Here is a 461373-nt window from a genome sequence, read left to right as displayed (position 1 = left end):
AGGGAAATGCATAGTATAAAGATCAGTGTTGATTTTGTCGACAGGAGTTTCATAGTGCCTCCGAAAGAAATGTTGTCCCCCTTGGTTAGAAGGGGGATTTACTTGTAATAATTATGGTGTAAATGTGATTTTTACAGGTTTTGGACTGAATGAAGTTGTTCCATTTCCTAGTTGACCTTGAGAGTTATTACCCCAAGCGTATACTGTTCCATCTCTTTTTAAAGCTATACTATGTTTTGCAATAGGCCCACTTGCAACTTCTACAATCTCTGTCAATTCCGATATGTTCACCGGAACAAGTTTATCCGAATAACTGCCATCACCATCACCAATTTGTCCTGCGCTCCCCCACGCATATACTTTGCCATTTACATCAAGAGCCAAGCTATGACTGAATCCTGCTGCAACAGAGACAATATTTGAAAGTCCGTTTGTTTTAGTTGGAGTTGAAGTCCATGTTGTATTGTTAATGCCTAATTGACCACTAGAATTTTCCCCCCAAGCCCATACAGTTCCGTCTTTTTTTAGAGCGAGACTGTGTGCGTTCCCTGCAGAAACACCTTTTATGTCTGTAAGCCCTTCTACTTTGAACGGTTTATTTGTTGTGTTAAACCCCTGCACTCTTCCCCACATCCACACCGTACCATCCTTCTTGAGGGCTAGTCCATGATCTCCTCCAGCAGCAATCTCTTTGACATCTGTAAGACCAACTACTTGTACCGGTGTAGCACTATTTATATTTGTGCCGTTACCTAATGCACCGTGATAATTATATCCCCAACTCCATACTGTACCATCAGTTTTTAAAGCTAAGCTATGGTACACTCCCGCAGCAATACGCGAAATGTCTGTAAGACCTTTTACTTGAACAGGAACATTTTTTTGAACAGTTGTGCCATCTCCCAATTGACCGTAACTATTTTCACCCCATGCCCAAACTGTACCATCACTCTTCAGAATGACAGAGTGATGATAACCCGCTGCACTGCTCACTGCATTACCCGCTGCCAAAGCCGTCTCTTTTGATAGAAAAAGGGCTGCAAGCATCATCAGTAAAATATTTCTTATTAAATTTGACTTCATTAGATTTTTTTTCACTTAAGCTCACTCCATTTAATTGTCATTCGTTAATACTGGGACTGTGCTATTTTGTAGACTATTATTTCCTAGCTGTCCTTTCTCGTTTTGTCCCCACGCCCATACACTTCCTTCTTCCTTCACCATCAACGTATGTGCTCCACCTGCGGACATCCGTTTGGCTTTCACTTCGATCTCCTTGACTTCCACAGGAACCGTGATCGTTTTGTTATAGTAGCTCACTGCGATGTTCGTTGTCCCTACCGATACCGCTGTGATCACTCCTGCGGCATCTACCGATGCAACCGCTGGGTTACTGCTTTCATACGTCGACTGCGTCGTGACACCTTGGGTGCTGTTATTTGCATAGGTCGCCGTGATTTGCAATGACTTGCTTTGGGACGTCGGCAGCAACACCGTACTTGGACTCGCTACCAGTTGCTGAGCAGAGATGACTAGCATACTTTCTATTGGCGTTGTCCGATTCTGTGCCGTTCCATCTCCTAGCTGTCCCTTCTCATTCTGACCCCACGCCCATACACTTCCGTCTTCTTTCACCAACAATGTATGTGCGTTACCTGCGGACAAGCGATTGACTTTGACCTCTGTCTCCTTGACTTCTACAGGGACCGTAATCGTTTTGTTATAGTAGCTCACTGTAATGTTCGTTGTCCCTACCGATACCGCTGTGATCACACCTGCGGCATCTACCGATGCAACCGCTGAGTTACTGCTCTCATACGTCGACTGCGTCGTGACATCTTGGGTACTGTTGTTTACATAAGTCGCCGTGATTTGTAATGGCTTGCTTTGAGATATTGGCAGTAAGACCGTTCCTGGATTCGCTACCAATTGCTGCGCGGAGATGACCAGCATACTTCCTATTGGCGTCATCCGATTTTGTACCGTTCCATCTCCTAGTTGACCCTTCTCATTCTGACCCCACGCCCATACACTTCCGTCTTCTTTCACTATCAATGTATGTGCTCCACCTGCGGACAAGCGATTAATCTTCACTTCCGCCTCTTTTACTTCCACAGGAACTGTGATCGTTTTGTTATAGTAGCTCACTGTGATAGTCGCTGTTCCTACCGATACCGCTGTGATCACACCTGACGCATCTACCGATGCAACCACTGGATTACTGCTCTCATACGTCGACTGCGTCGTGACATCTTGGGTGCTGTTATTTGCATAGGTCGCCGTGATTTGTAATGGTTTGCTTTGAGATGTTGGCAGCAACACTGTACTTGGACTCGCTACCAGTTGCTGCGCCGAAATGACCAGCATACTTTCTACTGGCGTTGTCCGATTCTGTACCGTGCCATCTCCTAGCTGCCCCTTCTCGTTTTGTCCCCACGCCCATACACTTCCGTCTTCTTTCACCATCAACGTATGTGCGTTACCTGCGGACAAGCGATTGACTTTGACCTCTGTCTCCTTGACTTCTACAGGGACCGTAATCGTTTTGTTATAGTAGCTCACTGTGATAGTCGCAGTCCCTACCGATACCGCTGTGACCACACCTGCTGCATCTACTGTTGCAACCGCTGGGTTACTGCTTTCATACGTCGACTGCGTCGTGACATCTTGGGTGCTGTTATTTGCATAGGTCGCCGTGATTTGTAATGGCTTGCTTTGAGATGTTGGCAGCAACACCGTACTTGGACTCGCTACCAGTTGCTGAGCAGAGATGACTAGCATACTTTCTATTGGCGTTGTCCGATTCTGTGCCGTTCCATCTCCTAGCTGTCCCTTCTCGTTTTGTCCCCACGCCCATACACTTCCGTCTTCTTTCACCATCAACGTATGTGCTCCACCTGCGGACAAGCGATTGACTTTGACCTCTGTCTCCTTGACTTCTACAGGGACCGTAATCGTTTTGTTATAGTAGCTCACTGTAATGTTCGTTGTCCCTACCGATACCGCTGTGATCACACCTGTCGCATCTACCGATGCAACCGCTGGGTTACTGCTCTCATACGTCGACTGCGTCGTGACATCTTGGGTACTGGTGTTTACATAAGTCGCCGTGATTTGTAATGGCTTGCTTTGAGATATTGGCAGTAAGACCGTTCCTGGATTCGCTACCAATTGCTGCGCGGAGATGACCAGCATACTTCCTATTGGCGTCATCCGATTCTGTACCGTTCCATCTCCTAGCTGACCCTTCTCATTTTGACCCCACGCCCAAACACTTCCGTCTTCTTTCACCATCAACGTATGTGCTCCACCTGCGGACAAGCTCGCTATCTTACTTTCCACGCTTACTACATGCACCATGGTATTAATCGTTTTTCCTGAATGAGCAATCGTGATCGAGGTACTTCCCACTTTTAAACCTGTTAACAACCCATCGGTAGTAACAGAAGCAATGGCTTGATCTTCTAATGTATACAAAGCTTTATTGGTTACATCCACTTCTGTACCATCCATAAAAACTGCTTTTACAAGCAACTGATTTGTACCATTCTCTAGCATTGTTATCTTTTCTGGTAGAACTTTGATGCTTTGAATTACATTCTCAGCAGTAACAACAACAGGCACAACCACACTTGCTCCCCCAAAGGAAACGGTGATGTTCGTACTACCTGCCTTAACAGCCGTAACCACTCTGTTCGAATCAACAGTTACCACTGTGGCATCTCCTGGCAAGTAGACTGCTTGCCCCGAAACATCCATGTTCTTGCCATCCTTATAGGTCGCTGTTACTTGTAGCTGCTGCGTCTTCCCAACCAACATGTTCAAGCTGACTGGTGTAACAGACAAGCTCTGCACAGGCTCTTGTGTCTCTGTAACCTGAACAGGAACGGTAACTACTTTTCCACCAAAAGATACTGTTACAGTAGATGTTCCGACCGCCACTCCAGTAACAGACCCACTTGCTCCAACACTGGCAATAGCAGGCTGCGAACTCTGATAAGTCGCCTGATTCGTTACAATCGTTTGGCTGTTATCACTGTAGGTCGCCTTCACTTCCAACTGCTGGCTGGCTCCTTTGCCAATGCTCACTGTCGCTGGCGTAACAGCCAAAGACACGAGAGAGATGGCATTTCCTGAAACCGTAACAGGAATGATCGTACTTTGCCCACCGTAGCTTACCGTGACTTGCGTAGCTCCTGGCGAAATTGCTGTTATCAGTCCACCACTATCCACTGATGCAACATTGGCATTACTACTTGAATAAACGGCTTGTCTAGAAATATTTTCTTCGGCCCCGTTTGAATAAGTCGCCGTTACACTAAGCTGTTGAGTACCACCTGCAACCAACGATACTTGCACCGGTGTTCCTTTTATTTCCTGAATGGTAGCCCCTTGAACAGTTATCTGGCTAGATGCACTTTTACCATCATAAGAAACGGTAATCATCGCTGTTCCTGCTTTGATACCCGTTACGACACCCTGGCTGCTCACTTGCGCAACAGATGCATTCGAGGTGTCAAAGCTGGCAACGCTGCTGATATCTTTGCTGTTACCATCTGAGTAATAAGCGGATGCGTACAAGCGTTGGATCTGGCCTTCTGTTATTGTTGATTGTCCTGGTGCAAGACTGATTGATGTCAAATGAACGGATGGTGCATTAACGGTAATGGCAAAAGTCTTCGACTGCCCACCGAAATACAACCTGGCCTTCGTCGTCCCGCCGTTCACCGCATACACAATCCCCTTGTTGATATAGGCAACCGAGGGATCCTCCACGACATATACAGCCTGCGCGCTTACATCCACCTGACTCCCGTTGTCCAACGTTGCCATGACCTTGATTGATTTGGAGTTACCGGGTGATACATCCACCTTCTCCAGATCGAGACTCAAGGCTTTAGCTTTCTGTGGTGTAGATGCGTTTTGCTTTACACTTTTTGTGATATTTCCGTTCTCGTCATGATAGAAAATGACGCTTTCGACTCCGTTTTCTTTGATCGCCTTGATTCGATTGTTTTGATCGTATACATACTCGTAAACCGTTCCCCCAGCCGCTGGAGCAAAAACTGTAAATAGTACATTGACTGGATTACTTTCTGTATTGGTCAGCTTAATCGTATAGGCACCTGCCGCCAAATCATAAATGACCTCCGCTGCACTTGGCTTCTCCCTCGGTGACACTTGAACCCCATTGGAATAGACCGTTACAACAGGATACTTCTGACTTGGATTTTTCAATTGGGTAACCATGCGATACTTTCCAGGAATGGTAACAGTCATGGCGATTTCTACCGTTTGTCCACCTGGAATCGTGATATCGTTTGGCTGATTAAAAACAAAGGCTTCGCCTCCTGGCTTTGCCAAAAGCGTAGCGTAAAACGCACTTTTTCCTACAATCTTCACATAATACGTTTTTCCGGCAGCAAATACTGGATTCACTCTACCATTACTACCTGAGGAGATCTCCTCATGATCCAGCAAGCTCGCCCCTTTATAAACGGATATATTTGCATCTGCCGCTAATCCCGAGTCGTTATTTAACGTGAACTGATAAACTCCGCTCGTTCTCGCTGTGATTTTAAAGTATTTTGCCTGATTGGCAGGAAAATGCATCCGTACCGGGTTATACTCTACCAACAGATTAAAATTACTTTCTGCCGGTTTCGTTTGGACCGTGATCGAGCCGCTGCCATAGCTGCTAGTACCGGATGAATTGTACGCCCAAAGTCTAATTGTATAAACGGTCGCCGGTTGTAGGCCCGTGATGGTATGATTGGACACATTGCCTATCCGCTTAATACCTCCGCCATCTACTTGAATGCCGTAGTCTGTTGCGCCTACGACAGGACTCCAAAATACTTTAAGGGAATTCGTATCTGCCTCTACACTAATATTATTTGGGGCATCTGGTTTCTTCTCGATAGTCAAGCTTCCAGGATAAACCGCTACAAAACCGCCGCGATTGGATACTTCGATGTTCGGATAGGTGCCTTCTCCAAGATCCCTGCCCCTCCAGCTAAGGCTCCACTGACCTGAGCTACCAGTAGTAGTAAATTCCTGCGGATTTTTAAGACGATTCATCCTGCCAGATATGACATCGCCTGCTTGAAGATGGGTATAGACTCCTTCCAGAGTAAAGGTCTCATCAATGTCCATGACCCTCTTTGCCCCAGGGGTGTAAATAACGATCTTCGGGAGAGCATCTACCAATCGGGATGTGTAATTCGTTGGTGTAGTCCATGCACCACGATTATCCTGAGCTTGAACCGTCCAATATACGGTTTGATATAACATTTCTTTTGTGATGGGGAAAAAATATCTGCCGGACGCATTCCCATTTTGGTTCGATTCGGAAATCGGCTCTTGTTTCTCACCCAGCTCGTTTCCGCCTGGAGTCAGTCCCACTCTTAATTTTGTTGATACGATTTTGTCTGAAACATCATTATCTCTAAGCGAATAATTAATTAACCCTGTTCGGCCACTATCCATGATGACAAGCTCTGTATTTACGACGACAGGTGCTTGATTCGTGGCTAATAGATAGAACTCCAATTTAGCGGTACTGCCTTCAAGGATTTTCGGGGCATCGCTCTTCATTATCGCTTTTAGGCGCACATCAATGAGGGCGTTTTTTTGTATATAGCTTGTATCAAATACATAAGAACGGGCTGTACCTGTTAATTTCTCCCGTTTTGTAGAAGTGACATGCCCGCCCTCGCTGATATAAATGATTAATTCTTGCGAGGCTATATAACTTGGATACCCTTTACCGTTGTAGTAGTCCCAATCCAACGTAATCGACTGCCCTTTTGGTATTTCTGCTCGATCTTTCGGATATTTCCAATTCGCAGAAATGGTTATCGGGTCCTTTTCAGCTTGCGCTCTCATATCCAAGCTAATATCGACTTTTTCGACGAGAGATTTACTGGATTTCTGATCGACCGCCCAGACACGAAGTGAGTAGAGATGATCTGGTTTCAAATTGCTGATGGGCAAGTTGTATGAAAATTCATTTGCGCTCTCAGACGCCGTAAAACGAGTCAGTTCATGAGGATCTTCTTCATCTAGCTGATACCAAATATGAACTTGGTCTCCGATGTTCGGATCCATCGCAATGCCTGATATGACGATGACATCCTCTGAATTAACAGTAGTGACAGCCTTCCCTACCACGGGTGAGGTCAAGTAGACTTGGGGAGCAGAATTATCGTTCACCTCAGTCGTTATGTAGGTGATTTCAGGTGTCCATTTTAGAAGATCCCCAATGTTGTTTTCTTTCTGGTTGACTTGAAAAATCAATGCGTCTCCTTCTTCAATCGAAAGCTCCTCCTGAATTTCCACACCAATCTCATCGTTAAAGTCAATCGATTGCCAGCCTGAGGAAGGCCAAATTTGAGCATCATTTTTCAGTAGTCGGACGTTAACTCCGTCTCCCTCTTCCACTTGGATTTTGGAAATCCAACCGCTAACGTGAATTCGTCCTGAACGCGGTGCCTTCCATTTCAGGATAGGATCTGAGCTCCCGACTTTTATCCACGTGTTTCCGATTGCCGTCTCGTTTTGATTACTCTTCCATTCCTCGGCAGCTTTGTCCCATTCCAAGTCCGTGAAGCGATCTCCGCTTACCTCCTGATAGGACCAATTGTTCTGTCCTTGCTGATTAGAAAATTGCAGCCAAAAAGCATACGTGTCATGTATGGGTTCAACAATCGTGATTGTCTTCTCCATACTGGTTTGCTTCCCGTCTTTTTCTGTGACCAGCACCTGTAATTGGTGTTCCCCTACTTGCATCTGGTCAACTTCCAACAGATAGGAGAAGCCTGGTTTTAGATGTGGTGCGTCTGGGTATTTGCGCTTCAGATCTGGTCGTTCAAGCCCATATTTCGCCTCGCCCAGCTTATCTCCATCCATCAAAACCTCGATTTTCTCCACTTCACCAGAAGAAACGAACCATCCCGTCATGTTGTAATTCCTACTGATCAGTTCGTTATCTTGCGGGGTGTCAATGGCGCCCCCTGTTACCAAGACGTCGCCTTTTACAGTGACAGGGTATTGCTTGACTATGCCAGCATAAGACACAGTGAGCACTGTACTTCCTGATGAGAGCCCGGTTAGTAATCCAGTTGCATCTATTTTGGCGATAGATGGATTATCAATCGTGTAGGTTACTTCTCCCGTTACATCCTTGGTACTCTTATCTCGATAAGATGCAACGACCGTGAATGCTACGCTCTTGTCTTTTTCTAAAGTAACTTCGGAATAATTAGCTGTGATTCCCGTAACGGGACCAATGATGATGTTACTTTCCAGCAAGAGACTCTCCGCGCCCGCTTTATCCGTTACTTTTATGGTCAGTTTGTGATTCCCTTCCGCAAACAAGGACGTATCCAGTAGATATTGAAAGCCAGCATTTGCATTCTGGTAGAGTGGATACATGGCTAAAATGTCTGGACGAGGTCCGCCATATACGGCAGTTCCCTGTAATTGTCCATCCACCAAAACCTCGATTTTGGACACACCGCTTGGGTTCAGAATCCATCCCTGTATGGTTGTGGTTCCACCAATAACTGTGCCTTCTTTTGGGATATCCATTTGCCCTTTGGCAACAAGCGAGCCTGCTTCTGATTCTGTGACAACAACTGGAATCATTAATGACTGATTCCCGTAATTCACTTGAATCTTTGTCATTCCAACCTTCAACCCTGTTACGATTCCCAGCGGACTGACATAAACGACATTCGGATCTTCTACTGTATAAACAGCTTCCCCTGTAATGTCCCTTGATTGTTGACCCTCAAAACTGGCGGTAATCTGCAGTTTCTGCATAGCGTCTTTTGCTACGCTAATAGTTGGTTCTGTATTTTGCAGACTGATCGCTGGAGCATTTTTTCCAACTACGAAACTTTTTTCGGGTAGTGGATGCTGCTTTCCTTCGCTATCCGTTGCGATCACAGAAACGGTATGATTACCCGGTTGCAGTTCGTTCAGATCTACGGTATAGCTGTATCCTGCTTGTGTATTTGTATATTCCGGATGAAGCAGGGCAATATCAGGTCGAGCAATGCCTGACTTTGCTTTCCCATGTTCGATCCCGTCAATGACAACCTGATAGTCTGAGATAGCAGAGGGATGTAAAAACCATCCTGAAATCGTATAGGTGCCATTGACAGTAGCACCATTTACAGGCGTTTCTATCTCTCCCAAGGTTTTAAGTGCTTCCGCTTCCGTAACAGTAATAGGAATGCTGATACTTTGATCCCCATATTTTACGGTGAGACTCGTACCTCCTTGGGCTAGAGCCGTGACCAAGCCATCAGTGCTCACCTTTGCGACAGAAGAATTCTCTATGTCGTATAGGGCCAACTTGGTTACATCCTGACTGCTCTGATCCTCCAATACCGCCATGACAGTCATTTGATGTGTTTTTGCTTGAGGAACGGTTAGCTCAGTAACGTTTGCCTTTAATCCTATTGCTGGTAGCAAGGTAACGACTTGAATCGTTCTGTTCCCCAGCATTACCTGATTTCCACCCTTTCCTGTTCCTCTAACAGAAAGAGTATGTGTGCCTTCCCGCAATTTCCCTGTATCGAGATTGTAGTGGAACCCTACGTTTCCATCCGGTTTGGGAGCATCCATAATTTCTATTTCCGGACGAGAAATGCCATAGGTTGCTTCACCACTTACGGCTCCATCGACCAGTACTTCAATCTTTTCAACACCAGTAGAGTCAATAAACCAGCCTGTGACAGGGTAAACACCGCTGATTAATGCATTTTCTGCGGGACTGTCAATGCCTCCCCGAGCCAGAGCCCCTGCTGCTTTGACCCAAACAGGTATCGTAAGCGTTTGTTCCTGGTATTTCACGATGATATTGGTTTGACCGACTTCAATTCCCGTAACGATACCTTTATCTGAAAGGCTAATGATCGCAGGATTCTCAATCGTGTATTGAGCCTCTCTCGTCACATCTTTCGTTTGTTGATTCAGTAAAACAGCAGAAATGGATAATTGCTGTGTATTCCCTTGTATCAAATCTACCTTGCTTATATTTGCCACAATACTTGTTGCCGGTTCAGCACGACCGATGAAAACAGCTCGCTCTGCCAGAACTTGTTCAGCGCCGTCTTTATTGACAGCCGTTACCTTAATCGAGTGCTGCCCTTCCATTAGCTGCGTTGTGTCTAAGGAGTACTCAAATCCGGCTTTAGCATTCTGATATTGTGGATACGAGGATTCAATATCAGGTCGGGTATGCCCATAAGAAGCCTCCCCCACTACTGTTCCATCAAAATGAACCTCTATCTTGGAAACACCTGATGGATCCAGGTACCAACCCTTGATGAGTGTGACGCCTGTCATCATCGAATTACTTGTTGGCGCCTCTAACTCCCAACGCGGTATCAGTGGCTCATCCTTTTTGATCGTAACGGGGATCGTGATTGATTGACCTTCATATCGAATGGTCACAATCGCCGTTCCATACCCCGTTGCTTTTACAAGCCCAGTAGCGTCTACTGCTACGACACTTTCATCTGATGAAGCGTACTCTGCAAGACTTGTAACGTCTTTCAGGGTGTTATCTTCTAAAACAGTAGATACCACCAACTGATGGGAACCTTCATTCGTTAGTTCCAGCTTGGTTACATCGGCATGCAGACCATTCAACGGCTCCACGTCACCAATGTAAAACGTCGTTCCATCAATGACGGTTTGTTGTCCATTCGTATCTTGAACTTCCACCGTAATGCTATGTGTGCCTGCCGTTAAATTCCCAGTATCCAGTTGATAGTGAAATCCAGCACTGCTATTCTGATAAGCTGGATATTTCGCTTCAACATCTGGTCTCGGGTCGCCATAAGATGCCTCTCCCACATTCGTACCATCAATCAGGATACTGATTTTCGATACACCGTCTGGATGGAGATACCATCCTTTAATGGTATACGTACCACTGATTAACTCGCCTTTTTCGGGGGTGTCGAGCCCACCTATTGGTATCAAAGGAGCTCGCTTCGTCACGACTATCGGAATCTCAATCGTCTTGTGACCCAACTCAGCGATCAGTTGCGTATCTCCTATTCCACTTCCTGTGACGAACCCTGAAGGTGTAACCGTAGCAATTTTTTCATCTTTGCTCGAATACGTAACTTCTTTGCTGACATCTCTGGTGTTGCCATCTGTCATGTTCGCAGTAATCTTCAGTTGATAATTTTCACCTTCGGAAAGTCGCAATTCGTTCGGCGTCGATTCCAGTGAGGTAATCTCTGCGGAGTCTTCATCCCCTAGTCCCAGCGCTTTCTCTAGGTTTACAAGCCCTTTTCCGTAAAAACGTGATTCCCCTAAAGGTGTTGCGTTATCGACTAAACTATCACGCACTTCGCGATTGGTGGCTCCACCCTTTTTCGACCAAATAACAGCTGCTGCACCGGTTACGTGAGGAGCTGCTAAAGAAGTGCCTGAACGTTGCTCATAGTCTCCATGGAGAGACGTACTTAGAATATCAACGCCAGGAGCCATCAGGTCTAACCCACTGCCAACACTTGAAAAATCAGCCCGTTGATTGTCCTGATTAATCGCACCGACGGACAATGTCTCAGCATATTTCGCAGGATATAACTGGGTATCCTCACCCATTCCGCGATTTCCTGCTGCTGCAATAACCAGTATTCCTTGTTGATTCGCTCTTTTTATCTGGTCGTGTAACGCTTGACTGTCAATTCTACCACCAGCACTAATGGAAACGATGTTCATGTCATTCTGTATCGCCCATTCAATCCCCTGAATCATGCCGGAATAGGTACCGTGACCTTTTTCATCAAGGACTCTAATGGCATAGATTTCAGCTTCTGGTGCAACACCAACAATCCCAACATCATTATCTTTACCAGCGATAACACCAGCCACCCCAGTTCCATGCCCGTGCTCATCATCAAAATCTGATTTTCCTTCTACATAGGAAATGCCTCCTTTTACTTGGAGGTCTTCATGATTGGATATACCTGTATCAATAATTCCAATTTTGATGTTTTGGCCTTTGTAATTTTTTTCGTGAGCTTGATTTGCCCCTATGTGCTCAATCCCCCACGGAATTTCCTGCTTTTCTGTTCTGTTTGTTTCTGCTAACTCTATTTCACTATCTTCCTCAATATAGGCTACATTCTCGTCCTGAGACATTACCTCCATTTCACTCTCTGTTAATTGAGCAACCATCACTTTCGTGCTAAGTTGCTGGACAGATGATCTTTGAATCGCCCTCACTTTTGTTTTCTTGCTTTCTTTAAAACCAATTAAATACGTTTTACTACTAGCGCTTGCGATAGCGTGCTCTGGGATAAGTTGCAAAAACAATAAAGCTAGCAGTAGGAATACATTGAAACGACTGATTGAGCGGATGAATCTAGGGTTCATTCCTGTAACTCCTTGTCATAATTGTGTTGAGCTTTGGTATCATTCCTTTTTAAAAATATTTCTAGCCAGCCAGTTACTCTTCATCTCCTTCCTAAAAATAAGTGCAGATAAAAAATGTAAATTTTACCTAAACAGCATTTTGAATTATAGTGAATTCCTGATATTGGATCAATAGGAACTTACCAATATGTTTTGACTAACAAATTACTAGTCAGCCAATATTGCTGATTAGCAGAAGGGATTTCCAAGTTAGAGTATGTTTTTTTTGACTTGCAGGTCAGTCTTGCTCTAATGGCCTACTACCTAGAGCAGTTCATGTTCATTAGCAGATAGATTCTGAGATAGACAAAAAAGGACCCAAGCGAGCTTAGATTACTCGTTTGGGTCTGGTGTTACGTATATTCAATTTCAACGAAAGTATTTGGGTATCGTATATTCATATCTTCCAGTCTCTTTTTTAGAATATCAGCACCAACTGGGAGATTAGTCAATAAATTATCCCCACCCCTTAAATACCATTCTTTCAAGTAACTCAACTAAACCAGTAATTGCATCCCAAAATGCTGACCATGCTTCAATACATTTTTATTGCCTTTCAGTTTTGTACGGTCTTTCGGTCCAGCCTATTCCACATTCTTTAAGTCTTGCTTCGCCAAATCAAGAGCAACCGCTAACGTAATTCGACACTGTTTACTAAGGCCTTGTAAATATTGCGTAATCGTTTTAGTTGCAACAATTGGTTCAAGCTCGTTATAGCGATCTAATTCAACTTCTGCGATAATGCTATCGTTAATTAAAATCTTATAAATATCTTCCCCTTGCTCGGGTATCCAATGAACAATATAAGCTGTATTCATTTCCGGATATGAACTTTTAATCACTTCAAGTAGTCTTCGTTTCTCTTCACTCTTAAATAGTGATTGATTCGATTTATTAAGTTGCTCCCTTATTTCTTGTTCCAATTTACTCCCAATTAATTTCACGTTTCACCCTCATTTCACTAACTATTTTAGCAACCCAGGGAATGCTGTTACCAAATTACCATGCTTATCAGTTAGAATAGTCATTGTAGAAGTGGGCTTGAAATTATTAAATTTATCCAGTCCAATTGACTTGTCTAATGTGACCACTCTTACGTATCGAACTCCTTCTGAGCTGTCGATACTTCTTACTACTGATGATTTTACTATATCTTTGCTGGATAAAAGTGAGCGAAGTTCGTCCTGTGTTATTGTGAACTTTGAAGCATTCTTATTTGAAAAATGCCTGTCTACAACATGCTTCCATCCATCATTACTGATATTTATTCGAGATTGAACGATAGGTGGCATACCGGAAACCTTCCCCATCCCTTTAGACGTATTTTTCAACGTCCCCGCTGCTAATGCACCGGTGGTAGAAGCTGCCAATCCTAAATCGGGAGCATCTCCATGATTCACCCAAACCGCAGTATTAAATGTTACGACAGCTGTCGAAAGAACTTCCTCCTGTAAATGCGTTGGTACATACATTCTTACTGCATCTTCTGGCTCTATCCCCTGTTCGTATGCCTTCCTTGCAGCAACCCCTGCCCAATGCATGTACTCTGCTTTTTGTGATGTAAAGCCACCGATTCCGCCCGTTCCTTCTTCAACGACGTGACCGCTCGGATCAACAAACCTCAACGGATTATTATGCGTATACGTATACCGATTCATCGACAATGGATTATCCACTTGCCCTTTATACGTATCCTCCGAGATAAACCTCCCTATCTTCGGATCATAATACCGGGCACGCAGGTAGTAAAACCCGCTCTCCTTGTCAAACATCTCCCCCGCATACGTAAACGGGTTAGACATCGTCTCCTTGACCTTATCCGCGATCAAGTTACCCCAAATGTCATAGTCATACGTATTCAGGACGTTGCCGTTCGGGTCTTTGAGCTTAACAACATCCCCGTGGCTGTTGTAATAGTAGGTACCTTCAAGATTCGCCGCGTAGTCTTTCCTCCAAATCAACTGGTTACCAAACACATTCCGCGCTTTGACCCTGCCATCCTGCGTGAGCTCTTCAATGACTTGCCCATTCAGGTAAACGTAATTGGTCGTATCCGTCACACTACCAGTCTGTTGCTTCGTCGCCCGCAGTCCACCTGGATAATACGTGTACGTCGTCGTCCCTTTCTCGTCCTTATACTCCTGCAAACGATTAAATAAATCGTGCTTCATTTCATAGGAGCTTAAGATATTACCAGGAGCATTGGCATACACTTGGCGGTTGCCGCGCTTATCATAGGCATACTGCTTAACGTTTCCTTCCACCGATTCTTCCTTGATCCGGGAAAGCTTGTCGTACACAAACAATCCATAATTCGTACCGGAGCGCTTTTGACTAGTGATATTGCCAAACAGATCGTAGCCATTAGTCTCGTTCCAGCCGTCCGCGTGATTCAAGGCTGTTTTTTCACCGAATGAGCTGACCGATTGCTGCATCGCTGTCGGTTGTCCCGGATACGATACAGCATTGGTTTCACCTGTGTTGCTGATATCGTACGTGTACGTGGTCGTTCCGACTCCTGGAATCGCCACCGAATTCAATCTGTTCGCGTTGTCATAGGTGTACCCGACACTAAGAGATGGGGCAGAACCAGATACCGCACTTCGTGCAGGGTATACAAGTGTATCTACCGAATCGTCATTGTCTGAATAAAGAAGCTGGTAGTCTTTGCCCATCATCGTCTGGCGATTCTTCCGATGGAATCCATCGTAGCCATAGCTGATAGAGTTTCCGATGTGATTATTTTCGCTCAGAAGTAGACCAGACTGTGGATCGTACACGCGCTCTTCATAGAAGGCTGTACCAGAAGAAACTTTCGTCAGTTCATGGAAAGGCGAATAGTCGTAGTTGAACGTGACGCCGTTTTTGTCCTTGTAGCTCTTCACAAGACCGCTTTTATCGTAGGTGTACGTCTCTGCTCTCGTTTCCGGATTCTTCTCGGAGAGCTTCCATGCCAAGCTATTGTAGGTATATTCTGCCGTAGTCGTGCCATTTTCCAGAACACTGGTGAGATTGCCTAGCGTATCGTAGCCATATACGTTTACGTTATTTTCCGGGTCCTGCAAATATACGAGATTGTCGTTATGATCGAAGCGCATACTCCACGCTTGGGAAGTCTTGCCGTCAGAGATTTCTTTATGGGTTACTTTCCCGAATCGATCAGTCTGATAGTTTGTCTCGCGATGGTGACTGCCACTTTGGGTCGTCTCCTCTGTGCTCTCCACTCTTCCATACAAGTCGCGATAGGTGGTTACGATGAGCCCATTGGGAGAGAGCGTTTGTTCCGTCAAGCGCGGCAAATATTTCGATCCATCCGAGTAGGCATTGTTTCGATGATTCTTGGTAGTTCCAAGTGCATTCGTCGTTTGATACAAAAAGCCATCCCAGTCATACAGATACGAGGTGCTTTCCCCCTGCTTCCCAAAAGGAACCATGCGGCTAACCTCTAACCCATCCGGCGTGAACTCGTTTTCTACCAAGGGACGTTTCGTACCTGTTGTGCCTACCTGCTCTTGATAGGCCGTATCTCCATATGGGGTGTAGTAGGTGATGAGCTTCGATGAATCCGGTGCAATTTTCTCCACGATGCCCGGTCCCTCTGTCGTCTCCCCAGAAGCTTCGCCGTCCCGATAGACATACGTAATGCTTCGTTTTGCGCCTTGATTATGAAAAGTCTCCGAAAGAGGTCTTCCTAACTCATCGTATTCATAGGTAGCCTTGCTTCCGTTCGGATAGGTCTGACTTTTGATTTGGCCTTTGTCATCGATTTCGTAGGAAAAATTCAGCACATCCGATTTTCCGCTTTCCAGCTCCACTCCGGCGAGTGCGATCTGCGTAGGCTGAATTCCGTATTGATCATAAGCGGTAAAGGTCTGCGTCCGTGTTTTTCCTCCGCCAAAGTTCTCCGTTATCGAATAAAGCTGTTTGTTTGTGTACTCGTAGGTCCGTTCAACCGATTGACTCTTGGGTGTATTGATTAAATTGGCAGGGAACGAGTTGATCTCCGTTTCCTTCCGAAGCAAATATTGATCGTTGTACTCAAAGGTGGTATTCGAATAGTAAGGATCACCGGATGCTGTCGTAGATTGCGTTCGGGCTGCCTTCAATACGGAGAAGGTCCGGAAGCCCCATGGATTCAGCGCCACCTCATCATATGTCCATGTACTCATAATCCCGTCTGGCGCAATCTGCTTGATCAGTTGTCCATAATGGTTGTATTCCAAATACGTCTCTTGTGCGTAATTGTTGATCTTGGCAGCATACTGAGCACGCTTGGAAACATTCGGGTCTTTCAGGTAGTGATTGTACACATCCAGATCGCTAACGGACGAAGTCGGTTCGAGAAAAACGTACTGATACGTCGGCTTAGTATTCCGACCGGAGTAGGCGTAGGTCGTGTAGGTAGTGGGATTATACTCGACCCGGTACTTCGCGCCAGATACATTTGTTCCGCCTTTACTAATGCCTGTCGTTTTCTCACTTCTCAGCAAAGGATTTCCGTCTTGATTGACCTTGTAAATGGAATTCTTCGTGTAACGGGATGCCTCTGATTCGGTGACATGAATGGTATCCCCATGTCGATCCGCAAAATTCTTCAATCTGGGCAGCTTTTCCTTTGGCACCTTCCATACCTCACGGAAATTGCCGTTATCTGTATAGCTCTTTTCCAGCTTATACGTATTTGTACCGCTCGGTGTTTTCTGTGTATAGCTGTACGATACTTTATTGACAGGATGGTAGGATACATAGCTCAAGGCATGCTTGTCTTGAAAAATTCGTACGAGTCCGTCATTGAAGGTAGTTTGACCTAATTGATAGGGGCGGTAATCGTAATTGATTTTTAAGCCCTGCAAGGGATAAAACGCTTCTTGCATGAGCAAGTAATCGATTTCCGAGCGTTTCGCTACATCGGACTCCCAAAACTTCGCTGAATCCTGTAGGGCTTGATCTGTAGGCAGCTTTTCCAGCGTATAGTTTTTGTTTAAATTGAAATAGGCAATGCCCTTTGTTTTGGGATCATGATAGGCATACCGGGCCACTGTATATGCGCTGCTGCCGCTCCCTGCTGTCGGCAGGACTTCTACGCGAACAAGCTGATGGTAACCGCTCAATGCGAACTTTCGTTCAAAATGGTAGCGAATGTGCTTGAGCACGGTGGTCTCAGTCTTGTCTTTGTAGACAATCAAGTCCTGCGTGGTGTCGTTTTGCTTTCGTTTCAGCACCACATAACGGCCGACACTGTCTTCTATGCTCACCGGCTCTCCATCGCTGTTCAGGTTGTACTTGATCGTGTCCCCATAAATATTGGATTTGACGACCGTTCCCAACGTGACATCAAACTCGTACTTCAAATTGCGGTAATGCAGCGTGTACTTCCGATTCACATCGTCAATCGTGAAGAAGATGTCTTGATACGGATAATTCACAAACTTGTTGAACCGGTATTCTAAAGATGTGCCGTCCTCTAAAGTAATGTAATACCGATTACTCGATGGATCCTTGTCTACTTTGGTAGAGTAAATTTGTTGACCTGGATTATAGGGGTCGTCCCTTACCGTTACGGCCTGCTCCCGGGTGACAATATCCAATCTGGGCATATTAAAATCCCAGCCGGTTGCAAATTTCTCATTGGACTTCAGTGCTTCATTCTTGGAAAAGTCCTCATCCCAGCTTGGCGCACTGATTTTACTGCTCAGGGAGTGGTATCTGCGTTTTATGTCCAGATCCAGTCCATGCTTTCCTGGCAAGTAGAGATCTTGCTCGACCAGGTTCGCAGCACGGTATAGATCATCGACGGATTGCTCTGTTTTTGAACGAGCAAAACGAAACTCCTGATCCTTTTCGGTGTATTTTACCGGGGGTGGAGTAGTGGATTGGACCTCCATCTGTTCTTCCAGTTGTTTCAATTCATTGATTTTAGATAAAACGAGAGGAGTTAACCGCTGCAAGAGGTCTTTGCTTTCCTGACTCAGATTCTCGAATTGGGTGATAATCTGCTCAGAGGAAAGACGTTTGACTTCTTCTTGTTCTTCTGCTGTTAGTAATTGCAGCAGCTCGGAATAGAAATAGGCTGCGAATTTTAACAATGCTCTGTCAAAACTGCGATGAATGTCAATAACAGTGTCAGTCTCTAGCTGCGTCCATGTAAGCGAAGAAATATCCGTTTCCGTGTACTCGATTGGATTTTTTACTTCTCCTTTGTCATTGGTGATTGACTCGCCCATGGATTGTTGAATCTCTTCGATTGCCGTGTCTGGTGTTACTGCTTTCTCACCTGAGGTTACATGAGAGATGGACACGGGGGAGGATTCATTTGCGAACGTCGTTCCAAGCGGCAACATCGTTGTGCATAATGCAAGGCAAAGCACAACGATCATGAGTGATTTTATGGAAAAATGTTTCATAATGCCTCCGTTAGAGATATTCGTCCCCCCATGATGCGACGGGGGGACTGCATGAACATGGATTAGGGTACAACCGTAATCGTTATTATTTTAAACTGTCCGCCGTAAAACACCCTGGCCTCTGTTGTTCCAGGATTCATCCCATGCACAACACCTTTCACGATAAATCCAACCCGAGAATCTACTACCGAGTAAAGGCCTTGTGTTGTTACATCCAGCGTACTGCCGTCCTCCAGTGTTGCTGTGACCTTAATCGGTCGCGTGCTACCAGCTCGTACCTCCACCTTCTCCTGATCCACATGTAGTACGGTTCCTTTTGGTGGAAGCGTCACTGCATGCTTGACACTTTTTAACATGTTTCCATTTTCATCATGAATGAAGGTGACGGATTCTACGCCATTTTCTTTAATCGCCTTAATCCGATTGTTTTGATCGTAAACGTACTCATAAAGAGTCCCACCAGGGAGGGGAGCAAAAACGGTAAAGGAAACACTCACTGGATCACTCTCGGTATTGCTCAATTTGATCGTGTAGCTGCCCATCCCCAGCTCATAATTGATTTCTGAAGGAGTTGGCGTTTCTTTTGGTGTTACGGCATTTCCATTGGACAGTACCGTGACAACCGGATATTTATTTGTTTGGTTTTTCAATTGTGTCATCATACGATACTTGCCAGGAATGGTTGTATTCATGATCATCTCTACTGTTTGACCGGGCTGAAGCGTAATTTCCTTTGGTTGGTTGAAGGTAAAAGCCTCTCCCCCTGGCTTTGCCAGAAGCGTAGCGTAAATAGAATCATTAGCGACAATTTTTACATAATAGGTTTTTCCTGCAACAAACACGGGGTTGACTCTTCCATTCGCTCCCGCCGCAATCTCCTCATGTGCCTGCAAGCTGGCCGCTTTATAGACGGAGATAGTTGCATTTGCTGGTAAACCCGAATCGTTGTTTAACGTGAATGAATACGCTCCATTTGTTCCGGCAACGATTTTCATGTATTTCGCCTCATTTGCAGGGAAATACATCCGCACCGGGCTGTTCTCGACCATTCCATTAAAATTGCTTTCTGCTGGTTTCGTTTCAACCGTAATCGAACTGCTGTAACTGCTAATCCCGGCTGAAGTATACGCCCAAAGTTTGATGGTATACACACGCGCAGGCTGAAGGCCCGTGATCGTATGGCTGGTAACATCGCCCACTTTTTTGATACCACCGCCATCGATCTGGATGCCGTAGTCAATGGCACCTACAGACGGACTCCAATAGATTTTGAGTGAATTGGTTTCTGCCTCTGCGTTAACGATGCTTGGTGCATCCGGCTTGTCTTCCACCGTTAAGCTTCCGTAGTAATAGACTACAGTCGGATCTGTCACCTGGATATTTTCATACGTGCCCGATCCGATTTCCCTCCCCGTCCAATTCAGCTCCCACTGACCGGTTGTTCCTGTTGTTGTGAATTTTTTGGCGGAATGAGAGGAGGACACTTTGGCTTCAATCGTTTCTCCAGAAGTAAGCTTCGTGTATGTTCCATCCAATATAAAGATGTCATCAAGGTCCATCACTCTCTTGGCAACCGGCGTGTAGATCACGATTTTCGGAAGTGCTTCTTCCAGTCGAACGGAATAGTTAACCGCTGGTGTCCAAGCTCCCCGGTTATCCTGCGCCTGCACTGTCCAGTAAATGGTCTGGTGCAGCATCTCTTTTGCAAGGGGGAAGGAGTACCTGCTCACAACTTGTCTGTTCTGGGAAGCCTCCGGGATCAGCTCCTCTTTTTCACCAAGCTCGTTTCCACCTGGTGTGAAACCTACTCGTAATTTTGTCGAAACGATTTTGTCCGTGACATCATTTTCATTGAGTGTATAGTTGATGGTTCCTGTAAGCCCTCTGTCCAAGGTGACAAACTCCGTACTGGATACGACCGGTGCTTGATTGGCAGCCAGAACACTGAAATTCAACTTCGCAGTGCCGCCATAAACATAAGCAGGCGTCTTCGGCATAATCGAGCGAATTCGTGCTTCCACTCGGGCATTTTTCTCGATCACACTTGTATCAAAAACGTAGGAACGTGCTGTGCCTGTCAATTTTTCGCGGATCGTTGAGGTGACATGCCCACCTTCGCTAATATAAATGAGCAATTCTTGCGATTCGATTTTACTGGAGTGCCCACCGTAGCTTGCGTAATCCCAAGTCAGTGAAACCTTTTCTCCTTTTGAAATTTCGGTTCCATCCTTCGGAGATGTCCACTTTGCGACAACCACAATGTCTTCCTTTTCGGCTTGCGCTCTCATGTCCAAAGTGAAGTCTACTTTTTCACTGAGTGATCTTCCTGATTTTTGATCGACTGCCCAGACCCGAAGAGAATACAAAACATCCGGCTTTAGGTGATGGGTGGGTAGGTTGAACAAAAATGGTTGGTGCTTTTCCGAAGCCGTAAATCTCGTTAACTCTTGTGGATCTTCATCATCCAGCTGGTACCAAATGTTTACCTGATCTCCTATATTCGGGTCCATGGCAAAACCTGATATCGCGACAACATCTTTGCCATCAACGGTAGAGACTGCTGCTCCCACAGCGGGAGAGGTCAAATAAATTTGGGGAGACGCATTATCGTTAACGGCGTTGCTCACGTACGTAATTTCAGGTGTCCATTTAAGTAAATCCCCGAGGCTGCTTTCTTTTTGATCCACTTGAAACAAGAGCGCATCTCCTTGCTCTACCTCAAGTTCTTCTTGAATTTCCACACCAATTTCATCGTTGAATTCGATAGATTGCCAGCCAGTGGACGGCCAAATTTGTTCATCGTTTTTCAGCAATCGGACGTTTACCCCATCGCCCTCATCGATTTGAATTTTGGAAATCCAACCGCTAACCTGTATTTTTCCTGATCGTGGCGCTTCCCATTTGATGACAGGGTTTGAGCTGCCAACTCTTATCCATGTATTCCCGATGGCCGTATCGTGATGACTCTTCCATTCTTCTGTTTGCTTGTTCCACGTCAAATCAGCATGACGATCCCCTGACACCTCTTGGTAAGACCAATTGTCCTTGCCCTGCTGATCTGAAAATTGCAGCCAATAGGTGTATTTGTCGTGAATCGGCTTCACAATCGTGATCGCCTTTTCCATGCTGGTCTGTTTCCCGTCTTTTTCCGTAACCACTACAGTCAGCTGATGCTGTCCCAAGTCCAGATCATTCACTTCCAAAAGATACGAAAAACCTGGTTTTACAGGAGGTGCCTCTGTGTACATTCGCAAAATATCCGGGCGATCCAGTCCATATTTCGCCTCACCCAACGCAACGCCATCCATTAACACTTCGATTTTTTCCACTTCACCGGAGGTCATGAACCAGCCTGTTAGGTTATAGCTTCCACTAATCTGTTCATTCTCTCCTGGAGCATCAATCGCACCTGTCGCCATCAAAGCGCCGCCCTTCACATGAACAGGCACTTGCTGAACAATGCCAGCATAAGTGACGGACAGAACGGTATTCCCTGGCGCTAGACCCGTTATCACACCAGTAGCGTCTACTTTTGCAATGGCTGGGTCTTGAATCGCGTAGGTGACTGCGCCTGTTACGTCCTTCGTACTCTTGTCCCGATAAGAGGCAACCACAGTGAGAGAAACGGTCTTTTCTTTCTCAAGATCAATTTTGGGGAGATTGGTAGTAATCCCTGTTACGGGGCCAACTGTTACTTCTTTATCGAAGACGAGACTTTCTACTCCCTTTTTGTTGGTTACTCGTACAGTTATTTTGTGCTCGCCTTCATTGAAGCTCATTGTATGGAGCAGATACTGAAATCCTGCATTTGGATTCTCATACCGCGGATACAGGGTGAAAATGTCAGGACGAGGTCCGCCATATACGGCTGTTCCTTGTAGCTGCCCATCCACCAACACTTCTATTTTGGCTACACCATCGGGATCAAGAAGCCATCCCTGAATCGTTGTGGTTCCTCCAATTTCTGCTTTGTCTATCGGAATGTCGATTTGTCCTTTTGCAACCAGTGGGCCAGAATCTGTTTCCGTCACAACCACTGGAATGGTTAGGGTCTGACCTCCATAACTGACAACAATCTTGGTCATTCCTACTTCGAGTCCTGTGACGATCCCCAGTGGACTCACGTGGATCACATTGGCATTCTCGTACGAATATACGGCATGCGCAGTCACATCTCTTGGACTTTGACCAGCGGTAGTTGCGGTAATTTGTAGCTTCTGCATCGACGATTTTGCCAAGCTAATGCCCGTTTCCGTATGCTTCAAACTATCCGCCGCAGCTACTTCTCCAACCACGAAGCTTTTCTCTGGCAACGGGTACTGTTTTCCTTCGCTATCCGTCACTACAACAGTCACCGTGTGATGGCCGGATTGCAACTCGGACAAATCCACCGTATAGCTGAATCCAGCATGCGTATTCTTATAGTCTGGATGCAGCAGGGCAATGTCAGGTCGTGCTATTCCTGAATTGGCTTGTCCGACTTCTTTTCCATCAAGGACGACCTGATAACGAGTAGGCGTAGAAGGATGCAAAAACCAGCCCGCTATCGTATACGTTCCATTGATAATCGCGTCATTTGCTGGCGTTTCTATTTCGCCAATTGCCTTTCGTACTTCTGCTGCTGTAATGACGATTGGTATCTTGATATTCTGATTTCCGTATTTGATCGTAAGACTCGTATTGCCCTGCGCCAGAGCCGTAACTACGCCGTCTGGACTCACTTTTGCAACAGATGGATCTTCTACGGTATATATGGCTAGCCTGGTCACATCCTGCTTGCTCTGATCCTCCAATTCTGCTTTGACAGTGAGTGGATGTGTCTTTCCTTGAGAAAGCTGCAACTCGGTGATATCTACGTGCAATCCGATGGCCGGGAGTAATTCAACCATCTGTACGGTTCTTGACCCCAGCATCGTTTGATTGCCATCCTTGGCTGTTCCGCGAACAGAAATGGTATGCTTTCCTTTCTGGAAAAGGCCTGTGTCGAGGCTGTAATGAAATCCAACGTTGCTACCTGGTAAAGAAATATCCATAATCTCGATTTCGGGACGCGGAACTCCATACGTGGCTTCCCCGATTACAACGCCATCCACCAACACCTCAATGCTCGAGACGCCGCTTGAGGCGATAAACCAGCCTGTTACAGGGTAGACTCCGCTAATCGTCGCATTGTCGAGAGGACTGTCCAATCCCCCTTGGGACACTCCAGCAGCAGCTTTTACCGAGATCGGTATCGTCAGCACTTGTCCCTGGTAGTCGACAATCACCGTGGTCTGTCCGATCCGAAGACCCGTGATGATTCCGTGATTGGAGATGCTGGCAACTGTAGAATCCTCGAGGGTGTACTTCACTTCTCTAGTTACATCTCTGATTTGGTCATTTTCCAAAACAGCCGAAACGGTAAGCTGCTGTGTATTCCCTTGTGATAGTTCGACCTTGCTTACATTTGCAGCTATACTCTTGGCTGGTTGTGCACGCTCGATAGACACGGGACGTTCTGCCAGGACTTGCTCTTTGCCTTCCTGATTAACAGCCATCACCGTAATGGTGTGCTGCCCTTCCGTCATTTGGGCTGTATCCAAAAAATACTGAAAACCAGAACTAGCATTTTGATAAGCCGGGTACGCCTGCGCGATATCCGGTCGCGATTGCCCGTAAAGAGCTTCCCCGACCAATTTCCCATCTGCATGAACCTCGATCTTTGCTACACCTGCCGGATCTAAATACCAGCCTTTAATGAGAGAGGCTCCCGTCATTGTAGAGTGATCGGCTGGACTCTCTACTTCCCAACGCGGTATGAGCGCGATTTTTTCCTGGATCGTGACAGGAATCGTGATGGTTTGTCCTTCATAGCGAATCGTCACACTCGCTGTTCCCATTCCTGTTGCTTTTACGAAACCAGTTGGAGATACCGTTACGATATTTTCATCCGAAGAAGTGTATTCAGCCAGCATCGTGACATCTTTTAGCGTTTTATCTTCGAGAATCGTAGAAACAACGAGCTGATGAGTATTCTCGGCCGTTAGTTCCAGCTTGGAAACATCTGCATGAAGACCCTCTACCGGCTGTTTATTGCCAATATAGAACGTATTTCCTTCGATAACTGTCTGCTCACCATTCTTGTTTTGAATGGCAAGCGTAATTGTATGCAAACCTACACTCATTTCTCTCGTATCCAGGTTAAAATGAAAACCTGCGTTTCCATTTTGATACGCTGGATACTTGGCCTCAATATCGGGTCTGGGGTCACCATAGGTTGCCTCCCCAACCTTTATGCCATCAACCATGATACTGATTTGGGAAACGCCTGCGGGATTTAGGTACCATCCCTTCAGCTCATACGCACCGACAATTAATTCACCATTTTCTGGCTTATCAAGACCGCCACGTGGGGTCAAAGCTACATTTTCACTAACCACTACCGGGATTTCGATCGTCTTGTCTTCAAACGTTACGACCAATCGCGTCTCACCAATGCCAGTCGCAGTCACCAGTCCTGTTGGCTTTACTGTCGCGATTTTTTCATCGTTACTGACATATTTCGCTTCCTCGGTAATGTCTTTGGTCGTGTCATCTGTCAGCTTCGCCTTGATCTTCAATGGATAGCTTTGCCCTACGGAAATAGCCAGCTCGTTAGGAGAAGATTCAATCGCCTGAATCCCGAGAGTATCTGTATTCCCTAACTCCAAAGCTTTTTCCAGGTTCACCAGCCCTTTGCCATAAAAACGTGGCTCCCCAAGAGGTGTTGCACTCTCGACCAAAATATCCCGGACTTCATCGTTGGTTGCCTTTCCCTTCTTCGACCAAATGACGGCTGCGGCACCAGCCACGTGAGGAGCAGCTAAAGAAGTACCCGAGCGCAATTCATATCCTTTGTGAAGGGAAGTGCTTAAAATGTCCACGCCCGGAGCCATCAGGTCCAAACCCGCTCCTACACTGGAGGTATCAGCACGCTGGTTCTCCCGATCAACGGAACCTACCGACAACGTTTCGGGATATTGTGCCGGGAACAATTGGGTATCCTCCCCAAGACCTCGGTTGCCCGCTGCTGCAATGACCAGAATTTCATGCTCATTTGCCCTTTTTATCTGGTCATGCAATGCGCGACTGTCCACGGCCCCACCCGCACTGATCGAGACGATATTCATGCCATTTTGGATGGCCCATTCTATTCCCTGAATCATACTCGAATACTTGCCATGACCATTTTCATCAAGAACTTTGATCGAATAGATTTCCGCTTCGGGTGCGACTCCTACAATTCCAAGATGATTGTCTTTACCGGCAATCACCCCAGCCACAGCGGTACCATGACCGTGGGCATCATCATAATCAGGTTCACCTTCTACATAGGAAATGCCGCCACTCACTTTCAAATCTTCATGACGAGAAATGCCTGTATCCAAAATTCCTATCTTGACATTTTTACCCACGTAATTTTTGCTATGTGCCTGAAGTGCTCCTACGTGCTCGACTCCCCAAGGGATCTCCTGTTTTTCTGCCCGGTCGATCTCTGCCAACTCAGTGTCACTATCTTCCTCCATGTACGCTACATTTGGATCTTGAGATAATTCCTCCCTCTCGCTTTCAGTTAAGGTAGCTACCATAATTTTGGAGCTGAGTTGTTGCACAGATGTTCCTTGAATGGCGCTCCTTTTTGTTCGTTTACTGTCTTTGAAACCAATCAAGTATGTTTTGCTTTTTTCCGTTGCACGCACCTGCTCAGGAACCATTTGCAAAAACAGTAAAGAGAGTAGGATAAATACGTTACAAATACGAATGGAACGGATGAATGTACTGTTCATCTCTAAGACTCCCTCCCCCATACCGATTCAAAACCGCAAGAAAATAAGTACAGGTAAAATTATTGAAATATTCCTTAAACACACAATTTGAATTATAATGAATTCCTTATATTGGATCAACAGGAAATAAAGACAAAAAAAGACGTTCTTAGACAAGAACGCCTTTCTCTTTTCCTTATTTATCCCCTCATCTGTCCCGCAATCGTCAAATGCGCCTCACCCGCTACACGAATAACAGGCTCCTCTCCAGATCGATCAACCGTTACATACAGCTTTCCTGGCCGACCAATCGCATGTCCTTGCCCTATGACGAGTTGCGTTACTTTGCCAGCAGGAATCAACTCTTCCAATGCCAGATAGCCAGCCAGTGCCCCGTTTGCAGCACCTGTTACCGGATCTTCCGCAATCCCAATCGCAGGCGCAAAATCCCTCGTATACAAGTCATAGCCTTCAGGAGCATCCCACGTAAACAAATGGGTGGTTGTGATGCCGTGTTCCCTGTTCATTTCTGCCAGCGAAGAAAGCAATGGCTGCGCTGCATCGATTGCCTGACGAGTGCGAACCGGAACGAGCAGATGCCTATTGCCAGTGGAAGCGAGCTTCATCGGATAGCGATCATCCAGATCGGGCAATGTTATGCCAACCAGCCTCGCTACCTCTTCGCTGTCTAATTCAATCTCCTGCACAGAAGGCTTGATTTGGGTCATTTCCACTCGCTGTAACTGGCCATCCTCCTTCACCAATTGAACAGGAATCAAACCGACGTTTGTCTCAAACACGATACGGCTACCCTTTTCCAACCATCCGCGTTCTGTCGCCAATATCCAAGCAGAACCCACTGTCGCATGGCCGCAGAAATCGATCTCAACCGAAGGAGAAAAGTAGCGAATGCGAAAATCTGCTCCTGGATGGTCGGATGGCATCAAAAAGGCAGACTCAGGAAGATTCAACTCATTGGCAATTTTCTGCATTTGTTGTAAAGTCAAAGTACCTGCTTCCGGGATGACGCCCGCGGGATTGCCTGCAAACGGCTCTTTCGTAAACGCGTCCACATGATATACGCTCACATGATTCATGGTTGTTTCTCTCCTTTTCATAAACGAATGCTTCTCTTGCTTTTCATCATAAAATGAGGCAACCGCGCTGTAAAATGAAGCTTTCGCATACCAACCATGATAAAAACTTCATGAAAGGAGGCGCTCCATGACTTTGTTTCAAATGGAAGTCCTTGTGGCTGTCACCAACACTGGCAACTTCACGCGAGCAGGAGAGCAAATCGGTTTGAGCCAGTCGGGTGTCAGTCATACGATCGGCGCACTGGAGAAAGAGCTCGGCATTTCCTTGTTCACCCGCAATCGCAGCGGTGTTAAGCTGACCGCAGCGGGCGAAAAAATCGTCGCCTCTGCCCGGACGATATTGGAAAACGTCTCACTGATTAAACAGGTGGCTGCCGAATCAAACGAGCATGTGGAGGCAACGCTCCGGATTGCTTCTTTTCCCAGCGTAACTGCTCAGCTCCTGCCAAAATTGCTAAAGTCGGTAGAAAGTCATTATCCGCATATGCAAACAAAGCTATATGAAGGAAGCTATCAAGAAATAAAAGAATGGATTGTCTCGGGGGTTGTCGATGTCGGTTTTCATGTGTGGCCCGATGACGAGCTGGAGGGAATTTTGCTAACGACAGACGCCCTGCAGGCTGTCGTGCCAGCCAATCATCCCCTGGCAAAAGAGCCCGCGCTGACCTTGGAGCAATTAGCCCGCGAATCGTTTCTCATGCCCATGGCGGGCTGTCACTTGTTGATTGGCGCGGAGTTTGCCAAGGCTGGGCTTACACCAAATGTTACCTATGAAATCGCTGATCATACAACGATATTGGCCATGGTAGAAAGCGGTGTTGGGGTGACAGTCGTTCCGTCACTGACACTACCAGCGCAACTACCCGATGTCGCTGTCATACCAATCACGCCGCCTCTCTCTCGGCAAATCGGCTTGGCTGTACGTTCGCTTCGTGAAGCCCCACCTGCCGTTCAAGCCTTTTTGCGGGAAGCAGAGAGCATTGCACCCACACTATAAAAAGGACGTGCTTCTTCGTTGAAAAAATGGCTCATTCTCCTACTCGCTCTCTCCGTGATCTGCAGTGTGATTTTAGGGATTACCATACAAGCCGATACGTTGGTGCCATTGATTAACCAGAGCTTTTTAATCGGGCTTTTCCTGTTGATCGCAGGGAGTATTGCGGTTGTGACACGTTCTGGATTTTTCACGATTTTTCTGCGTGGCTTCAAGCAACTGAAAGGGATGTTCTTCCGTAAACCTCGCATGATGGACAGTGATATCGTTCAAGCTAACGACCTTGCTTTCGAGGAAAAAAAAGAGTCGTTCGTACGAATCGGAACCTCGCTTTTTCTCACGTCGGGCACTGGGCTGATTGTCTTCTCGATCGTTCTAACCTGTTTCTACTATCTTTAATCTCAAAAAAGGGCTGTCCCACCGAGCGGGAACAGCCCTTCTTCCTCTCTTACGACTCTATCAAATGACAAGCCACCCAATGCCCGGGTTGTGCCTCCTGCCACCTCGGCACTTCTTCCGCACAACGAGGTTGTACGAGTGGGCAGCGTGTACGAAAACCGCAGCCACTCGGCTTGTTGGCTGGACTTGGCAAATCTCCCTGCAAAACGATACGCTCTCGCTTTACCGTCGGGTCCGGCACTGGCACAGAAGAGAGCAAAGCCTGCGTATACGGGTGCAACGGACGAGCGTACAGCTCATAGCTCGACGCCAGCTCGACCATTTTGCCCAAATACATGACGCCAATCCGGTTGGAAATATGTTTGACCATGGACAGATCATGCGCGATGAACAAATAGGTCAATCCGCGATCATGCTGCAAATCCTCCAATAAATTGACGACTTGTGCTTGAATCGAGACGTCGAGTGCAGAGATCGGCTCGTCGGCAATAATAAATTCCGGCTCTACTGCCAACGCCCGCGCGATTCCGATCCGTTGGCGCTGTCCCCCACTGAATTCATGCGGAAAACGCTGCGCATGGTCCTTATGCAAACCCACTAGATGGAGCAGTTCCGCCACACGCTCTCGTCTCATTCCGCGATTCAGATGGTGGATGTCCAAGCCCTCTGCAATAATATCCTCCACGGTCATACGCGGGTTCAGACTTGCTTGCGGGTCCTGGAAAATCATCTGGGCATCCCGGTTGAACTGCCCCGCTTCTTTTCCCCGAAGCTGATGAACATTCTTCCCTTTGAACAGCACTTCGCCATCTGTATGGTCATACAGGCGAATAATCGTCCGGCCTAGTGTAGACTTCCCGCAGCCACTTTCGCCGACCAGACCGAAAGTCTCCCCTTTGTTGATCGTAAACGAAACACCATCAACTGCTTTCAAATCAAATCCCGTTCCAAGTGAAAAATACTTTTTCAAATCGCGAACATCAAGCAAAGCCTCTGTCATTCTCCCTGCCTCCCTGCTGCCACCAGCTCCTCTATTCGCGGTGCCCGTGGATCGTGAAGCCAACAAGCAGCCTGATGTCCACGACCGAATTCGCTCGTTACGGGCATCTGCTGTTCGCATATCTCCATCGCAAAATCACAACGTGCAGCAAACGGACAGCCGACTGGGGGATTGAACAAATCTGGAGGACTGCCTTCGATGGGAATCAGCCGTTGCTTTTCGCCTTCATCCAGCCGTGGAAGAGAACGCATGAGTCCCCATGTATACGGGTGACGAGGACTTGCAAAAACGTCCTCAACCGTACCCGTCTCTACAACTATCCCCGCATACATGACAACCATGCGATGAGCAATCTCCGCTACGACTCCCAAATCATGCGTAATAATCACAACAGATAACTCCTGTTCCTCTTGCAATCGCTTGAGCAAATCCAAAATCTGCGCCTGAATCGTCACATCCAGTGCTGTCGTCGGCTCATCAGCAATCACCAGCTTGGGTTGGCAAGCAAGAGCAATCGCAATGACCACACGCTGACGCATCCCTCCGCTGAATTGGTGCGGGTACTGATCGATTCGCTTTTCCGGATCGGGTATTCCTACGAGTGAAAGCATCTCAATCGCTCGCTTTCTCGCTTCCTCTCTCGATACTTGATGACTGCGAACGAACCCCTCTACGATTTGTGCCCCTACCTTCATCGTCGGATTGAGCGCCGTCATCGGGTCTTGAAACACCATGCCGATCTGCGTTCCGCGAATACCGAGCAGCTCTTTTTTGGGCAAGTGACTGATCTCCGTTCCTTCAAATACAACCTTGCCCCCGACGATTTTTCCAGGTGGATTAGGAATTAATCCCATAATCGCTTGAGCTGTAACGCTCTTGCCACATCCACTCTCCCCTACGATGGCAACAGTCTCCCCTTTATCCACGTAAAAGGACACGCCGCGCACAGCTTGTACCTCGCCACCATATGTCTTGAAATTCACCCGCAAGTTATCGATTGTCAGCAAATGCTGATTCATCCTCATCCCCCCCTGTCATCTCTAATCGCGTAGACGCGGATCAAGCGCATCCTGCAAACCGTCGCCGAATACGTTAAAGGCGAACATCGTCAGCGAGATCATCAATGCCGGGAAAAACAGTCGCCACCAATCACCCGTCAAAATAACGCCCAAGCCATCGTTTGTCATCGTCCCCCAACTGGCGACGGGAGCTTGTACACCGAGTCCAAGAAAGCTGAGAAAAGATTCCGCAAAAATCGCCGATGGAATCGTAAAGGTCAGATTGACGATAATGACGCCAAATGTGTTGGGAATCAGATGCTTGAGCAAAATTCGTGAAAACTTCGCCCCCAGCACTTGGGCAGCCAGAATGAACTCTTGATTTTTCAATTGCAAGATTTGTCCGCGGACCAACCGCGCCATGCCGACCCAGCCCGTAGCAGACAGGGCAATAATAATCGTCAGCATTCCCGGCTCCATCACAACCATGAGCAAAATGACGACCAGCAAATACGGCAGCCCATACAAAACCTCGATAATACGCATGATGATCGTATCGATGCGATCCCCTCGTTTGCCTCGCCCTGCCATATAACCCGCAATTCCCCCGACTGTCACTCCGATGACCAGGTCGATGAATGCCGCGACAATGCCAATCGTCAAAGAAATCCTCGCCCCATACCACGTACGGGCAAACATGTCACGTCCCAGCTCATCCGTCCCGAACCAATGCTCTGCGGAAATTTCCTGATTTTTGGTCAGCAAGCTCTGGTCGGAATAACTATACGGCACGAGATTCGGTCCAATGATCGCCATGCCAACCAAAGCGAGAATAATGAAAAGGCCCAGCATAGCCAGCTTGTTTTTCAGCAGCTTCCGAACGACCTGCTGCCCATTGCTGAGACTGGGTCGTGCAATGACATTCGCCTGTATATTTTTCGCCAACGGGCGAAACAACGGGTCCACTTTGTGCTCCATCGCCACAGTTTATCTCTCCTTGTTGGTCAGCTTGATCCGTGGGTCAATCAGGGTGTATGCCATATCAATCAGGAAAATGGTAAAAATCAGAATCGCACTGTAAAAAATCGTCGTACCCAAAATGACCGGATAGTCACGGTTGAAAATGCCGTCTACGAAGTACTTGCCAATGCCCGGGATTGCAAAGATTTTTTCCACGACAAAGGTTCCCGTTATCAAACTGGCAATCAAAGGTCCAAGAAAGGTGACCACAGGCAGAATCGCATTGCGAATTCCATGTCTGACGACAATGATAAGCATGGGAATCCCCTTTGCCTCTGCTGTTCGAATGTAGTTCTGATTCATGACCTCAATCATGCTGGCACGCATGTAGCGGGTAATGACCGCAACTGGACCAAAGGCGAGCGCCAATGAAGGCAGTATCGTATGCATCCACGTACCCCATGTCGCAACGGGAAAGAGCGGCAGCTTGATCGCGAAGAAATTGATCAGAAGCGGTGCCATAATGAAGCTCGGAATGGCTACCCCCAATACGGCAAGTGCCATGGCAACGTAGTCCAGCCATTTGTTGCGATTGAGCGCTGCGATGATGCCCAACGAAATTCCGAAAAGGAGTGCGATCCCAATCGCTTGCACACCCAACCACGCAGATGCTGCAAAGCCATCGGAAATCATGTCATTGACTCCACGAGAGTCTGATTTGATGGATGGCCCCAAGTCAAGCATTAACAGATTTTTCAGATATAAAACGTATTGAACAGGCAATGGCTCGTCCAGGTTGTATTTGGCACGTAAATTATTGAGAATTTGCTCTGGCAGCTGATCCGACTCGGAGGCAAACGGGTTCCCCGGAATGGCATGCATCAAGGCAAACGTCAGCGTCACGATAATCCATAGGGTGACGAACATCATCAAAATACGTTTTACCAGATAGTTTGACATGGAAGTCCTCCTCGTTTACTTAGCCAGCTCGTAAATGGCATGCGCGTAAATCGCCATGGCACGCAGCAGGTCGTCAATCTCGGCATATTCATCAGTCAGATGGGCCATGGATTCTTTGCCTGGAAAGAGCGGGCCGAAAGCAACACCATACGGCATGATTTTGGCGTAAGTTGCTCCACCTGAGGAAAGAAGGGTCGCCGGCTCTCCCGTGTGCTCCTCGTACACCCGCGACAAAGTACTTATCACAGGATGATCTTTGGGTACATAATGCGACTTGGATGTCCGCAAAGCGGAAATCGTCCAGCCCAGCTCTGCAGTCCTTTGCTTCAATTTCTCTACGTATTCTTCACAGGAGACAGTCGCCGGATAGCGTATATTGAGCCGAACTGTGCCCCCTTCGCTGGAATCGTAATGCAATATCCCCGCATTGACCGTCAGCTTGCCTGACACTTCATCCTCACAAGCCATATGCAGCTGGTGAGCAAAATAATCTTCATGCAGAATATCAGCCAACATCGTAAGAAAAGACAAACTGGAGCCACCAAACGGATACGAGCGTAAAAAAGTAGCCAACAAGGTTCCCGCATTCACACCTTGAAATGGCGCCATCCCATGAGCTGGCTTTCCTGCGAGCGTGAATTGCAACTGTCCTAGCCCTACCAGTTCCATACGACCAGTTGTGTGATTTTCATTCAGAAACATCTCCCAGTCTTCCGCCAATCGGGAAAGCACGACCTCCTGCCGCGCCTGAGAGTCCAGCCGTACAAGAGCGACTGCTTTTTCGGGAACACTGTTGCCTTGGTCACCGGAGACAAAGGAAGCTAGTTGCCACACACCATTTGGTTCGATTGTTTCCATCGCTGGAATCGTCAACGTTGGGTTGATCTGTCCCTTCTCGGCATGTGTCATCGGAAAGGAGGAATCAGGTGAGAAGCCAATCGGCGGGATGCGATCATGCTGGGCAAAATGCTTCATGCACAGCCAGCCGCTCTCTTCATCTGTTCCGATGATCATTCGCACGCGTTTTGTCAGTGGCAAGCCTGAATCCTTAACCAGCTTTAGCGCATAGTACGCAGCCATCGCTGGGCCTTTGTCATCAATCGCTCCCCGTGCATAGATGCGACCGTCGCGAATGCTCGGTTCAAAAGGCGGCGTCGTCCAACCTTCTCCCACAGTGACGACATCGATATGAACGAGCACGCCGATCTCTTCTTCCCCACTGCCGAACTCGATTGTCCCCGCGTAACCATCCAGGTTTTTGATCTGGAAGCCATCCAGCTCACCGCGTTCTAGCATGGCTTCAAGCGCAGCGGCAACACCTTCACCAAATGGCTTTCCTTCTTTTGCCGTCGTCATGTCTTCGATGCTGTTAATGGAAAGAAAAGATTTCAAATCATCCAGGTACTGCTCTCTTTGCAAAAGCGCTTGCTGCCGCCAGTAATCGCTCATATGCATTCCCCTGCTTTCATCCGATGTAGATAGGCAAGAAACGATTCACCTTTCGAGGAAATCTGACTTCCTTGTCTTCCTTTTCCCACTTGAATCAGCTCATCCTGCTGCAAAAGCTTCAGGCGATAGCGCAGCTGTTGCAAGGTAACCGAGTGACCTTGTTCTTGCAACTGCGCAAGTAGCGTATAGCGTCCGCCGCTTCCGTGCCCCAGCTCCTGCAAAATAGCCGTGATTTCATCCAGAAATCCCCGTTTTTTATATTCGGTGACGATACTTTCACATTCGTTGTGTAGACCATCTACAGGCAACGGCGCTTCCGGTATTTCCCGTAGAAATGGTAAATGATACGGATACGCTTCATCCTCCACGACATGCGCTAAATACTCGATTACATTTTCGAGCTCGCGAATATTTCCAGGCCAATCGTACTCATGGAGCGCCCGCATCGCTTCATTGGTCAACGTAAACGGCGGACGGCGCAAATCATAGGAATATTTTTTCATAAATTGATGGGCCAACCACGGGATATCCTCCCGTCTGTTCCGCAGGGGCGGCAAATGAATCGGCAAGATATTCAGACGATAATACAAATCAGCACGGAAGGCCCCTTCCGCAATCATCCGCTGCAAATCTTGATTCGTTGCTGCGATGACGCGAATATCTGTCGGGATGATCTTGCTGCCACCTACGCGCATAATCTGTCGTTCTTGCAAAACACGCAGCAGTCGGTTTTGAATAGCGGTGCTGGCATCTCCGATCTCATCGAGAAAAATGGTCCCTTTGTGGGCCAATTCAAACCAACCGATATGTCCACCTTTACGCGCTCCGGTAAAAGCTCCTTCTTCATAGCCGAACAGCTCGCTTTCCAAAAGAGATTCCGATATGGCAGCGAAGTTGACCCCAACAAACGGCTCTCTTCTGCGTGGCGAAGCATTGTGGATAGCCTGGGCGAGCAATTCCTTCCCTGTCCCTGTCTCTCCCAACAACAGTACGGTGGAGTTGCTTCTTGCGATTTTGCGGGCAATCTGAATGATTTTTTGTACAGGGGTACTCTCCCCATAAAAATCATCAAATTGGTATTTGGCTACCAATCCTTTGCTGTAAAGACGCATGCGATAATCATGCTCCAGCTTTTCAATTTCTGCCGCCTGACGAAACAAAAGCAGACTCCCGAGAAAGCTTCCTTCCATGACGATATGCATTTTGCGGAAAAAGTAGGTTTTGTTCGCCCAATCTACCAAAACATCCTTATTCTCTTCACACTGCCGGATCAACTGATAGAAACTCGCAGGCAAGCAATTGGACGCCCGCTCACCGACGACTTCATTCCCTTCCATCTGCAACGTATCGATCGCTTTCTGATTGACAAAACGGATGTTTTCTTTTTCGTCCATGGCAATCACTGCGTCTTCGATTCGATTGACGATGGCCTCCAAATATTTGCTCAAGAGATGCGCATGCTGAATCTCGTTGTTTAGCTCTTTGGTAATATCGACCAACGATTGCATGGCGCGTGCGGTCACCTTTTGAAAATTGCCGTTTTTAAAATGAGAGTAGATGGCAAGCCATGTAGATAAATCGATGATCCGATACCCGATATCGACAACTTTGCGAATGTGCGGGGGGACATGCTCTGCCTCCCCTGGCGTTACTGCAATCTCGATGTCAGGCGGATAGTCAGCACCTGGATAATAAGGATATAGTTCAAAATCCATCCCTGACGCACGCAGCAATTCCACATTTTCTTTAGCAGTTTCCTTGGTGTCACTGACGAGAAGCACTTTCACGCCTTTCGGGATTTCCAGCATGCCGCGCAAATTATGGTATGGCAGCATTCGCTTGGCAACGATGATGCTGGATTCTTTCGGCACATACGGTTGTACAAGGGGGACGATGCTTTTCGTGGATACAATAACGAGAGCACCAGGCGTGATCGGGCGTAACGGAAGCTGGTCGACTCGCATCGCCTCGACATGGATATCATCGCCGATTCCCAATTCATGATATTGACTAACGACGGACTGCAGAAACTCATCCATTCTCGCAATAAATATAATCGATTTTTTGTCCATATCAGCCGCTCCAAGATGTAAAGTGAAGACAAGAACGATTCGAATATTCGCTCTTGTCTTCGCTTATTTTACTTATTACTTATTGCCGATTTCTACCCATTTGTAGTCAATCGTGCCGACTGGATGGCGAACAATGCCTTTAATATTTGGCTGCTCCATAAATACTTTTGTGCCGAAATAGATAGGTACGAGTGGCATTTCATCCATGAAAATTTTCTCCGCGTCATGCATGAGCTTGAAGCGCTCGGGTTCGTCAGCAGTGTTGCGAATCTTCTCGACCAGTGCGTCATACTCTTTGTTGCTGTAATTGATACGGTTTCCAGGATGGTCAGTCACGAACAGCTCCAGGTAATTGACCGGATCTCCGTAGTCGGCAGGAATCGTCGAGCGGGAGAATTGTAGAGTGCGGGCACGCTGTTCTGCCAAGAATACTTTCCACTCCTTGTTTTCCAGCTTCACATCTACTCCGAGATTTTTCTTGTACATTTCCTGCAAAACTTGCGCAATGGCCTTGTGCGCATCACTGGTGTTATAGGTCATGGTGACAGGCGGGAGGGTTGTCCAGCCTTCTTCTTCCATCCCTTTTTTCAGCAATGCTTTTGCTTGCTCTACATCGTTATCCTTGAAGAAATCCCCGCCCTTTGTGCGGAAATCCGCTCCGTCTGGCTCCGGGAAGCCCAATGGTACGTGAGCCATGGCAGGTGTTTGTTTCCCTTGCACAACATTGTCGATCAAGGTTTTGCGATCGATGGCCAGTGCAAATGCTTTCCGAATGTTGGCGTTCGTGAATGGAGGCATTGTAGTGTTCATCCGGTAGTAGTAGATGGACGCCTCCGTCTCCACCTTCGCTTCTCCGGAATCGATCAACTGTTTCTTCATATCATTGGGAACGGTCTGGATCATGTCGAGCTGACCTGTTTTGTACATTTGGAATTGCGTATTTTCATCGTTGACCATGACAAACTCGATTCCCGCATATTTGATTGAATCACGGTCCCAGTAGCCGTCGTTTTTCACCAGCTTCACGGATTGGTCATGAACCCAGTCTTCCATTTTGAATGGTCCATTGGTTACGATGCTTGCGGCGCCTTCCGCCCATTTCGGATTGCTCTCCACGACTTTTTTATTCACGGGGAAGAAGGTCGGCTGCGTCAGGATGTGGAGGAAATAACCTGTTGGTGCCTTCAGCTTTACTTCAAACGTCTTCTCGTCAACGGCTTTTACCTGTACGCCGTCTGCATTTCCTGTTCCTTTGTTGAACGCTTCTGCTCCATCGATGTAATAGGCGAGGAAAGCAGACGGGAATGCATTGTTCGGATCGACAATGCGTTTAAACGCAAACTCGAAATCCTGTGCTGTCACTGGTTCACCATTCGACCATTTGCTATCACGTAGGGTAAAGGTGTACGTTTTTCCATCCTCACTCACTGCCCATTTCTCAGCCATGGCTGCTTGCGGCTTGTGATCCTTGTCCAGTCGAACCAAGCCTTCCATTGTGGCATTCAACACTTCGTTGGAAGTACTGTCAAAGCCCTTTGGCGGATCAAGCGAAGGTGGTTCGGTCTTCAGGTTGAGCTTGAGTTTTGCAGCGGCATTGGCTTGTCCACCTGAATCTGAGGACGCTTGACCTGCTGTACCTCCCCCTCCTGGCTGTGTCGGCGTTGCCGACTGACTACAACCTGTAATGGCAAGGACAGTGACAAGTGCAGCGGTACTAAGCAGCTTCCATCCTTTTCGCATGTTCATTGCATGTGACCCCCTTTTCTTTTTAAACAACATGTAGCCTTTGTTGCTTTATGAATAAACGGCACTGCTGGGAATGCCATTTATACACGTAAAGAAAAATCTGTCTTGGCTAGATGGAAGGACGTCTCGATCCGTCCAACAACGTTACCACTCATGTTTGTAATGGGCGGGTTGGTATATTCGGCGAGCCTATCCAAAGCACCATCTAGGCCAATTCCCAGTTGACGAAGCACTTCATTGACGACCGGGTTGATCGCCCGTGGTCCTCCATCCTCGATTTTGATAGCAATGCCCAATCCTGTTTCTCTATCCCCCAAGCAATACACGGACTCAGCGCCTGCCTTCCCTACGATACGACCGCCAAAGGCTGACATGAGGTCTGTACAATATCGATTCTCGCCTCCGACCATTTCGGGATGAGCGGTCATGGCATCCGTAATTCGCTGAACCGCTTTTCGTCGCTCGGGATTCTCGATTACCTCTGGTCTCGCCAGCTTGGCGAAAGCCCACGCGTAATGGGCGAGCGGCAATTGATGGACGGGAACCCCACAGCCATCTGTCCCAAGGTTGATTTTGTCTTTGGGGTAGCCTGTTATGTCCTCGACTACTTCGAGAATCCGTTGTTGCACCGGATGCGTAGGCAAATGATAAGTAGTTACGTCCTCCCCCATATATGTCGCCGTGGCAATCATGCCGGAGTGCTTGCCGGAGCAATTCGAGAATACAGGTGTAAGCGACTTGCCCTCCCGAATCAGCTGTTTGTAGCTCTCCTCATGCCGTGGCACATGTGTCCCGCATTGCAATGCTGCTTCTGGCTGACCTGCTCGCGCAAGCATCGAGAGCGCCCGCGTCCGATGGCGTGGCTCTCCACTGTGAGAAGCGCAACAGAGCGAGAGATCAGCTGGCTCAAAACCATACCGGTCTGCCGTCCCCGTCTCGATTACCGGAATCGTTTGCAACGGCTTCATACTGGAGCGTGCATATGTGAGGCGATGGGGGTCCCCGTACGAATAGAGCAATGTCCCCTGCGAATCAACGACTGCGATATGACCAAGATGTGAGCTCTCTACCTGTTCTCCCCGGTATACGTTGGCAACGACGTTCATAGCAAGTCTCCTTTGAGTGTGAATAGTAGAATGATTGTACTTTTTTACTTCAAGCAATTAGCGTGCCAACGCATTGATGTGACAGTTAATATTGAATTTTCTGCTATTTCACGCATGAGTAGTGGGACAAAAATAACAGTCCACACGATAAATAAGTCACCCTATAAATATAAATAGGTTGTCCTTTTGTATGATCAGGCTACCTTCATGGTCAAATAAAAGAAAAACACCCCTTTCTATCCCGCAATCGGAAATAGGGTGTCCTGAATAGGCTTCACTTATTGTTTGGCAACCCGCTGCATATCCGCTTCGACCATCATGTGAATGAGCTCTTCCAACTTCGTTTTCGGTGTCCAGTCGAGCTCTCTTTTCGCTTTTTCCGGATTGCCCAACAAAATGTCCACTTCTGCCGGCCGATACAATTCCGGGTCGATCACGACGTAATCCAGGTAGTTCAACCCAACATAATCGAAAGCGATTTTGCACATCTCTTCCACTGTCGATGTTTTTCCTGTCGCTATGACATAATCATCCGGCTTATCCTGCTGAAGCATCAGCCACATCGCTTCTACGAAATCTCCAGCAAAGCCCCAATCCCGCTTCGCCTGAATATTCCCCAGCCGCAGTTCTTTTTGCTGGTTCGCGGCAATTCTTGCGACAGCATGTGTCACTTTCCTCGTAACGAATTCCAGCCCACGCAAAGGTGATTCATGATTGAATAAAATGCCGTTGGTGCTAAACATTTGAAAGCTTTCCCGATAGTTTTTGGTCATCCAGTAGCCAAACAGCTTGGAGACTGCATATGGGCTTCTTGGGTAAAAAGGCGTTTGCTCCGATTGCTGTGGCTCCTGGATTAGCCCGTACAGCTCACTTGACGAAGCCTGATACATTTTGATGGAGGGGTCTGTTTCCCGAATCGCCTCCAGAACATGCAGAACACCCATTCCTGTTACTTGCGCGGTCAAAATTGGCTGTTCCCATGACGAACCGACAAAGCTCTGTGCACCTAAATGATACACTTCTGCTGGTTTACATGCCTTTAGTGCACGCGTCAACGACGACACATCCAATAGATCGCCGTCCTTGTACTCCACCTGATCTGCGATGTTCAAATACTCCAGCCGCCACCTGTCCACTGAGCTCCGGCGTGGAACCAGTCCCACCACATGGTACCCCTTCTCCAGCAGAAATTTTGCCAGATAGGCGCCGTCCTGACCTGTAATTCCTGTGAGGAAAGCTGTTTTCATCCGCTTCTACTCCCCTTCTTCAGGCTGTGCCGTAATGTTCATTCCGGTAAGTTCCCTTTAAGCATCTCTTAAGCTTATGCCGGATCATGTTCATACGTTCAGTTGTCAGAGTAAGAGTCAAGAATAGAAGTCCGTAATACACTAATGAAAGCAAGCCGTTGTCAGAATTCAATAAGGAGGTAGGCAGCCGGCAGATATTTCAAAATGACCAAAAGAGGTGTTTCGACCCCCATGTCGCTCATTACTGTCGTAATTCCAACCTATAATCGGGCGAAGTATCTCCCCGCAGCCATCGAAAGTGTGTTGAACCAAACGCACAAGGATTGGAAGCTCCTCATTGTAGATGACGCCTCTACTGATCACACACAGGCCATCGTCGAAAAGTACCTCGGTGATCCCCGCATTCACTACGTACTTCTCCCTGAAAATTCAGGGATCGGCAAAACAATGGCTGCTGCTCTGGAACGAATTGATACGCCCTATTTTGTCTCACTTGACTCGGACGACTGGTTCGACGGAAAAACCTTAGAAATTTTGTTGGATGAGATGGAGCGCCAGCCCGAAACCACGAACGTCGTGTTCTCCAACACCGTTTTTTGGAGGGAAGTGGGTGACACCCGTGAACTATCCGAAATCATGCGGCCTCCGATCTATGAAGATAAGTATGATTACCTGGAAGCTCCGATGGTCTGGCCTCGTTTTTATCGGACACAAGCGGTTCGTGATGTCGGCGGATTTGAATGTGACGATCCAATGCAGGGAAGGTTTTCTCATGACAAGTACATGTTATTAAAATTGATCGGAACAGGTAATATTCACTGGGTCGATGCGAACCTCTATCATTATTTGATTCACGAGAGCAACAATTCCCACATAAAAAACTGGCCGCAATGGACAAAAGCAAGAAAGTACATTCTAACGAAAATCTTGAAACTGTGGGGAGACGAGTACGAGCCTGTTTTTGTGTACACACCCGAGGGCTGGATCTATGTGAGCAAGCTTATTCCAAAAAAGAAGCCTTCCTAACTATTCTGCGACAATCTGCTTAAACAAGGTCAATGCCCGCGCCACTGCTTGATCCATGTTGTAGTATTGATAGTCCGCAAGTCTGCCCGCAAAAAGCACCCGATCGCGTATTTGCTCCGCTTCTTGTTTATAGAGGCTGAACCGCTGGCTGTTTTCCTTGCGAGGAATTGGATAATATGGCTCGTTTTTGCCAGGTGAATACGGCTGTGGATATACGAAGGATATGGTTGTGTGAGGAACGACTTGACCTGTGAGGTGCTTTTGTTCGAGGATTCTGGTGAAATCATACTCATTGGGATAATTGACCGTCCCCACTTCTTGGTACCATGCCTTTTGATGCGTTTCAAAATGAAAGCGTAGGCTTCGATAAGGCAATTGTCCATGCTTATGGCCAAAAAAGGAATCGATCGGGCCTGTGTAAATCATACGTTTATACCTAATTTCATCCGCGATTTCTTGATAGTCCGTATTGAGGAGCACCTTGATATTCGGATGGTCGAGCATGCGATGAAACATTGCTGTAAAGCCATACAACGGAATTCCTTGATACGTGTCCTGAAAAAACCGATTGTCTCTGCTGACATACACAGGAACCCTTGCGGAAACAGACGGATCCAGCTCCTCCGGCTTCAAATCCCATTGCTTGATGGTATACCGATGAAATACTTTTTGATAAATGAACTCAGCCAAAAAGCCAAGCTCTTCATGCGTACTTTCCCGAAGCTTCAGAATCGGAATCTTCGCCCCGAATCCATATTGACGGATCAGCAAGCTCTCCAATTTCTGTGCATATTGCGGGGAAAACAATGCGGACAATGCATTTAGATTGAAAGGCAGCGGTATTTTTATGCCATCGACATAGGCACGCACCTCATGGAAGTACGGCCGCCACTGGGTAAAACGCGACAAATAGTCCCAAACCAGCTTGGAATTCGTATGAAAGGTGTGCGAACCGTATTTGTGAATCAGTACCCCCTGCTCATCATAGCAATCATAAGCATTTCCTCCGATATGATTGCGCCCCTCTACCACCAACACTTTCTGATCAAGCTGATTGGCAATCCGCTCTGCGAGTGTAGCACCTGTAAACCCAGCTCCGACGATCAGCCAATCCACCTTCATGTTAGACTCACATCCTCCCGTCTTCATCACATCCACTCACCACTTACCATTCTGTTAATACCCTAGTAAATGATGTCGTACTCTACACGCGGGAGTGAATTCTATATGAATGCAAACTGGTACACACACTACACACGCTGGAACGAGTGTGAATCCCTCGATTCAGAGCTTCGTCAGCAGTTGACCGCCATGCACGCTGATGAAAAGCAGCTTGCGGATTGCTTCTCTGCCCCGATTGCATTTGGAACCGGAGGCATGCGTGGGGTCATGGAGCCGGGAATAAACCGCATCAACCTATACACGATTCGCAAAGCAAGCGCGGGGCTGGCTCTTTATTTGCGCGAAACATATCCGGATCTGGCCGTCAAAAAAGTCGTCATTGCCTATGATTCACGGAAACACTCACCGTTGTTTGCCAAGGAAACCGCCAAAGTTCTCGGTCAGTACGGGATTACTACATGTATATTCAATCAGCTGACTCCTACCCCTCTGCTTTCCTTTGCTGTCCGTCACTTTTGTGCGTGTGCTGGCATTGTCATTACAGCAAGCCATAACCCGCCCGAATATAATGGCTACAAAATTTATGGCGCAGACGGGGGACAAATTACGCTCGCCACAGCCGAACGACTGATGGACCATATCGTTGCAGCCGGAAATGAACTCGAAATCACTCCAGCAGATGAGCAAGAGCTGTGCAAAAATGGACTGCTAAACTACATTGACGATTCTCTCTTAGATACGTATTTGGAAAAAGTAAAGCAATTGCGCGTCCATCCAGACTTATCTCCTGCCATCCGGGAGCAAGTGAAGATTGTCTTTACTCCCCTGCACGGCACGACGCATGACTCCATCACGCGTGGATTGAAATTGTTCGGGTATACACAAGTAAGTGTCGTTCCAGAGCAAGCTGTCCCCGATCCTAACTTTTCGACGGTAGACTCGCCTAATCCCGAAGAGCCTGAGGCCTTTCGATTAGCGATTTCGTACGCCGAACAAGTCGATGCCGACATGATCATGGGGACGGACCCTGATGGAGATCGTCTCGGCGTGCTCGTCAAAAATCAGGCAGGAGACTACAGCGTCCTGACCGGGAATCAGTTGGGAGCCTTGCTTCTTCATTACCTGCTGGAAACCAAACAAAAAAAGGGGAAGCTCCCCAAAAACGGCATCGTATTGAAAACGATCGTCACATCTGAAATGGGCAGGGCCATCGCGACAGACTTCGGCATATCAACAGAAGACACTTTGACAGGCTTCAAATATATTGGCGAAAAAATCGATGCCTACGAAAAGAGTGGAGCGTACGTCTTCCAATTTGGTTACGAAGAAAGCTACGGATACTTAATCGGCGATTTTGTCCGTGATAAGGATGCCGTACAAACAGCTTTGTTGCTTGCTGACATGTGCGCGTATTACAAATCTCAGGACAAAAGCCTCGCTGCCACACTGAGTGACTTATTCAACCGTTACGGTCATTATGCGGAAGAGCTGATTTCTTTCACGTGCAAAGGAGGAGATGGCATGCAAAAAATATCGGCAACGATGTCTTCCCTGCGCAATCAGCCCCTTTCCCAAATCGCCTCCCACCCCGTCATAGCCATCGAAGATTATGCCAACCGAATCCGCACAGATTGTCAAACAGGTACAACCACACCGCTCACCTTGCCTGTATCAGATACCATCAAATACTTTTTCCACGATCATTCGTGGTTTTGTGTCAGACCCTCAGGTACGGAGCCCAAAATCAAAGTCTATTTAGGCGTGAAAGGAACGAGTAGTAAGGATAGCCAAGAAAGGCTCTTCACCTTGAAGCAAGCTGTCTTGCAAATGCTCGGTTTCTAGTAAGGACTAGATTTCCAAATAAGGACCGGACTGATGAGGATGTCCCCCCTCGTTTGCTCCGTACCGAGGAGCATGATAAGCCTGCTCTGGTGTTAATTCAGGGAAACCCGATTGGTGAAGCAGGTCTCGTCTCAGGAAAAAAGCGTTGACGCCCTTTGAATCTGTTCCCACCAATGCGTACCCCAATCTTCTTCCCAATATAGCCAAGGAACTCAAGCTCGCACCAAAGTAGCTAGTGCCACCCCATTTAAAATCAGCCTGATACGCAATCACCATTTTTTGTGGAGGAGGGTAAGCCGCATTGTATTCAATGACAATGAGTCGCGGGCTGTACGCAAAAAGAGCTTGCCATACCCAGTAATCATTGCCGTCAATGTCGATGGAGAGCAGATCAAATTCCTTGGGAACACCATTGTCTGCGAATAACTGGGCAATATTTTCTCTCGTGATCAACTCATTCTTGATGATGAGCTGGGGATAGGCAACATAATCGGCAGACATTTTATTGCAACTGTTCAGGTCGCCTTCCATTGCCAATCCGCTCCATCCATGCTGCGTGACGAGATTTTTTATCAAGCATTCCGAGCCATCTCCCACTCCAAACTCTACACAATAGCGATTCGTAGTTCCGATTCGCGAAAATATTTCTTCAATGATGCCGTCTTCTCCATTTTGGGAATACACTCGCTTTTCATATCGGTTTAACACATTCATTCTCCCCATGCCTCCATTTACAACGTCCGTCTTTACGTATCTTATTTATCTTTTTGCGGATACGATTGGTCATTCAATGAACAGGCTGCAAAACAGGCTATTTGCACGCATCTCATACAAAATGTTCCACGTAAGAGGCGCCAGCCGTTTCAAGGCCCTCCTCGGGACAATATATTAGGATAAAGTTTATCAATAGGAGCCTATCAGGCATTTTGTCAGACAGAGGAGATGTATAATTGTGAGCTTGCCCATCGTGTTTATTCACAGAACGGCAGAAGATCATGTAGGATTATGCATACAACAGGCGAAATACAGCAACCCCTCTTCTCGTGTCATTCTTATCGGAAGCCCAGAAAACAAGTATCTTTCTACAGAAAATACAGAGCACTTCCTGTTGAGTCATTTCTACCAAAGCGCCCAAGCTTTCTCTAATGTTTACAAGCACTCCACTTCCAACACCTACGAATACAATCTGTTTTGTTTCCAACGCTGGTTTATTTTACGCGATTTTATGAGGAGTCAAGGGATAGAACGTTGTTGTTACCTGGACTCGGACGTAATGCTATACACCGATATCAACATCCGAGACAATGAGGATTTCGATGACTTTACATTTGAGTATACCTGGACGACCGTATGCGACCTGGAAAAACTCAATCAATTTTGCGATTACGCGACCAAATTCTTTCGCGACCCTCTTCACTATCAGACTCTGCTTCAATTCGCAAAAGAAATCGGAGATGCTCCCATTTCTGACATGGTGTTGTTTATTCTGTTTCACAATTACGCGCTTCGCCGTAAAGCTACGTATGGGATCGTTGCCAACGGCTTTTTTGATCATAATCTCAACTGTCCTTTTGCCCCATCCTGCCCGCAGGCTGACAGCCAAGATGGGAAGAAGCAGATTTATCAAAAGAATGGCGCACTCTATTGCAAAATAACCGGGACGACTGACTACCTTAGCGCTCATTCCTTACATTTTCAAGGACATGCAAAAGCATATATCCCCTACTTTCGCTCACAGGACATCCCGAACACAGATGATTTCATGTATTTCGACTATCCAACCTGCAAATGGGTGCGAGCCGAACCCTGATCCCTATAAATTTCCCTTTGGAAACGAGCTGTGCGCCGTGCCATTTTTTCACGTTTTTCCATATTCATAATATGTTAAGCTGTTCATCCTTCGCTATGAGCATCATAGACAGGGGGGATTCGACTCATGAAGGCATTGATTACCGGAGTAACGGGATTTGCCGGCAGTCACTTGGCTGAGTATCTACTGTCGCGGGGAGATGTAGATGTTTACGGCACATTCCGGTCCCTTACCAAAAAAGAGCAGCTGGGGCACCTGATGGACCGCGTGCATATGGAAAACTGTGAATTAAGAGATCCCCAATCTGTAAATGAACTCATCCAGAGAATAAAGCCCGATCTCATTTTTCACCTGGCTGCTCAAAGCTTTGTCCCCACCTCGGTGTCGTCTCCCGCAGATACGATGGTAAACAATATTGTCCCACAGTTAAATTTGTTCGAGGCGGTACGCAACCATGCTGTTGCTTGCAAAATTCAAATCGCTTGCTCCAGTGAGGAATACGGTTTGGTTTATCCGGAGGAAATCCCTATTAAGGAGACCAATCCCCTCCGTCCTCTCAATCCGTACGCGGTCAGTAAAATTGCCCAGGATTACCTCGGGTATCAATATCATCACAGTTACGGTCTGGCGATCATCCGTACACGTACCTTTCACCATACAGGTCCGAGAAGAGGCGAAAGCTATGTAACCTCTAATTTTGCCAAACAAATTGCCCAGATTGAGCTTGGCCTGCAAGAGCCAAAAGTACATGTCGGCAATCTTGGGGCCATTCGCGACTTCACGGATGTACGGGATATTGTCAAGGCGTATTGGTTGGCGATTACGCGAGGTGAGCCAGGTGATGTCTACAATATATCCGCAGGTACTCGCTATACCATCGAGGACATGTTGAAGACGCTGCTCGCTCTGACTGATGTGCAGGTAGAAATACATGTAGACACCAATCGGTTGCGCCCCTCTGATGTAGACATTGTATTGGGAGACTCTTCTTTGTTTCGAGAAAAGACGGGATGGGAGCCCGAGATCTCGTTCCAGAAAACGATGGAAGATGTATTGAATTACTGGCGCTCAGTGCTACGCAAGCCTAACAGCTCTTAAAAACGTCGAGTGGATGAGTAGAAAAAATCAGGAGGGAACTTCTTATGTCCATGCAATCCCTTCCTCTCGTAAGTGTCATCACCCCTTCGTACAATCAGGCAAAATTTATCAAACGAACGATCGATAGTGTACTAACACAGGACTATCCCCATATTGAGCATATTGTGGTCGATGGCGCTTCAACTGACGGTACGCAGAATATTTTGCAGCAATACAGCCATCTTGGGGACCGCTTCCGCTTCGTTTCCGAGCCAGATCGCGGCCAATCCCATGCCGTCAATAAAGGATTACAAATGGCACGAGGCGAGATTATCGGTTGGCTCAATTCGGATGATACGTATTTTCCCGGTGCCATTCGAAAAGCAGTGACTGCCTTGCAGCAAAATCCCGATTGGGGCGTTGTTTACGGAAAAGGGCTCCACATTGATGAGAACGACAAAGTTAAGTATCCGTACATTTGGGTAGAGTTTGACAGAAAAAAATTGTTTAATTTCAACCTCATTTGCCAACCCGCTGCTTTCCTGCGCAAGCATGCCTTTGAAGCAGTTGGTGGTGTAAATGAAGAACATGACTGGTGCATGGATTACGATTTGTGGAACCGGATTTCCCTGCATTATCCGATTGGGACGATACCGGAATTCTTGGCTAACTCACGCTTATATGATGCATGCAAAACGTTTGTCTATGAATTGGAGCCAGGATTTTCCGAAATTTTGAAAACAAGCGTGAAGCATCATGGCACCATCTCGAATGAATGGCTCTATCACTACACGCAGAAGCATTACAAGCAAGGAGCATTTTGGTTTCTAAACAAGCTGAAAGCGTATCATGCATTCGGACCCTCTCCCCAAATCATTGCATCTAACCGCTACCCGGACGCATGGGCTCCCCAAAACCTGAGAATGACCATCGAAGCCAGCCATGGACCGATGCACGCTTTGCTTTTCAAAGGAAGCAACCAAAATACCGCCCCTCTCCTGCATTTTCATGTCATGAGGAATGGGAAACTCGTACACAAATTCCAAGTTACCCAGGAGCGTTTTCAAGTCGCGATTCCCATTGCCTCCGAGGGACAGCGATGTGAAGTGAGTATTTTTTGCAGCCAACAGATCCTTCAGAGCCACCCCAACAATCCTGAAGTCAAACGATCTGTTAGCTACCATCTGGAAGAAGTCCTCCCGCTTTCCTATGAGGAGTACCAATTTTATCAGGAATTTACCAAAGGCAAGGCCCATATCGAAAATTGGGTAAATCGCAGAGTCCCTTCGCCTCGAATTTGAATGCGGACGAGAAAGGCAGGTTGACACGAATTGAATCTGGCGAAAAAACGGATTGTGGTGACTGGTGGATCAGGATTTCTAGGAAGCCACGTCGTTCATCAATTGCGCAAGCTGGACTGTACGGACATCTTCATCCCTAGAAGCCATGAATACGATCTTCGCAAAGAACATGATGTGAATAGGATGTTGCAAGATTTCCGTCCCGATATCATTCTTCACTTGGCTGCCGTGGTCGGCGGAATTGGCGCGAATCAAAAAAATCCCGGTAAATACTTTTACGATAATTTGATCATGGGGACTCAGCTCATGGAGCAATCCCGCTTATTCGGTATTGAAAAATTCGTAGCCATCGGAACCATTTGCTCCTATCCGAAACATGCGCCCGTACCGTTTAAGGAAGAAGATATATGGAATGGCTATCCTGAAGAAACCAATGCTCCGTATGGCTTAGCCAAGAAAATGATGCTGGTGCAATCGCAAGCCTATCGCGAGCAATACGGGTTCAATTCCATTTATTTGCTTCCTGTCAATTTGTACGGCCCGGGCGACAATTTTGATTTGGAAACCTCACACGTCATCCCTGCCATCATTCGAAAATGTGTGGATGCAATTCGCAATGACGAGAAGAAGATCGTTCTCTGGGGAACAGGCAGCGTCACACGCGAGTTCATATATGTCGAAGATGCTGCACAGGCGATTATCGCTGCAACTGTGAGCTATGATCAATCTGAACCGGTCAATATCGGTTCTGGTCATGAAATCTCCATCAAAAGCTTAGCAGAAACAATTAAACAGCTAAGCGGCTTCCAGGGAGAGATCGAATGGGATAATACCAAGCCAGACGGACAACCGCGCCGCCTTTTAGATATAACCAAAGCAAAAGAACGGTTCGGCTTCGTGGCTCAAACGTCTTTACTCGCTGGATTGGAGAAAACGATCGCATGGTACATGGCACATCCTCACGTGCAAGGGAGGATCCCAACATGAGAGTCGGAATAAACCTGATGTCAGTGATTCCTGGCAAAATCGGCGGGATGGAACAGTATGTCAGGAACTTGCTGGCCTACTCGATGAATGCTGGGGACGGTCATCAGTGGTTTCTTTTTTTATCCTCACACAACTTCCATACCTTCGAGGCGCAAAAAAATGTGCGCAAATTCATGGTCCCCGACCATGGTAATGCACACGCGATGCTTCATTACTGGATTAACTCCCTGCAGTTGAATTTGTGGTTTTGTCCGCTACTCGTCTTAAATCCAACCGATGTCACAATCCCTTCTGTGATCAACATTCCAGATATCCAGCACGAGTATTACCCGGAGTTTTTCGATGCTCATTCCTTGCGCTGGCGACTGGACAACTACAAATCGTCTGCAGAGCGTTGCAGTGCCGTGCTGACGCTGTCGGAGTTTTCCAAGCAAACAATCCTCCAAAAATTCGGGCTTCCTCCGCATAAAGTACACGCAATCCACCTGGATGCCTCGCGGGAATTTTCCTTGCCGCATAATGAGGCACTCAACCAACAGGTCATACAAAAGTATAAGTTGCCCAGCGAATACGGCTTTTTCCCTGCGAATACATGGCACCACAAAAATCACCTGAATGTATTCAAAGCACTTGTCACTTTGCGGGATAAACACCAAATACGAATTCCCATGGTTTTCACCGGTTTTGCTCAAGAGGCCCATCAAAACGTCATGAATTACATCACAAATAACCAGCTGTGGGACCAAGTCAAATGGCTCCATTACGTACCGCAGGAAGAGATGCCTTACTTGTATCGGAATGCTCAGTTCCTTTGCTTCCCTTCCCTCTTCGAAGGCTTTGGCATTCCGCTGGTAGAGGCCATGAAGTCCAACATTCCCATCGTATGCTCCAATGCAGGGAGCATTCCTGAGGTGGTGGGTGACGCTGCTCTCACCTTCGATCCGAATATTTCCGATGATATCGCGGTGAAGCTCGCCCATCTTTATTTGACACCTGAGGCAAGAGCAGACCTGGTTGCCAAAGGCATCCATCAAGCCAAGCATTTTTCGTGGGAGAAATGCGCACGCGAAACATTGGCTGTCTTTTCTTCCGTCGCACGCTAATGTCATTGAAAGGAGGTCATCTTTGTATGTCTCGCATGCAGCAAATTCGGGAGACGTGGAGGAAGGAGCGCCGAATCCCGTTTCCGTTAACAGAACAAGAAACTTGGGATTTTTGGCTGTTGGAAGCACCGACAAACGATTTGAAAAAGTCGAAGATCAAGCATATAGCGAAAACGATGGGCATCCGCACCTTGATCGAGACAGGCACGTTTAAGGGCGACATGTTGGAAGCGATGAAAAACCATTTCGACCTGCTCGTTTCCATTGAGCTGGATGAAGCATTGTTTATAGCGGCAAAAGAGAGATTCTCAGGTGACAGCCACATCCATATCCTCCACGGTGACAGTGGAGAAGTATTGACCAACCTGATGCACTCTGTTACAACACCCTGCCTGTTTTGGCTGGACGGTCATTACATCCCGCGCTCAACGGAGGCAGCCAAGGGAGACCTGGACACCCCTATCTTGCATGAGTTAGCTGCCATTCTGCAGCATTCTGTTCAAAATCACGTCATTTTGATTGATGATGCTCGCTGCTTTATTGGTCCCAATCCATTGTTGAAAGATTATCCCACTATCCAGGAACTACGAGAATTCGTTCATTCTCTTCGTCCTGACCTCCTATTTGTCGTAGGAAATGACATCATCATGATCTACAATCCACTTGAAGGAGCAACAAATTCGATGAAGAAAGTTGACTTTCACCTGCCGTTTGACAATCGAACCTTTACCGTCTATGGGGACGACTCCGATCAAAGCGTCCTGTACTTTATGGAGTATTACAAAGGATATTATGAAGACTACGTTATCCTTCCTCTGAAAAAAATCGTACAACCTGACCATGTTTGCCTAGACATCGGAGCAAACATCGGTCCGATCTCGCTCGCCCTGAGCTATCTCGCACCTCTAGGCAGGGTGTACGCATTCGAACCCTCCGATGCCAATTATCCTTATCTCCTGCGGAACCTGGCCGAGAATCACATCACCAATGTCGAGCCACTTCAGCTCGGAATAGCGGACCGCAACGGGAACATTCATTTTAATGACGATCCACGTGGAGGCGGATGGTCTTATATCCCGCATGAGCCAGAAGACGTGGGGAAATCCACGCAATTCATATCATGTGTCAGGCTGGATGACTGGGTAGAGCAAAATATGATCTCGCGCATCGACCTCATTAAAATTGACGTGGAAGGCTCGGAGGTCGTCGTCTTGGAAAGTGCCATGCGAACGCTTAAGCAGTGGGACCCGGATGTAATCATTGAATTCAACCCAGAAAGCATCAGGGAAAACTTCGGCAGACATCCACTCGTGCTATACACACTGCTGGAGAAATTGTTTACCCATATTTATATTTTCAAGCGGGACAATACGGTGGTAAAAGTGAAGAACTACAACCATTTATTAGACGAAATGAAACCTTTCCACGCTGATCTTTTCTGCACAAACAAGACTTTCCTCGATTAAGCGCACATAATAAAAACATGGCTGTTGGCTCGCCATGTTTTTTGTTGCGTTGCTATTTGAAAGTGGCCATTACCTTTCTCAATCCATCCTCCAGCTTCACTCGATGTTTCCACCCTAGTGCTTGCAGCGATCGGGTATCTGCTTGTGAATGCATGATTTCCCTATCTGAATACGTAATCGATCCGAACTTCAGGACTGTCCTAGAATGCGTCATCTGATGAACCAGTTCTACAAACTCCCGGATCGAGGTAGCAGTACCTGTCCCTACCTGGTATTCCGTAAAGCCTGCGGGTAGACGGGCAGCATGGGCCAAAAGCACGCGGTAGGCAGAAACGACATCCTCCACATAAATAAAGTCCCTGGCTTGCTTTCCTTCTGTTAGCCTTAGTTCTGGTTGATTTTCGAGACAGCTTTTGATGACAGAAGGGACAAACTTATTCGTATTGTCATAAGGACCATACACATGCTCCAGCCGGACGTTGATGAATTGCAAGGAAGATGTATCTGCTAAGCATTTTCCCCATTCTCGAAATTGACGCTTCGTCAAATTATATGGTTGTAGATGATTGGATAATCGGGTGGGCGCACTGGAAAACGTATCTGTATTTAGAAAAACAGGGGTACCAATGCGCATAGCCATATCCAGCAGTTTAAGCGGAAAGGTCACATTGGCATCTACCATTGTGGCATTGCTCTCGTTGTTGCGTCCATAACAGGTTGCCGTATGGATGATCGCATCGATTTTCCCCTGCTTGAAAAAAGGAGCTTCCCATTGACCGCGATCTGTATCATACGTAATCAAATCAGGCAGTATGTCCTGGATACGCGAGCAATCGGAAGTGCTCCTTTTTAAAAGGATGATGGTATGTCCGTCCAATAGCAGCGCTTTTACGAGCTGGCTTCCGAGAAAGCCTGTCGCGCCGGTCACAAGTATCTTCATTTGGGATCTCTCCCCTTCACCTGCTATGCACTCTTCTTATATCCAGTTCAAGTCGATGTTGTGAATTTGTTTTTCTTGCATGACCCTCCGAAAGTGATCGGCTTTCGCTTTCAAGCCTTCGATCAGCCATTCATGATTTTCTACAACGATTTTTTCTACTTGCAGGTGTAAATTTTGTTCTACGATTTTTTCCAACAGTTCAAATTCTGCTCCCTCGATATCTATTTTGATTAATTTGATCGGCCGATTGAGCATCTGGATGAACTGTGTCAAATCGATTACCTCAACCTCTACATACTTATCGGGATTCGTAACAGGATGATTCGTCAAAAGAGAAGAGGCATACGCAGACCCTGCCGGATCGGTATGGTAAAGATCATGCAAATGCAAGCGCAGCTTGTCGTTTTTATGCCATACCGCTTTGTTTATACATACGACATTGGGATAGGAACCAACCCTTTTTTTCAATTCCTCAAATACGTATGGATTCGGTTCAAAAGCAAAGACGAGGGCGCCTTTATCCGCCATTTTTTGTGAAATAACCCCATAATTCGCTCCACAATCGATCGTTATGTCCCCGTATCCGATCGGAGAAAAAACTTCTTCACTGTTCTCGTTTAATCCGCCCACTCCTGCTTCCTCCTTATATTCGGCTGGTTGCCCATGCTGCCTTTCCGGATTTCCACAGTTTTTCCAAGTAGTTTTTATCTCGAAGCGTATCCATTGGCTGCCAAAAACCGGTATGTTTGAAGGCCATCAGTTGATTCGCCTTGGTCAATCCCTCCAACGGCTCTTTTTCCAAGACCGTCTCATCACCCGCAATATAATCAAATACACCCGGCTCCATGACAAAAAAACCAGCATTGATCCACCCGCCGTCCCCCTTTGGCTTCTCCTGGAATCCTGTTACGGTATTCCCTTCCGCAATATCCAATGCTCCGAATCTGCCTGGCGGTTGAGTCGTGGTGATCGTTGCGAGTTTTTTATGCGTACGATGAAAATTTACCAACTGTTCAATATCGATGTCGGATAAGCCATCTCCATACGTCAGCATGAATGTTTCTTCTCCCACATACTTCTGAATGCGCTTCACCCTTCCACCTGTCCCTGTGTCTTTCCCCGTATCAATCAATGTGACTCGCCACGGAGCAGCATTGTGGTTGTGAAAAGTGACCTGATTGTCATTACGAAAATCAAACGTCACATCAGAATGATGGAGGAAGTAGTGCGCAAAGTACTCCTTGATCATATAGCCTTTGTACCCGAGACAGATGATGAAATCATGGAAACCGTACTTGGAATAAATGGACATGATATGACAAATGATGGGCCAATCACCGATCTCAATGAGCGGCTTCGGACGAAGATGGGTTTCTTCTCCAATGCGCGTACCATACCCTCCTGCCAGGATGACGACTTTCATTGGCTGCCCTCCTTCCTCTGTTGTTCATTGGGCCTTATTTGTATACGCTGCGATTTGGGCCAAACAAATTTCTCTTACGTCTTGCTTTTGTTGATAAGCCTTCTGCCAAGAAATGATACTGTCCAAGGTCTGTTCGAGCGACCAGTTGGGCTTCCAACCGATTACGCTTTTGGCTTTGGAACAGTCCAGCTTTAAATATTGGGCTTCGTGCCATTGTGGATCGGTTCGCTCTGCTTCAAAGCAGGCTCCAGCCCCCCATCGCTCACACAATTGATGGACGATCCACTCTACCGATCTGGCATCTTCCTCATTCGGACCAAAATTCCAGCTCTGAGAGTAATCCTTGCCATTCGCCCACATTTTTTCAGCGAGCATCAAGTACCCCTTCAAGGGCTCCAGGACATGCTGCCACGGCCGGATTGCTTTTGGATTTCGGATAGTGATTGTCTCTCCCTTTATCAAGGCACGAAGGCAATCCGGTATCAAGCGATCAAGAGCCCAATCACCGCCACCGATTACATTGCCTGCTCGCGCTGAAGCAACGGCTACGCCATGCTGGTCATACTGGTCGGGGTGAAAGAAAGCATTGCGATAGGAGGCAGTCACTTGCTCCGAGCATGCCTTGCTGTTGGAATACGGGTCATAGCCACCCAACACATCCTGCTCACGGTATCCCCACACCCACTCCCGATTTTCGTAAACCTTATCCGTCGTAACATTAATGATCGCTTTGATTTTCATTCCATTCTGAACAGCCACTCTCGCCGCTTCGAGTACATTCACCGTACCCATGACGTTGATTTCGTAGGTTTCCGCCGGATATTGATACGACAGGCGCACCAACGGCTGAGCAGCCATGTGAAAGATGATATCTGGTTCTGCTTGGTTGATCGCTTTTTGAACACTTTCCTTTGATCTGACATCATCAATGATGGAATCAACCAATGAGCTGATTTGGGCACACTCAAAAATACTCGGGTTTGTTGGAGGCGAAAGCGCATACCCTGTTACCTTCGCCCCCAAGTCATGCAGCCATAAGCACAGCCATGCGCCTTTGAAGCCTGTATGACCTGTGATCAACACTTTTTTGTCTCGCCAGAACGCAGGTTCAATCATTGCGATCACCGTGCTTCCTTATCTGCTCCAGAATCGCTGACCACGTCATCCCAAGTCGAACGATATCTTCTTCTACTAGCTGACTGCCCATCTGTACCTCGATGAATTCCAGCTCGGTCGTAGCTTTGATTGCATGTTTGGCTCCGACCGGGATTTGCAAAACGTCACCTGGTCCAACCTCTCTCAGCAGATCATCCAAAATGAACTCGCCGCAGCCCTCTACGATGATCCATACTTCACTACGGTGGTGGTGGTACTGATAGCTCAAATTTTTCCCGGCGTATACATGGATTCTTTTCGTTAATACCTCCAAATCGTCTTCATTCTTCTGAAAATGCATAACCTGATACCATCCCCAGCGCCGCTCTTCATACATTGGGCGCTTTGTCCAATCCAAAGCCAAATTTTTGACCATATGGCTTTGTTCCTTGGAAGAAACGAGGATGCCATCCGGGCTCGCCGCCACGATCATATCCGATAGACCGATGGACACGATAGGTATGTCCAATTCGTTGATAACGTGCGTATTGGTGCAATTCTCATCTAGCAAAACCTTACCGATAGCATTCGCGCTCATTTCTTCCGTGAGCGTATTCCACGTCCCTAAGTCCTTCCAGGCTCCGTCATACGGGAGAACGACTACTTTCTCTGCCTTTTCTACGATCTCATAATCAAAGCTGATAGCAGGCATTTGGCTATATTGCTCAAGCATGCGGTTGTATTCAGTAGGCAATCCTTTTTGCTCCAATTCGCGAATCAGATAACCCAATCGAAAAGCAAAAATTCCACAATTCCACAGGGCTTTCTTTTCTACTAAATCCTGCGCTTGCTCAAGGGACGGCTTTTCTTTGAAGCTTTTTACTTTTTGATAGGCATGTGGCCTTTTACTCTCATTCGATTCTGCTTCTAACTGGGGGACAATGTAGCCGTATTTGGTAGATGGATACGTTGGTTTCACTCCGATTAATGCGAGATTCGCGCCTGATTTGAGGATGACGTTCTCCAACTCCTTGATCCTGTCCATGAAGCGGTCCTCAACGAATGGATCTACAGGCATGATGGTGATGACTTCATTCGGGTCCATTGTCAAAGCAGAGTACAAATAGGTCACCGCTAAAGCAATGGCAGGGAAGGTATCCCTTTTTTCCGGCTCCACGATCAAAGGAACGCCTTCACCTAGTTGGCTTTGAAGCAAATCAACATGCGAGCGGCCTGTTGAAATATAAACAGGCTCCGACCAATTGCGGGAGGCCAGTTGTCTCCACACTCGTTGAACCATCGCCTCTGGTTGGGCATGTGCATTGCCTATCAACTTCAAGAACTGTTTGGACCTGACATCATTGGAGAGCGGCCACAGCCTTTTCCCTGAACCACCCGATAGCAATATCAGTTTCACCCAGGCCACCTCTATCCGTTTATCGTGGTTGTATGCACCATCTTATGCGTTTGTCGCAGTCGATGCTCTATGATCCAATGAAAATGGTCAAATAACACGAGGGATGATAGAAGCCTATAAAAACTGAATCCATCGATTGGAGATATAATCGAAAATGTAAGAACCTGCTTGTGGAAGATAGGGAGCCATGAAAAACCTCATAAAGTGCTTCGTGTATCCTTGAAAATGAAGAGAAAACAACGGCAGATATCGCCCCGTTGCCTTATCCTTGCAGCACAAGACACCATTTATCGAGTACACTTTCTTATAGCCGTACAAATTTTCCATTGATGTAGCCTGCTGAATATTCCCATCGATTATGCCATCATGAAACAAGCCATTCGTGATTTGGTAATCCTTGAACCGCTCAAGAAATAGCAAGGCCAGCACCATATCCGTAATGAGAGGCTGATTGAATCGTACATGTTCCTTTCTTTGCATGGTGTATTGAACGACTTGCGCGAATGCAATCGGATTGGCAAAATGAGATTTCATGAACTCGCAATATAGCTCCAACTTCTGCCTATCTACGAAATTTGTCCATACGAATTCCATCGTAAAGTTGCCAAAGCGCGGATGGTTCACATCGGTAAACAGCAAGACATCCGTATCGATATAACAGCATTTCGGAATCTGATGCCTTTCCATAAACGCCAACAAAATAAACCATCTCTGAAAACAAAACAAATTGTACTCATAGGGCATGAAATGAATATGTTTATAGACTCTCGTCATGTCGGCTGCAGCATGCATGTAATCGTCTATCATCTCGTAAAGGATGCCGTTCGTAGCATGCCTCCTATTCCCTCCATTCCCTATCAGATAGACGGGCGAATGGGGGTTGCTTCTTTTCGCTTGCTGCAAGCTGTATGTGAGATAATCATCGTCCCCGCGATGGATGATCACGATGGGCAAGGGCATACTCTTTCCACCTCCTTTTTCTCCCCATACTTTATGTAGGTGACGGACAACGAGAAACGGGCATATGCCTTTTTTCCGAAAACCTGCTTGTAACCAAGCAACTTTAGACATGAATAGGACGAAATTAATGCATTTATATCATTTCCCCCAGCATGGTCCGAACATATCGTATAGGGCAAGCACTCTGCAATGAAGGGGGACATGTCGATGGGAAGATTTTGGACAGATCAGGAAATCCTCGATGAGATCAACAAACGACGATGGTACCATAAAATCGCACTGCGACCCGGGATTGTCACACCCGGGATTTCGCTTCTGGAAGGTATATGGAATATGACGAGACAATCCCGAGAATACATCCAATATTCGGGGAAACGCGTCCTTGATCTCGCTAGTTTTGACGGGATGTGGGCTTTTGAAGCGGAGCAGAGAGGGGCAAGTCTTGTCGTGGCTACGGACTGTATGCAGCCACTCTATTTGAATTTTGAGTTTTGCAAGAACATCCTGCAAAGCAAAGTTTTGCCGTTGTACAATACCAGCCCTTATAAACTTTGGGAGGGGCTACAGGTATTGCTGATGGACGATTTTACAGAACCACTGCCATTCCCCCATCAAATTCGGCACAATCAATTTGATATCGTCCAGCATCTTGGTCTGCTCTATCATCTGCGCGATCCAATGTGGACATTGTCGCAATGCCGAAGCGTGATTAAACCCGGCGGGCACCTCTTGTTGGAAACTGCCTGTATTTTGGATACGAATCAATCCATCATGGTCTACAACGGAGCTCCTGGACAAATGAACCGGATTTATAAGGACGATACGACTTGGTGGTTGCCATCCGTGCTTTGCATTGAGGAGATGCTGAAAGGCACGTTGTTTGAAGTTCTTCCTGAATCCGTTCGGACCATCCCCTCCGGCAAAATCAACAATTACGATGCAGGTCGCATCAGCCTCGTGGCAAGAGCCATTCCTGGTAGCGCAATCGACCATAACTGTCACGCGGAGTTGCTCCGTATATTCCGCAATCCAGGGATCATTCCGGACTACCTGTAATATCCGGAGAATTTGAAATCGGGTGCACAAGATCGACGATGCTTGTGTACCCGATTTTCCATTTTTTCATAGTCTGAAGGTAGTGCATGCATTTTTTATGATGGAAAGATGGGAGTGAATCTCGTGTCCCACTCACAGCAACCATTAGTGAGTATCATTACCCCCTCTTACAACCAAGGCCGGTTTATTCGTGAGACGATAAATAGCATATTGACCCAGGATTATGCAAACCTTGAGCATATCGTGGTAGATGGAGGCTCGACTGACGATACGCTCTCCATCCTGCAAGAATATGCACAAAAAGATCCGCGCTTCCGTTATATTTCCGAACCGGATCGCGGACAGTCTCACGCGCTTAACAAAGGTCTGGCAATGGCAAGAGGGGAAATCATTGGCTGGCTGAATTCAGACGACACCTATGTACCCGGCGCCATCATGCTGGCTGTTCACGCTTTTGCGAACAACCCGAGCTGGGGAATGCTTCACGGCAATTGCCAAGTGATGAACGAGTACGGTCAAGTATCTTCCACCTATCCGTCAGAACAGGCTGATTCCAAGAAGTTGTATCAGAGCTGCGTGATTTGCCAGCCTTCCGCTTTCATCAGGACCCACGTTTTCAGGCATATGGGGGGCGTAGATGAAAAGCTGCAATTTTGCATGGATTACGACCTGTGGATGCGCATCGCCAAATTTTATCCCATCGGTTATGTGCCTCACTACTTAGGAAACGCCCGAATCCACACGACCTGCAAATCAGCTACACAATGGCATTCTGTCGGCGTACCTGAAGTATTACGATCACTTGCGAAAAATTATTCGTCTATCCCCAGCCATTGGATATCGTACGTTCCACACTACAAAGGCATGGGTGTACTCGACCTCTTGAGGATCTATAAGTCCTTTCCATCCAATACAACCAGAATTACAAGCATGAATCGGGGGATGGACTTGTGGGCGCCTCCAGTCCTGCGTGCGATTGTAGAATCAGATCCATCAGCACCGGCTCAAATGTTGTTACTGAAGGGCAAAGTCCCTGGCTCCCCTGCAAAATTGCCGAAGCCCATAGTTTTGACTGCGCTCGTGAATGGCGTCAACGTAAAAAGTTACACCGTTGATAAACCCACCTTTGCCCTCGAAATTCCACTCGATCCGAATGCCACAACACTCCGTGTGGACATCGCTTCTTCCAGTGTCGGTGTACCGAGCACTCCGCAAGTCCAGCAAAGAATCGTGGGGGGATACATGGCCGAAGAAATTATTCCTCTTTCGTATGACGAAGTGATCGTGTACAGAACTTTTTCAAGGAGTTAACCATTCAACTCGTATATAGCTTCGTTTCAATGACAGCCGCCGCTCCGGCTATGGCAAGCAGGAGCAGCAACGGATAGGCGGCTGGCACATACATATACAACCCAACGATCAAAGCGCCTACCCATATTCCCACACACCAATGGCAGCTCAACAGTCTGCCTATCCATTGGCGCACCCTACCACCTTTAAATTGAAAGTCCCGAACCATTTGCCCCGACTCATCAGGTACATATAACACCTGGTAAAATGGGTTTCGCAGAAAAGACGTAATCTCATCAAAAACAATCAAATGCGTGAGACGAAAGCTTGCCAGCACGAGAATGATTAGGTCAATCCATGAGAGGTCAAACATTCCACCTCCACCTCTTTCCAATATTTTGTGCTTTTCTCATTTGTTCCACATTTAGTACCATTGTGGTGCGACAAACCAGAGAAAGGCGTGATGAGATGAATCGCAACATGAAGAAAATGGCAACGATCCTTTCCCTGTCCGTCCTCGTAACCATGATCGGACAACCTGCATTTGCGAAAACTAGCTTTACTTCTTTGAAAAAAGGAATGAAAAGCTCGCGTGTGCTTGAAGTGGAAAAAATGCTCGATGCACTCCATTACGACTACAAGCTGGTAGTGGACAAGACATACAACAGCTACACAGTTTATAACGTCAAAGCGTTCCAGAAAAAATACAAGCTCAAGCAAACAGGAATTGTAAACAAAGCAACTTACGATAAACTGAAGAGCGCGTACCAAGCACGCAATCAAGAGCAACCGACACAGCCGAGCACACCGTCCAAGCCTGGCAAGCCTGGCAAGCCTGCTGAATCCAACGATTACGTTACGCTGAAATTGGGTGCTAGCGGTGAAAACGTGAAGGAATTGCAAAAGATGCTCGCTGGCCTCGGATACAAAGTAACTGCCTCCGGTTATTACGATGAATCTACGCGCTTTGCCGTCATGCTATTCCAGTCGCGCAATAAACAACCGTTGACTGGTGAAGCAGATGCCAAAACTTATACAGCCATTCAAACGCAATACAAGAACAATCCAGTGCAGCCCGGGCAAGATACGAAGCCAACTACTCCAACAAATCCAACGACTCCCGTAACACCAAGCAAGCCTGAGCAACCGCAAAACCCTGGTGCTGGCACGCAAGTTCCTCTACCCGCTGGTTTGACGGCTGAGGAAAAAGAAATGGTTCAGCTCGTGAATCAAGAGCGCACCAGCCACGGACTCGCTCCTTATCAAGTGGACATGCAGTTGGAGAATGTTGCACGTGTAAAAGCCCAAGATATGGTAAACAAAGGGTACTTTAGCCACACGTCTCCCACTTACGGCTCACCGTTTCAAATGATGGACACTTTTGGTATTCGCTATATTGCTGCTGCTGAAAATATTGCCCAAAACTATTCCGTAAGCAGCGCTCATCAAATGTTCATGAATTCCTCCGGGCACAAAGCCAATATCATGAGTCCAACATACGACTACGTTGCCATTGCTGTTGTAAATGGCGGTCCGTACGGGAAAACGTTCGTACAAATGTTCTTGAAAAAATAGAGACGCGGAACGGAAAAGCCATCATTTCTACTGAAATGGTGGCTTTTCTTCCCTATTAGAAAGACACGGCGATCCGGTTATTGGCGGAAAAGTGTACGGTCTGATCGTTGCACAGCACGACACCCTCGACCACGATTCCCTTCCCCGCTTCTTGTTTCATAAAAGAAATCTGAAAGTTTTGGAAGGATTCCGTCGATTCTGGCACAATGGTTACAGGCTGGATCGGCGCTATCCAGTATTCCCCTCTCTCCATCGCTTGGGCAAACCAATCGTCTTCCAAGTATCTCCAGCCTTTTAAGCCCGATGTACCTTGCACGGCCATCGTTTCCACGAGCTTCGGCGGCAATACCTGCCCTCCCATTTTGATTGAATCGACTGGTGAGACACGCAGGCAAACGATTGGATTTTTCAGTTCAACATTCCCCGTATTTTTCACCTGAAGCGTCCCAATCAACAGGTACGGCTTCTCCACTGATTCAGAGTGAATCAACGTGTAATCAAAATACACTTCGGCCGTTGTACGCAATTCGACCTGTTCAGGCACTTCTTCAACTGGATGAATGGTCACTACCTGTTCCAGCAGTTCTTCTTCTGCCAGGATCAACAGCTCTTCCCGTTCACTTTCTGACTCGCTGTTTACTTCTCTATTTAAGTCAATGACCTCAGCACTCGGCTGGTCATTTTCCTGAATCGTGTTTTGTTCTTCTGCCAATGGCTTTTCGTCTTCTCCCTGCTGACTTTCCTTGTCAGAGGTAAAGAGCATCGTGGAATAAAACAGTTTTAAAATATTGGGTGGCAAAAAAGCCATTGGTTGAATGTGCAATCCATTTTGGAAATACTCCAAAACCCCTGATGCTAAGTGCAGCGCAATTTTTTCCGAATACAGTTTACGTTTGCTCACTTCCGTAAAAAGGGGCAGCTGCAACTGGATGTGAACGATCGATGGTTGCTTTTGATTTTTGGTTACTTTATAGTGACACGGGATTCCTGACTGCTGCATCTCTGTACGTAAACACTTGATCAGATCTTGCCGCTTTTCATCCTCTGACTGAAAGAAAATCAGTCTCGGCTTTTCCAGGACTCTCATTTCCTTCAAGCTGAAACGTATGGCGACATCTGTATTTTTCGCCAGAGACGGATTGTTTTGACTTAAGACAACCTCCATCCCACTATCAGAAAGAAATTTTTGAACGTTCCCCAATACCTCCCACTCATAGGCAGTCCCTCCTGAAGATATGCCTGTAAAAAGAACGCAAACTTTTCCTTTCAACCCCGAATCCAGGTCAACTCTTTTATTCGTCAAATCCCACTTCAATTGAAAGCCATTTTGCTTGCAAAATAAACGGAACGCTGGCAGAGCCGCGTACGGCATGGTCCCGCCACGTTGACCACTGTAATATACCTCAACATCCATTCCCATCTCTCCTTACGACACTTTCCTTCAGTCCGCGATATTGTATGAATGCCCAGTGTCCAAAGTGAACATTTTTGGCGATGACTGTTCCGAAGAAGCGCTTTGCGCATACGATGGCTACAGAAAGGAGTGGTTATATGCCCACCTCACAAATGCCCCTGATCTCCATTATCATTCCTGTAAAAAATGAGGGGGACAATGTGCGTTCTACCATCACTTCCCTTTTGAATACAAGAACCACGTATCCGTATGAAGTGATCGTAGTTGATGATGCCTCAACTGATAACGGTTGTCACTTTTTACAAGGCCAAGGGCAAAATGAAAAAATAAAATTAATCACGACAGAAGGCATTGGTGCTGCAGCAGCACGAAATTTGGGCGTGAATCATGCCCGTGGCAACTACTTCATTTTTTGCGATGCCCATCTGTCTTTTGAAAACTTTTGGATCGATCGTATGATGGAGCTCATTCTGACAAAAAAGGCAGATGGTGTTGCTCCCGGAATCGCTTCCATGACAGAGCCACATAAAATTGGATATGGGCAAAATCTGAATCAGAAGCTCGAGATTACCTGGTATCCAAAACCAATGGGCCCTGCACCGGTTGCGATATTGCCAGGGGGATGCTTCCTGGTCACCAGAGAAGCTTTTGTGAAAGTCGGGGGCTTTGACCGTGGTTTTCGCATATGGGGATTTGAGGATATCGAGTTTTCCATTAAGATGTGGCTCTTTGGATATACGTGTATGGTACAGCCATCCGTAAAAATCTTGCATTTGTTTAGGCAAGTTCACCCTTACACAGTTGCACATGAGCACATTTATTACAATATGCTTCGAATGGCGTATAGCCATTTTAACGAGCAGCGGATTGAGGCAGCGAAAAAACTTGTACTCTACGCAAATGCGAGTGAAATTGCGGATGATGTGCTGACTTGCGGGGCGGCCGCTCAGCGTGTTCGATATGCTGCCCAAAGAAAATTCGACGACAATTGGTTCTTCCAAAAATTCCAAATTCCGTTCTAACAAAAGATAGTGACCTAAAAAATAGGCGCATGCTCAACATGCCAAACTCCCGTTGCCCACATAGTATGTAACTGCAAAGCAAACTCCCTAGGAAAGGAAGGATTCTTACGGTGAAACATCACGTGAAGCCCATTATGGGTCGCCAGCTCCCTACACCGACGCCTACAGCAACTCCTCCTATATCGAACAACCTGCAGGAAGAGTGCATTCGCGTCAACAAGGTGTATGACTGGGTAGTATTAGCGAACAGCTACCGAAACAAGATTGCCCTTCCCGACGATTGTCAAGCTCTGGTAGACGCTGCCATTCGTGCAGGGCAAGATATCACGCTCTCCTGCGTTGAGCCAGTTACTCCTGGTCCTACTTGCAGAGTCGTCAGTATTCGCCGCGAGAACATTACAGTCGGTGGAACCACCGTTCGGGTCGGGGTCGTTCGCTTCGTGTTCGGAGCCACTGTGCTGGTTCGTGTATTTGCAGACGGAACACCTCTCTGCGAATTCACAACAACCGTGCAATTCGATCAGGAAGTCGTTCTCTGCCTGCCAGAACCACTTGATGAGGACAATATTTTGTGCCGAATCAGTGCTTTTGAGTGCTCACCGACCGGTACCGTTCTCCTCGGTGGCATGGTTCAACTCGACGTCATTGTCTGCGTAGAAATCCAGGTAGAAGCTGAAGTCAAACTGGAAGTATTGGCGAAATTCTGCGCGCCGCGTCCAAACAACATTCCAATTCCATCGCCAACGCCATCTTTCCGTTGCCCGCCGATCACATTCCCGCCACAATGCCCGCCAATCTTCCCAGTACGCAACTGCGATTGCCAGGCGTCCGTCAACGCATTGGTACCGAACATTTCCGTATCGCTCGGTATCCCGCTCGTACTCGCGGCCGGAACCATTCAGCTTATCGCAGATATCTGCCCAAGCTGCGATCCGTCCAGCAGCTCGTTTACCTTTAACTTCTTTGATAATGTCTTGCCAGATGTACTCCCTGGCGATCAAAGCTTCAGCTTCTCGCCTACGACTATCAGCTCTCCGACCTGCATTACCGTCTTGCCGATCCTTCCTATCGTGACAGGTCTCGTCGTAACAGGTACCGGCGTTCAGACATTTACCGCAACAGGGGCACAGGAGACCGTAACCTACTCCCTCACTTTGGCGGAAACAGGTCTCGGCCTGCCTGATGTCATCATCCTGACACTCACGAACTCTGCCGGTGTCCTCATTTTCTCCGCAACCGTCACCGTTGTGCCAGACGAACAATTGCTGGTTGCCGATTGCATCACTTTCGGAGATATTGTCATCACTTCTCCGTAAGCTAAACAAAAAAGATGATTACCAATCAGGCGGGAGAAGACCAGCACTTCTCCCGTTTTTTCTATGGATAAACAGTCACGGCAATACAGGCACCAATTCCCACCCCGTACATATGACTATATGGGAATGCCAGACGGAAAAAGGAGGACAACACTGTGTACAAAAGGAGAATCTCCAATGCGAACAAGCCGAAAGAAAATGAGAAGCTCCTCCTGCTAAAAAAACAAGCACACTACTACGAAGACAAAGCAAACCAACTCATGAAAGAAGTGTGGCACCTACAAAAGCTGATAGAGGAAACATCCCAAAAAAACGAAGCATACAGAGACCAGCTTGAACAATTAAACCAGAACCTCCACGATTTGGACAGCAAAGGGGCAGAATGGAAACAGCGCTTGAACGATTCACAAGACATGCTTCAAGAAATGAAAAGCAAGCTCGACTACTACGAGCATCTCTTGAAACAACGCGAAAATGCCATAGCCGACCACCAGGAAACAGAGGCAAAACTAAAGAGTTCGATCGAAAGCTTGCAGACCGAGATCAGAGAGCAACGAAAAGGTCCACGACTTGAAGAAATCATGTCGAAACACCAAGCTCAAGAAGCACACTTGCGGGAGCACATTGAATTGCTCCAACGGCGTATACAAAGCTACGAACAAAAAGAGGCACAATGGCAAAAAGCGTTACACGAGCAAGATCAGCAGCAACTGAGTCAAATCGAGGAAATCCTGCATGAACGACAGCAGCATTTAGACATGATCGCGCATCTGGAGCAGCAACAGCTTACCTGGAAACAAGCTTTGGATCATGCAAATGAAGAATTTGAGAGTGCACAGATGAAGCAGCATGAGCAACTCTCCAAAATCGAATCGTTGAATCAGCAGTTGGCGGACGCACGGGCACGGGAAGAGCAGACACTCTCTGCCCTACAGCAGCTTAAAGAAGCAAGCGCAAATGGAGAGGTGCGGGAACAGGAACTACAGGTGCGAGAGCAAAACCTCCACGCATTTGAGCATAGTCTCCAGGCGCACGAGCAGGATCTACACGCTCTCCAACAAGACCTCCAGTCGAAGGAGCAAGAGCTGCATTCTCAGACGCAACACCTACAAAAACGGGAACAGAAGCTGCTCGGTCTTGAACAAGAGCTTCAGACCCAATGGTTAGAACTACATTCTCAAGCGGATCACCTGCAGATGAAAGAACAGGAGCTGCTTGCCACAGATCAAAAGCTCCAAACTAAGGAGCTGGAGCTGCATTCCCAGACACAAGAGCTTCAAGCGCGGCAGCAAGAACTTCTCGGTTTTGAGCAAGAGTTGCGGGGGCAAAGCCAAGAACTGCAATCCTTAAAACATAACCTGCAGACCAAAGAACAAGAGCTGCTTGTTACTGAGCAAGACCTCCAGGCTAAGGAGCTGGAGTTGCATTCTCAGAGACAAGAGCTTCAAGCACAGGAGCAGGAACTTCTCGGTCTTGAACAAGCGTTACAAGCGCAAGGACTGGAAATACACTCTCAGGCACAAGACCTTCATGCAAGGAAGCAGGAACTTCTCGGTCTGGAGCAAAAACTCGAGACGAAAGAGCAACAGCTCCAGTCCAAAGAGCTAGAGCTACATTCCCTGGCACAAGACCTCAACGCTCGGGAGCAGGGCTTGCTCGATTTTGAGCAAAAACTCGAGGCTAAGGGACTCGAACTTCAATCCCTGACGGAAAACCTCCATTCACGGGAGCAGGAACTTCATGTTCTCGAAAAAGAACTGCAGACTCAAGGTCAAGAACTTCATTCCCTAGCGCATAACCTCGAGACGAAAGAACAGCAGCTCACTTCCAAAGAGCTAGCGCTGCATTCCCAAACGCAAAACCTCAACGCGCGGGAGCAGGACCTTCACGGTCTTGAAAAAGAGCTTCAAACTCAAGGCCAAGAACTCCAATCCCTGGCCCAAAACCTGCAAACGAAAGAACAGCAGCTCACTTCCAAAGAGCTAGAGCTGCATTCCCTGACACAAGACCTCAACTCACGGGAGCAGGACCTTCACGTTCTCGAAAAAGAGCTTCAGACACAAGGTCAAGAACTTCAATCCTTAGCGCATAACCTCGAGACGAAAGAACAACAGCTTACTTCCAAAGAGCTAGAGCTGCATTCCCTGACGCAAGACCTCAACTCACGGGAACAGGACCTTCATGTTCTCGAAAAAGAGCTGCAGACACAAGACCATGAACTTCAATCCCTAGCGCATAACCTCGAGTCGAAAGAACAACTGCTCACTTCTAAAGAGCTAGACTTCCATTCACGGGAACAGGACCTTCACGTTCTCGAAAAAGAGCTGCAGACGCAAGGGCAAGAACTTCAATCCCTAGTGCATAACCTCGAGACGAAAGAACAACTGCTCACTTCCAAAGAGCTAGAGCTGCACTCCCAAACGCAAGACCTCCATTCACGGGAGCAGGACCTTCATGTTCTCGAAAAAGAGCTGCAGACGCAAGGGCAAGAACTTCAATCCCTAGTGCATAACCTCGAGACGAAAGAACAACTGCTTCAATCCAAAGAGCTAGAGCTGCTTTCCCTGACGCAAGACCTCAACTCACGGGAACAGGACCTTCATGTTCTCGAAAAAGAGCTGCAGACACAGGGTCAAGAACTTCATTCCCTAGCCCATAACCTCGAGACGAAAGAACAGCAGCTCACTTCCAAAGAGCTAGAGCTGCATTCCCAAACGCAAAACCTCAACGCGCGGGAGCAGGACCTTCACGTTCTCGAAAAAGAGCTGCAGACACAGGGCCAAGAACTTCATTCCCTAGCTCAAAATCTCGAGACGAAAGAACAACAGCTCACTTCCAAAGAGCTAGAGCTGCATTCCCTGACAAAAGACCTCAACGCACGGGAACAGGACCTTCACGTCCTCGAAAAAGAGCTGCAGACTCAAGGCCAAGAACTTCAATCCCTAGCGCAAAACCTCGAGACGAAAGAACAGCAGCTCACTTCCAAAGAGCTAGAGCTGCATTCCCTGACAAAAGACCTCAACGCACGGGAGCAGAACCTTCATGTTCTCGAACAAGAGCTGCAGACACAAGGGCAAGAACTACAATCCTTAGCGCATAACCTCGAGTCGAAAGAACAACAGCTCACTTCCAAAGAGCTAGAGCTGCATTCCCTGACAAAAGACCTCAACGCACGGGAACAGGACCTTCACGTCCTCGAAAAAGAGCTGCAGACTCAAGGCCAAGAACTTCAATCCCTAGCGCAAAACCTCGAGACGAAAGAACAGCAGCTCACTTCCAAAGAGCTAGAGCTGCATTCCCTGACAAAAGACCTCAACGCACGGGAGCAGAACCTTCATGTTCTCGAACAAGAGCTGCAGACACAGGGCCTAGAACTGCAATCACAAGCAGATAACCTCCAAACAAAAGAACAAGAACTTACAATCCTCGAACAAGGACTTAAAGTTCGAGGGCAAGACCTTCTCACACAGACGCAATACCTTCAAGCTCGAGAGCAAGACCTTTACATTCTCGAGCAAGAGCTGCAAACGCGCGGGCAAGAACTTCACTCTCAGAATCAAAACCTCCAGACAAAAGAACAAGATCTGCTCGCTTTCGAGCAAGGGCTTCAGGCGAGAGAGCAAGAACTTCTCGAGCAGACGCAAGGCCTTCAAGTACGGGTAGAAGAATTAAACCGTTTTGAACAAGAGCTGCAGGCTCAAGGAAAAGAACTACAAGCTCATTCGCAGGCGTTGCAGGTTCAAGAACAAGAACTCAAGACCCATGAACAGGAGCTTCGGGATTGGGAACAAGCCAACCTCTCTCAGGAGCAAGCGCTTTTGACTCAGAGCCAAGAACTACAGGTACAAGAACAAGGACTTCAATCCCGAGAGCAAGCGCTGCAGCTTCGCGGACAGGAGCTTCTCTCTCATGAGCAGGAAATCCACTCCCACGAGCAACAGTTACTCACGCTGAAACAAGAGCTGAACGCGCGAGATCAAGAGCTACACACCCAAGAGCAGGAGCTGCTCGCTCAAGCGCATACCCTACAAACTCGTGAACAGGAGTTGCTTACTCGGGAGCAAGAACTACACACACTGGAACAAGCACTACTCTCTCAGGAGCAAGAAATCCAAGTTCAAAGGCAAGATTTGCATATCCGGGAGCAGGAGCTGCAAGTGCAGAATCAAGATAGATACACCCGAGAGCAAGAACTCGAAGCGCAAAAACAAGATGTACACACGAAAGCGCAAGAACTAGAAGCGACCCGCCAGGAGATGTTGCAAAAAGCAATCGATCTCGAACAGAGTTGGACAGCCAAACACGAAGCGACTTCTCAACAATTAACGGAAGCTCTGCTTGAGCTGGAGGCAGCCCGGTTAACGAAAAATCAACTCGTTGCTGACTATAAAAAGCTGGCCGAATCCCATTCCCTGCATGAGCAAGAATTGCAGCAAAGCATCCAAAAACGCGACGAAGAAATCCAACAAACACAAAACACCGTTAAGAGTCTCCAGTCGGAGTTAAAAGAAGCACGACAGCAATTAACGGAGGCGGAGAATCGCATCAAAGCTTTTCAGCAACAAGCCAAGGAAACCGACGAGAAGCTCGCGAACGTGTCTCTTCAAAAAAATAAATGGAACGAAATGCTAGAGAAAACAACTCAAAAATATGACACTCTGCTAACGGAAAAAGAAAAAGCCATTGAAGAGTTTACATCCCAGGAGCAATTGATGAAAAAGACGATAGCCGGACTAAAAAACATGGTGAAAGAGTTCCAAAACAACGAAGAAAAATACAAACAAATCATCAAAGAATTCACGCAAAAAGAAACTCGATCCAATAAAGCCTTCAGCCATTTCCAGCATAGCGCTTCATTCCAACAAAATACTCAATTCCAGCCAGGCACCCAATTCCAACAAACCACTCCATTTATGCCAAGCTCCGATCCCTCGACACAACAAGTAACTCCCACACCCGTAAAAATGCCGATGTATCCCCCAAACGCCAACGCCTTCAACCCGTTTCGTTGAATAAGTAAAATGTGCGAGAGCCGTTACCATGTGCAGCCATACTGAATACAACATAGTACAGTCTAGAAAGGGAGGAAAAAACCATGACACCTGAACAAATGCGTGCACTGTACCAACAGCGTCAACAACACCCTGTCCAACCTACCCAGCGTCGAATGCCACCATCACCTTTGCCAAAATCCGGTCCGGTTCACAGAGTTCAACCGTCCGTCCAGACTAGAACGAGTGGAGGATGCTGCGGCAGGCGTTGGCAGGGCTAATCTTTTAGAGACCCCCTTTTCCATGACCCGTGCTGTCTATGATGAGATCATCCGAGATTCCCTGGAGAAGAGGCCAAATGAAACGTGTGGATTGCTTTCCGGTAGAAATGGGAGTGCACAAACGGTTTGGCGAATGGAAAATACATTGAAAAGCCCCGTGGCCTTCGCCATGGACCCCAAGCAGATTCAACACGTTTTCCACAAAATGGCGTTTCGCGGGGAGCATTTGGTCGGGATCTATCACTCCCACCCTACTGCTCCTCCCATTCCGTCACCTGAAGATATTGCTTACTGTCATTACCCGGAGGCTGCGTATCTCATCGTTTCGCTCGCTTCTCCACAACCAGTTCTCGGCTGTTTTCGAATTGAGGGGTCTTTTGCTCGGGTGTATCCTTATACAGTCCGTAACTAGTAGTCAAATTCCTCAAAACAAAAGAACAGTGGGAATTTACTCCCGCTGTTCTTTCTGTTTTAGATGGTCGCCCGGCTCCAAGGAACTGGGCAGCAGCCATTCCCTTTTCTCCCAGCTGACAAAATCATCTTCCCATTTTATCTGGAAGCGGTCCTCCTCAATATGAATGACAACTCCCTTTGCCCCATCCTTTACATATACGACCAGATCGCCTACTTGTATCACCGCTCATCGCCGCCCATTACCCGAGTCTGAAGATGATTCCGTGTCCACCCTTCGGATACACCCATTTGATATTTTCATACGGGCAACCAATGCGGCAACTCCCGCACTCGTGACACCCTTCGTAACCGACGTGCATCCTTACTTCTTCCCATTTGTATACTTCCGCAGGACAGAAGATGGTACAGAGCTTATCAGGGCATTGCGTTGCACAAACATCAGCGGAGAGAACATGCAGATGTGACTCCGTATCCGCTTTGAAGCGCACGAGATACTGTTTCTCCTCGATCGACTGGCCCTTCGGTAGATCCTGCATCACTTCATCACCCTCCACGCATTCATCAAATCACGCGCCATTCTCCATTTGTCCTTCGCAGAGCCGAGGTCGCTCCAGATTTTCTTCTGCTTGCTCCATTTCGAGCTGCCATCAACCGTGAACATCTGACTCGCCGCTTTGTTCATCATCGGAATATATTGTTCGAAATACTGCGGGAATTTTTCAAAGTGATGCGTTGCGTCCTTGTACTTTTTCAAATCTTGACCCACAAAGCTGTTCAAGAGATTGATCCGGTATCCGTCGAGCATTTTTTCGGAATAGTCCCCTGCCTCTCTTGCTGCCAGGATCGTTTCCGCCGCCATGACACCAGATGCCATTGCCATATTCGATCCCTCTCGATGGATCGCATTGACGAGCTGGGCAGCATCTCCTACGACAAGGACACCATTGCCGACAATTTTGGGAATGGAACGATATCCCCCCTCGGGAATCAGGTGCGCCAAGTATTCCTGCTGCTCACAGCCTTGGATATACGGCCGAATCATCGGGTGATTCTTTACATAGTCCAACAACTCATACGGCTTGATCTTGTTTTTGATTAGACCCGACAGCATCGTCCCTACCCCAATATTCAAGCTGTCCTTATTCGTATACAACCAAGCCGTCCCCAGAATCCCTTTGGTCGAATCCCCGAAGATTTCAATCGTACAACCGTGATCACCCTCGAGGTTAAAGCGATCTTCAATTATTTTGCGATCCAGCTTCAGTACTTCCATGACAGCGAGCGCTACTTCGTCTGGGCGAAACTCTTTGTGGAAACCTAACGATTTCGCCAGCAAGGAGTTGACTCCGTCTGCTAGAACGACAACATCTGCGTATAGATCCCCATCCGGTCGATCTGTTTTCACACCGACTACTTTGCCATTTTCAACAATGCACTCCAGAGCGACGGTCTCATTGAGTAAAAGTGCTCCCTGCTGCACGGCTTTGTCTGCAAACCATTGGTCGAATTTCGCCCGCAGCACCGTGAAATTGTTATAAGGTTCCTGGGCCCACTCCATGCCTTTATAACTGAAATTGATAGCTGATTCCTTATCGAGCATCATGAACCGCTGCTCGACGATTGGTCGTTCAACAGGTGCCTCCTTGTAAAATTCGGGGATGATGTCTTCCATCGTTTTGCGATACAAAACACCTCCCATGACGTTTTTGGAACCCGGATATTCCCCGCGTTCCATCAACAAAACATTTACGCCCGCTTTGGCAAGTGTATAAGCACAAGCTGTTCCAGCCGGACCTGCTCCGACAATGATTACATCAAATTTCTCAGCCATACGTTACCTCCTTGTCCGGCTCCTTTTGGAAAGCTTCAATGAGCAATGGCACAATTTCAAACGCATCACCGACAATACCGTAGTGGCAAGACTGGAAGATGAGTGCATTCGGATCTTTATTGATGGCAATGATCAATCCTGAGTTGCGCATGCCGACCAAATGCTGGATAGCTCCTGATATGCCGATGGCAAAGTAAATTTTGGGTGTGACCGTCACTCCCGTCTGCCCGACCTGATGTTCATGACCGATCCAGCCAGCTTCCACCGCATCTCTGCTGGCCCCGACGGTTGCCCCGATTCGTTCTGCGAAGCGATGTATAAGCGCAAAGCCTTCCTTGCTTCCGAGTCCCTTGCCGCCAGCGACGATCACATCCGCCTCATCCAGCCGCACCTTTTCCTTCGTCTCCCGGACAATTTTCAGTACTTTTGTGCGAATGTCTTCTTCACGCAGCTTCAAGCTTTCTTCTATGATCTCTCCTGTACGTGACTCATCTGGCTCAAGCGCTTTCATGACTTTTGGGCGAACCGTCGCCATTTGCGGTCGATGTTTTTTGCACAAAATCGTCGCCATGATGTTACCACCAAACGCTGGACGGCTCGCCTCCAACAAACCTGTCTCCGCGTTCACATCGAGCATGGTCGTATCGGCGGTCAGTCCTGTCTCCAAGTCCGTCGCAACAGCGCTCGCCAAATCTTTTCCTGTTGAGGTTGCCCCGTACAAGATAATTTCCGGCTTGTGCTTTTGGACACATGCGATGACAGCTCGCATGTAGGATTCTGTCCGGTACTCATGAAAAATTTTGTGATCGTATACGTACACTTGGTCCGCACCGTAGGGAAACGCCGTGTGGGCCAACTCCTTGACTCCATCTCCGATTAACAAACCAGCAAGCGGCACGTCTCGCTTGTCAGCCATTTGTCTTCCCGCCCCCAGCAGCTCGAGTGATACAGGGGCGATACGACCGTCACTCACCTCTAAAAACACCCAGATGCCACGAAAATCATCCAGATTCATATCTGCTCCTCCTTCACCCGAAACAGTCGCTGTTTATCGTGCAAAATTTCCATCAAGCGTGCAATTTGCTCGCTGGCACTTCCTTCGAGCATTTCGCCACCCTTTGGTTTCTCTGGGGGCCAAACTTTTGCAACGATGGTAGGAGAGCCCTTCAGGCCTAACTGCGCCCGATCAATATCCCCCAAGTCATCGACGGACCAGACAACAGGATTATATCTGGCAGCTCGAAGCATGTTGGGCAGCGGAGAATAAGGTACTTCATTAATCTCCTTCTCCACGGAAAACAAACAAGGCAAGGTCGACTGAATGACTTCATAACCATCCTCCAGCTTTCGATGCACGATGGCGTAACCTTGTTCTTTGTTTATCTCCACTACTTTTTTCACACACGTAAGCGGCGGAATATCCAACCGTCTGGCGACTCCCGGTCCGACTTGTCCCGTATCACCGTCGATGGTCATCTTCCCGCAAATGACGAGGTCGACTGGCTGGCTTTCTGCAATCTTCTCAATGGCTTTGGTAATTGCATAGCTGGTCGCCAATGTGTCTGCTCCGGCAAATGCACGATCCGTTACCAGATAGCCTGCGTCTGCCCCGATCTCGATGCACTTCCGAATGGCCTTCACCGCTGGCGGCGGTCCCATGGTGACGACGGAGACCACACCCCCATATCGATTTTTCAAACGAACGGCTTCCTCCACCGCATGTGCATCATACGGGTTGAGAATGGCTGGCGCACTGGCGCGATCCATCGTATTCGTCTTCGGATTCATCTTGATGATTTTGGTGTCCGGCACCTGCTTAATGCAAGCGACAATATGCAGCATGATTGATCCCCCCTTGCTGCCGGGCGCGATTCCTATGCCTGTACAAAAGGTTGCCTTTCTTACGCGCAATCAGATCAGGCAGCTTGTCGTTCATTGTTATAGCCTATTTCGATGCAGCCGAGCTTAGACCAGTAATCATGGAAACGAAAAAGACGCCAAACATCAGCTTGGCGCTGTGTGGCGTCTTTTGGCTTATTCATTAATGTTTGTCAATGGAGAACTCAACCGAAGCATCCGTGAACTTTTTGTCTACCCTTTTCAGCTTGATTTGCAAACCGATTTGCGGCAGAATTTTTCCGACTTCCGGTACTTCCGGCATCGAGTAATCATCACTGTCGTCAAACTCCTTAACGCCTTTCAACGGATCGTATTTCATCGTTCCATAAATGTAATCCAGATCCATACCGGACGTTTTGTTCGGGCTAAATGCAGCATCGTTCACCTGATAGCGGGAGTCTGCAATTGCGCTTTTGTTACCCTCATCATTGTTCCAGTAACGCACTTCCTGATGGGCATCTACTACACCGAGCAAGCCGTAGCCTGGATGCTGGCTCGTATTGTTATCACGTGTTCTTTCGTAGCGACCATCAAAGTACCAGATCACCATACCTGGATCATACGTGAAGAAGGAGTCGTTGCGGCGGAAGTACTTCAGTCCAGCGTCAATTCCTTCATGAGAGCGCAGCTCAACCAGGTAGTACGCATCGTACATTTTGCCTTTTCCATCAAAGTGGATGAAGCCATCCAGCTTGAACTTCTTCTCACCCTCTGCATCATCCGCGAAGATAACTTGCCCATCTGCCTCTACTTCAAAGTTATCCAGATAGAAGCCGTCCAACACGTAAGCGACGTCCGTCACATAGTTAAACTCGACTTGCACTTTTTTGCCGACAAACTCGTTCAGGCTGATTTCTTCTTTGTCCCAGCCTTTTGTTACGTCATCGAATTTTTGCACTTCTTTTTTCTCACCTGTATCCGCATCGATTACATTGACGGATAGGTAATCATAGCCTTCCTCAATGTTCCTCCATGAGTCGAATTTCATCGTAGCGGAGCTGACCCCAGTCAAATCGATCACATCGGAAGTCATTTTGGTGTTCAATTTGTTGCCTTCATCCGAGAAGTATGCGTAGCCACCATCTTTTGGCTCTACCGGCGGTTTCTTTTCAACTTTCGGCATATTCAGCTTAACGACTTTTCCGCTTTTCTCGGTGCTGCTCGCATCAATGAGCGGAACCGTTTTCTTGCGTTTTTCTACATCCTTGTAGTCCAGAACAGTCGGAGCAATCCAGTTGCCGCCAAACATTTGTTGCAGAACCATTTTGGACCAAGGATCAAGGCCTGTAGGTTCCGTTTGGAAGACTTTACCTGTATGGCTACCAGACGACATGAGGGACCAAGCGCCTACTGGCGAATCTTTTCCGGCTCTTGAGGTGTCATACAAGTCTGGCAAACCGAGATTGTGTCCGTACTCATGAGTGAATACGCCTGGTGCGCCATCTTCTGGCTGGATCATGTAATCAAATGCTTTGAGGCTAGTACCTGGAATATCCACTGGTTTGCTCAAGGTCCAACGGTGAGACCAGATCGCATCTGGGTCTTCCCCTGTCTCTTCTCCGATCCCTGCATGAACGAGCATGAGGTTGTCCAGATTGCCATCTGGCTCCATCAGGTCTCCATCACCATCGATATCATACGGATCACGCTGATCATACAATTCCTCTTTCCCAGCAATGGATTCCCCAACTGCCGCCAAGGTCTCGAGTACCAGATCACGCGGATTGGAATCTCCCCCCTTGATATCGTTTCCTCCATAATACTTGTAGCCGTTCTCTGCCATTTGCCATGGCGTTACCACACCGTCAACCGTCCAAGATCTTCCCGATTGCAGGTAGAAGTATTTCGCCATGGTTGTCATGCCGATACCTTCAGGAGTTTCATACCCCTTCTGATCAAACAGCATCTCTTTATAGTGCTTTTCGTTGAAGTCTTCTGTCCAAAGCGAGTCACTCACTTTTGGTAGCTGGTTATGCTCCCGGTCAGGGAACTCGATAAGAGCGACAACGATGTTATCCGTATGTAGTCGTTTGGAAGAGCGTACTTCATCGCCGTCCTCCATCTCAGCCACTTTCTGCACAGCATCAGCCAATGCTGCCTGCTGTCCTCTGCTCGCTTCCTTACCGTAAGAGGACGATTCATCAATGCCGTGCGGGACTTTTTTGTCTTCGAAGTACTCGAGCAACGCTTCGTCAATCTCTTCCTGATCGGCGTCTTCATCAATGATTCCTTGCTCCATTAACCCTTTAATCAGTCGCTCCAGGTTAACAGTGGACAAATCTACATGCAGATCATGCTTGTCCTCTTTGGGTTTGGCCAAACCCGTTGCAGGTGCAGCCACGAAAGTACTGAGCACGAGTGAGGAGGAAAATAAAACGGATAAGAGCTTTTTGCTTTTCTTCACTAAGGTTCACCCTCTTTTTCTATCTATTTGTGATGCATCGGAAAATTAAACCCCCAATTCCGACTATTCTTAATTATTACGTGATACGTAATCTTTGCCAAATTTTTTCCTTCGACAAAAAAACCTTCACGTTCAAAAGAAATTGCTCAATAAGGCTATCGACCTACTCGGAACAAGTGCCGAATTTTCGGCTAATCATTTATATATAGGGTCTCAATTTGATATATGCATGGTGTGTCTACTGCCTAAAGACCTACAGAAAAATTAGCGAATTTTGTCGAAAAAGCTCGATACATTCCGATAAAATATTCCTTTCGCCCCTCCTCTTTCTTGCAAAACAACTCGATTATCGGTACGATCGAATAAAAATGCTCGTGTTTTCCATGGAGGATTTTGATGCTGCAAACATTTGGTTTTTCTCTGTATGAGAGTAAAGTTTATGAAGCGTTGGCGTCTAGCGGCGAGCCTCTCGATGCAGCAATGGTCGTGAAGCATTCGGGGGTGCCAAAGGCAAAAATTTACGAGGTGTTGAATCGTCTGGTAGAAAAGGGGATGGTCCTTGACACCGTATCGGAAAAGAAAAAGCGGTATACAGCCCTTCCCCTGGACAGCCTGGTAGAAAAGCTGACCCGCCAATTTCAAACGGACGTCAAAAAATTGACCAGCTCCCTTTCCCATAAAACTGTACGTGATGACCGAGTCTGGAGCCTGAAGGTTGACGAATCGATCCGCGCGGAATGCAAACAATTGATCCAACGAGCGACTCGGTCTATTCGTATCTCCGCCTGGTCCGATGATTTTTTAGAGTATGTACCCTTACTGGAAATGAAAGAAAAGGAAGGAGTAGAGATCGAAGCATTGGTGATCGGGCAGATTACTACCAAGCTTTCCTGTGTTCATTCCTTTATCCCTGTGCAAGAGCATCAAGGCTTGGAGCGCTATCAGCTAATTGTAGCGGACCAAGACGAAATGATTTTTGCAGGCGAGGAGGAAACAGGGTGGCACGCGATCAAGACACGCGGTCAACCGTTCGTCAAATTTTTTGCCGATTCTTTTTACCATGATGTCGCACTGACAAAAATCACCCAAAAATACGTGGATCAACTGTTTGACGATGAAGAAATCCGCAAGATGATTATCCGCCTCCGATACTGACAATCCCTGGACTTTGGCTTTTGGTTTTATTAAAAACTACAAAGTATCCAAAATAACCAATAAATATAAATAACTAAATACCATGTTAGCCATTTACATTACGCGTTTATCTTAACTCCAATGTGACAACCATTGATTTAACAATGATGGTCACAATAAGTTAAGATAAACGCGATTTGCTAGCGCTACTCCTATGTGCGTATTCGGAAACATCGTGATCGTTTCGGAAGAGATTTTTTTAAAAGGATAGGATTAAGGAGAGAACACCATGCCACACAACATACTGCTGATTGAGGACGATGCCCAAATCGTCGAGATGCTTCGGAATCATCTGATCAAAGAAGGCTACGACGTCTTGGCAGCGTTTGATGGACTGGACGGAATTGCCCAGTTTCGGCAAAGCTACTTCGATATTGTCATTGTCGATATCATGATGCCAAAGCTGGACGGCATCGAGGTAATCAAGAGGATCCGAGAAAACAGCTCGGTGCCGATTTTGATCATGTCGGCAAAGGACAACGACGTCGATAAAGCGATCGGGCTCGGCTTCGGTGCCGACGATTACATTGCAAAGCCGTTTTCTCTCATTGAAGTGTCGGCTCGGATCAAAGCGGCGATTCGTCGTGCCACGACGTATTCGAATGCGGGAGCGGGCTCAGCAGATCAGGCATCTCCAGCTGCCAAGGTGCTGATGTTCGGAGCCCTGCGTATTGATCTGGAAAATTTTTCAGTTTCGAAAAACGATGTCGATCTGAAGCTGACGGCCAAAGAATTCGAAATCCTGAAGCTGTTCGCCACAAATCCAAATCGCGTGTTCACGAAGGCGCAGCTGTACGGCTTTATTTGGAATGACGAATATTATGGGGACGAAAACGTCATTAACGTCCATATCCGCCGGTTGCGGGAAAAAATCGAAGACCAGCCATCCGCACCACGTTATATCAAGACGCTGTGGGGCATTGGCTACAAGTGGGAAGGATAATGACATGGTGATCGCGCTAGTTGTGCTGGTCGTTCTTTTGCTCGTCGTGATTGCGACTCAATACCGAGCTTACCGGGCTAGAAGCTCCAGCCTGGAACTGATTCACCACAAATTAAAGGACATTATCGAGGGTGGCACAAGCGAAAAGCTGCTTGTTTTTACGGACGATCGCGCATTGATACCGGTCTTGATCGAAATCAATCATTTGCTGGAGCACAACCAGCAAAGAGCGGCGAATTTCCTGAAGATGGAGCAGTCGATGCGGAAAATGATCTCGAACATATCGCACGATTTGAAGACGCCACTTACCGTTGTACTTGGTTATATCGAAACGATCAATCTGGATCCGGACATGGACGCAGCGAAACAAAAGGTTCTATTGTCCAAGGTGCACGCCAAGGCCAACGAGGTGCTGCAGCTCATCCGACAGTTTTTTGATTTGGCGAGACTGGAGTCAGGGGACGAGCCGATGCCCCTTTCTCGGATCCACATGAACGATATTTGCGAAAAAAATATACTCGCATTTTATGACACGCTGACGGTCAAAGGCTTTGAGGTCGCGATTGAGATCCCGGACAAGCCAATGTATGCGTGGGGGAACGAGGAAGCGCTGGACCGCACCCTGAACAATTTGATCGCCAATGCGATTCAGCATGGCGGAGAGGCGATGGTGGTCGGATTAACATTGCGCGGAGACGACGAGTTTGTATATGTGGACGTATGGGATCGGGGCAAAGGGATCCACGAGCTGCATCAGGACCGGGTGTTCGAGCGGATGTACACGCTGGAGGACTCCCGTAACAAATCGTATCAGGGCAGCGGTCTCGGGCTGACAATTACGAAAAGGCTGATCGAAGCTCAAGGAGGGACGATCCGCATCCATAGCAAGCCGTACGAAAAAACAGTGTTTACCGTCAGACTGAAGCGAATCGCATTCGGGGCTTAAGGAATTTGTAAGAATCAGGTAAGGAAAAAGCAAAATTCGATGCTTACGATAGAGCTTGTAACGAACGAAGGGGGCATCGAACGATGACGTATATCGTAAGAACGAATCAACTGACTCGTGCTTACATGGGTAAGGAAGTTGTTTCGAACGTCAATATGAACATCAAGCAAGGCGAAATATACGGCATGCTTGGTCCAAACGGTGCGGGCAAAACAACGGTCATGAAAATGATCACGAACCTGGTGAAGCCGACGGCAGGTGAGATCGAAATTTTCGGTGAGCGGCTGACTGATACGTCGTACCGACTGCTGGGGCGAATGGGCACGATCATCGAAAACCCGATCTTTTACGAAAAGCTGACGGCCCGTGAAAACCTAGAGCTGCATTGCGAATATATGGGCTACCATGACCCAAAGGCGATTGATGAGGCGCTTGAGCTGGTCAATCTGAAAGGGATCGACAAGAAAGCGGTAAAGGAATTTTCGCTGGGGATGAAGCAACGGCTCGGCATCGCGCGGGCGATCACGACCAAGCCGGAGCTGCTGATTCTCGATGAGCCGACGAATGGTCTCGATCCTGTAGGAATCAAGGGGCTTCGCGATCTGTTCAAAATGCTGTGCAAGCAATATGGGACCACGATTCTCATTTCTAGCCATATTCTTGGGGAAGTGGAGCTGGTCGCCGACACGATCGCCGTCATGAACGGCGGCAAGCTGCTGCAGGAAGTTTCGATGGACTATATCGTCAAGCAAACACAGGAGTATATCGAAATCACGACGAACGACAGTAGGAAAGCGGCCTACGTGCTTGAAAACTATTTGCAAATATCCAATGTCCGCGTCACCGACGATGGCCAAATCCGCATTTACGATAGCCGCATTCCGCAAAGCGAGCTGATGAAGACTTTGGTGCTGCACGATGTCAAGATCGAAGCGGTTCATAAGAAAAAAGGGTCGCTTGAGGATTATTTCCTGTCCATTCTGAATGGGGGTGGCGTCGGTGTTTAAGCTCATGAAGCTCGAAATGCGCAAGTTTCGGATCGGGTCTTATATTCGGGCAGCGATGATCGCCAACGTCGTGATCTTAAGTCTCATTTGCTTTATCAGCCTTGACTCGAAAATTACAGAAAAGATGCCTTTTACGAGCTACGATATGGCGTTCTCCGTCATTGATACACTCATTCGGGGAACGTACATAGTGTTCGCGTCAGTGCTCATTTCCCGGCTTGTCATTAACGAGTTCCGCAACAAATCGATCACGGTACTGTTCATGTACCCGATCAATCGCAAAAAGCTCATCGCAGCCAAGCTGCTCGTCGTCGTGCTGTTTACGCTCGTTGCGGATATTGCGGCGAACCTGTTTGTTGGTGTTGGCTTTTATGTATTCAATCTGTTCGCCTCCGTTGTTCCAGAGCCTCTCTCGTGGTCCGTTGCAACCAAATCGCTGCTTGCGGTCGTGATGAGTGCGCTGGCGACCAGCTTTTTAAGCCTGATTCCTCTGAATTTCGGCATGCGCAAACATTCAGGCGCGGCTACCATCGTGTCGTCACTCATCGTCGTGATGCTCGTCTGCCAGAACGTCAACGGCTTCACCTTATATTCCATTCTTGCAGTGCCGATTGGCCTGGCACTCCTCGGCGCGGCCGTCGCGTATATGTCGATTCGAAACATCGAGCATGTCGATGTGCTCAAGTAGCAGAACGGGAGGAGAAGATTAGGATCATGCGACAAGTATTGAAATGGAGCTTTTTGCTTTGCACCGCTTCTTTTGTCTTGAATGGACTGCTGTATGTGGGAACGGGAGACCGACATGTGCTGATCAGTATGCTAGGTGCTGTCGGATTAGCGGTCCTGTCCGCGAGCTGGTTGCTGTTCGCGAAGAAAAAGCAGTGAGCGGCAGGAGCATCAGGGTGAAATGAAACGAGGGCTATTGTAGTGGCGGAGTTACTGCAATCGAAAGAATCATGGACGTAGAGCCAAAGGTAAAGAATTGGGTTTCTTGGAGCTGTCGCGGCGCGACAAGCTCCTTCTTTTTTTCTAGATGCTAAAAGCTCCTGTTCCCTCCATCAGCCTTGAAGACCTGCCCACTGGCACCATCGTGGCAAGACGGCCAGCTTGGGGTCACCTCATGAAATGGAAAAAATCGTACGTTAAGGGCGAACGCCAACATTGTCGCTCACTCCAAGTACTGTATTCCAGAGAACAATGGCTGCTACTACCAAGGGTACCGGCAATATGAAAAAACTCGAGTTCCTTATCGTATTACGATTGCGAGGCACACGAAGTTCTGTGTTGCCAAACTTCGTTTTCACCGTCTTTTTACTGTAGCCATTTCGACTATTTCCAGTATAGTCACCGTCGGAACTATGCTTGTTTTAACCTAAGTGATCATCCATTTCAGCTTCAAAGAACTGCTGGATCGTGTCACGAAACAGGTCCTAGACAAATGATGGCTTGTCCCATAAACGGAAATAAAGACATTCTCAAATGCGTTCAGGTTCGTTGTAATGAAACTCTATCGGAAGATTATATGGACGTTTCTGTGCCTCTTCTATAGCTTTATTAATCATGAGCTTGGCGATTTTTTTCTTCATTAAAATAGTGCTCGTAAACTATGATCGTGTCTTGGTTTTCCCACTTCATATCCTTTCCCTATTTTGTTATTTCAGTGGGTTTAAATTTGACAAACCGTTTGTGACATTTATCGAATGAACTTTCTATGTTTTTCATTCTACAGTTGGCCGGAGTCTTTTCTATTTATATGGAGAAATTTCTAGTTGCACACGACCAAAAAGGTTACTATTATGGTAGTAACCTTTTCTTGAGAGGAGCTATTGTTTTGAATCCACGTGTCTTCATCTTAGCGATTGCTACCTTTGTCGTAGGTACGGTGGAATTGATTATCGGTGGTACGCTCGATCTGATCGCTCGTGACCTTCAGGTATCAATTAGTGCCGCCGGACAATTAATCACCATTTTCTCGCTTGCCTTTGCTGTTGCCGCTCCTTTGCTCCTGCATGTTACGAGGCGTGTCGAGCGCAAAAAGCTATACTTGTTTGCATTAGCAGCCTTTTTCCTGAGCAATGTACTTGCGGCACTTAGTCCGAGCTACGCCGTATTAATGACAGCACGTATCTTGAGTGCAGCAAGTAGTTCCATCCTGATTGTGCTGTCGATTACCATTGCAACGAGTCTTGTGGAACCTGCTTACCGTGGTCGCGCCATTGGCGTTATTTTCATGGGGATTAGCGGTTCGCTTGTACTCGGCGTCCCTGTCGGACTGGCTCTGGGGAATGCCTTCGGATGGCGTGCCCCATTTTGGCTGATTGCGGCTCTGAGTATCGTTGCGGTGATTTTTATCCTCATGTTTTTGCCAAAAGTTCAAACTGCACCGCCGATTCCGCTGCGTGATCAAATGACTACCCTCCGTAGCGGCAAGCTATTCAGCGCCTTGTTTATCGTCATGTTAATGCTGACAGGTCACTTGACGCTGTATGCATACTTTACCCCTTATTTGCAAACGACGATGAATGTAGACGCAACGACACTGAGCTGGATTTATCTCCTGTTCGGGATTGCTGCCGTTGCAGGTGGTGGTATTGGCGGTTGGATTGCTGACAAGTGGGGAGCAACCAAGAGCATTCTGTTGATTATTCCAGTGTTCGGCTTGATCATGTGTGTCTTGCCGTTTTTTACAGGCTCGCTTTATTTGTTCTTGCCGATCATGGTCATCTGGAGTGCGCTTAGCTGGGCTATTTCGCCAGCACAGCAAAACTATTTGATCTCCTGCTCACCTGCTACTGCGGACATTCAATTAAGCCTGAATACTTCTGCCCAGCATTTAGGTATCGCCCTTGGCTCTCTGGCTGGCGGTCTCGTCGTCGAGCGATCCTCCGTTATTTACACACCATGGGTTGGAGCCGTGTTCGTACTGCTTTCGTTCGGATTTGCCTTCTACTCGATCTCACGCCCTGTTCCAGCACAGGAAAGCCAAGTGGTGCAGCCAGCGCCAGGACACCATGCATAGCGCCTCGCAAAAGCAAAAAGCCGTCAACTATTTGACGGCTTTTTCGTATCATCCTAGAATCGTTTTCGTTTTGAGCCTATTTCACTGGCAACCAAACGGTAAATCTCGTGATTCCCTGCTCGGACCAAACCTCAATTTTCCCCTTGTACTTGTGAACAACTGCATCTACGATCGTCAGACCCGTTCCGCGCCCACCACATTTTTTCTCTCTTTTCGTTGTATAGCCATTATCGAAAATACGTGCACGTTGTTCTGGCGTTATTTCCGGTCCTGTATTTTCCACTCGGAAAACAACGTGTTCTTCATCACAGCAAAAATAGATGCTGACTCGCTTTTCCCCATCCGCTAACTCAGCCGCTTCAATCGCATTATCAATAAGATTCGATAAAATTTTGATCAGATCAATGGAAGGAATGCTATCGATTGGATCAGAGCATTCTTCAAATTGCATGACGATTTGTTTGGATTTGGCCTGCTCCCATTTGGTGTGAAGCAATACCATTAAAGCAGGATTCGCAAATCTCACCGTGAGGTCCAAAAGCTTGGTTTCTTTCAGCAACGACTGCACGTAATCTCGTGCTTTTGGATAATATCCGCATTCGATCAAACCGTAGAGCACTTGCATGTGATTGACGAAATCATGGCGTATGGAGCGCATCGAGCAAATGACTGAGCGCAATTCTTCCTGGTAGGTTTCTTCCGTCTCGCCAACTGCTGCCTTGATGGCGCGTTGGTACCAGCGTTCCATGCAAAGAACCAGAAAGATCAGTACGACGACAAACAAACCTTGAATCGCAAAAACAGGAATGCTGCTACGAACGACATCGTTTCCAATGTCCTCGATGATGGCTACGTCCGTATCTACTCCGATGATTCCGATGATTTTTCCTTCTCTATCTCTAAGCGGCGCGCCCGCAGACATGTAGACCCCGTAATCTGGATCTCTGATAATCTCTGAGTAGTACGCTGATGATCCTTCGTAAATCGTTTGAATGTGCTCAGAAGATAGAACAATAGGATTACCGATATCAAAATTTTGCTTCGCATTTGGCGGCCTTGCGACGATCATTGTGCGACCACTTTGCCTGTCTTCGCTGACTTGAATCGTGTATAAATACAGCAAACCGAACTGCTCACGAGCTTGATTCAATTGCTGTTCGATTCGTTTATAGGCGGGGGTCTCTTTTACCGGATTTCGTAAAAACTCTTGGTACGCGTCAACATCTAGACTGTCTGCTACTGTAGAAGCAGCTTTCATGCTTTGATTCGCAATGGAGAGTCGGACGGATTGAATCGTATTGAAATAGGAAATCGCGATGCTTACACAAGTCAAGATCAAAACAAGGATGCCAGAAACGAGCATAATGACTAGAACTCTGGGATTTTTCGGGTGTGTACTCGTCATAATCTCCTCAATCCATCTGTTCAAAAAGTCGTCTTTTGATTACGCAGTTATACTAAAAACACGACTTTTTGAACATGTCTCTCTAATATTTTAGAGATTTCTACTGGAAATGTCTACATAATATGAATTTCGCTTCATTATAGTTCTCGAAATCATACATTGAATTATGATTCGGAATATTTTTATAATAAGACGAATACGAAATACCAATCTCTTTCCCTAGGAAAAAGGAGTGGGTTCGATGGAAGAAAAACTGTTTGCCCGGCTACAGGAGATTTATCCAGAGCTTGTTACATTCAGACGTGATTTGCATATGTATCCCGAGCTTTCCTTTCAGGAGGAAAACACAGCGAAGAAAGTAGCAGACAAGCTGGCTTCTTTTGGTATAGAAGTACAAACCGGTGTTGGCGGCATGGGTGTTGTCGGTCTCTTGCGGGGTGGAAAGCCAGGAAAAACAGTTGCGTTGCGCGCTGACTTCGATGCCTTGCCCATTCAAGATGAAAAAGAAGTACCGTATAAGTCCCGCATTCCAGGAGTCATGCACGCGTGCGGTCACGATATACATACCTCCGGACTTTTGGGAGTCGCACAAGTGTTGAGCGAGTTCCGTGACGAGCTCCCAGGAAATGTGGTATTCCTGCATCAGTTCGCGGAAGAGCTGCCACCCGGTGGCGCCAAAGCCATGGTGGAGGCGGGTTGCCTCGAAGGTGTTGATGTCGTGTATGGCGCGCACGTTGCCTCCGAGCTCCCCGTAGGCACTGTCGGGATCGGAGATGGCTACATTACAGCAGCAGCAGACAGCTTTGAGATCGTCTTGTACGGAAAAGGCGGACACGGTGCTTATCCTCATACCTCCGTTGATCCAATCGTATTGGGCAGTCAGGTTGTTATGAATTTGCAGCAGATTGCCAGCCGGCAGGTAGATCCGCTGAAACAAGTCGTTCTGTCTGTTTGCTCCTTCGTAGGCGGGGGCGAAGCGTTCAACGTCATTCCTGATCAAGTGAGGCTCAAGGGGACTGTTCGCACATATGACGAGGAAGTGAGGGGCGCGGTCGAGCAATCTCTTAAACGTATCGTGGAAGCCAGCTGCCAGGCTGTCGGCGCTACTTGCGAAATCATGTACCAACGCGGCTACCCAGCTACTTGGAACGATGAGACAGAGACTCCGCTGCTTACAGCAGAAGCCAAACGCATTTTTGGTGAGGAGCGAGTATTGAAAATCCCACCTGGCATGGGCGGAGAGGATTTTGCTTACTTTGCCCAAGAGCGCCCCGCTACCTTCTTCATGGTTGGTGGACGCAACCCGGAGATTTCGGCGACGTATCCGCATCATCATCCCAAATTCGATGTCGATGAGCGCTCCATGATTCAAACTGGTCAGTTGTTCATTGCAGCGTTGCTTGCCTATCAGGCACGCCAGCAATAAGCGAAAAAAGTCTAAAGGCAAGGGCCTCATGCTCCTTGCCTTTCATTTTTGTCCGCCGTATTCACACCTCATGTCCAACTATCCAGTCCAGTCTTCGACTCTGGATACGGGCAGGGATCGTTTTTAGCAGGAAATGACGAGCCGCGATGGCCAGCGGATTTTCCCATTGGGTGACAGCCCCCATCAAGCGGGAACCTTTCACAATCGCATTCGCCCGCTTCTTCCGTATCTCTTCATACATGCGCAAAGCGCGAGCCGAGTCCGTGTGGTCATCTGCCAAGCATCTGGCTAGCACAAGCGCATCTTCCATTCCCTGCCCCGCCCCTTGCCCCAGATTCGGCAGCATCGGATGTGCCGCATCGCCCACTAATGTAACCCGGCCCTCACCCCATCTCCTGAGTGGTGTACGGTCGTAAATATCATGCCGCAAGATGGCTGCATCCTCTGTCGCCTCAATCACTGCACGTACTGGCTCATACCAGCCGTCCAGTCGGCGCAACGTCTCTTGCTTCCGGCCCGATGGCCCATCTTTTTCTCCCTCAGGTGCATTGATGGCGGCAAACCAATGTATTCGATTGTTGCCAATATGGGAAAATCCGAAACGAATTCCCTTGCCCCATGCTTCAAAGCCTCCTCCTGATTCCAATGGATAACGAGGGTCTTGATAAGTAGCAATCCCGCGAATCGCCGTATACCCGGAGTATCTCATCGACTCTTCCCCGAACAAGCTCTTCCGTACACGGGAGTGAATCCCGTCCGCTCCGATCAGAATCGTCGCATGTGTACGTGACCCATCTGCAAAAGCGGCATGAACCCTTTCCTTTTCTTGAGAAAAAGAGACGAACTGCTTGCCTAAAACCAATTCATGCGTCGAGATTTTTGCAAAAAGTGCCTGCTGTAGATCAGCCCGATGAATCAAGTAGCTGTCAGCCCCGTACCGTTCTGCTTGTTCCGCGACAGGCAGCTCAACCAACAAATTTCCCTTCCAGTCGCGAATCCGTGCTGAGCGGACAGCTGCTCCCAGCTCGCGTACTTCCTGTCCAACCCCCAGCTTATCCAATGCCTTCATGGCATTGGCAGCCAACACGATTCCAGCACCGATGCCTTTATGCTCTTTTGCCTGCTCATAAAGCGTCACTTGCCAACTCTTTTGCTTCAAGGCAAGCGCTGATGCGAGTCCGCTCAAACCTGCCCCGATGATCAGCGCGTGTTTTTCGTTGCTCATCGCCTTTTCTCCTCATTAGAAAAGATTCATACTCAAATACCGCTCCCCTGTGTCAGGCGCAATACACACGACCCGCTTACCCACTCCCAACCTTTTGGCAATCGTGATGGCAGCAAAGACCGAGGCACCCGATGAAGGGCCGACGAGAATCCCTTCCAGGGCTGCCAGCTGCCTCATGCTTTGTAGGGCGTCTTCGTCCGCGATTTGAATAATTTCATTATAAATGCTTGTATTGAGGATTTGTGGAACAAAACCAGGGCTCGTGCCGACCAGTTTATGTGGACCAGGCTTGCCGCCAGACAGAACCGGGGAGCCTTTTGGTTCGACGACAGCGATATACAGCTCCGGGAGCTTTTCGCGCAACGCTTCGCCTGTTCCGGTAATCGTTCCTCCCGTCCCAGCTGTGGCGACAAAAGCATCCAGTCGACCATTCATTTGCGCAAAAATTTCCTTAGCTGTCGTCATTCGATGAATGTCAGGGTTCGCCTGATTTTCGAATTGCTGGGGAATAAAGCTGCGCGGAATCTCTTTTTGCAGCTCTTGCGCTTTGGCAATCGCCCCTGGCATCCTCAGCTCGCTCGGAGTCAAGACAACCTCTGCCCCATACGCTTTCAATAGATTGATCCGTTCCTTCGACATATTGTCAGGCATGACCAAAATCGCGCGATAGCCTTTTGCTGCGGCATTCATCGCCAAGCCGATCCCAGTATTTCCGCTCGTCGGCTCTATGATCGTATCCCCCGGTTGGATCAGCCCCGCTTGCTCAGCCGTCAAAATCAGATTGTAGGCAGCGCGGTCCTTCACACTCCCGGACGGATTGAATTTCTCCAGCTTCACAAAAACTTCCGCTGCTCCTTCAGGAACCATGCGCCTCAGTTGAACAATCGGCGTGTTTCCAATCAATTCGGTAATGTTCTGGTAGACGCTCATCGTATTCCTCCTGGAAAATATGCCTTCATGTCATTATCCCTTAGTAATACTATAAGAATAATACAATTTTTCCGACCTGAAAACGATAAGGGTGCTTAAATGAGAAAAAGCTCTCGAAGGAGAGCCTTATTCCTGTCTAAAAACCATACTTTGCTTTTGTCTGATTCAGTACATTCACCGCTTGTTGATACAGACCGTTCGCGGTTTCTTTCACTTTTGCTTGTCCGCTTTTGTCTACCGAGCCTTGGCGCTGCTTCGCCTGCGCGATTGAATCAGTCGCCGTCTTGATAGCCGCGAGGACTGCTTTTTCCCGTTTCTCGGCATCCGGTACGCTCGCTTTGATTTCCGCCCAAATCGTTTGGATGTCCTTCATGTCGGTCTCCATGATGGCGATCATTTCCTGCATGTTTTTGTTTTTATCCTGGATCGAGCCATCCATCGTGTTCATCCCATCGACCAACACCTTCATACTGCCCAGCGTTCCTTGCATGACCTCGAATTCCATCTTGCTCAAGCCTGGCTGCGTCGAATAGGTACGAATCTCTTCCAACAGTCTTTGTAGCTCCGCTATTTGATCGTTTGAAAACTGCGCTTCATCCGTAAATTGCAGCTCGTCCAAATACTTTGCCGTTTCAATCAGATCAGCTTCCAGCTTTCCTGTCTGTTCTACTTTTTTGGCGAAATCGACACGCTCTTTTTCTTTGGCTCTTTGTTCTGCTACTTCCTTCTTTTTTACTTCCGCTTCCTCGTTGATGCGCTTGGTTAATGACGCCAATTTGCTTTCGTACGCGCTTTTGTTTGTGGCAACAAGACTCGTCTGTTCCTTATTTTCTTCCATAAGCAGGCCGTTAAATTGGAGCTCGTCACCGTTCACTGTGCCGATGATATCCTGACCAGTTGCCGGATTTTTGAGTGTTAGCTGTTCCCCATCCAGCGTTCCCTCCAGCAAGATCGACTCGGTTTTCAGAAAGGGGATGCTGTCTTCCGTTTCGACGATGGAATCTGCTATTTCTACGTTTACTTTCTCGTTATTTACCGTGACACTCGTGTATAGCATGCGTGTATCGTCTTCGTACAAATACCCTTCCGCCAGTGTCACAGGACCAAGGAAACGATAGCCCGCGTATCCCAGCAATGCGACGATGACCAGAGCCATTACGATCATGATGCTTTTGTTTTTTCCCTTCATGCTGCTGCGACCCCTTTACCCACAAATTCTATTACGTTTGACCTGTTTTCCTGCCAAAACGTGCCATAGTTTTATGATACATGAATCGCGGGGGAAAACCCTATGAGTCTAAAGGCCAAAACAAGATTAATAGAACGTATTACCAAAATCGTGACTGAAATCGAGTGTTTGACCTTCTTCGATTGTAATCGTGGAGAGTTCATATTTTAAATGTAATAGACTAATCCTTACAAATGAATCCCAATTTCTGATGTAAGGTTTCAATATACTTGTGAAATATTCATCAATAGGCTCATTAATATTGCGAGTGGTTTGTGCTGATACGACCAAGATGTGATATTCTCCAGCCGGTAAGTTACCAACCTCGTAATTTCCATATCCATTTGCTTTTGCAGCAAATAATCCCACGTTTTTTTTTGGTACTGTACCTATTGCAAATATACTCTCTTCATCATCAGTGAGCGTATTCTTATCATAACCTTTGGAAATGAGTAGAATCCTTGCATTCACATCCGGCTTCGTCCCAACAAAATCGTTATACTGCCAAGTAATCGTACCCTTGAGCGATCCCTTTTGGGTAGGAATTGCTGGTTGTGCTACTTGTCCTACGACATTATTTTGTTGGCCTACCGTTTCAACCGGATAAGCTGCCGGCATCGCCACGTCCGTTGTACTTTTCCCCTCCGACGATACAGCTACAGCATTTGACTGCTGATTTGTGCCCGCTTCCTGACCTGTAGACACTGGATTTACGGGTGCAGGCTGATTCGTTTCCTTTTTTGCTACGGGTCTCGATCCTAGCAGATCATCAAGGTTTTTCCCAGATAAATAGAAAATAGCACCGCTAGCAATTCCGAGGATGATGGCAATTACCAATAAAAAAGTAAGGAGTTCTTTGAAAAATCCGGGCTTCTTCGCTGCTTTTGCTGTTTTGGCCTCTGCCATGGTACCCCTCCGTCTGTCTCTCTATCATGATATGTGAAGATTTTTCCAATCAATATTTTACCAATAGATAGAATCTAGGTCTAGGCTCCTATGACTCGCACTGCACAGGGAACAGAAAAAAGCCGATGTCTACCAAACATCGGCTTCTCGTACTATCATTCCGTTATACTTCAACCATTTCACGCTCGGACGGATAATACATGCCTGCAGCACCGAGCACGCCTGCTTCCGCTCCAATTGTAGTCAACTGGATGCTCGCCTGATTTGCCATCCGAGAGATAGAGCGCTCGCGAATGACGTTCTTCGCTTCTGCAAGCAATAGCTGTCCGTTCTTCATCACACCGCCACCAATGACAATCACCTGCGGATTGAACAGATGGATCAGATTCGTCAGTCCGACCCCTAGATAATAGCCTGCTTCCTTCATCAAGGTCATGCTGAGCAAGTCACCTCGTACCGCTGCCTCTCCGACCTCTCTAGCCGTTATCCTGCTCAGGTCATTCCCATTTTCAACAAGCAACGAACTTGTAACACCCTGTAGAAGCTGTTCCCTGGCTCTACTTGCCAAAGCCAGCCCAGACGTGTAATTTTCCAGGCACCCTCTATTCCCGCACGCGCAGAGCGGTCCTTCTGGATCAAGCGAAATATGCCCGAACTCCCCGGCACTATCGCCAACACCTGTAACCAGCCGTCCTCCACTAATAATGCCAGCGCCAACACCCGTACTGACCGTTACATAGATCAAGTCTTTCGTGCCTCGTGCACTTCCAAACGCCCATTCTGCTACCGCTGCTGCATTGGCATCATTGATCAATTGCACGGTTACGCCAAACCGCTCCTGAAGCATCGCGCCGATCGGCACATCGCTCCAGTTTAGATTGCTCGCAAAAATGACCATTTGACGCTGCGTATCAATAATTCCGGCAGTTGCAATCCCGATCCCGCGAATGCGTGAGAGATTGATGCCACTCTCGTCTAGTACCGTCTGCACCAAATCACCGATACGGCAGATGACTGCCTGTGCTGCCTCTTCTGTTGGGGTCGCTGCGTTCGCCTGACTGAGGATGTTGCCATGCTGGTCGACGATCGCGGCCATGATCTTTGTACCACCCAGATCAATCCCGATGGCATATGGTTTGTCTTGATTCATCTTCCGCTTCACATCCTTGTTGTCCATTCACGATTGAAAAATGGCTTCCAACGCTTGAGACGTATGCGAGATCAATTGCTCAGGGAACTGGCTGTAAGGTGAGATTTCCGGGATGATGTAGCCGTCGTACCCGATTTCACGCAATGCTTCCACCACGCGGTTCCATGGAATATCGCCAGCGAGCAGTGGGACGAAACCTGTGATGTTGCCTGTCGTCGTCTTGAAATCTTTGACGTGAATTGCTTGGATTCTCTTGCCCAAAATGCGAATCCATTGCTCAGGAAAACCGAATTGCAGCACGTTGCCTACGTCAAAGTAAGCGCCTACCCAAGGACTGTCTACTTCATCGATCAAGCGGGCCATCTCCAGCGGACTGAGCAAAAATTTGTTCCACACGTTTTCTATCCCGATGTATACCTGATGCTGCTCCGCCTTTTTCGCCAAGCGCTGCAATGCTTCACGCGCCCGCTCGTAGGCCGAATCGTACGACACCTCAGCTGTTACGAGACCTGGGACCACGAGGACGGTCCGTGAGCCAAAAATGCTTGCCGCCTCTATCATTTTCTCGACAACACGAATACCTTGCTCGCGAATCGTTTCCTCATTGTGTGTCAACGGATATTTCCATAAAAGGGCCGTAGAGACGCTTGGCAGCTCCAATCCGAGCTCACGAGCCTCGTCTGCCAGCCCCTTTAATTCCTGCTCTGTCATCTCTAAATGAAAGGGAGCCTCTCCCTCGTCCAAATTCAATTCTATCCCTTGATAGCCATGTGCTTTCGCCTGGCGAAACATTTCTTGTACGCTCGTTTCCTTTGGGAAGCACCAAGCATTGATTCCCTTTTGAAAAGCCATTCGCCTCACTCCCCTTTTCTCAAAATGGTGACCGGCTTTCCTTCTTGTGCCGATTGATTCGCTGCCAACGTTACTTCTAGCGTCTTTCTCGCTGATTCATACGGCGACAGAATCAAGCTGCGATCCCCTGTCAAAATCGCTGTGATAAACGCCTGATCTTGCTCCACGTACATATCCACTGCGCTCGCTTTTGTACGTGTTCCCTGCTCATCCATGATCGCTAATTGCTTTCCGTCAATCATGACACGGAAATCTTTGCCCAAAATTTCTACATTGGTACGGTGATCCAGTTGGATGAAGCACGTATCCAAATGTCCTAGCGTGCCTGACTGAAACACCATACTGATGGAAGTCACGTCTGGAATATCGATGTTTGGTATGTCGCGCGAGACGAGCAAGGCCATCTGCGCATAGACCTTCTCGATATCTCCAGCCAAATACCGCATCATGTCCAGCGTATGTGTCGCCTGCTCGACAAGCTGTCCACCTGACTTGCCCATTTCCCTCCACCAAGGTGTCGTGACGAACTTGGTCAAATAATGACCGCGGACAAGAGCAATCGTCTTGCCTTCCAAGTACGCTTTCGCTTCCTGCACGATATCGAGATAGCGTAGGCAATAGCCAGTCGCGGTGATAATCCCTGCCTTTTCAATCGCTGCTTGCTTTTCGTTCACTTTCTCTATGTCCAGCCCAATTGGCTTTTCCACAAACAGATGAATCCCTTTCGCCGCCGCTGTTTCCTCAATCTCTTCATGCGCAAAAGGTGGGACGCATACAAACAAAGCATCCAGCTTTTCTGCCTCTACCAGCTCACGCCAAGAGGTGTAGCCATGCGCACCAATGCGCTCAGCAGTCTCTGCAGCCGCCTCTTGGTTCACGTCGCACACTGCAACGACCTTTACCCTCTCGTCCGTCAACAAGCCTTTTAGATGATGCTGTCCGATTCCACCTACGCCGATCATTCCTACACGTACACTCATGCGTTCCTCACCGTCCTACCGTAATACGACTGGTTGCTTCTGTTCAGCGGATTGATAAGCGGCGAGTGTTACTTCCACAGCTCGCAAGCCGTCTTCACCCGTAATCGACGGCGCTTTCTTTTCACGCACGCTGGTGACGAAATCCTTGACCAATTGACTGTCCATGTCATCGCCCCAGTTGACCCACTTCAAACCTTTTTCATTGGAATAGACATCCAGCTTTTGAGAAAAAGCATCGAGTGAAATCGTTCCTTCTGTCCCGATAATTTCCATTGTCACATCTCCCCAAGTTGGGAAGGCCTTGTTCCGAGACCAGCTGCAATCGAGTGTGGCAAATACCCCATTCTCAAATTCCATGGTCAAAATGCCGCAATCATCAATCGGCGTATCGGAAAACTTGCTGTCTATCTCGGCATAAACCTCACGCACTTCAGAGTCCATGAACCAGCGCATCAAATCAACAACGTGAACCGTGTGATCGATCACTGCTCCTCCGCCCGATTTTTCCGGATCGACGAACCAACCACCCGGATTTTGTCCACGGTTCGTACCCCGGATCGCCATGATACGTCCGACCTTGCCTTGCTCCACCAATTGCTTTGCACGAACAACAGCCGGATGGAATCGCACTGGGAATGCCGTCTGCAAAATGACACCCTGTTCGCGGCAAAAGTCGATCATCTCTTGAGCAGCCTCGGCTGTTGTCGCCAGCGGTTTTTCGCACAGGATGTGCTTGCCTGCCTTCGCTGCCGCTAACGTATGCTCTTGGTGCTTGGCGTTTTCCGAAGTGACGATGACCGCATCGATATCCGTTGCGAGCAACTCATGATAATCAGCGAAAAACGGAACGCCAAACTTCTCAGCCGCCGCCTTTCCACGCACTTCATCCTCATCTGCTACCCCGACCAATTGAACTCCATCTAATTTCGCAACCGCATTTGCATAGCTGTATGCATGCATATGTGCAACACTGATGATTCCGAGTTTCATGTCCAGTCCCCTCCTACACCAAAGTTACGGGTTTGCCCGTTTCGATTGACACAAGCGCAGCACGAGCGATTTCTACCGCTTTAACGGCGTCTTCTGCCGTCACGAGTGGCTCCAGATCACGGTCGATGCATTCGATGAAATGCTTCAGTTCTCTGAAATACGGGTTTTCACGCAACGGACTCTCCGGAACTGCGACTCCGCTCATGCCTGCTTGCTTCGAGCGATTAACCGCCACTAGCGGTTTTTCCTTCGAGCTGTCGTAGGCAATGATGCCTTCCTTGCCTGCCAGCTCCATTTTCATCGCGAAGCCTTCATGTGCCCACGAGCCTTCCACATGTGCAATCATGCCGTTCTTGAAGCGAAGCGTGACAAGTGCGTAATCCATCCGGGCAAAACCTCGACCAAGCAAGCCTTTCGCGTACACACGCTCCACATCCCCGAAGCACCAGCGCAAAAAGTCAAAATCGTGAATGATCATATCTAAAACAAGACTGCCACTGTTTTTGTAGTCGGCGTACCAATCGTTCCACGCTGTCGGGAAGATACCGCCACGGAACGTACGTGCCACACCAACGTTGCCAATCGCGCCGTCATTAACCAGCTGACGGGACTTTTCATACTCCGGGAAGAAGCGCAGGACGTGACCGACGAACAGCTTGACGTTTTTCTCCCGGCAATAATCAACGATAAAACGAGCCTCTTCCTTATCACGTGCCAACGGCTTTTCGCAAATGACATGCTTGCCTGCATCCGCAGCCTTTTTCACATAGGTTTTATGGAGATACGTAGGCAAACACACGTCTACGATATCTACCTGCGCCAGTTTTTCTAGTGCCTCTTCATAGCTCTCAAACCATTCCGTTTTTGTCTCGGCTGCCAGCTCTTTTCCTCTCTCGCTGCGGATATCGACGATCCCAACCAGCTTGACGTTTTCCATGGCAGCATACGATTTCGCGTGAACAGTCCCCATGGTTCCTGCTCCGATTACCAGAACATGATGCATAATGGTTTCACTCCTTTTTTCAAAAAATGACTATTTGGACCCAGTTAGGGTAATTCCCTCGACAAAATGCTTCTGCATGAAAATAAAGACGATGATCATCGGCCAAATGGCAAGAACGGAGCCCGCCATCAAAATCGGGTAGTTCGTCAAATTGGTGTGCTCGCCCGTCAAGTACGCCAAACCAGCGGAGAGCGGCATTTTATCCGGCGTGCTGTTGACAATCAACGGCCACATCAGGTCATTCCAAGACCACAATGCTACGAAAATGGCGAGTGCGATCAAGCCGGGCTTCGCCAGCGGCAGCATAATTCTCCAATAAATCTGAAAATGGTTGCAACCATCGAGCTTCGCCGCTTCTTCCAGTTCTTTTGGCAGCGACATGAAAAATTGGCGCAGAAGAAACGTACCAAATGCACTGAACAATCCCGGTACAATCAATGCTGTCAACGTATTCAGCCAGCCAAGCTCTTTCATGATCATAAATTGCGGGAGCAGAAACACCTGACCTGGCACCATCAAGACGGTCAAGAACAGGATGAACAAGGCGTTTCGCCCTGGAAATTCAATTCGCGCGAATGCGTAAGCTGCAAGCGAGCAAAGGAATACTTGTCCGACTACCTTGGCTACTGTTGTAATCACCGTATTCCAATAAAAGTCCAAGAACGGCAGCATCTCAAAAATATGGGTGTAATTTTCCCATTGGTACTTGGTCGGCAAAATGACCGGCGGCACCTGTGTAGATTCGCCGAGTGACTTGAGCGAAGTGAGAACCATCCAGACGAATGGCGCAATCATCACGAGAGCACCTGCAATCAACAGCAGATGAATCAACAATTTCTTGGTTGTTTTATTCCGACTCGTATAAACACTCATTCCATATCCCTCCCGTCTGTTCAGCTTTGTTTAATCATAGTGAACCCATTTTTTCTGCAACTTCATTTGAATAGCAGTGACGATCAGAATCATCACCAGAAGCACGACGGCAACTGCGGCCGCATAGCCACCGTTCCCTGATTCAAATCCATTGGTAAAGAACAAGTACGCCATCGTCTGTGTTTGCTCTGTTGCCGGATTGCCCATTTTGCTTCCGAGCATCAAATAAATCAGGTCAAATACTTGAAAAGCCCCAATCAAGGAAGTGATACTGACGAAAAAGATCGAAGGAGTCAACAGCGGCAACGTAATCTTAAAAAACATACGAACTGGTCCCGCGCCATCAATTTCTGCCGCTTCGTAATAGCTTCTCGGGATGCCTTGCAGTCCGGCCAGAAAAATCACCATGTTGTATCCGATGGAGCTCCAAACGGCAACGATAATCACCGCATACAGTGCAATGGCGGGATCAGATATCCAGCGTGGTCCCTCAATGCCTATCATGCTCAGTAAATAATTGATCAGACCGTAATCAGCGTTGTACAACCATCTCCACACCATCGCCACCGCTGCCGCCATCGTCACAACGGGCAGGAAGTACAGGGTGCGATAAATCGTAATCCCCTTAATTTTCTGATTAAGCAGCACAGCGATAAAAATGGAGATAGCGATACCCACTGGAACTGCGATTACTGTATAAATCAGCGTGTTTTTCAGTGCAATCCACAAGTAAGGGTCCTTTAACAACAACTCGTAATTATGTAAGCCAGCCCACTTGTACTTTCCGAATCCTCCCCATTTGGTAAAGCTCAAATAAATGGTTTGTACAATCGGCCATAAGTAGAAAACACCCAACCCGATCAGTGTGGGAGCAATCATGAGATACGCCCAGAACCAATCACTTCTCTTCATGCGATTCAACGATTTTTTCGTTTTTGGCTGGACGGCGGCGTGCATTTCAGGCTGCAACTGGCTGCTCATCGCATTCATTCCCTCCTTACAGAAGCTTTTCGAAAAAGGATGGCCTCGCCTCGTCCATGATGCGAAGCCATCCATCGTGGACCTTTTATTCTTGGCTAAGCATTTCGTTCATTTTTTGCGCCAGCTCTTTGGATGCATCCTCTACGCTCATTTGTCCAGCCCAAGCCTTCGTCATGAGCTCTGTTTCCAGCTTGGCCCATTTTGCTGTGTCCTTTGAGATCGGATATGGTTTCGCCATTGCTGCCTGATCAATAAAAATTTTCAGTTGAAAGTTCGGCATGGATTGTACCCAAGTATCCTGTGTTCCGTTAAATGCCGGAATCGCAGCACCCGATTTGGCCAGGATTTCTGCCGCTTCTTTCGAGCCCAAGAATTTTACGAATTCCCATGCTTCCTTCGGATGTTTGGTATTAGCCGAAATCACGTTGCCCAAGCCATGAATGACGCTTGTGTTCTCTTTTCCTTTTGGAAGATACGTCACGTCCACTTTGTCCTTTGTATACTCATTTTTATGAAAAGCGGATGCCATCCATGATCCGTTGTACATCATCGCGATCTTGCCTGATTCAAACAGCTGTGTTGCCTCTGTTTCGGACAATTGCGCTGCTGTTGGCGATGCTTTTTCGTTGATCAGGTCTGTCCAAAACTTGAGGCCTTCAATCGTTTCAGATTTGTCATAGCCGGACGTTTTCTTGTCTTCCGAAATGATATAGCCACCATTTTGATAGATCGTGTTATAGAAGCCGTCCTGTCCATAAGGAGGTGCTGCAATTCCCCAAACGCCTTTTTTCTCATCAGTCAGTTGCTTTGCTACTTCCTTTAGCTTGTTCCAATCCCAGGTTTCGTCTGGATACGGTACTTTTGCGTCGTCAAATAGCTTCTTGTTGTACCAAAGGCCAATGGTGTCGAAATCTTTCGGTAGCGCGTAGTTTTGTCCATCATAGGTGTAGAGATCAACGAGAGCTTTCGGATAATTGTTCAGATCGATGCCATCTGCCTTGATTTGATCAGTAATCGGCAAGAGCATGTCATTATCTGCGTATTTAATGATACGTGGACCATTAATCCAAAAAATGTCCGGCAAGGTGCCACCCGTTGCGGCTGCCTCCATCTTTGTCCAGTATTGCTTGTTCGGCGTTAGCTCGATCTTGATGTCAACGTTCGGGTTCTTTTCGTTAAACTTTTTCGCCATTTCCTCCATCGCAGGCATCTGGTTTTTGTCCCACAGCGCATATGTGAGCGTTACCTTTTCGCCTGAAGCAGCACTGTCAGTTGTTCCAGCTGGTGCGGAGCTCTGCCCGCCACCTGAACATCCTGCCACTGCTACCAAGAGAGCAGCCATTGCAATCGATACCAACTTCTTCATCAGAAATCCCTCCTCGATTTACGTTCTCCTCTTTTACCCCCAAAATATGGCCAAACGCAACACGCTTCCCTTTTCGACTCGCCCCCTTTCAACGATTTTTGATGGTGAAACTTTCTTTTTCCAATGACCAAATAAAGTATATAAAAAGATGTTACAAGCTGAAGTGAAAAACATCTTGTAACAAAACAGCAGCAGCAGCCTTGACCTCGAAATCAGCCCCCAACACAGTTGGACGGAATTCCAGTCCTTCGACCATCGTCCCCATCGCTTGGGCCATCACTTGTTTTTGGATGCGCTCAAACAATACTTGGTTGTCCCGGATCATTTCTCCACCCAGAATGATCAGGCTCGGATTGAACAAATTCACCAAATTCACAATGCCGATCGATAAATACGAAGCGATTTCGTCGACGATGTCTTGGCATACTTGATCCCCTTGATGCAGTGCTTGGCGGAAGACATCAAATGTGATTCTTGTCATATCTCCCTCAGCCAAATCCATGACGAGCGTTTCTTTTCCCCGTGTAACAGCGGACAGCAAGCCTGAATAAATGGCCGGCCACGCCACGTAGTTTTCCAAACAGCCGACGTTGCCGCAGTCACAGCGCATCCCACTTCGATCGACTGTCGTATGCCCGAATTCGCCTGCTCCACCTCGGCTTCCACGGAAGATGGAACCGTTTACAACGAGTCCCGAACCAACCCCTTCTCCTACGGTAACAAACAGAAGATTATCGGCATTTAGTCCACCACCGAAGTTTTTTTCCGCCAGGGCAATTGCATTGGCATCGTTGTCGAGCCACGTCTTTAGCCCAAAACGGTCTTCTGCCATGTCCTTTAACGGAACATCATGCAAGCGCAACTTGGAATTGAAGCGGATAACCCCACTAGCTGCATCAACAATCCCTGGTGCGATGATGGAAATGCCCAGACAACGGCTGACATCATCCACCGATTGGAGAAAGTCCTGGATCGAATCCAGTACATACTGGATGATCAGGTCACTCACCAGCCCAGCTTTTACGGGATAAATTTTCTTTTGCTTTGTAGCCGCTTCCAAATTCATTTCGGCTATCGTAATCGCTGTATTCGTAATAGATACGCCAATCAAAAACTTCCCGTCTGGACAGAAGCGAACCATAATCGGCTTACGGCCACCCTTTGACTCACCTGTTCCATCTTCTGCAACCATGCCGTCACGGATCAGCTCATTGACTGCCGAGGTGACTGTAGTTGGACTAATGCCCTGCTTTTTGGCGATATCACTTCGCGAGATGGGCCCAAACTGGCGTATGGTATCGAGTATAATAAAGCGATTGAGCTCTTGGATTAGTTTCAAATCTCCAGTTCTGCGCATCGTATTCGTTCATCCTTTATTTTTCCAATGACTTTATAAAGTGATCATACTGAAATTTGTATTTTGTGTCAATTTCGTTTTTTCTCAGATTTCGATCAACTTTTATTTACCAAAACTTGTATGAGGTGACCGAATGATATCCCTGATCAGCTTTTTCTCCCTGTACTTGCTGTTCTCCAAAAGCTACGATTCTTCTGAAGCTTCGGCTACTCCAGTCCTATCCGCTTCACCTATTCATGCCTACTCCTTTTCGCAAAAAACGTTGCATCGCTTCGAAAATTTAGGATTGACGCGGCAGGACGAGGTATTAACGCTAACCTATGTTCCAGAAGAGCATATCGCTTTAGGCGCCTATCTCACCTTGGATTCCAATAGTTCTGGAGATTTTATAGGAGGCTACGAAGAAACGAGCACCATTTCACTAAAGAATGGAACAGCCAAGTTCGGTTACAACGGCCCATTAGCCACTCTCATCTGGAAAAACGGCGCCACCCACTATGAACTAACGTACCATTTTTATTATGAGGAAGATGTGATAGCCAGGCTTGTGGAGATTGCCAATACCTATAAAGAAACGAACCTCCCTTAATTCGTTGGAAAGGGAGGTTCTTCTTGCTTTCTTCCTTATTCTGTGGACCCGTACGTATAAAACTCACCCGTCAACGCATCTATTTTTGCATCGAATAGCCTAGGTATCGTATAAACGAGAGAAGCTTTGCCTTCCTCTTGCAAGCTATACTGTAGCTGCAATGGATATTTCTTGAGCAATGCGGCTGCCGCTTCTTCTTGGGAGATTGCCTTCTTCGGATCAGCCATAACTCCATCGACCTTTTCATTGAGATCGATCCCCATGACTTTCCCGTTGCTGCCGTTGATCGAGATATGCGTCAGCCCATCCTCAACAGGAATCTCTTGCTCTTGCCTCACAAAAAAGAAGTCGTATTGATTTGTACTTTCATCATATTCTCCGGGCTGAAGTAGCAGCAACTCGCCTGTACCAGCTGGAGTGATCTCTGCTAATTCATTTATGGCCAATTGCAAAGCCTGCTCTTGCGTCAATTTTTTGGTAGCGGTCTTTGACACACTTGTATCGATGACATGATAGCTCACAATTGACCCTGTCTTCGGTTCGATTAGCATGCTCCCAATCCATCCGTCGTCTGTTCTCCACGAATAATTAGTACGGCCCTCCCATTTCCTTGTTTTCCAGAAATATTGGATAATCACGGGTTTTTCACCAGTTAAATCTTCAAAAAAGACATTCCCTTTTGCAAAATCATAACCCGTACGCTGAGTCAAATACGCTTGTGCTTCTTCACGGGATTGTGCTACGGGCTGGCTGGCACCCTTTGGTTTCACATTCACTTTGCTATGATAAGGCATATTCAAGCTGTCTTTGCCGGACACGGCATCCAACTTACCGGAAAAAGCAGGAACATAGAGGAGCTTGTATGTTTTTCCGTCTTTATCGAGGGAATACCGTAATTTCATATAGGTGGATAGCTGTTTCTCAGCTTTTTCTTTGGATAGGATCTGATCCAATTTCGCGAAGGAGATTTTTTCGATTGGTTTGCCAAGGGATTTTCCTGTGATTTGCCCTTCGTGATCAACTTGTATCTGAACGATGTCGTCTGTGAAAGGAACTCCGTTGACCATACGTACAAACTGAATGGTATTTGTTTGACCATCGAAAACTTTCGCAACCCCATCCCCATCAAACTGGTATCCTGCCATGTCTTCACCGTACAACTTTGTCATAAACGACACGGCTATTTCTTTCGATTTGTCGATCGGGTAAAGCGTTTGGCTCTTTTGGTTATATAGCTCGTGTTTGCCAAACTCAAGCAGGTCACCAGTATTTTTGTCGAGCACTAAGGTAACGAATTCTGCATTGTTTTCTTTTGACTTGTAGTTGTTCACGAGCAGATAAGGAGTGTCTTTCACTACTACTTCTCTAACAGGATAATCTTTCAAATAAGGGATGAGACTAGCTGCTTTCTTTACCCCTTTTTCTACCAGATTATTTATTTCAGGAGTCATTTGCTCTACTTTTATTTTTTCCAGCGTATTCTAACTTGCCAGTGCACCACTAGAAGATGACATCGCAATACTTGCAGCCATCAGGAGGACCACAGCGTGCGTAACTTTTTTCATCATTTCTCTTCCTCTCGTCTGTCCATATTTGTTTTCTCGCACTCATTATTCGAACCTGAATCTGTTTTGTTTCATTTTCCTAAAAAAAAGTAACATATACATACATTCCTCAGAATGCTCCCCCTTTGCTTTTCATAAGTCTCTAACAGCCTTATGGCTTGGCTTTTTTTGTGTGTATGTTAAAATTTACAAAAAAAGGAATGGGGCGTTAGTATGAGTGAGCAGCCCTTTTGGTTTAAAGCGACCGTGACGGTTGTTGTTGTCATTGGGATTCTAGCACTACTGACAGGTGTCGCTTTCATTCAGCTATTAGCAATGGTAGGCTTAGTCGCTATCTGTGCCTCGAAAGGCGTATTGGAATGGAAAAAGAACAGAGACTGGGCTGTCATTATTTTTGGACTGGTTGCCTTACAAATCGTTATTTTTATCAAGTCATTGTATGACTTTTTCACATGAGTCACTTTTTTTCAGTATAGGTGGAAAATATTTCTTGATTACTATTATGAACATTAATATAATAATAGTGAATTTGGAATTTTAAGGAGGGGCTTCTATGAATACGGCAATTGCGATTCTTACTTTTATTGGAGATCTTATTCCATTAGTCCTCCAACTGTTAAAAGCCTTTGCTTAATTTCCAAACGAACAATTAGGGGCTGTTCCTCCGTCATTTTCATGACTGGAGGGACAGCCCCTTCCCTATTTATTGGGTATCTGTATTTCCTTCTGTTTCTTCCGTCATCTGCTCATCTACATAACCCTCGACTCCTTCAACTGCCGCTTGCTGTTGAACTTGCCAGAGAGCCGCTACATTTGGTGGCTCCCACCCTACGAGAGAAGTGTGTGGTTGCAGACATTCGTATACCTTGCCTTGATAGCTGACCAAGTCACCAGCTACGTAGTTTACATTTGGCGCCCATGCAGGAGTTCCCGGATTCGCAGAATCTGTCACACCTACGACCTCAATGCTCTTCTGTGAAGAATTACCTGCTGCATCCTTCGCTACCACAGAGAAGGTATAAGAGGTGTTAGGCGTGAGTCCTGTGACAGTTGCCGTCGTAGTCGTTACATCCGCAGCTAATGCTGTCCCGTTGTAAACCTCGTAATTCGTCACCGCGATATTGTCTGTAGATGCAGCCCAGCTCAAGCTGATACTCGTGCTTGTTTTCCCTGTAATGACTAGATTGGTAGGTGTGCTTGGCGGTTGATTGTCTGGTTGAGTCGTATCCGTAGTAACCGTTACCTCATTGCTTGCTGCTGAGGAATTACCTGCTGCATCTTTCGCCTTCACTGTGAATTGGTACGTAGTGCCGGGTGTAAGCCCGCTAATCGTCGTATTTGTACCGGTTACCGTTTTCGCAAGCTGATTGCCATTGTATACCTCATAGCCCATAACCCCTACATTGTCGGTTGCAGCTCCCCAAGTCAGGCTCACACTTGTCGCTGTTATTGCCGTCGATTGGAGAGTAGCTGGTGCTGTCGGCGGTACGTTGTCGACCGGAGCTGTCCCGCCCAGAAGATCGCCATTCACTTTGTCTAGCAGAACCTTGTTACGGTCCCCGCTAAATTCCCAGAACATTGCGCCTGCCAATCCTTTGGATGTAATATAAGAAGTTTTGTGCCCGATTGAAGTCACATCGTCATAGCTGATATATGTTTTCGAAGCCGGGTTGAAGAGATATGGCACTTTTGCAGCGTCATTCCAGTGGCGTGTGAAGCCATTTTTGTTCACATAATTATTTTGGATATCCGTGAAGTCAAGCATACCAGCTTCCCACGTTCCTGTTGAAGGCCCTGTGCAATTTTGATATTCCCCATTGTTAGCCGTTCCGCAACCCGACCAGCCCCTTCCGTAAAACGGAAGTCCGAGAACGAGCTTGCTGGCAGGAACACCGTCACTAAGATGGCCCTCTACAGCTGTTTGGACATTAAAGGTTTGAGCATTTGGCAAACCTGCTGCTCCTGCTGCCGGATCATAGGCCAACGGAGCGTTATGCCCTGTCTGCTTTTGGAAGGCTCCATAGAAGTCGTAGGTCATAATATTGATCCAATCCACAACCCGGGCAATATTTCCAAGCTCTGTATTTGCTGCATAACTAGGGCTGGCACCAGAGGCGATCGTCAAATAGTACTGTTTGCCATCCGTTACCTCAGCCGCATCGAGTTTGTCTCTGACAGCCTGTAGTAAGAGTGTGTAATTTTGCTTATCTTCTGGACGTTTGCTGTTTCCAGGCAAGCCTCCTTCAACTGGGTACTCCCAATCGAGATCGACCCCATCCATCTGATATTTCCGAATAAAATCTACCGAGGACTGAGCAAATACTTGGCGTGCAGCCGGATCTGCTGCTACATCAGAGAAGCGATTGGACCACGTCCAGCCCCCGATTGATATCAATGTCTTTAATTGAGGGTTTTTTTGCTTTAATTTTGCCAATTGATTCAGATTTCCGCGGATCGGCTGATCCCACGTATCTCCGGGAAAGGATTTTTGCACATCAATCCATGGATCTCCGAGGACAACTGTACCATTCGGGGCATTAATATTGCCTACTTCATCCTGGCAAGCCCAAGTCTGTGGATTGGGCCCCGTTGGATCTGGGTTGCCGTGTCTGCCATTCCAGCAAATATCCGCAAATGCGTAGTTAATATGCGTTACTTTATTGGGATCGATATCCGTTACATTGTAGTTTCGTCCATAAGCTCCCCATGAGGGATAGTAGCCAATAATTTTGTAATTGGATACCGCTGTCGCCTCCGCTTGATTTTCCTCTGCTTGCGCCACCTGTGCCGCCATGGGCAACACGGAGGTGACCAGCAGAGCACTTGCCATTAGCACATTCCTAACACATTTCCCGAATTTCATAGTATCCCTCTCGATCTTCATGGATTTTGTTACAAATCCATCTTATTACGACTTATATCACGATATGCTAATACATTTACATAAATGGTAATAAAAGGGTGACCAAACACAAACGAACATAAAAAACCCTCCCTTCCGACCAAAGGAAGAAAAGGGGGGCTGATTAGACTTGATGCTTTTCTAATGAGTAAAAACATTGCTCTACACATCATAGATGTTCGTGCCCTTGTATCAAGCAAGGACACTTATACTTTTTTCTCTTATGTTAAGCAACTGGCAGCTGCTCAGCGTTTCTGCGTCTCTTTCCTCCCTAACCATCTAAAAAATAATTCCTTTTTACAGTTACGTTTTTCCATATTTCTCGTATTCCATAAAGAAACTATCTTTAAAGGAAATGGGAGGAAATATGAAAATCAGAAACATTGCTATTTTGAGTCTATTAACTTTAGCAGTTACTTTAACACCAACAGCTTTCGCGGCGGAGGCAAGTAATTCGAGTCAGCCTAGTAAAATGAACGAGACAAGCTTTTTGTTAGAAGCCCCCATCCATGATACTTATGTCATTTCCTCTGATTTTGGCTTGCAAATTGATCCTGAAACCAAGGAATCAAAAGGTCATAACGGATTAGACTATGCAACCGCTAAAGGTACAGCTATCTTTGCAGCAAATGATGGTATCGTTCTTTTCGCTGGTAGCAATCAAGGCTATGGAGAAACTATCATCATCAAGCACAATTCCGAATTCAGTACTCTCTATGGTCACATTCTCTTTGGTTCATTTCTTGTGAAGCCCGGAGATACCGTAAAGAAAGGTCAAAAAATAGCAGAAGTAGGCTCGTCCGAAACAGGAGATATGCTGCATTTTTCTGTTATGAAACAAAGAACTCTAGTTAATCCTACTGATTATTTACCACAAAATAACCAATGAGGATTCCAGTCACCTTCCGTAAGGATTGGTGGCTTTTTTAATTTCCACACAATATCGATCATGTTAAGACTAGCATTCCTATCCGGGATCACTATCCACATATAGGAGATGATTTACACCGTTGCTAATATCTAAAGTTTTCTTAGCGTTGCTCCTTTTCTTGTGGGTCGGTGCATTTAAGTATTCACACTTTTGTAACAAATCCCTCCATACATCCAGAGGAAAACAATTGATAGCAAAGAAATTCATATTGAATTGGAAAAAAATTACAATTAAGGAGTTGTTTTTATGAAGCGAGCTTTGTCTTGCCTATCTGCTACATTACTTTTAGCTAGTATGTTGGCTACACCATCGTATGCTGAATCAAATAAGACGACTGCCACCTCTCCATCTTCAAAGTCAAATCAGTCAATTCAAGCAAAAGCAATAGATCCACATCTATTGAATGGGTTTCGGGTGAAAGAAACTAACAGTGCAACTGTATATTTGGTCATGGATGGTAAAAAAAGAGGCATTGTTAGTGCCGAAGTTTACTTTAAATTGTTTAATAGTTGGGATGGTATTAGGGAATACTCGTCTCTTAGCAGTATTCCCGATGGGCAAGTCATTGGTGAAAATGCTCAACTGATAAAGTTCCAAAACAGTGCAACTGTCTATCTCTTAGATGAAGAAAATGGAAGAGTTGTTAAGCGCGGCATCACAAGCGCATCTGTTTTTAACAAATACAATTTTGATTGGAGTAAAATTATTGTACTTGCGGACTCTCTAAAGAATGCATTTCCCGACGGTTCCCTACTTGACAAATAAATTTACATTTTAGCAAAGTGTGAAAATAGACACACCTCTTACATGGGTTAAGAGGTGTGTTGACGTTTTTACGTATCTCAACGGCAATTTTGTCATGATCTCATCGATTGACCTTTTTGTTAATCTCTTATATTCCATGTAAGATAATCAAAGGATTACTAAAAACGCAAATAATTTGGAGGGTACGAGTTGAAGGTCAAACGAATCGTCGCCAATATAGACACCCAGGATATCGCCGCAGCTACATGCTTTTATCAGGACGTGCTCGGACTAAATTTATTGATGGATCATGGTTGGATTGCAACTTACGGAACTGCCGAAGAAATGAACGTTCAAATTAGTTTTGCCTCACAGGGAGGATCCCACACTCTTACTCCTGATCTGTCAATTGAAGTCGATGACGTCGATACCGCACTCGAACGGGTGAAGAGTGCTGGGTTTCCAATTGAATATGGGCCAGCAGATGAGCCTTGGGGTGTTCGTCGTTTCTACGTCCGCGACCCATTTGGCAAGCTTATCAACATTCTCACTCATCAAAAGTGAGTTCGAACATCCTCAATATACTGACGATTTGCTCGTAATTTGCGCATCAACGCACATTTTCATTTGCCATAGGCTCGTAGCAGTTGCCAAGCTTCCCCCGTTTGCATCCTCTATACCATGTAAGAGAAGCAAGACGATTAATTTGCCGAGAAACTGACGTGGTAGTAATTCGATACATTTACGGGCTGTCTGCCCAGTGTCGGACCAAATGGTTTTCGCCTTCGGGTCTTCACTGGTAGCAATGAGACGTTCACCATCATCACCATTCCATTAAATTTCGTAATAAACCTCTTTTCTTTCCCATCCAATTGCTAAGTTCAAGGCCCCATCCCAACGGGGCTTATACATATTCTCTTTTTTTCGATCCTTTATTATTCGAATTGAGCATTGTCATAAGTCTTGTATCCTACGGCAATAATGTTCATTAAAAGGTTTTTGGGAGAAAATAAAGCAATGCTAATAAACATTTTGCTTGGCTTCGTATTTCCTTGGATTTTTGGAATTTGGTTGTATTTACAATCACCTAAAATTGTTCTCACGATTGGTCCATTTGCATCAGTCTTGTCGTACATCGTGAATGTCTGGGGGATTTATAACCATTACTGGATATTGACACCTGTTTTAGAGGTCAAGACCGCTTCTGTGCTGCCAATGAACCTCGGCATATTCCCCGTGATTGCCTGCTTTACTTACTATCTCATTCTCCGAACCAGAATCCATCCATATTTCTGGATCCTATTTTTTTCTGTTGCCCAAACTATTTTAGAATCCATCGCCTATTATTTTGGCAAAGTACAATATTTTAATGGTTGGAATATTGGAGGAACCTTTTTATCCTATTTGATCCCCGCCATAATCACATACATGTACTTCGTTCTTTTGAAAGCCAAAGGAGTATTGGAAAAGCATGATCCCGATTTTAAATAATACGAACCAGCGTTCCTATCGATCCAAAGGATCATCTGATAAATTCGTATAATCCCCTTTCAATTTCTAGATACTAAAAACAATGAAAGGAGGTAGTTCAGTTTGACTCAAACAAATGACGATCCCAAACCTAAATCTGATTGTCCACCAGATTGTAACTTACCCGATCCACAATTCCCGCCACCGGGGGCATTCCCTCATCCACCTGCCCCTTGGCCACCACACAGTCTGGATCCACACCCACCAACTCCTGTACCACTCCCTCCACTCCATCCTGATCCCCCACCGATACCACCCGTTAGCACTCATCCCCGACCGCCAGGGACTTTTTGATTACTCGATCCTTTTAGGATCGAGTAAAACCATTCAACACCCGCCATAAAATCATGTGTCGTGTCACGTTCTTCACTTAGCTGTTATCCCATTGGTGAATTCCCCCAAAAACGCATCATGCACCCATGATTTCATTGGTCGTAACTTCCAGATATCTACTGCAGCGCCATCTATTTCTGGCCGGAGAACAAAGCAGGTGTTTGCCAACTCACTAGTGTCAACTTTACGCACATCGTAATTTACTACTAGCCCTTTATTTCCCATCCGCTTTTGAGTCTAGTTCAAATACCAAATTTGAAAAATTGTAGTGATGCCCTTGTCCCCTTCGTGACCACCTGCATATTTTGGTACAAGGAGGTGATATCTCTCATGGCAACACAGCCGATTACAATCGGGGCAAATAGCATTGCACAGATTGGAGACAGATTTTTCCTAATTGTTGAAGTAGAAGCAAAGGTGCCTGGAGTTGAAATTGACCCTGTTTTTGCAGTTCGTACGACGCCCCAACAAGCGAGGGCGCTCATTAAAGCAGGTGTAATGCGTACTATAATTCAGAACACACGACCGCGAGCCTGCCCAGGATTGGAAGTTGAATTTAAAGGTGTACTGTTCGCTAATGGTCGGTTTTTCTCAGTCTTTGACGTGGAAAATTCCACCGATATTTCAGTACTTGTAAGAATCAGCCGTCAACGAGCGCAAAGGCTTATCCGCAATGGAGCACGGAGAATTAAGGTAATTAGAAGACCTTTCTAACAATTTCACCTAAGCGACTGTTAACCTGCACAAGATGAAACCTATCTTGCTGCAGGCTTTTTTTATGGAGTTGAATTGAATGAAACCATATCGTTTGTTACATTACTCTTGAGGTGATATCGTTGGCCGAAGCAACCTTCTTTCAAACTATAAAAAGAAAAGCCAAAAGCTTAAAATTAGAAGCATATGTATTATATTTTGCATATAAGGACTCCAGAGTTTCTTGGTATGCAAAACTATTTGCAATTCTCGTTGTAGCATATGCCTTTAGTCCGATAGATTTAATCCCTGACTTCATCCCAATTTTGGGGTACTTGGATGACATCATTTTAGTTCCACTAGGGATATGGCTAGCATTAAAGCTTATACCTAAACCAGTGATTAGTGATTGTCGAGAAAAAGCTCAACAGCTTCTCACTAAAGGTAAACCGAAAAATTGGATTATTGGCGTACTTTTCATTCTCATTTGGATTCTCCTTGGAATTGGGGTATGTTGGTACCTCTACAAATTGCTTTTTTCATGATTGACGGCTTTCACTTTCCTCCCTACACATTGTGATTAAATGCTTGAGCAAAAAAACTCTCCCTTCCGACCAAGGGAAGAAAAGGGAGCTGGGTGGACTGGGTTCAAGTCACTCCTTAGGGTTCATCGTACCAATTGAAAGCAAAGTTATTTCGTAACGAAAAACATTGTAATAAATTGTAAATATTGGTAATGTTTAATAGAAAATGCGGACAGGAGATGATAGAATTGAAACGGTTTGGTAAAGCTGCTTTGGTGACAGTACTTTCTGTATCCTTTTTTCTGCCCTCAGATACACTAGCCGCCAATTCCCAACAGTCATCGAATACAGTAGCTCCAGCTACGTTATTACTTGATAGTACCTTTGCAGAACTAAGTAACAGGAGCTTTGCAGATCTTCAAGGGATTTACATTACTACACCCACTAAAATTACTCTAAATGTGACTCAGCGAGGTAATGGTGCTGCTACTGGTACTCCTGTGGTCTCTTATAAAATAATGAAACCACATTATGACGGTACTGCTACATCCTATGGTAGTGAACGATTTGAAGGAACAGGTGCATTCAGCTTTACCAGCACCCAGGTATTACCACCAGGTGAATACTATATTAGAGTAAACAACAGTGGCGTTGGCAAAGTCAGCGGATCAGTTAAAGTCACCACTCCATAAACCATCCCGCTAATTGATAGAGGCTTCCTACTGGAGGCCTCTTTTTATTTTATTGTTTATTTCACCCTTTTACTCTTACGTTAAATTGCTCCGGGAAACTGGTTCCATTCCTTACCATCCTGGAAGAGTCCAGTCCGTTTTTTCCAATACAATAACCGAATGCAGAGAAGCAAGGAGCCCCAAAATACAGAGGAGATCAACATTAAGTAGGCTCAAACTGTCCGTGACGAGAATCTAATTACCGCGAATGGAAGCAGAGCATTGGAACCTTCCATACATGTCTCGGAGAAATTGGGTGCTTTTCTATTCTTTTAATGCTCTGATCTGGCCAAATCGCACAACTGCCTCCATGTGCACCTCGAGATATTGTCAATCTTAACTCTATTCGACAATTTCCCCTAAAGTTGCGAGGATTGTTTTTGCGATAAAATGGTATATATTGGTATTTCGTGAAAAGGATGATAGTCGCTTCTTTTTTTTGCAAGACCTGCTGCAACAATTGACCTCTGGTTTCCAGTGCTCCTAACGGAACGCAAATTGAGGTACTGCAAGCCTCGCCTGTTCCTGAAGGATGGATCATTATCAGTTCAGGTGGAAATTCGAAAGTGATCAGGAAAATTGGCTAAAACAAAGAGCACATGGCAATGCATCTAGTCCGCGAGCTGACGTCGAAATGCAATCGGCATCAGCTCGCGGGTTTGTAGCAACATGTTCGGAATATTAGATGAAGAACCGCCTGGTACATATATCATCTGCAAGATAAGTTTCTGGGAGGGCGATTTATCAAATGAAGCTAGTGATAAATCGTTGAATATAAAAAAACCCTCCCTTCCAACCAAGGGAAGAAAAGGGAGGCTGGGTGGACTGGGTTCAAATCTCTAGTTCACCAAGTCGAACGAGTTCGACTACTGCCTGAGATCGACCTTTGACACCTAATTTTTGCATGACATTACTAATGTGATTGCGCACAGTCTTTTCGCTGATGAAGAGTTGTCCGGCAATCTCTTTGGTTGTCTTATCTTGGACCAAGAGTTCAAACACTTCTCTTTCGCGATTCGTTAACAACGGCTTGGTTTGGTCGCTACCCTTCAATCGTGCCACCCCTCCTTGTGGGCTCTACAGGAACAAGGTTGAGGGATTACAGAGTCACCTTATCCTATGATGGGGGGTGGGTGATGGTGCCGGAATTTCAAGGATTTTAGGCTTTTGCCTTACATCCTATTCAGAAAATGGGCAATGGGTTCCGAACACCGCTGAGAAACCTCTTCGACATCCGCCGTGAATTTTTCCGTTCGAGACGACGATGGTCGCCAGTTGTCCCCCGTTCAGATCGCGACGAGTTCGCCTCGCCTGATGAGATTGCCATCGGAACCCAAGGCCAACACCGCCCCCGACACTCCAGTCTATTCAGCCGACACATATACTGCTCCCTACAATTCGGCTTCCATTCCACTATTTTTAACCGGATCAACCAAAAGTGCCCTTGATTCGTAAAAACCAAGGGCACCACACCTTAAATAAAAGGAGTACGACTATACGTTTGTTCGAACTTATCACGCAACCCTTTTGCCAACAAGCTAAACGATCCAATGGCGATCATGAATGCCCCCAGCGGTACGAGAAAAATCCACGTATAGTTACTGTAAATAAAGCCTCGATAAGACCCGAGCAACCCGGCCCATTCGTGTGTAATAGAATGATACAAAATCGGGTCAAAGGTCATTTTGGTTCCACCAACAAACAGGTCAAATATGCCGAGAAGCCCCATCAAGGTCATGACAGCGATCATTTCTGTCACCAAGATAATAATGAGCTGTTCCTTCAAATGTGGCAAGATGTGGCGAAAGACGATTTGATTCCGTCCAGCTCCCAGTGAAATGGCAGCCAAGACGTATTGGGATTCCTTAATTTGTTCGGCCTTTTGACGCACAGAAGAGGCTACAGAAGGAGTTCCAAGGACAGAGACAAGCCCTATGAATAGCAGAACGAGCGTGAAAGTCGGCAGCTCGGAGTTCACATTGATCCCTTTCAAAAGAAAATACACGGGGATAAACACAGGCATATAGCTCCATGCATTTTCAATCGCCATCCACCAATGCTGCTCTTTATCTTGAATACTGATATAGAGTCCAATCCATGTACCAAGTAACACGCGAATGAATGCGATCGCAAGGGTAATAAAAACAGTGTATGGCGCTCCATGGAGCAAGAGGGTTAGTAAATCATACCCCCATTTGTCCGTGCCGAGCAGATGTTCCTCTGACGGTGGTAAGGGTGGAGAGACCATGACTTGTTTCCCGTTCACAATCTCCTGACGCATCTTCGCCTGATATTCCAGATCATAGGGAGCCAAGTAAGGACCCACCACAGCGATCACCATCAGAGCGAGCACGAAAATACTTCCTAGCCATAAAGAAAAATGGAATCGTCTTTTCATTCAAAAACCTCACTTATCTCTCATGCTGAAAATTGACCAGCTGCTTAAATAAATGGGGTACGACTATACGTCTGTTCGAATTTATCACGCAATCCTTTGGCCAGTAGACTAAAGGAACCAATTGCAACCATATAAGCAGCAAGTGGGATCAGGAAAATCCACGTGTAATTCGTGTAGACAAAGTTTCGGTAAGTCCCGAGCAGTCCTGCCCATTCGTGTGTGGTCGAGTGATACTCAACTGGGTCATAGTACATAATCGTGCCGCCTACAAAAAGACCAAATATCCCGAGAAGCCCCATCAACGTCATGGTGGCGATCATCTCTGTTACCAGGACAATGACCAGATGCTCCTTCAAATGCGGTAGGATGTGTCGAAAGATGATCTGATCCCGCCCGGCCCCCAGCGAAGTCGCAGCTAAAACGTACTGCGATTCCTTGATTTGCTCCGTTTTTTGACGGATGGACGCAGCTACCGAAGGCGTCCCTAGCACAGCCACAACCACTATGAAAAACAATACGAGCGTAAACGTTGGCAATTCGGGATTGATATTGATTCCTTTCAATAAAAAATAGACAGGAATAAATATAGGCATGTATCCCCAGGCGTTCTCAATCGCAATCCACCAGCGCTGCTGCTTGTCCAATATTCCAATATACAGTCCGATCCATGCCCCCATCAATAATCGCAATAACGCAATCATGAGCGTAATAAAAATGGTGTACGGTGCCCCGTGGAGCAGTTTTGTTAGTAAATCATAGCCCCATTTATCCGTACCCAACAGATGCTCGCTTGAGGGTGCCAAAGGAGGTGAAATAATCACTTGCTTCCCGTTCACCATCTCATTGCGCACTTTCACCTGGTAATCGACGTCATAGGGGGCCAAATAGGGTCCGGCTACACCGATAACCATGAGAATGACTACCAAGATACTGCCTAGCCATAAAGCCCAATTGAACCGTTTCCTCATACCATACCCTCACTCATTCCAAAAGAAGTCTGGGTTATTTATACACAACCGCGCGTTCAATCACATACAGAATGAGACGAATCAATACATAGACCAAAATGGATAGCAAAATAATACCTAACAGTCCCATGACGGCAGCATTGAACTCGTAACCGCCATCTTTGCTGAAAATAAAGCGGGTCAATCCTACGACGTTTAATAAGTACTCGACAATAAACAAGTTGGCTACCGAAATCGCAATTGTCTTCTTTAAATCAGCAATGAGAAACGGTTTGATATTTTTATAGACGTGGTGAATGAGAACATGCCAGATCCCCATCCCCTTGGCAAGTGCTGTTTTAATGTAGTCTTCGCCGCCGATTTGTGCATATTTCAGGCTGACTACCTTCATGAGGAATATCGTCGGTCCAATTGACAGTAGCGTAATCGGAAACCAGGTACTCTCAGAGTCACTTACAGGTGACAGGGTGATAATTCGAATGTTTGTCATCTTGTAGAATCCGACCGCACCCACAATCGAGACAACAATCAGGATAAAATCAGGAATCGTGGCAAGCAGATTCAGAACCTTTTGAAATTGACGCACAATCTGAAAGCGCTGCAATAACAATCCAAAAATAATACTAGCTAGGACTGCGACACTAACACTTGCGAATAGTAGTTCAAAGGAGCTAATGGCAAATGGCAGGATATCCTCCGCGATGCTCCTTTCCGTTTGCCCCGAATAATAGGTTCCGAGAGAGCCTTCTGCAATCTGCTGAATCAGATACACCGTATGAACTACGATATTTCCCGGTTCGAACACAATTTCTTCCTTTTGCGTATATAGCATGAACGGCCCACCGCAAACGACGATCACTAGGAAAAACATCCCAATTAATTGTTTTACATAGGTCAAGCTCTCATACCTCCTTACTATTTCCAACAATACACTATCTATTAAAAATCATCCAGACAATAGAAAATATTTTATTTTTTAATTCTATTCAAACAGAAATAAAAAAGTGGTTGAGCAGGATAGCCTGTCAACCACTTCTCCATTCATGGGAACAGTTGATTCGAAAAAGATGATAGCTGATCGATTACTTCGTAGAAGAAGTAGCTACACGCAGCTGCTCATTTTTCATGAGAAGATTTTGAATCGAAGCAGTAAAAGGTTTTCTTACTCCATCTTTCAAACGTGGTACCATTGGAATCATCTGATAGACCTCCCTTCTGACAATATCTTCTTAAGAATAGCATTTTTCCTTATTTAACGTCAATTGCGTCCATTCCCAGATAGGAAGCGAGCTGATTGATTTCGGACATGTAGATGTTTTCTTGTCCGTAGTAGCCCTCCTGCTCCCCTGCAACCTGTGCAAATTTCGAATAGAGCCGGTTCAGATAGGCATGTTCAGCATCAGCGCAAAAGGTCACCTGTTTCACTTGTGCGTTTTCTGTTTGAACCTGTCTGATAAGATAGCGAAAGCCTTTCAGAAATACCCTGCTTTTTCGATATTTTTCTTCGACGATGACGGAATGGATATAGCAAATTTCGCCCTCTGGGTCTGGTTGCCTTTCTGCTGTCATGTATTGATAATGGCCCCATCCGACCAATTTACCTCGCTCGCCTTCTATCAGGATCAAATGAGAATCCGGGAGAAACGTCAAAATATGAGCAAGCGTATCACTGAGGGAAAACATTCGACTAAATTCCAATCGATTGCGCATAAAGAATAACGTAAATTGAGCAAAATCATGGTCACTGGTACATTTTCTAAATTGGACATGCATTCTTTGCACACTGCCTCTCTTTTTTCTGTTGGTTAACGTATCGGGTGTTGGACGTTCTTGCCAACCGTCGAGTGTTGGGACGTGAAGTACTGGTATACCTTTAAAGGTAAGGTCATAACAACACAAGAGGTGAGAGCTGTCACGGTTGTTGTCTGTAAAGCACCTACTAAGCCTGTTTCTCCAAAGTGATCCCCGTCCTCCAAGATCGCAAGGTGAATCTGCTCCTCAGATTCAGCAGATGCTTGGGATACGTCTACCTTTCCTCGTGCGAGGAGGTGAAACTTCTCTGCTGCTTCTCCTTCCCGAATGATCGTCTGTCCAGCCGTAAACGTCTCGGTATGGAAGAGATGTAAAATATCAGGCATGTCAGCACCTAAAACATCCGCATTACCTTCTGTCGCAGTCAAAACACTTTGCTTGTCCCATAGCCTTCTGTAATAGCCCCGCTTTTGCAACAGTTGAACATGTGTCCCTTGCTCCACTAGTTCCCCCTGCTCCAGCACAAATATTTGATCCATGTCCGTTATCGTCGACAAACGATGTGTCACCGTAATGACAGTCCGATCTCTGGAAAGCTTTGTAAAAGTCTTGTTAATAGAAGCCTCTGAAATGGGATCGAGAGCAGAAGTGGCTTCATCCAGAATGAGTAGAGAAGGATTGCGCACAATCGCTCGAGCAATGGCAAGTCGCTGCCTTTGTCCCCCTGAGAGGTTGCTTCCCCCATCCAAAACTAGTGTTTCGTACTGGTCAGGTAGAGACATGATAAAGTCATGGATCTCCGCTTGCTGTGCAGCTATCCTCAATTCCTCGCTGGTCGCATCGAGTTTGCCGAGCCGGATGTTTTCGGCTATTGTTCCGTGAAAAAGAAAGTGATCCTGAAAAACGACCCCTACATGCTTGCGGATGGCTCCCCGATTACATTCATCTAGTTTTGTGCCGTTTATCTCGATATGACCAGAACTAGGTTGATAAAAGCCTAGTAGCAGCTGAACGATCGTGCTTTTTCCAGACCCGCTGGAGCCAACAATTGCCACTTTTTTCCGAGCCGGAATCTGCATGCTGACCTGCTTGATGGACAACTGATTTTCCTGATAGCCAAACGTAACATTTTTGACGGACACTTCAGTCGTACGTAAATCCAATTGTTCCGCAGAATGGTCGACTTTTTCACTAGGTTCATTCAGCACCTTCTGGATACGCTCCATACTGACTTGTGCATCTGTCATCAGCGGGAGCGTAAAGGTCAGATTAAACACTGCATTCCCCATCGACGTATACATGGTAAAAAAGGCGACAAGCGAACCGACAGAGATTCGCCCGGTGAGTGCCAAATAGGAACCGAAGCCGATAATCGTAAAGTTGATGAGTAGTAAGCATAGCGCAGGGATTCGTTCCAGCTTCGCTGCCATCAAATTTTTGCGGTAGTTGCTGACCAACAACAATTTGAGTCTTTCATTGAATTTATCGATCATGACAGCTTGCAGATTGAAGCCCTTGATAACCATTTGCGCTCTCGTGTTTTCCTGGACATCATTCGTCATAGCCGCGAGTTGTTCTTTGTATGCGGCATTGACTGCGTGGGCACGTCGGCCAAGCAAATAAGGGCCTGAGAAGATCAAGATTGCCCCCACCAAAATACACAGCGCCATCACCCATTCCAAGTAAAACAACACCATCGTACTAATCGTCACGACCGCCAATGACTGAATACCGGTCGTGAAGAGAATCGCTAACGATCTGTCAATGACAGGCAAATCCACTGAAAAGTGAGAGACCAGTTCGCCCGAACGCGTTTTGTGGAAATAGCTGACCGGCAAATGCTGCATATGTGCAAACAGTTTTTGCCGCAAATCATTTTGCACACGTGCATTTAGTTTTGCCAGCACATAATCACTGACTATTCCAGCGCTGACACAGATAAACCCACTAATCGCCAATACTAACAGGATGACTGTGAAAACGTGCATATCTTTGGGAACAATCGCTTTATCAATGATCATCTGGAAACTGAGAGGTGCCAAGGATAAAAAAAGCAAATCGAGAGCAAGCGTAAGGAAAAAAAGGGAACTCAGGAGCTTATAGGGGCGTATGTAGCTAAACAGGTTTTTGATGACGAACAGCATCGTGACGTCTCCTTCTTGGATTAGAAAAATGGTTCATGTTGAAACCGTGCTGCATAGGATTGCCAAGCCAAAAAAGATGCGCGATATTCATCCAATGGACCGTTTGTCGTTTCCACAGAAGCTACCCGTTCTGCAATCTTGGTAAACAATTTGCGTAAAGAGTCGTCCGAGGAAGCCCAGAATCGAAACTCCTTCACGTCCTCCTCCATATAGGCAATATACTCGGTTACATACTGAAGGGCGTGCAAAAAAAGGCGACTGCTGCGATACTGTTCCAAAAAATAGACCACCTGAATTTGAACGATATGCTTGTCTTCGTACTGATTTTCACCTGTCCCGTAAATATATGAAAAGGCACCGATCACTTCATCGTCATCGTTGAAGCAAAGAAATGCTTTCCCCTCCAGTAAAACAGGACTCGCCAGAAAACTGAGCGCCACAGGATAGGAATATGGCATGCGAAGCTGGTCGTAATTTTCCAATAAAAAGGCCATGTATTTCTCGTAATACATCTCAGCTGAGCAGATCGAGAAGTAATGATCCATCTCTTTTTATCCCTCCTTTGAATGATAAAGCGTGGGTACGTATCCTTCACAAAAAAGACGGCCATTAGCCGCCCTATCTTATCACAATTATTTGAATATCCAGTCTGCCCATGTCATGAAGATCGAGCGGTGCAGTCAATGCTGTCCCTGCCATGTCTTTCAAGTCATGCTGGTGTAGAAATAAGGGCGGGGTAATGTCTACAATAACACCTCGATTGGATAAAAGCGTGCTCGCATTCCCGGAAATCATGTTCCCTAACTCGGAAATGGCACTTTTACCGAGCTCATCCATCTCTTGCACAGGATAGCCGCCCATCATGGCCGAGACAATGCGCAAAGCCAATTCCTCTTGCAGACCGAAAAAGACCTCACCTTGTAATTGGCCTGTCATTCCGATTCGAATCCATGTATGGCCTTCTACATGGCTCCATTCTCTTTCAGCTAACTCTCCACGCGAAATGTCGACATTGCATACTTGTTGAATCACGGACGAAGCTGATTCAAGAAATGGATCAAGGTACTGGACTATCATCTGCATTCTCTTCCTTTCCCGGGCAATTCACTCTTAGAGGTTGTACTCGTATAGGACTATCATAATGTCGCTTTTTGGCAGATGCAATAGGATTACGAAAACTTCATAGGCATAAGGTCACGAAAACAAGGTATACCGGGAAAATATTCCTCTACTTTTGTCTCATGACGAATGGTATAGATGGTCGTGCACGTTCGCAAGTCTAATATTTCTACACCGACCTCATGCTTACTCAATTGCCACATCGGTAGCTCGACTTGATCAAAGGCAAAAACAGTATCCCCAAATTCCAAGCATTCCTGTATACAGCGGACATCATCGTAATGCTCATCGGCCTCAAGCAAATGAACAGGCTCCAAACCGAATTGTTCGATCAGATGAATGCGATCCAACAATTGCTCTGCCCCACGCTTCCTTCTGGCTGTCCTTCTCGGTGAGAGCACTGGGTACTCTCTCGTAACATATTCCCAATTGATCCCGTGGTAAAACATCAAATAGTATCCTCCAAAAAAAAAATTTGGCCCGGCAATAGCCGTTTATCTGCTACTGACGGGCCAGCTAGCCTATTTTTTCTTTCCGACGACGTTCATCTCCGCTCGGGCTTCCCTACCCAGCGCATCGGTAGCAACAACCGTCAGTTTTTGCTTGCCTTCCTCTACCTCATGAAGCACCAAGCGAAAAAGCCCATGATCATTCGCGTTGGTCTGAAAGCTCTTTGATCCGTAGTTGATTTGGAGGTTAACAGCACCAGCACCTGTCACTTTCCCTTCGATGGGCAGCGTTTCGCCTTCCTGCCCTTCCAGCTGTTTGTTAGGAAGCTGTATCGTCGGAGCTGGCACTGTTCGCGCCTTGTAGGATATACGCTGCTCCCCATTGCTTATGACAACAGCCCCTGCATTTGCATCCACATACGCATACACCATTAGCATGCTTTGATTGCCTGCGCCGTCTTTTCCTTCGAGTAAAATGCGATTTTCTCCCTGCTTCATACTCAACATTTGCGTTACGTATTTTTGCGCAGGGATTTCCAATTGCTCTTCTTCAAAGTAGGACACGATTTGCCCGTTGATACTTACCTGACCTTTGTAGGTTTGATCTCTGTACATGAAGCGGACTGGAACCAGCATGTTCTTGGTTGCTGGATCGAACTGTACGTCTTCGCTGCCATCGTTTAGCAATTGCAATGTCGGAGGACTCGTATCGACGATGACCCGCTGTGTGAATTGGCGCTTGTTTCCATACATATCCATTGCACTGTACATCACATAATTGAGGCCTTCCGTTAATCGCAGGATGGTTTCAAATGATCCATCCGTCGCCAGCTTTACAGGCGTTTTGTTAATCGACAAGCGCACTCTGTCCATCATATCCTCGCCTGTCACTTTGCCCCTGAAGGCCACATCCGGCTGCTTGGATATTTTCAAATAAGGAAACAAATCATCCGGAAACTCCACAAATGGCGGGGTGCTGTCGCTTTTCCCGTTTATATGTGCCACACTGATATTCCCCGCGTAATCATACGCTACCACACTCATTTTTTTATCCGGCTGATTAATGAGTGTGCTGGACACTTTTGGAGAATAGGGGCCTCCTACTCTTTTGCCGTTTACATAAAGGAAATAGGCCTGGATATCTTTATCACGGCTACTCCACTGAACCCGATTTCCTGACACAGAAGCTGTAATTACAGGAGCTTTTGTATCCACACGGATGGGAAGTGTCATCGATTGCCAATTTGCATTGCGATCGTCTATTTTGGCCTTAATGGAGAATTGGTACTGCCCATCAGGTGCCTGTATATAGGCGCCTTTTTGCGGTGAAAAGATCTTTCCGTCCCAGCTCCACGCTTCCTTTTCCGTATAATAGTATGGGGTCCCCAGCTTGGATTGGTCGAACTTGCTCACCTTTTCATCACGAACAAGAGTGCGAATCGGCTTGCCTGACTGGTCTGTTACTTCGACGATAATATGACGGGCATTCCGCAAAAACGTAATCGAAGGAGCAGCGACATCATAATGCCCATCCCCGTTTGGCGAAAAGGCGATATGATTGGGATCGACTTTCGCACCGCCATCGGCTTTAACACCTGAAACTCCTAGATAATCGCGATAGCGCCACTTGTCATTGCGTTTATCATGATACCAGGTTGTCTTGACACCTGTGCGTTTTTCCTGGCTTTCTGCCTCCCATACGGGCTGATCCATAATCCTTGGTTCATCCCAATCGCCATAGAAGCCATAAAACGGCGTGCGCAACGTAGGCAGCTCCTTATCATCTGGTTGAAAGGAAATAAATCCTTCTGCAAATTGATTGCGTGCGGAGCCTTGCGGAATCGTGAGCGTTACCTTCACTTCCTCTAACTTCCCTGGGGCAACGGTAATCTTCGGGGCGGAAAATTGCAGTTCTGCCCCCTCGAAAATAGTATCGGTCAGCATGTTGATCCCATTCTTGCGCAAGTCAGTCAAGACGCCAAACTCATTTTGTAGTTGATACGTAATCGGCTTTTTGCCAAACTTGTTATTGATAAACAGAGAAAAGGTCGTTGAATTCCCGATCTCTCCTAACGAGACGCCTGCTTTTCCTTTTGCAGTCACAACGATGGCTGGTGTCTTGATCGCTTTTGCGATTTGCATCACACCTGCCCCTTGAACCCGTGGGCTGTAAGGTACTTTTTTTGCTTTCTCTTTATCCGCTGCTGCCACGCTGATTTGCGGATCGATAATCGGCTCTGCTGTATTCATAGCCGCAGCCTTTAACGTATCGACTAGCGATCTGCCTTGTAGGTTCCGCCCTTGCTTGAGATAGCCTTGCTTCAGCAAAGCCATTCCGCCTGCCACATGTGGCGTCGCCATTGAAGTACCACTTTTCACGGCATATTCAGACTCTCGCGTGAGTGACAAGATGCCCCCACCTGGAGCTGCAATCTCCGGTTTGAACTGCAAATCGGGCGTTGGTCCCCATGATGAAAAAGCAGAGATCGTTCCACCGTCTGGGTAGGGCATTGGATTTTGTCCATATTCACCGTTAAAGGAGACGGTCACTTTCTTGCCTTTTTTAATCGCTTGTGCCATTTGCTCGCCCATGTGCTTCAAAATTGAAACAGCCGGGATTTGTTTGGCATGCTCCGCACTGATAATCAGTGGTCCCATTTCATTGTTGTAGATGACAGCACCAACTGCTCCTGCTTCTTTGGCGAGACGCAGCTTTTCGTCAAATGAAATGTCCCCTCGCTCGAGCAATACCACTTTATCTTTTACGGAAACATTGTAGTCTTCCTTCTTCCCTTTCCCCATATAGACGAGCGGATACGGCTTCATCAGCGTCATGACTGGGTTTATTGCACCCCCACCTTCCACATAGCCCGATAAATACACGACTTTCTCCATACCGGGTACTCCTTGCACCGTAAAGCTATAGCCAGCCAGTGCTGTAGCGTTGACAGAAGCAACTGAAAACGCATCAGGACTCAAGCCAGGAGAACCGATCATAGCGATATCCGGATTCTGTGCTCGTACCTTATCACTGCCGAAATACGCATCATTGCCGGCGGCTGCCACTACTACGATCCCATTATCGACTGCTCGCTTCACAGCCATTTGCTCTACATTTGTTTCATCCACATAACCCGCTGAGGAACCGAGACTCAAGTTGATGACATCTGCTTTTTTCGTAATGGAATCATTGATTGCAAATAAAATCGATTCACCTAGCCCAGGTACCTCGCTTTGATAGTTGGAAAATACTTTTTGGCTAATGAGCTGTGCTTCGGGAGCAACCCCTTTTACTTTTCCGTTCGCACCAATAATTCCCGCCACATGGATACCATGCTGGGATTCCGATACGTCTTCCGTTGTTTGCGTACGGTCAGCCCAGTTAAAGCCAGGGATCACCTTCTGGGAAGAGCCTGATTTTTGCATGGCTGAACGCTTATCATGTGGGGCAGGCAAATCAGGGTGACGCGGATTGACTCCCGTATCGATCACGGAAACGAGCATCCCTTCCCCTTTTACCCCCGCTTCCTCCCAAGCCTTAGTCGCCTCAATCATTTCCAGCGAATCGACAGGCGCGGATTTTAATTGCTCACCTCGCAGTAGCAGTTCTTGTCGTTGCCATTCATCTGCTTTCGCTTTATATTCCTTGTCCGCCTTGCCTGTATGTAATGGCTGGTGCATATCCGCGAGATCCTGTAAAATCTGCGTACGAATGGTCGCCGTTCCTTCAAACGCTGTTGTGCTCACAGTCGTTGCGGGAAGCAAAGCCAATATCAATCCAATGCTGCATACCTTTTTCTTCATCGTTTGCCCCCTTGCTGGAAGTCATTCCATTATGTTTTCAGTTTTCACTAGGAATCGCTTGGGTATTCCCTTCTTTTCGCGAAGGTTGACAAACGATGTGTTTTCTGCCTATATTTAAGTGCATTAAATATTACATATCAAATATTCTCGCTCACGAAGAAATAGATCAAATAAGGAGATGATACGAGCAATGCCTTCCCCTTCTACAGATACGCTTGAGCGCTTGCAGGAGGCGTTTCGTACCATTATGCGCACGATGGGAACGCAATTAGCTGAACCTGTCTCTGGTTTAACTGGCCCACAATTTTACATTCTTCATCAGTTGGAACAGAAGGAACAATGCACGGTTGGAGAGTTGGCTGAATCAATGGGGGTCAAACCAAGCGCAATCACAGCAATGGTCGACCGTTTGGATAAACACGGCTTCGTCGCCCGTGATCGTGATGAGGAAGATCGCCGAGTCGTTTACATCAGCTTGCGTGATTCTGGCAAAAAAATTTTGCAAGTAGCCAAGCAGAATCGGAGAGAACAACTAAATAAAATGTTTTCTCACCTCAGCGAGGATGAACTCCAGCAGTTCGTCAGCATCTTTGAAAAGCTGGCGGTGGCGGCGGTTATCGAGTCGAATTGAATAAACTCCTTGCACGTTGATATTGTGGCGGGGAGAAAACAGGAGAAAACGCTCAGATTCTTGTCCCACCCGCTGGCGGATTCACTGCCCGACTCCATGCAAAAAGCGAAACCGCGTCCAAAGTGATCCTTTCAGGATGCTTCTCAGAGGTGGACGCTTAAGAGCGTGTTTCGCTTTTTGCATTGCGTCTCGGTCGGTGTACCAAAGATCTTCGCTTTTTTCTCCTGTTTCCTCTACGAACTTTCCGTGTTAACGGGTTTTAAAAGCATTAAAAGATTGAAGAATGCAGTAAGTCACGACAGAGAAGAATATTTCCAGACGTAGCGACTTGTGGAGTCCCACCCAGCGGAGAAGGATTTGCGGGCAACAGAAACGCAACGTGCCCACGCGACGAAGCGGCTACCACTTTTGCGTTTCCCCGCAAATCCCTTCGGAGCGGCCAGTCTCAACCCCAGCAGGACGGAGCCCGGAGCCTAGACTGGAAATATTCTTCTCTCCACTACAGCGACATGAAAAAAGGCGTGCATTCCGGATCACCGGTGCACGCCTTATCTATTGCAAACAATTAGGAGAAGAAGAACTTCTTCACTGCATGTTTGGTTGTTTCTTTGTTCATGTGAGCAATCGAAGTTGTCAGCGGAATGCCTTTTGGACATGCCTGTACGCAGTTTTGCGAGTTACCGCAATCACCGATACCGCCATCTTCCATCAGAGCTTCCAGACGCTCATGCTTGTTCATCATACCCGTTGGATGCTGGTTGAACAGACGAACCTGCGAAATCGCAAACGGACCGATGAAGTCAGACTTCGCATTCACGTTCGGGCAAGCTTCCAAGCAAACACCGCACGTCATGCACTTCGAAAGCTCGTACGCCCATTGACGCTCAACTTCCGGCATGCGAGGACCTGGCCCCAGATCATGCGTACCATCGATTGGAACCCACGCTTTTACGCGTTTCAGCGCATCGAACATGCGGCTGCGGTCAATCGACAAGTCACGCTGTACAGGGAAGGTGCTCATTGGCTCAAGACGAATCGGCTGTTCCAGTTTATCAACCAGTGCCGAGCACGCTTGACGCGGTCTTCCGTTAATAACCATCGAGCACGCACCGCATACTTCTTCCAAGCAGTTCGATTCCCAGTTTACTGGAGACGTTTTTTGACCTTGTGCGTTGAGTGGATTACGTTGAATCTCCATCAAAGCACTGATCACGTTCATACCAGGACGGTAAGGGATTTTGAACTCTTCCTTGTACGGAGTGCTGTCAGGGCTATCTTGACGAGTGATAATCAAATGAATCAATTTTTCTGCCATGATCAGTTTCCTCCTCTCTTAATGCTTCTTGTCAGACGTATAGTCACGTTTACGTGGTGCGATCAGGGATACGTCGATGTCTTCATAGTAGATTTCAGGCGCAGTCGTTTCAGCATTGAACTTCGCCATTGTCGTCTTCATGAAGTTTTCGTCATCACGCTCAGGGAAGTCAGGCTTGTAGTGAGCACCGCGGCTCTCGTCACGCTTGAGCGCACCGATTGTGATCGCGCGGGACAGTACGAGCATGTTCCACAGATGACGGGTAAACGCCGCACCAGAGTTGCTCCATTTATTCGTATCGTTGATGTTGATTTTCTTGTAGCGTTCCATCAGTTCAACGATCTTATCATCCGTTTTTTGCAGACGGTCGTTGTAACGAACTACCGTTACGTTGTCAGTCATCCACTCACCCAGTTCCTTGTGGATCAGGTAAGCATTTTCTGTTCCGTCCATTTTCAGGATGCTGTCGTATTTCGCTTGCTCTTTGCTTGTGAAGCCGTCGAAGAGCGTGGAAGACAGATCATCAGAGGATTGGTTCAAGCCTTTGATGTACTCGATCGCTTTTGGACCTGCTACCATACCGCCATAGATTGCGGACAAGAGGGAGTTCGCACCCAAACGGTTTGCACCGTGCTGAGAGTAATCGCACTCACCTGCTGCAAACAAACCAGGGATATTGGTCATTTGGTTGTAGTCTACCCACATACCGCCCATGGAGTAGTGAACCGCAGGGAAAATCTTCATTGGAACTTTACGTGGGTCATCCCCAACGAATTTTTCGTAAATCTCGATAATACCGCCCAATTTTACATCCAGTTCTTTTGGATCTTTGTGGGACAGGTCGAGGTATACCATGTTTTCGCCGTTGATACCCAGCTTCATGTCTACGCAAACGGAGAAGATTTCGCGAGTCGCGATGTCACGCGGAACCAGGTTTCCGTATGCAGGGTATTTATCTTCCAGGAAGTACCAAGGCTTACCGTCTCTGTACGTCCATACACGACCACCTTCACCACGAGCAGACTCGGACATCAGACGAAGCTTGTCGTCGCCCGGGATTGCAGTTGGGTGAATTTGGATCATCTCACCATTGGAGTAGATAACCCCTTGTTGATACGCCGCAGACGCTGCTGTACCTGTATTGATAATCGAGTTCGTCGATTTACCGAAGATGATACCAGGTCCGCCTGTTGCCAAAATAACGGCATCCGCACGGAAGGATTGAATTTCACCGGAACGCATGTTTTGTGCAGTAATCCCGCGACAGGTTCCTGTATCGTCCAAAACGGCTCCGAGGAAATCCCAATATTCGTACTTGGTTACCAGACCTTCAGCTTCATAACGGCGTACTTGTTCGTCCAATGCGTACAAGAGCTGTTGTCCAGTTGTCGCACCCGCAAAAGCGGTACGGTGATGCTTGGTTCCCCCGAAACGACGGAAGTCCAACAGACCTTCTGGCGTACGGTTAAACATAACGCCCATACGGTCCAACATATAGATGATGCCAGGTGCTGCATCGCACATTGCTTTAACTGGCGGTTGGTTTGCCAAGAAATCTCCGCCATATACTGTATCGTCGAAGTGCTCCCATGTGGAGTCGCCTTCCCCTTTGGTATTTACCGCACCGTTAATACCGCCCTGCGCACAGACAGAGTGGGAACGTTTTACCGGAACCAGGGAGAACAGCTGAACAGGAACGCCTTTTTCTGCTGCTTTGATGGTAGCCATCAAGCCGGCCAAACCTCCACCGACAATGATCAGTTTACCTTTTGCCATGAGTTTTGTCCCCCTATCCCTACAAAATGAAAGCCGACATCGCACGCAAGCCGATGAAGGTTACAACTACGAATACGCCCAAAGTCAGGAATGTTGCAATGCGCTGGGAACGCGGCCCAACTGTAATTCCCCAGTGAACCAGGAACGACCACAGTCCGTTGGAGAAGTGGAAAGTCGTGCTAATAATCCCGATTGTGTAGAATACGATCATTGCAGGACTGCTTAAAATGTTTGCCATCATGTCAAAATCCACGTGTGCACCCATTGCTTTTTGGATACGTGTTTCCCAAACGTGCCAAACAATAAAAATGAGGGTAATGACTCCTGTAACACGTTGCCACAAGAACATTTGATTTCGGAAGTAACCGAAGTTCCCTACGTTTTGCTTAGCTTGGAACGCAATGTAGAGACCGTAAACAGCGTGAAACAGGATCGGGAGGTAGATAAAAACAAATTCAAGCACCAATACGAATGGAACATTTTCAATCAAACCAACTGTTTGATTAAAAGCTTCGGCTCCACGGGTCGCTTGGTAGTTGGCTGTCAAGTGAAACAGCAGGAAGAGCCCGATCGGAAACAAACCAAGAAGTGAGTGGAGCTTGTGACTGAGAAAGCTATGGCCTTTCGCCATACAATGGTCCCCCTTTCAATGTATGTAACTCTCAATTCTGTGAAAAACGTCAAGCGTCACCGCAAGCGGTCCAAAACGGCTTCGACCGTTTTGATAGACCTTTCCCCAATATCCTAACCCATTGCCTCACCCATTAGACATAGCAAAACCGCCACGATCATTTTATGTACAGCGTCTTGAAGCCGTTCACAAAAAGACTGCGTTCACTAGATCAAATGAATTTGTCGGAATGTGTCAAAATACGAGAAAAAGTTGGGCAAAACTTTGACCAAATCCAATTGTACTCTTGTCGACACAGAGCGTCAAGACAATCAATGTACTAAATACATTGATAGAATAACTTTGTTTAGTCCAGCTATTTTTTCTCTTACGATGTCATGAATGCGAGTCCCTTCTCATAATCTAGTACAGACAGGAGGGAAGCACATATGAAAGAGAAGGATCAGCTTGCAGCACTGTTGCCGCCAGAGACCATTCCCTATGCGGAAAGAATGAATATGCCCTACCTTGGCTATCATCTTCTACGCGAAACGCTGACTAGTACCCTGCTAGGCGATAGTGAAAACCATATTCTCTATTGGATAGGAAAAAATATGGGCCGCCAAATCCCCATTCAATCTGCAACAGGTCCGATTATGCCTTTTATTCGGCTCGGATTAGGCCAGCTAGACGTCGTGGAGGAGACCAAACAAACGATCGTCTATTCACTCACTCATTCCATTTTTAGCTATCAGTCTATAGAAAGACTAGGATGCAGTCTTTCCTTTGAAGCCGGGATCATCGCTGGTATGATTGAGCAATGGAAAGAAAGAGAAACGTTTAGCAAAATCGAAATGGAAAGCTCTTCTGACATACGTATCTCCGTACAAGTGGCGTCATGAACAAAATGCCCCCTCTACCTATAAGGAAGGGAGAGGGAGCATCCATTTTTTATACGCCGTGCACGACTGCGGTTTCCTCAACATCCAGACCATAGGCCGAATGCAGACTGCGAACAGCCAGCTCCGTCAAGGCTGCTGGAATGACGCAAGAAACCTTGATATCAGATGTAGATACCATTTTAATAGAAATTTCTTTTTCTGCCAGAACGCGGAACATTTCGGCAGCAACCCCTGGATTGTTGATCATTCCGGAGCCAACAATGGATACTTTGGTCAAGCTTTCCTCGAAATCGACTTTTTCAAAACCAAGCTCGTTTTTGTTTCTGTCCAGCGTATCCAGTGCTTTTTTCAGGTCATCCGCTGCAACTGTAAAAGAAATATTCGTAACAGTCGCATCATAAGAGCTTTGGATAATAATATCGACGTTCACCTGGTTGTCTGCCAGCGTATTGAACAGACGGGAGAGCGTCCCGACCTTGGCAGGCATGCCGACAACCGTGATTTTGGCTACATCTTCATCATGTGCAACTCCACTTACTACTCTACCTGTTTCCATGTTGGCAACCTCCTCAACGTACGTACCATCTTCGGCAGTAAAGCTGGAGCGGACGACCAGCCTTACCTTGTATTTTTTCGCAGCCTCTACTGACCTAGGATGAAGAACCCCTGCACCGAGGTTCGCCAGCTCCAGCATCTCATCATACGAGATCGTATCCAGCTTGCTCGCAGCTGGAACCATTCGTGGATCAGCTGTATACACCCCGGACACGTCTGTAAAGATTTCGCATTTCTCAGCGTTCAAGCTCGCTGCAAGTGTAACCGCAGATGTATCCGATCCACCGCGGCCGAGCGTCGTAATTTCACCTTCGTCACTGATCCCTTGGAATCCTGCCACGATGACCACACGACCGCGTCCGAGCTCGGATTGAATCCGCTCGGGATCAATCTGCTTGATCCGCGCTCTTCCGTGAATCGCCTCCGTGGTGATTCCAGCTTGCCAGCCCGTAAGAGAAATAGCGTCGTAGCCTTTTGTATGCAAGGCCATCGACAAAAGCGCGATCGATACTTGCTCCCCCGTGGTCAGCAGCATATCCATTTCACGCTCGGATGGGTATGCGCTAATCTGCTTGGCCATGTCTACCAATACGTCAGTAGATTTCCCCATCGCAGAGACAACGACTACCACATCATGTCCTTCCTCTTTGTAGCTGATAATTCGATCCGCAACTCGTAAAATTCGCTCAATGGTACCTACAGAGGTGCCTCCGTATTTCTGCACGATCAACCCCATGCGGCTTCTCTCCCTTTTTCTCATATCCAATGTTGGTATTTATCTCGTATCGTATGGTTTTTCACTATTTTCTCTATAAGGAAAAGTCTTGCATTTTTATTTTACAAAAAAGGCACCGACAAGGAATAAGACCTGCCGCTGCCTACTGTTTCGACATACCGGTTCCTCCCTCCCAATACACGCGGACAACGAAGATTGACAGTCATCACCATCAAAACTCACATTGACACACCGTGAGATAGCTCTCCATCTGACAATTGGTCATTGTGCAGATGACAGTCCTGCATTTGTTCAACGCAGACCCAGCATGGAGAAAAGCGGGTTTCCCTCCACACTTCGGCGAATTCCCCTTTCCCGTCCCCTTCACAGATACCCGATCTCAGGGTGGTACTCTTGGTTTTCGCGCCTCTACCTCACTCCATAATGGAAGTGAGGCTAACTATTCTGTTTGAATCGGATTATATCATGAGTCTAAAAATGGATCAATTCCTTTTTAAAGGTTACTCCAAAAGTTACATTTGCTAAGTGTCGAGCTTGCGCAGATGCCCGATGATTTCTTTTGCCAGCTTGTCGCCGATCCCTAATTGGCGGAAGTCTTCGACGGTCGCCTCGCGCATTTTCTTCAAAGAGCCAAAATGAGAGAACAACAGCTTGCGCCGCTTTTCACCGATACCCGGGATCTCATCCAATTGCGACGAGAGCATCGTTTTGGTCCGGGATTGTCTATGGAACGTAATAACAAAACGGTGGACCTCGTCTTGGATGCGCTGCAACAAATAAAACTCATAGCTGTCACGTCTAAGATTCACAGGCTCTGGCGGATCTCCGTACATGAGCTGAGCAGTACGGTGCTTCTCGTCTTTCGCGAGTCCACAGACAGGAATATAAAGACCGAGCTCGTTTTCCAGAACGTCCATAGCCGCACTGATTTGGCCTTTTCCACCATCAATCACAATCAGGTCGGGCATTGGCTGGTTTTCTTTTAGCAAGCGAGAATAACGTCGCCGAACGACTTCTCGCATGGAGCCGTAATCATCTGGTCCTTCGACGGTTTTGATCTTGAATTTGCGGTATTCCTTTTTGTCAGGGCGCCCGTCTGTAAAGACAATCATCGCAGACACAGGCTCTGTTCCTTGAATGTTGGAGTTGTCAAACGCTTCAATTCGATGAGGAACCGGAATCCCTAAAATGTGACCAAGATTATGCACCGCTTGGACCGTCCGAGCATCGTCTTTAGACATCAGGGCGAACTTCTCCTGCAAAGCAATGCGGGCGTTCTCGGAAGCCATCTTCACGAGCTCATGCTTTTTGCCTCTTTTCGGCGCATGGACTTTGATGCCCAGCCATTCACTCAAAAGCTCTGGTTCACTCTCTTGCGGGAGCAAAATTTCTTTCGGCAGCGCATTTTGCTTATCGTAGTAGAACTGGCTCACATAAGACATGAAGTCTTCGGTTTCGCTGCCATAGTATGGAAAGGAAGTCGTCTGACGCTCGATCATCTTCCCTTTTCGCATATAGAACACCTGGATACACATCCAGCCTTTTTCCACAGCAAACCCGATAATATCGCGGTCTACCGTATCGGTGAACGTGATCTTCTGCTTCTCCATCACCGCTTCGATGCTCTTGATCTGATCGCGATATTCCTTGGCTCGTTCGAACTCCATGTTTTCTGCGGCTTGGAGCATTTTTTCCGTAAGGGTTTGCTTCATTTCCTCATGGCCACCATCGAGGAACCGGCTGATTTCATCCACCAAACGCTGATTTTCCTCAGCCGATACCTCGTATACACAGGGCGCAAGACATTGCCCCAAATGGTAGTAAAGACAAACCTGCTTGGGCATATTGCGGCATTTTCGCAACGGATAGAGGCGATCCAGCAGCTTCTTTACCTCGGAGGCATCTCCGGCATTCGGATATGGACCGAAATATTTGGCTTTATCTTTTAATACTTTACGGGTAATCTCCAGACGTGGCTGCGCCTCATTCGTAATTTTGATATACGGATACGTCTTGTCATCGCGAAGCATGACATTGTAGCGCGGATCGTGCTCTTTGATCAGGTTGCACTCGAGGATGAGCGCCTCGATCGCTGAGGATACCACAATGTACTCAAAATCCACGATCTCACTGACCAGCAGCTGCGTCTTCCCGTTATGACTGCCTGTAAAATACGAGCGGACGCGGTTTTTCAGCACCTTGGCTTTTCCTACGTAAATGATTTCCCCGCTCGCATTTTTCATCAGGTAGCAGCCTGGCTTATCTGGCAGGACGGCCAGTTTATCTTTTAAGGAGCTGTTCATGGCTGCTCCCTCCTCTTTGCTATATATCTGCCTTGCATCTATTTGTTCTTGTGAATTGGCTTTTCCAATACATACAGTTCATCTTCCAAGGAACTCATCCGTTCCACCAGCAGCTTGCGGCTGTCTTGCACCCCTTGATTGTAATAGAAGGGACCGAGCTCTTTTGAAAAAAAGGCAATCAACTCTTCCGTCTCCAAATTACCGAGTGTCTCTGACCGTTCTTCTTTATAGTAACGCTGTACTTGATGAACAAGATATTCCATTTGCTCTCTCGTCAATTTGGTTGGCATCGTATCCGGCTTCCTTCCCTTTTTCGCATAAGAGAATATACGTTCTACCCTTCATAGTACCATGGAATCAATACGAAAAAAACTGCCGCCTCATTCCATGGCGACAGTTTTTTATAGGCAGACCTAGTGCTTGCGACCGCCCAAATATGCTTCTTTTACACGCTCGTCGTTTAACAACGATTCTCCTGTGCCTTCCAACACGATTTGCCCTGCCTCCAGCACATACCCGAAATCGGCAATTTTGAGGGCCTGTTTGACATTTTGCTCCACGATAAGAACGGTCGTACCTTCCGCATTGATTTCTTTGATTACCTTGAAAATGTCCGCCACCACGATAGGAGCCAAGCCCATCGACGGCTCGTCCAAAAGCAGCAGCTTCGGTCGAGACATTAATGCGCGGGCAATGGCTAGCATTTGCTGTTGACCACCAGACATCGTCCCTCCCAATTGGGAAAGCCGCTCCTTGAGGATGGGGAACCAGATCATCATCTTTTCCATGTCGTCCTTGATGCCTTGTGCATCGTTGCGCTGGAATGCACCCATTTCCAGGTTTTCCAGAACGGTCATCTTTCCGAGGATCGCACGCCCTTCTGGAACCAACGCCAGTCCGGCTTTTACGATTTGATGGGGTCTCGAGCCCTCTATGCGTTGACCACAAAACGTAATCGTCCCTGCTTCTGGCTTCAGTTGACCTGCGATTGTACGCATGGTTGTGGTTTTGCCCGCTCCGTTCGCACCGATCAGCGAGACGATTTTGCCCTCAGGCACTTTCAGCGTAATCCCACGAATCGCCTTGATTTGACCGTAGGAGGTCGTCAAGTTTTGGATGTTCAGCATCTTATTCGTCCTCCTTGCCGAGGTAGGCTTCAATCACATCTGGATTGTTTTGTACCTCTGCCGGGGTACCGTCAGCAATTTTGACCCCAAAGTTGATACATACGACCTTTTCACACAGATTCATGACCAATCCCATATCGTGTTCGACCAACAGGACAGTCGTCCCGTCATCGCGAATTTTTTTGACCAGCTCCATGAGTGCTTTCGTCTCGGTCTCGATCATTCCGGCAGCAGGCTCGTCCAACAGCAAGAGTTTTGGTTCAGTAGCCAGTGCCCGTGCAATCTCCAGACGTCGTTGTTGACCGTAAGCCAATGTATCCGAGCGGACATTAACAATGTCAGACAAGCCTACGAATTCGAGTAACTCCTCGGCTTTTTTGGTAACCGCTTTTTCTTCCGCACGTTGTCCCGGTGTTTTCAAAAGGGAAGCCCAGAAGCCTGCCTTCATGCGCGAATGACATCCCACCTTCACGTTGTCCAACGCACTCATGTGACCGAATAGGCGAATATTTTGGAACGTCCTTGCAATACCCATTTCGGTAATTTTGTTTGGCGCCATGCCGTTTAGCTTTTGCCCAGCAAAAGAAAAGGTACCCGTTGTTGGTTCGAATATGCCCGTTGCCATATTGAAAATGGTCGTTTTCCCCGCACCATTCGGACCGATCAAGCCGACAATTTCGCCCTCTCCGACAGTAAAAGAAACGTCACGAAGAGCGGTGATGCCGCCAAAGCTTTTTCCTACGTTCGCAAGTTCCAGCAACATCTTATACTCCCCCCTTCGCTTCCTTGTCCGATGATTTGCCCCGACGACGCTTGAACAGCTTTTGGAACGTATCGGCACCGATCAAGCCATGCGGACGGAATGCCATTACACCGACCATGATCAAACCGTACATGAGCATTTTGTACTCGGCCAAACCACGCAGCACCTCCGGCAGCGCCGTAAGAACCAAGGCACCAAACAGCGGCCCCCATACGACTTCGCTGCCGCCGATCACGGCATAAGACAGAATTTCTACGACTTTATGATAGTTAAAATCATCTGGCGTAATCGTCGTCGTAATGTGGGCGAACAATCCTCCACATACCCCTGCCAAAATTGAACCGATCACAAAAGCAAGCATTTTATAATAATTGACTTGCAATCCCATCGCTCGTGCCGCCGTTTCATCTGCTTTGATCGCTTCAAAAGCACGCCCAAGACGCGAGCGGTTCAGACGCAGCGTCAAGAAAAGAACGAAGGCAAACAGGAGCAGCATAAACACAAAGGTCGATAACGACTTCATTTGCATGACCGAAATGCCAAGAGTTTGCGCTTTTAACCCCATTGCTTTTTCAAAATCGTACAAATAATTCCCAACCGATTGAAGTCCGGTCAATCCAAGAGCCCCGTTTGTTATCTCCATATTAAGAAAAATAACGCGAATCACTTCACCAAAGCCAAGCGTAGCAATTGCCAGGTACAAGCCGTGGAGCTTCAATGTCGGAGCACCGATCAACAGTGCAATCAGTCCTGCTACCAGCCCTCCGATTATGATGGCGATAAACAGCGGCACGTCCGCTTGCTTCGTCAAAATACTCGCTGTAAAAGCGCCAATGCTCATAAAGCCCGCATGGCCCAAGGAAAGCTGGCCCGTCGAGAGCGTAATGTAAATACTGATCGCCAAAATACTGTTTAACAAGATAAAAGTCAGTACTTGTAAGTTATATGGATTGAGAATGTCCAATGTCTGCACCTCCCTTACGCTTTGCGTCCAAATAGTCCTTCCGGCTTCAAGAGCAAAATGAGAATGATCAAGCCAAAAGCAACCGCATCCCGATACGACGAGTCTCCGTACGCGACAGTAAACACCTCGATAATTCCGAGCAATACGCCGCACACCATAGCCCCAGGAATACTGCCTACACCTCCTAAAATCAAAACGGCCAAACCTTTGAAGCCAAGCGTCATCCCCATCGTCGGAATGAGAGCGGAATACGCCATCCCGATCAATATGCCGGCGACACCTCCCAGTGCCGAGGCAAGCATGACGGTCACGACAATGACCATATTTGTGTTAATCCCCAAAATATTTGCGGTATCCGTATTTTCAGCCGTCGCGCGAATCGCTTTTCCCATTTTCGTTTTTTGAATCCAAAAATGCAGGACGAACATCAGCAACACAGAAATCCCCAAAATAACGAGATCAACACTGCGAATTTGAATGATGCCCAGATCAAAAGTGGTATCCCCGAAGGATTGCGGAAATGCACGGGAGTCAGCACCGAAAAACTTGTGCATGGCTTCCTCCATCAAAATGGCAAATCCGATCGTACTGATCAAGGATGCCAGATGAGGTACATTTTTCTTGCGAAGGGGGCGAAGCGCTGTATACTCCAGTACAAGACCCAAGATCGCCGATATGACGACTGCCACGATCAGCGCTACCCCTAAAGGCATATTAAGGCTGGTCATCAATACCAAGCCAACTAGTGATCCAAAAATAAAAATTTGGCCGTGTGCCATATTAATGATTCCCAAGACACCAAAAATGAGCGTATATCCCAATGCGATCAATGAATAAGTGCTACCAACTGTCAAACCATTGACTAATTGCTGCCAAAACAAATGCCTCACCTCACTGTTAAGTCGTTACAATCCCACGATGATTGAGTTATTCTCGCTGGATCAGCAAGCGAAGAACATGATCTGGTACTTTCTGATCCAGCGAGATAACCGATAGAAAAAGAAGCCCGGAGCAACCCCGGGCTCGATCCTATTCAAACGGGACGAATTTGCCTTCTTTTGCGACAACGACAACCGCATCACCAATCGGATTGCGTTTCTCGTCAAAGGACAGTTTGCCGGATACACCTGTGAAGTCTTTCAGCTGAGCCAATTGGCCGCGCAACTCTTCGCGATCTGCTTTTCCTGCGGCAAGCAGTGACTGCGACATAATGTATAGCGAGTCGTACGCTTGAGCTGCGAACTGGTCAGGCTTTTTGTTATATTTGGCTTCGAATGCTTTTACGAAGGCTTGAACTTTATCATCTTTCTTTTCAGGACTGAATGGAGTCGCAACGATCAAGCCCTCAGCAGCTGAACCTGCAATTTCAAAAACTTTCGGATTATTGAAACCATTGCCGCCAAGAATTGTCCCTGTAAAGCCCAATTCACGTGCTTTTTTCACAACCATGGAGCCTTCTTTGTACAAGGCGGACACAAGCAAAGCATCTGGGTTTGTTTGCTTCAGCTTGGTCAATTGTGCCGAAAAGTCTACGTCGCCATTTGCAAAAGTCGCTTCACCGGTAATCTCCAAGCCCAGCTTTTCAGCGGTTGCTTTCATGACCTTGTAGCCATTCACGGAGAAGTCATCGTTGGATGCATGGATGAGTGCTACTTTTTTCAAGCCATTTTTCTCCACGGCTGCTTTCATAGCTGTCGGGATTGCAATGGACTCAGGCAATGAATTGCGGAAGACGTACTCCCCGATATCATTGATTCCTTCTGACGTGTTGGAGATACCAAAAATCGGAGTCTCCGCCTCGTTTGCTACTGGTCCTGCAGCAAACATTTCCCCGGAAAGTGTCGGTCCGATAATCGCCACGACATTATCCTGATTAATCAGTTTATTTACTGCATTAATCGCGCCTTCTTTTTCTCCGGCGGAGTCTTCAAACTTCAGTTCAATCTTGAGCTTACCTTTGTTCGCTTCATTCAGCTCTCCCAACGCCAGCTCCAATCCTGCTTTTTGCGCTTCTCCATAAGCTGCACCAGATCCTGAAAGGAAACCAACGACGCCGATTTTCGCTTGAATCTCTTGTCCGTCGGCGGCTTGTCCAGAGCCACTTTCTCCTGCCGCAGGAGCAGTTGTATTTCCTCCGCTCGAACATCCGACCATCAATACTGCCCCTAGCGAGATCGCCGCCAGCGAGCGCATCAAATGAAATCCCTTCATTAGAAAAGCCCCCTCTATTCTCGAAATAAATTGAATATATGAAGTTTAATCAAAGTATTCTAAAAACGCAATTATTTTCGCTCAAGTAAACTTAATTTTTTGACAAACGATCGTTCAGAATTCCGTTTTCAAACATAAGAAAAAGCGGCACATGACTATGCCGCTTCATTCGTTGCTTTACTCTTACAGATGTTTCCCTACAGTTGCCATGAGCGCTTCTTTTGGTTGGAAGCCAATCACTTTGTCAACTGGTTGACCGTCTTTGAATACGATCAGGGTTGGGATGGACATTACGCCAAAACGCCCAGCAGAATCTGGGTTGTCATCCACGTTTACTTTGACGATTTTGAGCTGGGAGCCCACTTCACCGTCAATTTGCTCCAGTACAGGAGCGATCATTTTGCAAGGGCCGCACCATGGAGCCCAGAAGTCAACCAGGACTGTACCGCCTTGCTCTACTTCCTGGGAAAAGTTTTGGTCGGTAGCATTTACAATTGCCATAGAAGTTACCTCCTTGAATTTCAATTACTAAATAAAGGTTCCTAACGGTTATCAGTATATCATTCAAACACCAAATTGACTACGCCGCTCCACACTTTGCCCTGTACTTCTCGTTATAGTCTGTCCAGTCTGACCGCACCTTATTGCCCGACTTGTTTGAGCCGGTTAATCTCCCGTTCGTGGTCACTAACTTTCCGATGCAGCAGATCAAGGTCTGCATCGATATGTTTATTTTGGCGTTCCAATCTGTCTAATCGGCGCGTAGCGTCATCGCGGAATTCGTACATTTCATCTCGAAACGCGTACATCTCATCCCGAAAATCATACATCTCTTTCTTAAAGTCACGCACATCCTGCTGTGTCTCTTTTACAAGCCGATTATTCTCAGCAACCATGTGAATCAGTTGTTGCAAAAGCTCCTCGCTCATTCCGATCACCTCTCCTTATCCCCTATTATACCAAGCAAGGAAAGCATAAAGTAAGAGCCAAGGACAAAAAAAGCGCCCCCAAAAAGGAGCGCCTAGTCATCATCTTTCTGTTAAACCAATACTTTTTTAAACTCTGCCGTCAGCAATGGCAGCACTTCGAATAAGTCACCTACGATACCGTAATCAGCCACTTGGAAGATTGGCGCTTCCGGATCTTTGTTGATGGCAACAATTACCTTCGAGCTGGACATACCAGCCAAGTGCTGAATCGCTCCCGAAATCCCGCATGCGATATACAAATCAGGTGTAACCACCTTACCTGTCTGTCCGATCTGCATGGAGTAGTCGCAATAGTCTGCGTCGCAAGCGCCACGAGATGCACCAACAGCTGCACCGAGCACTTCCGCCAAATCGTACAACGGCTGGAAGCCATCTGCACTTTTCACGCCACGCCCACCGGAAATCACGACTTTTGCTTCGGAAAGGTCTACTTTGCCGCTTGTTTTTCTTACCACATCTTTTACAATCGTACGCAAATCCTTGATTTCCAATTCAACTGGTACCACCACTGCCGTTTTCGAAGGGTCAGCAGCGCCGATGGCAATGTTGTTTGGACGAATCGTAATAAAGGTTGTTCCTTCAACGAATTTGCGTGTTTGCGTCGCTTTTCCTGCATAGATCGGGCGAACAAAAACTGGTCCAGCTTCTACACTTGTTACGTCCGAAATCAGACCGTAGCCAAGTCTCGCTGCTACGCGAGGTGCGATATCACGACCGATCGCCGTGTGACCCAAAACCACTGCATCTGGAGAAGCCAGTTCAATCAACTGAGTGAGTGCCTGCACATACGCATCTGGCGTGTATTGCGCCAGCGCTGTATGATCAGCCGTATATACCGTGCTCGCACCATGGTGACCCAATGTCACTGCATGCGCTGCTGAATCTGCTCCGAATACACCCGCTACAATTTCGCCGCCCTCAGCCAATGCTTGTGCTGCAGTCAATGCTTCCAGCGACACGTTGCGAAGTTGTCCGTCACGTACTTCTGCCAATACAAGTACTTTTTTCATGGATATCCTCTCCCTCTCGCTTAGATCACTTTCGCTTCATTGCGCAACAGTTGCACCAATTCCGACGTTTGAGCTGCCAATTCGCCAGAGAGAATGCGACCCGCCTGCTTTTTCGGAGGCAATGTCTGATCGACGATTTCTGTCTTTGCTTTTACCTCATCCGCAGTAATTCCCAAATCGTCTGCGCCGAGTCTATCCAAAGGTTTTTTCTTCGCTTTCATGATACCTGGGAGAGAAGGATAGCGCGGCTCGTTGAGTCCTTGCTGAGCCGTAATCAAAACAGGAAGGCTCGTCTCCACGACTTCCAGGTCCCCTTCTACATCGCGCTCTACGCGTACATTCGTCCCGTCCACCTCTAGCTTCACAGCAGTCGATACATGGTTGATTCCCAGTTCTTCTGCCAGACGAGGACCGCCTTGGCCAGCCCCGGAGTCTACAGCCATTTGTCCACCAATGATGATATCGAAGCCAACCTTTTTCGCTACTGCCGCCAATACTTTAGCGATGGTGAATTCGTCTCCAAACAGAGACTCGTCATCCACCAGAACAGCCTTGTCTGCGCCCATTGCCAAAGCAGTGCGCAGGGCACTTTCAGCACGGTCTGGTCCGACGCTGATCACGGTTACTTCGCCGCCGTGCTCTTCCTTGAGCTTGATTGCCTCTTCTACAGCGTACTCATCGTAGGGATTAATGATGAATTCAACGCCATCTTCGGAAATTTGTCCGTTTTGGATGACGATTTTTTCTTCTGTGTCAAACGTCTGTTTCAACACAACCACGATATTCATCAGGATGCCTCCTCCTTAGTGGTACCTCATACTTGTGAAGCTATATGCTTAACTACCGATCTGCGAATTGCGGCTTGCGCTTTTCGAGAAATGCAGTCACGCCTTCTTTTACGTCCTCCGTCGCGAAAGCATCACCAAAGAGCTTTGCTTCTTGCTCCAAGCCTTGTGACAGCGACAGCTCCGTTGTGTTATGGATGGACGCTAGGGCAAACTTCAGGGTAATCGCGCTCTTACTTGCGAAAACAGCCGCCAGCTTTTGTGCTTCTGCGAGCAACTGCTCTACGGGATAAACCGCTTCCACAAGACCGATACGCAATGCTTCCTCGCCACCGATCATCTCTGATGTGAGAATCATCTGTGTCGCTTTGCCTCGACCAACCAGACGCGGTAGACGTTGCGTCCCCCCGTACCCTGGAATGAGTCCGAGATTCAACTCTGGCAACCCGAGCTTGGCTTCAGGTGCTGCCAAGCGGATATGGCACGCCAACGCAAGCTCCAGTCCCCCACCAAGGCAAGCGCCGTTAATTGCTGCAATGATTGGCTTCGGGAACGTTTCCATGCGATTAAACAATGCTTGACCCTTCTTCGCCATTTCTTCTGCATTATCCCGATTCAGTTGGGTAAATTCTTTGATGTCCGCTCCTGCAATGAAAAACCGACCTTCACCAGTCAAAACGATTGCTTTGATTTCATCGTTATTTTCCCACTGGTCCAAAAGTTCACTCAATTGACCGAGCACTGCTTGACTGAGTGCGTTAGCAGGCGGGTTGCTGATCGTAACCGTAGCAACGCGATCAACGATTTCTACATTCCAATGCGACGCCATTCCTCTCCCCCCATACTCTCCCCATATATAAAAAACAGCTACTATTCATTCCGAGCGATCGCTCAGTCTTACTGTTTCCATTGTAACAAACGTTTTCATGCAAAAAAAGCTTTTCTTTTCATTCTTTTCCCTTCATACCAAGCAGGAAGAGGTTATGAATGGAATCAACATAAGAGACAAGGTCGTACTTGCACTGTTTCATCACCCAAGATGTTGTCACTTCGTCCAGCGTTCCAAAAATCATTTTGCGCGTAATCCGCACCTCGAGATCAGATCGGAATACGCCCTGCTCCATACCCTCTACGATCACTTCGTCAATGAGGTTAAAATACTGCTTCATCACGTTGCCGATTCCTTCACTAATGACCGGACTGGATTGGCGTAGCTCGATTTGCGTCACTTTTGCCAGATCATGGTCATTGGATAGCTGGCTCAAGTGTGCATGAATGAGTACATACAGCTTTTGCTCAATGGTCGTCGCTTCCGAAATGCGTTTGCGGTTTGTCTCCACAAACTGGCCCATCTTTTCGTTAAACAGTGAAATCAAAATATCATCCTTGTTTTCAAAATAGAGGTATATGGTGCCGTCTGCTACCTTCGCCTCTTTCGCAATTTTCGATACCTGGGCACTGTAATAGCCCTGTCTGGCGATTACTCGAACAGCAGCATCAATAATGGCTTGATACTTTTCCCCCGTTTTCTTTGCCATAACTACCTCCATGTTTACTAACATTGATGACGAAATGAATGATCACTCATTCATAATTAGTGTAATACAGGGCCACTCCTCTGTCAATCGCAAGAGGCCAGCAAAAAAGGCCGCTTTCCGCCTGGGATCGCAAGCCTCAAAACATCAGCTACACTAGCTCGTTTTGATTTCTTCTTGGGCTTCCCTTTTCTTCTTGTCTTCTTCTTGTAATTGGCGACGCAATACTTTTCCGACCATGGTTTTGGGCAAATCTGTACGAATCTCGTATTGTCTCGGAATCTTATAGGCGGCGAGTCTCTGTCTGCAATGCGATTCCAGATCCTCTTCACTCGCGAGTTGTCCATCCTTGAAAACGACGAATGCTTTCACTGTTTCGCCCCGGTACGGGTCTGGAACACCGATTACTGCTGCCTCCTGGATGGCAGGATGCTCAAACAGCACTTCTTCTACTTCGCGCGGATAAATATTAAAGCCGCCAGCGATAATCATGTCTTTTTTGCGATCTACGATATAGAAATAGCCATTTTCGTCCATATAGCCCATATCTCCCGTCAAAAACCAGCCATCCCTTAATACGGCAGCGGTATCCTCTGGGCGATTCCAGTAGCCGAGCATGACTTGGGGTCCTTTTACGGCCAACTCCCCGACCTCGCCTTGGGGCATCTCTTCTCCTGTTGCTGGGTCCACAATTCGGCAATCCGTATCTGGCCACGGCATTCCGATGCTTCCCGTAATGCCTTTTTCCCAAATGGGATTGGAATGAGTTACGGGAGAAGCCTCTGTCATCCCATACCCCTCGACCAGCTTGCCACCCGTCAACTCCTCAAATTTGAGCTTCACTTCGACCGGCAACGGAGCTGAACCACTGACACATGCATCGATGGAAGACAGATCATGCTTTTTCAAGTCTGGGTGGTTGATGAGACCGATATACATGGTGGGTGCCCCTGGGAAAAGAGTGGGCTTGCGCTTGTCGATCATTTCAAATATTTGCTTCACGTCGAATTTGGGAACGAGAATAATTTCTGCTGCGATACAAATGCCTTTGTTCATCACGGTAGTCATCCCATACACGTGGAACAGCGGGAGCACACACAGAATCCGTTCCTTTCCCTTTTTCAGCTTGTAAAGGACCGCTTGGCACTGGACTGCATTCGCAATGAGATTGGCGTGCGTCAACATGACGCCTTTGGCAACACCTGTTGTCCCCCCTGTATACTGGAGGAGCGCGATGTCCTGGGTCGGATCGACTGGTACTTCAGCAGGCTTGGTAGCGCTTTCTTTTAATACGGAAAGAAAAGGCTCAATATCTGCGCTATATGTAACCTGCGGATTTTGTCCTTGTTTCTTCTGTACGAACGGGTATAGCCATTTTTTCAATAAGGGAAGGAAATCGCCAATGCTTGTGATGATGATTCGTTGAAGTGAGGTAGATGCACGGACTTGGGTAACACGTTTGTACAACAAATCCAGTGTGATGATGGTCTCGGCGCCTGAATCGTTCATTTGGTGAATCAATTCTCGCTCGGTATACAGCGGGTTGGTCATGACCACGATAGCACCTGCAAAAAGCGCCCCGTAGTAACTGATGACGGCTTGTGGAGTATTTGGCAGCATAATCGCCACGCGGTCCCCTTTCTTTACACCGCGTTTGATCAATGCATTGGCAAATTGGTATGACAACTGCAAAAGCTCTCGATACGTAATGCTTTTTCCCATGAAATAGATCGCGTTACTGTCTGGATACATAGCTGCAGACTGCTCCAGAAAATGCGTCAAAGGAACACGGGGGTAATCCAATGACGGCGCAGTTTCGGGCGGGTAATTGGCAATCCAAGGCTTGGCATTTGACATGGTCATTCCCTCCATCCCTTAAATGGCCTTGCCTCTCCCTATGATCTACATTCATAATCTCTTCCTAATGACTATTGTATTCGAAACATATTCAATTTTCCAATTAAAATCATGTGCTTTCTATCGGGACAAGAGCATTCGACAAAAAAGGACACGTCCATGATGAAAGCCGTGTCCTTTGCTCTTGCTCTTATGGTCTTTGTTTCTTACGGCGTAACTTCCTTGATGATTTGCTGGCGTGCTCTTTCCCGTTCAGTTGTGGGGACGAGATGATACCAGCCAACGATTCCATTATGCCAAATGCGCTCATCCTGTCCGACCAGTGTATCCGCTTGAATGGAGTTCGGAGTGCCATCGCCATAAGACAATAATAAAGAGGCGATTTCCTGCTCAGTAAGGTCCGTTTTCACATGCTGACCCAGTATTTCCATGAGTGAAAATGCCTTGGTATACACTTGAAGCGAGGTGCCTTTAGAAGCCAACGCTTTGAGAATCTCCTGCTGTCGGCCAATCCGTATGTAATCACTGTCTTCCTTGCCTAGATCACTTTTGCGATAGCGGGCGTAATCCAATGCCTGTTTACCTGATAAAGTCTGCAGCCCTGGCTGAATGTCGATGTACGTGTCGTCGCTCGGATCACTGTACTTCATGCGTTTCTTCACATCGACTGTGACACCGCCCAGCTCGTCTACAATTTGACGGAAGCCATCGAAATCTACGGAGATATACCGATCAATTTTTATTTGCAAAAATTTTTCCAACGACTCTTTCACCATCTTCGGACCACCAAAAGCCATCGCATGGTTCACTTTGTCATATCCTTTGCCTGGGAGCTCCATGTAGCTGTCACGCGGAATCGCCAAAAGATAGACGGATTGCTTCCCGGGATGAATCGCCGCAAGCATCATTGTATCTGAACGTGCACTTTCCCCGTCTCGGCTATCCACGCCGAGAAGCAGGGCGACGAAAGGCTTCAATGGCTCTGTTCCTGTCAAAAGATTACGAGGAGGAAGGGACGCAGCTGCCTGCTTTGCGCTTCCTTTGACTCCATCAATCGGAGCATACCACTGATTTGTCATTTGCTTGTATTGATAGACACTGTAGGCAACCAGCAACAACGCCCCGATCGCCAAACAGGATAAGGTATGAAACGCAATCTGTTTTCCATGTCGTTTGAAAAATAACCATATAAACATGACAAAGCCTCCCCCTTTGCTTCCATTTTTAACAGGGGAGACTTCGTTTAAACCTATGTGCGTTCGACAACCATCGCCATACCCATACCTCCGCCAACACAAAGGGCAGCCAAGCCTCGCTTCAGCTGTCGTCGCTTCATTTCATGCAGCAAGGTTACGACAATTCGGCAGCCGGTAGAACCGACAGGGTGACCCAGCGCGATACCGCTTCCGTTCACATTCGTTATTTCCCGCGGTAGCTCCAGCAATTTTTCCACAGCCAGGTATTGCGCGGCAAAGGCTTCGTTTACTTCGATCAGTTCGATATCCGCGAGCGTCAGACCGGCTTTTGCCAATGCACGCTTCACTGCTGGAACGGGTCCATATCCCATCAAATCAGGCTCTACCCCCGCTACCGCCCACGAGACAATTTTGCCGAGTGGTTCGATCCCGAGCTCTCTCGCTTTTCCTTCTTTCATCAAAACGGCTGCGGACGCTCCATCGTTGAGCCCGGAGGCATTGCCTGGCGTCACTGTACCATTGTCCCGGAAGCTGGGTCTAAGTTTCGCGAGACTTTCCAGAGTCACTCCCCTGCGAGGGAATTCGTCTTCCGTAACCATAATTTCTTCGGTCCGTTTTTTAATAGAAACTCCTATGATTTCCTCCGCAAACAAACCGCTGTCTATGGCGCGGATCGCGTTTTGCTGACTGCGCAAGGCAATTTCATCCGACTCCTCACGCGTGATCCCGTAACGATCGACCAGCCGTTCTGCCGTTTCGCCCATCAGGATTTGATGGTGGGGATCTGTCAACAACTCCCACATCGCATCGGTCATTTCCCCATGTGTCAATCGTTTGCCCCAGCGCGCATTTTTCAGGACATACGGGGCGTTGCTCATGCTCTCTACGCCGCCTGCCAAAACGATTTCACTGTCGCCTAAAAGAATTTGGGAAGCGCCGCTCACAATCGCTTGCATGCCGGACGCGCATTGACGTTGAATCGTGAAGCCCGTCACTTCTTTTCCCAATCCTGCGTCCAATGCTGCCACTCGCGCTATGTTTGGCTCGTCTGTGCGCTGAATGCAATTGCCTAAAATGACTTCATTGATCTGAGAAGCTTCCAGGCCAGATCGATCCATAACACCACGAATGACGGTTTCTGCCAGCTTGCGAGCGCTTACATCTCTCAGGACGCCACCAAACGTACCAATAGGCGTACGTCCGGCAGCAGCAATGACAACCTGCTCCATTTGTTTTCCCCTCCATTGAGTAACCTTTTTCTTTATTGTCTCACACGGAAGTTACAGGGCGGTTCTAAACGATGTTTTTCAATACAACGGTGACCCATTCGTCATGTTGGCTTTCTTTCTCCACCTGGAAGCCTGCCTGTTCAAATGTAGCAATGACAGCTTCCCGATTCCATTCGACAATTCCCGAGAGAATCAACGTTCCTCCTGGTGCCATTCGCTCCGTAATCATCGGAAGCATCGCGACATTTTCATCGCCACCGATATTGACCAGAATGACATCTGCTTGGTCAGGCAATTGAGACTTCACTGCGTCCTCGCTCGCATCCCCAATGACGACTTGTACAGCGTGGTCAGGAAGATGATTATTGGTCGCATTGACGAGAACCTGATACTCACTTTGTGGATTAATGTCCACTGCCCATACAGGATGCTTCGCTCCATTCAAGGCGCAGTACAAAGAGAGAATTCCTGAGCCAGCTCCTACATCAATGACTTGCTTACCCTCCAGATCCATTTCTTGCAAAAACAAAAGAATGTCCTGCGTCGTTCCATGATAGCCCGTTCCGAAGGCTGCACCTGGATCGATCCATAGGATATGCCGAGCCGACTCCAGCGCTGCGGGGTCGGTCCACGTTGGTGCCACCCACCAGTCGCCTATTTTGACTTCACGGAACTCCTCTTTCCACGAATCATTTTCCTCCGCTACGAGTTCTACTTCTTTTATAGTGACTTGTCCATTCCACCGCTGAATGTAGGTCTTCAGGCGGGATACATGCTCCTCTTCACGATCGTGCTGGGGTTCAAACAGATAACCAACAAGTGGACCTTCCGTATTTTCTGCGTAATCATATCCGTTTTCCGTTGTCAGTACTTCGATTTGCGGTTCGATCCAGCCAAGTGTGTAGGAGCTGGTCAATACCTCTGCCACAAACAAATCCTCAATCTCTGATTCCACTAGTAATGTGTATTTGAGCCACATGCTTTCCATGATGAAAAATGCTCCTTCCCTTTTGCTGTCATTCGCCCCTATTCTTGCGGACATCTATTCACTCATCTGTGGATGGCAAGGATGATAGAGAACATGGTATGATAGTAGAATGGACTATCACCACCACAGGGAGGCTTACCATGTTTGACGAATTTTTTTACCGTCGCCGCAAAAACAAGGGACTTTTCATCGTCATGATTGCCCTCATCGTTCTTGGCATCGGCATGTTCGGTATGGGTTTCCTCTATATGTTCTCGTAAGTCGGAACAACATCATTATACCCTACGAACCTCGCTACACCCACTGTATCTGTCCAAACAATTGGGGCGTGAAGTTTTCTACTGTGGTTGCTTTACTTCCCCTTGTTTACTCGATTATACTTGAGAATGTATTTTTCCTGTACGTTTGATATAGAAAGAAGGTTCACTCCATGTCGCGAATTCTCATCTCCGGGTACTACGGCTTTAATAATGCCGGAGACGATGTGGTCCTGTACGGCATCATCAGCTCTCTTAAGCGGGAACAACCAAATATCTCTCTCGCCGTCTTGTCCAATCAGCCTGATCGGACTGCGGAACTGTTCGGGATTGAAGCCTATAACCGCTGGAGCTTTGGAACCATCGTCCGCGAGCTTTCGCGAAGTGACATGCTGGTGATGGGCGGCGGTACACTGATGCAGGATGTAACCAGTCCGCGCAGTGTCCTCTACTATTTGGGCATCGTCACCATTGCCAAGCTTTTAGGTAAACCCGTGGTCTTTTACGCGCAAGGGTTTGGACCCATCCTCAAATCGCTCAGTCGCACGATGATTAAACGCGTGGTGAATCACGTCAACATTATCACGGTTCGCGACTACGAATCAGGAGAGGACTTCAAAGCCTGCGGCGTAAAAAAAGCCCCTATCTATATAACAGCTGACCCTGCTCTGACGATATCCCCAGACGATATTGCAGATCAACGGGGAAAAGAGCTGCTCCATGGTATGTTTGATGATCCTTCCAAGCCTTTGGTCGCCATCTCTGTCCGGGACTGGAAGCAGGAACAGCAATTCAAACAGAAGATAGCCCGGGCAGCAGATTGGTTTATCATGCGCGGATGGAATGTTCTCTTCCTCCCGATGCATGTCCCTAGTGATTTGGCACCGTCCCAGGAAATCATGGACCAGATGAGCCAACCAGGAGCACGTCTTCTCGATGCACCTGTGACTTTTCATGACATCATGTCGGTACTGAAGCAATGCAACTACGTCGTAGGAATGCGGCTTCACTCTCTCATTCTTGCTTGCATGCTGCGAATTCCTTTTATCGGTATCTCCTACGATCCGAAAATCGATCGATTCGTTGAACGCGCTGGAATGCCCAATGCTGGTCATATTACTCAACTCGATGAAACTACACTTTTGACCTTGCTCGCTGAAAAACTGGACAACCTCGATCACGAAATTGATGTAGTAACGAAGCATTCCCATCTGTTAGCGATCGAAGCATCCAAAAGCAGTGAACTTGTTTTGCAGGCGCTGCGTAAATAAGGCTGACCTGGAAAGGAGGACATCATGTCCTTTTCTTCACAAGTGTTACTTCGTTTAAATCGATTATTTCCTCTCCCCGTTCACCCTTTCAACCTGGCAAACAACGGGGAAATGAGCTATACCGAATGGCAATTTCAAAAAGGGGATCAAACCATTCAGTTTTTCCTCCCCTTCCATTCACAGGAGCAAATGTTCCGTGACAAAACAGTTTTGGACATCGGCTGTGGCGGCGGGGGCAAAACCTGCTATTACGCCACCTATGGACCGAAAAAAATGATCGGCATCGATATCGTCCCCCACTACGCGGAGGAAGGAAATGCATTCGCGAAGAAAAAGGGACTGGATCATCTCGTCTCCTTCATGACTGGTGATGCCGCAAGAATGGACTTCCCGGACAACACGTTCGATACGATCATCATGAATGATGCGATGGAGCACGTTGGCGAACCGGAAAAGACGCTGGAGGAATGCTTTCGGGTCTTGAAGCCTGGCGGGCATCTCTACATCAATTTTCCGCCGTATTATCATCCATACGGTGCTCATTTGTCAGATGCGATCGGCATTCCTTGGGTACATGCCCTCTTTTCGGAGCAGGCCTTGATTGACGCCTATAAAAAGCTAGTTAGCGACTTGCCAGACGGTTCTGACCGGATTGCATTTCGCTTCGACAAGCTCCCTGATGGCAGAGACACGATCTCGTACATCAATCGCATGACGATCAAACGGTTTCGAAAAATTCAACAAGGCGTGGTACAGCCTGCGGTTTACCAGCGAGAGATTCCGTTGCGCAATCAGTTGCAGGCCTTGGCGAAATTGCCTGCTACCCGTGAATTTTTCGTAAAAATGGTCGTATGTGTTTATCAAAAAGCGAAATAAGAAAGATCACATAAAACCCCTTCCTCCGTTTGTGGAGAAAGGGGTTTTTCGATTGGATTAATCGTTATTCGTATTGGACTTTAACGAGGAGGCCTGCTTCCTCCGTATGAATTGGATAAAGGCGCGCAGTTTGTTTCCACCTGGCAGCCAGTCTAGCTCCTTGTCTTCAATAAGTGGAATGAGGATGAGCAGTCCCAGGTAGATGATGAGCCCTACACCGACTCCAGCGACGGTCTCTATCGCTCCCAAAATGCGCACTGGCTCTCTTCCCCTGAACAGGAAATCAATTGCCTCTGTCGCTCCCCAAGCCAGAATGAGCATGAGGTTAGCCACCAGTAACGGATAAATGGTATCGAAGCGCCAGTTAATCGGAATCGATACGTAACGGTTGATGACTCGCATATTCAGTACGCAGACAAATGCAGTAGCAACCAGCCAAGACAGGGACAATCCATCCATACCGAACATCGAGGTAAACACGAGTGTTGCCAGTACTTTTACAATGACACCATAAAGCAGATGACGCGCAGGGATTTTTTCTTTGCCGATCCCTTGCAAAATGCCGTTTGTAGCAAGCAACAAGGAAAGCGGGATCGCTGTGATTCCTAAAATCGCCATTGCACGCGTGCCTTCCATATCACCATACAACGCCAAATTCGCCCCTTCAGCTACAGCTGTCAGTCCCAGCCCGGCAGGCAGACCGATTAGCCAAGCAAAGCGCAGTGAGAGCTTGGTCAAGGTCGTAATCCGTTCCTGATCCTTTTGTCTGATTGCTTCGGCAATGGCAGGGACGATCGAGAGAGCAATCGACGATCCGAACAAGCTCGCCATTTGCAGAAGTGGTCCTCCCCTGCTGTAAATGCCAAACCACGTATCCGCCGTCAAGCCGTCCACATTCCATATGTAGCGGAAGATGTTAATCGCCAGAAAGGAATCCGTCAGGCTGAAAATCGGGATAACTAAGGCACTGATACAAATTGGCCAGGCAATTCGCCACATCGAGGCGAAGAAGGCACGATCATACCACCAAGTAAGGCGCCCCCACTCTGCCCCGCTAAACACGGAATTTTTCCGGTTGTGGAGCCACATGAGTAATGCTAGAAACCCGAGACTCAAAAACGTACTGATCATCGTACCGAAGTTGACTCCGGTAATCACAGTATCCGTATCTTCACCGAGTGACACGAGATACAGGGAAGCTACCAAAATAAATACGACACGCAAGGTCTGCTCCACAATTTGCGAGAGTCCGACAAACAACATTTTTTGATGGCCGTAGAAAAAGCCGCGAATAACCGCAATCAAAGGAACGAACAGCAGCGACATGGAAATCGCTCGAATCGGTTCAATCAAATGCGGATTCCCCATGAGCTTTGCGATAAGTGGGGAGCTGACGTACAGGAGCGCAAACAAGATAAGTCCGATGGCGCCCATCATAACCATGCTACGGGCCAAAATTTGTCCAATAGAGCCTTGTTTTCCTTCAGCTAATGCCTCTGCAATCACTCTCGACAATGCTACTGGCACACCTGCTGTCGCCAATATGAGAAAGGTCAGGTAGAGAGGATATACTTCCTGATAGAGTCCGAGACCTCTGTCGCCTACTATCTCTTGAAGCGGAATTCGGTAAAACATCCCGATAACTTTTGACAAAATCCCCGCTATGGCTAAGATCAACGCTCCCGCGAGAAAATGACTTTTTTTCAACATGGGTAACTCCTTTATTCGTCTCTTTGACTGGATACCCGTAAGGCAGCACCAATCGACATGAACCCACTCTCTATCCTACTATCATTTCCCTCTTCCAGCAAACAGGTATATCGATGGAATTTCGCAGGAATACTGGTGAAAAACAGATTGCATTGATTTTTTTTAATCGTCTGCCTGTGTGATCAGTGAGTAGGAGGGGAAATTATGCCCACAACCGGATTTTTGATCCGCCATGTACAGTGGCCGTTAATGGAGGCCTTGAAAGGAAATCGCATCCGTCCTTACATGAAAGAATTGCAAGCAACTCAGCGTCTATCTGCCGAAGCGCTTAACGTGCAGCAGCGAGAAAAGCTGGTGAAGCTACTCGATCATGCGATACAAAACGTACCAGCTTACACTGCCTTCGCCCCAGACTGGAGCAAAATGCGCGAGATGCCTGAACGTTTTTTGCAGCGTATTCCTGTTCTGACCAAAGCACACTTTCGGCAAAACGCTGATCAATATTTGAGCCAGGGCCTCCAAACATGCAGACTCGTTGGAAATCGTACGGGAGGCTCCACAGGTGAACCTACCCATTTTTATCTCGATCGTCAAACGGTCGAGCGGTATGAAGCTGCGCGCTGGTTGGGGCTATCCTGGTACGGCATCCGCATTGGAGACCCATGTGTGATGATCTGGGGCTCTCCTCTCGAATTAAACGCCCAGCAAGCTCGCCGCTACCGCTGGAAGGAACGCTGGTTGAAAAACCGCATGATGATTTCTGCCTATGAATTGGACGAAAGTCATTTGGAAGCAAACCTGCGCCTCATCCGGGAATTCCGTCCAGCCTATTTATACGGGTACGCCTCCGCATTGCATACCCTCGCCATGATAATGCTACGACGGGGCATGACACTCGGAATCCCGCTCAAAGCCGTGGTCTCTACAGCAGAAAGCCTGCACGAGCACCAGCGGCAAACAATTGCCCAGGCTTTTGATGCGCCTGTAGTGAATGAGTACGGCGCTCGTGACGGCGGAATTATCGCCTACCAATGCACGGCTGGGAGCATGCATGCCTTTTCCGGGAACTGTTATTTGGAGGTAGTCGATCCCCTTACGCATATTCCCGTCCACAAAGGGCACCCGGGAGCACTGCTCGTCACAGACTTGCACAATACCGTCATGCCTCGCCTACGCTACCAATTAGGAGATGTCGTCGCGCTCTCCGATTCAACCTGCTCTTGCAATCTCTCTTTTCCACTTCTTGCTTCGATTGATGGCAGAGAAGACGACATGTTCCTATCGCTCAACGGACGGTACGTGCACGGACATTATTTTAATCACATCGTGCGGAATATGGACAGCTTCCGCACCTTTCAGATCGTCCAGCATGATCCGGAGCGACTGAGCCTGCGACTGGTGAAGGAGCCCGAACGTTTTTTGCCTGCTGATGAAGCCAAGCTTTTGGAAGGAATTCGCGCGGCATTAGGCCAGGTCAGCATCCACGTTTCTTACGTGGAAACCATTCCCCCCGCAAGCTCGGGTAAGACCCGCTATGCCATCAGGGAATTCCCGCTTACGAGCGCCCTCCCGCTGGAGTAGACCGCTTGCGTACTTTTTGCAGCAGTTCTGACACAAGTGGCTCGCGAACCAAAATGAGCACGACAAGATATAAAAGAGCTGCGCCCATAATTCCTAGCGGCAGGTACAACCAGACAGGCAATACGGATAACCATGGATCGACGAACAAAATAGCACCAGCCATGACTGCGCAGCCCAGAATGGTTTTCCCCGTGGTCATGAGGAAATTCGCTCGTACAGGGCTGCCTACTGCCCTCCATAGCAAAATGAACAGCAGGAGCGCTTGACTGATAGCCGATACCGCATTGGCAAGAGCAATTCCGCCATGACCAAGCAGGGGAATGAGCAACCAGTTGGCAAGGGCATACACACCGATCCCAATCGCCCCGATCATAACGGGTGTCTTCGTGTTTTCCAGTGCATAAAAGGCGCGAGTCAGCAAGTCTCTCGACGCTAAAAAGAAAAGCCCCACGCCGTAAAACGGCAGTGCCCACGCTGTCAAAGCGACAGAATGCTCATCGAACGCACCACGCTCAAAAGCTAGTCGGATGATTGGCTCTGCGTATAGCGCAAGTCCAACCGTCACGGGCAGCAGCAAAATGAGAAGATAGGCAAGTCCCTTTTGCAGGATTTGCTTCATCTCCGTCATTTCCCCCCGCTTGACATGACTAGCCAACAGCGGGAATAACGGCAGCGTAAACGCCCCGACAAAAATAGCCAGAGGCAATTGCATGATCTGGTTCGCATTGGCGAGAGCGGAAACGACACCCGTTCCAAGCCCTTCCGCGAAGCCTCGCTCCAAAAAGGTAGTCGCCTGAGCTACCACCGCACCAATTAAAATCGGAATGACGCGCTCGCCCATGCCTTTGAGAGCTGCGTCCTCACGCCAAGCAAAGGAGAAGCGCTGCTGATAGCCGAATCCGCTCAAGGTAGGGAGAATCGGCAACAGTGCAGCCAAGTAACCGATTGTCGTAGCCATTGCCAATCCAATGGGACCATACATCGGAACGAGCACATACATGCTGACAATCACCAAAGCTCCATTGACTACCGTGCCAAGCGTCGGTGTAAAGAAATGTTGGTGAGCATTGCAAATACTCGACCAAAGCCCCGTTAACCCGATGAAAATAGCTGATGGCCACATCCATTGCAGCATGCTAGCCGTGAGCTCCAGCTTCTCACCCGTCAGTCCAAACATCGCAGCCAGCTGGTAAGAAAAGACAACCCCTAAAGCAGAGAGAGCAACGAATATACCCAAAATGATCGTGAGCATCTTCTGATACAAGTCAGTCGTCCGCTCTCCTTTTTCCATCATGCCCCGCATCGTCGGGATCAGCACTGCATTGACGGCTCCCGGTATGACCAAGAACAGCGTCAGCGGAATCGTTGCCGCGATATTAAACGCATCTGCCTCCATGCCAGTCCCGTACAAGCTGGATACATACACACTGCGAAAAAAGCCCAGAAGCCTTCCAACGAGAGTCAGCACGACAATCATGGAAGCAATTTTTAACAAACTCATGTCCACTTTTCTCCTATCCCTATTTGAAACCCTACGTTCCAGGCTTGATTCTAACCCCTCAAACTACCTAGTTATCATATCTTATTTCTACCGTTCCTACCAACCTCTTTCCCCCCGGCTTGCTACCGGGTTGTCAGATTCATTATAATAGGTAGGTTAATCCCTACCTGTAGGAGGACTACAATAAAAATGAGAGAAACCGTGTTGAAGTGGGGAAGCCAATCATCTACGTGGTTGTATTTGCTGTTGGCCTATCCCGTAATCGATTACGTCTTGCGACAGATTCTACCGATTCCAGTCATATCTTCTTTGTGGGATGAAGCACTGCTCATCGTTCTGATGCTGTTTACGTTCGTTGCGTTTTTACAGTCAAATCGGACGATGCCTGGAATCAAACATTGGCTTGGAGCCTTTTTCGTCCTCGGAATTGCCATCATGGTGACTGACATGGCGAACTGGGAAGCGACTGTGGAAGGATTCCGTTCCGTCTACCAGTACATCCTCGCCTTTTTCATGGGCTTCTATTTACTGAAGTCGATGGAAGACTTGGACAAGTTCATGAAGGGACTTGTGCTGATTGGTTTCGTAGCGGCACTGTACGGTGTCTTGCAAGTCATCATAGGCGTCAAAACACCTGAATCATGGGTACAGGAAGGGGAAGCCGTTACAACGCGTGCATTCTCCTTCGTAACAAGCCCGAACGTTTTGGGCAGCTACATGGCGTTGGTTACACCGATTGCGGCTGGTCTATTCATGACAGCGAAGGATCGCAAGCAAAAATGGATTTGGGCCATCGTTGCACTGACGACTTTGCTCGCCATGCTGTTAACAAGTTCCCGCGGTTCTTGGTTTGCCCTAGCTTTTGCTGCATTTGTTTGCTTCTACATATGGAACAAACGAGTAGCAGGGTACTTGGTGCTCGCAGGGATTATCGGGGTTGTAGCCCTGTTCTTCGTTCCTGATTCTGTTCCGCTTGTCGGAAAAGTTAAAGATCGCATTTTCACGCTGTTTACACCTGAATACTTCGAATCTAGTAGCCAAGGCGGACGTATTGGCCGTTGGGGCGAAGCCTATGACAAGATGCGCATCGAGCCTTTGTTTGGCGTCGGTCTCGGTCATCACGGCGGTGCAGTTGCTACACGCCATTTTGGAACGATTTATTCAGATAGTTATTTCTTCAAAAGCTTGGCGGAATACGGTCTGATCGGGATCATCCTGTTAATCGGAACCGTGATCACCATGTTCAAGTATGGCGCCGGACTTATCCGCAACCTCCAAGGCTCGCCACACTTTTTCGCGATTCTCGGACTGCTGGGCGGATTAATCGCGGTAGCTACTCATAACCTCGTGGAAAACATTTTCGAGGTGCCGTTCATGGCACTCTATTTCTGGCTGTTTGGCGGCTTCCTCTGCGCATTATTCGTCGACCAGACACAAAACAAAAGGTGGTGAGCACATGCGCCGGAATCCTATTCTCGAAACGATAAGCTGGGCGCTGTACGCCATTGCCCTGTTTCTGATTTATCATTTGCTCGTGAAACCCGCGTTCCTTGATTTAACGTGGATTGCTGTACTCATTTTCCTGCCACTGCTAGCTTTTTGCTACTTCGTGGTGCATCCGTCGGAGCGACGTCAAGTGCTTGTGTTTACCATCGGCTTCTTGCTCCTGGATCGGGCACTGACACGCGTCGATGTGAAAACGACTGCTGCTCTCTTGATCGGTGGAGCAATCGCAGTCATCGTGATTGCGCTTCTCGTGAAATGGTATGGACGCCTCAACTGGCGTGCAGTCGGCTCGTTGGTTCTGATCGCCCTCTTGGCGAATGTGACGTTCAACAGAGATACGCTGACTGCACTTAGCCACTTTACCGTGACATACGAATCTGACCGTTTGTACAACGGCGATTGGGTGGATTACTTCCCGATCGCGCTGCATGACGTCAATGGCGATGGCAGCATGGAGATCATCACGTACGGCAATGCCGAGGAGCTTCCACTGCCGGAAAAAATTGAAAAGCCAGAGACGGAAGAAGAGAAAAAAGCAATGGCAGAGAAGCTGCGCCATTTGCAGGCGGAACCTGTTTCTCTTTACGTCCTGACCTGGAAAGATGGTCAAATGGTGCGGATGCCGAATGATCAGATTCCGGCAGAAACCATGAAGATCATCCAGGAAAAATTGCCGACCGATTATCCGGGCTTCCCGTATTACACGATGAAAGACGGTCAATTGGTACCGAATGTCCAACGCCAACCATATGCGGAGGGCATGATGCAAATCGGAACGGCACCCTATCGTGCGTTTATGCTTGATATGGAGAACATCGCAAACCAACTGGCAGATAACGCAGGCAGTATGGACGTACGACAAACATTGGGTTCCAAGTACACGGATCTACACATCAAGGATGGTATGCTGACAGGCAACTACGACGGCAAGCCTTTTGGCGGCACGACAAAAGCAACCAAGCTGATGACCACCATGATGCTGCCAGATGGCCGCGAAGGAATCGTTGTCATGGGCGAGCACCTGAGTGTACTGTCTGTAGAGCCAGATGGCACACTGACAGAATCGTACACACTGACACGCAAACAGGCCGAATTGGCAACTGGCGAGTTCATTCCTGCCGATATCGACAACGACAAGGTCGATGAGCTGCTTGTGGCAGGCAAACCTTCGTACATCTTGAAACCAAAAGCAGACGGTACGTGGGAAATTTTGTGGGCAAGTGGTGACCACGATAAGAGCTTCCGCTTCTCCAACTTTGCTACGATTGGTAACAACGCCAAGCCTGAGATCGTAGCCAAAGCAAAAAGCTGGGTAAGTACCACAGATACTCGCTATTTGTCTGGCTATGACTACACGCCAGAGGGCTTGAAACAAAACTGGCGTATATACATGCCGCTGATCAATGTGCAAATCGGCGACATCGATGGAGACAAAGAAAACGAAATCGTGGCCAACATGTACAATACGCATCGTATTCTCGTGTTTAAGCAGCACAACATTCCGGTACTCGGACTCACGATCGCGCTATTTGTGGGACTTTTGGGATACGGAGTCGTAAGGAGGTTTCGCCATGCGTAAAGCGACGAAAGCATGGGCATTGCTCGCTGCCATCTGCACAGCCTCCCTGCTCGGTGGCTGCACGTATGAATCAGGGACGAAGGCTTTTGCCACTACCAATTTTGACCAGAAGCCGGATCAAACGACAACAGTCCAAACCGAGTCAGGGGCCGAGTGGTTAAAAACAGCCCTTGAAAAGGGCAAAACAGATAAAGAGGCACAGACTTACTGGTATAAAGGTTATGTGAAAAACACAATCCTGTCTCGTACCACGACGAGTATGTTCAATGGAGCTGTCATCAACGGGAAAGGCTACAATGTGGATGCACGTATCGCGGCCCAGCCGTATTCGTACTATCGAATTAACGACAAACGCTATATCAAGGCGAATGAGCAGTTCGTGACCGCTCCAGAGGAGCCACTTGCCTTCGACGTATTGAAGGGCTTCGAGGACTGGCTGCCTTTCATGGACAAGGCTGTCCAATTGCCTGAGGAAAAAGCTATCGGTGTAGTCAGCGTTCCGTTCCAATTGAAAATGACAGGAGCAGAATGGCTGAAAAATAGCCAAAGCCCACTGTTTGAACCATTGAAAAAGCAATTGGGAGAACGCCCTGATCTGGATTACATCTTGAAGGAATCCACGATCAAGACAACGTTTTGGTTCGGCAAGGAAGACCGTCTGATCCACCAGTACGAGACCTGGATCATTCTCCCACTGCCTGAAGCCGGAACGATGGACCAGCAAGTGATGTTCAACCTGTTTAAATACGGTGATACTGGTGGCATTCACATTAAGGAACCGGAAGAAATAGAGAAATATTTGCTGTACTAAAAAAGCCTGCTACCTTAGCTTGGAAGCAGACAAATCGGTACGAATCAGGACCTGGCGAACATCGTCAGGTCCTTTTATTTTGAAACAAAAGAAGTATGCCTGCCACACGAAGAAAACCCCGCAGCCTTCATTGGCTCCGGGGCGATGCCGTACTATTTTTTCACCAGTTCATCCATCAATTGCGCCAATTGCTTCGCCTGTTCACGGCGCTCATACGGTTTCACACGCTCTGCAAAATCTGCTCCGCGTTCCTCGCTACCCGTTTGTCCTTGCGCTTTCCACTCCTGGTACAGCTTCAGGTATGCTTGCTTGATCTCGTCTTTTTGCTCTGGATCGGCTACTTGTCCGAGACGGAAATCTTCAATAATCTCTGTCGCTTCGCCTCTTTTGTTCAGAGCTAGGATCGGGTTGCCAATCCCCATGTATTCGTAGAGCTTGCCCGGAATATACGCTCCGGCGTCAGCGGACACATCCCCAATCAGCAAGAGGGCATTGGCGCCTTTCATCAGTCCGAGCGCTTCTTTATGCGGCAGGTTCCCCAACACACGAACGATGTCACCCAGCCCCAATGCTTCCACACAATCGCGATTTTCGGAATACCCCGGATAATCGAACACCCCGGCAAAGCTGAGCAAGAGATCATTTCGGTCTACTGCTTTTTCATCGATGAGTTCCCGGATGGCTTGCAGGAGGAGGCGTGGATTGCGCTTTTGATACAAAATACCTGCGTACACCGCATGAAACTTTTCCGGAACAGCATGACTCGGAGCCAACCCTTGAAAATCAGCCTGATCAAACCCATTGTAGATCAGCTCCATTCGCTTGATACGGTTCTGGTGCTTCTCGCGAAAATTATAGGCGAAGGTCGCAGTAACGGTCGTGATCGCATCCGCTTGGGACATCACCGCCTCCTCCATTCGCTCTTCCATGCGCTCTCGCCATTCGATGCCAGAGGTGTGCATATTTTGCGTCCATGGATCACGGAAATCCGCTACCCATTTGCAGCCAAACTCACGGGAAAGCTTTTTCGCAATCAAGTGATTCGTCACCGGTCCCGATGTGGAAAAAATCACGTCGATCTTTTCACGGCGCATTATTTCCCGCCCCAGCTTGAGCGCATTCGGCATCCACAGGATTTGGTCGTCTGGAATCAACAAGTATGGCTTCACTTTTTTCAGCACATGAACGACCTGCTTTTTTACCTTCGCCTTAAATGACGGCTGTAATGGTGCGGACGCTGTATTGGTACTTGCTGATGCGGCTTGTCCCCCTCGATTCGGCAGCAGCTGCCACTCCTTCGCACGGTGAATAGTGACATCACTCGGCAGTTGTGCCAAAAGGGATGGATCAAGCGTCGCATGATAAGCAGGATCTACTGTCAGCACATGGACATTCCAGCCAAACTCCCCCAAATATTTGGCCATTTTCAACGGTCTTGGCACGCCGCCTCCACCAATTGGAGGAAATATGTAGCATATGATCAACACGTTGTGCGTATTCATTTACGTAACCGTCCTTCTCCATTTCAATTTTCCATCATCAACGATACCATAAGTGCTGTCTTATTGCGAATCTAGCAGGCATCTGCTATAGTGAAAATGGCTTTGTTTACAAATGATCGTCCTTTTTTTCGGTACACCGCCTCTATTCGGTCGTGCCTCCATGTACATACCTCAGCTGAGGTTTTTTAATTACGATTCGGGTGAATTCAGATGAGCAAATTACGAGTCCTCCACGTGATTGGCGGGGGGGAATTTGGCGGTGCTGAACAACATATTCTCAATTTGGTCACTACTTTTCCAGTCGACGAAGTGGAAGTCGCGGTCGTATGCTTCTATGATTCTCTCTTCGCGAGTAAGTTGCGGGAATCAGGCATCCAGGTCATTACACTGAATCAGTTCGGACGTTTTGACTTACGATTGCTGCAGGCTCTGCGGACTGCCTTTTCCACATTCCAACCAGCGATTATTCATACGCATGGGATTAAAGCCAATTTCTTTTCCCGACTGGCAGCTCTCGGTATGAAGGTTCCTTTGCTGACCACCGTTCACAGCTCACTTCGTTATGATTATACAAGCTCTTTGGCCTATGCCATTGTCAGCATAATGGAAATGAGCACGAGACATTGGAACCGTCATTATATCGCGATCAGTGGTGCGATTGCCGATATTTTGCGGGGGCAGGGTGTTCGCTCGTCTGACATTAGCGTGATTTATAACGGAATGGACATGAAGCCTTATCGGCAAAACCATTTACGGGAAAATGACCGCAATCGACTGCGTGCGGAATGGAACATACCAGAGGACGCCTTTTTGTTCGGGACAGCCGCTCGCTTTGTTCCCGTAAAAGGTCTCCCGATTCTGCTCGATGCTTTTCATACGCTTGTGGCGGACAAGAAAGAGACCCCTTACCTCGTGTTGATCGGGGACGGCTCTGAACGTGCTGCGCTCGAAGCCAAGGTAAAAGAATTGGGGCTGGAATCACGTGTTCGCTTTGCTGGATTTCGGCAAGATATTCCAGCGTGCTTGCATGCCTTAGATGGCTTTGTCCACTCTTCCTTGTACGAAGGGCTAGGCTATACGATTATCGAGGCGATGGCTTCGGAGGTTCCTGTCGTAGCAAGCAGTGTCGGCGGTGTGAAAGAGTTTGTTTTCGATGGCGAAACGGGGCTGATCGTTGAACCGGGAAATCCCGCATTGTTGGCGCAGGCAATGGAACGGCTTTGGACTTCACCACAATTGCGTGAGATCATGGTGCAAAACGCGCTGAGCAAAGTAGAATCCACTTTTACCATTCAACTCATGACCGAACAAATTGTTGCTCTTTATCGTACGTTACTGAAATGACGAAAGGCACGGTGAAACGCGAACAGCGGGCATCGTGCTTTTTTCATATGATTTGTTTGAAGAATCTGTTTTTATGGTTGCCTACTCATGATCAATCTGGTTACATATGAATTGGAACTATTTTGTATACCAAGCTGCACCAGACAGAAAGGGTGAAAATGAGATGAAACTATTTCTTTCGGTAGACATGGAAGGCATTTCAGGCATTGTGGATACGAGCTATATTAACCCGGCTTCGGGGGTTAACTATCAGCGTGGCCGCCAGTTTATGACAGATGATGCCAATGCAGTTATTGAAGCTGCACTTGAGTCTGGCGTAACGGATATTGTGGTAGCAGACAGCCACAACACCATGAACAACATTCTCTGGGAAAAGCTCCATCCGAAAGCGAGACTGTTGGCAGGTTCTCCACGCGATTCATCCATGATGCAGGGAATCGATGAGAGCTTTGATGCAGCGATGTTTATCGGCTATCATACCCGCCAAGGAATTCCTGGCGTGCTCAGTCATACGATGTCCGGGGTGGTTCACAATATGTATATCAACGGACAAGTAGTGGGTGAGTTCGGCTTTAACGCCGCGATTGCGGGCATGCACAACGTTCCTGTTGTCATGGTGTCTGGTGATAATCTCATTGCCGTCGAAGCACAGGAACTAATTCCGGGCATCCAAACAGCGATCGTGAAGGAAGCGGTATCCCGCACAGCTGCGATCTGTCTCTCGCGTGAAGAAGCGACCGCTGAACTGAAGCGCAAGACGGCCAATGCCTTGCGCAACCGGAACAACATCCAGCCATTCCGTACAGCTGTACCTGTAGAGCTGGCAATGGAATTCTCGCATGCAGGACAAGCCGAGATGGCCGCAATTGTCCCGGGCACGCGCTACGAAACAGCAACAAACACAGTTTATTACAATGCAGCCAATCCGCAAGATATGTACAAAACAATGCGCGCCATGCTGAACCTGGCGTCGGGTGCTGAATTTTTTTAATAAGAGAAGGGAGGAACGGAAGGGCTTGAAATCAGCTCTTCCGTTCTCCATTTTGACGGGAGATTTTTCAAGCGCGCCCATTCTTCCGTTTCCGCGCTACACGTGACCGAAATCCTCTTTTTCCCTTTCTTGCTTTTGCCTTCGCTTTCACCTTTTGCCTGTTGTTCATTCCTCGATTGGACGCCCGAGAGCCTGGCCCGCCTCCAACAGCGTGCTGTTGCTTCGTGTTGGAGCTTTCAATCGCAGCATTTGTGCCACCTGTACTGTATGTGCCACCCCCACCTGCTACTTGTGTGGCGGAAGCATTTGCAAGGCGTCTTGCCAGCTTGACTACCTGGTCGTTTATCACCACAATAGCTTCTTTTCCGTTTTTCTTTTTGCCCTTATGGTGACCACGATACTCCGATTGCTTGCCGTCCATTCCCCGATTTCGCGCAATTCCACCAGCTCCCACGCTCTGTTGTTGCAGTGTGTTGGCTGAATCGATGGCTGCATCATTACCGGCAGCACTACTTCGTCCTGCTCCGCTGGCAATTTGAGTCGTGTTTGGGGCGTTCGTAAACTGCGTATTCAGTACAACAACCACCCTACTGGTTTCGTGCAAAAACGTCTTCACGACCATTCGCTTTTTACCCTTTTGGTAAATGACAGTCAGCTTATCTTTCCGACGAGACATGTGCAGTTCATTCCTTTACATGAGACTACTACATGTAAATGCGAAAGACGGACAAAGCGTGTTGGACAAATGGTGTGGAGTTGCAAAAAATGCACTTTTGTTCGCATTCCGAAGCGGACAGTCCCTCCCTCAGTATGGCGTAGGCTGAAGCGTAGACTGGAAATTCACTTCTTTCCCCCACTGCCACTACTCCTCTTAACCAAATAAAAAAGCAGACCCATCATCTGAGTCTGCTTGTCGTTTCAGCTTTTATAATTTCCGAACGTTCGTCGCTTGAGGACCGCGTTGACCGTTTTCTACGTCAAACTCAACCTCTTGCCCTTCGTCCAAGGATTTGTACCCTTCGCCCTGAATTGCGGAGAAATGGACGAATACGTCATCTCCACCATCACGCTCGATAAAACCGAAACCTTTTTCACTGTTGAACCACTTTACTCTTCCACGTTCCATTTTTGCCTCCTAGCATGTAACCCTTACATGACATTTGAAATATTGTCTTACCTCGGTTACTATTGCCATTTACGAGGCTTATTATACGTGACCGAATTTTTTTCTCCTACTTCGCAGCCTCTGTTGCTTCTTTGGCTTTGCTCTGGTCCACAATAAACTGTCCCTTCCAGTTGCCCTTTGTTTTGCCGATCCGGTTCACATCGATATTTAAGGTGAGTGGTTGTGGTAGCTTGGATTCACGCGAGGTGAAGGCAAGAACGCCCTCTGGCTTGTTATGATCGGCTATTCCCACCTCTAGTTCCTTACCGGATTCATCTGTTAAGTAGAAAGGCATAGTATCCTCTTTGGTTCCGAAAAAGTTTAGGACACTTGGACCTTCCAAGCCTTTATCCTGGTACATGGGATTGCCATTTGCTTCGCCTACCACATCTAAACCTGTCGTATCGAATTCGAAAGGCACCAGTTCTCCATTTTGTTGTTCAATGCGATAGTGCAGCAGAACCTTGCTATCTTCCGCATACACTTCCGTAAAATGAATCGTAATCCCCTGATCGGTAATTTTTTGATCGATCGGAATGGACAACCCTTCTGCCGCTGCTCGCTTAACCTCTTCACCCACCAAACCGTTCAAGTCTTTTGGATTGTCTGCAAAATAAGAGGTTCCATTTAAAGCCGCATATACTCCAGTCGGCAGTATAATAGCAGCAATTAATCCCATCATAACTAATTTTTTCTTCATCGTTACAGTCTCCTTTTTTTCGTGATAGCGATGAAAGGACTGCCTTACGCGCTGATCGAGTTCATCAGGGATCGTGGTCTCGTCTATTTGTTTGGTGAGAGACTGTTTTATGATTTTTTCGATAGACATGTTTGGAGTTCCTCCTCATTCCATTCAACGTCAATCCACTCGCGGATTCGCTTTAATGCCAGATGATTTCTCGATTTTGCTGTCCCCACAGGTATTTGCAGCAGTTCGGCAATCTGGTCGTACGTATAATCGTAGTAATACCGATAAATGACGACGATCCGCAGCTTGAACGGCAGCATTTGGATTGCTTGCTGCATCTCTGTGGCAGACTCCATCGCAAGCATTGGCTCATCCGGCGTTTCGACATGTTTCTCTTCTTCCAAACTCTGTTTTCGTTCTAACAGACGGAATCTTCTCCAAATCTGTCTTCGCCAGTTTTTCACCTGTCTAATGACAATCCCATTCACCCAGAAAAGAAACGGACGCTTGCGATCATAAGCAGGCAGTGATCTCCATAGCTGATAGTAAATTTCGCTTACAATATCATGAACATCTTCTTTATTCGTGACCATGGCTGCTACGGTACCGTAAATTTTTGTCCGCGTCATGCTGTAGATCACCTCAAAAGCTTCTTGATCTCCATCACGCAAACGGTCCAGCCACAGTTCTAACATTTGATCATTCATCGGAGGGCCCCCTGAAATTGTATACACCTTGTATTGGCTCTCTCGTTCAATATGGTTCACTACTTTATGAAAAAAACCTCTCCAAACGCTTTTACGTGCGTTTAGAGAGGTTTTGGCATTCAAATCAGTGGAACTTGTTCAAGAATTAAATGCGCACCACAGTCGCCTTGCTAACAAGGTCACGCGGGATGCGGTTCTTCGTGTCGAAGAGGATCGGCGCGTCAGCCATCTTTTCGGCAACATGAGCCCAATCCGCCTCAGCAAATTCCTTTTGTACAGCAGTCAGGAACAACGCATCTGCTCCATTCACTGCTTTGTCCAAACTGTCAACCTTGTGATCATACACAGTCGGAACAGCCGGATCGTACGAACGAACGTCTACTCCTTTTGCCATGAGCAGCTTAATCAGGTCATGGACAGGGCTTACGCGGTCGTCATTGGAAAAGTCTTTCATCGCCATTCCCAATACAGCTACGCGGCTTCCTGCCAATGTCTTGCCATTATTTTTCAAGGCTTGCTCGAGCATTCCGATCAACACATCAGGGACTGCATCATTCGTGTTGCGAGCCAATTGCAGAATCGGCAGGTTTACTTCCAATTCACGTGCCTTAGGCTGCAAGTAGTACAGTGCATTCGGCAAGCAGAAGCCGCCTACACCCGGTCCTGGCGATAACAGGTTTACACGCGTGTGCGTATTGGCAACCTTGATCAACTCGAACGTATCGATGCCAAATGCCTCGGAGAAACGAGCAAATTCCTGTACCATCGCAATGTTCACATCACGCTGGATGTTCTCGATGACTTTTGCAGTCTCGACTACGCGGATATCCGTGATCGTGATGTCCGTCTCGCTGATGAAGGACAGCAACTCTTTTCCTTTTTCGGCGCTTTGCTCGTTGATGCCTCCCAAAACGAGCGGCATGTGGATGAACTCTTCAAAAGCACGGCCTTCTGCAATTCGCTCCGAGCAATATGTCAGGTAGAAATCGACACCCGCAACAAGACCGCTTGTTTCCTCCAAAATCGGCAGAATCACGTCTTCTGTCGTTCCTGGTACGACAGTACTGCGGATCATGATGGTATCGCCTTTTTTCAGTACACGACCAAGCGATTGCGCACAGCTTTTCAGCGGTCCGAGATCAGGATCACCGTTATGAACAGGCAATCCGACTGTTACAATATAGTTATGGACTTCCGCTGCCGCTTCCTCGTAGGAGGACGTTGCACGGAAGCGTTTTGCTTCAATCTGCTCTTTGAGGATCTCTGGCAACGTTTTCCCCTGATAGGACTCCAGGTGATGGGAATGTGCCGCATTGATCTCATCGACGACATGCGGTAAGACGTCAATACCGATGACGTTTGCTCCTTTCATGGCATAGGTAAGCGCCAACGGCAAGCCTACAAACCCCAATCCCACAACAGCTACGCGTACAGGTTGAGTCATTGCGTATCTCCTCTTTCACATTCTCCAAGTAAGGTCCGTATGACTGTAGAAGTCACGCGGCCAACTTGCGTTATATTTTTAGGACAGGTAGTAAACACCTGCAGCGATAAAAAGCACACACAATCCGATGAGGACCTTGTACAACGTTTCCAAGGCTGTTCCTCCCCCATACAATCTTGGCTTGTCCTCTTTTTCGTAAAAAGGACGTTGATTGGGCAGAATAGTTTGGTACTCTTTCGCCAAATCAAATTATACTCTCGTTTGAAATATCGTTCAACCCGTCTAACGAGGCAAGGATGCCCCTATGATATACGAAAAACCGATGGACAGGACCATCGCAATAAAACCAATGGCCCTGTTATCTTTTGCAATTTCCTGATCAACATTAAACGTAGGGGTCATGAATTCAAAAATGAAGTAAGCAGACAACAACAAGAAAAATCCGAAGGTCGCCCAAATCAACGCTTCGCCCAAAGACAAATGCGCCTGAATGGAATAACGGAAAACGTTCGCGATCCCAAAAATTTTCCCGCCCGTTGCCATTGCTACTGCCATGTTCCCACGCTTCAATTCTTCCCAAACACGATAACGCGTCACCAGTTCAAAAATGGCTAAGAATAAAACCATCGCCAGTCCAGACACAGTAAAATAAGCTGCAGTTGCAAAATATGGATTGTGTAGAAGGCTTTCCATATGTCCCTCCCGACCTCTTATTTTAATTCGGCAATGGTAGCACCTACGCCGCCTTCTCCTTGACCACCTAAGCGGAAGGATTTTACATTACGATGGTTTCTCAAATACTCGTGCACGCCTTTGCGCAGTACCCCTGTCCCGTGTCCGTGAATAATGGAAACCGAGTGCAAGCCTGCCAACAGCGCATCATCTAAAAACTGATCGATTTCCCGAATGCTGTCCTCAACGTTGTAGCCGCGCAAGTCGAGATCCATCTTGATATTGTCACTGCGACGCTTCACAGAGGTATACGGAGCCGCTTGCGGTTTTTGCTGGATCGAGTTTTGTACATGCATATCATCGCGCTTCACTTTCATTTTCATGATTCCGATCTGCACAAGGAATTCTTCATTGTTTACCTTTTCCAGCACGGTTCCTTTTTGTCCGAAGCTCGTCACCATTACTTCGTCGCCCACCTTGATCTGTGTGGCACGAACTGCTTTTGCCGGCTTCTTCACCTTTTCCTTCTCCAGCTCAAGAACGGCATTGCCCAAGCGCTTCTTCGCATCGATGAGACGATGCTCCTTGATTTCCATGCCTTCTGCCATCATTTCGCGCAGCTCGCGAATGATCGTTTCCGCTTCTTCTTTTGCGAGTTGGACGGCAATTCGCGCTTCGTCCTCTGCCCGCTCCATTCGTTTGTTCTTCTCTTCCGCAAATTGCGCGCGCTCTTCTTCCAGCTGTCTACGCAGCACTTCTGCTTCCTCGCGTGCCGCTTTTGCCGCCAACCTGTCTGCTTCCGCCGACTTGCGGTTACGCTCCAGCGAAGCGATCATGCTCTCGACCTGATTGTCTTCCTCACTGATCGAGCCGCGCGCTACATCAATGATGTGTTCCGGCAATCCCAGACGTCTTGCGATAGCAAACGCGTTGGATCGGCCCGGCACCCCGATGAGCAAGCGATAAGTAGGACGCAGCGTCTGTACGTCAAATTCTACGCTGGCGTTGATGACCTCGGGTCTATCGTAGGCATACGCCTTCAATTCACTGTAGTGAGTCGTTGCAACCAATCTCGCGCCGGAATCAATCACATGGTCAATGATGGACATGGCCAAAGCAGCACCCTCTGTCGGGTCTGTTCCTGCGCCTAGCTCGTCAAACAACACCAAGCTCTTGTCGTCCATTTTCGCCAAGATTTGAATAATATTGGTCATATGGCTCGAGAATGTAGACAGGCTCTGCTCGATGGATTGCTCATCCCCGATATCGGCAAAAACGGAGGAGAAAACAGTCATCTCGCTCTCTTCCTCTGCCGGAATATGCAAGCCCGCCATCGTCATCAAGGACAGCAGTCCGATTGTTTTGAGGGAAACGGTTTTCCCCCCTGTATTCGGACCTGTCACAACAATCGCCTGATACTCTCCGCCTAGCTCCACATCTACAGGAACGACAACTTCTCGTGGAATAAGTGGATGACGCGCTTTTCGCATGTTTACGTAGCCGCGATCATTGATGCGTGGACAAATCGCCTTCATGCTCCAGGCAAGCTGAGCCTTGGCAAACATAAAATCGAGCTCTGTCAGTGCTTCTGTATTCTCGACCAAAGCCTCTACCGCAAAGGATACTTGCTCCGTCAACACGTACAGAATGCGCTCTACTTCACGTTCCTCTCGCAAGCGAAGCTCGCGAAGCTTGTTGTTCATCTCGACGATCACTTCCGGCTCGATAAAGAGCGTCGCCCCAGATGCCGACTGATCATGAACAATTCCACCAAATACAGAACGATACTCTTGCTTTACCGGAATGACGAAACGATCCCCACGAATTGTAACGATGTTTTCCATCAGCATTTTTTGGTAAGTAGACGAGCGTGTCATTTGATCGAGTTTTTCGCGAATGCGCGACTCGAGTTGTCTAATTTCCTGACGTACCTGTCGCAGTTCAAGACTCGCGCTGTCCAAAATATCGCCGTTTTCATCAATACAGCGGCGAATTTCGGTTTCCAACTCGCGCAGGCCCTCAATACGCTCTGCCTGCTGTTGTAATAATGGCAGCTCGTGATCTTCACACATATCGAGCAAAAACGTTTTGAGTCTGCGTCCGGCCATAACGGTGCTGGCGATATCTAGCAATTCCATCGGGGCCAGCATAGCATTCAATCTGGCGCGCTGTACGGGGCCGCGGATATCGCGAATGCCACCGAGAGGCACGCTGCCCTTTAGGCGTAACACAGTTGCAGCTTGTTCAGTCCCTTGCTGAGCGGTTATGACTTCATCCAAGCGTAAAAAAGGAACCAGCTCTGATGCTTTTTCTTTTCCATATGTGCAAGATGCCTTGTCAATCAACAGGGCGACTATTTTATCGTATTCTAACGTCTTTAAAACCCGTTGTTCCACTGTGCTCCTCCTTCTTTATCCAGCGGCGACCGTTGTACCGTGCGGGCGGGAGCGACGGTCTATACCGGCAATCATTACGATCTCCCCATTATAGCATGGCAGCGAAGCTTAGAAAACTTGGGCCCGGATGGCACCGGAAAGGAACCACGGGCGAAGGATAAATTTACACGTCTTCGCTTGGCATAGTTCCACTCTTTGCGTGAGAGAATGAAAGGTGAAACAACCCTAAAGGAGGAGTACACATGACGATCATGCGCCATATCGTCCGCTTTATCGTCGCTGCCGTAGTCCTGATGTTTGTCGGCTTTCTGGTCCCCGGCTTTTCGGTTAGCAGTTTTTGGACAGCTCTGCTCGCGGCCGTTGTCATTGCACTAATTGGCTGGGCCGTAGAAGCCATTTTCGGAGATCGAATTTCGCCGTACAATCGTGGTATTATCGGCTTCTTGGTCAGTGCCGTCGTGATTTATCTCACTCAGTTCATCGTCTCTGGCTTCCGCGTAACGATTCTTGGCGCGCTTCTGGCTTCCTTGGTGATCGGGATCATCGACTTGTTTATCCCGATCAAAACCCATATGGATTTGCGCAATGGAGATGCCAGGAACAAGCAGGAGACATAGGCAGAATACGCCAAAGAGCCATCCCTTTAAAAACGGGGTGGCTCTTCTCATTTTACCCAAAACGTAAAAAGAGAGGCACTTAAGCCCCTCTTTTCCTTAATCTATCGGTTTAGCCTTTGCCTCTTCCTGAATGATTTTCAGCAGTTCTTCGTACTCCTGACGCAAGCGGAAGTATTCATCCGCAATATTGACTGCAGAAAGTACGGCAATTTTGGCAGTATCCAGTCGATGGTTGCCGTTTGCGATTTCGTTCATCTTGTCATCAACGAAACCGGCCACCATGCGTATGTGATTGACACTTGCCTTGCCACTGAGCCGGTATTGTTGGCCAAAGATGTCCACCGTCAAACGATTTTTCCCATCACCTTGCACGAGAGGTACCTCCCTACTGCGACCTTTGCTCTACATTATCCTTTTTTAGGTTACTGAAAATGTCAGAGTTCGTCAAGCTGTGTTACATGCGCAGTTCAGCACCAGTTTTGTTTTTCAAGGCGTCAATGACAGCAGTAGTCACTTGTTGAATCTCTTCGTCCTGCAAGGTACGCTCGGCGTGACGGAATACCAGGGCAAATGCCATGCTCTTCTTATCTTGAGCAATACGTTCACCCATGTATACATCGAATAGGGTTACGGACTCAAGCAGTTCGCCTGCCGCTTCACGAATCGTTGCTTCCAATACACCAGCAGCTACACTGCGATCGACAACGAGAGCCAAGTCACGCGTTACCGCCGGGGATTTTGGCAGCTGATTGTAATGGCCTACCTCGGCAGCTACATCAATCAAAGCAGCTACATCAAACTGGAATACGTACGTTTCGGACAGATCATAAGCTTTTTCTGTGCCCGGATGAACTTGCCCCAGATAGCCCAGACGTTTTTCCCCTACCCATACTTCTGCGGTACGTCCTGGGTGCATACCTGCGATGTCCTGGACAGCTTTGTACTCGGCAGCTTGGATACCCAAACGAGCGAAAAGTGATTCCGCAATCCCTTTTGTTTGGAAGAAATCAACAGGCTGTTTGGCGCCCATCCAGTTTTGTGCGAGCAGTTGTCCAGTCAACGCACCTGCTACATACAGACGCTCTTCTGGAAGCTGTGTGAGCGTTTCTTCTTTTGTCAAGAACACACGGCCCAATTCGAAAATCGCAACATCGTGGTTTTGACGGTTTTTATTGTATGCCACTGTTTCCAAGAGGCTTGGAATCAAGCTCGTGCGCAGAACGCTATGATCTTCACTCATTGGCATCATGAGCGCAACAGGGTTTACTTTTTCCTGATGCAGACCCGCTACTGCCTCGACACGATCTGGATGAACCAGTGCATAGGAAATCGCTTCATTCATACCGGTACCAATCAAATGATGACGGATCGTACGGCGCAATTGCTGTTCTTTTGTCAACTGTCCTTGTGTGGTCGAACCAGAAGGCAAGCTGGTCGGAATGTTGTCGTAACCGTACAGACGTGCAACCTCTTCCACCAAATCCTCTGGCAGCGTAATGTCGCCACGTCTCGTTGGAACGGTTACCGTCCATTTGTCGCCCGCTACTTCATACGGGAATTGCAGACGCTCGAAAATCGGCGATACATCAGAAGCCGACATGTCGGTTCCGAGATGCTGATTAATTTTTGCAAGTGTAACCGAAACAACAGCAGGCGCAGCTTTGCTTACAACAGCAGAACTGATTCCTTTGGATACCGTTGCGCCGGACAATTGCTGAATCAGCGCAGCAGCGCGCTCTCCCGCTTCCTGCACACGCGCTTGGTCAACGCCTTTTTCCCAACGTACGCAGCCTTCTGTACGCATGCCGAGCATACGAGCAGTGCGGCGCACTGTTTTTGGTGTGAACCAAGCTGCTTCGAGAATGATTTCACTCGTCTCATCAGTGATTTCGGAGTTAGCTCCGCCCATGACCCCTGCGATCGCCAAGCCTTTGGTCTGGTCGGCAATCAGCAAGGTTTGCTCATCCAGCGTGCGCTCTTGATCATCCAATGTCACGAGCTTTTCGCCCTCGTTTGCCAGTCGAACGACAATAGAGCGATCAGCTACCTGTGTCGCATCGAAAGCATGCAGTGGCTGACCGTACTCGAGCAGGACATAGTTGGTCACGTCTACCACGTTGTTGATCGGACGAACTCCCGCTGCCATCAGGCGATTTTTCATCCATTGCGGAGATGTCGCGATTTTGGCGTTGGTGAAGTGACGACCGTGGTACTGATAGCTTTCATTCGTCGCTTCGATCTTGACTTGGATCGGGTTGTCGCCACCATTTTCAGTCAACTCGATTTGCGGGAATACCACTTCTTTGCCCAAGATAGCGGCTACCTCGTAAGCAACCCCCAGCATGCTCAAGCAATCCGAACGGTTCGGCGTCAGTCCCAATTCCAGCACATAGTCATCCAAGCCGAGGTACGAAACGGCATCCATTCCGATTTCCGCATCCGCTGGCAGAACCATAATGCCTTCTTGCTGATCTTTTGCCAGAAGCTTGTCGTTTAAACCCAATTCTTTTGCAGAGCAGATCATCCCTTGGGATTCTACACCGCGCAGCTTGGAACGCTTGATGTTTAGACCTCCAGGGAGCTTCGCACCGATCAGGGCGACGAGAACTTTTTGTCCCTTGTCTACGTTCGCTGCTCCACAAACGATTTGCAGGTCTTCTCCTTGTCCCGCATCAACGACGCATACGTTGAGACGGTCTGCGTCCGGATGCTTGCTGCGTTCTTTTACATAACCGATCACAACACCAGATACACCTGCGTTGCGCGATTCAACTGCGTCTACTTCAATCCCGCTGCGAGTCAGCTTTTCAGCCAGCTCCTGGGGCGTCGTTCCACTCAGATCGACGTATTCAGATAACCATTGGTATGATACCTTCATCTTTGCCTCTCCTCTCTAGCCTCGATTGAACTGACGCAGGAAACGAACGTCGTTGGTATAAAAATGGCGGATGTCCTCTACCGCGTATTTGAGCATCGCAATTCGTTCTACACCCATACCGAATGCAAAGCCGCTGACTTCCTCAGGGTTGTAACCGGCCATTTCCAGTACGCGCGGATGTACCATACCAGCACCCAAAATCTCGATCCAGCCTGTTTGCTTACATACACGGCAACCGTGACCACCGCAGTTGAAGCATTGCAGGTCTACTTCTACGGAAGGCTCCGTGAACGGGAAGAAGCTTGGGCGCAGACGAATTTGCTGGTTTTCTCCAAACATTTGACGGGCAAAAGTCAAGAGGGTACCTTTCAAGTCACTCATCCCGATTTTTTTATCAATCACGAGACCCTCGATCTGCGTGAATTGGTGGGAGTGTGTCGCATCGTCATCATCGCGGCGATACACTTTACCCGGACAGATCATTTTGAGTGGAGTCTTGCCTTCTTTTTTCAACATCGTACGTGCTTGCACAGGAGATGTCTGCGTACGGAGCAGTAGCTCTTCCGTGACGTAGAACGTATCTTGCATATCGCGTGCCGGGTGATCTTTTGGCAGGTTCAGCATTTCGAAGTTGAAGTGGTCCATTTCTACCTCAGGACCTTCTGCCACCTCAAAGCCCAGACCGATGAAGATGTCTTCGATCTCTTCAATGATCCGAGAAAGCGGGTGCATGGTGCCTGCTGGTACTGGACGTCCTGGCAGTGTCACATCGATCGTTTGTGAAGAAAGCTTGGCATTCAGAGCCGCCTCTTCAAATGCTTTTTGTTTGCCAGAGAACGCCACCTCCAGCGCTTCCCTTACTTCGTTCACCAGCTGACCGACAACTGGACGCTCTTCTGGGGACAAGCCGCCCATGCCGCGCAGCAGTTCTGTCAACTCACCCTTTTTCCCCAGGTATTTGACGCGCAAATCCTGAAGTTGTGCGGCTTCTGTCACTTGGCTGATTTGGCCCAGTGCGGACTCTTTCATTTCTTGCAACCGAGTTTGCACTTCGAATCGCTCCTTTATTTCTGTTTTGGAAAAAGAAAAACCCGCCCCTCAAAAAGGGACGAGTTACTTTTTTCTCGCGGTACCACCCTTGTTAGACAATTCGCTTCCGCCCTGTGACAAATCCATGACAATATCACTAGTGGAAAGAGACATTTGTCTCACTTCAGATCATTGGTAACGGGTATGACCCGGCTGCTCCTACTGCGCGAAAAGCGGTTCAGAGTGCGGCTTTGGAGTGAATTCGGCAGCTATCATGTTTAAGATGCTCGCAGTCTGTGACATCTTCTCCCTGAAAAACAGATAGGTCCTGCGTACTAGTCTCCGTCATCGCTTTACGTTATAATTATGACGTAAGGAAAATTATAGCGCAACAAGAGAGAACTTTCAATTCCACAAATGTTACATATCCAGAGAGTGTTTTCATGTGTATGTTACCCATTCGAAAGGGGATTTTGACATGATTGATAATGTTTCCGCCCTTTACGATAAGACAAGTATCTGCCGCCATTGCCAAGCGACCTTTTCGACCAAAAGAATCAGAAGCGGCACGTTGACGATGCTCCATCGCGACAGCGATTTTTATACCACTTTTAAAGAGCAATCTTTAAATCCCATTATATATACCGTCAATGTCTGCCCTGAATGCGGCTTTGCTTTTACGGATCAATTCCGGGACAAGCTCGCCCCCTGGCAAAAGCAGATTGTGGATGAACAAATCTCCTCGAAATGGAAGCCAAAAGATTTTGGAAAAGTTCGCCATGTACCAGAAGCCATTGTCAGCTACAAGCTTGCCATTTACGCAGCTGAAATAACGGATCAGCCCCATTCTGTAAAAGCCGGTCTGTATTTGCGCCTTGCATGGCTTTATCGATTCGAGAAAAATGTCGCGGAAGAAATGCGCTTTATCGATATGGCCGTGGAAGAATATGAACAATCGTATATTCATTCTGACTATACACGCGGTGACAAGGAAATGACCGAAGTCCGCTTGCTGTACTTGATTGGTGAGCTCTATCGCAGGCTCGAAAAGTATGATTTAGCCATCAAGTATTTCGGCAAAGCACTCGCCTTTCGCAACCACACCATTGAGAGCGGCATTATCCGGATGGCGCAAGATCAATGGCAACTCGCACGTGAAGAGTATAAAGAGAAAAAGAACGAGCAAAAGATCGGCTAGTCATGCCGATCTTTTCTTTTGCGCTGTGCCTCATAGACAAATATTCCTGCCGCGACTGCCGCATTCAGTGACTCTGCTCCGCCGTAAAGCGGAATGTGGACGAATTGATCGGCTTTGGCAAACATCTCTTTGGAGACGCCTCTTCCTTCATTGCCGATGACCATTGCCGTCAGACCAGCATAATCAGCCTCGTCATAGGCAACACTGTTTTGCTCCAAAGAAGAAATGAGAACTCTCCCTCCCTTTGCCTTCCATTCATCAGCCGTCTCAACTAACGATTGCGTAAAGACCGGGATGCGGAACAGTGCCCCCATTGTGGCCCGTACCACTTTTCCATTGTAAATATCGACACTGCCACTTCCAAGTACGACACCATCTACTGCTGCCGCTTCTGCTGTGCGCAAAATCGTACCGAGGTTGCCAGGGTCTTGTATTTCGTCCAAAAAGAGGAGTATCAAGCTTCCTTGTTCCTCTCTCTTCTTATCTACCCATTTTGCCCAATCTGCTGCTGTTTTTTTCACTTCGGCCACAATTCCTTGCGGTGACTTCGTTTCGGAGAGCTTCGCCAACACTGCCTCTGATGCAGCAATGACCTGGACAGCTTCCGGATGATTAGCCAGAGCACGTTGGCAGGCTGGGTCCATGTCACGCTGCTGATCGTAAATGACCGTGACTACCTCCGCCCCGCTTTTTAACGCCTCTTCTACCAGATGTGCCCCTTCCACGAGAAAACGCTGCTGCTCTTCCCGTCCTTTTCGTGACAGCAACTGGTGCAATCGCTTTACCAGTGGGTTTTGTACCGAAGTAATGATTTCATTTGTCATAAACCTATGCCCGCTCCTCAAATTCGCGTAAGTCTTTGTTGTTCCCGATCACCACAAGCACGTCGCCGTATTGGATGACTTCATCCGGGCTAGGAGCGATGTTGAATTTATCTCCGCTTTTGATGGCAATAACGTTGACCTCGTATTTTTTCCGAATATCCAGTTGCCGCAAGTTTTGACCGACCAGCTTGGACGACACGACTACCTCCGCCACGCTGTAGTCCTCTGCCAGCTCGATAAAGTCAAGTACATTCGAAGAGATCAGATTATGGGCGACCCGAACTCCCATGTCACGCTCAGGGAATACGACACGGTCAGCTCCCACTTTGTACAATACTTGTCCATGACGCTCATTCTGTGCTTTTGCCACGATCTTTTTGACACCCAAGTCTTTCAGCGTCAATACCGTCAGGATACTCGCCTGAATATCGACCCCAATGGCCACAACGACTACGTCAAAATTGCGGATTCCGATTTCCTTCAAGGCGCGTTCATCCGTAGAATCCGCTGCTACCGCGTGCGTTACGTATTGAATATTTTCGTTAATACGCTCCTCGTTCTCATCTATACCCATCACTTCATAATCCATCTCGTACAGCGTTCTCGCCACGCTAGAACCAAAACGTCCCATCCCGATAATGGCAAATTGCTTGGACATGTTAATCTTCCCCTTTACGGAACTTACCAATAACAAGCATTATAGCACAACCAAAACATCCCCCACAAAACGGTCATGAACGTTTTGTACGAAAAGCATGGTATGCACAAATCAGCGTTTACAAATACTATTTCTTGAATTCATTCTCAAAAGAGAGGTGCAAGCACGGTCATGAACATTGCCTCACTCAATTTACGTCAAGCGATCATGTACAAAATGCAAGGCTCAGATCCAAACGCAGTGGAAGAGACCATCAGTGATGCCATTGCCAGCGGTCAGGAGAAGACACTGCCGGGGTTAGGTGTTTTGTTTGAAGTTCTGTGGCAAAACAGCGATGCTTCCTCACGCCAATCCATGATTACGACTATCGCGGAACACTTGCCTGAACAAGCCGAAAAGCCGATCTAACCATTTCTTCTTTCGAACAAACATGCTTCAAAGGGAGGGGCTATTACGTCCCTCCCTTTTCATTGTTCACTTCTCGACCTTTGTTGAACTGATTGCGCATGAATTGGGTGATTGCCAGCAAGATAGGGATGATGATGGTGATCAAATATCCTATGTTGGTCAAATACTGTGTAAAAGAAAACAGCTCCACTATATTTTGCGGCACTAATGTCAGGAAAAAAAGGGGCACCATGATCACAATCGCGGTGATTTGCTGAAAACGAATGCCTTTGTGAAACAAGCGCCGCAATGAAAAAATCGTCGCGTACAGCATATTCCCGATCGTTGTAAATACAGAAGCAACCCAAATCGCGAGAAAGGCGGACTCAAAACGCTCCAAAAACCAGCCGGTTTTCTGCGTTACCTTGACCAGTTCAAGCGTAGGCCACACCAGCCTCTGCAATTCTTCATAGCCAAATACAGTAATGCCTGCGACAACTGTGATCACATAAATGACAAGAGCAAAACTCATACCTGTCATGCTGGCTACCCCTAGCCTTGCCCCGGGAATAGCGAAGGCAAAATAAACCATTAACAACTCATATCCGGTATAAAGCGTATACGTATTCAGACCCGTTTTCATGACATTTGTCCATGACTCGAATCGGAATGGCAATAAATTGTACCAATCTGCGTTCATGAAGGAGACGAGCGGAATCAAGAGAGACGGCAACAGGAGGAAAGGAATCAACAGCTCATTTACCCTTGCCACAACTTCAATCTCATGACAACAAAGAAACACGACCAACAACAGCAGCGTGATGATTATTACTTCCAGTGGCGTTTGCGGTAATACGGAGGTCACGACGACTTCCCCGAACAATCTGGCTGTGATTCCCGCATTGAGGAACTGATAGAGAATGAAGAGAAATATACACAGGGTACCGATGGCAACCCCAAATATCTTCGGCATAAATTCGACAAAGGTAAGACCGGGAAACTGGTTGCCTAAATAAACGATAGCCGCTACAGCCATGGACGCTATGAAACCACCTACAATGGGTCCCACCCACCCCATTTGATGAAGAAGTTCGGTTGCTGTTCTCGGGATGACGAGGATACCCACCCCGATCATCGAACTGACCATAATGCTTGTCAGTTGCCAGGTACCAAAATTACGTTTCTGATTCTCCACAGTGATCGCTCTCTCCTATTGCATTTCCATACCAAGACGGCGCAGCTTGATTGTGTATGTAACGCGAATGGGGAAATCCCTGAAATCTTTCTTCCAGTTGTGAGTTTTCCAGTAGTCTTGGTAATGCTTCGCACGCAGTGTAAGACCCAGTTTCAAAATGTCGCTATTGTACTGCTTTTGTAATTGCTGCAATAGTTTTTTTGCGCGATTTTCCATTTCTTTTTGAATAAGCGTTTGCATTTGTAAGATGAATTGCTCCGCAGGAATGTTCAGGTCTTCTGTGAGTTCGACAATATCTCCTTGAAGCTCGCAATGATAGGTAGCGGAAGAGGATTTGTGAATAATCACCTTTTTTTTTGCGAAATGCGGACGAAAACTCACATATCCATTCTTGGTTTTCGGCAACGGAATGACAATGTCTCCACCTGGTTTTTCATTACGTAGCTGAAGCAATATCCATGACTGTATGTGATCCAATATCCCCACCATCTTGTGTCCGCGAAAAACAGCAACCCCTTTCCAGCTCACCTCGTTCTTTCTGGCCTCTACATAATTCAAAAACGGCTCCATGGTTAGATTAGAGGTCTGATTGAAATAGTCGCCCAGCGTTTGGTCTGGAATTCTTCCTAATTTCATGCCATTTTCGATCAGCCCCATCATATAGACGACTGGAATCGGCTCGATTCTCGGTTTTATCTCCAGCAAGGTAGATGCTTTGCCCTTCACGACGATCGGCCACAGAAGTCGCCGTATTTGCGGTTCGCGACGAAAACTGTCCATGATGTCTTGGATTCCCTTTCTGGCGACCTCCTCACTTACGGCAAGAATACGGGTATGTCCAAGAAACAATCGCTGGTTCATCCGCATTTGCAAGTTATTGGAAGCATCTGTCACCGTTCTTCCTGTCACGCTCATGATTTTCACGGCATCCGCATTATTTCCTCCACCCTTCCCGCCACTCCCAGCGATTTTCATAGGAATTGGAATTTGGACGGTCATTTTGTACAGATTTTCATTTTTTTCATCCTGATCTATCGCAATGGCCAACACCGATGCGCGTTCTTCCAATTCACGTCTATCCCAGCACCCTGTCAGCAGGATGGTAAAAATGATCAACAAAGCGAAGTATCTAAGAGATTTACCCATCGATATTCCGCCCCTCTCGTCGGGTCACCATGTCACGAATGAGGATTGCTCCCCAGTAAACAGCAGGGATCAGCAAATTAATGACCAGGCTAGACAATCCCAGCAACGACGCCACCCTAAATACTTCCGTGATGTTTTGTGGAATGAGGGCAAAGAAGAATAAAGGGATGAGAAGGACTGTAGCCACGATTCTTTGAAATCTGATTCCCTTACGAAACAACTGTCTCAATGAATAAACAACAACGTAATACGCATTGGCTACCGTAGTAAAAACAGCCGATACCCACACTGCCAAAAAAGCGGATTCCAATCGTTCCAAGATCAATCCAGGCACCTGCGTCGTCTTGACCAATTCTAGTGTCGGCCACGTCACCCTCTGTAGCTCTTCGTAACCAAACACTGAAATACCAGCAACCACAATTAACATGTAGAGTGATGCTGCAATTAATAAACTGTAAAGTCCCGCCAATTCCCTGTTCGTGTTTTGTTGCGCATAGGCGAAAAAGACGAACATAATTTCAAAACCAGAATAGGAATAAATTCCTTCGTACACTCCTGCTACCATTGAACGGATTGACACATGATTAATCGGCAGGAGATTCCCAATTTCCGCCTTTTGGAACGACGCAATCGCGATAAAAAGAAGTGGAAAGATAATAAAAGGAAACAGCAGCTCGTTCACTCGTGCTACTACTTCCACCTCATGCATGCACAAAAATAGTATCAATAAAAACATTGACATGAGTATAACTTCCAACGGAGTCTGTAAAAGAACGGAAGTCACAACCACTTCACCAAATACACGCGAAACGACGGCCGTGGAGAAATACAGGTATACTAGATAGATACAAATCCAGGGGAGGCTGAAAACTTTGCCCACCCAAGGCCGTTTGGCAGATCCCCACACCTTATGACTATATTCAATAAAGGTTTCACCTGGATAGCGCTTGCTCAATTTGACAATTAACCATAAGGAGACATAAGCACCTGCTGAGCCAATCAGAGGAGCGATCCAGCCTGCCTCAAATAATTTCGAACTGGTTGTGCGAGGAAGGGTCAAAACGCCGACACCGATTAAGGTACTTGTCATGAGACAAATTTGCTGCCACATCGATAGATTATGATGCCAGCTGTGCCCCTCCCTCCTGTTCATTTCTGGTTCTCCTCCTCTCTGATCCGGATTTTATCTTGAACATGAAACATCATCGGTCTTGTCTTCATCATGTGATGGGGTGCCCGTAAGAACAAGTCCTTCATTCCATTCAGGTTGAGCGGACTAAGCGGGCTCATATAGGGTACTCCAAACGATTTCAGTGAAGACAAATGAATGAGGATGACAATCAAAAACAGCATAATACCGTATAGACCAAACATTCCTGCCAGAATCATAACCGGAAAGCGTAGCATCCGAATGGCAATCGCCGCACTGTAACTCGGAGATGCGAACGAGCCGATGGTCGTCACAGCCACGATAATCACCATGACAGGACTGACAAGCCCGGCCGTTACCGCTGCTTCTCCGACCACGAGTGCTCCAACAATCCCGATCGTAGGACCGATTGGCCCCGGCAGCCTCACACTCGCTTCCCTCAATATCTCAATGGCCAACTCCATAAACAGAGCTTCGACTAAAGAAGGGAATGGAACGGTAGATCGCCCTGCCGCCATCGCAATGACCAGTCGAGAAGGGATCATCTCTGGATGAAATGAACTAAAAGCGATATATAGAGAAGGTAGCAACAAAGCGATGCTGATACTGATAATCCGAATGAAACGAATTAAGGTCGCGATATAAAATCGCTCGTAATAATCCTCTGGACTCTGATAAAACTGTGAAAACACAGCCGGAGCAATCAATCCGAACGGAGTACCATCTACCAGAATGCCTACTTTCCCTTCCAAAAGATTGGCCACTACTTTGTCAGGGCGCTCCGTATTTTGAATTTGCGGGAAGGGGGACCATCTCCGATCCTGGATCATTTGTTCGATGTACCCGCTCTCCAGCACAGAATCCACACGAACATTACTCTCTATTCGCGCAATCACTTCCTCCACCATCGGGGGATACGCAAGACCCTCGATGTACATGATGTAAACGTCAGTCTGTGTTCGTTCACCGACCACCATATGACGCACTCTGAGATTGGGGTCCTTCAAACGAAAACGGATCAGGGCTGAATTCACGCACAATGTCTCACAAAAACCATCGCGTGGCCCTCGTACGACTGATTCCGTCTGAGGCTCTTCTACCGAACGCCTGTCCCAACCTCTCGTATTATTCAAGTAAGCATTTTGACACCCATCAATGATCAGTACCGCGCATCCAGACAAAATATTTCGGACGATCTGCCTCAGTTTGTCTGTCAAATCCAGCTCATTTGTCGCCGGATCATTATAGGTGATATCAGGAGTCGTCATATAGCGAATAATAAAATCACTGATGACATTGCGATCCACCATGCCATCTATAAAAACGATAGCGGCTTGAACCTTCGTCTTCGTTTGAAATCGACGAACGACAAGATCATCACACTTTCCAAACTGCGCTTGAATCAATTGGATGTTTTCTTCCAAATTTGTTGTGAGCGCAACATCGGACACGCTTTCCATGCTCTTGTCGGAGTGCTGCTCCAACGCTTTTGACTGGAGGGCTTCTTTTCTTTTTTTCCATGCTTGAAAAAACTGGCTCAAGCTGCTCACCCTTATCCATGGAATGTAGACTGTCTACAGGTACGGATAGTGTGCCCAATAATGGAAAGAAAATCCCGTAAAAGGCGTATTACAAAAGAAAAACAGGTCCAACCTAAGTCGGACCTGTTACGCAACCACCTCGCGCTTGTTTTCAAATTTTTCGTAGCTCTTCTCTAACATGATCGTTTTTAAGATCTGGACACTTTCCCAAACCTCTGTATAAGTCGTATAGAAAGCAACGGGGGCTAACCGGATGATGTTTGGGGCACGGAAGTCAGGAATTATGCCCGCTTCCTTCAATGCCTTGCATATACGTATGGCCTCGTCGTGCTCAAGGCTGACATGCCCACCCCGACGATCATCCTGCTGTGGGTTCGCAATCGTAAAACCCATGTCGGCTAGCTCCACCTCGATCAAATCCATCATGAACCGCGTTAAGCTGAGCGACTTGGCACGAAGCTTTTCCACGGACACCTCCTGGAACATTTCCAAAGAACCAAGCAGCGGGGCGAGACTCAGCATATGTGGGGTACCGATCTGGTACGCGCCCGCACTTTCACATGCATCCAGCGTATGGTCCATGTCAAATTGCTTATCCTTTTTCGAGCTGAACCATCCCGCCAATCCAGGAGTTCTGCCAAAATGCTTGCGGTTGACATATAGGCTACCCACGCTTCCAGGCCCTGCATTTACATATTTGTAGTTGCACCAGTAGGCAAAGTCCACTTCCCATTTGCTGAAGGAATGCGGGATCGCTCCTACAGAATGACATCCGTCAAACCCAATCAGAATGCCTCTCTCATGCGCGGCTGCTGTCAAGCGTTCAATATCGAGCAACTGGCCGCTGCGATACAGGACAGTAGGGAGGACAACCAGTGCGACTTCATCCGTCATCGCATCGATAATATCCTCTTCTTCGATCAGACGACCATCTCTTGACGCTACCCGAACCAAATGCTCTTCCGGGTCCAGCCCATGGAGCTTCATTTGACTCTGGAGTGCGTATATATCGGTAGGAAAATCCAGTTCAGTGGCAACGACCTTCGTCCTCTTCCCGACCGGATGATAGAAGGTAGCTGCCAGCTGATGCAGGTTGATCGTCGTAGAGCCCGTGACGATCACTTCCTCGGGGCTTGCCCCTACAAGTGCTGCGCTCATCTCTGCCAATTTCTCCGAAAAGAAAAACCACGGATGAATACCCGTTGTCCAGCCTTCCACCCCCAGCTCCTTCCAAGACTGCATCATATCCATGACGCTCTTTTCCGCTCTTTTTGACATGAGGCCAAGTGAGTTACCATCCAAATACAGACTCGAAAGCAGATAAAACTCTTCGCGATAGCTCGCGAGTTCGTCCTGTGCATCCAGTTGCTGTGCGTACGTTTTCGTCAAGGGGCTTGATTGAGACATAGCTACCTCCTCAGCTTGTTCTATCGTTACCCTTATTATAGGCTGAATTTTCAAACAAGAGAATCACATTTTCAAAAAGAAAATCCCGTGCCCCTACGACACGAGATTCTTATCCAAATATAGTTGTATTACCCAAATGACTAGGAAGATTTGCGCGATGCAAAAGAGCGGGAGCAGGATGCGAAAAGAGGTATGCTTCGTCTTATGCCGTTGAATGAGCATACCCTCCAGCGCACCAATCCCTCCTCCTAAAAATGCGACCAACAAAAGGCTCAGTTCCGGAACCCGAAAACCTTTTTCTTTAGCCAGACGCTTGTCTGCCTGCATCAGGTAATAAGCATAGCCATTCAGCAGTAAAGCTCCTCCAGCCAGCACCCAGACATTTGAATTGAAGTATCCTGCCATGAGGAGGGCCCAGCTAATCACGAGCACCAACACGAAATTGCGGCGGTGGGCAGCTAATTGTTCATGGTACATTTGTTATTCTCCTTTTGCCCGATATGCCCGATTTCCCATAAACTGCTTGCGTACAAAGAATACCACAGCCAATACAACCACGATCACCAGCAAAGCGTAGAAACCGTATTTACGGATGACTTCGATAATAGCTTCCACGTTATTACCGAATACATGGCCGAGAAAGTAAAAGGCGATGGTCCAAACCAACCCGATCGGATATGACAGCATCGCATATCGCCGGAACGTCATACCGCCCAGGCCGACCAAATAAGGTACGACATGGCGGACAACCGGAAATAGGTAGCTGATGCAGAGGGCAGTAGTTCCATACTTCTCCAGCAAGCCCGTTGATCGATTCACCGCGTTCCTCATTTTCTCGGTTTTGCACAGCCATTGCAATATCGGTTTCCCAAAGTACTTTCCAAGTAAAAAGCCAATCGTCAATCCGGAGGCAACCCCTAAATATCCCGCCAAAAAAGAATACCAAGGGTTTAACACGCCAATGGAGGCAAGAAATCCTCCTGTAGCGACAACCAGCTCATCGGGAATCGGCAAACCTACAATCCCAAGCCAAAGCATGAAAAAAATCGCTACGTAGCCGTATTGCTCTATGATGGACATTAGCAGGTCGACTTCCATGAGGCAAAATCCCCTATCCTTGCCACAGTGCGGTCATTTCTTGACATACTAGCAGCTATGGCATCGCACGATATCTGACTCTATGTATTACGTTATGAACCTCAAAAATGGTACTTGTTTATTTTGCAATAGATGTACGTATTTTATCAAGCACAGATACAACAAGCGAAAGCGACTCTATCCTGATAGATGCTTGAGCGCTTCACGCCTGGACAAACTCGCAAGTGGAGTCGCTTCTACAAATTCACGTACGGCTTTGGGATTTGTTTTCGCATACTCTCTCAACGCCCAGCCAATTGCCTTCTGAATAAAAAAGTCTTTGGAATCCGAGCTTCTTTCCACCAAGGAAAAGAGCAGCCGCTGATCTGTCTTATCCTTGTACGACAGTTGAAATAAAATCGCTGTACGTTGCAGCCACATGTTGGTTCCATTCATCCAAGCTGTCGTATTCGATACAATCAGTTCGGGATGCAAGGCGAACAATTTGCCTGTTGTATGGGAAGCCAAATAATCTACGGTATCCCACCACGATTTTGTCGTAATGAGTTCGACAACGAACGGGAGATGGTCAGGGGTGAGACGCTTTTTGGACTTCTCGAGTACGTCAAGCGCTACATACTGGTACTCTCGCGCTGGCAAATCCCACAAGGAACGAACGACCTGCTCCCAATTTTCGGGTACGCCATAATCACGAAAGATTTGTTTGGTCAGTTCTTTGCGCTGTGGTGATTTGATCCCCAGAAAAGAAAAATGATTTTTCATGTACTGCGCCATGGGGCCAGCCACAGTCGAATCACCATGTGCACGCAACCGTTCCTCGACAGCCTCCGTATACGTGCTTGCATTCATCTGCGTCTCCTCCTCCCATCCCATCTGCTCATCCGGTCATTTAGCCTGCTACTTGGACATCCTGCTTGACGACAGCAAAAGCATTTTGCTCTTCATCTTTGTACGGATAATACACGACGAGTATAAAATCTCCCTCTACAAGCTCACCGGTCTCCATCCATTTTTCAATGTCAAAGGTCACCTTGGCAGTCAGCGTGTGTTTGAAATAATCTTTTTCCAATGCTGCATGTGCCGCAAAATCATCGCGGAGTCGCTCACGCTGCTCAGTTAGCACAGCAAACGTCTGTTGCATCTCTTCCTTGTCCATGACATCCTCCCACCACAGCTTGCGGGGACGATGCTTCTGGTTGCGCAGGAAATCGAATTTCATCATGCTAAGTACATGGTCCATTCCTTCCACTTGCTGGAATTGCAAAAACTTCTGCAAACGCACGAACAAATCCTCTAATTGATGACCAATACGGCTCCAGCCTTGACTTTCCCAATAATCGCCAAATGCCTGGAAAAAGTCGAAAGCCGTTTCGAATTGATTTGCCAACAGCCATTCCACTGTATAATCCATCCGGTGCGCATTCCAGTACTTTTCCAGAATGTCTTCTACACGCTTGATTTTTTGCATGTCATCAAAGGAAAGGACGTTGTTTCCCAAAATTTCGTAAGGAGCCTCATCCATAAAAATATAGCCATGATTAGCCGCACGCGCACGAACACCTGTCCCGCGCAGCATTTTCAAAAAGCCAAGCTGAAGCTCCTCCGGGCGCAGACCAAACACGTCGTTGAAGGTTTTGCGGAAGGACGCATAATCTTCCTCAGGCAAACCAGCGATCAAATCCAAGTGCTGATCGATTTTTTTCGAATCCTTGATCTGTGTCACTGTACGCGCAAGGCGATCGAAGCGCTGAATCCGCTGAACAAGGCGGTTGGTCTCATCATTCGTGGACTGAACCCCAATCTCGAAGCGGAAAATGCCTGGAGGTGCGTTCTCTGTCAAGAAGTCGAGTACGTCCGCGCGCAAAATGTCTGCCGTGATCTCGAATTGAAAGATCGTTCCATTGTGGTTATCGATCAAAAACTGAAAGATTTCCAAGGCATATTTCTTATTGATGTTAAACGTTCGATCCACGAACTTGATCGTTTTGACGCCGTGATTGATCAAACGCATGAGATCTTCTTTTACTCGTTCGAGACTGAAATAGCGTACGCCGTCTTCAATCGAAGACAAACAGTATTGACATTTAAACGGACAGCCACGAGATGCCTCAAAATAGACGACGCGGTTGTTCAGCTCGTCCAGATGATCCGCGTAAGGGGAAGGAATGCTGTCCATCTCTTCAACTTGCGCACGCGGCATGGAAAAACGTACGTACTCCTCTTCGCGATAAGCGATTCCGGCAACATCTCGCAGGCGTGGAGGCTGCTTGGTTTGCAATGATTCCTGATACACCTGCAAAAGCTCCAAGAAGGTCTGCTCTCCTTCACCAATGCAGATGACATCGATTTCAGGATGCTTCTTCATCCATTCGTCCGCGTCATAGGTCACTTCTGGTCCGCCAAGGATAATCGGAACATCCGGGCAAATCTTTTTCAGCGTGCGCATGACACTGAGCGTCTCGCGAATGTTCCAGATATAACAGGAAAATGCAACGACATCGGGCTTGCGCTTGTGTATATCTGCTACTATATTTAACGTCACATCGTTGATGGTATACTCCACCAGCTCAATCGAAGGAAATGCTTCCTGAGCATAGCTTCGCAAATAACGCAAAGCGAGTGAGGAGTGAATAAACTTGGCGTTTAAGGTCGATAGTAAAATCTTCATGGATGGGTCTACTCTCCTTGCAAAATTCGGCACCAAAAAACCATCTGCAATCGATGGTTCAGGTCTGACCGATCTTTTTCCTTTCGTAACAGTACCATACGAGGCTAGTAACGGCAAATCGTTAACGGTTTAATTCGCGCACCACATGCCCCAGCTCCGGCACGATCAACCGATTCATCGCCAGTCGCACCGCACCTGTCGAGCCTGGCGTGGAAAAAATCATTTTCCCTTTCCGCGTCCCTGCAATCGCACGACTGAGCATCGCAGCCGAACCGATGTCTTCGGTAAAGCTCAACATCCGAAACAGCTCGCCAAATCCCGGCATTTCCTTATCGAGTAAGCCAGAAACAGCCTCAAAGGTGTTATCTCGGGGCGAAATGCCAGTACCGCCATTAAGAAGAATGACTTGAACGTCGTCATGTGCAATTCCCGCTTCGATCGCAGCAATGACCTGTACAGGCTCGTCCTTTACTATTTGATAGAGCGCTACGCTGTGACCGGCTTCAGTCAGAAGCTGCTTCATCAATTGTCCGCTTTTATCTGTATCCTCTGTGCGGGTATCGGAAACGGTAATGACCATGCATATGACTTGCTTGGGCGATAGCGCCTTGTGTTCCTGCGTACTCATCCGTATTTTCCTCATTTCTTCAATATATATCTTTTCTCATGATACCATGTTCGGGTTTCCAGTACCCTCGTCGTTCCTGAAACAATTTCTTCACTCCCTATACCCGAGATGCTTCGCTTTCCTATATAATGCTGATGACTGCTATTTTTTCGACAGACAAGGAGGCGTGCGCGAATGCCAGAGCGACCGTATTTTTCTTTTCATTTCCACAAACAATCGCACACACCGATCTATGTACAACTCGCTGAACAATTGAAAACAGCGATTTTGCGTGGTGCCTTTCTTGTAGATGGACAACAATTGATATCGCTGCGAGATATGAAAACAATTAGTGGTTGCTCGTTGGAGACAGTCAAAAAAGCATACGATCATCTTGCGTTGGAAGGCTGGCTGGAAGCTGTGCACGGCAAAGGTTATTACTTGACGCAGCTTGCTAAAGAAGCGCGTTTGGAAAATCGCCTCCCGCTCACAGATATTCCGATCGCTTCCCTGGCTGATTCCTCTCCTCGTCCAAGCGAAGAGCTGGTGAAGCGATTGCGTGGTGCTTTTTATGAGAGTCTGACTGTATTGGATGAACCGTCCGCCCAAAAGAAAATCAGACGTACACAAGCTGCCAAGGTTTTTGCTGATCACCTCGGCCGCCGGGGGCTTCCTCACTCACCTGAGCGCCTCCTGCTTTTCAATAGAAGCACGAGCGGCTTCGCCTTTCTTGCGCAGCGTGTCATGAGTGCACGTGATGTCGTCTATGTAGAGGAGTACAGCTATCCTGTATTTCTTCGACTGTTGAGCCAGTGCGGAATTACCGTTCGCCCGATTCGCATGGATGAAGAAGGCGTTTGTATTCAAGCTCTCACGGAAGAGCAGGAGCATTACCCTGCGAATTGGCTTTTGATTAACCCGCATTATCAATTTCCTACCGGTATCAGCTATTCGTTGAAACGAAAGGAAGATTTGCTCGAATGGGCGCAGAGCCACAACGTACGTCTTGTGGAAAACGACCATTATGGCGACCTCTGGTTTGAAGAACCGAGTGTTCCTTTGTACCAGATGGCTGCGCAGGCAAAAAGCCCAGTGGAGGTCTACTATCTGCATTCGTTGTCCAAAACGTTGGCTCGCGATCTACAATTGGGCGTACTGATGCTTCCTTCTGATTTATCGGATGACGAGTTGGAGCGCTATAGTCAGCTTGTTTCCATGACAGGAGCAGAGCCATCCTTGCTCGTCGTGGAATCCGCTGTTCGACTCCTCGATGATCCGTGGTTTTATGAAGAGTTTCTAACGGATCGTCGTGCTCTGTTCCAGACCCGCTTCCTGCGACTGTGGCAGGAAAAACGCCAGGCACTCCCTGATCATGCACGAATGTACCCTATTTCAGGGGGCTTAAATACGTGGATCAAATGGGGCACGCCAACCGCAAGAGCAACTGAACAAGAAGAGAGAGTCGTCGCTATTCTGCGTGAGGAAGGTCTCGAGCTGACTGGCGGTCATGCTTTTCGCGTAGCCGATGAGCCTGCCGATATTCTGCGCTGCCCGGCTGTCCGTTTCCCACTCGCTCCACTGGAAGAACGAGAGTTGAAACATTGGCTTCACCGATTGGGTGCTGCTCTTCTTCGGTAAGTTTTCCAAGGGAAATGCCATACTAAGAGATAGATTTCCCCTCTTTTCCTTTTCACTAGACTCGAAAAAAGCCGAGGTATAACCTGCTATGATTAAAAAAATCGTAGAAAAGCTTCACCTTGATCCACCAAAAACGCTGGTTCTTGGGTTTGCCTTGATTATCTTCTTGGGAGCGCTGCTTTTGACACTCCCGGTCGCTACAGTTGATGGAGTTGGTCTGCATTGGCTTGACGCTCTGTTTACAGCCACCTCTGCTACATGTGTAACAGGCTTGGTTGTCGTCGATACTGGAACGACTTTCACTACCTTTGGTCAACTCGTCATTTTGTCGCTCATCCAAATTGGCGGTCTCGGATTTATGACGTTCGCTACCTTTTTCGCACTGATTATGCGTAAAAGAATCTCATTGCGTGAACGGCTCATCCTGCAAGAATCGCTGAATCAGATGTCGATAGAAGGTGTCGTACGATTAGCCAAAATGATTCTGGTTTTTACTGCCCTTACTGAGTTTATAGGTGGAGTGCTTCTCTCTATTCGTTTTGCCTTTGACTTTCCTTTGAAAAAAGCGATCTACTTCGGCTTTTTCCATGCGATTTCTAACTTTAACAACGCTGGTTTTGACCTGATGGGCGAGTTCGCCAGCTTGACAGCCTATGTGGAGGACCCGCTCGTCAATCTCGTCGTCTGTCTGATGATCATACTTGGCGGTATTGGTTTCATCGTTGTCAGCGAGATTTACGATTATCGTCATAACCGCCGCTTGTCATTACATACGAAAGTCGTACTGACAACAACCGGTCTTTTGATTACGGCAGGGACAGTGCTTATTTTTATTTTGGAGTACAACAATCCCAAAACGTTGCAGCCCCTATCCATGATGGGCAAAGTGCTCGGCTCCTTCTATCAATCGGTTACACCCCGTACGGCAGGTTCCAACACATTGAATATCGGGGATATGTATCAGTCGTCGCTTTTCCTCCTTATTATCCTAATGTTCATCGGTGCTTCTCCTGGCTCGACGGGAGGCGGTATCAAGACGACGACCTTTGCCACACTGATTGGCGCTGTTATTGCCCAAATTAAAGGAAAAGAAGATGTCATCTTCTTCCGGCAACGCATCCTGCCACACATGGTCTACAAATCGCTGACACTGACCATGATTGCCCTGTTCATTGTACTTGTCATGACGATGGTCCTCTCGATTACCGAGACAGGAGCACGCTTTGAGATGATCCTATTCGAGGTTACTTCCGCTTTTGCTACGACCGGACTCTCTATGGGACTGACCCCTCATCTGACTCCGATCGGGAAAACGCTGATCATATTAACGATGTTTGCTGGTCGGCTCGGCCCCCTCACGATTGCCTTTGCCCTCGCACAGCGCAAACAAAAGGAGTACTTCCGCTATCCAAAAGGGAGGATCACCATCGGATAAGCCGTATAAAAATGGAGAAAACCCTGCCAAAGCACCGAAAGGATTTTGGCAGGGTTTCGTTTTGTATATGATTTATTGTTTTTGCCACTGTTTGGACAGCTCGTCGCGTACCAGTTGGCCCATCTCGATTGTACCAATCGCTTTGCTTCTGTCTGCCGCGATATCGCCAGTGCGATGCCCTGCTTCCAGCACGGACCAAACTGCGTTTTCCACAGCTGCTGCCGCTTCATCCATTCCGAGAGAAAGACGAAGCATCATCGCTACGGACAGAATGGTTGCCAGCGGATTGGCAATGCCTTTTCCAGCAATGTCAGGGGCAGAGCCATGAACCGGTTCATACAAGCCAAAGCTGCCTGCTGCCAGACTCGCCGAGGACAGCATCCCAATCGAACCAGTCAGCATCGCTGCCTGATCGCTCAAGATGTCGCCAAACATGTTTTCCGTCACGATGACGTCAAACTGTTTTGGATCACGCACGAGCTGCATCGCGCAAGAGTCTACCAACTGGTGAGACAGCTCTACATCTGGATAGTCAGCCGCTACTCGCTCGGCTACCTTGCGCCAGAGGCGGGAGCTTTCGAGGACGTTTGCCTTATCTACAGATACGAGACGCTTTTGGCGTTTGCGCGCAATGTCGAAGCCTACTCGAATGATTCGCTCGACTTCCGCTTCATGATAGATGCACTGATCTTCTGCGACTTCTCCGTTCGGACCGTCATAACGTTTTTTCTCACCGAAATAAATCCCACCGGTCAGTTCACGTACAACGATCAAGTCAACGCCAGAAACAACTTCTGGCTTGAGGGTGGACGCTTCCACCAGAGAGCTGTGCATGGTAGCTGGGCGAATATTTGCAAACAAACCGAGTGCTTTGCGAATGCCCAGCAGCCCTGTTTCCGGACGAAGATGCCCAGGATTCTGGTCCCACTTCGGTCCGCCAACGGCTCCCAAGAGCACAGCATCCGCTTGCTTTGCCAGCGTTACCGTTTCTTCTGGCAACGGTGTTCCATCTGTATCGATTGCGATACCACCGATCCGGCCTTCTTCACATGTAAAAGTGACACCTTCAAGTTCCCCTACGAGTGTAAGGACTTTGACCGCTTCCTGCATGATTTCTGGTCCAATACCGTCTCCAGGAAGAACGGCGATGCGATAATTTTTCTTCATCGTTTATCCCGCTTTTCTATACGTAATGGTTTCCGAACGCTGCTGGTTCCTATGATCCTATCCACATTTGACCCTATCTTTATATCGTTGCACTGACAGGCGTAGGCTCGCCTCGGCGCTCCATGATCTTGTTGACTGCCCGTATATAGGCAATGGCGCTTGCTTCCAGCACATCCGTACTCACACCGCGTCCTGTTACGATCAGATCGTCCTGTTGAAGTCGTACGAACACTTCACCCAACGCATCTTGCCCGTGGGTAACAGAAAGGATTTTGTAATCGACAAGGGTGACTTCTTCTCCGGTAGCGCGGTCAATCGCTTTGTAGATAGAATCAACCGATCCATTTCCACATGCAGCTTCTTCGCATACCGATCCGTCGGCACGAACCAGCCGGACACTCGCTGTCGGAACGGAAATGTTGCCGTATGCGAGCTGCACGGATTCCAGCTGGAACGCTTCAGGTCCGCGAACCATCTTGGAGTCGACTAATGCGAGGATGTCGTCATCCGTGATTTCTTTCTTCTTGTCGCACAATACTTTGAATGCTGCAAACGCTGCGTTTACCTCTTCTTGCTCCAAGTGATAACCCAGATCAACCAGCTTTTCTTTGAAGGCATGGCGGCCAGAATGCTTGCCGAGAACCAGTTTGTTTGACTTGAAGCCGACCGATTCCGGACGGATAATTTCGTACGTAGTGACCTCTTTTAACACACCATCCTGGTGAATACCGGATTCGTGCGCAAAAGCATTTGCACCCACGACTGCTTTATTTCCTGGCACGATCATCCCCGTCAAACGGCTTACCAGCTGGCTGGTCCGTGCGATTTCCTTCAAATTCAGCTTGGTCGTTGCCTGGTAGTAATCCTTGCGCGTCTCCAACGCAAGCGCCACTTCTTCCAGAGCAGCATTTCCAGCGCGCTCTCCGATTCCATTGATGGTGCCCTCCACTTGCGTAGCTCCACCCTCGACAGCAGCGAGACTGTTGGCGACTGCCATCCCGAGGTCATCGTGGCAATGACAGCTCAGGCGAATCAGATCAGTAGAAGGCACACGTTTTTTCAGCTCGCGGAAAATGTTTCCGTATTGATACGGCGTCATGTAGCCAACCGTGTCTGGAATATTTACCGTAGTAGCCCCTGCCTTGATGACTGCCTCTACAACCTCTGCCAAAAAGTCAATCTCGGTACGCGCCGCATCCTCTGCGGAAAACTGAACTTCCGTAAAATACTTTTTCGCATAGGTGACCGCTTCCACCGCCCGAGCAAGGACTTCTTCCTTGCTCATGTTCAGCTTGAACTGACGGTGAATCGGAGATGTTGCGAGAAAGACGTGGAGGGAAGCGTTTTGTGCGTTGCGAAGCGCTTCGTATGCCTTATCCATGTCGTCTTTTACGGCACGAGCCAGACTGACGACGGTTGCATTCTTCACCCGTTTTGCAACTTCGGCCACAGACTTTTGGTCACCTGGGGAGGCAGCAGCGAAGCCCGCCTCAATTTTGTTTACGCCCAGCTTCTCGAGTTGAAGGGCGATCTCCACCTTTTCGTTCGTGCTAATATTGACGCCCGGAGACTGCTCCCCATCGCGCAGTGTCGTATCAAAAATCTCAATGGTCCGCATGAACTTTTCACCTCCACATTTTTCCCTACATTATATATGCGTTTTTTACACACCTATTTATTGACCGATTTTCACTTCTTCTTTTTTCGTATCTTTGTTGATCCAAGACATCATGCTGCGCAGTTGCTCCCCTACTACCTCGATGCCATGCTCGGACTCCAGGCGGCGACGGGAAGTGAAGCCAGGACGGTTTGCTTGGTTTTCCAAGATCCAATTGCGAGCGAATGTACCGTCTTGGATTTCAGCCAGTACTTTTTTCATTTCTTTGCGCGTTTCGTCTGTGATGATGCGACGACCTGTGCTGTAGTCACCGTACTCAGCAGTGTCACTGATGGAGTAGCGCATACGAGCCAAGCCACCCTCGTACATCAGATCAACGATCAGCTTCAGTTCATGCAAGCACTCGAAGTAGGCGATCTCAGGAGCATAACCTGCTTCCACCAATGTATCGAAGCCTGCTTTTACCAGCTCGCTTGCTCCACCGCACAATACTGCTTGCTCACCGAACAGGTCAGTTTCTGTCTCTTCACGGAAAGAGGTTTCGATTACGCCAGCTTTTGTGCAACCGATACCGCTGGAGTAGGCGAGTGCGAGATCTTTCGCGTTGCCAGTTGCATCTTGGTACACGGCGATCAAACCAGGTACGCCGAAGCCTTCTTGGTATACGCGACGAACCAGATGGCCCGGGCTTTTTGGAGCTGCCATGATTACGTCTACATCAGCTGGTGGCACGATTTGCGCGTAGTGGATGTTGAATCCGTGAGAGAAGCACAGTGCAGCGCCGGATTTCAGGTTTGGAGCGATCTCGTCGCGATATACTTGTGCTTGGCGCTCATCTGGCATCAGGATTTGAACCACGTCAGCGCGTTTGGTTGCTTCTGCTACAGTCAAAACTTCAAAACCGTCTTTCGCTGCCACATCCCAAGACTTCCCTGGACGAAGACCCACCACTACTTTATAACCGCTGTCGCGCAGGTTTTGTGCTTGTGCATGACCTTGGCTACCGTAACCGATGATTGCGATTGTTTTCCCACGCAGTACCTCTTGTTTTACGTCCGCTTCATAATACATTTTTACCATTTGTGTAGCCTCCCTAAAAAAGTTTAGTTTGAATTTTTATTCTGAAATTTGGCAATTTAAACCGTTGCTGCGGCTGTTGCTGGAACAATACTGCGCGCCATCGCTACTGAACCTGTTCTTGTCAGTTCAATAACGCCGTAGCTTTGTAATAGTACGAGCAGCGCATCAATCTTTTCGGTGTCACCCGTTACTTGCACGATCAGTGAGCTGGGGCCCACATCGACGATCGCGGCACGGAACGGCTCGACAATTCCATTTAACTCTGCCAACTGGCTGGGCGATGCCGTCACCTTAATCAGCGCCAGTTCCCGTGATACAAAAGGGTTCTCACTGAGATTCGTCACCGAGATGACATCGATCAGCTTGTGCAATTGCTTCATGAGCTGATTGATTTGGCGGTCATCTCCCCCGGTTGTAATGATCATCCGGGAAAGCCCCTGTTCTTCCGTGCCCCCCACCGTAATGCTGTCGATGTTGAAGCCGCGTTGGCCGAACAGTGTCGCCACTCTGGTCAAAACGCCTGGTTGGTCGTTGACGAGTACGGAAATGGTATGTTGCTGCATCCTAATCGTCCCCCAATTCCATCTGATCTAGTGTGTTGCCTGATGCAACCATCGGATATACGTTTTCTTCCTGCGCAACTCGGAAGTCCACCACGACTGGTCCATCATGCGCAAGCGCCTCTGCCCAAACTGCTTCTGCTTCCTCTGGCGTGCTTGCTCGCAAGCCTTTTACGCCATATGCTTCCGCCAGTTTGACAAAATCCGGGCTGCATGTCAGATCGATTTGGCTGTAGCGATTATCGTAGAAGAGCTCCTGCCATTGACGTACCATACCCAAGCACTGGTTGTTCACAATCGCTACTTTAACCGGAATGTTGTACTGGGAGACGATTGCCAGCTCCTGGTTGGTCATCTGGAATCCACCATCCCCTACGACGGAGATTACCGTTCGATCCGGGTGAGCGATCTGTGCGCCAATTGCTGCCGGGAAGCCAAAGCCCATCGTGCCGAGACCACCGGAAGAGATAAAGGAGCGCGGGTGCTTGAACTTATAGTATTGAGCTGTCCACATCTGGTGTTGTCCAACGTCTGTTGTGACAATCGCTTCCCCATCTGTGGAGTTGTACAAGAGTTCAATGACTGCTTGTGGCTTCAATACGTCGCCATCTTTTTTGTACTTGTACGGATATTGTTCTTTCCACTCTTTTAACTGGCTGATCCACGCTTCCGAATCACAAGCTTTTGCGAGTGGAATTGCTTTTGCCAGCGTGCTCTTCACGTCGCCCGCTACTGTGACGGCTGTGTCTACGTTTTTCCCCAGCTCTGCTGGATCGATGTCGACGTGTACGATACGGGCTTTTGGTGCGAACTCCTTCGTGCGTCCCATCGTGATCCGGTCATCAAAGCGTGCTCCCAGACCAATGACACAATCCGCATTCAAGAGCGCTTGGTTGGCTGTGTAATTTCCGTGCATCCCTGGCATTGCCAGCGACAGCTCGTGTGTTCCAGGGAAACCGCCCAATCCCATGAAGGTGTTGATCACCGGAATGCGTGTTTTTTCAGCAAAGTCGCGCAATTCTTTCTCTGCTTGAGCTGCAATGATTCCCCCGCCCGCCAAAATGACTGGACGCTTCGCTTCGCTAACGGCTTTGACAAACTCTTGTACTTCTTCGTCACTCGGTACGAGTGATGCTCGGTAGCCGCGAATCTCCACTTTATCCGGGTAGGTAAATGGTGCCTTCGCATTGGCGACGTCTTTTGGAATGTCGATCAATACGGGGCCCGGACGACCGGTTGTCGCGATGTGGAAAGCTTCCTTCACTATCCGCGGGAGATCGCGAATGTCGCGGACAAAGTAGCTGTGCTTTGTAATCGGGATAGTAATTCCTGTAATGTTCGCCTCTTGGAACGCGTCGGTACCAATCAGAGACTGTGCCACGTTACCCGTGATGCAGACCAGCGGAACCGAGTCCATCTGAGCGGTTGCAATCCCCGTTACGAGGTTCGTTGCTCCTGGACCAGAAGTGGCGATACATACGCCCGGTTTGCCAGTCGCTCGGGCATATCCGTCAGCAGCGTGGATAGCACCTTGCTCGTGGCGGGTCAAAATGTGCTTGAAGTAGCTCCCGTACAGGGAGTCATAAATAGGGAGCACCGCACCACCCGGATAGCCGAAAATGTATTCGACTTCCTCCAGGATCAGACAGCGCAGCAGTGTTTCTGCTCCTGTCACTTCTTCCCCGAACTGAATCGGTGGAATGCCGTTCTTTTTCTGCAACTCGGCCATTTCAACACTCATTGATCTCTCCTCCTCCCAATTCCAACAGGTATTGAAAATAACTATAGACACATAGAAAAACCCTTTCGCCCCGACACGGTTTTATTTCCATGTCTTTTGGGGCGAAAGGGTTCGCGGTACCACCCAACTTTATCGGCGCCTCACGGTCAGCCGATCTCAGCCAGTCACAGCAAATGTGGACTGTAACACGTTAACGGGTGTTAAGCGGTTTGGCCTACTACTTGTAAAACAAGTTTCAGCTAAACGGCTCGGAGGTGAGCAATGCGACGTACCCAATACCCATTTCTCAGCATCAGGGCTCTCTGTAAAAGGGGAAACGTGCACCATCCTCGTCATAGCCTGCTATTTAAACAATATTTTCAATATTGTTGTTGTCAGAATAAAGTGTTACGTCTGATTATAGCTAGGCACCTAGGGGGTGTCAACGAAAACAAAAAGATTTTACTGGACTTTCGTCCGAACGAATGCTCAGTTGGAAATGGCTTTACAGCGCGGTTTTTGCTTGAAAGCGGATACATTTTTTCACCAGAAACTAGAAAACTTGTCCAGTTTTTCACAACGGAAAAAGGACAGCATTGCCGTCCCTCTCCTGTTTTTTGGGTTCCACTTTATTGCGGGGATTTCAATCCTTCTATCAAAATCGTTGCGACTTCCGGACGTGTAAATTCCGGAGGTGGCGTGATCCCGTTTCTCAACATTTCCCTCACTTTTGTTCCCGATAAGGTCATATGCGAGTCTCTGTCATGCGGGCACGTCTTGGTTGTCCCCATCCCTTGGCATGCCTTGCAGTAAAAGCTGTGTTCAAAAAAGAGCAGTTGGATACCGAGCTCGCCTGGCGCAAACTCGGAAAAGATGTGCTGTGCATCATACGTGCCGTAATAATCGCCTACCCCTGCGTGATCGCGGCCGACGATAAAATGCGTACAACCGTAATTTTTTCGCACCAAGGCGTGGAAGACCGCCTCACGCGGACCCGCATATCGCATAGCAGCCGGAAAAGCACCTAGCAATACACGGTTGTGTGGATAGTAATTTTCCAAAAGGGCGAGATAGCTTTTCATTCGCACTTGTGCAGGAACATCGTCTGATTTCGTTTCCCCCATCAATGGGTTGAGAAAAAGGCCATCGACAATCTCCAATGCTGCCTTTTGAATATATTCATGTGCCCGGTGAACAGGATTGCGCGTTTGAAAACCAACCACCGTCTCCCAGCCATTTTCTCGAAATCTTTTTCTGGTTTCTGCCGGGGTCAAATAAAAATCAGAGAAGCGCTCAGGCTGTGGCTTTTGCATGATTTCTACAGGCCCACCCACGTATAGGTTTGGCTTTTCAAACAGCTTTTTCACACCGGGGTGAGCGAGATCTACCGTGCGAAAAACGAGTTCTGCCTCCCGCATTTTATCTGGCACAAAGCAGCTTTTCACCCGCAAAATCGCATAATCCACTCCATCTTCCCCACGTAACAGAATACTGTCGCCAGGCACAAGATCGTCGTGCTCATCTGCATCGACAGCCAATGTCACCGGCAACGGCCAAACCGCTCCATTGGTCAGACGCATCGTTTTCACGACAGTGTGGTAATCCGCCTCTTCCATGAATCCAGTCAACGGTGAAAATGCTCCGATGGCAAGACATTCGATGTCCGACAGGGTCCATTTGTCCACGATAACGGCTTTTTTGATCCCGTGCGGCAAGATCGTTTGCTTCACATCTTTCCCTCCTGCGCTGTTCATTTGTGCAGACCGCATTCGGTCTTTTCAAAGCCAGCCCACCGTCCCGACCGAGAATCTTGGCCAGGCAGGACAGCGCGCGTGCATACTCGGCAGCCAATGCTTGGATAGTTTCGGTCGTGCAATGGATTGTAAGGGACATCATTTGCATGGATATATTCCCACACCTGGGCCTCCGTCCAATCTGCTAGCGGATTGAATTTAACCAGGTTGAATTTTTCGTCCCACTCCACTTTTTTGGTATTCGCTCGGGTAGGTGATTGCTCGCGGCGAATGCCTGTAATCCACGCCTGATAGTTGGACAGGACGCGCTTTAACGGCTCCACCTTCCGAATCTCGCAACAAAGATTCGGTTCTCTTTCCCACAGTTTTTCTCCGTGTTTTTCTGCCTGCTCGGCTAACGACAACTGTGGCTGTACTTGAATAAATGTTGTGCCGTATCTGGCTTGCAGTGTGTCACGCGTATCATACGTTTCAGCAAAATGAATGTTGGTATCGAGGTAAAATACAGGAATCATGGGGGCCAATTTGTGCAGCATGTCGATTAAAACGACATCTTCAGCCCCAAAGCTGGCAGCTAGGATCAGACCGGCTGCATAGTTTTCCACGGCGTTCACTAGCACATCCTGCGGTGCTTGAACTTCCAGTCGGCTTGCCCATTCCTGTAATTCCTCATCCGCCATTTTCTGGCGATTGTTCATCAGCGAAGCTCCTCTCTTGCTAGGATTCACCCACCATCATATGCCTAGTGACTGGAAGTGGCGCATCGTCCACCTATATCCAACTCGCCCAAACCAAACATCATGACCGTTTGGTTGAGACGCTTTTCACAGAAAAAAAGCCGCCAGACAGGGTCTGACAGCTTTCTGCTGCTTTATTTTTCCTCTTTTTCGTTTACCGTGGGAGCGAAAGTAAAAGAGGCACCGATTTGTTGCGTGTTTTTTGCCTCCATTTTTTGAACCGTTGGTACGGCGTATGAACCTGGGGTTATCAGAGAAGGAGTTACGGTGTAAGAATCATCCTTTTCTTTTGCAAACGCTCCTGGCACGAGCAATGCTGAACAAACAACTGCTGTTACACCCATCATCATCCATTTTGGTTTTCTCATCTATGTCTCTCTCCCTATCCAATGTTTTCCTGTAACGCTTTTTATTGTATGGCAATGGGGAGTCTGCTCGACACGGACGAAAGATTGTTTTTTTTTCAGACTTGAGACGGAATCGTTTTTTGCAAAAGAAAAAAGCATCCTGTACGGATGCTTGAATCCCGTTAGTTTTCTTCTTTTTCGTTTACATTTGGAGCGAAAATGAATGCACTTCCTGTTTTTTGCGTGCCGGTCACGTCATCTGTTTTCTGAACTACTGGAGCCGTCGTGTACGGAGCAGGGGCGAAGAAAGAATTCGTCACGGAATGTGCGTCATCTTTCTCTTTGGCAAACGCCCCTGGCACGACCATCGCCGAACAAACAACTGCTGTAATTCCCATCATCATCCACTTTTGTTTTCTCATTTTGATCTCTCTCCCTATCCAATGTTTTCCTCTTATGGCTTTATTGTAAGGGATCAGCCAGGCTGTCTAACACAGACGGGAGGTTGTTTTCTTCTCAGACCTTGGGCGGATTCTGCTTTAGGACCATAGCCTAGTTCTGTAAGCAACGACTCGAATACGTTCGATCGTTTTTCTTACACATCGATCGTTGTTCTTGTATGCTTATACAGTTCTTCAATCGTCTGCCCTTTTGCTCGGGCAAGTACCTCCATACGCACACTCAATTGCTTTTTCGCAAACTGCTGCAAATCAGCGACCTTCACTCCGAATGCACTCACCCCTTGTGGGTCATCCATCCAGTCGTACAGATGACTTGCCATCGGAGCCAGCTCATCCATCTTTTTGGCAATGACATCATAAATATGGGGATGCTCACAGATTAACCGCTGCAACAAGAATGTTCCGTAGCTGATGTGCCGCGATTCGTCTGTCTTCAAATAGCCAATTCCTTGCATTAAACCAGGCATGAGCCCCGTTTTACTGAGTGCTTCATAAAACGCATAGTAGCCTGTCTCTGCGAGCACGCCTTCCACAAACATGTTGTAGACAGTAGATGCTTCTGCGATGGCTTCGGGGGATTTATCCGTCAATAGACGATTGAGTGCATTTGGCAAGATCTCATGGAAAATTCGCTTGTACACATCATCGTGAAAATGATGCAAGTCTCCTGACTCGCCGATGTTGTCGAGAACCAACCGGAAAAACTCCGTATGCTTGGCCTCTTCAAAGAGGAAGGTCGTCAAATACATTTCTTCCTCCAAGCGCCCTTCCTCGGCAATGACCATGATCAAAGGCAAAAGATCGAGGGTGACTGCCTCTTCCCCCCCCAGAAAACCAGCAATCCTTCCCAAGGTTTCTTCCTTCTGCTCCGGATTCATCTTCGCGTAATCTTCGCGGTCTTGCGTAAAATCAATGTCCTGCGGGTTCCAAATGCCGTATCTCTTCGCTTTTTGATACAACTGGTACGGCAGTAGCTCCTGATTCAATCCTTTTTGGCTGGTCGAAACAAAACCATTCCTCATCCCCATCCAACCTTTCTTTTTTCTCATGCACCTTCTATTTCGAACGAATGAAAGAAGTCATAAAAATGTCAATTTATACCATTCCCATCCTTTACGTTCCGATCGGCGGTTTGATAAAATGAAGGCGCTGTAGGTTGATTATAGGTCAGGCTGAACGGTCGTTCATATCCCCAAAAATCAGGGGGTGTCCATCACTCAAATGGAGGTGGCAATCACTCCATGGTCAGTCCAGAGCTGAACATGTACATCAATCGGATCGAAGAAACGGCATATTACGAGGAGAAACTGGTGCTTGCTGTACGCGGCTTCGTGGAGCTCTTTCCTTTCATGGGAGCCATTCTGTGCAATTACTCGACGCTCAGTCAAATGGGTGAGGGACTATGGTCGATCCTTGACCAAGAGTTATGCTCCATTCGAAATATACGGGTGGACATGCGCAATATGCCCCTTATCCAGCAGGCGATCCGTGAACAGAGAGCTATCCTGCTAGATTCTGAGGCGATTCGTCAGTTCCCGCCCCATTTAGTGTACGGTGCCCCTTATGCGCTCATTCTCCCTATTAGCTATGGGCCTAACGTACTCGGATATGCTGGTATTTCCTGGCATCAGGATGGCTGTTCTGGCATCAATCATCAGTTGCTACAATCTTTGGACGCATACTGTTCAATGCTGGGCAAAGTATTGACAACCGACTCCCTTCGCCCTAAAACCGTCAAGCTCTCACGCCGAGAAGTCGAAGTCATGCAGCGGATGTCATGGGGCGAAAGCGTTAAGGAGATGGCGAACTGGATGGGAATTAGTGAATTTACCGTGCAGGATTACATCAAGTCCGCCTTAAAAAAGCTCGGTGTGCAAAATCGCGCACAAGGCGTGGCAGACGCTATTCGTCAGCGAATCATTTGTTGAATAGAAATAGAAAAAAACAACCGAATGTGAGCTCGGTTGTTTTTTCTTTTGACTCATACTTCCTTTTCCTACGTTCTGATTTCTACCACGTTTCTCGGTGCCGTTCTCGTCCGTTGAATCTCTCTGATTTGAGAAGTAGTCAGATTGCGTCCCACAAAAATAAACGACGAGGTACGATTGTTGAAGTCGAAATTACCAAGGTTGGCAATATCGCGATTCCCCCGGAAAACACGAAAATCCCCCTGATAAGCGGTTCCTGAAAACAGAACGAGTGTCACTCGGCCATTATTTCCTGCTCGCAATCGAAAACTCGACAGTACGTCATTGAATTCAAGCGCTTGACACTGTCTGACTGCTACCCCACGTCTGCGAAAACGAATACGACGAGCTTCAAAGTTTCTGCCTGCCCATAGGCTTACTCGTAATTCTGCCATGCCACTCACCTCCTTCTATCTTTGCTATAAGATATGAGGAGAAGATTGATAGCGTGTGGACAGGTGTAGGATGCTATTCGTTTGATTTTGCGCTCTGACCACAACAAAAAAAGCCGACCTTGCCCTTAATCGGGCAGATCGACTCTTCTTTTCAAAAATTAAGCGTTCAGTTTGCCTTTTGCAACTGTTGCCAGTTCGTTGAACGCAGCTTTGTCGTTAACAGCCAAGTCAGCCAGCATTTTGCGGTTAACTTCGATGCCAGCAACTTTCAGGCCGTGCATCAAACGGCTGTAGGACAGACCGTTCATGCGAGCTTGCGCGTTGATACGAGTGATCCACAGTTTGCGGAAATCACGTTTCTTTTGACGACGGTCGCGGTATGCATACAGCAGGGATTTCATTACCTGCGCATTAGCGGATTTAAACAGGCGATGTTTGGAACCGAAGTATCCTTTCGCCAGCTTCAGGATTTTCTTATGACGACGGCGTGTAACAATGCCACCTTTTACTCTTGGCATACTAAACTCCTCCTGGTCTTTCCAGCATGGCGGCCTACTGCTAGGCGCTTAGGGAGCTCATGCTGCGTAATGGTGTGTAATAAAGAAAAACTTACAGGTAAGTGAGCATTTGCTCCATACGTTTTTGATCGCCTTTGGAAACGAGTGCAGCTTTGCGCAGGTGGCGCTTTTGCTTAGTCGATTTGTTAGCGAACAAGTGGCTACCAAACGCACGGTCGCGTTTCAATTGGCCGCTTCCAGTCTTTTTGAAACGTTTCGCAGCGGCCTTGTTGGTTTTCATTTTAGGCATCTGAAAAATCCTCCTGTCTAAACTACTATCTTACTGCTTTTCCGCTTTCGGAGCCAGAATCATGATCATGCTGCGGCCTTCGATCTTCGGCTTGCGCTCAGGCGTAGCGAGATCTTCACACTGGGCAGCTACACGTTCCATAACGCCTAGTCCAATTTCGGAGTGGGTGATTTCACGTCCACGGAAACGGATCGTACACTTCACCTTGTGTTGATCCTCCAAGAACTTGCGGACGTTGCGAAGCTTTGTTTGAAAATCGTGTTCCTCGATGTTAGAAGAAAAACGCACTTCTTTCAGCTCGATGATCTTCTGGTTTTTACGCGCTTCTTTTTCCTTTTTCGCCTGCTCGTATTTGAACTTTCCATAGTCCATGATACGGCATACAGGCGGCTTGGCTGTAGGAGCAACGTTTACCAGATCCAATTCAGCTTCCTGGGCAATGCGCAATGCTTCCCTAAAAGGTACGACTCCCAATTGGCTCCCGTCAGCACCGATTAAACGGACTTCACGGGCACGGATCGCTTCGTTAATTAACATTTGATCCTTGCTAATACTTGCCACCCCCGTCAATTTCGAGAAGGAACAAAAATGTGCGAACGCATTCTGCGCCCGCACATATCTCACCTAAGCAATTTCATCAGATCCGAGGATCTTTGCGTAAGAGTTACCTGTCAACAGTCGTATACGACGTCGACCCAGGTGAGAAGCTGGGCGCCTCTGCTTGTTCTCGAAGTATGAAGTGTTTATACACGCAATTTATATTACAGGGTAGCTTGGGTTTTGTCAAGGCTAATACCTAATTATCCCCCGATATGGGACATTTCGACCTTTTCACGCTTGGCGAGACCAGGCGTTTCACTTAGTCGTTCCTCCGAGTAGCGCACGTCACGCCGTTCCCAGATCGCACGTATCAGCTCGCGAATCTCTTCATCCGTGCGTCCATCGCGGACTGGTTCGCGCAAATCATCTCCGGATGAAGCGAAGAGACAATTGTACAATTTCCCTTCTGCCGACAGGCGAGCCCGCGTACAAGTGGAGCAAAAAGCTTGGGTCACCGATGAAATCAACCCGATTTCCTGGTCCGATCCCTCATAGCGATAGCGGGAAGCCACCTCTCCGTAGTAGTTCGCTTCTGTCGCTACCAACGGCATCTCTTCATGGATCATACGCACAATTTCACGGGAAGGTACGACTTGATCCAGCCGCCAGCCGTTACTGTTTCCCACATCCATGAATTCAATAAATCGAAGGGTATGCCCTTGCTCACGGAAGTACCGTGCCATCGGCAAAATATCTTGATCATTGACTCCGCGCTGTACCACCATGTTGATCTTGACCGAAAGCCCGGCATCTGCTGCAACACGAATCCCATCCAGCACGGCATCGACCTGATAGCCTCTTCCATTCAACATCCCAAAGCGCTCATTATCCAAGCTGTCCAGGCTGACCGTGACCCGATCCAGACCTGCTTCTTTTAGCGCTTGCGCATGACGGGACAAGAGAGAACCATTGGTCGTCATCGCAATATCTTGAACGCCTTCTACCTCACGGATCATTCGAATCAATTCAGGCAAATTTCTGCGCATTAATGGCTCTCCGCCGGTAATGCGGATTTTCCCGACTCCAAGCGAAGTAAAGATCTGGGTCAAACGGGTAATTTCCTCAAAGGTCAGCAACTTGCTTTGCGGCAAAAATTCAAAATTCGGTCCAAAAATTTCGGCAGGCATGCAATAACGGCAACGAAAATTACATTTATCGGTGACAGATATTCGTAAATCTCGGAGAGGACGGTTCCGTAAATCAAGCACTTTATCTGGCATTGCTGTTCACTCTCCTTTAATCTATAAGACGACTTTTTTCCTTCATCTTCATCATATCGCATTTCGACTTAGTACCAGTCTATTATCTTAAATCGAAATCGCCAAATTTTCAAACGCAAACCGCACATTCTGTCATAAATGGGTCCACTTTGCAAAAAAAAGAGTACGAATTCCTCCCGACATTCGTACTCTTCCCTATGCATTCTTATATCTTAAATTTGGTAATCATTCTTTCCAGTTCGCGAGCCATCTGATTCAAGGATTCAAAGGAAACCGCAAACTCTTCCATAGTGGCCAACTGACCTTTGGAGGAAGCCGCCAGATTTTCAGCATTGTGGGCTGAAATCCTTGCAATTTGGGCAGTCTCGTCCACAGATGCTGCTACTTGTTCCGATCCGGCGGACATCTGTTCAGAGACAGCAGAAACCTCCTGAATTTGATCGGTTATCTGTTGAATTTCTTGTAAGATCCGTTGGAAGGCTTCTCCTGACTCCAGTACGGTTGACAATCCAACCTGCACATCTTGATTGACGGAGTCCATCGAGTTGACTGCCATGTTCGTATCTGCTTGGATCTCCTGAATGAGGTTGGCGATTTGACGAGCAGATTCATCAGACTGTTCAGCGAGTTTTCTCACTTCATCTGCTACGACAGCAAAACCTCGTCCATGCTCTCCCGCGCGAGCAGCCTCGATGGCTGCGTTGAGAGCAAGCAGATTCGTTTGGGAAGCAATTCCCGTAATCACATCAATGATTTGCACAATTTCTTTGGAACGCTCCCCCAATTGCTTGACGACGGATACGGAATGTTCCACAGAGCCACGGATGGAGTCCATTTGCTGGATAGCCTTTTGGATGGACTGGTTTCCTAGCTGCGCTTCATCCGCGGTACTCGTAGATGATTCCGAGATGATGGAGGTGGTCTCCGCCACACGTTGGATGCCGATCGACATTTCTTCCATCGCTCTTGCGGATTCTTCCGTACCCCTGAGCTGATTTTGCGCCCCGCTCGCTACTTCCTGTATCGTAGTAGAAATCTTGTTGGTAGTATCTACATTGTCCGCCAAGCGAACCGATATGTTGTCTGACGAAGTAGAGAGTGTATTAACCGCTTTTTGGACTTCTCGAATGAGTCCCTGGATGGATACTTGCATCACCTGAATGCTCTGACCAAGCATGCCGATTTCGTCTTTTCTTTCCAAAAGGTTTTTGGACAATTCCCCGGTAAAGTCACCACGACCGATCTGCGCAATCTGGTTACCGATAACAAGCAATGGCTTGGTAAATTTGTGCGAGAAAAGAACGGAAGCGACAACCGCTAGTAAAGCAAACAAAATGCTTAACGCCCCGATGATCAAACCGATTTGATGGGCTTCAGCAGAAAGCTCAGCTCTTTCAATAAACGAAATATATTTCCAACCGTTTTTTTCGGAAGTAAAGACGTTCGCCAAATACTCGGTATCGTTCATCGTGACTGCAAAGCTGCTGGAGGTATTCTCAGCGATAGCAGCCAATTCAGGAATTTGCGTATCTTTCAGGTTTTTCGAATTGAGCTCAGGGTTCTTCGGATTAGCCAAAATCGTTCCGTCTTTGCCAATCAGCATGAGGTAACCCGTTTTCCCAATCTTAATTTCTTTCAAAATATCGGTAAGCCCTTTTAAATTTACATCCAGTCCAACAACGCCCAGTGGCTCACCCTTGTCATCCTTTAATGTCGTCACGTTACTGATCACGATGCTGTTATCCCCCAAATAGAGATACGGATCTGTCGTAATCACTTTTCCGGGATTCTCCATTGGTTTTTTGTACCAATCCCTTGTACGCGGATCGTAATTCGGAATGACATCATCTGTCGGCCATTGTATATATCCTCCGTATTTGGTCGCTAAATAAATAAATGCAGTATTCGGATGAGAATCGACAAATCGAAGGAAATCTTGAAAAATAGCCGCCTCTACCCCGCCATTTTGCAATGGGGTATGTTTGGTTTTGGTCGGTTTATCCATATACGTCGTAATGGTGTTATCTGCACTCTTTAGCAAGGGACTGCCTGCTATCAGGTTTACGTTTTCACGAATCGAGTCGAAATACAAGTTAATCGCGTTGTCTACCTGAGCCACTTCTTTTGTCGAGGATTCAATAAAATAAGTTTGGATTCGCTCCTCCATACTGACATATACAAATGAGCTAATCACTCCAATCGGGATTAAAATAATGGCAAGAAATGCTGCTATCAGTCTTTGCTTGATGCTTACCCGCATACGTATCCCCCGCAGTTCTTCTTGATGTCCATATAAACTTTTTACCCTACATCCTTTTCCCGTTCTTTTTTCCAAGTAAACGTATAATAAAAAAGCCGCCCGAAAATTCAGGGCGGCTCTACTTCTATGTGCTATTACTTCATTTCATTGATTTCAGCGCGGATTTTTTCAACAAATGCATCCACTGTCATCGCGCCTTCATCGCCCACTCCGCGTTTGCGGACGGACAGTGTACCGTCAGCCACCTCTTTTTCACCGATGACCAGCATGTACGGGATTTTTTCAACTTGTGCTTCACGGATTTTGTAGCCGATTTTCTCATTGCGGCCATCCAGCTCTACACGAATGCCAGCTTGTTGCAGTTTTTCTCTTACTTGTTCTGCATATGGCATGTGCACTTCACTGATGTTCATGATGCGTGCTTGGATTGGTGTCAGCCAAATCGGGAATGCACCTGCGTAGTGCTCGATCAGGATACCAATGAAACGCTCCATGGAGCCGTACATCGCACGGTGCAAGACAACCGGACGGTGCTTCTCGTTGTCTTGACCAACATAAGTCAGGTCAAATTTCTCAGGCATTTGGAAGTCCAGTTGGATCGTTCCACATTGGTGACGGCGTTTCAGCGCGTCGGTAATTTGGAAGTCGATCTTCGGTCCGTAGAACGCACCGTCTCCGTCTTTGATTTCATAGGCCATACCGAGCTCTTCCAACACTGTTTTCAGAGAGCTTTCCGCTGCTTCCCACAGCTCATCAGAGCCCATGGAATCTTCCGGACGAGTGGATAGAGCCACACTGTATTCGAAGCCAAATACCTTGTAGATGCTGTCAATCAAAGTGATCATGCCTTTGATTTCGCTCGCGATCTGATCTGGACGGACAAATACGTGCGCGTCATCCTGGCAGAAGGTCCGCACCCGCAGCATTCCATTCAGGGCTCCGGAGTATTCATGGCGGTGAACTTGCCCGAACTCGGAGTAACGGATCGGCAGGTCGCGGTAAGAGTGCATCTCGTTTTTATAGATCAGCATGTGACCTGGGCAGTTCATTGGCTTCAAGGCGTAAGTCGCGTTGTCTACTTCAGAGAAGTACATGTTCTCTTTGTAGTGATCCCAGTGACCGGATTCTTTCCAGAGACGCTCGTTCATGAGGAAAGGAGAGCGCACTTCTGTGTATTGTGCCAATTGTTGCAGACGGCGGGAGAATTGCTCCAGCTCGTTGCGAACAGTGAAGCCTTTTGGCAGATAGAACGGCATACCCGGTGCTTCCTCGGAGAACATGAACAAGCCCAGTTCTTTCCCCAATTTGCGGTGATCCCGCTTTTTCGCTTCTTCGATGAAGTGCAGATATTCATCCATGTCTGCTTTTTTCGGCCAAGCTGTACCGTATACGCGTTGCAGAACTTGGTTTTCTGCTTTTCCGCGCCAGTATGCACCTGCCACGCTCATCAGCTTGAATGCTTTGATGTAGCCAGTAGACGGCAAGTGCGGTCCACGACAGAGGTCGAAAAATTCGCCTTGCTCATACAGCGTAATAGTCGCATCCTCTGGCAGGTCGCGAATCAGTTCCAGCTTCAGGTGATCGTTCAGTTCTTGGAAAATCGCAGTTGCTTCTTCGCGGCTTACGACTTTGCGGCGAATCGGCAGGTCTTCCTTCACGATTTTTTCCATTTCCGCCTCGATTTTGCCCAAATCCTCTGGGGAAAGGGAAACCGGAATATCCATGTCGTAGTAGAAGCCATCTTCGATCACAGGACCGATTCCAAACTTCACTTCAGCGCCGTAAATGCGTTTTACCGCTTGAGCAAGCAAGTGAGCTGTACTGTGGCGGTATACTTCCAATCCGTCAGCAGAATCGAGGGTAACGATTTCAATCGCTGCGTCATCTGTGAGTTCTGTGTACAGATCGACAACCTTGCCATCTTTTTTACCAGCTACTGCCTTTTTCTTCAGGCTAGAGCTAATGGAGCCTGCGATGTCCTCGATCGTAATCCCAGCGTCGTATTGACGAACGGCTCCATCTGGGAAAGTAACATGAATTTGTGCCACTGTGGATTCTTCCTTCCTGTATCTTGTTTGGTTGAGAAAATAAAAAAACACTCATCCCCAAAAAGGGACGAGTGTGTTCTCGCGGTACCACCCTACTTCAAGTCTGTTCACAAAAACAGACTCCTCATTCCATGTAACGGTATTTAACCGGCATACCGATAGTAAAAGCCTACGCTTCGTTCCCGGCAGCTACTCGAAGGTGGTAGATCAATAACAGTACGCAGCGAGCTTCCAGCCTGTGACCCGCCTCTCTAAAGCGTCCTTACTATTGTCCGTGTCCTTCTCATCGTATTTATAAGCAATGTAAAGTTGTTGTTGCTATTATAGTTTAGAGGGATTATTCCCGTCAAGTACACGTCTCTCGGATAGGCAAAGCGAACAAGAGTGGCAAGTAATAAGCCGACCGTCAAAAATACTGCGGATCGTCTGTACAAGCCCAGGCTTTTCCGAAGCCAAATGGAGCACGATACTCTCAGGAGCCAGTGTAACCAAAGCACTGACCAAATAATCTTCGTCCCTGCATTTTTGTTCGTCCATGTTCAGAACGGTATCCAACTGTTCAAGCCAAAGACGATCCCCTTTTTTATCATAAAGATGGAAAGGTTTGTCCACACTAGGAACGACATGAACGATTTCCTGCTTGGTTTCCTGTACAGCAATGAAATAGCGCAACAGCTCGACAAACTCTTGATATTGCTTGTCTTCCAGATATTCATCAATACCAGTTTCCACGAGTTCGAATAACTCGTTCCAGTGCTCCTGCAATCGAAACCGGATGAAACCCAAAACGTTTATCGTTCGCTCCGACTCCAGATAGGTGAAAACTTTGCGATATACGTTTGCCTTGCGTGTTGTCGCCGTTAACAGTTCCCTGCCATCTAGCTCGATTTCTTGGCACATGCGTTGAATATAAGGGAAAATCTCCGCCCACTCGGTTTCCATCTGTTCGGCTGCGAGTAAGTCAGTGGCCATTTCTTCCATAATTTTCGGTTCCTTCACCTGAATGACCCATTCGGCTAATGTAAGAGCAACGAAGGCTCTCGCCCATTCGATGGTCTGCGCGTCATACTCACTCTCACACCAGCTTTGAAAGTAGAACAAGAGGTATCCATTCTCTTCTTGCTCCCTGTATGTAATGCGCACCGGTGCAGTGTTGACCCGCTCCGTCATCTCATTTACGATAGTCCGATACGTGTCACAATGCTCAGGGACATTCTCCAGCAATACGCGAAACGTCTGCATAACCATCCCCCCAACCGCCATTGTAGTTACAGTATATGTCCCGTCAGGAGCGATATACTTTTAAACGGTTGGAAACTCAGGGAAGGTTGCAGGTAAAAAGTTCCTGATTAAAAACCCAAAAACGCTTCCCTGCCAAATTCCCTTTGTAAGGAGGGGCAGAGAAGCGTTTTTTCGTTTATTAGTTTTGCATGACAAAATCACGTTCTGCCATCTCACCGTCTTTGAAAACACGGAGAATGTCATACTGTGTGTTGCGCTGTGCAGGAATTTTGCCTGCGCCGCGAATGAGTTCCAAAATTTGGTTCGTGTTGACCTTGTACGTACATGCCGCTGCGGAAACAACGTTTTCTTCCATCATCGTTTGGCCGAAATCGTTCGCTCCGTAAGAGAGAGAAAGCTGACCGTAATGCGGGCCCATCGTCACCCAGGAAGATTGGAAGTTTTCGATATTATCCAGCATGAGACGGCTGATTGCCAGTGTCTTCAAGTATTCCTCTGGCGTGTTGTTGACAGCCTTCATGTTGGTGTTGTCCGGTTGGAAGGTCCAGACGATAAAGGCTTTGAAGCCGCCTGTTTCATCTTGTGCTTCGCGGATGCGCAACAGAGAAAGTACGCGCTCCTCCATCTCTTCTCCAAAACCAATAACCATGGTAGCAGTACCAGGCAAGCCTGCACGGTGTGCTGCTTTTTGGGTATCAATCCAGTCAATCCAAGAGCCTTTCAATCGGGAAATCTTCCGACGTGTACGATCATCGAGGATTTCGCCACCCGCTCCCGGCAAGGAATCGAGACCTGCTGCCTTTAGCTCTTTCAGCACTTCCTCGACAGACATGTTGGAAACTTCCGCGATTTTCATCACTTCCGCCACAGACAAAGAGTGCATCGTAATCTGCGGGAAGCGCTCTTTGATTGCACGCAAGAGGTCGGTGTAATAATCCAGCTTCAGATCGGGATTGGTGCCGCCTTGCATCAAGATTTCCGTACCGCCTACATCAACGGTCTCCTGAATTTTTTGGAAAATAGTCTCTCTGGGAAGAACATATCCTTCAGAAGAGCCAGGGGGACGGTAAAAGGCACAAAAACGGCAATAGGTATCACATACATTCGTGTAATTGACGTTGCGACTGATGACAAAGGTCGCAATCGGTTCTGGATGATGCTTCTGCATGACCAGATTGGCGTAATGTCCGATCTTTTCGATTTCATTGCTCGCAAACAAAGCCAGACCGTCTTCGAGACCCAGTCGTTCACCTGCGAGTGCTCGTTCCAATATAGAATCGATCATAAGGATCACTCCTTGTACCATACGTAAATTCCATCCCACATCATAACACAATACCAGGACATCGGCTATAGCTCGAGGTGCTGGCAGATACACTGCGATACGCGAAAAAACCCTGCAAGAGACAGGGTCTGGAATCGCAATGATTCTTATTCTTCTTCATATCCGATCTGTTCGTACACTTCTGGCTCCCAGTAAATCACTGATTGCGCGAGTGGCAAATTCGTTTCGCGCGCTCCGTTTGGTTTACCATTAAAATAGATGATTTCAGTTATAGATATCCGATCCCCACGTACATCAATTTCCCCTGATAATTGCAGAGTAGTACCGTTTGGCGCATAGAAAACGACTTTTCCCGAACCCAATGTTTTCATTGGTTCCTCCCATGATGTTTGTCCTGTTTCCCTACATTTTAGTGGATAATCTTTCCTAGCGTCAATGAAAAAGCAAGGACTTCATTACCAATATTCGACCTAGGATCAGCTCACTAGATCACTCATTTTTTATTTTGAAACCGTCTGCGCAACTTCATGATGATTCCGCTTAAAATATCTCTTCGATTGTTTGTTGTGGGTCACAACCAAAAGAAGGGTTATATACAAGATGGCGATCAAAAAAGTTCCATTGCTTATATCAAGTAAAATCGCCAAACTTATGCAGACAATCGACGATTTTAGTAACCTCATCTGTATGAAGATGAACAATAAAGTAGTGATGATCAGTGGAAACATTAATCTTCCTTGCATTCTTCCCAACGCGTAGCTTTGATCTAACATATCTTCCGGCATCGTCACCACGCTGAAAACCATTTTACTGGCCCAGTGGCTCAAGTTCATCGGATCTGCCTGTGAAACTACAAAATAGAGACCCCCCAATACGATGACTTGCAACAGTATAAACCCTTGAATGACTTTGATAGATAATGGCATCTTCATTTAAAAATTTCCCTTTCGTAATGACATTCCGTACCCACTTATAATCGGGATTTTTTGGAAATTGAATGATGGGTCATTTGTCCTAAATCCTTATTTTCCCTCCCGACGTTTAACTTCCGTTGTGGTCTTTCTTTGGACAAAGTGGCATAAGATGGCTACAATAGAAAAAACCTCACAAGGAGATGCTCATGCTCGAACATATCACACAGCTATTCATGCAATATGGGATGTGGGGACTCGCTGCCATGGCATTTTTGGACTCTTTTATCAGTCCGATTCCTCCGTTTTTTATGCAAATTGCGATGAGTCTGCTCAATCCAGGCTCAGCGATTCAGTTTGCGACAGTAGCCTTTACTGCTTCCGTCCTCGGCGCTCCCATCGGGTTTTTGTTGGGGAGATGGCTGGGAAAACCACTTTTGCACAAGATTCTCCCTGAAAAATGGGTTATCGTAGCGACGGAAAAATTCGCAAAAAACGGGGATGCTGCCGTACTGATCGGAGCTTTTACCCCCATTCCTTTCAAGGTTTTCACTGTGCTCTCTGGCGTATTCAATTACTCGCTGACCAAGCTCATGTTCTATGCGATCGTCGGGCGAGGATTGAAGTTTTATCTGATTGGCACCTTGTTTTATTTATACGGGAAACACGCAAAGGTCCTGATCGATGAATACTTTGAGATCACTCTGCTGGCGATTGCAACACTGGTAGCTGCGATCTGGTTTATTTGGAGCATACGCCGCAAGCGGTATGCGTAAAATTCAAAAGCGCCTTAGCCACCTCAACAAGTGGTCTAAAGGCGCTTTTTGATTATCGGGTCGGAACAATCACGGATTGTTGGGCCCACTCTTCTACGCTGACAAACTGATACTCCACCAGTTGGGTGAAGAACTGTACGTCCAGCAAAGAATCGGATTGAACCCCCCGTTTTTCTAGTGATTGGAAATGCTTTTTGGCATACAGTCTTGCCAAAATGTATTTGCGCGCATTTCCCATACGTGTTACCTGATCCTCTGCTTCACTGACGATGCATGATAAGGTGTACAAGTCTACCATATGGTCTGCGAGCGTTTTTAATTTGTACGTTACATAATCATGGGTCTGTTGCATGAGATAGGCGATATTTTCCTCGAGAATGACCAGTTCTGTCCGAATCAGCTCAGCGTACGGCTGTGAAAAGGCATGCTTCCACCCAGCTATGCGCTCCCGAAGCAATTGACTAAACACTTCGTGGCTGTTTTCTTTTTGCATCACACGCAAAATATCGAGTGCGAGTATATTCGAGGTCCCTTCCCATACGGTCAAAACTTGGGCATCCCGCAACAGACGCGGCGTCACGTATTCCTCGATATATCCGTTACCGCCATGAATTTCAATCGCGGTATGGGTCGATTCGACAGCCTCCTCCCCTGTACGGTATTTCAGCAAAGGAATCAGTAGACGAGCAAGCGCGTTATCCTCTTTGCTCGCGGAATGAGACTGCAAGCGATCATAGACAGCAATCATATCAAACACCGCACCTGTGCTGACCTCCGTATCCAATAAGAGGCTCACCAGCATTTCTTTTACCATCGGATACTGATCGATTGGCTTCCCGAATGCACGACGTTGCTCAGCGTAATACCTCGCTTCGTAAAAGGCCCGACGCATGATCCCAATCGAAGCAATCGCGTTGCAAATGCGCGAGAGGTTCAGTGCTTCTGCCATGTACTTGAAGCCGTTCTGTGGCTCCCCGATCAAATAACCCTCTGCCCCGTTCAACAGAATCTCTGCAGATGGTACGGCGTTGACTCCCAGCTTCTCTTTCAAGCGGCGAACCTGGATGTGATTGCGTTCGTTGTCAGGCTTCACCCATGGCACCAAAAACAGTCCGAGCCCTTTTGTCCCCGGTTTCTCCTCATCGATTCTCGCCAAAACAGTCGCAACAAATGCTCCAGCATTGCTCGCAAAAAACTTTTCTCCTGTCAATCTGTACACACCCGGCCGACCTGCTACTGGCTCTGCTATAGTCAAATTCGCACCGACATCCGAGCCTCCCTGTCTCTCGGTCAGCCACGTAGCTCCTTCATACAAGCGAGTGCGATCACGAGAGGTCAGTCCTGTCAGGTACTGCTCCTTTTGTGCTTCGCTGCCATAGCGATCAAGTAAATAAGCAGCTGACATCGACAAAGTAACAGGGCAATAGAACCCCGGCTCTGACTGGCTCACAAGATAGCCCATGAAAAAAGAATAGCTGTACGGCGCTTTTCTCCCCAACTCGGGAATGTCTTGATACAAATAGCTGACGATGCCTGCTCCGTAAACCTCTGCTACTGTTTCCTTGTAGCCTTCATTGGTAATAATCTCGGAAATATCCTCGCCCAGCCGATTGTACTTGCGCAATCTTGGCTTGCCTTCTCTGTCCGTATGGGCGGCACGCTCGTCGATGGGTCCTGCCACTTGCGCACCTAGCCAGCTCAACTGCTGTCTGGCCCATTCATGCATGGAAGCAGGGAGATAACGTTCCAGCAAGTAATCGAGGTTGGGATCTGCTTTGAAAAAGTTTTCCCCCTGTGACGTACGCGGGTGCGGGATGTTGTCGCTGTAAGTTCGCTGATCGATGCTCGTTTGCAAATCACTCATCTCAGCTCCACTTCCTTTTGGGAACTGACATCACGCAATACATGCTTCAGGACTTTTCCGCTCGTATTCCGCGGCAGTGCAGGAACGATATTTACTTGTCGAGGGAGCTTGTAATCGGCGAGATGACCGCGCAAAAAGCTTTGGATTTCCTCTAGCCAATCTCGATTGGTATCGACTCCTGATTTCAGGACCACATACACTGTAACCGTCTCGCCCCACTCCAGATGCGGCAAACCCACAACAGCTACCTCGCCAATCGACGGATGACGCTCCAACAACTGCTCGATTTCTTTGGGATAGACGTTTACCCCACCCGTGATCATCACGTCTTTTTTGCGATCAATCATCCACAAAAATCCATCCTCATCCACGCGTGCAATATCACCAGTGTACACCCAGCCATCGCGTATGGTTTCTGCTGTAGCCTCTGGATTGTTGTAGTAACTTTTCATTGTCCCTTCTCCGCGCAAGCGAATTTCGCCCACTTCGCCACTGGCGCATCGCTCTCCTCGCTCGTCTACGACCTCCATTTCGACGAACAATACACCACGATTGCCTATACTGCCGATTTTGTCCGGATGCTCTCTGTGCAAAAGACACATTCCGGTCGGCCCCGCCTCTGTCAAGCCGTAGACGCACGCCAGTTTATCGCGTCCATATGCTTTTTCCATGAGCGAAGCCATCTCTTTGGACAGTGGAGCACCGCCGTACATCCAATATTCGATGGAAGACAGATCGTACGCCGCAAACTCGGGATGCTTCATCGTCAGCAAATACGCTACTGGCGCACCGAAGAAATGCGTAATCCGATGCTGCTGCACCAAATCCAAAAGAAGCTGCGGCGAGAATGTCAGGGCCATTACCTGGGTGGCGCCAAGCATGAGCCCTGCAATGAAAAAGAGATGGAGGGGAGCCGAATGACTCAGCGGCATCAAATGTAAAATTCGGGAACGATGTGTCATCGTCAGTTCAATCGACATCATTTTCGCGACAGTCAACAAGCTTCTATGTGTATAAAGCACCCCTTTAGGTCGTCCAGTCGTGCCAGATGTATAGAGGATGCTGACTTCGCTATCTTCATTCATGTTCACCAAATAAGGCTGCGAAGAAAGCGTATTCATTTTATCTAAAGACAGATCATTGCCATCCCAGTCAGCAATGCCATGCCAATTCCCTTGGCTCCTGCCTGTTTTGATTGCTACAAGTTGCGGCGTTTGGAGGACCCACTCATTGACGATAGGCACGAGGGCATCGTGAACAAGAAGTGCCTTTGCTCCGGCATGATCACATATATGTCGTACTTCTTCTTGGGTTGAGCGTGCATTGATCGGCACGACGAGGGCACCACTGCGAATGACGGCGACGTAAAAAATGGCAAACTCCGGACAATTGGGCATCAGCATGACGACCCGATCCCCTTGCTCGATGCCAAGCTCTCGCAAATAGCAAGCCCACTGCGTAGAGCGTGTATCCCACTGAGAATAGCTGACCTCCACATCCCCTGCAACCAGAGCGGGCTTGTCAGAGTATTTCCTTCCGTTTGCTGCGAGCAGAGCTGATACGTTCATCGTTTCTCCTCCTCATTTTCTTCAAGCAATTTTTGTTCAAAGTTTTGCTTGTAGACGAGAATGTCTTCTCTCAGTTGTCGGAGTTCCATGATTTTCTCGTCGATCTCAGCCAGCTTTTGGTTGCCGTACTCAATCGTTCGCAAAAGCTGCGCCCGACCTGTACGGTCCTCGTCGAACAGCTCAATCATCTCGCGAATCTGATCCAACGAAAATCCGAAGCGCTTCCCTCGCAGAATGAGTCGCAGCCTGGCACGATCCTTGCGGTTGTAGTACCTGCTTCCCTTCTCTGTCCGACTGGGGAAAATCAAGCCGAGCTCTTCGTAGTACCGAATCGTTCTGGTGCTGACATCTAATTGTTGAGCAAGATCAGAGATGGTCCACGATTCTTCCTTCTGTATTCCTTCTCTGCTCATGTCCAGCGCCCCTTACTTACATTTGTAAAATTCAAAATTTATCGAACAACATGATTGTAACTGCCGTTTACGTAAACGTCAACTTGATGAAAAATTTATCGGGCCAATCACCAATCTATTATTCGCCCATATATTGTTATTGTGATTTTTGGGGAAGGAGGTGAAGCAATGGCCGTCATCAAAGCGAACTCCAAAGATGTCGATATGCTTGCCAGACTGATTCGAGCTGAGGCTGAGGGTGAAGGTGAGTTGGGCATGTTGATGGTTGGCAACGTTGGGGTAAATCGGATTTTAGGTAACTGCCTTGACTTCAAAAACATTCGCAGCATGCGTGACATGGTCTATCAATCTCCGGGAGGATTCGAAGCGGTCCAAAAGCCGTATTTCTATCAACGGACCAGAGATAAAGAAAGACGATTGGCACAGCGCGCAGTCAATGGCGAAAAGACCCGTCCGGCTAGCAACGCATTATGGTTTTACCGGCCTGCCGGAAACTGTCCAGCTACCTGGTGGGATCAACAAAACTCCGGTCGCTATAAGGCACACTGCTTCTTCGTTCCAACACCAGCAGATTGTCCACGCGTCTATTAAAAGGATTAGATAGATAAAGGAGAGAGTTCATCATGAGTCAACAAATGCCTTACACTGGTTTCCCTCAACAACAATACGGCTACGACATGTACCCATCCGCACAGTATCCATACGGCATACCTCAGCAACAGCAGCAGATGATCCAGCAGCAGCAACCTCAACTAGTTCCGATGCAACCAAGTGGATCCTTGATTCCCGGAATGCCCATTACCCCTGGGCAAGTGATGGAAGAATCGTACATCGAAAACATCCTTCGCCTGAATCGAGGCAAAGTCATTACGGTGTACCAAACATTTGAAAACAACAGCCAATGGAACGCTAAAATTTTCCGTGGTGTCCTCGAAACAGCTGGCCGGGACCACATTATTATCAGCGATCCGCAAACCGGCAAACGCTATTTGCTCCTCATGGTCAACACAGATTACATCACGGCCGACGAAGAGTTGAATTACATCCCGCCTCAGCTTCCAACAGGAGTTCGGTAAACGACCAAGCACAAAAAGACAGTTTTCCTCGGCTATCCCCGAGGAGAACTGTCTTTTTGACGTTTATACCATTCCATGCTATTAATGAGTGAGAAACGCGATCGCTTTGCAAAGGATGAGGAAAAGTGGCATTTGGGATTACACGAGAGGAACTAAACCGTTGGAAGCAAGCCGTTAGTCGAGGCGAGTTGGCATTTCTCACGCATTATTGGCTAGACCCACGGTTTCCTGGCATCAAAACCGTTACAAAAGTAGGCTGTGCCAATTATTCGTTACTGACAGATTGGTGCCTTGCCAACGGACTCGATCCCGTCTACATTCATAACCGTGCACCCTTCCCGCATTTTGATTTACTTGGCGAAAAGCAAATCCAGATCTTGCAAAAGGAAGGTCTGTGGGATCACTTGGAGCGCTTCCGCATGCTGGGTGATGGACGAGACTAGGACGGATCCTTTTGCACGTGATAGCCTCGATCACCATATGGCGCCAGCTTTTTCATCCACTTATCTTCGAGTTTTTCCAGGGCATCCTTCAGATCAAAATACGGATGGTCTTTCTTTTCAACCTTCTCTAGCACTTCGATTTCGAAAGCGTCCGAACCGTATTTATCCCAGTCTTTTTGCAGTTCACGATTCGGATGCGAGCCATGCTGAAGCATGAACTTTCTACCGTTGATCGTTTTTAGGTTATTCGTTCTGGCGATGAAGACTTTGTCATTTTGCTTGTTTTTTATTTGATAAACGCCTGCATCGGTTTCTACTTCCTTGTACATCTGCTTGAGCTCTTGCTTGCGATTCATCTGCTGAGCCCCCCGCTCCTCTCCTTCATTTTCCACAGCGATCCGCCAATATTGACTGCCGTCCGCCTGTCTATCCATCAAACCCACATCGACTAAATATCTCCGCAAGGTCACATAATCGTCATAGAGACCTTCCAAAATCTCATTCACTTCCCGCTCGGTGTAGAAACGATCAAGCTCAAATTTTTTAGAAATCTCTTCGAGTAGGATGAGTTTATGCTTTTGCTTGCGCGGGAAGCGCTCTAATCGACCTGATAATCCATTTGGCAGGAATTTCTTTACGATCGCGACATACTCAGCGGCATCGCCATCTTTCGAGGTGTTCTTTTGCTTGCTTGATTTGGCATCATTGGACGATTGATTTTTATCCGCTTCATGCAATAATTCCATCATGACCAGAAACACCTTGGCCTGACGTTCTTTTTCCTTGAGTGCAAAGCGGTGATTACGGATCGTCGATGCACTTCCGATCCCCATTTCAGATTGAACCTCGGCGTCTGTCTTTCCTTGGTAAAAAAGGCGAAGCAAATTAACTTGATGATCAGACAAGCCCGTCAATCGTTTATCCAACTGGCTCAGGTGGGTAAAGACAGAACCGTGCGCAACCTCGATATGATGGCGCATAAAGCGGGACGCTTCGTACAGGACACCCTCCACCGGATAAATGATTCCTTTCTCCACCTGTTCCCCACAGAGCAAACACATGAAATGTTCATCTTGTTCGATGTAACCTTGCTTCCATTCTTGAAGAGAAGCGCTCCAAAATGCTTCATGAAGACTCATCTATAAACACAACCTTTATTCGTTTGACTTATTATAGATAACTTATCACCGCGTTTATATTATGTCAAACAAAAAAGCTCTCCGTCGTGTATTCGCACAACAGAAAGCCTTATTGTCTATGCTTCACTGGCTCGCATCGAAAGACTTGCTTGGGCCAACTCTTTTAAAAATGCCTGGCGATCACCTTTAAAGAAACGTCCTTCTGTTGCTGTACGTTTCTGCCGATAGCGGATCGCCAGTCGGTTTACCAAGCGATTAATCTCCAGATGTTGTTCCTCTTCCATCGTAAACCGCACAGCGTATTCGTAATAGTCCGTTTCCCACGGAATCGTGCGAACTACGTGGCCGTACATTTTCAGAGCCTGTCCGCACAATTCCGTCGCAAACTGCAGAACGAGCTGGTCATTTGCTGGCATTTTGAGATGAGAGAGAAAACGAAGTCCACCTGCCCCAATATCCTCGATCAAAACCTGCGTGCTCCCAATCTCCATGGTCTTCCCTTTGACCAGCACAATAGTCATGTCTGCACAGAGGGCGTATTCTAGTCGTAAGCGAAAAAATTCACGTTGATGCCCCTCTGATCTACCCGGCATTGTTTTCTCCTTCTTTCTCTTCTCATAGTGGGGTAACACGCAAAAGAAAGAGCGCCTGTCACTTTGGCGCCTTTCTTTTTATTTTTTGGGCTTTCGGTATTTGATCTCCTGCTCTTTCACCTGAAAGCGATTCCATAATTCCCTCTCATCATGTGTGATGGAATCATGCTTTTCCAGCCGGAAGAGGAGCCTAACGACCACCCAAACAATCAAAAGAAACGCAAAAAAGATAACGAGTGTTAAAAAGATCATAAAACCTGCCTCCTCCCATTTACTAACAACATATGGGAGGAAGCAAAATAAGATAACCAAATGTGTCAAAAACGTGACGAATCTTCTTTTTAGAAGGTTGTCACACTTCTCGGCTTCTCGGAAACTGCAAACAGCCTATCCAAAATGGGAAGCTTCTCTGGAGTATCCAGCTCTAACTGGCCGTATTGATACAGCTTGCGGACAGTTACTACCCCCATCACGAGTGAAGAAAAATCGGCAATATCTAGCTGCACCGAAACGTCTGACTCCGCTGCCTCTCCTACTTCCGGACGTCCATCGACAAACTTGATGAGCCATGTTCCTTCATTCTCGGGCAGGAACGAATCGCGGATCGTCAGCTTTACATTCACTGTTTCCGAACCAAAACGGTGGTGGGACAGCTGACGGAAAAATCCTGGCACATCAATGATCCGATACATCAGACCGACTCCTGATACATGGCTCTCATGATAAATGCTCCACAACAGCGAATCCGTTCCATTGCCCGGATCAGAGAGCAACAAGTGAAAATCTTCGTCCGGTGTCGTGAACTCGATCCGTTGAATCTGATCGGCCTGACTCCGCAGGAAAGAGAGCAGTTGGGCAAATGCTTCGCGGCTCTCATATTGAAGCTCTCTTACTTCTATGTTGTTGACGAGTTTATTTTTTTCATGAGCGCTCTGGAACTGGAAAGCGAGATAGCCGCCTAATCTCCCTTCCTTTTTGTAGCCGACAACAATCATTTCAGGGACATCGAGGAGTCTGTCCCACTCTCGGTCTGTTCGCTTGATCATACCATGGGTTTGACGGGCGATGCGATGATAGCAAGCAGACAGTTCTTCTTTGTCCTCTTTTCCTATATAAACGATTTTGTCCTTTCCTACAAACGGCAGGCTAGACGGTTTGAATTTGTATTGGTGAACCTTGGTTCCTATTCCAAACCCCATTTGCTTGTAAAAATCAACACGAAACGGATAGAGAGAGACCAGCGAAATTCCCCGTTCCCGGTAGCTGGAAAGAAAACCTTGTAGCATCGACATGGCGACCTTTTCCTTTTTATGCAAAAGGTCTACGGCGACCAGCCCAATCCCGCCAGTCAAGAGCGGTGTACCGTGAACATTCATAGGGAAATCGTACCATTTCATAATTCCCACAAGTCGTCCATCCCGATAGCAGCCGTGGTAGCTGACGTGTGGGTCGTTTTCGATCATTTCTTTTACACGGTCCGCAAAACGCTGTCTGCTCTCTGTACCCAGAAGATTGCTTCCAGGGTAGCTCATCGCTGCAATCCTAACGACCTCATCGATATCGTCAATTGAAACCGGGCGAATCTCCTCCATCGTCTCATGCACTCCTGTCTGCAAGAAATTGGGCATCTAGGAAAATAGTATCGATGAATGTAACCGCTGGCAATACGAAGTTTGTATTTTTTGGAAAACTGTAACCAAATATTAAAAAAACGCCCGCACTTGGCGGACGTCTTCGAATTAGTGTGTCTGCTTGACTCGATTCCCTTTTGCGATCAAAAGCGTCAGAATAAAGCTGCCTATCGCAAGCACTAAGGTGCCTGTGAAGACCACATGAACACCACTAGCCAATAAGTCCCGGATTTGTGCCAGTTGTGCCACAGGGACCGATCCGTGTTCAAACGAGGCCCCTAAATTCGTATGACCACTTGCTACAGTTACCATGTTGAACAACATTCCGAATACAGCAGCCCCGAAGGTTTGGCTAAATGTACCCGTGAATGTATTGAGGGCAATGGCAGTTCCCCTCTTGTCGACTGCAACAGACGATTGAATTTTTACCATAACGATCGGGGAAATGAGTCCCATTCCCAAACCAATTGAGCCCACAGCCACATAAATGAGGTATCCCGCTGAGTGAGCGGAAAGGAAGCTCAACAACGTTGTCGCTACCGTCAGAACGGCTGTCCCCGCGATAAACAACTGTTCCGCTCGCAGCTTTCCTAACAAGTTCCCGGCAAGGATAGAGCCGATCGTCCAGCAAACCGGCATCGGTGTCAGGACAAAGCCAGCCATCGTCGCACTTTCTCCCAAGACTCCCTGGCTCCAGATCGGCAAGTACACCACCATGCTGATTACAATTCCATTGGTCAAGAGCGTCAGCAGATTGATCATGGTTACATTTCGATTAGTAAAAAGCGAAAGCGGAATCAGCGGCTCAGGCGATTTCTTCTCCACCGATACAAACACCAAATAGGTCACCAAAGCAAATACGATCAAGGAAATCGTCACTGGACTGGTCCAGGATTGATTCTGGCTGCCTGTTAACAAGGCATACAACAAGGCGATGGTTCCGACCGAAAAAATAAGCGCGCCCGGATAATCGATATGGCGCTTTTCTTTGACGGCAAGCTTTTCCTTGTACAAAAAGATGAGCATGAAAAACGATACAAGTCCAAAAGGCAAGTTAAGAAAAAAGATATAACGCCACGTCAGTGTATCGACCAAAAACCCTCCGACCAACGGACCTGCCACACCGGAAAGTCCCCATACAGCACTAATCCAGCCCTGGGCTTTTGCTCTGGCAGTCTGCTCCGTGTACAAGTCACCGATAATGGTCATCGTAATGGGCATGACTGAACCTGCACCCAAGCCTTGAATGGCACGAAAAACAATGAGCTGCCACATCGAAGTCGCTACTCCACAGAGCGTAGAACCTAGCAAAAAGATGCCGATTCCGATTAACAATACGTTTTTTCGGCCAAATAAATCAGCCAGCTTGCCGTAAATGGGGGCAGATACGGCAGTGGCAAGCATGTAGATGGCGTATACCCAGCTCACCTGTTCAAAGCCTGCCAAATCGCTCGTAATGCGCGGTACTGCTGTACTCACAATGGTTCCTTCCATCGCAGCAAGGAATGTCGAGAGCATTAGGGCAATCATAATCTGAAGTCTCATCTCGATCTCCTCTCTCTATGTATGCGTGATCGCGAGCAGTGAAAAAGCATTGTTTAGTATATCACATGAGAGAACCATCTTTCTCCACTAACGAAAAACCTCGTCTTGTCAAATAACAAGCGAGGCATTGTTTTTCCGATCAGGGCATTCGATTGGCTGAGCGTAGTTTCACTGCTGCAAACACCTTCTGGTAATAATGCACTTCATGTGGTACAAAGTCAGCTTTGGCCGCAATCATCGTTGTATCTTTAGGTTCACCATTTTCCGTTAGCAAAAATCCATTCACCGTCATCTGCCCGATCTCGCCCGCAAACAACCGCTCTAGCTCATGCAGACTGACCCAAAACAGCCCTGTGACTTCTTCTTCTTGTACACGATACTCGCGTAAGGGTTGATCGCATTCATACAAAAATGTATGGCACATTTCCTTATCAATAATGGAGGGGGCAACCATTACATCACGAATCACGCCTAGCTTGTCCAATTCCTCAAAGCTCACGGACAAGCCCAACTCCTCCTCCAATTCCCGCACGCCGTCACATGGCTGTTCTGAAGCGAGAAGATGACCGGCAGAGGTAATGTCGAGCAGATCCGGACAAGTATCCTTTTGTGGATGTCTTTTTTGGAACAACATTTCGATCTGGTCATTTACTACGCGATAAATCCAGCAGTGAAAGGTTTGGTGCCACAGCCCCAACCGATGTACTTCGCTACGCGCTTCTACCCCGATGTGCCGCCCTGCTTCATCAAATATGTCTAGCTGCTCTTCCTGCATGTTTTCCACCCCATGACTTGTCTCTTGAGCATTTCTCTTCCCCAAGTTACATTCCCGGTCCAGAGCTTGAATTCCTTTCTATTGACGAAAGAAGGGACAGCGACAAACGCCATCCCTTCTATCATCGTTAGTTGATCGATACTTCATCCAGCATCAAGTAGCCAACTGGGCTCAGCCAGAAGCCATTTACATTCTTGGATGTAACCGCCACATGGTCAATCGTGCGGATTGGAAGGATCGGTACTTCCTTCAGCTCGATTTCTTGCAGCTTTGCATAAATTTCATTGCGTTTTTGCGGATCTTTTTCGCGACGTCCTTCTTCAATCAGCTTGTCTACCTCTGGATTGTTGTAGAACGCCATGTTACCTGCGCTGCCTTTCGATGTGCTGTGGAAAACATTGTACTGGTTGTAGTCACCATCCCCTGTTGCATTGCCCCAACCCCCGATGAACATCGCATGCTCACCATTGTCTGTGTGCTCCAGGTAGGCACCGTATTCCATTACTTTGATCTCCAAATCAATGCCGATGCCTTTCAACTGTGACTGGATGACTTCAGCTACGTTCATGCGCTCTTTACGATCATCTGTCACAATGGACGTCTTGAAGCCGTTCGGGTAACCTGCTTCTGCGAGCAGTGCTTTTGCTGCATTGACATCATACGAGTAATCCTGGAGATTCGGGTTGAAGCCGATTACTTTTGGCGACATAGAGGAAACAGCTTGTGTTCCTACATTGTTGTATACTCCTTGTACAATGGCTTGCTTTTCGATAGCATGCGCGACAGCTTGACGTACACGTACATCATCAAATGGCTTCTTCTGTACGTTAAAGCCGATATAATCCACACCCAAGCCTTCTGCACGCACCATGTTCATCCCAGGAGATGCCTGTGCACGCTCTACTTCCGTTACAGGAAGCTGGTCGCCAATGTGCGCTTCGCCTGCTTCAATCATGGCTACACGGGTCGTATCTTCTGGAACGACCTTATACAATACTTCATCTACCTTTGGTTTTTCACCCCAGTAGGTATCATTTTTCGTGAGCTTCATATCTTGACCCGGTGCCCACGATGTAAATTTGAAAGGACCGGTTCCCACAGGCTGCTTCGCCAATGTATCGGAATGCTCGGCGATCGCTTTCGGGCTGATGATGCTTCCTTCTGAGCTAGCCAAGATGGAGAGCAGCGGTGCAAACGGATACTCCAGCACGAAATGTACAGTCTTGTCATCCACGATCTTGATTTCTTTGATCATGGAAAAGTTGGATGCACGCGGTGATGCAACCTTTGGATCGAGTACACGTTCGAACGTCTTTTTCACAGCGTCTGCTGTAAAAGGTGTACCATCGTGGAACGTAACGCCCTCACGGAGCTTAAACTCCCATGTCAAGTCATCGAGCTGTTTCCATTCAGTAGCGAGTGTAGGCTTGTACTCGCCGTTTTTATCGCGAGAAACCAAGCTCTCATAGACTTTTCCGTACACATAGTTTGCCGAAGGAATATTGGAGATGAAATGCGGGTCCAAATTGTTGGCGTCTGCTTTGCGGGCTACAATCAGGGTTCCCCCTTCTTTCGGAGCCTCTGCAGTAGTATTATTCGTCGAACCGGATTGCTCGGAGCTCGCACCACCACATCCAGTCAACGCAACACTAACCGTCAATGTCAGAGCCAACAAGGAACCGACCATGCGTGTTTTCTTCATTTGTGTCTACCCCCTGTAGAATACTGTCGAAAATTCTGAATGTATTTCTTATTTGCATTATACGGTAGATTTTCAAACGAACCTTTCAGCATCTTTACATCAATTTATAATATTTTTACTTTTATTTAATTTCACGCAGATGAAAAAGTACGAAAATACACTTGATACCGTAGCTTCGGTGGAGAAGCGTGTTTCCAGTCTTCGCTTCGGCCTACGCCACGCAAGGCGTGAAGACTGTCCGCTCCGGAATGAATGACAGGAGCCGCTTCAAAAGGGGTAGCCTCGATGACGTATTCGCACGTTGAAGCTAAAAACGCTCCCGTCATTCATACCTCCGCTCGGTCGGGCTCCAAAGGCGCTATGATTGGAAACACGCTTCTTTGACGTTGCTTTTGTCTATTTTTCGATCTGTTTGAAAGATGATAATGGAAAATTTTAGAAGGTATTTCATCGTTGTACTTGGCTGATATGTTCCAATGAATAGATTTGAAATGAAAGTCAGTATGGTCACGAAGCAATCTTTTCTCATCTTGAGACGGCTTTCGAAATACTTACAAAAGCTACGCCGGAAGAAGTGCATTTCCAGTCCAAGCGCCTCTGGAGCCCATCTCAGCGTAGGAATAAATGGCGGGGAATTTCAGCTTCATTCATGAGATACTTCTTCGAAACTGTCTACGTTTGAAGCGCTCCCGCCATTTATTCCGAAGCGGACAGTCAATCCCCCTTGCGGGGCGGAGGCCGAAGCGTAGACTGGAAATGCACTTCTTCCCCACTACAGACACTTTTAAACAAACAAAAAAATCCGACCTTCTTAAGAAGATCGGATCGTATTTCCTACTCTTTATTGTTTCTGCCAAACCATCTTGCCCGAGAAAACCACCGCTTCCTTCGGAGATTGTCTAGCCACAGCCTCGGCGGAGCATTTGGCACAGACGAAAACCGCATTTGCCTCATCTCCGACTTTCGGCCAAACCTGATTGCCAGCTTGATCCAGTGGAGTCACGCCACCTGTAACGAATCCCAGCGCACGCGATAGAGATCGCTCATCGATCCAACGAAACCGTTCAGCCAGACGGTTTGCTTTTTGCAGCATATCTCCGGTTCCAAATGGGTCCCAATGATCAGTAATGTTGTCATTGCCCAAACCAACATGGACGCCTTTGGCATGAAGCAACGGAATCGGGATGGTCGGCATATCAATAGGAACAGCCGACATGATAACGATTTGCTGCTCGGCGAAAAGCTCCGCGACCTCTTCTGCCACAGCAGTCGGTACCTCTCCTAGCCCGTAAGCATGGCTGACAGTGACTCGACCTTGCCAACCCGCATCCTTTGTCATCACAGCCAATTTTTTCATAATATAAACGCCCAAATGACCAGGCTCGTGCAAGTGAATGTCCACATCCGCATTCGCTTCCACCGCTATGTCCATCATCGTATCAAGTGATTTCTCGATATCATCGTCAAATGTGGCAGGATCGACACCACCTACGAGGCCAGCTCCATGCTTCATTGCCTCACGAACGAGGGAAACAGAATCACTGCGCAACAAGCCATGTTGGGGAAACGCGACAATTTCCCAGGAAAGTTTTTCACGGTAAGTTGCCAATGCTTCCAATGTGGCTTCCAGATTTTTCAACCCAATGACCGGGTCAATGTTGCAATGCGTCCGCACGTGAGTAGCGCCGTGCGATTGCACTAACTCCAACAGCTTTTCTGCACGCTCACGGGCGACGGGAAGTTGGTGAGGCAACAGTTCCTGCTCTTGCTCGATTCGAAAAAAACGATTGGGAGCAGGAAGAACAGCTTGCCACGGACCTCCATAAAATGTTTTGTCCAAATGAATGTGCATTTCCCGGAAAGAAGGCAGCATCAGTAGGCCTTGTGCATCCCACACAGAAACCCCATCAGGTATATCTGACAAAGCAGGTACGATTTTCTCAACGCGACCGTCCGTGAGCAAGACGTGGAAAAGATCCGTCTTTGTGCCCGTCACGATGCCATTCGTCTCTGAATAACCACATTCCAGACTCGCATTTTTGATCCATAGGCTTTCTTTCATGCTCCGTCTCCCATCCTTTTCTCTCTAAATGTTTGCGCTATTCAATCGTAATGCCGTTGATCATCATATACCCTGAAGGGCTGATCCAGAAGCCTTTGATGTTTTTGCTGATTGCAGCGACATGTTCAAGATTGCGGATCGGGACGATTGGTGCTTGTTGCTTTTCAATCTCCAACGCCTTTGCATAGATTTGCTTTCGTTTTTCCGTATCCTGCTCGCGACGCCCCTCTTCGATGAACTTGTCCACTTCTTTATTCACGTAGAACGTTGTGTTACCGCCTTTGCCCAAAGAACTGGAGTGGAACAGATTGTACTGGTTATAGTCAGCGTCTCCAGTGGCATTGCCCCATCCGCTGATGAACAGCTCTGTTTCACCGTTGTCTTCTGCATCCAAATAGGCTCCATACTCAAGTACTTTCACCTCTACTTCAATGCCGATTCCCTTTAACTGGGACTGAATTACTTCCGCAGCATTAATCCGTTCCTTGCGATCGCCTGTCCACAGGGTTGTCTTGAAGCCGTCCGGATAGCCCGCTTCTTTCAACAGGGCCTTGGCCTTGTTCGGATCAAACTCGTATCCTTTTAACGCCCCATCGTATCCAAGAACCTTCGGACTCATTGCGGAATTCGCTTTCGTTCCTACATCGTTGTACACACCTTTGATGATCGCATCAGTCTCAATCGCATAGTTGATCGCCTGGCGAACACGGATGTCGTCAAACGGTTTTTTCTTGGTATTGAACCCGATAAAATCTGTCCCCAAGCCCTCTGTCCGGTACAAACTCATTTGAGGGGAATTACTGACGCGGTCAATTTCTGTCACCGGCAATGGTTCAGCGATGTGCGCCTCTCCCGTCTCTACCATGGCTACGCGCGTCGTGTCCTCTGGTACGACTTTGAAGACAGCCTTCTTGAATTTCACCCTCTCTCCCCAGTAGTTGTCATTTTTCACGAGTACGATCTCTTGGCCAGGTGTCCACGATTCAAATACGAACGGCCCTGTGCCGACGGGATGTTTGCTCAGGTCCTTGCCGTATTGCTCTATTGCTTTTGGACTGATGATGCTTCCTTCGTGGTTGGCGAGGATCGACAGCAATGGGGAATACGGGTAGGCTAGCTTGAATTGCACGGTGTAATCATCCACTACTTTTATTTCCGAAAGCATCTTAAACTGAGACGCACGTGGAGAGGCGACCTTTTCATCGAGGACGCGTGCGAATGTTGCTTTCACCGCTTCGGCGTTAAACGGCGTACCATCGTGGAAGTTGACCCCCTGACGCAGCTTGAACTCCCAGGTGACATCGTCCAACTGCTTCCATTCCGTGGCTAGCATCGGCTTGAACGCCATGTTATCATCTCGCTGGACAAGACCCTCGTACACTTTGTGATGGACCACACTCGCTGCATTGATCGCTGAAATAAAGTGCGGATCTAGATTGTTTGCGTCAGACTGCCGTGCAATCACCAGCGTCTGATCTGTTGCCGGAGCTTCCTTCGCAGTCGGAGCCCCTGCCGCACTTTGCTCTGTACCCGATGAACAGCCTGTAAGCACGAGACCAACGCTCAGGATACCTGCCAGTATTGAACCTAGCCTCTTCTGTTTTTTCATTAGACACGCCCCCATTTTAATCTTTCTTTGTATAATCAATCAGCATAGCTCGTTCCCAATGGGCGAAGCTATGCTGATCATAAAGCACTTTTTGCTGAAATTATGGCAAAGTTACAGCATCGATCTCAATGTGTCCTGCTGGGCTGATCCAAACTCCTTCTACGCCTTTTTGAATCGCTGCGAGGTTTTCAGAGAAGCGGTACGGTACCATTGCTGCTTCGTCCATTTCGATTTGCTGTGCTTTTTCGTAGATTTGCTTCCGTTTTTCTTCGTCTTTCTCTTTGCGGCCCTCATCGATCAGCTTGTCCACTTCCGGATTGCTGTAGAAAGCATGGTTGCCAGCTGCCCCTTGCGACTTCGTGTGGAACAGATTGTATTGGTTGTAGTCTGCATCGCCTGTGGCATTGCCCCAACCACTGAGGAACAATTCCGTTTCGCCTTTGTTGGCTGCTTCAATATAAGCACCGAACTCTAGCACTTTCACTTCCAAATCGATATTGATTTGTTTCAGCTGTTGCTGCAACACCTCTGCCAAGCTTACTCGTGCCTTGTTATCATTTAAGTAAATCGTTGCTTTGAAGCCGTTCGCGTATCCAGCTTCCGCCAACAACTTTTTGGATTTTTCCAGATCGTAAGGCAAGTCTTTTACATTCGGGCTGTAACCAACCATAGACGGGGTAATGGAGGAATGAGCGACCGTCCCTACATCGTTGTACACCCCTTGAATGATGGTTTTCTTATCAATCGCATGTGCAATTGCTTGACGAACGCGTACATCATCGAATGGCTTCTTCGAGTTGTTAATCCCGATATGATCGCTAGCGAAAGCAGGGTAACGACCAAGTGTCATACTCGGAGAATTTTTCACCCGATCGACTTCTGTCACTGGCAACTGCTCAGCTACATTCGCTTCTCCTGTCTCGACCATCGCAAGTCTGGTCGTATCCTCTGGAACGGTCTTGAAGACGACTTTGTCCAGCTTCGGTTTATCGCCCCAATAGCTATCATTTTTCACCAGGACGACTTCTTGACCAGGTGTCCATGATTCGAATTTATAAGGCCCTGTTCCCGTTGGATGCTTGGTCAATTCTTTTCCATACTGTTCAATCGCTTTTGGTGACAAAATTCCTCCCTCTGCACTGGCGAGCACGGACAGGAGCGGTGCGTATGGATAGTGCAGGATGAATCGAACCGTTGTATCGTCCACGACCTTTACTTCTTTGATGGCTTCAAACAAATTGGCGCGGTTTGAGCCTACAGCCGGGTCTTGAACACGTGCAATCGTCTTTTTCACAGCTTCCGCATTGAATGGCGTGCCATCGTGGAATGTCACACCAGAGCGAAGCTTGAATTCCCATGTCACATCATCGAGCTGCTTCCATTCAGAAGCGAGTGAACCTACATATTTGCTTTCTTTGTCCATCCGAACAAGACCCTCGTATACCTTGTGATGAATGATGGCGGCGGAATTGATTTGCGTTAGAAAATGTGGGTCGAGGTTGTTCGCATCAGACAAGCGGGCGATGACGAGTGTCCCGCCTTCTTTGCCAGCAGGTGTTGAAGAGTTGGTTTGCCCCGAAGAATTGGTACTCCCTCCTGCTTCAGGTGCTTGTGAGCAGCCTGCCAACGCAGTAGAAACCGCAACGGTCATGGCAAGCAGCGTCTGGAAAAAGCGCGTCTTTTTCATGTAGTGATCCCCCTGTTTTGTGAAAAACGTCTGGACGTTTTTCATAAATGTTGATGTGACCGCTTGCGGTCAAAAAAACGGTCGTGACCGTTTTTTGCGCCAGATGAACTTGAATATTTTGACCATTCGCGCATATTTCATTTTACCCACTATTCTGGCATTGTATTTTCACTCTCTTTACTTGTATTTTCACTTTCTTTACTCTTTTTTTCAGTATTTCTACTTTTGTGCGAATCATGCAATAAAAATAGACTTGGATTATATGGTGCTGTAGTGGTGTGGAGGAAACAGGAGAAAACGCTCAGCTTCTTGTCCCACCCGCTGGGGGATTCGCTACACGACTCCATGCAAAAAGCGAAACCGCGTCCTAAGTGGTCCTTTCAGGATGTGTTTCAGAGGTGGACGCTTAAGGGCGTGTTTCACTTTTCACTTTTCACTTTTCACTTTTCGCATTCCGTCTCGGTCGGTTTACCAAAGATCTTCGCCTGCCTCCTCTACGAGCTTTCCGTGTTCAACGAGTTTTAAAAGCCTTAAAAGATGGAAGAATGTGATCTGTCACGGCAGAGAAGAATATTTCCAGACGTAGCGACTTGTGGAGTCCTACCAAGCGGAGAAGGGATTTGCGGGCAAAAGAAACGCAACCGTGCCCGCGCGACGAAGCGGCTACCACTTTTGCGTTTCCCCGCAAATCCCTTCTGAGCGGACAGTCTTATCCCTCAGCAGGACGGAGCCTGGAGCCTAGACTGGAAATATTCTTCTCCCCACCGCAGCCACAATACTGGCTTCACCAATTTTTGGTGAAGCCTTCATACCCTAAGGGCAAAAGTCATCCATGTCGGTATGAATTTTTATAAATTCTTATCTACTAAAAAAAGACCCTCTCCATTTGGTGGAGAAGGTCTCTAGCTCCTGTTATTGAATCGTCACTTGGCTCAGGTCAATGTACCCGGATGGACTGATGTACACACCCTGTACATTTTTGGCAATGGCTGCGAGGTTTTCACTGCTGCGGAATGGCAGCAACGGCACCTCCTCCATCTCGATTTGCTGCGCCTCTGCGTAGATTTCCTTGCGCTTTTCTGGATCTTTTTCCTTACGACCCGCTTCAATCAGCGCATCGACTTTCGGATTATTGTAGAAGGAATGGTTGCCTGGCACACCTGCTGACGTGCTGTGGAAGAGGTTGTACTGGTTGTAATCTGCATCTCCAGTGGCATTGCCCCAGCCACTAATGAACATTTGCGCTTCCCCTTTTGCCGCCAATTCCAGATACGCGCCGAACTCCATCACTTGAATCTGCAAGTCGATGCCGATTCCCTTCAGCTGGGATTGCAGCACTTCTGCCACATTGATCCGTGCCTTGTTGTCATTGAGATAGATGGTTGCCTTGAATCCGTTGGCGTAGCCTGCCTCAGTGAGCAATTGCTTCGCTTTGTTCAAATCGTATTCCGGCGTTTTAATATTCGGGCTGTAGCCGATGACTTTTGGCCCTAATGACGAAATGGCTACCTTTCCGACATTGTTATAAACCCCTTTAATAATCGCTTCCTTATCGATCGCATGGGCAATGGCCTGACGGACGCGAACATCGTCAAAAGGCTTCTGCTTGACGTTCATCCCGATATGGTCAACCGCGAATGATTCAAACCGGCCTAAAGACATGCTCTGCGAGTTCTGTACCCTTTCCAGTTCAGTGACCGGTAGCTGTTCTGCGACATGAGCTTCACCTGTCTCCACCATGGCTACACGTGTCGCATCCTCAGGAATGGTCTTGAAAACGACTTTTTCCAGTTTCGGTTGGTTGCCCCAATACTTCTCGTTTTTCACCAAGACGATTTCTTGTCCAGGCGTCCATGATTCAAAGGTGAATGGTCCCGTCCCAACTGGTTTCTTGGACAACTCTTTGCCGAATTCCTTAATCGCCTTTGGACTAATGATGCCACCCTCGGCACTCGCCAGTACGGACAAGAGCCCTGCGAACGGATAATGTAAAATAATCTCTACCTTCAGCGGGTCAATGACCTTCACCTCTTTAATCATGCCAAACATGTTTGCTTTGGGAGTCGGATTGTCTTTGTCCAAAATGCGGTCGATCGTCTTTTTCACCGCTTCTGCATGAAAAGGCTCCCCATCGTGGAAGGTAACACCGTCACGCAGTGTGAACTCCCACGTGACATCATCCTTTTGTTTCCATTCCTTTGCCAAAAGAGGTTTGTACTCGCTATTCCGATCCAACATGACCAGACCTTCATAGATCTTGTGCTGCGTCACTGCCATGGAATTAATCTGGGTACTGAAATGCGGGTCCAAATTATTCGCATCGGACAAGCGCGCAATAATCAAGGTACCGCCTCCACCTGCTGCGGCCGATGAAGAAGCGGGGCTAGACGAAGCTTGATTGGAGTTGGACGCGGAATTCGTCCCACTGGATGTCTGACTGCCCCCACAGCCTGCCAAGACTGTGGAAACCAAGACAGACAGGGCGAGAATGGATCCTAGCATGTGCTTCTTCTTCACTGTGAATGCCCCCTTGTTCTGGATGATAGAATGAAAAGAAAATGGTATGACTAAATATTACTAATTTTCTTACTATTAATCTTTTCATTATCTTTACCTTTCTTTTCATTTTCTTTACTATGTCGTTTTTGAATGTTCAAAATAACTCTATTGGAGCTACCTACCATAGTGGAGGAAAAGAAAAAGCACAGTTCTCTTCGACACTGACACGCTAGCAAGGGGGAATCACTGGACGTCTCCACTTCAAAAAGGGACCGTCGAGCCAAAGCCACCCTACGGGGGGAAGTTTCTCGAGGAAGAAGTGTTCGACAAGCGTTGTCTCCTTTTTGAAGTTCCGACTGGGTAGGCGTTGTCAAGGTCTGCGAGCCCTGTGCTTTTTCTTCTCACTAGCTTTGGCGTTTATCGGTAGCTTTTAAATCTAAAGAAAAAACCATCCCTCAAAAAGAGATGGCCGTGCATGAAAGACCAATTACACTTCAACATCTTTGTCCCACCGTCTTTCCAGATCTCTCACGGTTGAACTTTTCTCGACATCCTGTTCATTCTTGTAAGTCCCCAGCATGACGTCAAAAACCGGGCTGGTAACACCATACCAATAATGTTCATTTTTGAAGTGATGCCATAGATGGAGCTTTTTCATCCAACGCCCCCATGGAGATATGGGTTGAACCGGGCGGTGGGCGATATAATGCGTCCATTCATAAAATAGCAGAAATCCGATCACGCCTGTAACAAAGGCATTGGTCGCAATCATGTCGGAAGTAAGCAGATAACAAATGGCTCCGGTACCTGCAATGAGCGGCAAGCTGTACCAAACGGGCAAGAATAGCAGGTGCAAGTTGTTCGGATCGGCGTGATGATCATAATGTAAACGCTTTAACATTTGGAGAAAAAATGGATTTCGAGGCGGTTTGAGGTGAAAGAGAAATCGATGAATCAAGTATTCACTTGCCGCATATCCAATCATCCCAGCCACGAGTGCCACCCATGTTTTCAACACGTACCATTCAGAAAGAGTGAAAGTCAAACTAATCAGGAATAGAATGCTCATGATGAGGATATCCGGAAACGTAAAGAATTCCTTCAGAAACTTTGCCTTCATCAGAACGCCCTCCTCTTGTGTTCCTTCACTTGTCTTGTTCCAACACGGTTCGGTTTCTCCACAGCTCCAAACTTTTTTCCATTGCCTTTCTGGCTACACGCTCTGCTTCGATGTAATCTCCTTGCAAAGAGACTTTCAAAAGCTGATGGTAATAGTGCCAAGATGCCTCGCGGTGTTCCGGGATGGAAAAATACTTTCGCGCCATTTTTAGATAAAAAGAATCAAAACTGTTTACAATCAGTAAATAGATAGGATTTGGGGAAAGCCTCGTCAGATTTTTCTGCAGCTCCCAGTCAAACGCTGCATAAAAATCGGCATCAGGTTTCAGTTGATCGAGATTCGCAAGCAATGCGACCACCTTCGGCTGATGAGCAGCAACCGCGTTACGAATGTAAACAGGAGCCAACGATATCCGCAGTTCCAGCAAGTACGAAATAAACTCATCCGTAACATCGTCGTGGTTTTGTATGATATGGACAAGGGTCATGATATTGCCTTGATGCCAATAATCGTTGACAATTGCCGGATGTCCTTTCCGCACAGTGATCCAGCCATCTCTTTCCAAGCGTTGCAGTGCTTCTCTAACGGTTGGCCTGCCTACCCCGTAGTACTCTGCCAACTCCCGTTCGGGCCGCAGCGTACTTCCTGCAGGATACTCGCGGGTCAAAATTGCTTTGATTAATTTTTTCTCAATTTGATCCGACGACCGTTCTTTCTTTCCCCCTTTTTTCTCCATTGTCATGATCGCCTCCCTGCGTTGCTGGTCCTATAACAAATATTTGTGGTATTACCACAAAAGGTAATATTTTACACAACTCCTGTCAAGAGGTGAAATACTTGGACTTACCAGTACCCACGCGAAATTGAGTGATCCTTCTCCAGCTCAAAAAAGGCATAGCCCTCTCCCGAAAAAGAGAAGGCTATGCCTCTTATGCTGCTGGCGTGACTATTCTGTCACTTTTACCGACCAGCCAAACTTGTCTTCACGCTCACCGTACTGGATTCCTGTCATCTCGTCGTACAGTTTCATCGTCAATTCCCCTGTTTTTTCACCGTTAATGATCATCTGATGCCCGTTCCAGTTCAGATCACCGACCGGGGAAATAACAGCCGCTGTTCCGGTGCCGAATGCTTCTTCCAGCTCACCATTGACGTAAGCAGTATGCAGGTCTTCCATGGAAATCCGCTTCTCTACGACTGGAATTCCCCAGTCCTTGAGCAATTGGATGGTCGAATCTCTCGTGATCCCCTCCAGAATGCTTCCGTTCAATGCTGGGGTCCACACTTCCCCTTTTACCTTGAAGAACACGTTCATACTGCCTACTTCTTCAATATATTTGTTCTCTACGCCATCGAGCCACAGCACTTGCTCATAGCCTTTTTCTTTCGCTTCCACTTGTGCTTTCAGACCGCCTGCGTAGTTACCTGCCACTTTTGCGTTTCCTGTTCCGCCTCTTACCGCACGAACGTAGTTGTTTTCTACATAAATTTTCACGGGCTGCATGCCACCCGCATAGTACGCTCCAACCGGAGAGAGCACGATTACCAATTTGTACGTATGCGAAGCGCGCACACCAAAGCATGGCTCTGTCGCAATTACGAAGGGACGAATGTAGAGAGACTGTCCGCTTTCGGTTGGAATCCATTCTTTATCTACTGCCACCAGCTGTTTCAATGCCTCGACCATGAATTCCTCGTCGATCAACGGCATACTCATACGCTCAAGCGAACGGTTCATACGCTTGAAGTTTTGATCAGGACGGAACAAGCTAACCTTGCCCTCTTGGTTGCGATAAGCTTTCAAACCCTCAAAGACAGCTTGCCCATAATGGAACACCATTGCTGCCGGATCCAATGTCAGCGAAGAATAAGGGACGATTTGTGGATCATGCCATCCTTTACCTTCTGTATAATCCATGGTGAACATATGATCGGTAAAATGAACACCGAACCCCAGCTTGTCAGAAGCTGGTTTCTCTTTTTTCTGTTCTGTCCGGGTAATTGTTAACTGACACTCCATCTTCTACATCTCCCTTAGTATGAAAACCACGATTTGAAACTTCCTATATATACAAAATAGCAACAATTTTGCATGATTTCCAGCGTAAGTTTCTCCTGCCTCTACATTTTATGGTTATTTAGCGAAAACTTCGCAATCATTTCGTGATCAATTTTTTTCTTCATAGGCAGGATGACGGGAATAGGTATCCCGAAAAGAATGGATAGAGACAGAATGAGGAGGGATATGTATGACCACGCACCATGGCCTGCACGGAAAAATTGCCATAGTAACAGGAGCCAGCCGCCTTCAAGGGATTGGGGCCGCTATCTGTAAAATGCTTGCCTCACACGGAGCCGATATATTCCATACGTACTGGACCGCCTATGACCATTCCATGGCGCATGGGTTTCAAAAGGATGAACCCGCCATCTTGCAGGAAGAGATCAGACGCTACGGGGTCAGATGTGCGGGAATCGAGGTCGACCTGTCTCAGCCTGATGCCTACAAGGAGGTGCTCGACGCAGCTACAGCACAACTTGGTGAGCCAAGCATCCTCGTCAACAACGCTTGCTACTCGACAAATGACGGTTACGAGGCGCTGAATATAGGCAGTTTGGACGCACATTATGCCATCAATGTCCGGGCAACGACGATGCTCAGTGTGGAATTTGCACGTCGCTTCTCCCAACAACGCGGAGGCCGAATCATCAACATGACATCTGGTCAGTCCAAAGGCCCGATGGTTGGTGAGATCGCGTATGCGGCAACAAAAGGAGCCGTGGATGCCCTGACGACGACACTTGCTGCCGAAGTAGCTACGCGAGGGATTACGGTCAACGCTGTAAATCCTGGGCCCACCGATTCAGGCTGGATGAACGACGAAATCAAGCATTACCTTTTGCAGCAATTTCCATTCGGACGGATTGGACAGCCCGAGGATGCAGCACGTCTTGTCGCCTTTTTGGCAAGTGACGAAGCGGAGTGGATTACCGGACAGATTATGCATTCCGAAGGCGGGTTCATCCGGTAAGTGAAAAAAGCACAATCCGCCGTTTCTAGCAGATTGTGCTTCTTCTTTTTGTACAGGCTATGGTTTGCTCACGATTGGAAAAGAAGGCTTGAACAGCTCTTTTTCGCCCAGCTGTTGATAGTCGCGCTCGACGTAACCCAGACGCATTTTGTCAAAGTAACGCTGTCCCTTCGCTTTGATCTCTTCCAGATCAACTCCTGGCAGGAGACGGTCTTTCATTACGGTGCGTCCAGCAATAATGGAGAGCTTTACATCACGCCCCGAGCCACACGTGATGATCGTGCGGATTGGATCATCAACCGCCCCCATGTGGAAACCGTCCAGATCGATGGCAATGATATCTGCTTTTGCCCCCGGCGCCAATCGTCCCAGATCATCTCTTCCAAGGAAACGTGCTCCGCCCAATGTCGCTGCGCGGTAAATATCCGCGTAGCTGGAATCCGCGACATCGCCTTCCACCAAACGGGACAGCATGCTGGCTGTGCGAATGTTTTGGATGAAGTCAGGCGGGAACGTATCAGTTCCAATCGCGATGTTGACACCACGACGCTTGTAACGGGCAAACGATTCGAGTGCCTCGCCGTGGCGACCGACTACGAGCGGACAGTGAATCACAGTCGTACCTGTCTCTTGGAGGATCGCCAAATCGTCTCCCTCTCCGAATTTCGCCTTACTAAAGCCTGGAATGAAATGTGCGTGCGGAATTGCCGTTTTCTTTCCGAGGAAGCCGATCTCATTCAGGAACTGAATCGGTGATTTGTTGTGACGACGATGGATTTCCGTATATTCGTAGAGACCTTGCGCAGCATGCAGACGAATCGGACATCCGAGCTCCTCACTGTAACGCTTTGTGTTGATCAGGTTCTCTACAGACTGAGTCTCGATTCGCTCTGGTGCCAGCATTCCACGGATGAGTCCGTTATGAGCCCCATCGAAATCTTTGACAAATTGTACAGCCCGCTCCAGACCTGCTTGTCCTTCCGATTCGTTCCACAGTACTTCAATCTCTCCATTAGCCTTCACGACACGCATACCAGACTGGTAGCTCGGCCCCATGTACATACGTAATCCCAAGCGCCCTGCATGATCGGCTGCCGCTGCCAGCTCCTCATACGTTTCCGCCCAGCGCTTGTAGAAGACAGATGTAATCGGCATCGCTGTCGTTACCCCATTAAGAATCAATTGACTGTAGGCGTAAAGGGATTTGAATGCCTCTTCCTCAGGGGTCATTACCTCATGGTAGCCTTTGCGGTAGTAGTCTTCTGACCAAAGCATATTTTTGTTTCGAGCAGAAGCTTGCTCCAAATGTACGATATCGTGATCAATATCACCCAACGCATTCAGGTCAATGAAGCCCGGGCTGACTACAGCATTGCCCGCATCGATCACTTCATCTACCTCGCCATCAAAATCGTGCCCCACATAAACAATGGTGTCATTCTCGTAAACGACTTCCCCATCTTTGATAATCACATGATCTTCGCCGTCAAAACCGATGACATATTTTGCGGTTATTTTCTTTTTCATGACGATCCTCCCTATCTTTCTCGTTCCGGCTTCTTCACTCCATTGCATCCTTCGTTATTATAGGAAATATTCTGTAAAATTTGTTTCAAAACCTTTACATGTATTTGCACAATCTTTACTCCTTTTCGAAAACAGGCAAGATTCCACACAATACGTAAAGATCATGCAAAAACTAGTAAAGAAGATGAACAACCTTGTTCGAAATATTCACTACAATTAATGAAGACAACTAGACTGGACTCTCATCCACTACTTGCAAGATAGAGAAAGGGCTGATTTCTAGTGATGCAAGCTTTTTGGTTAACCAACGTTCGTCTCGATAAAGGTTTTGAAACAGGAGAAGACGGCGTCTTTCACACACTCTCGGAAATCTGTCATTTGAAGATCGAAGACGGCAAAATCGCAGAGATCGTATCGGCGAACGAACCACTCGACACCACTTTACCGCAAGAAGATGCAAAAGGTTTATTGGCCCTCCCCTCTTTTGTTGAAAAGCATAATCATCTGGATAAAACGTATGCGGGCGCAACCTGGAAATCTTGCCTTCCTCCGAAAAAACTGATTGATCGCTTGGAGTTCGAAGCAAAAGAAATGCCGCTGATGACAGGGACGACCAAAGAGCGCGCACAAGCGATGCTCCAGCTCCATATCAAAGGCGGTGCCACACATGTACGCACACACGTCAACATCGATCCATACATTGGCCTGAAAAACCTGGAGGGTGTGCGTGCAGCCTTGGAAGAGTACAGTGATCGCCTGACGTATGAAATCGTCGCTTTCCCGCAGCAGGGACTCCTGCGCACACAAGCAAGCTCCTTGATGAGACAAGCAATGAAGGAAGGCGCTACACTGGTTGGGGGCTTGGACCCGGCTGGGATCGATAATGAGTTGGAAGGCTCCTTGCGTGAAATGATGGACATTGCAGTGGAAGCAGACGCGGATGTCGATATTCATCTGCATGATCCGGGGACACTCGGCTTTTATACGATCAAAAGATTGCTCGATCTGACCGAGGAAGCAGGCTGGCAGAACCGTATGGCCATCAGTCATGCCTTTGCGCTCGGAGATGTGTCGTTGGAAGAAAGCTCGGACATGGCCGATCGATTGTCCAAGCTGGGAACGATGATCCTGACGACCGTTCCGATTAATCGGGCAATGCCACCTGTTCCGATGCTTCATGCCAAAGGCGTACATGTCGCACTTGGCTATGATGGGTTCTACGATTCATGGTCGCCTTATGGAACAGGCGATATGCTCGATAAGCTAAACCGTCTGGTCGAGCGCTACCGTTGGGTCGATGAGAAATCATTGGTGCAATCCTTGTACTTCATCACCGGAGGAAAAACAACGCTCGATAAAGATGGCAACCGTGCATGGCCGAAGGTTGGCGACGTGGCAAGCATCGTGTTTGCAGAAAGCTCCTGCTCAGCGGAAGCGATTGCGAGAAAATCTCGTCGGGCTGCTGTTATGTTTAAAGGGAAAATTGTGCATGGTGCTTTGGAGAGAATGGGAGAAACAAAGTAGCCAGATAGACCACGGAGGCTTCGCTGATTTTTCAGTGAAGTCTTTATTTTTTTGTCAAAATCGAGCCTTTGGTGGTGGGGAGAAAAAAGAAGAATTCGGTTGGTATCCCAAAGACTTTCGCTTATTTCTTCTTTTTTCTCCTACCAGCTTGGGTGTTTGTTCGGGCTTAAAAGCTTGAGCTATCGAACCCGTCATGTTGTAACCAAGCCTTTGTTAAGAGCTTTACACCAAGCTGAATTTCATCAGTTGATAAATTACTGAAACCAAGTTTAATAATCGGTTCTTCCGTTTTGTTTTTAATGAAGAAGAGTGAAGTCGGATAAACTTTAACTCCCTGAAGAGAAGCTTGTTGAATGAGCCATTCTTCTGAGCGTTCCAGATGTACTTTGACCAGTACGTACAAACCAGACTGCTCGCCAATGATTGAAATATGGTGCGTGAAATGCTTCCTTAATTCACAAACGAAGTGCTGCATTTTTCGTTTATAAACAAGACGCATGCGTTTAATATGGCGATTCCATTCCCCTTCTTCCATAAATTTCGCCATGGCGAATTGGCTAAGGAGTGAAGTGGTGCTCTCGAAATGTGCGAATTGATTTTTATAACAGCTGACCAGTGGCTGTGGCAACACCATATAACTTAAACGAATCCCTGGCAGAAAGCATTTCGAGAAATTCCCGAGATAAATCACTCTCGTTGAATCGATGGAAGCGAGAGCCGGAAATGGTTGTTGGGTATAGCGATATTCACTATCATAATCGTCTTCGATAATATACCCTTGCCTATTTTTTGCCCAATGGATGAGTGCATGCCTTTGTTGAATGGGCATACTGACCCCATATGGACTGTGATGCGACGGCGCTACATAAATCAATCGTGATTTCCTATGTTCCAGGTGTGAAAAATCAGCACCTGTCTCATAAACAGGTAACGTTTCCAGTGTAAAACGATTTAATTGAAAAGCTTTTCTAGCGCCATCATAACCAGGGTCTTCCACAATCACGCTGGAAAAATCATGTTTCAGGACCAGACCGAGATACACAAGCATTTGTTGGGTACTACTGCCGATAATGATGGCATCTGGTTCTGTTCTCACCCCACGAGATTGGAGTAAATACGCTGCGATTTGCTCACGTAGACTCCATTCACCAAAAGGTTCCCCGTACCGAAAGCTGTCCTTTTCCGTTAATACTTGATTCGAGATCCTCCGCCATGTTTTTAAAGGGAAATGCAATTGATCGACGACGTCTGCGCGAAAATCAATGCGAACAGATGGTACCGGCTCTGTTTGCTTGTGAGTAGAAGAACTGCGGGCCTCTTGAAATAAAACGGGCTCTAACTCATTTACAAAATACCCTTTTCGTCCCTCTCCACGAATGTACCCTTCCGCAACGAGTTGTTCATACGCCATTAATGTTGTATTGCGGCTTACATGTAAGGAATCTGCAAGCTGACGAATAGAGGGCAATGGCTCATCCGCCTTAATATCGCCTTGTTCAATAAATGATTTAAATTTGTCGTAGATTTGTTTGTATTTAGGAGAGTTATCCTTGAATGTAAAAATGGTATTTTTCATTAGCACCTCTCCTGACATGTACATTTTTTTGTTATTGTATCTTTTTTTATGTCAGTTTGTATCATACTCTTGGTTCAAATACAAGTTGAAAGGGTGGTTCCTATGTACGTTCCTAAGCAATATCGTATGGAACATGATGAGGCCGTTCAGATGATGAAGTCTAATCCGTTTGCCCTATTGATTACAGTTGATGAACACCGCCCGTTGGCTACGCATATCCCGTTGGAAATTCGTGAAGAGGAAGGGAAAATCTATGCAACTGGGCACATTGCATACGGAAACATGCAGAAGAAAACGTTGGATAACAATAGAGATGTTTTGCTGATTTTTCAAGGACCGCACGCTTACATTTCGTCAAGCTGGTATGAGAGTGAACAGGTTCCCACATGGGACTATCTCGCTGTACATGCGTATGGGACAGCACGTATTCTCACGAAGGATGAACTGAAGTCGGCTTTGGATAAAATGCTGACACACTATGAATCTCACCGGGAAAATGGTCGACTCTGGGAGACCTTTCATCCTGAATTGCTTGAGAGAGAAATGAAAGGAATCGTTGGTTTTGAGATTGAAATCACCTCGATTCAAGCGGCAGCCAAAATGAGTCAAAATCGCAACAACACCGATTATCAATCGATTGTGGCAGAGCTTGAAAAATCAAATGATCAAGAGGAAATTCAGGTTGCTCAGTGGATGCGTGAGCAACGAAAAGAGTTATTTAAATGATCAGCCTATAGATACAACAAGGAGTTGCTTCTTATGGAGTTTTCAACTATTTGGCTATTTGTCATTGCCGCTTCTACATTGTTAATCATACCTGGACCAGCTGTGTTTTATATTATGGCAAGAAGTATCGATCAAGGGAAGAAAGCTGGTCTGGTATCAGTTCTAGGAGTGTCTCTTGGTGGTTCTGTTCACGTTTTAGCTGGGGCAATTGGCGTTTCTGCGATCCTTATGACATCAGCAACAGCCTTTCATATCGTGAAGTACCTGGGTGCTGCTTATCTAATCTATCTGGGGTGTAAGACATTATTTTCTAAAGCTGATAGCACGGTTTCTGAAATTCCAAAAGCCCCTCGCAAAAAATTACGAAAGATTTTTTACGAATCAGCGCTTGTAGAGGTAATGAATCCCAAGACAGCACTCTTCTTTTTAGCCTTCTTTCCGCAATTCATATCACCTACTGCCGGGTCAGTCACCGCTCAATTTTTGCTTTTAGGAACGATATTTATTATCCTTGCTTTTGTTAGCGATGGTCTGTATGCCTTTCTCGCAGCAAGTATGAGAAAGCGGATTGTGGGTAGTAGGGCGAGTTCAAAGGTAATGAATCGGATCACTGGTTATTTATATATTGCTCTCGGGATTTTCTCTGCCTTTGCGAGCCCCTCCAAAACATAATTAGTGAAAGGAAACGGAGAGATAGGTTATGTCGAAATTTCTCATTGAAGATGATTTCTGGTCGTTATTTCCCCATGCAAAAATAGGCATCGTGATTTGCCAGGGGATTGATAATTCACGTAGAGACGTTGAAAAATACGAGAAGCTGCTGCAGGAGGCGGAGAAAGAAGCACATAAATTTTTTACTCTGGAGGAATTCAGCAGTAACCCTGTCATTTCCGTTTGGCGAGAAGCTTTTCAGAAATTCAAGACGAAGAAAGGGGCAAGGTGCTCCATTGAAGCTTTATTAAAAAGAGTGAAAAATGGCAATCCGATCGGAACCATAAACCCGCTTGTTGACATCTATAATTCCATTTCACTGCGATATGGACTTCCGTGTGGCGGAGAAGATATCGACACTTTTGTAGGCGATATTCGGCTAACGCAAGCAAATGGCAACGAACCCTTTATCCCATTGGGACAGGATGAAAATGCTTCGCCTTATGAAGGGGAAATTGTTTATAAAGACGATGTCGGTGCCATATGCAGATGCTGGAATTGGCGTGAAGCTCAGAGGACGATGCTAACAGAACATACGAAAAATGCATTCCTCTGTATTGAATTAGTAGATGAAACAAGAAGCGATGAATTCCATATGGCGCTAAAAGAATTGTCTGATTTCGTGCCACATCATCTAGGTGGTATGGTGAAGATGGAAGTGCTGGATATCCATAATAAGGAAATGACAATCTTTGATTAAGCTCAAACGGCAGCCATATGCACTGGCTGCCGTACTTACTGTCTTAGAACATTCCATTCTCATTGGGAGAATCAGCAGGTATGGGCTGGCCTACATCCCACAATTCGACGATTTGGTCGTTATGAAAACGGAAGATATGGACCACAGCTCCCCCAAGATCCTCTTGGTTTTGCTTTACATGGGAATGGACAGCAACGATATCCCCCTCTTCGATGGCACGTTTCACTTCGAGAATCTTATGCGGATTTTTTGCGGCGTTCTCTTCCATTGCGAGCATGAGAGAATGAGCATCGCCACGGAAAAAGGGATTATGGTGGCGGAAATTCGGACTAGTGTATCTTTGGTATGCTTCCCGCACCTTCCCCGACGCTACCAGTTGCAAAAACGACACCGCATTCTCTTTAAGAGAAGTCATCATAACAAATCATCCTTTCTTTATTAAGATACCCGTTCGTACAACACGTCTATCTATGCCCAACTTTTTTCATGTTGTAACGTTATCGCAATAAACTCCGTCATGGCTGGAGAAACCCATTTGTTTTTGTGATAAACGACTTGCGCAAAAATAGTAGGAAAGCTGCTGTCACAGGGAATGATCTTTACCTTTCTCTGCTCAATTTCCTCTTTTACAGTCATTAACGGCAAACAAGTGATACCTAGCCCACTCCTTACACATCGTTTGATTGCCTCAATGCTCCACAGTTCCATCATTTGAGAAAAGGCAAGCCCTCGTTCTTCTAGGTATTTTTCGAACATAGCACGATAAACTTTCATACTGCCGTACCATGATTCACAAACGGCCATGCTTTTTTCCATGTGTGCAACGATACTGATCGGGTGCGCGGCTTTATTATTGTGAGTCATATTTTGGGCGGCATTTCAAAAGGTTTTTGCCAAATACGATAAGCAAATCAATATGGGCAAGTGTTTGTTCCTCCTCTATTCTGTCATTACCATTTTCTAAAGGAAACCGCTCATCTTGCCTACTTCCGAGGTATAATAGTTCAAAGCAAAGGGGGCGGGAAACTGTGGAGTGGTTAATCGGTCTGGCCTGCAGCGCTGGGATTGCAGGGGCGGCTTATGTAAAACGGTCGCTGTCTGGTTCCGGCTTTTTGGCGGCGGTGATACTGGGCACCGTGATGTACGCACTCGGAAGCCTTATCTGGTTCGGCTCCCTCATCGCATTTTTTGTCTCGTCCACTTTATTATCCAAGTGGAAAAAGCATAAAAAGGAAGAGGCCGAGAGCGGTTATGAGAAAACGGGGAGACGCGATGCTGGCCAGGTGCTCGCAAACGGAGGGCTCGGATTACTGTTATGTGTAGCAAATTGGGTGTGGTCGCATCCGCTTTGGTGGTACGCGTTCCTCGGCGTGATGGCAGCGGTCACAGCCGATACATGGGCAACAGAAATCGGCGGCCTGAGCCGGAAGCCTCCGCGATCAATCAAAACGGGGCAGTGTGTTCCGCCTGGCACTTCCGGCGGCGTTTCTAGCCTGGGAATGGGTGCATCGCTTGCCGGTGGACTATTTATCGGCGGTGCAGCGTGGTTGCTGCTTGCGGTAACCGATCAACCCGCGCCGGATGTGATCACACCTGCCCTTAGACTGGCAGCTTGGATCGGCATAGCAGGACTGGCTGGCGTAATAGGGTCACTGGTTGATTCGTGGATCGGTGCGACTTGGCAGCAAATGTACCGTTGCACAGCTTGCGGTCGTGAAATCGAGCAAGCTCGTCACTGTGGCACGCCAGCCGTACGAATCCGCGGTCGCACTGGTTGGAACAACGATGCGGTCAATCTCGCTGGTTCGCTTGCAGGTGGTGCTTTCGCCGTCTTAATGGCGTTGGCATTCGGCTTATCGTTTGACCTATAAAAAAACGGAAAGACTTCGTATCACCAAACGATACTGAGTTTTTCCGTTTTCTTTATTTTGAGGCACAAGTCTCGGCGATTTTGGTCACTTTCTTCGCGTTCTGCACCATTTTTGAGACGCACGCCCAAAGGATGAAGCCGACTAGGAGAAAGCCGACATTCATACTGATGACGCCTCCCCATCCGTATGCGGACCAAAACAATCCCCCAAGTGTTCCTCCTACACTTGAACCCGTGTAGTAGAAAAATAAATACAAAGAAGAGGCCTGTGCTTTGTTCTGTAAAGCAAGCTGTCCTACCCAACTGCTTGCAACCGCATGCGCTCCAAAAAATCCAAAAGTAAAAAATCCAAGTCCTGCTATCTTCATCATGAGATTCGCTTCCCACGTCAAACAGACGCCGATCAATGCGAGAAACAAGCTTGTGAATAACAGATTTTGCTTACCGTGACGATCTATTAATTTTCCTGTCCAGACGGAGCTGAACATTCCGATGATCATAATTAAAAACGTCCAACTGATAAATGTTTGGCTGAGTGAATAGGGCTTTTCGAGCAATACATAAGCGATGTAATTGAACAACGCTACATTACTCCCTAATAGTATAAAGCCGATGACAAATAAACAAATGAGACTTGGAGCCTTTAGATGGTCTACTAAAGACAGACCTAACTTTCTCATTACGAATGGGCGTGCCTTAAAATTTTGTGACGGTGGTAAGGTGTTCCAAAAAATCAGTGTGGCAGCCAAACTGATGAGACCAATCCCCCCTATTGCGATCTGCCAGCCGAAGTAGTCACTCACCATACCTGAGAAAACCCTGCCAAACACAGCCCCAATGGAATTCCCGCATATATAGAGACCCATAGCCGCTCCCAGACTTTTGGATTCGATTTCTTCTCCAAGATAGGCCATTGCGATGGAGGGCAAACCCGCCAATGAAATCCCTTCAATCGTTCGCAATACCAGGAGAACATGAAAATTCGAACTGAATGCTGTGAGAATACAAAACACAGACGAAGCGAGCATGGAAACGATCATAATTGGCTTGCGTCCCCATACTTCAGACAGCGAACCAAGAACGAGCATACTGACGGCAAGAACCATTGTTGTAATGGAGAGGGAAAGGCTTGCTGTCGTTGGGCTAACTGAAAATTCTTTTGAAAATTCCGGCATTAAGGGCTGTACGCAATAAAGAATCGCAAACGTATTGAAACCAGCGGCAAAAAAAGCAAAGCTGGTTTTGCGGAAGAGTGCTGTACCTTGTTGTATCATGCGATCACCATATCATTTCAGGATGATTATGGTTTCATGGTACCACCATTTATCTATGATGTATAATTCATTATAATCATGTTTTTCATGCATTTATGTAATGAAAACTCCAAACGGAAAGTGGTGCTTTCGAATGGAATGGCAACAGTTCGAATATTTTCAAACCCTGGCAAGAATCCAACACGTGACACAAGCGGCCGAAGCTCTCTCGATTTCCCAGTCTGCCCTCAGTCGTTCGATTGCCCGATTTGAGGATGAAATAGGCGTTCCTCTGTTTGACCGTCAAGGACGTTCGATTCGGCTCAATAAATATGGTCATCTCTTTTTAAAGCGAGTCGAAAATATGATGAAGGAATATCATGAGGGAAAACAAGAAATCATGGATTTACTTGATCCAGATAAGGGAGAGGTATCTCTTGGGTTTCTGCACACATTAAGTACCAGTCGTATCCCTGATTTACTGGCTTCTTTTCGCTCCCTCTACCCCAACATTCATTTTCGACTCGGACAAGGTCCCTCCCATACGCTTATGAATCAGTTGCAAGGAGGAGAGTTTGATCTTTGTCTACTTGCTCCTATGGATATGAAATCTCCCTTTGTATGGAAGCCGCTTTGGAATGAAGAACTTTTTGTGATTGTCCCGAAAGACCACCAATATGCAAATCGTACCTCGATTACGTTGGAAGAGATTGCGGATGAATCCTTTATCCATTTAAAAGAAGGATACTCCCTTCGTATCACTGTCGAGCAATTGTTTCAGGAAGCGGGAATTACACCTCCCATTACCTTTGAAGGAGAGGAAGCAGATACCGTTGCAGGACTGGTCGCTGCTGGACTGGGAATCTCCCTGTTGCCCAATTTAAAAGGAACGGACCAGAGTAAGATCACACAAATCCCTGTCAAAAGCCCGAAGTGCCAACGGACAATTGGAATTGCCTGGGTAGAAGGGAGATATTTATCACCTGCCACTGAAAAATTCAAACAATTTGTTATGGATCATGCCTGCGATTTTGAATAGGGATGAGCGAACCTACGACTCGCCTCGCTGCCCTGATGCCCGTCGCCAACTCATGAGTACCAAAGACAACGCGATTGTCGTGAGGATAATGCCAAGCACTTGCAAACCCTCGGCGCTGAACTTATCTCCCATTACAATGCCGATCAATAATGAGGAGAGAATGGTACCCAGGTATCTGGATGTTTGAAATAATCCGGATGCTACGCCGATGATTTCTTTTGGAGAGCTTTTGAACAAGGCTGCTTGCATACCGACATTGTTTAACCCGTTGCTAATGCCGAATGCCGCTAACGCCACACACACACTGATCACATGTGAATCTTGCTTTAACGTCACGATCCACAATGACCCAAATGTCATCAACATGGCGGATGTGAGCAATGCCGGCCGAGGTCCTGAGTGATCAATCCATCGTCCTGCTAGTGGAGACACAATGAGGGAGCATAAACCTAAGCTGAGCATGAGCATTCCTGTATGGAACTCGCTGACATGACGAACCATTTGTAGGTAGGATGGAAGGCCGAAAAAAAGCGAATAAAAAAGGACGTTAACGAGCATGAATTCGATATTGACCCACGTCATCGCAGGATACTTCGCGAATGTCCGCAGCGGAATAAACGGAGAAGCCGTTTTTAACTCATGTCGTACGAAAGCTACCAGTGTAACGAGGCCGATCCCTCCAACCATGATATGCCACCATGAGACATGCCCCGATGATTTTGCGAAAAGCAATCCAACGAGCAGTGCAACCAGACCCACCGCGAAGAGCATGATCCCTGTTGCATCAATCAATTCCAACCATTTTCGAAAGGACATCTTATGTGCAACAGATGCTGCCGATCCATCCTTTGGAATCATCCTCCAGGCTAACAGGAAGCTCGCCACCACGAACGGAATATTAACGAGAAAGATCGCAGACCAATCCCAATAATGAAGCAATACCCCGCCAATAAAAGGTCCAATCGCAGCTGCTCCAGACAGGAATATGGACAGTACGGAAAGCGCAGTCGCTTGTTTCTCCGTAATATGGATTCGTACAATGGCGATTCCAACGGCAACCATCATGCTTGTTCCAATCGATTGCACAATTCGGAACACAATGAGCCACCCAAAGTTTGGAGATAATGGAGCCAATAAGGAAGCAACGAAAGATACGACAAGCCCGGTAAGGAATATCTTCTTGCGTCCGAACAAATCACTTGCCTTTCCCATGACAGGTTGAGCGATTGCACTCGCAATGTAGAACGAGAAAATCATCCACGAAACAACCGTGAAATCAAGACTGTACACATTTTGCAGCCTTGCAATCGCAACAGAAATCATCGAAGAATTTAACGGGTTCAACAATATCCCTAGTCCAACGGAAATCATCAACCACCTGTTGTGAGCCCCCATTTTCAGCCCTCCTTAAAGCGTTTTGATGATATCGTACTGGAAATCAAACATTTACTCCAACGTATTTCATGTTATGATTCCATTGATTCAAAGGAATGAATGGAGGAGCTAAATGGAACTTCTTCAACTGCAATACTTTCTTACCGTTGCTCGTATGGAGCATGTGACCGAAGCTGCACGAAGCCTGCATGTGACCCAATCGTCCCTTAGTAAAACGATTCAACGATTAGAGGAGGATCTGGGAGTCCCGCTATTTGATCGTACAGGGAGAAAGCTGCGTCTGAATGAGTTCGGAAGCAAATTCCTCTGTCGGGTGGAAAGAGCTCTGTTTGAATTGGAACAAGGGAAACTGGAGCTTCGCGACTTGTCCAACCCGGAGCATGGTACTCTTGAATTAGCGGTGACTACTGCAAGCACGCTGCCTAATATCCTTCGCGAGTTTCGGAAAAAGCGGCCTGATATCCAATTTCATGTACAAATGCTGTCCACCCAGGAAATGGTTACGCTTCTTCATAGAGGAGAGGTCGATTTTTGCTTGTCCTCCCCTCCTGTGCAAGACGATGACATCGAATGTCAAATCGTGTTCATTGACCCTATCCTCGTAGCTGTTCCAAGGGGACATCGACTGGCAGACCGAAGCATCGTATCTTTGACAGAGCTGAAAGATGAATCGTTTGTCGGTGTAAAGAAAGGGTACGGTACACGCGATCTCGTGGACACTATATGCAAGTCGGTTGGATTCGCACCCACCTATGTGTATGAGGGAGATGAACCTGCAAGGCTGATCCAACTGGTGGAAGCAGAAATCGGCATAGCCTTCATACCAAGCACGGCAAGAGATTCTCGTGAACAAATCTCGTATCTAAGAGTCGAGAATCACGAATTGGTACGGGAAATCGCATTATTATGGCACAAGAGTCGGTACATTTCGCGCGCTGCCCAAGAATTCCGTGAGGTTGTTGTCGATTATTTTGAGGATGTATGCAAACTTGAGAGGTGATGAATCATGAAACTTCACGATTGTCCTACCTGTAATACCAACAGTCAAGAATGTATGATCGTCATCGAGAATGCGTTGCACCCTACAGCTGAGAGATTAACGTGCCGTATATGTTCCTGGAGCGGAAAGTGGTCGGACATGAAAGTGCGCGAGACCCCGGACGAACCAATCCCGGGCGTCGAACCGATTACCGACTATGGTGTGCTGCATTCAGATCAAATTCGACTTCGCTATACAGGGGGTTGTTGCCCACATTGTGGGGGAGATGATCCTTTGTGCTGGTGCCATGCATTTTAGGTGCAGGCAAATGAACACAAAAACAGACACGTCACAATTGCGTGTCTGTTTTTGTTATAGATTTTCTTTTCGATCTTACAAAGCCCCAGAAACGACATTCCCGCGGAACATTACAGCTTGGCGCTTCGCGCGGCGTGCAACTGCTTCTGCTGCCGAGGATGCATGAACGAATACAATATCCGCTTCGTCGCCAACATTCGGCCATTGGCGGTTGCCCTCTTTATCCAGCGGCGTTTTCCCACCTGTAATGAAGCCCAGTGCTTGGGACAGGGAACGTTCGTCCTGCATGCGGAAGCGCTCAGCCAATCGGCCCGCTTTTTCCAAGCTGTCTCCTTGTCCAAATGGCGACCAGTGATCGGTAATACTGTCGTCTCCGAGAGAAACAGACACGCCTTTTTCATGCAGCAATGGAATCGGAATCGTCCCTCTGTTCACGGGTACAGTGGAAGTGATCGAAATGCCCAAGCCAGCGAGCATTTCTGCTACTTCCCCTGCTTCTTCCAGACTGATGTCAGCAAGGGAATTGGCATGGCTGATGGTAACGCGACCTTGCCACCCTGCTTCTTCGGTCATTTTAGCAAGACGCTTGAATGTAAACACCCCGAGATGATCCGGATCATGCAAATGAACGTCGATGGGTGCATTCGCTTCCACTGCCAGCTCAAAAATGGTAGCGAGCGATTTCTCGATGTTTTGATCCACGGTCGCCGGGTCTACACCGCCAACGTAGGTCGCCCCCATCTTCAAGGCTTGGCGGATGTTCTCCACCTGGTTACTTCGCAGAAGACCTTGCTGCGGGAAGGCAACGACCTCGCACTGCAATCTGCCGCTGAAGGTTTCCAGTGCTGCCATCGTCGCTTCCAGGTTTTTGAGTCCGATGTACGGATCGATATTACAATGGGAGCGAATATGGGTGGAGCCTGCGGACAGCAGCAATTCCAGCATTTTTTCTGCGCGCTCTTGTGCTGTTGGCAGCAGCTTCGGCATGAGCTGGCTCTCTTCTTCCAGTCGACCCAAGATGTTTTTTACTGGCGTCACGGCTTTCCAAGGGCCGCCATAATACGTTTTATCGATGTGGATGTGCATATCCCTAAATGACGGCAGTGCCAACAGACCGCTGGCATTCTTCGTTGGCAGCTCGGTTTGTGGAGCGGCTCCACTCACGATCTGCGCAATTCGTCCGTCTTCGATTAATAGATGCGCCACTTCAGTATCTGTAGCAACCACCTTGTCATTTTCTTTGCGGTATCCGCTCTCCAAGCGGACGTTGGTTATCCAATAGGCTGTAGACATCTATCCATGACATCCTTTCTATTTAAAAGTAGTACTACCACTCACCCGCTACCCGGTTGCCTTGGAAAAGCACGACCTTGCGCTTCGCACGTCTCGCAACTGCTTCTGCTGAACATGTCGCTTCGACCGCCATCAGGCTCGCCTCATCTCCAGCCAATGGCCACAGGCGATTCCCGGTGTCATCGAGAGTGATCCGCCCTTCTGTCACAAAGCCGAGTGCTACGCCTAACGATCTTTCATCCGTCAAGCGGAAGCGTTCAGCCAGTCGTCCTGCTTTTTCCAACAAGTCTCCGCTGCCAAAGGGGGTCCAGTTGTCTGTCAGGCTATCGTTGCCGAGCATGACGGCAACCCCTTCTTGATGCAGCAACGGAATCGGAATGGTCGGGCGATTGATTGGCACGGTCGATGCAATAGAAATGCCAAGCGAGGCGAGGCGTTGTGCCAGCTCTTTAGCTTCCTCCTGAGAAACATCGCCCAATCCCATCGCGTGACTAATCGTGACACGGCCCTGCCAGCCTGCCTCTTCCGTCAGAGCAGCGAGGCGCTTCATCGTAAACACGCCGAGATGCCCCGGATCATGCAAATGCATGTCAATGTCGGCATCTGCTTCGACTGCCAGCTCTAGCATCGTTTGCAGGGAACGCTCGATGTCGCCGTCTACTCCACCCGGATCGACGCCGCCTACATGAGTAGCGCCTTGACGCAGTGCCTCACGTACCATGTCGCGCGCTTGTGTACGCAGCATCCCATAATGCGGGAAAGCAACAATTTCGTGGGAGACACGGTCTGCATACGTCTCAAACGCACTTTTCATTCCTTCCAAAAACCCAAGACCAACCTGTGGGTCCACATGACAATGCGTTCTTACATGTGTCACTCCTGTTTCCACCAGCAGCGAGAGAATATTTTCTGCTCCTGTCTGTGCCTGCTTGAGATACATCGGCAACAGCCCTCTGTCCTCAGCGTGGCGTTCGAACAAGTTTTTTACGGGAGTTGTTGCCTTCCATGGGCCGCCGTAATACGTTTTTTCCAGATGAATGTGCTTCTCGGCCATAGACGGCAAGATCAGTAAGCCTTTCGCGTCCTTTTTAGGCAGCCCATCCTCCAAAATTTCACTGGAAGGGACAATGCGTGTAATTTTTCCATGCTCAATAAGCAAATCGCACAGCTCTGTCCGCGTTCCACTGATCACGCCTTCTTCCCACTCATACCCGATTTCCAGTCGAGCGTTGACGATCCAATAAGGAGAAGATTTCACCGGCTTTTCCCCCCTCTTAAACGTTCACTTCTTCCACTTGCCCAGAAGCGAGCTTGCCTTTGAAGAATACAGCGTGTCGATCTGCACGGCGCGCAATCGCTTCTGCCGAGCAGGTCGCATCCACGAGGATCAGGCTAGCGTCTTCCCCTTGTGCAGGCCATAGCTGTGTTCCGTTGGCATCCAGCGTCGTTTTGCCACCTGTGATAAAACGCAGAGATTGAGACAGAGACAGCTCGTCCAGCCAACGATTGCGTTCTGCCAGTCGCCAGAGGCGTTCCAGCACATCACCATTTCCGTATGGCTGCCACGTGTCAAAAATGTTGTCGCAGCCGACCGCAACGTCTACGCCATTTTGGTGCAGTAGCTGTACAGGTGGGATCACGCGGCTAAATGGCACACTGGTGATAATCGTAATGCCTGCTTCCCGCAGGATCGTCGCCATCTCTTCTGCTTCTTGCACTGGGATGTCTCCGAGCGCAAACGCATGGCTGACTGCTACGCGGCCTTGCCAGCCAGCATCCACGGTCATTGCTGCCAGTCGCTTCATTGTGTAGGTTCCCAAATGTCCCGGGTCATGCAAATGCAAGTCCACACCTGCGTTTGCTTCTACCGCCAGCTCCATCATTTGGTGCAAGGATTCTTCTATATCGCCATCCACATTAGCTGGGTCCACGCCCCCGACATGAGTCGCACCTTGGCGCAATGCCTCACGCAAGAGTGCTTTTGCGTCTGTACGCAACAAGCCATGCTGCGGGAATGCCACGATCTCGTTGGTGACTCGATCCGCGTAGGTTGCTAATGCTGCTTTCACTGATTCCAGATTGGAGATCCCCACTTCCGGGTAAATGTCCACATGTGTACGCACATGTGTCGAGCCATAGGACAAGAGGATCTCCAGCAGATTCTCCGCACGCTCTTGTGTAGTTGTCGGCAATCCCGGCAGTGTGCGCTTTTCAATTTCGCAGCGTTCAATGATATTGGACACAGGAATAACAGCCCGCCATGGTTCTCCCTGAAGCGTCTTGTCCAAATGAACATGCTTCTCTACGAAAGATGGGAGTGCCAATAAGCCTTTTGCATCCTTTTGCAAAATACCGTCTGTAAGCTTCTCTGTCGCTGGTGCAATACGCGCGAATTTTCCGTCTTTAACCAAAATGTGAAACAAGGATGCCTCTGTCCCCGTGACGACACCATTTTCCCGACGGTAGCCCGTCTCCAAACGAACATTGGTCAACCAATAGGTAACGCCCATCCATTATCCACCCTCTCTTTGTCTCTCTCCATTCCTTTCTCCCCCATTATCTAGGAAGCGGAAAGACTTGATTTGCACAATCTTTACGTCTATTTTCACTATTTTTACGACTTGTTCAAATTGCCTTTACTTCGTACATTTTTCTGATAACTTTGACGTAAGCAAAGGAGGGGTTACACCATGAAGGTTGAGATCGCACCAACCAATCAAGCTCTTCCGCCGAAAGCAGCGGCTGCACGCCCTAGCAGATGGCGGACTTTTTACAGGAAACTACGAAAAAACAAACTCGCCATGGTAGGCGGCTGTATCGTGATTTTTTACATCGCGATTGCCCTGTTGGCACCATTTATCGCTCCCCATGATCCATATGAGATTGACTTGGTTAACAAGTTGAAGCCACCATCTTCTGAACACTGGATGGGTACCGATGACAAAGGTCGGGATGTACTGAGCCGTCTTTTATACGGGACACAGCTCTCGATGTCCGTCGGATTTGTTGCCGTCTTTATTGGTGCATTTTTCGGAATTATTCTCGGCTTATTATCCGGTTACTACGGGGGCTGGGTAGATACAGTCATCTCCCGTATCATCGATGTCCTGCTCGCCTTCCCGGGAATCCTGCTATCTCTAGCCATTGTCAGTGCCTTAGGGCCAAGTCTCTTTAACGTGATGATCGCCGTTGGTATCTTCTCGATTCCTGTATTTGCACGGATCGTCCGCGGCTCAACCTTGACCGTGAAAAAACTGGAGTACATCGATGCGATCCGCTCACTCGGTGCCAATGACTTCACGATTATCTTTAGACACATTTTCCCAAACATTTTGTCTCCTATTATTGTACAGGCAACGATGCGCCTCGCTACTGCGATTCTTTCCGCGGCTGGCCTTTCGTTCCTCGGACTGGGAGCACAGCCTCCTCTGCCGGAGTGGGGCGCCATGCTCAGTAACGGACGCGACTTCTTGTTTACCGCTCCGCATCTGGCCATGTTCCCTGGTTTCGCTATTGCAACTCTTGTTCTCGGCTTCAACATCTTTGGGGACGGCCTCAGGGACGCTCTCGATCCACGAATGAAACAATAGGAGGGAATGCTACATGATTGTTTACATTACCCGTCGCCTGCTGCAGATGATTCCCGTCCTGCTCGGTGTTATTCTTGTCGTCTTTTTGATCATGCAAATGGTTCCTGGCGACCCGGCTGTATTGCTTGCTGGTGAAGGCGCTTCTGCAGAAACGATTGCGAAAATGCGTACACAGCTCGGCTTGGATCAGCCGATTATGGTTCAATACGCGCAGTATGTTGTCAATGTGTTCCAAGGCGATCTAGGGACATCACTTCGCTCCAATCTCCCCGTGTGGGATGAGATTATGGCACGCTTGCCTGCTACCATCGAGCTCGCCGTTGCCAGTATTTTTGTAACGGTTGTCCTCGGGATGATCGCAGGGATCATCTCTGCTACCAAGCAATACTCTGCTGCTGATATTACGATCATGGTTATTGCCTTGCTCGGTGTATCCTTGCCAAGCTTTTGGCTCGGCTTGAGCTTGATCTACACGTTCTCCGTCAAGTTGCAACTCTTCCCGGTCGCAGGCTGGGGCACCTGGAAGCACATGGTTTTGCCAGCGATCACACTCGGTACTGCCGGAGCCGCCATCGTTGCTCGTATGACTCGCTCCAGTATGCTTGACGTCGTGCGTCAAGACTACATCCGCACAGCGAAAGCAAAGGGCTTGCGTGAAACAGTCATCATTTACAAGCATGCTTTGAAAAACGCGCTGATCCCGATTATTACCGTCGTGGGCTTGCAGTTCGGTTTCCTTTTGGGTGGTACGGTTCTCGTAGAATCTGTATTTGCCATCAACGGCTTGGGCCGTCTGATCGTCGATGCGATCCGCATGCGTGATTTGCCTGTCGTACAAGGCGGCGTACTGATCGCTTCCATTATCTTCGTGTTCGTGAACCTGCTCGTCGATGTATTGTATCGCTACTTTAATAAACGAATTGATCTGAACTAAGGAGGGATCACCATGCCGGAACAACAAGATATCATCCTAGACGTTCGCAATCTGCAAACGCATTTTTTCACAGAAGATGGCGTCAGTAAAGCAGTGGACGGCGTTGATTTCTCTCTAAATAGAGGAGAGACACTGGGTCTGGTAGGAGAATCGGGCTGTGGAAAAAGTATCACTTCCCTCTCGATCCTGCGTTTGATTGCCAGTCCTCCGGGAAAAATTGTAGGAGGAGAAATCCTTTTCAAAGGGCAAGATCTGACGAAAAAATCGGAAGCAGACATGCGCGCAATCCGCGGCAACGAGATTTCGATGATTTTCCAAGAGCCAATGACCTCGCTGAATCCGGTTTATTCGGTTGGGGAGCAAATTGCAGAGGTATTGCGCCTGCACCAAAACATGGGACGGAAGGAAGCATGGGACAAGGCAGTAGACATGCTGCGTCTGGTCGGTATTCCTTCCCCGGAAAAACGCGCGACTCAAGAGCCGCATGAATTGTCTGGGGGTATGCGTCAACGGGTCATGATCGCGATGGCTCTCGCCTGCCGCCCGGAAATTTTGATCGCGGATGAACCGACGACCGCTTTGGACGTTACCATTCAGGCTCAGATTCTCGAGCTGATGAAAAAGCTGCAAGTCGAAATGGGCATGAGTATTATCATGATTACCCACGATCTAGGCGTTGTTGCTGAAACATGCGATCGCGTTGCGGTCATGTACGCAGGAAAAGTGGTGGAGTACACGACTGCACAAAACCTGTTTGCGAATCCACGTCATCCCTATACAGTAGGGCTGATGAACTCCCTCCCCCGTCTGGATGAGGATGTAGAAGAGCTGCAAGCGATTAAAGGAAATGTACCAAGTCCGTTCAACATGCCAGTTGGATGCCGCTTCGCTCCACGCTGCCCGCATGCAACTGAGCTGTGCCATACGAAGCTTCCAGAGCTCTTGGAGTATGCAGACGGAAGCAAAGTACGCTGCTGGATGTATACGTCTGAGTGGGACGGCGACACCAAGACTGCTACGGAAGTGGGGGTATGATCATGATGACGACACAAGCGAATCCAACGAAAAAACCACTGCTGGAAGTAAAAAATCTCAAGCAGCACTTCCCGATCAAAGGCGGCATTTTAGGCCGTACCGTCAACCATGTAAAAGCCGTGGATGACATCAGCTTCACGATCCACGAAGGAGAAACACTGAGTATTGTAGGCGAATCCGGTTGTGGCAAATCCACTACCGGTCGTGCCATCCTCCGCCTGGATGAACCGACGAGCGGAACGGTACTATTCGAGGGACAAGATCTACTGGCGATGTCCAAGAAGCAAATGCGCGATATGCGCAAGCATTTGCAGGTTATTTTCCAGGACCCATTTGCTTCGCTCAACCCGCGCCAATCTGTATCCGCTATTCTCGGAGAAGCGTTGGCGATCCAAAATATCGTACCTGCCCATCAACGACGTGATCGCATTATCGAGCTGCTCGGCTATGTAGGCTTGCGTCCGGACCAAATTGACCGCTTCCCGCATGAGTTCAGCGGTGGACAACGCCAACGAATCGGGATTGCGCGTGCGCTCGCGATGCAGCCGAAGCTGATCATTTGTGACGAAGCCGTATCGGCACTCGATGTATCCATTCAGGCTCAAGTGTTGAATCTCCTGAAATCGTTGCAAAAGCAATTCAAGCTGACGTATTTGTTCATCTCCCATGACCTCGGCGTCGTTCGTCACATCTCGGATCGCGTCATGGTGATGTACCTCGGTAAAGTGGTAGAGATCGCGGATAAAAAGTCGCTGTTCGACAACCCGCAGCATCCTTACACGCAGGCACTTTTGTCTGCGATCCCCGTTCCGGATATTAACAAAAAGCAGGAGCGGATCATTTTGCGCGGAGATGTACCTTCTCCCATCAATCCTCCTCAGGGCTGCCGCTTCCATACGCGTTGCCCGTATGCGATTGATCGTTGCAAAACAGAAGTACCTGGGCTGACGAGTTTGCACGACACGCACCAAGTCGCCTGCCACCTTGCTCAAGTCTAATTCATAGAGAGATTAAAATTTTCTAAAAACACAAGAGATCACGAAGCAGCATGATATGATGGTAACTGCAAAATCTATCTATACAGAAGGGATCTCATGATAAGCTTCGAAGGTTTCACATTACTCATTCTGCTGTTTATTTTGGCTCCTATCGTAGGAGCTATTGCTTTATTGTTTCTGTTTATTTTCGAGAAGCGGATTGATCTATTAGAAAACAAAAATCTAAAGATCGAGCTGGAAAAAGAGCTTCAGCAAGCGCTCTACAATCAATTGAATCAACAAATCCAGCCTCACTTCTTGTTTAATACGTTAAATGTCATTCTGAGTCTGGCGCGATTAAACCGAACGAAGGAACTAGTGAGAGCGCTCGAAGTCCTCTCCCAGTTTCTCAAATTCAAATACAAATCCACAGAGCCGTTGATTTCATTGGCGCGGGAGATTACGTACACGGAGCAATATTTGGAGATTCAAAAGCTGCGTTTCGGCGATCGTCTCCGGATTCAGCTAGATTGTGCAGATGATCTCTTGCAGGCATCCATACCGCCATTCGTCTTGCAAACGCTCGTGGAAAACGCATTTAAGCATGGATTAGAACGAAAAATGGGCGAAGCTATCATAGACATCCGCATAAGCCGACAATATGACGATGTCCTGCTTACGGTCATCGACAACGGTTCTTCCGGACTTACAGCATTCCAGAATGAAAGTGAGATCGAAACCGAACAGCCACATGAGAAGAGCGGTCACGGGTTGGATAACATCCGCAGACGGCTCCACCTTTGTTTTGGTGATCATGCACATCTGGAGCTTGCTCCGATATCTGAGGGAGGAACTCTTGTGTCTGTCAGGTGGCCCTGTACGTATGAACAAATCGATCTGAGGTGAGAAGATGAACGTATTACTCGTGGATGACGAACCATTGGAGCTGGACCAACTCGAGTATTTGATTCAGCCCATGTTCCCCTTGTGGAAATTCTACAAGGCCGCAGATGGCAGCAAGGCCATGGCGATCAGCCAGAAGGTTCCTCTTCATCTCGCCTTTCTGGACATTAATCTTCCGGGGAAATCCGGGCTGGTGCTTGGCGAGGAGCTGAGAGCCCAGCACAAAGACATTGAGCTCATCATTGTAACGGCATATCAAGATTTTCATTATGCCAAACAATCGATCCGCCTCGGTGTCGTGGATTACATCACGAAGCCCGTCATTGAGAGCGAGCTGGTCGACATTCTAAAAAAATATCAGAAGAGCCCTGCCCTCTCTGCTTACACCCGAATTATTTCTGATGCGATGAACATCATTCATCAAAAATTCGCGGAGAAGCTGAATTTGGCTGATCTTGCCGCAGAAGTCCATATCAATCCTACCTATTTGAGCCGCCGTTTTCATGAAGAAGTAGGCGTCTCATTCTCTGAGTATTTAATGCAGTACCGCATTCAAATGTCGAAGAAGTTCCTGATTGCTCATCCTGATTGGAGCATATCGACGGTTGCCGAGCGGACTGGCTTCAACAGCCAACACTATTTCAGCACCATTTTTCGCAAGGTAGTGGGGAAAACCCCGAAAGAATACCGGGACAAGGGGAATGTATCTTGACCTACTTATCGTTTCGCGAATACGTGGTAGGTGCAGCAAAGATCGGCATCGGGCTTGGGGTCGTCTCGATCCTCGCCCGCTGGGTGACCGGAAACACGATCTTCGGTTCACCGGAAGCACTCGTCAAATACGGAATATTTGGCGGGATCGGCTTCGCTTTGATGGGAGCATTTGCCCTCAGTATGTTTGGACTGCTTGGGCGAAAGGTCCGGCGTGAGTTGTCAGAAGGGATGACCATCGGGGATTACATGCGGGACAAGCTGCATCCGTTTGGTTACTGGTTGATGATCATCATCCTTTTGATTACGACGATCGAAGCGATGTTCGTTCAGGGGATGGCTGGGGGCGTATTGCTCAACATCTTGTTTGGCTTACCGATCCCGCTCGGCTTGCTCTGTTTTTTCGGGTTTTGTGTGCTGTTTGCAGGCATCGGGGGAATCCGCTCGATCCATCGGTTTGCCATCGTGCAAATTGTCATTACGTTTGCAGCCATTATTCTGATTCCCGTCTACTTTTTCGTCGGAAAAGGTGTCGAGCACGTCTATAACGGGCTGCGCCTGTACCATCCTTACCTTCTGGTGCTCAACAACAACGAGGGTCTTTTTTTTATCATTACCGGACTGTTGATCGGGTTTGGTCAAGTGTTTGTCGATCAGGCATCGTGGCAGCGGCTTTATATGATGGAAGAGAAAAAGATCGTTCCTACCTTTCTGGTGTCCGGGCTCATTTTTGCCACCGTACCCCTGGCGTTCTCCTCGCTGATCATCATCGTCCTTTTTACGGGCGGATTTGATGATATCTACTCGCTGTTGTTTGATCTCGTACGCAAGATTGACACGATGATCTTGCTTGTATTATTTGTCCTCTGTGCCTTTGGAGCAATCATGTCCGCTTTCGGTGCAGGTCTTCATTCCATGATCAGTCTGATGGTCAACAATGTGTATCAGCTGTTCCGCCCAGACGCTTCGGAACGGCAAAAAATACGTTTGGGCTACATCCTTGCCATTGCCATCGGTGCCCTTTCGTATGGTTTGACGATCTACTTCAAGCCGACCTTGCTGGATTTACTGTTCTTCTTTGGCATTATGTATGCCTCGCTGTTTTTGCCTGTCGTCGTCATTGTTTTGACAAAGGGAAAAGCACCTACTTTCATTTTGATCAGCGCAGTAATGGGATTCGTCGCAGGCTATAGCAGCCGGATGTACGTCGATCCAATGATGGCAATCTGGATTGCCTCCTTATGTACAGCTCTGGTTTTAACGGCCTACCTGTCCATGACCTGGCTATGGAAACGGTACATCCGAACGCCGGATCACACTCGCTGACCCACAGGAAGGAACGAATCCTATGCTACGCTCCTACTTGCTGCTCATTTTTTGCGTAACCGCTTGGGGCAGCAATTTCGTCTTCGGGAAAATGCTCGTCGCCGAGTTTTCTCCGCTCTTTTTGTCAGCTATGCGTCTCTTGTTTATCGTGTTGTTTCTGCTCATCTGGTCCAGAGGACGTCTGAAAATGCCAAAGCTTTCTCGTACGGACTGGCTTTTGCTCGCGGTATTGGGAGTTGTCGGCGTATTCATTAACCAGTGGTCCTTCTACAAAGGGCTCGTTACAGCTGATCCGACCACCTCTGCCCTGATCCTGGCATTGACGCCGATTACTACCGCTCTCTTGGCTGCCTTCTTCTTGAAAGAATCACTGACCGGTCGCATGGCAATCGGTTCGGTGATCGGTACATCAGGCGTTTTATTCGTCATTTATACAGGGGCAGAGCTGCATTTTGATGTCGGTATCCTCTGGATTGTATTGACGATGCTGACATTCGCTACCTCGATCATCCTCGTCAGGTTGTTGGGACATCGACTCCCTCCACTCGTGACGACGCTCGTATCCAATTTGATCGGCTTCGGATCGATGCTGCCTTTTGTCCTGATCAGCATCCCTACGGCTACGGTAAGCACCAGCCTTTCATCCTGGCTTCTCTTGTTTGTCACCGCTGTCGTTATGCACGGCATAGTGACCTTAATCTGGAACAGCCAACTACAGAAGGTAGGGGCTGCCAAAGCCGCGATGTTTGCCAATCTCGAACCATTTATCGCCATGCTTTTCGGCTTATTATTGCTGGCAAAGCCTGTAACAGCCGTACAGTTTTTCGGTGCGATTCTCATCATTGCAGGCGTGACCTTGACTACAACCTCCAAGGAGCCGCGTGAAAAGAAGAACCTCTCCTCACTCTCATCCTGAGCAAAGCAGTTCGCCGCACTTTTCACAGTAAAACAGTCGGAATTGTAGTTGAGAAGTACAATTTCATTGCTTTATACTGGGAGAAAGCGGGCGAGTCTGTACCGTTACATCGTGCTAAGAGGAGGGACAGTCCATGTCTACCGTAAAACTATCCCAGTGGGAAACGATGCTGTTAGAGGCAGCCCGTGCCCATGGATTCGTCGATGAAGAAATCATCCACAAGCTGAGAAAAGGTGACCCTGCGCCTTTTTCGGACGTGGAGGGCGGCAAGTACGATTACACCTATCTCTTTGAACTGTCCAAAAATGATCCCTCTACGCTGGAAGCTGCGATTCGCGAAGGCTACCAGATCAAGTTCACCACTTTTAACGGGATCAAATTTTTGTTGAACAAACGCTACAACATCCAAGCGGAGCGTGACTATCACGTTGAGGAAACAGCACTGCACCGCGTTCGCTTACGAGACGATGCATTGGCGTGGATGCGCAGGACAATCTCCCCTAACTGGCGAATTGTTGAACTAGAAAAGCTCGCAAACACCAAAGAAACGCTTGTCAGATTTGAACTGGCAGCATCGTAAATACAAAAGAGCACTTTCCTAAGGGGAGAGTGCTCCTTTTTCGAAATGCGGGGTATTGGAAGGAGAATCATGATGACAACGACAACGCAAGCGTATATTCAACACATTCAAGCAATGTATCCAGAATTGACCATTACTTCCTCTTACTTTAACAAGATGGGCCAAAACAATGATGTGCTTATCGTCAATGACGCGTACGTGTTTCGCTTTCCGAAATACACCGCCGGAATCGAGCAACTGAAGATCGAAACGAGCATTTTACGCACAGTAAAACCATATCTCTCCCTGCCGATTCCGGCTCCGATCTTTTTGTCCTTTGCTGAGGAAATACCTGGGCGGGTGTTTGCCGGATATCCGCAACTCGAAGGTGAGCCTTTTACCCGAGAAGCTTTTCAAGCAGCCTCGCGTCAAAATTCCGTACCGACTGTCGCTGCCCAGCTGGCACAATTTCTTCATGAACTGCACCAGCTTCCCGTCACCGCCCTGCTCCCGGAGCTTATCCCTGGTGATTTTGACATGGCCAAGCAATTGACTGACCTGTATGAACAGATTGCTTCGAAGTTGTTCCCAGCCATGCGTGAGCAAGCCAAAAAAGATGTGGCAGAGCGCTTTGAAGCATACCTGGCTGACCCTGCTCACTTTGATTTTCAGCCTTGCCTGACTCACGGAGATTTTGGCACAGGGAATATCTTGTACTCCCCAGCAAAACAACGCATCACAGGCATTATCGACTTTGGCGGCTCTTGTGTAGGCGATCCTGCTTACGACCTCGCAGGACTCTGTGCGAGCTACGGGGATTCGTTCTTGCAGCATTTCACTCCGGTGTACCCCCAGCTTGAGCAGGTGATGACTAGGATGAGATTTTACCGGAGTACATTTGCCTTGGAGGAAGCGTTGTTCGGTTTGGAAAACGACGATGAGACAGCGTACCAAGCTGGCATGCGGGACTACCTCTAGCCTTTTACAGCACCCTGTGTGAGCCCTTCCACCAAGTACTTTTGGCAAAGCGCAAACAACAGCATCGTCGGGATGACTGACAGCACCGTAGCCGCCGACATCGCTCCCCATTCGATATCGTATTTTTTGATGAAGGCATTCATCGCGACGGGAATCGTTTTGACTGACTCTTCATCAATGAACAGAACCGCCATAATCAGCTCGTTCCAGCATTGAACGAAGGCGAAAATAAATGTGGCGGCAATTCCGGGGAGCATGATCGGGACGATGACGCGAAACAGGGCGCTCAATCGGGAACAGCCGTCCATCATCGCCGCTTCCTCCAGGGCATTGGGTATCCGTTGGAAAAAGCCGGACATGATGATCGTACAAAACGGAATCAGCATGACCGTGTAAATGAGCATCAACGAAAACAGGCTATTTAAGATGTGCATCTTGGACATCATCATGTACAACGGCGCCATGCCAATGAACATCGGAATCATTTGGGTGACGAGAAATCCGAACATCACCTGACGCTTGCCTGTAAACGAAAAGCGGGCCAACACGTAACCGCCGAGCATCGAGATGAACACGACCATAGCCGAAGCGACCAAGGAAACGAGAAAGCTGTTCCAGATGTACACCTGAAAGTGGGAAATCTGAAAGATCTCCAAGTAGTTGATCAACGTCACCTGCTCCGGCCAATATTGAATCGGGAGCGAAAAGATTTCCTTTGGACCTTTGAGCGACGTAATGATAATCCAATACAGCGGGAAAATAGCAAACGCAAGAAACAAGGTCAAGACAATTGCTCTGCCAGTCCTCCACCTTAGATGTTCACGGTGCATCAGAAGTCCCCTCCCTTCTCTACTTTGGTCGCTTTCACGTAGAAGCTGGTGAACAACATCAAAATCACTACGATGATGACACCCACAGCCGAGGCTTGCCCGTAGTCTTGTCCAAAGATGACTTTATCGATCATGTAGGTAGCGAATATATGCGTGGAGCCTGCAGGAGCTCCATTCGTCATCGCGTAAATAATGTCCGGGAAATTGAGAATCCAGATGACCCGCAACAGGATCGTCACCAGCATCGTAGGCATGATATACGGCAGTGTCACCCGCCAAAACTGCTGAATCCGCCCCGCTCCATCCATCGCCGCCGCTTCGTATAGCTCCTCCGGGATCGATTGCAGGGCAGCCAGAATCATGATGGCAAAAAAGGCGACGCCATACCAAATGTTCGCGATAATGACCGCAGCCATCGCCCAAGTGCCATCCGCCAAAAAGGAGATCGGCGCATCGATCAGACCCGTTTTCAAGAGCAAATCGTTAATAACGCCAAACTGGGCATTGAACATCCATCGCCAAATCAGCCCAATCAGAAAGCCGGACATCGCCCACGGGAAAAAGACAAACGCCTGGTATATCCCTCTCCCGCGAAATTTTTTACGCATCAAGAGGGCCAGCATGAAGCCAAACAGCAATTGAAAGACAAGGGAGAAAAACACCCAGTAAAAGCTGTTCATGGCAACACGCGGAAAGTCCGGGCTTGTCAGTACGTTCACAAAGTTGTCCAGCCCGATGAACTGAATATTCATCAAATCAAAAAGCGTGTAGTTCTGAAAAGACATGATGATTCCACGCACGAGTGGATAATACGTAAAGACGGAAACAAACAAAATGGCGGGCAAGAGGCACAAAAATATAAAGCGACCTTCTTTGGAGATTCGGAACGATTTCTTCCCTTCCGGCACAACCTGCTTCGTCATCATGACGATGGGTTTTTGTGTGTCCAAGCTACCATCCCCCCACGTCTACTTTCGCTCGGCTTTTTCTTTTGTCCAGTATTGATCCCATTTTTTCAATAAGTCCTCTGCGGTGAGCTGATCGAGCAAAAAACTCTGAATATCTTTATCCGCCGTGCTTTGCCAAGCTCCCCAGCCTTTGTAGTCCACAGGACGTGAAACATCGAGGAACTTCGTCGGCTGTTGGCTCATCTCAATAAACGGCTGGAAGTAACCCGTCTTGTAAAATTCATCTTCTGCCGCACTTTTCACAACAGGAATGGTGGAAGTCTTTTTCGCAAAATGAGTGCTCTGTTCGGGATCAGAGAGGAATTCAATCAGCTTCCACGCCTCTTCCTTGTGCTTCGAGTACGAAGTCATTCCCCAGCCCGGTCCTCCGACTACTTGTTGGGCAACACCCGAAGGACCAAGCGGAATCGGAGCAGTCGCCCACGTCCCTTCCTGCATCTTCTCCTTGGCTCCATCAATGACGTCAGGGTCTTGAATCAACATGGCAGTCGAACCCGCTACAAAGCCCTGGACCATCTCCTGAAAGCCCCAGCTCACAGAATCTTTTGGAGAGGCTTCCTTGTAAAGCTGTTTGTAATACTGCATGGCTTGCAATGATTGTGGCGTGGAGAAGAGCGTGCGTCCATCCTTCATGAAAAAGGCAGAGTCAGGGTCGACCTCTGTCCCGTTGTAGGCCCACATTGTGATCAGCGCGTAATCCCACCCGGTCGCTCCTCCCCGGAAGCTGTACCCGTAGCGGTTTTTGGCAGGGTCCGTCAGCTTTTTGGCTGCGACCAACAGCTCATCCCACGTCTTCGGCACTTCGACCCCTGCTTCCTTAAACCAATCTGTCCGATAATACAAAACGCGCTGGTACAGTCCATTCGGAATGTAATAAGGAGTTTTGTCCACCCAAGTGGCTCGACGTTTGGCGACGTCAGTCAGCTGATCGTAATTTTGCCATTTGTCTGTGTAGGGCTTCAAATTTTCAATAAAGCCGTTCATCGAAAACTGCTTGGCATTGAATTCGCGTACCTCTAGTACGTCCAGCTCTTCTTTTGCCATCAGCATCTGCGTGATCTTCTGATCTGCTCCTTCAAATGGAGGTGAAATCAGATCGACTTGGATCCCCGGATTCTTCGCTTCAAACTGGGCTAGCATTTCTTTTAACAGCGCAGTTCGTTGTGGGCTAGTAATGCTCTCGACCATTTTTAGCGTGACGCCATTCGCATCTGACGGTGATGCTGAGTCAGAAGTGGCCGCCGGCTGACTACAGCCTACAAGCAATGCTGTCGCCATCGTTAATTGGAGCGCCACAGAAATCCAGGAACGAAATCCCATACACGAACCCCCTCATAATCTTTTTTGTTAGACAGTTCGTATTATATTAAATATTCTGAATTGTAAGTTTTAATATCTTTACCAATTTTTTCGTTTTCTTTACTCTTTTTTCAATGAGGCTTCCCTGACACTCTTTATTTGACTAACGGGAACAAATACGTTAGCATCTTATATGCTATAGCATATAAACAAAGGGGGTTGAATTCTCTATGGAATTATTCAATCTGACCGGATTTCTTCTTCACCGTACAGATATGAAAATGACGAACTATTTTAAGAAGAGGTTAAAGCAATTGGAAATCACGCCAGAGCAATGGGGCATTCTCAGTGTCATGGATGGAGAAAGAGCGATCACACAAAAGGAACTTTCGGACGCGATTGACCGCGATCAAACCACCGTCGTCAGAATGATTTACTCGCTTGAAAAAAAGGGAATCGTCATTCGCACTTTAAATGACGCAGATCGACGCTCACATAACTTGTTACTGAGTGACAAAGGGATGGAGCTAAAATCAAAGCTTCTACCCGTTGTTACTGAGGCACATAACCATGTAACGCAAAACCTTACCGATGTAGAGATTGCGGAATTGCATGCTTTGCTCGACAAACTCTATCAAGTCGTAAAAGATGAATAAATAGAGATCAGATACTTTCTCCATCAAATACATGCTATAGCATACACTTAGTTTGATAATGAATAACGAAAGTGAGGAAGCCATCATGATCCTAATCGTTTTGCAAGTCATTGTAGCGATCTTCTTTATGTTTACAGGTACAAAAATTATTTCCGGTAAAATGGCGAATGAATTTGACCGCTTTGGACTCCCGCCCATCTTTAACTTCTTAACTGGCTTTATCGAGATCATCAGTTCCATTGGCTTGATTATTGGAATATGGTTTTCGATCGCGGCATTATTATCTGGATTGCTTTTAGGCGTGACCATGTTGGTAGCTGCCTTCATTCTACTTGTGATTGCTAGAGATCCTTTTCCGAAAGCAATACCGGCACTCGTTCTTTGCATTCTCTCCTTTTTAATCTCGACGTATCATTATTTAGCCTAGACAGTGGAATCCCAATACAGTCATAACAGCGGCGAGTCGAAGACTTTATGATCATGTCTTCGGTCGCCGCTGCTTCATTTATGGAGTCAGCCTAGAACTTGTCTTCGCTCCTACAGAGCATCCTCAGCCCCATGAGAACCGCCCATGCTTGTTGCTGTTTTTTGAAAAAGAAGCGCAGGGGTTGTCCATTTTGTACATCGATCAGCGTATCGTGGCTACTGGCTCGTAACGCATACTCCATACCAGCTACCTCTGCTACAGGAGCATTATCTCGAAGGAAGAGTCGCAATCTTCCGCCTTCCCCTGACGTGTACGTCCCGACGAGTTTCTGTAGCTCTTCTCTCGTTGGCGTATAGAGCAGGGCTTCGGCTTCTTTGTGTGCAAGCGGTAAACCAAGGGCAGCATTCACGGCAGCCAGCCAGACGTTTCGGATTGGCACGTTTTCCAGGTTGGAAAGAACAGTGACGACTAGCCCTTTTTCCGGAACGAAGCCAAAGTTCGACGACACTCCGGGCTGACCGCCCCCATGCTCCACTAGCGTCATTCCTTCATAACCGGGGGTTGTTTTGAGCGCATAGCCATACCAGGCATCTTTTGTCAGTCGATGAACCGGCTGCCACATGGCTCTCAGCAAGGCTCCATCTACTACCTGCTGCTCTTTATAACGCCCGGCATTGATATAGAGCTGACCGTATTTCAGCAAATCGACGACATTCGAGCGAATGCCTCCCCCCACTTCATAATTGCCGAGCGTGGGCCATGGTACCTTTTTCAGTTGCTGCTCCTCCCCTTTGATATAAGGGACGGAGACATCGGCAAAGCGAGCGACTTCTTCTAGGTTATAGGTCGAGCGATTCATTTCCAGCGGCGCTAGCAGGCGTTCTGTTACATAAGTACGGTAGCGCTGCCCAGTGACGCGCTCGATAATGGCTCCCAGCAGAAGAAACATGTCGTTACTGTAACTGATATACTCACCCGGTATACCAAGGGGGTCAAATTGGACTTCGTTCAAATAGGCAATATGCTCGGGGAGTTTCGTCAGTTCTTCACGGCGCTGCAGTGGTGGAACCCCTGAAGTATGAGAGAGCAAATGGTGGATCGTGATTTTGTCAGTATGTATGTACCCCTTTACTTGTAAATCAGGCAAGTAGCTGAGAATCGGGTCGTCAACAGACAGCTTGCCTTCTGCCACGAGCTGCATGATGGCGGCAGCGGTAAATGATTTGGTAACCGACGCGATGCCGAAAATGGTCCCGGGTGTTACGGGCTGATTCGTCCCCAGATCGGTAACACCAAAGCCTTTTTGATAGATGGTCTCACCATTCATGGAGATGCCAAGAGAGAGCCCCGGCACCTTTTCCGTCTCCATGAACTGTTGCACAAATGCTTCCAGAGCTGAAACGCTTGTGTGGTTCATTCCATTCAACATGCCCTTGGAACACTCCTTTTCACGCTTACTTCCCGCTCAACTTTCATTTGACTCATTGATTTACCCCCGCTGCAAAGAACACCCTTTCATCAAATGTCATCCCAAGATAGCTGTACTTTATATTCACTCTGTTTATTGCTTCATGATGAATGAGACTAAGTCCATACATTTCATCGCTTTTTGTAGCTGTGCCAGCTTTTATCGCTATGTCCTCTATATTCTGAAATCCATACGGTTTGGAGTCCGGATTATCATAATCATCCGTTATGATGAAGCCTTGTAAAGCATTACTAACCTGCACTTTTGTCTCTGATGGTTTTTCATCATTATTCACGGAAACATCTATGATTTTCACTTCACCAAAGCCCTTATTACCCATTCCCACAACAACAGATTTATGATCATTGCTTGAAGCAAGGGTACCAATATCCAATGGAGGATTCCCTTTCACAAGGGAATAAAAACCTCCTACAACTATTGCTGTAAGTAGTATAGAAATCCACAGTTTCTTCTTCAATTTCCCCATCCTTACTCGTTGTTTTTCCATGTGCTATTGAAACATATATTTTGGTAAATTCGAAAAGAAATAGCCGATATCCTGCACTTTGGCAGAAATATCGGCTGTCCGTTCCCTTAGGAATTAGGATTGAACAAACTCGATCAGCTTTTTATTAAAATCATCCGCCTGACAAATCGGCAAGCCGTGTCCACTGTTATCAAACGGAAACAGCTTTGACCCTTTGATTTGCTGCTGGGTGAGCTCGGCGCTTTTGAATGGAATCAGTTGATCGTGAATCCCATGAAAGATTCCGGTTGGCACCCGGATTTGGCTCAAGTCATTGATTACATTCTCTCTCGCTGCTGCTTGCATGATTTTGATGAGCGCATAGGAAGCGGAGTCCAGCCCCATTTTGACAAACCACTGGAGCGTAGCAGTCCCTAAATTTCGATTGAAAAACTGTAATGAAACCGTGTTTAATAACTCAGGCATATTGGCGTACATCTGACTGATCAACCCCTCCGCTTGCTCCTTCGAGACGCCGTATGGAGAACCCGGCATTTTCACAAAGGACGGAGAAACCGCATCCACCAACGCTAATTTGGAAATATGACGCCCTTCATACCGAGACATATACCGGATCGAAATGGCTCCGCCCACCGAAAAGCCTAGCAAGACAGCATCCCTTATCTGTAATGCTTCCAAAACAACATAGATGTCATCTGCCAAGCGATCATACGTATAGCCGCTCCATGGTTTGTCCGATTGGCCGTTGCCGCGTATGTCCATGGCAACACAACGGAACCCACGCTGGGGAAGTACATTGAATTGGTAGGAAAACATATTATGGTTGAGCGGCCACCCGTGAACGAAAAAAATCGTTTTGCTATTCGGACCAGGATTGAGGTCTTCAACGAAAATTGTGACACCCTTTTCGACTTCAATGTACATACCCTACCTCCTGTTTCACACCATGCGCCTCTTTACACTCAAGGTATGTCACCAGTTGTAGGGTTATGTTATTACTCTCCTAAGCCTTGACTTGAATACGCATGAACGATGCGTCCTTTTCTTCCCGTAGTTGTGACTGCTTGCGCAAGAGAATGGTAGATGGCTTCCTCTGTCGCTTCCGCCGCAGCAGCAAACAGCTCGTTCATGATCGGGTGATCCTCGCGTAGTTGTACGCGTGTTTCCGCAATGGCTGTTGTCTGATGTGGAATCTTTTGCGCTGTGGAAAAAGCGATGACGATGTCGCCGCTCCCGTGCCCAAAATGGCTCCCTGTGCGTCCCAAGCCGATTCCTGCGCGCTTGGCTACCCGAAGCAGTTGTCGATCACTGAGCGGCGCATCTGTCGCCAGTACGATGATGATGGAGCCATCCTCGGACTTCTCTACTGCGTTTTCATTGCTTTTGCAGCTTGTGAACAGATTTGCTCCCAAGAAATCATTCTTGTTGCCAAAGTTACTGAGTACCAAAGCCCCCAATGTAAACGTCTGCTCTTCAGCCGCCACGATACGAGAAGACGAGCCGATACCACCTTTATAGCCAAAGGCAACCATCCCCGTCCCTGCCCCGACAGCTCCCTCTTCTACAGCCCGGTCCGTTGCGTTCTGAATCGCTTCCCTAGCATCCTCTGGACGCACGACACAGCGGCGAATGGAATTGAGATGACCATCGTTGCATTCGCCCACGACAATGTTGATCGTCCCCGTCGTTTCCCCGATTTCTTCGTTTGTATCCAGCATGTATTGCAGAGTCCCTTGCGCAACCGCGGGAACGGAAAACGTATTGGTGAGCATGATCGGCGATTCCAACACCCCCAGCTCATTTACCTGCACGAGTCCCGTCGTTTTGCCGAAGCCATTGATCACATAGCTGGCTGCGGTTACCTTTTCGCGAAACAAGCTGCCGCCATGTGGCAAAATGGCTGTCACACCGGTGCATGCATAGTCCCCGTTGTCTAGTTCACGCTGGATCGTCACATGTCCGACTCGGACTCCGGCTACATCCGTAATGTCATTTTTCTCACCGACCGACAGCCTCCCGATTGTAGCACCGAGTCGCCGAATTTTTTTCGTCATGCCTTCCATTCCTTTCGTGAATCTATGCCGATCGCTTACACGGGACGATTGCGCAGAAAGTTCTCATAGGCAAACCCGCGCACTTCTTCTTCCTTATAATGCTTGAGCAGCTCGTTGATCAGGTTTTGACTCTGTCCCACATGCTCCAAGCTCACAACCTTTGCGGTAATGCCGTCGAAGTCAGAGCCGAGCCCGATATGACGCACGCCACCGAGTGAACAAAAATGATCGATGTGTTTGATCAGATCATCAATCGCGGTTGGTGTCGTTTCCTTGATAAACTGGGTGCAGTAGACGACATGTACATTCGCGCCTTTGGCAAATAACGCTTTTGCCTGTTCATCCGTCAGATTGCGTGGATGGTCGCAGATCGCTCGTGCATTTGAATGACTCGCGATCGGGTATGTAGCGAGCTCAATCGTATCCCAGAAGCTGCTCTCCCCCAGATGCGAGACGTCCGTGAGCATTTTATGCTCATTGTGGAACTGAATGATTTCCTTGCCAAAGGTCGTCAGTCCGGCATTCCTCGGTTCCAACGCTCCATCCGCAGCGAGATTTGCGAAGTTCCAGGTGAGACCTACAGAGCGAACCCCCAGCTGATAAAAAATATGCAGCTTCTTCAAATCGTTGCCGATTGGCTCTACCCCTTCCAACGTTAGCAACGCTCCGATATCTCCCTCTTGCAAACGGTCGATATCGCTCCAATCACGGATTTGTTTCATTTCCGGATGTTTTCCAAGAACCTCTGTATAAAAGTAATGAATTTGATCCAAAGCTTTTTGAAAACGTTGCTCCGTGGACAATTCAGGTGATGTCCAGATCGCATAACACTGCAGTTTTACCCCGCCATCGTGTAGCCGATTCCTGTTGACGTCCAGCTCGTCCGCATCCGCAAAGGACAAATTCCCATTTTTCTCCCAAATTTTCAGAAGCGCATCACAGTGCAAATCGATAATCGGCATCTTGGCCATCTGTATCCATCCCTTGTCCTAATTTCCTTTGAGAACACTACCTATTCTGTTAATTTTAAGGTAATGTATTTTGAAGAGCGAATCCAATAAATTATTGCAATAAGTCCCTTAAGAAAACATTATCGAGGCATGTTCGAGGAGGAACAGCCGCGTTTTTGCGGAAAGTTTAAACATGGTCGCTTTCACACTGTGAAGCACGTAAACTTTCTCGTACGATTTAAAAATTCACATAATGGAGCCACTACTCATGAATATGGAGCAAATGGAAGCATTCATCTTTGTCGCCCTGACCGGGAGCTTCAGCAAAACGGCTGATTTGCTCTATCTGTCACAGCCCACAGTCAGCATGCGGATCAAGGCACTCGAAACAACTATGGGCTGTAAGCTGTTTCAACGTACGGGTCATACGATTTCTCTTACAAAAGAAGGCGATCTGTTTCTTCCCTATGCGAAAAACATCATGCACATGCTGCAGGAGGGACAGCAAGCGATTCAGCGATCGCAAGGCGATGTAGAGGGAGAATTGACCATCTCCACCGTTTTTGTCTCCGCCTTTTACATTTTGCCTGACCTCGTTCAGCAATTCCAGCAGCTGTACCCCAAGATCAAGCTGACGATCCTCACCGGGCATTCCCATCAGGTGCTCGATATGGTTCTGAACCACGAGGTGTCATTCGGAATTGCTCGTGCCGTTACCCATCCACAGATTAACCGGATTCAGCTGATGCCAGATGACATGGTCTTAGCGATTTATCCCGACCATCCGTTTGGATTTCGCCATCAGGTTTCCATTGAAGAAGTCGCACGTGAACGACTGATCTTGTTCAATCGGGGCTCGCTCGACTGGAAGCTGATCAATAACGCGTTTAGCCATTTTCAGCTACAAAACAATGTCGTCATGGAGGCTGACAACATCGAGGTCGTGAAACGGATGGTCAAACAACGGCTGGGCATCGCCTTTTTGCCTCGGTTTGCCATCTCCAAAGACTTGGACGAAGGAGAGCTGCAGGAAGTAGATGTCTTGAATCTGCCGCAAATCAACAGGAACTTCGAGCTGATTTACCTCAAGGATACTCCTGTTCACGGGATTATGCGTACGTTTATCGACTTTTTGATGCAGAGCAAAGCCTTGCAGCAGTAGCGGGAGATCTGCGCAGAAACCCGAAATGCTGGACGCCCCTTGATCACTGCATTCTATTCATTCAAATCCCCTGGAGGTGATTTCCCATGTCGTCTCATCTATTCCAGCACTCAGCCCAAGCATCTACTATGCAGCAGCCCGTCCAAAAAAACATGCCCCCACCTTCTGCATCCCTCAAGCACGATAGCCCGTCACACCTTATCCAGCTGCAGAAGTCGATTGGAAATCGTGCACTGATTCAGTTAATGAAATCAAAGAGACAAGGAATCGCGCATAACAAACAGCCTATCCAACGCTTTAAGGACGAGGATGAGTATAATACGAAGCGTCGAGTAAACGCAGAAACAGCTAGAAGCGAAGCTTTTCAAAATGATGAGATGCAAATGGATCATACCATCTCACAGCATTCCCTTATCACCTTTAGCGAGTTATTAGGAGAAATCCAGCAATTGCCGAATAAGACATTTAAGGCAGCCAAGCAATCCTACGCTACTCTTATCAACGAAATAAAAATGGTGTCCGATAACGAGGAAAAATGCACGAGGATTCAATTGGTGAATTTCTATAAAAACTTGGTGCCTGGTTTTAATGTAACGACTGGGAATCCCGGTTCAAAATTCGATCCACAAATTGAGATGGCAGACATGGAAGACGAGTCGACAAACATCGCCCGTGAAAAGGCAGTCTCAGCGAAACTAAGAGAAATTGATTCATATATACGTAAGCTCTACCATTTGACCCCGCTGTTTCCCAATACGAAAAAAGATGAAGATCTGGCCAAACAAATGGATGAAGTGCTTTCCAAAGTAATGAATGACATTACGACATGCTTGAAGAAAGTACGCGAGGATTTTTCAGAGGAGCCAAGCTATGATGAAACCATCTGGTACAAATCTGAAACGAAAAATGTGAAGCGTGTACCTGCAGAATGGCTAAAAACGGGAGCAGGCAAGTTAGAGAATTTGGGCTCAAAGCAACATTTATTAGGGTATGAAAAAGACAAAACAGCGAAATCAAACACGCAAGACGCACAAGATTCTTTCAAGGAAGTGACCTTTACCTGGGATTACCAGCTAACCGAATTTGATAAAAAAATCAAAGTGAATGTGGTCATTTCGGAAAAATGCTGGAAGCACATTTACGCTCGACATAAGCTGGAATACTTTGCGGGCGATGTGCAGGCGATCAATACATTTTGGAAGGACGATCCACACGAAAAAATTACCCAAGAGCTCCTAGAGCCCGAGATCAACCTTCTCATCGAAAGATCGAAACTTCAATTACGTGTTTTGCAAGAAGGGGATAAAGATCCAATAAACGAAACAGCACACCATTTGTTTTTCCAAGGAAAAATGGAAGTGGTGGAGGAAGTGCAAAACATCGCCGAACCTGTAGCGAACTCTCAACCAGTAAACAAAAGTAGAAACAAAAAGAGGAATCAACAGAAAAAGGTCCCCAAGCCCCCCATTAAAAGTATCCACATCACATTGGAATCCGTTGCACCGGAAAGCCCCGAGCTAGCCTACGCAGTTGAACCCACTCTTCTGCAGAATGAATATCACCACAAACGAGGGTTACAGAGACTATTTCCCCCGAAGCAAGGAAGCAAGCGTGTCGAAGAAAAGTAGCAATTGAAAAAGCATCGGATCAGTCTAACCTCGTGGGTTCTGATGCGATGCTTTTTTGTTTGAGAGGCCCTTCGTCTCACTCATGCTTTTTTCGGTACTCGCCATTTCGTACGAATGATCATCTCCGCCGTCACGACAAGTCCAATCATGGCGACATAAACACTGATTGTGTAGCTGAGCTCATACGGCAACCCTACTCCCTTCTCTAGGATCAGCTTCACGAGATGAATCAGCATGTTCGTGAACAAGAAGACGAAACTCCGGACCATCCATTCCTTATGCTTTATGACTTGACGCTTTTTAATTTTGACGAGCGCCGTAATGGTGATGGCCGGCCAAATGATGTTCAACAGGTGGAAGGGCCAACTCGCCACTTTACCGCCCGTTACATAAGGAGCCATATAACCGGATGTAACTACTACAACCAACACACTAAACAGATAAACATAGCCTGTTACTTTATGTAGCTTGCGGTTCTGGGCGAGCAGCTTGTCCGAAAAGTTAGCCACCCCACAGACCAGGGCAATCAAGGCAAAAAACAAATGGACATACATGACCGTAAGCCAGATCGATGTGTTCATTCGCTCTTTGTTGTAATCAGATTTGTGACTGAGAAAGCCTTTCGCTTCTGGGTCGATGATAAAGTTTTGCACGAGTGCATACGTGATGGCTATACAAGCGACGAAAATGACAATCGAATATGGTTTGATACGGTTCACCTGTCACACAACCCTTTGTTCGATTTTAGAGACCGAACGGTTCGGTCTCTTTTTGATTTTACATGATTGCCTTCTTTCGTACACAAGAGAAATGTTACAATAACTTGGACGAATATAGACCGTGTTGGCCGGAATGAAAGGACTATCGCGATGCGAAAAGGCGAAAAAACAAAGCTGCATATTATCCAGAAGTCAGCAGAGCTGTTTAATCAAAACGGATATACAGGAACCTCCATGCAAGACATCATGGATGCCACGGGACTTACCAAAGGTGCCCTCTACAGAGGTTTTGCAAGTAAAGATGAAATAGCAATAGAGGCCTTCAAATATGCGGGGGAAGTGTTACAGGAACATTTTGCGGCTGCGCTGGAAAAACAGGACACGGCCACTGCAAAAATCGTAGCCATGGCAACGGTGTATTCTGATGCGGTAAACAATCCCCCGCTCCAAGGTGGCTGCCCGCTTCTCAACACAGCCGTCGAAAGTGACCATTCGTTCCCTGTTCTTCGCGATTATGCTGTCACCGCTTACCAAGAGGTCGTTTCGTTCATGCAGGGATTGCTGGAAGAAGGAATTGCCCAGGGAGAATTTCGTTCTGACATGGACGCAGAAGCCGTCGCTTCGTTTATCTTTTCTTCCATTGAAGGAGCCATCATGGCAAGCAGACTCACCCGGGATAACAAGCATGTCCATTTTGCCATCAAGCATATAGAGCAACTTTTACAGACATACAAGCCCTAGCAAAAAGAAAAGAGCAGTCGGAGGGGATGTGCTCCCCCTGCCTACCTGCTCTTTTTTTCGTGGACTAATTTCTATTTGATGTAGTGTACTTTTTCATGTCCGAGCAATGCTTCCAACACCTGCTGTACTTTCACACCTGTCTCAAACGTAACCAGTCTGGCATCCCCACCGTTCATCGCAACAGACAGCTCATCCAACAACAGGGAGAGACGGTCTTGCTGTGGAATTTCAGCCGGAACGAGCGCTTCGCCGTGTCCACCCACAAACAGATTACTCCAGTTCACGACGCTCAACGTCCCTTTTGACCCGTACACGCGATAATCCAAATGCTCCTCATGCGCGATACCCGCCAAGCCATTGATCGTAACCGGGGTACCATCTGTCAGACGCAGGAAGGCCGATACACCAGTCTCGCATAGCGCAGGATCTGCTGGATAGTCTACCTCTGAGCGAACTACATGCAGGTCTCCGAAGAGCGCGTAAGTCAGGTGAGTGAAATGAGGGAGCACTTCACGTATGAAACCGCCTTGCTCACGACCAGCCAGCCAGGGTGTTTGCTGCCATGGACGCGGCCACTGGTGGAAATGCGTCAGGATATCGATACGGCGGACATCTCCGATTTCTCTGAGTCTGCGGGAGAGCTCAGGAAAAACACCTTGATAGTAGAGCGGGAAGTTCATCGCATGGACAACCCCTGCGTCATTTGCTGCTTCCAACATTTCTACCGCTTCTGTCAATGAATTAGCCAATGGCTTTTCGCAGAGCAAATGCTTTTTGTGCGCCAGTACATCCAAGGCAATCGCATGATGGAACTTGGGAGGAACCGCCAAATAGATGACGTCCAGCTCTACCTTTTTCAATAATACCTTATAATCTGTGTACCAAGGCACATCGCCGTACTTTTGCGCGGCTTCCTGTGCTCTTTCCGGAGATACATCACTGACTGCGGCTACTCGAAATTTTTCGTGGGTACGGATCGCGTTCATCATGCGCTCTCCCATAACGCCTGCGCCAATAACTCCAACGTTCCATTTCACTTGGTCCATCTGCCTTTCCTCACTTCCTGGTGAATGTTCGTCTTCGTGCCTCTACCCCTTTCTCCATTGATCTGAACATTCCTTCTGAAAAGCTCAGATTGTCAGCTGCTTCTGCGCTTCCTTTTTTACCCGCTTTTTCTCCTTCTGGATGGCTATGACTGTATAGAGAGAGGGAACGACAATCAGCGTAAGTAGCATCGAGAACAGTAAACCAGAAATGATCGTAATGGCGAGCGGCTGAAACAGCACGCTTCCCGTAATCGCCATCGGTGACAGACCTGCTACTGCGGCAAAGGTCGTCAGTAAAATCGGGCGCAACCTTGCTTTCCCCGCCCTGATGACTGCATCGTTCAGAGAGACGCCTTGATGCCTCGCTTCCTCAATAAATTCGATTAGTACGATCCCGTTGCGAACGACGATACCCGCCAATGCGATAAAGCCTGCTACTGTCATGAATCCAATCGGTGTGGAAGTGATAAATAGCCCGATCAAGCTGCCCGCGATGGCGAGGTAGACTGTACTCATGACCAAGACAGGAATAGACAACGAGTTAAACTGCAGCACGATCAGCAAAAAGATGAGAAAGACCGCCACAATCGCAAGCACACCCAAATCGAGCAAAACTTCCGATTCCTCCTCTGTTTCACCTGTTACATTCCAGCCATACCCGTCTGGCAATTCCAATTGCTCCATTTTCGCTGTTATTTCGCTCATCACGTCTGCAGCCGTCCGATCTCGGACATCACTCGTGATCGTGACACTACGGGACATATTGTAACGAGGAATACTCTGCATCGATAAATCCGGCTTCATTTCTGCAATTTGCGAAACCGGAATAAGCTGCCCACGTGCATTCGGAACCGTGAGTTGCGCGAAGACTTGCTCTGTCGTCATTCCCGGCTGATCGGCTACCAGCGTAATATCGATCAAGTTTCTCCCATTGTCAAATTGTCCCATTGGAATGCCTTGGCTGATCAAACGCAACGTTCTGGTCAAATCCGCTTCGTTGATCAGCTCCTTGTCCATCTTTTCTTGATTCACATGGAATTGAAGGGAGTACTGTTCATTTCCGAGCGTGTCGTTGATGTTGTACGTTCCTTTTGACTCCATGATGAGCTGCTTGATTTGCTCAGAGAGCGCGTACAGCTGTTGCAGATCATCCCCATACACCCGAATTCCAACCGGGTTACCAGAATACATCCCCGCCTTTACGCTGTACGGAATGATGTTCGCTTCTGGATACATCCTCTTAAACTGCTCCGACCACGGCGCCAGCACCTTGCGCGCATCCATTTTGTGATTGTCAAAAGTAACGATCAATTGCGCTACATGTTCACCTGTACCAACCGGCGGTGCTGAGGGCATCATCTGTGGCGCATTGCCACCTACGAAAGATGAAACCTTTTGAATGTGTGCCTGTTTCGCGATCCATTGGGAAACACCCAGGGCAATTCGATCCGTTTCCTGTAAATTGCCGCCAATCGGCGTCGTTATATTCACAACCATCTGTGGCCTGTCATCATCAGGGAAAAGCTGAACAGGAACAACCGCAGCGAGTCCGTAGATAGCAGTAGCAATCAGTACTCCGCTCACTCCTGTTTTCAGCGGATGTTTCAACATGGCTTTCAGAACACGATCGCCATACCAATTCGTCAATGCATCGATTTGTTTGCCTAATAAGCCCGCTGGCTTACGGTAGTCCGTCTCTGCTTTGCTCCGTTTCTTGTTCCTTCGCTCGTTCCATTCCCGGTAAATCGGAATGATCGTAAGTGACATGAACATCGAGGCCGCCATCGTAAAAATGATAATGAGCGGTACCGGAAAAATAAACTGACCAGCATCACCAGGCAGAAACATGATCGGCCCAAACGCAGAGATGGTAGCAAGGGTAGCAGTGACAATGGAGATGGCCACTTCCTTCGTCCCGGCTACAGCAGCCGTGTACGGATCCTCGCCCAAAGCAGATAATCTGCGCTCGATGTTGTCATTTACCACCACTGCGTCGTCTACCAAAATACCGAGAACAATGATGAGCCCGAATACGGTCATTTGATTGAGCGTAATGCCAAAGAAGGGCAGAACCACCATCCCAGCTGCCAAAGAGATGGGGATCGCCAATGCAACCATCAAGGATGTCGTTACATTCAAACCAAGGATGCAAATAAAAAGTACAGCTATGATCGCAATGATCATTTCCAGATACAATTCGGAAAAAATACTGTCGATTCGATCCACTTGCAAAAACACAGGCTCTTTTTTCGCCCACGCCGGGAGACTCTTTTCCAACGTGGCAAGCTTCGTATCCACCGCTTTTTGCACAGCTGGAACATCGCTTCCCAGCTCAGCGTTGATGCTAATGGTCGCAGCGGGCTTCCCGTTGTAATAGGTTCGATACTCCACCCGTTTGGTACTGTCGGAAATGGTGGCAATATCCTTCAAATAGACGGGCATTCCTTCCTGCGTACGTGTCACGACTACCTTTTCAAAAGTCGCTACTTCATAGCTGACTGGTAATGTGAGCTGATATTTTCGCGTATCAATATTGACATCACCTAGGGGTGTTGTTTCGTTTTTCGTTTGGACAGCATGGATGACTTGCGCCCAGGAAATGCCGTATTGTTGCAGCTTCTGTGCATCGACCGCGACCTTTACTTCCTGCTCCGGCAATCCTTGGATCGAAACATCGGATACGCCTGGCACGGTTCGAAGCTGATCCTTCCATAGATCAAGCATATCGCGTAGTTGGAGGATTTCTTCAAAAGAGTTGGCTGTGATTTGAAAGGTCTGGATGAAAGTCCGGCTCATGTCATCATTGATGAAGGGCTGCTCTGCTTCATCGGGTAAATCCGCCTCGGCATCCTTTACCTTTTTCCGTACATCTTCAAACACCGTTTTTGGTTCAACGTCATTCTCTGTTTGCACGTTGATAATGGATACACCTGATCGGGACTCCGAACTAATGGATTTGATTCCTTGCACCTCGTTGATTTTTTCTTCCAGCTTCTTCGTGACTGTCTGCTCCACCTTTTCAGGAGTCGCTCCCGGATACACGGTGGTAATGGTAGCCATGCTGACGATAATGTCTGGTTGCTCTTGCTTCGGAAGCGTAACTGAGATGAACATACCAATCAGCACGAGCATCGAAAAGAAAACGAGGGTGATTTTGCGCTTGTTGATGAAAAACTCGATCATGGCTGATTGCCTCCTTTCACGGTGACAGAGTCCCCGCCAAGCAAACGATCAGCACCTTTCGTAATCAACATGTCGCCTGCTTGCAAGCCAGCAGTAATTTCCAAATGATTGTCAACATACTGACCAATCGTGACAGTGGTCTTGATCGCTTTTTCATCCGCTAGCAAAAAAACGTAAGGCTCAGAACCACGGCTAAAAACGGTTTTGGCAGGGACAAAAATGCCTTTCTTTTGAGACAAGGTTCGCTTTGCGCTGATGACTTGCCCTGCAAACCAATCTTTTTTGGTGTTATCAATGACGACTTCCACGCTAATCGTGCCCGTCTGCTCGTTCGTCGCAGGATAAATCGTCGTAACCTTTCCGATTCGTTTGTCTTCATACAAACGAATCTCGACCTCATCTCCCACCTTCCACGCTGAGATGTCCTTGTCCGGTACAGGCAAGACTGTTTTCAACTGTTGGATGTTGCCGATTCGATAGACAGGAGCCCCTGAACTTGCGAGTTGCCCAACATCAGCCATTTTCGCTAGCACTGTTCCTTGAATAGGTGCTTTCACTTCCGTTTTTGCCAAAGTAGCTGCAGCCTGATCGCGAGTGACCATCGCCCCTTGGTAGCTGGCATTTGTCGCGCTGATATCCTCAGTCCGAGCGCCTTCTATCACTAGCGAATACGTCTCTTGCGCTTCTGCATAATCTTTATCTGCTAGTTCAAAGGCATTCTTGGCACTTTCAAATTCGGTTTCGGAGATCGCCCCATTTTTATAGAGCTGTTCCATGCGCTGATAGTCTTTTTGTGCTTGATCCCGAGAGATTTTCTTCGCTTCGACCGCTACTTTCGCTTGCTGAACTTCTTGTTCCCGCGCTCCGTTTTTTACTTTGGAAAGCTCGGCGCTCGCACCATGCATCTCAGCGTTTGCCAATGCCAGCTGGAGAGAGTAGTCTGTAGCATTGAGGCGGGCAAGCACTTCTCCCTTTTTGACAACATCTCCTTCTTTGTACGGCAACGACTTGATTTCCCCGGCTACTTCAAAAGAAACAGTCGTCTCTTCGATAGGGGCAAGTGTCCCTGACAGTTCACTAGTCGATTGGAAGCTTTTCAGCTCGACCGGCTCCGCTTCCACAATTTTGGCCTCGGCTTGGACTTCGCTTTCCGTTGACGGCTTCATCTGATTGCAAGCCGTCCCAATCACTGCAAGGGAGATGATCAGCAACATCCCCACCACTTTTCTTCCCGTCTTATTCATGTAGGCCTCACTCCTATTGCTTTATAGAAAAGTATTCCGGAATGAACATTCATTCCGTTTTGTTCAAAAGAAGGATCAGAATTAATGAATTCTGATCGCATCCCAGCAAGCTTCCTCTACACCGGCAAGCAATTCCGGGGTTTCTTCGATTTCGCCAGCCTTGATGCACTTGTTCAATGCGATGAATGCCCCGTCCATAATCGCAATCAATGCATCCGCTGGCAATGGACGGATAACCTTATTTTTTTGTCCCCGTTCAATGAATTCGCATAAAAATGTTCGCAGCTTCATGTATGCTTCGCGGCTGGCTTCGTCTAGGTAGTGACCGTTTGTATGGGAATCCAGAAACAGCAAGGCGTTCAAATTCTTTTTGGCGTAGCGAATCACCTGATTCGCAATATGCCGAAATTGCTCGCGTAAGTCATCAGAAGTGCGAGGATAACCATCATTGATTGTCTCAAGCAGCTCCCCCACACATTCTTGAAACAGCGTATTGACGAGCGCTTCTTTGTTTTCGAAATAACGATAGATGGTACCTGCACCGACCCCTGCCTTTTCGGAGATCATCGGAACGGTCGTCCCATCAAAACCGCGATCTACAAACAAATCGAGCGCTGCATCCAAGATTAATTCGCGCTTGGTTTCAGACAAGTTCATGACTCCTCTCTTGCGGAATGAATTTTCATTCTGGAGGAAATTATAGTATACATATTGCTGGGGTGTCAAATAGCACTTGCTTGGATTACCTGTTGGCTGGAATTTTTTGGTTGCGGGCGATTATGAGGATGTTTGGTTTGACCCAGAATTATTACAAAACAGCTAGAGAACCGGTGTAGTAACCATGTTCCCTAGCTGTTTCTTTATCCAACTGCTTCGTTATCCAATGTGCAAGCCAAATGTTTTGTCACCGAACGAAACTTTCTCCCTATCTGCTATTTTCGCAAAAGTCACATCCGAAACGAGTACACTTTCACGCAAAACATGATCAAAACGCTCCAAGGCTGCTCGTAGCTCATCGTCTACATCCAGTGTGAGCTGGACACGTTTATCGATGGGTAAATCCAGCTTTTTGCGTGCATCCTGTATGACACGGATGACTTCACGAACCAAGCCTTCTTGCTCAAGCTCTTCTGTCAGCGTCGTATTCAGTGCCACATGGAGCTGATAGCCGGATGCGGAAGCAAAGCCTTGCTTCCCTTGCTTTTCCACAAGCAGCTCATCTAGCGTAAGCCGCACACTCTCACCTGCGACCTCCACATCCAAGTAGCCATTGTCCACTGCCTTCTGTGCATCGGCTGCGTTCAATTCTTTTAGATACCCTTGGATTGGCCCGACGAGCTTGCCGTATTTTTTTCCGGCTACACTCAGGTTGAGCTTGAAATGATACGTTACGAAGCTGCTGTCGCTTTGCTCTACCCGAATGTTTTTGACATTGATCTCGTCTTCGATAATGCCGGCAAATCGCTCGAGGTTAAATGGCTGCTCCATCGATACGATCAGCTCGGACAGAGGCTGTCTGGTCTTGAGTCCAGTTTCATTGCGAACATTTCGCGCCAGCTCCACGATGTGTCGAGCCATTTCCATGTCCCGCTCAAGGGCTTCGTCGATTGCTTCTGTGTTCACTTTCGGATAGTCAGTCAAATGAACACTGCCCTCTCCTCCCAGATTGCCATACATATCTTCTGCGATCAGCGGCGCGTATGGTGCGATCATCTTCGCCAGCGTTAGCAACACTTCCCGCAGGGTCTGGTAAGCAGATACTTTGTCAGGCGTCATCCCGCTGCTCCAGAAGCGATCCCGCGAACGGCGGATGTACCAGTTGCTCAACTCGTCGATGAACGTTTCGATATGCCCTGCCGGATTCATGAAATCGTAGGTTTCCAGACCTTTTACCACGTGCTGCAAGGTGGTATTCAAGCGGGAAAATATCCAACGATCCAGCTTGTTCACAGATGGTTGCGTTGGATGCTCTTCTGGCTTGAATGCATCGATCAAGGCGTATAACGAATAAAAATCATGCGTGTTATGGATCTTATCGATCACTTTGTACTTCGCCTCGGCGACGATCCGCTTGGAGAACCGCTTGCTGCTCCACGGCGCACTGTCAGACAAAAGCGCCCAGCGGAATGCATCTGCACCGAACTCTTCGATTACCTCCCACGGATCGATCCCGTTTCCTTTGCTTTTAGACATCTTCTGACCGTGTTCATCCAAAACGTGACCGGTAGAGATGACCGCCTTGTAAGGGGCTTTTCCGTTATACAGGGTAGAGACTGCCAACAAGCTGAAGAACCAGCCCCGCGTCTGATCGATTCCTTCCGAAATGATGTCGGCAGGGTACTGCTCCTCGAATACCTTTTCGTCTCCGAATGGATGATGGTACTGAGCAAACGGCATCGAACCGCTGTCGAACCACACATCAATGACCTCAGGCGTCCGCTCCATCGTACCACCGCAAGAGCAGCGCAGCTTCACCTCATCCACAAACGGCTTGTGCAGCTCCAGCTTTTCGTCGATTGGTGCCACAGATTTCTCACGCAACTCTTTTACACTGCCTGGCGCATATTCGCTGCCACAATCCTGACAAAGCCATAGATTGAGAGGCGTCCCCCAATACCGATTGCGGCTAATATTCCAATCTACAAGCTCTTCGAGGAATTTCCCGAAGCGCCCTTCGCGCAAGTGGCCCGGATACCAGTCGATCTTGCTGTTGTTTTCGATTAGCTGATCCTTGATCGCTGTCGTTTTGATGAACCAGCTCTCCATAGCGTAGTAGAGCAGTGGTGATTTACACCGCCAGCAAAACGGATAGCTATGCTCGTACCGCTCCTTGGAAAACAGCAGACCGCGATGCGACAAGTCTTTGACGATATCGACGTCGCAATCCTTGACGAAGCGACCTGCGAAATCCGAGATTTGATCGGTATAGCGACCAGCCAAATTTACGACGTTCACGAAATCAAGCCCATGCTGACGGGTCGTGCGATAGTCATCCTCCCCGTGCGCTGGAGCAGTATGCACAATCCCTGTTCCGCTCGTATCACTGACATAGTCCGCATCGACGACGATATGCCCATGGTTTACCTGGATATAGCCAAAAGGCGGCTCATACGGGGTTCCGACCCATTCTGCGCCTTTGTGCGTGGACAAAACCTCGTAGTCTTCCTTGAACACTTTCTCCGCGAGATTTTTTGCTACGACGTACACTTCATCCTTGTGCCTCACCCGCACGTAATCGAGCTCTTTGTTAACGGTCAATGCCACGTTGGCTGGAAGTGTCCACGGTGTCGTCGTCCACGCGAGGAAGATGTCGTCGCTTGTCTTGCTTTTGAATTTGACGGTCGCACTCAAGTCCTTCACGTCTTCATAGCCTTGCGCCACTTCATGGGAGCTGAGTGTCGTCTGGCAATCCGGGCAATATGGACTGACACGATGGCCTTTGTACAGCAGTTCTTTTTTATGAATGTCAGAAAGGATATGCCAGACGCTTTCGATGTAATCGTTGGTCAAGGTGACATATGGATGCTCCATATCTGTCCAGTATGCGATTCCTTCCGTCAGCTCGCGCCATTGTTTTTCGTACTCGAAGACGCTGTTTTTGCACTCTTCGACGAACTTGGCCACCCCGTAGTTTTCGATCTCCTGCTTGCCGGAAATGCCAAGTCGCTTCTCCACCCCAAGCTCCACCGGGAGACCATGTGTATCCCAGCCCGCTTTGCGGACGACACGGTAGCCAGACATCGTTTTGTAGCGTCCGATAAAATCCTTGATGACCCGTCCGAGCACGTGACCGATATGCGGCTGTCCGTTGGCAGTCGGAGGACCTTCATAAAAGACGAAGTTTGGCTTTCCCAGCCGATTGTCCATCGACTTGCGGAATGTATCGTCTTTCCTCCACTGATCCAAAACGCGTAACTCACGTGTCCTCGCTTTTTCTTTTACGTCTACTTTCCTCATCTTGTACACTCCTTCTTCTGTAAATTTCGTAGAAGTGTAGGTTCATAAAACGCAAAAAAATCCCGCCCCCTAAGGGACGAGATTTGATCTCGCGATACCACCCTTGTTCCGAAATCTTCATGCAAGCATGTCATTTCGGCACCTCTACTACGTACCATCATACGCGTCCCTTCTAACGGTGGGATTCCGGGTCAGCTTACTCCAAAATGCTTCAGCTTTCCTTCTCGGAGAGGATTTTCGGCTAAGTCTTGAACGTTGGCTTTCAGCACTAGGGCCAACTCTCTGGGGAACAAGGGGATTAGCTTACTCTTTCTCGTCAATGAATTTGTTGGTGTTCTATTCGTATACTCTTTTTACACTGCTTTCAAGAAAATGTCAAGGAAGCGAGTTTCCCTCAAGGTTTTTTATCGTTTGCGTCCCGAACCCCTTGTTGTCCTTCTTCAATGACTTCACGCCACTCCTGATTGCCCTTGTCAACAGAATCTCTCCATAACCCATTTCCTGTATCCACAGCGTATCGCCATATTTCCTGCTTCCGGTCGATAATGGCGCTATCGGTATCCATAATTCCGCCTTTTCCGTTAAATCTCTTTTTCAAATATTCCCTGGCGTCCAGCAATCTTTGTTTTTCTTCCTCCACCAACGCTTTTACTTTTTCCTTGGTATCTTCCGCGAGTTTTTTCTTCGCTTCTTTTTGACTGAGTGCGTCTTCTTTTGCATTTTCCTTCCACGCATACCAAGCCTGCTTGAGCTTGTCGTATTCGCCCCGAAGGTGCTTTTTCAAAGCTTCTTCATCCTGCACGGTTATGTATGTCCCCGCTCCCGCATCCGCCACTTGCTTGAGCATACGCTGCCCTTCGTTATCAACGTCAAAACCGATAATGTTCACCACGGTCTTTATGCTCGACTGATTCAGTGCTTTGGCTGCTTCTACGGGATTTCCTCCGCACGTTTCGATCCCGTCGCTCACCACGTACACGAATGTTTCGTTTGTCCCGGGTGGAATATCTTCTTGCACGGCTTGCAGCGCTTTTGCAATTGGTGTCCAGCCTGCTGGTTGTACTTTGCCCAATGCTTGTTGAAACGATTCCTTCTGATAGCCTGTCTCCGAATAAAATGTCTCTGTGCTGGCGCATGATAATGCTTTGTCTTGCTCACTGCCGCTTCCTTTATGACCATATACCCGTAAAGAAATCGTCGCGTTTTTCGGAAGGACAGACGCGAATTGGTCAATCGCCTCTCGGGCTGCCTCCATCTTCGTTTTTTTGCCGACTTTTCCTTTCATGCTGCCACTCGCATCAATCAACAAGGCAAAATGCGTTTGCGTATCCGGCAAGGTAATCTCCTCTGTCGGCCGCTGCAAGTGAACGTCTACGCTGGAATCAAAATTGGCAAACGTGAGAACGAACGGGCGATAATCCTCTCCGAGTAATTTCAGCAGCTCCTCGAGATATTGCTCCGATGTGAGTGTAGCTGGGAGCTTATCCAATTCTTTTTTGACCTTCTCTTCATCGTAATTCTCGCCAGCATAGGTTCCAACCACCTGGTTTGCCAATGCGAGCTCAAATGCCGTCAACTCGCGCTTGACAGGCGGCAGTGGCTCTCTGGCCTGCGTTTGTGTGGATGTATCTGAAGTTGTCTGATCAGGCGTTTTGGTCTGCTCCTGCAAGTTCGCGGTTTGTTGTGTCGCAGCAGTGTCTTTTTGCCCAGGATCAGAGTCTGTACAGCCCGTCATCACTAGCGTAAGAAACACAATAAACGATGCCCATTTCTTCAAAAAGCTTCCCCCTCCTCTTACTCCACCCTACATTATGCTAAATCATTCCAATTCGAACAAATTATAAAAGATGCAGGTCGTTTTTCCTATAATGCAAAAAAGAGCAACACAAAGCGTTTCCACACTTTGCGCTACTCTTTTCCTCTTTCAAAAGTTATTAGGCCACTGCCCTTTTCACACTGCGACGGCTTTCCACCTGCGACAAGAACAAGCTGAGAACCAGGATAATCGCGCCGAACAAATACGGTGCGTTCAAATGAACCCCGTACAACGTACCCGCCACTGCTGGGCCAAAAATATTCCCCAGACTCATGTAGGCATTGTTCATCCCTGCAACGAAGCCCTGTTCATCCCCCGCTCGCTTGGAGATCAGCGTGTTGATTGCAGGACGCATAATCGACGTCAGGGTAAAGAAGATAACCGTCATAATCAGCATATACCAGAAGTTACCGGACAATAGCATCATCACCATCGATACAGCAGACAAGAAGAACGTCACGTTAATGAGTTTTTTCTCGCCAAAACGAGTAATGAGCTTGCCGATCAGCGCTGCCTGCACAATCGTACCGGCAAGAGCACCCACTGTGATAATGATGGAAATATCACGCGGAGTATAAGCGAACTTTGCATCGACGAACAGCGGGAAGATGACTTCGAAGTTCGCCAAGCCAAACGTCATCGTAAAGACCAACACCAGCATAATGAAGTACGACGATTGAAACGACTTGCCGAGTTGTACGAAGATGTTTTCCTGTTTGTCTTTGGCGTTTCGCGCCGCGAGCTGCTTTTCTTTCGGAAGTGATTCTGACAAGAAAAAGATGGAACCGAGTGTGGCTACCGCACCAACTGCCGCGGAAATGTAGAACGGCATACGCAGACCAAGCTCCGCCAAAAATCCACCAATACCAGGTCCGATAACAAATCCGAGCGACATGGCGGCCCCGAGCATCCCCAGTCCTTTTCCACGTTTATCCTCTGTCGTAATGTCTGCTACATACGCCAGCATGGACGGAATCATCGCTGCTGCCCCGATCCCGCCGATCAGACGAGAAAGGTAGAGCACCCATGTCTGTTCAGCCAAGGCAAAAACCAGATTGGAGATCGTAAACAGGACGAGTCCCGATACAATCATGATTTTTCTACCGTACTTATCTGACCATTCCCCGGCAATCGGAGAAAAAAGAAATTGAGTTACACCAAAAGCCGCCACCAAGTATCCAGCCGTCTCCCCACCCGCGCCGAACTCTTTGAGAAATTCGGGCAAAATCGGAATAATCAAGCCAATTCCCAGCATGGCGATAAACATGTTGATCATCAGGAAGAGAATCGGTCGCTGACTATTCTCTTGTTTACTCATATTCATTTATCCATTCCTATCCATTTAGATTTTCTTTTTAGCCTTGCAGCTTCGCTTTTACGCTTTCAATCACCGTGCGCCAAATGGCAGGGTCTGTAGATATCTTTTGCTTGAAGTTGCGGTACAACTCCTTTTGCTTTTCCTCAAAATCTGGAGCGTCTGCAGCCGGCAATCCTGCACGGGCAGTCGTAATCATTTCCTGCACCTCTGGCGAACGCGGACCCCAAACTCTTGCCTCGTATCCATCCTGGTCGAGGAAAATAAAGATAGGAATCGCACGTGCTGTGCCATTGGTCAGGTATTGGTCCATCAACTCCAAATTTTCGTCGCGGATGAGAAAGCGCAATTCGATATTGCTTTCCTCGGCAATTCGCTGAATGACAGGAACGCACAAGGAAGCATCCCCACACCAGTCTGCGGTCAGCACGACCCCTTTCCAATTGCGCTGGGAGAGATCCTTCCAGACTGCCAGATCCTCATCCGTAAATGTGAGCTGATCATACACACGGGACAGCTCTTCTTTGTTGACGTTCATGCTTTCTTTGTACGCTGCAAAGCTCATTCCTTTTTCAAACCAACTGTTCTGATTCACGTTAGACATACTCCGTACTCCTCCTGTATGTTGAAAATTATTGCTCCCAAATAGCGGAAGTTCCCAAGCGATTGCGAATGGAAGAGCTTCTTGTTTTGCGGGTTTCTTTCCCTGACGCCTGTTTCATGGTGCTTGCCTTGGCAGTCAGATCCATAAACCACTCTCTATCTTTGGTTGCGAGGGCGAGGTCGATCAAATCATGCATATGCTCCTCATCATCAAAAGAGCCTACCGGAATGCGTTCCATCCACTGTCTCGGAATCACCACCTGTTTGCCGATCGTCTCTTCGTTGTCGCATTGAACCACATATACTTTTGCGGTACCTCGCAATGAATCATCTGTTTCGACGAAGCCTTGAACTAACTCTCCGAATTTGGTTTTGCCCAATACCCAATCTCCGACTTCCAATAACTCATCTCGATTCATTTTCGTGCACCTCCTAATTGTAACGGAAATCATTACAGTTTCCATGTTAAAAATTTGTATGGTTACTGTTGCGAATTCTCCTGACAGCCATGACGGACTTTATCTAATACGGTTTGGATCGTTATTTGTTCCAAATACTTCGTAAAGTACATCTCCGCTTCGGTAAAAATCTGATCCATGACCCCGTGCATATTCGCAGAAACCTGACACGCTTCCTGCGGATCTCCCGAACACCAGTGTGGCTTCAGTGTACCATTCGAGATCGAACGATATATCTCGGCCAAGGTGACCTCATTCGGATCGCATGCGAGGATATAACCGCCGCCAATTCCCTCTTTCGTCTTCACAAACCCGTTCTTACGCAGAATGCTCAAGATTTTGCGAATTCTGGCAGGATTCGTACATACATTTTTTGCGATGAGCTCACTGCTTGCCATATGCTCTGGGATATGAGCCAACAAAGCCAAGCTGTGAACAGCTATGGTAAATTCACTATTCACGTCACAGACGGCCTCCTTGCGAAGAGTACTGTAATAATAATTCGTACAGTTACGAATGTCAACAATTGTGTGGGGGCAAACTTTTTTAAAAAAACGGGAGGTTTTTTATCTTCGGTGGTCGGGGGAAGCGAAGGCACATGTTTTCCAGTCGCCTTTTTCCTCACTACGTTCGGGCGGTCTCCTTCCAAACACGTACCTTCGCTTTTCGGACAGCTATTGCTTCTGCGAGGCTTTTTTAAATAAGTTTTTTTATTAAAAGGATTTCATCGCGGATTGGGATGCCATTGTCTGCGATCAGGGGGATTTCTGGTTTGATTTGGCGGGCCTTGTCCACGGCATTGATGTACAGCTCGTGAAGCTGATAGCCTCTCTTTTGGTAAAAGCCCATGGCGTGCAGGTTATCGTTGGTGGTGACGAGCTTCATGCGGTGGCAGCCTTTTTCTTTGGCGGTCTGCTCTACTTGATTGAGAAGTGCGGTACCGATTCCTTTGTTTTCGATCACACTGTCCAAGGAAATGATTTCGCATTCCTGATCTTCGAGAACATAGGAAATAAACCCCTCGATTGCTCCATCTTCTCCCTTCACTGCGTAGCCATCCAGCACATCGCATTGGAAGACACCGCTGGAGATGACCATTTGCGGACTTCCCCAGTGTTTGATGAAAAATTCAGTGATGACGTTTTTGTCCAATTCACTTGTTGAAATCATCTGCATAGCATTCACCTCTTGAAATTGATAAAGCGAAAACCCCTGCTTGTGAATCAGCAGGGGGCTCCACATCTTTACGAGCGGACATCCAGCAATACTTTTCCCGTACTCGCCCTGCTCTCTACCCACGCATGAGCGCTCGCTGCTTCTTCCAATGCAAAATGCTTGCCGATCTTGATGTTCAGCTGTCCATTCGCCAAATAGTCCAAAACTTGCTTGGCTGTATCCTGCAACAAGTGTGGGCGTAGCTTGCGTGTCGTACCAAAGCTGAAGCCTAAAACAGAGCGGCAGCTTGCGTGCAAATCGATTGTCTTGATCTGACCGATTTCGCCGCTGGCATTGCCAAAATGGACAAGTCGGCCGTACCAGGCGAGGCACTCAAGACTACGCTCGCTCACCGTTCCGGAAATTGAGTCCAAAATGACATCGGCTCCCGCACCATCCGTCAGCGTGTGTACCTTTTCCACAAAATCTTCGCGATCATTGCAAATCACATGGTCGGCACCGGCTGACAGGGCAATTTCCGCTTTTGCTTCATTACCGACTGTGCCGATGACACGACCTGCTCCGAGCAGCTTGGCTAATTGAATCGCCGTCGTCCCGATTCCGCCTGCCGCAGCGTGAATCAGTATGGTTTCCCCTTCGGCAATACGGGCTACCTTCGCCAATAGCTGGTACGAAGTAAATGACACGACCGGGCAAGCGGCTGCTGTTTCCGTGCTGATTTGATCCGGTAGCGCAAAGGTCAAGCTCTCATCAGCCACGATATACTCGGCGTATGAACCGTTTGCCGGAAACGCAATGACTCGTTGTCCCACCTTCAGTCTTTGCACCTCTGCCCCGACTTGTTCGATCACGCCAGTCGCATCGAGCCCCGGGATAAATGGTAGCTTGGCTGCTCCCTTTTTTCCATACCTGGATTTGATATCGGCAAAATTGACACTGGTCATCTCCACGCGGATCAGCACCTGTGTAGGTGACATGATCGGCATCTCGACTTCCGCATATTTCATCGTCTCAGGCCCGCCTAATTCCGTTACCAAGATCGCTTTCATGAGAACCCTCCAGACAAGAGTGGAATGGAACGTCAGTTTTGCAGAATGGTCATGATCGCAGCTTTTTTCGCTTCAAACTCCTCGTCGGAAAGCACAGGGGTAAAAGCAGCTCGCGGAATGTCCACCAATAGGTCATGCCAAGATTTGCAGCCTTGATAAGCAGCGTCAATCGGAATTTCCACCGGTTGCTCTAATCGATACATCCGCACGAACAAAATGTGCAGCGGCTGTTTTTTCTTCCAATGCAGGCGCACATCTGCGAAATTATCCGTCCAGATGTGGAAAGGTGATAACGCGCGTAGCTTGGCTTCGTCCATCAGCTCAACATCGTTGGTTACTTCGGCAAAATATTCGATCATCACCGTCTTCTTGTCCATTGTCCAGCCTTCGAGGGTGGCGTCTAACAGGTGTTGGTAGTCCGCCTTTACCATGTCGCGCTTCTGGTGCTCATAGGTCGGATACAAATAAAATTGATTGTTTTCCAAGCGGAATTCTCGTGTTTCTTCGTATAACCCACCCTTGCGGATCGTGATGATCTGCTCACCTTCTCCAAGTGCTTTGACGGCGACTGCCCATTCCTTCAAGCTAAGGGGGGATAGCGGCTGTGCGATCGACTGCATGCAGCACGGCTCCCTTCTACTGTCAGAATCGTTTGATGACTTTAGTCTAGCCCAATTCTGGCTCGTTGAGAAGTCGTCTTCAACAGTTGATCGACATGCTGCATAGCTCCTTGTAGTCTCTCGGCATAATTTCCTCGCAATGTCACGTACGTAATTCCCCGCTCATCCAGCATCTGGCGCAGCTTTTCATGATTGTGCAGGCGCACTTGGTCTTCTCCATGCACACGCAGCCCATCATCTACCCATGCGACATCTGGCTCCATGAACAGCCACAAATCATACGTTTGCTCTTTGGCAATCTGGTCAAGAACCGGGAAGGTTTGCCCGGTATACAGTTCAGAGTAAAACTGGGTGACAATCGCTTCGGTATCGATGAACAAGAGCTTGTTAGCTTTCTGGAGCGCTTCGTACTCTTTCATTTTGTGACCATACGCGATATGTGGGAAATACTCCGGTGTCAAAATCGTATCGCAGCCCCCAACCTCTTCGCAGATTGTGCGTCCATACTCCTCGACAAACACGGTGTTGTAGATTTTTGCAAGATAACGGGTCAAGGTCGATTTCCCACAACTCTCTGTTCCTACGACCACTACCTTTTTGACGAAATAGGGTTGAACAACAGTCGGGATGTGCTGCCAATGAGCGAATACCCCTTCGTTGCGAATCTGGGTAGCGGAGATCGGTACTTGGCTGCGCGGTTCATCGAGAATGATGTGCGCTGCCTCCGGATATAAACGGCGAAATATTGGATCATAGGCGGACTCGGAGCTAAAAACCAGATCGATTTTTTTCCCGATCTTGCGCTTGATGTCCCCTGCTCCCGCCTCCCAATCGTAGCTCTCGTCACTATCCGCATGATCCTCAACTGCAAGCACACGAACATTTTCCATGTCTTTAACCAGCGTGGACAGCCATCTCAAGCGCACTTCATAGGGAATTGGCTTGATTCCTGCCTCCTCGCACAGCTTTTGGTCCCGAGTCGGGCTGTGCGAAAGAACGACGTACAGTTCGTCGCAGCGGCAGGCCGCCTGTGTAATCGCGTATACATGACCCTGATGCAGTGGCAAAAATTTGCCACCAATGAAGCCTACGCCCCCCATGTCTGCTCCTCCCTTTGCTTGCGGTACTGTCTTACCCAGTTCATCAAGCCGTATATGGCATTCACCAAATAAGCGGACCACATGACCAGCATCGAGATGTCGCTTCCGTCCTTCAAAAACGCTGCCAGCCACATGTAGATGGTGAACAAATCAATAACGATCCAGACCACCCACTGCTCGACCAAGCGCTTCACCATGAAAAGCATCGCGATGACGGAGAGAACAGCTGTCAAGGAATCGACAAAAGGCAAAGCCCCGCCCATCTGCTTCAATACAAATCCATAGGCAATCGTTGCAATGATGCTCAAGATGGTCCACCAAATACGTGCTTGGTTGGACAAAACCGCAATCTTGACGTCATTTTGTTTGACTTCGGACACGCGATTTTTACGCCACAGGTAGAGTCCTATGAATTGCATCGGCAAAAAATAGAGAAGATTCAGCATGACTTCCCCATAATACTTTTGCCCATAGGCGACGAACGCGTACAAAACCACATTGATGATACCCGGGTAGTAACTCCACGTCTTTCCTTTAGCAACCAGCACAACACTCAACATCCCTGTTAAGGACGCGATCAATCCGATGAACGTATCACCCAGTGCGAAATACAAATAGACGGTAACGAGTGTAAACGAGATGAGCCATATTTTTTCAAACCAATTCCAGTCTGCTAAAAAGCCGGTGCTTTTCGCATTCATGCGAATCTCTCCTTGAACGCTCGCAGGTTTTCCTGGCGCGCAGAATTGTCGTAGACAGCAAAAACAATGTGGTCAAAAAACTGTGCATACTGTTCCTCGATCAAAACAGTCGCAAAGTAATTTGCTACGTCCTCAGCTTTGTTGCGGAATACTCCGCAGCCGTACGCTCCCAAAATGATCGTCCTGTGATTGTGAAGGGCTGCTGCCCGCAAAATTTTCCGGATGCGCTCCTTCATGACAAGACCAATCTTTGCTATATTTTCAGGCTCTCGTTCACGAACAACCCCAGCATTCACAGCAGGCGCCGTAATAAAAGACAAGAGATATGGGTCATGCAAAAGCTGATCGCTTTGGTCGCGGAGCACGGGGACCCGCGGTGAATAAATCATGTAGTCGGAATAAAAGCAGGTTTTCAACTGGCGATGATAGGTGTACATTTCCTGCATTTGCACAATGCAAGGATACAGCCCGGAGGAACGCGCCAAGCTCTCTTCCTGCGCCTGGCTTCCCCCGAGGAATCCTCCACCCGGATTTTTGGCGGAAGCAAAATTCAAGCATATGACATCTGCTCGTTTCTCAGAAACGACGAGGCGCTTGGCTGCATCCAGGCTGGATTCCGAGGTAACCTCGACCTTGGCACGCAGTTGTGCAGCCGTTGTTTGATGCGTTGGCAGTTGTACTGTGTCTGCAGCCAAATCATTTGGACGATACAAGACCGACTGGCTGATTGCAGCAGCGAGATCCTCCGTAATGCTCTTCTTTTCTCCCGCTTTGTTCACGTAGTAGCCCTGCTCTATGATTTGCAGCGTCTCTTGCGCGATTCGTACGCGCACGCTTCGATTATGTCCCTGATTCATTGTGATTTCCTCCCTGGTACGGGGCTACGTCTGATCCATCCATTCCGGGTTAAAGCGGAAATACTTGGATGGTCGGTGCCCGGCATGTTTTCGATATTGATTCGTTTCCAGCACTTTGTCGGCTACCTTCCTGCGAAACGCCGCAGCCAGCAGCTCACGTCCCAAAATCACTTCGTACACCTGTTGCAGATCGCTTAATGTGAACAGCTCCGGCATTAAGGCAAAGGCGATATCGGTGTATTCAATCTTGTTGCGCAATCGCTCCAGTGCGTATTGAATGATTTTGGCGTGATCAAATGCAATGTTGTTCGACTCTACAATTTCGCGGGTCTCATGTACGGCGCGGCCCGTTACTGTTTTGGTAATTTTAATCGTGGCAGACAGTTCCTCTTTCTCGTGTACCAGTCGCAGTTCCAGCCATTTTTCAGTAATGGAGCCGTCAATCGTCGCCGTCTTTGTTTCTTTCAGCCACCTGTCCTCGATGCGGTACCACTCCGCTTCCTCTGCATCATCCCCTGCCTGCAGCTGTAAAGACGAACTGTCTACCAAGGCCATGTACGACGTGCTGATAACCCATGTCCGTGGATCTCTGCCCGCATCTCCCCAGGTGTAGAGCTGCTCCAAGTAAATGTCGTCTACGTTTGTTTCCGTACGCAATTCGCGTCTGGCAGCCTCCTCCAGACTCTCCCCAGGTGTAACAAACCCACCTGGCAACGCCCATTGGCCGATATACGGATGTTCACCACGCTTCACGAGCAAAATTTTCAACGACTTGGGCGAGAGCTTGCGGTAATTCTCCTCCAGCTCATCCATCACGGTGAATACCAGCATATCGACTGTCACAGACGGCCGCTCGAATTGGCTGACATCATAAGCTTCCAAGTACTCCTGTTCGGTTTGACCTTGTTTATTGACATAAGGTTTACCCTTCATCCAATCGCCTCTTTTTGCTACTGATTTGTTGTTGCCTTCTTGTTATTAACAAAATGTTATTATCAAGTTGTTGGTATCATATTACTCTTTCCTGTTTTTGGTGTCAATAAAAATTACCCACTTCAAGCGAGAGTTTTTATTGTCTTAAAAAGCCGCGTAGAAGAAGCGCATTTCCAGTCCAAGCGCCTCTGGAGCCCGCCCTAGCGTAGTAATAAATGGCGGGGGTTTTCAGCTTCACTTATGGAATACTTCCTCGAAACTTCTACGTTTGAAGCGCTCCCGCCATTTATTGCGAAGCGGACAGTCTTCACCCCTTGCAGGGCGGAGGCCGAAGCGTAGACTGGAAATGCGCTTCTTCCCACCACCCTAGCCACTTTTTAAAACAAAACAAAAAGCCCCCTGCCAGCTAAATTCACTGACAGGAGGCTTCTTAAAATTATTAATAGCTTAGATTAAGCCGCACTTGGATCGGCTTTTACTGCCTGAACATAATCGTCTGCTTTCTTTTGGTCGAACTGACCTTCCCAACGGGAGATTACGATTGCTGCCAACGCATTACCTACAACGTTAACAACTGTACGAGCCATATCCATCAAACGGTCTACACCGGCGATGAAAGCAAGACCTTCTACTGGGAGACCTACAGAGCCGAGCGTAGCCAACAGTACTACGAACGATACTCCCGGTACACCAGCGATCCCTTTGGACGTAACCATCAGTACGAGCATCAGCGTGATCTGTGTGCTGATTGGCATGTGAATACCATACATTTGCGCAATGAACAGAGCAGCCAGTGCCTGGTACAGTGTGGAACCATCCAGGTTGAAGGAGTAGCCTGTCGGAATAACAAAGGACGCGATCGCCTTCGGACAGCCCATCTTCTCCATTTTTTCCATGATTTTAGGCAGTACAGTCTCGGAGCTGGAAGTGGAGTAAGCCAACAACAGCTCGTCCTTCAGTACACGCAGGATGGAAGTGATTTTGACTCCGCTGATACGCGCGATGATGCCCAATACCACCAAAATGAAGAACAACATGGCAACGTGAACCAAAATAACCAGTTTCCCCAATGGAATCAAGGAAGACAAACCAAATTTGGAAACGGTAACACCAATCAATGCAAAAACACCAAACGGAGCAAAACGCATGATGGTGTTCACAACCCAGAACATGGCGTCCGCGACTCCATTGAAAAAGTTGAGAACCGGCCTTCCCTTCTCGCCTGCTGCTGCGACACCAAGTCCAAACAGAACGGAGAAGAAAATAATCGCTAACATATCACCACGAGCAAGAGAATCAAAAATATTCGTTGGTACAATCTTAACGAATGTTTCCACCATACCGTGGCTCTGTGTTGATTCTGCCGTGTCTACATACTTGTGGATATCAGTCTTGGTAAGGACTGTTCGGTCCACACCGACACCCGGTTGAAAGATGTTCGCCGCCAAAAGACCAACGATAATGGCAATCGTGGTAACGATTTCAAAATACAAAATTGTCTTACCACCGATTTTGCCCAACTTCTTCATGTCACCTACGCCTGCTACGCCCACAATAAGCGTGGCAACAACGATCGGAACGACAATCATTTTAATCAATCGGAGAAAAATATCACCGATAGGCTGTAAATAGGTCGCCACTGCCGGGTTGCCGTAAAAAATAGCACCCACCAGGATACCCAGAATGAGACCGACGACAATTTGCATCGCTAATCCAAACCGCTTCATTCTGACACCTCGCTATGAAAGATTAAGATGTAGCTCTCAAGTCGATATGCTTATACGCATCAAACTTGAGTGGTATATAGGTGAGCATCATATCATGAATTTTTGTGTTTTCCCCTTTTTTGTATTCTTCTTATTTCTTTATTTTTTCTGATAATCTCTATCAATTTCGTGCTATGATTGGGTTCATTGTGTTCGCTTCTGGAAAAATGATAAAATAAGGGAATCAATTTTCAGCGATTTTTCATTCAGAATGGAGCGCAGTCATGACGATTCGGAAAATGATCATCCTGCTATTAGTTCTAGCAGTCGGGTTGTTTCTTTTGCCTTACTCCGTCCCCTTTTTGCTAGCACTGTTAACAGCAATTCTGGTTGAACCGCTCGTCTTATTCCTTACCAAAAGGCTACGAATGAATCGATTGAGTGCGGTAATCGCATCCTTTTTCCTCTTCCTCATTTCTTTTGGGATCATACTGTACTGGATCGGTACGCAGATTGTGGTTCAGGGAATTGTTTTGGCTCAGCGATTACCGGCCTTTTCGCAGCATATTTTTGAGTTGGTCGAGTCCTATTTGATGAGCTGGGAAACGTACTATGCGTCATTACCTGCCGAAACCGTATCGGAAATCCAGAGCGTCTTCGCTGGGCTTAAAAACTGGGCGCTTACTTCAGCCTCCACGATTGCCAAAGGTATTCTCGGTGTGGCAGCCATCGTTCCGGGCTTTTTGATCTCTACGATTATTTACTTGGTTGCCTTGTTTTTGATCAGTCTCGATTTGCCGAAATTGCGTGCGGGCTTCATGCGAATGTTCACGGTGTCTGCTCGTGAAAAGGTCGAGGTGGTTATCTCTCAATTGAACCGTGCCACCGTTGGTTTTTTACGTGCCCAAATCATCTTGAGCCTGATGACGTTCACGCTGTCCTTTTTGGGATTACTCATTTTACAGGTCAAGTATGCAGCCGTCATTTCGCTCATGATCGTTTTCGTCGATATTCTCCCCATCTTGGGGGCAGGCTCGTTCCTCGTTCCATGGGCTATTTACAACTTCTTGATGGGCAACTCTTATTTGGCAATCGGCCTGATCGTCATCTTCCTCGTGATTACGGTCGTCCGCCGCATTATTGAACCCAAGGTACTCGCATCTAATCTGGGAATTAGCGCCCTAGCCGCTCTTGTCAGCATGTTCCTCGGATTTCAGGTGATTGGATTTTTCGGGCTGATACTCGGTCCAGCGCTCGTCATTATCTACGAGGCGCTGCGAAAAGCTGGCTTCTTGAATTTCAAAATAGATTTTTGATGGGCATAGAAGTTTGGTAGTGCTACGGCCGTTTTTTCCGGTGATGAAATCGGAGAATCGGCCGTTGACATAGAAAGATCTGGGGGAGAGCTTATGTGTGCGTACAAAGAACTGACCACCTCACAACGAACAATCATGACGCCAGGGCCCGTCGAGGCCGAGCCTAGTGTTCTTCGCGTGATGGGTTCACCCATTCTGGGGCAATTCGATCCAGAATTCACGAACATTATGAACGAAACAATGGAAATGCTTCGGAAATTGTTCCAGACATCCAATCATTGGGCATTCCCGATAGACGGAACCTCCCGTGCGGGCATTGAGGCCGTTTTGTGTAGCATAATCGAACCAGGAGATCGGGTGCTTGTACCCATTTATGGACGATTCGGGCACTTGCTTACAGAGATTGCGGAAAGGTACGGCGCAGATGTGATTACGATGGAAACGCGCTGGGGAAGTGTCTTTGAGCCGCAGGACGTGATTGCTGAAATCGAGCGAGTTCAGCCCAAAATCGTAGCAATGGTTCACGGCGAAACATCCACTGGCTGTGTTCAGCCTTTGAAAGAAATCGGGGAGGCTTGCCGCCGGATGGATGTCCTGTTTGTCGTCGATGCTGTCGCCTCTATCGGCGGGACAGAAGTGAAGGTGGACGATTGGTATATCGACGCATGTATTGGCGGCACACAAAAATGCTTGTCTGTCCCCTCTGGAATGGCTCCTATCACGTTTAATTCTCGTGTAGAAGCACTCTTGCTCCAACGGAAAAAAATTGAGCGTGGACTCGCTGATCCCTCTGCTCCGAAATCTGCTCAAACCCGAACGATTCGCAGCAATTATTTTGACTTGAGCCAGCTCATGGATTACTGGGGACCCGCACGGCTGAACCACCATACGGAGGCGACAACGATGTTGTACGCCTTGCGAGAAGGTGTGCGCATTGCCCTCACAGAAGGCCTGGAGGCGAGATTCGCCAGACATCGCTTGCATGAACAAGCCTTGGTCGCTGGTGTGTTGGCGATGGGTTTGCAGCTCTACGGCGATCCGGCTTGCAAGCTTCCTGTCGTGACCTGTATCAAAATTCCTGAGGGGCTCGACGGAGAGTCAGTGCGTGCCATGCTGCTCGAAGATTTTCATATTGAAATTGCCAGTTCCTTTGGGCCGTTAAAAGGGACAATCTGGCGGATTGGCACAATGGGCTACAGCTGCAGGAAGAAAAATGTATTGCATGTGCTAGGGGCGTTGGAAGCGGTTCTTCTCCGGCATGGCGCCCGTGTACACGCAGGACGCGCCGTTCAAGCTGCGTTGGATATCTACGATCAGGAAAAAGCACAAAGCAGCTAGCCCCTCTTAAGCGGAAAAAGCCTTTGTCCTTCCCCACTTACTCAGGGGGAGACAAGGGCTTTTCTTTCCGCTGCACACGTGCCAATAAATCGACGATGTGTACGGCCTCCATCTTTCCTTCCAGTCCCGCTCGATGAATGCCTGCTTTCATTTGCAACAGACAGCCCGGATTCGAAGTCACTAAAATGTCTGCTTGAGTAGCTGCTACATGACCCATTTTTTCATCCAAAAGGCTCCCGGCCATCTCAGGCTGCACCAGATTGTAAATGCCAGCTGAACCGCAGCAGCGATCTCCTTCGCGAAGTTGTACGTATGTAGCACCCGGAATGGCTTGCAAGAGGTTCACTGGCTCTTTTGTCACCTTCATCCCGTTACGCAGGTGGCACGAGGATTGATAGGTGATTCGTTGCGGCAAGGACTGCCACTCTTTTGGCTCAACGAGGAGTGTAAGTACCTCGCTAATATCCTTCACGCGTGAAGCGAACCATTGTGCTCTCTCCTGCCACTCGGCATCTTCCGCAAGCAAATGGTCGTAATCTTGCAGCATCGCCCCGCAACCACCTGCATTGGATACAATGATATCCACGTCAGCCTTGTGAAAAGCAGCCACATTTTTTCGCGCCAGATGGCGGGCCTGTTCACGTTCACCGCTATGTGCATGGAGAGCACCGCAGCAAACCTGGTCTGGAGCGATGATGACCTCACAGCCTGCCTCACTCAGAAGCCGCACGGTGTTGCGATTCGTCTCATTGAACAGGACATCCATGATGCAGCCGTGGAACATTCCTACACGATACTTGCGCTCGCCTGCCGCTGGAATAACCGTGCCACCGAAAAAGTCCACGATACCTTTTCCAGAAGCTTCTGGCATGATCGCTTCCATTTCCCGCATTTGCTTTGGCAGAATGGACAGCACTCCCAGCTTGCGAACGACTTTTTGCACGCCTGAACGCTGATAAAAGCGCAACAGCCCACCGAGCTGGTACATGCGCTTCTGATGAGGAAACAGGTGGAAAAACGCGAGCTTGCGGACGAGTTTGACCCACCATGGATGCTCCTGCACCTCTTCGATCGCTTCTCTCGTCTGCTCGATCAGTTGACCGTACGGCACACCTGCTGGACATACTGGCTCACATGCCCGGCAGCCTAGACATAGATTCATTTGATCGACGAAATCCTTGTCCGGCTCCATGACACCGTCTGCTACAGCTTTCATCAAGGCGATGCGACCTCGTGGAGAAGCTGCCTCGTAGCCTGTTTCCCGAAAAGTCGGACAAGCTGGCTGACAGAAGCCACAGCGCATACAGTTGGACAGTTCATCGTAATCGAGTTTCTTTTCCAAGGCTTCTTTAAGCACGCTGGATCACCACTCTGTTCCGGGACTCTTTGGCAAACATCTTGTCAGGATTCAGTAGATTGTGAGGATCGAAAGCGTGCTTGATGCCTTTCATGATCTCCATACCTGCGGCTCCTACTTTCCACTCCAAATACGGTGCCTTGACGATCCCTACACCATGCTCTCCCGTAATCGTTCCGCCCAAATCGATTGCCGCTGCGAAAATTTCCTCGAAAGCATGCTCGACACGCTCGATCTCTTCCGTATTGCGGGCGTCTGTCATGCAGGTCGGATGCAAATTGCCGTCTCCCGCATGGCCAAAGGTGCAAATGCGCAGACCGTATCGCTCTGTAATCTCTTGGATCGCGGCGACCATCGGCGCAATCGAGGCGCGAGGAACGGTTGCGTCTTCCAAAATGGTCGTCGGACGCATCCGTGACAACGCGGCGAGTGCACTGCGTCTGGCCGTCATCACCTCATCAGCTTCCTCCGCTGTCGTCGCTACCTTGATTTGGACCGCATTATTCTTCTCGCAAATCGCAGCGATCTGCCCCATATCTCGATCAACCGTCTGCGGCTCTCCGTCCTGTCCGATCAGGAGGATCGCCGCGACATCTGTCGGTAGCCCGATCTGTTTGAAATCCTCGACAACACGGATCGTGCCCTGATCGAGAAATTCCAGCGTGCCAGGGATGATCCGATTGGCAATGATATCGGAAACAGACCTCGCTGCCTGTGCCATATCTGAAAACATCGCGAGCATAACTCGCTGTGTCTGCGGCTTCGGAATCAGCTTGAGAATAGCCTCGGTAATGATCGCCAATGTGCCCTCGCTGCCGACCAAAAGTTTGGTCAGATCATAGCCCGCCACATCCTTCATCAGCTTACCTCCGGTGCGAATGACCTCTCCGTTCGGCAAAACAGCTTCGAGACCCAGCACGTAATCCTTGGTTGTCCCGTACTTCAACCCGCGCAGTCCACCCGAATTAAGCGCAATATTCCCGCCAATCGTGGAGATGACCATACTGCCTGGATCGGGTGGGTAAAACAAACCGAGCTCCTCTACCGCCTGATGGATGTCGACCGTTCGTACCCCCGGCTGCACCGTTATCGTCAAATTTTGCTCGTCAATCTCTACAATCTGATTCATCCGGCTCAACACCAAAACAATTCCGCCCCCGACTGGTATCGTTCCACCGCATAGATTAGAGCCAGCCCCACGCGTCACAATCGGGATGTGGTGTCGTGCTGCAACTCGCATGACCTGTTGGATTTCGGCAGTGCTCTGCGGCATGACGACCACATCCGGCAATGCCTGCTGCATTGGCGTCGCATCATACGAATAAGCGACTAATGCTTCCTGTTTGTCGAGACAGTTTTTCGCTCCGACGATAGCACGCAGCTCTTCGCGAATAGATTCTGGCAACATGGAATCTCTCCACCCTTTCCCATGAACTTAGTCCAACTGCGAAATTGCTTCCCTGATTCTTCCATTGGTAACATTCAACAAACGAGTGGCTTCTTCCCTGCTCGATCCGGTTAGCTTCATGATAATAGCTGTCTTCGCATCACCGTCTGCCTGATCAGCCAGTTGCTCCGCTTCCTCGTAACTCGCTCCGGTTATTTCCATGATGATCCGCTTTACTCGTTCTTTTAGCTTGAGGTTGGTCGCTTGCACGCTGACCATCAAATTTCCGTACACTTTGCCCAAGCGAATCATCGTCGCTGTCGTCAGCATGTTCAGCACCAGCTTTTGGGCCGTTCCTGCCTTGAGCCTCGTCGATCCGGTCAATACTTCCGGTCCTACGACGACATTAATTGCTACATCTACGCCTTCATTGATGTACGAAGGCTTGTTGCAAGAGACAGCAATCGTCTTGGCTTTGATCCTCTGTGCCTCCGCCAAAACACCGAGAACATACGGAGTCCGTCCGCTGGCTGCGATCCCTACGACCACATCATTTTTGGTCACACCGTATTTATGCACATCTTCTTGACCCAGTTCAAAGGAATCCTCTGCGCCCTCTACCGCGCGTACCATTGCGGATGGCCCGCCTGCTATCACGCCTTGAACGAGCTCAGGGTGGGTACCAAAGGTGGGCGGGCACTCGGACGCATCCAAAATTCCTAAACGTCCACTCGTTCCAGCACCAAAGTAAAACAGTCTTCCGCCCTTTTCCAGTACGTGTGTGATAACCTCTACCGCATCAGATACTTGATCGAGGACGCGCTCTACCGCATATGGAACTTTCTTGTCTTCATCGTTCATCATTTGTACGATGCCTCGGGCACTCAATTGATCCAAATCACTGCTGCCCTCGTTTTTTCCTTCAGTCGTCAATGCTTGCAAGTTCTCCAGATTCATGCTCTATCGAACCTCCTTTTCAATCTTACTGCCCCATGTTCACTTCATGACTGATCCAAATGGCAAGTGACAAAGTGCCCTGTTGAAACCTCGCTAGCCACAGGAGCAACCGTTTTGCAAATGTCCATACAGTGGCGGCAACGCGGATGGAATGTGCAGCCAGACGGCGGATTCGCTGGACTCGGCAGGTCGCCCTCCAAAATGATCCGCTGGGTCGTCAAATGGGGATTTGGTACAGGCACCGCTGATAACAGTGCTTGTGTATAGGGATGCGTGGGTTTCTCGTACAACGATTGTTTATCCGCTACCTCCACCACTTTTCCTAGATACATAACCGCTACCCGATCAGAAATATGGCGGACGACACTCAAATCATGCGAGATAAACAAATACGTCAGATTGAACTCCTTTTGCAAATCTTGCATCAGGTTCAAAATTTGCGCCTGAATCGACACGTCCAGTGCAGACACAGGCTCATCGGCCACAATCAGCTTCGGGCGCAAAATCAGTGCCCTTGCTATGCCAATCCGCTGGCGCTGACCACCAGAAAATTCATGCGGAAAGCGATCCAGCTGCTGCTTGGAGAGGCCGACGATCTGGATCATCTCCTCCACTTGCTTGCGGCGTTCTGCTGAATTGCCGATGCCGTGGATGATGAGTGGGTCCTCCAAAAGCTGTCCGATTGTTTTACGCGGGTTCAGCGAAGCAAACGGGTCTTGAAAAACGAGCTGCATGTTGCGTCTGGCTCTACGCAGCTCTGATTCATTGAGCTTGCGGATATCCTGTCCTTCAAAAAAGACTTCTCCATCAGTCGGTTCAATCAAGCGCAGGATGCATCGTCCTGTCGTGGACTTCCCACACCCCGATTCGCCAACGATGCTGACAGTCTCGCCAGGATAAACAGCAAGGTTGACTCCATCGACGGCACGAACGACTTTTTCCTTGCTGAAGAATCCTTGCTTGCTCGTGAAATGCTTGGTCAATGATTTGACTTCCAATAGTGGTTGCCTCATTGCACGTCCTCCTCGCGATACAGCCAGCAGCGGCACTTTTGGTTGTCTGCGACAGGCGTAAGCTCTGGATTTTTCTCGCGGCAAATATCCATGACTTGTGAACAGCGCGGTGCAAAACGACAACCCGCAGGCATTTCGCTCAAAAGGGGCACCGAGCCCGGAATCGCATCCAAACGCACTTGGTTGACACTGACAGAAGGCATTGATTTCAAAAGCCCTCTCGTATACGGATGCTTCGGCTCGTCAAACAGTTGCTTGACGTCGGCTTCCTCTACGATTTGACCTGCATACATGACGATGACGCGATGACACATCTCCGCCACGACTCCCAGGTCATGTGTGATAAGCAGGATGGAAGTGCCTTGCTCTTGACGGACTTTTTTCATGAGTTCCAATATTTGCGCCTGAATCGTCACGTCCAAAGCCGTCGTCGGCTCGTCGGCAATCAAGAGCTTAGGCGCACAAGACATCGCCATCGCAATCATCACACGTTGACGCATCCCACCTGACAATTGGTGCGGATAGTCGGAAATGATTTCATCGGCACGCGGAATCCCGACTTCTTTCAAAAGCTCGATCGTCCGTCGCTTGGCTTCCTGTTTGGACAGTCCGAGATGCCGACGCAAGGGCTCGCTGATCTGTTTGCCGATCGAATGCAATGGGTTTAGCGAAGTCATCGGCTCCTGAAAAATCATCGCGATCTGATTGCCACGAATCGCTTGCATTTGTTTTTCCGTGAGTAAGAGCAGCTCCTTGTCTTGAAAACGGATGCTCCCGGTCATCTCTACATTCCGTCCCAAGAGCTGCATGATGGACATGCTGGTCACGCTTTTTCCACATCCGGATTCACCGACCACACCGACGGTTTCACCAGGCTCTACAGAGAGGCTGACACCCTCGATCACGGTCAGCTTTTTGCCTGCTTGGATAAAAGAAGTTCGCAAATCATCAATCGTAAGCATTGCTGCCATGAGTACTCCCCCTTTTCATCAGGATGTGTGGTCAGGTTTGATTACAGAAAATAATCGGTTATGGTGAGCGGTCCGCCACGCCCCGATCAACGGGCTCGCGACAAGATGCACGCGGTTTGTCAATGTAATCAGCGCCACGTTTCTCTCCGGGTCCGACCAGATCGACGTTCCTGTAAAGCCGGTATGCCCAAAGGCGCGTTCCGAAACAAGGTCTCCCCCACTACAGCCTGCGGCAAGTTGTTCCAAGGAACCGCCTGTCGGGGAAATGATCCACCCCAAACCTCTGCGATGAATCGAATGGTCTGTGAGTGAGCGAGTAGCCAAGGAACACAGCGTCGGATCAAGCTGTACGGAAGCCTTCCCACTCGTCCATATGTGGATGTAGCGCTCTGTATCAGCCAAGGTGGAAAAAAGTCCGGCGTGCCCGCTGACACCTTCCAAGCCATAGTGGGCGTTGCAATCGTGAACAGTGCCACTAATAACTCCTTCTCGCCAACCGTATCCGGTCAAAGCTTGCTGCCACTCCAGCGCCAAAGGATGTCTAGCTTCTGCTAGCTCCGATAAAAAATTCACCGCCATATTTTGTTCAAAGGCATTGCCCTTCTCCGTAGCAGCAATGTCCATTCCTTGCAGACGTGGTTGTTCCAGCGGCAAGTAGCTTGTATGAAACATTCGGCTCGGTTGAAAAATCAGTCGCTTCGAAAGCGCGTCCAGTTCCTCCTCCCAGATGCGCTCCAGTAAAAAGCCCAACAGCATGAATCCCAGATCGCTGTACACAACATTACGCCCCGGGGCATCCAGCATCGACTCGTTTGCGATGAGCCGCAAATAGTCCTCCCGATTTTTCCCTAGCAAAAAGTACGGACGCCATGCAGGAAGACCCGATGTATGTGTGAGCAGATGAATGATTTTAATCTGCCCTTTGCGTTCCTGATCGTGAGCGCTCGCTAATTCAGGCAAGTAGGTCGTCGCCGAGTCATTCAACGACAACTTGCCTTCCTGCACACTGATGAGGATGAGCGGCAAGGTCACCATCACCTTGGTCAAGGAGGCCATATCATACAGCGTTTGACAATGAACCGGCCTTCCCTCTTGTCCATAGCTTGTTTTTCCCATGCAGACCATCACAGCAGGCGCGCCTTTTCGCAGCATGCTGACAGCGCCTCCCGGAAAAATGCCCTGATGGATCCCTTGCGTCAGACTAGACTCCATTCGTTCTCTGATCTGTTGCACATTCATTCGTTCTCACCTCAGCCTATCGTTCCTATTTCCCACGATGACGCGGGTCGAGAATATCACGGACGGCATCCCCAAACATGTTGCAAGCAAGAATCGTCACCGTCATGGCAAGACATGGCCAGATGATCATGCCCGGAGCCAGCTCCATGTAGCGGCGCGCCTCTGAAATCATCCCACCCCATGACGGGTCTGGCGGCTGAATCCCCAAGCCCAAAAAGCTGAGGGCCGATTCTGTCAGGATCGCACCTGAAATCGCCAGAGAGGATTGAACCAGCAGCGGTGCCGTTACATTCGGAAAAATTTCTTGAAACAAGATACGCGGTGTACTCGCACCGATGGCACGAGCGCTTTCTACGTACTCCAGATTTTTGATAGAGAGAACAGCTCCCCTCACCGTCCGGGTGAAGATCGGGATGTTCACAATTCCGATGGCCATGATCGTGTTGAAGGTTCCCGGCCCTAATGCGGCGACAATCGCCAGCGCCAGCAAAATTTCCGGAAAAGCAAACAGAACGTCCATACAGCGCATGATAAAACCGTCAATCCAGCGCCCGAAGTAGCCAGCGATCAAGCCAAACAGCGTACCGAAAACGACGCTGACAAGAACGGCAGAAAGCCCAACCACCAGCGATACGCGCGCACCGTAGATAATGCGGCTCAAAAGATCACGACCAAATTGGTCCGTACCCAGCAAAAACTCACCCGAGCTGCCTTCCATCCGATGATCCTGAAACATTTGTGTCGGGTCATGCGGAGCCAACACCGGAGCCAGCACTGCCGTCAAACAGAGCAACGCCAGCAAAATGGAGCAGAAGACGGCTGTCTTATTCGCCAAAAAACGCTTTCGAAATGTGCTCATGTCGCATTCCCCTTGTCAATACTTGATACGCGGATCAATCCAGGTATAGATCAGGTCGATGAGCAGATTGACCAGGACAAACACCAGAGCGACGAACAAAACGCCTCCCTGTACAACCGGATAATCCCGCTGATAAATTCCTTCCAGAATGTACTGGCCCAAACCAGGAATCGAGAACAACTGCTCAACGATCACAGACCCGCCCAGCAGGTAACCGATCTGCATACCTGCGATCGTCACAATCGGAATCGAAGAGTTGCGGAACGCATGGCCCATGACGATTCTCCATTTACTGTTACCCTTGGCCCGTGCTGTCCGTATAAAATCTTTGTCCATGGTTTCCAAAAATGCAGAACGAGTCATCCGCATCACACCAGCAGCCACCACAATCCCCATCGTTGTCGCAGGCAGAATGAATACCTTGAACGCCTCGATTGGATTATCCCAGAAGTTCACCACATCAATAGGCGGGAACCAGTTGAAATAAAGTGAAAAGCCGAGCAAGAGCAGTGTCCCGATGGCAAAGTTCGGAACAGAAATGCCTAGTAGCGTAAACACACGAACCACGATGTCTGTTTTGGAATGAGCGCGAATAGCCGAGAGAATCCCGAACGGAATCGCGAGCACCCACCCAATCAGAACGCCAAATACAGTCAGTTGCATGGTAATGGCAAAGCGCTTGAGAATCTGGGGCAAAATCTCTTCTCCTGTGTGGACCGATACGCCAAAATTCCCTTGCAGGATTCCTGTGACCCAATGCAGGTACTGGTTAATCAAAGGCTGATCTAACCCCATGCTTTTATTCAACGCCGCAATCGCTTCCGGTGTGGCACTCGTTCCTAGCATGATGGAAGCTGGATCGCCCGGCACCAGATGCAGGATCGTGAAGATCAAGACGGATATGCCAAACAGGATGGGAATCAGGCTGGCGACACGTTTGATTAGATAAGATCCCACGAGTTTCCCTCCATATTTAGAAACTTGGCTCCGCCTAACCTCTGGCGGAGCCTTCATCACATGTATGCTACTTTACTTAATCGAAGTTTTGATCAGCGAGTATATTTCACCCGCTGCGGACGGCGTGAAATCGATGTTGTCACGAACCGCGTAGTAGTTTTTCGGAGATGTCAGGAACAGGTTGGGTGCATCTGCTACCAGCATGGATTGTGCTTGATCATACAGCTTTTTGCGCTCTGCTTGATCTACTGTCGTCAGTGCTTTTTGCACCAGCTCATCGTAGGCAGGGTTGGAGTAGTTCCACACGTTGGCAGAGCCAGTTGTCGAGAAGAAGAAACGCATGGAACGGTCAGCATCTACACCAGAAGTGTTGCGGCCTACCATCAAGTTCATATCCTTGGATTTCCACGTATCGATGTAGTTCCCCCACTCAAGCTGGTTGATCTTTGCATTGATGCCGATTGCTTTGAGCTGTTGTTGAATCACTTGTGCCGTTTCTACCATGTCTGGGTAAGTTGCTGCTGTTTCGATTTGGGTTTCGAAACCGTTTGGATAGCCCGCTTCCGCCAGCAATTGCTTCGCTTTTTCTACGTCTGTTTTGTAGGTCGGATAAGTAGCAGGGTCCAAAGCCGAGTTGGTCAAAGCAGGAGCGATCGGACCAGTCAGAGTCGCTTCCCCTTTCCAAACAGTCTGGATAATTTGGTTACGGTCAACGGCATAGCTGATTGCTTCGCGCACTTTTGGATTGTCAAAAGGCTTTTTGTTTACGTTCATGCCCAGGTAACTGTACTCCAAGGATTGGTAGTTCTTGATCTGTACGCCTGGCTTGCCTTCCAAGAGCTTCGCAGAATCAGCAGACACCATGCTGATATCGACTTTACCGGAGCGAATTGCAGCGAGACGCTCAGCCTCGTCCTTCATAATTTGGAACTTGATGGACTCTACCTTTGGCAGTTCTTTATTGAAGTAATCCGCATTTTTCTTCAGTAGGACATATTGTCCCGACTCACTTTTTTCCATTTTGAATGGACCAGTACCGATAGCTTCCTTGGTCAGGTCAGTGGAGCCTGCTGGCACGATAGAAGCATAGGCGCTTGCCGTATTTGCAACGAATGAGGCATCCGCATTTTTCAGCTTGAAGACAACCGTCGTTGGATCTTTCACTTCAATTGCTTCTACGCTGGAAAAATACGATTTCGCGATCGAACCCGTGTCTGGGTTCATGATTCGCTCAAAGCTGAATTTTACGTCATTTGCCGTCATGTCTTTGCCATTGTGGAATTTGACGCCTTTTTGCAGGAACATCGTGACCGTTTTTCCGTCCGGCGCAATCTCCCACTTCTCTGCCAGATTCGGTATGATGTTCATGTTCTCATCCAGCTTGGTCAAGCTATCGTAAATGAGCGCATAGACGCGCACACTGGATGCCGCTGGAACCTTGTGGGGATCATAGCCCACTGGCTCTTGCTCGGCTGCCACGATCAGTTCTGTTTTTGCTTGTCCTTCCGCTGACTTGCCTTGCTCTGCGGGTGCTGTTCCTCCACCAGAACAAGCGGAAAGCACGAGAGACAATGATAAGAAAAAGCCTGCCAATACTCGTTTTTTCACGATGGTACCCCCTCTGTTGTTCTCATGTTAGAAGCATATATTTCCTAACGGCACGGCCCTCTTCGCCCCTGTTACGGATGGCACATTGGATGGTCGTCCCATTAGTGTCTCATGACCCAAAATGGCAAAAGCGACGGCTTCCTTCGCATCGTCAGGCATCCCAAACTGCTGCGCCGTCATCACGGTCATTCCTGTCGGCAATTGACGCTGCAGCATGGAGAGAAGCGTCTGGTTATGAGCGCCTCCCCCTGAGACAATTACTTCCTCCACTTTGGTTGTTGGTAATACGAATTGCATGTAGGCGTTCGCAATTGTCGTAGCAGTCAATGCTGTCACGGTTGCCAACAGATCCGTCTGACTGATCCCGATTTGATTCGCATCATGGAACAGCTCTTGGGCAAAAGCTCTGCCGTATACTTCGCGGCCTGTGCTTTTCGGTGGCTTGATCTGGTAATAAGGGTCTTTCAGCCATTTTTCCAGTAACACTGAAGAGACGGTGCCGTTTGCGGCCAGCTTGCCACCCTCGTCATACCTCATCTGTCCGTTGGTCATGAGCTGGACGATTTGATCCATGATCATATTGCCAGGGCCCGTATCAAAAGCGACGACCTGATCGATAGCTGCACTTGCAGGAAGCAATGTGACATTGGCGATTCCACCAATGTTTTGCAGCAGTCTGCCTTTTTGCGGATGGCGGAACAAAATATAGTCCGCATACGGAACAAGCGGTGCACCTTCTCCATCAGCAGCCAAGTCTCGAGCGCGGAAGTTTCCCACTACCGGTATATCCGTACGCTCAGCCAGTGTGGACAGCTCGCCGATTTGCAAGGACGCCCTGACCTGTGTCATTCCTTGTGGTCCGGGAAATGGCGTCCGCCCGGCAACATGCCAAATGGTTTGTCCGTGCATACAGACTGCGTCTACTTCCGCTGTCGTGACACCAGCTTTTTGCAACAACTGCTGTACCGCATAGGCATACCATTCAGATAAGCCGTAATGAACCGCAGTCAGCTGATCCACTCTCGCTGTCTCTACACTACACAGATTCATGACCCACTCACGCAAGTCATCGGAGTATGGCATATAAAAAAAATCGCGGAGAGTCACATTTTCGATCTCGCCCTGTTCATCCGTGCGGATTTCTACGAGTGCGGCATCAATGCCATCCAGCGAAGTACCCGACATGAGGCCGATGAGTACATGCTCATTTTTCGCACGATAATCGAGCAAATTTGCAGGTTGATCCATGTCAAAAGCCCCCATATTGAGAATCGAGAATCGTTGAAAAATTCGAACCTGTTATCGCTTTCATTATATGTAGTAAAATTACACAAGTCAATCAGTTATTAGTAAATTTTATTTCTTTAAGCAACAACCAAGCACAGGTCTCACCCCTTTCAAGCTGTCTCAGCACCAGCCCGTTCTATTGAGAAAAACCAGCGATGTTATGGGTATGTTTTCCTATTAAAAAGTTTTATATATCAGCCAATGATTTCGTCTACAAACGCAAACAAGCCTAGCCTCTTTCACAAAGGCTCGGCTTGTCTTCTTATGGTAAGGATCGTATTAGGCAAACAAACTGATCAAGTTCCCATCCGGGTCTTTCACGATGGCATACCGCTGCCCCCAGAACGCATCCCATGGCTCACGGTGACTCTCGTATCCTTGGGAAACGATTTTCGTGTACAGCCCATCAAGCTCCGCAGCATCCCCACACAAAAAAGCCAGCTCAATCCGATGCCCGACAGGTGCTTCCCATCCTCCATATACACCCTTGGCAACTTCCATTGTATCAAAGGCGAGACGAACACCGTCCTGCGCTACCTCCACATGCGGCTCTTCATTTGCACCTTCGGGTATATCGAAACCGAGTACCCGATAGAAGTCCAACGCTTTTTTCATGTCCTGTACGACAATCCCTACCATATCAAGCTTGATTCCCACATCACTCACTCCTGTTCACTCTTGATTTCTTGCTGGACGCGCTTGGGCAGTTTTTGGAGCACCGTTTCGTACGCATGCTCGATCATCCTTTCCCATAAGCCTTCGGGAATGTCAGCGTCCAAGTAGACAGAATTCCAATGGGATTTATTCATGTGATAGCCAGGTACGATCCCTTCATATGTCTCGCGCAATTCCTCCGCACGCATCGGGTCGCATTTCAAGGTGAGGATGCGAACACCTTTGGAATCGCCCCCGATCATCGCAAATATTTTGCCTCCGACTTGGTAACGATCGCATTCCCAATCCATCTGATAGTCATGGGTGGCACCGGGCTGCTTCCGGCAGTATGTATCCAATGTTTGTTCATTCACATGAATTCACCATCCTTTCCTTAGGGTAACGCATCTCGCCAAAAGAAGATTGTAAAAAACGGACAACTTTTAAAGACTATCGATTCACACGATCTGGCGAGACAATTTTGCTTGGAGCTACACCGTAAAAAGTGTGAAAGCTCTTGATCAAGTGCGACTGATCGTAATAGCCACACTGGAGAGCGGCATCTGTAAACGAAGTGCGCGTTCCCTTTGCCAGCATTTGCAGCAGCCCTTGAAATTGAATGATTCGTCCGAGTTCCTTCGGGCTCATACCCAATTGCTGTTGAAACGTCCTGCGCAAGGTTCTCTCGCTGTAATTCACTTTCTCAGCGAGCGCTCCCATGGAAAGATTTCCTCTGTATTCATACAAATAGTTCATGCTTGTCAATAGCAACGGGTCTGCTGGATCATCCATCCACATTCGTTTGATAAGCTCCCGCTCCAACAAAACGATTCGCTCCGCCGTGTCGGAGGCTTCAAGCAAGCCTTCTATCACCTCATCCGCCTCTTTGCCCCAGATGTCTTCCAGATTGGGATGATGTCCGTTGATCATGGCGACGGGGTAGTGCAAAAAGCGGGCCGCTCCCTCAGCGTAAAATCGAATGCCGATCAAAGATTGTGGTTCGGTTACTAGCATGTCTTCGTACGTCCGCATCAGTCCCGTTAGAAATGCCCCCTTCTTTACAGAAGTAGCTCTGAGATTGAAAATGATATCGACGCAGCCATCCGGAATGACTCGGCTCGCATGTGCGATACCCTCGCCGTTGTACTCTGAGACCCAGTAGCAGGCGATATAGTTCGCCAAGCTTTTATTGGGCATGTACTCTCGGTAACGGTACTCATTTTGGACGTTCGCTCGTTGCAGAGTCGGAGGTTGCACTGGGCGATATAGCCGCATGATTTTCGCCATCCTTGTCCAATGATTAGAACATATATTCCCCCACAATTTTTGAAATCCTTCTCACTCCTCGGCATTTTTTGAAAAACGCCAGTCTCATCGGGAGCCAGCAAAAACGGTCGAGAATGTAGTTGCATATGCTGGAACGAATGGATTTTTCGTAAAGCGAGGTGCATGATGTGATCTCCTCCTCCAAGTGGAGTCTTCATCAGTTCTTTTCAAAAAGTCCTTACATTCGCCCTTACCTGCCGCCTACTTCTTTATATCAGCCCGAAAGCTTGGATTCGTATGTAGCGAAGTATTCTACTGTCTATATCAAACCGACGAGAACCCATATGGGAAAAGGGATTATTCGCGTCTGGAAAACGGATAGCGGGGGCTATCAATTTGTGAAGGAGCGCGGAGAGCCTATGCAGGCAGATTCTTTAGCTGACTTGAAGCAGAAGCTTGCCGCTCAATGCACAGAAAAAAATTATGTCATACAAAAAGGGCTGGATTTAGCTGAAATCGACGGTCGTCCCTTTGACATTCGTGTCATGATGATGCGCAATGGCTTGGGCAAATGGCAATATGCCGGCATGCTAGCCAAGGTCGCTGGTGCCGACAGCATTATTACCAATGTAGCTCGCGGCGGCGGATATGCCGTCACAGTCCCGCATGCCTTGAAAAAGTCTGGAGCTGTCACGCCCGACAAAATAAAAAGTATCGTCTCTCAGTTGATCCAAATCAGTCACCGCGTATGTGCCCACTTTAATAAATATCGGCACAGCGCGCAAATCGGCGTCGATTTTGCCATTGATAAAGCAGGAAACCTCTCCATTATTGAGGTCAATTACGACTTTCCTTCCCACGGGCTGTTTGCCAAGCTCAAAGACAAGACTTATTACCATACGATTAAAAGACTTCACTATCAGTATAAAAACCGTGTGAAACGAAAACAGAGGAAGGCATAATCGCCCTCCTCTGTTCGTTTGATTCCTGTATATGTCTTATTCGTGTGCCAATGCCGTTCCTTTTGTCTCCAGCATGGAGGTGCAGTTCGGGCAACGCGTAGCCTTGATTGGAATCGCGGAGATACAATGCGGGCACTCTTTGGTCGTTTCAGGTGCTTTCTCCACTTCTTGCTTGCGTTTGAAACGGTTGAGCTGCTTGATGACGATAAAAATAGAAAAGGCGATAATGACAAAATCAATCACGGAGTTGAGGAACAACCCGTAGTTCAGTGTGGCAGCATTAGCTTTTTTTGCTTCGGCGATGGTCGTATAAGGAACTCCACTCAAATTGATGAACAAGCCGGAGAAATCCACCTTGCCCAGAAGCAATCCGATCAATGGGGTAATAATGTCATTAACGAGTGAGGTAACAATTTTACCGAAAGCCCCACCGATCACGACACCGACAGCGAGATCCATTACATTTCCTTTTAACGCAAACTCTTTAAACTCTTTTAACATAATGACTTCCTCCTTACCTACCTAAAACATATTGTAAAAAATGGCTGACAAAGCGCTCATGATCGACCTCCAAGCACACGTCCACATTTGGCGGCTGCGCTGGATGTTCCCGTCTGTCCCCAATCGTACGGGCATCACTGGCTCCCCCGGACGTATCTACCGCAACATGCATCGGGACTGACTTCACAAACGTCGGATCAATGACAACACCTACCGCCAACGGATCATGCAGACCACAGCCGCGCAAATTGCCCACTGTTGCGTAGGCATTCATGTACACCTCACACATATCCGCGAAAACATGACTTAAGCGTGTATCCTTCGCTCTCCATTCCTGCAAGTGTTCGCGGGTAAGCAGCGTTTGCATCGTTACATCCAGGCCTACCAGCGTCACGGGAATACCAGACTGGAAGACGTACGCTGCGGCTTCCGGATCGGCACAAATATTCGCCTCCGCTACAGGCGTGCGATTCCCCGGCACCGTTACAGCTCCCCCCATCACGACCACTCGTTTGACAAGGGATACGATTTCTGGAGCAGCCATAATCGCCCGCGCCAAATTAGTCATGCTCCCGACGGTAACAAGCGTCAATTCGTGAGGATTTTCCTTCATCGCAGAGATGAGAAATTGTGTGGCACACTGTTGCTGAACCGTTGTCGCTGGATCTGGAAGGACGACATTGCCTAGCCCGTTTTCACCGTGGAACAGCCTTGCTTTTCCTGTAAGGTCGCGAACAATCGGCTTCGATGCCCCCTGATAGACAGGAATCGCAGGCACACCCAGCAGCTCGAGCACCTGTAAGGTATTGCGTGTTGCTTCCTCCACCGTAATATTGCCAAAAGTCGTGGTAATCCCACACACTTCAAGAGCAGGCGAGTGAACGGCATAAGCAATCGCCAGCGCATCATCAATCCCGGTATCTACATCCAAAATGATTTTTTCCATGCGCTTATACCCCTCCCTGATCCAAAACGGTTTGCAACCAGCGCTCTGCCTCTACGATCTCAACCTCAACACATACGGCCGTATCGGTTCCTACACTCGGTTTTGCCCGTAGATCGGCTAGAATGGCCCCCCGTGATAATTCGCTTTTGCATTCGACTGAGAGCTTCATCTGCTCCGTTCGCATTTTATCAGGCGAGAGAGCCGCGAGCATCGCTACCCATGCATGTAACCCACGAGCAGAAGCCGCGAACTGCATGTCCGACATCGTCGTTCTATCGATTAGACCCACTGCTTGTGCGAGACTTCCTAGCGTATGTACTTGCTCTTCCGTCAGACGAAACGAGCTGGTTGTATCGAATGGAACGAGCACAAGCGGCAAGCGTGCTGCCAAAACGAGCGCAGCTGCTTCCGGATCACCATGCATGTTTGTTTCGGCAATAGCCGTTACATCTCCTGGTACGCGTATCGCTCCACCCTGCACCACGATTCTCGTAAATTTACTGGCCAACAATGGATCACGCGCGACAGCCAGAGCTAGCGTCGTCAAACGATCAAACGTCACGAGCGTCAATTCACTTTCCTCATCTTGCGTGGTTTCTGCAAGGAGTCGTACACCTTCCGAGGTGGTCGTTTCTACCGTTCCTGAGAAAAGCGGCTGCCTGGCACCTGTAACGATTGGAATTTCATAACCTGGCTGTGCAAAATCAATCAGTTTGCTAGCCAAGCTTGACTGCGTGTCTCTGCAAATGATTCCTGCTACTTGAACATCAGACGATCGCAAAGCATACAGCAAGGCCAGCCCTTGTCCAAATCCACCGCAAAACTCGATGATCAACCGGTGTTTTTTTGCCACAATCTCATCTCCCGCTTCTCGCTATTGCCATTTGTCAAAACCGCTTTTCCTATGCTATCCAAATCAAGAGCAACCGTCAAATATCCAAATACTCATCTCTACCTTCTCTTCTCTTGCATCGAACGGATAACTATTTTACACTTATTCATGACTTCGACAAAAATCGCCATCACGCAAGACTAATGCGCCAAGCCATGCTAAAGGAGTATAACGGTCATGCCTTCGTTGAACCACTCAAACATGGATGCTATTTCTCTCGTGAAAAACCAACTGATCCAAGCGATTATGCTGCACCAAGCGAAGCCTTATCTGCCTGTTTGGGGAGAACTGTTTACAGCGTTACGGGAAATCCAAAAGGCAGGCCAGCATTCCCAGAAAAATATACACGTCTATTCCATCGAGCCGACAGGCGACCTCTGGTATTTGTACCGAGAGAATGTTTTTTCTGTCGATCTGCCTGGGATGGGCATCACGATTTCTCTCACACAGGAGCAATTTATTGATGCCTTGCTAAAAGGAAGCTTTCAACCTACCCTATCGATAACAAAGCCGTCATGAGAAACGAAACGGCTTTTTTTCATGCATTTTGGACAAAAAAAAGCCCCAAGATCAAATCTTGGGAGAGAGTAGTACGTTATATTCACGTGAATAAGCTTATTTTATATCCCACTACTCACTCATTCTAGCTGTATATTCAGGTAAATGTACCTATTATATCCTATGATCAAAAAAAAGAGGCGGCCCTTCTGCACAGATTGGGTGCCGCCATCCCGAACTTCCCCAAGTTCGTTCATATTCGAATTGTACTATGAAACAGTCCTATCGAAAAGTGTCAGGTTTTGTTTTCCTGTGAATTATTGCAAATCCCTGACGCCTGCTTAAGGCCATCAGGGAGCATTCTATTTGCTATCGTTGTTGAGCACATCAGCAGCTCTCGGTCCAAAAATGATATACAAATAGACATATTGGCTGACGCTAACGCGAGGAAAGACGAACGCAACACTGGCCTTGCCCTCTTGCTGTCTGACAAAATATCGCAATTTGCTTGTTTTGATCCTTTTCACAATGCGTGTCGCTTCTCGCCATGGTACGGAAAATTGAACGCTTTTTTCCATCAGCACCAACACCTCTCACGGCTAGTATGCCCCGGATTGGTAAAATTACACACTCACTCATACCGCAGTGCGTCAATTGGTTTGAGCTGTGCTGCTTTTCTCGCCGGATACACACCGAAAATGACACCGACCAATGTAGAGGTCAGAAACGCATACATGATCGGCGACAGACTAATTGAGGTTGCCATCTGACCGAGCTTGCTAACCAAAAACGCAGCCCCTACCCCTAAGGCAATACCAATCACCCCGCCAATCAGGCTAAGCGTAACCGCTTCGATCAAAAACTGACGGAGAATATCTCCCCGCTTCGCTCCAATCGCTTTGCGAATTCCGATCTCCCGTGTCCGCTCTGTGACAGAAACAAGCATAATGTTCATTACGCCGATTCCACCAACAATCAGCGAGATGGCAGCAATACCAGATAAAAGCGCCGTCATCGAGCTGGATACTGACTGTGCCGTGCTTAAAATGTCAGATTGAGACGTAATGCGGAAGTCATCGGCAGCTTGTGGCCGTAGTTTGTGATTGGAACGAAGGGCTTGCTGAATATCTTGTTGCGCCTTCTCCATCAAGTCCGACGATGCTGCCGAGACATAGATCGAGCCCACATTTTTGCCTCCGGTCAGCCTGTTCATCGCAGTGGTAATCGGAATCATGATCCGATCATCGTTGTTTGTCATGCCTGAACTACCCTGGCTCTGCAATACGCCAATGATCGTAAACGGAATCCGGTTGATCTGAACGGTTTGCCCCACTGGATTCGCTCCTTTAAACAGGTTGCTGACCACCTCTGTCCCCACGACAGCCACGTTGTATTGCATCTTCACTTCAAAATTGCTAAAGAAGCGTCCTTGTCCTACTTCTACATTCCTCACCTGCGGGAAATCGGCTGACGTCCCCTCGAGCATACTGGAATAGTTATTGCTTCCCCAAACAATCTGCCCCCGCGCATTGACGCTGGGAGCCACACCCGAAATGGACTCTTTTTGCATCAGGGTTTCTGCATCTGCCATCGTCAGCGTATTCAGAGAGCCAGCCCCAAGGCTTACCCTGCCTTGTGTCGCCTGACCAGGTGTGACAATCAACAGGTTGCTCCCTAAACCATTGATCTGTGAAGCAACAGACGTGGAAGTCCCTTCTCCGATCGCCACCATCGCGATAACAGCAGCCACACCGATGATGATTCCCAGCATCGTGAGGACGGAGCGCAAGCCATTTGCCCTGATGCTGCGAAAAGAAATGCGTACACATTCAAGAAAGCTCATCTGCTCTACCCTCCATCGACACCCTTCTGCGATCCTCCACCACTTCATCCGCGATGATTTGCCCATCGCGAAACCGGACGATCCTCTTGGCATACTCCGCAATATCAGGCTCATGTGTCACCAAAATAACCGTTTTGCCCGCATCGTTCAGCTTTTGAAAAATACCCATGATCTCTTCACTCGTCTTCGTGTCCAGCGCTCCTGTCGGCTCATCTGCGAGCAGAATGACGGGATCGTTGACGAGAGCTCGCGCAATCGATACGCGTTGCTGTTGTCCACCTGACAGCTCATTGGGCTTGTTGTTCAATCGCTCTGCCAGTCCGACACTGGTTAATGCCCGGATGGCTTTTTCTCTTCGTTCCCGTGCAGGCGTGCCTCCATATAACAGAGGCAACTCGACATTTTCGACTGCGGTTGTACGTGGCAACAGATTGAAATTTTGAAAAACAAAACCGATTTTCTGATTGCGGATGACTGCCAATTCATCATCATGGGCTTGTGATACAGGATAACCGTCCAAAAAAAATTCTCCCGAGGTAGGCTTATCCAGACAGCCAATCACATTCATCATCGAAGACTTGCCTGAACCCGATGGCCCCATGATTGCCACGAAATCCCCTTCCTCAATCGACAAGCTGACACCCCTGAGCGCATAAATCTCCTGGTCTCCGATGATGTACTGTTTTCTCAGCTCTTCTATTTGAATGACCGGTTTCATCTGCCTACCGTCCCCTTATCTGGACGCCCATTCCGCCGAATCCCGGCATACCGCCGCCCATTCGATTTCCATTTTGACTCGTTCCAGATGAGGTCTGTGTGTTCGCTAGGATGACGACACGATCTCCTTCAGTAAGCCCCTCTGTCACCTCTACCTGATCGGCAGTGAAGTATCCCATTTTGATTGGAACAAATCGATACGGCATATTCGCTCTGCCCTCTTTGCCTCCACTGCGGTTATTCACTTGCTTCGCCTCAGCCTGATTCCCTTCTGCTCCTTCACCAGCTTGTTGTGCAGCAGCATCCATTAGTACATACACGCCATCCTTGCCATTTTGCGTTTGCAGCGCTTGCGCAGGTACCACGAGCACATTTTTATGGGTTCCTCGTTCGATCGCGACGTTCATCGTCATTCCGATCTTCAATTTGTTATCCTGGTTTGCCACAGACAACAGCACATCGTAAGTGGTGACTCCAGCGTCAGTTTTCGCTTCCGGATAGATCAGCTTTACTTTTCCATGGAACGTCTCGTCCGCATAAGAACTCGTTGTAAACGTCACAGGCAAGCCTTCCTGCACTTTACCGATGTCGCTCTGGCTGATCTGGGCCAATACCTCTAAATTTCCGCTATTCGAATTATCCATGATAATGAAATCATTCCCGGGTATTTCGCCTACATTGCCATTCACCTGGACGATCACTCCGTCCATCGGTGCTTTCAAGGTGACAGCCCTCAATGCCTTCTGTGCTTGTTGCAACCCCGCTTTTGCCTGTTCCACCGCTGCTTTGGCTGATAGTACTGTGGCGGCATCCGGACCTTCATTGGCTTCCTGTAACTCTTCTTGTGCTGTTTGATACGCAGCCAATGCTTGCTCTACCTTCACACTGGCCTGCCCTGTCGTCTGTCCGGCAGTCAATACAGCCGAGTTGTAATCGCGTTTAGCTTGGTCCAACGAGGCTTGGGCACTGTCGAATTCGCTCTTGGCAATCGCACCTGCTGCGAACAAGGTCTGCTGGGAAGTGTACGTCTTCTGGGCATTCTCCAGGTTTGCCTTTGCCTTTTCTACGTCACTCGCCGCTTTCTTTCCGTCAATGTTTTGCTTGGCGAGCTCCCATTCGTTCTTGGTCTGATTGACGGCGGCTTGTAAAGAAGTGATTTCAGCAGGGCTTTTGCGCTTTTGCGCCTCCTCTAGCTTGGCTTGAGCCGACAATAGATTGGCTTCCGCATTCGTCACCTGGATTCTCGCTACAGAATCGTCCATCGTCGCCAGAATTTGCCCTGCCTTCACGGCATCACCAACGCCGACCTGAATAGTAGAGATCGCATCCTTGGCTTCTTCTGCATCAGAAAACGAGAGAGACGAGCGCTTGGAAGCCTGGACAGTACCTGATGCCTGCACGACTTCTGAGATGTCTCCCCTTTTTACCGTCTCCACTTGAAAAGCGGCCTGCGCCGTTTGTGGGGTAAAAAATGACTGGTAGCCAAATATACCTCCTGAAACGATCACGGCCCCGACAGCCAAAACTCCAACGATCCACCTTTTCCTGTTGCTTCCTGTCTTCGAAAACAACTCTCTCTTGTTCTCCTTGTGAGTCACGCTCAGTCCTCCTACCGTCTGCTTGATTGAAGACTTGTCTTTTTGGTTGCGACCACTATACGGAACGAATACGTCAGGGAAAAGTCAGATGAAGGCACAAAAAAAAAACGACCGGAGAGAAACCAGGTCGCTTTTCGATCATGCATGGATTATTTGCGCAAAATCAACGTGAAGGTGCTGCCTGACGCGGTACTCTCAGTCAGAATCAACACACCTCCTAACGCTTGGGCAATCATTCTGCTAAAAGACAAGCCAAGCCCCAGCCCACGGACGATGTGCTTCTTGTCCTCGCCACGGTAGAATCTCTCGAAGATCAAAGACTGTTCTTCTATCGGTATCCCACGTCCATTGTCCTTCACGTCAATGCGGATCTCTTCTCTTGATGCAGATAGTGACACGACGATCCTCCCCTCCGATTCCATCGCTTGTGCTGCATTATTTAGGAGATTGTACATGATTTGCTGCACTCGCAGCGGGTCGGTATCTATCATGATCGGATCAGAGGTACTTTCGATGTCCAGGCAGAGCTTCTCTTCTTCCTGCATAATTTTCCATTGGTGCGTAATTTCCCGGACCAGCTCCTGCATGTTTTGAGGCTGCCTGCGAATGCGAATGTCACCGACTGCAAAAGAGTTAAAATCGAGCAAATCCTCTACCATCTTTTGCAGACGTGTCGTTTCCTTCGTACAAATATCCAAAAACTCCTTGGCTTCCTCACCGCTCACAACCTCTTCCCTCACGGCTTGCACCAGCCCACTGATGGACGTAACAGGTGTTTTGAGTTCGTGGGTCACCCCTGCCAACAACTCGGTACGCATCATTTCCAGCTGCTTCAATCGCTCTGCCATTTCTCCAAAGGAATGAATGAGCTCATACACTTCTTGTTCGCGCTTGTTTTTATCCAATTGAATCTCGTAGTTTCCCAGCACGATTTGCTTGGCAGCGTCTGCCACATCCTTAATCGGCTGAGACAGCTTTTTCGTCAGCAAATAAATGACGAGCCAGCCAAGCAAACCGAGACCCAGAAGCATGATCGCGAGCAATTGAAATTCAGTCATGCTTCGTATCACCTGTTTTTGTGGGGTGAACAGCATGACCCATCCAACCACTCGCTCATCCACCTTAATGCTTTCCTTCACGAAAAGCACTTCTTCGCCCCGCGCAAGCTCAAACTGTGACAGGCTGTCATCCGCTTCCACCAGATCAGGCGCAATGCGCTTTAATTCCCCGGAAAAAGGACCAGGTACGCCAAATACCGGTTGCTTGTGTTCATCCAAGATCATCATAATTGGCTTGTAATTGACTCCGAGTGACTCCTGACGACTGTCCACAATACGAAACAAGAACGGAGCCATTTTTACCTTGCCTTCCACATCAATGACCCGATCCGCTACTTCCGCTGCCATCAGTCTCATAAAATCAAGGCGTTTTTGCGTCTCGCTATAAGAAATCCAGTAGCTGGATGCAATCCCGATCACGAAAAGGCCGATACACAAGATGATCAAGTATCGCGTCGTCCAATAGCGAAACAAAGAGGTGCGTTTTTTCTCACTCATATACGCACAGCTTGTAGCCCAAGCCACGATAGGTACGGATTTCCCCTTCGGATGTCGGCCAATTTTCCAAAGATCGCCGGATGCGTTTGATCGCGAGGTCTACTGCGCGATCACTTCCTTCGTAATCCATCCCCCACACCTGCTCGATGAGCTGTTCTCTGGTGAACGTCTGGTTTTTGTACTGCGCCAAAAAAAGAAACAGGCACAAGTCCTTTGGTGTGAACGCCAGTTCGATGCCGTGCAGCATGACGGAATACGCCTTGAAGTCGATTCTCAGACTGCCAAACTGCTTCACATGATTGCCTTCTATTAATTGTTTCGAGCGACGTAATACTGCATGTACGCGAGCGACCACTTCGTCGGCAATAAAGGGCTTGGTGATATAGTCGTCAGCACCTTGGTTCAGACCCGCCAGCTTGTTATCGATTTGTCCCAGCGCTGTCAGCATGATGACAGGACACGAGCTTTTGGCCCGAATATATTCGAGAATACTCCATCCGCTTCGTCCAGGCAGCATCACATCTAGCAAAACGAGCGCAGGATTGAGTGAATCAAACTTCCGCTCAGCTTCCTCGCCGTTAAATGCCTGTTCAACCCGAAAGTTGTTTTTTTCCAAATACGCCTTTAATACCCGAGAGATGGGTAACTCGTCTTCCACGATCAAGATGTTTTGCATACTCGTACTCTTTCTCCCCTCTGCTCGGACTAATCTTCCCTTTAGCGTAGGACATGAATATGTCAAGCAGATGTCTGGAAGGAAGCATACTTTGTAAGTAAAATAAAGAGACCAGAATGCAAATAGGGAGGTTTTCTCATGAAACGCTTAACCGCGGAAGAAAAAAACGGTTTGTATAAAGCCATTAGCAATCGTCGCGATATTCGTACCTTTCGCCCAGATCCTGTCGCCCCGGAAAAGCTCGCCATGATCTTGGCTGCTGCCCACCATGCTCCTTCTGTCGGATTCATGCAACCATGGAATTTTGTCCTGGTAGAAGACGACGCAACCAAACAAGCTCTCGCAGAATGTGCAGATAAAGAACGCCGGGCGCTTGCCATCCACTACGAAGGGACGGGACGAGAGTCGACCTTTTTGGAGTTGAAAATTCAAGGGATCAAGGAAGCGCCTGTCACCATCTGTGTCACTTGTGATCCTACACGTGGCGGGGACCATGTACTCGGACGCAATTCCATCCCGGAAACAGATATCATGTCTGTCAGCTGTGCGATCCAAAACATGTGGCTGGCAGCCTACGCCGAAGATTTGGCAATGGGTTGGGTCAGCTTTTACAAGAAGGCCGACGTGCGTCGTATCCTGAACATACCGCCGCATATCGATCCTGTCGCATTGCTGTCGATCGGTTACACGGATCATTATCCGGAACGTCCACTCTTGGAGCTGCACCAATGGAGACAACGTGAGGACTTGCAACAGTTGATTTATCGGGAGCAGTGGGGAAATAAGGCGTAAGCCTTGACCCCATACGAAAGAAAGGGCGCTGCAACTGCGGCACCTTTTTTTTACAAAAAAAAGACCGCCTGATGGAACAGGCAGCCCAGAGAAATAGAGGGGGTAGTACGTGATTCACGGTATCTTCCTGACGTACGCAAGCACGAAGAAGGTTTCACAATTGATGTGACTCACGAACATGGAACTAGCAAAATGGGAAATTTCACCTGACACGAAGCCCTCCCTCTATGCCCGAATATACCTAGCCAATCGATTTATATGCGTGGTCGCGTCCGGTTTGTCGGAATGGCCGCTAACGGATCTTCCGGCCAGTAATGCTTGGGATAACGTCCCTTTAAATCCTTTTTCACCTCAAAATACGCATGTGCCCAAAAGCTCGCCAAGTCCCGTGTCACTTGTACCGGACGATGAGCCGGCGAAAGCAGGTGCAATGTCAGCGGTACTTTGCCTCTGCCTATTCGCGGAGAGTCTTGCCAACCAAACAACTCCTGTAGCCGGACCGAAAGCACCGGTGCCGCTGGATCGCTGTAATCGACAGGAATTTTGGAACCGCTCGGGACGATCACATGGGTCGGAGCGTATTCGTCCAATTGTCTGCGCTGCTCCCATGACAGCATACTCTCCAGCAACGTCGTCACTGACAGCGACTGCAGGTCTTCCTTTTTTCTGAAACCATACAAATGGGGAGCGAGCCATTCCTCCAAGGAAGCAAGCAGTGCCTCATCTTCCATATTCGGCCAGCCTTCCTCCAGATGCTGCATAAAGAGCAAACGCTCCCGATACTGTCTCGCCTGCCGGTTCCACGGCAAAATCTCCAAGCCCTCTTCTTTTATTCCGTCCAAAAACGCTGTTAACACCTCATCTGGCGAAGCCTCCGCAGGTATTTCTGCCAACAGGATCGCGCCTAACCGCTTTTGCTTGCGGCTGCGAACTGCCCCAGCTGTATGCTCCCACCATACGTTCATTCGTTCGGTAATCTGCATCGCACAATCATTCAACAGCTCGCTTTCTTCCACACTAGCCGCCAGTAATATCCGACTGTCTGCACCTTGGTCATCGAGTTCTGCTGCCACAATATACGGCGAAGCAGTCAGTGGTTGCTGAACGGAAAAAGCCGCCCCACGCCCATTTCGAAGCAAATAGCGTCCATCTGCTCTTCGCTGGGCAATCCGATCCGGGTACGCAAACGCCAGTAGTCTTCCCGTTGCTTCTGTACGAGTGGGCGCATCACTGGGCATGTTGTTTATCCATATCCGTTTAAAGTGAGCCGCCTCATTCCAAAGTCTTTTGCATGCTCCTACATCAATCGGAAGCTCCACTGCAACACTCTGTTTGTTTGTTACCTGTCGGAGCAGTTCAACACGCGTACGCATATCCGCATCTGCCGAAGCTTGGCGCCCCCTCATAATATCTCGTTCTTCCAAGAGAACAGCCAGCTCGCAGGCCAGTTCACCTTCCCCCAGCTCATTCGCTTTTTGAATCATGTGGCCCAACCTCGGATGTACACCCATCCCAGCCAGCACTCGTCCATGTGCTGTGATTTGCTTCCGCTCATCGAATGCGCCCAGCTGAATCAGCAGCTCTTGAGCCTGTGCCATCGCTGGCTTCGGCGGGGGATTCAGCCATTCCAGCTCGTCCGGTGCCCCGACTCCCCACAGAGCCAGCTCTAAAGCGAGCACAGCCAGATCCGCTTCCATGATTTCAGGTGCCTGCTGTGGAATGAGCATGCGATCTTCTTGCTCTGTCCACAATCGAAAGCAGACCCCGGGTGCAAGACGTCCAGCCCTTCCTCGCCGTTGGTCAGCAGATGCTCTCGCTACCTTTGCAGTCTCCAGTCTCGTCATCCCCGTTCGTGGAGAAAAGCGCGGGACCCGTTTTAAACCACTATCAATCACGATGCGCACACCCTCGACAGTCAAGCTCGTCTCGGCAATAGTCGTAGCGAGGACAATTTTGCGCTCTCCTGTTTTCCCGGGCTGGATCGCCTTATCTTGTTCCTCCTGCGACAAATTTCCGTAAAGAGGCGCAATCCGTATATTCGATCCCACACCGCTTTCTTCGAGCAACGCTTGCACCCGATGAATTTCTTTGGCTCCCGGTAAAAAGACGAGCATATCTCCCTCTTCTTGTCTCAACGCATGGAAGATCATCTGGACAACCGCTTCCTCCAGACGGCCCTGCATCGGAGAAGTCAAAAAGTGCGTCTCCACCGGAAACATCCTGCCTTTACTACTGACAACAGGAGCATTCCCCAGCAAAGCTGACACGGGCTCTGCATCGAGGGTAGCGGACATCACGAGAATTCGCAGGTCCTCTCGAAACAAGCCTTGTGCCTGAAGACTAAGGGTCAGCCCTAAATCCGCGTGCAAATTCCGTTCGTGGAACTCGTCGAAAATAACAAGACCAACATCGGATAGCTCTGGATCATCCTGTAGCATTCTCGTTAAAATTCCTTCTGTCATCACTTCAATCCGTGTGTCTGGACCCACTCTTGATTCACGCTTGACCCGGTATCCGACCGTTTGCCCAACTTCTTCACCCAGCAAGGCAGCCATGTAGGCAGCGGCTTGACGTGCGGCCAGTCGTCGTGGTACCAGCATTACAATTCGGCGATTGTCCAACCAAGCTTCGTCACGCAAGGCCAATGGTACCCGCGTCGTCTTCCCCGCACCTGGAGCGGCTACCAACACTGCGTTTGTCTCTTTGCGAAGCGTGTTTACCAGCTCGGGCAATACTTCATTTATCGGCAATGCATTCATGTTTTCACCTCATACGAGCAATCATCCCTATTCATCATACACGATACAGGGATGTAGGATGAGTGTGGATCGTAATTGAAAATGACTGAATAATCATTCAATAGTGTAATGATTCCATCACTAGGGGAGGTGTGCAGTATGATTCACATTCATCATCAGGAAGATGTAGCCTGTTTCGAAGGGATTGTTCGCGTCGGGGATTGGGAATCGGCACCGATCATCGCGGCTTCGTCTGGCGAGTTTGACTCGCTCTATATCGTCACATCTGTTCTTGCAGTTCACCTTCCTTTTCCAGAGCCTGATAGTATACTAGAAGGATAATCCTTACCATTTCATAGAAAAAAGAGAGGAGAACATATGAAAGTCATCACGGTATTACTTGCACTCATTTTGGGGTTATCTGGTATTTATCCTGCAGTCACACATGCTGCTCCGAAATTTCATGATGTCGATCCGAAGAAATACGGCTGGGCCATGAATTCGATCTCCTTTATGGTAGATAAGGGTGTGGTGAGTGGTTATCCTGACGGTCGCTTTCAGCCTGAAAGATTGGTAGACAAAGCAGAATTGACCGTCATGATCTATCGCCTGTTTGATCGGTACAGACCGTACAAAGCTAACCAAAAGACAGATTACAGCAACTATCACATCGAGCGATTTGCCGACGTGCCCCAAAATCATTGGGCGTACACGGAGATTAGCTCGATTGTCACAAGAGACTGGTGGAATGCTGTCCGCTATTCGTCCAATGGCTACCTTTTTTCCCCAGACACAAAACTCAATCGAATTGGTGCGGCAAACGTCTTGCCCGTCTTTATGTTAGAAAACCAAGACATTCCGGCGGCAGAGGTCTTACAAATCCTTTCCGGCATGCGGGATATTCCCATCATCTTGACTCAGTATTCGCTTGACCCAAACTCGCCTGAAAACTTCTTCCAGGAGGATGGTCGGTACAACGAAGACGGGAGAGACCAAACGAATATCCTGTATCCGCTTCTCTTTGGCCAAGATGGCGATGAAATTTTGTTTTCGGATGACTACAGTGGAATCATAGGAACCAACCTCGCCCTCTTGCAAAAAACAGGGATCATGACTGCGTGGAACGGCAAGTTCGAGGGTGGAGAAATGCTGACCCGCGCGGAAGCTGTCACTATTTTGCACCGATTTTATAACCATTTGAAGAAAACAGGTACACTCAGCCAATACTCGAGCAAGTAAAAAACCTCCATCTCGGAGGTTTTTTTGCGCCACCTTATTCTTTGTCGATCGGATTAGTAATACCGTCCTCATACGGGTCGAAATAAATTTGTCCATTAGAGCTAATCACGGCGTAATTCACTTCCGCGACGCTCAATCCTTTTTTGCCCACCTGTGAGAGTAGCCACTCGATGGTTAAGCTATGTTGGCGTAAATTGCTCTGGATGATTTGGCCATCCATGATCAGTTCAATCGGGAATGTTTGTTTCTTTCCCGTTTTCAATTGCAAATCCCCGCGAGTGACAGGTAAAAACTGCGGTTTTCGCAGGACGGATATCTCTCCATTCAACTCCAGCACAGCATATTGAACTTCTTCGATATTAAAAATGTTTCTTTCCCTCAGCTCTTGATTCAGCGTATCCAAAGACAGCTTTTGCTTGCGCATGTTATCTTCGAGAATTCTTCCATCCTGGATAATCATCGTCGGTTGGCCCGAAAACCATTTTCGCATCTTCCGATTTTTCAGGGAGAGAATCATCAACAAATAGGCGATACCACTAAAAGTGAGTAATGTCACGAGCATGTGCGATATTTTGGCCATGGTGTTAAAGGCAAGATTTGCTGTCAGCGCCCCCAACGTGATCGCCGCGACAAAATCGTGATACGTCATTTGCGCAATCGTCTGCTTGCCCAACACCCTAGTAATGATCATCATGATCGCAAAAGCCAGCACTGCTCTCGCAATCATTTCCACAATAGATTCCATGCTCCACCCCGGGGATGACGAAATTTGCACCATACCCCAATTATAGCCATGTTTTTCAGCGGAGAACCCATCATAACTGCTTGCGCATACAGACTTTTTCTACAGATTCTTCTACAATAGAAAAAAATCATACCCATGGAAAGGAATGAAATTGATATGGCGATCAAAAAGCTAGAGCATGTGGGCTTGATGGTAAAAGATATGGAGGCCTCGATTGCCTTTTACACCGAAGTGGTTGGGATGGAGCTCAAAGGAAAGCTCGCTCATTCCAACGGAGTCATTACGCTTGCTTTTCTTGGATTTCCGGAAAGCACAGAGACAGAGCTGGAGCTCATTCACGGATACAGCGATTCCCTTCCGGTAGAGGGCAAAGTCCACCACATGGCGTTTGCTGTGGACAACCTCGAAGCTGAAATCGACCGATTGAAGCAACTACATGTAACTTTTATCGATCAGGAAATAACCACATTGCCGAACGGCTCTCGTTATATGTTCTTCAAAGGTCCAAATGGAGAATGGCTGGAGCTATTTGAAAGCACAAGAACGTAGAGGGAAAAGGTCCTCCTTTTCCTTCTACGCCCCCTCTCCTTCTATTCTACTTTGATCTCTTTTCTACGTCCCATATACCACTGATAAAACCCTTCCGCCAACTCTAACGGCACATCTGTTACCCCTTTATGACTCACTGGTTTGGCCCGATTGACCGTTTTGATGGAAGCAAGCCCTAGCTGCTTTTGCAAGAGGCCCCTTTTGACGCTGACCTCAATAATCTTTTCTCGTTTGGAGACAAATAAAGTCGTAGTTAGGCTCCCTGTTTGGAACTGAATAAAATGATCATTCAAGGTGTACCGGGTGTTGTAGAATTCAATGACTTCGAACGCCAGGATGAGCAGTGTCAACGCAATGGATATGACCCACCACGCTTGCTCCCATCCCCAAATATTCGGCTTGAAATAGGAAAGCGCACCTGTGCCTATGATCCAAATCCAGCTCGATCTGACCAAGCGAACCCATAACGATTTTTTGGGGAGACTCGTCATTTTTTCCGTCACTTCATACGCAGGCAATATTTCGGAGATCATCTCATACGCACGTTTTACCGGTAAAAATGGATAGAGTGAGCTGACATCCTGTTTATCTTTATCCGAATCACTATCCCCGCCGACAACCGTCAGCTTAACTTCGGCGAGACCCAGCATGCGCTTTAACAAAGATTGCTTGATTTTAATCGCCTGCACTCTCTCTTTTGCAATCGAAAAAGCTGTTTCTTCAATGACTCCTTTGGCAATGTAAATCCGCTCATGATCCGACGAAATCTCGTATTTTCCGTAACGAATATAGGTCGTGATCATGCCGAATACGATGGATAGGACGAGAAGTCCAACGGCAGTCAGCGTGACCCCTGTCCAGGAACTCGTAATCAGCGAATAAATTCCTACTACCTGCTCCTCCACGTCGATATATTCGGTGAGTTTGAAATACGCCCATACCAATAACGTAATCATCCCGAGGAAGCTGAGAGAAGTGAAGGAAGCCTTGATAATCTCTTTTTTCGTTGGCGTAAAGTGAATGATTCTCTCAGGAGTGGCATACGGCGTACCGATTTCCACCGAAGGGATTCCTTCTCTCCCTTTAGCTTCAGGCTCTTTCTCTAATCGCACTGCCTGTTTCGTGTAAGCCTCCAGTCGATCCGCTTCGTTCAGAGAAATCACCGCGAATTCCACGGAAGAATCATCCCCAACCATCCCTGTCTCAAACCGGATAGAAGTCACTTTAAAAATCCGGTGCAGCAACGTCGTATGTCGATTGACGTTTTGGATTTTGCTAAAGGGGATCGTTTGCTTTGTCTTCGTAAAAATCCCTTCGTAAAGCTGGAAAGCCGTATCATCCAGTCTATACTTATACGAAACCCATTTCATAAGCAGATAGGCCAGCATCCCTCCTACATAGATGTAAAAAACAATTCTCCCGTATGTAATGAATGCGTTTGTCGAGTCATGGTTGAACACAAACAGAATCAACACAGGAAAAAACAGATGCTTAGCTTGGATGATGAGCTCAAAAAGGATCGTTAGTGGATGGTATCGTTTTGCTTCCATCACTACTCCACTTCCTTTAATTTGGCGTAGTGTGCAATCTGTTCTCTTAATTGAGAAGCGACATCCCCCGGCAACCCTGGAATTTCGTGTGAGGAGCCCATTGTTTTAATCGAGATGGTGTACAGCCCGTACTTTCGCAAAATTGGTCCTTGTTTCGTTGAGACTGCTTGAATTTTCGTCATGGGAACAAGGAAATGTTTCTCTGTGATCACCCCGAATTTCATTTGCAGGAAATCTTCATCGATATCATACCGCCAGCTTTTATATAAAAAATACGGCTCGACAAAAGACCAGATCGTCGCGATCACACCGATAACGAGCAATCCGTGCAAACACCATCCAATCCATTCCTTCCAGGCAAAACGATTATCTAGATAATAAAGAACGCCCAAAATTACAAGCCCGATTACAACTGTAATCCCCGCAGTAATAAGCTCTACCTTGAACGCATCCTTGGACAAGCTCTTCTGTGGTGCGCTAATTCGAGAAGGCATATCATCACTCCTGTATGTTTATTCCGCTGTCCATGCTCCCTTTATTTCATACGTAAAACATTCCGTCTGGTTTCTACGAACGAATCGTCAATTTTTCATGCAGCAAACGAATACTCTTATGCCGTTCGAATCATACTAAATAATGGAGAAAACGGCTTGTAAAAATTATCACATTATAATCATTATAAAAAACTTGACTTACTGAATCATTTATTAAATAATAATCATTGTAAATTATATTCAAGCATGCCTCGTTACGCATGTCCTGAATATGTACTATACAAAAAACATATAAAGGAGCTAACACTATGTCACTCATCGGAACTGAAGTATTGCCTTTTAAAGCACAAGCATTCCAAAAAGGTAAATTCCTCGAAGTAACTGAAGCAAACTTCAAAGGTCAATGGAGCGTAGTTTGCTTCTACCCAGCAGACTTCACTTTCGTTTGCCCTACTGAACTCGAAGATCTGCAAAACCAATATGCAACTTTGAAAGAACTCGGTGTTGAAGTATACTCCGTTTCTACAGATACTCACTTCACTCATAAAGCATGGCATTCCAGCTCTGAAGCAATCAGCAAAGTAGAATACATCATGATCGGTGACCCTTCCCATGTGATCTCCCGCAACTTCGACGTATTGATCGAAGCTGAAGGTCTGGCAGATCGCGGTACATTCATCATCGACCCAGACGGTGTCATCCAAGCTGTTGAGATTACTGCAGGTGGCATTGGCCGTGATGCAAGTGCTCTGATCAACAAAATCAAAGCAGCACAATATGTTCGCAACAATCCAGGTGAAGTTTGCCCAGCTAAATGGCAAGAAGGTGGCAAAACACTGAAACCAAGCCTTGATCTCGTAGGCAAAATTTAAGGTGTGATATAAAATGGCCCTTGACCAAGAAATCAAAGCGCAACTAGAACAATATCTCGAGCTCTTGGAAGGCGATATTGTACTCAAGGTCAGTGCAGGCACGGATGAGGCATCCTCTGAGATGCTTGCACTGATTGATGAGCTAGCCAGCATGTCTTTGAAGATCAGTGTGGAGAAAGCAGAACTCACTCGCACACCTAGCTTTAGCGTAAACCGTGTCGGCGAAGATACTGGCGTTGTTTTTGCCGGTACTCCGCTGGGTCACGAATTTACTTCCTTGGTATTGGCTCTCTTGCAAGTTAGCGGAAGAGCTCCAAAGGTCGAGCAAAGTGTCATTGATCAAATCAAAGACCTTCGTGGTGAATATAAGTTCGAATCTTACATCAGCTTGAGTTGCCACAATTGTCCAGATGTTGTCCAAGCTCTGAACTTGATGAGTATCTTCAATCCTGGTATTACTCATACAATGATTGACGGTGCCGTATTCAAGGACGAGGTAGAGAGCAAAAACGTGATGGCTGTGCCAAGCGTTTTCCTCAATGGCGAATTTTTCGAAAGCGGCCGTATGACCGTGGAAGAAATCCTTGCCAAGCTGGGGTCTGCTCCGGACGCATCCGAGTTTGACAATAAAGACCCGTACGATGTGCTTGTTGTGGGCGGTGGCCCAGCAGGTGCTAGTGCGGCGATCTATGCAGCACGCAAAGGGATTCGTACTGGTCTCGTTGCTGAACGCCTTGGGGGTCAAGTCAATGACACATTGGGCATTGAGAACTTCATCAGTGTGAAATACATTGAAGGTCCTCAGCTCGCAGCCAACTTGGAAAAGCAAGTAAAAGAGTATGGCATTGATGTCATGAAGCTGCAACGTGCCAAGCGTTTGGAGAAGAAGGATTTGATCGAAATTGAACTCGAAAACGGCGCTGTTCTGAAGAGTAAGACAGTCATCTTGTCGACAGGTGCTCGTTGGCGGAATCTGGGTGTACCAGGTGAAGCAGAGTTCAAGAACAAGGGTGTAGCTTATTGCCCTCACTGCGATGGTCCTTTGTTCATCGGCAAAGATGTTGCCGTTGTTGGCGGCGGTAATTCAGGTGTGGAAGCAGCGATTGATCTCGCAGGTATTGTGAAACATGTAACCGTTCTGGAATTCTCGCCAGAACTGAAAGCTGACGCAGTCTTGCAAGATCGTCTTTACAGTCTGCCAAATGTCACAGTACTCAAAAACGTTCAAACCAAAGAAATTACGGGTACGGATAAAGTAAACGGCATTTCTTACATCGAACGTGAGACAGGCGAAACCAAGCACATTGAATTGCAAGGTGTGTTTGTACAGATCGGTCTGGTACCGAATACAGATTGGTTGGGCGACACGATTGAGCGTACTCGCTTTGGTGAGATCGTAGTAGACAGCCATGGTTCTACAAACATCCCTGGTGTTTTTGCTGCCGGCGATTGCACGAACAGTGCTTATAAACAGATCATCATTTCGATGGGATCTGGTGCTACTGCGGCTTTGGGAGCTTTTGACTATCTCATCCGCAACTAATAACAAAGCCACTCCTCTTCAAGGGAGTGGCTTTGTTTATTTATTCGGTTATGGGGTACCCACGTTGATAAACGGAGTAGCTCCGCCTGTAACGTTCGGCAGCTTTCCATCCCATTTGCGGATCGCTTCGAGTTGCGCCTCAATCTGTCTGAGCTGAATCAGCTCTGGCGTTACCTCTTGTTTTTGCAGGCGCAGTGCTTGTGCCTGTGCTTCTGCTCTCGTGATTTCTTGCTCTTTCTCGATCTTGATCCGCTCCAGGTCCAGCTTCGATTTGAGCGCTTGCTGCTCAGCTACCTGCTTGGATTCAATAGCGCGGTTAAATTCATCACTGAAAGTAAACTCGCGAATATTGATTTCGTCGAGGATAATGTTATAATTTGACAGCTTTTTATGCAGGACTTCTTTTACCTTTTGGCTTACCTCGGAACGCTTGGATACCAGTTCTTCTGCTGTGTATTGAGCGGTCACGGCTTTAAATGATTCGGCAATGGCAGGATCAACAATTCGGCTATTGTACTCCAATCCCACTTGCTGGTACAGTTTATTGACATTTTCTGCATCCAAATGATGGTTAACAGCAATCGTCGTAGATACGGTTTGCAGGTCACGTGAAGCGGAAGTCTGACTCATTTCTGATTTTTGCACCCGCACTTCCATCGGCACTACGGTTTGGATGAACGGAATTTTAAAATGCATGCCCTCTTGCAGCACTTTTGGCTGTACCGCTCCAAGCTGCAGCACAACCCCACTATGCCCTGCGGAAATAATCGTAAAGGATTGTGTGCCAAGCAAGACCAACACGACCAGTATCAAAATCGTTGCGATCAGCTTTCCTCCAGCTTGAAAGGGACTCATTTTTACAACATTTTTGTCGCTCATACTCGTCCTCCCTCTATCTATACATGCTCATTCATTTATACGAGAGTGTGGGCTGTAAGTTTCAAGAAATTTATGAAAAATACATGTCATGAGCGCTCTGCTTTCGAAGCCTCCAAAAGGACATGCGCCATGCGCTCTGCCTCGATTTTGCATAGCTCAAATTCAACTTCACCAGATACATGCGAAATCAACTGGATGACTTCCTCACACCCGTGATTGCATATTAAAAACTGTCCCCACCGCACTTCAGAACGTGGTACCTTACGAGCGGAAAAGCCGCTTTGAAAGCCGCCAAGACTCATCTTTTCTCATCTCCATCCAAAAAACAATCTACGTATCCCTCTCATCTTACCCTTTCTTTCGCAAGCAAGGAAAAGATGTTTATTGAAGGAACTTCCCTTTCTCACTACTATAGAGACAAGAAGGGAGATGATTTAAATGCGAGACCCTTATGTACGAAGAGCCGAATGCGGCTCTGAGCAGAGAGTTCTTCTTTCTCTTGGTTCAGAGCCTTCCCCATATTGAGTTGAAGATCTCTTTGCTCATCTATATACGCACATCACGCTATATAGACAGGAGCAAAGCACATGAAATACAAAAATGCACAAGACCTTTTGCCAGACGATCTGCTGCGACAAATTCAGCATTATATACAAGGAAGTTACTTGTACATCCCCATCCACCACGAAAACAAACGACAATGGGGGTCCTCCACAGACACAAAGCAATGGCTAAACGAGCGCAATCAGGCTATTTGGCAGGCCTATCACGAAGGGGCTTCTGTCAAAATGCTCGCCCAGAAGCATTACTTGACCGAACACAGTATTCGGCGGATTATTCGTGGACATAAATGAGACAGAGAAAAAGTCGACCGTGTGTCTGCTCTACTCTTGCGTTACACTCCTTTTTAAGATCAGTCAGTCAGGAGGGACAACGTATGAACCAGATTCACTTTCTCGACATTTCGTTTATGTACAATGGATCTGCACAGGTCATTACCCCGGTGCTGTTGCAGGATGAGCATGAACTGATTCTTGTAGACTGTGGGTATCCGGACTTTTTGCCTCTGCTTCAGGAGGCCGCACACAAGCAACAGCTTACGCTCGATGACCTTACGAAGGTCATTGTGACGCATCACGATATGGATCACATCGGTTCTTTGGCAGCGTTAAAAAGAACCTATCCGCACCTCGAAATCATCGCCTACGAAGGCGAAGCACCATACATCGCCGGACAAAAGACATCTTTGCGATTGGAACAGGCGCAAGCAACACTGGAGCATCTGTCGTCGGATGAAAAGCAGAACGCTCATGAATTTATTCGCTTTTTACAGTCCATCGAGCCCACAGCGGTTGATCGAACCGTAACGAATGGCGAACGCCTGCCTTGGTGCGGCGGCATCGAGATCATTCACACACCTGGACATATGCCGGGACATATTTCGTTGTATGTGATCGCAAGCAAAACGCTGATTGCCGGTGATGCTGTTGTAATCGAAAACAGTAGACTCGAAATCGCCAATCCGTTCTATACGCTGGATATGCAGGAAGCGATTCGCTCTGTCCGCCGCTTGCTCGATTATGACATCGAGCAGTTGATTTGCTATCATGGTGGATTGTTCCAGGGGGACGTCAAGCAAGCACTTCGAGATTTAATCCAAGCCTACGACCCGACGCCGGAGGTTTTGAACGGATGAAACAGAACAAATACGATGAGCCAGGTTTTTTCACCACTTACAGTCAAATGGCCCGTTCGGTTGAGGGACTGAACGCCGCAGGAGAATGGCACGCTTTTCGGGAGCTACTGCCTTCCCTTCGCGGGAAAAAAGTACTCGATTTAGGCTGTGGCTTCGGCTGGCACTGCCGTTATGCGCGCGAGCAGCAGGCCCGCTCCGTTATAGGTGTGGACCTTTCCGAAAAAATGCTGGCTCGTGCCAAAGAGACGACAACAGATCCCGCCATTGAGTATCTGCGTCTTCCGATTGAAGACATTGATTTTGCTCCAGAGCAATTCGACGTCGTCATCAGCTCCTTGGCCATTCATTATGTGGAGCGCTTTGACTTGCTTTGCCAACGTGTTTATCACTGTCTTGCTCCTAGAGGTTCCTTCGTTTTCTCCGTGGAGCATCCCGTCTTCACTGCTCTGGCTGAACAGGACTGGCATTACGGCCCCCAAGGCGAACGCTTGCACTGGCCAGTGGACAACTATCAGCAGGAAGGCATCCGGCATACCAGCTTTCTGGATCATGAAGTTGTCAAGTATCACCGAACGTTTTCGAGCTATATGAACGACCTCCTTGCTGCCGGATTTCACCTAACAAAAGTCGCCGAACCTGGCCCTCCTGAAGAAATGCTGGATATACCCGGGATGCGAGACGAAATCCGTCGGCCGATCTTCTTGTTGATCGCTGCCAGCAAACCAGCATCCTAACTATTAAAAAGCCCCCGTCCTCCACGTCATTTCCGTGTTTGGACGGGGTGCTCTGTTATTCCCCAGCAGCCTCCAGATTTTTAAACTGGTTGTAAAACAATTGATAGTAGGTACCTTTTTGTTCGATAAGTTCGTCGTGACTGCCTTTTTCCACGATCTCTCCCCGATCCACGACCATAATCATGTCGGCATCCCGAATGGTATTAAGCCTGTGTGCAATCACAAAGCTCGTACGTCCCTCCATAATGGTGAGGAGCGCATCCTGGATATTCAGCTCTGTCCGTGTGTCGATACTGCTTGTCGCCTCGTCGAGTATGAGCAGCGAGGGCTTGGCGAGTATGACGCGGGCAATCGCCAAAAGCTGGCGTTGTCCCTGACTCAGGTTGCCCCCATTTTCCGTCAGCATCGTATCATAACGCATCGGAAGCCGATTGATGAACACATCTGCATTTGCCATTTTCGCAGCGGCTACTACCTCCGTATCTGTCGCATCCGGCTTGCCGTACATAATATTTTCCTTGATGGTACCAGAAAACAAGTACGTATCCTGCAAAACAAAGCCAAAGCTGCGCCGCAAGCTGTCCCGCGAATACTCTCGAATGTCTTTTCCGTCCAAATAAATCGTACCCGAGGTCACATCATAAAACCGCGTGAGCAAATTCACGATAGTGGTTTTGCCTGCACCCGTCGGTCCGACTAGCGCGATGGTGCTCCCTGCCTGTGCCTCGAAGCTGATATTTTTCAAAATCAGTTGATCGGGACGATAGCCAAAGCTGACCTGATCAAAGACGACGTGACCCTTCGGCTGTGCGAGCACAGTGGCACCCGGAGAATCCACTGGCTCCTCTTGTTCATCCAATACCTCAAACACCCGCTCCGCCCCAGCAACACCGGATTGAAGCACATTGAAAATATTCGCGAGGTCATTCAGCGGACGGACAAACTGGCGGGAATAACTGAGAAAACTCGCAATCACACCTACTGTGATCAATCCTTTGACAGCGAGAACGCCTCCGACAATCGCCACCATGGCAAAGCCGAGGTTGTTAATCACGTTCATGATCGGCATGAGAAAGCCCGTCCATACCTGTGCCTTCATCCCGACCTTGCAGAGCCGTTCATTGATCGTCGTAAAGTCCTCAATGGCTTTTTGCTCATAATTGAAGGCCTGCACTACCTGTATGCCTGAAATCGTCTCTTCAATGTGTCCGTTAAGCTTGCCTAGCTCCATCTGCTGATTTTTGAACAGTACGCTCGTTCGTTTGGCAATCGTGCGTGTGAGCAGGAACACGAGTGGCACCGTGATCAGGCATGCGAGTGTCAGGATCGGAGACAAGACGAGCATCATCACCAGCGAACCGAGGAGCACGATCCCTCCTGACATCAATTGCGTTGTGGATTGGGAAATGGAGTTGCTGACGTTGTCGATATCATTCGTGAGCCTGCTCATCAACTCGCCGTGCGTGCGAGCGTCGAAATAAGCAATCGGCAACTTTTGCAGCTTGTCAAAAAGGGTTTGCCTTAGATTCGTGACGATCCGTTGCGAGATGCCTGCCATCAACCAGCTTTGCAAAAACGTCAGTGCCCCATCCAAGATGTACGAGCCGAGCAACGCAAGAATGATGATAGACAAAAAGCTAAGAGCTTCCTCGCCACCTGTCATCGCATCTATCGACTTTCCGATCAAATAAGGCGCAGACAGCATGAGTAATGCATCGACAAAAACAATGCCGAATACAATCGGCAGCAGCCTTTTTTCTTTGCCAAAAGCTTGCCAGAGCCTTTTTAGTGTACCTGAAAAATTTTTGGGCTTACTCACTGGACCTCTGGCAGCACCATGTCCAAAGCCTCGACCAGGTCTCGGTGAAAAGACAGGCTGTTGCTTCTGTTGACTCACCTTACTTCACCTCCCGGCCGATTTGTGACTGAAAGATTTCCTGATATACGTGGCAAGAGGTCATCAATTCGTCATGCGTACCGATGCCAGCAACTTCTCCATTGTCGAGTACAATGATTTTATCCGCATCCATGACAGACGTAATCCGCTGGGCAATCAGGATGCAGGTGAGGCCAGCCGCATAGGCTCGAAGCGCATCCTTAATCTTCCCTTCTGTCGCCACATCTACCGCACTCGTACTATCGTCGAGAATGAGGATTTCCGGCTTTTTCACCAAGGCTCTGGCGATGGAAATGCGCTGCTTTTGCCCTCCAGAAAAGTTGACTCCTCCCTGCCCTACGCGTGTTTCATAGCCTTCAGGAGTGGCGGAGATGAACTCGTGAGCCTGTGCCATGCGTGCCGCTTGCTCGACTTCCTCGTGGGTAGCCTCTGCCTTGCCCCAACGAATATTTTCCATCACCGTGCCTGTAAACAGCATGGTTTTTTGCGGGACAATCGCCATTTTTTCTCGCAATCGCTTCGGTTCGATGTCGCGTACATCGATGCCATCTACCATAATCGTGCCTTCCGTTACGTCATAAAACCGTGGAATCAAGCCAACCAGACTGCTTTTTCCAGCGCCTGTCGACCCGATAATCCCGACGGTCTCCCCCGGCAGACAAGTAAATGAAATCTGCTTGAGTACCGGCTGGCCACCCTCTCCATCATACGAGAAGCTGACCTCCTCGAAGTCGATGCGTCCCTTTTTGCCTGGAAGCTCCTGAGGTTGTTCTTCTTTCCAGCTCATTTGGATTTCCTCTGCAAATACTTCTCCGATGCGTCCCGCTGATGCTTTAGCCCGTACAAACATGTTAAATACCAAGGAAATCATCATGAGTGAAAACAGGATTTGCGTCATGTAGTTCGTAAACGCGATGATATGTCCGACTTCGATGCTACCTTGTTCTACGCCAAGACCCCCAAGCCATAGGACCGCGACAATTCCGAGGTTCATCGTCAGCATGATCGCTGGACTGAAAATGGACATTACCCGCGTAGCCGAGACCGATTTGGATTGCAGCTCTTCGTTTGCCCGTGTAAATTTGCCACGCTCAAAATCAAAACGATTGAATGCCTTAACGACTCGTACCCCAGATAAATACTCACGCATCGCACCATTCACTCGGTCGAGCGCTTGCTGTACCTTCAGGAAGAACGGGAAACCGATTTTCATATTCAAGAAAATAAACAATCCCACAATGGGCACGACAATGGCGAGAATCACCGCCAAATCCGCGTTCAATTGGGTTGCCATAAACAACCCGCCAATGCACATCAACGGCGCTTTGACGAAGATTCGCATCATGCCGTTTACAAACATTTGTACTTGATTAACGTCATTGGTCAGACGTGTCACGAGCGAGGCTCTGTCGAATTTGTTCAAGTTTTCAAAGGATAAGGACTGCACTTTGGAAAACAAATCTGCGCGCAGCTGCGCACCAAAGTTTTGCGAGACGTATGAAGCCAGCACATTACGGATCGATGCCGCAATTGCCCCCAGCGCCGTAACGAGCAGCATCAGCCCACCGGTCTTGAGCACGTAATCCATATCCCGGTTTGCTACACCCGTATCGATAATGTGCGACAGGATCGTCGGCTGCAAAAGATCACATACCGCCTCCAAAGCTAAGAAAAACATGGAAATCCCGGCGACTACGCCGTATTTTTTTATGTAGGTTGTGTAGAAGCGCATCCGTTCACCCCATCTGTGTTCTTACGTACAAGATAACGCTTAGCTAGCGAAATGTCACGAGTGATTGTCAAAATGAAAGTGTGTAGCTCAATCACTGTTAAAAGGCATGGAAGGGGTTTATAGTGCTGACGTTTTTTGACCCCGGACGGGAATCCACTTGGGATGTGCCAGTATTGAATGGACAAAAAGGGCAAAAAGCTGGAATCTTTTTTCGATCCCATGCTTTTTGCCCTCAGTTCGTTTACTCCGTCTTTTATTCCTGTGGAACAGCGCTTTGATCCATATGCAAGAACTCCCACAGATGGCCATCCAAATCTTGAAAGCTCCAGCCGTACATGAAGCCATGGTCAACCGGGTCTTTCGATGGAGTTGCACCCGCAGCAAATGCTTTGTTTACGATCTCATCGACCTGCGCTCTACTGTCCGCAGACAACGCGACAATGACCTCGGTACTTCTGGTTGCATCCGTCAGCTCTTTTTTCGTAAACGTTTGGAAAAACTCTTCAACGAGCAGCATGGCAAAAATGTTTTCGCCGATCACCATGCATGCTGCATTTTGATCCGTAAATTGCGGGTTAAATTCATACCCGATCGCCGTAAAAAAGTCGATTGATTTGTTGAGGTCCTTCACGGGTAAATTAACGAAAATTTGTTTGGATTGCAATGCCATGTGTGATTCCTCCTCGGGTTTGTTTTTCCTTGATGTCTATATCCTAGCATTTCCGATTACCCGAGGCTTCTCATCGATTGCTATTTTGCCATGTAAGTATGTGGCTTTCCAATTGAGCTTCTATGCCGATGGACGCTCAGAACGAGACCTAAGACAGCGAAATGAGCCAAAGCAGTCCCTATGTTGCCATAGCTGAGAAAAGGAATCTCAATATTCACGATTGGCAGCATGCCGGTTGACATCAGCAGTGGCCAAACGAAGAACAGAGAGAATAAAGGAACGATACTGACAATGAGATGCTTCCCATACGGCTCGTCCACTTCCTTGACTACCCGAGCCAGTCTTATTATAAACAGAACAATGGCTAACAAGATCAAAATGCCCGCAATCCAGCCATAACTATGGATTAAGTAAGTAAATTTGAAATCGGAGTCTAAATAAGGCATTCTCGGTAATGGAGCATTGGAGCCCCTTCCCCAAAAACCTGCCGAGCGAATTGCTTCCATCGCCTCTAGATATTCATATCCCTTTCCGAGCGGATCTTGGGTCGGTTGTACCCAGCCCTGCACCCTTCCTAGCGTGTATCTATCCAATAAACAGGCAGCTGTCCAAACAATAGCAGACACAATCATTAGATAGAGTTTTTCTTTCCGGACGGTTTTCGTATACATCATGAGTATCATGAATCCAAATAGGTACAGCATGAGTTCCATAATCGATCCAGCCATAACAAAGAGGCAAGCTGGCAGCAAAACAAATACGGTCAGCTTGGAAGCCGTGCTCCGAAATCGCCACGTCCTGGTAAGAAGCATACCCGCAACGCTTATGAGAAACAAATACATGGACATTGCCACAAAATCGATCCTAATCGAGCCACCAAGGTACATATATGTTTTTCCATTCATTGTATAGCCGTACGCAAGAATGAGAAAAAACACGCCCACAGTCAGCATGTACAAATGCAACGAGTACCGCAAAAGCTTGCGATAATCCGTAAAAGTAACAGCGAGCATCACCCCGATACCAAATAAGGCATAGAACCAGTAACTGTCCAGTTTAAACTCGATAAAACTGACCTGCATGCCATACATCGTAAACAACCCTACAGCCAGGAAAGCCACCACATACACTAGAAGCCTCCACTCCACTTTGGGCTTATAAATCCGATGCAGCTGCTTCCCAACCGCAGCAGAATCCCCCATTTGCAAAATGGCTTGCCTTACCGCTTCTTCCTCTCCCAACCCCTCGTCCATCTGCTCATCCATCAAATCTAGCAAGTGACTTTCCAGCTCATCCCGAATTCTGCGATGCATTTCCGTTGCCCGCACATGGCGACATACTTGATCGAGATAGTCTGCAATCAATGGATGTGTATTCGTCTGCTTCATGCTCTTCCCTCTCCCAGCACCCGATCAATCCCATCGCGGAACGTATGCCACTCGAGCTTTTTCTCCTTCAATTGCCCGCAACCTTCTGCCGTAATCCGATAGTATTTACGCTTCCTCCCATCCTTCTCATCCCAATACGCCTCCACATAACGCTCCGCTTCGAGTGCATGCAAGATCGGATACAACGTCCCTTCTTTTAGCGTAAACAAACCATTTGACTCCTTCTCGATGGCTTTCGTGATCTCGTACCCGTACATTTCCTTTCGATCCAGCATCGTCAAGATCAGGATCACGGTACTGCCTTTTAAAAGCTCCTTATTGATTTTCATAGTGCCTCCCGATTTAACCGCAGATACCTAGATAAACAATACATCATAAATCTATGTATATGATTCTATCACCCAAATCTTGTAAGATCAACACATGTGTAACATCAGCTTTCACGGTACGTCTACCGTCTACAGATAAAAGTCGAAAGAAAAAAGACCCTTTTGCCCGAGAGCTGAAATAGCTGCTGGATTAGCCTTTTCCCTATTCTACTAAATGAAGGGACGTTATTTCGTGAAGCTAACTATTCTCTCCCGCGAGGAAACACACGTAATTGGTATCACTTTTACGGCGAATGTGACAGAGGACTTGGGCAAAAAGCTCTCCGCTACTACCACTGAAGCTTTGCGAGCTAGAAAAAACGAAATTCACCATCAGGTTGGTGAGGCCGAATATCTGATTCAAATCTATCCTGACAAAGCTGACTTCGATGCGGCGGTAGATCCCTTTACCACAATTATTGGACTCGAAGTTTCCAGCCTGGCCGATATTCCTGAAGGGATGGTCAGTCACACGATTCCCGCGGGGACATTTGCAAAAGTAACACACAAGGGACCTGAGACAAACTTGGGCGAGACGTATGGTTTTCTTTACGGGTTCTGGCTCTCTGAATCGGGATATGAGTATGCCGGATTTGATTTTGAGTGCTGGGACGAGCGCTACAAGCCAGAGCAAGAAGATAATGAGATTGATATTTATGTTCCGCTTTTCAAATAAGAGACATAGCGAAAAACCAGGGAATCTCCTCCCTGGTTTTTCTGTTGTTTCGATGTTATTAACTACGCACCCACTCCCCTGTCAGCGCATCAACCATATAGAGCGGTGTGTCGTGATAATAAATATGATAGACGAGACGGGGTTCTAATTTTCCTGTAGTTGGATTCTCCATCAACTTGTAGACCAATCGGAGCGGGCGATGGGTGACGTATACGCTAGTCGCGTCTTCCCGTGACATTGCCTTGCTTTTGTCAGGAAGCTGCTTAGACTCCATGGTATACGTAGGATCGACCCCGATCACCTGTTTTCTGTCCACATCAAAATGAACCGTATACCCCCCCATAATCGGTACTCCCTGATGGGACTTGAAGAATTGATAGGTTTCGATGTTGCCTTTTCTAGTGGCAGAACCAAGTAGCAGTTCTTTGGTGTCTAACGGAAGGTATTTCTGAAATTGCTTTGCTGCTTCTTGTACGTTTTCCAGCTTTGGATGAGGGAGCTTTTCCTTTTTCTCATGGACCTTTTCATACCGATAGTTCAGAATTTTTCCTGTATCTGTTACTACGTCCAGTTCTATTTTCTGTTTGGTTCGGGTTTCCATTTTGTACGTATGTACGCCTGAGCCTTCTTGAATAACGAAGGAAAACGGAGGCTCGAATCCCCACTCCCGAAAAAGTCTATCTGCTTCTTCGATGTTGGGAGCTACCAGCTTTATGCCTCCCGGTTTCACAGGAATTGGCGGCATATCTACTAGACTGTAATCGGGATGATAGCGTTCTGTGGGGTAAATTTCTCCTGTAATGGCATCAATGTCACCTGAAAAAGGAAACTCATATTGCAATCGCCATTCCCACTCTGAATAGAGCAGCCGGGCGCTTTGCCCAAAAATTTGTTCTGCCTTTTTTACTGGCATTGCCTTGTTGGGATCTGGAAAGACCATGCCTGTCGTATCGTTTGTCTGTACCACTTTTTTATGATGCCTGCCCGCCTTGTCTATTGTAAACGTGTATTGGTCGTCAAGAACCGGAATGTTGTTAACCGTCTTGTTCATCACGACATGACCTGTTTCTGTATTGGACAGCATGCCGTTTACCGCATATTGACTTGCATCTCGCCCTGCCAATTCTTGTAGCAGCTTCTTCGCCTGCTCGTATACAGGATGGGCGGGAAGCTGCGGACTACTGGTTGCCGTCACTTGAGGGTTCACGCTTTCGTTTTGCCCCATCCCAGCCATGATATACAGGCCGAATCCAGAAGCGATCACCACTGCTGTCAACCCTACTGTCAGCGGATTCATGAACAGCCGTCTCCCCTTGCCGACCCGAATTACTTCTTGTTCCAGCACTGTACGTAAACTCTCTACAAACTCCTTACGTGGGGGTGTACTTTTTTGCAGAGTCACTAACCGTTCCAGCATATCTCGTTCATTTTGCCAATCCACTGTACAATTCCCCCTTCTTCGTATGCGAAAGTTTGCCATGCAGCAGCTTCAGTGCCCGGTGCATTGTCGTTTTCACGTTTGATTCAGAACAACCTAGTATTTCAGCAGTCTCTTTGACGCTGTACTCTTTAATGCCTCGCAGAATGACAACCATGCGGTGATGCGGTGGTAGTCCCTTGATCGCATCGATCAATTCCTGTTCGTCCTCCCGGCTTTCCGCTTCCTGTGCCGGATTCCCTTCCGAGGCTGGCATCACAACAGACAGCCAGTCCCCTGACAACAGCTTTTGCCACTTACGTTTTCGATAGTAATTCATCGCTGTATGCTTCGCGATCGCAAACAGCCATGTCTTCACGTCAGATCGCTCTTCAAATCGTTCAAGCGAGCGAATCACTCGCAAAAATACCTCCTGTGTCAAATCTTCCGCATCATTCTGACTGCCGGCAAAGTACAGCAAAAATTGATACACATCGTGATAATGCCGCTCATAGATGGTCATGACCTGATGTTTCATTTCTTCATACAAAGAAGCTCCTCCATTCTCTTGCTGTCGGCTGATCGACTACTTTCCTATGCGAAAATTTTCTTGGATACCCATTAGTGTCTTGAGCAGGAAAAAGGTTACAGCAGAATGTTTGAAAATGTTCAGGAATGCAACAGCGACGGATGGATCGGGTAGCCTATAATTTACATGAGTCCTGCTACTCTCCTGATAACACAGAAGTAAGAACGGAGTGACCTGTATGTATAAACGGCTACTAGCTATCCCGCTTGCCGCTTTGCTCCTCGTCTTGGCAGCTTGTGGCAATGGTGGACAAACGGGCGATTATGCGGCATCGAAACCGACCAGATCGATCAATTACCTAGGCAACACTTATACAATTCCAGCCAGAACCAAAGAAATTGTTTTCGTTGGCTTACCTGCTTCCTATGAAGATTCTTTCTTGCTGGGAGTCCCGCCCGTCGCAGCTACGGTGGATAAAAACGGAAAGTTTCCGGCGGAATATCAAGCTATGATCAGAAATGCCAAGCATCTCCCTTATCATATAGTAGATAACTTAAATGAGCTGGTTGCCCTCGATCCTGACGTCATCATGACAACCGACAAGACCTCCAAGGAAGACTTGGCCAAATTACAAACCGCTGCATCCGTCATTCCCGTCTCTACCAACGGAGCTGATTGGCAAGATAACTTGCGTCTGCTTGCTGATGTTCGTGGAAGAGACGACAATTTGGATACCTTTATAGGAAAAGTGAAGCAAAACACACAGGAACTCCGCGACAAGCTCGCCGAACTCCCAGAAAAGAAAGTGCTGACGCTATGGTTCCAAGAAGGCTCCTTCTACGCGTATCCAAAGGATGAACGGTACAATTACCTGTTATATACGGACTTGGCCCTGCCTGTCCCTGATGTCGTCGCGAATATGCAGGAGCGTACAGCGCTCCCTATGGATGCTTTGGCAAAAGAAAATCCTAACTACTTGTTTGTGATGGTCAACAAAGAGGACCAGCCCGCTTTCAAGCAGTTGCAAGAGCAGCCTGCATGGAAAAATCTAAGCGCAGTCAAAACGGGTCAAATGTACGTGAATGCCGTTGAACCAGGATTGGCTGGTGGCACAGCCTACAGCAACCAATCGTTTTTAAATGCAATTCGAAAACAGATGCTAAAGATGAGTGAATAAAAAGATGGGCTTTGCTCATACTATACTCATCGAGCTCGGTGGTGTGTTTTCAATCAGGCTGTAGTCCTTTACGGAGGCGATGTGCCATGGATGATTTACACGATCACCTAGTGAGTAAGGGAAACCGTACACTGCTTTAAGCTTCTAACTTCATATTGGAGGTAGATGCGTCGCACGTGATGATCGGTAACACCTCAAAACTAACGAGCTCGATATATGCCGTCTCCTTTATGGAGGCGGTTTTATTTCTTTTAAAGTGCGCGTTTGTCGGGCGATAGTGCTGGGGAGGAAACAGGAGAAAACGCTCAGATTCTAGGGCCACCCGCTGGGGGATTCACTGCCCGGCTCCATGAAAAAAAGCGAAACCCGCGTCCAAAGTCGTCCATTCAGGAGGTGTCTCAGAGGTGGACGCTAAGAGCTTGTTTCCCTTTTTTTCATTGCGCCTCGGTCGGTGTCCCTAAGATCTTCGCTTATTTCTCCTGTTTCCTCTACGAGCTTTCCGTTTGATCCGATTTTTTAATGCCTTAAAAGAATGAAGAATGTAATCAGTCACGACAGAGAAGAATATTTCCAGACGTAGCGACTTGTGGAGTCCTACCCAGCGGAGAAGGGATTTGCGGGCAACAGAAACGCAACGTGCCCACGCTACGAAGCGGCTACCACTTTTGCGTTTCCCCGCAAATCCCTTCGGAGCGGACAGCCCCAGCCCCCAGCGGGACGGAGCCTGGAGCCTAGACTGGAAATATTCTTCTCTTCACCTCAGCCACATACATAAGAACCTTAAGTTGTTGCTGTAGTGCTGGGGAGGAAACAGGAGAAAACGCTCAGCTTCTTGTCCCACCCGCTGGGGGGGATTTACTGCCCGGCTCCATGAAAAAAAGCGAAACCCGCGTCCAAAGTCGTACATTCAGGAGGTCTCTCAGAGGTGGACGCTAAGAGCTTGTTTCCCTTTTTTTCTTTGCGCCTCGGTCGGTGTCCCAAAGATCCTCGCTTATTTCTCCTGTTTCCTCTGCGAGCTTTCCGTGTTAGTCGGGTTTTAAAAGCCTTAAAAGATGGGAGAATGTAATCTGTTACGACAGAGAAGAATATTTCCAGACGTAGCGACTTGTGGAGTCCTACCCAGCGGAGAAGGGATTTGCGGGCAACAGAAACGCAAACCTGGCACTTCGACAGGTCAAAAATTCAAACGATCCTCTGGAAAATAGCACCTGAGATTCGATTTTGTTCCGATACTCACCGTTTCAGGAACTTCCAACAGAAACGCTCACGAACGATCTGCTGTATCTCACCGAGTTGGACGGCACAAGGTCGCGGACGCTTCACGTTCCGTTCAACTTGAGCGAAGCTGTCGAGAGCGTTATTCTCACAATGGAAGCCGTCATCTTCGAGAAGGATCTCGCGCTAGACTACGACATCGAACCCGGCCTCACCGTCACCGGCTGCAGCGAGCAAATGGAGCAGGTCTTTATGATCCTGCTGGACAACGCGATCAAGTATGCCAATCCAAAGGGCTCAATCCACCTAACGCTTAAAAAGCATCAGGGCCATATCCAGCTATCGGTGACCAATACTGGTCCGGGCATCCCCGCCGAACATGCGGGCAAGATCTATGCGAAGAGTGTGCCGAACGATAAGACGACGTTTTATGTTCAGCTGGACTGACTAAAAAGCTATGGCGTGGGAACGTGTAACAAACAACCATGTTGAAACAACTGTGTAATCATTGGAAAAGCTCGGCATACAGCCGAGCTTTTATCTTACAGTCCAGTATACTAAATTTTCTGCGTGTCTTTCCTTTCTTGAAGTTCGTACATCGCAACCTTATAACTTATTACTTCTAAATGTTTTAGGTTTTCATTGATTTTATTCTGCACTTCTAATTTATGCTGCATCATCATTTCTTTTCTTTGCAGGAATGTTTCATCGCCTAATTCATAAAGATCGATATATTCTTTTATTTTAGAAATAGGCATTCCTGTCAACCGCAGAGATCGGATAAAGTTGATCCATCTCAAATCTTCATCATTATATATTCTACGACCATTTGAATCTCGAGAAATATTTCTTAACAACCCTTCCGTTTCATAAAATCTGAGTGTATTTGCAGACACATGTAAGTTATCAACTACATATTTCATTGAAAATGACATCCGATCCGTCCCCTTTCGTTATAGTTACTATAACGAAATGTAGATCAAAAAAATAGAAAAATGCTTTAGTAACCTCTACACTAATAGCAAATTCTATTGTAAAAACCTATATTTGACTTCGAGCAGCAATAATAAACTACATTAGAAGTACCGGGAAATAGAAAACCTCAAAACTGGAGGCAATTAAGCGATGAACTCAAACTATGAAAATGGAAAAAAACTTTTTCAAGAAACTGATGAATCAGGAATCCAAGCGGTTATTCATGCTTTAAGCGATGTATCTCCCCACATAAGTCGGTACATTATTGAATTTTTTGGGCAAGTTTTCAATAATCCCGTACTCACCTATGAACAAAGAGAAATAATCGTGATCTCTGCGTTAATATCGTTAGGTGATACTCCAAATCAACTCAAATGGCACATGAACTTCGGTTTGAAAGTTGGAATTACGCCGAACGAAATTATTGAAATTGCTACCCATTGTATTCCGTTTTGCGGCGCTCCTCGTGCTTTAAATGCCATTACCGTTGCGAAACAACTTTTTGCAGAACAAAATATCGAAGTAAACATCGAGGACGAACTACTACATTCTGTAGGGGAACGACGGGAAAGAGGCATAGCAAAACTTCAAGAAATCGACGGCAAACATGGTGAGGCGGTTGCCGATTCACTTGCCGAGATTGCCCCTGTATTAGCTGAACAAATCATTGAATTTGCGTTTGGTGAAATCTACAGCCGCTCAGGACTAAACCCTAAACAGCGCCAACTCGTCACATTAGGAGCCTTAACTGCTCAAGGTGGATGCGAGCCACAGTTGCACGTTCATCTCAATGCCTCCATTCGTGTAGGTCTAACGAGACAAGAAGTGATTGAGGCATTACTGCAATGCTACCCATACACGGGATTTCCTAAAGTCTTGAATGCTATAAATGTTGCCAAAAAGATATTTTTAACATAGTTATTCACCGATAGGGCAAGTTGATAAAAAGACCGGACTTCACTCACAGAGTTTTTCCGGTCTTTTTAATTAGATAAATTTTACTACTTTTTTCAGTGTACATTCATCATTTTTCCTATATGTTGGAATCAGTGATTGTCGAAAATTACTCTTAGGTGATGAATGTGCATACCCTTTATCTTGCTTAATCCAACTAACACAAAAATGGTGTAAACCACCTCCGCTATATCTACATCACTAAAACACCCAGAGAACCTTCCAAGTCATATTAAATTCCAATATGAACTCCCCTCATATTTCACAATCCTATCAGAACCTTCAGAATCCCGTATTATTTCACTATTTCTTTAAACACTCTATTTATTAATCTCAATAACTATGCAAAAAGCGAAACCGCGTCCAAAGTGGTCCTTTCAGGATGTTTTTTCAGAGGTGGACGCTTAAGGGCGTGTTTTGCTTTTTTCTCCTGTTTCCTCTACGAGCATTCCGTGTTAGACGGGTTTTAAAAGCCTTAAAAGATGGGAGAATGTAATCTGTTACGACAGAGAAGAATATTTCCAGACGTAGCGACTTGTGGAGTCCTACCGAGCGGAGAAGGGATTTGCGGGCAACAGAAACGCAACGTGCCCACGCTACGAAGCGGCTACCACTTTTGCGTTTCCCCGCAAATCCCTTCGGAGCGGACAGCCCCAGCCCCCAGCGGGACGGAGCCTGGAGCCTAGACTGGAAATATTCTTCTCTTCACCAAAGCAACATAAAAAAGACCTCTGTCCTAAAACAAAGGTCTTCCCCCATCGAAAAAATTATTCACCTAAATCAACGTTATGGTACACCTGCTGCACATCGTCCAAGTCTTCCAAAGCATCGATCAGCTTTTCGAATTGAGCTTGTACGTCTTCTGTCAGCGTTACTTCGTTTTGTGGCAGCATGGTCAGTTCAGCGACGGTAAACTCTGAAACGCCACCATTTTTGAGTGCTTCTTGTACAGCATGGAACTGTTCGGCATCTGCGTAAACGATGACAGCACCGTCTTCTTCCAAAATGTCGCGGACGTCTACGTCTGCTTCCATCAAGATTTCCAGCACTTCATCAGAGGATTTGCCTTCCATACCAAATACCGCTGTTGGGTCAAACATATAAGCAACCGAACCGGATACGCCCATGTTACCGCCGTTTTTGTTGAAAGCGGCACGTACTTCAGGAGCTGTGCGGTTTACGTTGTTGGTTAGTGCATCCACAATGATCATGGAACCGTTTGGCCCAAAGCCTTCGTAGCGCAGCTCGCTAAACGTTTCATCAGAGCCGCCTTTTGCTTTATCAATCGCGCGGTCGATAATCGCTTTCGGTACGCTGTACGTTTTGGCACGCTCCAGGACGACCTTCAGAGCACGGTTGGACTCTGGGTCCGGCTCGCCTTGCTTTGCCGCTACGTAAATTTCCTTCCCGAACTTCGCGTAAATACGACTGGTGCTCGCGTCTTTAGAAGCTTTCTTTTCTTTAATATTGTTCCACTTACGACCCATAATCCCACTCTCTTTCAATATGACAGATTAAAATATGAATACTCCGGATTCCTTTTACACACTAGCCTATTATACCTCAATCTGACGAAAGATGTTAAGCAGTGGAAGAATTTAAAAGCACAGCCCCTGATTAGGAGAGCTGTGCTTTGCTTTTGCCAGGCTTATTTTTTGGTCAATCCTTCGTAAATCGTCTTGATATTCCACTCCATCATTTTGATGTACGTATCACCATCTTCTCCCGGCTTTCCGAGAGAGTCCGTAAATACTTTCCCGACAATCGGTACACCCGTTTCATTCGATACCATCTCCATGCTGCGCGGATCGATACTCGTCTCTACGAACAGAGCCGGGATTTTTTTCGCACGAATCGTATCGACCACCTGCGTAACCTGCTCTGGTGTTCCTTGATTCTCCGAGTTGATTTCCCAAATGTACGCCGCTTCAAAATCGTACGCTTCGCTGAAATATTTGAACGCTCCCTCGCTCGTCACAAGCAAACGCTGTTCTTTCGGAATCTGGTTATATTGCTTCACCGCTTCCTCGTGCAGTGCAGTCAACTGTTCGATGTACTTCTTGGCGTTTTGCTCATACGTTTCCTTGTGCGCTGGGTCCACCTTGATCAAGGCATTTTTTGCATTTTCCGCATACTTGATGCCATTGCGTACATCCAGCCAAGCGTGCGGGTCTTCTTCGCTCTCTTTGCCTTTGGTCGTCAAGTGCTTGGCAGCTACGCCCTCACTGAGACGGAACACAGGTGCATCCGGGCCTGATTTGCCTGCTGTGGTCATCAGTTTATCGAACCAGGAGTTACCGGCTTCCAAGTTCAGTCCATTGTAAAAAACAGCGTCTGCATCCGTCGTTTTTTGCACGTCAGCAGGCAGTGGATCATATTCATGCGGATTGGAGCCAATTGGAGCGAGACTATGGATCTCTACCCGATCCCCCCCAACGTTTTTCACGATGTCATACAGGATGGAATACGTGGTTACGACCTGCAGCTTATCACTATCTGATTTCGTGGGCTCGTTCGCACTTTGCGGAGCACCACACGCTGCCATCAATACGGTTGATAGTAGAAAAACGAAAAACAGATTCCACTTCTTCATAACAATAATTCTCCTTTACTTTAAGAGCTCGACCCGTTTTTGCCGGGCTCGGATTGATTTCCATACTACCCCGTGTTTTCGGGAGAAAAGAAAGGCCAGGAAGAAGAGCACAGTTGCAACCACGACAATTGTGGCACCAGAGGCCAAATTATAGGTAAAGCTAAAATAAAGGCCGATAACCGAAGACAACATCCCAAAACCGCCAGCCAAAAAGATCATGATCGACAAACGGTCCGTCAAAAGATAAGCAGTAGCAGCCGGTGTAATCAGCATGGCGACGACGAGCACGATTCCTACAGTTTGCAAGGAAGCGACAGTTACCATCGTCAACAAGGTCATCAGCAAGTAATGAATGAGGTTGTTACGCAAGCCGTAGGCGGCAGCAATGGTCGGATCGAACGAAGTCAGTAACAGTTCTTTGAAAAAAGCGTAGACTGTCACGATGACGATAACCCCGATACCGACTGTCACCCACATGTCTGACGAACGCACAGCCAATACATTCCCGAACAAAATGTGATAGAGATCCGTACTGCTCTTCAGCATCGTAACCATGATGATTCCGATTGCAAAGGCGGACGTGAACATAATCCCAATCGCCGTGTCGTTCTTGATGCGGCTATTTTGGCTCACGTAGCCAATTCCAACAGCGGTGAGCACACCTGTTAAAACAGCGCCCACGAAGAAATTGATCCCAAAAGCATAGGAGAGTGCCACCCCAGGTAATACAGCGTGCGAGATGGCATCCCCCATCAAGGACATTCCACGCAAGATGATAAAGCTACCGATGACGCCGCAGATTAACCCAACCACTACAGATGTAAACATTGCTTTTTGCAAAAACTCATACTGTCCAATTGCCATCAAGAAATCCATTATGCAAGCACCTCGGTCTTTTCGAGAAATGGGAGTTGATAGGAATATGCTCTCGACATGACTTCTCGATTCAGCACTTCATCGACCGTACCGAACTTGATCAATTCTTTGTTCATTAAAAGGAGTTGATCAAAATACGCATATGCTTTGGACAAGTCATGATGGACGACGACGATTGTTTTGTCCTGAAATTGCAGCTCTTTCAAAATGCGAATGATGGTATCCTCGCTCGCCACATCAATTCCCACAAACGGCTCGTCCAGAAGCAGCAGCTCTGGTTTTTGCGCAAGTGCCCTTGCCAGGAAGACACGCTGTTGCTGCCCGCCGGAGAGCTCCCCAATCTGCCTGTCGCGGAAATCCTCCAGCCCTACTTTTCTCAGGCATTCCAACGCCCACGCTTTTTCCTTTTTCTTCGGAAATTTAAACAGTCCAACACTTGGGTATGTCCCGATCAGCACTGTATCCATGACGGTGATCGGAAACGTCCAATCAATTATGCTCCGCTGTGGTACATAGGCGATTTTCTTCCGGAATTCATTTGTCTCTTTCCCAAAAATCCGCACATTCCCCTTATCTCTCGGAATGAGTTCCAAGAGCGCTTTGATCAGGGTTGACTTCCCTGCCCCGTTTGGACCGATGATTCCAACCATGCTCCCTACTTCAACATCAAAAGAAACATCCCGAACAACTTCGTTCCCAAAGTAGGAGACATGCAAGCCCCTTACCGCGATAGCAGATTCCATGATTTTTTCCCTCCAAATAATAGCCCGTTATATGATCCCGCCCAAAAACCGATGGTGAAACGGGTAAATCCCACATGTACATATGCCTACACACAACAATGTAGTCTTGTACCAATAATATTAACCTAAACAAACTAATATGCATTCGTATAAAAAAGTTTCCCTAACGCAAAATTAAATGATTTCCATTCTCATGTCAATATATTCTTTTTTCTGAAATACAAAAAAAGTGCAGCCTATGTTTAAAAGAGTCAGCACTTCCAGGATGTTCCTATTCCGTTCATATCCAAAAGCTTTTTTTCTATAAAAATAAATAAACATATGTTAAATCGCTATAGTTATGTTAATATGAAGATTATCTGTTTGATAAAAATCTAAAAATTGAAAACTAACTAAAAATAGAGAGAGGTGGATCGTATGCAGGATCAAAAATTGGAGAGAGGTCTAAAAAACAGACACGTACAACTCATCGCGATCGGTGGAGCAATCGGAACAGGATTATTTTTGGGCGCAGGAAAATCGATTCATTTAGCCGGCCCATCCATCTTATTTGCTTACTTGATTACGGGCGTCATCTGCTTTTTAATCATGCGCTCCCTCGGGGAGCTCCTCTTGAGCAATTTGAACTACCATTCTTTCGTGGATTTCGTCAAAGACTATTTGGGGAATATGGCCGCATTTGTCACGGGCTGGACTTACTGGTTTTGCTGGATTTCCATCGCCATGGCCGACCTGACAGCGGTTGGTCTGTACACGCAATTTTGGTTTCCGGAAATACCGCAGTGGATGCCAGGCTTAATCGCCCTCGTGATTTTGTTAATCATGAATCTGGCTACGGTGAAGCTTTTTGGAGAAATGGAATTTTGGTTCGCGCTCGTTAAGGTCATCGCGATTCTCGCCCTGATTTTTGTCGGCATTTTCATGATCATCAAGGGCTTTTCTACGAATGCAGGTGCGTCCACCTTTACGAATCTCTGGAGTCATGGCGGTATGTTCCCGAACGGCTTCAATGGGTTCCTTCTCTCCTTCCAGATGGTCGTATTCGCATTTGTTGGGATCGAGCTCGTCGGTCTGACGGCCGGTGAAACAGAAGACCCAAAACGCGTCATTCCAAAGGCGATTAACCAAATTCCGATTCGAATTTTGATTTTCTACGTTGGCGCACTCATCGTCATCATGAGCATTTATCCTTGGAACGCGATCAACCCATTGGAGAGTCCATTCGTGCAGGTCTTCGCAGCGATTGGCATTGCAGCCGCTGCCGGTATCGTCAACTTTGTCGTACTGACATCCGCCGCTTCCGCATGTAATAGCGCCATTTTCAGTACAAGCCGGATGGTTTACTCCCTTGCCAAAGAAAAGAATGCACCTGTGCCCCTTACCAAACTGACTGCCAACAAGGTCCCGGCAAATGCACTACTCTTTTCGACAGTTGTCATTCTAATCGCAGTCGTATTGAACTACGTCATGCCAGAGGGCGTATTTACTCTGATTACTAGTGTGTCGACCGTTTGCTTTATCTTTATTTGGGGAATCACGGTCATCTGTCATTTGAAATATCGCAAAACGAGACCGGAATTAGCAAAAGCGAACCCATTTAAAATGCCGCTCTATCCTTTTGCCAATTACCTGATCCTGGCATTCCTTGCCTTCATCCTGGTCGTCCTTGCACTCGCAGAAGATACACGAGTCGCCTTGTTTATCACACCTGTATGGTTTATTCTGCTCGTCGTGATCTACAAACTGCGGAAAACGAGAACAAATGAAATAGAGGTAGCCGAACACTAAGCAGCGCCTCCTGTTTTCACTTTCAACAACGGTGAAAACGGGAGGTGCTTTATTTTGGTATCTCCTCGCGCTGCTCCCCTTCAAATACCCCTTCGATCACAATACCCTTCTTGCACTTTAGGTAGTACATAAACGGAAAATAGGAGACAAAGCCAAATAGGACTGCGCCTAATCCATACAGCAGCGGTACAGAAAGCACATGCAAGATTCCCGCTGTCCATCCCTTGACCTGCATACTGAAAATCAAAGCTTCCGAAGCGCCAAACTGCCCCATTACAAGTAAAAATAGGAAACGAAAGGCTCCATCCAAAACCCCGATCGAAACCCCGGCTCCCGCACACAGCTTGATGTAGGACGATATTTTTATGTTTATGACTTTTACTCTCGTCATCCACTACACCCTCTTTTTTTAAATTTTTTCTAAAAGAAAACTAGCTTCCTTCCTCTTCGATGTGTACTATATGTAAAAAACCAAATCCAGCATGAGGTGATAGTAAACATGACACAGCAGCATCCGTCCTTTGCAAGACCTCCACTCGCAGATTGCATTCCTGATCTCGTTGCCTTTTCCAGAGGGGAGAAAAAAGCGACCCTCTTCATCCATAACGGCACTCTCGTCAATGTTCTCTCCGGTGAAATCTTGCCGAATATGTCCATCGCTGTTGTTGGCACACGTATCGCCTATGTCGGTCCTTTTGTAGAAGGGATGACGGATGAATCCACCAGGACCATCGATGCAAAAGGAAAGTATATGGCACCAGGACTGTTGGACGGGCACTGTCATATCGAAAGCAGCATGCTGTCCGTGACGCAATTCGCCAATGCGGTACTGCCCCTCGGAACGACAGGCGGTTTTTTCGACGCACATGAGATCTCGAATGTTCTCGGTTTACCTGGTTTGCGGATCATGCTGGATGAGGCGAGACAAACCCCGATGGCTGCTTACATGCAGGTCGCTTCCTGCGTCCCTTCAACGGATGCTTCTTTTGAAACGGCTGGGGCAGAATTCGGACCAGCGGAAGTCGCGGAAGCATTGAGCTGGGGACCCGATATGATCGCGCTCGGAGAAGTCATGAATTTCCCTGGGGTCGTGTACGGAGACCCGAAAATGATTGGAGAGATTCAAGCGACACTGCGGGCAGGAAAAGTAGTGGATGGTCACTATACATGGCCGTCAAGTGATCCACGTCTGGCTGCTTATGCAGCTGCGGGTGTAACCGGCGACCATGAGTGTGTGACCAGCGAAGATGTCGCACAGCGGGTACGCCTTGGCATGTATGCCAAAATGCGCCGCGGCTCAGCCTGGCACGATGTTGCAGCAACGATCAAGGCACACACCGAACAGGGCATTGACTCCCGCCGGATGATGCTCGTGTCCGATGACCGCATCTGTGATTCGTTGAAAGAAGAAGGTCATATGAACTTCATCGTCAGACATGCGATCTCGCAAGGAGTCAAGCCTGTGACTGCCTTCCAGATGGCGACCATCAATACAGCAGAACGATTCGGTGTCGCACGAGATGTAGGCTCGATCGCACCGGGTATCATCGCCGATATCATTTTGCTCGACGGGAATCTGGCTGATGTAAATGTCGTGACGACGATCGCACGCGGTGAAGTAGTGGCGGAAAACGGTGAAATGACGCTCGAACTTTCTCCGTTCCCTTACCCTGAGTTTGCCATCAACTCTGTGAAAATCAAGGCTGAGCTCACGCCATCTGACTTCATCATCAAGACCCCCGTTCCGTCCGGGACGATCAAGACACGCGTCGCAGTTGTCCGCGAAAATCACGTAGAGACGGACGAAGTGTTTGTCGATGTGGCTGTCGCAAATGGCGAGCTCCAGATCACGCCCGAGAGTACCTTGTGCAAAATGGCTGTTTTCGAACGCCATGGGAAAACAGGCGGCTCTGGCATTGGGATTGTCGGCAATGTCGGATTTAACCAGCCAGCAGCGATTGCCATGACTGTCGCCCATGACTGCCATAACGTGCTTGTCATCGGAAACGATGATGAGCGGATGGCACAAGCAGCCAATGCTGTGATCAGCATGCAAGGCGGCATCGCTGTCGTGACTGGAGACGGCGAAATGGTAGAGCTTCCGCTGCGTTTAGCTGGACTGATGTCGACCGAGCCTTATGAAACAGTTGTGCAGCAATCCATGGAGATTAGCCAAGCATTGGTGAAGGCGGGCTGCACGATGAACTACGCCTTTATGACATTGTCTTTGCTTGCTCTGGTCGTCATACCGACATTGCATATATCGGATACGGGCTTGATTCGCATTTCAGATGCAGGATTTGAGCGAGTATCACTGTTTGTGGAATAACGATGACATCCCCTCTTTTGCGAATGTGCAGAAGAGGGTTTTCTCTTTTCGCTACCCTATTCTTCGACCAACTGAACCACTTTGCATAATTGATAGAAATAGAAAACCCCACGCGTTTGTACGAGATTCATCTGATCCAGATAGCGCAACGTTTCCAAAGCGATGTTTCGCGCCTCTTTTACATCCTCTTCATTCATGTTCGCGATAGCTTCCTTCAGCTCCACAACCGATAAGGAATAGACAGCAGGTCGCAGCGTGCGTAGCAGCATGATTTTGCGGATTTGCGAGCGATTGAAGAGACGGTAGCCATTTTTCTCATCGCGGGAAGTCGTAATAAGTCCAACCTTTTCCCAGTGGCGGATGGTTGAGCTCGGCAGAGAAGTCATGGTTGCTACCTCCCCAATCGTCATCCATTCGCCGTTTCCAGCTTCCTCACCCTTTCCAGCTGGACCGTCTTCAAGCATCGCCACGTTTCGTTCCGCTAACTGTTTGTCCCTCTGCAAGTTAGCCTGTACCTCATTCACAAGCCATAGAGCAGCCTGCAACTGTCTATCCTGAATCAATCGCATGACCTGCGCCGTCACATCCATTCCAAAGCCTGGGGACATGGCTTGGATACAGGTAAAATAAGCGACGTGTTCCTCCGTATACTTCCGGTAGCCGCTCACTGACCGTTCTACAGGTGGAACCAGCCCATGTGCTTCATAATTGCGCAAGGCGCTCGTACTCAGTTTCAGCTTACGTGCAATATCAATGGGGCGCACGGCAGCCAGCCTCCTTCCGATTTTCTTCCACAAAGATTAAAGCTTATTTGTAAAGTTACTTCAACCCAAATCAGCTTCATTCCTTTTCTTTTGGAGAAACCTTTCAATTAGCGCGAATGTTGTAAGATGAATGTGACAAGTGGAAGGAGGCGCATTAACTTATGCACAAAGCTGAATTCGAACGGCAACTGACAACACTCATTCATAAGGGCTATCCTGAAATGGCGGGCATGACAGCAGATGAATTTCGGGAAAATCTGACCCCGCTGCAACCACTGGCAGAAGCTCTCACCATTCAAGAAGACGACCTGCAAGCGGGCGTCGTCCCCTTTGTTCTCGTGGTAAAAGGCGAATGGTTCGACGGAGAAAAAGCGATGCAAGCCATCGAGCGGAAAAAGAAAGCTGGCTTCAGTGTCATGGATGCAGAAGAAATCCGGCGATTTACACCCATCGAAGACATCGAGATTCCTACAGGAATGGCTTACCTGATGACCGGAATTGATACGGGAAAAGAAACGCTGAACATCACTCCGAATGACGCGATGCCCATCCTCTTGGAGCAGCAGCGTTCTCCGCTCACGCTGGAGGAAGGAATTGCCCTGATCACCCACTTCCCGGATCTGGTAAAGAAAAACAACGGCTTTTCTCTACTCGGCTCTCGTTGTGGCGATCGACGAGTAACGGCCATGTGGATCAGCGAAAACAAGCCAAAGCTAGGCTGGTGCTGGGCTGGCAATCCACATACGTGGCTTGGTTCGGCTTCCTGCAAAGCTCGTTTGGGTGAAAAAAAACTTGAGATGGTCTTACCCCTGTCAAGTAAACACAACTAGAAAATTCTAAGCAGCCAGTGTGTTTCGGTATTCGACCGGGGCACACTGGTTTTGAATGTTTGACCTTTTTTTAGCCATAGTAAAATCCCCTCCAAGGAGAGTGTACCACCCACTGTTAGTTTGGCGGGCTTTTAACACTGTCTACTCAAAGGGGATATTACCAGTAATGCGGACTTTTATGCTTACATCTATCTATTCTTCAAAATTAATTTTAAATACATCACCCGCATTCCCACCAAAAACGATCATCCCACCCTCAGGCAGTACTACCGAATGCTTGTTACTTGCCTTTGAAAAGTTCACAGTCATTCCATTCTTGTCATAAACGGCGAATCCTCCGCTTTCCGGAGTCTCAACGTTCATAACTCGGTTGGCTGATTTTGCATCGATTTTATACCATCTAGCCTGACCATCCGATGGTATGATGCATAATGAATCTTTCCCATCATTAAAGGTTGGAATAGCATCTTCACTGATATAGGATAATCCATTGATCTTTACATACTCTTTTTGATTCTTATGATAGAAATTCAAATCAAAAGCGTCTCTTCCGTTTGCAACAGGAATCTGAATTACATTTACTGCATTATTCTTGTCAACGATTTTAGTGCCTGAAGCGTATCCATGGCTGATATCAACCGATATAGTTTTGGTCACAAGCGCATTGTTTAGATACATCACTGAAGTGATCTTTTCATCTACAGCGTAGTATTTTTTTCCATCCCTATGTTCCCATACCGTTTTCATTGACTGTTTTAGTGGATTGGAAGCTAACTTTTGAAATTCATAGGTTACCGAAAACGCTTGACCTAATCCTGGATTATTTATATAAGCGTTAAGTTTTAAATAGGTTTTTCCATTCTTCGCTCGGTCAAAGCTTATCGTTGCATTCCCATCGTTGTTTTTGAACTGTCCATTGCCGGTATATACATATTTTTGCGGCGGTACCCCTCCAAATGCTAGATCAGGTAAATGAATCTCCCCGTTCTTTATCTCCAGTTTTACCGTTTTACCTACACTACCGTATAACCCAGAGTATGCAAGCATATCGGATGGCATGTCCACTTTCACTGGAGGTTCAAATGTTTTTTCAGGTAGAATTTCTTTAATGGTGCCTTTGGCTCTTAGATATTCCAATAAAATATTTGATGCAGCTAAACTATTATAGATACCACTGCCTCCCGATGAAAGCACAGCAATCGTAATATCATGTTCGGGTAAGGTCACCAAAGCAGCGTGATACATAATCGTATCTCCACCTTTAAATAATGCTGTTATTCCGTAATCACTAAACGGTGTTAAACGGACAGCATCCCAACCAAGACCATAGTTAATCGAGTTTGTCTCTTCAGGAACCCACACGCCTTTTCTATACTCATGACTTTGCATAGCCTTTGCTGACTTCTCAGATAAAATATCCGTTCGATTCCCGATTAATACTTCAGCGAATTCAGTTACTTCTTCAGCCGTGGAGTAAAGGCCTCCTGTCCCTATGAGATTGGCATTCTCAACGGGTAAAGCTTGATCCAACCCAGGATAATAAGTTTTTATGAGCCTGTCTCTATCAAAAGAATCAAGTGGTGTTTTGGTAGAGGTCAATTGAAGAGGATCAGAAATATAGGTTTCAAGAAATTCGCTATAACGTAAACCGCTCACTCGCTCAATCAATATTTCAAGCAGCTGAAAACCATCATTGCAATATACTGAAAACTCGCCGGGAGTTGACTTTAAGCTTTCGGATTGTAATCTTACCAATAATTCATCATGATTTTTCGTATCATTATCATCAAATAAAAAACTATTCCCATATTGACTACCGTAAATTCCAGAAGAATGATTCATCAACATACGTGGCGTAATCTGTTTATATCGCTTATCTGCCATTTTAAAGTCCTTGATATACGTGGTTAGCGGCTTATCAATATCAATTCTTTTAGAATCAGCCAGCATCATCGTTGCAGCAGTCACGTACATTTTACTTACCGAGCCGATTCCAAACATCGTGTCTTCGGTGATCGGACTCTTGGTCTCTTTATCGTATACACCAGCACTGCCTGATAAGACAATGGATCCATGATCCCTAATTGCATACTGCAATCCACTAGCACCATATTCGGATACGATCTTCGAAGCCTGCTCCCGTGCCTTTTCTTCTACAGTATCAGGATTCGTTAGAGCAAAAGCAGGGGTGACCAGTATTGCAATAAGAATAGCGGTCATGAATACAGCAACCACCTTCTTCATTGTTAATTCCTCCTCGTAATTCTTGCTGTATTGTACTTCGCTGAAATGATCATACAAGGAAAAAGTCTGCTAGAATAAAAATGACCCTGAAACGAAAAAAACAATCCCTAAACAACATGTTGTCTAAGGATTGTTGCTTTAATATGGAAGTACGACCATATTATTAAATTCTTTATGTTTCGTTTCAATGGTCATATGACCACCGTACTTGTCACAAATTCTAGCTATGTTTGTTAATCCGATACCATGAAATTCCGCGTTTGATTTTTGGCTGTGCAAATAGGCAACTTCATTCTCCATATGATTCAAGATGTGAATGAGAAGGGTAGACTCGGTAGAATATATTTTGATTAGAATGTACCTATCTTCTGCGATTTTCACTCGTTTAGAAGCTTCCACTGCGTTATCTAGCATATTTCCTAGAGCTACACATAAGTCATAACGGTCAATATTAACTTCCTGTGAATATAGGTTAATCTTCGTCTCTATTCTTATACCATTGGCTTGTCCAATATTAAGCGTATTTGTGACAAGGGCATCTATAACCAGATTCCCCGTATTAACGCGATGATAGGCTCCTTCGACTTTATTTAAAGTAGTCTTGATATGTTCCATTGCCGCTTCTAACTCATTTCGCTTAATACATTCTTCGATATACAAAAGCTGTTGGTTCGTATCATGAATGATTCGTTTAATCGATTTGAAGCTGTGAACTGTTTTTTCGTAATTCGCATCTTGATAGTCCATTTGATTTTGCAATTGCGAATTCTCATGCATAAATTGAAATTTATCAACGATATTATCAAAAATATAGAAAATAATAACGTTTAAGAGAAGCATTCCAATGACGGAAATGAAAGAATAAACGTCCATATAAGTTAGAATACTCAGCTGGTATATACTTACGACAGGAATAACCAAGAATAATGCGTAGTAACGATTATCCAAAGAGAAACTTCTACGTTTTGCAAGTAGTCGTATGATCTGAATGATCGCAAACATGATCATGGAACTGAGTAAAATAGCTTTCGTATTGGCTATTTGATCTTGTTCATTTATAGAGTGAAAGCTAAAGTCAACGGAATCTAGGGAATAAAATAAATATAGCGATATAAAATAAGAGAGAGATGCTAAAACACTGTAAAGTATAGAAAAAGTAAACTTCGTTTTAAATTCTACTGTATAAGATTGCGCAAAACTAAATATCACAAGAAAAGATAGCATCGAAGATAAAATAAGAGAGGCTGGTATAACTAAATATAGGTAATCGAGCAATCCAAAGATAATGAAGTATATAAATCGGTTTTGTTTTTTAGCTGATTTATCAAATACCGAATTGAAGAAAAAATTAACTTGCACACCCATCAGAAGTATCATGCAAAAGACAATCGGAAAATTATTTTGAATCATATCAATCGACCTTCATAATCATAAATTTGGTGTAAGTGTCTTTAACCTCTTTCATTTTAGAACGGCCTATAGGCAATTCCCTCCCATTGGACATGAGAACCACTCCACTTGCAAATTTCTTCACATGAAGCAGATTAATAATAATGGAACGATGGATTTGTATGAAGTTACAGTCCTTTAAGGCCAGAGCATAATCAGAAATGATGCCTTTGCTTTCATAGGTTTGATTTGTGGTCGTAAAATGCAGCTTGCTTTTTATGGTTAAGCTTTTGGCAGCTTCAATACAAATAAGTTCATCATGTTTTAATACGACTTCTTCATAGCCTGACTTGATGACCATATACTTTTTATCAAGTGCTTGAAAGTATTGGTGTAGCTTGATGATTTTCTCCTCCAAGATCGAAGGTGCAATGGGTTTTATCAAGTACTGGAATGTCATGACGTCAAAACTTTCCACCATATACTGGGGGTAACTTGTCAGAAAAATAATTTGTTCATCCAGGTTCTTTAACCCTCTTATGGTTCGGGCTGTTTGAATTCCGTTCATTCCACCCATTTCAATGTCCAAAATTAAAATATGGAACGGAATTTCTTGGCGCTCATAATAAGATACCAACTGCTCTCCCGCGTCGAATGATTCGATTACAAATTCAATATTTGTCTTTATCGACAATGTAAGTAGAATACTTTTAACAAACTCTCTGTGTTTCTCCTCATCATCGCAAATAGCCACTCTATACATAAATGATGTACCCTCGTTCCATTACCTTTATTTTAAAGTTCTATCATAAACATGATACAACCTCTTAACTTTATATAGATAGATTTTGGATGAAATGCAAATTTGAATCCCTTAAATCACAATCACCCCCCTGGCCCTTATGAATGGAAAATCAATCTCTGTTACGGATGAAATCTTTGTAAGCAACAATTTTACGTTCTAGCATACCGTCCACATCGATTAAAATTTTTATTTGTTGCTCAATATAGTGTTTATGATCTTCTAAAAGACTCAATCGAGCTGAAGCAGTATGTTCTCCTTCTAAAAATAGTGAAGCGTACTTCTTGATTTTCGAGATAGGCATTTGCGTTTCTTTTAACTTGATAACAAATCGCAGCCATTGAATATGCGAATCGTTATATCGCCTGTCACCACTTTCATCGCGATCCGGAATAATTATTTTTTCCTTTTCATAATATCGCAGCGTATGTGTGCTGATCCCTAATAGATGTGCCACTTCACCAATCGTGTGCATGAGAAACCTCCGAATGGATTTTATACCCTTGACTTAGAGTTTACTCTAATCTGTATACTCAATGAAACATTCAATCTCAATGGAAGCTATTGAATAAATTCAGGAGGGGTATACATGAATTATACGGTCATTACGGGGGCAAGTTCAGGAATTGGTTTTGAAACCGCTCTGGCATTTGCTGCTCGTGGAAAAAACTTAATTTTAGCAGCACGTCGAACGAATGAATTAGAAAAGTTACAATCAAAAGTGGCTGAAATCAACGCAAAATTGGATGTAGTCATTCGAACAGTTGACTTAAGTGTACGTGCAAATGTTCATGACTTTTACGACAGTCTAAAGGATTATGAGATTGAGACCTGGATTAATAATGCGGGGTTTGGAAACTTTGCTTCTGTTGGAAAACAAAACTTGAATAAAATTGAGTCCATGCTTCACTTGAATATTGAAGCACTAACGATTCTTTCTTCTCGTTATGCTCATGACTATGCACATGTGAAAGGAACACAAATCATCAATATTTCTTCAGGCGGAGGTTACAGAATCATTGCTAACGCCGTGACCTATTGTGCAACGAAGTTCTATGTAAGTGCCTTTACGGAAGGTCTAGCACAAGAATTGAGGGAGAACGGAGCAGAAATGCGAGCAAAAGTCTTGGCACCTGCTGCAACAGAGACCGAATTTGCGAAGCGTTCCTTTGATATGGATCATTTTGAATATGCTGGTGCAGTTCCTAAGTTCCATACAGCTAAACAAATGGCCGGTTTCTTGCTCGATTTATATGACAGTGAGAAGGTCGTTGGAATCGTGAATGGAGCAACATATGAGTTCGAGCTAAGAGATCCAATCTTCACGTATGTACCGAGGGCAAGCAACTAGTTTTTTATCATTCCGAGACATTTTCCACATCAAAAAGAGGATGAGCAAGTCTCATCCCCTTTTTTGTGATTACACCATCACTTTGCAAATGTCGTTGGTAAACTCTACCGGGTCTTGAATCGGCAAGCCTTCGATTAAGAGAGCCTGATTGTACAGAAGCGCCGTATACAAATTGACCTTTTCCTTGTCTGTGTCAAATGCACCCTTCAATGACTGGAACACCGCATGGTTCACATTAATCTCCAGGACCTTGTCTGCCTTCACACTCGGATTGTTTGGCATCGCATTCAAGATTTTTTCCATTTCAATCGTCACTTCACCCTCTGTCGACAAGCAGACAGGGTGTGACTTCAAGCGCTTGGAAGCTTTGACAGCTTTGACTTTTCCTTCGAGCAGCGATGCCATATAGTCGAACAGCTCTTTGTTGTTCTCGTTTTCTGCTTCGGCTGCTTTTTCTTCTTCACCCGGTTCGATTCCCAAATCCCCGCTCGATACGGATTTGAATTCCTTTTCCTTGTAGTTCATCATCATTTTGATCGCGAACTCATCGACGTCATCTGTGAAGTACAGGATTTCGTAGCCTTTCTCGGATACGAGCTCTGTTTGCGGCAGCTTCTCGATTCGCTCGATCGACTCGCCAGATGCGTAGTAGATGTACTTTTGGTCTTCTGGCATTCTCTCTACGTACTCTTCTAGCGTCACCAGCTTTTTCTCTTTGGAAGAGTAGAACATCAACAGGTCTTGCAGCGTTTCTTTATGCCTTCCGTAATCGCTGTACATGCCGTATTTCAGCTGTCTGCCAAACGACTTGTAGAACAGCTCGTATTTCTCCCGCTCTGTTTTCAGCATGCTTTGCAGCTGGCTTTTGATTTTGCTCGTGATGTTTTTTGCAATCAGCTTCAATTGACGGTCATGCTGGAGCATCTCACGGGAAATGTTGAGCGACAGGCTCTCGGAGTCAACCATCCCTTTGACAAAGCTGAAGTAGTCGGGAAGCAGGTCTGCACATTTGTTCATGATGAGTACGCCGTTCGCATACAGCTCCAGACCTTTTTCGTACTCCTTCGAGTAGTAATCAAACGGCATGCTCTCCGGGATGTACAAAATCGCCTGATAAACAACGGCTCCATCAGCATTGATATGGATGTGCGTCAGCGGCTTGTCGAAGCCGTAATGCTTGCTCGCATAAAACTGCTCGTAATCCTCAGTGGTCAGCTCGCTTTTATTTTTACGCCAAATCGGAACCATGCTGTTCACGATTTGTTCTTCCTTCACCTGTTCGTACTCGTTTTCGCTGCCCTCTTTTGGCTTATGCTGCGTAACGTCCATTTTGATCGGGTACCGAATGAAATCGGAGTACTTTTTGATAATCGCTTTTAATCGGTACTCTTCCAAAAACTCGTCGTAATTCTCTTCTTCCGTATTCTCCTTGATTTCGAGAATGATTTCGGTTCCGACGGAATCTTTTTGATAAGGCTCAATCGTGTAGCCATCCGCACCGCTGGACTCCCATTTGTACCCAGTGTCGCTGCCCAGTGCTTTACTGATAACCGTAACCTTGTCGGCAACCATGAAAGCCGAGTAGAAACCAACGCCGAATTGACCGATGATGTTGTAGCCATCCTTCGCGTCGTTTTCTTTTTTGAACGCCAAAGACCCACTCTTCGCAATGACACCCAGATTATTTTCCAACTCATCCTGTGTCATGCCGATCCCGGTATCTGTCAGCGTCAATGTTCTGGTATCTTTGTTAACCGCTACTTTGATGTAATAGTTCTCTTTATCGAACACCAATTGATCATCGGTGAGCGACTTGTAGTAAATTTTGTCAATCGCGTCACTCGCATTGGAGATCAACTCGCGCAAAAAGATTTCCTTTTGTGTGTAAATAGAATGGATCATCATTTCCAACAGACGTGTAGATTCTGCTTGAAACTGCTTTTTTTCCATGAAATACCCACCCTTCCGGACTTCTTATGTATTCCTTTTTCGATGTTAGCACTCTCACCTCGCGAGTGCTATTCACTATTTTTATAACAGTCTTAGATTTTTCTGTCAATATGATCCAACTAGAAATAAAACCGCCAGCCTGCCAGCCTGCAAGCCTGACTCCCGGATCATCGCGACAATCACGACCCCAAATCGAGACAAAGGGAGAGCGAAGAAGAAACCCTCGGGTCAATCTCCCAAGGGTCTCCTTTGCTTCGCCTAATTTTATTTCACCGGAATATAGCCCGTTTTTTCTACTAATTCTTGTCCTTGTGGAGACAAAATCCATTCGATCAGTTTCTCTGCATTCGGATTGTCCGTCCCGGCTGTCACTGCGTAAAAATCGGCCGCAAACGGATACGCTCTGCTTTTTATCGTTTCCTTATTAGGCATTACCCCATCAATCGCGAGCAGACGAATGTTTCCGTTTCGCACCATCTCCGTGGCATAAAACAAGAACGAGTAACCGATGGCATTCGAATAATTTTTGTAGTTGGCTGTTTGCTCGATGATTTCACCCATTCCTGTTACCACGTCTTCTTGTGGTGCTTTCATGAGCTCTTTGCCTCCCATGATTTTCTTGAGCATCGTCTGACTTCCGCTATTTTCAGGACGCTGAAAGGATCGAATATACTCATACCCGCCCCCGACTTGATCCCAGGAATTGATGTCTCCCGCATAAATGTCCTGAATCTGCTGGGTAGTGAGTCCGTGAACAGAATTCTCTGCATGGACGAAAAAGACAAAAGCTTCCTTTCCAATCGGGGTCAGCTTAAGCTCTACGCCTTTTTCTTTTGCTGACAGAAGCTGTTCCTCGGAAGGCGCTGCCGCAAAAATGATATCGACTTTGCCATCCAGTAAGTTTTCGTACGCATTTGGCGTCTTGTTTACCATGACTTCACTGTCGTAAAGATCATAATTTTTCTCGGGATAAACAGCCTGCACAAAGGAAGCGTAAAGAGGATACAAGGCCGTCGCCCCATCTATTTTGGGCAAATCAGACTGTAATGACAATGTCGCTGGTTGATCCAGTTTATGGACCTTGGAGTCTGTGGCGAACGGTTTATACTGTTCCAGATCGACCTCTGCCTCACTGACCACAGGAATGCTGTTATGGTAATAGCTGCTGATCTCATATCCTGCAACTGGCAGCGTACAAAAGAGAAAATAGACAAAGAGGGCCCGGTTCCATAACCGACTCTTTTGCGGGGCGAACATTTGGCCGATGATGTAGATGATAAAAACGACCGTCGTGACAGCGACAAGTAGGCAATAAACTCTTCCCTGTGCGTTCAAGGCAGTCATCACCATCGCCACGACTCCGATCACAGTGATGATCGCACCCAAAACAATACAGCCGAAGATTTTTCCTACCAATTCTTTGTTCATTCCTTCTCCTCCCAGTTCTCCTACCGTTATTATAAATGATTGGGAGAGATTAGGAAGAAGAAGCATACCAAACGAGCCAATTTACTCGACACCTAACCATTCCTTATAATTTGTTGCCCATTTTTGCAAATCGTTGATGAACAAGCTGGCGTGATAGCCATCACAAACCGCATGATGGACTTGCAAAGAAACCGGCAATAACGTTTTGCCTCCTTGCTCGAAATACTTTCCGCTCGTAATGATCGGCAGCAAATATCGCCCATCTCCCGAAATATTCAGATTAAACCCACTGAAGCTAACCCAGGGAATACACGAGACAGGGAAGGTATAAGGCGGTTCCGGTTCTTTCGCTACAAAACCTTTGTTGTCCCCATACTGTTTCATATCCGCTACGTAATTTTGATAAAACACAGGGAACTCATCAGCAAATTCCGTCCACATCGTAGAAAAAGTTTGATCGTCCTTGTGAAAAAAAGTATAGCTGGGTATCATGCTCTCCCAGTAGCCCAACTCGCCATCCGCTTGAAACGATGTCCGAAATTCACGATGCTCATTGACAACGTTTGTCGCCATATACAGAAAAGCCGGGTACAGCTTCATCCCTTTTTGCCGTAGAGCGGGGAGCAATCCCGATATATCAATGTTGGCTGTCATACTGAAGGTACAATTCACTCGGTTCAGATAATGCTCGAAATAAGACTTTCTGCTCCAATTATTTAGATCGATTCGCTGAAATTTCATTGGATATCCCTCCTAAAATCGAAAACATCATGATTTTAGGAGGTGATTTTGCGTGTCCTTTTCATAACACCATCCCCTTCTCCAATCCTGCCTTACCCCTCCAGCATACCATTTGCATCTCTTCCTGACATCAGCCTGAGTATAGCCAAAATGTTTAAGCAGAAATAGAGAAGGGAAAAGGAAAGGGATGGTAAAGGAGGAACATGATGAAAAATATGTCTTTATGCTTAGCTCTTATCGTTTCGATTCTTTTCTCAACTTCCATGCCTGTTCAAGCCAGTCAGTTCAGCGATATCCCGAATGGACATTGGGCTCGGGAATCCGTTGATTTCATGGTAAAAAAAGGTGTATTAAGCGGCTATTCCAATGGGGCCTTCAGACCGAATGAGACGATTGACAGAGCCGAGCTCACTGTTATGTTTCATAAGCTGTTTAATAAACTCCGTCCGAATCTAAACAAAGAATCCTCCGAGCAGAAAATACAGAAGTTTGAAGATGTCCCCAAAAAACATTGGGCCTATCAACCATTAATGGAAATGTACGATGCAAACTCATTTGGTGTTGTAGATTGGGACTGGGACAAAGTCTACATCTATCCCGAAAAAAAGGTAACGCGGTGGGAAGCTATGTACTTCTTCCAAACGTTTTTTTACCAAGAGATGTATCAAATGCCCGCCGATCAAGTTTTGCAAGTCCTCTCTAGAATTGACGATATTACCGTACAGTCGGTCGATTCACCTAACTATCGATCACCTTATCCTGGTTCCACTGCTATTCCTAACGCCGAATACACAATTAGCTACAGTCACCTCGACTCTGGAGAAATAACTTTCGCCAATGGTGACATTGACGCATTAAAAGCTTATGCACTCGCATGGCTAGTGGGCAACGACATCATGAGTACGTGGGATAACCAATTGGAAATACACGATCCACTCACACGAGCGGAGGCAGTAGTCATGCTGCACCGTACTTACAACGTATTATTAGCGGATGGGTCTCTCTCAACGTATACGAGTAAATAACCCTCGCCCAAACTCTCGTTTTGGAAAAGGAGCCCTCACATTTGGAAGGCTCCTTTTAGCAAATGCACCTTTTACTCCATCTGCATTTTGCTCATATCCATATACAAGCAGATTTCAGCGAAGCCCACCCTATACATTCCCGGACAGTATCGCTCATTCAAGAGGCAACGTTATTTTAAATAGAGTCGTATACCGTTGATTTCTTTCCAAATGAATGGTCCCCTGATGTAACGTTATAATTTTTTTACAAATGGCTAGACCGAGTCCGGTGCTATCTTTCACAGGATTACTCCCTTTTATGAACTCTTCAAAAATGTGTTCCCTAACATCCTCTTGAACACCTGTACCGTTATCACCCAACCACAGAACAACGCCGGCTTCTATTTTCTCGCATGAAACGAATAGCTGCGTTCCCGGAGGATTATGTTTTAGTGAGTTACCGATCAAATTCGTAATAACGCGGTTCATATGCATTTTGTCGAACATGACAAACAGCGGCTCCTCTGGAATTTTCACATCCAGCTGAAATCCCCTATCTTCTATTTCCGGATAAAATTCCGCAACAAGCTGCATAAACCACTTACTGATATTCACCTTTTCTTTATCAAGTCTTACGTGCTGGTCTTCCAGCTTTGCCAGCTCGAACAAATTTTGAATCAAATGGGCCATATAAGACGATTTGTCGTTAATATATTGAACATACTGACGCCTTTGCTCTTCTTCTAGCTCCGGCCTATCCAGCAACAACTGAGAATAACCGAATACAGAGGTAATCGGCGTTTTCAGATCGTGAGACAAATGCAGCAGCATGTTTCTTTTGTTGTCCGCTACCGCTTCTTTCTCTGCCGAGGTCTGCTGTAGTCGTTCTGCCATTCCGTTAAACGCTTCCCGGATTTCTGCAAATTCCATTTCTGCCGAAAATGTAAGCCTCTTCTGATAATTGAAGCCTTCCATTTCTTTAATACCCTCTACAATTTGCCGGAGAGGCTTCTTCATCTGCAAGACGGAGTACCGGGTATAGAAATAAAGGGAGATGAACAACAGAACGACAAACAACGCTATTAAGATTCCAAGCGCCAATGATATAATTTCCGACCGCTCAGGAATTTTCCACAACAGAACATAGTTTTCACCCTCTGGCCCTTGCGCTCGATAGGCATGGTAGAAAATTGAATCATCATTTCGCAGTATGTCCACTTTAGCGTACAGCATTCCATCGCTATATGTCATGATATTGTCTTCCTTGTTGCCTTTTACATAGATGACTGTCCCCGATTCATCCACGATCTCGAACCAGCCGCCGTACTCGTCTAACAACCGTCCATCAATCTTTTCAAAAGGGTACTGGTATATTTTACTGCCGTCCACTCGGGTCAAATCGGGCGTTTTATCAAAATAGTTGTCCATCAACAGGTCTGTCCCCAAAAGAGCAATCATAATCGTGCATAAGAACAAACCGCTTATCACAACATAGTGCCGAAAAAACAGTTGTTTTAACGGCCGCTTGTCGGGGATGCTCTCATTTTTTTTCAAAACGGTAGCCTAACCCCCTGATCGTAATAAGATAAACTGGCTTTCTTGGGTTATCCTCAATCTTCTCCCTGAGTTTGCTGATATAGACCATGATGAGGTTTTCATCCCCTATGTATTCCTGCCCCCAAACATGCTCGTAGATGGATGCTTTTGTAAAAACTCTCCCCGCATGCTTCATCAGTAAAGACAAAATCTTGAACTCGTACGATGTCACTTCTTTCTGCTGTCCATTTTTGTACAGCTTACAGCTCACCAAATCGAGCATGACATCGCCAATTTGTATGATTTCATCGTTCTGCTTTTCACCTTTAGAAAATACATCCATTCTTCTGAATAACGCTTGAACTCTGCTGACGACTTCTATGGGGTTAAAAGGCTTCCCCACATAGTCGTCAGCGCCAAGCTGCAGTCCAATAATTTTATCCATATCGTCCGATTTCGCGGACAGGAATAAAAACGGAACTTCGGAAATATGTCGCATCTTTTTTAATAACTCGTATCCATCCATCATCGGCATCATAATATCAGCAATAACCAGATCGATTTGCACGTTTGAGAATACAGCCAGCGCATCAACCCCATTACCTGCTTCATAAGTAGCAAACCCGTAATTTTTCAAATAAATACTGAGTAGTTCACGAATTTGTGCTTCATCGTCGATGATCAGTATCGTTTTGATTGTATTTCCCTCCATCGCCTCATGTCGCAACGAAGCACAAACAAGAAGTCACGGCTTGTTGTACCCTAAAATAATTGGTCTGCGAACCGAGATAGTAACGCAGCCGCTTCTTTCCTTACCATCAGCTGCTCTGATTTATAATCGAAACTGCCATCTCTGCCTTTCACCACTTCTGGTCCGTATAATCCTTTTGCCACTACGAAATGGACTCCCTCTAAAGCCCAAGCATCTGTCCTACCACTCAACTTGGCTTTTTTCGGCTCTCCATGAAGATAGCCAAATGCCATGCGCCATACGATGGTTGCTGCTTCTTGACGCGTCAATGGCTCGTTCGGATAAAATTTGCCATCAGCAGATGCTTTTAGTAAACCTAACTCGTAAGCTGCTTGAATTTCCCGCGCATACTTGTTACCTGAAAGATCCGTGTAAATCGGTTTATGCTTTGATGGGGCAATGCCACTCCACTTGATGAACCAGCCAACAAACTCTCCTTTTGTTATCTGTTGTTCGGGCGAAAAGCGATTGTCTCCTTCCATATCAGCAAAGACACCGATCTGGCGCAGGTGATAAATATAGGACGCATATGGATGGTCATTCTCCACATCCTGATAACGTTGCGGCTCAGGCAATTTTTCTGCCCAACTATCTGATTTTAAATCGTAATAGAAAGCTTGCACATCTCCGTGATCGTTCAGCTTAAAAGCAGCTTTACTACCTTGTTCATCCTGGAATAAGAGTGGCTCCACCTCATATAGGAAATGTTCTCCCAGCGGGTCTTTTACAATGAGTTTGCCGCCTTCAGCACGTATACGAGTCGTCCACATCCGGTTTCGCAAATCGCTGTATGTCCCTTCAAACTTCGTGAGTTCTTGTTTCGCTAACGCAAACGGTCCCTTTTTGTGCTCATTTTTCGGGTAGTAATGATCCATAAACGCTTCAATCAAAGGCATACGAATTTCGAAGTCCTTATTGACTGTAACAAATACTCCCACTTTTTCTTCCGGGATCAACCACATCCCGGTATGGTATCCTTGTAAATCCCCTGCTTTTTCAATAACATAATGTCCATTGTAATTTTGCTGGTTGGCATATTCGAAACCAAGCGCCATGTTATTCAGCTTTGGATGCACGGAAAGATGAGGTCTCTGCATTTCTGCCGCCGTTTCTTCTTCCATAATCGTCGCATTCCCAAGCTTTCCTTTATTGAGATGAGCAATCATGAATTTAGCCATATCAGAACCAGTTGAGAGCATTCCACCATCAGGAAGCTCAGTTGGTACCGTTGCATAAGTCGGGATCGGCTGTCCGATAATATTATAAGGTACAGCCAACTCTTTGACTATTGAGGGTGTAAGTCGAAAATCACTATTTTCCATGCCAAGTGGCTTAAAGATGCGTTCCTGCACGTATTCACCAAATGGTTTTCCTGCTACTTGTTCTACAACATAACCTTGAATGGTGAAGCCGAGGTTGTCATATCTGTAAAACTCTCCTGGCTTGCGAATGACATTTGGGAGATTGTCCATAACGAATTTCTTTAAAGAAACCTCCCGTTTCAAGTCGGTTGTTGAACCGTCAGAAGTGTCTCCAAAGTCAAATCCAGTGGCGTTCGTTAACAGATGTTTCATTGTAAGAGGAGTGCCTGTCTTATTCGGAATCCGGGCACCCCCCATATATGCGGATACATCTTTGTTCAAATCTATTTTTCCTTGCTCCGCCAATTGCATAACGGCTGTAGCTGTAATAACCTTGGATACTGACGCTACACGGAATACAGTCCGATCAGGATCGACCGGAATCTTCTTCTCTACATCCGCATATCCATACCCTTTTTTCAAAAGGACCTTGTCTCCTTTTACAACTACAAACGAAGCTCCTGCCAAGTTGTTCTTAATTTCTGACTGGTTAAAAAATTCATCTGCAAATTGCTCTACCTCTCTCGGATCATCCGGCCCAGATACAGAAGATGCGAACACTTTGGTTGGAGAAACAACTCCGCTTACAAGGCTGACGCTCATAGTAGTTACAAGTACAGTCGCCATTAATGTCTGTAACTTCGAAAACATTTTCATAAGATTGCTCCTCTCCTTTACCCTTATTTCCTTCTCTAGAAGAGTAAGCAATCAATCTTAATCGTATTTCTATACAACCTTAATAGAACATGAATTTTTTGCTTGTTCATGCAAAAACCCCTGATTTCTCAGGGGCACGCTCCTCTATTCTCTCGATATTTGTCTCCTATCCATATACAGCACATTCCACCGATGACCATCCAAATCAGCAAAGCCTGCCCCGTACATTCCCGCACCATGCTCCCGAGGCTCACTGAAAACAGTGCCCCCAGCGTCTATCACCTTACCCACCAATTCATCCACCTTTTCCCTGCTCTCGGCATCGATCGAAAACAACACTTCCGTTCCGCGCTTTGTATCTGCCAGTTCATTTTGCGTAAAGGTTTGGAAGGTAGCCTCTGGAAACAGCATAATGAGCATGTTTTTTTCGCCGATTACCAAGCCCGCCATCTCTTTGCTATTCTCATGGCGAGGATGAAAAGAGAATCCGAGTGCGGCAAAAAATGATTTGGACTTTTCGAGGTCCTTGACGGGCAAATTGATCCAAAGCTCTTTTGTCATGGGAATTTCTCCTTCGCTTTTTGTTTGGATGATACTCATTCTTCTCCTTTAAAGCATAGCAGAATCATGCTTGAACGCTTCTTCTCGATTGCTATTTTTTGTTAAATTATTTCCGATATTGACACTCGGAATTAGAACCGATAAAGTATTGGATAAACTCAGTTTTACAAGCGCGAAAATTCCAAAAACAATAACGAGGTGGGCACATGGCAAACGATTTGATTCAAGCAATTACCCTGTTAAAACAAAAAGAATGGGTAGATCTCACGCACACATTCGGTCCGGAATCCCCGCACTTCCACGCCTTTGACGCCGCCGAATTCCAAACGCTGTTCACACATGACGACGGCTTCTTCGCCCAGCGGTTCTCTTTTCCTGGACAGTACGGTACGCACTTGGATGCACCGATTCACTTTGTGCGCAACAAGCGTTACTTGGACGAGATCGAGCTGAAAGAACTCGTACTGCCGCTCGTCGTCATCGACAAATCAAAAGAAGCCGAAGCCAACAACGACTATTCGCTATCCGTGGAAGACATCTTGCATTTCGAAACCGAGCACGGTCAAATCGAGGGCGGCTCCTTCGTTGCCTTGCGCACAGATTGGAGCAAGCGCTGGCCAGACGTCGATGCCTTCAACAACAAGGATGCAGATGGCAATAATCACGCTCCCGGCTGGTCATTGGAGGCTTTGAAATTTTTGTTCGAGGAAAGACAAATCAAAGCAGTCGGTCACGAAACCTTCGATACGGATGCGACAATCGACTACCGGAAAAACGGAGCGCTCTTGGGCGAATATTTTGTGCTCGATCAAGACACCTATCAAGTGGAGCTGCTCAAAAATCTCGATAAGCTCCCGGCAAAAGGCGCTGTCATAGTAAACATTACACCCAAGCCGGAAAAAGCCTCCGGGTTTCCTGTTCGCTCGTTTGCCATATTGCCTTAAAGCTAAAGCCGAGTAAAAGCCAGGTATCATCACCGATCACCTGTCGCTCACTCGGCTTTTCATCTGAAAATGCCCTACGTATCCAATGGCGATTTACGAATAACCGCCACACTGGACTCCCTTACAATCAGCCGCGGCTCGAACTGTACGCGCTCAAACGCCCCTGCCCCCTGCTCACGAATCCGTTTCAGCAAAAGCTCTGTCGCCAGCCGTGCTACCTCTTCCCCCATGATCGAAACAGAGCTGATCTGCGGTGTCGTAATCGTCGTCCACACATTGTTGTCAATGCCCACGACAGCGACATCCTCTGGCACACGGACGCCGAGCTCCTTGAACCGATTCACAATCCCGATTGCCACCATGTCATTGACCGCATAGATAGCGTCCGGCATGTTTTTCAAGCTAAAAAAGTAATCAGCAGCACGAAGGCCCGTCTCAAACGAGAAGTCCTCACCGAAATACACCAGCGAGGGATCGACGTGCTGAAGCGACGCCTCATAGGCAAAATACCGTTCCTCGATCTTGTCCTTCGGCGCACCTGCGTAAGCGATTCGCGTACGACCAATTTTGATCAGATGCTCCATGACCAGTCGCCCTTCTTGACGGGCCATGCTGACAATATCTGCTTTCACATTGTCTTCGAGCTTTTTTCCATAGTTAATAATCGAAACGGGAACACTCGCTTTGTTAATCATCTGGACCAACGTCTTCGGATAGGCGAGCGGCATGATAATCAGCCCGTCTACATGCAGCTTTTTGACCTCACGCACAGTCTCAAGCTCCATTCGGGCATTTCCCGCTGTATTAATTTGTACGACGCGATAGCCATGCTGCTTGGCTGCTTGCTCAACCGACCAGGCGATATCCGGAATGATCGCATTGCGAATATCAGGGACAGCCAATGCGATTTGATAGGTTTGGCGCACCTTTAGACTTTGCGCGGAAGTGTTTGGAATAAAGCCCAGCTCATCGATGACGTCCAGAATCAACGCTTTCGTCTTCGGACTGATTCCCCCGCTGTCATTGATGGCCCTCGATACCGTTGCGATTCCTACGCCAGCCTTCTTCGCCACATCTTCTATTGTCACTTTATTTTTTGTATCCAACGCGTTGCTTTCCTTTCCATATCGGAATCGTTTTCAATCTTTCCGAGCTAAATGGTGTTTTCTTACCGCTATTATAGCATACACAAAACCAATGGTAACGAGGCTCGAGCAAAACATGGCGGACGACTTCGCACCTGTTGCACAACACCTATACATCCATTCAACATAGCTAGAGTTAACATCCTCTCCTCTGACAATTGCACATCACCCCAACTCTTGCCTAGGAAATCAAATTGACAAGATCCTAAACTTATGACATATTAATTTTCGGAAACGTTTCCTATTTTACTTGCTGAATTTCATATATAGAATCCAAATCGAATGAGGAGATGGCAGATATGAAAGCGTTACGTTGGCACGGATTAAAAGACCTCCGTTTGGAAACCATTTCGGAACCGGTTGCGACCAAAGGTAAAGTGAAAATCAGAGTCGAGTGGTGCGGCATTTGCGGAAGCGACTTGCATGAATACGTGGCTGGCCCGATCTTCATCCCACAAGGTACTGAACATCCACTAACAGGCGAAAAAGCCCCGATCGTAATGGGGCATGAATTTTCCGGACAAGTGGTGGAAATCGGAGAAGGCGTAACCACTATCAAGGTTGGCGATCGCGTCGTTGTCGAGCCGGTTTTCGCTTGCGGAACATGCGCTGCGTGCAGACAAGGCAAATACAATCTTTGTGAAAAAATGGGCTTCCTCGGTCTCGCAGGCGGCGGTGGCGGCTTTTCGGAATACGTGGCTTGCGATGAGCACATGGTCCACAAAATCCCAGACAGCCTCTCCTATGAGCAAGGAGCTCTTGTCGAGCCATCTGCCGTGGCCCTTTATGCAGTCCGTTCAAGTCAGTTGAAAGCTGGTGACAAAGCTGTCGTATTCGGTGCTGGTCCCATTGGCTTGCTTGTCATCGAAGCATTAAAAGCAGCAGGAGCGGCTGAGATTTATGCAGTGGAGCTGTCCCCCGAACGTAAAAACAAGGCAACTGAGCTGGGCGCCATCGTTATCGATCCAAAAGAATACGATGTAGTCCAAGAAATTCACAACCGGACAAACGGTGGCGCAGATATCGCCTTTGAAGTCACAGGCGTGCCTCCTGTCCTCACGCAAGCCATCGAATCTACCAAAATCGCTGGACAAATCATGATCGTCAGCATCTTCGAAAGAGAAGCGCCAATCAAGCCAAATCACATCGTCATGAAAGAACGCAACATGACAGGTATCATTGGCTACCGTGACGTATTCCCTGCCGTCATCAGCCTGATGGAAAAGGGCTTCTTCCCGGCAGACAAGCTGGTCACCCAGCGCATCAAGCTCGACGACATCATGGAGAATGGTTTTGAAGCACTGCTGAAAGAGAAAAACCAGGTAAAAATCCTCGTTAGCCCGAGAGCATAAGCGAAAACGATTCCATAAATATCGTGCTGTTTCCTTCCACACAAGGAAATATGCCATGCCGCTACAAAAAACGGAGAGAAAGCAGGAGTAATTCCTGTTTTCCGCTCCGTTTTTTCTCGTTATCCTCTTCGTTTTTTAGCCTTGCGCTCTGCGAAGAGGAGCAAGTGTCATTACGCTTCCTTTTCTTGTGTATGCTTCAAAATTGCTTCGATGACGACATCCCAATCCCCACGCGGAAGCTCATGCCCTGTCCCTTCCAACGTAAGCAAGACTGCTCCCGGAATGGTGTTCGCAAGATGTAATGCATGCGCGAAAGGGATGAGCATGTCTTCTGTACCGTGAATCACAAGTGCTGGTACAGCGATTTCCGCTGTCCGCAACAAGTACGGTTCACTGGCTGTCACGAAGGCGTGGTTGTTTCTACTCGCATAATGGTTGCTTCTGGCCATATCGATTTGGGCCAATTCACGAACGCGCTGCTCGTCAAAAGGATGTTTGGAACCACTGAGAACTTTCCAACTCGCAACCGCCGCCTCTAACGCCTCCTGCTCATCCTCCCAGTTAATCTCGCCCATCTTGCTGAACAACTCCGTCAGCTTCTCATCGATTGGTGGTAGGCCAGGAGCAAAATTGGACGTTGCGTGCAATGTGATGGTACGAACTTTTTCGGGATGTCGCAATGCAATCATTTGTGTCAACATTCCGCCCATCGACATACCAACGAAGTGCGCCTGCTGTACGCCGAATGCATCAAGGACGTGAACAGCATCATCCGCCATATCTTCAAACGTATAACCTGGATGGCCAACCTCGTAGGTCGTGGAGCGTCCGACATCCCGATTATCAAAACGAATAACAAAGCGTCCCGCGTCGGCTAGTCGCTGACAAAATTCTTCCTCCCACCAAAGCATGGACATTTGTGCTCCCATAATCAGCAAAACCGCCGGATCTGTGGGCTTCCCAAAGCTTTCCGCACATATTTCTACACCGTTTCTTTTTAAGATCTGTTCTGCCATTGTATGTTTTCCTCCTCAACGAACTGAAATAAAAAAACACAGGCTAGGCTGCCTGTGCTTACGTCATCGAAAAAGGAAGAAGAAACGAAACCCATGTACATCAGATTCCAGCATCTGATCGTACAGGATTGGTTCCATTCTCTTCACAGATCATGCAAATAGAGGGGGCATCACGCTTGCTTGCCTTCCTCACTCCTATTTGCTCATGATTCAATTGGGTTACCATAGCGGCAATCCATTTTCCGATTCGTATGCACACAACATAGCCTTTTCTCACTATTTCATCGATTGTGTTGTGCGAATAAAGTATCGAAAAATTAATTTGCCACACGTAACCCTCCGTCCCTGATAAGTTGTGATCATCCTACCACATGCTTTTTCATCTGTCAACGATTGGCAGTTTATATGATTGTTCGTATCCCTGGTCCTGCAAAAATCGTCTCAATGTCTCGGGTAAGCCTCATCTCGACGAATTGATCACATGGCTGCTTGGAAAGAATCTGGTCATACGTGATACTGAAGCAGGATGCCGACGCGAAGCTCACGAAGAAGACCTGTGTTTATTATTTTTCTTCTTTGGCAGCGAAAAGCAGCTTTCGCACCCTCTCATCCCGCAAACACAATCCGCCCCACATCAAAATCGCGAGGTAGACAGCAAACAGCGTATGGGAAAAGAGCGGCGCATCGACACGGATCTGGGTAGCAATGACCCCACCGAAAAATCCAGTCAACAGAAGCGCACCCAAAACTGCTGTCCGGGGTATAGCATACAACACCGTTGATACAAGGGCGAGAATTCCAATCACGCCAATGTGATGCTCCGCATAGCCGAGTACGAGGGTTCCCTCTATGACAGGAGCAGGCTGGATGAGTTTGAATACACCGTCAAAAAGCATAAAAAGAATGACAAGTCCGCTCATAATCCGTGCAATCCACAGACGTGTTTTAGAAATTTGATTCCGCATCTGGATCCCACCTTTCATTTTTTCCTAACTAGATCGTAACACAAATAAAACGATAGCATTTCTTCTGAATTGCTATTTTGGGGGGATGTCTTTTTCTAAAAACGAAAAAAACCTTCTCAAATGAGAAGGTTTTGAATTCGTATCATGGATTAAACCGGAAGGGTAACTCTGTAACCCGGTTGGTTCTTTGGATGGTTTTGATTCAAGAACACACCACGGTCATTTTTCAACACAATTACTTCAAAGAAAGGACGGAAACGATCCTCCGAAATACCAAACGCAGTCAAGAATTTGCCAAACAGCTCTTGCTCTTCACGCTCAGGTTGGCCATCAGCCAGGGAAGAATCGATCAGGTTGACCAGGATGCACATTTTTTGAGCGTCTGTGAGCATTGGCGTTACTTCGCTCAAGAATTTCTCAATGGGGTTTTTGCGTGTATATTTCATTGCGTTTTCGAGCAACTGTCTGTTATTGGCACCTACGCCAATCACGCCGTTGCTTTCTTCGCCACCCAATACAGCGAGCAATTGACCGATTTCCTCGTGGTCCATTTCTCCATCCGATTTCATCATGTAGAGCAAGGAACATGCAAACCCAAAATGAGGGGTCATTTCTTCCCCTTTATCCGTTTTAAACATATCAAACAAACCCACGCAAAATACCTCCTATGTAAGACAAGATAGTATAATTTTACTATTCTCTGGATAATGTTAGCAATACTTGTCAGGGTAATCAATTTTTCGGCAAACAAAAAAGAAGTGCCAGCCTGCCCGCCGACACCTCCTATCCCAGCTCTTATTGCAATTGTTGCACGTGATAGCCCTTGGCTTTCAAATGATCGATAACCATGCCTTTCATCGAGAAGTGGGCAGCACCGACCACGACAAAAGAAGTCGTTTCCCCTTTTTTCTCCAACACTTCTGCCAGTTTTATAGCCATGTTTTTATCTCGCTCACCGAGCAGACGCTGGTTCACATCGCCTTCACCGAAATCGCCATGCGTCGTCATGATCTGGGTAAAGCCATTCAGATCTCCTTCTACCCATTCCGTCTGCATGTCTTTTAAGAGCTTTGTGCCTTCCTCCAGCCCTTTTTCGGTCATAGCGCTATCTAAAATAATGTTCAATTCTTTCTCCTGCTGCTCTGCTGGTACATCTGACAGCAAGTCCGCTTGCAGCTTTATGCCTTCCAGCTCTTTGATCGGCTTCTCATCCAGCATCGCCTTCGTCAGGAAGTACCTGTCGATGCCGGTTAGCATCGCGAATTGAACATCTGTATCGCTGTCTACGTAGCCAAGCGTTGGCACAGATAACGAAATAGCAAATGGCTTGTAGGTATCAAAAGAATTGGCTGGCAGTTGCAGCTTGGCAAGCAAGTTTTGCACCTTTTGGTACGTCTCGGCGGATACATGATCCTTCAATGTGGTGCCATCCGCGTATACCATCTTTTGTGTTAAATAGTCATTGTCACCGTTGATAATATCTGCTTCGACCCACAGTTCATCCGACGCTTCATACGCTTCTCGGATGTCTTTTTGCATCGGGTACATATCTGCGATCCCCATGTGGATCGAGCCGAGCAAGTACATGGTGTTTTTGCCGTTGGTCACTTTCCACATAAGACCTTCGGCACCACCGCCAACCGTATCGTATGCGAACTCGACCAGTCGGCTCGCCATCACTGTCGCTTGTTCAACCGTGCTTGGCTGATTCAGCTCGAGACCTGCGCTCGTCCCTTTGACCAGGCCTTTTTTCTTCATGTAGTCAATCGGGTTATCCCCGGTCATTTCGAATGCTGCTGGCAGTTCGTAGTTCGCCAGGAGTTTGTACAAAGAAGTAATGACTGCTTCTCTCGTAATCACCTTATCCGTCGGAGTGGACAAGGAAGCGTTCTTTTTCTTCAATCCCAGAAGATCCAGCTTTTTCGCCGTTCCTTCCATTAAGGTAAGAAACTTGTCAGCAGGAATCGATTGCTGAAATGAAGCATCTTCATACCAAGCCAGTGGAAAAATTCCGTATTTCTCCCCTTCGTTCAACGTGGTCACCGACCAAGGGCTGATTACGGGAGCTACGGGAGTTTGCCCGTGAACTGGAAGCACATACCCTAGCAAAAGCGCCAAGCTGAGTGCACCTGTACCCGCCCATCGACTCAGTTTGCTCCAGCGTTTGTTTAATTTCATGAAACTTTCCCCTCTCGATTCTAAGCTGAATGATTTTATGCCATTCTGTCTTAGTGGTAGATTATACCACAACTTTCTGGAAGAGATAACCGAATGATAGAAAAGAATAGAAAATACGACCATTTTCACTATACATAAAAAGCATCGACATTGATCGTCGACGCTTTCGCTGTGAATCCGCAAGTTATCGATTTGGTTTGGTCAAATACAGACGTATTGTTAACGGAGCAAATATGACAATCAGCAGTAGGCATAATCCGATTCCGAATAGCACATCAGACAGATTTGCTGTTCCCCCCATCAAGCCTCGTACCGTCCCTACTGCGATACTGATCGGGTTTAGATTGACGATTGTCCCCATCCATTTAGGCATGGTGGAAGAATCTACGAAAATCGTGCTAGCAAAAAGCAACGGGTACACAAAGAACATGCTCGAACCCGATACTGTTTCCGGTCGCTTTGCCAAGATACCGATCATGGAAAAAATCCAGCTCACACTAAAGGCAAAGAAAATGATATACAAAACAGCGAGTGTCGCACCGACTATACCGCCTTCCGGGCGAAACCCCAGCAGCATCCCTGTCCCAATGGCGACGAGTATGGCAATCGTATAACGTAGGCCGTCTGTTAATAATGGGCCTATGACAGACGCTGGCTGCCAAAAAGGCATGGTACGAAAACGGTTATACACGCCCTTCGCAATATCCTGGCAAATGGTCGTCCCGCTATAAACCGTCATTGGAATGATCGTCAACACAAGAACTCCTGGCAGAAAAAACTGGAGATACGCTGCCGTAGAACCAGCTATGGCTCCACCGAACAAATATGTAAAAATAAGCAACATCATCACAGGGGAAAGGATAGCGTCCATACAAAATGTGAAAAGGTTATTTTGTGTGTTTTGCCATGTACGCCACATAAAGATACGGATTGCCGCAAAGATACTGAGTGTATGACTCGCGTTCATGAGATGGTCTCCTTCTTTTCACTATAAGTCAGGGCTAAAAACACTTCTTCCAGACTCGGGTCACTCAGGGAAAAATGCTCAATGGAAACCTCATTAGCCAGAAGCATCCCGATTGCTTGGTTTGCCAGACTCGCTTCTTTTACTGAGATGCTAAGAAAATGTGGGTCATCTTGATCGGAATAAATCGGCAACCGAAGATGTTCTTCCAAAAGACGGCTTATCCGTTCCTTGTTCAGAGGTTCGGTCATACGAACCGTCAATGTCTTTCCCCCCACCAAGGCTTTTAACTGCTCCGGTGTCCCTTCTGCAATCATCGTTCCTTTATCAATTACCGCGATCCGGTCAGCTAATTGATCGGCTTCTTCGAGATATTGGGTCGTTAATAGCACAGTGGTGCCTGATTTTAAAAGCGTACGGACGACTTCCCATACTTGCTGCCTACTTTGCGGGTCGAGACCCGTGGTTGGCTCATCCAGAAAAATTAGCTCCGGCTGAGTGAGGACGCTGGCGGCGATATCTAATCGTCTCCGCATCCCCCCAGAATAGTTTTCTACCATCCGATCCATGGCATCTGCAAGCCCAAATGTATCAAGCAGCTCTCTTGCTTTTGTACGGGCTTCCCTCGTAGAGTAGCCAAACAATCTGCCAATCAGGATCAAGTTTTGCAATCCGGTTAATGCTTCATCCAGGGCAGCGAACTGTCCCGTCAGGCTTATTTTTTTGCACACAGCCTGCGCGTTTTTCACGATATCGCAACCGGATATCAATGCTGTTCCTCCGTCTGGCGCAAGGAGCGTGGAAAGCATATGGATGGTTGTCGTTTTTCCAGAGCCGTTCGGGCCGAGCAAAGCGAACAACTCCCCTTTTTTGACACGCAGGTCAATTCCTTTGACCACCTCATGATCCCCGAACGATTTCCTGAGCTTCTTGACTTCAATGGCATATGACATGGCGGCCACTCCTTATCCAAAATAGCTTTTATGTTCGATTGCCCATTCGGCAAACGTTTTTGCAGGCTTTCCCGTCACTTGCTCCACCGTGGACAAGACCGTGTAGCCCACTTTAGGTGGATTCTTGCCCATGGCTACGAAAAATTCAATATCTCCCTCTTCGTAGCCCTGATCTCTCCAATTTTGTCGCGCCTGCTCCTCCGAAAGCTCTTCAAATCGAATTTCTCTCTCTAAAATTTTCGAAATTATCTGAACAGATTCGATGCGTGTAATCGCCTCTGGTCCCGTTAGAACATAACTTTGCCCATGGTGTCCCGATTCAAGCAATGCCACCACAGAAACACTCGCAATATCTGCTTCGTGTACTTTCGCGCTTAAGGCATTGCCAAAAGGTTCCCGCACGACTCCCTCCAAACGAATCGATTCCTGCCAATCGACAATCGCATTAGACATGAATTCCACGGGCTTCAGGAGAGTCCATTCCATTGCACTGTTTGCCACTGCTTCTTCTACAGGACCTTCCGTGTCACTCACCAATACGGACACGCGCTTCACTCCGGCTCTTTCCGCCATTTCGACTACCTTCGGATCGGTTTGAAAGGTGTAGCTAGAAGCAATTAAGTGTAGAGCCGTTACGCCTTGCAACGCCTCTTCCAGGCTCTCCGGTATAGCAAGGTCCCCTGCCACAGCCTCTACTCCCGCTGGCAGGTCGGCTTTTTCCGGATTTCTCGAAATGGCACGTACCTCTACACCCTTTTTCAAAAGCTGATCCACCACATGTCTCCCTACCGTACCTGTTGCACCCGTTACTAAAATCGTCATGCTGTACATCCTCCTCAAATTATTGGTAGTGTCGTTGAATCTCTTTGATTTCTTTCAATACGTCTTCCTTTAAGTCGTCAGGGGAGATGATCTCTACCTTTGATCCATAACTTAATACGACTGAAATCGCGTAGTCTCGTTTATAAAAAACTTTGTGCAAATCGATATGCGTACTGTGATGCGTACATTCTCCCGGGAATTGCTCCAACACACGAAGCCCTACGGATGGATCAAAACGGAGATGCGCAAGTGTCCCTTCATAGTCTTGCGTTCCTTCTTCCTCCTGGCTTGTCTGGTCTTTTCTTGGGTGAAACATGAATTCGGTCACCTTAAGCGCAGTAATCCTGGAAAGGCGAAAGATTCGATTCGCCTGACGCAACAAGCAATACGCCTGAAGATACCACGCTCCACGCTCCCAAAATAGACGGAGCGGCTCCACTCGTCTTTCTGATACCGTACCTGATGCACTCTTATAACAAAAATTCGTGACTCGATTTTGCTGGATCGCCTCTGAAAGCGGGTGAATGGCGACCTTCTCCTCTTCTACCGTCGTCAGGTTAAAAATGATCGATTCGTTATTTCCCCCATGCAGTAGAGCAGGCTGCAGGCTGCCCAGCTTCTGAACAAGCGTCGTATATTTTCCTCCGATAGCTCCTTCCGTGCTTTTTAAGAGATTGTATATGACCGAAAAGTCTTTCACAGAGAAGTGCTGCTTCGTGAGGAAGAAACCCTCCATCAGCTCGAATCCACCATCTGCTCCTGTAAATGAAACGACGGGAATTCCAGCTTGATTCATTAACTCAACATCACGATAAATCGTTCGAACAGAGACCTCAAATCTGGCTGCAAGCTCTGTTGCTGTCACCCGTTTTTTCGTCATCAACTCTATCGTGATAGCCAGTAATCGATCCAGCTTCATCCATTTACACTCCTCATGCTCATCACCTATTCGGCGACTGTCATCATCATAATGCACGAATCCTGACATCATGTGTGTCAGGATTAAAAAAACTCACCCTCTATTTTACAGGAGGGTGAGTCCTTTTTCGAAAACGTTACTTCATGGATGCTTCTTCAATTTCTTTATATGCCCAATGACCAGGTACGACATCCGGCCATCTTTGCGGGCCAGCTTGGTTCTGTGGCACACGATTCAACACGCGATTGAGAATCGTTACGGCTTCGGCACGCGTCAGCGCTTTCTCTGGCTGGAAGGTACCATCGGGGTAACCTGTCATGTAACCTTTTGCAACAACCGCTGCAATGATTGGAGATGACCAGTGATCTCCCCTCACATCAAAAAAGGCAGTGCCTCCTCCCGCACCTTGCAAGGCCTTGTATTTATAGATGACCGCGGCTATTTCCGCTCGGGTAATGTTGGCCGATGGACGGAATGTGCCGTCCGGGTAGCCGCTCATCATACCCGCCGCACTTGCTTGATGAATCGGATTTGCTGCCCAGTAGTTGTCTGCTACATCGAAGAACCTTCCCTTATTCGCAGAAGACTGGCTCACCATTTCAGCGTTCAGTAAAATGGCAGCCATCTCCGCACGTGTCACCGTGCGATCCGGTTGAAACGTTCCGTCAGGATAGCCATTGATATAGCCACGTTGGCTCTTGCTTTTCTTATTGGTTGCAGGGCGCTCCTCTTTCTTATCTGTAGAGCTGCCTCCAGTGAAAAAGCTGTTTGTCGGCGTGGTATAGGAACCTTTTTTACGGTCTTTGTCCCGATCCCTGTCTCTGTCCCGATGCTTGTCATCTTCCAGATCTCTCCATGCTTTCTTCAAATCGTACAGAGCATCGTCTACCTCCGACTGCGTAGCATGTGGATCGTCAATGACATCCCATGCATGTTCGAGTGCATCTTCCAAATCACGCCAGCTTGATCTGGTGTAGTCGTCTTCATCCAAGTCTTTGTCCTCGATCTCTTCCACTTTGGCTCTCAATTCTCTTTTATAGACCGCGTCATCTTGTTTCTTCAAATCTTGTCTCGCTTTGATTAGTTTCTCAAGGGCAACATCTACGACAATCTGGCTCGTATGCGGATCATCCAGTACAAAGTAAGCCTGCGCCAGTCTATTCTGCAGTTCTTTCCAACTGGCCCTCGTGTAGTCTTTTTCTTGCAGCTTTTCCACTGCAATTTCCTCTACTTTCGCTTGCAGTTTACTCTTGTCGACTGCACTTTCCTGCTTCTTCAGCCCTTCTCTTGCTATGACTAACACGGACAAGGCACCATCGATTTCTGCTTGGGTGACATTTGGCTTCGTCAGTACCGCTTTTGCAGCATCCAATGCATACACCAGCTTGCTCCAACTGTCAGGCGTATATTTTTCCTGGATCAAATTCTCGGCGTTAACTTCATTGACTTTTCCTTGTAAGTGACGAAGATCTACAGTGGTTTCTACCGCGGCAGGTGTTTCCTCTGCACTTGCTGCTTGGCTTACAGGCACGAATATGGATGCTTGGAAGATCAAGCAAAAGAGGCTAAAGAAAACAAGACTCGTTACGGCTCTGTGAAAACGTCCCAATTCCCATCCTCCGTTCTTTACGATGACCCATCTGATCATCTTTTTCCAATCATTTACATTGTATGATGGAGACCGATAAGAGGATTCATATTTTTAGAGGCCAGAAATAGGTTTTTCCGGGCGTTGCTTGGTCTTGCCGGAGAACGAAAAATTCGTCCACATACGCAATAGTCGTTCCACTGGACCATAACGGAATCGTTTTAGATACAGTCGGCTTAAAAAAAGCTGTCCCAAATAAATCACAATCGCCAATCCGCAACCAGCCAATACTCCGATCTTTCCGAACCATCCGAGTCCATATCCATAGAAGATCGTCGTACAAATGACCGTTTGCAAAAGGTAATTCGTTAAAGAGAGTTTTCCCACGGCTTCAAACCTTGGCAGCCAAGTTGATTCCGTACTTCTGGAAAAGAACCAAGCAAAGGCAAAAATGTAACCAATGGCAAGAATGGTTTCCCCCGTTATATCACCGACGCCACTCCACCAAGTTCCCGGCAAATATACATGTAATGCTTTTAACAAAAGTCCCGCTGGCAAGAAAATCAGCATGTTTCGGAGATACGAGGTTCGTTCTTCCTCTGGCTTCTCGAACCACCTGCGCTTCGCAGCAAACATCCCAAAAAGGAACATGGGTGCGCTCATAAGCGGCGCGATCAACAGTAAAACAAACATCATGTATTCTGGCAAACCAAGCGGATCTTCACTGTTTCTGTGATGCACGATCTCCTCGTATGTTCCCGTGCCATAGACAGTCATGGTTTTGACCACATATGCCTCCATACGGGCAGGATCGGTAATACTCGCAGGATCATTCGGATCATCTGGCACAAGCCCCATTAAGCTGATGAGGCAGAGCAAGACAATCCCCCAAATGAGCAAAGTCTTCGGTTTACGGTTCATGAACAGCAACAAAAAGAAGCCCATCAAGCCATAAAACCCCAAGATATCCCCTTCCCACAGGAAATACGAATGAAGGAAACCAAATCCGATCAGCATCAAAAACCTGCGGGTAAGGTAGCGTTTTTGTCTCAAGCCTTTTGCGGCCAAGCTTTGCTGCATCTTGATCATGCCAAAACCAAACATGAAGGTAAAAATCGGCATAAAGCTGCCTTCTACAAATATTTTCACAAGCTGATAAGCAGTCATTTCATAATTGGGAAGAGCGTACAAATCCATTTCTTGGCTTCCCCAAATCCCATACTGGAAAATCAGCATATTCGCCAGCAAAATCCCTACTAAACTAAATCCCCGCAAGCCATCGATGATGCGAACGCGGTTCTGCCTTAGTTCCATGACTATCACCTCAAGCCTGATTGTAACGGGCTAAGCTTAATGGCTTCTAAATCGCACCTTATCGTTACCTTACTATTACATTTAACGCGACTTGGGTATGGTGGACGATTAGGAGAACTTCAACTGATCAAATATCGCGACGAATATTTTGGCGATGTTTCTGGCATCATCCATTCCACGATGATGCGTACCTTCGAGTGGGATATTCAACATCTGCAATGCCTTCCCCATCCCGACACCGCGCTCGGCTCCAATCATTTTGCCGTATTGGTGCTTGATGCTGATATGGTGACGAATCCAGCTTGACGGCACGCCGCAGTATGCGAACATTACAGACTTCAACCAAGCGCTTGAACTGCTGGCCGATGAAGTCAAAGTCGATTACGTGGACTTGGCCCCCCTCTTCACCGCCAACAAAATCCAGTACGCGGACAATGGTGTTCACTTCAAGCCGCATTTCTATCCGCTGCTCCTGGACTACTTGAAGGGGCTTGTAAAGTAGGGAAATAGCCGGTTAGTTGGCAAGTGTCAAACAGCCCCCACCTTTTAATTAGGGTAGGGGCTGCGTATTTTAGCATTTTACAAAGTGGTTCTTGTATCCTTCTGTATTGATTTCCAGTGCATTTAGTTGCCCGCCAGAATAGCCACACCCGCCATCTATCCCTATTTTATCACCTTCTGTTGAATACCAAATTTGATTGGGTGCTGTATTCGATTTTATTCTTGAAGTTGGGGTATGTCCAAATATGACAACTTTGTCAATGCCTGTTGGACTTTCTATAAAATCCTCACCAATCCAGACAAAATCAGAAGGTGTTGTTTCTCGCCAATTCCTTGGACGAACTCCTGCATGTACAAAAATATGTCCTTCATCTTCAAAGTAATAAGGCAAATGATTAATAAAATCAATTTCTTCTTTGCGCTCTACTTTAAGTGTTCTTTTAACAAGCTCTATGTCGTTAAAAACTGAATCATCAACACCTTGAAGAAAACTATCTATTGCGTTCATACCACCCATTTTATGTAGAAAAAATAAATCAAAGGAAGGGTTCCGAGAGTCCAAAAATTCAATCAAAGAATATTCATGATTCCCCATTAACGCAATTGCCTCTTCTTCCTCCACCATTCTTTTAATCTCTGAAACAACTTTTAGAGATTCAGGTCCTCTATTGATATAATCTCCAATAAAAATAACCTGGTCCTGTATAGGCTTATAATTTATTTTTTCCAGTAGCTGCTGAAGTACATGAAAATATCCATGGATATCACCAATAATCAGTTTCCGTTTCATAGCTACCCCCTTCCTGCTCCCCCTTATTATCTCATATTCAGATTCTTTTTCCGAAAACTAGCAACAATTCTTTCAATCAAACGTACAACTCATATAAGATACAGAATTTAACAATGTAATCGAGGTGTTAACAAGCATGGAAGCATCAATCTCAATTGTCACCTACCGCCCTGAGCTGGCCGCAGCGGTCGCAGATATGTGGAATGCAAGCCGAGATAGCTGGGGAGGCGGAAATTCGATTACGACAGCCGAACAAATCAGACAAGAAGAAGCAGCCTCTGACGCTATCACTGTCTATCTCGCAATGGAAGGTGAAACGGTCGTTGGTTATTGCAGTCTGGCAGAATATCGGGAAGATACCGGCGCCCTCTACATCCCGTTGCTCAATGTACGTCCCGACTATCACGGAAAAAAGGTCGGCCGGATGCTGCTTTCATGCGCACTGGAGAAAACGATTGAGCTCGGCTGGTCGCGACTTGATCTGTATACATGGGCAGGAAACACGAAGGCTGTTCCGTTATATAAGAAGTTCGGCTTTTTCTGGGAAGACCGGGACGACGCCACTCACCTAATGAACATGATTCCTTCTGTGCTCCGTACCGAGGCGATCTCCCATTATTTTGAGGAGCTTGACTGGTATCAGGACTCCACGCGACAGATCGTCGTAGAGCCAGACGGACGCAAGGAAAACGGCTTTGATTACTTCACCTACTCCTGGGCAAAAGGAGACAAGAGCTTGCGCGTGGAGTTTGAGCGGCGCGGCAGAGGCATGCGCCTCATTGAGACGGAAGATTATCTCGTGTCTGCCGAAGTGGAAAAGCTGGAGCTGGTCTTTGGACGGGAGTATCAGATTCACTATCGGATCGTCAACAAATCAGGCAAGCCGTTACAGATTTCGTTAAACGGGCAACCGAGCGACACGATCCGCTTTGATTATCAGCACGAGCTGGCTGTGACAGGGGAAACCACGCTGTCCGCAACCTTTTTTGTCGATCCAATCACAGAAGAGCAAAGCATCTGGCGCACGCACCCGCGTGTCTGCACCCACCTGCTGATCAACGGCAAGGCAGCGCTGTTTGAGGTCGGAATCCTTCCCAAGTTTCCTGCTACCCTTTCCTTGCATGTACCAGGCCTCTCTTATCCGGGGCAGACAAAGCTGTTTTATTTGGACGTGGAAAACAATTTTGCGGAAGAAGCCGAATTTGCATTCGAGCTGCCCGCTTGCTCATTTTTTGGCTTACAAGAGCAACGCCACACTTTGAAACTGTCTGGCAAAGAGCGCATGTCGCTTCCGCTTAACGCTGATCTGTATGAACACGGCTTTTACGAAGCCAACGTACAGGTGGAGGCAAAGCTCGCAGATGGCAGATCAGTTTCTTTTGCCAAAAAAATCGGGGCTGCCTTCACGGGGCTTGGTGCGATGGTGTCTGGAGAAACGGAACAAGCTTGGCAAGTGCACCATGGCCGCCATATGCTCTACTTGAACAAAGAAGATAATGAAATGACTGTTGTTGGCGGGACAGGTGGCGAGCCAACCAATCTCCTCTATCCCAAGCTCGGCAAGCCTTTTTCCAGCGAGTTCTCGAAGAAACGTGCCGAGAAAGTTGAATTTATCGCAGAAAAAGGAGCGATCGGAATCCGTGCGACGTATCACTCCAGTGCATACGCGCAAATAGCGTTGGTTAGCAAAACACTCCTGTTCGGAGATGGCACTGTGGAACACGGGGTGGAGATAGAAAATCATTCTGCTGACAAATTGGCTGCTGAGCTGTGGCTAAACCAAGGCTTTCATCACAGTTTTCATCGCCCCATTGTGCCGTACCAAGGCCGTTATGTTGAAACACCATCCTCTTACGGCAGCGATATGGATTATTGGGATGCTGAGTTAGTCAGTGAAAACTGGCTGTTTACACAGGATGAGTCGGCCCCATGGGGAATGTGCTGGCCTCCTGAATACCGTTTTGACATTCAAGGCTGGTACGTGACACTTGAAACCAATCTCGGCATGCTTGCTCCACATGAAAAAAAATCGTTTGGCCCGATCTACTTTTCGCATGGGGGCTATGCTGACTGGAAAGAGTTTCGTGCCTTTGCCCGTAAGGAACCACTGCCAGCAGACTTGATCTTGACCTCTCACCTGGAGTTGAGTGCCAATAGGCAAAATCCATTTGTCACAAGTAAGGACCTGGATGTACAGGTGAAAGAATACAAGCAGCAGTACTTGGATGGAGAACTGATGGCATCTCTTTTGAGTGAGTCTGCTTCCGGACAAACGCAGAGCTTTACTGAAGATGAAGAAGCGACTGAATCTGGCTTCTCCTTCAAGACGCCGGAAAAACCATATGACCTCGTGCAAGTAGAGGGACGTTTTGCGACGCATGTGTCACATTTGCAAAGCGCGATTTTCCCAATCGGTCAAGGCAAGGTCATCCAGGAAGAAACAGTGGAAGAGGGACAGCAGGTCTATATTGCCGACAATGGACGATTGCGGATCAAAGCCGCTCCTGATTTTGCTCCGACACTCTACTCGCTCACAAGCAATGGACAGGAGTGGCTGGATAGCTCCTTCCCTGAGCGGAAACCGAAATCTTGGTGGAATCCGTGGACAGGTGGAATCGGCAATTATATTGAGGAGTTAAGCGCGTTTTCTCTGGTTAAGGAAGAGCGTACTGCATCCTTTGTCGAGCTAATTGACAACAGGCAAAACGCGTGGCAGGGAATCAAGGTGAGCTACCATGTGAAAAAGCAGGAGAAGAATCGCGGTTTGACTTGCCATCAGTATTACTTGCTGCTGCCAGGGGTACCTGTCCTCTGCCATACCATAGAAATCGAGCAGAATACTGGAACCTACTTTGCTGGAAAGGAATTGTCCACGGACATCTTTTTGCAGCCAGGAACCGAAGACGAGGCGGTATGGCTGAAAACCGTCGGTACGAATGGAGAGGAGCTCAACTACATGCTCGCACAAGGTGAATTGGATGTCCTTGAAGTTTCTGATTATGTCCTCGGGCGCGCTAACAGCAAGGATCAAATGCATATCGTTACTGACCTCGATACTGCGGACCTCCAAGTATACGCAAACAAAGAAGTAGCGGTAGCTTCTGTCATACGCGAGCTGAATCTGCCAAACAACAGCACTACCTTTACTCCACCTGTCTTTTTCCTGTTTGCCGACAACACGCTTCCATCCAATGCCTTATCTGACTTACGGGCGATACGCTTTGCCAAATAAGGGAGGGCTTCACAATGAAAATCATAGATGCGCACATGCATTTATCCCATATCGAGGAATTCAAGCGGACAGCGGCAGAAAAGTCGTTTGTCGATTACTCCGTTGCCGGCCTCTTGCAAGAATATGCCGAGAATGGCGTGATTCTTGGGATAGGCATGGGCTTGACAGAGACTCAGCCAGACGGCTTTCCCGATGTGGAAGCGGTCACTCCCATGGGACTAGACCTGACAGACGAGTTGCCGCCACAATTCGTCTATTGCCTGGGAATCAACCCGTTCAAGCTGGATGAAGCCGCAGTGGCACGCTTGGAAGCTGACCTGCAAACACCCAATGTGGTCGGGTTGAAAATCTATCTAGGCTACTATCCCTTCTACGCCTATGATAGCGTCTATGATCCCGTCTATGCGCTCGCAGCCAAATACCAGGTGCCTGTCGTCTTTCACACCGGCGATACGTACTCGGAGCGCGGGCTCTTAAAATACTCCCACCCTCTCACACTGGACGAGGTGGCGGTGAAACATCGAGACGTCAATTTCATGATGGCCCATTTTGGTGATCCGTGGGTACTCGATGGGGCAGAGGTCGTTTATAAAAACCGAAACATGTTTGCAGATCTCTCCGGCTTAATGGTCGGTGACGCAGCCAATTGCAAGCGACTTTCGGAATCCCCTCTCTTCTTCTCCCATCTGCGACACGCAATCACCTATTGTGATCATTACGACAAGTTTTTGTTCGGAACAGACTGGCCGTTGGCGCCAGTGAAGTCGTATATCCAGTTTGTACAGGACCTAATCCCAACGGAGTATCACGAGGATGTGTTTTACAAGACAGCATTGAAGGTGTTTCCCAAAATCAAGCCGTTGGTTGAGTAGACAATACAAATCCCATGTCGAAACATGGGATTTTTCATTTGTTCAAGAAAACTTCTTCTATTTACGACAAAAAACGACAGTTTCCGTATTATGATACATATATGCGAGTTTGCTTATACAGCTTTCACCAGTAAAGAGATAGCAAGGTTTCTACTACATTGGGGGAGGACATGTTTCCTTGAAGAAAAAAATTGCCTGGGTTACAGACAGTACCGCACTCATACCTGATCACATCTTGGAAGAGCATGACATCTACGTCGTTCCACTGGAGATTATCTTTGAAGATGGCACTTATGAAGACGGCATTGATTTAGCGCCTGAACAGCTTTATCAAAAAATTGTACAGGCCAATTATGCTCCCAAAACGTCGCAGCCATGCTTAGGAAAATTTGTGACCCTCTACGAACGATTAAAGGAAGAGTATGAATGCGCGATTGCTGTACACCTCTCCTCTGATCTGAGTGGGACCTACAATACAAGCGCCACAGCAGCCAAGATGGTAGACTTTCCTGTCGAGTCGGTAGATTCCAAGCTGATGTCGTACCCGATTACCTCGATTATCTTAAACGGAATCGAGCAAGCCAAAGAGGGTAAAGGCTACCAAGAGATTGCGGCTTCCTTGCGCAAGGAATACAAAAAGTTCGAGAACTACATCCTGGTCGGCAGTCTCGACCAGTTTTACAAGGGCGGCCGAATGACCGGCTTGCAATATTTCATCGGCAATCTGCTTCAGATCAAGCCTATTTTTCAAATTAAGGATGGACTGTTTGAAGTATATGAAAAGGTTCGTACCGAAGGGAAAGCGGTCAAGCGCATGATGGAGCAGTTGGAGAACGCCAAGCAGAATTACACCGTGAAGCACGTGCAGATTTTGCATGGCAACGTTTTGGACAAAGCGCTGGAACTGAAAGAGAAAATTCAGAGCAAGTACTCCGATGTCGAGGTATTGGTTGGACCGATCAGTTCCACGATTGGGGCACATGCCGGGATGGGGACGCTGGCGTTGGCTTGGCGGAATGAATAAGAGTGAAATGGGGCAGTCTCACATGCCAATTTTTTCGGCAAAGAGCTGCCCCCCTTTGACTTTATTTTGGCACAATTTCATCATGTTCCAACCTTAATCACTACATTCCCCTTCTTCCGCCCTGTCTCTACATATCGATGTGCCTCCGGTACTTGCTCCAGCGAATAACGTCTATCAATAACCGCTTTTATCTGCCCTGCTTCCATCAACTCTTTAAGAAAATCCAAATCCTCCGTTCGCACTTTTGCAATCCCTAGCCCATCGACTGTCAGGAATATCCCGTCAGGCGCCAGTGCTTTTACGCAATGGGACTTCGTTGCTTTCCCAACGGCATCAAATATAACGTCATACCGCTCTTCTTTTTTCGTAAAATCCTCTTTCGTGTAATCGATGACGGTATCGGCCCCCAACGATTTCACCAAATCGAAATTGGCAGAGCTACATACCGCTGTCACCTCAGCGCCAAAATACTTGGCAAGCTGTACCGCTGAGGTCCCTACCGCTCCAGAAGCTCCGTAGATCAGCATTTTTTGTCCCTTTTGCAGCTTTCCTTTTCGAAAAAAATGCAAGGCGGTGGTACCCCCAAAAGGAATCGCGGCGGCTTCTTCATGTGTTACATTTGTCGGCTTTACCCCCACGATTGCGTTTTCACGCAGACAGATGTACTCCGCATGCGCACCGCATCGCATCCCGCTTAATGCATAGACTTGGTCGCCTTCTTTAAATCGTTTGACATGTTTGCCGATCGCTTCGACTTCCCCAGATAGCTCCACGCCGAGAATCGGATTTCTCGGTTTTGTGAGTCCGAGCACGAGGCGCATGGGAATCCAGAGCAAGAACGGACTTTTGAAGGCGCGGATTCTACAGTCTCCAGATGTAACCGTTGTTGCATGAACTTTTATCAGGATTTCATTCTCCTTAGGAATAGGCTTCTCTACTTCTCTTAGCTCCAAAACATCGGGCGATCCGTATTTCGTGCAAACCACGGCTCTCATTGACATCCCCCTATCCGCTTTGCCATCAGTATAGCGGGAGTACGGTATTGGAATACAGGTACTTAAGTATTGTTTTGGAATTTACAGCAAGCCTAACTGGCGAGCCCGTGCGACTGCTTCTGTACGCCGCTGTACCTGCAGCTTGTCAAAGATATTCCGGTTATGCCCTTTCACCGTGCTAAGTGCGAGGAACAAGTACCGGGCAATGTCACGATTCGATAATCCTTTTTCGATGAGCTGCAAAATTTCAAGTTCTCGCTCATTAAGCGGCTCGATCAGACGAGGACGGGTAACGGTCTTCAACCGTGGCGGGGGCATATGCAGCTTGGTGGTTACAATTGGAATCATCATAAAAAAATATAAGGATCGATGTCTCTAAGCGTCAACTCCGCCGACTTTTTGATTTACTCGGTATTGGCCCCGCCTCCTTTATTATCTCCCAATCGTGCATGAAACAAAAAAACACGCCGAGCTGGCGTGCTTACATTTTGGTGGCAAGGATGCTATTTCGTTATACGTTTTCCAATAGCCTCCACGAGCTCTTTCGTTGTCTTGGGAAGATTGGACTTCAGAATAGAATTGATCATGGGGCCCTTCACACCATGGGCGGTGATGTCGAGACACCCCGTCATTTTCGTACGTGCCTCCCCCAATGCCTTCGCTTTGAAATAGCCATGCCCAGTGAAATTCCCACTGATCCCCGTCAAGGTAAACTTGACCTCGGTCGGAGGCGTCCATTCGGTGATATCCACCTGCAGGCTGATGGTCTTCTTCATGATGCCGATATCGCCTGTAAACGTCCAAGCGACACGACGTTCATTGATTACCTCGTGGCTGATGTAGCCAGGTACCAATGGAACCCAATTCTCCACTATGCTTACAAACTGCCATACCGCCCCAATGGGCAGGTTCAGCTCCACATCATGTATTCCTTGAGGCATGATTTGCTCATTCCTTCCCCCAGTGTTCTTTGGTATCTTGTTATGTTTATTGCCAGAACACGGGAGATATTTCAGGAATATGGCGGGTTAATCCCACCAAAAATGCCAAACATCCTGTTTCATTAAATAATTGGCGTAATGCCCTAATGAAGGAAACTCATCCAGAACATACTGACAAAAGATGAAATGCTCTCGTGCCAGCTTGAGTGCTTCCTGATGGGTCTTCGGTCTTGAACCAGCTTGAAAAATCCACGTATCCTCTGTCACAGCGAGAATCTTGATCCCATACGCCTCCTGCCAGTGCTTTACGATAACAGACTGGTAAACGGGCAGTGGGCATTCATTATAGCCGCCCATTGGGACCCACAGTGGTGCTTCATAACCGGATGCTATCGGCAATTCCAGGACAATCAGGGCATCATCTTCCAACCGATCCTGCACCCATTTTTCACTTATGCGGAAGGACTCCGTCTCTGTTTCACTCAGTTGTTCATTGAGCAGCTCGTCACCTTCCCATATCAGGGAATATGCCTGATAGATGCCTTCAAAGTTCTTTCCTTCCAAACTTTTCAACTCGGCTTCAATGTCTGTATACAAAAGACGAGACTTCACAATTCGCCGAAAGACATCCTCCACAGATAAGCCATGAACCTCCTCTAGCTGGTTATGTACATAATCAGAGAGTGATCCCTCTTCGTCCACCGCTTCCTCTATCATCTCTAGTATATTATAGCTAGGCAGGACCAAAATGCTGTGCTTATCTTCCTTTATAGCCGGTACCGTGAAATCCTCCGCAGCAACCACTTTTATGTCACATTCTTTTAGGTAATTCGACAACTCTTCTACCATCGTCACACCTCTTTTTTCTGTTGGTTTGAGCAACTCATAGGATTACTCGTCTATTTTACTTCAATTTCCAGAGTGAGTGGAAATGAACAAAAAGCAAAAAAACGCTTGTGTTCGGAGCATTGGCGTAAAAAGTGGGAAGCAAACTGCATCCCTACTCTTTTACTCTGTGCTTCTCGAATAGAATTTCAATTCCATTAATAAACGAGCTACATCAGCCTTTGTCAAAATCTTAGTAGGCTGCCCGGCAATTGAAAGAGCTCCGTTCTTTTCTCCACTCCTTTGTAGCAGCCTGGAAATCATCTCTTTTGCTTCCGCATTTGTGACATTGCGATCTGGATCGAATTGCTTATTGTTGGTGGTAGCTTGTATCAAACCTCTTTCTATCGAATCTTTCACGATTTCATAGAGGGGATGACCTTTATCGATATCCGTAAAAAATTGCTCCTCCCCCGCTACTCCATAATAGTCTGGAAAGAAGTCGTAGGACTCCTGGGCTTTGAGCACAATGCGTAGAAACTCTCCACGGGTAACAGGCTGATCAGGATCAAGATTGCTGTTTGTTACAGGAAAATAACCGTCTTTCACAGCGTACAAAAGCGCCAAATAGTGAGGGTGCGCAGCAATATCCTCTGGAATTTTTGACTGCTTGTAAGCCGTATAGCTCACCCATTCTCCAGAATCCGCATCAACCACACCATCGTCTCCTACCATTCTGTAAACCAGCTTTGGCTCACGACTAACCAGATAGGTTCCCTGTCGCCATTCTGGATATGGCATGAAATAGGTGAGTCGAAGCTCCTTGTTTTCCTTTTCTACCTGCTTTGCTTTTTGTTCATCGATTCTAGGTTTTTGTACCTGAATCATCTCGAGTGGTTGATAGGCTGGAAAAGTGTGCATCCCCTTTACCTCTCCATTTACAGGATCTACGATTACCCCCGTTTCGAGGCCTTGGACAGGTATTCCTTGCTTTAACCAACCAAAAGTAATGTAGTAGCCGCCATTTCGCTGAAACAGCCATTTCTTGCTCTCTTCTGTTGGCGGAAGATGGATCGCATACAGCTCTCCTTGTCGATCAGGATAGAGTTTCTTCATAAAATCGGTCGCAGCTACTTGTGCTTTTTCGTAAGGAATGGGATTGGGATAGATTCGACTCTCTATTTCAGAATGTTCTTCCTCCACCGAAAAAATCGTAACCTCTCCGTAATCATCCATCCCTAACTGGAACTTCATTTCCTTTTCTTTTCCTTGGGCTGGACGAGCATAATAAAAAGACTTTGCACTATTGGAGCTAACCTCCCCAAATCCATTCCATGATATCGCAGTACTGCCCCCAACCTTTGTTTGACGATCAGGTATAGCTTGGAACATCGTACGTGCAATCTCGTCGGCTTTCTCTCTCTTTTCATCATCCATCAGCCTTTTTCGTTCCTTGCCCAACGTTTTGGTTGATGTTCCTAGTGGGATTCGCGACTGCTGACTACTCTCCCCCAAAATCGTCATGGGTTGATCCGTCATCGCATCGATGAAGACCGATGCTTTTTCATCGTAAGCATATGCCAAAATCATTTTTCTATGGGGCAATCCATATTTTCCGATCTGCTCCCCTGTATACACATAATGAAGGGCTGGCTTTACCGCCTCGTCCCACCGTCTATTTGCCTCCTCCGCTGATATGGCTGGAACAGGAGATGGCAACTCTCCATTGTACCATTGGCGACTGTAAGAACCGATTTCACCTTGAGAATCGACGATTACCTGAAGATAGTTCTCCAAGAATGGAATGTCATTTTCTACGCGAACAAAATGAAAAACATGATCCATTACCTGCGGAGGAAGGGAATCGTCAACCTGATATTCATTTGCCTTGGAAATATGCCCTTGCACTTCAGAGGCAACTGTATTTACGAATGCTTCTGCCTTTTTCAAAGCCTCTTTTTCTGAAATGATGTTCACAGCCGTTTCTTTTGGCTTATCAACTGTAGATTTTGCAAACCGGACCAATTTGCCTGTTGTTGCGTCTATATCTATGAATAGACTTTCATTCCCGTCTTTATCTTTGACCCAATAGCTCGTCCAAACCGCTCCGTTTTGACCAAAAGCGACTGTATCGTTAAGATAGATATCTTCCACAACGTAACCCTTTGTATCGATAGGTATCTTTTTCATGAGTGAGATAGCCTGTTCCTTTGTAAGATAAGAAGCAGGTTCCGCTGCAAATGCAGTTGTCACGATACCTGTTTTTTCATTCATCGTTGGTACGCTGGAAAAAAAACAGCCCATGATTGCTAGCATTGTTGCTGATTTTATGAAAAGAGAACATTTCATCATCTCACCCTGTTTTTATATATTCCCCTCGATTATACCAGTAACAGGAAAATATGTTTGTATTTTCATCATGAGAGATCACAAAAAAACTGCACGCCATTGTGAAACATAGAAACGGGAGCTGCAGTTTAAAAGCTTATTCGCTCTCCATCATGGAGACATTTTGCCTGATCTCATTCAGAACTTCTTCCCAGTGAAGCTTCATTTGCTCCCTTGTCTTCATGTCATCCAAGTTTTCTTGATGAAAACCAATGGTCGTTCGGTCAGGCTTGTCGGATATTAGCCGGATTTGCAATGTGGACGGCTTTTCCCATTCCTTCATCGACCACTTTAAACGAAACTGCCGAAACGGCTTTACAACACGAAATTGACCCGATATTCCATCGCTGGAAGTAAAGGCCTCCCCCTCGCTAAAGGTAAGGCTCGGTACATGTCCAAGCCATAACTTCACCCCTTCGGACGAGGTTAAAAACGCCCATGCCTGTTCCGGGGTAATGGGCATCGTCCTGCGTACACCTACCTGGAAGCCTGTCGCTGCCGTTTGACCAACAATTTTGGGTGATTCGGTATTTTGCTTCTTCATCGGGACACCTCGCCAATCAAGTTTGTTAGCAAGAACTTTCACGAATACTAAAAATCGCGTAACAAATGAAAATAAATGACTTGAAATCCCTTTAAAAACTTATGTAAATTGTAAACAATCGCCAATAAAATGTCACTCATAAACGGAAGACCAAGTCGTTGATTCCCTGAGGAGGAGCATGACCATGACGAATGAAGAGGTAAAAGGAATCGTTGAAAATTATGTGCAGGCCTACAATTCATTTGATGTCGAAGGTATAGTGAGACACTTGCATACGGATATTGTTTTCAGGAATTATTCCAAGGGACAACTGGACACAGAAACAAAAGGAATAGAAGCGTTTAGAGAGCTAGCTGAAAAGTCTGCGAAAATTTTCTCGAGTCGGCGTCAGACCATTCTCGCCTGCCTCGTGATGGATGACAGAGCAGAAGTTCAAATTGATTATGAAGGAATACTCGCGATTGATTTGCCAAACGGACTTAAGGCTGGAGATACGCTCCAATTAAAAGGGAAATCGATTTTTATGATGAAAGAAGGAAAAGTCTCCCTGATTGAAGATTACAGTTAAGAACACGTCAAAAGAAATACACCGCCCTCATGATATCGACACAGGAATGACCCGAATTTGTTCACTTTCTTCATCAAAAAAAATGTTAGGATAGAGGCATCACTTCATAAAAAATGAGGAGAGTCACAAGTGCGGGTACATCCAATTTACTTTTTACGTCTTACAGGCCTACTCGATGGCCTTTCCTTATTAGTATTGATGGGCATCGCGATGCCCTTGAAATACGTGTGGGGCTTAGACAAAGCTGTAACCATCACAGGAAGTATTCACGGCGGGATTTTTTGCTTGTATGCTCTGGCGATACTCTATGCGGCCATTCGCGTGAGATGGAGCCTGCTCTGGCCTCTTGCTGCGTTACTCGCCGCTTTTGTACCGTTTGGGAACTTCTTTCTGGATCGCAGACTGAAAACGGCACAGGATATGTATCCTCTGAAGCCGTTTAACAATGCCGTGCTCGTATACGGCATCGTTTTTTTCTCGTTCTTTGATTTGTTCTCGCAACTGCCGGTCATGAGTACATTTGCTGCTTCCGTAGGCGCCAGCTCATTTGTGATAGGCTTTGTCATCGGTCTGTATTCGTTAGCCAATACCTTTGGCAATATTATCTCAGGCATGCTGACAGATAAGGTTGGGCCATCCAAGCCACTGTTGATCGGATTGGTTTTATCGAGCTGTGCCTTGCTGCTGTATCACATTGTCGATCAGCCGTTTCTGTTAGTTATCGTGCGAATCATTCACGGATTTGTCGCCGGTTTGATCGTTCCTGCTGCTTTCACTTTCTCTGCGAATAACACTTCACATGAGCAGCAAGGACGAAAGGTTGCTTTCACCGGTACCTTTGTGGGACTCGCGGCGATTATCGGACCTGCATTCAGCGGGATTATGGCAAGCAAAACCTCCGTGCCTTTTGTCTTTACATGTGTCGCTGTTATGGGCTTTTTCCTAGCCATCCTGTCCGTCATTTTTCTGCGATCCACTAAGGCCTGCAAGAAAGAGAAGCTTAAGAAGGACATTCCGACCTCAGCCTTGATCTTCAATGCTGGGATTATCAAAGCTTACGGCGGTGCCTTTTTGCTCATGTTTTCACAAGGTGTGATCGCTTACCTTTTGCCCTTGCATGTGCAATCGCTTGGATACGATTCGAAATTAAGCGGTACATTAATGAGCACTTTTGGGATGATTGCTGTCTTGCTTTTTGTCCTTCCGACCAACCAGATTTTTGATCGCGTGGCCCCTTCCAAAACGATGTCCATCGGAATTGGCTTCATGGGCGTGAGTCAGTTGCTTATTGGTCAATCCAACACGACATTGGCCCTGTATTGCATGTTAGGACTATATGGGATAGGCTTTGCTCTCTTGTTTCCTTCTGTCAATACGATGCTCATTCAATCGACGCCGCAAGAATTGCGGGGGAAAGCACACGGTTACTTATACGCCTTTTTCTCTCTCGGTGTGGTCGTCGGCTCAGGCCTGTTAGGTTGGCTGCCCTTCTCCATCGAGGAAGGGTTTCTGTTCACAGGATGTCTGCTTCTCGTGTTTGCCGTTTTCATTGCCATGCATAAGCAGCGAGAACGCTTGCTGAATCAACAAAATAATCGATAGCAGCCAGCGTTTATACAACAAAACCTCCTCAACCACTAAGCTAGTGGCGAAGGAGGTTTTGTGCTACTGCTTTCAACCGCGGAATCACTGCGAATCAGGCATGCAGCCAACAAGCCAATTCCTAGTACGATTGCAAGCAAGACAAAAGTAAGTTCATAGCTGCCAACATTCATAAAACGGATGGACAATATCGGCCCAAGACTTGTTCCCGAAAACAGGATAAACGTATAAACCGAAACCGCAATTCCCCGCGATTTGCCCCCTAGCTGTCCAATAAGCGTGATCACGGAAGGAACAGATAGCGCAATTCCGGCAACGAAAAGCACACTCGTACCGATCAAAAGAGACAAGTTAGATATTAGACCGAGGGAAGCCATACTGATCACTGCCAGACCTAATCCGAAGCGTAGCACGGTACGTAAGCCAAACCGTTTTGCCAGCCCGCCCGCCAGCGGAGAAATAAGCATGCCCACTATACCAATCGTTCGAACAAGCAGAATCTCCTTGTTGCTAAGCCCAAAATCAGATCCCGCCAAATAACTGCCCAAGACCGTATACATATTAACAAATGACATAAGCAATACAAGAGCGATTATGTAGCCCAAGACGATATTTTTTTGTTTGAACAGGGAGGGAATTCGCTTAATCGGCTCCCACATATTAACGGTAGCAAGGGGACTCTCTTCTTTTGGCAGCCACCTCATCACCACGAGCAGCGTCACGAAATAGATAGCAGCAAGCATATAGAATACGGCGTGCCAACTGTATTGTTGACTCATTACGGTGCTGAGCACTTGACCAATGATTCCTGCCGCCAAAAATCCCGTGCTGATAAATCCGATTGCCGTTACCCGCTTTGCCACAGGGAACATTTCCACCGCATAGGCGAGTGCAACAGGCGAGAACGTAGCAGCGGCAGCACCTTGCAAGCCCCTGAGTACAATGATCCATACGAAATCATTTGCACTACCAAGCAACAAAGAAAAGAGAGCCAGGGCAATCATCCCGATCACAATAACGTTCTTGCGGCCATACTTTTCGGACAACGGTCCATAAATCAGGCACCCTATGGCAAACCCAACCGAAAATGCGCTGCCTACTGCTGCAGCCTGTGTCAACGTAATACTGAAAAGATCGGCAAATATGGTCATAAGGGGAATCGTAACGTATAAGCTCGACATGACGACGATTCCAGACCAGCAGAGGATTGCCGTCATGAGTGAGTAGTTTCGCTGTAACATCGCACACCTCTTTTTCAAATTTTTACACACATTATAGTTAGATTATCTAATTATATTCACAAAAAAATATGATCTTATCTTCCCACCCCCAGTTTCTCTTCCATGCTGTTATTTAACTTCATCAAGATTTTTTCCAACAGCATCCGTTCTTCCTCTTCTAATTCGCTCATAATGGAGGAGCAAGCAGACCAAAAAACCGGCAGTACGCTGGTTACTAATTCTCTGCCTTCTTGCGTGATTTTGACATGAATCTTGCGACCGTCCAGCTTGCTTTGCTCCCTGATGATCCAGTGCCTTTTTTCCAGCCAGTCCAGCAAAGCTGTAACAGAAGCACGCCGAATACCCAGCCTGTCTGCAAGCGAAGAAGGGGTGATAAGTTCCCTGTCTTTATGTAACGTAAGCAACAGCAATACGTCCCATTTACACTCCGTTATGCCGAATTTCTCCAAATTCAAATCAATGACGTCTATGGCGTTATCCCCCAGCCATAGCATCAGTAGCCCCAAATGAGCCAATTTGCGATCCGTATTTTGCGGAGCTGTTTTTTCCATCAGATGCAAATATGGCTGAATACCAAGTTTCGGCAATTGATCGGATGTTTGCTCACACTTGTTTTTTCTGCTCATAATCCACCTTGAATATAATTAGATTATCTAACTAAAATCAATGTAACGGATTTATTTGGATTTTGCAACCCCCCTGACAAGACGAAAACCGAGATCATCTATTCGAAACGTGGGGTGACTGCGTCTGCGGCACGTCGCCCCACATCCTCTGGCCTCTTCCGCCCAACTGCCACCGCGAAAAATTCGGTAGGAGCCGTAGACGTTTACATCGTAAAGGTCCCAGCACCACTCCCAAACATTCCCCAACATGTCGTAGAGCCCCCACGCATTCGGCAGTTTTTGTCCTACCGCATGTGCTGTACCTTCAGCATTCCCTTCGTACCATGCGATCTCATCCAGCTCGCCGTACCGATAACCGCCCGTCCCTGCTTTGCAAGCGTACTGCCATTCCGCCTCTGTCGGCAGTCGGTAGCCATCCGCTTCCTCGTTCCAACCAACACACTCACCATCTTCACTGATCGAGTAGCATTCCGTGAGACCTGCTTGCTGAGAAAGCAGATTGCAAAACGAAATTGCATCGTTCCACGAGACATTCACGACGGGAGCCTCTGGGTGGTCACTCGGTCCAGCTGCTTTTTGTACAAGCGAGAAGTATAACGCATTCGTAACAGGAACCGGTGCGAGTAAAAAAGCGTTCACCTCGGTTGTCCATGTCGCCTTGATCCGATCGTCTCGTAATTCGATATGCCCTGCTGGGATGCTCACCATGGTGGACGGTCGCTCCATCTCTATTTCACCTGGCTTAACTTCTCGATCGCCTGCTCTTCGGTCGGCAAGAAAAAGATGTCGTTTCCGTTGTTCGATTCATAGATGAAGTCTTTTAGACTTTTACTTGTGTACACCGAAAAATCCCCTACAATTGCCACTTTCACCCGATAGTTGATGAACTTCTGAAGGATTTCGCCAGCAAGGCGTGTTTTCAAATCGAAAAAGCTTTCGTTTAGCAATGATTTGTTGAGAATGATACGCTCACTGTCTGCTTGATAGTGTACTGTTGCTATCAGGTCCAATGCGGACTGCACATCCTCTATAATTACCTCGCCACCACTCACAATGGCAATATTTTTCCCGCCAGCTTCTATCTTTGTAATATTCATGTGTACCCTCCTCATCTTCTATTGGTCATCTGCCTTACAAAGTCCTCACAAATATATCGGTTGTCTTCACCGTTTGCTGGCGAAACCCTCGCCACTCGAAAGAAGCTCAAGCCCACAACCATCGCCATGAGTCCGTAGGCAGCGTTTTGTAAATCCTCTACAGACATAAGCCCGGTTTGCTTGCCGTATTCAAAAATCTTGGTGATGCCCTGCAAATCTCTCGCATAACTCTTCGCAACCACTTCTTGCAGCTTGGGGTCTAATGCGGCTTTGGAGAAGAATTGGACAAAGAGTCTTGCTTGATCTTCATGCGGGATGTACATCTCAGCGATGCCATCCAACTGCGAAACATTGATCCGTTTTTCCTTGTCGTTCACGTATGGCGGCAAGATATGAGCAAGCGTAACATCCATCATTTCCTGGGCGGTCATGGTGTTCTCAATGTCAGCTTCGATTTTCAAGCCATAATAGGCCAAGAATGCCTGAAAGGCTTCACTCGTCAAATTATCCTTATTCTTAAAATAATACGTGACGACACCTTTTGAGCAGTCCGCATACTCCGCCACCTTATCCAGCGTCATGCCATCAATCCCGTGATTGCTAATACAAGTAAGGGTCGCATTGATGACATCTGCTCGGCGCTTTGGTTCCATTCCTAATTTGGGCATGATCTTACCTCGTTTATTTATACTGTACGGTCGGAATAAAAAAGTGTACACCATCATTTTCCAATTTGTCAAACAAAGAGGGTCCACAACAAAAAAACACGCTTACACAGCGTGTTCCACATGAGGTTACATGGCAAGTGCTTGGCGACTGATCCGATATTGTCCCGGTGTCAGCCCCGTCCATTTCTTGAAAGCATTTTGAAAGGCGCTTGGATCTGAAAAATGCAGCAGGTAGGCAATCTCTCCAATGGAATGCTCCGCTTGCTGTAAATACCCCATTGCCATTTCTTTGCGGACATTCGTGGACAATTCATGATAGGAAGTGTCCTCTGCCTTTAGTTTCACTTGCAGGGATCTCGTACTCATATGAAAAGCAGCGGCAGTCTGCTGTAAGGTCGGGAAAGCCGCAGGCATACATCCCATCATCCATTGAAACACACGGTCCGAAAATTCCCGCCCCCTGATCAGCCTCTCTCTACTTTCTTCCGCGATTGGTTCAAAAGCTTTGCGCAGCCGGACATCTGAATACAGAATCGGGTATTGCAAAACTTCTTTGCCTACCAAGAGCCCATTTTCTTCTTCACCAAAGTAAGGCTTCATCCCGAACACATTCACATAAGGTTCGATATCCGTCGTAGCGTCATGTGTGAATTGTATCGCCTGTAACGGAATAGACCGATGACTCATACGGACGATCAAATGGTACAAGGAACTGACCATGTCCTCCATGCAATGTCGAGAAACGCTCCCAGGGCTTTGTCTATGAAACCGCAGGAAAACATCGTTCCCCCGCTCTTCCCAATCCAGCTCGTACCCGCTGCAAAGGATCACGTGATACCGCTGATAAGCCTTCAATGCATCGACGATTTTTTCCGAATGCATCATGACATAGCCAAGAATGCCCAGATCGGCAATATCAGTTAACTGCCCTTGATGCAGTCCGAGATGATCATCTTGCGTGTATATGGCAGCTTCCTTCATCAAACGCTCGAGCTCCGCTTCATCAATGCGCGCCTCTACATCTTTTAGCAAGCTGCTATCGAAAGAAATATGCTCACAAAAACGTTCAAAATCAAGCTTCTTGTGAGTAATTGTCTTCATAATCGGATACACCATCGAAATCGCAAACCCATGCGCATTTTCCAAGTACGGAACCTCCTTTGCGTGAATCCACAACATTTATGCGCTCTCGATCATTCCTCTGTTTCCTTCCACACGATATGCTGAATACAGTTCAGTTTACCACGATCTGTCGCTTATGGAATCAACTCTACAGGGGGATATGAAAATGAACATTCTCGTTATTATCGGACATCCAGATCCCGAGAGCTATTGCTCTGCGTTGGCGCATGCCTATATGAAAGGAGCTACAGGAAAAGCAGCACAGATTCGCACCATTGACTTGAGCCAAATCGCTTTCGACCCAAACTTGAAGTACGGATATCGGAAAAGAACGGAGCTGGAGGATGACCTAAAAGAAGCGCAGGAGCTCATCCGTTGGGCCGATCATCTGGTCATTGTCTATCCGACCTGGTGGGGCACGATGCCCGCTATCTTGAAGGGATTTTTCGATCGTGTCTTATTACCCGGATTCGCCTATAAATATCGGGAAGGCTCTCCACTATGGGATAAGCTGTTGACGGGCAAAACCGCGCATCTGATTGTGACCATGGATACCCCATCTTGGTACAACCGATTGATCTACTGGCAAGCCGGACACCTCGTGATGAAACGCAACATTTTGAAGTTTTGCGGGATTAAGCCTGTAAAGGTTACGGAGATTAGTGGAGTGAATGCCTCGGCGGAGGAAAAGCGCAAGAAGTGGCTGGAGAAAGTGAAGCAGCTTGGGGAGAGGCTTGCCTAAGCTTACGGTAAAAAAGCCTAACCAGCACGACAAACAAAACTCAAGCCAATTCCAGCTTGAGTTTTTCCTATTCCATGAGATGTTTTTGCACACTTTCCAAAAACGTGATTCGACTATATGTGGGACCACCTTCCAGCAGCGGATCAGCTAATATATCCAAATCTGTTACTGTCCTGCACCTGCTTCCTAGCCTTTCTCCAGCGTACCTCTCCCGTTGGAATGATTTACCTAGGCAAATAAATCGTGCAAAGTGTATTTATTATGTAGCTGATTGTGAGTATGATAATAGTAAAATTAATAAGAAAGAGGCTATCATATGGATTCTACTTTTTCAGCAAGAAAAGCATCAAAGACGAAAACCTTGGTTATCAACGCACTTTTTATCGCTTTTACTCTCGCAGCCACCATGTTTATCAATTTGCGACTCCCGATCATGGGGAACGGTGGCCTCATCCATCTCGGTAACGTGCCTCTTTTAATCGCAGCTTTTGTGTATGGCAGAAAAACAGGAGCTATCGCAGGCGCTTTTGGTATGGGTCTCTTTGACCTTATCTCCGGCTGGACAGCATGGGCACCGTTTACCTTCGTAATCGTAGGTGCAATGGGCTATGTAGCTGGTCTCATCGCCGAAAAGATGCCTGGTAACCGGGTATTTGTGTACGCACTCGCAGTTGCCGCTGCATTGGTGATTAAAATCGTGGGCTACTACTTTGTTGAGGTTATTCTTTACGGTAACTGGATCCAGCCGTTTGGCTCCATTCCGGGGAACGTGTTGCAGGTGGTTGTAGCAGCGGTTATTGTCATTCCGCTGGTAGGACGCTTGAAGAAGATTGTGGGGCAAGGTTAAAAAAGGAAGGATGGGGCAGAGCTCCATCCTTCCTTTTTTACAAATATAAAAAGATCGGGAATCGTCTTGGTTCAATACCCAACATAACCTCGACGAGAGCAACTGGATCATCCCAGTACAATTCTAGCAAGTCCAGTACGACATTATATGGTTTGCTACTGGAAGGATCGTCACCTGATCGACCATAATCACCGAGACACTGTCAGGGTCTTCAATCAAAAAGCGCTGGTTTTCATCGAGTTCTAAAACGATTTCTGTCATGCACGAACCTCTCCTTTACAAACCAATTATTTTGTTAATCCCTCATCACCTGGATCCATCATGTTGAAATCAAAATCTGTAAATATTGACATATTTGTAGTACGCTTATTTTGCCCGTTGTAAAAATCCTTCTTATCGGTTGATGGAACGCCGTGTGCGATGAAAGTCGCCCGCACGGTGTAGGCTCGAACGAAAACCCTCACGAAGAGAAGGGAATAAGTCGAGAATAGCTATACTGATCCAATATTCATTTTGCAAGACAATCTAAATGGTCAATATCCCTACCATTTCGTTGCAGGCTCCTCCCAATACCTTATGCCAAAATTTATCGCCACCCAGCCATTAAGAAACGCTACTCTAACTTTTGATTTGAATGATGTTTTCACTCCAGATGCAACCGATTTGTATTACATTGCTTCTAGTCGCAATGAAATTGGTGCTGATAAAATTAATGGCTCCGTAATTACGATTCCTAATGTTACTCTTGATAAAGGACAGTTAATCATTTTTGACTTAGGATCTTACACAATGCCTTCTGCAGGAACGTATAAATTTTTCATTTCTGTTGATTCAAAACACACGCAAGAAATGGTATTGGATATTTCTAACAATTAATTATCCATCAACAGCCCTCGGGATGGACCCGGGGGATATTTTTTCGTCGAGACTGAAGACTCGCCCCCCCGCTGCAACTGCCCCTCTATTTATCAAATCGTGTGTTTTGTTAACCTCAGCTCTTTAATAACACAATCACAGAAAGTTATAACTTTAGTTAGCGGACAATTTAGATTGATTGACGTAGCGTTATATTTGCCCGTTGTAAAACATTCTTTCTTATCCGTTGATGGAACGCCGTGTGCGATGAAAGTCGCCTGCACGGTGTAGGCTCGAACGAAGACCCTCACATTTAGTAGGGAATAAGTCGGGAATAGCTATGAATTGATTGCCAGACCTGCTCAAATTTTGCAACCAGCTGGACTTGCGATTAGCCAAGCAAACGTCATCGTTAAGTATGGTGAGTATACGTATTGGTCGTATACCCCTTCATCGAATGACCTTGTTTTGGTTGTCGTCGCATTTGATTCCAACAATCAGGAAGTCAAACGCTGGGAAGTTCCTGGTTATAGGTATACAATCGACATTGGGATCGATAACCAAAATAAAACAGTGGTGTTCTACATGTGGCAAAAGGTAGGAGTCTTTGAAAACGGTTCTTATCCGGTTTCGTTTACCTGGGAACAGTTGAAAATCAACTAATCCACCATCAACGGCCCCCGGGTTAATCCCGGGGTATTTTTCTCACCAGGTTGGGGAATTTCCTACTTTCTACAATTACCGTTTTGTTAAAGTGACCACTTTCAGTGCTGCGTTACAGATCGCTTCTTGTACCATCATCGCAGTGCCGATCTTCTGGACAGACACATCATCAAAGTCTGCTTGCCAAGGTGCTTTTCATTGTCCTCGGCGTAACTAAGGACAAAGAAGTGCGTTTGTTCTTTGATCTTCTCCACCACTTGTCACGCATCGGCTCCAACACTTCCCTTGTGTCCACATCTACAATCTGCCACTTGTAAAAGCTGTCGGCGTACCACCTAGCTACATACGAAACATGCCTGAAGTCGCTCCAATGAGTAGCTTCCTCGATACTCTCCACATCATCATACGGATAGGCGCACGGATTGTAGTTCCCGTTATGCTTCAGAAACGACTTAGTCTCCTTGTTTTGAACTGCGTATTACTTCGGCAATTTGATCTCCCTTTCATTAGCCATCATCGTACTTTCTACAGCTAACAAAATGTCTTCGATTTCCTTTCGGGTAGGTCGCCAACCAGCAGCCCACTAAGTTGCCAACTTGTCGTTTCCCACCCGGTTTTCATTACTGTGATATAATGAAAATAAAAACAATGGGGTGTATTGTTGAAGAGACAGTTTTTGATGATTGTAAGTGATGTAACAAAACCACAAATGGATAGAGCCACCGAAGCAGTAAAAGATTATAACGAATTCATTGACTTGATTCCAATTGAGTCTAAATCTGACGGAGGCTATAGCCTATACATCGATATTCAAAAAGGCGATGTTGCTATCACAGTCTCAGATATACGAACATTCCTGAAAAATTGGTTTAAGCCTTTAAAAATAGAATGTGATTCAAATCCACGAGACTTTTATTAAAAGTCCTTTTTAAATACACAGCTTGTAAAACCATATCCCTTCTTGTTTCTAATACTGATGTACAGTAAGATTTAGGAAAAACCATTAGGGAGTGGAAAAATGGTCACTTGTTACTTGAAATATGTTATTGATCCATATCAGGTAAGTGTTTTTGAAGAATATGCAAAGATGTGGATACCTCTTGTCAACAAGTTTGGCGGACATCATCATGGCTATTTCCTTCCTCATGAAGGTGCTAATAATATTGCTTATGCCTTATTTAGTTTTCCTAGTTTGGCAGAATATGAGGATTATCGAAAGAGAATACTGGTCGATGAAGATTGCCAACTTGCCTTCTCACTCGCAGAGCAAACAAAGTGCATCATCAGTTACGAGCGAAGTTTCTTGCGTCCGGTGTTTGAATAATTTTCCTTCAACCTTGTCCATCCTTAGATAGGATGGGCTTTTTTATATAATGAGCATTTAGTATCCATCCGCTATATGCTGGGCAGCGAGAAGATGGTCTGCAGCCCCACTTGATCAGCTGCCACTGGATTGATCCAGATAACTTCTGTTCTGATTCGCCCCATTTCCGCCAAAACTTTCTTGTCTTCCTTACGCCAATGCTTTAGGCGAATGTTGTATAAATCATTATCGTAACCACTTAGTATCACGGGTCCCGGATTTTCGTCTAATGCGTCGAGCAATTCAATATGGTCCGCATCCGTCATCTCATTTTTGTACATACGTTTGCTCCTTGTTGATACAAATACGGTGGATCCGCATAAATCAAAACGCTTGGATTTTTATATCGTTCAATCAATTGCAGAGCTGGCTGTTGTTCTATTTGCACCCTTTTCAATCTATCCGTTACCGTCAATATCCGATCAGGTACTTTACTCCATTGATCAGGCACCCTGTTGTTGAGTGCTTTTAATACGTCGATGTTATGCTTCCATCCGGTTCTGTCAGATGTTTTTCCACCCCTCGCCATCCTTTACCACTACTCGAATCTGTTTATCTTGATAGTTAAAAACGTTTTGAAGTGCCTGCATTGTATATTCCTCCCCTAACTTCCCGTTGTCCTTGAACTTCTCATGCGATCCAGCATTCCCATCAGTTTCGGGTCATCCCGTAACAAGCGCGGTGATTCCCGTGACTGGAAAGCCCCTGCAGGCCGTTTAGGAGGCTCTAAAAGAGAAGGGAAAACCTTCTGTCCGCGTAAGAGTGGCTTTCTTTTTTGCGTTCGTACGAGATCGGCGCGGAAATACGAAAAATCGCTCAGAGGATCATCTATCCCTTGAGCGATTTTTCGTATTTCAACGATATAAAATGATTGATTCCAATTTTTTGAGCTCTCTTTAAAGGGACGGGCTTCCGGCTGTATACTTGGAACCTTAATTTCTGGTATAGCTTCATAGCGGGAATATTCGTATCTGCTACTTCTTCGATGAGAAATTGTTCATACGGGGTATTTTCCATCATATGACGGAGAATCATCATTGCCACTGCGTGAATCCCTCCGCAAAAATCTGAGACATTTGCTCTCTTGCATCGAATTCTACTTGATCCGCCCTGATCACTGTAAACATGTACGGTTATTCTCCTTCCTTGTATAGAAAAGAAGTGAGGATAGAGGATGAAGGCATCGTGAAGTGGTTTTTTCGCATCATTTTCATCATAGCTAACCCGTGTAGTGTTGAATAGAAAAATACGACCATTTCATCTGGGTCCCCTGATCGGAATTCGCCGAGCGCCTGACCTTTTTTGACAAGCTGGGCTCTGGCGTGAAACAACTTGTCGCTAAGGCGAGCTACCTCGGTTTGTTTTTCGCTTGTTCCTCCCCCCGCTAGAAACGATTGAGCCATCAATATCAGCAAATTCGCAAACTCTTCGCCTGTCGTCATGTCGCTGTGAATTGCCGATACAAAAGCCCGATGCTGATGCCAGACATATCCGCAATGTCCTGGAGTTTTGAAATGCAATCTTTTACAGTTCGGTAATGCAAAAAACGGCATCTCTGCCGTTTTTCGTTGCTCCTCTATTCTTCCATGCTCCTCTATTCTTCCATCTAGTCCTTTGCAGCGTTCAACTCAGCTTCGATCTTGGAGTTTTTCGAAGACTCGTCCATACGCCAGTAAACGAGGAGGCTTATGGCAATACAAGCCGCTACATAGTAATAGAAGAGAGATTCGTTCCCGATGCTTTTGAACCATAGCGCGATGAACTCCGCTGTTCCCCCAAAGATCGCAACAGTCACCCCGTATGGAAAGCCTACACCCAGAGCGCGAATAGCGGTTGGAAACATCTCGGCTTTCACGATCGCATTGATGGACGTATAACCAGTAACAATGATAAGACCAGACAGCATCAGCAAGAAAGCGACATATGGGCTAGTGGTTTGTTCCAGGAGCATAAACATCGGTACGGTCCACAATGTTCCAAGAATACCGAAACCAATCAACAGCGGGCGCCGTCCAATTCGGTCGGACAGCATACCAGCAAGCGGCTGCAAGACGACAAATACGAGCAATGCGGTAAAGTTAATCCAGCTAACGATATCTTTCGGCAGTCCTACCGTAATCACCATGAATTTTTGCAAATAGGTCGTGTAGGTGTTAAAGGCAATGGTTCCCCCGAGCGTAAGACCAACGACTGCCAGCACCGCCTTCGGATGCTTCATCAGCTCTCGAAGCGTACCCGCCTTTTCCTTGTTTTTCGACTCCATTTTGGTATACTGCTCTGATTCGTCCATACTGCGGCGCAACCACAACACGGCTACTGCGCCAAACGCTCCGATGATGAACGGAATTCGCCAGCCCCATGCCATCATCGCTTCTTCCGGGAGTATTTGCTGCAAGATAATTTGCACACCCAGCGCCAGCAATTGTCCACTGATCAGCGTGACGTACTGGAAGCTAGAATAGAACCCTCGGCGACCACTCGAAGCCATCTCGGACAAGTACGTGGCAGATGTTCCGTATTCCCCGCCAAGCGAAAGACCTTGGAGCAGGCGGGCAAGAACGAGAATAATAGGCGCAAACACGCCGATGGTTTCATAGTTTGGTGTTACGGCAATCACCAGAGAACCACCTGCCATGATAGTAACAGACAGCGTCAACGCAGCACGGCGTCCGTGACGGTCAGCGTATCGGCCCAGGAGTAAGCTCCCAATCGGTCTCATTAAAAATCCAATAGCAAAAACAGCGGCAGTATTCAATAACTGGCTGGTAGCGTCTCCTTTTGGAAAAAACTGAGACGAGAAGTACACCGCAAAAGCTGCATAGACATACCAGTCATACCATTCAATCAGGTTCCCCAGTGAACCTTTAAAGATGTTGCTTGTGATTCGCCGCGTATTTTCACGATCACTCGTTGGCTTCATTGCTGCCCCCTCCTTATGTTTGACCCGAATCCATTCGAAATTGGCATCGTTTAACCGCTTACAAATGAAACCATGCTTTGAAAGGGTTTACATATTCACCCGGATGGATTCTCGAAGAACTGTTTTTATTTTAAGTTGTTTGTTTTGCTAGAATCTATTGAATACTTCCAGATGTGCAAAAACGGCATCCGAGCTGCCGAAAAACCCAGTTGAGTTACATTGATTTTTCGACCAGTTCGGGCTACCCTTTTCCATAGGGAGGCGGCTGTTATGACAATCACTATGCTTCTGGGACTGCTTGAAAACATCTCTGTAATTGCAGTCATCGCCCTTATCATCGGCCAACTCGATTACTTTCGGAACATCATGTACGGGAAAAACAACTGGATGCGGATCGTGATCCTCTCCACCCTGTTCGGGTTCTTGTCGGTAATCGGAACGGAGAATGGGTTACGGGTCAATGACGCACTCGCCAATACGCGCATTGTGGGTGCCGTCGCGGGCGGGTTGATCGGAGGGCCAGTCGTCGGTTTTTTGGCCGGCCTTATCGGAGGTATTCATCGTTATTCGATCGGTGGATTTACCGCATTCGCCTGTGCCATCTCGACCGTAATGAACGGCTATTTGGCCGGGATCGTCAGCACGAAAATGAATATGCTGCGTCTGAAATGGCAGCATATCGTACTGATTGGCGTTACAGCCGAGCTCATTCAAAAAGTGATGGTGCTTCTCATGGCCAAGCCTTTTTCAGCGGCACTCGAACTGGAAGTAAAAATCGCGATCCCGACCACGATTATGACCATTGCAGGACTGTTGCTTTTCACGCGCGTTTTCCAAAATCTCAAAATGATGCAAGACCAGTCCGGCGCACTTGGGGCAAACCTTGCCTTGTCGATTGCAAGTCAGACGTTGCCTCATCTACGGACGGGGCTTAATGAATATTCTGCGAAAAAAACCGCTGAGCTGATCCGTGAAATGGCCAGAGTAGATGCAGTCGCCATTACCGACTGTGAAAAGCTGCTCAGTGCAAAAGGCCATGAACTGGAGAATCATGTGCAAAAAGAGACGCTGTGCGCACAGGTAGCGGAAGCTGTTTTGACCCACCCTACAGGGGAATGGTGCGACAAAGATTTTGCTCTTCCGCGTCCGCCTCGCCTAAAATCGATCAGCGCCGCATCGTTGTATCATCAAAACCAGAAAATCGGGACGTTGCAATTCTACTATAAAACCTCTTCCTCCAAGACGTCCCAGACCAACGAGAAGTTAGTGGACGGCCTGGCCAAGCTGCTGTCGGTCCAAATTGAGCTCGCGGAGATTGAGCATCAAGCAAAAATGCGGAAGCAGGCTGAAGTGAGCGCCCTGCAAGCACAAATCAACCCGCATTTTCTGTTCAACACCTTGGGGACGATTATGTCCTATTGTCGTACAGACCCTGATCAAGCGAGAAACTTGATCGGTCATTTAAGTGACATCTTCAGGCGCAATTTGAAAAGCAAGGGAAATCATCACAGCTTGCAGGAAGAGCTGGACGGAATCAAGTCGTATTTGGAAATCGAGAAGGTCAGATTTAGCAACCGTTTAAAGGTAAACATGGAGATCGACGAAACCCTGCTGGAGTGCAAATTGCCTGTCCTGACTTTGCAGCCAATCGTGGAAAATGCCATTCACCATGGACTTTCCCCAAAAGTTAGCGATTGTCTGCTCACGATTCGAGTGGAACCGTTTGGCCAAGAAGTGAAAATCAGCATTGAAGACAATGGAGTTGGAATCAGTGAAGAGCGTTTGGCCGAAATCTGGAACAGCCAATCGAAAGGCATCGGCCTTGTCAATGTCCATTCACGGCTGCAATCCATTTATGGCAAAAAATATGGCCTCACGATTCAAAGCAAGCCTGGTTTGGGAACAGTCGTATCCTTTGTCGCTCCGTTAACCGCATTTGAAAAGGAAGTGCATCCAGATGCTCCTGAAAACAATCATCATCGATGACGAGCCAGCCATTTGTTCCGAATTGGAATATTTGCTGAAAAAATATATCGATATCCAGGTGGACGCAATTTATACCAATCCTTTGGAAGCATTGCCTCATATCATCAATTCCGAGCCTGATTTGCTCATGCTCGATATTCAGATGCCCGGAATGAATGGTCTTGAATTTGCCAAAACATTGAATCAGATGTCCAATCCCCCCTTGATCGTTTTTTCGACTGCCTATCACGAACACGCTCTGGAGGCTTTTTCCACGCTGGCAGTGGGCTATTTGACCAAACCGATCATGGAATCGAAATTGGACGATGTGATCCAGAAAGTGAGGACACTGAGGAAGCGAGCGGCTATGAATGACCGCACCGCGACAGTTCCCCTGATGGAAGAGCATGTCTGCATCCGGAAGAGCAACAAGATCATCCCGATCCCTGTAGGGCAGGTTTACTTTGCGTTTGTGCGGGAGAAAGATTTATATGTGGCGACAAAAGAGAGTATCGACAAGTGTGATTTGTCCTTAAATGAGCTGGAGGAGATTTTGAATCGGTCCCGTTCTTTTTTTAGAAGTCATCGGAATTATATTTTGAATGTGAAGTATATTAAAGAGATTATTCCGTGGTTTAATAATACGTATTTGATTAAGATGAATGATGATAGTGAGACGGATATTCCTGTTAGTAGGGGGAGGATGAAAGCGTTTCGGGGGTTGATGAATTTGTGAGTTTTGGGATGAACGGGGCGGGGAGAGAGTATCTTTTCGCTTCGTTTTTTCAAAGGAGCGGCATATTCGAGTTCCAAGGATGGATACAAAAAGAAAAACGGCATCTCTGCCGTTTCCGTAGTCGTTATATGGTGGAGCATAGCGGGATCGAACCGCTGACCTCTACACTGCCAGTGTAGCGCTCTCCCAGCTGAGCTAATGCCCCATATGTATGGTACTTCCAGCGTTTACCGCCTCAGTGAAATCAGTATAGCATACGCCCGCCGTACACTGCAAGCGAAAAAATCAGATAAATCCCCGTCCCAGCTGAAAAAACTCAACGAAAAAAGCCAACCGATCCCACACGGTTGGCTTCCCTCTTATTCCCTACAACCCACTATCTCACTGTCACCACAATCGGTGTCTTCTTCCCACCATACTGCACATAAATCGTCGCTTTACCCGACCCTGTAGCCTTGATGATGCCATCTTTCACATCAGCTACCAACAGGCGAGAAGTGGTCCAGAGAGCTGGCTTGGATACATCTTGGTCAGAGCCATCCATGTACGTCGCGATGGCTTTCACTTGCTTCGTTTCACCTTTGTTCATAACGAGCTGAACGACATCTGTCTTCAAGTATTTCAACATATCAACATCGACTGGGATGGACACGCTCTTGTCGTTGTACCTAGCTGTAACTGTCGTTTTGCCGTAAGCACGTCCTGAAACGAGACCTTTGGTTACGTCTGCTACCTTGTAGTTGCTCGTTTTCCAATCAGCCAGATTGGTCACATCCATGGTGCGACCATCGGAGAAGGTAGCTGTCAAGGTTACTTGTACGTTGCTGTTCGACTTCGTAGATACAAAGCGCTTGTCTGCTTCGAGCTTGCTTACGATTCCGACTTCTACCGGGATGCTGATCGATTTGCCGCCGTATTTCGCGGTGATCGTCGCACGTCCGTTTGAGAGACCTGTTACGCGGCCGTTTACCACATCCGCTACTTTTACCGAGGTCGAGGACCATTCTGCATCGCTGGTCACATTGTCCGAATTGCCAGCAGAATTTGTTGCGCTCAGCTTGATGTCTTTTGATTCATTGACGTTCAAGATCAGCATGCGAGGATCAACAGAGAGGTTCGTCGCTTGGTCTACTTCTACTGCAATTGAAACCGACTTGCCATCGAAGGTACCTGTTACGGTCGTTTTCCCTGCTCCTGTCGCTGTGATCTTCCCGTTTATTACTTCTGCAACAGCAGCAGAAGCTGTGCTCCATGTCGCTGTATCTGTTACATCCTTAGTCGTTCCATCTGCGTACGCTGCTGTCAGCTTGACGGTTTCGGACTTGCCATTGCCAAGCACGATCTTTTTCTTGTCTACCGTCAATGTCTGCATGACGCCAACGGATACGGAAATGTTCACTGTGCGTGTTCCGTATGTTGCTGTTACGGTCGCTGCACCTGTGGACACACCTGTGATCAAGCCTTGACGCACGCTTGCTACATTAGGTGCACTCGATGACCAGACGACTTTTTGTGTGACATCTTCGGCAGAGCTTCCATCTGGATACGAAGCCTTTACCGTCACTTGCTTCGCGCCACCCACTGGGATTGCTACTGTCGTGATATCTGCGGTCAAGTTTTGCGGTACATCTACATCGACAACCAGTGTCGCTGTTTTTCCGCCGTATTTTGCCGTTACATTCGCTGTTCCAGCCTTGTAGGCGGATACGGTCTTGCCATTTGCAAATACGACATCTGCATTATCCGAAGACCAGTCTACTTTTGAAGTGACATCTTCACTTGTACCATTCGCGAAGGACGCGTTTACAACCACATCTTTCGTTGTCCCGCTTTTCATCGTCAAGAAAGCAGGATTGATATACAAGGAACGGGGTACTTCTACATCTACGCGTACCTGAACGGATTTGTTTCCGTATTTCGCAGTAATCACCGCTTCACCGGACTTCACCGCATGGATTTTTCCGTTGCTGTAGTAAGCAACATCCTCGCGATCTGAGGACCATTCGGCTTTATCGTTCACTACTGTGGAACCGCCATTATTGGCATAGGTTGCTTTCAGCTCGATGTCTTCTTCCTTGCCTACATTCATGAAAATGTTTTGCTTGTTGAGTTCCAGCTTTTGCGTTGTATCCACATCGACTTTGATCGTCGCTGTTTTTGTTCCATACTTCGCCGTAATGGTTGCTGTGCCTGCGCCATAAGCCTTGATCGTGCCTTTTAGCGCATCGGCCACTGCGGTATTGTCTGAAGACCATTCAGCCTTGTCGGAGACGTCTTCCGTTACACTTCCATCCGGGAAAATGGCTTTGAGCTTGATTTTTTCTTCACCGTTCAGCAAGAGTGAAACCTGGTTTTTGCTAGGCTCCAGTCTGTGTGCAATCTCTACATTGACAGAGATAGTCGTCGTCTGGCTGCCGAATTTTGCTGTCACTGTACCAGATCCTGAATTCAGACCTTTAATTGCTCCATTTACTACAGTCGCAATCGCAGGATTATCGATGGACCAGTCTGCTTTAGTCGTTACGTCTTCTGTTGTCCCATCGCTGTATACTGCTGTCAGCTTTACATTTTCCGTGCTGCCAATTCTCACGTTCAACGTTTGATCTTCTGTTGTCAGTGCCTTTACCTTTTTGGTTACAGTCACACCCACTACGACAGGCTTACCCATGTAAGTAGCTGTAATAGTAGATTTCCCTACCGATTTGGCTGTAATCTGTCCGGCATAAACAGTAGCGATATTCGCGTCCTGTGTCGTCCATTCTGTCTTGACGGTGACGTCTTCCGTTTTTCCGCTCACATAAATAGCGGTAGCCGTCAGGTTAGTAGAATCTCCATTTTCCAGTGTTACCTCGTTCTTGGACAGAACGAGTCGGCTGATTTCATCGGCAGCCAATCCTACCCCTGCGTTTCCAGTCCCCACTAATAGAAAGACGGCCAGAAACAAGAGCATCGTTTTTTTCCAGAACATTGCTAGCCTCCCTCGCAAGTATGAAATTTGCTGTTCTTCGAAACCATTCCACCATTACTATATCGGCAAAGAGCAAGAAACAATTTACTAGTTTTTCGTGTCAGGCATATGTCAAACTTTGTAACTAGACCTCATTTCAAACGTCTAAATAAAGAGAGACTACGAGGGAGATATCGAAAAATGAAAAATCGAACGATAAACGCACAGCGTCCTTGCTGGCGCAGGATATGGATCGTGTTGGGGATTGTCACGCTGCTCGGTTTACTATGGTCGGGCTACAACTGGTACCGTATCGAACAAATGATTAAGAAAGCCAACGCCAGACACGCAACCGTCGGCATTGTCCTTGGTGCAGCCGTCTGGGGTGAGGGACCTAGTCCTGGTCTGCGCGAACGTCTGGAGCAGGCGGCGACCCTATATGAAGAAGGCTATGTATCGAAGCTGCTGGTCACAGGCGGCCTTGGTGAAGGCAAAACGATCACGGAAGCTGCGGTAAGCAAAAATTACTTGGTGGCCAAGGGAATTCCCGAAGAAGACATTTTGCTAGAAAGCAAGTCTACCAGCACATACGAAAACCTGCTGTACGGCCAGCAGGTTTTGGAGGAGCATCATATTCAAGACGCCCTGATCATCAGCCACGACTACCACTTGGCCCGTGCCATGATCATGGCTGATTCACTGGGAATTGTCGCCTCGCCTGTGGGGACGACGTCACACGTCCTGTTTGGACCGTATCATAAGGCGCGAGAAGTACTCGCCCTCACGCATTGGGAGCTCTCTCGCATCTGGACACACGTGCTAGGAACGGTGGTTCTCGCGTAAAATTTCATACACATCGACAAAATGGCGGATTCGCTCCATGATGCGAGCCGCTTTTGTTTGTTCGATCCGATTTCCGTTGGAGATAGACAAATGCTCTTGCAGTTCAGTAAGCGAGTAGTTGGAAGTAAACAGCGTAGGCAAATGGTTGTTTGCCCGCTGATTCAGTATAACCCCCAAAATCTCGTCCCGAACCCATGGCGTCAGGTTCTCCGCGCCGATATCATCGAGGATTAGGACCGGTACTTCTTTTAACAGCTCCAGCTTGCCCGCATACGATTGATCCGAGATAGAGTCCTTCATCTCCCGGATAAAGTCAGGCACATACACCAGCAAGGAAGCGACATTGCGCTCTGAGAGCTCGCGACCGATTGCTCCCATGATGTAGCTTTTCCCAACACCAAACGGACCGTGCAAATAAAGTCCTTTTACCCGCTCGCCTGTTCCGACTTTTTCACAGAACTGAATCGCGGCATCTACGGTTGCCAAATTCCCGGAGTCAATGACCAAGCCCTCAAAGCTCGCGTTCAAGGTCTCTTCGGAAACGTAGTAGCTGCGCATTAGTCGACGGCGGCGAATCTCTTCCTCATACGACAGTTGCTTGGAGCAGGGCGTCATCGAGCTGATAATATGCTGATGAGCCAACTCCAAATGAGTGCTATGCCCCTTGACCAGATTCGGGCATTCGCCAAGACCCGGACAACGTTCACACCAATACTGCTCCTTGACTGCCGTATAGATGTTGGAGAGCGAGCGAAGGTAATCGTCTCTGGTCAATGCGGGATGCTCTTGTTGAAATGCTTTTAAATACGCTGACGAACGGAACATTTTATCTAACTGCTGATCCGGTGTCAGCAGCTGACGCGGTGTTCGTTTCGCGAGCTCTTGCATAAACTCACTGATAGATTCCACGTTCCCTCACACTCCTTATTTCCGTTTTCGCAAGGTTTCCAGTCTTTTCTGCAAGTCTGGAAAATCCTGAATGGACTGTTTCTTTTCTGCGTCCGATGCGGTTTTCTCCTGAGATAGCTGCCACTCGACAGATGCCGGCAGCTTGTCCTGCAAGATAGCTCTACCGTTGCGTCTGACAGGAGCCGTTTCCTTCTTGCCCGCTTTTGCCTTCTCGGCTGTTTGTGCCCGTTGATCCGCACGTTCGAGGATCTGCTTGACTGCCTCGTCAACTGTTGCGATCCGTTTGGCTTTCCAGCTGTCGCGGATCGTTTCCATGTATGCTTTTGGCAGCTCCATTTGCATGCTGGCTAGCGTATGAAGCAACAGCGCATTGACGACTTCTGGCTGCATCCCATCCGCAAATACAAGCGTCTCAGCCCGCTCCAAAAACACCTTGCTGATTCTGCCACCGACGACCTTTTCCAACAGGGTCACCGGAGATAACTGGCGGCAAGCACGGATAAAGGCTTCGCTCCCAGGCTCAGGCAAGCGACCGGGTCCCCATCCATCCTCTGCCGTGTCAGTTGCAGGCGCAGTCCGGTATAGCTTGTCTTCTGTGTAGCGTTGAATCAAACGCTTGCGCAAAACTTCTCCGTCCAAACTCCGATCCGATTTGTACAGCGTCCAATCACGCAGCTCCTGCCCCATCCCCCAGCTGTCTAGCTGATAGAAGTGGCACAGCGAGAACAACAGCTCCATGCTTTTGCCTTCCAATACTTTGACCGAGTCGGCATTATCCGGCAAGTACAGGCGCAAGGACGACACACTCAGCGAATGGTTGACTTGTGCCTCGTAGCCAGATTTCATCGGCGCTTGCGGGAAGTTGGTGTCCATCTCGGTTAAAAACTGATCCCGCTCCGAACCTTTTTTCACTTCCAGCTCCGATGGTTTCAACGACTGGAACACATCATGGAAGTCTTTCGTGACGTTTTCCACAATAGAGTATTCTTGATCCAACTGACTGCCAAGCGTATCTGCATAATGCTGGCGCAGTTGCGAATAGCGAACGTTTTCGATTTTATTTAACAACATCAGCGACAGGACATAATCTGCAAAAAACTCAGCCGGACTAAGCGGCGGTTTGATCAAATACTCGTAATAATAGTCACGCTGCTGATTTTCCCTGCGGCGTACCTCGACTAGCCCGATTGCCTCCAGACGTTCACGCGCATCCAATAGCCGATCCAGAGAAAGCGAAGTCGTCAGCATCAAACTGCGATGGGTCCCCTCCGAGGAGGCTCCGCTCACCTCCTGCACGCCATGGACGAGCAGTTGATAGAGAGCGTACGATTCGACACCGATGATCGGCAAGTATAGCTGCGTAACAAAGCCCATTTCGGCAAAGCCAATCGGTCTTGCCATCCGCACCAGATAACGATCCTTCGGCAACAACTCGTTCCAAACTAAACGACGCATCAGATCTTTCCTTCCTGACAAAATTCGATTCTTTTATTATAGCATGACTACCCATTCATTCACGGAAAAATGAGTTGGAAAACCAAAGAAGCCCTGGCGGATCGGCCGCAAGAGCGAGAGAGAAGTTGCCAGTCTGGCAGAAAAAGCTTATCTATTCTTTTGGAAACGAGCTGTTTCGCGCTTGAGCCAATAGCTCCTCCAGCTCTTTCATAAATACATTGATATCTTTGAATTGGCGGTATACGGAGGCGAAGCGCACATAGGCAACCTCATCGACATGGTATAAACGCTCCATGACCTTCTCCCCAACGTCATTGCTCGGGATCTCTGCCTGTCCACAGCTGCGCAATTCTTTTTCAATATCGTTCACTACATTTTCAAGCACTTCCAACGGTACCGGACGCTTTTCGCAAGCGCGCACCAACCCGCGCAATATCTTGTCTCGACTGAATTCCTCGCGTGTTCCGTCCTTTTTCACAATTAACAAAGGTGTTTCTTCTACCATTTCAAAGGTAGTAAACCGGCGTTCGCAGGCTTCGCACTCGCGGCGACGACGAATGGATTTATTATGATTGAAAGGACGTGAATCCAGGACTCTAGTCCCATTATATTCGCAAAATGGACAACGCATATCAGAATCAACTCCAATACTGACAATACTTGTCTACAGTGTCCCTCATATTCCTGTCAGAAGTCAAGTCAATCCTTGTACCTATTTAAAGCATAAGTCGAATGGAGTACAATTATGGTACTGTTGGAGGGATAGTCATGCGTTTAGTATCTTTAAAACACCTACAGCCTGGAATGAAATTGGGACGTACAGTCTTCACTGAAGATGGAAAGGTGCTGCTTGGAACCGGTATGCAATTAACGGAACGACTCATTTCCGGATTAGAGCGAGCTGGTGTTGATTCGGTGTATATCGATGATCCCCGTACCAATGACATCGTTGTGGAAGAAGTGATTCGCCCACAAACCAGACAAATAGCTGTGGAAGCCATCGAGAAGACGATCAAACAAATTACAAACTCAAACAAGCTGGCCCGGAAAATTTCCTTAAAAGAAATGGGCCTTCATTTTCAGCGTGCCTTTAGCTCAATTTTGGACGACCTGATGCAAAACAAGCAAATGGTTGGACATTTGACGACGATCTCTTCTCATTCACCATCCTTATACCATCACTCCGTGAATGTGGCCGTGCTGGCGACTGCTGTAGGCATGTCTCTGGGCTACAATCGCACACAGCTCATAAACCTGGGGATAGGCGCCATGCTGCACGATATCGGCAAAGTAAGCCTGCCTGAAGAGCTGTTGCAAAAAACAGAGCGTTGGACAGACGAAGAGAAGGAAATCGCCAAACAGCACACGATGCTTGGCTTTAATTTGTTGCGAAAGCAGCATGACATCTCGCTTTTGTCAGCCCACGTCTGCTTGCAGCACCATGAACGGCTAAATGGAAGTGGCTATCCACAGGGATTATCCGGCAAGCAAATTCACGAATTCGCGCAAATCGTTGGTCTCTGTGATATTTATGACTCTTTGACTTCCCCACGTCCATGGCGCAAACGGTACATGCCACAGGATGCTGTGGAATACCTGTTTGGATCTGGTGGTACGCTGTTCGAGCACCATCTAGTAAATGCCTTTATCAAGCATATTGCTATCTTCCCGATTGGTAGCAGCGTCGTTTTGAATACCGGAGAAATCGGGGTAGTGAGTCGGGTTGATCCGGATTATTCGCATCGCCCTACTGTACGTGTGATAAAAGACGGTCGAGGAAACGACGTCCCTAGCCCTTATGACCTTGATCTCAAGGCGAACATCCGACTGTTTATTGTCGGCTTTGAAGATGATGATCTATTTAACGTGAACTCATTAGAAGATTCTCCTACCTCATCGTAAATACGAAGCAACGAAAAACCCCTTTGCTCGAAAATCGGCAAAGGGGTTTTGTTTATGCTTTTTATTTTACACCAACAGCTGCAGCTTCTTTTGTTGCAGCTTGATTATGCTGCTCGGATACGTGGCGAACCAGGTCTACGACACGGCAGGAGTAGCCCCACTCGTTATCGTACCAAGCAATCACTTTCACCTGATTGTCTCCCATTACCATCGTAGACAGACCGTCTATGATCGAGGAGTGATCGTTGCCATTGAAATCGCTGGATACGAGCGGCTCGTCGCAGAACTCGAGGTAGCCTTTCATGCTGCCTTCGCTTGCTTCACGCAGGACGCGGTTTACTTCGTCCAATGTAACTGGCTTCTTCGTATTGACCACCAAGTCTACTACAGAAACGTTTGGAGTCGGTACGCGCAAGGAAAAACCGTTCAGCTTGCCATTCAATTCTGGTAGAACGATTCCTACTGCACGAGCAGCTCCTGTCGTCGTTGGAATGATGGACTCGCTAGCTGCACGTGCACGACGCAGGTCTTTATGCGGATTGTCGAGATTCACCTGATCGTTTGTAAACGAGTGAATGGTAGTCATGAGACCTTGTTCGATACCGAATGCATCGTTGAGCACTTTTGCCACAGGTGCGAGACAGTTGGTTGTGCAAGAAGCATTGGAGATAATGTGGTGATTGGCATGGTCGTAGGTGCCTTCGTTTACACCCATCACGATCGTCACGTCTTCTTCTTTCGCTGGTGCTGTAATCACAACTTTTTTCGCACCGCTTTGCAAGTGCTTGCCAGCCCCTTCGCGATTGTTGAACTTGCCTGTAGCTTCTACGACGATCTCTACTCCGAGGTCACCCCAAGGCAGCTTCAGCGGATCACGGTCAGACAGTACAACTGTTGCTTTTCCATCTACGATAATCTTGTTGTCTTGGACTTCCACTTTATTTTGCAGGCGTCCGTGGATCGTGTCATATTTCAACAAATGTGCAAGCGTCTCCGCTGGATAGCTGGCGTTGATTGCAACGATTTCAATGTTGGGGTCCTGGATAGCGCGGCGGAATACCATGCGGCCAATACGTCCGAAACCATTAATACCGATTTTAATTGTCATATATAGAAACCCCTTTCGAATTGAGTTACGCTTATCTGATACTTTTATTATAATAAGTATGACACAATTATCAATGTGTTTTACTGAAAAATAAATATTTGGACGATTTACCCTACCCAAAAAAAGAGGAAAAGCCGCTCTCTAATCCGTACGAGAAGCGGCTTTTCATTGATTTTTAACGTAATTGAAAGTCGTATATATTTTTGTATCGATCATGGTAATAGAGCACTCGTTGAACATATTGACGAGTCTCCCCATATGGAATGTCCTCAATCGTCTCTCGAGTTCCGTTCCATTGCTCACTCGCGAGCCATCCGTTTACTTTTCCCGGACCGGCGTTGTAGGCGGCAATGACTTTGACGATATCGCCATCATAGCGGGACAGCAAAAATTCGAGATACCATGTCCCAATCTCGATGTTCATGACAGGGTCGTACAAGTATTGATTGTCCTTTGGACGGAAGTCTGCCTCCCTGACGATCCATTGCGCTGTTTCCGGCATGATTTGCATGAGCCCGATCGCACCTTTTTTCGAAACGCGATCTGTCGCAAACCCACTCTCGGAACGAATGACGGCCAGTACCAAATGAGGGTCCACCTTATATTTCAATGCAGCCGTCACAATCTGTTGCTCATATTTGATCGGGTACATCCATTTCCACACCAATGGCGTGTTTAGCAGCAAAAATACACTCGCCAAAACGAGCACGATCAATGCTGCACGTTTGCCAAAACTCATGATTGACGCTCCGATCGAATCGCGGCCAATACCGCCTCCACTTGACGCTCGGTTTCTTCACGCGAACCAGAATTATCGATCAAAAAGTCTGCGCCCTGCTTCTTCTGATCAATGGGAAACTGCGCCCGCAGTCTTTTTCGTGCTTGTTCTTCTTCCAATTCGTCGCGCTCCAGCATTCTCGCCAATTGCATCTCGTAGGGCGCATAGACGACCACGATTTTTTCTACCATATGTGTAAGCTTGCTCTCATACAGTAGAGGAATGTCCATAAAGACGATCTCGGCTCCATTCGCTTCCGCTGATTCGGCCTCTTCCCGCATGACCCGGCGTACTTCGGGATGGACAATGGCGTTCAGCTTTTGACGCTCGGACTCGTCCGAAAACACGATCTCACCTAGTTTTTTCCGATCAATTTGACCATCTTCCAATAGGATTTCTCGTCCAAAATGGCGCACGATCGCTTCATAGGCTAATTTACCTGGTTCTACGACCTCTCTGGCGATTTGGTCAGCGTCAATGACAGGAATCCCACGCTCACGAAGCATACCTGTCACCGTGCTTTTCCCAGTGGCAATTCCGCCTGTTAACCCTAGTATCATGCCCATCCTCCTCCCTTGGTCGAACTGTTATAGCTTTTGACAATCAGGGCAAATATGCGTCCCTCTGCCGCCGACTACAAACCGAATGATTTCGGCCCCGCACCTTGTACAAGCCTCATCTTTTCGTCCATAAACTAATAGAGATTGCTGGAACATTCCCATCTCGCCCTGTCCGTTCACATATGACTTGATGGAGCTACCACCTTGTTCTACCGCTTCTTGCAAAGTGGAGACGATGCTTTCGTGCAGTCGGTTAACATCTTTATCTGTCAGCTTTCCTGCTGGTTTCTCCGGATGAATGCCTGCTTTAAAGAGTGACTCGTCCACATAAATATTCCCCAGCCCTACAATACATTCCTGGTTTAGGAGAAGCGGCTTAATTTTTGTTGACCGTCCTTTTAACAATTTCCCCAAAACTTCAGGAGTAAAACTTTTATCTAGCGGTTCTACCCCCAGTTTTGCCAAAGGTCCGACGGTTGTTTCCTTCCCCTTAGGGAAAAGATCCATCGTCCCGAACTGGCGAACATCCCGATAACGCAGCTCCGTTCCGTCCGTAAAATGGAAGACGACATGGGTATGCTTCTCAACGGGATCATCTGCCTGATACACGCCATAGCGCCCTTCCATTCGCAAATGGGACACGAGCACGTCCTCATTTAAGAAAAACTGAATGAATTTTGCCCGCCGTTGGATATCCTGGATGGTTTGTCCCACCAAGAGAGATTTGAAAGCTTCCACGTCATCTGGCTGACGCACAATACGCGCCAAATGAACACTTACTCTCTCAATCGTTTTTCCCATAACCAAGCCACGCAGAGTCCGTACGACGGTTTCTACCTCCGGCAATTCTGGCATATGCCCTCCTCCTCTCGCTGTCTATCTATCTTTATGTTCTAGGCATGCCTACTTCGCATCGTACCAGGTACGTCCATCACTGACGTCCACCTTGAGCGGGACGTTGAGGGACAACGCACTCTCCATCACTTCTGGCACCAGCTTGCGCATGACCTCCAGCTCATTTTCCGGCACTTCAAATACAAGCTCATCGTGCACCTGCAAAAGCATGCGGCTCGCGAGACCTTTCTCTTCGATTGCCTCCTGCATGCGAATCATCGCCAGCTTGATCACATCGGCAGCAGTACCCTGGATCGGTGTGTTCATCGCAGTACGCTCGGCAAACGAACGCAGGTTAAAGTTGCTGCTGCGAATATCAGGCAGGTAGCGGCGGCGATTCAACAAGGTCGTCACATAGCCATCCGCTTTCGCCTGTTGAACAATCTCGTCCATCCAGCGCTTCACGCCGGAGAAGACATCAAAGTAGCGCTCAATGAAGTCCCCGGCTTCTTTACGGGTAATATTGAGATTTTGCGACAGACCGTAGTCGCTGATGCCGTATACGATCCCGAAGTTGACCGCTTTGGCCTGACGGCGCATCAGCGAGGTTACTTCTTCCTCACTCACACCAAATACGTCCATGGCGGTGCGGGTATGAATATCCATTCCTTTTTGGAAGGCGTCAATCAAGTTTTCGTCTTGCGAAATATGGGCCAAAATCCGCAGCTCAATCTGGGAATAGTCGGCCGCCAGCATGTACCAGCCGTCCTCTGACGGGATAAACGCCTCGCGAATCTTGCGTCCTTCCTCCATACGGATCGGGATATTTTGCAGATTCGGGTCCGTACTGGACAGGCGCCCTGTCGCCGTGGTCGCTTGGTTGTAAAGCGTATGCACCTTGCTCGTCTTCGTATGGATTTCCTTGGTCAAGCCCTCAATATACGTCGAACGGAGCTTGCCGAGCTGACGGAAGGTCAGGATCGCATCGATGATCGGGTGATAAGGGGCGAGCTTCTCCAATACATCCGCACTGGTAGAAGGGCCTGTTTTGGTCTTTTTCAATACAGGCAGAGACAAGCGGTCAAACAAAATTTCGCCCAATTGCTTCGGCGAGTTGATGTTGAATGCCCCACCCGCCAACTCGTAAATCTGATCTGTCAGACCCGCGAGCTTTTTATCCAAGTCTTCCCCCATTTGCACGAGGCGCTCACTGTTTACCTTCACGCCTTGCTTTTCCATGAGAGCCAATACCATACTCAGCGGAGCTTCCAATTCGCCGAGCAGCTTTTCCATTTCGTTTTCCGCCAGTTGCTCGCGCAATACAGGCACGCTCTGCCAGATGGCTGCCGCTTTATGCGCCACATGCTCGCTCAGCACGTCCATTTCAGGAACAAGACGCTTGGCCCCCTTGCCGTACACCTCTTCATCTGACAATACCCGTGTCTGTGCGTATTGAGCCGCAATGCTATCCAACGTCGGGTTGCTTTCAGCCGCATTCAGCAGGTAAGAGGCGAGGTACACGTCAAAGCTGATGCCTTTTATCGCGAAATCATGCCAAGCGAGTCCAACCGTGTCCCGCTTGCCGTCAAATACCCACTTCTCCTTCGCCAGATCAGCCAACCACTCACAGAGCACCTTCCATTCCTTGGCTACGTCCCAAGGAACGAACATCACCGTATCTTCCGCAGCCAGTCCAATCCCGAGGAAAGGCGCATGATGATAGTTTTCCCCGTCCATTTCAATGTAAAGAGCCATTGGCGAAGTCAGTTTGGACTCGTACGCCGCTTTGTTTTCCTCTGAAATCACTTCAAACGAAAATGGCTTGGCGTCTGGATGTCCGCTTCCGTCGGCTGGTTGTGCTACTTTGATCTTGGACAAGAGCGATTTGAACTCCATCTTTTTAAAGAACTCGCTGACAGGTACCCCATCATAGCCTTCAAAGCCAGTCTCTTGCACATCCAGCTCCACAGGCGCTTCCCGCAAAATGGTTGCCAAAGCTTTACTCATGTTCGCCTTATCTACATTCTCACGCAGGTTCTCTTGCAGCTTTTTGCCAGAGACTTTATCGATGTTTTCCAGAACTTGCTCGACAGAGCCGTATTCGTGCAGCAGCTTCAGAGCTGTTTTTTCCCCGACACCAGGGACACCTGGAATGTTGTCGGACGAATCGCCCATCAAGCCTTTCAAATCAATTATTTGCAGCGGCTTAAGGCCGTACTTTTCATGAATTTCTTGCGGAGTGTACAGCTCGATTTCGCTGACTCCCTTGCGCGTCAAAGCGACGGATACATGCTCGGACACGAGTTGCAGCATATCTTTGTCTCCGGTGATGACAGTCGTTTTCCAGGCTTGCTCATCTGCCTGCTTCGTCAACGTACCGATAATGTCATCCGCCTCGTAGCCTTCCAGCTCGAAGCGTTTGATTGAGAAGGCATCCAACAGCTCCCGAATCAGTGGAAACTGTTCAGACAGCTCCGGCGGAGTTTTGCTGCGTCCCCCTTTGTACTCTGCATACTCGCTATGGCGAAACACGACTTTTCCCGCGTCAAAAGCAACCATGATATGCGTCGGCTTCATTTCCTCCAACACTTTTAACAGCATAGTCGTAAAGCCCAGCACTGCGTTCGTATGCAGTCCTGCCGATGTGGACAATAAAGGGAGCGCATAAAACGCCCGGTTCGCAACACTGTTTCCATCAATCAACACAAAATGACTCAAGGAATTCGACCCCTCTCGTTACAAAACTACTATCTTTAATCGTAACATAGGGCAAACATCAAAGCCAAGCCGCAGATATGGCGGGTAAAGCACAAGATGATTGAACAGACTATGAAAAAAATGAACAAGGAAGGTGATCTTATGTATGGGAGGAAATTGATTCCGATCTTGCTCACGCTTTTTCTTTCCCTTGGGGCGATTCCAGTGACAGCTACCCCCAATCCAGCCCCCGCACCCGCTGTCAAAAAGCTGATGGCATTTGTGATCGATGATTTCGGGAACAACATGCAAGGGACGGAGGAAATATTATCGATGCCAGTCCCTCTTACTGTTGCCGTCATGCCGTTTCTGCCCAGCACGAAACAGGATGCCGAGCTCGCCCATCAAAAAGGACACGATGTACTCGTTCACATGCCGATGGAGCCCATGAAAGGAAAGCGCTCCTGGCTCGGTCCTGGAGCCATTACGGCTGATCTGTCCGACGATGAGATTCGCAGTCGTGTGGAGAAAGCGATTGACAATGTGCCACATGCGATTGGCATGAACAACCATATGGGCTCAAAAATAACGGCTGACGAGCGAATCATGCGCATCATCATGAAGGTCGTCAAAGAACGCGGTCTTATCTACCTGGATAGCAAGACTACCGATAAAAGCGTGGCGGGGAAAGTCGCAGCTGAAATGGGCGTCCCCCATGCAGTGAATCAAATTTTTCTGGATGATGTATACTCTGTCCCGCATATTACAAAGCAAATGGAGCTCGTCTGCAAAAAAATCCACAACCATCCCATATGTATCGCAATTGGTCATGTTGGACCTCCTGGCAAGAAAACAGCCTCCCTTCTGCGCCAGTACATCCCGCGAATTCAGAAGGAGGCCGAATTTGTAACCATTTCAAAGCTTATCCAGCAAACTGCTCATTAATTTTCTCCACCAGCTCTCCTGCACACTAGCCTCCGTTTTCAGATTTCCCGACAGCTTTACATATTCGCTCACGGCCTCTGTAATGGCCTGAGCGATTTTTTCTTGTGCTTTGGGATTCGTTAACATTTCGCGATCCTGCGCGTTGCTGATAAACCCCATCTCCACAATGACAGACGGACAGTAGTTATGACGGAGCATGTAGTACGTCTTGCCCTTGACTGGCTTTTCGTTGGACCCTGTGAGCTTGTTCAGCGAGTTTTGCAGTAGTCCTGCCAACAGGTAGCTTTCTTCTGTGTTTTGATGCAAAATAATCGCTCCCCTGCGCTTGGGACTGGGTGACCAGTTTACATGCAAGCTGAGCATCATCTGCGGACCAATTTCTTTTGCCAAGTTCTTGCGCTGAGCCAGGTCACGAATATGGCGGGATCGGTTGTCCAACCAACGATTGTCATCACTCAGGGCAACATCCTTGTGGCGGTTCAAAGCCACGGTGTAACCCGCAGCTGTGAGTTGTTGGTAGAGTCGTTTGGCAATTTGCAGATTGATGTCCTTTTCGTACAAATCCCCAAAAGAAGTTCCCGAATCTACACCTCCATGTCCAACATCAATCAAAATATGAAAGGGGGTGAGCGGCAATGCCTCGCTTCGCGTCGGGATACAGATGAGGATAAGCATGAAAGCAGTTATACGGAAAATAGCCTGTAAGTTTCTCATGCCAGTAGGATAACCGGATTGAAAAGAAACCTTTCAAGCGGCAAGGTACACATAACATTGTGAATTTTTTAATCCAACTGTACAATTACAATAATGAACCATGACCTTACCCGCATAAGAAGGTGTACTGATGAATCAATCTTTGGAAAAACCGTTATTCCCCCCGTATTTGGCTCTCTTAATCGGGGTGATCGCCATTTCCTCTTCTGCGATCTTTGTAAAGCTGTCGGATGCACCTGCTCCGATTATCGCTACGTATCGCCTGGTTTTTTCCGTTCTCTTAACGCTTCCTTTTTTATTCTGGAATCGTGGTGCCATCGCAGAGATTGGAAAAATGTCCAAAAAAGCGTGGCTACTCTGTATTTTATCTGGCGCCTTTTTGGCAAGCCACTTTCTGTTGTGGTTTGAATCGCTGAATTACACATCTGTAGCCAGTTCTACAGTGCTCGTTACGTTGCAGCCATTATTTGCCTTCATCGGCGGTTATCTCTTTTTTGGTGAAAAGGTTCGATTTCTAGCTCTATCCGGCGGCTTGCTGGCGATTGCAGGAAGCTTTGTGATTGGCTGGGGGGATTTTCAAGTAGGTGGTATGGCTCTGTGGGGTGATTTCCTCGCATTGATGGGAGCTGTCACTGTGACGGGTTACTGGCTGGTCGGGCAGTACGTTCGCCAGCATATGTCCTCCTTTGCCTACACACTCGTTGTCTACACGGCCACCAGCGTGATTCTGGTCGCCTATGATCTGGCTCTCGGGTATTCGCTCATCGGTTACCCTGCGGCGGATTGGGGCTGGTTCTTCTGTCTCGCCCTGTTCCCTACCCTGCTTGGGCATTCTATTTTTAACTGGATTATTAAATGGCTCAATACGACGACGATCTCCATGGGGATTTTGGGAGAACCAATCGGGACTGCCATACTCGCTTACTTCATCTTGGGTGAAGTGGTAACGCCTCCGCAATGGATCGGCGGCTTGATCATTATCGCCGGCATTTATGTGTTCATTCGTTTTAACCAACCTGCTAAAGGAGTGTCCTCCAATGAACAAGCAACCGGAGAACCGAAAAAGCTTGCGTGAATTCGTCAAGGGACTGAGTATTTGGGCGAAGATTGGCTGGACAATTCTGCTGGGCTACATCGTCGGACGGATTTTGTACTGGTTATTTAAAATGATGTCCTAACAGGCAAAAGGGGCAATTCCTATGAAGTCTTCGATAAGACTTGCGGAATTGCCCCTTGCTATTAGGCTGTTGCCTTCTCGGTTGCTGGCACCTGTTGCTGTGTTTTTTTCGGCTTTTTATGCAGGAAGTACAGAAGTGGAATCGAGAGGACAATCGGGATAACGGAGACGAGGAAAGTATCCCCGATTCCTTGGACCAACGATTCTTTTGCCATCATTCCGTACAAAATCGTGCTGGCTCCCCCTGTCGCACTCGCCGTATCTACCCCTACTTGTGCATACATTCCTGAAATGCCACTGATAAACTGCGTCGCCATATCCGTATTCAAGTTGTCAGAGATGGAAGCCATGTGGAAATTTTGACGCGCCTGCATGATCACTGTCAAAATCGCAATGGCAAACGAACTCATGACCTGACGCAATACGTTAGACAGCGGAGAGGCATCCCCCACACTTGTACGAGGAACGGCGTTCATCCCTACGGTGGACAGCGTCATCATGCACAATCCGATTCCGATCCCGCGAATGGTCAAGATCATATCAATCCACGAATGCATGCTGTCAGCAGATAGATTGTGCAGTTCATACGTCGTGACGCTCATGATAGTCAAGCCGACCAATCCAATCGGTCCGATCCCGTATTTATCCATCAGCTTTCCGCTGATTGGCATCATGATCGCCATAGCAATCGATTGCGGCATCAGCAGGATTCCTGACTCCATAGCCGTCAAACCCTGAATGTTTTGGAGGAAAATCGGCATCAGGAAGATACCGCCCATCATCCCCATCATGACGAAGCCGGAAGTCAAAATGCTGATGGTGAAGGTAGGGATCTTCAAAAGCCGCAAATCGAGCAGCGGACTTTCCTTCCCCAGCTCGACCCAGACGAACAGGATCAAGCTCATTACCGCAATGAAAAACAAACCGACGATGAAAAAGGAGGTCCAGCCCTCTGCTTGCCCTTTACTTAAAGCGAGCAACAGTGTCCCGAAACCGACAATGGCAAGAAATGCGCCCAAAAAATCGAACTTCAACTCTGGCTTTTTCGGCGTTTCCTTGAGCAGAACGATACTCATGATTACCGCAAAAATACCAAAGGGTACACCGACCAGAAAAAGAAATTGCCAGCTTAAAAATTCGATGAGGTACCCACCCAATGTCGGGCCTAGCGCAGGGGCTGTCATGGAAGCAATCCCGAATATCCCCAAAGCCATCCCGATCTTTTCACGCGGAACGATCATGTAAATCATCGACATCCCGATTGGCATGATCATCCCCCCGCTGACACCTTGCACGACGCGAAAAGCAATTAGCGAAGAGTCACTCCACGCCAAGGCACAAAGGATGGATGAAAAAGTAAATGCAGATAAGGAAAGTACAAATATTTTTTTCGCTCCGAATTTAGCGGACAACGAGCCGCTCATGGGAATCATGACGGCGTTTGCCAGCATATATCCGGTCAATACCCACTGCATGGTCTCGGTAGATGAACCAAAAATATTGACCATGGCAGGCAGGGCAACGTTAATCAAGCTATTGTTCAGAATCGCAACGAAGGTTCCTGAGAGGATTGCGAGAAGAGACAGCCACATGCCGCCGTTCCCGCTTTTCTCCTCTCGGTGCGCCACCGCTTCCGCCATGTGTCAACACCCCCGTTAGTTTGCGATCACCTTGCTGCCCTCGGACAGTTTGTCTGTCGGGTTCAGCACAATTTGATCATTGTCTTTGACGCCATTCGTGACAGTTGTCCAGTCGCCGCTAGCGTTCTCCACTGCAACTTCGACCTGGTGTACAACGTTGTTGTCTACGGTATAGACGTAATGCTTGCTGTCTTTTTCCAGCACGGCCGACGTCGGTAATTTTGTTCCTGGCGTTGCCTGGCCTTGGAGCATGACCTCTGCTACCATACCTGCGCGCAGCAAGCCGTCCTGATTATTTACCTTCACTTTGACTGGGAACGAACTGCTGTTGGTATCCGAAATCGGAGAGACAAACTCAACAGTACCTTTCAGCACTTTCCCACCCAGACTGCCTACCTTCACATCAACGGTAGAGCCGACCTTCACTTGGTTAATTTGGTTTTCCGGTACGCTTGCTTCTACTTTGACATCTGCCATATTCACCAGCACCATGAGAGGTGTCCCCGCTGCTGCCATTTCTCCCGGGTCAACCGAGCGCTTGGCAACGATACCTGTGATTGGCGCACGAATAATGGTATTGTCATAGTTGCTTTTCGCCAGCTCGAGACTGGAGCCCAAACGGCTTACTTCTGCTTGCAAACCCGCTACCGTGTCGGCAGTTGGGCCTGCTTTTGCCAGATCGTATTGGGCTTGCGCCTGTTCAAGACCTGTGCGCGCCTTTTCCAATTCCAGCGAAGATTTCTCCAGTTCAGCCTGGGACAATGCGCCTGCATCAAACAGGGCTTTCATCCGATTGTAGTTGCTCTCAACCACCTTCAGGCTGGCTTCTGCCTGCGTGACAATACTTCCGAGCTGCGTCAGCTGCTCATTGCGTGCACCTGCTTTCGTATCTCTCAGCTTTGCTTGAGCGCCTGCAATGGCTGCCTGTGCCTGATTGATTTGCTGCTGATAATCGGCTGCCTCCAGCGTGACCAGAACATCGCCCTGCTTGACGACTGCACCTTCTTTTACATTCACGCTCGCTGCTTTTCCAGATACTTTAGAAACGACTTGGATCTCCTCAGATGCTGCCACCTTACCACTGGCGATGACGCCCGTAGAAGCAGAGGTCACCTTCCACGTCTTTACGACAGGGACGTTCTCGCTCGTTTGCGATGCAGAAGATGTCTCACTACAGCCCGACGCAATAAGCGAAACGGCCGCCATGACTGCAGCGATTGTTTTCCATTGTGCTGTCTTTTTCATTCTTGATTACATCTCCTTCACGTGCACTTTGATCTCGGCGTTCAATCCGGCAACGAGGTCCAGACCTGCTGTGTCATCTATAGCGATTTTGATCGGGATACGCTGGGTTACCTTGGTGAAGTTCCCACTCGTGTTGGCCGCTGGCATCAAGGAAAATGTAGAGTTCGTCGCCTTTCCGATCTCCATCAAATGACCGCCTAATTTCTTACCTGGGTAAGCGTCAACCGTAAAATCAACTTTTTGGCCGAGTTTCAAGCGTTCGATCTCTGTCTCTTCCAAATTGGCGGAGATGTACAATTTGCTTTCGTCAATTACGAGAGCTACCGATTGCCCTGTCGAAACAATCTCTCCCTCTTTTGCTTGCGTTTTAATCACGGTACCTGTAATGGGGGAACGCAACACGCTGTTTTCCAGCATTGTCGTTGCTACATTGGTTGTATCTTGCTGCCCTACGATTTGATCCGCTATAACGGTGTCGCCTTCTTTGACAGCGAGTCCGGTCAGTTTGCCTGTCATTTTCGGCATGACGCGATAAATGTCTCCCGCGATCCGGGCATCTTGTGTGGTCACATAATGTGCACTCTGATACCAATAGTAGTAACCGATTCCTCCACCACCTGCCACGAACAGGAGCAAAATGACATACAAAACCAGTTTTCGCTTCATGGTTTCTCCTCAACTTTCTCGTTCTTCTAGTTTCGCAATCAATGTTTCCATCGACTGAATAATGATGTCTAAATCCTCATCGGAAAATCCATGGAAAATACGTTTGTAAAAGTTCTCTGAGAAAAAATCAACCTTTGCGAACAACTCGGAAATCTTCGGTGTTTTACGAATCCAGACAACACGCCGGTCATTCTCATCACGTACACGTTCTACGAGTTGTTCTCGTTCCAAACGATCTATGATGCCAGAAACGGTACTGTAGGATAAGTCTACGGCTTTGCTTATCTGACCGATCGTTTTGGGATCAGGATGTATTTCTCGAATGACCATTAGCTGCGGGACAGTCACACCATATTGGGACAGTTCTTTTGTGGCCATCGTGCCAAATGTCTTGTTCAACCGTTTTAACAAGTCCCGAATATGCAGTGATTTATTCATAGTGCACTCCTTTCTTAAGTAATATTTCGTGTACGAAATTTATCACATGAAAACTATACGATGTTTTTTTATCCGTGGCAACTATTTCTTTAGGTTAAACTTTAACTAGGCAACCTTTTAAAAGCATGCGTTGGTCGGGCTGTAGTGGTGGGGAGGAAACAGGAGAAAACGCTCAGATTCTAGGTCCACCTGCTGAGGGATTGACTGTCCGGCTCCATGAAAAAAAGTGAAACCCGCGTCCAAAGTGGTCCATTCAGGGGGTGTCTCAGAGGTGGACGCTAAGAGCTTGTTTCTCTTTTTTTCATTGCGCCTCGGGCGGTGTTCCTAAGATCTTCGCTTTTTTCTCCTGTTTCCTCTACGAGCTTTCCGTGTTAAACGGATTTTAAAAGCCTTAAAAGAATGAAGAATGTAATCAGTTACGACAGAGAAGAATATTTCCAGACGTAGCGACTTGTGGAGTCCTACCAAGCGGAGAAGGGATTCGCGGGCAAAAGAAACGCAACCGTGCCCATACGTCGTAGCGGCTACCACTTTTGCGTTTCCCCGCGAATCCCTTCGGAGCGGACAGCCTCTACCCTCAGCGGGACGGAGCCTGGAGCCTAGTCTGGAAATATTCTTCTCCCCACCGCAGCCTCGTACCCATGACACAAAAAAACCGACACATCTCTAAGGAATTGTCGGTCCATTTTCATTTAAAATAGATGGAGAATCCGGAGCTTCTTCAGGCGTCGAGCGGCGTACGCTTGGAACATGTCGTGGCTCATGCTCCATTTCTGGAAAAGAGTGAACCGTCACGTACATGCTTCCGTTGTTCGCAATCGCACGAATCAAAACCGGATAGGCGTATTTGTTTTGAAACACAAAATCGGGGCCGTACCAGCTCACGGTTGCATCTCGCCCTGGAGGTACGTACGCTACGTTTCGACTGTGAGAATAACGCTGCATAATGTGCAAGCCTGCCTGGTCTACCGCATTGAACAGCGTAGACGATACTTGGCAGATTCCTCCCCCAATGCCTTCCGACAACTCTCCCCTGACAATGATAGGCGCCTGCAAATACCCTTTTTCTTTCGTACGCTGGCCCACTACCTTATTAAAAGAAAAAATTTCTCCTGGCAATACCACGTAATTGTTAATCGCCTGCGAGGCGAGCTTGATGTTGTGTACACGATTCCGGTTACCTGCATTGAAATAGGTCGCATATTGCCCGATCCTTTTTTTCCGCACCTGACTCATGAGAGCCTTGTCTACCTTCGGGAATACCTCTTTGTAGCTGACATTCATGCTTGCGGCTCCCGTACCATAAAAATAATCGTAAAAACGTCCGCGAAATGCCAGGTCATCCAGCTTTCTTCCCTTGGCTTCCGGAACGATGGCCCCGGCGTTATTAATCGTTGCATTGATCGGCGCAATGTACGCTTTTTTCGCCAGCTCTTCTACCATTCGCGCAAGCTTGCTGTCATCGACCAAAGGAACGCCATCAAAGGGAAGAGAATAATCAGCCCGGTTGAGCATAGCTACCGTCTTGCCCTCCATCTCTATCTGCAAAAAATTCGTCGGGTCGAGGGGATTAATTAACAGTAACAGAGCCAACGTCATAGCAAAACCCATCCGGCTGCTCACCTCCATTCTCCAACAACGATCATCTTCCGTTATTGTAGTATGAGCAGTCGAACGGGTTTCATTCTACGATCGGAATGACATTAGCCCATCTTTGTCAGCCTGCTGACAATTGCTTGCGTAACTGCCTTGAGACGCTGCTGGTCCACCGCTTCCTGGTAAGTATTATTCAACTGGTCGCGCAGTTCCTTGGCAGCCAGAAGATTCGCTGTTGCTTCTTTCACTTTTTGCTTATACCTTACCTTTACATCCATTAATTCCTCTTCATATACCTCATCTGTGCCAGGCTCAATTGCCCTTTCATACATATCGATAACCTCATCTGTATCTTTACTTGGAAAATACTCATGAGGTGCGGTGCTGTCAAAAATAGCGAGGCCCTTCTCAGGAACAATGACCATATCAAGGCTGTGCGGGTCTAGTCCACAGTGGTATACTTCCACGTCAAAGCCGCGTGTTTTGGCTTCCTCCACCAACTTTTTCAGCATAGTGGACTTGCCAGAGCCTGGCCTGCCCTTGATAAAGTAGCGCTTCTCCAAATGGTCGGTCAGCTTCATGATATGATCTACAGGCCCCTGCGGCGTCGCTGCCCCCAAATACATGCGCCGTACCTTTGCTTTCTTTTCCAGTTGCTCCTCTCCGAAGAACAAAGCTTTTACTTCTTCCGTAACGCAATTGGCTTCTTCTCTGTTGAGGTGCTCAATGTAGGGAGCCTCCCACTCATCGTGGATCCGCAAGGCCTCGCCAAAAGCTTGATATGCCTCTTCACTCTTCCTAAAAATCTCTTCGTACCAGCCGGCAATCTGGTCTTTGTAATCCACTAGCTGATCAATGTTGACCATGGACTGCAAATTGACCTGAATTTCCTTTACACCCGGAGAAGCGGGTCTCCAAATCCGGGGATAGCTACCATCCATAATCGCCACTTTATATTTGGGAAAAATAACACCATCAAACTGTCCATTCACAAAAGGAGAATGAATCCACTCCACTTCGTCTGTTTTTCGTGCCATTTGATTACCAATCGACTCGATCAGTGGCGACGTAATTCCTTCCACTGTCCCTGTCAAAATATAAACACGCTCCAAGCCTTCCAATACGGAGTCATAAAACGTCTTGTATCCTCGCGCAGTATTCCCTGCGGCATATATATGGCGCACTTTTGTGGTCATTGCCTTTCCCTCCTGTACTTCTTCTAACTGCCATTGAATCGATGTATTGTATGCACAAAAGGGAGAATAGGCGTCTGTCTACAACCATAAGAAAACCTCTATCGTGGTTTAGTCAAGGATGAGCGACCGCGTTTTAGCGGAATGTTTTCCGTAATATCGAGAAGAAACCCGAAGAAGTTTATCCTTTACGATATTATGAAAAAGCCGCTGCTAGCTATTTTTCATAGCTCACAGCGGCTTTTTGTCATTCGGGTATTATTTATTCAGATCCGTCATTTTACCAGTAGACATATAAATAATCCATTCACAGATGTTCGTAACATGATCGGCAATCCGTTCCAAATATTGCGCGACCAAGAGCAAATGCGTTCCTTGCGAAATGGCCTGACTGTTTTTCGTCATCAATTCAATCAGATCATGGAAAATCGTGGAATACAGTTTATCCACAATGTCGTCGCGTGAGGCAATCTCTTCTGCCGCTTCTTTGTTGCGTGCAATATATGCATTTAAACAATCACGCACCATAGCCTTGACGTGATCAGCCATCATCGGAATATCGATGAGGGGTTTCACGTACGGGTCCGCCATCAAGCGTCGGGTCGTCTTGGCAATGGAAACGGCATGATCACCCATTCGCTCCAAATCCGTCACCAGCTTCAACATTGTTCCCAAGCGTCGCAAGTCACCTCCGACTGGCTGCTGCAACGCAATGAGACGGAAGCAATCGCTCTGTATTTCTTGCTCCAGCTCATTGATCACAGGATCGCTTGCGATAACCTGTTCCGCCAGTTGGGCATCCCGCTCAACCAGACTCTTAATGGATTTATGAATGGCTTCTTCCACCAATGTGCCCATCGTCATGAGCTTGCGGTGCAGTACATCCTGCTGTTCTTCAAAAGCGTGCCGTGACATTTCCCTCTTCCCCCTTCTAGTGTCTGACATGTCAAATGGTACAAGGCGATTGTATTGTAGAAGTAAAGCTACTATTTTGTTTGTGTAAATGTTTTTGCAGTTGTTGTTTTAGGTAAGGGGAAGTGTAACTGTGAAGGTTGTCCCTCTTCCTTCCTTGCTCTCCACACTAATATGTCCGTGCAAATTTTCCACGAGATGCTTCACGATTGCGAGGCCCAAACCTGTTCCACCTGAATCGCGGCTTCTCGCCTTGTCTACGCGATAAAACCGCTCAAAGATACGCGTGAGGTCCCTTTCCGGAATGCCGATCCCGGTATCCATGACTTGAATGGTGATGTTTTCGCTGTCTGCCTCTGTCTTGACGTTGATTTTTCCACCTTCTGGCGTATAGGCGATCGCATTCGTCAACAGATTCAAGATGATCTGCTGCAAGCAATCCTTATCCGTCATCAGCCAAATATCTGGCTTTGGTGAAGGGAGGGTGATCGTCAATTCCTTGCGCTGTGCCTGGTCATGCATGATGGCAACCGCCGAACTGATTAGATCCTGCAAGTGAACCTGACTCAGATGCAACGGGATTCGCTTCTGCTCGATTTTGGAAAGGTCCAAAATGTCGCGGATCATCCGGTAGAGCCGCTCGCTCTCATCCGAGATGATTTGCAAGAAATTGCGGCATGTTTCCTCGTCCTGCATAGCCCCTTCAAGCAAAGTCTCCGTGAAGCCCTTGATCGAGGTAATCGGCGTGCGTAGCTCATGCGATACGTTTGCTACGAAGTCACTTCGCATCTTCTCCAGGCGGCGAATGTCGGTGATGTCATGCAGTACTACGACCACACCCCTCGACTCCCCCTTGAAGTTAATATAGGGAGCAAAATTCACGTCAAGAATGCGTTCCTGCGGGTAATAAATGTGTACCTCTTGGCGGAACTTCTCGCTTCTGTCGAGGCACCTGTCGATGTATTGGCTGAGCCCAAAGCTTTTGCCGGCCTCGATATGCAGCTTCCCTACTATCTCATGTCCAGCAGTCCCCAGCAGCTTTTCAACGGCTGGATTGACCAGCATGATCCGGCGTTGTTCAGAAATGAAAATCACGCCACTCGTCATATTGGTCAGCACCCCTGCCAGGCGCTGCTGATTCTCCGAGATTTCGTACATCTGCTGCTCCAGGCTCGATGCCATGAAGTTGATCGCGCCTGCAAGCTGACCGATCTCATCCTTTGCTTTGATTCTGACACGGCTCTCATATTGGCGCTGTGTAATGTTGCGGGCTACCCGGGTGATCTCCTCGATCGGACGAATAATGGAAAAGGAAATGCGAGAAACAACAATCGATCCGACTACCAAAGTAACCAATAAACCTGTGAGTAAGCTGTACCACATTTTGTGGATCGTATCGGTAATATCTTTCATCGACATCGCTGAACGAACAACACCGAATATTTCGTTGTTCAATTCAACAGGTACTGCAACGTACATCATGTCATAGCCGAGCGTCTCACTAAAACGACGGGAAATCCCTGTTTCTCCTTTCAACGCTGCCTTCATCTCTGGCCGGTCATGGTGGTTTTCCATCTCTTCCGGGTGGGAGGAGTTGTCGTACATCACCTGACCATCCTTGTTGATAATGGTGATCCGTACTTCATCCGTTGGCGCTACTTGTTTGACCCGGTCTGCTAACGTCGCCTTATCGGCAAAGACATTCGGGAAACGGACCGCCTGAGAGATGAGCTTCGACTCGCGGGACAATAGCTCATTCAGTGATTGGAGGTAGGAATTCTCAAGGACTTTGGCAAAATACATCCCCATCACCAATAGTACGAGAGAGATTAAACCCAAAATAGTCAAAGTGAGTTTGATTCGAAAGCGAGTCAAGGTAAATCCTCCGTTATCCTTCCAGTTTGTATCCTAATCCGCGAACGGTTTTGATGTATTTCGGGTTCTTCGTATCATCCTCAAGCTTTTCGCGCAAATGGCTGACATGCACGTCCACGATTCGAGAGTCCCCGATAAAATCGTAGTTCCAAACAGCATTCAACAATTGATCGCGCGTCAATACACGTCCTTGGTGGCTCGCTAAATAGTTGAGCAGCTCGAATTCCTTTGGTGTCAGCTCAACCTTCACGTCTTTACAGAACACCTCGTACTTCTCCGGGTAGATACGAATATCCCCAAATTGGAGCAACACCTCTTGAGGCGCTGTAGTCGCTTCCGGCGTGTTCTGAAACCGCCGCAGAATGGCTTTCACGCGGGCAATTACTTCTCTCGGGCTAAAAGGCTTTGTCAAATAATCATCGGCACCAAGCTCAAGCCCCAAAATCTTGTCGAGCTCATCATCTTTCGCTGTAAGCATCAAGATCGGCGTATTATTGCGTTCCTGGCGCAAGGTTTTGCATACGTCCATTCCATCCATCTTGGGAAGCATCAAATCAAGAATGATAAAATCAGGCTGCTCGCTCTTAACCACTTCCAAGGCCTGTTTACCGTCAAAAGCAGTTACGACTTGAAATCCTGATTTTTCAAGATTAAATTGCAATAGCTTTACAATAGAAGCTTCGTCATCCACTACCAATACTTTGATCATCTGTCTGTTTCCCCCTAGCGTTGCAATGCTTGCGCTCGATTTTCTAACCTACGTCCCCTGAAAAATACTTCTCTCTACAATACTCAGTCTGCCAATGCTCATTGCGGAAAACAAGTAATTTTTTTGTAAAGACATGCTGTTGAACACATAGAACTTAGTTGCTTGACAGTAGTATTCCTCTTTTAGGTAAAGGTATCTCCTTAAAAAATCCTAGCTGTCTTCCAGCGGTAGAGGTCGGGAGAAGCCCTGCCACATGCTTTCCAGTTGCCTGTATCCTCTCTACGTTCGGGCGGTCTCCTTCCAAACATGTGACAGTGCTTCGGTACAGCTGTGGATGTATGTCTTGCTTTTACAACGTTTTACAAGTGGGCTCAAAGAAGTTTTCCTTGAGCCTTTTTAAAAAAACTAAAAGCTACGTGGAAGAAGCGAATTTCCAGTCCAAGCGCCTCTGGAGCCCAGCCCAGCGTAGGAATAAATGGCGGGGAATTTCAGCTTCACTTATGGACTACCTCCTCGAAACTTCTACGTTTGAAGCGCTCCCGCCATTTATTCTGGAGCGAACAGTCATACCCACAGCGGGGCGTAGGCCGAAGCGTAGACTGGAAATTCGTTTCTTCCACCACCACAGCAACTTTAATAGCAAAAGACGCCTTCCCAAAGAAAGGCGTCTTACATGTACTAATCTTATTTCAAAACAGCCATTACACTGCGTACAGAGTCAGCAGATTTATCAAGAGCTGCTTTCTCTTCGGCAGTCAGATCCAATTCGATCACTTTTTCGATCCCGTTTGCGCCGAGCAGAGTCGGTACACCCAGGTAGAGATCGTTGTAGCCGTACTCTCCTTGCAGAAGAGCGATGGATGGCAGAATGCGTTTTTTGTCCTTGATGATGGCTTCAGCCATTTGTACCAAGGAAGCCGCAGGTGCATAGTAAGCGGAACCGTTCCCCAGAAGGTTTACAATCTCGCCCCCGCCCTTGCGGGTACGCTCTACGATCGCATCCAGACGGTCTTGCGGGATTAATTTTTCCAATGGGATACCACCAGCATACGAGTAGCGAACCAATGGAACCATGTCATCTCCGTGACCACCCAGAACGAAGCCCGTTACGTCTTCTACAGATACGTTCAGCTCCATCGCCACGAAGGTACGGAAGCGAGCAGTATCCAGAACGCCGGATTGACCGATTACGCGCTCTTTTGGAAAGCCGGACGTTTTGAAGAAGGTGTACGTCATCGCGTCAACTGGGTTGGACAGTACGAGCACGATAGAGTTTGGTGCATATGTTTTTACTTGCTCTGCAACAGATTTCATAATGCCAGCATTGGTGTTAACCAGATCATCGCGGGACATGCCAGGCTTGCGGGCAATACCAGCTGTGATGATGACGAGATCAGCATCTTTGATGTCTTCATAGTTCGCAGTACCTGTGATGTTTGCATCAAAGCCTAATACTGGCGAGGATTCCATCATGTCGAGCGCTTTACCTTTTGTTGGGTTCTCCAGTTGCGGAATGTCAACCAATACGATGTCGCCCAGTTCTTTTTGCCCCAAAATGAATGCAGTTGTTGCACCAGTGAAGCCACTACCGATAACAGCGATTTTTTTACGGTTGAATGCCATGAACTATTCCCCTCCAAAAATGTAAGTGTAAAAATTTGTGCCCAAATCTATCTTACATGTTTTGAATCAGAGCGTCAGCAAACTCGGAGCATTTCAGTTCTTGTGCGCCTTCCATCAGACGAGCGAAATCGTATGTTACTGTTTTCGCGGAGATGGTTTTTTCCATGGAGTTGATGATCAGATCAGCTGCTTCGTTCCAACCCAGGTGACGCAGCATCATTTCTCCGGACAGGATCACGGAGGATGGGTTTACTTTGTCCAGACCAGCGTATTTCGGAGCTGTACCATGAGTTGCTTCGAAGATCGCATGACCAGTCAGGTAGTTGATGTTTGCACCTGGAGCGATACCGATACCGCCTACTTGTGCAGCCAAAGCGTCGGATACATAGTCACCGTTCAGGTTGAGTGTTGCTACTACATCGTACTCAGCTGGACGAGTCAGGATTTGTTGCAGGAACGCGTCAGCGATAACATCTTTCACGATGATTTTGCCAGCTGCTTCTGCTTCTTTTTGTGCTTTGTCAGCGTCGCCGCCTTCAGCTTTGATACGATCGTATTGTGCCCAAGTGAACACTTTGTCGCCGTATTCTGCTTCAGCCAGTGCATAACCCCAGCTTTTGAACGCACCTTCCGTGAACTTCATGATGTTACCTTTGTGTACGAGGGTAACGGATTTGCGCTTGTTGTCAATTGCATAGTCAATTGCTGCACGAACCAGACGCTCTGTACCATCTTTGGAAACAGGCTTGATACCGATACCAGAAGTTTCTGGGAAGCGAATTTTCTTCACGCCCATTTCGTTTTGCAGGAAGTCGATTACTTTTTTCACTTCTGGAGTACCTTCAGCCCACTCCACACCAGCGTAGATGTCTTCAGTGTTCTCGCGGAAGATTACCATGTCTGTCAATTCAGGATGTTTAACTGGGGATGGAACACCATCGAAGTATTGAACAGGACGTACGCAAGCATACAGATCCAGCTCTTGACGCAGTGCTACGTTGATCGAACGGATACCGCCGCCTACTGGTGTAGTCAGAGGACCTTTGATTGCAATCAGGTATTCACGAACAGCAGTCAGCGTATCTTCTGGCAGCCACTCGCTGTATTGGTTGAAGGATTTTTCGCCCGCGAATACTTCGAACCAAGCGATTTTCTTCTCGCCTTTGTATGCTTTTTCTACAGCAGCATCCAGAACACGAACGGAAGCTTTCCAAATGTCAGGGCCAGTACCGTCACCCTCGATGAAAGGAATGATCGGATTGTTTGGAACTACCAATTTACCGTTATCCACAGTAATTTTTTCGCCTGCAGTTGGTTGCGTCAGGTTTTTAAACACAAAAAATCCCTCCAGTGTTATATATATTTGGTGATTATGAATATTTCCAGACGTAGGAGAACTACCACTCACTTGTGGTAGTTCTCAAGCTTGCGCTCAGGAGCGATCAGCTTGGCTGACCCCCTACCCTCCACGCTCGAAAATAGCGAGTTCTTAGCGGCGGTCAATTGGAACGTAGTGTTGGTTGACCGGACCGGTGTAATCCGCGCGAGGACGGATCAGGCGATTATTTTCATACTGTTCCATGATGTGTGCTGTCCAACCGGACATACGGCTGATAGCAAAAATCGGTGTGAACAGGTCCGTTTCGAGGCCGAGAGAAATGTACACAGATGCTGAGTAGAAGTCAACGTTTGGCTTCAGTCCTTTTTCACCGGAAATCATTTCATCGATCTTCACAGACATCTCAAACAGCTCAGGGCGACCGATTTGCGCGGTCAGTGCTTTGGACATTTCTTTCAGCCATTTCGCACGTGGGTCACCATCTTTGTATACACGGTGTCCGAAGCCCATGATTTTTTCCTTGTTATCCAGCTTGGTGCGGATGTAGGATTCTACGTTAGCCATGCCGCCGATTTCGTTCAGCATCTTCGCTACTGCTTCATTAGCGCCACCATGCAGAGGGCCTTTGAGTGTACCAATTGCAGACACGATACCGGAATAAATGTCAGTCAGAGTCGCAACAGTTACGCGAGCAGAGAATGTAGATGCATTGAACTCATGGTCAGCATGCAGGATCAGAGCAACGTCAAACGCTTTTACTGCTGTTTCTGTTGGCTCCTGGCCTGTCAGCATGTAGAGGAAGTTTTGTGCAATCGTGAAATCTGCACGTGGAGCTACTGGCTCCAAACCTTTACGCATACGCTCGTAAGCAGCGATCAAGGTAGGAGTTTGTGCCATCAGGCGGATAGATTTCCGATAGTTGGCTTCAGGAGACATATCTTGCGCTTCTGTGTCGTAGAGCGCTAACGAAGAGACAGCTGTGCGCAACGCCGCCATTGGGTGTACGCCTTTTGGATAGTGGCGAATGCTTTCCAGCACTTCTTGGGCCACTGCTGCATTTTCACCCAATTGTTTTTTCAAAGCGTCCAGCTGATCACGCTTCGGTAACGCTCCATGCCAGAGCAAATATACAACCTCTTCAAAAGTTGCATGTTCTGCCAGCTCATCGATGTTGATCCCGCCATAGCAAAGAACCCCATCGACGATCGAACAGATGGATGATTGAGCGGCAACAACGCCTTCAAGTCCACGAGTAGTTGTCATAGAACTCCCTCTCCTTTTCCACTCAAGTAGTAGTGCTTATCTAGTCTTCGCTTGTCCGCCATGACTGATAAACGGCCTGATCAAGTTCAAAATAGACGACTTTTTGAACATCCTATCTATGAAATTGTAAGCAGCGGTTTCTTTCATCCACCACTCTTGACAGGGAATGTATCCACGCAAATCCTCACAAGGTCGTACATGCAAATGTCGCTCGTGCAAGGGGAGAGGCGAGAGAAAAGAATCCACTAAGACGACCCAATTATAAAAGATTATTGCGATTTTGTGAATAAGGTTGGCGAAAAAATGTTTCGAAGGGTGAAACGGAGTTTTGTTTTTTCACGATTCTTGCTCCACCTATCAGGCATGCTGCATAATAGAAACATCAGTATTTTGTTCGCACCTTCGCGGCGGAAAGGAGAAACCGTTTGAATCAGGAAAACTGGGTAGAGCGCATCTTTCAAATCATTCGATTGTTATGGGTTTGCCTGCTTGTCTATGTAGGGATTTGGGTATTCCAACATGCAACACCTTTACTGTACCCATTTATAATCGCTTTAGTCATTGCGCTCATCATCAACAAGCCCGTTACGTTTATGACCAGAAAGTTCAGGATTCCCCGCTGGCTTTCCGTCATTATCGCGCTCTTGGTTTTGATGCTGCTCGCTGGCGGAGTGCTCACACTGATCATCACGGAAACAGTCGTGGAAATCGGGGAGCTGGCCAAGCGTTTGCCAGTCGTTGCACAGGAGCTGGCCCATTATTTGCAAAATACGATTTCTCAGGACTTCTTGATGGGCATTTACAATCAGCTTCAGTGGTTTTACGAGCAACTCGATCCAAGTTATAAGGATAAACTTACCAGTACGGTAGGTAGTGCGATCTCGACCATCACAAATGTTGGGCAGGACTTGATCGTCAAATTCCTGGATGGATTGAAAAACCTGCTTGTCTCACTCCCGAATATGGCAACAGTTTCCGTTATTTCCATCATGGGTGCCTTCTTTATCTCCAAAGATTTTGCCCTTTGGGAAGCGCGGGGTCGCCGTCTTTTGCCAACAGGAGTAAACAGCCGTCTCGATCAAATTTTCATCGATTTGCGCAATGCCTTGTTCGGGTTCGTCAAGGCGCAGTTGACTCTCATCTCCTTAACCGCTGCCATCGTCATCATTGGCCTGTTGGTCATGCGTGTCGAGTACGCGATTACGATTGGCTTGATCACGGGCTTGGTCGATCTCTTGCCTTATCTTGGGACAGGGACCGTCTTTGTTCCTTGGATCATCTACATGTTTTTCAAAGGCAATTACACGATGGTCATCGGCTTGTCCATTTTGTACGGGGTCGTCTTGATTTTCCGTCAAATTATCGAGCCAAAAGTCGTTGCGGAAAACGTCGGTCTCGACCCTCTCCTCACATTGGTCGCGCTGTTTGTTGGCCTCCAGCTGTTCGGATTCCTGGGCTTGATCATTGGACCTGTTTCACTTGTCATGATCAATGCTCTGGTAAAAGCCAACGTCTTCGTCGATGTATGGGGCTACATCCGAGGGAAGAAAACCTGACCTCATGTAAAAAGAACCGCTTGCGAGCAGCTTGTACACAGCTCGGAGCGGTTCTTTTTTATAGGGAATTTTAGTATTAGCGGCGGAAAAACAATTGAACACGACCAGACGAGATGAGGTTCCACAGCCAGCGCTTCAACAGATGACGAATGATCATCCGTGTGTACGGAATGAGGAAGACCAGTCCAATCACATCTGTGACGAATCCAGGCAACAAGAGCAAAATACCACCGATCAAGATCAAGACACCGTCAATGAGCGAATCGGTAGGCATTTGCCCACGCGACAACTGGTGTTGAACCATGCGGAATACTTGCATCCCCTGCTGCTTCGCAAGCCAAGCTCCCAAGATCCCTGTGAGAATGACCAGCATGACTGTATTCCAGCCGCCAATCCACGAACCAATAGTAATAAGCCCCCAAAGCTCTAAACCAAACGCTACGACAAATAGAATGGCAAAAAAGCGGAACATGCCTATTCCCCTCCTTTATGCTGGGAGTCCAACCAATCATAGATGTCAGGCACCGCTCGGGACAAGCGAATCGGCCTCAAAGCTGCGTTGGTAAATACATGCATTGTTTCTCCTGACACCAACAGCTGTTGGTCAGGCAATCTAACAACCTCGTAAGCAAAAGTGAGACGGACAGGACTGATCTCTTTTACACGTGTCCGTATTTCCACCTCATCGTCATAACGAGCGGGCTGTTTGTAAGAGATGTTCGCATCTGTGACAGGCAGAAGTACGCCTTTTTCCTCGAGTTCACGATAGGTAATCCCCGCATGGCGAATCAGTTCTGTTCTTCCTACTTCAAACCAGTTCAAGTAATTCGTATGGTAGACCACACCCATCTGATCGGTTTCTCCATAGCGGACACGCAATCGATGGGAATGAATAATGGGAGTCATTTTAGATCGCTCCTTTCTCTATAGGATGATTGTACCATAGTACCCCTATGTGGCTGTAGTGGTGGGGAGGAAACAGGAGAAAACGCTCAGATTCTAGGGCCACCCGCTGTGGGATTAACTGCCCGACTCCATGCAAAAAGCGAAACCGCGTCCAAAGTGGTCCATTCAAGTTGCTGTCTCAGAGGTGGACGCTTAAAATCATGTTTCGCTTTTTGCATTCCGTCTCGGTCGGTGTCCCTAAGATCTTCGCTTTTTTCTCCTGTTTCCTCTACGAGCTTTTCGTCCTTAAACGAGTCTTAAAGGCATTAAAAGATTGAAGAATCTCATCTGTAACGCTAGAGAAGAATATTTCCAGACGTAGCGACTTGTGGAGTCCAGCCGAGCGGAGAAGGGATTCGCGGGAAAAAGAAACGCAACCGTGCTCACGCTACGTAGCGGCTACCACTTTTGCGTTTCCCCGCGAATCCCTTCGGAGCGGACAGCCCCAGCCCCCAGCAGGACGGAGCCTGGAGCCTAGACTGGAAATATTCTTCTCTCCACCGCAGCCACATAAAAAAACAGGGGCAGACTGTTTCTACCAGTCTCCCCCTGCTCTTATTATTCGGATCGCTTAACGAATCGGGCAAGCTCCGCCTTCGCAAGATTCAGCCGTGGACAGATCAGCTTCGCCGCCAGTTTCATACTGCTGCAAAATCGCAGGATCAAACGGCTTCATGGACTGCTTCAATGCCTCGTACTGTTCTTTGGTGCACTCTTCGTAAGGAGCCAATTGGTAGTTTCCTCCATCCAATTGCAAGAAGGATACACCTACGAAATTATCCCAGTTATCGTATACGATGTCTTCTACTTCTGCCCATTCTTCCTTACGTACAGTAATGGTGTTCGAAGAGTTGTGCTCCGTATATTCCTTCTGGAAACGGAAGTACGTATCGAATTGGCGTTTTGCACTTACTTCGTTCTTCGTTTCTTCTGCGCCTGATGCTACAGGGAAATCGATGACGAGTGTACGTGCATTTGCCATGCGCTCTTCATACGTTTCGCCTGGTGTTCCTACCTCTGGGTTGACTGTCCAGCCGAGAGTTTGTACCGCTTTTGCCAATGGATCCTCAGCATTGATGCGAATGCGGCGGATGTAGTACGGCGAATGGGACCAGTGCAGACCGCTGGAGACACCACCAGCTACCTGAGACAGCGTACCTTCCGGCTTCACAGTCGTTACCAAGAGTGGAGAGTTCACACGCAGCTCATACGCATAACGGTTCGCCTCGTCACGAGCAGCATCGCCCAGCTGGCGCAGCAGTTCGAGCTCTTGCTCTTCTGTATAGCCAAGGGATGCCAACGCATCCTTCACTCCAGTAAGAGAAGTTCCGAGCAAGCGGTCACGCTGTTGAACGGTATCCCAATGCGGCAGCTCCAACGTAACCAGCGTCATGCGCAGACCGGCACGAGCAGATTTGCGCTGTGCTTCCAGCAAGCCATCGAGATCCAGATACTTGGAGCCATCCCCGCGATCCTTCACGAATTCAACCAGATTGACTGTCGTCAGGTTGCAGACGCCATAAGAATCGAGCAGGATTTCTGCACAAGGGTTCAAGCCCTCTGCATTTGGGCGGCGACGGTTTGCTTCTTCCAGGTTGATGAAGCCTGGTTCGCCTTCCAATTGCATCAAAGTGAACACGAGGTTCAAGAATGGCTTAGTTGGTTGTTTGGTAAAGGCGATGGAGTTGTTCGACATACGGCGGTGATCCAGACCAAAGCGTCCGTCTCCTACGTTTTGGATGCTGTCAAACCATACAGGCTTGTGCTCTCCCAACAGCTCGCCTACACGACGGTGATGGTTCAGCTGATCCTCCGTCCAGAAACCATTGATGCCGTATTTCGCCAGCATGCACTCATAGTCATCGTGATCAAACAGGAAAATTTCCGCTGTACGGCGTACGCCACCTACCACAACGTTTGCTCCGATGAGGTTTCCAATGTCGAGAATATGTATCGGACGGATTTTACCGTATCCTATTTCATCACTCTCGATTGGTGCCAAATGCTGGTCGATTTGGTTTTTCAACACTTTATCGATTCCTTCAAACATTTCGCGAAGCGGCTCATGACCACTAGCTGTACCGCCAAAACGCTTCAGTCGCTCGCCTTTCGGACGCACGCTGTTATAAGAGATTTTCACGGTGTGAATGTGCTCGTAAGTGGAATCTGTCAAAATTTGCAGGTAGAGACGGAGGGATTCTACCCAGCCTTCTTTACTGTCTCCCACATAAATTTTGGCAAAGCCGTTATCCAGTACATTCAGCTCAGAGCGCTCCAGGCGTTGATGCTTTGGCAGCGGTCTGTATTCAGAAGAAAGCAGCGAGACATTCGTGCGAATCGGGCCCAGTCCAGCAGCCATTTCCTTCGTGCATTTGAAGCCTACGCCAGTTCCTACCAAGAGAAGGTAGAACAAATCGCCCAAGTCATCCCAAGACTTGATGTTCAGGAAGGAGCAGTTGAAGTTCGCCAACGGATACAAATCCGCTACGCCGTTGTCTGCACCGCCAACCCACAAGGTACGGCCGGACAAAAACTGGCGAAGGTTGAACATGTTGTCAAACAATCCTTCTGCCTCTTTTTCCATTGCGCGGGAATCGGCATACATTCCGATTTTGTTCAAATGCTGATAAGCCAGCTTAATATTGTAATCCACCGAGCGGCGGCAAGTTTCTTTCCACGTTTCCCGTCTTCCTTTTTCCGGTACAAAGCGAGAATAAGTACGGTAGTAAACAAATTGTCCAAGAGGACTCATATGGTTCGGAAAATCAGGATATTGATTTAAGAATTCATCCCGCAAAAATTGAGTTCGGGATACGGTTTCGGTCGCCAGCATATCGTTCCTCCTTCGAATCTTTCCTCTCTAGTTTAACTATCTTTATCTGTAAAACTCAATAGTTTCACCTATATATTGTGCAAAATAATTTTCGACAATACTAGATGTTGTGTTCACCCTAAAAAAACACTTGACACAAAATCCCGAACATTGGACGTACAAAAGGACCATTTTACGTTCAGCCTTTTCCTGAGAACGAGCCCTACAACACCCATTCTGTCATGATTTGGAAACCCCGAACGTATGGATTTCATCCGTTCTGGCACAAAGCCACCGACCGATTTTAACAGATTCCCACTCGCTTTGCATCACCTAATAATCGCCGTTATCTGGTAAAACTTATCAAGCAGTTCGTCGGCTAATCCTTTTTCCACCAAGCCAAAAAGGGTGACACTTGGTCACCCTTCAGAGGCATTCTTCATTAAAGTTGAATAGTATTACCTACAGAATCCGGGCATGTCCTGAATAAATATGCCCACGTTCAGAATCCACCGTTACGATTTGCCCGTCCTTCAATACATCCGTAGCAAATTGCACACCTACGATGACTGGAATGCCGAGATTCAGGCCTACAATGGCTGCGTGAGAAGTAAGTCCTCCCTCTTCGCAAATCACCGCTCCAGCCTTGCCAAACGCTTCAATCATATCGGAGTCGGTACCGATGGTAACCAGGATTGCACCTTCTTCTACCTTTGCCAGCGCCTCTTCAGCGGATCTGGCAATCACTACCTTGTTGGTGACAACTTTTCGGCCGATTCCTTGTCCTTTTGCTACCACATCCCCAATGACGTGGATTTTCATCAGATTCGTTGTCCCAACCTCACGCACAGGCACGCCTGCTGTGATCACAACGAGATCGCCATGACGAACGAAGCCTGTATCAAGCGCCTCTTGAACAGACATCTCCAGCATTTCATCGGTGCTATTCGCCATTTCGCCCTTCACCGGATACACGCCATTTACGAGTGCAAGACGGCGAATAATCGCTTCGTGCGGCGTTACAGCCACGATTGGTGCTTTTGGACGGAACTTGGATACCATGCGAGCTGTGTGTCCGCTTTCAGTCGCAGTAATGATTGCCGCTGCGTCCAGATCCAGTGCTGCATTGGATA

Annotated in this window: 408 protein-coding genes, 1 tRNA gene, 3 pseudogenes, 1 riboswitch and 2 other annotated features (1 of these 415 cut by a window edge); of the genes and pseudogenes, 121 read left to right on the top strand and 291 right to left on the bottom strand. The window is 47.6% G+C overall.

Annotated elements, in window-relative coordinates:
* Positions 1 to 111 precede the first annotated feature (111 nt).
* The 6 genes from HP567_RS11885 to HP567_RS11860 form a co-directional block, all read right to left on the bottom strand.
* The gene (locus HP567_RS11885) at positions 112 to 1098 is read right to left on the bottom strand and encodes an RCC1 domain-containing protein (protein ID WP_229087995.1); all 987 of its coding nucleotides are present in this window, start codon (positions 1096 to 1098) and stop codon (positions 112 to 114) included.
* A 15-nt stretch (positions 1099 to 1113) separates the two neighbouring features.
* Positions 1114 to 12408: an Ig-like domain-containing protein gene (locus tag HP567_RS11880; RefSeq protein WP_229087994.1), complete on the bottom strand. Its 11295-nt coding sequence runs from the start codon at positions 12406 to 12408 to the stop codon at positions 1114 to 1116.
* 623 nt (positions 12409 to 13031) lie between these two features.
* On the bottom strand, positions 13032 to 13391 hold the full coding sequence (locus HP567_RS11875) for a hypothetical protein (RefSeq protein ID WP_173608527.1): 360 nt from the start codon (positions 13389 to 13391) through the stop codon (positions 13032 to 13034).
* Positions 13392 to 13412: 21 nt separating this feature from the next.
* Positions 13413 to 18851 carry an RHS repeat domain-containing protein gene (locus HP567_RS11870; protein WP_229087993.1) on the bottom strand — a complete coding sequence of 1813 codons (5439 nt, stop codon included), beginning with the start codon at positions 18849 to 18851 and terminating at the stop codon, positions 13413 to 13415.
* A 62-nt stretch (positions 18852 to 18913) separates the two neighbouring features.
* Positions 18914 to 26656: a S8 family serine peptidase gene (locus HP567_RS11865; protein ID WP_173608528.1), complete on the bottom strand. Its 7743-nt coding sequence runs from the start codon at positions 26654 to 26656 to the stop codon at positions 18914 to 18916.
* A 179-nt stretch (positions 26657 to 26835) separates the two neighbouring features.
* Positions 26836 to 27732 carry a PhzF family phenazine biosynthesis protein gene (locus HP567_RS11860; protein WP_173608529.1) on the bottom strand — a complete coding sequence of 299 codons (897 nt, stop codon included), beginning with the start codon at positions 27730 to 27732 and terminating at the stop codon, positions 26836 to 26838.
* A gap of 127 nt (positions 27733 to 27859) precedes the next feature.
* Here HP567_RS11860 and HP567_RS11855 point away from each other — a divergent pair, with 127 nt between their 5' ends.
* Both HP567_RS11855 and HP567_RS11850 read left to right on the top strand, forming a co-directional pair.
* Positions 27860 to 28729, top strand: a complete 870-nt coding sequence (locus tag HP567_RS11855; protein ID WP_173608530.1) for a LysR family transcriptional regulator — start codon at positions 27860 to 27862, stop codon at positions 28727 to 28729.
* Positions 28730 to 28747: 18 nt separating this feature from the next.
* Complete coding sequence (locus HP567_RS11850; RefSeq protein ID WP_173608531.1) at positions 28748 to 29125, top strand: DUF3899 domain-containing protein; 378 nt, start codon at positions 28748 to 28750, stop codon at positions 29123 to 29125.
* 49 nt (positions 29126 to 29174) lie between these two features.
* Here HP567_RS11850 and HP567_RS11845 read toward each other — a convergent pair whose 3' ends face one another.
* The 9 genes from HP567_RS11845 to gmd all read right to left on the bottom strand — a co-directional run bounded on the left by HP567_RS11845 (position 29175) and on the right by gmd (position 40663).
* On the bottom strand, positions 29175 to 30125 hold the full coding sequence (locus tag HP567_RS11845; protein WP_173608532.1) for an ABC transporter ATP-binding protein: 951 nt from the start codon (positions 30123 to 30125) through the stop codon (positions 29175 to 29177).
* The gene (locus HP567_RS11840; RefSeq protein WP_173608533.1) at positions 30122 to 31144 is read right to left on the bottom strand and encodes an ABC transporter ATP-binding protein; all 1023 of its coding nucleotides are present in this window, start codon (positions 31142 to 31144) and stop codon (positions 30122 to 30124) included. The genes HP567_RS11845 and HP567_RS11840 overlap by 4 nt, the downstream gene beginning before the upstream one ends.
* 21 nt (positions 31145 to 31165) lie before the next feature.
* Entirely contained in the window at positions 31166 to 32101 is a 936-nt protein-coding gene (locus HP567_RS11835) for an ABC transporter permease (protein ID WP_173609126.1), read from the bottom strand.
* A gap of 9 nt (positions 32102 to 32110) precedes the next feature.
* Entirely contained in the window at positions 32111 to 33043 is a 933-nt protein-coding gene (locus tag HP567_RS11830) for an ABC transporter permease (RefSeq protein WP_173608534.1), read from the bottom strand.
* Between the two features lie 15 nt (positions 33044 to 33058).
* Entirely contained in the window at positions 33059 to 34492 is a 1434-nt protein-coding gene (gene pepV / locus HP567_RS11825) for a dipeptidase PepV (RefSeq protein ID WP_173608535.1), read from the bottom strand.
* Positions 34489 to 36564: a sigma-54 interaction domain-containing protein gene (locus tag HP567_RS11820; RefSeq protein ID WP_173608536.1), complete on the bottom strand. Its 2076-nt coding sequence runs from the start codon at positions 36562 to 36564 to the stop codon at positions 34489 to 34491. The genes pepV and HP567_RS11820 overlap by 4 nt, the downstream gene beginning before the upstream one ends.
* 75 nt (positions 36565 to 36639) lie before the next feature.
* Entirely contained in the window at positions 36640 to 38310 is a 1671-nt protein-coding gene (locus HP567_RS11815; RefSeq protein WP_173608537.1) for a peptide ABC transporter substrate-binding protein, read from the bottom strand.
* 80 nt (positions 38311 to 38390) lie between these two features.
* Positions 38391 to 39416 (bottom strand): asparaginase, encoded by a 1026-nt coding sequence (locus HP567_RS11810; RefSeq protein WP_173608538.1) that lies wholly within the window; start codon positions 39414 to 39416, stop codon positions 38391 to 38393.
* 278 nt (positions 39417 to 39694) lie between these two features.
* Complete coding sequence (gene gmd, locus HP567_RS11805; protein ID WP_173608539.1) at positions 39695 to 40663, bottom strand: GDP-mannose 4,6-dehydratase; 969 nt, start codon at positions 40661 to 40663, stop codon at positions 39695 to 39697.
* A 231-nt stretch (positions 40664 to 40894) separates the two neighbouring features.
* Here gmd and HP567_RS11800 point away from each other — a divergent pair, with 231 nt between their 5' ends.
* A complete protein-coding gene (locus tag HP567_RS11800) occupies positions 40895 to 41689 on the top strand; it encodes a glycosyltransferase family 2 protein (RefSeq protein ID WP_173608540.1) in 795 nt (264 codons plus the stop codon).
* Here HP567_RS11800 and glf read toward each other — a convergent pair whose 3' ends face one another.
* Positions 41690 to 42811 carry a UDP-galactopyranose mutase gene (gene glf, locus HP567_RS11795; protein WP_173608541.1) on the bottom strand — a complete coding sequence of 374 codons (1122 nt, stop codon included), beginning with the start codon at positions 42809 to 42811 and terminating at the stop codon, positions 41690 to 41692.
* A 105-nt stretch (positions 42812 to 42916) separates the two neighbouring features.
* Here glf and HP567_RS11790 point away from each other — a divergent pair, with 105 nt between their 5' ends.
* Positions 42917 to 44653, top strand: coding sequence for a phospho-sugar mutase (locus HP567_RS11790; protein ID WP_173608542.1), 1737 nt, complete (start codon positions 42917 to 42919; stop codon positions 44651 to 44653).
* A gap of 6 nt (positions 44654 to 44659) precedes the next feature.
* Here HP567_RS11790 and HP567_RS11785 read toward each other — a convergent pair whose 3' ends face one another.
* Positions 44660 to 45367, bottom strand: a complete 708-nt coding sequence (locus tag HP567_RS11785) for a hypothetical protein (RefSeq protein WP_173608543.1) — start codon at positions 45365 to 45367, stop codon at positions 44660 to 44662.
* A 238-nt stretch (positions 45368 to 45605) separates the two neighbouring features.
* On the opposite strand from HP567_RS11785, the gene HP567_RS11780 reads away from it, so the two are divergent.
* From HP567_RS11780 to HP567_RS11755, 6 genes are all read left to right on the top strand, one after another.
* Positions 45606 to 46463, top strand: a complete 858-nt coding sequence (locus HP567_RS11780) for a hypothetical protein (RefSeq protein ID WP_173608544.1) — start codon at positions 45606 to 45608, stop codon at positions 46461 to 46463.
* Positions 46464 to 46589: 126 nt separating this feature from the next.
* Positions 46590 to 47561, top strand: coding sequence for a GDP-mannose 4,6-dehydratase (locus HP567_RS11775; protein WP_173608545.1), 972 nt, complete (start codon positions 46590 to 46592; stop codon positions 47559 to 47561).
* Between the two features lie 44 nt (positions 47562 to 47605).
* Positions 47606 to 48841, top strand: coding sequence for a glycosyltransferase family 2 protein (locus HP567_RS11770; RefSeq protein WP_173608546.1), 1236 nt, complete (start codon positions 47606 to 47608; stop codon positions 48839 to 48841).
* Positions 48842 to 48871: 30 nt separating this feature from the next.
* Positions 48872 to 49828 carry a GDP-L-fucose synthase family protein gene (locus tag HP567_RS11765; RefSeq protein WP_173608547.1) on the top strand — a complete coding sequence of 319 codons (957 nt, stop codon included), beginning with the start codon at positions 48872 to 48874 and terminating at the stop codon, positions 49826 to 49828.
* Positions 49825 to 50931, top strand: coding sequence for a glycosyltransferase family 4 protein (locus tag HP567_RS11760; RefSeq protein WP_173608548.1), 1107 nt, complete (start codon positions 49825 to 49827; stop codon positions 50929 to 50931). The genes HP567_RS11765 and HP567_RS11760 overlap by 4 nt, the downstream gene beginning before the upstream one ends.
* A 26-nt stretch (positions 50932 to 50957) precedes the next feature.
* On the top strand, positions 50958 to 52397 hold the full coding sequence (locus tag HP567_RS11755; RefSeq protein WP_173608549.1) for an FkbM family methyltransferase: 1440 nt from the start codon (positions 50958 to 50960) through the stop codon (positions 52395 to 52397).
* Between the two features lie 52 nt (positions 52398 to 52449).
* Here HP567_RS11755 and HP567_RS11750 read toward each other — a convergent pair whose 3' ends face one another.
* The 6 genes from HP567_RS11750 to HP567_RS11725 form a co-directional block, all read right to left on the bottom strand.
* Positions 52450 to 53337: an NAD-dependent epimerase/dehydratase family protein gene (locus HP567_RS11750; RefSeq protein WP_173608550.1), complete on the bottom strand. Its 888-nt coding sequence runs from the start codon at positions 53335 to 53337 to the stop codon at positions 52450 to 52452.
* 36 nt (positions 53338 to 53373) lie between these two features.
* Positions 53374 to 53967 (bottom strand): FkbM family methyltransferase, encoded by a 594-nt coding sequence (locus HP567_RS11745; RefSeq protein ID WP_173608551.1) that lies wholly within the window; start codon positions 53965 to 53967, stop codon positions 53374 to 53376.
* A gap of 13 nt (positions 53968 to 53980) precedes the next feature.
* Complete coding sequence (rfbF, locus tag HP567_RS11740; RefSeq protein WP_173608552.1) at positions 53981 to 54760, bottom strand: glucose-1-phosphate cytidylyltransferase; 780 nt, start codon at positions 54758 to 54760, stop codon at positions 53981 to 53983.
* A 24-nt stretch (positions 54761 to 54784) separates the two neighbouring features.
* Entirely contained in the window at positions 54785 to 55876 is a 1092-nt protein-coding gene (gene rfbG / locus HP567_RS11735; RefSeq protein ID WP_173609127.1) for a CDP-glucose 4,6-dehydratase, read from the bottom strand.
* The gene (locus HP567_RS11730; protein ID WP_173608553.1) at positions 55869 to 57272 is read right to left on the bottom strand and encodes a sugar phosphate nucleotidyltransferase; all 1404 of its coding nucleotides are present in this window, start codon (positions 57270 to 57272) and stop codon (positions 55869 to 55871) included. The genes rfbG and HP567_RS11730 overlap by 8 nt, the downstream gene beginning before the upstream one ends.
* Positions 57273 to 57386: 114 nt before the next feature.
* Complete coding sequence (locus tag HP567_RS11725) at positions 57387 to 58232, bottom strand: hypothetical protein (RefSeq protein ID WP_173608554.1); 846 nt, start codon at positions 58230 to 58232, stop codon at positions 57387 to 57389.
* Positions 58233 to 58439: 207 nt separating this feature from the next.
* On the opposite strand from HP567_RS11725, the gene HP567_RS11720 reads away from it, so the two are divergent.
* Together HP567_RS11720 and HP567_RS11715 are read left to right on the top strand one after the other, a co-directional pair.
* On the top strand, positions 58440 to 59288 hold the full coding sequence (locus HP567_RS11720) for a DUF1698 domain-containing protein (RefSeq protein WP_173608555.1): 849 nt from the start codon (positions 58440 to 58442) through the stop codon (positions 59286 to 59288).
* Between the two features lie 123 nt (positions 59289 to 59411).
* Complete coding sequence (locus HP567_RS11715; RefSeq protein WP_173608556.1) at positions 59412 to 60599, top strand: glycosyltransferase family 2 protein; 1188 nt, start codon at positions 59412 to 59414, stop codon at positions 60597 to 60599.
* Between the two features lie 4 nt (positions 60600 to 60603).
* On the opposite strand, the gene HP567_RS11710 is transcribed toward HP567_RS11715, so the two are convergent.
* Complete coding sequence (locus HP567_RS11710; RefSeq protein ID WP_137029958.1) at positions 60604 to 60951, bottom strand: DUF1360 domain-containing protein; 348 nt, start codon at positions 60949 to 60951, stop codon at positions 60604 to 60606.
* A gap of 95 nt (positions 60952 to 61046) precedes the next feature.
* Here HP567_RS11710 and HP567_RS11705 point away from each other — a divergent pair, with 95 nt between their 5' ends.
* Positions 61047 to 62153 carry a peptidoglycan-binding protein gene (locus HP567_RS11705; RefSeq protein WP_173608557.1) on the top strand — a complete coding sequence of 369 codons (1107 nt, stop codon included), beginning with the start codon at positions 61047 to 61049 and terminating at the stop codon, positions 62151 to 62153.
* A 55-nt stretch (positions 62154 to 62208) separates the two neighbouring features.
* Here HP567_RS11705 and HP567_RS11700 read toward each other — a convergent pair whose 3' ends face one another.
* Positions 62209 to 63567, bottom strand: coding sequence for a hypothetical protein (locus HP567_RS11700; protein ID WP_173608558.1), 1359 nt, complete (start codon positions 63565 to 63567; stop codon positions 62209 to 62211).
* A 137-nt stretch (positions 63568 to 63704) separates the two neighbouring features.
* On the opposite strand from HP567_RS11700, the gene HP567_RS11695 reads away from it, so the two are divergent.
* From HP567_RS11695 to HP567_RS11675, 5 genes are all read left to right on the top strand, one after another.
* On the top strand, positions 63705 to 64589 hold the full coding sequence (locus tag HP567_RS11695) for a glycosyltransferase family 2 protein (protein ID WP_173608559.1): 885 nt from the start codon (positions 63705 to 63707) through the stop codon (positions 64587 to 64589).
* Positions 64590 to 64699: 110 nt separating this feature from the next.
* Positions 64700 to 65905 carry a hypothetical protein gene (locus HP567_RS11690; RefSeq protein WP_173608560.1) on the top strand — a complete coding sequence of 402 codons (1206 nt, stop codon included), beginning with the start codon at positions 64700 to 64702 and terminating at the stop codon, positions 65903 to 65905.
* 155 nt (positions 65906 to 66060) lie between these two features.
* Positions 66061 to 70917 (top strand): hypothetical protein, encoded by a 4857-nt coding sequence (locus HP567_RS11685; RefSeq protein ID WP_173608561.1) that lies wholly within the window; start codon positions 66061 to 66063, stop codon positions 70915 to 70917.
* A gap of 83 nt (positions 70918 to 71000) precedes the next feature.
* Positions 71001 to 71177, top strand: a complete 177-nt coding sequence (locus tag HP567_RS11680) for a hypothetical protein (protein ID WP_217366941.1) — start codon at positions 71001 to 71003, stop codon at positions 71175 to 71177.
* Positions 71178 to 71199: 22 nt separating this feature from the next.
* Positions 71200 to 71589: a Mov34/MPN/PAD-1 family protein gene (locus HP567_RS11675; RefSeq protein WP_217366942.1), complete on the top strand. Its 390-nt coding sequence runs from the start codon at positions 71200 to 71202 to the stop codon at positions 71587 to 71589.
* Between the two features lie 36 nt (positions 71590 to 71625).
* Here the strand turns inward: HP567_RS11675 and HP567_RS11670 are convergent, their stop codons facing one another.
* From HP567_RS11670 to HP567_RS11645, 6 genes are all read right to left on the bottom strand, one after another.
* Positions 71626 to 71814 (bottom strand): hypothetical protein, encoded by a 189-nt coding sequence (locus HP567_RS11670; RefSeq protein ID WP_173608563.1) that lies wholly within the window; start codon positions 71812 to 71814, stop codon positions 71626 to 71628.
* Between the two features lie 16 nt (positions 71815 to 71830).
* Positions 71831 to 72127, bottom strand: a complete 297-nt coding sequence (locus tag HP567_RS11665; protein WP_007726971.1) for a ferredoxin family protein — start codon at positions 72125 to 72127, stop codon at positions 71831 to 71833.
* Positions 72127 to 73422, bottom strand: coding sequence for an FAD-dependent oxidoreductase (locus HP567_RS11660; protein ID WP_173608564.1), 1296 nt, complete (start codon positions 73420 to 73422; stop codon positions 72127 to 72129). The genes HP567_RS11665 and HP567_RS11660 overlap by 1 nt, the downstream gene beginning before the upstream one ends.
* A complete protein-coding gene (locus HP567_RS11655) occupies positions 73415 to 74437 on the bottom strand; it encodes an electron transfer flavoprotein subunit alpha/FixB family protein (protein ID WP_173608565.1) in 1023 nt (340 codons plus the stop codon). The genes HP567_RS11660 and HP567_RS11655 overlap by 8 nt, the downstream gene beginning before the upstream one ends.
* Positions 74434 to 75264 (bottom strand): electron transfer flavoprotein subunit beta/FixA family protein, encoded by an 831-nt coding sequence (locus HP567_RS11650; RefSeq protein WP_173608566.1) that lies wholly within the window; start codon positions 75262 to 75264, stop codon positions 74434 to 74436. The genes HP567_RS11655 and HP567_RS11650 overlap by 4 nt, the downstream gene beginning before the upstream one ends.
* Positions 75265 to 75463: 199 nt before the next feature.
* On the bottom strand, positions 75464 to 77725 hold the full coding sequence (locus tag HP567_RS11645; RefSeq protein WP_173608567.1) for an immune inhibitor A domain-containing protein: 2262 nt from the start codon (positions 77723 to 77725) through the stop codon (positions 75464 to 75466).
* A 396-nt stretch (positions 77726 to 78121) separates the two neighbouring features.
* Between HP567_RS11645 and HP567_RS11640 the strand changes: the two genes are divergently transcribed.
* The 6 genes from HP567_RS11640 to HP567_RS11615 all read left to right on the top strand — a co-directional run bounded on the left by HP567_RS11640 (position 78122) and on the right by HP567_RS11615 (position 82700).
* Entirely contained in the window at positions 78122 to 78880 is a 759-nt protein-coding gene (locus tag HP567_RS11640) for a TrmB family transcriptional regulator (RefSeq protein WP_173608568.1), read from the top strand.
* A gap of 268 nt (positions 78881 to 79148) precedes the next feature.
* A complete protein-coding gene (locus tag HP567_RS11635) occupies positions 79149 to 79862 on the top strand; it encodes a response regulator transcription factor (protein ID WP_304502558.1) in 714 nt (237 codons plus the stop codon).
* A 4-nt stretch (positions 79863 to 79866) separates the two neighbouring features.
* Positions 79867 to 80808 carry a sensor histidine kinase gene (locus tag HP567_RS11630; protein ID WP_173608569.1) on the top strand — a complete coding sequence of 314 codons (942 nt, stop codon included), beginning with the start codon at positions 79867 to 79869 and terminating at the stop codon, positions 80806 to 80808.
* A gap of 83 nt (positions 80809 to 80891) precedes the next feature.
* Entirely contained in the window at positions 80892 to 81815 is a 924-nt protein-coding gene (locus HP567_RS11625) for an ABC transporter ATP-binding protein (protein WP_173608570.1), read from the top strand.
* Positions 81808 to 82503, top strand: coding sequence for an ABC transporter permease (locus HP567_RS11620; RefSeq protein ID WP_229087991.1), 696 nt, complete (start codon positions 81808 to 81810; stop codon positions 82501 to 82503). The genes HP567_RS11625 and HP567_RS11620 overlap by 8 nt, the downstream gene beginning before the upstream one ends.
* 26 nt (positions 82504 to 82529) lie before the next feature.
* Positions 82530 to 82700: a hypothetical protein gene (locus HP567_RS11615; protein ID WP_173608571.1), complete on the top strand. Its 171-nt coding sequence runs from the start codon at positions 82530 to 82532 to the stop codon at positions 82698 to 82700.
* A gap of 368 nt (positions 82701 to 83068) precedes the next feature.
* Here the strand turns inward: HP567_RS11615 and HP567_RS11610 are convergent.
* Positions 83069 to 83245: pseudogene (locus HP567_RS11610) on the bottom strand (transposase); the annotation flags it as partial.
* Between the two features lie 401 nt (positions 83246 to 83646).
* On the opposite strand from HP567_RS11610, the gene HP567_RS11605 reads away from it, so the two are divergent.
* Positions 83647 to 84834, top strand: a complete 1188-nt coding sequence (locus tag HP567_RS11605) for an MFS transporter (protein WP_173608572.1) — start codon at positions 83647 to 83649, stop codon at positions 84832 to 84834.
* 76 nt (positions 84835 to 84910) lie between these two features.
* Here the strand turns inward: HP567_RS11605 and HP567_RS11600 are convergent, their stop codons facing one another.
* On the bottom strand, positions 84911 to 86239 hold the full coding sequence (locus HP567_RS11600; RefSeq protein ID WP_173608573.1) for an ATP-binding protein: 1329 nt from the start codon (positions 86237 to 86239) through the stop codon (positions 84911 to 84913).
* Between the two features lie 241 nt (positions 86240 to 86480).
* Between HP567_RS11600 and HP567_RS11595 the strand changes: the two genes are divergently transcribed.
* Complete coding sequence (locus HP567_RS11595) at positions 86481 to 87665, top strand: amidohydrolase (RefSeq protein ID WP_173608574.1); 1185 nt, start codon at positions 86481 to 86483, stop codon at positions 87663 to 87665.
* 61 nt (positions 87666 to 87726) lie between these two features.
* Here HP567_RS11595 and HP567_RS11590 read toward each other — a convergent pair whose 3' ends face one another.
* The 13 genes from HP567_RS11590 to HP567_RS11530 form a co-directional block, all read right to left on the bottom strand.
* Positions 87727 to 88890: an FAD-dependent monooxygenase gene (locus HP567_RS11590; RefSeq protein WP_173608575.1), complete on the bottom strand. Its 1164-nt coding sequence runs from the start codon at positions 88888 to 88890 to the stop codon at positions 87727 to 87729.
* Positions 88891 to 88905: 15 nt separating this feature from the next.
* Entirely contained in the window at positions 88906 to 89820 is a 915-nt protein-coding gene (gene cysK, locus HP567_RS11585; protein WP_173608576.1) for a cysteine synthase A, read from the bottom strand.
* Positions 89821 to 89956: 136 nt separating this feature from the next.
* Positions 89957 to 91009 carry a hypothetical protein gene (locus HP567_RS11580; RefSeq protein WP_173608577.1) on the bottom strand — a complete coding sequence of 351 codons (1053 nt, stop codon included), beginning with the start codon at positions 91007 to 91009 and terminating at the stop codon, positions 89957 to 89959.
* Positions 91010 to 91135: 126 nt separating this feature from the next.
* Positions 91136 to 91954, bottom strand: coding sequence for a hypothetical protein (locus HP567_RS11575; RefSeq protein WP_173608578.1), 819 nt, complete (start codon positions 91952 to 91954; stop codon positions 91136 to 91138).
* 163 nt (positions 91955 to 92117) lie between these two features.
* Positions 92118 to 93104, bottom strand: a complete 987-nt coding sequence (locus HP567_RS11570) for an ROK family protein (protein ID WP_173608579.1) — start codon at positions 93102 to 93104, stop codon at positions 92118 to 92120.
* Between the two features lie 27 nt (positions 93105 to 93131).
* On the bottom strand, positions 93132 to 93956 hold the full coding sequence (locus tag HP567_RS11565) for a sugar phosphate isomerase/epimerase family protein (protein WP_173608580.1): 825 nt from the start codon (positions 93954 to 93956) through the stop codon (positions 93132 to 93134).
* 5 nt (positions 93957 to 93961) lie between these two features.
* Positions 93962 to 94936 (bottom strand): Gfo/Idh/MocA family protein, encoded by a 975-nt coding sequence (locus HP567_RS11560; protein WP_173608581.1) that lies wholly within the window; start codon positions 94934 to 94936, stop codon positions 93962 to 93964.
* A 15-nt stretch (positions 94937 to 94951) separates the two neighbouring features.
* Positions 94952 to 95926: a Gfo/Idh/MocA family protein gene (locus HP567_RS11555; protein ID WP_173608582.1), complete on the bottom strand. Its 975-nt coding sequence runs from the start codon at positions 95924 to 95926 to the stop codon at positions 94952 to 94954.
* 13 nt (positions 95927 to 95939) lie between these two features.
* The gene (locus HP567_RS11550) at positions 95940 to 96929 is read right to left on the bottom strand and encodes a Gfo/Idh/MocA family protein (RefSeq protein ID WP_173608583.1); all 990 of its coding nucleotides are present in this window, start codon (positions 96927 to 96929) and stop codon (positions 95940 to 95942) included.
* Between the two features lie 30 nt (positions 96930 to 96959).
* Positions 96960 to 97802, bottom strand: coding sequence for a carbohydrate ABC transporter permease (locus HP567_RS11545; RefSeq protein ID WP_173608584.1), 843 nt, complete (start codon positions 97800 to 97802; stop codon positions 96960 to 96962).
* 30 nt (positions 97803 to 97832) lie between these two features.
* A complete protein-coding gene (locus HP567_RS11540; RefSeq protein WP_173608585.1) occupies positions 97833 to 98792 on the bottom strand; it encodes a carbohydrate ABC transporter permease in 960 nt (319 codons plus the stop codon).
* A gap of 76 nt (positions 98793 to 98868) precedes the next feature.
* Positions 98869 to 100149, bottom strand: coding sequence for an ABC transporter substrate-binding protein (locus HP567_RS11535; protein ID WP_173608586.1), 1281 nt, complete (start codon positions 100147 to 100149; stop codon positions 98869 to 98871).
* A 151-nt stretch (positions 100150 to 100300) separates the two neighbouring features.
* On the bottom strand, positions 100301 to 101506 hold the full coding sequence (locus HP567_RS11530) for an ROK family transcriptional regulator (protein ID WP_173608587.1): 1206 nt from the start codon (positions 101504 to 101506) through the stop codon (positions 100301 to 100303).
* 133 nt (positions 101507 to 101639) lie between these two features.
* Between HP567_RS11530 and HP567_RS11525 the strand changes: the two genes are divergently transcribed.
* A complete protein-coding gene (locus tag HP567_RS11525) occupies positions 101640 to 102095 on the top strand; it encodes a hypothetical protein (protein WP_173608588.1) in 456 nt (151 codons plus the stop codon).
* 35 nt (positions 102096 to 102130) lie between these two features.
* Here HP567_RS11525 and HP567_RS11520 read toward each other — a convergent pair whose 3' ends face one another.
* Complete coding sequence (locus HP567_RS11520; RefSeq protein WP_173608589.1) at positions 102131 to 103546, bottom strand: YcdB/YcdC domain-containing protein; 1416 nt, start codon at positions 103544 to 103546, stop codon at positions 102131 to 102133.
* A 327-nt stretch (positions 103547 to 103873) separates the two neighbouring features.
* Between HP567_RS11520 and HP567_RS11515 the strand changes: the two genes are divergently transcribed.
* Positions 103874 to 104116 (top strand): hypothetical protein, encoded by a 243-nt coding sequence (locus HP567_RS11515; RefSeq protein WP_173608590.1) that lies wholly within the window; start codon positions 103874 to 103876, stop codon positions 104114 to 104116.
* Between the two features lie 247 nt (positions 104117 to 104363).
* On the opposite strand, the gene HP567_RS11510 is transcribed toward HP567_RS11515, so the two are convergent.
* Positions 104364 to 106544, bottom strand: coding sequence for a glycosyl hydrolase family 18 protein (locus HP567_RS11510; RefSeq protein WP_173608591.1), 2181 nt, complete (start codon positions 106542 to 106544; stop codon positions 104364 to 104366).
* 385 nt (positions 106545 to 106929) lie between these two features.
* On the opposite strand from HP567_RS11510, the gene HP567_RS11505 reads away from it, so the two are divergent.
* The 4 genes from HP567_RS11505 (at position 106930) to HP567_RS11490 (ending at position 109728) form a co-directional block, all read left to right on the top strand.
* On the top strand, positions 106930 to 107451 hold the full coding sequence (locus HP567_RS11505) for a M23 family metallopeptidase (RefSeq protein ID WP_173608592.1): 522 nt from the start codon (positions 106930 to 106932) through the stop codon (positions 107449 to 107451).
* A gap of 288 nt (positions 107452 to 107739) precedes the next feature.
* On the top strand, positions 107740 to 108258 hold the full coding sequence (locus HP567_RS11500) for a hypothetical protein (protein WP_173608593.1): 519 nt from the start codon (positions 107740 to 107742) through the stop codon (positions 108256 to 108258).
* Positions 108259 to 108447: 189 nt separating this feature from the next.
* A complete protein-coding gene (locus HP567_RS11495) occupies positions 108448 to 108801 on the top strand; it encodes a VOC family protein (RefSeq protein WP_173608594.1) in 354 nt (117 codons plus the stop codon).
* A 453-nt stretch (positions 108802 to 109254) separates the two neighbouring features.
* Positions 109255 to 109728 (top strand): hypothetical protein, encoded by a 474-nt coding sequence (locus HP567_RS11490; RefSeq protein WP_173608595.1) that lies wholly within the window; start codon positions 109255 to 109257, stop codon positions 109726 to 109728.
* Between the two features lie 130 nt (positions 109729 to 109858).
* Here HP567_RS11490 and HP567_RS11485 read toward each other — a convergent pair whose 3' ends face one another.
* Positions 109859 to 110014 (bottom strand): hypothetical protein, encoded by a 156-nt coding sequence (locus HP567_RS11485; protein ID WP_229087990.1) that lies wholly within the window; start codon positions 110012 to 110014, stop codon positions 109859 to 109861.
* A 416-nt stretch (positions 110015 to 110430) separates the two neighbouring features.
* Between HP567_RS11485 and HP567_RS11480 the strand changes: the two genes are divergently transcribed.
* The 3 genes from HP567_RS11480 (at position 110431) to HP567_RS11470 (ending at position 112009) form a co-directional block, all read left to right on the top strand.
* Positions 110431 to 110814: a hypothetical protein gene (locus HP567_RS11480; RefSeq protein WP_173608596.1), complete on the top strand. Its 384-nt coding sequence runs from the start codon at positions 110431 to 110433 to the stop codon at positions 110812 to 110814.
* Positions 110815 to 110936: 122 nt separating this feature from the next.
* Entirely contained in the window at positions 110937 to 111338 is a 402-nt protein-coding gene (locus HP567_RS11475; protein WP_173608597.1) for a YkvA family protein, read from the top strand.
* 227 nt (positions 111339 to 111565) lie between these two features.
* A complete protein-coding gene (locus tag HP567_RS11470) occupies positions 111566 to 112009 on the top strand; it encodes a hypothetical protein (RefSeq protein WP_173608598.1) in 444 nt (147 codons plus the stop codon).
* Between the two features lie 870 nt (positions 112010 to 112879).
* Here the strand turns inward: HP567_RS11470 and HP567_RS11465 are convergent.
* The 10 genes from HP567_RS11465 to HP567_RS29895 all read right to left on the bottom strand — a co-directional run bounded on the left by HP567_RS11465 (position 112880) and on the right by HP567_RS29895 (position 124682).
* Positions 112880 to 113101: a helix-turn-helix domain-containing protein gene (locus HP567_RS11465; protein WP_003387736.1), complete on the bottom strand. Its 222-nt coding sequence runs from the start codon at positions 113099 to 113101 to the stop codon at positions 112880 to 112882.
* Between the two features lie 421 nt (positions 113102 to 113522).
* Positions 113523 to 114446, bottom strand: coding sequence for an ABC transporter permease (locus tag HP567_RS11460; protein WP_173608599.1), 924 nt, complete (start codon positions 114444 to 114446; stop codon positions 113523 to 113525).
* 44 nt (positions 114447 to 114490) lie between these two features.
* Positions 114491 to 115414 carry an ABC transporter permease gene (locus HP567_RS11455; protein WP_173608600.1) on the bottom strand — a complete coding sequence of 308 codons (924 nt, stop codon included), beginning with the start codon at positions 115412 to 115414 and terminating at the stop codon, positions 114491 to 114493.
* Positions 115415 to 115448: 34 nt separating this feature from the next.
* On the bottom strand, positions 115449 to 116312 hold the full coding sequence (locus HP567_RS11450) for an ABC transporter permease subunit (RefSeq protein WP_173608601.1): 864 nt from the start codon (positions 116310 to 116312) through the stop codon (positions 115449 to 115451).
* Positions 116313 to 116662: 350 nt separating this feature from the next.
* On the bottom strand, positions 116663 to 117187 hold the full coding sequence (locus HP567_RS11445; protein WP_173609130.1) for a GNAT family N-acetyltransferase: 525 nt from the start codon (positions 117185 to 117187) through the stop codon (positions 116663 to 116665).
* 32 nt (positions 117188 to 117219) lie between these two features.
* Positions 117220 to 119310 carry an ABC transporter transmembrane domain-containing protein gene (locus tag HP567_RS11440; RefSeq protein ID WP_173608602.1) on the bottom strand — a complete coding sequence of 697 codons (2091 nt, stop codon included), beginning with the start codon at positions 119308 to 119310 and terminating at the stop codon, positions 117220 to 117222.
* Between the two features lie 20 nt (positions 119311 to 119330).
* Positions 119331 to 119855 (bottom strand): hypothetical protein, encoded by a 525-nt coding sequence (locus HP567_RS11435; RefSeq protein ID WP_173608603.1) that lies wholly within the window; start codon positions 119853 to 119855, stop codon positions 119331 to 119333.
* A 73-nt stretch (positions 119856 to 119928) separates the two neighbouring features.
* Positions 119929 to 120387 carry a chemotaxis protein CheX gene (locus tag HP567_RS11430; protein WP_056497752.1) on the bottom strand — a complete coding sequence of 153 codons (459 nt, stop codon included), beginning with the start codon at positions 120385 to 120387 and terminating at the stop codon, positions 119929 to 119931.
* A 92-nt stretch (positions 120388 to 120479) separates the two neighbouring features.
* Positions 120480 to 120878, bottom strand: coding sequence for a hypothetical protein (locus HP567_RS11425; protein ID WP_173609131.1), 399 nt, complete (start codon positions 120876 to 120878; stop codon positions 120480 to 120482).
* A 72-nt stretch (positions 120879 to 120950) separates the two neighbouring features.
* Complete coding sequence (locus HP567_RS29895; RefSeq protein WP_173608604.1) at positions 120951 to 124682, bottom strand: S8 family serine peptidase; 3732 nt, start codon at positions 124680 to 124682, stop codon at positions 120951 to 120953.
* A gap of 190 nt (positions 124683 to 124872) precedes the next feature.
* On the opposite strand from HP567_RS29895, the gene HP567_RS11410 reads away from it, so the two are divergent.
* On the top strand, positions 124873 to 125313 hold the full coding sequence (locus HP567_RS11410) for a MarR family winged helix-turn-helix transcriptional regulator (protein WP_173608605.1): 441 nt from the start codon (positions 124873 to 124875) through the stop codon (positions 125311 to 125313).
* A gap of 565 nt (positions 125314 to 125878) precedes the next feature.
* On the opposite strand, the gene sdhB is transcribed toward HP567_RS11410, so the two are convergent.
* From sdhB to HP567_RS11395, 3 genes are read right to left on the bottom strand one after another with little or no spacing between them, the layout of a single operon-like run.
* A complete protein-coding gene (sdhB, locus tag HP567_RS11405) occupies positions 125879 to 126628 on the bottom strand; it encodes a succinate dehydrogenase iron-sulfur subunit (protein ID WP_012685406.1) in 750 nt (249 codons plus the stop codon).
* A gap of 18 nt (positions 126629 to 126646) precedes the next feature.
* Positions 126647 to 128404: a succinate dehydrogenase flavoprotein subunit gene (sdhA, locus tag HP567_RS11400; RefSeq protein WP_173608606.1), complete on the bottom strand. Its 1758-nt coding sequence runs from the start codon at positions 128402 to 128404 to the stop codon at positions 126647 to 126649.
* A 19-nt stretch (positions 128405 to 128423) separates the two neighbouring features.
* A complete protein-coding gene (locus HP567_RS11395) occupies positions 128424 to 129035 on the bottom strand; it encodes a succinate dehydrogenase cytochrome b558 subunit (protein WP_173608607.1) in 612 nt (203 codons plus the stop codon).
* A gap of 428 nt (positions 129036 to 129463) precedes the next feature.
* Between HP567_RS11395 and HP567_RS11390 the strand changes: the two genes are divergently transcribed.
* Positions 129464 to 129916, top strand: coding sequence for a YslB family protein (locus tag HP567_RS11390; protein ID WP_173608608.1), 453 nt, complete (start codon positions 129464 to 129466; stop codon positions 129914 to 129916).
* A 49-nt stretch (positions 129917 to 129965) separates the two neighbouring features.
* On the opposite strand, the gene HP567_RS11385 is transcribed toward HP567_RS11390, so the two are convergent.
* The 18 genes from HP567_RS11385 to HP567_RS11300 all read right to left on the bottom strand — a co-directional run bounded on the left by HP567_RS11385 (position 129966) and on the right by HP567_RS11300 (position 148164).
* Positions 129966 to 131207 (bottom strand): aspartate kinase, encoded by a 1242-nt coding sequence (locus HP567_RS11385; RefSeq protein WP_172140745.1) that lies wholly within the window; start codon positions 131205 to 131207, stop codon positions 129966 to 129968.
* Between the two features lie 231 nt (positions 131208 to 131438).
* A riboswitch (Lysine riboswitch) is annotated at positions 131439 to 131626 on the bottom strand.
* A 102-nt stretch (positions 131627 to 131728) separates the two neighbouring features.
* A complete protein-coding gene (uvrC, locus tag HP567_RS11380) occupies positions 131729 to 133510 on the bottom strand; it encodes an excinuclease ABC subunit UvrC (protein WP_048031978.1) in 1782 nt (593 codons plus the stop codon).
* Positions 133511 to 133548: 38 nt separating this feature from the next.
* Positions 133549 to 133800, bottom strand: coding sequence for a DUF2164 domain-containing protein (locus HP567_RS11375; protein WP_173608609.1), 252 nt, complete (start codon positions 133798 to 133800; stop codon positions 133549 to 133551).
* Between the two features lie 123 nt (positions 133801 to 133923).
* Positions 133924 to 134637, bottom strand: coding sequence for an ABC transporter ATP-binding protein (locus tag HP567_RS11370; protein WP_173608610.1), 714 nt, complete (start codon positions 134635 to 134637; stop codon positions 133924 to 133926).
* Position 134638: 1 nt separating this feature from the next.
* Positions 134639 to 135400 (bottom strand): ABC transporter ATP-binding protein, encoded by a 762-nt coding sequence (locus HP567_RS11365; RefSeq protein WP_173608611.1) that lies wholly within the window; start codon positions 135398 to 135400, stop codon positions 134639 to 134641.
* Between the two features lies 1 nt (position 135401).
* Complete coding sequence (locus HP567_RS11360; RefSeq protein ID WP_173608612.1) at positions 135402 to 136373, bottom strand: branched-chain amino acid ABC transporter permease; 972 nt, start codon at positions 136371 to 136373, stop codon at positions 135402 to 135404.
* Positions 136374 to 136378: 5 nt separating this feature from the next.
* On the bottom strand, positions 136379 to 137245 hold the full coding sequence (locus HP567_RS11355; RefSeq protein ID WP_173608613.1) for a branched-chain amino acid ABC transporter permease: 867 nt from the start codon (positions 137243 to 137245) through the stop codon (positions 136379 to 136381).
* A 148-nt stretch (positions 137246 to 137393) separates the two neighbouring features.
* Positions 137394 to 138575 carry an ABC transporter substrate-binding protein gene (locus HP567_RS11350; RefSeq protein WP_173608614.1) on the bottom strand — a complete coding sequence of 394 codons (1182 nt, stop codon included), beginning with the start codon at positions 138573 to 138575 and terminating at the stop codon, positions 137394 to 137396.
* Between the two features lie 183 nt (positions 138576 to 138758).
* Entirely contained in the window at positions 138759 to 139076 is a 318-nt protein-coding gene (gene trxA / locus HP567_RS11345) for a thioredoxin (RefSeq protein ID WP_007722428.1), read from the bottom strand.
* A 140-nt stretch (positions 139077 to 139216) separates the two neighbouring features.
* Positions 139217 to 139504 (bottom strand): hypothetical protein, encoded by a 288-nt coding sequence (locus HP567_RS11340; RefSeq protein ID WP_173608615.1) that lies wholly within the window; start codon positions 139502 to 139504, stop codon positions 139217 to 139219.
* A 110-nt stretch (positions 139505 to 139614) separates the two neighbouring features.
* Positions 139615 to 140574 (bottom strand): electron transfer flavoprotein subunit alpha/FixB family protein, encoded by a 960-nt coding sequence (locus tag HP567_RS11335; protein WP_173608616.1) that lies wholly within the window; start codon positions 140572 to 140574, stop codon positions 139615 to 139617.
* 20 nt (positions 140575 to 140594) lie between these two features.
* Positions 140595 to 141362 carry an electron transfer flavoprotein subunit beta/FixA family protein gene (locus HP567_RS11330; protein WP_088906589.1) on the bottom strand — a complete coding sequence of 256 codons (768 nt, stop codon included), beginning with the start codon at positions 141360 to 141362 and terminating at the stop codon, positions 140595 to 140597.
* Positions 141363 to 141414: 52 nt separating this feature from the next.
* Complete coding sequence (locus HP567_RS11325) at positions 141415 to 142188, bottom strand: enoyl-CoA hydratase (RefSeq protein WP_173608617.1); 774 nt, start codon at positions 142186 to 142188, stop codon at positions 141415 to 141417.
* 118 nt (positions 142189 to 142306) lie between these two features.
* Positions 142307 to 142897, bottom strand: a complete 591-nt coding sequence (locus tag HP567_RS11320; RefSeq protein WP_047071034.1) for a TetR/AcrR family transcriptional regulator — start codon at positions 142895 to 142897, stop codon at positions 142307 to 142309.
* A 153-nt stretch (positions 142898 to 143050) separates the two neighbouring features.
* Positions 143051 to 144751 (bottom strand): long-chain-fatty-acid--CoA ligase, encoded by a 1701-nt coding sequence (locus tag HP567_RS11315; protein ID WP_173608618.1) that lies wholly within the window; start codon positions 144749 to 144751, stop codon positions 143051 to 143053.
* 206 nt (positions 144752 to 144957) lie between these two features.
* Positions 144958 to 145947 (bottom strand): LCP family protein, encoded by a 990-nt coding sequence (locus HP567_RS11310; protein ID WP_173608619.1) that lies wholly within the window; start codon positions 145945 to 145947, stop codon positions 144958 to 144960.
* 53 nt (positions 145948 to 146000) lie between these two features.
* Entirely contained in the window at positions 146001 to 147176 is a 1176-nt protein-coding gene (locus HP567_RS11305) for an acetyl-CoA C-acetyltransferase (protein WP_173608620.1), read from the bottom strand.
* Between the two features lie 64 nt (positions 147177 to 147240).
* Positions 147241 to 148164: a 50S ribosomal protein L11 methyltransferase gene (locus HP567_RS11300; RefSeq protein WP_173608621.1), complete on the bottom strand. Its 924-nt coding sequence runs from the start codon at positions 148162 to 148164 to the stop codon at positions 147241 to 147243.
* Between the two features lie 430 nt (positions 148165 to 148594).
* Here HP567_RS11300 and csaB point away from each other — a divergent pair, with 430 nt between their 5' ends.
* Both csaB and HP567_RS11290 read left to right on the top strand, forming a co-directional pair.
* On the top strand, positions 148595 to 149692 hold the full coding sequence (gene csaB, locus HP567_RS11295; RefSeq protein WP_048031963.1) for a polysaccharide pyruvyl transferase CsaB: 1098 nt from the start codon (positions 148595 to 148597) through the stop codon (positions 149690 to 149692).
* Positions 149693 to 149716: 24 nt separating this feature from the next.
* A complete protein-coding gene (locus HP567_RS11290) occupies positions 149717 to 150568 on the top strand; it encodes a class I SAM-dependent methyltransferase (protein WP_173608622.1) in 852 nt (283 codons plus the stop codon).
* Positions 150569 to 150625: 57 nt separating this feature from the next.
* Here the strand turns inward: HP567_RS11290 and HP567_RS11285 are convergent, their stop codons facing one another.
* Positions 150626 to 152278 (bottom strand): putative polysaccharide biosynthesis protein, encoded by a 1653-nt coding sequence (locus HP567_RS11285; protein ID WP_173608623.1) that lies wholly within the window; start codon positions 152276 to 152278, stop codon positions 150626 to 150628.
* A 204-nt stretch (positions 152279 to 152482) separates the two neighbouring features.
* Here HP567_RS11285 and HP567_RS11280 point away from each other — a divergent pair, with 204 nt between their 5' ends.
* Positions 152483 to 153859 (top strand): phenylacetate--CoA ligase family protein, encoded by a 1377-nt coding sequence (locus HP567_RS11280; protein ID WP_173608624.1) that lies wholly within the window; start codon positions 152483 to 152485, stop codon positions 153857 to 153859.
* Here HP567_RS11280 and murJ read toward each other — a convergent pair.
* Entirely contained in the window at positions 153834 to 155360 is a 1527-nt protein-coding gene (gene murJ / locus HP567_RS11275; protein WP_173608625.1) for a murein biosynthesis integral membrane protein MurJ, read from the bottom strand. The two genes, HP567_RS11280 and murJ, sit on opposite strands and share 26 nt — an antisense overlap.
* A 189-nt stretch (positions 155361 to 155549) precedes the next feature.
* Here murJ and HP567_RS11270 point away from each other — a divergent pair, with 189 nt between their 5' ends.
* The 3 genes from HP567_RS11270 to HP567_RS11260 are packed head-to-tail and all read left to right on the top strand — an operon-like array spanning position 155550 to position 159256.
* The gene (locus tag HP567_RS11270; RefSeq protein ID WP_173608626.1) at positions 155550 to 156812 is read left to right on the top strand and encodes an O-antigen ligase family protein; all 1263 of its coding nucleotides are present in this window, start codon (positions 155550 to 155552) and stop codon (positions 156810 to 156812) included.
* 4 nt (positions 156813 to 156816) lie between these two features.
* Positions 156817 to 158445 (top strand): hypothetical protein, encoded by a 1629-nt coding sequence (locus tag HP567_RS11265; RefSeq protein WP_173608627.1) that lies wholly within the window; start codon positions 156817 to 156819, stop codon positions 158443 to 158445.
* Positions 158438 to 159256: a hypothetical protein gene (locus HP567_RS11260; RefSeq protein ID WP_173608628.1), complete on the top strand. Its 819-nt coding sequence runs from the start codon at positions 158438 to 158440 to the stop codon at positions 159254 to 159256. The genes HP567_RS11265 and HP567_RS11260 overlap by 8 nt, the downstream gene beginning before the upstream one ends.
* A gap of 152 nt (positions 159257 to 159408) precedes the next feature.
* Here the strand turns inward: HP567_RS11260 and HP567_RS11255 are convergent, their stop codons facing one another.
* A complete protein-coding gene (locus HP567_RS11255; RefSeq protein ID WP_173608629.1) occupies positions 159409 to 160758 on the bottom strand; it encodes a glycosyltransferase family 4 protein in 1350 nt (449 codons plus the stop codon).
* Positions 160759 to 160968: 210 nt separating this feature from the next.
* On the opposite strand from HP567_RS11255, the gene HP567_RS11250 reads away from it, so the two are divergent.
* The gene (locus HP567_RS11250) at positions 160969 to 162102 is read left to right on the top strand and encodes a glycosyltransferase (protein ID WP_173608630.1); all 1134 of its coding nucleotides are present in this window, start codon (positions 160969 to 160971) and stop codon (positions 162100 to 162102) included.
* A gap of 163 nt (positions 162103 to 162265) precedes the next feature.
* Complete coding sequence (locus HP567_RS11245; RefSeq protein WP_173608631.1) at positions 162266 to 163093, top strand: M55 family metallopeptidase; 828 nt, start codon at positions 162266 to 162268, stop codon at positions 163091 to 163093.
* 67 nt (positions 163094 to 163160) lie between these two features.
* On the opposite strand, the gene HP567_RS11240 is transcribed toward HP567_RS11245, so the two are convergent.
* From HP567_RS11240 to HP567_RS11210, 7 genes are all read right to left on the bottom strand, one after another.
* Positions 163161 to 163769: a hypothetical protein gene (locus HP567_RS11240; RefSeq protein WP_173608632.1), complete on the bottom strand. Its 609-nt coding sequence runs from the start codon at positions 163767 to 163769 to the stop codon at positions 163161 to 163163.
* A 249-nt stretch (positions 163770 to 164018) separates the two neighbouring features.
* A complete protein-coding gene (locus HP567_RS11235) occupies positions 164019 to 164219 on the bottom strand; it encodes a cold-shock protein (protein WP_012685372.1) in 201 nt (66 codons plus the stop codon).
* A 106-nt stretch (positions 164220 to 164325) separates the two neighbouring features.
* Positions 164326 to 165087 carry a DUF4179 domain-containing protein gene (locus HP567_RS11230; protein ID WP_173608633.1) on the bottom strand — a complete coding sequence of 254 codons (762 nt, stop codon included), beginning with the start codon at positions 165085 to 165087 and terminating at the stop codon, positions 164326 to 164328.
* Positions 165066 to 165653 (bottom strand): sigma-70 family RNA polymerase sigma factor, encoded by a 588-nt coding sequence (locus HP567_RS11225; protein WP_173608634.1) that lies wholly within the window; start codon positions 165651 to 165653, stop codon positions 165066 to 165068. The genes HP567_RS11230 and HP567_RS11225 overlap by 22 nt, the downstream gene beginning before the upstream one ends.
* Before the next feature lie 145 nt (positions 165654 to 165798).
* Positions 165799 to 167097, bottom strand: coding sequence for a nucleotide sugar dehydrogenase (locus HP567_RS11220; RefSeq protein WP_173608635.1), 1299 nt, complete (start codon positions 167095 to 167097; stop codon positions 165799 to 165801).
* A gap of 282 nt (positions 167098 to 167379) precedes the next feature.
* Entirely contained in the window at positions 167380 to 167790 is a 411-nt protein-coding gene (locus tag HP567_RS11215) for a DUF350 domain-containing protein (protein ID WP_173608636.1), read from the bottom strand.
* Between the two features lie 17 nt (positions 167791 to 167807).
* Complete coding sequence (locus HP567_RS11210) at positions 167808 to 170165, bottom strand: endonuclease MutS2 (protein WP_173608637.1); 2358 nt, start codon at positions 170163 to 170165, stop codon at positions 167808 to 167810.
* A gap of 242 nt (positions 170166 to 170407) precedes the next feature.
* On the opposite strand from HP567_RS11210, the gene HP567_RS11205 reads away from it, so the two are divergent.
* Positions 170408 to 170782, top strand: a complete 375-nt coding sequence (locus HP567_RS11205; protein WP_047070996.1) for a phage holin family protein — start codon at positions 170408 to 170410, stop codon at positions 170780 to 170782.
* A gap of 96 nt (positions 170783 to 170878) precedes the next feature.
* Here HP567_RS11205 and zapA read toward each other — a convergent pair whose 3' ends face one another.
* The 3 genes from zapA to pheS form a co-directional block, all read right to left on the bottom strand.
* Positions 170879 to 171154 carry a cell division protein ZapA gene (zapA, locus tag HP567_RS11200; RefSeq protein ID WP_007728510.1) on the bottom strand — a complete coding sequence of 92 codons (276 nt, stop codon included), beginning with the start codon at positions 171152 to 171154 and terminating at the stop codon, positions 170879 to 170881.
* An 82-nt stretch (positions 171155 to 171236) separates the two neighbouring features.
* Positions 171237 to 173660, bottom strand: a complete 2424-nt coding sequence (pheT, locus tag HP567_RS11195) for a phenylalanine--tRNA ligase subunit beta (protein ID WP_173608638.1) — start codon at positions 173658 to 173660, stop codon at positions 171237 to 171239.
* A 15-nt stretch (positions 173661 to 173675) separates the two neighbouring features.
* Positions 173676 to 174710: a phenylalanine--tRNA ligase subunit alpha gene (pheS, locus tag HP567_RS11190; protein WP_173608639.1), complete on the bottom strand. Its 1035-nt coding sequence runs from the start codon at positions 174708 to 174710 to the stop codon at positions 173676 to 173678.
* Between the two features lie 457 nt (positions 174711 to 175167).
* Here pheS and HP567_RS11185 point away from each other — a divergent pair, with 457 nt between their 5' ends.
* On the top strand, positions 175168 to 175887 hold the full coding sequence (locus tag HP567_RS11185; RefSeq protein WP_173608640.1) for a DUF2225 domain-containing protein: 720 nt from the start codon (positions 175168 to 175170) through the stop codon (positions 175885 to 175887).
* Here HP567_RS11185 and HP567_RS11180 read toward each other — a convergent pair.
* A complete protein-coding gene (locus tag HP567_RS11180) occupies positions 175884 to 176711 on the bottom strand; it encodes a TrmH family RNA methyltransferase (protein WP_173608641.1) in 828 nt (275 codons plus the stop codon). The genes HP567_RS11185 and HP567_RS11180 overlap by 4 nt on opposite strands.
* Positions 176712 to 176715: 4 nt before the next feature.
* The gene (locus HP567_RS11175; protein WP_007728524.1) at positions 176716 to 177369 is read right to left on the bottom strand and encodes a potassium channel family protein; all 654 of its coding nucleotides are present in this window, start codon (positions 177367 to 177369) and stop codon (positions 176716 to 176718) included.
* Positions 177370 to 177540: 171 nt separating this feature from the next.
* Between HP567_RS11175 and sspI the strand changes: the two genes are divergently transcribed.
* A complete protein-coding gene (gene sspI / locus HP567_RS11170) occupies positions 177541 to 177777 on the top strand; it encodes a small acid-soluble spore protein SspI (protein ID WP_047070986.1) in 237 nt (78 codons plus the stop codon).
* 43 nt (positions 177778 to 177820) lie between these two features.
* On the opposite strand, the gene HP567_RS11165 is transcribed toward sspI, so the two are convergent.
* The 10 genes from HP567_RS11165 to HP567_RS11120 form a co-directional block, all read right to left on the bottom strand.
* Positions 177821 to 178951, bottom strand: coding sequence for a GerAB/ArcD/ProY family transporter (locus HP567_RS11165; protein ID WP_173608642.1), 1131 nt, complete (start codon positions 178949 to 178951; stop codon positions 177821 to 177823).
* A gap of 15 nt (positions 178952 to 178966) precedes the next feature.
* On the bottom strand, positions 178967 to 180097 hold the full coding sequence (locus HP567_RS11160; protein ID WP_173608643.1) for a Ger(x)C family spore germination protein: 1131 nt from the start codon (positions 180095 to 180097) through the stop codon (positions 178967 to 178969).
* Entirely contained in the window at positions 180090 to 181250 is a 1161-nt protein-coding gene (locus HP567_RS11155; RefSeq protein ID WP_173608644.1) for a GerAB/ArcD/ProY family transporter, read from the bottom strand. Before HP567_RS11155 ends, HP567_RS11160 begins: the two co-directional genes overlap by 8 nt.
* Positions 181247 to 182788: a spore germination protein gene (locus HP567_RS11150; protein ID WP_173608645.1), complete on the bottom strand. Its 1542-nt coding sequence runs from the start codon at positions 182786 to 182788 to the stop codon at positions 181247 to 181249. Before HP567_RS11150 ends, HP567_RS11155 begins: the two co-directional genes overlap by 4 nt.
* Positions 182789 to 182914: 126 nt before the next feature.
* A complete protein-coding gene (kynU, locus tag HP567_RS11145; protein ID WP_173608646.1) occupies positions 182915 to 184195 on the bottom strand; it encodes a kynureninase in 1281 nt (426 codons plus the stop codon).
* Positions 184196 to 184288: 93 nt separating this feature from the next.
* Positions 184289 to 184672 carry a DUF1294 domain-containing protein gene (locus HP567_RS11140; RefSeq protein ID WP_173608647.1) on the bottom strand — a complete coding sequence of 128 codons (384 nt, stop codon included), beginning with the start codon at positions 184670 to 184672 and terminating at the stop codon, positions 184289 to 184291.
* A 3-nt stretch (positions 184673 to 184675) separates the two neighbouring features.
* Positions 184676 to 185293 (bottom strand): DedA family protein, encoded by a 618-nt coding sequence (locus HP567_RS11135; protein WP_088906555.1) that lies wholly within the window; start codon positions 185291 to 185293, stop codon positions 184676 to 184678.
* Between the two features lie 177 nt (positions 185294 to 185470).
* Positions 185471 to 186142, bottom strand: a complete 672-nt coding sequence (locus HP567_RS11130; RefSeq protein WP_173608648.1) for a DNA alkylation repair protein — start codon at positions 186140 to 186142, stop codon at positions 185471 to 185473.
* Positions 186143 to 186182: 40 nt separating this feature from the next.
* Positions 186183 to 187961 (bottom strand): B12-binding domain-containing radical SAM protein, encoded by a 1779-nt coding sequence (locus HP567_RS11125; RefSeq protein WP_173608649.1) that lies wholly within the window; start codon positions 187959 to 187961, stop codon positions 186183 to 186185.
* Positions 187962 to 188082: 121 nt separating this feature from the next.
* Positions 188083 to 188589 (bottom strand): MogA/MoaB family molybdenum cofactor biosynthesis protein, encoded by a 507-nt coding sequence (locus tag HP567_RS11120; RefSeq protein WP_173608650.1) that lies wholly within the window; start codon positions 188587 to 188589, stop codon positions 188083 to 188085.
* Between the two features lie 174 nt (positions 188590 to 188763).
* Between HP567_RS11120 and HP567_RS11115 the strand changes: the two genes are divergently transcribed.
* Together HP567_RS11115 and HP567_RS11110 are read left to right on the top strand one after the other, a co-directional pair.
* On the top strand, positions 188764 to 190206 hold the full coding sequence (locus tag HP567_RS11115; RefSeq protein WP_173608651.1) for an aminotransferase-like domain-containing protein: 1443 nt from the start codon (positions 188764 to 188766) through the stop codon (positions 190204 to 190206).
* A gap of 88 nt (positions 190207 to 190294) precedes the next feature.
* A complete protein-coding gene (locus HP567_RS11110; RefSeq protein ID WP_056496231.1) occupies positions 190295 to 191641 on the top strand; it encodes a TrkH family potassium uptake protein in 1347 nt (448 codons plus the stop codon).
* Between the two features lie 72 nt (positions 191642 to 191713).
* Here the strand turns inward: HP567_RS11110 and leuB are convergent, their stop codons facing one another.
* From leuB to HP567_RS11060, 10 genes are all read right to left on the bottom strand, one after another.
* Positions 191714 to 192808 (bottom strand): 3-isopropylmalate dehydrogenase, encoded by a 1095-nt coding sequence (gene leuB / locus HP567_RS11105; RefSeq protein WP_173608652.1) that lies wholly within the window; start codon positions 192806 to 192808, stop codon positions 191714 to 191716.
* A 79-nt stretch (positions 192809 to 192887) separates the two neighbouring features.
* The gene (locus HP567_RS11100; protein ID WP_173608653.1) at positions 192888 to 194426 is read right to left on the bottom strand and encodes a 2-isopropylmalate synthase; all 1539 of its coding nucleotides are present in this window, start codon (positions 194424 to 194426) and stop codon (positions 192888 to 192890) included.
* Between the two features lie 57 nt (positions 194427 to 194483).
* Positions 194484 to 195506: a ketol-acid reductoisomerase gene (gene ilvC, locus HP567_RS11095; protein ID WP_088906547.1), complete on the bottom strand. Its 1023-nt coding sequence runs from the start codon at positions 195504 to 195506 to the stop codon at positions 194484 to 194486.
* A 56-nt stretch (positions 195507 to 195562) separates the two neighbouring features.
* A complete protein-coding gene (gene ilvN / locus HP567_RS11090) occupies positions 195563 to 196069 on the bottom strand; it encodes an acetolactate synthase small subunit (RefSeq protein ID WP_047070968.1) in 507 nt (168 codons plus the stop codon).
* 1 nt (position 196070) lies between these two features.
* Positions 196071 to 197807 carry a biosynthetic-type acetolactate synthase large subunit gene (gene ilvB / locus HP567_RS11085; protein WP_173608654.1) on the bottom strand — a complete coding sequence of 579 codons (1737 nt, stop codon included), beginning with the start codon at positions 197805 to 197807 and terminating at the stop codon, positions 196071 to 196073.
* Between the two features lie 608 nt (positions 197808 to 198415).
* Positions 198416 to 199555, bottom strand: a complete 1140-nt coding sequence (gene sat, locus HP567_RS11080) for a sulfate adenylyltransferase (protein ID WP_173608655.1) — start codon at positions 199553 to 199555, stop codon at positions 198416 to 198418.
* Positions 199537 to 200238 (bottom strand): phosphoadenylyl-sulfate reductase, encoded by a 702-nt coding sequence (locus HP567_RS11075; protein WP_173608656.1) that lies wholly within the window; start codon positions 200236 to 200238, stop codon positions 199537 to 199539. Before HP567_RS11075 ends, sat begins: the two co-directional genes overlap by 19 nt.
* Positions 200239 to 200411: 173 nt before the next feature.
* Entirely contained in the window at positions 200412 to 200645 is a 234-nt protein-coding gene (locus tag HP567_RS11070) for a hypothetical protein (protein ID WP_173608657.1), read from the bottom strand.
* A 161-nt stretch (positions 200646 to 200806) separates the two neighbouring features.
* Positions 200807 to 201046 carry a hypothetical protein gene (locus tag HP567_RS11065; protein WP_173608658.1) on the bottom strand — a complete coding sequence of 80 codons (240 nt, stop codon included), beginning with the start codon at positions 201044 to 201046 and terminating at the stop codon, positions 200807 to 200809.
* 173 nt (positions 201047 to 201219) lie between these two features.
* Entirely contained in the window at positions 201220 to 202134 is a 915-nt protein-coding gene (locus HP567_RS11060) for a R2-like ligand-binding oxidase (RefSeq protein WP_255438307.1), read from the bottom strand.
* A 192-nt stretch (positions 202135 to 202326) separates the two neighbouring features.
* Between HP567_RS11060 and HP567_RS11055 the strand changes: the two genes are divergently transcribed.
* Positions 202327 to 203013, top strand: a complete 687-nt coding sequence (locus tag HP567_RS11055) for a helix-turn-helix transcriptional regulator (protein ID WP_173608659.1) — start codon at positions 202327 to 202329, stop codon at positions 203011 to 203013.
* Between the two features lie 68 nt (positions 203014 to 203081).
* Here the strand turns inward: HP567_RS11055 and HP567_RS11050 are convergent, their stop codons facing one another.
* The 11 genes from HP567_RS11050 to HP567_RS11000 all read right to left on the bottom strand — a co-directional run bounded on the left by HP567_RS11050 (position 203082) and on the right by HP567_RS11000 (position 213841).
* The gene (locus HP567_RS11050; RefSeq protein ID WP_173608660.1) at positions 203082 to 203447 is read right to left on the bottom strand and encodes a hypothetical protein; all 366 of its coding nucleotides are present in this window, start codon (positions 203445 to 203447) and stop codon (positions 203082 to 203084) included.
* Positions 203448 to 203605: 158 nt separating this feature from the next.
* Complete coding sequence (gene rplT / locus HP567_RS11045; RefSeq protein WP_047070959.1) at positions 203606 to 203965, bottom strand: 50S ribosomal protein L20; 360 nt, start codon at positions 203963 to 203965, stop codon at positions 203606 to 203608.
* 91 nt (positions 203966 to 204056) lie between these two features.
* The gene (gene rpmI / locus HP567_RS11040) at positions 204057 to 204254 is read right to left on the bottom strand and encodes a 50S ribosomal protein L35 (RefSeq protein ID WP_047070958.1); all 198 of its coding nucleotides are present in this window, start codon (positions 204252 to 204254) and stop codon (positions 204057 to 204059) included.
* Between the two features lie 30 nt (positions 204255 to 204284).
* Entirely contained in the window at positions 204285 to 204791 is a 507-nt protein-coding gene (gene infC, locus HP567_RS11035) for a translation initiation factor IF-3 (protein ID WP_035984450.1), read from the bottom strand.
* A 263-nt stretch (positions 204792 to 205054) separates the two neighbouring features.
* The gene (gene moaA, locus HP567_RS11030; RefSeq protein ID WP_173608661.1) at positions 205055 to 206074 is read right to left on the bottom strand and encodes a GTP 3',8-cyclase MoaA; all 1020 of its coding nucleotides are present in this window, start codon (positions 206072 to 206074) and stop codon (positions 205055 to 205057) included.
* Positions 206075 to 206279: 205 nt separating this feature from the next.
* Positions 206280 to 208334: a methyl-accepting chemotaxis protein gene (locus HP567_RS11025; protein WP_173608662.1), complete on the bottom strand. Its 2055-nt coding sequence runs from the start codon at positions 208332 to 208334 to the stop codon at positions 206280 to 206282.
* A gap of 134 nt (positions 208335 to 208468) precedes the next feature.
* The gene (gene thrS, locus HP567_RS11020) at positions 208469 to 210382 is read right to left on the bottom strand and encodes a threonine--tRNA ligase (RefSeq protein WP_047070955.1); all 1914 of its coding nucleotides are present in this window, start codon (positions 210380 to 210382) and stop codon (positions 208469 to 208471) included.
* Positions 210383 to 210442: 60 nt separating this feature from the next.
* Positions 210443 to 210678: a binding site (T-box leader), on the bottom strand.
* 25 nt (positions 210679 to 210703) lie between these two features.
* Positions 210704 to 211624, bottom strand: a complete 921-nt coding sequence (ytxC, locus tag HP567_RS11015) for a putative sporulation protein YtxC (RefSeq protein WP_173608663.1) — start codon at positions 211622 to 211624, stop codon at positions 210704 to 210706.
* Positions 211625 to 211802: 178 nt separating this feature from the next.
* On the bottom strand, positions 211803 to 212909 hold the full coding sequence (mqnC, locus tag HP567_RS11010; protein WP_173608664.1) for a cyclic dehypoxanthinyl futalosine synthase: 1107 nt from the start codon (positions 212907 to 212909) through the stop codon (positions 211803 to 211805).
* A 146-nt stretch (positions 212910 to 213055) separates the two neighbouring features.
* Positions 213056 to 213280, bottom strand: coding sequence for a hypothetical protein (locus tag HP567_RS11005; protein ID WP_173608665.1), 225 nt, complete (start codon positions 213278 to 213280; stop codon positions 213056 to 213058).
* 129 nt (positions 213281 to 213409) lie between these two features.
* On the bottom strand, positions 213410 to 213841 hold the full coding sequence (locus HP567_RS11000) for a hypothetical protein (RefSeq protein ID WP_173608666.1): 432 nt from the start codon (positions 213839 to 213841) through the stop codon (positions 213410 to 213412).
* A gap of 188 nt (positions 213842 to 214029) precedes the next feature.
* On the opposite strand from HP567_RS11000, the gene HP567_RS10995 reads away from it, so the two are divergent.
* A complete protein-coding gene (locus tag HP567_RS10995) occupies positions 214030 to 214596 on the top strand; it encodes a YqaA family protein (RefSeq protein ID WP_173608667.1) in 567 nt (188 codons plus the stop codon).
* Positions 214597 to 214648: 52 nt separating this feature from the next.
* Here the strand turns inward: HP567_RS10995 and HP567_RS10990 are convergent, their stop codons facing one another.
* From HP567_RS10990 to HP567_RS10980, 3 genes are read right to left on the bottom strand one after another with little or no spacing between them, the layout of a single operon-like run.
* Positions 214649 to 216460, bottom strand: coding sequence for an acyl-CoA dehydrogenase family protein (locus tag HP567_RS10990; protein WP_173608668.1), 1812 nt, complete (start codon positions 216458 to 216460; stop codon positions 214649 to 214651).
* Positions 216457 to 218028, bottom strand: a complete 1572-nt coding sequence (locus tag HP567_RS10985) for a class I adenylate-forming enzyme family protein (protein ID WP_173608669.1) — start codon at positions 218026 to 218028, stop codon at positions 216457 to 216459. The genes HP567_RS10990 and HP567_RS10985 overlap by 4 nt, the downstream gene beginning before the upstream one ends.
* Positions 218025 to 218441 carry a MerR family transcriptional regulator gene (locus tag HP567_RS10980; protein ID WP_173608670.1) on the bottom strand — a complete coding sequence of 139 codons (417 nt, stop codon included), beginning with the start codon at positions 218439 to 218441 and terminating at the stop codon, positions 218025 to 218027. Before HP567_RS10980 ends, HP567_RS10985 begins: the two co-directional genes overlap by 4 nt.
* A gap of 168 nt (positions 218442 to 218609) precedes the next feature.
* Here HP567_RS10980 and HP567_RS10975 point away from each other — a divergent pair, with 168 nt between their 5' ends.
* The 3 genes from HP567_RS10975 to HP567_RS10965 all read left to right on the top strand — a co-directional run bounded on the left by HP567_RS10975 (position 218610) and on the right by HP567_RS10965 (position 219960).
* A complete protein-coding gene (locus HP567_RS10975; protein ID WP_012685322.1) occupies positions 218610 to 219032 on the top strand; it encodes a cell wall hydrolase in 423 nt (140 codons plus the stop codon).
* 32 nt (positions 219033 to 219064) lie between these two features.
* Positions 219065 to 219517, top strand: coding sequence for a spore coat protein GerQ (gerQ, locus tag HP567_RS10970; RefSeq protein WP_173608671.1), 453 nt, complete (start codon positions 219065 to 219067; stop codon positions 219515 to 219517).
* Between the two features lie 125 nt (positions 219518 to 219642).
* Positions 219643 to 219960 carry a hypothetical protein gene (locus HP567_RS10965; RefSeq protein ID WP_173608672.1) on the top strand — a complete coding sequence of 106 codons (318 nt, stop codon included), beginning with the start codon at positions 219643 to 219645 and terminating at the stop codon, positions 219958 to 219960.
* Here the strand turns inward: HP567_RS10965 and HP567_RS10960 are convergent.
* The 15 genes from HP567_RS10960 to HP567_RS10890 form a co-directional block, all read right to left on the bottom strand.
* On the bottom strand, positions 219957 to 221099 hold the full coding sequence (locus HP567_RS10960) for a DUF2087 domain-containing protein (RefSeq protein ID WP_173608673.1): 1143 nt from the start codon (positions 221097 to 221099) through the stop codon (positions 219957 to 219959). The two genes, HP567_RS10965 and HP567_RS10960, sit on opposite strands and share 4 nt — an antisense overlap.
* Positions 221100 to 221215: 116 nt before the next feature.
* A complete protein-coding gene (locus HP567_RS10955) occupies positions 221216 to 221692 on the bottom strand; it encodes a PilZ domain-containing protein (RefSeq protein WP_173608674.1) in 477 nt (158 codons plus the stop codon).
* 78 nt (positions 221693 to 221770) lie between these two features.
* Complete coding sequence (locus HP567_RS10950; protein WP_007728597.1) at positions 221771 to 221944, bottom strand: hypothetical protein; 174 nt, start codon at positions 221942 to 221944, stop codon at positions 221771 to 221773.
* Between the two features lie 89 nt (positions 221945 to 222033).
* Positions 222034 to 223284, bottom strand: coding sequence for a GNAT family N-acetyltransferase (locus HP567_RS10945; RefSeq protein WP_173608675.1), 1251 nt, complete (start codon positions 223282 to 223284; stop codon positions 222034 to 222036).
* Positions 223285 to 223431: 147 nt separating this feature from the next.
* On the bottom strand, positions 223432 to 224868 hold the full coding sequence (locus tag HP567_RS10940; protein WP_173608676.1) for an MDR family MFS transporter: 1437 nt from the start codon (positions 224866 to 224868) through the stop codon (positions 223432 to 223434).
* Between the two features lie 139 nt (positions 224869 to 225007).
* Positions 225008 to 225643: an NUDIX hydrolase gene (locus HP567_RS10935; RefSeq protein WP_173608677.1), complete on the bottom strand. Its 636-nt coding sequence runs from the start codon at positions 225641 to 225643 to the stop codon at positions 225008 to 225010.
* 127 nt (positions 225644 to 225770) lie between these two features.
* Positions 225771 to 227345: a glutathione ABC transporter substrate-binding protein gene (locus HP567_RS10930; RefSeq protein ID WP_173608678.1), complete on the bottom strand. Its 1575-nt coding sequence runs from the start codon at positions 227343 to 227345 to the stop codon at positions 225771 to 225773.
* Between the two features lie 131 nt (positions 227346 to 227476).
* The gene (locus HP567_RS10925; protein WP_173608679.1) at positions 227477 to 227671 is read right to left on the bottom strand and encodes a hypothetical protein; all 195 of its coding nucleotides are present in this window, start codon (positions 227669 to 227671) and stop codon (positions 227477 to 227479) included.
* 515 nt (positions 227672 to 228186) lie between these two features.
* On the bottom strand, positions 228187 to 229407 hold the full coding sequence (locus tag HP567_RS10920) for an amidohydrolase family protein (protein ID WP_173608680.1): 1221 nt from the start codon (positions 229405 to 229407) through the stop codon (positions 228187 to 228189).
* Between the two features lie 37 nt (positions 229408 to 229444).
* The gene (locus HP567_RS10915) at positions 229445 to 231016 is read right to left on the bottom strand and encodes a glutathione ABC transporter substrate-binding protein (RefSeq protein WP_173608681.1); all 1572 of its coding nucleotides are present in this window, start codon (positions 231014 to 231016) and stop codon (positions 229445 to 229447) included.
* A gap of 100 nt (positions 231017 to 231116) precedes the next feature.
* Entirely contained in the window at positions 231117 to 232703 is a 1587-nt protein-coding gene (locus HP567_RS10910) for a glutathione ABC transporter substrate-binding protein (protein ID WP_173608682.1), read from the bottom strand.
* Between the two features lie 912 nt (positions 232704 to 233615).
* On the bottom strand, positions 233616 to 235220 hold the full coding sequence (locus tag HP567_RS10905; protein ID WP_173608683.1) for a glutathione ABC transporter substrate-binding protein: 1605 nt from the start codon (positions 235218 to 235220) through the stop codon (positions 233616 to 233618).
* Positions 235221 to 235689: 469 nt separating this feature from the next.
* Complete coding sequence (locus HP567_RS10900) at positions 235690 to 236322, bottom strand: sterol desaturase family protein (protein WP_173608684.1); 633 nt, start codon at positions 236320 to 236322, stop codon at positions 235690 to 235692.
* 25 nt (positions 236323 to 236347) lie between these two features.
* Complete coding sequence (locus tag HP567_RS10895) at positions 236348 to 237064, bottom strand: GntR family transcriptional regulator (RefSeq protein ID WP_173608685.1); 717 nt, start codon at positions 237062 to 237064, stop codon at positions 236348 to 236350.
* 204 nt (positions 237065 to 237268) lie between these two features.
* Positions 237269 to 238342, bottom strand: coding sequence for a branched-chain amino acid aminotransferase (locus HP567_RS10890; RefSeq protein ID WP_173608686.1), 1074 nt, complete (start codon positions 238340 to 238342; stop codon positions 237269 to 237271).
* 229 nt (positions 238343 to 238571) lie between these two features.
* On the opposite strand from HP567_RS10890, the gene HP567_RS10885 reads away from it, so the two are divergent.
* Positions 238572 to 239354 (top strand): SDR family oxidoreductase, encoded by a 783-nt coding sequence (locus HP567_RS10885; RefSeq protein ID WP_173608687.1) that lies wholly within the window; start codon positions 238572 to 238574, stop codon positions 239352 to 239354.
* A gap of 57 nt (positions 239355 to 239411) precedes the next feature.
* On the opposite strand, the gene HP567_RS10880 is transcribed toward HP567_RS10885, so the two are convergent.
* On the bottom strand, positions 239412 to 240881 hold the full coding sequence (locus HP567_RS10880) for an amidohydrolase family protein (protein WP_173608688.1): 1470 nt from the start codon (positions 240879 to 240881) through the stop codon (positions 239412 to 239414).
* Between the two features lie 282 nt (positions 240882 to 241163).
* Between HP567_RS10880 and HP567_RS10875 the strand changes: the two genes are divergently transcribed.
* A complete protein-coding gene (locus tag HP567_RS10875; protein ID WP_173608689.1) occupies positions 241164 to 242405 on the top strand; it encodes an amidohydrolase family protein in 1242 nt (413 codons plus the stop codon).
* Between the two features lie 166 nt (positions 242406 to 242571).
* Here HP567_RS10875 and pdxR read toward each other — a convergent pair whose 3' ends face one another.
* Positions 242572 to 243981, bottom strand: coding sequence for a MocR-like pyridoxine biosynthesis transcription factor PdxR (pdxR, locus tag HP567_RS10870; protein WP_173608690.1), 1410 nt, complete (start codon positions 243979 to 243981; stop codon positions 242572 to 242574).
* A gap of 102 nt (positions 243982 to 244083) precedes the next feature.
* Here pdxR and HP567_RS10865 point away from each other — a divergent pair, with 102 nt between their 5' ends.
* Genes HP567_RS10865 through HP567_RS10855 form a run of 3 tightly spaced genes read left to right on the top strand, consistent with a single transcriptional unit; the run spans position 244084 to position 246118 of the window.
* On the top strand, positions 244084 to 244707 hold the full coding sequence (locus HP567_RS10865) for an FMN-binding negative transcriptional regulator (protein ID WP_173608691.1): 624 nt from the start codon (positions 244084 to 244086) through the stop codon (positions 244705 to 244707).
* 33 nt (positions 244708 to 244740) lie between these two features.
* Positions 244741 to 245379, top strand: coding sequence for a LysE family translocator (locus tag HP567_RS10860; protein WP_173608692.1), 639 nt, complete (start codon positions 244741 to 244743; stop codon positions 245377 to 245379).
* 28 nt (positions 245380 to 245407) lie between these two features.
* Entirely contained in the window at positions 245408 to 246118 is a 711-nt protein-coding gene (locus HP567_RS10855) for a B3/B4 domain-containing protein (protein WP_173608693.1), read from the top strand.
* 43 nt (positions 246119 to 246161) lie between these two features.
* Here HP567_RS10855 and HP567_RS10850 read toward each other — a convergent pair whose 3' ends face one another.
* Together HP567_RS10850 and HP567_RS10845 are read right to left on the bottom strand one after the other, a co-directional pair.
* On the bottom strand, positions 246162 to 246536 hold the full coding sequence (locus HP567_RS10850) for a nuclear transport factor 2 family protein (protein ID WP_173608694.1): 375 nt from the start codon (positions 246534 to 246536) through the stop codon (positions 246162 to 246164).
* Between the two features lie 50 nt (positions 246537 to 246586).
* Positions 246587 to 246934: a LysR substrate-binding domain-containing protein gene (locus HP567_RS10845; RefSeq protein WP_229087988.1), complete on the bottom strand. Its 348-nt coding sequence runs from the start codon at positions 246932 to 246934 to the stop codon at positions 246587 to 246589.
* A gap of 212 nt (positions 246935 to 247146) precedes the next feature.
* Here HP567_RS10845 and HP567_RS10840 point away from each other — a divergent pair, with 212 nt between their 5' ends.
* Positions 247147 to 247989: a DUF92 domain-containing protein gene (locus HP567_RS10840; protein ID WP_173608696.1), complete on the top strand. Its 843-nt coding sequence runs from the start codon at positions 247147 to 247149 to the stop codon at positions 247987 to 247989.
* 52 nt (positions 247990 to 248041) lie between these two features.
* Here the strand turns inward: HP567_RS10840 and HP567_RS10835 are convergent, their stop codons facing one another.
* Positions 248042 to 249262 (bottom strand): MFS transporter, encoded by a 1221-nt coding sequence (locus HP567_RS10835; protein ID WP_173608697.1) that lies wholly within the window; start codon positions 249260 to 249262, stop codon positions 248042 to 248044.
* 133 nt (positions 249263 to 249395) lie between these two features.
* Between HP567_RS10835 and HP567_RS10830 the strand changes: the two genes are divergently transcribed.
* Positions 249396 to 250280, top strand: coding sequence for a LysR family transcriptional regulator (locus tag HP567_RS10830; protein ID WP_173608698.1), 885 nt, complete (start codon positions 249396 to 249398; stop codon positions 250278 to 250280).
* A 12-nt stretch (positions 250281 to 250292) separates the two neighbouring features.
* Here HP567_RS10830 and HP567_RS10825 read toward each other — a convergent pair whose 3' ends face one another.
* A complete protein-coding gene (locus HP567_RS10825) occupies positions 250293 to 251675 on the bottom strand; it encodes an MFS transporter (RefSeq protein ID WP_173608699.1) in 1383 nt (460 codons plus the stop codon).
* A gap of 112 nt (positions 251676 to 251787) precedes the next feature.
* Here HP567_RS10825 and HP567_RS10820 point away from each other — a divergent pair, with 112 nt between their 5' ends.
* Positions 251788 to 252675, top strand: coding sequence for a LysR family transcriptional regulator (locus tag HP567_RS10820; protein WP_173608700.1), 888 nt, complete (start codon positions 251788 to 251790; stop codon positions 252673 to 252675).
* A 372-nt stretch (positions 252676 to 253047) separates the two neighbouring features.
* On the opposite strand, the gene HP567_RS10815 is transcribed toward HP567_RS10820, so the two are convergent.
* The 3 genes from HP567_RS10815 to HP567_RS10805 are packed head-to-tail and all read right to left on the bottom strand — an operon-like array spanning position 253048 to position 256775.
* A complete protein-coding gene (locus HP567_RS10815; RefSeq protein ID WP_173608701.1) occupies positions 253048 to 254265 on the bottom strand; it encodes an amidohydrolase family protein in 1218 nt (405 codons plus the stop codon).
* 34 nt (positions 254266 to 254299) lie between these two features.
* Positions 254300 to 255523, bottom strand: coding sequence for an amidohydrolase (locus tag HP567_RS10810; RefSeq protein WP_173608702.1), 1224 nt, complete (start codon positions 255521 to 255523; stop codon positions 254300 to 254302).
* Positions 255524 to 255539: 16 nt separating this feature from the next.
* A complete protein-coding gene (locus tag HP567_RS10805; protein WP_173608703.1) occupies positions 255540 to 256775 on the bottom strand; it encodes an amidohydrolase in 1236 nt (411 codons plus the stop codon).
* A 180-nt stretch (positions 256776 to 256955) separates the two neighbouring features.
* Here HP567_RS10805 and nikC point away from each other — a divergent pair, with 180 nt between their 5' ends.
* The 10 genes from nikC (at position 256956) to HP567_RS10755 (ending at position 266194) form a co-directional block, all read left to right on the top strand.
* Positions 256956 to 257855: a nickel transporter permease gene (gene nikC, locus HP567_RS10800; RefSeq protein ID WP_173608704.1), complete on the top strand. Its 900-nt coding sequence runs from the start codon at positions 256956 to 256958 to the stop codon at positions 257853 to 257855.
* A gap of 13 nt (positions 257856 to 257868) precedes the next feature.
* A complete protein-coding gene (gene nikB / locus HP567_RS10795; protein ID WP_173608705.1) occupies positions 257869 to 258789 on the top strand; it encodes a nickel ABC transporter permease in 921 nt (306 codons plus the stop codon).
* A gap of 12 nt (positions 258790 to 258801) precedes the next feature.
* Positions 258802 to 259824, top strand: a complete 1023-nt coding sequence (locus HP567_RS10790; protein ID WP_173608706.1) for an ABC transporter ATP-binding protein — start codon at positions 258802 to 258804, stop codon at positions 259822 to 259824.
* 2 nt (positions 259825 to 259826) lie between these two features.
* A complete protein-coding gene (locus tag HP567_RS10785; RefSeq protein WP_229087987.1) occupies positions 259827 to 260822 on the top strand; it encodes an ABC transporter ATP-binding protein in 996 nt (331 codons plus the stop codon).
* Positions 260823 to 260918: 96 nt separating this feature from the next.
* The gene (locus tag HP567_RS10780) at positions 260919 to 261707 is read left to right on the top strand and encodes a sensor histidine kinase (RefSeq protein ID WP_173608707.1); all 789 of its coding nucleotides are present in this window, start codon (positions 260919 to 260921) and stop codon (positions 261705 to 261707) included.
* Positions 261708 to 261711: 4 nt separating this feature from the next.
* Positions 261712 to 262416, top strand: a complete 705-nt coding sequence (locus HP567_RS10775) for a response regulator transcription factor (RefSeq protein ID WP_173608708.1) — start codon at positions 261712 to 261714, stop codon at positions 262414 to 262416.
* Positions 262413 to 263741: a sodium:solute symporter family transporter gene (locus tag HP567_RS10770; RefSeq protein WP_173608709.1), complete on the top strand. Its 1329-nt coding sequence runs from the start codon at positions 262413 to 262415 to the stop codon at positions 263739 to 263741. The genes HP567_RS10775 and HP567_RS10770 overlap by 4 nt, the downstream gene beginning before the upstream one ends.
* A 22-nt stretch (positions 263742 to 263763) precedes the next feature.
* Positions 263764 to 264657, top strand: a complete 894-nt coding sequence (locus HP567_RS10765; protein ID WP_173608710.1) for a DMT family transporter — start codon at positions 263764 to 263766, stop codon at positions 264655 to 264657.
* 133 nt (positions 264658 to 264790) lie between these two features.
* A complete protein-coding gene (locus HP567_RS10760; protein WP_173608711.1) occupies positions 264791 to 265237 on the top strand; it encodes a hypothetical protein in 447 nt (148 codons plus the stop codon).
* A gap of 72 nt (positions 265238 to 265309) precedes the next feature.
* Positions 265310 to 266194 carry a phosphotransferase family protein gene (locus tag HP567_RS10755; protein ID WP_173609133.1) on the top strand — a complete coding sequence of 295 codons (885 nt, stop codon included), beginning with the start codon at positions 265310 to 265312 and terminating at the stop codon, positions 266192 to 266194.
* Here HP567_RS10755 and HP567_RS10750 read toward each other — a convergent pair.
* Genes HP567_RS10750 through HP567_RS10740 form a run of 3 tightly spaced genes read right to left on the bottom strand, consistent with a single transcriptional unit; the run spans position 266191 to position 269312 of the window.
* Positions 266191 to 267024, bottom strand: a complete 834-nt coding sequence (locus HP567_RS10750; RefSeq protein WP_173608712.1) for a carbohydrate ABC transporter permease — start codon at positions 267022 to 267024, stop codon at positions 266191 to 266193. The two genes, HP567_RS10755 and HP567_RS10750, sit on opposite strands and share 4 nt — an antisense overlap.
* Entirely contained in the window at positions 267024 to 267974 is a 951-nt protein-coding gene (locus tag HP567_RS10745; RefSeq protein ID WP_173608713.1) for a carbohydrate ABC transporter permease, read from the bottom strand. The genes HP567_RS10750 and HP567_RS10745 overlap by 1 nt, the downstream gene beginning before the upstream one ends.
* Before the next feature lie 18 nt (positions 267975 to 267992).
* Complete coding sequence (locus tag HP567_RS10740) at positions 267993 to 269312, bottom strand: ABC transporter substrate-binding protein (protein ID WP_173608714.1); 1320 nt, start codon at positions 269310 to 269312, stop codon at positions 267993 to 267995.
* Between the two features lie 209 nt (positions 269313 to 269521).
* On the opposite strand from HP567_RS10740, the gene HP567_RS10735 reads away from it, so the two are divergent.
* Positions 269522 to 269947 (top strand): MarR family winged helix-turn-helix transcriptional regulator, encoded by a 426-nt coding sequence (locus HP567_RS10735; RefSeq protein WP_173608715.1) that lies wholly within the window; start codon positions 269522 to 269524, stop codon positions 269945 to 269947.
* Positions 269948 to 270032: 85 nt separating this feature from the next.
* Positions 270033 to 270374, top strand: a complete 342-nt coding sequence (locus HP567_RS10730; RefSeq protein WP_173608716.1) for a DoxX family protein — start codon at positions 270033 to 270035, stop codon at positions 270372 to 270374.
* A gap of 91 nt (positions 270375 to 270465) precedes the next feature.
* On the opposite strand, the gene HP567_RS10725 is transcribed toward HP567_RS10730, so the two are convergent.
* The 5 genes from HP567_RS10725 to HP567_RS10705 form a co-directional block, all read right to left on the bottom strand.
* A complete protein-coding gene (locus tag HP567_RS10725; RefSeq protein ID WP_173609134.1) occupies positions 270466 to 271791 on the bottom strand; it encodes a serine hydrolase domain-containing protein in 1326 nt (441 codons plus the stop codon).
* Between the two features lie 64 nt (positions 271792 to 271855).
* On the bottom strand, positions 271856 to 272329 hold the full coding sequence (locus HP567_RS10720; protein WP_173609135.1) for a hypothetical protein: 474 nt from the start codon (positions 272327 to 272329) through the stop codon (positions 271856 to 271858).
* A gap of 114 nt (positions 272330 to 272443) precedes the next feature.
* Positions 272444 to 273253, bottom strand: a complete 810-nt coding sequence (locus tag HP567_RS10715) for an alpha/beta fold hydrolase (RefSeq protein WP_173608717.1) — start codon at positions 273251 to 273253, stop codon at positions 272444 to 272446.
* 71 nt (positions 273254 to 273324) lie between these two features.
* Positions 273325 to 274383, bottom strand: coding sequence for a P1 family peptidase (locus HP567_RS10710; RefSeq protein ID WP_173608718.1), 1059 nt, complete (start codon positions 274381 to 274383; stop codon positions 273325 to 273327).
* A gap of 35 nt (positions 274384 to 274418) precedes the next feature.
* The gene (locus HP567_RS10705; RefSeq protein ID WP_173608719.1) at positions 274419 to 275354 is read right to left on the bottom strand and encodes a dipeptidase; all 936 of its coding nucleotides are present in this window, start codon (positions 275352 to 275354) and stop codon (positions 274419 to 274421) included.
* 247 nt (positions 275355 to 275601) lie between these two features.
* On the opposite strand from HP567_RS10705, the gene HP567_RS10700 reads away from it, so the two are divergent.
* Both HP567_RS10700 and HP567_RS10695 read left to right on the top strand, forming a co-directional pair.
* Positions 275602 to 276495, top strand: a complete 894-nt coding sequence (locus HP567_RS10700; protein WP_173608720.1) for a LysR family transcriptional regulator — start codon at positions 275602 to 275604, stop codon at positions 276493 to 276495.
* 86 nt (positions 276496 to 276581) lie between these two features.
* Complete coding sequence (locus tag HP567_RS10695) at positions 276582 to 278123, top strand: hypothetical protein (RefSeq protein WP_173608721.1); 1542 nt, start codon at positions 276582 to 276584, stop codon at positions 278121 to 278123.
* Between the two features lie 80 nt (positions 278124 to 278203).
* On the opposite strand, the gene HP567_RS10690 is transcribed toward HP567_RS10695, so the two are convergent.
* Positions 278204 to 278842 (bottom strand): DUF2306 domain-containing protein, encoded by a 639-nt coding sequence (locus HP567_RS10690; RefSeq protein WP_173608722.1) that lies wholly within the window; start codon positions 278840 to 278842, stop codon positions 278204 to 278206.
* Between the two features lie 150 nt (positions 278843 to 278992).
* Here HP567_RS10690 and HP567_RS10685 point away from each other — a divergent pair, with 150 nt between their 5' ends.
* Positions 278993 to 279583 carry a TetR/AcrR family transcriptional regulator gene (locus HP567_RS10685; RefSeq protein WP_173608723.1) on the top strand — a complete coding sequence of 197 codons (591 nt, stop codon included), beginning with the start codon at positions 278993 to 278995 and terminating at the stop codon, positions 279581 to 279583.
* Positions 279584 to 279654: 71 nt separating this feature from the next.
* Here HP567_RS10685 and HP567_RS10680 read toward each other — a convergent pair whose 3' ends face one another.
* The 18 genes from HP567_RS10680 to HP567_RS10595 form a co-directional block, all read right to left on the bottom strand.
* Complete coding sequence (locus HP567_RS10680) at positions 279655 to 280629, bottom strand: Gfo/Idh/MocA family protein (protein WP_173608724.1); 975 nt, start codon at positions 280627 to 280629, stop codon at positions 279655 to 279657.
* A gap of 84 nt (positions 280630 to 280713) precedes the next feature.
* Positions 280714 to 283812, bottom strand: coding sequence for an efflux RND transporter permease subunit (locus HP567_RS10675; RefSeq protein ID WP_173608725.1), 3099 nt, complete (start codon positions 283810 to 283812; stop codon positions 280714 to 280716).
* Positions 283809 to 285056, bottom strand: a complete 1248-nt coding sequence (locus HP567_RS10670; protein ID WP_173608726.1) for an efflux RND transporter periplasmic adaptor subunit — start codon at positions 285054 to 285056, stop codon at positions 283809 to 283811. The genes HP567_RS10675 and HP567_RS10670 overlap by 4 nt, the downstream gene beginning before the upstream one ends.
* Before the next feature lie 81 nt (positions 285057 to 285137).
* Complete coding sequence (locus HP567_RS10665; protein ID WP_217366944.1) at positions 285138 to 285707, bottom strand: TetR/AcrR family transcriptional regulator; 570 nt, start codon at positions 285705 to 285707, stop codon at positions 285138 to 285140.
* A gap of 225 nt (positions 285708 to 285932) precedes the next feature.
* Positions 285933 to 289013 (bottom strand): isoleucine--tRNA ligase, encoded by a 3081-nt coding sequence (ileS, locus tag HP567_RS10660; protein WP_173608728.1) that lies wholly within the window; start codon positions 289011 to 289013, stop codon positions 285933 to 285935.
* Positions 289014 to 289082: 69 nt separating this feature from the next.
* Positions 289083 to 289342, bottom strand: a binding site (T-box leader).
* Positions 289343 to 289407: 65 nt separating this feature from the next.
* Entirely contained in the window at positions 289408 to 290790 is a 1383-nt protein-coding gene (locus HP567_RS10655) for a VWA domain-containing protein (RefSeq protein WP_229087985.1), read from the bottom strand.
* 157 nt (positions 290791 to 290947) lie between these two features.
* The gene (locus HP567_RS10650) at positions 290948 to 292153 is read right to left on the bottom strand and encodes an MFS transporter (protein WP_173608729.1); all 1206 of its coding nucleotides are present in this window, start codon (positions 292151 to 292153) and stop codon (positions 290948 to 290950) included.
* A 31-nt stretch (positions 292154 to 292184) separates the two neighbouring features.
* Positions 292185 to 292748, bottom strand: a complete 564-nt coding sequence (locus HP567_RS10645; protein ID WP_142063781.1) for a thioredoxin family protein — start codon at positions 292746 to 292748, stop codon at positions 292185 to 292187.
* A 28-nt stretch (positions 292749 to 292776) separates the two neighbouring features.
* A complete protein-coding gene (locus HP567_RS10640; protein WP_173608730.1) occupies positions 292777 to 293166 on the bottom strand; it encodes an IDEAL domain-containing protein in 390 nt (129 codons plus the stop codon).
* Between the two features lie 62 nt (positions 293167 to 293228).
* Positions 293229 to 293666, bottom strand: a complete 438-nt coding sequence (locus tag HP567_RS10635; RefSeq protein WP_173608731.1) for an RrF2 family transcriptional regulator — start codon at positions 293664 to 293666, stop codon at positions 293229 to 293231.
* A 235-nt stretch (positions 293667 to 293901) separates the two neighbouring features.
* Entirely contained in the window at positions 293902 to 294381 is a 480-nt protein-coding gene (locus HP567_RS10630) for a GNAT family N-acetyltransferase (protein ID WP_173608732.1), read from the bottom strand.
* A gap of 68 nt (positions 294382 to 294449) precedes the next feature.
* Positions 294450 to 295430 (bottom strand): quinone oxidoreductase family protein, encoded by a 981-nt coding sequence (locus HP567_RS10625; RefSeq protein WP_173608733.1) that lies wholly within the window; start codon positions 295428 to 295430, stop codon positions 294450 to 294452.
* A gap of 32 nt (positions 295431 to 295462) precedes the next feature.
* On the bottom strand, positions 295463 to 296050 hold the full coding sequence (locus tag HP567_RS10620; RefSeq protein WP_173608734.1) for a DUF1802 family protein: 588 nt from the start codon (positions 296048 to 296050) through the stop codon (positions 295463 to 295465).
* Between the two features lie 41 nt (positions 296051 to 296091).
* Positions 296092 to 297150, bottom strand: coding sequence for a multifunctional transcriptional regulator/nicotinamide-nucleotide adenylyltransferase/ribosylnicotinamide kinase NadR (gene nadR / locus HP567_RS10615; protein WP_173608735.1), 1059 nt, complete (start codon positions 297148 to 297150; stop codon positions 296092 to 296094).
* The gene (gene pnuC / locus HP567_RS10610) at positions 297138 to 297851 is read right to left on the bottom strand and encodes a nicotinamide riboside transporter PnuC (protein WP_173608736.1); all 714 of its coding nucleotides are present in this window, start codon (positions 297849 to 297851) and stop codon (positions 297138 to 297140) included. The genes nadR and pnuC overlap by 13 nt, the downstream gene beginning before the upstream one ends.
* Positions 297848 to 298708 carry a TIGR02452 family protein gene (locus HP567_RS10605; protein WP_173608737.1) on the bottom strand — a complete coding sequence of 287 codons (861 nt, stop codon included), beginning with the start codon at positions 298706 to 298708 and terminating at the stop codon, positions 297848 to 297850. Before HP567_RS10605 ends, pnuC begins: the two co-directional genes overlap by 4 nt.
* 24 nt (positions 298709 to 298732) lie before the next feature.
* Positions 298733 to 299641 carry an NUDIX hydrolase gene (locus tag HP567_RS10600; protein WP_173608738.1) on the bottom strand — a complete coding sequence of 303 codons (909 nt, stop codon included), beginning with the start codon at positions 299639 to 299641 and terminating at the stop codon, positions 298733 to 298735.
* Positions 299642 to 300093: 452 nt separating this feature from the next.
* A complete protein-coding gene (locus HP567_RS10595; RefSeq protein ID WP_173608739.1) occupies positions 300094 to 301368 on the bottom strand; it encodes a cation:dicarboxylate symporter family transporter in 1275 nt (424 codons plus the stop codon).
* 263 nt (positions 301369 to 301631) lie between these two features.
* On the opposite strand from HP567_RS10595, the gene ytvI (HP567_RS10590) reads away from it, so the two are divergent.
* Both ytvI (HP567_RS10590) and HP567_RS10585 read left to right on the top strand, forming a co-directional pair.
* Complete coding sequence (gene ytvI / locus HP567_RS10590; protein WP_173608740.1) at positions 301632 to 302663, top strand: sporulation integral membrane protein YtvI; 1032 nt, start codon at positions 301632 to 301634, stop codon at positions 302661 to 302663.
* A gap of 93 nt (positions 302664 to 302756) precedes the next feature.
* Positions 302757 to 304001: a pyridoxal-phosphate-dependent aminotransferase family protein gene (locus HP567_RS10585; RefSeq protein ID WP_173608741.1), complete on the top strand. Its 1245-nt coding sequence runs from the start codon at positions 302757 to 302759 to the stop codon at positions 303999 to 304001.
* A gap of 37 nt (positions 304002 to 304038) precedes the next feature.
* On the opposite strand, the gene HP567_RS10580 is transcribed toward HP567_RS10585, so the two are convergent.
* The 13 genes from HP567_RS10580 to HP567_RS10520 form a co-directional block, all read right to left on the bottom strand.
* The gene (locus HP567_RS10580; protein WP_173608742.1) at positions 304039 to 305358 is read right to left on the bottom strand and encodes a (Fe-S)-binding protein; all 1320 of its coding nucleotides are present in this window, start codon (positions 305356 to 305358) and stop codon (positions 304039 to 304041) included.
* Positions 305351 to 306766, bottom strand: a complete 1416-nt coding sequence (locus tag HP567_RS10575; protein WP_173608743.1) for an FAD-binding oxidoreductase — start codon at positions 306764 to 306766, stop codon at positions 305351 to 305353. Before HP567_RS10575 ends, HP567_RS10580 begins: the two co-directional genes overlap by 8 nt.
* Positions 306767 to 306793: 27 nt before the next feature.
* On the bottom strand, positions 306794 to 307702 hold the full coding sequence (gene murQ / locus HP567_RS10570; RefSeq protein ID WP_173608744.1) for an N-acetylmuramic acid 6-phosphate etherase: 909 nt from the start codon (positions 307700 to 307702) through the stop codon (positions 306794 to 306796).
* A 44-nt stretch (positions 307703 to 307746) separates the two neighbouring features.
* Positions 307747 to 308715, bottom strand: coding sequence for an ABC transporter ATP-binding protein (locus tag HP567_RS10565; protein ID WP_173608745.1), 969 nt, complete (start codon positions 308713 to 308715; stop codon positions 307747 to 307749).
* Entirely contained in the window at positions 308712 to 309686 is a 975-nt protein-coding gene (locus HP567_RS10560) for an ABC transporter ATP-binding protein (RefSeq protein ID WP_173608746.1), read from the bottom strand. The genes HP567_RS10565 and HP567_RS10560 overlap by 4 nt, the downstream gene beginning before the upstream one ends.
* Positions 309687 to 309704: 18 nt before the next feature.
* Positions 309705 to 310925 (bottom strand): serine hydrolase domain-containing protein, encoded by a 1221-nt coding sequence (locus tag HP567_RS10555; protein WP_173608747.1) that lies wholly within the window; start codon positions 310923 to 310925, stop codon positions 309705 to 309707.
* Between the two features lie 25 nt (positions 310926 to 310950).
* Positions 310951 to 311784, bottom strand: a complete 834-nt coding sequence (locus HP567_RS10550) for an ABC transporter permease (RefSeq protein WP_173608748.1) — start codon at positions 311782 to 311784, stop codon at positions 310951 to 310953.
* A 15-nt stretch (positions 311785 to 311799) separates the two neighbouring features.
* Positions 311800 to 312741 carry an ABC transporter permease gene (locus HP567_RS10545; protein WP_173608749.1) on the bottom strand — a complete coding sequence of 314 codons (942 nt, stop codon included), beginning with the start codon at positions 312739 to 312741 and terminating at the stop codon, positions 311800 to 311802.
* 72 nt (positions 312742 to 312813) lie between these two features.
* On the bottom strand, positions 312814 to 314349 hold the full coding sequence (locus HP567_RS10540) for an ABC transporter substrate-binding protein (protein WP_173608750.1): 1536 nt from the start codon (positions 314347 to 314349) through the stop codon (positions 312814 to 312816).
* Between the two features lie 27 nt (positions 314350 to 314376).
* Positions 314377 to 315597: an anhydro-N-acetylmuramic acid kinase gene (locus HP567_RS10535; protein WP_173608751.1), complete on the bottom strand. Its 1221-nt coding sequence runs from the start codon at positions 315595 to 315597 to the stop codon at positions 314377 to 314379.
* 318 nt (positions 315598 to 315915) lie between these two features.
* Positions 315916 to 316293 (bottom strand): VOC family protein, encoded by a 378-nt coding sequence (locus tag HP567_RS10530; RefSeq protein WP_173608752.1) that lies wholly within the window; start codon positions 316291 to 316293, stop codon positions 315916 to 315918.
* A gap of 5 nt (positions 316294 to 316298) precedes the next feature.
* Positions 316299 to 316664, bottom strand: coding sequence for an MmcQ/YjbR family DNA-binding protein (locus HP567_RS10525; protein WP_173608753.1), 366 nt, complete (start codon positions 316662 to 316664; stop codon positions 316299 to 316301).
* Between the two features lie 76 nt (positions 316665 to 316740).
* On the bottom strand, positions 316741 to 317565 hold the full coding sequence (locus tag HP567_RS10520; protein ID WP_229087983.1) for an AraC family transcriptional regulator: 825 nt from the start codon (positions 317563 to 317565) through the stop codon (positions 316741 to 316743).
* Positions 317566 to 317735: 170 nt separating this feature from the next.
* Here HP567_RS10520 and HP567_RS10515 point away from each other — a divergent pair, with 170 nt between their 5' ends.
* Positions 317736 to 318518, top strand: a complete 783-nt coding sequence (locus tag HP567_RS10515) for a YheC/YheD family protein (RefSeq protein WP_312027529.1) — start codon at positions 317736 to 317738, stop codon at positions 318516 to 318518.
* Between the two features lie 36 nt (positions 318519 to 318554).
* Here the strand turns inward: HP567_RS10515 and mscL are convergent, their stop codons facing one another.
* The 3 genes from mscL to HP567_RS10500 are packed head-to-tail and all read right to left on the bottom strand — an operon-like array spanning position 318555 to position 320818.
* Positions 318555 to 319019: a large conductance mechanosensitive channel protein MscL gene (mscL, locus tag HP567_RS10510; RefSeq protein WP_173608756.1), complete on the bottom strand. Its 465-nt coding sequence runs from the start codon at positions 319017 to 319019 to the stop codon at positions 318555 to 318557.
* A 13-nt stretch (positions 319020 to 319032) separates the two neighbouring features.
* Positions 319033 to 319965: a nucleoside hydrolase gene (locus HP567_RS10505; protein WP_173608757.1), complete on the bottom strand. Its 933-nt coding sequence runs from the start codon at positions 319963 to 319965 to the stop codon at positions 319033 to 319035.
* Between the two features lie 4 nt (positions 319966 to 319969).
* Positions 319970 to 320818 carry a nucleoside hydrolase gene (locus HP567_RS10500; protein WP_173608758.1) on the bottom strand — a complete coding sequence of 283 codons (849 nt, stop codon included), beginning with the start codon at positions 320816 to 320818 and terminating at the stop codon, positions 319970 to 319972.
* A 216-nt stretch (positions 320819 to 321034) separates the two neighbouring features.
* Between HP567_RS10500 and HP567_RS10495 the strand changes: the two genes are divergently transcribed.
* Entirely contained in the window at positions 321035 to 321376 is a 342-nt protein-coding gene (locus HP567_RS10495) for a hypothetical protein (RefSeq protein WP_173608759.1), read from the top strand.
* Positions 321377 to 321717: 341 nt separating this feature from the next.
* Here the strand turns inward: HP567_RS10495 and HP567_RS10490 are convergent, their stop codons facing one another.
* From HP567_RS10490 to HP567_RS10465, 6 genes are all read right to left on the bottom strand, one after another.
* Entirely contained in the window at positions 321718 to 321933 is a 216-nt protein-coding gene (locus HP567_RS10490) for a hypothetical protein (protein ID WP_173608760.1), read from the bottom strand.
* 53 nt (positions 321934 to 321986) lie between these two features.
* The gene (locus HP567_RS10485) at positions 321987 to 323198 is read right to left on the bottom strand and encodes an ABC transporter permease (protein ID WP_173608761.1); all 1212 of its coding nucleotides are present in this window, start codon (positions 323196 to 323198) and stop codon (positions 321987 to 321989) included.
* Positions 323185 to 323916, bottom strand: a complete 732-nt coding sequence (locus tag HP567_RS10480; protein ID WP_173608762.1) for an ABC transporter ATP-binding protein — start codon at positions 323914 to 323916, stop codon at positions 323185 to 323187. The genes HP567_RS10485 and HP567_RS10480 overlap by 14 nt, the downstream gene beginning before the upstream one ends.
* A gap of 4 nt (positions 323917 to 323920) precedes the next feature.
* Entirely contained in the window at positions 323921 to 325513 is a 1593-nt protein-coding gene (locus HP567_RS10475) for an efflux RND transporter periplasmic adaptor subunit (protein ID WP_173608763.1), read from the bottom strand.
* 149 nt (positions 325514 to 325662) lie between these two features.
* Positions 325663 to 327096 carry a HAMP domain-containing sensor histidine kinase gene (locus HP567_RS10470; protein WP_173608764.1) on the bottom strand — a complete coding sequence of 478 codons (1434 nt, stop codon included), beginning with the start codon at positions 327094 to 327096 and terminating at the stop codon, positions 325663 to 325665.
* Positions 327062 to 327745, bottom strand: coding sequence for a response regulator transcription factor (locus HP567_RS10465; protein WP_173608765.1), 684 nt, complete (start codon positions 327743 to 327745; stop codon positions 327062 to 327064). The genes HP567_RS10470 and HP567_RS10465 overlap by 35 nt, the downstream gene beginning before the upstream one ends.
* A gap of 138 nt (positions 327746 to 327883) precedes the next feature.
* Here HP567_RS10465 and bluB point away from each other — a divergent pair, with 138 nt between their 5' ends.
* Positions 327884 to 328537, top strand: coding sequence for a 5,6-dimethylbenzimidazole synthase (bluB, locus tag HP567_RS10460; RefSeq protein WP_088906445.1), 654 nt, complete (start codon positions 327884 to 327886; stop codon positions 328535 to 328537).
* 254 nt (positions 328538 to 328791) lie between these two features.
* On the opposite strand, the gene hrpB is transcribed toward bluB, so the two are convergent.
* Entirely contained in the window at positions 328792 to 331296 is a 2505-nt protein-coding gene (hrpB, locus tag HP567_RS10455; protein ID WP_173608766.1) for an ATP-dependent helicase HrpB, read from the bottom strand.
* A gap of 138 nt (positions 331297 to 331434) precedes the next feature.
* Here hrpB and HP567_RS10450 point away from each other — a divergent pair, with 138 nt between their 5' ends.
* Both HP567_RS10450 and HP567_RS10445 read left to right on the top strand, forming a co-directional pair.
* Complete coding sequence (locus HP567_RS10450) at positions 331435 to 331617, top strand: hypothetical protein (RefSeq protein WP_173608767.1); 183 nt, start codon at positions 331435 to 331437, stop codon at positions 331615 to 331617.
* 36 nt (positions 331618 to 331653) lie between these two features.
* Positions 331654 to 332514, top strand: coding sequence for an S-layer homology domain-containing protein (locus HP567_RS10445; RefSeq protein ID WP_173608768.1), 861 nt, complete (start codon positions 331654 to 331656; stop codon positions 332512 to 332514).
* Between the two features lie 34 nt (positions 332515 to 332548).
* Here the strand turns inward: HP567_RS10445 and HP567_RS10440 are convergent, their stop codons facing one another.
* Positions 332549 to 333259, bottom strand: coding sequence for a DUF421 domain-containing protein (locus HP567_RS10440; RefSeq protein ID WP_173608769.1), 711 nt, complete (start codon positions 333257 to 333259; stop codon positions 332549 to 332551).
* A 156-nt stretch (positions 333260 to 333415) separates the two neighbouring features.
* On the opposite strand from HP567_RS10440, the gene HP567_RS10435 reads away from it, so the two are divergent.
* Complete coding sequence (locus tag HP567_RS10435; protein WP_173608770.1) at positions 333416 to 333808, top strand: VOC family protein; 393 nt, start codon at positions 333416 to 333418, stop codon at positions 333806 to 333808.
* Between the two features lie 41 nt (positions 333809 to 333849).
* On the opposite strand, the gene HP567_RS10430 is transcribed toward HP567_RS10435, so the two are convergent.
* Positions 333850 to 335358: a PH domain-containing protein gene (locus HP567_RS10430; protein WP_217366945.1), complete on the bottom strand. Its 1509-nt coding sequence runs from the start codon at positions 335356 to 335358 to the stop codon at positions 333850 to 333852.
* A gap of 2 nt (positions 335359 to 335360) precedes the next feature.
* Positions 335361 to 335852, bottom strand: coding sequence for a PH domain-containing protein (locus HP567_RS10425; RefSeq protein WP_173608772.1), 492 nt, complete (start codon positions 335850 to 335852; stop codon positions 335361 to 335363).
* A gap of 308 nt (positions 335853 to 336160) precedes the next feature.
* Between HP567_RS10425 and ahpC the strand changes: the two genes are divergently transcribed.
* Together ahpC and ahpF are read left to right on the top strand one after the other, a co-directional pair.
* Entirely contained in the window at positions 336161 to 336724 is a 564-nt protein-coding gene (ahpC, locus tag HP567_RS10420) for an alkyl hydroperoxide reductase subunit C (RefSeq protein ID WP_016741021.1), read from the top strand.
* A 13-nt stretch (positions 336725 to 336737) separates the two neighbouring features.
* A complete protein-coding gene (ahpF, locus tag HP567_RS10415) occupies positions 336738 to 338267 on the top strand; it encodes an alkyl hydroperoxide reductase subunit F (protein ID WP_048031803.1) in 1530 nt (509 codons plus the stop codon).
* A gap of 48 nt (positions 338268 to 338315) precedes the next feature.
* Here ahpF and HP567_RS10410 read toward each other — a convergent pair whose 3' ends face one another.
* Together HP567_RS10410 and HP567_RS10405 are read right to left on the bottom strand one after the other, a co-directional pair.
* Positions 338316 to 339146 carry a prohibitin family protein gene (locus tag HP567_RS10410; protein WP_173608773.1) on the bottom strand — a complete coding sequence of 277 codons (831 nt, stop codon included), beginning with the start codon at positions 339144 to 339146 and terminating at the stop codon, positions 338316 to 338318.
* Positions 339147 to 339232: 86 nt separating this feature from the next.
* A complete protein-coding gene (locus HP567_RS10405) occupies positions 339233 to 339448 on the bottom strand; it encodes a hypothetical protein (protein WP_007727516.1) in 216 nt (71 codons plus the stop codon).
* Positions 339449 to 339733: 285 nt separating this feature from the next.
* On the opposite strand from HP567_RS10405, the gene HP567_RS10400 reads away from it, so the two are divergent.
* The 3 genes from HP567_RS10400 to HP567_RS10390 all read left to right on the top strand — a co-directional run bounded on the left by HP567_RS10400 (position 339734) and on the right by HP567_RS10390 (position 341576).
* Positions 339734 to 340000, top strand: coding sequence for a CD3324 family protein (locus tag HP567_RS10400; protein ID WP_173608774.1), 267 nt, complete (start codon positions 339734 to 339736; stop codon positions 339998 to 340000).
* A gap of 83 nt (positions 340001 to 340083) precedes the next feature.
* Entirely contained in the window at positions 340084 to 340842 is a 759-nt protein-coding gene (locus HP567_RS10395) for an MBL fold metallo-hydrolase (RefSeq protein WP_173608775.1), read from the top strand.
* Complete coding sequence (locus HP567_RS10390; RefSeq protein WP_173608776.1) at positions 340839 to 341576, top strand: class I SAM-dependent methyltransferase; 738 nt, start codon at positions 340839 to 340841, stop codon at positions 341574 to 341576. Before HP567_RS10395 ends, HP567_RS10390 begins: the two co-directional genes overlap by 4 nt.
* Positions 341577 to 341631: 55 nt before the next feature.
* Here HP567_RS10390 and HP567_RS10385 read toward each other — a convergent pair whose 3' ends face one another.
* The 5 genes from HP567_RS10385 to HP567_RS10365 all read right to left on the bottom strand — a co-directional run bounded on the left by HP567_RS10385 (position 341632) and on the right by HP567_RS10365 (position 347592).
* Complete coding sequence (locus HP567_RS10385; protein ID WP_173608777.1) at positions 341632 to 343473, bottom strand: ABC transporter ATP-binding protein; 1842 nt, start codon at positions 343471 to 343473, stop codon at positions 341632 to 341634.
* 1 nt (position 343474) lies between these two features.
* The gene (locus HP567_RS10380; RefSeq protein WP_173608778.1) at positions 343475 to 345205 is read right to left on the bottom strand and encodes an ABC transporter ATP-binding protein; all 1731 of its coding nucleotides are present in this window, start codon (positions 345203 to 345205) and stop codon (positions 343475 to 343477) included.
* A 253-nt stretch (positions 345206 to 345458) separates the two neighbouring features.
* Complete coding sequence (locus HP567_RS10375) at positions 345459 to 345875, bottom strand: VOC family protein (RefSeq protein WP_173608779.1); 417 nt, start codon at positions 345873 to 345875, stop codon at positions 345459 to 345461.
* A gap of 80 nt (positions 345876 to 345955) precedes the next feature.
* Entirely contained in the window at positions 345956 to 347263 is a 1308-nt protein-coding gene (locus HP567_RS10370) for an FtsW/RodA/SpoVE family cell cycle protein (RefSeq protein WP_173608780.1), read from the bottom strand.
* Positions 347260 to 347592: a PadR family transcriptional regulator gene (locus tag HP567_RS10365; RefSeq protein WP_173608781.1), complete on the bottom strand. Its 333-nt coding sequence runs from the start codon at positions 347590 to 347592 to the stop codon at positions 347260 to 347262. Before HP567_RS10365 ends, HP567_RS10370 begins: the two co-directional genes overlap by 4 nt.
* A 232-nt stretch (positions 347593 to 347824) precedes the next feature.
* Between HP567_RS10365 and HP567_RS10360 the strand changes: the two genes are divergently transcribed.
* Entirely contained in the window at positions 347825 to 348307 is a 483-nt protein-coding gene (locus HP567_RS10360; RefSeq protein WP_173608782.1) for a GyrI-like domain-containing protein, read from the top strand.
* A gap of 58 nt (positions 348308 to 348365) precedes the next feature.
* Here HP567_RS10360 and HP567_RS10355 read toward each other — a convergent pair whose 3' ends face one another.
* Positions 348366 to 349748: a hypothetical protein gene (locus HP567_RS10355; RefSeq protein WP_173608783.1), complete on the bottom strand. Its 1383-nt coding sequence runs from the start codon at positions 349746 to 349748 to the stop codon at positions 348366 to 348368.
* Positions 349732 to 350274 (bottom strand): RNA polymerase sigma factor, encoded by a 543-nt coding sequence (locus tag HP567_RS10350; protein ID WP_173608784.1) that lies wholly within the window; start codon positions 350272 to 350274, stop codon positions 349732 to 349734. The genes HP567_RS10355 and HP567_RS10350 overlap by 17 nt, the downstream gene beginning before the upstream one ends.
* Positions 350275 to 350491: 217 nt before the next feature.
* On the opposite strand from HP567_RS10350, the gene HP567_RS10345 reads away from it, so the two are divergent.
* Positions 350492 to 351430: an ABC transporter substrate-binding protein gene (locus HP567_RS10345; protein ID WP_173608785.1), complete on the top strand. Its 939-nt coding sequence runs from the start codon at positions 350492 to 350494 to the stop codon at positions 351428 to 351430.
* Between the two features lie 1368 nt (positions 351431 to 352798).
* Positions 352799 to 353092 carry an ATP-binding protein gene (locus tag HP567_RS10340; RefSeq protein WP_304502614.1) on the top strand — a complete coding sequence of 98 codons (294 nt, stop codon included), beginning with the start codon at positions 352799 to 352801 and terminating at the stop codon, positions 353090 to 353092.
* 110 nt (positions 353093 to 353202) lie between these two features.
* Here HP567_RS10340 and HP567_RS10335 read toward each other — a convergent pair whose 3' ends face one another.
* Positions 353203 to 353580: a MerR family transcriptional regulator gene (locus HP567_RS10335; RefSeq protein ID WP_088906424.1), complete on the bottom strand. Its 378-nt coding sequence runs from the start codon at positions 353578 to 353580 to the stop codon at positions 353203 to 353205.
* Positions 353581 to 353770: 190 nt separating this feature from the next.
* Between HP567_RS10335 and HP567_RS29975 the strand changes: the two genes are divergently transcribed.
* Positions 353771 to 354538, top strand: coding sequence for a carboxymuconolactone decarboxylase family protein (locus HP567_RS29975; protein WP_173608786.1), 768 nt, complete (start codon positions 353771 to 353773; stop codon positions 354536 to 354538).
* Positions 354539 to 355341: 803 nt separating this feature from the next.
* Here HP567_RS29975 and HP567_RS10320 read toward each other — a convergent pair.
* The 4 genes from HP567_RS10320 to HP567_RS10305 all read right to left on the bottom strand — a co-directional run bounded on the left by HP567_RS10320 (position 355342) and on the right by HP567_RS10305 (position 358786).
* Entirely contained in the window at positions 355342 to 356061 is a 720-nt protein-coding gene (locus HP567_RS10320; protein WP_173608787.1) for a YebC/PmpR family DNA-binding transcriptional regulator, read from the bottom strand.
* A 161-nt stretch (positions 356062 to 356222) separates the two neighbouring features.
* Complete coding sequence (locus HP567_RS10315) at positions 356223 to 357167, bottom strand: metal ABC transporter substrate-binding protein (RefSeq protein WP_173608788.1); 945 nt, start codon at positions 357165 to 357167, stop codon at positions 356223 to 356225.
* 15 nt (positions 357168 to 357182) lie between these two features.
* Entirely contained in the window at positions 357183 to 358043 is an 861-nt protein-coding gene (locus HP567_RS10310) for a metal ABC transporter permease (RefSeq protein ID WP_173608789.1), read from the bottom strand.
* Positions 358043 to 358786 carry a metal ABC transporter ATP-binding protein gene (locus HP567_RS10305; protein ID WP_173608790.1) on the bottom strand — a complete coding sequence of 248 codons (744 nt, stop codon included), beginning with the start codon at positions 358784 to 358786 and terminating at the stop codon, positions 358043 to 358045. Before HP567_RS10305 ends, HP567_RS10310 begins: the two co-directional genes overlap by 1 nt.
* Before the next feature lie 417 nt (positions 358787 to 359203).
* Between HP567_RS10305 and HP567_RS10300 the strand changes: the two genes are divergently transcribed.
* Positions 359204 to 360574 carry an amino acid permease gene (locus tag HP567_RS10300; RefSeq protein ID WP_173608791.1) on the top strand — a complete coding sequence of 457 codons (1371 nt, stop codon included), beginning with the start codon at positions 359204 to 359206 and terminating at the stop codon, positions 360572 to 360574.
* 49 nt (positions 360575 to 360623) lie between these two features.
* On the opposite strand, the gene HP567_RS10295 is transcribed toward HP567_RS10300, so the two are convergent.
* Complete coding sequence (locus tag HP567_RS10295; protein WP_173608792.1) at positions 360624 to 360965, bottom strand: hypothetical protein; 342 nt, start codon at positions 360963 to 360965, stop codon at positions 360624 to 360626.
* A gap of 108 nt (positions 360966 to 361073) precedes the next feature.
* Between HP567_RS10295 and HP567_RS10290 the strand changes: the two genes are divergently transcribed.
* Positions 361074 to 362903, top strand: coding sequence for an adenine deaminase (locus HP567_RS10290; protein WP_173608793.1), 1830 nt, complete (start codon positions 361074 to 361076; stop codon positions 362901 to 362903).
* A 56-nt stretch (positions 362904 to 362959) separates the two neighbouring features.
* On the opposite strand, the gene HP567_RS10285 is transcribed toward HP567_RS10290, so the two are convergent.
* Positions 362960 to 363667, bottom strand: a complete 708-nt coding sequence (locus HP567_RS10285) for a MerR family DNA-binding transcriptional regulator (protein WP_173608794.1) — start codon at positions 363665 to 363667, stop codon at positions 362960 to 362962.
* Positions 363668 to 363828: 161 nt separating this feature from the next.
* Here HP567_RS10285 and HP567_RS10280 point away from each other — a divergent pair, with 161 nt between their 5' ends.
* Positions 363829 to 364497, top strand: a complete 669-nt coding sequence (locus HP567_RS10280) for a DUF5701 family protein (protein ID WP_173608795.1) — start codon at positions 363829 to 363831, stop codon at positions 364495 to 364497.
* Positions 364498 to 364689: 192 nt separating this feature from the next.
* Here HP567_RS10280 and HP567_RS10275 read toward each other — a convergent pair whose 3' ends face one another.
* The 4 genes from HP567_RS10275 to HP567_RS10260 form a co-directional block, all read right to left on the bottom strand.
* On the bottom strand, positions 364690 to 366741 hold the full coding sequence (locus HP567_RS10275; protein ID WP_173608796.1) for a serine hydrolase domain-containing protein: 2052 nt from the start codon (positions 366739 to 366741) through the stop codon (positions 364690 to 364692).
* 138 nt (positions 366742 to 366879) lie between these two features.
* The gene (locus HP567_RS10270; RefSeq protein ID WP_173608797.1) at positions 366880 to 368151 is read right to left on the bottom strand and encodes a sensor histidine kinase; all 1272 of its coding nucleotides are present in this window, start codon (positions 368149 to 368151) and stop codon (positions 366880 to 366882) included.
* A 1-nt stretch (position 368152) separates the two neighbouring features.
* Positions 368153 to 368893: a LytR/AlgR family response regulator transcription factor gene (locus HP567_RS10265; protein ID WP_173608798.1), complete on the bottom strand. Its 741-nt coding sequence runs from the start codon at positions 368891 to 368893 to the stop codon at positions 368153 to 368155.
* A 151-nt stretch (positions 368894 to 369044) separates the two neighbouring features.
* On the bottom strand, positions 369045 to 369407 hold the full coding sequence (locus HP567_RS10260; protein WP_173608799.1) for a MerR family transcriptional regulator: 363 nt from the start codon (positions 369405 to 369407) through the stop codon (positions 369045 to 369047).
* Positions 369408 to 369521: 114 nt separating this feature from the next.
* On the opposite strand from HP567_RS10260, the gene HP567_RS10255 reads away from it, so the two are divergent.
* Complete coding sequence (locus tag HP567_RS10255) at positions 369522 to 370283, top strand: SDR family NAD(P)-dependent oxidoreductase (RefSeq protein ID WP_173608800.1); 762 nt, start codon at positions 369522 to 369524, stop codon at positions 370281 to 370283.
* A gap of 69 nt (positions 370284 to 370352) precedes the next feature.
* On the opposite strand, the gene htpG is transcribed toward HP567_RS10255, so the two are convergent.
* The 3 genes from htpG to catA form a co-directional block, all read right to left on the bottom strand.
* The gene (htpG, locus tag HP567_RS10250) at positions 370353 to 372233 is read right to left on the bottom strand and encodes a molecular chaperone HtpG (RefSeq protein ID WP_173608801.1); all 1881 of its coding nucleotides are present in this window, start codon (positions 372231 to 372233) and stop codon (positions 370353 to 370355) included.
* Between the two features lie 264 nt (positions 372234 to 372497).
* Positions 372498 to 373661, bottom strand: a complete 1164-nt coding sequence (locus HP567_RS10245; RefSeq protein WP_173608802.1) for a PstS family phosphate ABC transporter substrate-binding protein — start codon at positions 373659 to 373661, stop codon at positions 372498 to 372500.
* An 81-nt stretch (positions 373662 to 373742) separates the two neighbouring features.
* Positions 373743 to 374402 carry a type A chloramphenicol O-acetyltransferase gene (catA, locus tag HP567_RS10240; protein WP_173608803.1) on the bottom strand — a complete coding sequence of 220 codons (660 nt, stop codon included), beginning with the start codon at positions 374400 to 374402 and terminating at the stop codon, positions 373743 to 373745.
* A 203-nt stretch (positions 374403 to 374605) separates the two neighbouring features.
* Between catA and HP567_RS10235 the strand changes: the two genes are divergently transcribed.
* Positions 374606 to 375427, top strand: a complete 822-nt coding sequence (locus HP567_RS10235) for an S-layer homology domain-containing protein (RefSeq protein ID WP_229087982.1) — start codon at positions 374606 to 374608, stop codon at positions 375425 to 375427.
* A gap of 153 nt (positions 375428 to 375580) precedes the next feature.
* Here HP567_RS10235 and HP567_RS10230 read toward each other — a convergent pair whose 3' ends face one another.
* From HP567_RS10230 to HP567_RS10215, 4 genes are all read right to left on the bottom strand, one after another.
* Positions 375581 to 376960: a HAMP domain-containing sensor histidine kinase gene (locus tag HP567_RS10230; RefSeq protein ID WP_173608804.1), complete on the bottom strand. Its 1380-nt coding sequence runs from the start codon at positions 376958 to 376960 to the stop codon at positions 375581 to 375583.
* Positions 376947 to 377654 (bottom strand): response regulator transcription factor, encoded by a 708-nt coding sequence (locus HP567_RS10225; protein WP_173608805.1) that lies wholly within the window; start codon positions 377652 to 377654, stop codon positions 376947 to 376949. The genes HP567_RS10230 and HP567_RS10225 overlap by 14 nt, the downstream gene beginning before the upstream one ends.
* A gap of 50 nt (positions 377655 to 377704) precedes the next feature.
* Positions 377705 to 379711, bottom strand: a complete 2007-nt coding sequence (locus tag HP567_RS10220) for a serine hydrolase (RefSeq protein ID WP_173608806.1) — start codon at positions 379709 to 379711, stop codon at positions 377705 to 377707.
* 144 nt (positions 379712 to 379855) lie between these two features.
* Entirely contained in the window at positions 379856 to 380272 is a 417-nt protein-coding gene (locus HP567_RS10215; protein ID WP_173608807.1) for a VOC family protein, read from the bottom strand.
* Between the two features lie 206 nt (positions 380273 to 380478).
* Between HP567_RS10215 and HP567_RS10210 the strand changes: the two genes are divergently transcribed.
* A complete protein-coding gene (locus tag HP567_RS10210) occupies positions 380479 to 381216 on the top strand; it encodes a cyclase family protein (RefSeq protein WP_173608808.1) in 738 nt (245 codons plus the stop codon).
* Positions 381217 to 381290: 74 nt separating this feature from the next.
* On the opposite strand, the gene HP567_RS10205 is transcribed toward HP567_RS10210, so the two are convergent.
* Positions 381291 to 382322 carry a LacI family DNA-binding transcriptional regulator gene (locus tag HP567_RS10205; RefSeq protein WP_173608809.1) on the bottom strand — a complete coding sequence of 344 codons (1032 nt, stop codon included), beginning with the start codon at positions 382320 to 382322 and terminating at the stop codon, positions 381291 to 381293.
* A 338-nt stretch (positions 382323 to 382660) separates the two neighbouring features.
* Between HP567_RS10205 and HP567_RS10200 the strand changes: the two genes are divergently transcribed.
* The gene (locus HP567_RS10200; RefSeq protein WP_173608810.1) at positions 382661 to 383713 is read left to right on the top strand and encodes a 2,3-butanediol dehydrogenase; all 1053 of its coding nucleotides are present in this window, start codon (positions 382661 to 382663) and stop codon (positions 383711 to 383713) included.
* A 170-nt stretch (positions 383714 to 383883) separates the two neighbouring features.
* Here HP567_RS10200 and HP567_RS10195 read toward each other — a convergent pair whose 3' ends face one another.
* The 13 genes and pseudogenes from HP567_RS10195 to HP567_RS10135 form a co-directional block, all read right to left on the bottom strand.
* On the bottom strand, positions 383884 to 384729 hold the full coding sequence (locus HP567_RS10195; RefSeq protein ID WP_173608811.1) for an alpha/beta fold hydrolase: 846 nt from the start codon (positions 384727 to 384729) through the stop codon (positions 383884 to 383886).
* A gap of 100 nt (positions 384730 to 384829) precedes the next feature.
* A complete protein-coding gene (locus HP567_RS10190) occupies positions 384830 to 385060 on the bottom strand; it encodes a hypothetical protein (protein WP_221867593.1) in 231 nt (76 codons plus the stop codon).
* A 232-nt stretch (positions 385061 to 385292) separates the two neighbouring features.
* Positions 385293 to 385694, bottom strand: coding sequence for a DoxX family protein (locus HP567_RS10185; protein WP_173608812.1), 402 nt, complete (start codon positions 385692 to 385694; stop codon positions 385293 to 385295).
* A 149-nt stretch (positions 385695 to 385843) separates the two neighbouring features.
* Positions 385844 to 386347 (bottom strand): TerB family tellurite resistance protein, encoded by a 504-nt coding sequence (locus HP567_RS10180; RefSeq protein ID WP_173608813.1) that lies wholly within the window; start codon positions 386345 to 386347, stop codon positions 385844 to 385846.
* Between the two features lie 142 nt (positions 386348 to 386489).
* Complete coding sequence (locus HP567_RS10175; RefSeq protein WP_173608814.1) at positions 386490 to 387872, bottom strand: TraB/GumN family protein; 1383 nt, start codon at positions 387870 to 387872, stop codon at positions 386490 to 386492.
* Between the two features lie 184 nt (positions 387873 to 388056).
* A complete protein-coding gene (locus HP567_RS10170) occupies positions 388057 to 388839 on the bottom strand; it encodes an ABC transporter permease (protein ID WP_173608815.1) in 783 nt (260 codons plus the stop codon).
* Positions 388836 to 389789 (bottom strand): ATP-binding cassette domain-containing protein, encoded by a 954-nt coding sequence (locus tag HP567_RS10165; protein WP_173608816.1) that lies wholly within the window; start codon positions 389787 to 389789, stop codon positions 388836 to 388838. Before HP567_RS10165 ends, HP567_RS10170 begins: the two co-directional genes overlap by 4 nt.
* Positions 389790 to 389801: 12 nt before the next feature.
* Positions 389802 to 390611 carry an NAD(P)H-binding protein gene (locus HP567_RS10160; protein ID WP_173608817.1) on the bottom strand — a complete coding sequence of 270 codons (810 nt, stop codon included), beginning with the start codon at positions 390609 to 390611 and terminating at the stop codon, positions 389802 to 389804.
* A 19-nt stretch (positions 390612 to 390630) separates the two neighbouring features.
* Positions 390631 to 391530 (bottom strand): helix-turn-helix transcriptional regulator, encoded by a 900-nt coding sequence (locus HP567_RS10155; RefSeq protein ID WP_173608818.1) that lies wholly within the window; start codon positions 391528 to 391530, stop codon positions 390631 to 390633.
* A 136-nt stretch (positions 391531 to 391666) separates the two neighbouring features.
* Positions 391667 to 393178 carry an S-layer homology domain-containing protein gene (locus tag HP567_RS10150; protein WP_173608819.1) on the bottom strand — a complete coding sequence of 504 codons (1512 nt, stop codon included), beginning with the start codon at positions 393176 to 393178 and terminating at the stop codon, positions 391667 to 391669.
* Between the two features lie 54 nt (positions 393179 to 393232).
* Positions 393233 to 394432, bottom strand: a complete 1200-nt coding sequence (locus tag HP567_RS10145; protein WP_173608820.1) for a DUF418 domain-containing protein — start codon at positions 394430 to 394432, stop codon at positions 393233 to 393235.
* 108 nt (positions 394433 to 394540) lie between these two features.
* Positions 394541 to 394744: pseudogene (locus HP567_RS10140) on the bottom strand (3'-5' exonuclease); the annotation flags it as partial.
* A 259-nt stretch (positions 394745 to 395003) separates the two neighbouring features.
* Positions 395004 to 395723, bottom strand: coding sequence for a metallophosphoesterase family protein (locus HP567_RS10135; protein ID WP_173608821.1), 720 nt, complete (start codon positions 395721 to 395723; stop codon positions 395004 to 395006).
* Between the two features lie 136 nt (positions 395724 to 395859).
* Between HP567_RS10135 and HP567_RS10130 the strand changes: the two genes are divergently transcribed.
* The 3 genes from HP567_RS10130 (at position 395860) to HP567_RS10120 (ending at position 400851) form a co-directional block, all read left to right on the top strand.
* A complete protein-coding gene (locus tag HP567_RS10130) occupies positions 395860 to 398955 on the top strand; it encodes a GNAT family N-acetyltransferase (protein ID WP_173608822.1) in 3096 nt (1031 codons plus the stop codon).
* A gap of 14 nt (positions 398956 to 398969) precedes the next feature.
* Positions 398970 to 399827, top strand: a complete 858-nt coding sequence (locus tag HP567_RS10125; protein WP_173608823.1) for an amidohydrolase family protein — start codon at positions 398970 to 398972, stop codon at positions 399825 to 399827.
* 178 nt (positions 399828 to 400005) lie between these two features.
* Positions 400006 to 400851, top strand: coding sequence for a DegV family protein (locus HP567_RS10120; protein ID WP_173608824.1), 846 nt, complete (start codon positions 400006 to 400008; stop codon positions 400849 to 400851).
* Positions 400852 to 400931: 80 nt separating this feature from the next.
* Here HP567_RS10120 and HP567_RS10115 read toward each other — a convergent pair whose 3' ends face one another.
* From HP567_RS10115 to HP567_RS10090, 6 genes and pseudogenes are all read right to left on the bottom strand, one after another.
* Positions 400932 to 401846, bottom strand: coding sequence for an NAD(P)-dependent alcohol dehydrogenase (locus HP567_RS10115; RefSeq protein WP_173608825.1), 915 nt, complete (start codon positions 401844 to 401846; stop codon positions 400932 to 400934).
* A gap of 81 nt (positions 401847 to 401927) precedes the next feature.
* Positions 401928 to 402125: pseudogene (locus HP567_RS10110) on the bottom strand (response regulator transcription factor); the annotation flags it as partial.
* 224 nt (positions 402126 to 402349) lie between these two features.
* Positions 402350 to 402787 carry a CoxG family protein gene (locus HP567_RS10105; protein ID WP_173608826.1) on the bottom strand — a complete coding sequence of 146 codons (438 nt, stop codon included), beginning with the start codon at positions 402785 to 402787 and terminating at the stop codon, positions 402350 to 402352.
* Between the two features lie 87 nt (positions 402788 to 402874).
* Positions 402875 to 403636 (bottom strand): DUF4253 domain-containing protein, encoded by a 762-nt coding sequence (locus tag HP567_RS10100; protein ID WP_173608827.1) that lies wholly within the window; start codon positions 403634 to 403636, stop codon positions 402875 to 402877.
* A 159-nt stretch (positions 403637 to 403795) separates the two neighbouring features.
* Positions 403796 to 405886, bottom strand: a complete 2091-nt coding sequence (locus HP567_RS10095) for an S-layer homology domain-containing protein (protein WP_173608828.1) — start codon at positions 405884 to 405886, stop codon at positions 403796 to 403798.
* Positions 405887 to 406097: 211 nt separating this feature from the next.
* The gene (locus HP567_RS10090; protein ID WP_173608829.1) at positions 406098 to 406544 is read right to left on the bottom strand and encodes an SRPBCC family protein; all 447 of its coding nucleotides are present in this window, start codon (positions 406542 to 406544) and stop codon (positions 406098 to 406100) included.
* A 184-nt stretch (positions 406545 to 406728) separates the two neighbouring features.
* On the opposite strand from HP567_RS10090, the gene HP567_RS10085 reads away from it, so the two are divergent.
* Together HP567_RS10085 and HP567_RS10080 are read left to right on the top strand one after the other, a co-directional pair.
* A complete protein-coding gene (locus HP567_RS10085) occupies positions 406729 to 407112 on the top strand; it encodes a nuclear transport factor 2 family protein (RefSeq protein ID WP_173608830.1) in 384 nt (127 codons plus the stop codon).
* A 129-nt stretch (positions 407113 to 407241) separates the two neighbouring features.
* Complete coding sequence (locus tag HP567_RS10080; protein WP_173608831.1) at positions 407242 to 408714, top strand: MFS transporter; 1473 nt, start codon at positions 407242 to 407244, stop codon at positions 408712 to 408714.
* A 35-nt stretch (positions 408715 to 408749) separates the two neighbouring features.
* Here HP567_RS10080 and HP567_RS10075 read toward each other — a convergent pair whose 3' ends face one another.
* The 6 genes from HP567_RS10075 to HP567_RS10050 all read right to left on the bottom strand — a co-directional run bounded on the left by HP567_RS10075 (position 408750) and on the right by HP567_RS10050 (position 413492).
* Positions 408750 to 409955 (bottom strand): MFS transporter, encoded by a 1206-nt coding sequence (locus HP567_RS10075; protein WP_173608832.1) that lies wholly within the window; start codon positions 409953 to 409955, stop codon positions 408750 to 408752.
* Between the two features lie 74 nt (positions 409956 to 410029).
* The gene (locus HP567_RS10070; RefSeq protein WP_173608833.1) at positions 410030 to 410581 is read right to left on the bottom strand and encodes a MarR family winged helix-turn-helix transcriptional regulator; all 552 of its coding nucleotides are present in this window, start codon (positions 410579 to 410581) and stop codon (positions 410030 to 410032) included.
* Positions 410582 to 410632: 51 nt separating this feature from the next.
* Positions 410633 to 411307, bottom strand: coding sequence for a formylglycine-generating enzyme family protein (locus tag HP567_RS10065; RefSeq protein ID WP_173608834.1), 675 nt, complete (start codon positions 411305 to 411307; stop codon positions 410633 to 410635).
* A 2-nt stretch (positions 411308 to 411309) separates the two neighbouring features.
* Positions 411310 to 411678 carry a DUF4180 domain-containing protein gene (locus HP567_RS10060; RefSeq protein ID WP_173608835.1) on the bottom strand — a complete coding sequence of 123 codons (369 nt, stop codon included), beginning with the start codon at positions 411676 to 411678 and terminating at the stop codon, positions 411310 to 411312.
* Between the two features lie 11 nt (positions 411679 to 411689).
* A complete protein-coding gene (locus HP567_RS10055) occupies positions 411690 to 412346 on the bottom strand; it encodes a TetR/AcrR family transcriptional regulator (RefSeq protein WP_173608836.1) in 657 nt (218 codons plus the stop codon).
* A gap of 126 nt (positions 412347 to 412472) precedes the next feature.
* Positions 412473 to 413492, bottom strand: a complete 1020-nt coding sequence (locus HP567_RS10050; RefSeq protein WP_173608837.1) for an AraC family transcriptional regulator — start codon at positions 413490 to 413492, stop codon at positions 412473 to 412475.
* 142 nt (positions 413493 to 413634) lie between these two features.
* Here HP567_RS10050 and HP567_RS10045 point away from each other — a divergent pair, with 142 nt between their 5' ends.
* Together HP567_RS10045 and HP567_RS10040 are read left to right on the top strand one after the other, a co-directional pair.
* The gene (locus HP567_RS10045; RefSeq protein ID WP_173608838.1) at positions 413635 to 414210 is read left to right on the top strand and encodes an NAD(P)H-dependent oxidoreductase; all 576 of its coding nucleotides are present in this window, start codon (positions 413635 to 413637) and stop codon (positions 414208 to 414210) included.
* Positions 414211 to 414526: 316 nt separating this feature from the next.
* On the top strand, positions 414527 to 415057 hold the full coding sequence (locus tag HP567_RS10040) for an ECF transporter S component (RefSeq protein WP_173608839.1): 531 nt from the start codon (positions 414527 to 414529) through the stop codon (positions 415055 to 415057).
* A 123-nt stretch (positions 415058 to 415180) separates the two neighbouring features.
* On the opposite strand, the gene HP567_RS10035 is transcribed toward HP567_RS10040, so the two are convergent.
* On the bottom strand, positions 415181 to 415318 hold the full coding sequence (locus HP567_RS10035) for a hypothetical protein (protein ID WP_173608840.1): 138 nt from the start codon (positions 415316 to 415318) through the stop codon (positions 415181 to 415183).
* Positions 415319 to 415570: 252 nt separating this feature from the next.
* Between HP567_RS10035 and HP567_RS10030 the strand changes: the two genes are divergently transcribed.
* From HP567_RS10030 to HP567_RS10015, 4 genes are all read left to right on the top strand, one after another.
* Positions 415571 to 415933, top strand: coding sequence for a hypothetical protein (locus HP567_RS10030; RefSeq protein WP_217366948.1), 363 nt, complete (start codon positions 415571 to 415573; stop codon positions 415931 to 415933).
* Positions 415934 to 416257: 324 nt separating this feature from the next.
* Positions 416258 to 416575: a hypothetical protein gene (locus HP567_RS10025; RefSeq protein ID WP_007717182.1), complete on the top strand. Its 318-nt coding sequence runs from the start codon at positions 416258 to 416260 to the stop codon at positions 416573 to 416575.
* A gap of 679 nt (positions 416576 to 417254) precedes the next feature.
* Positions 417255 to 417494: a hypothetical protein gene (locus tag HP567_RS10020; protein WP_173608842.1), complete on the top strand. Its 240-nt coding sequence runs from the start codon at positions 417255 to 417257 to the stop codon at positions 417492 to 417494.
* A gap of 99 nt (positions 417495 to 417593) precedes the next feature.
* Positions 417594 to 417899, top strand: coding sequence for an NIPSNAP family protein (locus HP567_RS10015; protein ID WP_173608843.1), 306 nt, complete (start codon positions 417594 to 417596; stop codon positions 417897 to 417899).
* A gap of 71 nt (positions 417900 to 417970) precedes the next feature.
* On the opposite strand, the gene HP567_RS10010 is transcribed toward HP567_RS10015, so the two are convergent.
* The 4 genes from HP567_RS10010 to HP567_RS10000 all read right to left on the bottom strand — a co-directional run bounded on the left by HP567_RS10010 (position 417971) and on the right by HP567_RS10000 (position 420858).
* The gene (locus tag HP567_RS10010) at positions 417971 to 418219 is read right to left on the bottom strand and encodes a hypothetical protein (protein WP_173608844.1); all 249 of its coding nucleotides are present in this window, start codon (positions 418217 to 418219) and stop codon (positions 417971 to 417973) included.
* Positions 418201 to 418467 (bottom strand): DNA adenine methylase, encoded by a 267-nt coding sequence (locus tag HP567_RS29970; protein WP_370647968.1) that lies wholly within the window; start codon positions 418465 to 418467, stop codon positions 418201 to 418203. Before HP567_RS29970 ends, HP567_RS10010 begins: the two co-directional genes overlap by 19 nt.
* 604 nt (positions 418468 to 419071) lie before the next feature.
* Positions 419072 to 419353, bottom strand: coding sequence for a hypothetical protein (locus tag HP567_RS10005; RefSeq protein ID WP_229087981.1), 282 nt, complete (start codon positions 419351 to 419353; stop codon positions 419072 to 419074).
* A 191-nt stretch (positions 419354 to 419544) separates the two neighbouring features.
* Positions 419545 to 420858: an MFS transporter gene (locus tag HP567_RS10000; protein WP_173608846.1), complete on the bottom strand. Its 1314-nt coding sequence runs from the start codon at positions 420856 to 420858 to the stop codon at positions 419545 to 419547.
* Positions 420859 to 421128: 270 nt separating this feature from the next.
* Between HP567_RS10000 and HP567_RS09995 the strand changes: the two genes are divergently transcribed.
* Both HP567_RS09995 and HP567_RS09990 read left to right on the top strand, forming a co-directional pair.
* Entirely contained in the window at positions 421129 to 422844 is a 1716-nt protein-coding gene (locus tag HP567_RS09995; protein WP_173608847.1) for a LytS/YhcK type 5TM receptor domain-containing protein, read from the top strand.
* Complete coding sequence (locus HP567_RS09990; protein WP_173608848.1) at positions 422816 to 423559, top strand: LytR/AlgR family response regulator transcription factor; 744 nt, start codon at positions 422816 to 422818, stop codon at positions 423557 to 423559. The genes HP567_RS09995 and HP567_RS09990 overlap by 29 nt, the downstream gene beginning before the upstream one ends.
* Positions 423560 to 423688: 129 nt before the next feature.
* Here the strand turns inward: HP567_RS09990 and HP567_RS09985 are convergent.
* Both HP567_RS09985 and HP567_RS09980 read right to left on the bottom strand, forming a co-directional pair.
* Positions 423689 to 423764: transfer RNA gene (locus HP567_RS09985), tRNA-Ala, on the bottom strand.
* A gap of 171 nt (positions 423765 to 423935) precedes the next feature.
* Entirely contained in the window at positions 423936 to 426527 is a 2592-nt protein-coding gene (locus HP567_RS09980; protein WP_173608849.1) for an Ig-like domain-containing protein, read from the bottom strand.
* A 180-nt stretch (positions 426528 to 426707) separates the two neighbouring features.
* Between HP567_RS09980 and HP567_RS09975 the strand changes: the two genes are divergently transcribed.
* Positions 426708 to 427349: a YdcF family protein gene (locus HP567_RS09975; protein WP_173608850.1), complete on the top strand. Its 642-nt coding sequence runs from the start codon at positions 426708 to 426710 to the stop codon at positions 427347 to 427349.
* Here HP567_RS09975 and dnaI read toward each other — a convergent pair.
* From dnaI to nrdR, 3 genes are all read right to left on the bottom strand, one after another.
* The gene (gene dnaI, locus HP567_RS09970; protein ID WP_173608851.1) at positions 427326 to 428258 is read right to left on the bottom strand and encodes a primosomal protein DnaI; all 933 of its coding nucleotides are present in this window, start codon (positions 428256 to 428258) and stop codon (positions 427326 to 427328) included. The two genes, HP567_RS09975 and dnaI, sit on opposite strands and share 24 nt — an antisense overlap.
* Positions 428259 to 428273: 15 nt before the next feature.
* Complete coding sequence (locus tag HP567_RS09965; protein WP_173608852.1) at positions 428274 to 429713, bottom strand: replication initiation and membrane attachment family protein; 1440 nt, start codon at positions 429711 to 429713, stop codon at positions 428274 to 428276.
* Between the two features lie 151 nt (positions 429714 to 429864).
* Complete coding sequence (gene nrdR / locus HP567_RS09960) at positions 429865 to 430344, bottom strand: transcriptional regulator NrdR (RefSeq protein WP_012685137.1); 480 nt, start codon at positions 430342 to 430344, stop codon at positions 429865 to 429867.
* A gap of 137 nt (positions 430345 to 430481) precedes the next feature.
* Here nrdR and HP567_RS09955 point away from each other — a divergent pair, with 137 nt between their 5' ends.
* Entirely contained in the window at positions 430482 to 431615 is a 1134-nt protein-coding gene (locus tag HP567_RS09955; RefSeq protein ID WP_173608853.1) for an HD-GYP domain-containing protein, read from the top strand.
* Positions 431616 to 431676: 61 nt separating this feature from the next.
* Here HP567_RS09955 and HP567_RS09950 read toward each other — a convergent pair whose 3' ends face one another.
* The 5 genes from HP567_RS09950 to polA form a co-directional block, all read right to left on the bottom strand.
* Positions 431677 to 432723 (bottom strand): glyceraldehyde-3-phosphate dehydrogenase, encoded by a 1047-nt coding sequence (locus tag HP567_RS09950; protein WP_106654629.1) that lies wholly within the window; start codon positions 432721 to 432723, stop codon positions 431677 to 431679.
* 175 nt (positions 432724 to 432898) lie between these two features.
* The gene (locus HP567_RS09945; RefSeq protein ID WP_173608854.1) at positions 432899 to 433462 is read right to left on the bottom strand and encodes a lytic transglycosylase domain-containing protein; all 564 of its coding nucleotides are present in this window, start codon (positions 433460 to 433462) and stop codon (positions 432899 to 432901) included.
* Entirely contained in the window at positions 433459 to 434067 is a 609-nt protein-coding gene (gene coaE / locus HP567_RS09940; protein ID WP_012685133.1) for a dephospho-CoA kinase, read from the bottom strand. The genes HP567_RS09945 and coaE overlap by 4 nt, the downstream gene beginning before the upstream one ends.
* Positions 434068 to 434088: 21 nt before the next feature.
* Entirely contained in the window at positions 434089 to 434916 is an 828-nt protein-coding gene (gene mutM, locus HP567_RS09935) for a DNA-formamidopyrimidine glycosylase (RefSeq protein WP_173608855.1), read from the bottom strand.
* A 48-nt stretch (positions 434917 to 434964) separates the two neighbouring features.
* On the bottom strand, positions 434965 to 437613 hold the full coding sequence (gene polA, locus HP567_RS09930) for a DNA polymerase I (RefSeq protein ID WP_173608856.1): 2649 nt from the start codon (positions 437611 to 437613) through the stop codon (positions 434965 to 434967).
* A 141-nt stretch (positions 437614 to 437754) separates the two neighbouring features.
* Here polA and HP567_RS09925 point away from each other — a divergent pair, with 141 nt between their 5' ends.
* Complete coding sequence (locus HP567_RS09925; protein ID WP_229087980.1) at positions 437755 to 438537, top strand: divergent polysaccharide deacetylase family protein; 783 nt, start codon at positions 437755 to 437757, stop codon at positions 438535 to 438537.
* Here HP567_RS09925 and HP567_RS09920 read toward each other — a convergent pair.
* A complete protein-coding gene (locus HP567_RS09920; protein ID WP_173608857.1) occupies positions 438508 to 439251 on the bottom strand; it encodes an N-acetylmuramoyl-L-alanine amidase family protein in 744 nt (247 codons plus the stop codon). The genes HP567_RS09925 and HP567_RS09920 overlap by 30 nt on opposite strands.
* Before the next feature lie 130 nt (positions 439252 to 439381).
* Between HP567_RS09920 and HP567_RS09915 the strand changes: the two genes are divergently transcribed.
* Complete coding sequence (locus HP567_RS09915; RefSeq protein ID WP_173608858.1) at positions 439382 to 440326, top strand: DMT family transporter; 945 nt, start codon at positions 439382 to 439384, stop codon at positions 440324 to 440326.
* Positions 440289 to 440429, top strand: coding sequence for a hypothetical protein (locus HP567_RS09910; protein WP_157696726.1), 141 nt, complete (start codon positions 440289 to 440291; stop codon positions 440427 to 440429). Before HP567_RS09915 ends, HP567_RS09910 begins: the two co-directional genes overlap by 38 nt.
* 61 nt (positions 440430 to 440490) lie before the next feature.
* Here the strand turns inward: HP567_RS09910 and HP567_RS09905 are convergent, their stop codons facing one another.
* The 12 genes from HP567_RS09905 to citZ all read right to left on the bottom strand — a co-directional run bounded on the left by HP567_RS09905 (position 440491) and on the right by citZ (position 454927).
* Entirely contained in the window at positions 440491 to 442068 is a 1578-nt protein-coding gene (locus tag HP567_RS09905) for a DHA2 family efflux MFS transporter permease subunit (RefSeq protein WP_173608859.1), read from the bottom strand.
* Positions 442069 to 442083: 15 nt separating this feature from the next.
* Entirely contained in the window at positions 442084 to 443313 is a 1230-nt protein-coding gene (locus HP567_RS09900) for an efflux RND transporter periplasmic adaptor subunit (RefSeq protein ID WP_173608860.1), read from the bottom strand.
* 6 nt (positions 443314 to 443319) lie between these two features.
* Entirely contained in the window at positions 443320 to 443979 is a 660-nt protein-coding gene (locus HP567_RS09895; protein WP_173608861.1) for an HlyD family secretion protein, read from the bottom strand.
* A gap of 9 nt (positions 443980 to 443988) precedes the next feature.
* Positions 443989 to 444417, bottom strand: coding sequence for a MarR family winged helix-turn-helix transcriptional regulator (locus HP567_RS09890; RefSeq protein WP_012685124.1), 429 nt, complete (start codon positions 444415 to 444417; stop codon positions 443989 to 443991).
* 666 nt (positions 444418 to 445083) lie between these two features.
* A complete protein-coding gene (locus HP567_RS09885) occupies positions 445084 to 446028 on the bottom strand; it encodes a VanW family protein (RefSeq protein WP_173608862.1) in 945 nt (314 codons plus the stop codon).
* 92 nt (positions 446029 to 446120) lie between these two features.
* Complete coding sequence (locus HP567_RS09880) at positions 446121 to 447209, bottom strand: PRK06851 family protein (RefSeq protein WP_173608863.1); 1089 nt, start codon at positions 447207 to 447209, stop codon at positions 446121 to 446123.
* A 255-nt stretch (positions 447210 to 447464) separates the two neighbouring features.
* Positions 447465 to 448121 (bottom strand): phosphate signaling complex protein PhoU, encoded by a 657-nt coding sequence (phoU, locus tag HP567_RS09875; RefSeq protein WP_016738714.1) that lies wholly within the window; start codon positions 448119 to 448121, stop codon positions 447465 to 447467.
* A gap of 108 nt (positions 448122 to 448229) precedes the next feature.
* On the bottom strand, positions 448230 to 449993 hold the full coding sequence (gene pnpS, locus HP567_RS09870) for a two-component system histidine kinase PnpS (RefSeq protein ID WP_173608864.1): 1764 nt from the start codon (positions 449991 to 449993) through the stop codon (positions 448230 to 448232).
* 13 nt (positions 449994 to 450006) lie between these two features.
* Positions 450007 to 450702 carry a response regulator transcription factor gene (locus HP567_RS09865; RefSeq protein ID WP_173608865.1) on the bottom strand — a complete coding sequence of 232 codons (696 nt, stop codon included), beginning with the start codon at positions 450700 to 450702 and terminating at the stop codon, positions 450007 to 450009.
* 684 nt (positions 450703 to 451386) lie between these two features.
* Positions 451387 to 452325: a malate dehydrogenase gene (gene mdh, locus HP567_RS09860; RefSeq protein ID WP_173608866.1), complete on the bottom strand. Its 939-nt coding sequence runs from the start codon at positions 452323 to 452325 to the stop codon at positions 451387 to 451389.
* Positions 452326 to 452377: 52 nt separating this feature from the next.
* Positions 452378 to 453661: an NADP-dependent isocitrate dehydrogenase gene (icd, locus tag HP567_RS09855; protein WP_173608867.1), complete on the bottom strand. Its 1284-nt coding sequence runs from the start codon at positions 453659 to 453661 to the stop codon at positions 452378 to 452380.
* 153 nt (positions 453662 to 453814) lie between these two features.
* Entirely contained in the window at positions 453815 to 454927 is a 1113-nt protein-coding gene (gene citZ / locus HP567_RS09850; RefSeq protein WP_048031704.1) for a citrate synthase, read from the bottom strand.
* A gap of 425 nt (positions 454928 to 455352) precedes the next feature.
* Between citZ and ytvI (HP567_RS09845) the strand changes: the two genes are divergently transcribed.
* Positions 455353 to 456483, top strand: coding sequence for a sporulation integral membrane protein YtvI (gene ytvI, locus HP567_RS09845; protein ID WP_173608868.1), 1131 nt, complete (start codon positions 455353 to 455355; stop codon positions 456481 to 456483).
* A gap of 76 nt (positions 456484 to 456559) precedes the next feature.
* On the opposite strand, the gene HP567_RS09840 is transcribed toward ytvI (HP567_RS09845), so the two are convergent.
* From HP567_RS09840 to pyk, 4 genes are all read right to left on the bottom strand, one after another.
* Complete coding sequence (locus tag HP567_RS09840; protein ID WP_173608869.1) at positions 456560 to 456955, bottom strand: FxsA family protein; 396 nt, start codon at positions 456953 to 456955, stop codon at positions 456560 to 456562.
* A 2-nt stretch (positions 456956 to 456957) separates the two neighbouring features.
* Positions 456958 to 457389 carry an acyl-CoA thioesterase gene (locus tag HP567_RS09835; RefSeq protein WP_173608870.1) on the bottom strand — a complete coding sequence of 144 codons (432 nt, stop codon included), beginning with the start codon at positions 457387 to 457389 and terminating at the stop codon, positions 456958 to 456960.
* A gap of 610 nt (positions 457390 to 457999) precedes the next feature.
* The gene (nrdJ, locus tag HP567_RS09830; RefSeq protein WP_173608871.1) at positions 458000 to 460261 is read right to left on the bottom strand and encodes a ribonucleoside-triphosphate reductase, adenosylcobalamin-dependent; all 2262 of its coding nucleotides are present in this window, start codon (positions 460259 to 460261) and stop codon (positions 458000 to 458002) included.
* A 441-nt stretch (positions 460262 to 460702) separates the two neighbouring features.
* Positions 460703 to 461373, bottom strand: partial view of a pyruvate kinase gene (gene pyk, locus HP567_RS09825; protein WP_173608872.1) — the 3' end only. Its footprint extends 1084 nt past the window's final position; 671 of the gene's 1755 nt are visible here — the last part of the coding sequence; its start codon lies beyond the right edge, outside the window; its stop codon occupies positions 460703 to 460705.

The organism is Brevibacillus sp. M2.1A, assembly GCF_013284355.2.
Taxonomy (GTDB): domain Bacteria; phylum Bacillota; class Bacilli; order Brevibacillales; family Brevibacillaceae; genus Brevibacillus.
Note: the sequence above shows the minus strand (reverse complement) of the source record. Positions and strands in the feature narration are given on the sequence as shown.

Excerpts from the sequence above, each read along its gene's own strand:
- HP567_RS10885 (WP_173608687.1), top strand. The coding sequence starts at position 238,572 with ATGACCACGCACCATGGCCTGCACGGAAAAATTGCCATAGTAACAGGA.
- HP567_RS10170 (WP_173608815.1), bottom strand. The coding sequence starts at position 388,839 with ATGAACGCGAGTCATACACTCAGTATCTTTGCGGCAATCCGTATCTTT.
- HP567_RS10555 (WP_173608747.1), bottom strand. The coding sequence starts at position 310,925 with ATGAATGTGCAACAGATCAGAGAACGAATGGAGTCTAGTCTGACGCAA.
- HP567_RS09885 (WP_173608862.1), bottom strand. The coding sequence starts at position 446,028 with ATGGGTTTTGCTATGACGTTGGCTCTGTTACTGTTAATTAATCCCCTC.
- HP567_RS11435 (WP_173608603.1), bottom strand. The coding sequence starts at position 119,855 with ATGGATCATTACTTCTCGATCTGCTCAGCTGAGATGTATTACGAGAAA.
- HP567_RS10740 (WP_173608714.1), bottom strand. The coding sequence starts at position 269,312 with ATGGGATTTCGTTCCTGGATTTCTGTGGCGCTCCAATTAACGATGGCG.
- HP567_RS10495 (WP_173608759.1), top strand. The coding sequence starts at position 321,035 with ATGCCTTCGTTGAACCACTCAAACATGGATGCTATTTCTCTCGTGAAA.
- HP567_RS10775 (WP_173608708.1), top strand. The coding sequence starts at position 261,712 with ATGAACGTATTACTCGTGGATGACGAACCATTGGAGCTGGACCAACTC.
- ytxC (WP_173608663.1), bottom strand. The coding sequence starts at position 211,624 with ATGCAGACGTTTCGCGTATTGCTGGAGAATGTCCCTGAGCATTGTGAC.
- HP567_RS11575 (WP_173608578.1), bottom strand. The coding sequence starts at position 91,954 with ATGGCAGAGGCCAAAACAGCAAAAGCAGCGAAGAAGCCCGGATTTTTC.
- rpmI (WP_047070958.1), bottom strand. The coding sequence starts at position 204,254 with ATGCCTAAAATGAAAACCAACAAGGCCGCTGCGAAACGTTTCAAAAAG.
- HP567_RS10380 (WP_173608778.1), bottom strand. The coding sequence starts at position 345,205 with ATGCGCTTCTACACAACCTACATAAAAAAATACGGCGTAGTCGCCGGG.
- HP567_RS11835 (WP_173609126.1), bottom strand. The coding sequence starts at position 32,101 with ATGGAGCACAAAGTGGACCCGTTGTTTCGCCCGTTGGCGAAAAATATA.
- HP567_RS11315 (WP_173608618.1), bottom strand. The coding sequence starts at position 144,751 with ATGTCAAATGCCAAGCCTTGGATTGCCAATTACCCGCCCGAAACTGCG.
- gerQ (WP_173608671.1), top strand. The coding sequence starts at position 219,065 with ATGAGTCAACAAATGCCTTACACTGGTTTCCCTCAACAACAATACGGC.
- bluB (WP_088906445.1), top strand. The coding sequence starts at position 327,884 with ATGAAACGCTTAACCGCGGAAGAAAAAAACGGTTTGTATAAAGCCATT.
- HP567_RS10290 (WP_173608793.1), top strand. The coding sequence starts at position 361,074 with ATGACACAGCAGCATCCGTCCTTTGCAAGACCTCCACTCGCAGATTGC.
- HP567_RS11160 (WP_173608643.1), bottom strand. The coding sequence starts at position 180,097 with ATGGGTAAATCTCTTAGATACTTCGCTTTGTTGATCATTTTTACCATC.
- HP567_RS10075 (WP_173608832.1), bottom strand. The coding sequence starts at position 409,955 with ATGTTACAGCGAAACTACTCACTCATGACGGCAATCCTCTGCTGGTCT.
- HP567_RS11665 (WP_007726971.1), bottom strand. The coding sequence starts at position 72,127 with ATGCAGGATCTACCGAAGGGCCAGTCGATCGAGGAGAAACAGTATCTC.
- HP567_RS11280 (WP_173608624.1), top strand. The coding sequence starts at position 152,483 with ATGCCCACAACCGGATTTTTGATCCGCCATGTACAGTGGCCGTTAATG.
- rfbG (WP_173609127.1), bottom strand. The coding sequence starts at position 55,876 with ATGATTGAACCTGCGTTCTGGCGAGACAAAAAAGTGTTGATCACAGGT.
- HP567_RS10410 (WP_173608773.1), bottom strand. The coding sequence starts at position 339,146 with ATGAGCGACAAAAATGTTGTAAAAATGAGTCCCTTTCAAGCTGGAGGA.
- HP567_RS11570 (WP_173608579.1), bottom strand. The coding sequence starts at position 93,104 with ATGAATCAAGACAAACCATATGCCATCGGGATTGATCTGGGTGGTACA.
- mqnC (WP_173608664.1), bottom strand. The coding sequence starts at position 212,909 with ATGATCGATTCTATATTGGAACGAGCACTCGCAGGTGAACGACTGGGT.
- HP567_RS11430 (WP_056497752.1), bottom strand. The coding sequence starts at position 120,387 with ATGATAGTCCAGTACCTTGATCCATTTCTTGAATCAGCTTCGTCCGTG.
- HP567_RS10365 (WP_173608781.1), bottom strand. The coding sequence starts at position 347,592 with ATGAAAATCAATAAGGAGCTTTTAAAAGGCAGTACCGTGATCCTGATC.
- HP567_RS10450 (WP_173608767.1), top strand. The coding sequence starts at position 331,435 with ATGATTCACATTCATCATCAGGAAGATGTAGCCTGTTTCGAAGGGATT.
- HP567_RS10235 (WP_229087982.1), top strand. The coding sequence starts at position 374,606 with ATGATGAAAAATATGTCTTTATGCTTAGCTCTTATCGTTTCGATTCTT.
- HP567_RS10765 (WP_173608710.1), top strand. The coding sequence starts at position 263,764 with ATGCTACGCTCCTACTTGCTGCTCATTTTTTGCGTAACCGCTTGGGGC.
- HP567_RS11075 (WP_173608656.1), bottom strand. The coding sequence starts at position 200,238 with ATGAACAATCGCCAGAAAATGGCGGATGAGGAATTACAGGAATGGGCA.
- HP567_RS10145 (WP_173608820.1), bottom strand. The coding sequence starts at position 394,432 with ATGGAACTAAGGCAGAACCGCGTTCGCATCATCGATGGCTTGCGGGGA.
- HP567_RS10375 (WP_173608779.1), bottom strand. The coding sequence starts at position 345,875 with ATGGCATTGCAATCCAAACAAATTTTCGTTAATTTACCCGTGAAGGAC.
- HP567_RS10020 (WP_173608842.1), top strand. The coding sequence starts at position 417,255 with ATGATTGTAAGTGATGTAACAAAACCACAAATGGATAGAGCCACCGAA.
- ahpC (WP_016741021.1), top strand. The coding sequence starts at position 336,161 with ATGTCACTCATCGGAACTGAAGTATTGCCTTTTAAAGCACAAGCATTC.
- murQ (WP_173608744.1), bottom strand. The coding sequence starts at position 307,702 with ATGAATCTGGAGAACTTGCAAGCATTGACGACTGAAGGAAAAAACGAG.
- HP567_RS10115 (WP_173608825.1), bottom strand. The coding sequence starts at position 401,846 with ATGAGAGCCGTGGTTTGCACGAAATACGGATCGCCCGATGTTTTGGAG.
- HP567_RS11250 (WP_173608630.1), top strand. The coding sequence starts at position 160,969 with ATGAGCAAATTACGAGTCCTCCACGTGATTGGCGGGGGGGAATTTGGC.
- ileS (WP_173608728.1), bottom strand. The coding sequence starts at position 289,013 with ATGAGGAAAGTAGACGTAAAAGAAAAAGCGAGGACACGTGAGTTACGC.
- HP567_RS11005 (WP_173608665.1), bottom strand. The coding sequence starts at position 213,280 with ATGAAAACATTGGGTTCGGGAAAAGTCGTTTTCTATGCGCCAAACGGT.
- HP567_RS10440 (WP_173608769.1), bottom strand. The coding sequence starts at position 333,259 with ATGGAATCTATTGTGGAAATGATTGCGAGAGCAGTGCTGGCTTTTGCG.
- HP567_RS11225 (WP_173608634.1), bottom strand. The coding sequence starts at position 165,653 with ATGAATGATCAAATGTTAGAACTGTGGCTGGACCGTTTGCGTGATGGA.
- HP567_RS11595 (WP_173608574.1), top strand. The coding sequence starts at position 86,481 with ATGGAAGAAAAACTGTTTGCCCGGCTACAGGAGATTTATCCAGAGCTT.
- HP567_RS10520 (WP_229087983.1), bottom strand. The coding sequence starts at position 317,565 with ATGCGGCTATATCGCCCAGTGCAACCTCCGACTCTGCAACGAGCGAAC.
- HP567_RS10485 (WP_173608761.1), bottom strand. The coding sequence starts at position 323,198 with ATGAGCTTTCTTGAATGTGTACGCATTTCTTTTCGCAGCATCAGGGCA.
- HP567_RS10975 (WP_012685322.1), top strand. The coding sequence starts at position 218,610 with ATGGCCGTCATCAAAGCGAACTCCAAAGATGTCGATATGCTTGCCAGA.
- HP567_RS11865 (WP_173608528.1), bottom strand. The coding sequence starts at position 26,656 with ATGAACAGTACATTCATCCGTTCCATTCGTATTTGTAACGTATTTATC.
- HP567_RS10705 (WP_173608719.1), bottom strand. The coding sequence starts at position 275,354 with ATGGCCAAGATGCCGATTATCGATTTGCACTGTGATGCGCTTCTGAAA.
- HP567_RS10585 (WP_173608741.1), top strand. The coding sequence starts at position 302,757 with ATGTGTGCGTACAAAGAACTGACCACCTCACAACGAACAATCATGACG.
- HP567_RS09990 (WP_173608848.1), top strand. The coding sequence starts at position 422,816 with ATGCTCCTGAAAACAATCATCATCGATGACGAGCCAGCCATTTGTTCC.
- HP567_RS09915 (WP_173608858.1), top strand. The coding sequence starts at position 439,382 with ATGAATCAATCTTTGGAAAAACCGTTATTCCCCCCGTATTTGGCTCTC.
- HP567_RS11600 (WP_173608573.1), bottom strand. The coding sequence starts at position 86,239 with ATGACGAGTACACACCCGAAAAATCCCAGAGTTCTAGTCATTATGCTC.
- HP567_RS09840 (WP_173608869.1), bottom strand. The coding sequence starts at position 456,955 with ATGTTCCGCTTTTTTGCCATTCTATTTGTCGTAGCGTTTGGTTTAGAG.
- HP567_RS11565 (WP_173608580.1), bottom strand. The coding sequence starts at position 93,956 with ATGGCTTTTCAAAAGGGAATCAATGCTTGGTGCTTCCCAAAGGAAACG.
- HP567_RS10220 (WP_173608806.1), bottom strand. The coding sequence starts at position 379,711 with ATGAAAATGTTTTCGAAGTTACAGACATTAATGGCGACTGTACTTGTA.
- HP567_RS10605 (WP_173608737.1), bottom strand. The coding sequence starts at position 298,708 with ATGAATCAGGGACATAATCGAAGCGTGCGCGTACGAATCGCGCAAGAG.
- HP567_RS09835 (WP_173608870.1), bottom strand. The coding sequence starts at position 457,389 with ATGACTCCCATTATTCATTCCCATCGATTGCGTGTCCGCTATGGAGAA.
- HP567_RS10560 (WP_173608746.1), bottom strand. The coding sequence starts at position 309,686 with ATGGCAGCAATGCTTACGATTGATGATTTGCGAACTTCTTTTATCCAA.
- HP567_RS11560 (WP_173608581.1), bottom strand. The coding sequence starts at position 94,936 with ATGAGTGTACGTGTAGGAATGATCGGCGTAGGTGGAATCGGACAGCAT.
- HP567_RS11130 (WP_173608648.1), bottom strand. The coding sequence starts at position 186,142 with ATGAATGCAAGCACGTATACGGAGGCTGTCGAGGAACGGTTGCGTGCA.
- nikC (WP_173608704.1), top strand. The coding sequence starts at position 256,956 with ATGAAGGTTGAGATCGCACCAACCAATCAAGCTCTTCCGCCGAAAGCA.
- HP567_RS11110 (WP_056496231.1), top strand. The coding sequence starts at position 190,295 with ATGATTAAAAAAATCGTAGAAAAGCTTCACCTTGATCCACCAAAAACG.
- HP567_RS29970 (WP_370647968.1), bottom strand. The coding sequence starts at position 418,467 with ATGGCGAGGGGTGGAAAAACATCTGACAGAACCGGATGGAAGCATAAC.
- HP567_RS10185 (WP_173608812.1), bottom strand. The coding sequence starts at position 385,694 with ATGCGGAATCAAATTTCTAAAACACGTCTGTGGATTGCACGGATTATG.
- HP567_RS11525 (WP_173608588.1), top strand. The coding sequence starts at position 101,640 with ATGATATCCCTGATCAGCTTTTTCTCCCTGTACTTGCTGTTCTCCAAA.
- HP567_RS10630 (WP_173608732.1), bottom strand. The coding sequence starts at position 294,381 with ATGCAGATGATTTCAACAAGTGAATTGGACAAAAACGTCATCACTGAA.
- HP567_RS10275 (WP_173608796.1), bottom strand. The coding sequence starts at position 366,741 with ATGAAGAAGGTGGTTGCTGTATTCATGACCGCTATTCTTATTGCAATA.
- HP567_RS11460 (WP_173608599.1), bottom strand. The coding sequence starts at position 114,446 with ATGAAAAGACGATTCCATTTTTCTTTATGGCTAGGAAGTATTTTCGTG.
- HP567_RS09965 (WP_173608852.1), bottom strand. The coding sequence starts at position 429,713 with ATGCGTCGTTTAGTTTGGAACGAGTTGTTGCCGAAGGATCGTTATCTG.
- HP567_RS11855 (WP_173608530.1), top strand. The coding sequence starts at position 27,860 with ATGACTTTGTTTCAAATGGAAGTCCTTGTGGCTGTCACCAACACTGGC.
- HP567_RS10315 (WP_173608788.1), bottom strand. The coding sequence starts at position 357,167 with ATGAAGAAGTGGAATCTGTTTTTCGTTTTTCTACTATCAACCGTATTG.
- HP567_RS10860 (WP_173608692.1), top strand. The coding sequence starts at position 244,741 with ATGGAGTTTTCAACTATTTGGCTATTTGTCATTGCCGCTTCTACATTG.
- HP567_RS10625 (WP_173608733.1), bottom strand. The coding sequence starts at position 295,430 with ATGAAAGCGATCTTGGTAACGGAATTAGGCGGGCCTGAGACGATGAAA.
- HP567_RS10045 (WP_173608838.1), top strand. The coding sequence starts at position 413,635 with ATGAACATTCTCGTTATTATCGGACATCCAGATCCCGAGAGCTATTGC.
- ilvC (WP_088906547.1), bottom strand. The coding sequence starts at position 195,506 with ATGGTAAAAATGTATTATGAAGCGGACGTAAAACAAGAGGTACTGCGT.
- HP567_RS10995 (WP_173608667.1), top strand. The coding sequence starts at position 214,030 with ATGCTCGAACATATCACACAGCTATTCATGCAATATGGGATGTGGGGA.
- pnuC (WP_173608736.1), bottom strand. The coding sequence starts at position 297,851 with ATGAATGCGAAAAGCACCGGCTTTTTAGCAGACTGGAATTGGTTTGAA.
- HP567_RS10270 (WP_173608797.1), bottom strand. The coding sequence starts at position 368,151 with ATGATTCAAAATAATTTTCCGATTGTCTTTTGCATGATACTTCTGATG.
- nrdJ (WP_173608871.1), bottom strand. The coding sequence starts at position 460,261 with ATGCTGGCGACCGAAACCGTATCCCGAACTCAATTTTTGCGGGATGAA.
- HP567_RS11625 (WP_173608570.1), top strand. The coding sequence starts at position 80,892 with ATGACGTATATCGTAAGAACGAATCAACTGACTCGTGCTTACATGGGT.
- HP567_RS11845 (WP_173608532.1), bottom strand. The coding sequence starts at position 30,125 with ATGACAGAGGCTTTGCTTGATGTTCGCGATTTGAAAAAGTATTTTTCA.
- HP567_RS11425 (WP_173609131.1), bottom strand. The coding sequence starts at position 120,878 with ATGTTTTACCACGGGATCAATTGGGAATATGTTACGAGAGAGTACCCA.
- HP567_RS11185 (WP_173608640.1), top strand. The coding sequence starts at position 175,168 with ATGATTGATAATGTTTCCGCCCTTTACGATAAGACAAGTATCTGCCGC.
- HP567_RS11025 (WP_173608662.1), bottom strand. The coding sequence starts at position 208,334 with ATGCGGGTAAGCATCAAGCAAAGACTGATAGCAGCATTTCTTGCCATT.
- HP567_RS10640 (WP_173608730.1), bottom strand. The coding sequence starts at position 293,166 with ATGAATCGAGATGAGTTATTGGAAGTCGGAGATTGGGTATTGGGCAAA.
- HP567_RS10945 (WP_173608675.1), bottom strand. The coding sequence starts at position 223,284 with ATGGAGGAGATTCGCCCGGTTTCAATTGACGATATCGATGAGGTCGTT.
- HP567_RS10150 (WP_173608819.1), bottom strand. The coding sequence starts at position 393,178 with ATGATCAGATGGGTCATCGTAAAGAACGGAGGATGGGAATTGGGACGT.
- HP567_RS10670 (WP_173608726.1), bottom strand. The coding sequence starts at position 285,056 with ATGAATAAGACGGGAAGAAAAGTGGTGGGGATGTTGCTGATCATCTCC.
- HP567_RS10990 (WP_173608668.1), bottom strand. The coding sequence starts at position 216,460 with ATGAGTGATTTGCAAACGAGCATCGATCAGCGAACTTACAGCGACAAC.
- HP567_RS10755 (WP_173609133.1), top strand. The coding sequence starts at position 265,310 with ATGACAACGACAACGCAAGCGTATATTCAACACATTCAAGCAATGTAT.
- trxA (WP_007722428.1), bottom strand. The coding sequence starts at position 139,076 with ATGGCAATTGTAAATGCTACCGACCAAAACTTTTCCCAGGAAGTAGAG.
- HP567_RS11175 (WP_007728524.1), bottom strand. The coding sequence starts at position 177,369 with ATGTCCAAGCAATTTGCCATTATCGGGATGGGACGTTTTGGTTCTAGC.
- HP567_RS10650 (WP_173608729.1), bottom strand. The coding sequence starts at position 292,153 with ATGAATATGAGTAAACAAGAGAATAGTCAGCGACCGATTCTCTTCCTG.
- HP567_RS10010 (WP_173608844.1), bottom strand. The coding sequence starts at position 418,219 with ATGTACAAAAATGAGATGACGGATGCGGACCATATTGAATTGCTCGAC.
- HP567_RS11760 (WP_173608548.1), top strand. The coding sequence starts at position 49,825 with ATGAGAGTCGGAATAAACCTGATGTCAGTGATTCCTGGCAAAATCGGC.
- HP567_RS09895 (WP_173608861.1), bottom strand. The coding sequence starts at position 443,979 with ATGAAGCGAAAACTGGTTTTGTATGTCATTTTGCTCCTGTTCGTGGCA.
- HP567_RS11520 (WP_173608589.1), bottom strand. The coding sequence starts at position 103,546 with ATGACTCCTGAAATAAATAATCTGGTAGAAAAAGGGGTAAAGAAAGCA.
- HP567_RS10715 (WP_173608717.1), bottom strand. The coding sequence starts at position 273,253 with ATGTACATTGAAGTCGAAAAGGGTGTCACAATTTTCGTTGAAGACCTC.
- HP567_RS11305 (WP_173608620.1), bottom strand. The coding sequence starts at position 147,176 with ATGGAGCAGGTTGTCATTGCTGCTGCCGGACGTACGCCTATTGGTACG.
- HP567_RS10015 (WP_173608843.1), top strand. The coding sequence starts at position 417,594 with ATGGTCACTTGTTACTTGAAATATGTTATTGATCCATATCAGGTAAGT.
- HP567_RS11260 (WP_173608628.1), top strand. The coding sequence starts at position 158,438 with ATGCGTAAAGCGACGAAAGCATGGGCATTGCTCGCTGCCATCTGCACA.
- HP567_RS10595 (WP_173608739.1), bottom strand. The coding sequence starts at position 301,368 with ATGAAGCGGTTTGGATTAGCGATGCAAATTGTCGTCGGTCTCATTCTG.
- HP567_RS11445 (WP_173609130.1), bottom strand. The coding sequence starts at position 117,187 with ATGCATGTCCAATTTAGAAAATGTACCAGTGACCATGATTTTGCTCAA.
- HP567_RS11180 (WP_173608641.1), bottom strand. The coding sequence starts at position 176,711 with ATGACAAATGAAATCATTACTTCGGTACAAAACCCACTGGTAAAGCGA.
- HP567_RS11390 (WP_173608608.1), top strand. The coding sequence starts at position 129,464 with ATGAAAGAGAAGGATCAGCTTGCAGCACTGTTGCCGCCAGAGACCATT.
- uvrC (WP_048031978.1), bottom strand. The coding sequence starts at position 133,510 with ATGAACAGCTCCTTAAAAGATAAACTGGCCGTCCTGCCAGATAAGCCA.
- HP567_RS10370 (WP_173608780.1), bottom strand. The coding sequence starts at position 347,263 with ATGAAGCAGACGAATACACATCCATTGATTGCAGACTATCTCGATCAA.
- HP567_RS10925 (WP_173608679.1), bottom strand. The coding sequence starts at position 227,671 with ATGACGGGAGCGTTTTTAGCTTCAACGTGCGAATACGTCATCGAGGCT.
- HP567_RS10920 (WP_173608680.1), bottom strand. The coding sequence starts at position 229,407 with ATGAAAGAAAGCCTATGGATCAAAAATGCGAGTCTGGAATGTGGTTAT.
- ilvN (WP_047070968.1), bottom strand. The coding sequence starts at position 196,069 with ATGCAGCAACATACCATTTCCGTACTCGTCAACGACCAACCAGGCGTT.
- HP567_RS10935 (WP_173608677.1), bottom strand. The coding sequence starts at position 225,643 with ATGCAGGAAGAGCAGCTAGACATATTTGATGAAGCAGGGCGGCACATC.
- HP567_RS10790 (WP_173608706.1), top strand. The coding sequence starts at position 258,802 with ATGCCGGAACAACAAGATATCATCCTAGACGTTCGCAATCTGCAAACG.
- HP567_RS10195 (WP_173608811.1), bottom strand. The coding sequence starts at position 384,729 with ATGGCAGAACAGATCTTAAAAAGAAACGGTGTAGAAATATGTGCGGAA.
- HP567_RS10685 (WP_173608723.1), top strand. The coding sequence starts at position 278,993 with ATGCGAAAAGGCGAAAAAACAAAGCTGCATATTATCCAGAAGTCAGCA.
- HP567_RS11245 (WP_173608631.1), top strand. The coding sequence starts at position 162,266 with ATGAAACTATTTCTTTCGGTAGACATGGAAGGCATTTCAGGCATTGTG.
- HP567_RS11365 (WP_173608611.1), bottom strand. The coding sequence starts at position 135,400 with ATGTTGCTGGAACTTGCGAACGTAGGAAAAAGCTTTGGCGGCATCACC.
- HP567_RS10575 (WP_173608743.1), bottom strand. The coding sequence starts at position 306,766 with ATGTTGCCAGAATCTATTCGCGAAGAGCTGCGTGCTATCGTCGGAGCG.
- HP567_RS11880 (WP_229087994.1), bottom strand. The coding sequence starts at position 12,408 with ATGAACCCTAGATTCATCCGCTCAATCAGTCGTTTCAATGTATTCCTA.
- HP567_RS11230 (WP_173608633.1), bottom strand. The coding sequence starts at position 165,087 with ATGTCTATCGAAAAAATCATAAAACAGTCTCTCACCAAACAAATAGAC.
- HP567_RS11205 (WP_047070996.1), top strand. The coding sequence starts at position 170,408 with ATGACGATCATGCGCCATATCGTCCGCTTTATCGTCGCTGCCGTAGTC.
- citZ (WP_048031704.1), bottom strand. The coding sequence starts at position 454,927 with ATGACAACTACTCGTGGACTTGAAGGCGTTGTTGCCGCTCAATCATCC.
- HP567_RS10445 (WP_173608768.1), top strand. The coding sequence starts at position 331,654 with ATGAAAGTCATCACGGTATTACTTGCACTCATTTTGGGGTTATCTGGT.
- nadR (WP_173608735.1), bottom strand. The coding sequence starts at position 297,150 with ATGGGGGGCGTAGGCTTCATTGGTGGCAAATTTTTGCCACTGCATCAG.
- HP567_RS10910 (WP_173608682.1), bottom strand. The coding sequence starts at position 232,703 with ATGAAAAAGACGCGCTTTTTCCAGACGCTGCTTGCCATGACCGTTGCG.
- nikB (WP_173608705.1), top strand. The coding sequence starts at position 257,869 with ATGATTGTTTACATTACCCGTCGCCTGCTGCAGATGATTCCCGTCCTG.
- HP567_RS10245 (WP_173608802.1), bottom strand. The coding sequence starts at position 373,661 with ATGAACAAAGAATTGGTAGGAAAAATCTTCGGCTGTATTGTTTTGGGT.
- HP567_RS11375 (WP_173608609.1), bottom strand. The coding sequence starts at position 133,800 with ATGCCAACCAAATTGACGAGAGAGCAAATGGAATATCTTGTTCATCAA.
- HP567_RS10865 (WP_173608691.1), top strand. The coding sequence starts at position 244,084 with ATGTACGTTCCTAAGCAATATCGTATGGAACATGATGAGGCCGTTCAG.
- HP567_RS10225 (WP_173608805.1), bottom strand. The coding sequence starts at position 377,654 with ATGGAGGGAAATACAATCAAAACGATACTGATCATCGACGATGAAGCA.
- HP567_RS11580 (WP_173608577.1), bottom strand. The coding sequence starts at position 91,009 with ATGAAGGGAAAAAACAAAAGCATCATGATCGTAATGGCTCTGGTCATC.
- HP567_RS10780 (WP_173608707.1), top strand. The coding sequence starts at position 260,919 with ATGATAAGCTTCGAAGGTTTCACATTACTCATTCTGCTGTTTATTTTG.
- HP567_RS10550 (WP_173608748.1), bottom strand. The coding sequence starts at position 311,784 with ATGAGCACATTTCGAAAGCGTTTTTTGGCGAATAAGACAGCCGTCTTC.
- HP567_RS10200 (WP_173608810.1), top strand. The coding sequence starts at position 382,661 with ATGAAAGCGTTACGTTGGCACGGATTAAAAGACCTCCGTTTGGAAACC.
- HP567_RS11710 (WP_137029958.1), bottom strand. The coding sequence starts at position 60,951 with ATGTTTGACCTCTCATGGATTGACCTAATCATTCTCGTGCTGGCAAGC.
- HP567_RS10070 (WP_173608833.1), bottom strand. The coding sequence starts at position 410,581 with ATGAGCAGAAAAAACAAGTGTGAGCAAACATCCGATCAATTGCCGAAA.
- ahpF (WP_048031803.1), top strand. The coding sequence starts at position 336,738 with ATGGCCCTTGACCAAGAAATCAAAGCGCAACTAGAACAATATCTCGAG.
- HP567_RS11350 (WP_173608614.1), bottom strand. The coding sequence starts at position 138,575 with ATGAAGGGATTTCATTTGATGCGCTCGCTGGCGGCGATCTCGCTAGGG.
- murJ (WP_173608625.1), bottom strand. The coding sequence starts at position 155,360 with ATGAGTTTGTTAAAAATTGCTTCCATGATTGTCGTGCTGACTCTCGTT.
- HP567_RS11535 (WP_173608586.1), bottom strand. The coding sequence starts at position 100,149 with ATGAAGAAGTTGGTATCGATTGCAATGGCTGCTCTCTTGGTAGCAGTG.
- HP567_RS11070 (WP_173608657.1), bottom strand. The coding sequence starts at position 200,645 with ATGAGAAAACCAAAATGGATGATGATGGGTGTAACAGCAGTTGTTTGT.
- HP567_RS11215 (WP_173608636.1), bottom strand. The coding sequence starts at position 167,790 with ATGGAAAGCCTTCTACACAATCCATATTTTGCAACTGCAGCTTATTTT.
- HP567_RS11705 (WP_173608557.1), top strand. The coding sequence starts at position 61,047 with ATGAATCGCAACATGAAGAAAATGGCAACGATCCTTTCCCTGTCCGTC.
- HP567_RS10490 (WP_173608760.1), bottom strand. The coding sequence starts at position 321,933 with ATGGAAAAAAGCGTTCAATTTTCCGTACCATGGCGAGAAGCGACACGC.
- HP567_RS09950 (WP_106654629.1), bottom strand. The coding sequence starts at position 432,723 with ATGACAATTAAAATCGGTATTAATGGTTTCGGACGTATTGGCCGCATG.
- HP567_RS11515 (WP_173608590.1), top strand. The coding sequence starts at position 103,874 with ATGAGTGAGCAGCCCTTTTGGTTTAAAGCGACCGTGACGGTTGTTGTT.
- moaA (WP_173608661.1), bottom strand. The coding sequence starts at position 206,074 with ATGCCAGATAAAGTGCTTGATTTACGGAACCGTCCTCTCCGAGATTTA.
- HP567_RS11255 (WP_173608629.1), bottom strand. The coding sequence starts at position 160,758 with ATGAATACGCACAACGTGTTGATCATATGCTACATATTTCCTCCAATT.
- HP567_RS09920 (WP_173608857.1), bottom strand. The coding sequence starts at position 439,251 with ATGAGAAACTTACAGGCTATTTTCCGTATAACTGCTTTCATGCTTATC.
- HP567_RS11635 (WP_304502558.1), top strand. The coding sequence starts at position 79,149 with ATGCCACACAACATACTGCTGATTGAGGACGATGCCCAAATCGTCGAG.
- HP567_RS11785 (WP_173608543.1), bottom strand. The coding sequence starts at position 45,367 with ATGAATGTGTTAAACCGATATGAAAAGCGAGTGTATTCCCAAAATGGA.
- HP567_RS10215 (WP_173608807.1), bottom strand. The coding sequence starts at position 380,272 with ATGACAAAAGAGCTTTGGATCAATTTGCCCGTCAAGGACCTCGAAAAG.
- HP567_RS10915 (WP_173608681.1), bottom strand. The coding sequence starts at position 231,016 with ATGAAAAAACAGAAGAGGCTAGGTTCAATACTGGCAGGTATCCTGAGC.
- rplT (WP_047070959.1), bottom strand. The coding sequence starts at position 203,965 with ATGCCAAGAGTAAAAGGTGGCATTGTTACACGCCGTCGTCATAAGAAA.
- HP567_RS10680 (WP_173608724.1), bottom strand. The coding sequence starts at position 280,629 with ATGGACCAAGTGAAATGGAACGTTGGAGTTATTGGCGCAGGCGTTATG.
- HP567_RS09945 (WP_173608854.1), bottom strand. The coding sequence starts at position 433,462 with ATGAGTTTTGGCAAACGTGCAGCATTGATCGTGCTCGTTTTGGCGAGT.
- HP567_RS10105 (WP_173608826.1), bottom strand. The coding sequence starts at position 402,787 with ATGCCTCAAGGAATACATGATGTGGAGCTGAACCTGCCCATTGGGGCG.
- HP567_RS11410 (WP_173608605.1), top strand. The coding sequence starts at position 124,873 with ATGCCTTCCCCTTCTACAGATACGCTTGAGCGCTTGCAGGAGGCGTTT.
- HP567_RS11240 (WP_173608632.1), bottom strand. The coding sequence starts at position 163,769 with ATGTCTCGTCGGAAAGATAAGCTGACTGTCATTTACCAAAAGGGTAAA.
- HP567_RS11370 (WP_173608610.1), bottom strand. The coding sequence starts at position 134,637 with ATGCTGAACATCCAAAACTTGACGACCTCCTACGGTCAAATCAAGGCG.
- HP567_RS11265 (WP_173608627.1), top strand. The coding sequence starts at position 156,817 with ATGCGCCGGAATCCTATTCTCGAAACGATAAGCTGGGCGCTGTACGCC.
- HP567_RS10960 (WP_173608673.1), bottom strand. The coding sequence starts at position 221,099 with ATGAGTCTTCATGAAGCATTTTGGAGCGCTTCTCTTCAAGAATGGAAG.
- mdh (WP_173608866.1), bottom strand. The coding sequence starts at position 452,325 with ATGGCATTCAACCGTAAAAAAATCGCTGTTATCGGTAGTGGCTTCACT.
- nrdR (WP_012685137.1), bottom strand. The coding sequence starts at position 430,344 with ATGCGTTGTCCATTTTGCGAATATAATGGGACTAGAGTCCTGGATTCA.
- HP567_RS11510 (WP_173608591.1), bottom strand. The coding sequence starts at position 106,544 with ATGAAGATCGAGAGGGATACTATGAAATTCGGGAAATGTGTTAGGAAT.
- HP567_RS11695 (WP_173608559.1), top strand. The coding sequence starts at position 63,705 with ATGCCCACCTCACAAATGCCCCTGATCTCCATTATCATTCCTGTAAAA.
- HP567_RS10815 (WP_173608701.1), bottom strand. The coding sequence starts at position 254,265 with ATGTCTACAGCCTATTGGATAACCAACGTCCGCTTGGAGAGCGGATAC.
- HP567_RS11135 (WP_088906555.1), bottom strand. The coding sequence starts at position 185,293 with ATGGAAGTCGACCTGCTAATGTCCATCATAGAGCAATACGGCTACGTA.
- HP567_RS10130 (WP_173608822.1), top strand. The coding sequence starts at position 395,860 with ATGGAAGCATCAATCTCAATTGTCACCTACCGCCCTGAGCTGGCCGCA.
- HP567_RS11870 (WP_229087993.1), bottom strand. The coding sequence starts at position 18,851 with ATGAAACATTTTTCCATAAAATCACTCATGATCGTTGTGCTTTGCCTT.
- HP567_RS11540 (WP_173608585.1), bottom strand. The coding sequence starts at position 98,792 with ATGAATGCGATGAGCAGCCAGTTGCAGCCTGAAATGCACGCCGCCGTC.
- HP567_RS11310 (WP_173608619.1), bottom strand. The coding sequence starts at position 145,947 with ATGTTTATATGGTTATTTTTCAAACGACATGGAAAACAGATTGCGTTT.
- sdhB (WP_012685406.1), bottom strand. The coding sequence starts at position 126,628 with ATGGCAGAAAAATTGATTCATTTGATTATCACTCGTCAAGATAGCCCT.
- HP567_RS10480 (WP_173608762.1), bottom strand. The coding sequence starts at position 323,916 with ATGAAACCGGTCATTCAAATAGAAGAGCTGAGAAAACAGTACATCATC.
- catA (WP_173608803.1), bottom strand. The coding sequence starts at position 374,402 with ATGAAATTTCAGCGAATCGATCTAAATAATTGGAGCAGAAAGTCTTAT.
- HP567_RS11115 (WP_173608651.1), top strand. The coding sequence starts at position 188,764 with ATGCCAGAGCGACCGTATTTTTCTTTTCATTTCCACAAACAATCGCAC.
- HP567_RS11700 (WP_173608558.1), bottom strand. The coding sequence starts at position 63,567 with ATGGATGTTGAGGTATATTACAGTGGTCAACGTGGCGGGACCATGCCG.
- HP567_RS10100 (WP_173608827.1), bottom strand. The coding sequence starts at position 403,636 with ATGGTAGAAGAGTTGTCGAATTACCTAAAAGAATGTGACATAAAAGTG.
- HP567_RS10895 (WP_173608685.1), bottom strand. The coding sequence starts at position 237,064 with ATGACAATGGAGAAAAAAGGGGGAAAGAAAGAACGGTCGTCGGATCAA.
- HP567_RS11490 (WP_173608595.1), top strand. The coding sequence starts at position 109,255 with ATGCTAATAAACATTTTGCTTGGCTTCGTATTTCCTTGGATTTTTGGA.
- HP567_RS10900 (WP_173608684.1), bottom strand. The coding sequence starts at position 236,322 with ATGAAGGCAAAGTTTCTGAAGGAATTCTTTACGTTTCCGGATATCCTC.
- HP567_RS10940 (WP_173608676.1), bottom strand. The coding sequence starts at position 224,868 with ATGAGACTTCAGATTATGATTGCCCTAATGCTCTCGACATTCCTTGCT.
- coaE (WP_012685133.1), bottom strand. The coding sequence starts at position 434,067 with ATGGGCATGATACTAGGGTTAACAGGCGGAATTGCCACTGGGAAAAGC.
- HP567_RS10320 (WP_173608787.1), bottom strand. The coding sequence starts at position 356,061 with ATGGGTCGTAAGTGGAACAATATTAAAGAAAAGAAAGCTTCTAAAGAC.
- HP567_RS10535 (WP_173608751.1), bottom strand. The coding sequence starts at position 315,597 with ATGGATCAACCTGCAAATTTGCTCGATTATCGTGCGAAAAATGAGCAT.
- HP567_RS09900 (WP_173608860.1), bottom strand. The coding sequence starts at position 443,313 with ATGAAAAAGACAGCACAATGGAAAACAATCGCTGCAGTCATGGCGGCC.
- HP567_RS10425 (WP_173608772.1), bottom strand. The coding sequence starts at position 335,852 with ATGCCTTCTCGAATTAGCGCACCACAGAAGAGCTTGTCCAAGGATGCG.
- HP567_RS11505 (WP_173608592.1), top strand. The coding sequence starts at position 106,930 with ATGAAAATCAGAAACATTGCTATTTTGAGTCTATTAACTTTAGCAGTT.
- sspI (WP_047070986.1), top strand. The coding sequence starts at position 177,541 with ATGAACATTGCCTCACTCAATTTACGTCAAGCGATCATGTACAAAATG.
- HP567_RS10165 (WP_173608816.1), bottom strand. The coding sequence starts at position 389,789 with ATGTCATATGCCATTGAAGTCAAGAAGCTCAGGAAATCGTTCGGGGAT.
- HP567_RS11615 (WP_173608571.1), top strand. The coding sequence starts at position 82,530 with ATGCGACAAGTATTGAAATGGAGCTTTTTGCTTTGCACCGCTTCTTTT.
- HP567_RS11660 (WP_173608564.1), bottom strand. The coding sequence starts at position 73,422 with ATGGCTGAGAAATTTGATGTAATCATTGTCGGAGCAGGTCCGGCTGGA.
- HP567_RS10980 (WP_173608670.1), bottom strand. The coding sequence starts at position 218,441 with ATGAGCAGAGAAGGAATACAGAAGGAAGAATCGTGGACCATCTCTGAT.
- leuB (WP_173608652.1), bottom strand. The coding sequence starts at position 192,808 with ATGAAGAAAAATTATCGCATCGCCGTTCTTCCTGGAGACGGTATTGGA.
- HP567_RS10135 (WP_173608821.1), bottom strand. The coding sequence starts at position 395,723 with ATGAAACGGAAACTGATTATTGGTGATATCCATGGATATTTTCATGTA.
- HP567_RS10785 (WP_229087987.1), top strand. The coding sequence starts at position 259,827 with ATGATGACGACACAAGCGAATCCAACGAAAAAACCACTGCTGGAAGTA.
- HP567_RS11550 (WP_173608583.1), bottom strand. The coding sequence starts at position 96,929 with ATGCATCATGTTCTGGTAATCGGAGCAGGAACCATGGGGACTGTTCAC.
- HP567_RS10035 (WP_173608840.1), bottom strand. The coding sequence starts at position 415,318 with ATGACAGAAATCGTTTTAGAACTCGATGAAAACCAGCGCTTTTTGATT.
- HP567_RS11725 (WP_173608554.1), bottom strand. The coding sequence starts at position 58,232 with ATGCCCTTGCCCATCGTGATCATCCATCGCGGGGACGATGATTATCTC.
- HP567_RS11285 (WP_173608623.1), bottom strand. The coding sequence starts at position 152,278 with ATGTTGAAAAAAAGTCATTTTCTCGCGGGAGCGTTGATCTTAGCCATA.
- HP567_RS09910 (WP_157696726.1), top strand. The coding sequence starts at position 440,289 with ATGAACAAGCAACCGGAGAACCGAAAAAGCTTGCGTGAATTCGTCAAG.
- HP567_RS11300 (WP_173608621.1), bottom strand. The coding sequence starts at position 148,164 with ATGGAAAGCATGTGGCTCAAATACACATTACTAGTGGAATCAGAGATT.
- HP567_RS10805 (WP_173608703.1), bottom strand. The coding sequence starts at position 256,775 with ATGGGCGTTACCTATTGGTTGACCAATGTTCGTTTGGAGACGGGCTAC.
- HP567_RS10300 (WP_173608791.1), top strand. The coding sequence starts at position 359,204 with ATGCAGGATCAAAAATTGGAGAGAGGTCTAAAAAACAGACACGTACAA.
- HP567_RS10830 (WP_173608698.1), top strand. The coding sequence starts at position 249,396 with ATGGAATGGCAACAGTTCGAATATTTTCAAACCCTGGCAAGAATCCAA.
- HP567_RS11320 (WP_047071034.1), bottom strand. The coding sequence starts at position 142,897 with ATGGCAAAGAAAACGGGGGAAAAGTATCAAGCCATTATTGATGCTGCT.
- HP567_RS10280 (WP_173608795.1), top strand. The coding sequence starts at position 363,829 with ATGCACAAAGCTGAATTCGAACGGCAACTGACAACACTCATTCATAAG.
- kynU (WP_173608646.1), bottom strand. The coding sequence starts at position 184,195 with ATGTCTCAATCAAGCCCCTTGACGAAAACGTACGCACAGCAACTGGAT.
- HP567_RS11750 (WP_173608550.1), bottom strand. The coding sequence starts at position 53,337 with ATGAAGATACTTGTGACCGGCGCGACAGGCTTTCTCGGAAGCCAGCTC.
- HP567_RS11775 (WP_173608545.1), top strand. The coding sequence starts at position 46,590 with ATGAAGGCATTGATTACCGGAGTAACGGGATTTGCCGGCAGTCACTTG.
- HP567_RS10845 (WP_229087988.1), bottom strand. The coding sequence starts at position 246,934 with ATGGAAAAAAGCATGGCCGTTTGTGAATCATGGTACGGCAGTATGAAA.
- HP567_RS09880 (WP_173608863.1), bottom strand. The coding sequence starts at position 447,209 with ATGACCACAAAAGTGCGCCATATATATGCCGCAGGGAATACTGCGCGA.
- HP567_RS29895 (WP_173608604.1), bottom strand. The coding sequence starts at position 124,682 with ATGAAGAAAAAGGTATGCAGCATTGGATTGATATTGGCTTTGCTTCCC.
- HP567_RS10930 (WP_173608678.1), bottom strand. The coding sequence starts at position 227,345 with ATGAAGAAAACACGCATGGTCGGTTCCTTGTTGGCTCTGACATTGACG.
- HP567_RS10345 (WP_173608785.1), top strand. The coding sequence starts at position 350,492 with ATGTATAAACGGCTACTAGCTATCCCGCTTGCCGCTTTGCTCCTCGTC.
- HP567_RS10620 (WP_173608734.1), bottom strand. The coding sequence starts at position 296,050 with ATGCAGTCGATCGCACAGCCGCTATCCCCCCTTAGCTTGAAGGAATGG.
- mutM (WP_173608855.1), bottom strand. The coding sequence starts at position 434,916 with ATGCCAGAATTGCCGGAGGTAGAAACCGTCGTACGGACTCTGCGTGGC.
- HP567_RS10305 (WP_173608790.1), bottom strand. The coding sequence starts at position 358,786 with ATGGAATCTGCTATCGCGGTAAGGGGCTTGCATGTCTCCTACTTTGGG.
- HP567_RS10955 (WP_173608674.1), bottom strand. The coding sequence starts at position 221,692 with ATGCCGGGTAGATCAGAGGGGCATCAACGTGAATTTTTTCGCTTACGA.
- HP567_RS11840 (WP_173608533.1), bottom strand. The coding sequence starts at position 31,144 with ATGAATCAGCATTTGCTGACAATCGATAACTTGCGGGTGAATTTCAAG.
- HP567_RS10985 (WP_173608669.1), bottom strand. The coding sequence starts at position 218,028 with ATGAACGTATCAGCTCTGCTCGCAGCAAACGGAAGGAAATACTCTGAC.
- HP567_RS11770 (WP_173608546.1), top strand. The coding sequence starts at position 47,606 with ATGTCCATGCAATCCCTTCCTCTCGTAAGTGTCATCACCCCTTCGTAC.
- HP567_RS11100 (WP_173608653.1), bottom strand. The coding sequence starts at position 194,426 with ATGCGGACCATTGAGATTTTTGATACGACACTGCGCGATGGGGAGCAG.
- HP567_RS10710 (WP_173608718.1), bottom strand. The coding sequence starts at position 274,383 with ATGACGAAAAAAATTCGGCGACTCGGTGCTACAATCGGGAGGCTGTCG.
- HP567_RS10950 (WP_007728597.1), bottom strand. The coding sequence starts at position 221,944 with ATGATCTTTTTAACACTCGTTATCTTTTTTGCGTTTCTTTTGATTGTT.
- rfbF (WP_173608552.1), bottom strand. The coding sequence starts at position 54,760 with ATGAAAGTCGTCATCCTGGCAGGAGGGTATGGTACGCGCATTGGAGAA.
- HP567_RS10260 (WP_173608799.1), bottom strand. The coding sequence starts at position 369,407 with ATGCACACGATTGGTGAAGTGGCACATCTATTAGGGATCAGCACACAT.
- HP567_RS11755 (WP_173608549.1), top strand. The coding sequence starts at position 50,958 with ATGTCTCGCATGCAGCAAATTCGGGAGACGTGGAGGAAGGAGCGCCGA.
- HP567_RS10175 (WP_173608814.1), bottom strand. The coding sequence starts at position 387,872 with ATGAAATTAAACAAACGCTGGAGCAAACTGAGTCGATGGGCGGGTACA.
- HP567_RS10880 (WP_173608688.1), bottom strand. The coding sequence starts at position 240,881 with ATGAAAAAGAAAATAACCGCAAAATATGTCATCGGTTTTGACGGCGAA.
- HP567_RS11500 (WP_173608593.1), top strand. The coding sequence starts at position 107,740 with ATGAAGCGAGCTTTGTCTTGCCTATCTGCTACATTACTTTTAGCTAGT.
- HP567_RS11830 (WP_173608534.1), bottom strand. The coding sequence starts at position 33,043 with ATGTCAAACTATCTGGTAAAACGTATTTTGATGATGTTCGTCACCCTA.
- HP567_RS11590 (WP_173608575.1), bottom strand. The coding sequence starts at position 88,890 with ATGAGCAACGAAAAACACGCGCTGATCATCGGGGCAGGTTTGAGCGGA.
- HP567_RS10310 (WP_173608789.1), bottom strand. The coding sequence starts at position 358,043 with ATGGATTTCTTGATGGCAATTGGACAGTATGAGTTTTTGCAAAAAGCA.
- HP567_RS11340 (WP_173608615.1), bottom strand. The coding sequence starts at position 139,504 with ATGAGCGAGGAGCTTTTGCAACAACTGATTCACATGGTTGCTGAGAAT.
- HP567_RS11480 (WP_173608596.1), top strand. The coding sequence starts at position 110,431 with ATGGCAACACAGCCGATTACAATCGGGGCAAATAGCATTGCACAGATT.
- csaB (WP_048031963.1), top strand. The coding sequence starts at position 148,595 with ATGTCGCGAATTCTCATCTCCGGGTACTACGGCTTTAATAATGCCGGA.
- HP567_RS10565 (WP_173608745.1), bottom strand. The coding sequence starts at position 308,715 with ATGAGGCAACCACTATTGGAAGTCAAATCATTGACCAAGCATTTCACG.
- HP567_RS11220 (WP_173608635.1), bottom strand. The coding sequence starts at position 167,097 with ATGACTCAACCTGTACGCGTAGCTGTTGTGGGATTGGGGTTTGTAGGC.
- HP567_RS10000 (WP_173608846.1), bottom strand. The coding sequence starts at position 420,858 with ATGAAGCCAACGAGTGATCGTGAAAATACGCGGCGAATCACAAGCAAC.
- HP567_RS10090 (WP_173608829.1), bottom strand. The coding sequence starts at position 406,544 with ATGAAGAAGCAAAATACCGAATCACCCAAAATTGTTGGTCAAACGGCA.
- HP567_RS11325 (WP_173608617.1), bottom strand. The coding sequence starts at position 142,188 with ATGGCGTCGCATTGGAATGTAGAAATCGTTGATCGCGTTGCTACGGTT.
- HP567_RS11155 (WP_173608644.1), bottom strand. The coding sequence starts at position 181,250 with ATGAACAGGAGGGAGGGGCACAGCTGGCATCATAATCTATCGATGTGG.
- HP567_RS11815 (WP_173608537.1), bottom strand. The coding sequence starts at position 38,310 with ATGAACATGCGAAAAGGATGGAAGCTGCTTAGTACCGCTGCACTTGTC.
- HP567_RS10855 (WP_173608693.1), top strand. The coding sequence starts at position 245,408 with ATGTCGAAATTTCTCATTGAAGATGATTTCTGGTCGTTATTTCCCCAT.
- HP567_RS09865 (WP_173608865.1), bottom strand. The coding sequence starts at position 450,702 with ATGATCAAAGTATTGGTAGTGGATGACGAAGCTTCTATTGTAAAGCTA.
- HP567_RS11385 (WP_172140745.1), bottom strand. The coding sequence starts at position 131,207 with ATGGGGTTGATCGTGCAGAAATACGGAGGCACCTCTGTAGGTACCATT.
- HP567_RS11530 (WP_173608587.1), bottom strand. The coding sequence starts at position 101,506 with ATGCGCAGAACTGGAGATTTGAAACTAATCCAAGAGCTCAATCGCTTT.
- HP567_RS11125 (WP_173608649.1), bottom strand. The coding sequence starts at position 187,961 with ATGAAGATTTTACTATCGACCTTAAACGCCAAGTTTATTCACTCCTCA.
- HP567_RS10340 (WP_304502614.1), top strand. The coding sequence starts at position 352,799 with ATGGAAGCCGTCATCTTCGAGAAGGATCTCGCGCTAGACTACGACATC.
- HP567_RS10160 (WP_173608817.1), bottom strand. The coding sequence starts at position 390,611 with ATGACGATTTTAGTAACGGGTGCAACAGGTACGGTAGGGAGACATGTG.
- HP567_RS10505 (WP_173608757.1), bottom strand. The coding sequence starts at position 319,965 with ATGGAAAAAATCATTTTGGATGTAGATACCGGGATTGATGATGCGCTG.
- HP567_RS10465 (WP_173608765.1), bottom strand. The coding sequence starts at position 327,745 with ATGCAAAACATCTTGATCGTGGAAGACGAGTTACCCATCTCTCGGGTA.
- HP567_RS11120 (WP_173608650.1), bottom strand. The coding sequence starts at position 188,589 with ATGAGTACGCAGGAACACAAGGCGCTATCGCCCAAGCAAGTCATATGC.
- HP567_RS10435 (WP_173608770.1), top strand. The coding sequence starts at position 333,416 with ATGGCGATCAAAAAGCTAGAGCATGTGGGCTTGATGGTAAAAGATATG.
- HP567_RS29975 (WP_173608786.1), top strand. The coding sequence starts at position 353,771 with ATGAACTCAAACTATGAAAATGGAAAAAAACTTTTTCAAGAAACTGAT.
- HP567_RS11650 (WP_173608566.1), bottom strand. The coding sequence starts at position 75,264 with ATGCTGCATATTGTCGCTTGCATTAAGCAGGTGCCGGACACCAAAATC.
- HP567_RS11545 (WP_173608584.1), bottom strand. The coding sequence starts at position 97,802 with ATGAGTGTTTATACGAGTCGGAATAAAACAACCAAGAAATTGTTGATT.
- ilvB (WP_173608654.1), bottom strand. The coding sequence starts at position 197,807 with ATGAGTGTTGAAATGGCCGAGTTGCAGAAAAAGAACGGCATTCCACCG.
- HP567_RS10155 (WP_173608818.1), bottom strand. The coding sequence starts at position 391,530 with ATGAAGCTGGATCGATTACTGGCTATCACGATAGAGTTGATGACGAAA.
- HP567_RS11060 (WP_255438307.1), bottom strand. The coding sequence starts at position 202,134 with ATGAGAAAAAAGAAAGGTTGGATGGGGATGAGGAATGGTTTTGTTTCG.
- gmd (WP_173608539.1), bottom strand. The coding sequence starts at position 40,663 with ATGAAAACAGCTTTCCTCACAGGAATTACAGGTCAGGACGGCGCCTAT.
- HP567_RS10065 (WP_173608834.1), bottom strand. The coding sequence starts at position 411,307 with ATGGAGCGACCGTCCACCATGGTGAGCATCCCAGCAGGGCATATCGAA.
- HP567_RS10400 (WP_173608774.1), top strand. The coding sequence starts at position 339,734 with ATGAAATACAAAAATGCACAAGACCTTTTGCCAGACGATCTGCTGCGA.
- HP567_RS10060 (WP_173608835.1), bottom strand. The coding sequence starts at position 411,678 with ATGAATATTACAAAGATAGAAGCTGGCGGGAAAAATATTGCCATTGTG.
- HP567_RS11050 (WP_173608660.1), bottom strand. The coding sequence starts at position 203,447 with ATGGCAGAATTACGAGTAAGCCTATGGGCAGGCAGAAACTTTGAAGCT.
- pheT (WP_173608638.1), bottom strand. The coding sequence starts at position 173,660 with ATGAAGGTATCATACCAATGGTTATCTGAATACGTCGATCTGAGTGGA.
- HP567_RS11800 (WP_173608540.1), top strand. The coding sequence starts at position 40,895 with ATGTCGCTCATTACTGTCGTAATTCCAACCTATAATCGGGCGAAGTAT.
- HP567_RS10085 (WP_173608830.1), top strand. The coding sequence starts at position 406,729 with ATGACGAATGAAGAGGTAAAAGGAATCGTTGAAAATTATGTGCAGGCC.
- ytvI (WP_173608740.1), top strand. The coding sequence starts at position 301,632 with ATGACGATTCGGAAAATGATCATCCTGCTATTAGTTCTAGCAGTCGGG.
- HP567_RS10040 (WP_173608839.1), top strand. The coding sequence starts at position 414,527 with ATGGATTCTACTTTTTCAGCAAGAAAAGCATCAAAGACGAAAACCTTG.
- HP567_RS10720 (WP_173609135.1), bottom strand. The coding sequence starts at position 272,329 with ATGGGGAAATTGAAGAAGAAACTGTGGATTTCTATACTACTTACAGCA.
- HP567_RS11395 (WP_173608607.1), bottom strand. The coding sequence starts at position 129,035 with ATGGCGAAAGGCCATAGCTTTCTCAGTCACAAGCTCCACTCACTTCTT.
- HP567_RS11290 (WP_173608622.1), top strand. The coding sequence starts at position 149,717 with ATGTCCTTTTCTTCACAAGTGTTACTTCGTTTAAATCGATTATTTCCT.
- HP567_RS11555 (WP_173608582.1), bottom strand. The coding sequence starts at position 95,926 with ATGAAACTCGGAATCATCAGTGTTGCACATATGCATGCATACAGCTAT.
- HP567_RS11055 (WP_173608659.1), top strand. The coding sequence starts at position 202,327 with ATGGTCAGTCCAGAGCTGAACATGTACATCAATCGGATCGAAGAAACG.
- HP567_RS11860 (WP_173608529.1), bottom strand. The coding sequence starts at position 27,732 with ATGAATCATGTGAGCGTATATCATGTGGACGCGTTTACGAAAGAGCCG.
- HP567_RS10125 (WP_173608823.1), top strand. The coding sequence starts at position 398,970 with ATGAAAATCATAGATGCGCACATGCATTTATCCCATATCGAGGAATTC.
- HP567_RS10255 (WP_173608800.1), top strand. The coding sequence starts at position 369,522 with ATGAATTATACGGTCATTACGGGGGCAAGTTCAGGAATTGGTTTTGAA.
- HP567_RS11675 (WP_217366942.1), top strand. The coding sequence starts at position 71,200 with ATGACCCGTGCTGTCTATGATGAGATCATCCGAGATTCCCTGGAGAAG.
- HP567_RS10735 (WP_173608715.1), top strand. The coding sequence starts at position 269,522 with ATGGAATTATTCAATCTGACCGGATTTCTTCTTCACCGTACAGATATG.
- HP567_RS10850 (WP_173608694.1), bottom strand. The coding sequence starts at position 246,536 with ATGATGACTTCTCTTAAAGAGAATGCGGTGTCGTTTTTGCAACTGGTA.
- HP567_RS10395 (WP_173608775.1), top strand. The coding sequence starts at position 340,084 with ATGAACCAGATTCACTTTCTCGACATTTCGTTTATGTACAATGGATCT.
- HP567_RS10600 (WP_173608738.1), bottom strand. The coding sequence starts at position 299,641 with ATGAAGGGTAAACCTTATGTCAATAAACAAGGTCAAACCGAACAGGAG.
- HP567_RS11270 (WP_173608626.1), top strand. The coding sequence starts at position 155,550 with ATGAGAGAAACCGTGTTGAAGTGGGGAAGCCAATCATCTACGTGGTTG.
- infC (WP_035984450.1), bottom strand. The coding sequence starts at position 204,791 with ATGTTAATTAACGAAGCGATCCGTGCCCGTGAAGTCCGTTTAATCGGT.
- HP567_RS10645 (WP_142063781.1), bottom strand. The coding sequence starts at position 292,748 with ATGTCTAACGTGAATCAGAACAGTTGGTTTGAAAAAGGAATGAGCTTT.
- HP567_RS11455 (WP_173608600.1), bottom strand. The coding sequence starts at position 115,414 with ATGAGGAAACGGTTCAATTGGGCTTTATGGCTAGGCAGTATCTTGGTA.
- HP567_RS10210 (WP_173608808.1), top strand. The coding sequence starts at position 380,479 with ATGGCAAACGATTTGATTCAAGCAATTACCCTGTTAAAACAAAAAGAA.
- HP567_RS09955 (WP_173608853.1), top strand. The coding sequence starts at position 430,482 with ATGCGTTTAGTATCTTTAAAACACCTACAGCCTGGAATGAAATTGGGA.
- HP567_RS11680 (WP_217366941.1), top strand. The coding sequence starts at position 71,001 with ATGACACCTGAACAAATGCGTGCACTGTACCAACAGCGTCAACAACAC.
- HP567_RS10725 (WP_173609134.1), bottom strand. The coding sequence starts at position 271,791 with ATGAACCACACAAGCGTTTCAGCTCTGGAAGCATTTGTGCAACAGTTC.
- cysK (WP_173608576.1), bottom strand. The coding sequence starts at position 89,820 with ATGAGCGTCTACCAGAACATTACCGAATTGATTGGAAACACGCCGATT.
- htpG (WP_173608801.1), bottom strand. The coding sequence starts at position 372,233 with ATGGAAAAAAAGCAGTTTCAAGCAGAATCTACACGTCTGTTGGAAATG.
- HP567_RS11630 (WP_173608569.1), top strand. The coding sequence starts at position 79,867 with ATGGTGATCGCGCTAGTTGTGCTGGTCGTTCTTTTGCTCGTCGTGATT.
- HP567_RS10890 (WP_173608686.1), bottom strand. The coding sequence starts at position 238,342 with ATGGAGTGTCAGTTAACAATTACCCGGACAGAACAGAAAAAAGAGAAA.
- HP567_RS11640 (WP_173608568.1), top strand. The coding sequence starts at position 78,122 with ATGCTGCAAACATTTGGTTTTTCTCTGTATGAGAGTAAAGTTTATGAA.
- HP567_RS09905 (WP_173608859.1), bottom strand. The coding sequence starts at position 442,068 with ATGGCGGAAGCGGTGGCGCACCGAGAGGAGAAAAGCGGGAACGGCGGC.
- HP567_RS10820 (WP_173608700.1), top strand. The coding sequence starts at position 251,788 with ATGGAACTTCTTCAACTGCAATACTTTCTTACCGTTGCTCGTATGGAG.
- HP567_RS11440 (WP_173608602.1), bottom strand. The coding sequence starts at position 119,310 with ATGCTGTTCGTCATCAAAAACCTGTTTAGCTACATACGCCCCTATAAG.
- HP567_RS09975 (WP_173608850.1), top strand. The coding sequence starts at position 426,708 with ATGAAAAATCGAACGATAAACGCACAGCGTCCTTGCTGGCGCAGGATA.
- HP567_RS11655 (WP_173608565.1), bottom strand. The coding sequence starts at position 74,437 with ATGAATCTGGATGATTTTCGTGGCATCTGGGTGTTTTTAGAGGTGAGT.
- HP567_RS10390 (WP_173608776.1), top strand. The coding sequence starts at position 340,839 with ATGAAACAGAACAAATACGATGAGCCAGGTTTTTTCACCACTTACAGT.
- HP567_RS10695 (WP_173608721.1), top strand. The coding sequence starts at position 276,582 with ATGTCGTCTCATCTATTCCAGCACTCAGCCCAAGCATCTACTATGCAG.
- HP567_RS11000 (WP_173608666.1), bottom strand. The coding sequence starts at position 213,841 with ATGAAGATGCCATTATCTATCAAAGTCATTCAAGGGTTTATACTGTTG.
- HP567_RS11235 (WP_012685372.1), bottom strand. The coding sequence starts at position 164,219 with ATGGAACGTGGAAGAGTAAAGTGGTTCAACAGTGAAAAAGGTTTCGGT.
- HP567_RS09995 (WP_173608847.1), top strand. The coding sequence starts at position 421,129 with ATGACAATCACTATGCTTCTGGGACTGCTTGAAAACATCTCTGTAATT.
- HP567_RS10760 (WP_173608711.1), top strand. The coding sequence starts at position 264,791 with ATGTCTACCGTAAAACTATCCCAGTGGGAAACGATGCTGTTAGAGGCA.
- HP567_RS10430 (WP_217366945.1), bottom strand. The coding sequence starts at position 335,358 with ATGGAAGCAAAACGATACCATCCACTAACGATCCTTTTTGAGCTCATC.
- sat (WP_173608655.1), bottom strand. The coding sequence starts at position 199,555 with ATGCGGTCTGCACAAATGAACAGCGCAGGAGGGAAAGATGTGAAGCAA.
- phoU (WP_016738714.1), bottom strand. The coding sequence starts at position 448,121 with ATGTCACGGCACGCTTTTGAAGAACAGCAGGATGTACTGCACCGCAAG.
- HP567_RS10700 (WP_173608720.1), top strand. The coding sequence starts at position 275,602 with ATGAATATGGAGCAAATGGAAGCATTCATCTTTGTCGCCCTGACCGGG.
- HP567_RS11810 (WP_173608538.1), bottom strand. The coding sequence starts at position 39,416 with ATGAACGTCGTTGCCAACGTATACCGGGGAGAACAGGTAGAGAGCTCA.
- HP567_RS10835 (WP_173608697.1), bottom strand. The coding sequence starts at position 249,262 with ATGATACAACAAGGTACAGCACTCTTCCGCAAAACCAGCTTTGCTTTT.
- HP567_RS11820 (WP_173608536.1), bottom strand. The coding sequence starts at position 36,564 with ATGGACAAAAAATCGATTATATTTATTGCGAGAATGGATGAGTTTCTG.
- HP567_RS10675 (WP_173608725.1), bottom strand. The coding sequence starts at position 283,812 with ATGATCGAGTTTTTCATCAACAAGCGCAAAATCACCCTCGTTTTCTTT.
- HP567_RS10405 (WP_007727516.1), bottom strand. The coding sequence starts at position 339,448 with ATGAGTCTTGGCGGCTTTCAAAGCGGCTTTTCCGCTCGTAAGGTACCA.
- pepV (WP_173608535.1), bottom strand. The coding sequence starts at position 34,492 with ATGAGCGATTACTGGCGGCAGCAAGCGCTTTTGCAAAGAGAGCAGTAC.
- HP567_RS10750 (WP_173608712.1), bottom strand. The coding sequence starts at position 267,024 with ATGCACCGTGAACATCTAAGGTGGAGGACTGGCAGAGCAATTGTCTTG.
- HP567_RS09980 (WP_173608849.1), bottom strand. The coding sequence starts at position 426,527 with ATGTTCTGGAAAAAAACGATGCTCTTGTTTCTGGCCGTCTTTCTATTA.
- sdhA (WP_173608606.1), bottom strand. The coding sequence starts at position 128,404 with ATGGCAAAAGGTAAACTGATCATTGTCGGTGGAGGTTTGGCCGGCTTG.
- HP567_RS10265 (WP_173608798.1), bottom strand. The coding sequence starts at position 368,893 with ATGTATAGAGTGGCTATTTGCGATGATGAGGAGAAACACAGAGAGTTT.
- HP567_RS11720 (WP_173608555.1), top strand. The coding sequence starts at position 58,440 with ATGGGAAGATTTTGGACAGATCAGGAAATCCTCGATGAGATCAACAAA.
- HP567_RS09890 (WP_012685124.1), bottom strand. The coding sequence starts at position 444,417 with ATGAATAAATCACTGCATATTCGGGACTTGTTAAAACGGTTGAACAAG.
- mscL (WP_173608756.1), bottom strand. The coding sequence starts at position 319,019 with ATGTTAAAAGAGTTTAAAGAGTTTGCGTTAAAAGGAAATGTAATGGAT.
- HP567_RS10055 (WP_173608836.1), bottom strand. The coding sequence starts at position 412,346 with ATGCCCAAATTAGGAATGGAACCAAAGCGCCGAGCAGATGTCATCAAT.
- glf (WP_173608541.1), bottom strand. The coding sequence starts at position 42,811 with ATGAAGGTGGATTGGCTGATCGTCGGAGCTGGGTTTACAGGTGCTACA.
- HP567_RS10095 (WP_173608828.1), bottom strand. The coding sequence starts at position 405,886 with ATGAATGAAAAAACAGGTATCGTGACAACTGCATTTGCAGCGGAACCT.
- HP567_RS09925 (WP_229087980.1), top strand. The coding sequence starts at position 437,755 with ATGTATGGGAGGAAATTGATTCCGATCTTGCTCACGCTTTTTCTTTCC.
- HP567_RS11065 (WP_173608658.1), bottom strand. The coding sequence starts at position 201,046 with ATGAGAAAACAAAAGTGGATGATGATGGGAATTACAGCAGTTGTTTGT.
- HP567_RS11335 (WP_173608616.1), bottom strand. The coding sequence starts at position 140,574 with ATGAAAAAAGTACTTGTATTGGCAGAAGTACGTGACGGACAACTTCGC.
- HP567_RS11790 (WP_173608542.1), top strand. The coding sequence starts at position 42,917 with ATGAATGCAAACTGGTACACACACTACACACGCTGGAACGAGTGTGAA.
- HP567_RS11330 (WP_088906589.1), bottom strand. The coding sequence starts at position 141,362 with ATGAATATCGTGGTTGTGTTGAAACAGACGTTTGACACAGAAGAAAAA.
- HP567_RS10730 (WP_173608716.1), top strand. The coding sequence starts at position 270,033 with ATGATCCTAATCGTTTTGCAAGTCATTGTAGCGATCTTCTTTATGTTT.
- hrpB (WP_173608766.1), bottom strand. The coding sequence starts at position 331,296 with ATGAATGCATTGCCGATAAATGAAGTATTGCCCGAGCTGGTAAACACG.
- HP567_RS10295 (WP_173608792.1), bottom strand. The coding sequence starts at position 360,965 with ATGACGAGAGTAAAAGTCATAAACATAAAAATATCGTCCTACATCAAG.
- pdxR (WP_173608690.1), bottom strand. The coding sequence starts at position 243,981 with ATGAAAAATACCATTTTTACATTCAAGGATAACTCTCCTAAATACAAA.
- HP567_RS10335 (WP_088906424.1), bottom strand. The coding sequence starts at position 353,580 with ATGTCATTTTCAATGAAATATGTAGTTGATAACTTACATGTGTCTGCA.
- HP567_RS11140 (WP_173608647.1), bottom strand. The coding sequence starts at position 184,672 with ATGTACCATGAACAATTAGCTGCCCACCGCCGCAATTTCGTGTTGGTG.
- HP567_RS10825 (WP_173608699.1), bottom strand. The coding sequence starts at position 251,675 with ATGGGGGCTCACAACAGGTGGTTGATGATTTCCGTTGGACTAGGGATA.